The 461,373-nt window shown below is 37.6% G+C and carries 378 protein-coding genes, 3 tRNA genes, 2 pseudogenes and 1 riboswitch (2 of these 384 running past the window's edge); of the genes and pseudogenes, 134 read left to right on the top strand and 249 right to left on the bottom strand.

Features of this window, described 5'->3' with window-relative positions; translation table 11 throughout:
* On the top strand, positions 1-2,443 hold the 3' portion of the coding sequence (locus B5488_RS14545) for a zinc-dependent metalloprotease (RefSeq protein WP_079735929.1). It extends 47 nt beyond the left edge of the window; only the last 2,443 of its 2,490 coding nucleotides appear in the window; its start codon lies off the left edge, out of view; its stop codon occupies positions 2,441-2,443.
* A gap of 287 nt (positions 2,444-2,730) precedes the next feature.
* On the opposite strand, the gene B5488_RS14540 is transcribed toward B5488_RS14545, so the two are convergent.
* From B5488_RS14540 to B5488_RS14525, 4 genes are all read right to left on the bottom strand, one after another.
* On the bottom strand, positions 2,731-3,951 hold the full coding sequence (locus B5488_RS14540; protein ID WP_079735928.1) for a permease: 1,221 nt from the start codon (positions 3,949-3,951) through the stop codon (positions 2,731-2,733).
* Between the two features lie 27 nt (positions 3,952-3,978).
* Positions 3,979-6,675 (bottom strand): heavy metal translocating P-type ATPase, encoded by a 2,697-nt coding sequence (locus B5488_RS14535; protein ID WP_079735927.1) that lies wholly within the window; start codon positions 6,673-6,675, stop codon positions 3,979-3,981.
* A gap of 156 nt (positions 6,676-6,831) precedes the next feature.
* On the bottom strand, positions 6,832-7,152 hold the full coding sequence (locus B5488_RS14530) for a four-helix bundle copper-binding protein (RefSeq protein WP_079735926.1): 321 nt from the start codon (positions 7,150-7,152) through the stop codon (positions 6,832-6,834).
* A 258-nt stretch (positions 7,153-7,410) separates the two neighbouring features.
* A complete protein-coding gene (locus B5488_RS14525; RefSeq protein ID WP_079735925.1) occupies positions 7,411-7,977 on the bottom strand; it encodes a helix-turn-helix transcriptional regulator in 567 nt (188 codons plus the stop codon).
* A 478-nt stretch (positions 7,978-8,455) separates the two neighbouring features.
* Here B5488_RS14525 and B5488_RS14520 point away from each other — a divergent pair, with 478 nt between their 5' ends.
* The 4 genes from B5488_RS14520 (at position 8,456) to B5488_RS14505 (ending at position 18,038) form a co-directional block, all read left to right on the top strand.
* Positions 8,456-9,967: a vanadium-dependent haloperoxidase gene (locus B5488_RS14520; RefSeq protein WP_231919745.1), complete on the top strand. Its 1,512-nt coding sequence runs from the start codon at positions 8,456-8,458 to the stop codon at positions 9,965-9,967.
* Positions 9,968-10,039: 72 nt separating this feature from the next.
* A complete protein-coding gene (locus B5488_RS14515) occupies positions 10,040-13,375 on the top strand; it encodes an FG-GAP-like repeat-containing protein (protein ID WP_079735924.1) in 3,336 nt (1,111 codons plus the stop codon).
* 157 nt (positions 13,376-13,532) lie between these two features.
* Positions 13,533-16,553: a SusC/RagA family TonB-linked outer membrane protein gene (locus B5488_RS14510; RefSeq protein ID WP_079735923.1), complete on the top strand. Its 3,021-nt coding sequence runs from the start codon at positions 13,533-13,535 to the stop codon at positions 16,551-16,553.
* Between the two features lie 12 nt (positions 16,554-16,565).
* Positions 16,566-18,038: a RagB/SusD family nutrient uptake outer membrane protein gene (locus B5488_RS14505; RefSeq protein WP_079735922.1), complete on the top strand. Its 1,473-nt coding sequence runs from the start codon at positions 16,566-16,568 to the stop codon at positions 18,036-18,038.
* 569 nt (positions 18,039-18,607) lie between these two features.
* Here the strand turns inward: B5488_RS14505 and B5488_RS14495 are convergent.
* The 14 genes from B5488_RS14495 to xrtF all read right to left on the bottom strand — a co-directional run bounded on the left by B5488_RS14495 (position 18,608) and on the right by xrtF (position 37,729).
* Positions 18,608-21,133, bottom strand: a complete 2,526-nt coding sequence (locus B5488_RS14495; RefSeq protein ID WP_079735920.1) for a glycoside hydrolase family 9 protein — start codon at positions 21,131-21,133, stop codon at positions 18,608-18,610.
* Positions 21,134-21,528: 395 nt separating this feature from the next.
* Entirely contained in the window at positions 21,529-23,676 is a 2,148-nt protein-coding gene (locus tag B5488_RS14490; protein WP_079735919.1) for a thioredoxin domain-containing protein, read from the bottom strand.
* 132 nt (positions 23,677-23,808) lie between these two features.
* Positions 23,809-24,378 carry a DUF3347 domain-containing protein gene (locus B5488_RS14485; protein ID WP_079735918.1) on the bottom strand — a complete coding sequence of 190 codons (570 nt, stop codon included), beginning with the start codon at positions 24,376-24,378 and terminating at the stop codon, positions 23,809-23,811.
* Between the two features lie 39 nt (positions 24,379-24,417).
* Complete coding sequence (locus tag B5488_RS14480; protein WP_079736633.1) at positions 24,418-25,125, bottom strand: PepSY domain-containing protein; 708 nt, start codon at positions 25,123-25,125, stop codon at positions 24,418-24,420.
* Positions 25,126-25,196: 71 nt separating this feature from the next.
* On the bottom strand, positions 25,197-25,730 hold the full coding sequence (locus B5488_RS14475; protein WP_079735917.1) for a hypothetical protein: 534 nt from the start codon (positions 25,728-25,730) through the stop codon (positions 25,197-25,199).
* Between the two features lie 32 nt (positions 25,731-25,762).
* Positions 25,763-28,102 (bottom strand): multicopper oxidase domain-containing protein, encoded by a 2,340-nt coding sequence (locus B5488_RS14470; RefSeq protein ID WP_079735916.1) that lies wholly within the window; start codon positions 28,100-28,102, stop codon positions 25,763-25,765.
* A 75-nt stretch (positions 28,103-28,177) separates the two neighbouring features.
* Positions 28,178-28,672 (bottom strand): DUF305 domain-containing protein, encoded by a 495-nt coding sequence (locus B5488_RS14465; RefSeq protein WP_079735915.1) that lies wholly within the window; start codon positions 28,670-28,672, stop codon positions 28,178-28,180.
* 31 nt (positions 28,673-28,703) lie between these two features.
* The gene (locus B5488_RS14460; RefSeq protein WP_079735914.1) at positions 28,704-29,252 is read right to left on the bottom strand and encodes a DUF3347 domain-containing protein; all 549 of its coding nucleotides are present in this window, start codon (positions 29,250-29,252) and stop codon (positions 28,704-28,706) included.
* Between the two features lie 77 nt (positions 29,253-29,329).
* The gene (locus B5488_RS14455) at positions 29,330-31,045 is read right to left on the bottom strand and encodes an efflux RND transporter periplasmic adaptor subunit (RefSeq protein ID WP_079735913.1); all 1,716 of its coding nucleotides are present in this window, start codon (positions 31,043-31,045) and stop codon (positions 29,330-29,332) included.
* Between the two features lie 83 nt (positions 31,046-31,128).
* Positions 31,129-32,394 (bottom strand): TolC family protein, encoded by a 1,266-nt coding sequence (locus B5488_RS14450; protein WP_172840004.1) that lies wholly within the window; start codon positions 32,392-32,394, stop codon positions 31,129-31,131.
* Positions 32,395-32,405: 11 nt separating this feature from the next.
* A complete protein-coding gene (locus B5488_RS14445) occupies positions 32,406-36,179 on the bottom strand; it encodes an efflux RND transporter permease subunit (protein WP_079735912.1) in 3,774 nt (1,257 codons plus the stop codon).
* Positions 36,180-36,284: 105 nt separating this feature from the next.
* On the bottom strand, positions 36,285-36,677 hold the full coding sequence (locus tag B5488_RS14440; RefSeq protein WP_079735911.1) for an HYC_CC_PP family protein: 393 nt from the start codon (positions 36,675-36,677) through the stop codon (positions 36,285-36,287).
* Positions 36,678-36,743: 66 nt separating this feature from the next.
* On the bottom strand, positions 36,744-37,187 hold the full coding sequence (locus tag B5488_RS14435; RefSeq protein ID WP_079735910.1) for an exosortase F system-associated membrane protein: 444 nt from the start codon (positions 37,185-37,187) through the stop codon (positions 36,744-36,746).
* Positions 37,184-37,729: an exosortase family protein XrtF gene (gene xrtF, locus B5488_RS14430; protein ID WP_079735909.1), complete on the bottom strand. Its 546-nt coding sequence runs from the start codon at positions 37,727-37,729 to the stop codon at positions 37,184-37,186. Before xrtF ends, B5488_RS14435 begins: the two co-directional genes overlap by 4 nt.
* Before the next feature lie 87 nt (positions 37,730-37,816).
* Between xrtF and B5488_RS14425 the strand changes: the two genes are divergently transcribed.
* Positions 37,817-38,275, top strand: a complete 459-nt coding sequence (locus B5488_RS14425) for a GAF domain-containing protein (protein WP_079735908.1) — start codon at positions 37,817-37,819, stop codon at positions 38,273-38,275.
* Between the two features lie 64 nt (positions 38,276-38,339).
* Here the strand turns inward: B5488_RS14425 and B5488_RS14420 are convergent, their stop codons facing one another.
* Entirely contained in the window at positions 38,340-39,593 is a 1,254-nt protein-coding gene (locus tag B5488_RS14420; RefSeq protein ID WP_079735907.1) for an ABC transporter permease, read from the bottom strand.
* A 236-nt stretch (positions 39,594-39,829) separates the two neighbouring features.
* Here B5488_RS14420 and purH point away from each other — a divergent pair, with 236 nt between their 5' ends.
* The 5 genes from purH to rodA all read left to right on the top strand — a co-directional run bounded on the left by purH (position 39,830) and on the right by rodA (position 46,879).
* On the top strand, positions 39,830-41,362 hold the full coding sequence (gene purH / locus B5488_RS14415) for a bifunctional phosphoribosylaminoimidazolecarboxamide formyltransferase/IMP cyclohydrolase (protein ID WP_079735906.1): 1,533 nt from the start codon (positions 39,830-39,832) through the stop codon (positions 41,360-41,362).
* Between the two features lie 38 nt (positions 41,363-41,400).
* The gene (locus B5488_RS14410; protein ID WP_057482684.1) at positions 41,401-42,429 is read left to right on the top strand and encodes a rod shape-determining protein; all 1,029 of its coding nucleotides are present in this window, start codon (positions 41,401-41,403) and stop codon (positions 42,427-42,429) included.
* Between the two features lie 13 nt (positions 42,430-42,442).
* A complete protein-coding gene (gene mreC, locus B5488_RS14405) occupies positions 42,443-43,267 on the top strand; it encodes a rod shape-determining protein MreC (RefSeq protein ID WP_079735905.1) in 825 nt (274 codons plus the stop codon).
* A 492-nt stretch (positions 43,268-43,759) separates the two neighbouring features.
* Positions 43,760-45,628, top strand: coding sequence for a penicillin-binding protein 2 (gene mrdA, locus B5488_RS14395; protein WP_079735903.1), 1,869 nt, complete (start codon positions 43,760-43,762; stop codon positions 45,626-45,628).
* The gene (gene rodA / locus B5488_RS14390) at positions 45,629-46,879 is read left to right on the top strand and encodes a rod shape-determining protein RodA (protein ID WP_079735902.1); all 1,251 of its coding nucleotides are present in this window, start codon (positions 45,629-45,631) and stop codon (positions 46,877-46,879) included.
* A gap of 325 nt (positions 46,880-47,204) precedes the next feature.
* On the opposite strand, the gene B5488_RS14385 is transcribed toward rodA, so the two are convergent.
* Positions 47,205-49,340: a carboxy terminal-processing peptidase gene (locus B5488_RS14385; RefSeq protein WP_079735901.1), complete on the bottom strand. Its 2,136-nt coding sequence runs from the start codon at positions 49,338-49,340 to the stop codon at positions 47,205-47,207.
* 146 nt (positions 49,341-49,486) lie between these two features.
* On the opposite strand from B5488_RS14385, the gene surE reads away from it, so the two are divergent.
* From surE to B5488_RS14360, 5 genes are all read left to right on the top strand, one after another.
* A complete protein-coding gene (gene surE / locus B5488_RS14380; protein WP_079735900.1) occupies positions 49,487-50,269 on the top strand; it encodes a 5'/3'-nucleotidase SurE in 783 nt (260 codons plus the stop codon).
* Positions 50,262-50,543 (top strand): hypothetical protein, encoded by a 282-nt coding sequence (locus tag B5488_RS14375; protein WP_079735899.1) that lies wholly within the window; start codon positions 50,262-50,264, stop codon positions 50,541-50,543. Before surE ends, B5488_RS14375 begins: the two co-directional genes overlap by 8 nt.
* A gap of 98 nt (positions 50,544-50,641) precedes the next feature.
* The gene (gene lpxB, locus B5488_RS14370; protein ID WP_079735898.1) at positions 50,642-51,757 is read left to right on the top strand and encodes a lipid-A-disaccharide synthase; all 1,116 of its coding nucleotides are present in this window, start codon (positions 50,642-50,644) and stop codon (positions 51,755-51,757) included.
* 3 nt (positions 51,758-51,760) lie between these two features.
* A complete protein-coding gene (locus tag B5488_RS14365) occupies positions 51,761-52,300 on the top strand; it encodes a C40 family peptidase (RefSeq protein ID WP_079735897.1) in 540 nt (179 codons plus the stop codon).
* 52 nt (positions 52,301-52,352) lie between these two features.
* The gene (locus B5488_RS14360) at positions 52,353-54,398 is read left to right on the top strand and encodes a ComEC/Rec2 family competence protein (protein ID WP_079735896.1); all 2,046 of its coding nucleotides are present in this window, start codon (positions 52,353-52,355) and stop codon (positions 54,396-54,398) included.
* 82 nt (positions 54,399-54,480) lie between these two features.
* On the opposite strand, the gene B5488_RS14355 is transcribed toward B5488_RS14360, so the two are convergent.
* The 3 genes from B5488_RS14355 to B5488_RS14345 form a co-directional block, all read right to left on the bottom strand.
* On the bottom strand, positions 54,481-55,017 hold the full coding sequence (locus B5488_RS14355) for a thioredoxin family protein (protein WP_079735895.1): 537 nt from the start codon (positions 55,015-55,017) through the stop codon (positions 54,481-54,483).
* Positions 55,018-55,089: 72 nt separating this feature from the next.
* A complete protein-coding gene (locus tag B5488_RS14350) occupies positions 55,090-57,006 on the bottom strand; it encodes a peptide MFS transporter (protein ID WP_079735894.1) in 1,917 nt (638 codons plus the stop codon).
* A 5-nt stretch (positions 57,007-57,011) separates the two neighbouring features.
* Positions 57,012-59,183 carry a S9 family peptidase gene (locus B5488_RS14345; protein ID WP_079736631.1) on the bottom strand — a complete coding sequence of 724 codons (2,172 nt, stop codon included), beginning with the start codon at positions 59,181-59,183 and terminating at the stop codon, positions 57,012-57,014.
* Positions 59,184-59,364: 181 nt separating this feature from the next.
* Here B5488_RS14345 and B5488_RS14340 point away from each other — a divergent pair, with 181 nt between their 5' ends.
* Together B5488_RS14340 and B5488_RS14335 are read left to right on the top strand one after the other, a co-directional pair.
* The gene (locus B5488_RS14340) at positions 59,365-60,684 is read left to right on the top strand and encodes a hydroxymethylglutaryl-CoA reductase, degradative (RefSeq protein WP_079735893.1); all 1,320 of its coding nucleotides are present in this window, start codon (positions 59,365-59,367) and stop codon (positions 60,682-60,684) included.
* Entirely contained in the window at positions 60,681-61,598 is a 918-nt protein-coding gene (locus B5488_RS14335; protein WP_079735892.1) for a GYDIA family GHMP kinase, read from the top strand. The genes B5488_RS14340 and B5488_RS14335 overlap by 4 nt, the downstream gene beginning before the upstream one ends.
* A gap of 347 nt (positions 61,599-61,945) precedes the next feature.
* On the opposite strand, the gene B5488_RS14330 is transcribed toward B5488_RS14335, so the two are convergent.
* The 7 genes from B5488_RS14330 to B5488_RS14300 all read right to left on the bottom strand — a co-directional run bounded on the left by B5488_RS14330 (position 61,946) and on the right by B5488_RS14300 (position 69,592).
* Positions 61,946-64,066 (bottom strand): peptidylprolyl isomerase, encoded by a 2,121-nt coding sequence (locus tag B5488_RS14330; protein WP_079735891.1) that lies wholly within the window; start codon positions 64,064-64,066, stop codon positions 61,946-61,948.
* Positions 64,067-64,162: 96 nt separating this feature from the next.
* Positions 64,163-65,452, bottom strand: coding sequence for a hemolysin family protein (locus B5488_RS14325; RefSeq protein WP_079735890.1), 1,290 nt, complete (start codon positions 65,450-65,452; stop codon positions 64,163-64,165).
* Entirely contained in the window at positions 65,452-65,649 is a 198-nt protein-coding gene (locus tag B5488_RS14320) for a hypothetical protein (RefSeq protein ID WP_075325840.1), read from the bottom strand. The genes B5488_RS14325 and B5488_RS14320 overlap by 1 nt, the downstream gene beginning before the upstream one ends.
* Positions 65,642-66,214, bottom strand: a complete 573-nt coding sequence (gene lptC / locus B5488_RS14315; protein ID WP_079735889.1) for an LPS export ABC transporter periplasmic protein LptC — start codon at positions 66,212-66,214, stop codon at positions 65,642-65,644. The genes B5488_RS14320 and lptC overlap by 8 nt, the downstream gene beginning before the upstream one ends.
* 1 nt (position 66,215) lies before the next feature.
* Positions 66,216-67,589: a tetratricopeptide repeat protein gene (locus B5488_RS14310; protein ID WP_079735888.1), complete on the bottom strand. Its 1,374-nt coding sequence runs from the start codon at positions 67,587-67,589 to the stop codon at positions 66,216-66,218.
* Positions 67,590-67,610: 21 nt separating this feature from the next.
* Entirely contained in the window at positions 67,611-68,864 is a 1,254-nt protein-coding gene (locus B5488_RS14305) for a hypothetical protein (protein ID WP_079735887.1), read from the bottom strand.
* Entirely contained in the window at positions 68,861-69,592 is a 732-nt protein-coding gene (locus tag B5488_RS14300; RefSeq protein ID WP_079735886.1) for a type III pantothenate kinase, read from the bottom strand. Before B5488_RS14300 ends, B5488_RS14305 begins: the two co-directional genes overlap by 4 nt.
* Before the next feature lie 107 nt (positions 69,593-69,699).
* On the opposite strand from B5488_RS14300, the gene B5488_RS14295 reads away from it, so the two are divergent.
* From B5488_RS14295 to B5488_RS14280, 4 genes are all read left to right on the top strand, one after another.
* A tRNA-Phe gene (locus B5488_RS14295) sits at positions 69,700-69,772 on the top strand.
* A gap of 632 nt (positions 69,773-70,404) precedes the next feature.
* Positions 70,405-71,001, top strand: a complete 597-nt coding sequence (locus B5488_RS14290) for a hypothetical protein (RefSeq protein WP_079735885.1) — start codon at positions 70,405-70,407, stop codon at positions 70,999-71,001.
* Between the two features lie 76 nt (positions 71,002-71,077).
* A complete protein-coding gene (locus tag B5488_RS14285) occupies positions 71,078-71,743 on the top strand; it encodes a response regulator (protein WP_079735884.1) in 666 nt (221 codons plus the stop codon).
* Positions 71,744-72,041: 298 nt separating this feature from the next.
* Complete coding sequence (locus tag B5488_RS14280; RefSeq protein WP_079735883.1) at positions 72,042-72,260, top strand: hypothetical protein; 219 nt, start codon at positions 72,042-72,044, stop codon at positions 72,258-72,260.
* Between the two features lie 141 nt (positions 72,261-72,401).
* On the opposite strand, the gene B5488_RS14275 is transcribed toward B5488_RS14280, so the two are convergent.
* Complete coding sequence (locus tag B5488_RS14275) at positions 72,402-73,385, bottom strand: IS5 family transposase (protein ID WP_079733655.1); 984 nt, start codon at positions 73,383-73,385, stop codon at positions 72,402-72,404.
* 81 nt (positions 73,386-73,466) lie between these two features.
* On the opposite strand from B5488_RS14275, the gene B5488_RS14270 reads away from it, so the two are divergent.
* A complete protein-coding gene (locus B5488_RS14270) occupies positions 73,467-74,384 on the top strand; it encodes a glycoside hydrolase family 43 protein (protein WP_079735882.1) in 918 nt (305 codons plus the stop codon).
* Positions 74,385-74,546: 162 nt separating this feature from the next.
* On the opposite strand, the gene B5488_RS14265 is transcribed toward B5488_RS14270, so the two are convergent.
* Complete coding sequence (locus B5488_RS14265; protein ID WP_079735881.1) at positions 74,547-76,202, bottom strand: glycoside hydrolase family 43 protein; 1,656 nt, start codon at positions 76,200-76,202, stop codon at positions 74,547-74,549.
* Between the two features lie 120 nt (positions 76,203-76,322).
* Between B5488_RS14265 and B5488_RS14260 the strand changes: the two genes are divergently transcribed.
* Positions 76,323-77,396 carry a LacI family DNA-binding transcriptional regulator gene (locus B5488_RS14260; protein WP_231919744.1) on the top strand — a complete coding sequence of 358 codons (1,074 nt, stop codon included), beginning with the start codon at positions 76,323-76,325 and terminating at the stop codon, positions 77,394-77,396.
* An 11-nt stretch (positions 77,397-77,407) separates the two neighbouring features.
* Here B5488_RS14260 and B5488_RS14255 read toward each other — a convergent pair whose 3' ends face one another.
* The 7 genes from B5488_RS14255 to B5488_RS14225 all read right to left on the bottom strand — a co-directional run bounded on the left by B5488_RS14255 (position 77,408) and on the right by B5488_RS14225 (position 85,592).
* Positions 77,408-78,694 carry a TRAP transporter large permease gene (locus B5488_RS14255; RefSeq protein WP_079735880.1) on the bottom strand — a complete coding sequence of 429 codons (1,287 nt, stop codon included), beginning with the start codon at positions 78,692-78,694 and terminating at the stop codon, positions 77,408-77,410.
* Complete coding sequence (locus tag B5488_RS14250; protein ID WP_079735879.1) at positions 78,695-79,171, bottom strand: TRAP transporter small permease; 477 nt, start codon at positions 79,169-79,171, stop codon at positions 78,695-78,697.
* Positions 79,164-80,144, bottom strand: coding sequence for a TRAP transporter substrate-binding protein (locus B5488_RS14245; protein WP_079735878.1), 981 nt, complete (start codon positions 80,142-80,144; stop codon positions 79,164-79,166). The genes B5488_RS14250 and B5488_RS14245 overlap by 8 nt, the downstream gene beginning before the upstream one ends.
* Complete coding sequence (locus B5488_RS14240) at positions 80,141-80,812, bottom strand: bifunctional 4-hydroxy-2-oxoglutarate aldolase/2-dehydro-3-deoxy-phosphogluconate aldolase (RefSeq protein WP_079735877.1); 672 nt, start codon at positions 80,810-80,812, stop codon at positions 80,141-80,143. Before B5488_RS14240 ends, B5488_RS14245 begins: the two co-directional genes overlap by 4 nt.
* A gap of 137 nt (positions 80,813-80,949) precedes the next feature.
* Positions 80,950-81,948: a sugar kinase gene (locus tag B5488_RS14235; protein WP_079735876.1), complete on the bottom strand. Its 999-nt coding sequence runs from the start codon at positions 81,946-81,948 to the stop codon at positions 80,950-80,952.
* 3 nt (positions 81,949-81,951) lie between these two features.
* The gene (uxaC, locus tag B5488_RS14230; RefSeq protein WP_079735875.1) at positions 81,952-83,367 is read right to left on the bottom strand and encodes a glucuronate isomerase; all 1,416 of its coding nucleotides are present in this window, start codon (positions 83,365-83,367) and stop codon (positions 81,952-81,954) included.
* A gap of 23 nt (positions 83,368-83,390) precedes the next feature.
* A complete protein-coding gene (locus B5488_RS14225; protein ID WP_079735874.1) occupies positions 83,391-85,592 on the bottom strand; it encodes a glycoside hydrolase family 3 C-terminal domain-containing protein in 2,202 nt (733 codons plus the stop codon).
* A 169-nt stretch (positions 85,593-85,761) separates the two neighbouring features.
* On the opposite strand from B5488_RS14225, the gene B5488_RS14220 reads away from it, so the two are divergent.
* The 6 genes from B5488_RS14220 (at position 85,762) to B5488_RS14195 (ending at position 95,435) form a co-directional block, all read left to right on the top strand.
* Positions 85,762-87,906: an alpha-glucuronidase family glycosyl hydrolase gene (locus tag B5488_RS14220; RefSeq protein WP_079735873.1), complete on the top strand. Its 2,145-nt coding sequence runs from the start codon at positions 85,762-85,764 to the stop codon at positions 87,904-87,906.
* A gap of 17 nt (positions 87,907-87,923) precedes the next feature.
* On the top strand, positions 87,924-88,667 hold the full coding sequence (locus B5488_RS14215) for an SDR family NAD(P)-dependent oxidoreductase (RefSeq protein WP_079735872.1): 744 nt from the start codon (positions 87,924-87,926) through the stop codon (positions 88,665-88,667).
* 10 nt (positions 88,668-88,677) lie between these two features.
* Positions 88,678-89,838, top strand: a complete 1,161-nt coding sequence (gene uxuA / locus B5488_RS14210) for a mannonate dehydratase (RefSeq protein ID WP_172840003.1) — start codon at positions 88,678-88,680, stop codon at positions 89,836-89,838.
* A 158-nt stretch (positions 89,839-89,996) separates the two neighbouring features.
* The gene (locus B5488_RS14205; RefSeq protein ID WP_079735870.1) at positions 89,997-91,151 is read left to right on the top strand and encodes an endo-1,4-beta-xylanase; all 1,155 of its coding nucleotides are present in this window, start codon (positions 89,997-89,999) and stop codon (positions 91,149-91,151) included.
* Between the two features lie 2 nt (positions 91,152-91,153).
* Entirely contained in the window at positions 91,154-94,006 is a 2,853-nt protein-coding gene (locus tag B5488_RS14200; protein ID WP_079735869.1) for a glycosyl hydrolase 115 family protein, read from the top strand.
* A gap of 94 nt (positions 94,007-94,100) precedes the next feature.
* Positions 94,101-95,435, top strand: a complete 1,335-nt coding sequence (locus B5488_RS14195; protein ID WP_079735868.1) for a Gfo/Idh/MocA family protein — start codon at positions 94,101-94,103, stop codon at positions 95,433-95,435.
* 268 nt (positions 95,436-95,703) lie between these two features.
* Here B5488_RS14195 and B5488_RS14190 read toward each other — a convergent pair whose 3' ends face one another.
* The 17 genes from B5488_RS14190 to B5488_RS14110 form a co-directional block, all read right to left on the bottom strand.
* On the bottom strand, positions 95,704-96,594 hold the full coding sequence (locus B5488_RS14190; protein WP_079736629.1) for an SMP-30/gluconolactonase/LRE family protein: 891 nt from the start codon (positions 96,592-96,594) through the stop codon (positions 95,704-95,706).
* 256 nt (positions 96,595-96,850) lie between these two features.
* A complete protein-coding gene (locus B5488_RS14185; protein WP_079735867.1) occupies positions 96,851-97,837 on the bottom strand; it encodes an aldo/keto reductase in 987 nt (328 codons plus the stop codon).
* A 36-nt stretch (positions 97,838-97,873) separates the two neighbouring features.
* Positions 97,874-99,451 (bottom strand): NADP-dependent glyceraldehyde-3-phosphate dehydrogenase, encoded by a 1,578-nt coding sequence (locus B5488_RS14180; protein WP_079735866.1) that lies wholly within the window; start codon positions 99,449-99,451, stop codon positions 97,874-97,876.
* 195 nt (positions 99,452-99,646) lie between these two features.
* Positions 99,647-100,594 carry an alpha/beta hydrolase gene (locus B5488_RS14175; protein WP_079735865.1) on the bottom strand — a complete coding sequence of 316 codons (948 nt, stop codon included), beginning with the start codon at positions 100,592-100,594 and terminating at the stop codon, positions 99,647-99,649.
* A 182-nt stretch (positions 100,595-100,776) separates the two neighbouring features.
* On the bottom strand, positions 100,777-102,396 hold the full coding sequence (locus B5488_RS14170) for a sodium:solute symporter (RefSeq protein ID WP_079735864.1): 1,620 nt from the start codon (positions 102,394-102,396) through the stop codon (positions 100,777-100,779).
* Between the two features lie 4 nt (positions 102,397-102,400).
* Positions 102,401-103,585, bottom strand: a complete 1,185-nt coding sequence (locus B5488_RS14165) for an aldose epimerase family protein (RefSeq protein ID WP_079735863.1) — start codon at positions 103,583-103,585, stop codon at positions 102,401-102,403.
* 23 nt (positions 103,586-103,608) lie between these two features.
* Entirely contained in the window at positions 103,609-105,117 is a 1,509-nt protein-coding gene (araA, locus tag B5488_RS14160; RefSeq protein WP_079735862.1) for an L-arabinose isomerase, read from the bottom strand.
* Positions 105,118-105,194: 77 nt separating this feature from the next.
* Positions 105,195-105,899, bottom strand: coding sequence for an L-ribulose-5-phosphate 4-epimerase (locus B5488_RS14155; RefSeq protein ID WP_079735861.1), 705 nt, complete (start codon positions 105,897-105,899; stop codon positions 105,195-105,197).
* Positions 105,889-107,580 carry a ribulokinase gene (locus B5488_RS14150; protein ID WP_079735860.1) on the bottom strand — a complete coding sequence of 564 codons (1,692 nt, stop codon included), beginning with the start codon at positions 107,578-107,580 and terminating at the stop codon, positions 105,889-105,891. The genes B5488_RS14155 and B5488_RS14150 overlap by 11 nt, the downstream gene beginning before the upstream one ends.
* Before the next feature lie 278 nt (positions 107,581-107,858).
* Positions 107,859-108,965: a family 43 glycosylhydrolase gene (locus B5488_RS14145; RefSeq protein ID WP_231919743.1), complete on the bottom strand. Its 1,107-nt coding sequence runs from the start codon at positions 108,963-108,965 to the stop codon at positions 107,859-107,861.
* 21 nt (positions 108,966-108,986) lie between these two features.
* The gene (locus B5488_RS14140) at positions 108,987-109,961 is read right to left on the bottom strand and encodes an arabinan endo-1,5-alpha-L-arabinosidase (protein WP_079735859.1); all 975 of its coding nucleotides are present in this window, start codon (positions 109,959-109,961) and stop codon (positions 108,987-108,989) included.
* A 7-nt stretch (positions 109,962-109,968) separates the two neighbouring features.
* The gene (locus tag B5488_RS14135) at positions 109,969-110,940 is read right to left on the bottom strand and encodes a glycoside hydrolase family 43 protein (protein WP_079735858.1); all 972 of its coding nucleotides are present in this window, start codon (positions 110,938-110,940) and stop codon (positions 109,969-109,971) included.
* Between the two features lie 2 nt (positions 110,941-110,942).
* Positions 110,943-113,330, bottom strand: coding sequence for a glycoside hydrolase family 127 protein (locus B5488_RS14130; RefSeq protein ID WP_079735857.1), 2,388 nt, complete (start codon positions 113,328-113,330; stop codon positions 110,943-110,945).
* Between the two features lie 11 nt (positions 113,331-113,341).
* Positions 113,342-114,922, bottom strand: a complete 1,581-nt coding sequence (locus B5488_RS14125) for an arabinan endo-1,5-alpha-L-arabinosidase (protein ID WP_231919742.1) — start codon at positions 114,920-114,922, stop codon at positions 113,342-113,344.
* A gap of 113 nt (positions 114,923-115,035) precedes the next feature.
* Complete coding sequence (locus B5488_RS14120) at positions 115,036-116,580, bottom strand: alpha-N-arabinofuranosidase (RefSeq protein ID WP_079735855.1); 1,545 nt, start codon at positions 116,578-116,580, stop codon at positions 115,036-115,038.
* A gap of 60 nt (positions 116,581-116,640) precedes the next feature.
* Positions 116,641-118,209: a RagB/SusD family nutrient uptake outer membrane protein gene (locus B5488_RS14115; RefSeq protein ID WP_079735854.1), complete on the bottom strand. Its 1,569-nt coding sequence runs from the start codon at positions 118,207-118,209 to the stop codon at positions 116,641-116,643.
* 11 nt (positions 118,210-118,220) lie between these two features.
* Positions 118,221-121,301 (bottom strand): SusC/RagA family TonB-linked outer membrane protein, encoded by a 3,081-nt coding sequence (locus B5488_RS14110; RefSeq protein ID WP_231919741.1) that lies wholly within the window; start codon positions 121,299-121,301, stop codon positions 118,221-118,223.
* A gap of 233 nt (positions 121,302-121,534) precedes the next feature.
* Here B5488_RS14110 and B5488_RS14105 point away from each other — a divergent pair, with 233 nt between their 5' ends.
* Both B5488_RS14105 and B5488_RS14100 read left to right on the top strand, forming a co-directional pair.
* Positions 121,535-122,224, top strand: a complete 690-nt coding sequence (locus tag B5488_RS14105; protein ID WP_079735853.1) for an NUDIX hydrolase — start codon at positions 121,535-121,537, stop codon at positions 122,222-122,224.
* Positions 122,225-122,539: 315 nt separating this feature from the next.
* Complete coding sequence (locus B5488_RS14100; protein WP_079735852.1) at positions 122,540-126,601, top strand: hybrid sensor histidine kinase/response regulator transcription factor; 4,062 nt, start codon at positions 122,540-122,542, stop codon at positions 126,599-126,601.
* A 159-nt stretch (positions 126,602-126,760) separates the two neighbouring features.
* On the opposite strand, the gene B5488_RS14095 is transcribed toward B5488_RS14100, so the two are convergent.
* The 23 genes from B5488_RS14095 to B5488_RS13985 form a co-directional block, all read right to left on the bottom strand.
* Positions 126,761-127,876, bottom strand: a complete 1,116-nt coding sequence (locus B5488_RS14095) for an alpha/beta hydrolase-fold protein (RefSeq protein WP_079735851.1) — start codon at positions 127,874-127,876, stop codon at positions 126,761-126,763.
* A 55-nt stretch (positions 127,877-127,931) separates the two neighbouring features.
* Positions 127,932-129,848, bottom strand: coding sequence for an alpha/beta hydrolase-fold protein (locus tag B5488_RS14090; protein ID WP_079735850.1), 1,917 nt, complete (start codon positions 129,846-129,848; stop codon positions 127,932-127,934).
* 27 nt (positions 129,849-129,875) lie between these two features.
* Positions 129,876-130,697 carry a sialate O-acetylesterase gene (locus B5488_RS14085; protein ID WP_079735849.1) on the bottom strand — a complete coding sequence of 274 codons (822 nt, stop codon included), beginning with the start codon at positions 130,695-130,697 and terminating at the stop codon, positions 129,876-129,878.
* A gap of 19 nt (positions 130,698-130,716) precedes the next feature.
* Positions 130,717-132,024, bottom strand: coding sequence for a glycosyl hydrolase family 8 (locus B5488_RS14080; protein ID WP_079735848.1), 1,308 nt, complete (start codon positions 132,022-132,024; stop codon positions 130,717-130,719).
* Between the two features lie 41 nt (positions 132,025-132,065).
* On the bottom strand, positions 132,066-133,772 hold the full coding sequence (locus B5488_RS14075) for a glycoside hydrolase family 43 protein (RefSeq protein ID WP_079735847.1): 1,707 nt from the start codon (positions 133,770-133,772) through the stop codon (positions 132,066-132,068).
* A gap of 173 nt (positions 133,773-133,945) precedes the next feature.
* The gene (locus tag B5488_RS14070) at positions 133,946-134,914 is read right to left on the bottom strand and encodes a glycoside hydrolase family 43 protein (RefSeq protein WP_079735846.1); all 969 of its coding nucleotides are present in this window, start codon (positions 134,912-134,914) and stop codon (positions 133,946-133,948) included.
* A 24-nt stretch (positions 134,915-134,938) separates the two neighbouring features.
* Positions 134,939-137,437, bottom strand: a complete 2,499-nt coding sequence (locus tag B5488_RS14065) for a glycoside hydrolase family 95 protein (RefSeq protein ID WP_079735845.1) — start codon at positions 137,435-137,437, stop codon at positions 134,939-134,941.
* A 5-nt stretch (positions 137,438-137,442) separates the two neighbouring features.
* Positions 137,443-138,813, bottom strand: a complete 1,371-nt coding sequence (locus B5488_RS14060; RefSeq protein WP_197686263.1) for a family 43 glycosylhydrolase — start codon at positions 138,811-138,813, stop codon at positions 137,443-137,445.
* A 1-nt stretch (position 138,814) separates the two neighbouring features.
* On the bottom strand, positions 138,815-140,374 hold the full coding sequence (locus B5488_RS14055; protein ID WP_079735844.1) for a glycoside hydrolase family 43 protein: 1,560 nt from the start codon (positions 140,372-140,374) through the stop codon (positions 138,815-138,817).
* Between the two features lie 5 nt (positions 140,375-140,379).
* On the bottom strand, positions 140,380-141,705 hold the full coding sequence (locus B5488_RS14050; protein WP_079735843.1) for a glucuronyl esterase domain-containing protein: 1,326 nt from the start codon (positions 141,703-141,705) through the stop codon (positions 140,380-140,382).
* Between the two features lie 31 nt (positions 141,706-141,736).
* On the bottom strand, positions 141,737-143,671 hold the full coding sequence (locus B5488_RS14045) for a glycoside hydrolase family 97 protein (RefSeq protein ID WP_079735842.1): 1,935 nt from the start codon (positions 143,669-143,671) through the stop codon (positions 141,737-141,739).
* Positions 143,672-143,694: 23 nt separating this feature from the next.
* Positions 143,695-144,849, bottom strand: a complete 1,155-nt coding sequence (locus tag B5488_RS14040; RefSeq protein ID WP_079735841.1) for an endo-1,4-beta-xylanase — start codon at positions 144,847-144,849, stop codon at positions 143,695-143,697.
* 236 nt (positions 144,850-145,085) lie between these two features.
* The gene (locus B5488_RS14035; RefSeq protein ID WP_079735840.1) at positions 145,086-147,224 is read right to left on the bottom strand and encodes an endo-1,4-beta-xylanase; all 2,139 of its coding nucleotides are present in this window, start codon (positions 147,222-147,224) and stop codon (positions 145,086-145,088) included.
* Positions 147,225-147,244: 20 nt separating this feature from the next.
* Positions 147,245-148,276 (bottom strand): DUF5627 domain-containing protein, encoded by a 1,032-nt coding sequence (locus B5488_RS14030; protein ID WP_079735839.1) that lies wholly within the window; start codon positions 148,274-148,276, stop codon positions 147,245-147,247.
* Between the two features lie 25 nt (positions 148,277-148,301).
* A complete protein-coding gene (locus B5488_RS14025) occupies positions 148,302-150,035 on the bottom strand; it encodes a RagB/SusD family nutrient uptake outer membrane protein (protein WP_079735838.1) in 1,734 nt (577 codons plus the stop codon).
* Between the two features lie 20 nt (positions 150,036-150,055).
* On the bottom strand, positions 150,056-153,070 hold the full coding sequence (locus tag B5488_RS14020) for a SusC/RagA family TonB-linked outer membrane protein (RefSeq protein ID WP_079735837.1): 3,015 nt from the start codon (positions 153,068-153,070) through the stop codon (positions 150,056-150,058).
* Positions 153,071-153,101: 31 nt separating this feature from the next.
* Positions 153,102-155,000: a RagB/SusD family nutrient uptake outer membrane protein gene (locus B5488_RS14015; protein WP_079735836.1), complete on the bottom strand. Its 1,899-nt coding sequence runs from the start codon at positions 154,998-155,000 to the stop codon at positions 153,102-153,104.
* Between the two features lie 11 nt (positions 155,001-155,011).
* On the bottom strand, positions 155,012-158,179 hold the full coding sequence (locus B5488_RS14010; RefSeq protein ID WP_079735835.1) for a SusC/RagA family TonB-linked outer membrane protein: 3,168 nt from the start codon (positions 158,177-158,179) through the stop codon (positions 155,012-155,014).
* 1,319 nt (positions 158,180-159,498) lie between these two features.
* Positions 159,499-160,452: a transketolase family protein gene (locus tag B5488_RS14005; RefSeq protein ID WP_079735834.1), complete on the bottom strand. Its 954-nt coding sequence runs from the start codon at positions 160,450-160,452 to the stop codon at positions 159,499-159,501.
* Positions 160,453-160,516: 64 nt separating this feature from the next.
* Positions 160,517-161,362 carry a transketolase gene (locus B5488_RS14000; RefSeq protein WP_407690207.1) on the bottom strand — a complete coding sequence of 282 codons (846 nt, stop codon included), beginning with the start codon at positions 161,360-161,362 and terminating at the stop codon, positions 160,517-160,519.
* Between the two features lie 3 nt (positions 161,363-161,365).
* Entirely contained in the window at positions 161,366-162,022 is a 657-nt protein-coding gene (gene fsa / locus B5488_RS13995; protein WP_079735832.1) for a fructose-6-phosphate aldolase, read from the bottom strand.
* A 17-nt stretch (positions 162,023-162,039) separates the two neighbouring features.
* Positions 162,040-163,986: a sialate O-acetylesterase gene (locus B5488_RS13990; protein ID WP_079735831.1), complete on the bottom strand. Its 1,947-nt coding sequence runs from the start codon at positions 163,984-163,986 to the stop codon at positions 162,040-162,042.
* 33 nt (positions 163,987-164,019) lie between these two features.
* Positions 164,020-164,739, bottom strand: coding sequence for an NUDIX hydrolase (locus B5488_RS13985; RefSeq protein ID WP_079735830.1), 720 nt, complete (start codon positions 164,737-164,739; stop codon positions 164,020-164,022).
* A gap of 146 nt (positions 164,740-164,885) precedes the next feature.
* On the opposite strand from B5488_RS13985, the gene B5488_RS13980 reads away from it, so the two are divergent.
* The 3 genes from B5488_RS13980 to xylA are packed head-to-tail and all read left to right on the top strand — an operon-like array spanning position 164,886 to position 169,320.
* A complete protein-coding gene (locus B5488_RS13980; protein WP_079735829.1) occupies positions 164,886-166,484 on the top strand; it encodes a sugar porter family MFS transporter in 1,599 nt (532 codons plus the stop codon).
* 20 nt (positions 166,485-166,504) lie between these two features.
* On the top strand, positions 166,505-167,998 hold the full coding sequence (locus tag B5488_RS13975) for a xylulokinase (RefSeq protein WP_079735828.1): 1,494 nt from the start codon (positions 166,505-166,507) through the stop codon (positions 167,996-167,998).
* A gap of 5 nt (positions 167,999-168,003) precedes the next feature.
* A complete protein-coding gene (gene xylA / locus B5488_RS13970; RefSeq protein WP_079735827.1) occupies positions 168,004-169,320 on the top strand; it encodes a xylose isomerase in 1,317 nt (438 codons plus the stop codon).
* Between the two features lie 161 nt (positions 169,321-169,481).
* On the opposite strand, the gene B5488_RS13965 is transcribed toward xylA, so the two are convergent.
* Positions 169,482-169,658 (bottom strand): histone H1, encoded by a 177-nt coding sequence (locus B5488_RS13965; RefSeq protein ID WP_075325781.1) that lies wholly within the window; start codon positions 169,656-169,658, stop codon positions 169,482-169,484.
* 312 nt (positions 169,659-169,970) lie between these two features.
* Between B5488_RS13965 and B5488_RS13960 the strand changes: the two genes are divergently transcribed.
* Together B5488_RS13960 and B5488_RS13955 are read left to right on the top strand one after the other, a co-directional pair.
* On the top strand, positions 169,971-170,348 hold the full coding sequence (locus B5488_RS13960; protein WP_079735826.1) for a DUF3703 domain-containing protein: 378 nt from the start codon (positions 169,971-169,973) through the stop codon (positions 170,346-170,348).
* Positions 170,349-170,605: 257 nt separating this feature from the next.
* Positions 170,606-172,069, top strand: coding sequence for a glycoside hydrolase family 130 protein (locus tag B5488_RS13955; RefSeq protein ID WP_079735825.1), 1,464 nt, complete (start codon positions 170,606-170,608; stop codon positions 172,067-172,069).
* Positions 172,070-172,075: 6 nt separating this feature from the next.
* Here B5488_RS13955 and B5488_RS13950 read toward each other — a convergent pair whose 3' ends face one another.
* Both B5488_RS13950 and B5488_RS13945 read right to left on the bottom strand, forming a co-directional pair.
* Positions 172,076-173,098 (bottom strand): glycosyltransferase family 4 protein, encoded by a 1,023-nt coding sequence (locus B5488_RS13950; RefSeq protein ID WP_079735824.1) that lies wholly within the window; start codon positions 173,096-173,098, stop codon positions 172,076-172,078.
* Positions 173,098-175,377 (bottom strand): glycosyltransferase family 4 protein, encoded by a 2,280-nt coding sequence (locus B5488_RS13945; protein WP_079735823.1) that lies wholly within the window; start codon positions 175,375-175,377, stop codon positions 173,098-173,100. The genes B5488_RS13950 and B5488_RS13945 overlap by 1 nt, the downstream gene beginning before the upstream one ends.
* A gap of 768 nt (positions 175,378-176,145) precedes the next feature.
* Here B5488_RS13945 and B5488_RS13940 point away from each other — a divergent pair.
* Complete coding sequence (locus B5488_RS13940; protein ID WP_079733433.1) at positions 176,146-177,384, top strand: IS256 family transposase; 1,239 nt, start codon at positions 176,146-176,148, stop codon at positions 177,382-177,384.
* A gap of 125 nt (positions 177,385-177,509) precedes the next feature.
* A complete protein-coding gene (locus tag B5488_RS13935) occupies positions 177,510-178,163 on the top strand; it encodes an NIPSNAP family protein (protein ID WP_079735822.1) in 654 nt (217 codons plus the stop codon).
* A gap of 422 nt (positions 178,164-178,585) precedes the next feature.
* On the opposite strand, the gene B5488_RS13930 is transcribed toward B5488_RS13935, so the two are convergent.
* Positions 178,586-179,824: an IS256 family transposase gene (locus B5488_RS13930; protein ID WP_079733433.1), complete on the bottom strand. Its 1,239-nt coding sequence runs from the start codon at positions 179,822-179,824 to the stop codon at positions 178,586-178,588.
* A gap of 960 nt (positions 179,825-180,784) precedes the next feature.
* Here B5488_RS13930 and B5488_RS13925 point away from each other — a divergent pair.
* Together B5488_RS13925 and B5488_RS13920 are read left to right on the top strand one after the other, a co-directional pair.
* Positions 180,785-183,826, top strand: a complete 3,042-nt coding sequence (locus B5488_RS13925) for a histidine kinase dimerization/phosphoacceptor domain -containing protein (protein WP_079735821.1) — start codon at positions 180,785-180,787, stop codon at positions 183,824-183,826.
* Entirely contained in the window at positions 183,819-184,487 is a 669-nt protein-coding gene (locus B5488_RS13920) for a LytR/AlgR family response regulator transcription factor (protein WP_079735820.1), read from the top strand. Before B5488_RS13925 ends, B5488_RS13920 begins: the two co-directional genes overlap by 8 nt.
* 320 nt (positions 184,488-184,807) lie before the next feature.
* On the opposite strand, the gene B5488_RS13915 is transcribed toward B5488_RS13920, so the two are convergent.
* The 11 genes from B5488_RS13915 to B5488_RS13865 all read right to left on the bottom strand — a co-directional run bounded on the left by B5488_RS13915 (position 184,808) and on the right by B5488_RS13865 (position 196,245).
* Positions 184,808-185,440 (bottom strand): SDR family oxidoreductase, encoded by a 633-nt coding sequence (locus B5488_RS13915; RefSeq protein WP_079736625.1) that lies wholly within the window; start codon positions 185,438-185,440, stop codon positions 184,808-184,810.
* A 56-nt stretch (positions 185,441-185,496) separates the two neighbouring features.
* Positions 185,497-186,480 (bottom strand): NADP-dependent oxidoreductase, encoded by a 984-nt coding sequence (locus tag B5488_RS13910; RefSeq protein WP_079735819.1) that lies wholly within the window; start codon positions 186,478-186,480, stop codon positions 185,497-185,499.
* A gap of 143 nt (positions 186,481-186,623) precedes the next feature.
* Entirely contained in the window at positions 186,624-187,082 is a 459-nt protein-coding gene (locus B5488_RS13905) for a MarR family winged helix-turn-helix transcriptional regulator (RefSeq protein ID WP_079735818.1), read from the bottom strand.
* A gap of 5 nt (positions 187,083-187,087) precedes the next feature.
* Positions 187,088-187,513, bottom strand: coding sequence for a DoxX family protein (locus B5488_RS13900; RefSeq protein WP_079735817.1), 426 nt, complete (start codon positions 187,511-187,513; stop codon positions 187,088-187,090).
* 343 nt (positions 187,514-187,856) lie between these two features.
* Positions 187,857-187,929, bottom strand: a tRNA-Met gene (locus B5488_RS13895).
* 53 nt (positions 187,930-187,982) lie between these two features.
* Positions 187,983-188,336, bottom strand: coding sequence for a SpoIIAA family protein (locus B5488_RS13890; protein WP_079735816.1), 354 nt, complete (start codon positions 188,334-188,336; stop codon positions 187,983-187,985).
* A 79-nt stretch (positions 188,337-188,415) separates the two neighbouring features.
* Positions 188,416-188,598, bottom strand: a complete 183-nt coding sequence (locus B5488_RS13885; RefSeq protein ID WP_079735815.1) for a CPXCG motif-containing cysteine-rich protein — start codon at positions 188,596-188,598, stop codon at positions 188,416-188,418.
* 3 nt (positions 188,599-188,601) lie between these two features.
* A complete protein-coding gene (locus tag B5488_RS13880) occupies positions 188,602-189,936 on the bottom strand; it encodes a TolC family protein (protein ID WP_079735814.1) in 1,335 nt (444 codons plus the stop codon).
* A complete protein-coding gene (locus tag B5488_RS13875; protein ID WP_079735813.1) occupies positions 189,920-193,126 on the bottom strand; it encodes an efflux RND transporter permease subunit in 3,207 nt (1,068 codons plus the stop codon). Before B5488_RS13875 ends, B5488_RS13880 begins: the two co-directional genes overlap by 17 nt.
* Entirely contained in the window at positions 193,123-194,265 is a 1,143-nt protein-coding gene (locus B5488_RS13870; RefSeq protein WP_079735812.1) for an efflux RND transporter periplasmic adaptor subunit, read from the bottom strand. The genes B5488_RS13875 and B5488_RS13870 overlap by 4 nt, the downstream gene beginning before the upstream one ends.
* A gap of 60 nt (positions 194,266-194,325) precedes the next feature.
* On the bottom strand, positions 194,326-196,245 hold the full coding sequence (locus B5488_RS13865) for an ABC-F family ATP-binding cassette domain-containing protein (RefSeq protein ID WP_079735811.1): 1,920 nt from the start codon (positions 196,243-196,245) through the stop codon (positions 194,326-194,328).
* A 110-nt stretch (positions 196,246-196,355) separates the two neighbouring features.
* Between B5488_RS13865 and B5488_RS13860 the strand changes: the two genes are divergently transcribed.
* Entirely contained in the window at positions 196,356-196,739 is a 384-nt protein-coding gene (locus B5488_RS13860) for a DUF983 domain-containing protein (protein ID WP_407690220.1), read from the top strand.
* On the opposite strand, the gene B5488_RS13855 is transcribed toward B5488_RS13860, so the two are convergent.
* From B5488_RS13855 to B5488_RS13820, 8 genes are all read right to left on the bottom strand, one after another.
* The gene (locus B5488_RS13855; protein ID WP_079735809.1) at positions 196,736-197,791 is read right to left on the bottom strand and encodes an NAD(P)/FAD-dependent oxidoreductase; all 1,056 of its coding nucleotides are present in this window, start codon (positions 197,789-197,791) and stop codon (positions 196,736-196,738) included. The two genes, B5488_RS13860 and B5488_RS13855, sit on opposite strands and share 4 nt — an antisense overlap.
* A gap of 97 nt (positions 197,792-197,888) precedes the next feature.
* Positions 197,889-198,782 carry a type IX secretion system ring subunit PorN/GldN gene (gene porN / locus B5488_RS13850; protein ID WP_079735808.1) on the bottom strand — a complete coding sequence of 298 codons (894 nt, stop codon included), beginning with the start codon at positions 198,780-198,782 and terminating at the stop codon, positions 197,889-197,891.
* A gap of 13 nt (positions 198,783-198,795) precedes the next feature.
* Entirely contained in the window at positions 198,796-200,340 is a 1,545-nt protein-coding gene (gene porM, locus B5488_RS13845) for a type IX secretion system motor protein PorM/GldM (protein ID WP_079735807.1), read from the bottom strand.
* A 54-nt stretch (positions 200,341-200,394) separates the two neighbouring features.
* Positions 200,395-201,057, bottom strand: a complete 663-nt coding sequence (gene porL / locus B5488_RS13840; protein ID WP_079735806.1) for a type IX secretion system motor protein PorL/GldL — start codon at positions 201,055-201,057, stop codon at positions 200,395-200,397.
* A gap of 47 nt (positions 201,058-201,104) precedes the next feature.
* A complete protein-coding gene (gene porK, locus B5488_RS13835; protein WP_079735805.1) occupies positions 201,105-202,469 on the bottom strand; it encodes a T9SS ring complex lipoprotein PorK/GldK in 1,365 nt (454 codons plus the stop codon).
* A gap of 115 nt (positions 202,470-202,584) precedes the next feature.
* Positions 202,585-203,745, bottom strand: a complete 1,161-nt coding sequence (locus B5488_RS13830) for a formimidoylglutamase (protein WP_079735804.1) — start codon at positions 203,743-203,745, stop codon at positions 202,585-202,587.
* A gap of 3 nt (positions 203,746-203,748) precedes the next feature.
* Positions 203,749-206,298, bottom strand: a complete 2,550-nt coding sequence (topA, locus tag B5488_RS13825; protein ID WP_079735803.1) for a type I DNA topoisomerase — start codon at positions 206,296-206,298, stop codon at positions 203,749-203,751.
* 193 nt (positions 206,299-206,491) lie between these two features.
* Positions 206,492-207,745 (bottom strand): LVIVD repeat-containing protein, encoded by a 1,254-nt coding sequence (locus B5488_RS13820; RefSeq protein WP_079735802.1) that lies wholly within the window; start codon positions 207,743-207,745, stop codon positions 206,492-206,494.
* A 142-nt stretch (positions 207,746-207,887) separates the two neighbouring features.
* Between B5488_RS13820 and miaB the strand changes: the two genes are divergently transcribed.
* From miaB to groL, 7 genes are all read left to right on the top strand, one after another.
* On the top strand, positions 207,888-209,330 hold the full coding sequence (gene miaB, locus B5488_RS13815; RefSeq protein WP_079735801.1) for a tRNA (N6-isopentenyl adenosine(37)-C2)-methylthiotransferase MiaB: 1,443 nt from the start codon (positions 207,888-207,890) through the stop codon (positions 209,328-209,330).
* 85 nt (positions 209,331-209,415) lie between these two features.
* Positions 209,416-210,693, top strand: coding sequence for a sigma-54 interaction domain-containing protein (locus B5488_RS13810; RefSeq protein ID WP_079735800.1), 1,278 nt, complete (start codon positions 209,416-209,418; stop codon positions 210,691-210,693).
* Between the two features lie 18 nt (positions 210,694-210,711).
* Positions 210,712-211,215 (top strand): LptE family protein, encoded by a 504-nt coding sequence (locus B5488_RS13805; RefSeq protein WP_079735799.1) that lies wholly within the window; start codon positions 210,712-210,714, stop codon positions 211,213-211,215.
* Positions 211,216-211,217: 2 nt separating this feature from the next.
* Positions 211,218-212,084, top strand: coding sequence for a hypothetical protein (locus B5488_RS13800; RefSeq protein WP_079735798.1), 867 nt, complete (start codon positions 211,218-211,220; stop codon positions 212,082-212,084).
* A gap of 2 nt (positions 212,085-212,086) precedes the next feature.
* Positions 212,087-212,431: a preprotein translocase subunit SecG gene (secG, locus tag B5488_RS13795; protein WP_079735797.1), complete on the top strand. Its 345-nt coding sequence runs from the start codon at positions 212,087-212,089 to the stop codon at positions 212,429-212,431.
* A gap of 154 nt (positions 212,432-212,585) precedes the next feature.
* Entirely contained in the window at positions 212,586-212,861 is a 276-nt protein-coding gene (locus B5488_RS13790; protein ID WP_057482963.1) for a co-chaperone GroES, read from the top strand.
* A 92-nt stretch (positions 212,862-212,953) separates the two neighbouring features.
* Positions 212,954-214,591 carry a chaperonin GroEL gene (gene groL / locus B5488_RS13785; RefSeq protein WP_079735796.1) on the top strand — a complete coding sequence of 546 codons (1,638 nt, stop codon included), beginning with the start codon at positions 212,954-212,956 and terminating at the stop codon, positions 214,589-214,591.
* A 195-nt stretch (positions 214,592-214,786) separates the two neighbouring features.
* Here groL and B5488_RS13780 read toward each other — a convergent pair whose 3' ends face one another.
* Positions 214,787-215,239, bottom strand: coding sequence for an SRPBCC domain-containing protein (locus tag B5488_RS13780; RefSeq protein ID WP_079735795.1), 453 nt, complete (start codon positions 215,237-215,239; stop codon positions 214,787-214,789).
* Between the two features lie 119 nt (positions 215,240-215,358).
* Between B5488_RS13780 and B5488_RS13775 the strand changes: the two genes are divergently transcribed.
* A complete protein-coding gene (locus tag B5488_RS13775; RefSeq protein ID WP_079735794.1) occupies positions 215,359-216,828 on the top strand; it encodes an SLC13 family permease in 1,470 nt (489 codons plus the stop codon).
* A 53-nt stretch (positions 216,829-216,881) separates the two neighbouring features.
* Here B5488_RS13775 and B5488_RS13770 read toward each other — a convergent pair whose 3' ends face one another.
* The 3 genes from B5488_RS13770 to B5488_RS13760 form a co-directional block, all read right to left on the bottom strand.
* Positions 216,882-218,582: a SusD/RagB family nutrient-binding outer membrane lipoprotein gene (locus tag B5488_RS13770; protein ID WP_079735793.1), complete on the bottom strand. Its 1,701-nt coding sequence runs from the start codon at positions 218,580-218,582 to the stop codon at positions 216,882-216,884.
* Between the two features lie 12 nt (positions 218,583-218,594).
* Positions 218,595-221,684 (bottom strand): SusC/RagA family TonB-linked outer membrane protein, encoded by a 3,090-nt coding sequence (locus B5488_RS13765; protein WP_079735792.1) that lies wholly within the window; start codon positions 221,682-221,684, stop codon positions 218,595-218,597.
* Positions 221,685-222,423: 739 nt separating this feature from the next.
* A complete protein-coding gene (locus B5488_RS13760; RefSeq protein ID WP_079735791.1) occupies positions 222,424-223,446 on the bottom strand; it encodes a helix-turn-helix domain-containing protein in 1,023 nt (340 codons plus the stop codon).
* Between the two features lie 592 nt (positions 223,447-224,038).
* On the opposite strand from B5488_RS13760, the gene B5488_RS13755 reads away from it, so the two are divergent.
* The 9 genes from B5488_RS13755 (at position 224,039) to B5488_RS13715 (ending at position 233,751) form a co-directional block, all read left to right on the top strand.
* On the top strand, positions 224,039-224,374 hold the full coding sequence (locus B5488_RS13755) for an arsenosugar biosynthesis-associated peroxidase-like protein (protein ID WP_075325720.1): 336 nt from the start codon (positions 224,039-224,041) through the stop codon (positions 224,372-224,374).
* A gap of 68 nt (positions 224,375-224,442) precedes the next feature.
* Complete coding sequence (arsS, locus tag B5488_RS13750; RefSeq protein ID WP_079735790.1) at positions 224,443-225,501, top strand: arsenosugar biosynthesis radical SAM (seleno)protein ArsS; 1,059 nt, start codon at positions 224,443-224,445, stop codon at positions 225,499-225,501.
* 24 nt (positions 225,502-225,525) lie between these two features.
* Complete coding sequence (locus B5488_RS13745) at positions 225,526-226,149, top strand: TIGR04282 family arsenosugar biosynthesis glycosyltransferase (protein WP_079735789.1); 624 nt, start codon at positions 225,526-225,528, stop codon at positions 226,147-226,149.
* A complete protein-coding gene (locus B5488_RS13740) occupies positions 226,146-226,958 on the top strand; it encodes a purine-nucleoside phosphorylase (RefSeq protein WP_079735788.1) in 813 nt (270 codons plus the stop codon). The genes B5488_RS13745 and B5488_RS13740 overlap by 4 nt, the downstream gene beginning before the upstream one ends.
* Before the next feature lie 93 nt (positions 226,959-227,051).
* Positions 227,052-228,338 carry an NAD(P)/FAD-dependent oxidoreductase gene (locus B5488_RS13735; protein WP_079735787.1) on the top strand — a complete coding sequence of 429 codons (1,287 nt, stop codon included), beginning with the start codon at positions 227,052-227,054 and terminating at the stop codon, positions 228,336-228,338.
* Positions 228,335-229,918, top strand: a complete 1,584-nt coding sequence (locus B5488_RS13730) for a 4Fe-4S binding protein (protein ID WP_079735786.1) — start codon at positions 228,335-228,337, stop codon at positions 229,916-229,918. The genes B5488_RS13735 and B5488_RS13730 overlap by 4 nt, the downstream gene beginning before the upstream one ends.
* Positions 229,919-230,719 (top strand): glycosyltransferase family 2 protein, encoded by an 801-nt coding sequence (locus tag B5488_RS13725; protein ID WP_079735785.1) that lies wholly within the window; start codon positions 229,919-229,921, stop codon positions 230,717-230,719.
* Positions 230,719-232,185 carry a cellulose synthase family protein gene (locus B5488_RS13720; protein WP_079735784.1) on the top strand — a complete coding sequence of 489 codons (1,467 nt, stop codon included), beginning with the start codon at positions 230,719-230,721 and terminating at the stop codon, positions 232,183-232,185. Before B5488_RS13725 ends, B5488_RS13720 begins: the two co-directional genes overlap by 1 nt.
* Before the next feature lie 156 nt (positions 232,186-232,341).
* Positions 232,342-233,751 carry a glycosyltransferase 87 family protein gene (locus B5488_RS13715; RefSeq protein ID WP_079735783.1) on the top strand — a complete coding sequence of 470 codons (1,410 nt, stop codon included), beginning with the start codon at positions 232,342-232,344 and terminating at the stop codon, positions 233,749-233,751.
* Here the strand turns inward: B5488_RS13715 and B5488_RS13710 are convergent.
* The 11 genes from B5488_RS13710 to B5488_RS13660 form a co-directional block, all read right to left on the bottom strand.
* The gene (locus B5488_RS13710) at positions 233,722-234,348 is read right to left on the bottom strand and encodes a lipid-A-disaccharide synthase N-terminal domain-containing protein (protein WP_079735782.1); all 627 of its coding nucleotides are present in this window, start codon (positions 234,346-234,348) and stop codon (positions 233,722-233,724) included. The two genes, B5488_RS13715 and B5488_RS13710, sit on opposite strands and share 30 nt — an antisense overlap.
* A 97-nt stretch (positions 234,349-234,445) precedes the next feature.
* Positions 234,446-235,417: a deoxyhypusine synthase family protein gene (locus B5488_RS13705; protein WP_079735781.1), complete on the bottom strand. Its 972-nt coding sequence runs from the start codon at positions 235,415-235,417 to the stop codon at positions 234,446-234,448.
* A complete protein-coding gene (gene speB / locus B5488_RS13700; RefSeq protein WP_079735780.1) occupies positions 235,410-236,285 on the bottom strand; it encodes an agmatinase in 876 nt (291 codons plus the stop codon). The genes B5488_RS13705 and speB overlap by 8 nt, the downstream gene beginning before the upstream one ends.
* A 46-nt stretch (positions 236,286-236,331) precedes the next feature.
* Complete coding sequence (locus B5488_RS13695; protein WP_079735779.1) at positions 236,332-237,735, bottom strand: arginine decarboxylase; 1,404 nt, start codon at positions 237,733-237,735, stop codon at positions 236,332-236,334.
* A gap of 284 nt (positions 237,736-238,019) precedes the next feature.
* Positions 238,020-238,862 carry a pseudouridine synthase gene (locus tag B5488_RS13690; RefSeq protein WP_079735778.1) on the bottom strand — a complete coding sequence of 281 codons (843 nt, stop codon included), beginning with the start codon at positions 238,860-238,862 and terminating at the stop codon, positions 238,020-238,022.
* Between the two features lie 95 nt (positions 238,863-238,957).
* Positions 238,958-239,434 (bottom strand): nucleoside deaminase, encoded by a 477-nt coding sequence (locus B5488_RS13685; RefSeq protein ID WP_079735777.1) that lies wholly within the window; start codon positions 239,432-239,434, stop codon positions 238,958-238,960.
* 21 nt (positions 239,435-239,455) lie between these two features.
* Positions 239,456-240,361, bottom strand: coding sequence for a geranylgeranylglycerol-phosphate geranylgeranyltransferase (locus tag B5488_RS13680; RefSeq protein WP_079735776.1), 906 nt, complete (start codon positions 240,359-240,361; stop codon positions 239,456-239,458).
* 15 nt (positions 240,362-240,376) lie between these two features.
* Positions 240,377-241,315 carry a mevalonate kinase family protein gene (locus B5488_RS13675; RefSeq protein WP_079735775.1) on the bottom strand — a complete coding sequence of 313 codons (939 nt, stop codon included), beginning with the start codon at positions 241,313-241,315 and terminating at the stop codon, positions 240,377-240,379.
* Between the two features lie 34 nt (positions 241,316-241,349).
* Positions 241,350-241,676, bottom strand: a complete 327-nt coding sequence (locus tag B5488_RS13670) for a hypothetical protein (protein WP_079735774.1) — start codon at positions 241,674-241,676, stop codon at positions 241,350-241,352.
* Complete coding sequence (locus tag B5488_RS13665) at positions 241,664-241,864, bottom strand: hypothetical protein (RefSeq protein ID WP_079735773.1); 201 nt, start codon at positions 241,862-241,864, stop codon at positions 241,664-241,666. The genes B5488_RS13670 and B5488_RS13665 overlap by 13 nt, the downstream gene beginning before the upstream one ends.
* A 53-nt stretch (positions 241,865-241,917) precedes the next feature.
* Entirely contained in the window at positions 241,918-243,018 is a 1,101-nt protein-coding gene (locus B5488_RS13660; protein WP_079735772.1) for a diphosphomevalonate/mevalonate 3,5-bisphosphate decarboxylase family protein, read from the bottom strand.
* A 235-nt stretch (positions 243,019-243,253) separates the two neighbouring features.
* On the opposite strand from B5488_RS13660, the gene B5488_RS13655 reads away from it, so the two are divergent.
* A complete protein-coding gene (locus B5488_RS13655; RefSeq protein ID WP_079735771.1) occupies positions 243,254-243,730 on the top strand; it encodes a TspO/MBR family protein in 477 nt (158 codons plus the stop codon).
* Here B5488_RS13655 and B5488_RS13650 read toward each other — a convergent pair.
* Positions 243,727-244,947 (bottom strand): BaiN/RdsA family NAD(P)/FAD-dependent oxidoreductase, encoded by a 1,221-nt coding sequence (locus B5488_RS13650; RefSeq protein WP_079735770.1) that lies wholly within the window; start codon positions 244,945-244,947, stop codon positions 243,727-243,729. The two genes, B5488_RS13655 and B5488_RS13650, sit on opposite strands and share 4 nt — an antisense overlap.
* Before the next feature lie 92 nt (positions 244,948-245,039).
* Positions 245,040-245,726, bottom strand: a complete 687-nt coding sequence (locus B5488_RS13645) for a glycerophosphodiester phosphodiesterase (RefSeq protein WP_079735769.1) — start codon at positions 245,724-245,726, stop codon at positions 245,040-245,042.
* A 205-nt stretch (positions 245,727-245,931) separates the two neighbouring features.
* Between B5488_RS13645 and B5488_RS13640 the strand changes: the two genes are divergently transcribed.
* The 6 genes from B5488_RS13640 (at position 245,932) to B5488_RS13615 (ending at position 249,605) form a co-directional block, all read left to right on the top strand.
* Positions 245,932-246,780: an SDR family oxidoreductase gene (locus B5488_RS13640; protein ID WP_079735768.1), complete on the top strand. Its 849-nt coding sequence runs from the start codon at positions 245,932-245,934 to the stop codon at positions 246,778-246,780.
* Between the two features lie 33 nt (positions 246,781-246,813).
* Positions 246,814-247,338 carry a DUF421 domain-containing protein gene (locus B5488_RS13635; protein WP_079735767.1) on the top strand — a complete coding sequence of 175 codons (525 nt, stop codon included), beginning with the start codon at positions 246,814-246,816 and terminating at the stop codon, positions 247,336-247,338.
* A gap of 3 nt (positions 247,339-247,341) precedes the next feature.
* Positions 247,342-247,611, top strand: coding sequence for a SemiSWEET family sugar transporter (locus B5488_RS13630; protein WP_079735766.1), 270 nt, complete (start codon positions 247,342-247,344; stop codon positions 247,609-247,611).
* Positions 247,612-247,717: 106 nt separating this feature from the next.
* Complete coding sequence (gene gntA, locus B5488_RS13625; RefSeq protein ID WP_079735765.1) at positions 247,718-248,416, top strand: guanitoxin biosynthesis heme-dependent pre-guanitoxin N-hydroxylase GntA; 699 nt, start codon at positions 247,718-247,720, stop codon at positions 248,414-248,416.
* A gap of 2 nt (positions 248,417-248,418) precedes the next feature.
* On the top strand, positions 248,419-249,036 hold the full coding sequence (locus B5488_RS13620) for an FMN-binding negative transcriptional regulator (RefSeq protein WP_079736624.1): 618 nt from the start codon (positions 248,419-248,421) through the stop codon (positions 249,034-249,036).
* Positions 249,027-249,605 carry a DUF1989 domain-containing protein gene (locus tag B5488_RS13615; protein ID WP_079735764.1) on the top strand — a complete coding sequence of 193 codons (579 nt, stop codon included), beginning with the start codon at positions 249,027-249,029 and terminating at the stop codon, positions 249,603-249,605. The genes B5488_RS13620 and B5488_RS13615 overlap by 10 nt, the downstream gene beginning before the upstream one ends.
* 96 nt (positions 249,606-249,701) lie before the next feature.
* Here the strand turns inward: B5488_RS13615 and clpX are convergent, their stop codons facing one another.
* The 8 genes from clpX to B5488_RS13575 form a co-directional block, all read right to left on the bottom strand.
* Entirely contained in the window at positions 249,702-250,934 is a 1,233-nt protein-coding gene (gene clpX, locus B5488_RS13610) for an ATP-dependent Clp protease ATP-binding subunit ClpX (protein WP_079735763.1), read from the bottom strand.
* A gap of 52 nt (positions 250,935-250,986) precedes the next feature.
* Positions 250,987-251,664, bottom strand: a complete 678-nt coding sequence (gene clpP / locus B5488_RS13605; RefSeq protein WP_079735762.1) for an ATP-dependent Clp endopeptidase proteolytic subunit ClpP — start codon at positions 251,662-251,664, stop codon at positions 250,987-250,989.
* A gap of 107 nt (positions 251,665-251,771) precedes the next feature.
* Entirely contained in the window at positions 251,772-253,094 is a 1,323-nt protein-coding gene (tig, locus tag B5488_RS13600) for a trigger factor (protein WP_079735761.1), read from the bottom strand.
* 89 nt (positions 253,095-253,183) lie between these two features.
* The gene (locus B5488_RS13595; RefSeq protein WP_079735760.1) at positions 253,184-253,525 is read right to left on the bottom strand and encodes a phage holin family protein; all 342 of its coding nucleotides are present in this window, start codon (positions 253,523-253,525) and stop codon (positions 253,184-253,186) included.
* Between the two features lie 89 nt (positions 253,526-253,614).
* Positions 253,615-255,150 (bottom strand): SGNH/GDSL hydrolase family protein, encoded by a 1,536-nt coding sequence (locus B5488_RS13590; RefSeq protein ID WP_079735759.1) that lies wholly within the window; start codon positions 255,148-255,150, stop codon positions 253,615-253,617.
* A 10-nt stretch (positions 255,151-255,160) separates the two neighbouring features.
* A complete protein-coding gene (locus B5488_RS13585; RefSeq protein ID WP_079735758.1) occupies positions 255,161-256,408 on the bottom strand; it encodes an OmpP1/FadL family transporter in 1,248 nt (415 codons plus the stop codon).
* 119 nt (positions 256,409-256,527) lie between these two features.
* Complete coding sequence (locus B5488_RS13580) at positions 256,528-257,292, bottom strand: alpha/beta fold hydrolase (RefSeq protein WP_079735757.1); 765 nt, start codon at positions 257,290-257,292, stop codon at positions 256,528-256,530.
* Positions 257,293-257,317: 25 nt separating this feature from the next.
* Complete coding sequence (locus B5488_RS13575) at positions 257,318-258,031, bottom strand: pyridoxine 5'-phosphate synthase (protein ID WP_079735756.1); 714 nt, start codon at positions 258,029-258,031, stop codon at positions 257,318-257,320.
* 90 nt (positions 258,032-258,121) lie between these two features.
* On the opposite strand from B5488_RS13575, the gene B5488_RS13570 reads away from it, so the two are divergent.
* The 8 genes from B5488_RS13570 (at position 258,122) to murI (ending at position 266,090) form a co-directional block, all read left to right on the top strand.
* Entirely contained in the window at positions 258,122-258,778 is a 657-nt protein-coding gene (locus tag B5488_RS13570; RefSeq protein WP_079735755.1) for a CBS domain-containing protein, read from the top strand.
* Complete coding sequence (locus B5488_RS13565; RefSeq protein WP_079735754.1) at positions 258,775-259,659, top strand: NAD kinase; 885 nt, start codon at positions 258,775-258,777, stop codon at positions 259,657-259,659. Before B5488_RS13570 ends, B5488_RS13565 begins: the two co-directional genes overlap by 4 nt.
* A 100-nt stretch (positions 259,660-259,759) precedes the next feature.
* Positions 259,760-260,464, top strand: coding sequence for a type IX secretion system protein PorG (porG, locus tag B5488_RS13560; protein ID WP_079735753.1), 705 nt, complete (start codon positions 259,760-259,762; stop codon positions 260,462-260,464).
* A gap of 1 nt (position 260,465) precedes the next feature.
* On the top strand, positions 260,466-261,206 hold the full coding sequence (locus B5488_RS13555) for an isoprenyl transferase (protein ID WP_079735752.1): 741 nt from the start codon (positions 260,466-260,468) through the stop codon (positions 261,204-261,206).
* Positions 261,207-261,213: 7 nt separating this feature from the next.
* Positions 261,214-263,832 carry an outer membrane protein assembly factor BamA gene (gene bamA, locus B5488_RS13550; protein ID WP_172840002.1) on the top strand — a complete coding sequence of 873 codons (2,619 nt, stop codon included), beginning with the start codon at positions 261,214-261,216 and terminating at the stop codon, positions 263,830-263,832.
* A 33-nt stretch (positions 263,833-263,865) separates the two neighbouring features.
* Positions 263,866-264,669, top strand: a complete 804-nt coding sequence (locus tag B5488_RS13545; protein ID WP_079735751.1) for an OmpH family outer membrane protein — start codon at positions 263,866-263,868, stop codon at positions 264,667-264,669.
* A gap of 43 nt (positions 264,670-264,712) precedes the next feature.
* Positions 264,713-265,222 carry an OmpH family outer membrane protein gene (locus tag B5488_RS13540; RefSeq protein WP_075325679.1) on the top strand — a complete coding sequence of 170 codons (510 nt, stop codon included), beginning with the start codon at positions 264,713-264,715 and terminating at the stop codon, positions 265,220-265,222.
* A gap of 70 nt (positions 265,223-265,292) precedes the next feature.
* Entirely contained in the window at positions 265,293-266,090 is a 798-nt protein-coding gene (gene murI, locus B5488_RS13535) for a glutamate racemase (protein WP_079735750.1), read from the top strand.
* Here the strand turns inward: murI and B5488_RS13530 are convergent.
* Positions 266,087-267,133, bottom strand: a complete 1,047-nt coding sequence (locus tag B5488_RS13530; RefSeq protein WP_079735749.1) for a PorP/SprF family type IX secretion system membrane protein — start codon at positions 267,131-267,133, stop codon at positions 266,087-266,089. The two genes, murI and B5488_RS13530, sit on opposite strands and share 4 nt — an antisense overlap.
* A 60-nt stretch (positions 267,134-267,193) precedes the next feature.
* Here B5488_RS13530 and B5488_RS13525 point away from each other — a divergent pair, with 60 nt between their 5' ends.
* On the top strand, positions 267,194-268,117 hold the full coding sequence (locus tag B5488_RS13525; protein WP_079735748.1) for a NifU family protein: 924 nt from the start codon (positions 267,194-267,196) through the stop codon (positions 268,115-268,117).
* A gap of 12 nt (positions 268,118-268,129) precedes the next feature.
* On the opposite strand, the gene B5488_RS13520 is transcribed toward B5488_RS13525, so the two are convergent.
* Complete coding sequence (locus B5488_RS13520) at positions 268,130-270,382, bottom strand: inorganic phosphate transporter (protein ID WP_079736622.1); 2,253 nt, start codon at positions 270,380-270,382, stop codon at positions 268,130-268,132.
* Positions 270,383-270,683: 301 nt separating this feature from the next.
* Between B5488_RS13520 and B5488_RS13515 the strand changes: the two genes are divergently transcribed.
* The 3 genes from B5488_RS13515 to B5488_RS13505 all read left to right on the top strand — a co-directional run bounded on the left by B5488_RS13515 (position 270,684) and on the right by B5488_RS13505 (position 274,019).
* Positions 270,684-270,884, top strand: a complete 201-nt coding sequence (locus B5488_RS13515) for a dodecin family protein (RefSeq protein ID WP_079735747.1) — start codon at positions 270,684-270,686, stop codon at positions 270,882-270,884.
* Between the two features lie 131 nt (positions 270,885-271,015).
* Entirely contained in the window at positions 271,016-273,058 is a 2,043-nt protein-coding gene (locus tag B5488_RS13510; protein WP_079735746.1) for a thioredoxin domain-containing protein, read from the top strand.
* A 73-nt stretch (positions 273,059-273,131) separates the two neighbouring features.
* Positions 273,132-274,019, top strand: a complete 888-nt coding sequence (locus B5488_RS13505; protein ID WP_079735745.1) for a mechanosensitive ion channel family protein — start codon at positions 273,132-273,134, stop codon at positions 274,017-274,019.
* On the opposite strand, the gene tsaB is transcribed toward B5488_RS13505, so the two are convergent.
* From tsaB to B5488_RS13335, 34 genes are all read right to left on the bottom strand, one after another.
* Positions 274,016-274,675 (bottom strand): tRNA (adenosine(37)-N6)-threonylcarbamoyltransferase complex dimerization subunit type 1 TsaB, encoded by a 660-nt coding sequence (gene tsaB / locus B5488_RS13500; protein WP_079735744.1) that lies wholly within the window; start codon positions 274,673-274,675, stop codon positions 274,016-274,018. The two genes, B5488_RS13505 and tsaB, sit on opposite strands and share 4 nt — an antisense overlap.
* A 15-nt stretch (positions 274,676-274,690) precedes the next feature.
* Entirely contained in the window at positions 274,691-275,923 is a 1,233-nt protein-coding gene (locus B5488_RS13495; protein WP_079735743.1) for an efflux RND transporter periplasmic adaptor subunit, read from the bottom strand.
* 3 nt (positions 275,924-275,926) lie between these two features.
* The gene (locus B5488_RS13490; RefSeq protein ID WP_079735742.1) at positions 275,927-277,366 is read right to left on the bottom strand and encodes a TolC family protein; all 1,440 of its coding nucleotides are present in this window, start codon (positions 277,364-277,366) and stop codon (positions 275,927-275,929) included.
* 62 nt (positions 277,367-277,428) lie between these two features.
* Complete coding sequence (locus B5488_RS13485; RefSeq protein ID WP_079735741.1) at positions 277,429-278,547, bottom strand: efflux RND transporter periplasmic adaptor subunit; 1,119 nt, start codon at positions 278,545-278,547, stop codon at positions 277,429-277,431.
* A 36-nt stretch (positions 278,548-278,583) separates the two neighbouring features.
* A complete protein-coding gene (locus tag B5488_RS13480) occupies positions 278,584-279,849 on the bottom strand; it encodes an ABC transporter permease (RefSeq protein WP_079735740.1) in 1,266 nt (421 codons plus the stop codon).
* Between the two features lies 1 nt (position 279,850).
* On the bottom strand, positions 279,851-281,098 hold the full coding sequence (locus B5488_RS13475) for an ABC transporter permease (RefSeq protein WP_079735739.1): 1,248 nt from the start codon (positions 281,096-281,098) through the stop codon (positions 279,851-279,853).
* Positions 281,091-281,792: an ABC transporter ATP-binding protein gene (locus B5488_RS13470; RefSeq protein ID WP_079735738.1), complete on the bottom strand. Its 702-nt coding sequence runs from the start codon at positions 281,790-281,792 to the stop codon at positions 281,091-281,093. The genes B5488_RS13475 and B5488_RS13470 overlap by 8 nt, the downstream gene beginning before the upstream one ends.
* Before the next feature lie 104 nt (positions 281,793-281,896).
* The gene (locus B5488_RS13465) at positions 281,897-282,130 is read right to left on the bottom strand and encodes an LPXTG cell wall anchor domain-containing protein (RefSeq protein WP_079735737.1); all 234 of its coding nucleotides are present in this window, start codon (positions 282,128-282,130) and stop codon (positions 281,897-281,899) included.
* A gap of 92 nt (positions 282,131-282,222) precedes the next feature.
* Entirely contained in the window at positions 282,223-282,762 is a 540-nt protein-coding gene (locus tag B5488_RS13460; RefSeq protein WP_079735736.1) for a DUF420 domain-containing protein, read from the bottom strand.
* Positions 282,759-283,496, bottom strand: coding sequence for an SCO family protein (locus B5488_RS13455; protein WP_079735735.1), 738 nt, complete (start codon positions 283,494-283,496; stop codon positions 282,759-282,761). Before B5488_RS13455 ends, B5488_RS13460 begins: the two co-directional genes overlap by 4 nt.
* Position 283,497: 1 nt before the next feature.
* The gene (locus B5488_RS13450) at positions 283,498-284,142 is read right to left on the bottom strand and encodes a hypothetical protein (RefSeq protein ID WP_079735734.1); all 645 of its coding nucleotides are present in this window, start codon (positions 284,140-284,142) and stop codon (positions 283,498-283,500) included.
* 85 nt (positions 284,143-284,227) lie between these two features.
* Positions 284,228-284,590: a cytochrome C oxidase subunit IV family protein gene (locus B5488_RS13445; protein ID WP_079735733.1), complete on the bottom strand. Its 363-nt coding sequence runs from the start codon at positions 284,588-284,590 to the stop codon at positions 284,228-284,230.
* Between the two features lie 18 nt (positions 284,591-284,608).
* Positions 284,609-285,589 carry a cytochrome c oxidase subunit 3 gene (locus B5488_RS13440; protein WP_079735732.1) on the bottom strand — a complete coding sequence of 327 codons (981 nt, stop codon included), beginning with the start codon at positions 285,587-285,589 and terminating at the stop codon, positions 284,609-284,611.
* A 47-nt stretch (positions 285,590-285,636) separates the two neighbouring features.
* Positions 285,637-286,218: a cytochrome c oxidase subunit 3 gene (locus B5488_RS13435; protein ID WP_079735731.1), complete on the bottom strand. Its 582-nt coding sequence runs from the start codon at positions 286,216-286,218 to the stop codon at positions 285,637-285,639.
* Complete coding sequence (gene cyoE, locus B5488_RS13430; protein ID WP_079735730.1) at positions 286,209-287,111, bottom strand: heme o synthase; 903 nt, start codon at positions 287,109-287,111, stop codon at positions 286,209-286,211. The genes B5488_RS13435 and cyoE overlap by 10 nt, the downstream gene beginning before the upstream one ends.
* A 142-nt stretch (positions 287,112-287,253) precedes the next feature.
* Entirely contained in the window at positions 287,254-289,371 is a 2,118-nt protein-coding gene (locus B5488_RS13425) for a gliding motility protein RemB (RefSeq protein WP_079735729.1), read from the bottom strand.
* A gap of 123 nt (positions 289,372-289,494) precedes the next feature.
* A complete protein-coding gene (locus B5488_RS13420) occupies positions 289,495-290,208 on the bottom strand; it encodes an energy transducer TonB (protein WP_079735728.1) in 714 nt (237 codons plus the stop codon).
* Between the two features lie 44 nt (positions 290,209-290,252).
* Positions 290,253-290,636 carry a VanZ family protein gene (locus B5488_RS13415; RefSeq protein ID WP_231919739.1) on the bottom strand — a complete coding sequence of 128 codons (384 nt, stop codon included), beginning with the start codon at positions 290,634-290,636 and terminating at the stop codon, positions 290,253-290,255.
* 10 nt (positions 290,637-290,646) lie between these two features.
* Positions 290,647-291,027, bottom strand: coding sequence for a glycine cleavage system protein GcvH (gene gcvH, locus B5488_RS13410; protein ID WP_079735726.1), 381 nt, complete (start codon positions 291,025-291,027; stop codon positions 290,647-290,649).
* A 62-nt stretch (positions 291,028-291,089) separates the two neighbouring features.
* Positions 291,090-298,244 (bottom strand): T9SS outer membrane translocon Sov/SprA, encoded by a 7,155-nt coding sequence (gene sov / locus B5488_RS13405; protein ID WP_456114826.1) that lies wholly within the window; start codon positions 298,242-298,244, stop codon positions 291,090-291,092.
* 25 nt (positions 298,245-298,269) lie between these two features.
* Positions 298,270-298,851: a Holliday junction branch migration protein RuvA gene (gene ruvA / locus B5488_RS13400; protein WP_079712098.1), complete on the bottom strand. Its 582-nt coding sequence runs from the start codon at positions 298,849-298,851 to the stop codon at positions 298,270-298,272.
* Between the two features lie 182 nt (positions 298,852-299,033).
* Positions 299,034-301,319, bottom strand: coding sequence for an NADP-dependent malic enzyme (locus B5488_RS13395; protein WP_079735724.1), 2,286 nt, complete (start codon positions 301,317-301,319; stop codon positions 299,034-299,036).
* A gap of 211 nt (positions 301,320-301,530) precedes the next feature.
* The gene (gene queG / locus B5488_RS13390; RefSeq protein WP_079735723.1) at positions 301,531-302,460 is read right to left on the bottom strand and encodes a tRNA epoxyqueuosine(34) reductase QueG; all 930 of its coding nucleotides are present in this window, start codon (positions 302,458-302,460) and stop codon (positions 301,531-301,533) included.
* 65 nt (positions 302,461-302,525) lie between these two features.
* The gene (locus B5488_RS13385) at positions 302,526-303,008 is read right to left on the bottom strand and encodes a nuclear transport factor 2 family protein (protein ID WP_079735722.1); all 483 of its coding nucleotides are present in this window, start codon (positions 303,006-303,008) and stop codon (positions 302,526-302,528) included.
* Between the two features lie 252 nt (positions 303,009-303,260).
* Positions 303,261-304,589, bottom strand: a complete 1,329-nt coding sequence (locus B5488_RS13380; RefSeq protein WP_079736621.1) for a cytochrome P450 — start codon at positions 304,587-304,589, stop codon at positions 303,261-303,263.
* 36 nt (positions 304,590-304,625) lie between these two features.
* A complete protein-coding gene (gene ruvB, locus B5488_RS13375) occupies positions 304,626-305,648 on the bottom strand; it encodes a Holliday junction branch migration DNA helicase RuvB (RefSeq protein ID WP_079735721.1) in 1,023 nt (340 codons plus the stop codon).
* A 169-nt stretch (positions 305,649-305,817) separates the two neighbouring features.
* Positions 305,818-307,644 carry a cytochrome c oxidase subunit I gene (locus B5488_RS13370; RefSeq protein WP_079735720.1) on the bottom strand — a complete coding sequence of 609 codons (1,827 nt, stop codon included), beginning with the start codon at positions 307,642-307,644 and terminating at the stop codon, positions 305,818-305,820.
* Positions 307,645-307,671: 27 nt separating this feature from the next.
* Positions 307,672-308,739, bottom strand: a complete 1,068-nt coding sequence (locus B5488_RS13365) for a cytochrome c oxidase subunit II (RefSeq protein WP_079735719.1) — start codon at positions 308,737-308,739, stop codon at positions 307,672-307,674.
* Positions 308,740-308,774: 35 nt separating this feature from the next.
* Positions 308,775-310,148, bottom strand: a complete 1,374-nt coding sequence (locus B5488_RS13360) for a quinol:cytochrome C oxidoreductase (RefSeq protein WP_079735718.1) — start codon at positions 310,146-310,148, stop codon at positions 308,775-308,777.
* 25 nt (positions 310,149-310,173) lie between these two features.
* Positions 310,174-310,875 carry a c-type cytochrome gene (locus B5488_RS13355; RefSeq protein WP_079735717.1) on the bottom strand — a complete coding sequence of 234 codons (702 nt, stop codon included), beginning with the start codon at positions 310,873-310,875 and terminating at the stop codon, positions 310,174-310,176.
* A gap of 5 nt (positions 310,876-310,880) precedes the next feature.
* The gene (locus B5488_RS13350) at positions 310,881-311,408 is read right to left on the bottom strand and encodes a DUF3341 domain-containing protein (RefSeq protein WP_079735716.1); all 528 of its coding nucleotides are present in this window, start codon (positions 311,406-311,408) and stop codon (positions 310,881-310,883) included.
* A gap of 5 nt (positions 311,409-311,413) precedes the next feature.
* Positions 311,414-313,222, bottom strand: coding sequence for an NrfD/PsrC family molybdoenzyme membrane anchor subunit (gene nrfD / locus B5488_RS13345; protein WP_079735715.1), 1,809 nt, complete (start codon positions 313,220-313,222; stop codon positions 311,414-311,416).
* 33 nt (positions 313,223-313,255) lie between these two features.
* A complete protein-coding gene (locus B5488_RS13340) occupies positions 313,256-316,324 on the bottom strand; it encodes a TAT-variant-translocated molybdopterin oxidoreductase (protein ID WP_079735714.1) in 3,069 nt (1,022 codons plus the stop codon).
* A 53-nt stretch (positions 316,325-316,377) separates the two neighbouring features.
* Positions 316,378-317,748, bottom strand: coding sequence for a cytochrome c3 family protein (locus tag B5488_RS13335; RefSeq protein WP_079735713.1), 1,371 nt, complete (start codon positions 317,746-317,748; stop codon positions 316,378-316,380).
* A gap of 222 nt (positions 317,749-317,970) precedes the next feature.
* Between B5488_RS13335 and B5488_RS13330 the strand changes: the two genes are divergently transcribed.
* Positions 317,971-318,360 carry an SPOR domain-containing protein gene (locus B5488_RS13330; RefSeq protein WP_079735712.1) on the top strand — a complete coding sequence of 130 codons (390 nt, stop codon included), beginning with the start codon at positions 317,971-317,973 and terminating at the stop codon, positions 318,358-318,360.
* Positions 318,361-318,457: 97 nt separating this feature from the next.
* On the opposite strand, the gene infB is transcribed toward B5488_RS13330, so the two are convergent.
* Genes infB through rimP form a run of 3 tightly spaced genes read right to left on the bottom strand, consistent with a single transcriptional unit; the run spans position 318,458 to position 322,982 of the window.
* Entirely contained in the window at positions 318,458-321,220 is a 2,763-nt protein-coding gene (infB, locus tag B5488_RS13325; protein ID WP_079735711.1) for a translation initiation factor IF-2, read from the bottom strand.
* Positions 321,221-321,275: 55 nt separating this feature from the next.
* A complete protein-coding gene (gene nusA, locus B5488_RS13320) occupies positions 321,276-322,508 on the bottom strand; it encodes a transcription termination factor NusA (protein ID WP_079735710.1) in 1,233 nt (410 codons plus the stop codon).
* A 12-nt stretch (positions 322,509-322,520) separates the two neighbouring features.
* On the bottom strand, positions 322,521-322,982 hold the full coding sequence (gene rimP, locus B5488_RS13315; protein WP_079735709.1) for a ribosome assembly cofactor RimP: 462 nt from the start codon (positions 322,980-322,982) through the stop codon (positions 322,521-322,523).
* 159 nt (positions 322,983-323,141) lie between these two features.
* Here rimP and B5488_RS13310 point away from each other — a divergent pair, with 159 nt between their 5' ends.
* Positions 323,142-323,972: a universal stress protein gene (locus B5488_RS13310; RefSeq protein WP_079735708.1), complete on the top strand. Its 831-nt coding sequence runs from the start codon at positions 323,142-323,144 to the stop codon at positions 323,970-323,972.
* Here B5488_RS13310 and B5488_RS13305 read toward each other — a convergent pair.
* Positions 323,969-325,486 carry an AsmA family protein gene (locus B5488_RS13305; RefSeq protein ID WP_079735707.1) on the bottom strand — a complete coding sequence of 506 codons (1,518 nt, stop codon included), beginning with the start codon at positions 325,484-325,486 and terminating at the stop codon, positions 323,969-323,971. The genes B5488_RS13310 and B5488_RS13305 overlap by 4 nt on opposite strands.
* 181 nt (positions 325,487-325,667) lie before the next feature.
* Between B5488_RS13305 and B5488_RS13300 the strand changes: the two genes are divergently transcribed.
* From B5488_RS13300 to B5488_RS13265, 8 genes are all read left to right on the top strand, one after another.
* Entirely contained in the window at positions 325,668-325,883 is a 216-nt protein-coding gene (locus B5488_RS13300; protein ID WP_079735706.1) for a hypothetical protein, read from the top strand.
* 73 nt (positions 325,884-325,956) lie between these two features.
* The gene (locus B5488_RS13295; protein ID WP_079735705.1) at positions 325,957-326,586 is read left to right on the top strand and encodes a metallophosphatase domain-containing protein; all 630 of its coding nucleotides are present in this window, start codon (positions 325,957-325,959) and stop codon (positions 326,584-326,586) included.
* A gap of 218 nt (positions 326,587-326,804) precedes the next feature.
* Entirely contained in the window at positions 326,805-327,140 is a 336-nt protein-coding gene (locus B5488_RS13290; protein WP_079735704.1) for a hypothetical protein, read from the top strand.
* Between the two features lie 162 nt (positions 327,141-327,302).
* Positions 327,303-327,554: a DUF3098 domain-containing protein gene (locus tag B5488_RS13285; protein WP_079735703.1), complete on the top strand. Its 252-nt coding sequence runs from the start codon at positions 327,303-327,305 to the stop codon at positions 327,552-327,554.
* A gap of 6 nt (positions 327,555-327,560) precedes the next feature.
* Positions 327,561-328,355, top strand: a complete 795-nt coding sequence (locus B5488_RS13280) for an undecaprenyl-diphosphate phosphatase (RefSeq protein ID WP_079735702.1) — start codon at positions 327,561-327,563, stop codon at positions 328,353-328,355.
* A 52-nt stretch (positions 328,356-328,407) separates the two neighbouring features.
* Complete coding sequence (truB, locus tag B5488_RS13275) at positions 328,408-329,121, top strand: tRNA pseudouridine(55) synthase TruB (protein ID WP_079735701.1); 714 nt, start codon at positions 328,408-328,410, stop codon at positions 329,119-329,121.
* Between the two features lie 30 nt (positions 329,122-329,151).
* Positions 329,152-329,865: an energy transducer TonB gene (locus B5488_RS13270; protein WP_079735700.1), complete on the top strand. Its 714-nt coding sequence runs from the start codon at positions 329,152-329,154 to the stop codon at positions 329,863-329,865.
* Positions 329,866-329,870: 5 nt separating this feature from the next.
* Complete coding sequence (locus B5488_RS13265; protein ID WP_079735699.1) at positions 329,871-330,452, top strand: DNA-3-methyladenine glycosylase I; 582 nt, start codon at positions 329,871-329,873, stop codon at positions 330,450-330,452.
* A gap of 84 nt (positions 330,453-330,536) precedes the next feature.
* Here B5488_RS13265 and aat read toward each other — a convergent pair whose 3' ends face one another.
* The 3 genes from aat to B5488_RS13250 form a co-directional block, all read right to left on the bottom strand.
* Positions 330,537-331,184 carry a leucyl/phenylalanyl-tRNA--protein transferase gene (gene aat / locus B5488_RS13260; protein ID WP_231919737.1) on the bottom strand — a complete coding sequence of 216 codons (648 nt, stop codon included), beginning with the start codon at positions 331,182-331,184 and terminating at the stop codon, positions 330,537-330,539.
* Positions 331,185-331,303: 119 nt separating this feature from the next.
* Positions 331,304-331,678 carry a DUF3127 domain-containing protein gene (locus B5488_RS13255; RefSeq protein ID WP_079735697.1) on the bottom strand — a complete coding sequence of 125 codons (375 nt, stop codon included), beginning with the start codon at positions 331,676-331,678 and terminating at the stop codon, positions 331,304-331,306.
* 1 nt (position 331,679) lies between these two features.
* Positions 331,680-332,558, bottom strand: a complete 879-nt coding sequence (locus tag B5488_RS13250; protein ID WP_079735696.1) for a flavin reductase family protein — start codon at positions 332,556-332,558, stop codon at positions 331,680-331,682.
* 112 nt (positions 332,559-332,670) lie between these two features.
* Here B5488_RS13250 and B5488_RS13245 point away from each other — a divergent pair, with 112 nt between their 5' ends.
* Positions 332,671-333,825 (top strand): sensor histidine kinase, encoded by a 1,155-nt coding sequence (locus B5488_RS13245; protein WP_079735695.1) that lies wholly within the window; start codon positions 332,671-332,673, stop codon positions 333,823-333,825.
* Here B5488_RS13245 and B5488_RS13240 read toward each other — a convergent pair.
* From B5488_RS13240 to greA, 3 genes are all read right to left on the bottom strand, one after another.
* A complete protein-coding gene (locus B5488_RS13240) occupies positions 333,822-334,232 on the bottom strand; it encodes an acyl-CoA thioesterase (RefSeq protein WP_079735694.1) in 411 nt (136 codons plus the stop codon). The genes B5488_RS13245 and B5488_RS13240 overlap by 4 nt on opposite strands.
* Entirely contained in the window at positions 334,232-334,621 is a 390-nt protein-coding gene (locus B5488_RS13235; protein ID WP_079735693.1) for an HIT family protein, read from the bottom strand. Before B5488_RS13235 ends, B5488_RS13240 begins: the two co-directional genes overlap by 1 nt.
* A 100-nt stretch (positions 334,622-334,721) precedes the next feature.
* Positions 334,722-335,198 (bottom strand): transcription elongation factor GreA, encoded by a 477-nt coding sequence (gene greA, locus B5488_RS13230; protein ID WP_079735692.1) that lies wholly within the window; start codon positions 335,196-335,198, stop codon positions 334,722-334,724.
* Between the two features lie 119 nt (positions 335,199-335,317).
* Between greA and B5488_RS13225 the strand changes: the two genes are divergently transcribed.
* The 3 genes from B5488_RS13225 to B5488_RS13215 are packed head-to-tail and all read left to right on the top strand — an operon-like array spanning position 335,318 to position 336,336.
* A complete protein-coding gene (locus B5488_RS13225; RefSeq protein WP_079736620.1) occupies positions 335,318-335,749 on the top strand; it encodes a Rieske (2Fe-2S) protein in 432 nt (143 codons plus the stop codon).
* 60 nt (positions 335,750-335,809) lie between these two features.
* A complete protein-coding gene (locus B5488_RS13220; RefSeq protein ID WP_079735691.1) occupies positions 335,810-336,076 on the top strand; it encodes a hypothetical protein in 267 nt (88 codons plus the stop codon).
* Positions 336,049-336,336: a type II toxin-antitoxin system RelE/ParE family toxin gene (locus B5488_RS13215; protein ID WP_079735690.1), complete on the top strand. Its 288-nt coding sequence runs from the start codon at positions 336,049-336,051 to the stop codon at positions 336,334-336,336. Before B5488_RS13220 ends, B5488_RS13215 begins: the two co-directional genes overlap by 28 nt.
* Positions 336,337-336,383: 47 nt before the next feature.
* On the opposite strand, the gene B5488_RS13210 is transcribed toward B5488_RS13215, so the two are convergent.
* Positions 336,384-338,765, bottom strand: a complete 2,382-nt coding sequence (locus B5488_RS13210; protein WP_079735689.1) for a TonB-dependent receptor — start codon at positions 338,763-338,765, stop codon at positions 336,384-336,386.
* Positions 338,766-339,154: 389 nt separating this feature from the next.
* Between B5488_RS13210 and B5488_RS13205 the strand changes: the two genes are divergently transcribed.
* Positions 339,155-341,569 carry a hybrid sensor histidine kinase/response regulator gene (locus B5488_RS13205; protein ID WP_079735688.1) on the top strand — a complete coding sequence of 805 codons (2,415 nt, stop codon included), beginning with the start codon at positions 339,155-339,157 and terminating at the stop codon, positions 341,567-341,569.
* On the opposite strand, the gene B5488_RS13200 is transcribed toward B5488_RS13205, so the two are convergent.
* From B5488_RS13200 to B5488_RS13160, 9 genes are all read right to left on the bottom strand, one after another.
* Positions 341,559-342,911: a sigma-54-dependent transcriptional regulator gene (locus B5488_RS13200; protein ID WP_079735687.1), complete on the bottom strand. Its 1,353-nt coding sequence runs from the start codon at positions 342,909-342,911 to the stop codon at positions 341,559-341,561. The genes B5488_RS13205 and B5488_RS13200 overlap by 11 nt on opposite strands.
* Before the next feature lie 418 nt (positions 342,912-343,329).
* Positions 343,330-343,671, bottom strand: coding sequence for a hypothetical protein (locus tag B5488_RS13195; protein ID WP_079735686.1), 342 nt, complete (start codon positions 343,669-343,671; stop codon positions 343,330-343,332).
* A 441-nt stretch (positions 343,672-344,112) separates the two neighbouring features.
* Positions 344,113-344,514, bottom strand: coding sequence for an alternative ribosome rescue aminoacyl-tRNA hydrolase ArfB (arfB, locus tag B5488_RS13190; RefSeq protein WP_079735685.1), 402 nt, complete (start codon positions 344,512-344,514; stop codon positions 344,113-344,115).
* Between the two features lie 6 nt (positions 344,515-344,520).
* Entirely contained in the window at positions 344,521-346,074 is a 1,554-nt protein-coding gene (locus B5488_RS13185) for a DUF4301 family protein (protein WP_079735684.1), read from the bottom strand.
* Between the two features lie 2 nt (positions 346,075-346,076).
* Positions 346,077-346,643, bottom strand: a complete 567-nt coding sequence (locus B5488_RS13180; RefSeq protein ID WP_079735683.1) for an AAA family ATPase — start codon at positions 346,641-346,643, stop codon at positions 346,077-346,079.
* Positions 346,604-347,236 carry a nicotinamide riboside transporter PnuC gene (gene pnuC, locus B5488_RS13175; RefSeq protein ID WP_079735682.1) on the bottom strand — a complete coding sequence of 211 codons (633 nt, stop codon included), beginning with the start codon at positions 347,234-347,236 and terminating at the stop codon, positions 346,604-346,606. The genes B5488_RS13180 and pnuC overlap by 40 nt, the downstream gene beginning before the upstream one ends.
* Entirely contained in the window at positions 347,220-347,480 is a 261-nt protein-coding gene (locus tag B5488_RS13170; RefSeq protein ID WP_079735681.1) for a YkoF family thiamine/hydroxymethylpyrimidine-binding protein, read from the bottom strand. Before B5488_RS13170 ends, pnuC begins: the two co-directional genes overlap by 17 nt.
* Before the next feature lie 168 nt (positions 347,481-347,648).
* A complete protein-coding gene (locus B5488_RS13165; RefSeq protein WP_079735680.1) occupies positions 347,649-348,341 on the bottom strand; it encodes a phosphoglycerol geranylgeranyltransferase in 693 nt (230 codons plus the stop codon).
* The gene (locus B5488_RS13160) at positions 348,341-348,988 is read right to left on the bottom strand and encodes a 4'-phosphopantetheinyl transferase family protein (protein WP_079735679.1); all 648 of its coding nucleotides are present in this window, start codon (positions 348,986-348,988) and stop codon (positions 348,341-348,343) included. Before B5488_RS13160 ends, B5488_RS13165 begins: the two co-directional genes overlap by 1 nt.
* 65 nt (positions 348,989-349,053) lie before the next feature.
* Between B5488_RS13160 and ahcY the strand changes: the two genes are divergently transcribed.
* The gene (gene ahcY, locus B5488_RS13155) at positions 349,054-350,370 is read left to right on the top strand and encodes an adenosylhomocysteinase (RefSeq protein ID WP_079735678.1); all 1,317 of its coding nucleotides are present in this window, start codon (positions 349,054-349,056) and stop codon (positions 350,368-350,370) included.
* Between the two features lie 196 nt (positions 350,371-350,566).
* Here the strand turns inward: ahcY and B5488_RS13150 are convergent, their stop codons facing one another.
* The 4 genes from B5488_RS13150 to B5488_RS13135 all read right to left on the bottom strand — a co-directional run bounded on the left by B5488_RS13150 (position 350,567) and on the right by B5488_RS13135 (position 352,376).
* Complete coding sequence (locus tag B5488_RS13150; RefSeq protein ID WP_079735677.1) at positions 350,567-350,911, bottom strand: putative signal transducing protein; 345 nt, start codon at positions 350,909-350,911, stop codon at positions 350,567-350,569.
* Positions 350,912-351,025: 114 nt separating this feature from the next.
* Complete coding sequence (gene rpmA, locus B5488_RS13145; RefSeq protein WP_079735676.1) at positions 351,026-351,286, bottom strand: 50S ribosomal protein L27; 261 nt, start codon at positions 351,284-351,286, stop codon at positions 351,026-351,028.
* A 28-nt stretch (positions 351,287-351,314) separates the two neighbouring features.
* Entirely contained in the window at positions 351,315-351,809 is a 495-nt protein-coding gene (rplU, locus tag B5488_RS13140) for a 50S ribosomal protein L21 (RefSeq protein WP_079711211.1), read from the bottom strand.
* A gap of 102 nt (positions 351,810-351,911) precedes the next feature.
* Entirely contained in the window at positions 351,912-352,376 is a 465-nt protein-coding gene (locus B5488_RS13135; RefSeq protein WP_079735675.1) for a DUF4199 domain-containing protein, read from the bottom strand.
* A 278-nt stretch (positions 352,377-352,654) separates the two neighbouring features.
* Here B5488_RS13135 and B5488_RS13130 point away from each other — a divergent pair, with 278 nt between their 5' ends.
* Positions 352,655-353,980 carry a M16 family metallopeptidase gene (locus B5488_RS13130; protein WP_079735674.1) on the top strand — a complete coding sequence of 442 codons (1,326 nt, stop codon included), beginning with the start codon at positions 352,655-352,657 and terminating at the stop codon, positions 353,978-353,980.
* 17 nt (positions 353,981-353,997) lie between these two features.
* Entirely contained in the window at positions 353,998-356,058 is a 2,061-nt protein-coding gene (locus tag B5488_RS13125; protein ID WP_079735673.1) for a M16 family metallopeptidase, read from the top strand.
* An 89-nt stretch (positions 356,059-356,147) separates the two neighbouring features.
* Here B5488_RS13125 and B5488_RS13120 read toward each other — a convergent pair whose 3' ends face one another.
* From B5488_RS13120 to mutY, 5 genes are all read right to left on the bottom strand, one after another.
* Positions 356,148-357,053, bottom strand: coding sequence for a DMT family transporter (locus B5488_RS13120; protein WP_079735672.1), 906 nt, complete (start codon positions 357,051-357,053; stop codon positions 356,148-356,150).
* Positions 357,054-357,152: 99 nt separating this feature from the next.
* Positions 357,153-357,716 carry a gliding motility lipoprotein GldD gene (gene gldD / locus B5488_RS13115; RefSeq protein ID WP_079735671.1) on the bottom strand — a complete coding sequence of 188 codons (564 nt, stop codon included), beginning with the start codon at positions 357,714-357,716 and terminating at the stop codon, positions 357,153-357,155.
* Between the two features lie 14 nt (positions 357,717-357,730).
* Positions 357,731-359,056, bottom strand: coding sequence for a gliding motility-associated protein GldE (locus B5488_RS13110; RefSeq protein ID WP_079735670.1), 1,326 nt, complete (start codon positions 359,054-359,056; stop codon positions 357,731-357,733).
* A gap of 21 nt (positions 359,057-359,077) precedes the next feature.
* The gene (locus B5488_RS13105; protein WP_079735669.1) at positions 359,078-359,548 is read right to left on the bottom strand and encodes a single-stranded DNA-binding protein; all 471 of its coding nucleotides are present in this window, start codon (positions 359,546-359,548) and stop codon (positions 359,078-359,080) included.
* A gap of 103 nt (positions 359,549-359,651) precedes the next feature.
* Entirely contained in the window at positions 359,652-360,707 is a 1,056-nt protein-coding gene (mutY, locus tag B5488_RS13100) for an A/G-specific adenine glycosylase (protein WP_079735668.1), read from the bottom strand.
* A gap of 125 nt (positions 360,708-360,832) precedes the next feature.
* On the opposite strand from mutY, the gene B5488_RS13095 reads away from it, so the two are divergent.
* From B5488_RS13095 to B5488_RS13085, 3 genes are all read left to right on the top strand, one after another.
* Positions 360,833-361,141: an HU family DNA-binding protein gene (locus tag B5488_RS13095; protein WP_262507360.1), complete on the top strand. Its 309-nt coding sequence runs from the start codon at positions 360,833-360,835 to the stop codon at positions 361,139-361,141.
* A 301-nt stretch (positions 361,142-361,442) separates the two neighbouring features.
* Positions 361,443-362,981 carry an Rne/Rng family ribonuclease gene (locus B5488_RS13090; protein ID WP_079735666.1) on the top strand — a complete coding sequence of 513 codons (1,539 nt, stop codon included), beginning with the start codon at positions 361,443-361,445 and terminating at the stop codon, positions 362,979-362,981.
* 177 nt (positions 362,982-363,158) lie between these two features.
* A complete protein-coding gene (locus tag B5488_RS13085; RefSeq protein WP_079736619.1) occupies positions 363,159-363,584 on the top strand; it encodes a regulatory protein RecX in 426 nt (141 codons plus the stop codon).
* 50 nt (positions 363,585-363,634) lie between these two features.
* Here B5488_RS13085 and B5488_RS13080 read toward each other — a convergent pair whose 3' ends face one another.
* The 9 genes from B5488_RS13080 to B5488_RS13040 form a co-directional block, all read right to left on the bottom strand.
* Entirely contained in the window at positions 363,635-364,516 is an 882-nt protein-coding gene (locus B5488_RS13080; RefSeq protein ID WP_079735665.1) for a cupin-like domain-containing protein, read from the bottom strand.
* Entirely contained in the window at positions 364,513-365,382 is an 870-nt protein-coding gene (locus B5488_RS13075; protein WP_079735664.1) for a cupin-like domain-containing protein, read from the bottom strand. Before B5488_RS13075 ends, B5488_RS13080 begins: the two co-directional genes overlap by 4 nt.
* Before the next feature lie 12 nt (positions 365,383-365,394).
* Entirely contained in the window at positions 365,395-366,486 is a 1,092-nt protein-coding gene (gene bioB, locus B5488_RS13070) for a biotin synthase BioB (RefSeq protein WP_079735663.1), read from the bottom strand.
* Between the two features lie 86 nt (positions 366,487-366,572).
* Complete coding sequence (locus B5488_RS13065) at positions 366,573-367,730, bottom strand: beta-ketoacyl synthase N-terminal-like domain-containing protein (RefSeq protein ID WP_079735662.1); 1,158 nt, start codon at positions 367,728-367,730, stop codon at positions 366,573-366,575.
* A gap of 97 nt (positions 367,731-367,827) precedes the next feature.
* The gene (locus tag B5488_RS13060; protein ID WP_079735661.1) at positions 367,828-368,412 is read right to left on the bottom strand and encodes an SET domain-containing protein; all 585 of its coding nucleotides are present in this window, start codon (positions 368,410-368,412) and stop codon (positions 367,828-367,830) included.
* A 69-nt stretch (positions 368,413-368,481) separates the two neighbouring features.
* Positions 368,482-369,747: an adenosylmethionine--8-amino-7-oxononanoate transaminase gene (bioA, locus tag B5488_RS13055; protein ID WP_079735660.1), complete on the bottom strand. Its 1,266-nt coding sequence runs from the start codon at positions 369,745-369,747 to the stop codon at positions 368,482-368,484.
* A gap of 167 nt (positions 369,748-369,914) precedes the next feature.
* Positions 369,915-370,532, bottom strand: coding sequence for a dethiobiotin synthase (gene bioD / locus B5488_RS13050; RefSeq protein WP_079735659.1), 618 nt, complete (start codon positions 370,530-370,532; stop codon positions 369,915-369,917).
* Entirely contained in the window at positions 370,529-370,939 is a 411-nt protein-coding gene (locus B5488_RS13045) for a putative signal transducing protein (protein WP_079735658.1), read from the bottom strand. Before B5488_RS13045 ends, bioD begins: the two co-directional genes overlap by 4 nt.
* Before the next feature lie 91 nt (positions 370,940-371,030).
* Positions 371,031-372,176 carry an aminotransferase class I/II-fold pyridoxal phosphate-dependent enzyme gene (locus B5488_RS13040; protein ID WP_079735657.1) on the bottom strand — a complete coding sequence of 382 codons (1,146 nt, stop codon included), beginning with the start codon at positions 372,174-372,176 and terminating at the stop codon, positions 371,031-371,033.
* A 34-nt stretch (positions 372,177-372,210) separates the two neighbouring features.
* Here B5488_RS13040 and B5488_RS13035 point away from each other — a divergent pair, with 34 nt between their 5' ends.
* Positions 372,211-372,654, top strand: coding sequence for an MgtC/SapB family protein (locus B5488_RS13035; protein WP_079735656.1), 444 nt, complete (start codon positions 372,211-372,213; stop codon positions 372,652-372,654).
* Between the two features lie 4 nt (positions 372,655-372,658).
* On the opposite strand, the gene mnhG is transcribed toward B5488_RS13035, so the two are convergent.
* From mnhG to B5488_RS13000, 7 genes are read right to left on the bottom strand one after another with little or no spacing between them, the layout of a single operon-like run.
* Positions 372,659-373,072, bottom strand: coding sequence for a monovalent cation/H(+) antiporter subunit G (mnhG, locus tag B5488_RS13030; protein ID WP_079735655.1), 414 nt, complete (start codon positions 373,070-373,072; stop codon positions 372,659-372,661).
* The gene (locus tag B5488_RS13025) at positions 373,069-373,344 is read right to left on the bottom strand and encodes a cation:proton antiporter (protein WP_075325587.1); all 276 of its coding nucleotides are present in this window, start codon (positions 373,342-373,344) and stop codon (positions 373,069-373,071) included. Before B5488_RS13025 ends, mnhG begins: the two co-directional genes overlap by 4 nt.
* Entirely contained in the window at positions 373,341-373,817 is a 477-nt protein-coding gene (locus tag B5488_RS13020) for a Na+/H+ antiporter subunit E (RefSeq protein ID WP_079735654.1), read from the bottom strand. The genes B5488_RS13025 and B5488_RS13020 overlap by 4 nt, the downstream gene beginning before the upstream one ends.
* Positions 373,817-375,337 carry a proton-conducting transporter transmembrane domain-containing protein gene (locus tag B5488_RS13015; protein WP_079735653.1) on the bottom strand — a complete coding sequence of 507 codons (1,521 nt, stop codon included), beginning with the start codon at positions 375,335-375,337 and terminating at the stop codon, positions 373,817-373,819. Before B5488_RS13015 ends, B5488_RS13020 begins: the two co-directional genes overlap by 1 nt.
* Positions 375,334-375,687 carry a Na+/H+ antiporter subunit C gene (locus B5488_RS13010; RefSeq protein ID WP_079735652.1) on the bottom strand — a complete coding sequence of 118 codons (354 nt, stop codon included), beginning with the start codon at positions 375,685-375,687 and terminating at the stop codon, positions 375,334-375,336. Before B5488_RS13010 ends, B5488_RS13015 begins: the two co-directional genes overlap by 4 nt.
* A 3-nt stretch (positions 375,688-375,690) precedes the next feature.
* Positions 375,691-376,104: a Na+/H+ antiporter subunit B gene (locus B5488_RS13005; protein WP_075325583.1), complete on the bottom strand. Its 414-nt coding sequence runs from the start codon at positions 376,102-376,104 to the stop codon at positions 375,691-375,693.
* 50 nt (positions 376,105-376,154) lie between these two features.
* Positions 376,155-378,464: a putative monovalent cation/H+ antiporter subunit A gene (locus B5488_RS13000; protein ID WP_079735651.1), complete on the bottom strand. Its 2,310-nt coding sequence runs from the start codon at positions 378,462-378,464 to the stop codon at positions 376,155-376,157.
* A 250-nt stretch (positions 378,465-378,714) separates the two neighbouring features.
* Here B5488_RS13000 and B5488_RS12995 point away from each other — a divergent pair, with 250 nt between their 5' ends.
* The gene (locus B5488_RS12995; RefSeq protein WP_079735650.1) at positions 378,715-379,224 is read left to right on the top strand and encodes a DUF2975 domain-containing protein; all 510 of its coding nucleotides are present in this window, start codon (positions 378,715-378,717) and stop codon (positions 379,222-379,224) included.
* A gap of 2 nt (positions 379,225-379,226) precedes the next feature.
* The gene (locus B5488_RS12990) at positions 379,227-379,433 is read left to right on the top strand and encodes a helix-turn-helix domain-containing protein (RefSeq protein ID WP_079735649.1); all 207 of its coding nucleotides are present in this window, start codon (positions 379,227-379,229) and stop codon (positions 379,431-379,433) included.
* A gap of 47 nt (positions 379,434-379,480) precedes the next feature.
* Here B5488_RS12990 and B5488_RS12985 read toward each other — a convergent pair whose 3' ends face one another.
* The 5 genes from B5488_RS12985 to B5488_RS12965 all read right to left on the bottom strand — a co-directional run bounded on the left by B5488_RS12985 (position 379,481) and on the right by B5488_RS12965 (position 385,888).
* Entirely contained in the window at positions 379,481-379,774 is a 294-nt protein-coding gene (locus tag B5488_RS12985; RefSeq protein ID WP_079735648.1) for a F0F1 ATP synthase subunit epsilon, read from the bottom strand.
* Positions 379,775-379,852: 78 nt separating this feature from the next.
* Entirely contained in the window at positions 379,853-381,367 is a 1,515-nt protein-coding gene (gene atpD / locus B5488_RS12980; protein WP_079735647.1) for a F0F1 ATP synthase subunit beta, read from the bottom strand.
* Positions 381,368-381,629: 262 nt separating this feature from the next.
* Complete coding sequence (gene glmS, locus B5488_RS12975; RefSeq protein WP_079735646.1) at positions 381,630-383,477, bottom strand: glutamine--fructose-6-phosphate transaminase (isomerizing); 1,848 nt, start codon at positions 383,475-383,477, stop codon at positions 381,630-381,632.
* 16 nt (positions 383,478-383,493) lie between these two features.
* The gene (locus B5488_RS12970; RefSeq protein ID WP_079735645.1) at positions 383,494-385,062 is read right to left on the bottom strand and encodes a DUF4270 domain-containing protein; all 1,569 of its coding nucleotides are present in this window, start codon (positions 385,060-385,062) and stop codon (positions 383,494-383,496) included.
* 13 nt (positions 385,063-385,075) lie between these two features.
* Positions 385,076-385,888, bottom strand: coding sequence for a glycogen/starch synthase (locus B5488_RS12965; RefSeq protein ID WP_079735644.1), 813 nt, complete (start codon positions 385,886-385,888; stop codon positions 385,076-385,078).
* Positions 385,889-385,998: 110 nt separating this feature from the next.
* Between B5488_RS12965 and panC the strand changes: the two genes are divergently transcribed.
* From panC to B5488_RS12925, 8 genes are all read left to right on the top strand, one after another.
* Positions 385,999-386,856 (top strand): pantoate--beta-alanine ligase, encoded by an 858-nt coding sequence (gene panC / locus B5488_RS12960; RefSeq protein WP_079735643.1) that lies wholly within the window; start codon positions 385,999-386,001, stop codon positions 386,854-386,856.
* Positions 386,857-386,859: 3 nt separating this feature from the next.
* The gene (panD, locus tag B5488_RS12955) at positions 386,860-387,210 is read left to right on the top strand and encodes an aspartate 1-decarboxylase (protein WP_075325574.1); all 351 of its coding nucleotides are present in this window, start codon (positions 386,860-386,862) and stop codon (positions 387,208-387,210) included.
* 4 nt (positions 387,211-387,214) lie between these two features.
* A complete protein-coding gene (locus B5488_RS12950) occupies positions 387,215-388,180 on the top strand; it encodes a lysylphosphatidylglycerol synthase transmembrane domain-containing protein (protein WP_079735642.1) in 966 nt (321 codons plus the stop codon).
* Between the two features lie 37 nt (positions 388,181-388,217).
* On the top strand, positions 388,218-389,366 hold the full coding sequence (locus tag B5488_RS12945) for an alpha/beta hydrolase (protein WP_079735641.1): 1,149 nt from the start codon (positions 388,218-388,220) through the stop codon (positions 389,364-389,366).
* Positions 389,367-389,385: 19 nt separating this feature from the next.
* Positions 389,386-390,750: a DNA repair protein RadA gene (gene radA / locus B5488_RS12940; RefSeq protein ID WP_079735640.1), complete on the top strand. Its 1,365-nt coding sequence runs from the start codon at positions 389,386-389,388 to the stop codon at positions 390,748-390,750.
* A gap of 62 nt (positions 390,751-390,812) precedes the next feature.
* A complete protein-coding gene (locus tag B5488_RS12935; RefSeq protein WP_079735639.1) occupies positions 390,813-391,058 on the top strand; it encodes a hypothetical protein in 246 nt (81 codons plus the stop codon).
* On the top strand, positions 391,058-391,354 hold the full coding sequence (locus B5488_RS12930) for a type II toxin-antitoxin system RelE/ParE family toxin (protein ID WP_079735638.1): 297 nt from the start codon (positions 391,058-391,060) through the stop codon (positions 391,352-391,354). The genes B5488_RS12935 and B5488_RS12930 overlap by 1 nt, the downstream gene beginning before the upstream one ends.
* Before the next feature lie 59 nt (positions 391,355-391,413).
* Complete coding sequence (locus B5488_RS12925) at positions 391,414-392,547, top strand: M23 family metallopeptidase (protein WP_079735637.1); 1,134 nt, start codon at positions 391,414-391,416, stop codon at positions 392,545-392,547.
* A gap of 98 nt (positions 392,548-392,645) precedes the next feature.
* On the opposite strand, the gene B5488_RS12920 is transcribed toward B5488_RS12925, so the two are convergent.
* The 7 genes from B5488_RS12920 to B5488_RS12890 all read right to left on the bottom strand — a co-directional run bounded on the left by B5488_RS12920 (position 392,646) and on the right by B5488_RS12890 (position 401,716).
* Positions 392,646-393,683, bottom strand: coding sequence for an NADP(H)-dependent aldo-keto reductase (locus B5488_RS12920; protein WP_079735636.1), 1,038 nt, complete (start codon positions 393,681-393,683; stop codon positions 392,646-392,648).
* A 22-nt stretch (positions 393,684-393,705) separates the two neighbouring features.
* A complete protein-coding gene (locus tag B5488_RS12915) occupies positions 393,706-394,653 on the bottom strand; it encodes an OmpA family protein (protein WP_079735635.1) in 948 nt (315 codons plus the stop codon).
* Between the two features lie 106 nt (positions 394,654-394,759).
* Positions 394,760-395,530 (bottom strand): exodeoxyribonuclease III, encoded by a 771-nt coding sequence (locus tag B5488_RS12910; protein WP_079735634.1) that lies wholly within the window; start codon positions 395,528-395,530, stop codon positions 394,760-394,762.
* Positions 395,531-395,570: 40 nt separating this feature from the next.
* Complete coding sequence (locus B5488_RS12905; RefSeq protein ID WP_079735633.1) at positions 395,571-396,116, bottom strand: DinB family protein; 546 nt, start codon at positions 396,114-396,116, stop codon at positions 395,571-395,573.
* A 30-nt stretch (positions 396,117-396,146) separates the two neighbouring features.
* Positions 396,147-399,113 carry a GEVED domain-containing protein gene (locus tag B5488_RS12900; RefSeq protein ID WP_079735632.1) on the bottom strand — a complete coding sequence of 989 codons (2,967 nt, stop codon included), beginning with the start codon at positions 399,111-399,113 and terminating at the stop codon, positions 396,147-396,149.
* A gap of 116 nt (positions 399,114-399,229) precedes the next feature.
* Positions 399,230-400,768: a glycine--tRNA ligase gene (locus tag B5488_RS12895; RefSeq protein WP_079735631.1), complete on the bottom strand. Its 1,539-nt coding sequence runs from the start codon at positions 400,766-400,768 to the stop codon at positions 399,230-399,232.
* A gap of 63 nt (positions 400,769-400,831) precedes the next feature.
* A complete protein-coding gene (locus B5488_RS12890) occupies positions 400,832-401,716 on the bottom strand; it encodes a hypothetical protein (protein WP_079735630.1) in 885 nt (294 codons plus the stop codon).
* A 61-nt stretch (positions 401,717-401,777) separates the two neighbouring features.
* Between B5488_RS12890 and B5488_RS12885 the strand changes: the two genes are divergently transcribed.
* Both B5488_RS12885 and B5488_RS12880 read left to right on the top strand, forming a co-directional pair.
* Positions 401,778-402,458 (top strand): ComF family protein, encoded by a 681-nt coding sequence (locus tag B5488_RS12885; protein WP_079735629.1) that lies wholly within the window; start codon positions 401,778-401,780, stop codon positions 402,456-402,458.
* 58 nt (positions 402,459-402,516) lie between these two features.
* Positions 402,517-404,130 carry an Ig-like domain-containing protein gene (locus tag B5488_RS12880; protein ID WP_079735628.1) on the top strand — a complete coding sequence of 538 codons (1,614 nt, stop codon included), beginning with the start codon at positions 402,517-402,519 and terminating at the stop codon, positions 404,128-404,130.
* On the opposite strand, the gene B5488_RS12875 is transcribed toward B5488_RS12880, so the two are convergent.
* Complete coding sequence (locus B5488_RS12875) at positions 404,117-404,896, bottom strand: amidohydrolase (RefSeq protein WP_079735627.1); 780 nt, start codon at positions 404,894-404,896, stop codon at positions 404,117-404,119. The two genes, B5488_RS12880 and B5488_RS12875, sit on opposite strands and share 14 nt — an antisense overlap.
* 103 nt (positions 404,897-404,999) lie before the next feature.
* Here B5488_RS12875 and B5488_RS12870 point away from each other — a divergent pair, with 103 nt between their 5' ends.
* Positions 405,000-405,509, top strand: coding sequence for a DUF1440 domain-containing protein (locus B5488_RS12870; protein ID WP_079735626.1), 510 nt, complete (start codon positions 405,000-405,002; stop codon positions 405,507-405,509).
* On the opposite strand, the gene B5488_RS12865 is transcribed toward B5488_RS12870, so the two are convergent.
* From B5488_RS12865 to B5488_RS12855, 3 genes are read right to left on the bottom strand one after another with little or no spacing between them, the layout of a single operon-like run.
* Positions 405,506-407,980: a ligase-associated DNA damage response DEXH box helicase gene (locus tag B5488_RS12865; RefSeq protein WP_079735625.1), complete on the bottom strand. Its 2,475-nt coding sequence runs from the start codon at positions 407,978-407,980 to the stop codon at positions 405,506-405,508. The genes B5488_RS12870 and B5488_RS12865 overlap by 4 nt on opposite strands.
* 54 nt (positions 407,981-408,034) lie before the next feature.
* Positions 408,035-409,681 carry an ATP-dependent DNA ligase gene (locus B5488_RS12860; protein ID WP_079735624.1) on the bottom strand — a complete coding sequence of 549 codons (1,647 nt, stop codon included), beginning with the start codon at positions 409,679-409,681 and terminating at the stop codon, positions 408,035-408,037.
* Positions 409,678-410,724: a ligase-associated DNA damage response exonuclease gene (locus B5488_RS12855; protein ID WP_079735623.1), complete on the bottom strand. Its 1,047-nt coding sequence runs from the start codon at positions 410,722-410,724 to the stop codon at positions 409,678-409,680. Before B5488_RS12855 ends, B5488_RS12860 begins: the two co-directional genes overlap by 4 nt.
* Positions 410,725-410,880: 156 nt before the next feature.
* Between B5488_RS12855 and B5488_RS12850 the strand changes: the two genes are divergently transcribed.
* Positions 410,881-411,303 carry a tellurite resistance TerB family protein gene (locus B5488_RS12850; RefSeq protein ID WP_079735622.1) on the top strand — a complete coding sequence of 141 codons (423 nt, stop codon included), beginning with the start codon at positions 410,881-410,883 and terminating at the stop codon, positions 411,301-411,303.
* Between the two features lie 92 nt (positions 411,304-411,395).
* Here the strand turns inward: B5488_RS12850 and fbp are convergent, their stop codons facing one another.
* A complete protein-coding gene (gene fbp, locus B5488_RS12845) occupies positions 411,396-412,403 on the bottom strand; it encodes a class 1 fructose-bisphosphatase (RefSeq protein ID WP_079735621.1) in 1,008 nt (335 codons plus the stop codon).
* Positions 412,404-412,604: 201 nt separating this feature from the next.
* Here fbp and B5488_RS12840 point away from each other — a divergent pair, with 201 nt between their 5' ends.
* From B5488_RS12840 to B5488_RS12820, 5 genes are all read left to right on the top strand, one after another.
* The gene (locus B5488_RS12840; protein WP_079735620.1) at positions 412,605-413,087 is read left to right on the top strand and encodes a GNAT family N-acetyltransferase; all 483 of its coding nucleotides are present in this window, start codon (positions 412,605-412,607) and stop codon (positions 413,085-413,087) included.
* A 72-nt stretch (positions 413,088-413,159) separates the two neighbouring features.
* Complete coding sequence (locus tag B5488_RS12835; protein ID WP_079735619.1) at positions 413,160-413,630, top strand: GNAT family N-acetyltransferase; 471 nt, start codon at positions 413,160-413,162, stop codon at positions 413,628-413,630.
* Between the two features lie 6 nt (positions 413,631-413,636).
* A complete protein-coding gene (locus B5488_RS12830; protein ID WP_079735618.1) occupies positions 413,637-414,887 on the top strand; it encodes an aspartate kinase in 1,251 nt (416 codons plus the stop codon).
* A gap of 37 nt (positions 414,888-414,924) precedes the next feature.
* Complete coding sequence (locus B5488_RS12825) at positions 414,925-416,727, top strand: GNAT family N-acyltransferase (protein WP_079735617.1); 1,803 nt, start codon at positions 414,925-414,927, stop codon at positions 416,725-416,727.
* 88 nt (positions 416,728-416,815) lie between these two features.
* Positions 416,816-417,466, top strand: coding sequence for an SDR family oxidoreductase (locus tag B5488_RS12820; RefSeq protein ID WP_079735616.1), 651 nt, complete (start codon positions 416,816-416,818; stop codon positions 417,464-417,466).
* Between the two features lie 93 nt (positions 417,467-417,559).
* Here the strand turns inward: B5488_RS12820 and B5488_RS12815 are convergent, their stop codons facing one another.
* From B5488_RS12815 to B5488_RS12745, 15 genes and pseudogenes are all read right to left on the bottom strand, one after another.
* The gene (locus tag B5488_RS12815; protein WP_079735615.1) at positions 417,560-417,976 is read right to left on the bottom strand and encodes an arsenate reductase ArsC; all 417 of its coding nucleotides are present in this window, start codon (positions 417,974-417,976) and stop codon (positions 417,560-417,562) included.
* Positions 417,977-417,986: 10 nt separating this feature from the next.
* Positions 417,987-418,472: a DUF6428 family protein gene (locus B5488_RS12810; protein WP_079735614.1), complete on the bottom strand. Its 486-nt coding sequence runs from the start codon at positions 418,470-418,472 to the stop codon at positions 417,987-417,989.
* 297 nt (positions 418,473-418,769) lie between these two features.
* Positions 418,770-418,853, bottom strand: a pseudogene (locus tag B5488_RS18425) (VOC family protein); the annotation flags it as partial.
* A gap of 253 nt (positions 418,854-419,106) precedes the next feature.
* Positions 419,107-420,087 (bottom strand): 2-hydroxyacid dehydrogenase, encoded by a 981-nt coding sequence (locus B5488_RS12800; protein WP_079735613.1) that lies wholly within the window; start codon positions 420,085-420,087, stop codon positions 419,107-419,109.
* A gap of 389 nt (positions 420,088-420,476) precedes the next feature.
* Positions 420,477-421,826, bottom strand: coding sequence for a magnesium transporter (gene mgtE, locus B5488_RS12795; protein WP_079735612.1), 1,350 nt, complete (start codon positions 421,824-421,826; stop codon positions 420,477-420,479).
* Positions 421,807-422,637, bottom strand: a complete 831-nt coding sequence (gene rsmA / locus B5488_RS12790; RefSeq protein ID WP_079735611.1) for a 16S rRNA (adenine(1518)-N(6)/adenine(1519)-N(6))-dimethyltransferase RsmA — start codon at positions 422,635-422,637, stop codon at positions 421,807-421,809. The genes mgtE and rsmA overlap by 20 nt, the downstream gene beginning before the upstream one ends.
* Before the next feature lie 4 nt (positions 422,638-422,641).
* On the bottom strand, positions 422,642-422,950 hold the full coding sequence (locus tag B5488_RS12785) for a DUF4286 family protein (protein WP_079735610.1): 309 nt from the start codon (positions 422,948-422,950) through the stop codon (positions 422,642-422,644).
* Positions 422,951-422,959: 9 nt separating this feature from the next.
* A complete protein-coding gene (locus B5488_RS12780) occupies positions 422,960-424,750 on the bottom strand; it encodes a tetratricopeptide repeat protein (RefSeq protein ID WP_079735609.1) in 1,791 nt (596 codons plus the stop codon).
* 46 nt (positions 424,751-424,796) lie between these two features.
* Complete coding sequence (serS, locus tag B5488_RS12775) at positions 424,797-426,068, bottom strand: serine--tRNA ligase (protein ID WP_079735608.1); 1,272 nt, start codon at positions 426,066-426,068, stop codon at positions 424,797-424,799.
* A 71-nt stretch (positions 426,069-426,139) separates the two neighbouring features.
* Positions 426,140-427,363, bottom strand: a complete 1,224-nt coding sequence (locus B5488_RS12770) for an alpha/beta hydrolase (RefSeq protein WP_079735607.1) — start codon at positions 427,361-427,363, stop codon at positions 426,140-426,142.
* Between the two features lie 59 nt (positions 427,364-427,422).
* Entirely contained in the window at positions 427,423-428,742 is a 1,320-nt protein-coding gene (locus B5488_RS12765; RefSeq protein WP_079735606.1) for an HTTM domain-containing protein, read from the bottom strand.
* Entirely contained in the window at positions 428,732-429,670 is a 939-nt protein-coding gene (locus tag B5488_RS12760; protein ID WP_079736618.1) for a bifunctional riboflavin kinase/FAD synthetase, read from the bottom strand. The genes B5488_RS12765 and B5488_RS12760 overlap by 11 nt, the downstream gene beginning before the upstream one ends.
* A 7-nt stretch (positions 429,671-429,677) precedes the next feature.
* The gene (pth, locus tag B5488_RS12755; protein WP_079735605.1) at positions 429,678-430,307 is read right to left on the bottom strand and encodes an aminoacyl-tRNA hydrolase; all 630 of its coding nucleotides are present in this window, start codon (positions 430,305-430,307) and stop codon (positions 429,678-429,680) included.
* Positions 430,308-430,535: 228 nt separating this feature from the next.
* Positions 430,536-431,192 (bottom strand): 50S ribosomal protein L25/general stress protein Ctc, encoded by a 657-nt coding sequence (locus tag B5488_RS12750; protein ID WP_079735604.1) that lies wholly within the window; start codon positions 431,190-431,192, stop codon positions 430,536-430,538.
* A 143-nt stretch (positions 431,193-431,335) separates the two neighbouring features.
* On the bottom strand, positions 431,336-432,277 hold the full coding sequence (locus B5488_RS12745; protein ID WP_079735603.1) for a ribose-phosphate pyrophosphokinase: 942 nt from the start codon (positions 432,275-432,277) through the stop codon (positions 431,336-431,338).
* 149 nt (positions 432,278-432,426) lie between these two features.
* Between B5488_RS12745 and B5488_RS12740 the strand changes: the two genes are divergently transcribed.
* The 3 genes from B5488_RS12740 (at position 432,427) to B5488_RS18360 (ending at position 433,428) form a co-directional block, all read left to right on the top strand.
* A tRNA-Leu gene (locus tag B5488_RS12740) sits at positions 432,427-432,508 on the top strand.
* Positions 432,509-432,743: 235 nt separating this feature from the next.
* Positions 432,744-433,034: an Arm DNA-binding domain-containing protein gene (locus tag B5488_RS18365; RefSeq protein WP_317041948.1), complete on the top strand. Its 291-nt coding sequence runs from the start codon at positions 432,744-432,746 to the stop codon at positions 433,032-433,034.
* 67 nt (positions 433,035-433,101) lie between these two features.
* Positions 433,102-433,428 carry a site-specific integrase gene (locus tag B5488_RS18360; RefSeq protein WP_317041987.1) on the top strand — a complete coding sequence of 109 codons (327 nt, stop codon included), beginning with the start codon at positions 433,102-433,104 and terminating at the stop codon, positions 433,426-433,428.
* Between the two features lie 299 nt (positions 433,429-433,727).
* Here B5488_RS18360 and B5488_RS12730 read toward each other — a convergent pair whose 3' ends face one another.
* Together B5488_RS12730 and metE are read right to left on the bottom strand one after the other, a co-directional pair.
* Entirely contained in the window at positions 433,728-433,979 is a 252-nt protein-coding gene (locus tag B5488_RS12730; protein WP_079735602.1) for a cysteine-rich CWC family protein, read from the bottom strand.
* Positions 433,980-434,003: 24 nt separating this feature from the next.
* Positions 434,004-436,313 (bottom strand): 5-methyltetrahydropteroyltriglutamate--homocysteine S-methyltransferase, encoded by a 2,310-nt coding sequence (metE, locus tag B5488_RS12725; protein WP_079735601.1) that lies wholly within the window; start codon positions 436,311-436,313, stop codon positions 434,004-434,006.
* Between the two features lie 175 nt (positions 436,314-436,488).
* Positions 436,489-436,674: riboswitch (cobalamin riboswitch) on the bottom strand.
* 408 nt (positions 436,675-437,082) lie between these two features.
* Here metE and B5488_RS12715 point away from each other — a divergent pair.
* On the top strand, positions 437,083-439,509 hold the full coding sequence (locus B5488_RS12715) for a substrate-binding domain-containing protein (protein ID WP_079735599.1): 2,427 nt from the start codon (positions 437,083-437,085) through the stop codon (positions 439,507-439,509).
* Here the strand turns inward: B5488_RS12715 and B5488_RS12710 are convergent.
* The gene (locus B5488_RS12710) at positions 439,454-440,692 is read right to left on the bottom strand and encodes an IS256 family transposase (RefSeq protein WP_079733433.1); all 1,239 of its coding nucleotides are present in this window, start codon (positions 440,690-440,692) and stop codon (positions 439,454-439,456) included. The genes B5488_RS12715 and B5488_RS12710 overlap by 56 nt on opposite strands.
* A gap of 104 nt (positions 440,693-440,796) precedes the next feature.
* On the opposite strand from B5488_RS12710, the gene B5488_RS12705 reads away from it, so the two are divergent.
* From B5488_RS12705 to B5488_RS12660, 10 genes are all read left to right on the top strand, one after another.
* Complete coding sequence (locus B5488_RS12705; RefSeq protein ID WP_231919736.1) at positions 440,797-441,189, top strand: helix-turn-helix domain-containing protein; 393 nt, start codon at positions 440,797-440,799, stop codon at positions 441,187-441,189.
* 242 nt (positions 441,190-441,431) lie between these two features.
* Positions 441,432-442,772 carry a sugar porter family MFS transporter gene (locus B5488_RS12700; RefSeq protein ID WP_079735597.1) on the top strand — a complete coding sequence of 447 codons (1,341 nt, stop codon included), beginning with the start codon at positions 441,432-441,434 and terminating at the stop codon, positions 442,770-442,772.
* An 11-nt stretch (positions 442,773-442,783) separates the two neighbouring features.
* Entirely contained in the window at positions 442,784-444,376 is a 1,593-nt protein-coding gene (locus B5488_RS12695; protein WP_079735596.1) for a glycoside hydrolase family 32 protein, read from the top strand.
* 1 nt (position 444,377) lies between these two features.
* A complete protein-coding gene (locus tag B5488_RS12690; protein WP_079735595.1) occupies positions 444,378-447,530 on the top strand; it encodes a SusC/RagA family TonB-linked outer membrane protein in 3,153 nt (1,050 codons plus the stop codon).
* Between the two features lie 10 nt (positions 447,531-447,540).
* The gene (locus tag B5488_RS12685) at positions 447,541-449,253 is read left to right on the top strand and encodes a RagB/SusD family nutrient uptake outer membrane protein (protein ID WP_079735594.1); all 1,713 of its coding nucleotides are present in this window, start codon (positions 447,541-447,543) and stop codon (positions 449,251-449,253) included.
* 160 nt (positions 449,254-449,413) lie between these two features.
* A complete protein-coding gene (locus tag B5488_RS12680) occupies positions 449,414-450,133 on the top strand; it encodes a GH32 C-terminal domain-containing protein (protein ID WP_079735593.1) in 720 nt (239 codons plus the stop codon).
* Positions 450,134-450,292: 159 nt separating this feature from the next.
* Entirely contained in the window at positions 450,293-451,186 is an 894-nt protein-coding gene (locus B5488_RS12675) for a carbohydrate kinase family protein (protein ID WP_079735592.1), read from the top strand.
* Positions 451,187-451,728: 542 nt separating this feature from the next.
* Positions 451,729-453,282, top strand: coding sequence for an IS21 family transposase (istA, locus tag B5488_RS12670; RefSeq protein WP_079735591.1), 1,554 nt, complete (start codon positions 451,729-451,731; stop codon positions 453,280-453,282).
* Between the two features lie 23 nt (positions 453,283-453,305).
* Positions 453,306-454,043: an IS21-like element helper ATPase IstB gene (istB, locus tag B5488_RS12665; RefSeq protein ID WP_079735590.1), complete on the top strand. Its 738-nt coding sequence runs from the start codon at positions 453,306-453,308 to the stop codon at positions 454,041-454,043.
* 35 nt (positions 454,044-454,078) lie between these two features.
* On the top strand, positions 454,079-454,315 hold the full coding sequence (locus B5488_RS12660) for a hypothetical protein (RefSeq protein WP_079735589.1): 237 nt from the start codon (positions 454,079-454,081) through the stop codon (positions 454,313-454,315).
* Between the two features lie 436 nt (positions 454,316-454,751).
* Here the strand turns inward: B5488_RS12660 and B5488_RS12655 are convergent, their stop codons facing one another.
* The 3 genes from B5488_RS12655 to B5488_RS12645 all read right to left on the bottom strand — a co-directional run bounded on the left by B5488_RS12655 (position 454,752) and on the right by B5488_RS12645 (position 457,341).
* Complete coding sequence (locus B5488_RS12655; RefSeq protein WP_079735588.1) at positions 454,752-456,197, bottom strand: alpha/beta hydrolase family protein; 1,446 nt, start codon at positions 456,195-456,197, stop codon at positions 454,752-454,754.
* Positions 456,198-456,291: 94 nt separating this feature from the next.
* A complete protein-coding gene (locus B5488_RS12650; protein WP_079735587.1) occupies positions 456,292-456,831 on the bottom strand; it encodes a helix-turn-helix transcriptional regulator in 540 nt (179 codons plus the stop codon).
* Between the two features lie 312 nt (positions 456,832-457,143).
* Positions 457,144-457,341: a hypothetical protein gene (locus B5488_RS12645; RefSeq protein ID WP_079735586.1), complete on the bottom strand. Its 198-nt coding sequence runs from the start codon at positions 457,339-457,341 to the stop codon at positions 457,144-457,146.
* A 387-nt stretch (positions 457,342-457,728) separates the two neighbouring features.
* Here B5488_RS12645 and B5488_RS12640 point away from each other — a divergent pair, with 387 nt between their 5' ends.
* Positions 457,729-459,051, top strand: a complete 1,323-nt coding sequence (locus B5488_RS12640; RefSeq protein WP_079735585.1) for a hypothetical protein — start codon at positions 457,729-457,731, stop codon at positions 459,049-459,051.
* A 220-nt stretch (positions 459,052-459,271) separates the two neighbouring features.
* Here the strand turns inward: B5488_RS12640 and B5488_RS18420 are convergent.
* The 3 genes and pseudogenes from B5488_RS18420 to B5488_RS12625 all read right to left on the bottom strand — a co-directional run.
* Positions 459,272-459,781, bottom strand: a pseudogene (locus B5488_RS18420) (hypothetical protein); the annotation flags it as partial.
* Positions 459,782-459,871: 90 nt separating this feature from the next.
* Positions 459,872-460,792 (bottom strand): glycerophosphodiester phosphodiesterase family protein, encoded by a 921-nt coding sequence (locus B5488_RS12630; protein WP_079736617.1) that lies wholly within the window; start codon positions 460,790-460,792, stop codon positions 459,872-459,874.
* Positions 460,793-460,870: 78 nt separating this feature from the next.
* Positions 460,871-461,373, bottom strand: partial view of a calcineurin-like phosphoesterase C-terminal domain-containing protein gene (locus B5488_RS12625; RefSeq protein ID WP_079735584.1) — the end only. It continues 1,087 nt past the right edge of the window; 503 of the gene's 1,590 nt are visible here — the last part of the coding sequence; its start codon lies off the right edge, out of view; the stop codon is at positions 460,871-460,873.

The raw sequence follows: 461,373 nt of genomic DNA, 5'->3' as shown, positions 1-461,373 counted from the left end.
ATCGGTTTCCAGTTGTGCGGTTCTTCAGCCTAATAAATCTTCGGCTGATGCATCCAAAGAAGAAGCCTCAAAAAAGAATGGAGAGCTTGAGCCTTACGCCAAGGTAATTACTAAAGACGCGAAAAGCGACGAAGGTTTATTTACTGTACACCGCGTAGACGATAAATATTTCTACGAAATTCCAGATAGTCTTTTTAACCGTGAAATGCTTACGGTAACAAGAATCGCAAAAACCGCCACCGGAATTGGTTTTGGCGGCGGAAAACAAAACACCCAGGTACACCGCTGGCAGAAAAAAGACGGCCACGTTCTTTTAAGAGTAGTTTCTCATGAAATCTACGCAGCAGATTCACTTCCTGTACACGAAGCGGTAGTGAATTCTAATTTTGAACCGGTACTTCAGCGTTTTCCGGTAAAAACTGTAGGAAAAGATTCAGTTAATAAAACTACCGTAATTGAAGTAACCGATCTTTATACCAAAGATGTTCAGGCGCTGGGTTTAAGAGACGGTTCAAGAAAGCAATATAAAGTTTCTCGTTTAGACGATAGCCGTTCCTACATCGATACTATTCGCAGCTATCCAGAGAATATTGAGGTTAGGCACGTAAAAACCTATAATGCAGGTGAACCGCCTTCTAATGCGAGCACAGGCTCAATTTCTTTAGAATTTAGTAATTCTATGATCCTGCTTCCAAAAGAACCCATGAAACGACGTTATTTCGATCAGCGTGTAGGTTGGTTTGCCCGCGGACAAACAGATTACGGACTTGAAGCTCAAAAAAGCAAGGAAGTAAAATACCTTGACCGTTGGAGACTTGAAGTAAAAGAGGAAGACAGGGAAAAGTTTGAAAATGGTGAGCTCGTTGAGCCAAAAGAACAAATTGTTTATTATGTAGACCGGGCTACTCCAAAGCAGTGGATTCCCTACATAAAGCAAGGTATTGAAGATTGGCAGGTTGCTTTTGAGGCTGCCGGATTTAAAAATGCAATTATTGCTAAAGATCCGCCAAGCAAAGAAGAAGATCCAGATTGGAGCCCAGAAGACGCCCGTTACTCGGTAGTACGTTACCTGGCTTCTCCAATTCCTAACGCAAACGGGCCTCACGTAAGTGACCCACGTTCAGGAGAGATCTTAGAATCAGATATTAACTGGTATCATAATGTAATGACCTTACTTAGAAACTGGTTCTTTGTACAAACTGCGGCTATCAATGAAGATGCCCGTAGTGTAGAGTTTAAAGATGAAGTAATGGGTAGATTAATTCGTTTTGTTTCTTCTCACGAGGTTGGGCACACTTTAGGTCTTCCGCATAATATGGGAAGTAGTGTTGCTTACGCAGTAGAAGATCTTCGTGATCCTGAATTTACTGCTGAATATGGTACCGCACCCTCTATTATGGATTACGCACGTTTCAATTATATCGCACAGCCTGAAGATGGTGATGTGGCTTTAATGCCAGATATTGGACCTTATGATAAATACGCAATTGAGTGGGGTTACCGACCAATTTTAGATAAAACTGCTGAAGAAGAAAAGGAAATTCTTGACGAATGGATTCTTGAAAAAGCAGGCGATCCTTTATATCGCTTCGGAAGCCAGCAAAGTGGCGGAGTTATAGACCCGAGTTCTCAAACTGAAGATCTTGGTGACGATGCAATTTTGGCCAGTGAATACGGAATTAAAAACCTGAAGCGCATTATGCCGAAATTGATCGAATGGACCGCCGAAGATGGCAAAAACTACGATGATCTAGACGATATGTACGGCCAGGTTTTAAGTCAGTTTAACCGTTATATGGGACACGTAACCGCGAATATTGGCGGTGTTTACGAACACTATAAAACTTACGACCAGGAAGGAGCGGTTTATTCTCACGTTGATGCCGATCGTCAGAAAAAAGCGATGAACTTCTTGCATAACCAACTTTTTGAAACTCCGGAATGGATGATAGATCAGGAGATTTTCAACAAAATTGAATTTGACGGACAGGTGGAGCGCATTAGAAATATGCAGGAACGCAGCCTTAATAACTTATTAGATTTTGGAAGAATGGCTCGTTTAATGGAAAATGAAGAAGTAAACGGAGATGAAGCCTATGGTTTAATAGATATGATGACCGATGTTAGAACCGGCATTTGGAGCGAACTTTCTTCGGGACAAAACATAGACCGTTACCGCAGAAATCTTCAGCGCGCTTATATTGAGCGTATGGAACATTTAATGACTGAAGAGCAAAGTGAAATTCCTTCCCGATACAGAAGCTGGATTAGCCGAAGCAATATAGATGTTGCACAAAGTGATATTCGCCCTGTTGTGAGAGGAGAGCTTAAAAGGCTTCAAAATCAAATTAGGAGAGCAGCTAATCGTGGAGATCGTTTAACCAGGTACCACCTTCAGGATGCTTTAGAACGAATAGATTTAATTTTAAATCCTATAAAGTAAGCTCAACATTTTTTGGATTTATTAGTTTGAAAAGCCACCGTCCCTACGCGGTGGTTTTTTTTATACTTTAGATTAAACCTTTTATAAATTTCAAAGTCTTATTATAAAAGCCCCACATAAATTGCTATGAAAAAGATTTTTTAGATTGAAATATCAGAAAATTAAAAGGGACTTTTAGATTAGTTAGTTTAGTTTGTTTTAATTGAGAGCAGTGCCGGGAAAATCGAAAATCTAAATTTTATCTTACCCAAATAAAATTTAAATCCGTTTTCTGCTCTCTTTTTTTATTAAGGAAAAAACTTAGCAATAAGTCCACCCGCAAGCCACAGGTAACACGCAAAAGCAATATATTTTAAGCTTGTTTCCAGCAACTGACTTTTCGGCGCCATTTCCTTCATATGCATTACATCTTTCCGCTTAAAAAATCCAAGGTAAATTAATACTCCTGAAATTGCTAAAAAGAGCATATTCAGCCAAAAAGTATAATCTATTTTAAAGTGTTCGGCATCGGTAATTTTTACCGAAGAAGGATCGGGTAATAAATTAAATAGGTTAAACCCGTAATGTAATAATAAAGAAGTACCAATAAGCGCAGTAAAAAGCAGGAAAAGTATAAAAAAAGACATTTTCCAGCCATAATATTTCGCATTGATTCTTAACACTGGAAATACTACCAAATCACTAAAAATAAAAGCCATTACGCCGGCAAAACTTACTCCTTTCCCAAAGAGAAGGGCCGCTAAAGGAATGTTTCCCATAGACCCAATAAAGGTTAAAAAAGCGGCGATAGGCCCTACAATAATGTGTTCAAGAATCGTGAAGAAGCCAAAATCTGTATTCCCATCTCCGGTGTTTATAAATAAAGTTTGAAAAAATGAATCTGGAACAAAAGCAGCAACAACCCCGGCAATAGTAAAGCCCAGCGTCACATCTTTCCAAACCATTTTCCATTCCATCGCATATTGTTTGGACACTTTAGCCCAACTGGTTTCTGACTTTATTTTTTTCTTCCAGGATTTTTCTGAATCTTCTTCATCATCATCTTTTTCGTCAAGGCGTTTTCTAGCCTTTTTGATCATTTCTTTAGGATTAATAATTCTAATGAGCACCCAACTAATGAGGATAAGTAGTATTCCGCCTATATATTCACCCACAACAAATTGCCAACCCAAGAAGATGGCGATCAAAATTCCTAACTCTATAACAAGGTTAGTTGATGCAAGTAAAAAGGCAATAGATGAAGAAAAACTGGCACCTTTTTTAAACAAACTTTTAGTTGAAGCTAAAGCAGAAAAACTACACGAGCTACTGATGAATCCAAAGAAAGTTCCCAGCAAAATACTTTTAGATTCGTCTTTACCCATGGTTCTTTCCATACGTTTTTCGGTCACAAAAATCTGGATACAACTACTTATCACATAACCCAAAATAAAGGCCCATAAAGCCATCCAGAAAAACCCGGCACTGGTATAGGCCGCTTCTCCCCATTTGCTTAAAAAATCCTGCATTTCTATTAGTTTTGGTTGGTTAGTATTCTACTGCAATTTGGCGCTCTTTAATCTTAAAGCATTTGCAATTACCGAAACTGAACTAAAGCTCATCGCTAACGCGGCGATCATAGGTGATAACAAAAGCCCGAAAACCGGATATAAAACCCCGGCAGCAATTGGTACTCCAAGCGTATTATATATAAGCGCAAAGAAGAGGTTTTGCTTAATATTTCGCATTACTTTCTTACTTAGCATTTTTGCCTTTTTTACTGCTTTTAAATCTCCTTTTACCAAAGTAATTTCTGCGCTCTCTATCGCAACATCTGTTCCGGTTCCCATAGCAATTCCAATATCAGCCTGGGCCAATGCAGGCGCATCGTTAATCCCGTCACCGGCCATTGCTACTTTCTTTCCCTTTTTCTGAAGCTTTTTAACTTCATTTTGCTTGTCCTCTGGCAACATTCCAGCTTTAAATCCGCTTAATCCCAGTTCTTCTGCCACAGATTTAGCGGTTTTCTCATTATCGCCGGTAAACATATAAACCTCAACCCCATCATCCATAAGCGATTTCAAGGCTTCCCTACTGGTTTTCTTAATAGGATCGGTAATTGTGAAATAACCTACTATTTTACCATCTCGTGATATATAGGAAACTGTCTTACCTTTTTCCTGCTCTGCGGTTACTTTTTTATTTATTTCTGAAGGTATCTCTACTTTTTCAGCCTGCATTAGCTTTTCATTTCCGATAGCTATTTTTTGATCGCCTACCATACCGGTCACCCCTTTCCCGGTAACGGAATTAAAATCTGAAGTTTTTGAAAATTTAAGCTGTTGTTTCTTTGCAAAATCTACAGTTGCTTTAGCCAGAGGGTGTTCACTCTGGGAATTTACCGAAGCGATAAGTTTTATAATTTCTTCCTTATTTTCTTCAGAAATCACCTCAACTTTTTCCACTTTAGGTTTACCCTCGGTGATGGTTCCGGTTTTATCGATAATTAAAGTATCAATATCATCCATTTGCTCTAAAGCACGGGCGTTTTTAATAAGTACCCCATTTTGAGCACCTTTTCCCACTCCTACCATAACCGACATTGGTGTGGCCAGGCCAAGTGCACAGGGACAGGCAATAATTAATACCGCGATGGCATTCACTAAAGCGTAAACATATTGCGGCTCGGGCCCGTAAATGGCCCAAACTATATAGGTAATTACCGCAATAATTACCACAACCGGCACGAAATAAGCTGAAATCCTATCGGCTAATTTCTGAATGGGTGCCTGTGACCGGCTGGCATCATTTACCATTTTTATAATTTGTGAAAGCAGGGTCTCCTCTCCTACTTTTTCGGCTTTCATCGTAAAACTCCTGTTGCCATTAATAGTTCCAGAACTAACTTTATCGCCTTCAGCTTTATCTACCGGAATTGGTTCTCCGGTAATCATTGATTCATCTATACTGGAATTCCCGTTTTCGATTATTCCATCTACCGGGATTTTATCTCCAGGTTTCACCCTTAGAATATCTCCTTTTTCAATTTCATCTATAGAAACTTCTTTTTCTTCGCCATCAACTACTTTTATCGCTTTGTTGGGAGCGAGTTTCAATAATTCTTTTATTGCTGAATTTGTTTTACTATGTGCCCGGGCTTCTAAAACCTGGCCAAGCAAAACAAGGGTGAGAATTACCGTTGCCGCTTCAAAATACACGTGTACGGTGCCCATTTCAGTCTTAAATTGCGGCGGGAAGAAATCTGGAAACAATAACCCAAACACGCTAAAAAGCCAGGCCACCCCGGCACCAATTCCAATAAGCGTAAACATATTGAGGTTCCAGGTTTTTATAGATCGCCAGGCACGTTCAAAAAACATCCAGGTAGCGTAAAATACTACGGGAATTGATAATCCAAACTGTACCCAATTCCAGTATTTCATTTCTAAAACATTATACAAAGGATTGTCCGGAATCATCTCAGACATTGCGATAATGAAAATAGGCAAGGTAAACGCCACCGCAATTTTAAACTTTTTAAGCAGCTTTTTGTAAGATTTACTCTCTGAAGATTCTTCGGGTTCTTTGGGTACCAGGTCCATTCCGCATTTGGGGCAGGAACCGGGACCATCCTGCACCACTTCTGGATGCATTGGGCAGGTATATTTTGTAGCTTGTGGCTTGAGGCTGGCTTCTTCAACGAGATCCATCCCGCAAACAGGGCAATCGCCGGGTTCGTTATAAGTTTTGTCGCCTTCGCAATGCATAGGGCAATAGAAAATACCCGTACCCTCCCCTTTAGGTTTTTTCTTTTTTGGTTTTACTTCTTCTCCGGGTTCATGAATTTCATAATGCCCGCCATCTTCTTGTAAGGCCTGCTGCAATTTTTCTAAGGAAACATTTTTTTCGGTAACAATTTTTGCTTCTTCTTTGTCGAGATTTACCTCAGCACTTTTTACACCTTCAACTTTACTTAAAGTTTTTTCTACGTGGGATTTACAACCCATACAGGTCATTCCACTCACAGGATATTTCTGAACAAATTCATCTTTTGGATGAATTTGATAATTGCTATCTTCAAGTGCTTTCTGAAATTCTTCAATTTGAATATGTTTTTGCATCTCGATTTCGGCAGAAGCTTTTTCTAGATCTACACGAGCATTAGTGACCCCTTCCACATTTTTTAAAGTATTTTCAACGTGGGCCCTGCAACCCATACAGGTCATCCCGGAAATTTGATAAGTGTGTTTCATAGATTTTATTGGAGAGAAAAGGCCGTTTGAATTTCTATCTTTAGTCACGTCATGCTGAACTCGTTTCAGCATCTAAATTGAAAGAAATTAGAACTTGAAACAAGTTCAGGTTGACGTCTACCAGGAAAAATTCAAACAGCCTTTAAAATTTAAATTTTATGCCAGGTAGGCTTCACAAGCTTTTGCACATTCGCGGCAAGCTTTAGCGCAATCCTGACAGTGTTGGTGCTCATGCTGGCCGCATTCATCGGCACAGGCATTGCAAATTTCAATACAATATTTTACGAGTCCGTCTACATTTTTATAGCCGGTAACCAGCACCTGGTTAAGCGTGCTACAAACCTCTGCACAAACTTTATCAGTTCTAATGCAGTCTTTCATCATTTTCACATTGTCTTCATCAAGACAAGCGTCAGCACAATAATTACAATGGTTAATGCAATTCCCTAATGTGCTTAACAATTTTTCATTTCTCATAATATTGGTTTTTAATGGTTTAATTCAAATTTAAGTACTTTAAACCGCAATAAGTTTTAAAATTATGGTAAGAAGTTATAAGAAAATGGGAAAGATTGTAATAATAAATTATGAGCTAAACACCTAATTTACAAATTTGTAAGAAATCTTCATGAAAGAATTATTTATGCAACAGTCCATAAACCAGGCTTCCTTTAAACCTAATAGACCACACTTTCATTTCTTGAAAATATTCGTGTATTCCTGGCTAAAATCATCTTATAATTTATCCAGGGGTTTTCTTGCAGAAATTTCAAGTTTAAATCGAGAAGGGTTCATCCCTGTTTCTTTTTTAAAGAATGTAGAAAGATAAGCGGCACTCCCAAAACCCATTTTATCGGCAATTTCTGAAATATTTAATTCATCATATTCCAGTAATTCTTTAATGCGTTCTGCCTTTATTTTATTCTGAAAACTTTGAATACTTTGCCCATTTGCTTTACTGAAGATGCTTGTGAGATGGCTATAATCGTAATGCAGTTCTTCACTTAAGACTTCAGAAAGCTTTTTGTTCTCAAAATCTTTTCGTTCGTAAACCCATTCAATAATTAAAGACTTAATATCGGTTACAATCTTATCATGCCGTTCTGCCACTATTTCAAACCCGTTAGCCTTTAGCGCTTCTTCAAAACGTTGAAATTGGGATAAAGAAAGTTCGTTCTCAAACGCTATCCTGCCCAGACTTACATCAACATATTTAAGGTTCTGTTGCTGCAAAGTGTTTTCCACACTCATAAGGCAACGGTCGCAAACCATGTTCTTTATATGCAGGATGTTATTTTTCATCGTTTAATTAAAATTTATTACACATTCGTGCCACTGGAGATTAAAATCAGGCTTTGGAATCAGGTTTATAATTGCTGCAAACCTGTCACCAATAAATGGATGAGACCAATTTTCGGTTAATAAGAAAGGTGCATCAAATTGTTTCTAAAAAACCTGAATCAAAAAATTAGTAGCTCAAACTTACGAAGAATAAATCTCTCCTCTATGATTTTAAATTGCACAGCTTGGACTGAAGCTTAAACGAAATTTTCATTTTTATAGATTTCAAGAAAAAGTGATAAAATATTTTTTACAAATAATTTGAAATTATTTTAAAGGACCTTAATTTTAAGCAATCCATTGCGTAGACTGGGGTTAGCTGCACTATTCCCTTAATTTAAAACTATTTAGGCCACTCACTTTCCAAAAAAACCGCTAAATATTTTAGTAGGAACAAAAAAAAATCAGTTATTTTATATGTTAATAAAATCAAAAAATTATGTGGGGATTAATTACAGTACTTCTTTTTAACTTACAAATTGGGATGGGAGCTACCACAGCTTCTCCTTCTACTGATGATAATATTGAAGCACACACCCAAAAGGAAAACCTTGGTGAAAATAACCTGGCTTACAAATGGGGGAAATTGGCTTTAGATGCCACTGCTAATGACACTGATAGATTTAAACCAAGACCCACGGTAAGCTCTCGTTTCCTCGGACTTATTTTTACAGCAGTTTTTGATGCCTGGTCCAGGTATGATGAAAAGGCTATTCCCGTTTACATGCAAGACATAAACCGCCGGCCGCTTGATGAACAAAATTTAAACAATAAACAAATAGCCATAAGTTATGCGGCTTTTAGAGCGATGAACGAATATTATTATACCGATGAAGCTATTTTTCGGGAATTTATGGTTGAACTGGGATTAGACCCAGATGACACCTCTCTAGATCCTGCCACTCCCATAGGCATAGGAAACCTGGCAGCAAAGGCAGTTATTGAAGCCAGGCATAAAGATGGTGCAAATCAATATGGGGAAGAAGAAGGCTCTAATGGTGAAGCCTATTTTGATTATATGGGTTATAAACCTGTTAATTCGGCTGAGGAAAATATAGACCTGAACAGGTGGCAATCTAAATATTTCTCTGATGGAAATGGAGGCCAATACGTGCCAGATTGTTTAACGCCTTACTGGCACAAAGTGGAGCCGGTTGGATTACAATCGGCAGATCAATTCAGGCCGGGACCACCTCCTATGGTAGGTTCTGCTCAATTAGAGGAAGAAGTAAAAGAAGTAGTAGAATTACAAGCAAATTTAACCGATAAACAAAGGGCTCTGGTAGAATTTATGCGAGATGGTCCTCAATCTGTGCAGCAAGCCGGCCATTGGCTTAAATTTGCCCAGGAAGTCTCGATTAGGGATCAACATAACCTGGATAAAGATGTTAAAATGTATTTCTATAACCAGATTACCGCAATGGATGCATTTATTGCCTGCTGGGATAGTAAAATGTTTTATGATTATGCCAGGCCTTATGCTTTAGTTCACGAATTTTTCAAAGACAAAGAGATTAACGGCTGGGGTGGCCCTGAGAAAGGAATGATAAAAATGAAAGGACAGGACTGGAGACCATACTCTCCCTCCACTTTTTTATGCCCTCCCTTTCCCGGCTACGTATCGGGTCATAGCGCTATAAGTGGTGCCTGCGGTGAAGCATTAAAACTCTTTACCGGAAGTGACGAATTTGGATCTGAAGTTAAACTAATACCTGGGATCCTTACAGAGCCAGACCGCCTGGGTGAAGAAGTTACTATAGAATTCCCTACGTTTTCAGGAGCGGCAGAAATGGCCGGCTTATCAAGGGTTTTAGGAGGTTACCATATCCAGGCAGATAATATAGCAGGATTAGAGTTGGGAAGAAAAGTGGCCAGGGAAAACTGGATTTTCTTTAAAAAGCATATAGGAGAACCTGTAATAAACCAACACAAAAGCCTTTCAAACAATTAAATTATTCTCTGGAATTTCAACAAAGTAATACCAGATCAATTCAACAATTCTCTTCAAAATAATTATCCCAAAATGAAAATACTTTATAAGTCATTTTTCCTGATTCTTTTCTTTTTAATTATTTCCTGTAAAGATTCCAACCCACCGGAAAAGGAATTAGCGAAAAAAGAATCTACTGAAGATACTAAAATCTTCAGCCAGGTTTCTGCTGCAAAATCTGGTATAGATTTTAGTAATAATCTTACCGAAAACGATTCCTTAAATTACTTTACCTACTCTTATATTTATATGGGTGGAGGGGTATCTACCGGAGATATTAATAACGACGGCCTGCCCGATCTATATTTTACAGGAAACCAGGTTCCCAATAAGCTTTATTTGAATAAAGGAAATATGGAATTTGAAGATATTACAGAATCTGCCGGGGTTGCCGGAGATGAGAGATGGTACACAGGAGTTACCATGGCTGATGTTAATGCAGATGGTTTTCTGGATATTTATCTTTCTGTAGGAGGAAAATTTCAACCTAAAAACAACCAACTCTTTATAAATAATGGAGATGGGACTTTTACCGAAAAAGCTAAAGAATATGGGTTAGATGATGCCGGTAATAGTGTACAAGCCACTTTTTTTGATTACGATAAAGACGGAGACCTGGATGTTTATATCGCCAATTATCCTCCAACCCGTTTTGACGCGCCAAATTTTGTGTATGAATACCAAATGAAAGCTGTAACCGATCTACAAACAGATCATTTAATGCGTAATGATGGCGGAAAATTCACCGATGTCACTAACGAAGCTGGGGTGAGAAGTTTTGGGTTAACGCTCTCTGCTACTGTAGGAGATTTAAACAACGATGGCTGGCCAGACCTTTATATTTCAAATGATTTTAGCTCCCCAGATTATATGTATATAAACAACGGGGAAGGTAGTTTTAGAGAAGTTGTAAAAGATGCTACTTCCCACACTTCATTTTACGGAATGGGGGTAGATATCGCAGATTACAATAATGATGGACTTTTAGATATCTATCAGGTAGATATGTCGGCCAAGAAAAACAGGCGAAAAAAAGCCAATATGGCCAGTATGAACCCCGATTTGTTCTGGGGTACTGTAGAAGCAGGTTTTCACTATCAATACATGCAAAATGTGCTGCAAACCAATACGGGAGTTTTTAACAATAACACGCCGTTTTTTGCAGATCAATCCCGTATTGCCGGTGCCGCTTCTACAGATTGGAGTTGGGGTCCTCTTTTTGCCGATTTTGATAATGACGGCCATAAAGATCTTTTTGTGACCAACGGCACGCGAAGAGAAATTAACAATAACGATTATTTTAATGAGCTTAAAAACAAGTCGCTTACTAAAGAAGACCGCCTTGAAAAAAGTTTAAATATCCCTTCAGAAAAAATAGATAATTTTATTTTCCAAAATAACGGAGACCTCAGCTTTACTATAGCTAATGAAAAATGGGGAATTGAATATGAAGGATTTTCTAACGGGGTAGTATATGTAGACCTGGATAATGACGGTGACCTGGAAATTATTACTAACAATATAGACGATAATGCTTCTGTTTTTGAAAACCAGAGTTCTGAAAGAAATAACTATGTACAAATAAAGCTGGAAGGTCCTGAAAAAAATAAATTCGGTTTGGGCAGTAGAGCTTATATCACTGCCAATGATACCGAGCAAATGCAGGAACTAACTTTATCTCGTGGATTTCAGTCTTCTGTGGCTCCCCAACTTCATTTTGGACTTGCAAAAGCAGATCTTATTGACAAAATTAGAATTGTATGGCCAGATGGTAAGGTTGAAATAAGGGAGGATGTTGAAGCAAATCAATTTTTAAGTTTCAACTATAAAGATGCTTCAGCAATAGAAACTCCTAAAGAACTTAAGCCAGAGACTTTATTTTCAACCATTACAGATTCTACCTCGTTCCCTGCTCACAAACACATCGAAAATGAGTACGACGACTTTAAAGATGAAGTACTACTGCCCCACCGTACCTCTACTTTTGGCCCAGGTATAGCAGTCGGGGATTTAAATGGTGACGGCAAAGAAGATTTTATTGTAGGAGGAGCAGCCACCTATGAAGCAGGATTATACTATTGGACTGCATCTGGCTTCGAAAAGCAAAGTAGTGCGGCCTTTAAAAAAGATAAAGGTTTTGAAGACCTTGATGCCCTAATTTTTGATGCCAATGGAAATGGCTATAACGACATTTATGTAGTTAGCGGGGGTAATGAGTTTGATCCAGATTCTGAGATGCTTCAGGATAGGTTATACATTAATGATGGGAAAGGAAATTTCACAAGAGATTTAAATGCGTTGCCAAAAATGCACGATAGCGGCTCCAGAGTATACAAAGCCGATTTTGATAAAGATGGAAAGGAAGAATTACTGGTATTAGGAAGATTAGTTCCTGGAAATTATCCGAGCCCAGCTAACAGTTATATTTTAAAAAATAACAGCAAAAATGGTAAAGTTTCTTTTAAAGACATAACTCAATCGATTGCTCCTTTTCTTACATCTTTAGGGATGGCAACCAGTGCAGAAATTGTAGATATAGATAATGACGGGTGGAAAGATATTATTATTGTAGGAGAATGGATGCCTATTAAAATTTTCAGAAATAATAAAACAGAATTTAAGGATGTTTCTAAAAAAATGGGAATAACCGATGATACTGCTGGATGGTGGTGGAGTATTAAAAAAGGTGATTTCGATAATGATGGAGATCAGGACTTTATAGTTGGAAATCTTGGTAAAAATTATAAATACACCGCCAGTGAAGATGCAACCTTTGACATCTATTTTAAAGATTTTGATGGAAATAACAACAATGATATTGTATTGAGTTATTACAACGAAGGTGAGAAATTTCCATTGAGAGGAAGAGAATGCTCATCGCAACAAATTCCGGGAATAAAAGAGAAATTTCCAGATTACGAATCCTTTTCAACAGCAACACTTGAAGAAGTATATTCAGAAAAAGATTTAGAGAATTCCCTGCACTACCAGGTGAAATCTTTTTCCAGCATATATTTAGAAAATGCTGATGGAAAATTTAAAATTCACGAATTGCCAAATGTGGCTCAAATATCTTCAATTAATCAAATTCTTGTAAAGGATTATGATAACGATGGGCACTTAGACGCCCTAATTGCAGGAAACCTCTTTTGGTCTGAAGTAGAAACAACAAGAAACGATGCCGGCTATGGAATGTTCCTTAAAGGAGATGGAACAGGGAATTTTGAAGAAGTTGTGCCTGCACAAAGTGGCTTCTTCCTACCCGGAGATGTTAAAGATATGGAAACAATTAAGGTCGAAAACCGGGAAATTATCATCGCAGTGAAGAATAACAGTCCTGTTCAATATATTGGAATGAAGAACCAATAACGTTATTAATGTGATAATTACAATTCTTATTATTGCACAATCGATGAATTAATGAGAAAAAACTACGAAAATTAGAGATTTTTTTTAGAAAACCGATTGCGTAAAATTATTTTTTGTTACTTTTAACCCGAATTAATTAACTAACTAACAAATAATTATGAAAAACAATTACTTGAAAAGGGGGCTTTTCATTGTAACATTTTTTTGTTTTGGCTTTATTACAGCCCAACAAACCGTTACGGGAACAGTAAGTGACGAATCAGGACCTATACCTGGAGTGAATGTCATAGAGCGAGGAACCTCCAACGGTACAACTACAGATTTTGATGGAAATTATAGTATAGAGGTAAGCGATGACGCAGTTCTCGTTTTTAGCTATATAAGTTATCAAACCCAGGAAATTGCCGTTAACGATCAAAGCGTTATTGATGTAAATTTAGTAGCCGCGTCAGAATCCCTGGACGACGTTATAGTGGTAGGGTATGGTACCCAAAGCCGTGCTGAAGTTACAGGAGCTATATCTTCTATTAGTACAGAAGAGATTAATAGTTTACCGGTATCAACCGCAGAGCAAGCTTTACAGGGTAGAGCTTCTGGTGTTACCGTAATTAACTCAGGTTCTCCAGGGAACTCTCCTGCGGTTAGGATTAGAGGATTGGCCTCACCTAATAATAACGACCCTTTATATGTTATAGATGGTGTTATCGCAGGTGGATTGGGTAGTCTAAACCCAAATGATATTGAGAATATACAAGTTCTTAAAGATGCTTCTACTACAGCTGTTTACGGTTCTAGAGGTGCAAACGGTGTTGTACTTGTTACCACCAAATCTGGAACAGCTTCACAAAAAGCGCAGCTAAGTCTTGACACTTATACCGGGGTACAATTTAATAATAATCGTTACGACTTATTAAATAGAGAGCAATACATACAATATGCAAGAGAGGTAACAGATACTGATCCGGAGCGTCTTACAAATCCTGAGTATGCAGACTTTATTGACAATAATACAGACTGGCAGGATGAAATTTTTAGAACTGGAGTTATGAAAAGTATCAACCTTGGACTTTCCGGGGGTAATGAAAACAGTAATTTTAGATTTTCAGGAGGATACCTTAACCAGGAAGGTGCGGTTATAGAAACAGAATTTGAACGTTTCAATTTTAGATCTAATAGTAACTTTAATTTTGGGAAACTTAGTTTTGGTCAAACCTTAAATGTGGCTTTCACTTTACAAAATCCTGAAAGAGAAGATGGAGGTAGATCAATAATAGAACACGCTATAAAATCGGCTCCTTATTTAAGTGTTTATAACCCCGATAACAGGGGCGGCTTCCAGGGACCAAACTCGGCGCTAGACGGTCAGGATGCGGCCAACCCGGTTAGAGTGCAAACCTTAGGAAGTGCAGAGAATAAGGGACTTACTATTCTAGGTAGCCTTTTTGCTGAATATGAAATAATTGACGGACTTACTTTTAAGAGCCAGGCAGGTATTGATTATTATAAGTATAACAATAATAATTTTATTCCTTCTTATAACGATGATAGTAATGGTGGAACCCATCAATTTGGTTTTGCTCAAATCACTAAAAATAGTGGGACCAATCAATCGCTTACACTTACCAATAGCTTAAACTACAAATTTGAGGTAGCAGATTTCCACAACTTTGAAGTTTTAGTTTTAGCAGAAGATCAAACTATTGATAGTGAAAGCCTGGATGCAAGCAGCCAGAATCCTATTACTGATGATGTAGAAGAACTATCTCTGAATCAAGCAGGCTTGTCTTCAGCTTCTTCAGAATACAGAAGAGTTGGTTATTTAGGACGATTAAATTATAATTTTGATCAAAAATATCTTTTATCTGGATCTTATCGTCAAGATGCATCCAGCCGTTTTGGTGCTAACAACCGTTGGGGTACTTTCTGGTCTGTTTCTGCAGGTTGGAATGTAGCCAAGGAAAGTTTTATGGAAGATACAGACTTCAACAATTTCAAAATTAGAGGTAGTTGGGGTACAACCGGTAACGACCAGATTGGTAATTATCGTTATGCTTCTACACTTGTTACAAGCTTTATTTACCCAATTGGAGGCGCAGCTGTACAGGGTACTACTGCTGAAGGACTTCCCAATCAAAACCTTAAATGGGAGGAAGTTACTATGAAGAATATAGGATTGGATTTAGGTATGTTTAATAATGCATTAACCCTATCCCTTGAATATTATAGTAATCAAAGTGACGATCTTCTTTATGAATTGCCACTTCCACTTAGCTTAGGTTATAATGTGCCAACAATCGCTTCTAATGTTGGATCTGTAGAAACAACCGGTTTTGAGGCTGATCTTGGATATAACGATTACGAAGGTGAATTTACCTGGTCTGCCAATTTAAACCTGGGAACCAGTAAGAATGAAGTGCTTTCTATTGGTAGCCTGGACCAGGTTCAGGGAGGATTTTTTGAAAATGAATATCTTACCAGAATTGCTCCGGGAGAAACTTTATTTCACTTCTATGGTTTAAAAACTGATGGTATATACCAAAATCAAGCAGAAGTTGATGAGGTATTTACAGCTAATCCAGATCAAACAGCCGTGCAACCGGGAGATATTAGATTCCAGGATCTTAACGGAGATGGAGATATCACCGCTGCAGATAAAACAGTAATAGGGAATCCATACCCAACACTTACTATGGGACTTAATTTAAGTGCTCAGTATAAGAATTTTGATATTTCTATGTTTATTCAGGGCGCGTATGGTCACGAGATCTATAATACTAACTTATATGATCTTGAAGGAATGCCAAGACTATTTAATAGTGGTGTAGCTGTTTTGAATAGATGGACTGGAGAAGGAACTTCAAACACGATACCACGTGCTTTAGGAGCTCCACAAAACCTAAATGCTTCAGATCGTTTTGTAGAAGATGGTTCTTATACCAGGCTTAAGAATTTAAATATTGGATATACTTTTGATGAAAATATATTTGGTGAATCTCTTGCCAATCTAAGAATATACATAAGTGGACAAAACTTGATTACCTTAACCGATTATTCCGGACTTGATCCAGAAATTGGTGTTGATAACGTGTTGCAACAGGGTGCCGGGGCGATAGGTATTGATAGAGGTTTATATCCTCAGCCTACTTCATTAACATTTGGTCTACAATTAGGATTTTAAAAAAATACAATTATGAAAAAAATAAAAATAATATTAATGGTCTTTGCCACATTGTTCGTAGTAAACGGATGTGAGGAAGAAGATTTTGAACTAACAAACCCTAGTGGTCTTTCTCCTGAAACCTATTTTAGGACAGAAGCCCAGGTGCAATCGGCAGTGAATGCAGTATATGCCAATACACAAACTATAGGATTATACACCAGAACTTTATTCTTTGCGATGGATATTATGTCTCGCGAAGCTCTGGGGAATCCACAACTGGAAGCAGATAAAAGAGTTTATCAGGAATGGTCTTTTGATGCGAGCCACCCTCCAATCGCGTGGTATTGGGATGCCTGCTTTAGAGGAATCAACAAAGCAAATTTTGTGATTGATAATGCAGATAGAATTAATGAAATTCCATCTTCATTGTTAAGTGATGAGAAAAAAGCAAGATTTATTGGAGAAGCCAAGTATATGAGAGCTTTTTACTATTTCTTATTGGTAACCCGTTTTGGCGACGTGCCTTTAATTACAACAGTTCCTGAAGATGGATCAGGGTTCCCTAGAACTCCTGCAGACCAGGTTTACGACCAGATAATAGTTGATTTAAATGATGCCAGCCAGACTTTATGGAATAAAGATCGTACTGAAAATGGTAGAGCTACTCAAGGCGCAGCTTTTGCACTTTTAGGAAAAACACACCTTTATCTTGAAGAGTACGATGAGGCTTTAGCTGCTTTTGAGAATATTTACGGACAATATTCTCTGGAAGAAGATTATTTTGCAAACTTCAGAGAAGAAGAAGAATTTGGCCCAGAATCAATCTTTGAAATTCAGTATGATGATGATATGGGTAACTCTGCCGTATGGGACTCTAACGCAGCTGGTGAAGATGCAAATGAAGTTACCTTCCGTGGCCAGGAGTATGGTTTCAACGATTGGTTTAATGTATACCCTAATCCAGTTCTGGTTGATGAATACGAAGACGGTGATATTAGACGTGATGAAACTTTCTATTTCCCAGGTGATACTTTTGCAGGTGGTGTAATTGAAGAATTACCTCTGGAAAGAGATGCTGCCTGGAGAAAGTACCAGAATTATTACAAAGATGTGAATGAAGATCAGGCTTCCGGAATAAATATGAAAGTTATTCGATATGCCGATGTTCTTTTAATGATGGCTGAGGCTGAAAATGCAATGGTAAGTGGTGATAAATCACTGGCAATTGATTATATCAATGAAGTAAGAGAGCGCGCAGGATTAAGCCCTCTTTCTGACGGTCTTTCCCAGAACGAAGTGTTTGACGCCATAGTACATGAAAGAATGGTAGAATTAGCCGGTGAACAAGTACGTTTCCCAGATCTTGTAAGATGGGGACTTGCTGCCGATTACCTTTCTGAATTTGGTTTCCAGGCAGGAAAACACGAAATCTGGCCTATTCCTAATGATGAAATTTCTGCAAACGACGGTATAAGTGCGGAAGATCAGAATCCAGGATACTAATAAGTATTCAGTTAATAAATTCAAAGCCCTTTCATTAGTTTGAAAGGGCTTTTTTTATGTTCAGATTTAATCAGAATAGATAATAATGGAAAAATAGCTAAGTTGGTGGGAAGAAAATTATCGCAAGCAAATAGAATAAGTATTCAGCAATCAGCAAAGGATCATATTGAGATTAAAATACAATTTAAAAGCGTTGCCGGAACCTACAAACATCTACACCAACCTTTTTAAGAATTTTGTAAGTTTCCACTGCCACTCACCAAGCTTCCAGAAGGTTTTGAAACAAATTCAGCTTTAAATGAGGTAAATCAAAAATTAAGTAAACAGTTATGGTAGTAAACTACCTTAGGGCAAGCTCGTGAGGCATTCATAGAAAATAATAATTTTAATATCGAGGCATCCCGAGAATGTCGGGACGGAGCATTACATCTCGATTATCGAGTAATAAAAAATCTGGCCTTGATGCCAGATTTTTTATTTTTATAGTCAAAGTTTTCAAATTATTCTTACTAAAACATCAGCTATCATTTTCTTCAATCCGAGAATTATCAAGTTTTAAGATACTTAAGTTATTCATTAAGCAGATCACGAACGGCATTCACGAGATAGATATAAGATGCACCAACATTTACCACATATTCATTTTCTCCCCATAAAAAAGGCCAATCTTCTTTATTTTCAGGATAATCTGGTTTTAAAATAAGAACTCCAGGTACTACTCCTCCGGCAATAAACGAAAAATCTGCGCGGTTCATTCCATATGCTACTTTTTTAGATTTTGTTCCTACTCCAGAAACAAAAGAAATATCTGAATCGGGATGAGTTCCGTATAGATAATTAAGCCCCTTAAAGACTTCTTCTTTATCAATAAGATCAGGAAATTCCTTGTGGAGATGGTAATTATTAATTGCATTGGCCACAATTTGACCATTGCCAGCCCAACCTCTTCTACCAATTGGCACACCGTATGGATTTTCTTCACGGTGCTCTGCCATTTCATCTTTGTAGGCTTGTGCCCTGTTTCTAATTTTCTGTTTAAAATCCTCATCCATAAATGCTAAAATCTTTATTGCACGACCTGCATGAAGATTAAAGTTTTTATCTACTGTAGCCCACATCTCCTTTATACGTGTAGCATACATTTCATCTTTGGTAGAAAGTAATAATTCTACCGCTGCCTTCAATTCTTCGTCTTCTAATGAGCCTCCGGTAGTATTACCGTGATGAAAAAGATCGGGTTCTTTTGAATGCTCTTCTTTCCAAACATTTATAGCGGTGTTTATACACTCTTCTGCCAGTTTATCATTGTAACCTTTAAGAACCCGGCTAGCAGCCGCTAATGCCGCTATAGAACCATAATTTAAAGGTGTGCTTTTACTTGTAAAGGCCCATCTGTCATCAAATTTCCCACTTCTGTATCCATCAGTTTCCAGGGGATCCATTTCTTTATCATATATCAGGTTATCTGTCATGGTTAGACCGTCTCCCAAATGGGTATACTGGGAAATATCAGGCACAATAATTCCGGGAATCGCCCTCCCAAGAGCACGGTGCTGCGCTATTAAACCCAAGGTTCCGTGTTCAATTTGCTGAAGAATATCAGGCTTTCCATCAGGAGTATGTAGATCTACATATTTGGAATCGTAATCAACTAAAGTTTGATCACGCTGCAGATTAAAATCTTCATAGGCATGCGCAAGATTTGAGACCACATAATACTGGGTTTGCGTTCTTATATCATAATCGCCGGCATCATACCAGCCTCCAATATTAAGCCCAGGTATATGCTCTCCAGGTTTATAATCGGTATCTGTTGTTGCCCCCTGGGCATAGAGGTCAAAATGCTCATGATTAACGGGAGCCTGCAATGCATCATCCAGGTGAGAAGCGCCGTGCCAAACCCTATAGGCTTCGTTTACTAACATATGATCCATTTGTACTGGAAAAAAAACATCGTTTGTTGGGTGCCAGGCCTTTTCATAAACACCTTCACTAATTCGAAAAGGAGCAGTAGTTTCGTCTTTATAAGAGATAACATATAAGCCTTCTTCTTTTACTTCAGAAAAATCGAAATATAAATATTCATACCTTGTATACTGTCCCCAATTAGATAAGGCAGCTGTATGTTTTTCTACCTGCTCTCCCCTTTCATCTAACTTATAAAGCGTAGCCTGTGAAGCAGGAGAATCATTTTTATCCAGTTCAATAACTGCAACTTTTTCCTGATTGGGGTGATAACCAACCTGGGAATGACCAATAACCGGCTTACGTGTCCAATCTGGGGTAGAGTTAACGTTTAATCGCCACTCTAAAACTTTGCCTGTTTTGCCTTCAGGAAGTAAACTCCTAACCACAAACCAGCCATTTTGTGCTTTGTCCCTTCCATCATGTAGCATTAATTTGGCTTCATTTGAAACAATGGTAATTTTTCGTTCAGGATCTCCCGGAGCTACTACCAGGGTTTTTCCTTCAGCAAAAGGCTTTGGTGCGGTGTAACCAGTAGAATCTTTTTCCATGCTACTGTGAGGATATAACGGAAAATTTCCTCCTTCCCCGTCCATATAATATGTTTTTTCTGAATAGGCCGAGGGTATAAATTCCAGATTAAAGCCGGCTTTTCCATGTAATGCTTCGGGAATGGGATTTTCTAAGTGTACACTCAAAACTACTTCATCTCCATCTCTTTCAGCCCGTATCATATATTCAAAATCATAGTCGGGGTATTTTTCATAAGTATCTATGCGATTATTTTCCCTATCCACTTCCCTTTTTAAAAAAGTGGGAATCGCGTCCCATTGTTCCGGGGTGGCGTGTAACCTAACATCTCCGTTTGTCACTGTTCTCACTCCGTGGTGAATAACTTCTATACCACTTATTTTTGAATCACTAAATAGGCCGTCATACCAATTACTGAAAACCAGGATGTTCACACCTGGCTTTTCAAAATATTCTTCTTCATTAAGCGTCAATGGCGAAGTTTGAGCAAATAAATTGCCTGCCAATAAAAATATGCTTAGACAAACTCCCTTTAACAAGAGCTTCTGGAAGATTAGCGGGTTCTTTCTTAAATAAGATTCTTGTGTAATTTTCTTCATAATGCTTATTGGTTTTAAAAGCTTAAGTTTTATAGGTTAAAAATCGAGGAAAAACCTTCAGAATTACTACAGAGTCACCAGAAACAATCGATTGCGTAACGAAGGTGAGGACACCCCCAGAAAAAGTATAAATTATATTTCATCCTGAAAATTTAAGAGCAGTTTGCTATTATTCCTGATAATTTAATTCCGAAAAATCGTATTATTTCTTAAAAATATACCTTTCTATTCAGTAAAGCAAAAAATCTTAAAACTGAATCTAGATACTTCGCTTTATGGATGACAAAACTCACCTTAAAACAGACAATTTTTACCAAAATAGTCCCACAAGGATTTCGATTGCGAAAAAAAACTATTAAAATTGAAATAAAATTTCAGGATAACCCTGCTTATACTTACCAAAAACCTCCCGATTCATTTATTTGCTGCAAAGCTTCACCTGCTGTGGTCACGGGAAACTTACATACGTGATCTTTACATACATAAATTGTGGTTTGACCTTCTATGAATTTACCTTTTAATAATTCTAAATTACCTTCTTGCTTCCCACCCATTAACAGAACATTCGGAAGATAATCACGGTTTAATTCTTTTTTCACGCTATTAAAATCGTCTCCAACTATTGCTACCTCAAATGGAGGTTTTACAAGGAGAGCTTCAACTATAGCCCAGTTAGCATAGAAATCTGGATATTCTTTTAAATCTTTCTGCACATTTTGCAACATTTGTTTCGCAAGATCCTTGTTTTCACTATCGTAGAAATAATGTCCCAAAATTAAAAGGTTTTTTGCCATTTCTGAATTAGATGAAGGAATAACATTATCCAGAATTTCCTTCTGGCGGGTAATTAGACCGGAATGATCATCATGGGTGTAATAGAACATTCCGGAAGAAGGATCAAAAAAGTGTTCTTTTGTATAATTTGTAAGATCCCTGGCCTGAAATAGCCATTTTTCATCGAATGTAGCCTGATAAAGATCGATGAAGGCAGAAATCACAAAGGCATAATCATCTAAAAAACCAGGAATGCTGGTCTCCCCATTTTTATAATTCCTGGTAACGGCACCATTTTCTGCTATTACATTTTCATTTAAAAAACTGGCATTTTTAAGAGCGGCATCTAAAAATCGTTTTTCATCAAAAGCCTTATAGGCATTCAGGTAAGCTTTTATCATTAAAGCGTTCCACGAAGTAAGTACCTTATCATCAAGAGCCGGTAAAGTTCTCTTTTGCCTTTCTTTCAGTAATTTATTTTTACCATCAGAAAGTATTCCTTTTAATTCTTTACTAGATAAGGAGTGCTCTTCAATAAATGCTTTATCGGTTTTTTCCCTGTGTAAAATATTTTTTTCATCTTCCCAGTTGCCGTCCTCTTCCACATTGTAATACTCTTTAAAAATTGAAGAATCTCCATCTAAATGAGTGTCAATTTCATCGGCCGTCCAAACGTAAAACTTTCCTTCTTCCCCATCGGTATCTGCATCGAGTGACGAAAAGAATGCTCCGTTTTTAGCGGTAAGTTCCCGTTCTACAAAATCAAGACTTTCGTAAACCACCTGTTTATAAAGCGGATTCCGGGTTTTTTGCCAGGCCTGGGAATAAAGCTCTATAAGTTGTGCATTATCATAGAGCATTTTTTCGAAGTGAGGTACAAACCAATCTTCATCGGTAGAATACCTGGCAAAACCTCCGCCAAGATGATCGTAGAGACCACCAAAAGCCATATTCTCAAGGGTGACATTTACGGCTTCCAGTGCGCTGGCATCGTCAGTTAAATAATTATAGTGAAGTAAAAATTTCCATAATCCCGCCACCGGAAATTTTTGTGTTTCTACTTTACCCCCTTTTTCAAAATCTATTTTAGGTTTTAATTGAGTATAAGCAGTTTCAAGCTCATCTAAAGAAAAAGCTGTTTCTTTTTTAACAATTGGTATTTGCTCTAAAGATTGAATCCCCTCTGTTATCTTTTCGGCTTGTTCTACTATAGAGCTGGGATCGTCTTTATTTAGTTTTACAAAGTGCTTAAGGATCTTTAGCCAGTCTTCCTTTGGATAATATGTACCTGCATAAAAAGGCTTTCCATCTGGCAGGGCCAAAACATTTAAGGGCCAGCCTCCGCTCCCAGTCATGAGCTGTGCGGCATTCATATATAAATTATCTACATCTGGACGCTCTTCCCTGTCTACCTTTACCGAAATAAAATTCTTGTTCATAATTTCAGCTACTTCCGGGTCTTCAAAACTTTCCTCTTCCATCACGTGGCACCAGTGACAGGCGGCATAACCAATACTAATAACCAGTAATTTATTTTCTTCCTTAGCTTTAGATATTGTTTCTTCGCTCCAGGGGTGCCAGTTTACAGGATTATGGGCGTGCTGTAATAAATAAGGACTGGTTTCATTTACAAGCATATTTGTAAACTCGTGCTCTTCTGGTTCTTTATCTAATTGATTTTCACTCGACGAGTTATTTTTAGATTCATTTGCACAAGATAGAGAGAGAAAAATAGCCAGAAATATTCCGGCAATGGAAGACAATTTCATGTTCTTATTATTAAATCTTTGTAATATAACTTCCTAAACGAACTTTTCAAATAAATCCCGCTATTATTCGGAAAAACTTCCTGTCAAAAAAAGCCTATCAGCATTTTGCCGATAGGCTCTATTAGTTTTATCTTAATTTAGAGTAGCTTCTACCCTACCGCACTTTAACATTTTATTGCCGTAATACGGATTAAAAATATCTTTGGAGTTAGAATACCAGTAATCACCTTTTCCTTCAAAAGCCATTGGACAATATTGCTTATAAATCTCACCCGACTCTAAAGCGTCCTGTAAAACAGGTTCCATAGCCGCAGTAAGTGTAGAAAAGTTTTCCCGCTGTGTGTTTACATCATCATTTTCTGCTATTTGCATTGCAGCAGAAGCTATTTCTTTATTTTCCCCTGCCTTTTCTGCGAGTTCAGCTGCTTTATCACCTGCAGCTTCGGCATCGGTATTTACAAAAGCATCTTTAATTTCTACATATAAATTATAGATTTCAGCAGTATTTTCATCTTTAAATTCGGCCTCTAAGGTTTCGCCTTCATAAGTTTTCATTTTAGCCTGATCTTCAGATTGGTGCATTTCATTTTGCATAGGCTCTGCTGGTTCATCCTTTTTTTCTTCGGCATCGCGGCAAGAGGTCATAGATAGCGTTCCCGCTACCAGGCTAAGCATCATTAGGTTTCTTAGGTTTTTTTTCATCGTTTCTGTTTTTAATTTAATTTGTGTTTATAATTACTCTTATTTAAATCGTTTTTGAATTTTTCTTATTGAAGGTGAGGAAATATACCAGAGCACAAAACCACTTAAAACGGTTATTAGTCCCATTAAAGAAAAAATACGGAGTACAAGATTATTAAAATCATCCCTGCCTTCATAATCCATCGTGTGGGTCATCCATAGAAAGTCGAACCAGCGCCAATCTCTATGGCGAACCGATTTAAATGCAGCGTCATTTACCGAAATATAAGCTTTAAGATCGGCAGGATTTTTATATGAAATCACATACGCCGGTAAAGCCCCTCCTCGGTATTCGTGGTGATCTCCGGTTTCATCTAACAATTTAATTCCTGAAACTTCTAAATCTTCCCGCATATGCTTTTTAGCAATTTTCAGAGCTTCTTCCCGGCTAATTCCCTGCTTTTCCTCTCCCGTCTCAGGATTGACTAAAATTTCTCCGTTAACTAAATAAAAGGCTTTTCCTCCAATATCCTTAAGTTCTAATGAACTCACCGGGATGTGAGAAAACATTGTTCCCGGCCCTTCAAGATTGGAAAACGAAGGATTTTCAACTACCTCTTTTTTAAAATGATCTCCATGAATCTCATCAAGGTCTGTCCAGCTAAAATACATTCCACTAACGGTCCACATTATGAATTGAATTCCTATAAATATTCCCAGATAACGATGGGCTTTCCTAATATTTAAGGCTGTTTTCCTTTTTACGATCATGTAAAGTATTCAATAATATTTTAAATTATTCGATATCCTGTTTCTACCTCTATGATAGAATTCCTCCTTTACATTTTCTCCTGGTGAGCTTTCATTTTCGCTTTCATTTTCTCCATGAGTTCAGGATTTTCATGTAGAAACTGAATCATTTGATCCATCATTTTTTCAGCCATCTCAGGATTAGACTTCATTTTTTGATGCATTTCCTGCATCATAGCCTCTTTCATTTCAGGATCATTCATCATCTTCATTTTCATTTTTTTCTGCATCTTCTGTTGCATTTTAGGAGCTTTCTCCATTTTTTCCTGCTTCATATTCTGCATTTTCTCCTTCATTTCGGGATTATTTTTCATTATTTCCTGAATTTTTCCACTCTCCATCATTTGCATATGATCTTTTAGCAGCCACATATCTGCAGGTGGATTCGCATGTGCTACTTCCATAAACTCCATGAATTTAGACTCGTCGTTCACAATCTCCCTGTAAACGTTATTCCTAAAATCATTTTCTGCCAGCGCCTCCGCTGCAGTTTTGTTGGTTCCACAACTACTTAATAATAATCCAAAAATAGACACAAGCGTAAATCTTAATAAAGTCTTCATAATTTCTAATTTTTGATTTCTATTTTCTTTTTTTAAAATCTTAAGGACAAACCTCCTCCGGCACCAAAGCGATTGTCATAACTTCCCATCAGCGAAAAGTTTTTAGAAAGGAAATATTCCAGTCCGGCAGTCCATACCTGTTCGTCTTCAAAATCCTTTCCTGGTTCAAGATCGTTAACCCAGCCAAAATCTGCCTGAAATTCATATTCTCCAAATAATACTAGCCGAGGGAAGATCATAATTTCCCTGGCAAGGCTAATTTGAGGCCTCAACTTGTTATCTACACGAAGGTCTAACGCAAACATATATGGAGTAAAATACCTGATCCCTCCAATAGCCGTAGTACTAAGTTCATCCATGCTATTTTCCATTTCGTTCTCCACATTTACCCCTCCAAAAAGTCGAACCCAGTCATAAAGGTAATATTCATAGGTAAATTCGGCTTCAAGGTTCTGGTTCCAGCCGTATTCAGCCAAAGCAGTAAATTGATTTCTTATATTTGAACTCACTACATTAAGCTCTGTCATGTGAGATGCAGCATCTAACATTCCCCAGGTATAGAATTTATTGGTTTCCTGGACTAAATTACTTAGAGGGTAGGGCTTCATTCTATCGTCCCTTTTGGTATCATAACTTACCACTCTTGCCATACCTGAATCCAGATGATACAAAATGTGACAATGTAGGAACCAGTCTCCATACTCATTCCCGTAAAATTCGATAGTCACTTCCTGCATGGGCGGCACATTAACCGTATGTTTTAAGGGCGAATATTCCCCATTTTCGTTAATTACCCTGAAAAAGTGGCCGTGCAAGTGCATAGGGTGGTGCATCATGGTGAGATTATTAAAGGTGATACGGGTAACCTCATCTCCTTCAATTTTTATTTTATCTGATTCTGCCAAAGGCACACCATTTAAACTCCATACATAGCGGGACATGTTCCCGGTTAAATTCAGAAGAATATCTGTAACCGGAATATCTTCATCGTAATCTGTTTTTATAGGAGATTTTAAATAATCATAATTATATTCTGAAAACATACCCATACCACCAGATTCCTCCTCCTTCATATTTTTCACCCCATCCTTTTGCATATTTTCTTGAGAAGAATCAGCCATTTTCACGGCGTCCTTCTTCTTTTCCATTTTTGAATGATCCATCCCCGACATCGCTGAATCTTTCTCCATATTAGCATGGTTCATCCCATCCATTTGCATTCCCCATTTCTCCTTAAGTTCATAAGGATCTGGATTACTGGGGTTAAATTGCATTGCAGGTGCGCCCATTCTCATTTCCATCTTAGCCATTTTCTGCATCATTCCTATCTTATCTGGCCGTTCTACATCGGGTGCCGGAAGTATTCTACCGGTTCCAAGAAAAGCAGAAGCTGTACCCGAACCATCCTGTGCCATAATTTTGAATTCCATTTTACCATCATCAGGGATGGTTACAATAAAGTCATAAGTTTCAGCAACAGCGATAAATGTTTTATTCTTTTTAACCGGCACCACATTTTTTCCATCGGCAGAAACCAGCGTAGGCATATTACCCCCAAAAGTCATCCAAAAAGAGGTAGAGGCAGCACCGTCTATAATACGTAGTCTAACCTTTTCCCCAGGTTTAAATTCCGGATATTCTATTTTTTCTTCCCCATTAATGAGGAATGCAGGATAATAAATATCAGCAATGTCGGCACCTTCCATACGTTGCCTCCAAAAATTGATTTGTGCTCCTAAAGCACCCCGCTTAATTACCTGGTTTAAAGGTGTAGCAGTTCCTTTTTTAATATTGTACCATTCGGTTCCTCTTTTCAGGAATCTAAGGACATCCTTGGGTTTTTCATTAGTCCAGTCTGAAAGTACCAGTACCAGATCTTTATCATAATCCAGTTCCTTTTCTTTGGGATTTATCAATAAAGAACCATACACCCCACTTTGTTCCTGCAACATGGTATGGGAATGATACCAATAGGTACCGTGTTGTTTTATTTCAAATTCATATTTAAAGGTGGTACCGGGTTTTATTGGCGGGGTGGTTAAATAAGGCACTCCATCAAAGAAATTGGGCAAAAGCATCCCATGCCAGTGGATAGAGGTTTCCACATCCATTTTATTTTCAACGTAAATTACGGCATATTCGCCTTCGGTAAATTCCAGGGTGGGACCGGGAATATTACCATTTATGGTCATTCCCATGGTTTCTTTCCCCTCGGCCTTGGTTACTTTTTCCTGGTCTATAGTAATTTTATATTCCCTTACCGGCAAATTGTTGATATTTCCTTCAACCGAAGCCTCCAGCTCCTGTTGAGCATAGGAAAATAAGCCGAAAAGCACGAATACTAAAAACAAATAATCTTTCTTCTCTATCATAACAACGTGTATCAGATTATTTACAAAAGAATCCTCAAAGCGTTTAAAAAGCTTTGAAAATCTGGCTTATGCTATCTACTCCTCCTCATTCTCTAATCGGTAAATTATCTTTTTCATTTGAGCAATTTCCCTTTTTTGAGCTTCTATAATTTCTTCGGCCAATTTTTTGGTTTCAGGATCCTGAAGATCGGCTCTTTTACTGGTTAAAATCGCGATAGAATGGTGAGGAATCATCGCTTTCATATATAAAATATCACCAATAATTGGGCGCTGTGCTCTTACCAAACCTAATGCCGACACAAATAAGACAAGACTTCCCAAATAAATGGCAATATTCTTTTTCTTGTTTTTATACATCTTAAGCATAAGAGAAAGCATAATTACCGCCATTGCTGAAATTCCCAGGCAAGTCATGTAAAATCGCGTAAGACTAAAATATACGTGATCAAACTCATAAGTATTAAAATACATGGTAATGTACATCGCCAAAAAAGACAGTCCGAGCATTAGAAAAAATCTAACGTAATTACTGCCACTCTTTTTGTGCTGTTTTTTATCTTCTGAATTCATCTTGTTTGGTTTTTGGTTGGTTAAGGTTTTTTTACTTTTTAATCGTCTTTTTTACAGAACCACAATTGGGCATCTCATCGCCGAAATATGGATTGTTTATTTCTTCGATATCAGCATACCAGTATGCTCCTTTATTATTAAAAGCCATAGGGCAGAACTTTTTATAAATAGTCCCCCCGGAAAGTGCATCTTCAAACATAGGCCCCACTTTATCTGTAAACGCTGCGAATAATTCCCTTTGTTTATCCAGATCCTCGGTTTCAGACAATTCCTGGGCCATAGCTTTCATCTCTGCACGCTCTTCCGAGAACGAGGCAACCATACTTTGAGCCATATCCTGTACCTGGCCTGCATCGGCATTGGTCAAGGCTATTTTGATTTCCAGGTAGTTATGCCAGATTTTTCCTGTCATCCCATCTATAAAATCCTGATCGGCGATATCTGCGGTTTCTTTCTCCGCTTTTTTAACCTCTTCAGGAGTGTTTATATTAACCGATTGTTTCCCTTTGTTGTCAACACAGGAAGTTAGAGCAATCGTTATTAAGAAGATAACTCCAAAATTTAAGATTGTATTTTTCATTTTTGATTAGGTTTATAGTTAATATCTAATTTACAGGTATATAGCACAAAATCTTAATATAAAATCTAAAAGTATTCTTACAATTTCCTTTGGGTATCTCCACAATTCATCATTACCTCCCCGAAATATGGATTTCTAATTTCTTCGGAAAGGCTTAACCAATCGGCTCCCTTATTGTTATTTACCATAGGGCAATGTTGAATATAAACCGGTTTTTCAAAGGTTTCCATATTGGAGGCGAAAGCGATTATATTTTCTGAAAGCACTATAAAATGATCCCGTTGGTTCTCTATATTATCATTTACCGAAATAGCCTCGAGCATACTTCTTATCTTTTTTAAATGCTGGGTTTCCATTGTTCCAAGATTGGAGATTTTAAGAATTTCTGTCTGCTGAAGCATTTTGGAGGCAGCCGTTTTAGTCTCTTCAACATTAGTGTTTACAAAGGCATCTTTTAAATCAAGATAAGCTGATAGTACACCGGTAAAATCTTTTTGAAAGCTATCGGGTAAATTCATTTGCATTTCAGCAGAATCCTCTTTCTTCTTACCTTGATTCATCATAGACTTTTTACCCTGTAGTTGCGCCGCGGCATCTACGGTAAATGTTCCATTTGCAACAATTTCCTCGCCCCCTTCAAGACCAGATAAAACCTCGTAAGTATCAGCTAAAGTGGCGCCTAATTCTATTTCCCGCATTTCAAAAACAGGTTTATCCCGGCTGGTTTTCACATACACCAGCGAACGTTCCCCGGTCCACATAACCGCCGTTTTTGGAATGCTTAAAGTAGATTCCTGTTCCTGCCCGGCATTCCTTTCCAGTTTTGCCTTAACAAACATTCCAGGTTTTAAATTTTCATTCTCATTATCCAAAACTGCCCTCAGCCTAAGCGTTCTGCTAGCCGTATTCAAAACCGGGTCTATAAAAGAAATGATAGCTTCCAGTTCCTTATCGGGATAGGCATTAGTGGTTACAATAATCTTTTGACCTTCCTCTAAACCGGAAATTTGATTCTCATAAGCATCGAATACTGCCCAAACCGAATTTAAATTTGCCAGCTTAAACATAGGCTGCCCCTGTTCAACATAATCTCCCTCCTGTACCATTTTTTCAGTCACCGTTCCCGATACTGTTGCGAAAACCGGAAAATTCTCCTTTACCTGGCCCGCCTCTTCAATAGAATTTATTTGAGCGTCTGATAATTTCCATAATTTCAGTTTGTTTCGTACAGCATTATAAAGGGCTGGTTGACTTTCCTTCATTTTTGCCGCTGTAAGCAATTCCTGTTGTGCGGCAACAAGTTGTGGAGAATAAATAGTTGCCAAAAGCTGTCCCCTATTCACATTTTCACCTGTAAAACTAACATTGAGACGTTCTATTCTTCCCGCAAAGTAGGCTACCTGCACCGCGTTGGCTTCTTCATTTACCTGGATCTTACCTGATAGACTGAGAGTATTTTCAGCTGCTCCCGCATCACCTACAGTAATGGTTTGGATATTGGCTAGAGCCATAGCATTGTTGGTCATTTTAAATTCATCCACACTAAGGCCATCGGCATTAGCATCTGCAGGAATAAGTTCCATCCCGCAGATAGGGCAGTCACCGGGTTCAGGTTGCATAATTTGTGGGTGCATGGAACAGGTCCACATTTGAGTAGTTTCTCCTTCATGGTCATGCTCGTCTGCCACTTCAGTTTCTTCCTTTCCGTCCTTCACGTCTCCCGTTCCAAAGAAAAGATATCCCAGCACCAGACCGCTGATAAGGATTAGGATATAAATGATATATTTTTTCATTTTTTAAATATTACTTGTTCTGTTAATTCTTATATTTTCGTCTAGCTGAACCTTGTCTTGGCTTGACAAAAATTATTTCTAACCTATTTACTTAGGTAATTGATTACCGCAGCTTGCATATAATAGTTCTTTACAGCCTCGACAAGTCCCGTTTGAAATTTTAATTGTAATTCCTGTATTTCCAGCACATCGTTAAAATCGATAGTACCGGTTTCATAACTCCTTATCAGGATCTCCTCTGCATCTTTCGCCTGCTCTAAATTTTCAATAAAAGTGTTCGCAGCCACCCTTGCCGAGTTTCTAATGCTCACGGCTTTTTCTAAGCTTGTTTGTAAAAGGTTTAATCGCTGGTTTTTCTGTGCCTGCAATTCCTTTTGTCGAAGTTCATTTTGCCTTGTAACCGACTTATATTTACTGTTGAAAATGGGAATAGAAACCGAAACCATAGGCATTAGGATATCTTTCCCGTTATCGACTAAAGCCATATCGGTACGCTCTGCAACGCTTACATAATCTACTCCGAAACCCAGTTTTGGTGATGCATCTTTAAGATTTAATTTTTCAGCTTCTACTACCGATTCATAGAGTTTGTCGAATTTCAATAATTCCGGGTGTACCTCAGCTACTCTTTCCCGCTCATCAGTTTGAGACTCTGGAATAAAAAGCGAATCAACCACTTCTACCGAAAGATTTTCTTCCCGGTTGAGCAAATTGTTGAAAAGCACTTCTTCCGCATTAAATTCCTGTTCCAGGGTTTCTTTTTGCTGAGCCAGATCATTTTGGCGCATTTGAAGTCTCAACACATCTACAGCTGAAGTACTGCCCACTTCAAGCGAATTAAGCGCCAGTTCGTGAAAGGTCTCCAGTAATTCTATATTTTCCTTTAAGACTTTTTGTTTAGCCTCGTTTGCATATAATCGGTAATAAGCCTGAGCTACAGAAAGGGCCAGTTGGCGTTTGGCAACAGCTATCTCCACATATTCTGCATCTGCCATAGAACCCGCATAATTTTCCCTTGCGGTAATAGTTCCAAACCAGGGAAGCATCTGCCTTACAGAAAGTCTTAATTTTTGCGGACCGGTTCTGGTTTCTGGTTCACTCACAAAGTATCCTATTCCAAACTCGGTATCAGGGTAAGCGTTTACCTCGTTGATCTTTTCCTCTGCAATCTCATATTTCAAATTAAAAGACTGGATCTCCGGATTGTTTTCTTCAGCCACCTTGATATAAGACTCCAATTGCTGCCCACTTACAGAATAAAAAGTGAATAGCGCAAAAAGAACAAGAAGTGTGTTAAATCTTATTCTCTGTATTCCTGGGCCAATTAATTCTATTCCTAAATTTCTCATTTCAATAAATTTTAGCGTTTCGCTTCTAGCTTTTCACTATTCACTTTTAACTGACTTTCCTTCCTCCAACTAAACAGTACCGGCACCACGAACAGTGTTATCAAGGCAATGAGCATTCCTCCAAAAGCAGGAATTGCCATTGGGATCATTATATCACTACCTCTCCCGGTTGAAGTTAAAATTGGCAGTAAAGCAAGGATCGTTGTAGCGGTGGTCATTAAACAAGGTCTTATCCTCTTTTCACCTGCTTCTATTACAGATGCTCTTATCTGGTCTTTAGTTTCAGTTAGATTTTTGTCGAAAGTTTGGGTTAGGTAAGTGGCCATCACCACCCCATCATCGGTCGCAATTCCGAAAAGGGCGATAAAACCTACCCAAACAGCCACACTCAGGTTAATGGTATGCATCTGGAATAAGTCCCGAAGGTTCTCCCCAAAGAAGTTAAAATTCATAAACCAATCCTGACCATAAAACCAGATCATTAGGAAACCTCCGGCAAAGGCAACCGCAATTCCCGTAAATACCATAAGGGAAGTCGATACAGATTTAAACTGAAAATAAAGGATCAGGAAGATGATGAGCAAGGATAAAGGCACTACGACAGAAAGGGTTTTTTCTGCCCTTAGCTGATTTTCATAAGTACCTGTAAAACGGTAGTTGATACCCTGTGGAACTACCAATTCGCCCGAATCTATTTTCTCCTGAATAGTTGCCTGGGCATTTTCCACCACGTCTACTTCCGCATAACCATCTAGCTTATCGAACAACACGTATCCAATTAAAAAGGTATCTTCACTTTTAATCACTTGCGGCCCCTTTTCATACCTTATATTTACCAATTCGCTTAATGGTACGGGGCTTCCACCTTCTACAGGAACATAAATATCTTTAATGTCTTCGGGGTTAGCTCTTAATTCTCGTGGGTATCGCACACGAACTCCATATCGTTCTCGCCCCTCTACAGTCTGCGTTATTTGCATTCCGCCTACTGCAACTTCCAGAATTTCCTGAACATCTTCAATAGACACTCCGTATCTTGCCAGGCGATCCCGCTTAATATCGATCAATAAATAAGGTTTCCCCACAATCCTATCGGCAAAAACAGCTTCATCTTTTACGCCTTCAGCTTCTTTAAGGATTTCCTCCAGTTTCATACCGAAAGCTTCTATTTGTTGCAGGTTATCCCCTTTTACTTTTATTCCCATTGGCGCGCGCATCCCGGTTTGGAGCATAACCAGCCGGGTTTCTATGGGCTGAAGTTTTGGTGCCGAAGTAACTCCGGGTAACTTGGTAACCTGTACGATTTCGTTCCAGATATCATCGGGTGATTCTATTCCGGGGCGCCAGTTTCTGAAATATTCTCCATCTTCATCGGGCAGTAGTTGCTCGTGTTTCAGGCTTAAGGGATCAGCGACCAGTTTAGCTTCTTTATAATTAACATCTTCGTCAATATCAGAATTGGGATTTAGTGCCAGCTTGCCATTTTTCAATACAAATAGGCCGTCTTCATTTACCTTATATCGCTGGCGTTCTCCATCCGCATTACGCATATATTCAGATTTATACTGAATAATATTTTCGTACATAGAAAGTGGCGCAGGATCCAGTGCAGATTCTGTTCGGCCTGCCTTTCCCACCACGGTTTCAATTTCAGAAATACTGGCTACAGCCATATCCAGTTGCTGTAAGACTCTCTTATTTTCTTCCACCCCGGCATGCGGCATAGAAGTTGGCATCAATAAAAAGGAACCTTCATTTAGAGAAGGCATAAATTCTTTGCCTGTATTTTGCATTATTAAGAACCCAAAAATCACAATTACCGTGGGCACTGATAGAAAAAGGATCTTATTAGCCAGCGCCCAGGTCAAAATTCGGGTATAATTTCTTCTAAAAATCGTGAAAATGCCCAGCAAACCAAACGCGATAAGACCAACGAAAATAAGGTTCATAAAAATGCTTCGGTCAAAACCAAGCGGTCTCCAATATTCGGCCAATAAAAAGACAATGGCGAAAGTTGAAATGATGATATTGATAAGATTTGCCTTTTTTGGCGTGATCTTTTTCTGAAGTATCAAAATACCGGTTACTCCAAAAGCTACTAAAATAATCCCGGTAAAATAACCAAAGACCATCGCCGTAATTCCCGCTATGGTAAGTATTGCATTGATCACATACCCTACACTGGCTTTAGTTGTTCTTTTCTTAAAGAAAGTTGCAGCAAAAGGCGGAATTATAAATAAAGCGACGATCAGCGAAGCCACTAGCGCCATAGTTTTGGTAAATGCCAAGGGTCTGAACAATTTCCCTTCGGCTCCTATCATAGTAAAGACCGGGATAAAACTAATAATAGTGGTAAGCACTGCAGTTAAGATCGCTCCTGAGACTTCTGAAGTGGCATTATAAACAATATTGTTAATAGGCAGCTTATTTCCGTGCTCATCGGTGCTGCGGTCATCAAGATGCCGGAGAATATTTTCAGATAAAATAACCCCAACATCTACCATAGTCCCAATAGCAATAGCGATACCAGATAAAGCCACAATATTGGCTGGGACATTAAACAATTTCATCGAGATAAAAACCATTAAAACCGCGACCGGCAACAAGCCTGAAATTAGCACCGAAGCCCTTAAATTGAACACCATTACAATAATCACTAAAATCGTGATAAGGATTTCCATAGTTAACGCCTCGCTTAAGGTGTTCAGGGTTTCCTTTATTAGTTCAGTACGGTCATAAAAAGGTACAATGGTAACCTGGGAAACAGTTCCATCTTTTAGTGTTTTAGAAGGTAAACCACGACTAATCTCATCGATTTGCTCCTTGACATTATTGATCACTTCCAGCGGATTCGCTCCATAACGAGCCACCACAACTCCGCCTACAACCTCAGCACCTTCCTTATCAAGAATTCCCCTTCTTTGTGCAGGACCTAAAGAAACCTTCGCAATATCTTTAATACTTACGGAAGCAAATTCTTCAGAAGTCACCACGGCATTTTCGATATCTTCTACCGATTTCACATAACCCAAGCCGCGAACAAGATATTCGGCATTATTGATCTCCAGGGTTTGCGCACCAATATCCCGATTACTCTCCTTCACCGCCAAAACAACTTCCTTGAGCCCAATATTGTACTGGCGCATAAGCTCCGGGTTAACATCTATTTGATATTCCTGAACATAGCCACCAATAGATGCCACTTCAGAAACTCCACTTGCTCCCGAAAGAGCATATTTCACATAATAATCCTGGATACTCCTTAGCTCATGTAAGTCCCAGCCACCGGTAACATTTCCATCTTTATCACGGCCTTCCAGAGTGTACCAGAAAATCTGGCCAAGACCTGTAGCATCGGGCCCTAAGGCAGGGCTTACACCATCCGGCAATAAATTAGAGGGAAGCGAATTGAGCTTTTCCAGAATCCTGCTTCGGCTCCAGTAGAATTCAACATCTTCTTCAAAAATGATATAGATACTGGAGAAACCGAACATGGAAGAACTCCGAATGGTTTTTACCCCCGGTATTCCCAGCAGGGAAGTAGTAAGTGGATAGGTGATCTGATCCTCAATATCCTGAGGTGATCGCCCCGGCCATTTGGTGAATACAATTTGCTGGTTTTCACCAATATCGGGAATCGCATCTACCGCTACAGGGTCTGAAGGCAAAAAGCCAGTGTCCCAGTTAAATGGCGCGTTTACAACACCCCAACCCACGAAAAGGACGAGTAAAATAACCGCTACGAGTTTATTTTCTATTAAGAATTTAATGCCTTTGTTCAGCATAATATTTCAATTATCAAATTTTAGAATAAATTAAAAAGCCGGTTATAAAAACCGAGGCTATTGCCTGTTTCAAATATGAACCGGTAAGTATCTAAAATTCAATAATCAAATAAGGAAGACCTGATCTTCCAGCTGTATATCGCTGACGAGCAAGGGAGGAGAGTAATCTTTAAATGGAGTAATTTCCTTTGAATAATCTTCAAAAATGAAGATATAGGAATAAGCAAAACCGGCAAGAAAAACCTGTTGGTCCAGGTCCAGGGAATCAAATTGATGTTTTAACTCATCCTGACCTTCTATAGCTAATTTTTCATTTGTGCAGCAGGAATCTTCAGTTGAAGTTTCCATTTCCATGCCGCAGGTTTTCGCTTCAGAAAAAATGGCTTTATCTACTAAAAAGCTTCCGCAGAAATGTTTATCAACCGTAAAAGAAAAGGTTGAAAACAGCACCAAAAATGCCATTGCTACAGAAATGCTATGTTGAAAAGCTTTTTTCATCAGTTACAAAAATAGGTAAAATTTTGAAATAAAGTATTTTCAGGTTTTTTGGAAAAACTTTCAATATTATGGATTTGCTCTTTTTTTCAACCGGTAATAGTAAAAAGCAGGCAGTAAAATGAGAATAAACAGCGGATGAATTAGAAATCTTCTCACATAAAATAGGCCCATTACATTTTGTGCATTTAGATTAAAATAAAGTACACTAAACATGGCCAGGCTAATCCCAAAAAGTAAAGCAAATAATAAAGCAGCGAATTTCACGATATTCTTATCTCGAAAGGCTACAAAAAGAATAAGCAGGGAAATTATGGTGTTTAGCCAGTAACGTAAACTTATATTCAGCAATAGTTTAGGGAAGATAATTTGAGGCACATCCATCGCCAAATGGCCACCGTAGCGGTAAAAATCAATTAAAGGGTCGTAAAACAGCTGATGCTCAAAAAGCCTTACCAAAACCAGCAAGACTACTAAAATTCCAATCCCTGAAAGTCTTAATAGCTGTTTCATACGGTATGTTTACGGCTATAAATACGCACCCAAATAAGCCAAAGTATAAATACGGTGCCGTAGATAATTAATGGGAAAATAATGCTATGAAGAAAGTCGGTATACTCAGGATATTCATAAATTCCAACTGCGAGAATAGCAATTCTAATAATATTCATCGCATAAATTATTACAATTCCCGCCAATAGATAAAGTAGTGTGAGTTTCAATCTTCCGAAGAAAGAAAGTATAAAAGCAAGAAATAGAATAATGATACTAATTGCATTACACCCTTCCACGATTCTAGCCAGGTAAACTTCATTAACAATAAGTTTCATAGAAAGCTCTGACTGGTGGGGCAAAATTTGTGCATTATAACCAAAACTACTAATTAAGGCTTCACTTTGTTTGGCCACGAGATGGGTAAAATAATCGGGGTAATAAACTGGAGATCTAAAAAGTTCTAAATAGAGATTATAGATTAGCGTAAAAACCAGGTAACTCCCTAAGAACATAAAAATGAAAAGAAGTACCGATTTGTATTTAACGAATAACCTGATCAATTTTTGAGTGGGTTTTTAACAAATTTATATAAATATGTATCTGCGCTTGCTATAATTTTTAAATACTTTTGCACCAAAATATCAACTATGTCATTTCAAAAATTAAAACCGGAAATTAAAGCGATTCTTGAAAGCGAAAACCTATCGGTAGACCACAGGTTATCTCAGGTTTGCGAAGTTTTAAAAGAAAATATTCCTTATTACGATTGGGTAGGTTTTTATTTTAAAAATGGCGATAAAGATGAATTGAAATTGCGCTCTTTCGCCGGGGAACCTACAGATCATACTATTATTCCTTTTGGAAAAGGAATTTGCGGGCAGGTAGCGGTTTCTAATAAAAACTTTGTGGTTCCAGATGTAAAAGCGCAAACTAATTATATAGCCTGCAGCATTAACGTGAAAGCTGAAATTGTTGTGCCGCTTTTCTTAAACGGCGAGAATATTGGTCAGATTGATATTGATTCGCACACCCCAGATCCATTTTCTAAGGAAGATGAAAATTTTTTACAATGGGTGAATGAGCGCGTAGCGAAGGTTTTAAGTTAGAGATACGAAGTTTGAAGTACGAAGCTTGAAAAAATAATTTCGTACTTCAAACTCCGCACTTTTTTTACATTCCCGTTCTAATGGCTTCTACCGGATCTAATTTTGAAGCTGAAATTGCCGGAATTATTCCCGAAATTAACCCGATTACTGCTGAAACTGCAAAGCCTACAAACATATTCCAGGAAGAAAGCACAAACTCAAAGTCGCCGGTAAATTGTGAAGCCGCGATAGAACCCAACCAAACCAATCCCAATCCTACAAGACCGCCAATAACAGCAAGGATTACCGCTTCAAATAAAAATTGAAAGAGAATAAATTTATTTTTGGCTCCCAAAGATTTTTGAATACCAATTAAATTGGTTCGTTCTTTAACACTCACAAACATAATATTGGCGATTCCGAAACCGCCCACCAGTAATGAAAATCCGCTAATTATTAATCCTATAAAATTCAGCTGGCCGGTTATATTATCTATAAGATCAGCAAAACCCTGAAGCTGGTTTACAAAGAAATTATTGATATCCCCGGGTTTAATTCCGCGGTAATTACGCAATTGCTGCTCAAGTACAGCCATATATTCCGCATTATCAACATCATCTTCAGGCTTTAAAATCAATTGAGGAAAAACGCCTTTATTATTATCACCATAAACTCTTCTCACAATATTTGCAGGTACGAATACCTGCCCATCGCGGGAACCGCCAAACAAACTGGCACCCTGTTTTTTGAGCACACCAATAACCGTAAGTTTTCTGCCATATAAACGCACCTCTTTTCCAAGAGGATTAAGTCCGCCAAAAAGGTTATCTGCAATTTCGTGCCCTAACACAATTACAGGAGAACCACTAACCGATTCAGATTCGTTAAAAAACCGGCCTTCTTCCAGTTCCAGCGCTTCAATATCGTAATATTCGTGGGTAATCGCACCAACACCAACACCGGTACTGGTAACATCCTGGTATTTTATAGATTCATCTGGAACGCCAATGGTAAAACTTATAGATTCTGTATTGGGTAAATTTCTTTTTAAGAATTGATATTCATCGTAAGAAACATCTGGAAATTGCTGCCGCTTCCATTGTGGAATATCGGTTGGGCCAAAAGAAAAACGCATCACAATAATGGTACTGTTATCTAAAGCGCTTAAACTTCCTTTAATTTCGCGTTCTAAAGAATCTACTGCGGCAAGTACACCAATAATGGAAAAAATTCCAATAGTAACTCCAAGCAAAGAAAGAAATGTTCTTAACTTGTTGTTTTTAAGCGCGTTTATCGCAAAATTAAAACTCTCCCTAAGTACGCGTAAATATATCAGCATAATAAATAAAGCTCGGGACAGACCCACGAAGCGTTAGATTGTAAAATTAAAACATTCTGCAAGCCGGACACATTTAAATCTTATTGCACCAGTAAATAAACCAGTGATTTTTATGTGCTTAGTGGTATGACGCCCGTGTTTAAATTTCGTTACAAAATTTCTGTATAAATAAAGTAAATGCCTTTTATGTTTTTGGGTTAAATACTTACTTTTGCCACTTTAACAAACACAACACAATGAGCGACTTAAAAAAAGCAAAATCTGCTTTAATATCTGTATTCAGCAAAGACGGCCTGGAACCCATCGTAAAAAAACTGAACGACCTGGGAATCACCATTTACTCTACCGGAGGCACCGAAAAATTCATTAAAGATTTAGGCATTGAAGTAGTTCCCGTAGAAGATGTAACTTCTTATCCTTCAATTTTAGGCGGAAGGGTGAAAACGCTCCACCCAAAAGTTTTTGGCGGAATTTTGAATAGACAGGATAATGAAGGTGATGTAAAGGAACTTGCTGAATACGAAATTCCGCAGCTAGACATTGTGATTGTAGACCTTTATCCGTTTGAGAAAACCGTTGCTTCGGGAGCTTCAGAACAGGATATCATTGAAAAAATTGATATTGGCGGAATTTCACTAATTCGCGCTGCGGCAAAGAACTTTAAAGATGTACTTTGCGTTTCTTCGGTAGAAGATTATAAAGATTTTGAAAATTTACTGGAAGAAAAAAATGGTGAGACCAGCCTTGCCGACCGTAAACTTTTTGCCGGTAAAGCTTTTAATATTTCCTCACATTACGATACGGCAATTTTTAACTATTTTAATACAAATGGGGAAGTAAAAGCCTATAAAGAAAGCATCCAAACCGGGAAAGAATTGCGATATGGTGAAAACCCACATCAGCAAGGAACTTTTTACGGAGATTTTGATGCCATGTTTAAAAAACTGCACGGAAAAGAACTATCTTACAATAACTTATTGGATGTTGATGCAGCGGTAAACCTCATTAACGAGTTTAAAGGTGAAGCACCAACTTTTGCTATTTTAAAACACAATAATGCTTGTGGTTTAGCGCAACGTGATACGGTTCACCAGGCTTATGTAGATGCTTTGGCGGGAGATCCTGTTTCAGCATTTGGAGGAGTTTTAATTAGTAATGTTGAAATTGATAAAACTACTGCTGAAGAAATTCATCAATTATTCTGCGAGGTGGTAATTGCTCCTTCATATTCCAATGAAGCCGAAGAAATTCTGAAAGGAAAAAAGAATAGGATTTTATTAATTCAGAAAGAAACTAAACTTCCGCAGCAACAAGTGAGAACTTGTTTAAATGGGGTTTTGGTTCAGGACAAAGACAATAAAACTGACGCTTTAGAAGATTTAAAAGAAACCACGAACAATAAACCAACAGATGCTGAGTTATCTGACCTGTTGTTTGCTTCCAAAATTTGCAAGCATACCAAATCGAATACCATCGTTTTAGCAAAAAACAAGCAATTGTGCGCCAGCGGCACCGGGCAAACTTCTCGTGTAGATGCTTTAACACACAGCATAGAGAAAGCAAGATCTTTTAAATTCGATTTAAATGGAGCCGTTATGGCCAGCGACGCGTTTTTCCCGTTTCCTGATTGTGTAGAGATTGCTGGAAATGCAGGAATTTCGGCAGTAATCCAGCCTGGAGGATCTATAAAAGACCAGCTAAGTATAGATTATTGCAACGAAAATAATATAGCTATGGTGATGACGGGAACACGCCATTTTAAACATTAATTTTATTACATTTACCAAACCTCAATACCAAATAAACCATGGGATTTTTTGACTTTCTCATTGAAGAAATAGCGATAGATTTAGGAACTGCAAACACACTTATAATTCATAATGATAAAGTGGTGGTTGACAGCCCCTCAATTGTTGCACGAGACCGTACTACGGGAAAAATAACCGCAGTAGGGAAAGAAGCTGCGATGATGCAGGGAAAAACCCATGAAAACATTAAAACCATTCGCCCGTTAAAAGACGGAGTAATTGCCGATTTTGATGCCAGTGAGAAAATGCTCACTATGTTCATTAAAGAAATTCCGGCACTTAAGAAAAAGATGTTCACCCCGGCTCTTAGAATGGTAATTTGTATTCCATCGGGAATTACAGAGGTTGAGATGCGTGCGGTAAAAGAAAGTGCAGAGCGTGTTAATGGAAAAGAGGTTTACCTTATTCACGAGCCTATGGCTGCTGCAATTGGTATTGGCGTAGATATTATGCAGCCCAAGGGAAATATGATTGTTGATATAGGTGGTGGTACTACCGAAATCGCGGTGATTGCCCTTGGCGGAATTGTTTGTGATAAATCGGTTAAAATTGCAGGAGATGTTTTTACCAACGATATTGTGTATTATATGCGTACGCAGCATAACTTATATGTTGGAGAACGTACTGCGGAAAAAATAAAAATACAGATTGGTGCGGCGACTGAAGATTTAGAAGTTCCGCCAGAAGAAATGAGCGTGCAGGGGCGTGACCTTTTAACAGGAAAACCCAAGCAGGTAAATATTTCTTATCGTGAAATTGCCAAAGCTTTAGATAAATCTATTTTAAGGATTGAAGATGCAGTAATGGAAACCTTATCGCAAACCCCACCAGAACTTGCAGCCGATATTTATAATACCGGTATTTATCTTGCCGGTGGTGGCTCTATGCTTAGAGGTTTGGATAAAAGGTTATCTCAAAAAACAGATCTTCCGGTTTATATCGCCGAAGATCCTTTAAGAGCCGTGGTAAGAGGAACAGGAATATGCTTAAAAACCCTTAATCGTTACAAGGGAATTTTGATAAAGTAGGAGAAGTAGTTTTATGCAGCAAATTTTCAATTTTCTTATCCGGAATAAGAATAATATTCTATTCTTATTTCTGCTTGTATTAGCTGTATTTTTTACGATTCAAACCCATTCTTTTCACAAAAGCAGTTTTATAAGCTCAGCTAATGGGCTAACAGGCGGCATCTATTCCTGGGCCAACGATTTTGATAAGTATATGCATTTAGATGAGTACAACGAGCGCCTTATGGAAGAAAATAAGCAGCTTAGAAATGTACTTACGAATTTAAACGATACAATTTCCGTAGAAAATTATACCGATACTACCACTTTTGATGGCACTTATTATTTTAGAACCGCAAGGGTTATCAATAATAACTACGCCAAACCCAACAACTTTTTAACCTTAAACCAGGGAAAAGAAGCGGGAATAAAATCTGAATTTGGAGTAATTACAAGTAAGGGAGTAATTGGAATTGTAGACCGTGTGAACAGCAGGTTTTCACGGGTAATTTCCATATTAAATTCAGATTCTCAAATTAACGCCCAGTTAAATAAAACCAATCATTTTGGAAGTTTGATCTGGGATGGCAAAAACCCTAATATCGTTCAACTTATTGATGTACCCCGGCAGGCGCCCGTTAAAGAGGGCGACACCATAGTTACCGGTGGGAAATCTTTAATTTTTCCTGAAGGTATTCCTATTGGTAGTATTGAAGATTTTAAATTGGATCAAAGCGAAAGTTATTACAATATTAATGTTAGGCTTTTTAACGATATGACCAATATTGGTTATGTTTATGTAATTGAAAACCTGGAGCGGGAAGAAATACTTGAATTAGAGCAGGAAGATGAACAATAGTATTTTAAAAAATATCATCAGGTTTGTGGGATTAGTATTTATACAGGTATTAATTCTTAACAATATTAATTTTCTAGGCTACATAAACCCTTACCTGTATGTTTTATTTATTTTACTTTATCCTTTTAATGGTAATCAGAGCTTGTTTTTAATTCTGGCTTTTCTTTTGGGTTTCAGCATAGATCTTTTTGAAGATAGCGGCGGAGTTCATGCGGCGGCCTGTGTAGTTATTGCTTTTATAAGGCCAAATTTGCTGCGATTTTCTTTTGGAATAAGCTATGATCACCAAAATTTAAGGCTTTCTACAACACCTTTTGGAGCTAGATTAAGCTATATTTTTATTAGTATAATTATTCATCATTTTATCTTGTTTTTCTTGGAAATGTTCAGCTTAAGTCATATAATAATAGTCCTCAAAAAAACGTTATTTTCAGGGATCTTCAGTGTTGTTATGATTATGCTAAGCCTTATTGTTTTCAGTAAAAAATATAGATGAGAAAATTACTTCTTTACATTATTATTCTTACCACCGGCATTATTTTTCTTGCCAGGTTGTTCTATTTGCAAATAATGGACGATTCTTTTGCGGTAAGGTCTCAGGATAATGCTATAGAAGTTGTTTACGATTATCCGCAGCGCGGTTATATTTCAGACCGAAACGGGAAATTGATGGTTTCTAACCAGCCTTCTTACGATGTGATGGCTATACCGCGAAACCTAAAGCCTTTTGACACAACTGAATTCTGTGAAATTCTAAGCATAGAACCGGAAGAATTAGGTAGACGGTTAGATAAGGCCAAGATCTACTCCCCTATTCTTCCGTCGGTAATTATTCCTCAATTAACAAAATCGGAATACGCTTATTTACAGGAAAAAATGCGAAAATATGAAGGTTTTTATATCCAAAAACGTTCTTTAAGAGATTACCAGGTAGATCACAGCGCCAATGTTTTGGGTTATATTACCCAGGTAAACCAGAAAAAAGTCAACGACGATCCATATTATATTTCTGGTGACCTAATTGGAAGAAGTGGGGTGGAATCGGTTTACGAAGAATTACTGCGAGGCGAAAAAGGGGTGAAATATATTCAAAAAGATAGATTCAACAGGGACATTGGCCCATATAAAGACGGAATTTACGACACACTTCCCACCAAAGGAAAAGATATAAACATAACTTTAGATGCCGAATTACAGGCGTATGGGGAAAAACTAATGGAGAACAAACGAGGGGGAATTGTAGCTATAGAGCCTGAAAGCGGGGAAATTCTTTCCCTAGTAACCGCTCCTAATTACGACCCTGCGCTATTAGTAGGCCGAAAAAGATCACCAAACTACACCAGACTTTATTATGATTCTATCGCTAATCCTCTTTACGATCGCGGACTCTTAGCTGAATACCCTCCCGGATCTCCATTTAAAGCTTTAACCGGCTTAATTGGGCTGCAAGAAGGCGTAATAGATACAGATGATAGGTTTTCCTGCAACAATGGTTATAATTACGGAGCCAGGCGTCCTTTGGGTTGCCATGCTCATCCCAGCCCCCTGGACCTTGTGCCGGGTATCGCGAACTCCTGTAATTCATATTTTGCACAGGTTTATAGAAAAACAATAGAAAAATTTCCCACTCCTCAAGAAGGGATTGATACCTGGAATGCGCATCTAAAAAGTTTTGGCCTTGGTCAGTTTATGGGAAATGATCTTAGCACAGGAAGACCGGGTAAAATTCCTGATGCCGATTATTATAACCGAATTTATAATTACCCAACCTATAAATGGTATTCTACTGCCACCATATCTAATGCTATTGGCCAGGGTGAAGTTTTGACGACACCAATTCAATTGGCAAATATAACGGCAACTATTGCTAATCGTGGCTGGTATTATACGCCGCATATTTTAAAAGCAGTTGAAGGTGACCCTATAAAAGAGGAAAAATTTACTGTAAAAAATATAACAACCGTAGATACCAAACATTTTGACCCTGTAGTTGAAGGAATGCACCAGGTTTACAAAAATGGTACTGCGAGAAGCTTGCAAATACCCGGAATTGAAATCGCCGGGAAGACGGGAACTGCAGAAAATTTCACGAAAATTGACGGGAAACGCACCCAACTTACAGATCACTCAATCTTTGTAGCTTTTGCGCCGGTAGATAATCCAAAAATAGCCATTGCCGTATTTGTGGAAAATGGATATTGGGGAAGCCGCTATGCGGGAAGAATTGCCAGTCTAATGGTTGAAAAATATATTAAAAAGGAAATTACCAGAACAGACATGGAAGACTGGATTTTAAGTCACAGTCTTGAAGAAGAATACGCCAAACCATTAAGTGGGGAACCTTTTATAATAAATCGGTAAATGAGTAAAAGCGTAGCAGGATTCGATTGGATTACTATTTTTATTTACCTTTTATTAGTTGGCTTCGGATGGGCCAATATTTATTCAGCTTCATTGGGATCTGGCAGCCCCATTGATTTTTATAATATGGATGCTCCTTATAGCAGGCAAGCCCTGTTTATTGTTTTAAGCATCTTCCTTATAATTTTAATACTCTCTATTGAAGCAAAATTTTATCAGCGTTTTTCCAGTGTAATTTATGCAATTAGTCTTTTAAGCTTAGCAGGATTATTCGTTTTTGGAAGTACGATTGCTGGTCAAACAGCCTGGTACCAAATAGGCCCCGTTAGCATTCAACCGGCAGAGTTTGCCAAAGCAGCCACAGCATTAGCCGTTGCTAAATATCTAAGTGGCATACAAACCAATATTAAAGATTTTAAGCATCAATTAAGGGTCTTTTTAATAATTGCACTTCCAATGATTTTAGTGCTCTTACAGCCCGATGCAGGCAGTGCGATGGTGTATTTCTCATTTGCTTTTGCCTTATATAGGGAAGGGCTACATTTCGCCTATTTATTACTCGGGTTTTTCGCCGCTATTTTATTTGTGGCTACCCTGGCGTTTGGTCCATTATGGGTGATTGGCGGAGTGTTATTAATTGCAATATTGGTTTACCTTAAAAACCTGAAAAGAAGACCTAATATTCTAAAATATTTATTTTTTGCCGCAATTGCAGTAGGATTTTCACTTTCGGTAAATTATGTGTTTGAAAACGTATTTAAACAGCATCACCGGGATCGATTCAACATTGTATTAGGAAAAGAAGTAGATTCTCGCGGAATTGGCTATAATACCAACCAGAGTGAAATTGCTATAGGTAGCGGTGGAATATTCGGAAAAGGCTGGACAGAAGGGACACAAACCAAAGGTCATTTTGTACCGGAACAACACACAGATTATATTTTCAGTACTGTAGGTGAAGAATGGGGCTTTTTAGGCAGTACGTTTATTCTTGCCCTGTTTGTGCTGCTTATGCTGCGCCTGCTTTTTATGGCAGAACGGCAACGCTCAACATTCAATAGGGTTTACGGTTATGGAGTAATTGGGATAATCTTTATGCACTTCCTGGTAAACATAGGTATGGTTATAGGCATTTTTCCCACCGTTGGTATTCCGCTGCCATTTTTAAGCTACGGCGGCTCGGGGCTTTGGGCATTCACAATTCTCCTGTTTATTTTTATTAAACTGGATTCAGACAGGATGTCTTTTTAATTACAGCGCTCTGCTAATAACAAAGCAGCTGCAACAACCAAAATGACGAGCGGATAGATATATTTTCTTTTAAGCATAGCACAAAGTTAAGCTTTTCGGAATAAAATCTTCGATAATACAGGCTTACAGATTTCAGTCTCTCTTAGATTCAGTTAACTACCTCGGAGCAAACTTACAAGGCATTCATAGAAAATAATATTTTTAATTTCGAGGCATCCTGAAAATGTTGGAACGGAGCATTAAATCTCGATTATCGAGTAAATTAGTTATAGCATAAAAAAAGCGCCTCATTGCTGAAGCGCTTTTACTTTATCCTATAGAATAATTAGTCTCTTACCTTTGCTAATTTATCTTCTCTAATATTATTTTTTCGCATATCAGATAGCACGTGAATTGCTTCCTCAACGTAAACATCTCTGTTTAAATTTTTATGCCAGCGATCTCTTTTTTCCTTTAGGATAGTATCATTTTCAAACATTTTCTCTTCATAAGGTAAAGAAGTAAAAGTCAGGTTTGTTTTATAATCGTTTATGGAATCAAAGCTTTTTGCCATTTCCTTGTTTCTTTCAGCGGTTGCCGCATATTCTTCAAAATTAAGAGAATGTGCATTATTATCGCTTTGGTCTTTAATCCATTTCGCATGCTGCTCTATACGCTTTAACTGCTCATTAGAGTTCATTCGATCTTTACTGTTTGCAATAGTTTTTTCAAAATCTACATAACCATCCCAAACTTCATATTTAGCAGGATCTATCTTATCCCAGGGTAAAGGATTATCCTGGTCTTTCTCCCCTATGTCTACAAAACTATAACGATCTGGCACCACAACATCACTTTTCACCCCTTCTAACTGGGTAGAACCTCCATTTACTCTATAAAACTTTTGGGTAGTAAGCTTTAGTGCACCAACATCTCCAAATTCATTACTTCTCAACCAACGGTTAAGATCTATAACATTTTGAACGGTTCCCTTACCATAGGTTTGTTTACTTCCTATAATAATAGCTCGTTTATAATCTTGCATTGCTGCTGCCAGAATTTCTGAGGCCGAAGCTGAAAGTTCGTTTACCAGTATTACAAGAGGGCCATCCCAAAGCACAGAAGGATCTTCATCTGAAAGAACATCTTTTCTTTGTCCGTTAGATTTGACCTGAACAATTGGTCCTTCCTCAATAAAAAGTCCGGCGATATCAACAACGGTTTTTAAAGAACCTCCACCATTATTTCTAAGGTCTAGTACAAGACCGTCCATATTCTTTTCCTTTAATCGAATAATATCTTTTTTGATATCTGAAGCAGCATTTCGCTCTTCATAATCTTCCATATTAAAATAGAACTTAGGTAGGTTTATTAAACCAAAATTCTTCCCTTCCTGCTCTACCATAGCAGTTTTAGCATAGGTTTCTTCAATTTCAACAATATCACGGGTTAAAGTGATTTCTTCAATATTACCCATTAGTTTTTTACGAACGGTTAAGGTAACTTTAGAATCTTTTGGGCCTTTAATCAGGTCTACCGCATCTTCCAGGCGCATACCTACAATACTTACAGGATCTTCTTCATCTTCCTGTTGTACTTTTAAAATTTCATCTCCTTCAGAAAGTTCTTCACTTCTCCAGGCCGGACCACCAGAAATCACTTCGGTCACTGTAATATTATCGCTTTTCTTTTGAAGACGGGCTCCAATTCCTTCCAGTTTTCCAGACATTGCAATATCAAACCTGTCTTTATCCTGCGGAGCAAAATATAGCGTATGCGGATCAAAAGATTCAACAATTGCATTTAGATACACTGAAAAGTAATCTTTACGCTCCAAATCATCTGTGAAATCATAATATTCATCTAAAGAACTTAAAGTTACCTCACGGGCATCTTTTTCCAGTTCTTCTTTAGACTTCATTTCATAATCCTTATCTTCTTCTTTTTTCATTTCTTCCTCTTCCACTTTGTCGTGATAAGTGATAAGGGTAGAAAATTTAAGTTGTTTTCTCCAACGCTCCTTTAGCTCTTCTTTTGAAGATACATACTCGGCTTCAGAAAAGTCTGTATTTATATCTTCAGCTTCAGAATAATCAAAAGGCTCTTCCAGGATTTCTTTGTAGATTTTTCGAGCTTCTTCAGATCGTTTTAGAAGTCGGTTATAAGTAAGATCAAAAAAATCAATTTCTTTCTCCTTAATCTGCTCGTCTATCTTATCTCTGTATTCATTAAACTCTTCAACATCACTGGCATAAAAGAAGCGTTTAGACCCATCTAAACCTCCAAGATACTTATCGTAAACCCCTTCAGAAAATTCATCATTAATTTCCCTTGCATCATAGTGACCTTCATTTAAAACATAGGTAATAAGGTCTATAAGAAGTTTATCTTTATTAGGATCGTCGAATTGTTTAGTAGTAAAACTACAGGAAGTAGCAGCCATTAAAAGCACCACCACCAAGATTTTAAAATTCCTTTTCATAAATAGCATAAATTTCATCATTAACAGCTCTCCAAAATACATTAAAAATTGTGCCAATAAAGCTAACAGGTAATAATAATTTGTTAAACTACTAAGATAAGGTTTCTTACTGAAATTACTATTTTAGCTCTTATAAAAAATAGGCCATGACAAAGAAAAAACCATTAATACTGGTTACTAATGACGACGGTATTACCGCTCCCGGAATAAGGACTTTAATTGAGGTAATGAAAGAACTGGGCGATGTAGTGGTGGTGGCGCCAGATAGCCCGCAAAGCGGAATGGGACACGCCATAACCATTAGCGATACTTTATTTTGTGAACAGGTTACCATTAAAGAAAATTATAAACATAAAGAATACAGCTGCTCAGGTACGCCGGCAGATTGTGTGAAAATTGCCACACAGGAAATCCTGCACCGCAAACCAGATCTTTGCGTGAGTGGAATTAACCACGGTTCAAACTCTTCTATAAATGTAATTTACTCGGGAACTATGAGCGCCGCGGTAGAAGCCGGTGTAGAAGGAATCCCCGCCATTGGCTTTTCTTTATTGGATTATTCTTTAAATGCCGATTTTGAACCTGCCCGAAAATATGTAAAAGCAATTACCCGAAATGTTATAAAAAACGGCCTTCCAAAAGGAGTGGTACTAAATGTAAATATCCCTAAACTTCCTGCTTCAGAAATTAAAGGAATGAAGGTTTGCAGGCAGGCCAACGCGCAATGGGAAGAAGAATTTGATAAAAGAACCAACCCGCAGGGACGGGAATATTACTGGCTCACCGGTAAATTTGTAAATAAAGATAAAGGCGAAGACACCGACGAATGGGCACTTGGAAAAGGGTATGTTTCAGTAGTTCCCGTTCAATTTGATCTAACGGCGCACCACTTTTTAGACGATTTAAATAATTGGGAGCTTAATGATTAAGCAAAACATTTTTATAGGATTTTTAACCGGAATTTCTGCCAATATTGGCGGCATTTTCCTCTATATCCTACTTTTTTCTGAAATGGGCATAGACGAAACCTTAGACAATGCATTTGCTGAAGGATATATTGGCAAGCTCATTGCCCTGGGTGCAATTTTAAATTTTTTACCATTTTTTGTATTCCTTCGAAAAAAACAAATCTATCACGCAAGAGGTGTACTTTTGGCCAGTATTATTGCAGCAATTACCATTTTCATTTCAAAAATAGTCTAAATGAAACCAGCTGTTGCTGAACCCAAAAATTGGCACCACACAGGAATATGAGAATAAGCCTGTGTTTAATTCCAAAATTGGGATAAAAAATTATAAAAATGAAATATTACATTATTGCAGGAGAAGCCTCTGGAGACCTACACGCCTCTAACCTAATGCGGGCTTTAAAACAAGCAGATTCCGAGGCTGAATTCAGATTTTGGGGCGGCGATCTTATGCAGCAACAGGGAGGTAACCTGGTAAAACATTATCGGGAATTGGCTTTTATGGGTTTTGTGGAAGTGCTTTTTAACTTAAAAACCATTCTAAAGAATATTTCATTTTGCAAAGAAGATATTAGTGCATTTAAGCCAGATGCCATCATTTTTGTAGATTATCCCGGCTTTAATTTAAGAATTGCCAAATGGGCTAAAGAGGAAGGTTACCAAACGCATTATTATATTTCTCCTCAAATTTGGGCGTGGAAAGAAAACCGAATTCAGGCGATAAAACGGGATATCGATCATATGTACGTAATCCTGCCGTTTGAAAAAGAATTTTATGAAGAAAAACACAACTTCCCGGTCCATTTTGTAGGTCACCCGCTTATTGATGCCATTGGCCAAAAGGATCTACCCAATGTGGAGGCAGTGAAAAAGAAATACCAGTTAGATAACAGGCCAATAATTGCAGTTTTACCGGGCAGCCGTAAGCAGGAAATTTCAAAAATGCTGGAAGTAATGTTGAGTATTACGCCAGATTTCCCCGAGTATCAATTTGTAATTGCAGGCGCACCCAGCCAGGATGCAGAGTTCTACGCTCCCTTTATTAAGCAAAAGAACATCAAACTAATAATGAATAGAACTTACGATGTGCTAAGCCTTTCTCACGCAGCGATGGTAACTTCAGGAACTGCGACTTTAGAAACTGCATTATTTAAAATTCCAGAAGTTGTTTGCTACAAGGGCAGCTATATTTCTTATCAAATCGCCCGCCGAATAGTGAATCTGGACTATATTTCACTGGTAAACCTTATTATGAATCGCGAGGTAGTAAAAGAGTTAATTCAGAACGATTTTAATACGAAAATGCTCAAAAAAGAGTTTAAGAAGATATTGGATGAAGAACATCGCACCAAAATCTTTAAAGATTATTTTGAATTAGAGCAAAAATTAGGTGGGAAAGGCGCCAGCGCAAAAACCGCCCAGCTTATTGTTGAAGCGATTAAAAATTGATCTATGCAGAAAGTTTTTAAGTTCCTTTTTTTAGGCTTTTTTCTTATAAGCCTTATTTCTTGCGGAAGCTCACGCTCAAAGGTTATTACCTCTAAAAGTGAAAGCAATCGCACTAAAAGAGTTTCGCATTCGAGAAATACTGAAATTGAACCTGCCAGTAAAAAAGTTTATAACGTTATTTCAAAGGCTAAAAGTTTTGAAGGTACACGTTATAAATATGGTGGCACTACAAAGCGTGGTATGGATTGCTCCGGACTTATTTACACATCATTTTTAGAGGAAGATATTGCTATCCCAAGAACTTCTCGTGCGATGTCTTTAGAAGGTGAACGCCTTTACATCAAACAGGTAGCTCCCGGAGATTTACTTTTTTTTGAAACTAATAAAAACCGAAAAGTAATTAACCATGTAGGTTTGGTGGTAGAAAGAGAAAGCGAAAAGATTTATTTTATCCACTCCTCTACCTCGCGCGGGGTTATTATTTCTTCACTTTCTGAACCTTATTGGAATGGTACTTTTGTAATGGCACGTAGAATTTTATAATTTTTAGTATCTTCAAAAGATAATTGCCGCCCCAAAAAATTAAATAAAGGGGATGCAATTTCTGAATTTCACCATAATTAAACTCTCATTATTCCTTATTCTGGGAATAATCACCGGATTTTCGTTTGAAATTCCCGGGACTCCGCTTTTTATATTTTTAGGTGTTCTCTTTTTAATTTTTTGTTCAGCATTTTTAAGAGCGCGTAGAAAGTTATTTGACGATGTTTTCTTCGGAATCTGTACCTGGAGTTTAATTTTCACCCTGGGAGTTCCAGTAACTTATCTTCATCAGCCAAAAAACCAGGCAAATCATTATATAAATATTGAAAATCCTGACGCTGAAATAATCCAAATTCGTATTACCGAAAGTCTTAAACCGAACCTTTATTACGAAGCCTATATTGCTGAAGTAGAAAAGGTTTTTTCAGAAGAAAAAATCATACCGGCAAAGGGAAAAATCTTATTAAGTATTTCAAAAGATTCTATTGAAAGCAAGTTAGAACCGGGAATAAAGCTGCTCGTTCCAAATGAGCTTAAAAACATTGCTGAACCACTAAATCCCTATCGCTTTAATTATCGAAACTATATGCAAAAGCAAAGGGTAGAAAAGCAATTGCAATTGAATAAAGCCGAAATTCAAATTTTACCGCATACAGAAAAGAGGCTGCTAACTAATATTTCTAATTTCAGGGAGAGATTAATACAAAACCTTTTTGAAACTAAATTTAATAAAGATGAATTAGCCATAATGCAGGCCCTATTATTAGGGCAGCGGCAGGATATTTCAAAAGAGATTTACGAAGAATATGCTGCAGCGGGAGCCATTCATATTTTAGCGGTTTCAGGACTTCACGTGGGGATTATTTTACTCATTTTAAACTGGCTTTTTAAACCGCTAAATCTCTTAAGAAACGGATTAATATTAAAAACGCTGCTGCTTATTGTATTAATGTGGGGATTTGCAATTTTGGCAGGACTTTCGCCATCTGTAGTTCGGGCGGTGACTATGTTTTCCTTTATCGCTATCGGGATGCAAATGCGCCGAAAAACCAGCGTTTTAAACAGTTTGTTTATTTCGCTGTTTATTTTGTTGCTTATAAATCCTTATTTTATTTTTCAGGTGGGATTTCAGCTGAGTTATCTTGCGGTTTTTGCTATTGTGACCATTCAACCTAAATTATTTAAGCTCTGGAAACCAAGGTTTAAAATCACAAAATACTTCTGGGGATTATTGAGTGTGAGCATCGCGGCACAAATTGGAGTTTTACCTCTAAGTTTATTCTATTTTCATCAATTTCCGGGTTTATTTTTTCTTTCTAACCTGGTAGTTTTACCGGTTTTGGGAATTATATTAGGATTAGGTATTTTGGTTATTGTACTCGCTTTTCTAAATTTTCTCCCCGATTTTTTGGCGAATACCTATGGAAAGCTAATCAGTTTAATGAACCAATTTATAGGTTGGATCGCAGAAAAAGAAGAATTTGTTTTTACCGATATTCACTTTAATATCTGGCAAAATCTCAGTGCGTACTTATTGATTTTCTTTTTTATTCTTTTAATTTATCAAAAAAGCTTTAAAAACCTTGTTTTCTTTCTCTGCGGAATTCTTTTATTCCAGGGAAGTATGCTTTATAGCAAAATACAAAATTCATCTTTAGAGATTATTATTTTTCACAAACCCAGGAAAACGATGATTGGTATTCAGAAAGACGAAAAGTTAATTCTTTATCATAATTTAGAGGATGAGATTCAGGAGGAAATTCGGCTAAAAGACTACAAAACTGGAAGCAATATTCATAGTATTGAAGAAAAGATAATTCCTGATATCTTGAATACTTATAAAGCTTCAGTTTTAATTGTTGACAGTAGCGCAGTTTACAAGTTAAACAATTTTGAGCCTGATGTGGTATTACTTCGGAATTCTCCTAAAATCAACTTAGAGCGGCTAATTAGACGTTTAAATCCAAAGATAATTATTGCAGACGGAAGCAACTACCATAGTTATGTATCCCGCTGGGCAGAAACCGCCCAAAAACAAAAAGCCCGTTTTCACCATACTGGTAAAAACGGGGCTTTTCGCATCTCTACTGAACCTTAAGGTCCACTATCAACTAACACTTAAATTTTACTCGATAATCGAGACTGAAACGCGCTGCGGTTGGCCTCGAAACCGAAATGTTTTATTTAAAAGAACCTTCAAAATTCTCCTGGTATTCTGCAAAAGCTTCTTTTGAAGTCATTTTTTTATATTCATCTTTCGCAAAAAGCTTCAGATAAAGTTCCAATTGCTGTGGGGTTCTGTAGCCGGGAATTGGAGCAAGTAATTTAGCTTCCTCGTCGAAAAATACGAGGCTGGGATAACCCGTAATTTTTAAAGCCCTGGCAAGCTGGTGCGAAGAATTTCTGCCTTTCTTTTCGGGATCGTATTGCGGGTTTTTAAACACCTGTCCTTTAAAATCTATTTCCTCGGGACCTTCAGCATTAAACTTTACCGGGTAATAATTTTCGTTTACAAATTCAATTACATCATCGTTTGTAAAAGTGTTTTTATCAAGCATTTTACAAGGGCCGCACCAAACGGTGTAGGCATCCATAAAAATCTTTTTAGGTTCTTTTTCCTGTGCTTCCAGAGCCTCGTTCATACTCATCCAGTTAATTTCCTGTGCCTGGCTATTAATTCCTATAAACAGAAGAAATATGGTAATTACTCTAATCATGTATCACTTTTAGAATGATTGTAAAACAAAAAACGTTCCTAAAATTAAAGAACGTTTTTTGTTTCAACTATTTTAAGAATTTTTCCTATTCCTTTCGGTATCTGCAATTTCATATTGCTCCTGCTCCAGCATTTCCCGCTCGTTATCTTCAGCACCGTGTGTTAATCGCTTTAAAGGTTTCAACATAAAAATCACAATTAGTCCAAAAATGGTTGTGAATATAGTAATTCCAATAAAAGTTCTAAATTCTAACTGGGTTTGTACTTCTTCGATCACAAAATCACCATAATACCCTACTTTATCTTCCTCCTGCCTAAAATTAAGCATAACGTGGTAGGGATCCTGTGCGGTTACTCCTTCCTCTTTTAGATTTTCTACGATCTCTAACTTTTGGTTTTCGTTCTCAAATTCTATAAGCCCCATTACCGGTGTCTCAGATTCCATATTAGTTACCGCAAGCTCATTATTCTCCAGGTAAACAAACCCATTAAACGTAAAGTCATTTTTATTCTGAAGTATTGTATCGTTTAATTGCAATCTATTAGCTACATCACTACCCTCTGTGCTTAACTGGACAGTAGCGGGTTCTCCTTGAGAGAATTCACCAATAAGTCCTGCCATTTTGTTTCCAAGTCCTGTAGCAGCAAAATAAACACCCATCATAAGAGAGGCATATTTTACCGGCGCCAGCTTGGTAATAAAAGAAAGCGCTACAGGAGAAGAACATAATTCTCCAATGGTATGCAGTAAGTAGGCAAGTACCAACCAATACATGGCCGATTTACTTTCAAAAGCAGTATATTCTTTTGCGGCTATGGCCATAAATAGAAAGCCAAGCCCCATAATAATTACACCTGTAGACATTTTAAAGATTGAGGAAGCTTCTTTATTCTTCAACTTTCTTTTTGCCCAGAAATTTGCAATTATTACTCCAAAAATAATGATAAACATGGCATTTAAGGACTGAAACCAGGTTGCCGGTACCTCATTACCAATAAGCGGTAAACTAAAAGATAAAGTACGGTCCGTTTTATCGGCTGCATAAATATTCATTAATCCTCCGGCTTGCTCAAAAGCTCCCCAAAAAACAACTACAAGCAGGAAAGATAAGATCATTACCACATATCTGTCCTTCATAACCTGCGTAGTAAGGTCTTTATACACCATAAGCATCAAAGCAACTACAAGAGTTAAGAAGATAAACAATAAACCAAAAGGTATAGATTCTGCAATAAGCACATAGATAGAACCAATCATCAAAACTGATGTGATAACCAACTGTAAAGGAGATTTTAATAGTTCGCTAAACATGTTGCTAAGCGAAGCACCTTCACTACGTTCTACTTTAGATAGAAGGTTTCCGACATTGATTAAGTATTTTTGTCCCCACCAATAGACTATAAGACCAAGAGCCATGGCAATCCCTGCAAGACCAAAACCATAATGCCAACCTATATTTTCACCTACATAACCAACGATTAAACTGGAAAGAAAAGCACCAAGGTTAATCCCAATATAAAAAATAGTAAAACCTTTATCCCTTCTAATATCACCTTCTTTATAAAGCCCTCCAACCATGGTGGATATGTTGGGCTTAAGCATACCAACCCCCACAATAATTAGAAGCAGTCCTGTATAAAAGGCCCACATCTCTTCTACAGCAAGTATCCCATGTCCAGCGACAAGAATAATACCACCCCACAATACAGTTTTCTTTTGTCCTAAAAGTTTATCGGCTATAATCCCACCGGGAATGGACGCTACGTAAACCAGCATTGTATACCAGCCATAAAGCGCGATGGCTTCACCACCAGTCCATCCAAGACCTGCATTACCACCGGTTGTGGCGCTTACTAAATATAAAACGAGGATTGCACGCATTCCATAATAGGAAAAACGTTCCCACATTTCGGTGAAGAATAAGATGTAAAGTCCTACCGGATGCCCAAAAAGTTCTTTTTGGGGCGCTCTGTTTGTTGCTGTTGCCATTTAAATTATAATTTTTCTTTGATAAATTCGGTCATCATTGTGTATAGGTGTAATCTTGTGTTCCCGCCATAGATACCGTGGTTTCTATCCGGGTAAATAGCCCAGTCAAACTGTTTGTTAGCCTGCACTAAAGCTTCTACCATTCTCATGGTATTTTGAAGATGTACATTATCGTCTCCCCCACCGTGAATTAAAAGATAATCTCCTTTTAATTTCTCTACGTGGTTAATTGGTGAGTTTTCGTCATAGCCGGAAGGATTTTCCTGAGGTGTAGTCATATATCTTTCGGTATAGATGGTATCATAAAACCTCCAGCTAATTACCGGCGCTACAGCTATAGCCATAGAAAAAGTATCGTTTCCTTTAAGAATAGCGTTTGAAGACATAAAACCACCGTAGCTCCATCCCCAAATTCCAATTCGGTTTTCATCTATATAATCTCTTGCACCAAGTTTTTGTGCAGCCGCTATTTGATCTTCCACTTCGTATTTACCCAATTCATTTTGAGTAACCTTTTTAAAGTCCGCACCTTTAAACCCTGTGCCACGACCATCTACGGTTGCTATAATATAACCCTCGTTGGCAAGTAGCTGATACCAGTAATCGTTAGTTCCAAAATAAGAATTAGAAACCGACTGCGAGCCTGGGCCCGAATACTGAAACATTAATAATGGGTATTCTTTAGTCTCGTCAAAATCATTTGGCTTAATCATAGACATATTAAGCTCATTACCATTTATATTAATGGTGGTTAAATCTTTGGAAGCAAAATTATAAGCTGCTTCCTTTTCAAGTAAAGCCGAATTATCTTTTATCTTTCTTACCAGTTTTCCGTTTTTAGCACTGTGAAGCGTAAATTCATAAGGAGTTTCGGTACTAGTGTAAGAATTGATGAAATAAGTATAATCTGCGCTAAAATCTGCGCTATTGGTTCCTTCTTTTTCGGTTAAACGGGTTTTGTTTTTACCGTTAATTTTTATAGAATATACATCGCGGTTTACGCTTCCGTTTTCTGTACTTTGATAAAAGATCTTCTTAGAGTCTTTATCGTAACCATAATAGCTAGTCACTTCCCAATTTCCTTCGGTAACCTGGTTTTCTAGCTCACCGTCTTCATCATAAAGGTAAATATGGTTCCAACCGTCTTTTTCGCTAGTCCAGATAAAACTGTTGTTTTCAAGAAAAGTAAGGTTATTCGTGATATCTATATAAGCTTCATCGGTTTCGTTCATCACCACTTCAGCTTCATTATCTTCAGCATCAACAAAAATAAGATCTAAATCGTTTTGATGCCTGTTTAAAACCTGTACGCTTAAAATCTCAGGATCCTGTGTCCATTTAATTCTTGGGATATAAAAATCTTCATAATCTCCAAGTTCAACTTTTTCACTTTCTTCAGCAGCTAACTCATACAAGTAAAGTGAAACTTCAGAATTAATCTCTCCTGCTTTAGGATATTTAAAAACCTGCTGACTTGGGTAAAGATCCTGCCCAAACATATCCATTGAAAATTCTGGAACTTCGGTTTCATCAAATTTTAAGTAAGCCAAATGAGTTCCTGTTTTATTCCAGTCGAAAGCCCTTACAAAGGCAAATTCTTCCTCATAAACCCAATCGGTAACTCCGTTAATTATGGTATTTTTCTCACCATCTATAGTCACCTGGGTTTCTTCGCCTGTAGGGATATCGTAAGTGTAAATATTATTTTCAAAAACGTAAGCCACTTTAGAAGCATCTGGAGAGAAAGTTGGTTCCTGTACTTTATTGTCACTTAATTTGGTTAGCGTTTTATCTTCTACATCGTAGATATAATAAATTCCGCGAGAAGAGTGACGGTAAATTTGCTCCATCTCGGTAGAAAGCAAAATCTTATCCTCATTTTCACTAAGTTCAAATCCCTGGAAACCGGAAATTTCACTAAGATCTTCACTGTTTAATAGACTTCTAAGCTTTTCCCCTGTTTTATAGGAATAAACATCTATGCTAGTGGTATTGGCATCGCGATCGCGATTTAAAACCAGGTATTCTTTACCGTTGTCTAAAGATTGTAGGGATTGTAAACGCTCTTGTCTAAAGGTGCCGTCGTAGATTTCTTCGAGGCTAATTTCTTTATCCTGCGCGTAAATTGTTGAGGTTGCCGCAATTAACAACCCAACCAGTATTTTGGAGAACTTCATAAAATTTATAGAATGAATTTTGATTGCCAAGTTTACTAAATTTTCAGCAAAAAAAGTAGGATTTGAGTGTTAAATACTAAGGATTTGTTAAAGAAATATTCTCATAAACTTTCTAAAAACCAAAAACCAGCTTCCCTTAAATAACAATCGTATCTTTGCGCTCTATAAATTAGCTTAAAAAATGATAAAACCTATCAGCGGATTTTCCAAACTTACAAAGAAGGAAAAAATAGACTGGTTGGCCGAAACCTACCTGAAAGACCGCCCCGAAGACGTTGCCATTCTAAGACAATACTGGAACGAAGATTCCAGGCTACAACAACTTCACGACGAATTTACCGAAAATACACTCTCTAACTTTTACCTGCCTTTTGGCCTAGCGCCAAATTTCCTAATTAATGGAGATCTTCTTGCTATTCCTATGGCGATTGAAGAAAGTTCTGTAATTGCAGCAGCAAGTAAAGCGGCGAAATTCTGGAGAACACGTGGCGGATTTAAAGCAGAAGTGATTGATACCAAAAAAATAGGTCAGGTACATTTTAATTTCTTCGGAAATAAGCAAAAGCTGGAGCAGTTTTTCAAAACCACCAAACCTAAACTTTTGGAAGCTGTAAAACCTATTACCCGCAATATGGAAAAACGCGGCGGCGGGGTTTTAGATATAAAACTTAAAGATAAAACCGCTGAAATTGATAATTACTATCAGTTGCATTGCGAGTTCGAGACCAAAGATTCCATGGGTGCGAATTTTATAAATTCCTGCCTGGAAAAATTTGCGGAAGTTTTTGAAAATGAAGCCCAGCAGTACTCTAATTTTTCTTCGGAAGAAAAGGATATTGAAATAATTATGAGTATTCTTTCTAACTATGTACCGGAATGTTTAGTGAGAGCTGAAGTTTCCTGCCCGGTAGAAGAACTCAATGAAAATAAAGATTTAATCGGAGAAGATTTCGCGAAAAAATTTATCCAGGCGGTAAATATTGCTGAAGTAGAACCTTATCGTGCTGTGACCCACAACAAAGGAATCATGAACGGTATTGATGCCGTGGTTCTCGCTACCGGGAACGATTTCAGGGCAGTAGAAGCCGGAATTCATGCTTATGCCGCCAGAAACGGAAAATACTCCAGCTTAACCCACGCCAGCATTGAAGATGGTATTTTTAAATTCTGGATCGAAATTCCATTAGCGTTGGGAACCGTTGGCGGATTAACAAGTTTACATCCTTTAGTAAAGCTTGCTTTAGATATTTTACAGCAGCCAAGTGCTAAAGAATTGATGAAAATTGTAGCCGTTGCCGGCCTCGCACAAAACTTTGCTGCAATAAATTCATTAACCACCACTGGTATTCAGCAGGGACATATGAAAATGCATTTAATGAATATTTTAAATCAACATAAAGCCAATGCTCAGGAAAAAGAAATACTTACCAGGTATTTCACTAAACACACCGTAACCCACAGCAGCGCTGTTGAAGAATTGAAAAAATTGCGAAATTCATGAAAGAGTTTTACAGCAACGGAAAACTTTTAATAACCGGGGAATATGCTGTGTTAGACGGCGCAAAAGCCCTCGCCGTACCCACAAAATTTGGTCAGTCGCTGGAAGTTAAAAGAATTGAAGAAAATACAATTCACTGGAATAGTTTTGATGAAAACGATAAACTATGGTTTCAGGGAAAGTTTGAATTTAAAAATGGAAAAATTGAATTCATTTCAGGAGAAGAAAATACCGGTAAAAAACTTCAGCAAATAATAAATGAAGCACATCAATTAAACCCTGAAATATTTTCTGAAGAAAAAATGGGAATTGAGATTACCACCCGGCTGAATTTCAATAGAAATTGGGGTTTAGGAACCTCTTCAACTTTAATCAACAACATTGCTGACTGGTTTGAAATTGACGCCTACAAACTGCTTAAAAACACTTTTGGAGGTAGTGGTTATGATATCGCGGCATCGCAAAATACCCAACCGATTACTTACCAAATTACAGAAAATGGCGTTTCGGTTTTAAAAGCTAACTTTTATCCTGATTTTTCCGAAAATATCTTTTTTGTTTACCTAAACGAGAAAAAAAATAGTCGTGAGGCTATCGCACATTATAAAGCTTTACCAGAAGCAAATAAAACCGGACTTACAGAAAAAATATCTTCACTAACTGAGCAATTCATAAACTGTAGTAGTCTTACAGAATTTGAGCTTTTAATTAATATTCACGAGACTTTGCTTTCAAAATCATTGCAGACTCCCAGGGTAAAACAAGCCCGCTTTACAGATTTCAAGGGAGCGGTTAAAAGCCTTGGCGGCTGGGGTGGAGATTTTGTGATGGTTACGGGAGAGAAAGAAGAGGTTTTTGAGTATTTCGGTAATAAAGGTTATTTGACGATTTTCGCCTTTGAGGATATTGTTCTTTAAAAAAACGGTTCTTAAGAGCTTAGACCACCGAATAAATTTCGGAGCAGGCTCTGAAACGAGTTCAGGGTGACGAAGGTTCATAATTAGAATTCACAAGATAATCTGCAAATTACTGGCAATCGGGTTAGAGATTACTTCACTCCGTTCGTCCGTAATGGCGTTCCTTTTTTGATCTTGAAACAGCTTTAGACCCTGAAATATCCCGAGAATCATCGGGAGAGGGTAACGCTGTTTAAACGAATCCCCATCCTGTCATGCTGAACTCGTTTCAGCATCTAATTTGTTTAAAAAACATAAAAAAGCCCCGGTAAAAATTACCGAGGCTTTGTATCTAAACGCTTATTCTACTAGTAGAATCTCGCTCTATTATCTTTAATATCAGCTTTTTCACGAAGTGCTTCAAAAAGTCTTCCAGAAGCATTCTGTCTTCTTTTAGCAGTCTCCTGCTCTGCGATTGCGCGGTAAGAATTCATTTCAGGCGCTTCATTTTTACTTTCAAGCTCCACTACATAAACTCCATTCTCTCCGGCAATAGGATTACTCACACTTCCCGGTTCTAAAGCGAATACAGATCCTACAACTTCCGGCTCTCTTCCTGCACCCGGTAAAGTTGGGCTGGAAAGGTTTACTGAATTTGCAGTTTGTACCATAGTATTATTGGCAGAAGCGATTTCCTGAAGGTCTTTACCATTAATTCTTCCCTTTAAAATTTCAGCTTTCTTTTCTTTAGTAAGAATAGGAATTACTTTAGACGAAGCATTTTCAGCCGTCATAAGTCCTTCTTTGTTTTTAGCAGTTAATTGTGCTACAACATATCCTGAAGGAATATCGAAACGTCTTACGTCTCCAACGCTTGCATCATCTTCAAAAGCCCATTGTACAATTCTTCTTTGATTGCCAACCCCCGGAATATTTTCTTCCAGTGCTTTTACATTATTTACAGTTCTAACATTGTACTCTCCTTCTTTAGCAACTTCAGTAAAATCTCCTTCGCCTGCCGCGATCTCAAATTTTGTGGTTTCGTTAAAAAGGTTGTTTCTGGAACGCTCTGAAGCTTCTAATTCTCTTGCGATAGTCGCAATTTTCACCGCTTTTTCTCTTTCGGTTTGCTCTTCAATATGAATTACGTGGTAACCAAAATCGGTTTCTACAACGCCAACATCTCCTGGGTTATTTTCAAATACATAGCTATCAAATTCAGGAACCATAGTTCCAGGACCAAAATACCCAAGATCTCCACCATCCTGATTATTGGAACGGTCTGAAGAAAATTCGGCCGCCAATTCATTGAACTTTTCTTTATCTCCTCTTACAACATTCACAAGGCTATCGGCCAAAGCTTCTGCCTGCTCTTTACTTCTGGTTACGTCTGGAGCAAATTGCTGCCCCTGGTAAGCCACAAGAATATGGCTCGCTTTTGTTGAATCTGGAATTTGTTTGGTTTCAACTAACTTTGAAAGTTTGAAATATCCATTATGCTGGTAAGGACCAAAAGTTTGTCCTTCTTCCAGGTTGAAAAGATCGTCAGCAAATTCTGAAGGCAATTCATTTTTAAACACAAACCTGTCTTCGTAAGGAAGATCTGAATTTGCTTCTACAAAATCTTCATAATCATTTGTAGTATTGAAACCAGGAAGGGTATCGTTACTGCTGGTTACCGCGTTATATTCTACACGGCTGTCCTGTAAGGAAGTTAAAGCTTCTTCAGCTTCCTGCACATCTTCATCTGAAGCTTTTTCTTCAAAATAAACATATCTAAGGTTTCTTGAAGCTTCGGTTTCAAATTGAGACGGATTTTCTTTTATATAATCTCTAATTTCATCTTTACTTATCTCCACTTCATCATCTGAAACAGAAGAATAAGCCAGCTGAACAAAACGAAGGTCTACGCTGTTATTCTCAAAACGATGAGCTTGTTTGGCTTCGGTTAGGGTAGCACCAATCCCGGCGGTTACCATAGAGAAATACATATTTTGGCGGGCCATATCGCCCATATTACTTTCCATTTGCAGCCATTGCTGGTAAGCTTCAGGCTGGGTAGACCTAATGCTGGCAATATATTCACGCACACGGTTCTCGTCAAACATCCCGGCTTCGTTTCTAAAAGCAGGATTATTTCCCATTTGCACACGCATCACCTCTCTAATTTGAGCTTTACCGGCTCTTATCCCAAGCTTTTCCATTTCTTCTTTAAGAATGGTTTCGCGAAGGGTTTGTTCCCAAACCTGGTTTACTGCCTGGGCAGTGCTCGCATTGGAGCCCATGTTTCGCTGGTAAGCTTCTACCTGCCGGGCAAAATCTTCCCTACTCACCTCTTCATCATTAATAGTTGCGATGGTATTCTGGTCTTTTTGCGAAGAAAAACCGCCGTTACGAATCACATCTGCAAGCACGAAAGAAAAAAGTGCCAATGCAATGATGATGATCAAGAAAACAGAACGCTGTCTGATTTTATTTAATACTGCCATTTGTAGTTGTTATTTTATCGAAATATAGTGGGCGAAAATAATGTTTTTAACCTAATTATAAAACTTATAATTAGCAAAATACTAACTAATCGCTAATTAATCTGCAGGTTTTATTTTTAACTCCACCAATTCTATTTTGGTATTGGAAACTTCCAGGATTTTAAATAAAAAACTATCTATCTGTAATTCCTCATTTTGCTGCGGAATTTCCTCGGTATGATTTACTATATATCCTCCAAGGGTTTCATAATTTTCACCTTCGGGAATATTGAATTTATAATTTTCATTCACATAATCTACTTCTAAACGCGCTGAAAATTTATAATGATTCTCGCCTAATTCTTCTTCGGTAAGTACCACAGGATCGTGTTCGTCTTCAATTTCCCCAAAAAGCTCCTCAACAATATCCTCTACGGTAATCATCCCACTTGTCCCGCCGTATTCATCTATAACCACGGCAATACTTTTACGTTTTTTAGTGAGATTATTTAAAACATCTTTTACCCACATCGTCTCGGGCACAAAAACCACCGGCAACAATATAGATTTTATAGACTCTGGTTTTTTAAAAAGCTCGAATGAATGAACGTAGCCAATAACATCGTCTATGGTTTCATTATAAATTAGAAGCTTTGAAAGCCCGGTTTCGGTAAAAGTATTTACAAGATCCCTGGGCGCCTGGTGTTGATCTACCGCAATAATTTCGGTTCTTGGCACCATCACTTCCCTCGCTCTTATATCTGAAAACTGCAGTGCATTTTGAAAAATCTGGATTTCAGAATCTACTTCGTCATCATCTTCTACGGTTTCCATTTGTTCATTGATGAAATTTCCCAGTTCAACTTTACTAAAAGCAAGTTGTACCTCGTCTCCTTCGGTTTTAAAAAATCTTTTCAGAATAACATCAGAAATCCATATTACGAAAGAGGAAATAAAACTAAAAACCAAATAAAAAATATAGGCTGGTACCGCGAAAAACTTTAGCATGCTATTCGCGTAAATTTGGAAAAACACCTTCGGAAGAAATTCAGCGGTAAGCAAAATTACCAGCGTAGAAATTACCGTTTGGGTAAATAAATTGAGATCTACGATAAGATATTCAAAGAAAGCGTTATTTACAGGCTGAAGACCCTCAAGCCAGATCATAAGTAAATCGCCCATAAAAAAACCGTAAACCACCAGGGCAATGTTATTCCCTACCAACATGGTAGCGATAAATTTTGAAGGCTTTTTGGTTAATCTTTTAAGAATGGTAGCCAAAAAATCGTTTTGGCGCTTTTCTATTTCAATATAGATCTTGTTAGAGGAAATATAAGCGATTTCCATCCCGGAAAAGAAAGCAGATAAAATTAAGGAAAGGACAATGATAAAAATTTCAACTTCCATTATTCCTGCTTGTTACGCTCTTCTATTTTTCGCCTAAATCGTCTCTTAAAGAAGAACATAAAGATAGATATTACTACGAAAAAGATGAACAAATATGCCCTGCTACGCTCGGTATTCCAAATTCTAATACTTTCATAGAGAAAGAATACCGCTATAAATAAATAAGCGTATTCAAAATATTTAAAATATTTACTCATCTGATTTATTGTCTTTTATAATTTGAATTCCCACATTGGTTCGGGAGCGAAAATTACCGAAATTTTGATTAGCATCAAAACCTTCACCATCGTTAAGAGCTCCGTTTGGAAATTTAATGGTATTGGGTTTATCCGTAAAAACCCAGTTTATATTCTGGTCCCAAAATAGCTGCGAAGCTTCCAGGCGCAAACTATCGGCGGTGTAAATCACCACATTTCCCTGTAAATCTATAAGATTGGTACCGTCGTAAATAATCCCATAATCTGAAGTAACCGTACTTTTCTCGTTGTTTTCATCATAAATCTCCAATTCCAAACCATCGGGAAATTCACGGTAAGGGAATTCTTTATTTGTAAAATCCATCATTCGGGGGCTTTTTAAATTAGCCACCATTCTCCCGGAATCGGTATATTTTAGGTTTATTCCTTCAGCAATAGCTTGTGGAGCATCACCTTCAATTTCTAAAGCCCGAATTTCATTAAGATTACCCTGACATGAAAAAAGCATTGTCACGCCGGTGAGCGTGACAATGCCTGTTATTATTTCCTTATATGTTAATCTCATATTACATTTGTGGGATACGCACAGTTTCCCCAATCCAACATCCAACTTGAATAGCTTCACCGGTACTTCTACCTTGTTGAAACACGTCAGATTTTTGTGGTGCTCTACCTCTATAGGCTGTAGCAGTTTGATTTGCATTAGATGCAATAGAAGGATCTACCCTTGCAGCTCTCGCAGCATAATCTGCAGCTAACCAGTATACAGCTCTTTTATCAAAAGATGTCTCTCCACAATTGTTAGCACTCTGGGCAATCATATTAGAAATTTGCAAGTATGCATTACCTAAAGAAGGCTTGGCGTCTAGTGCTTTTCTATAATAATTTCTTGCCTGAGAAAAACTACCTCTTTCTTTATAGTTAGAAGCAATTCTATAATAAATTCTAGCTTGATCGTTAGGATCTTCTTCTAACTCAGCAGCTTCGTTATAGTATTCTAAAGCTTTAGCTCTATCGCCATCGGCTTCAGCTAACTGCCCTAAGGAGTAAGCAGAATTTGCAGAAGGCTCTAATTGGTGCAATGCCTCAGAAACCTGGAAGAATAATGGATCTTCGGTACAATCTTTAGCAGATAATCTTGCGTTGGCATTCTGCAACCAATTTACATCAGATTTTTTCTCTTCAAAATCTTTCTTATAAAGAGGAATTAAGTTATCACAATCTGCTCTTGCGCCTAATTTAGCATTAATACTTCCTTTTACAAGGTTGTAATTTTTCAGGTTAATTTCAGCATATTCGATTTGCTTCTGTTCTTTGGTGGTAAGATCTTCACCTTCTTCTTGTTTTTTCAAAAGAGGAGCTAATCTTTCGGCAGCATCATTTTCTTCCTCTTCAATTTTCGCCAATACTTTATCGTAACTGTCAAAAACATCCTGAAGTTCTCTATCTCCCGCATCCTGCATTTCTACCATAAGATCAAAATAAGCATACAAACCTTTTGGGCTGGTAAAGTTCTCACGATCTTCGGTATACACTTTATCAAAAGCGTTATATAATTCTTCTTTAGTTCCTAATTTGTGATCATATCTTAACTGAGCGATATCAGAATAGATTTTTCCTTTAGAAGTTTTATTTGGAAATAATTCCAAACGCTCTTCCCAAAGGCCGATAAGTTCTTTAATAAATTGTTCTTTTTCGGCACCTTCAGCGTTCTCAATTTTATAGTTAAGAGCACGTTCACCATATTGAAAAGTAGCCAAACTATATTTTGGACACTCTTCTCTAACTTTCATTAAAGGCTCATAAGCCGCATCATAATCTTTAGCTTTGGCATCGTCGTAAGCCAATGCAGCCATTGTTGCACAATCATTAGATTGTGCGCTTAAAACACTTGAACCTAAAACGGCTCCCGTAATTAATGCTATAAATCTCGCTTTCATTTTCTTGTTTTATTATTGTGGTTAATTAAATTTTCTTCTTTCAAACCATCTTCTGGCTTCGGTAAGGGAAAGCCCTACTGAAAGCCTAAAGAAATCTTCCTGAATTAAACCTGAATCGGTGGTACCGCGCTGTCCATACTCAAATCCAAGGTTTATATTAGAAAATCCCGGTCCTACAGGTAGTCCAACTCCAAAAGTGATGCCAAACTCATTAATGTCCTGATTATTGATATTTAAACCTGTCTCTTCAAACCTGAACCCTGCCCGGTAAACAATACGATTAAAATAATTTGTAATTGAATTATATTGTGGAATAAAATACCCACCAAACTTATACTGTGCAGCATTTGCAAAGTTTGCATTTGCACCTCCCGCACCGTTTACACTTAAAAATGAATTATCATCGGTACTCACATATTCACCACCAAAGAACCATTTATTAGGTCTTCCCAGCCCTAAACCAATTGTATATTTAGCCGGTAAAGTTAACTCTGAGTCCGCCACATTTATATCCCGTTCTTCTACAACTGCTTCCCCACCGTTTGGTGAAAAAGCAATAGTAGCTAGTTGCCTGGAATTTTCAGCATCTATATTTGTAGTTGGTGAATATGTCGCCGCTGCGTGTAAATTAAGTCCGTTTTTTAATCTCTGTTGAAAATCGGCACCAAAATTATAACTAAAGCCCATTAAATCTGATCTACTTACATCACGCGAACCTAATTGAACCTCGTCTCTAATAAGCGTTCGGTGATTTTGAAGGTTTCCGAAGTTATAATTAACATCAACCCCAAGGCTTAAAGAAGGAATTACCTGATAGCCTGATGAAAGAAAAACTTTATTCATCCCGCCACGACCTTCAAGCCTGCTGGCCACATCTTCCCTAATATCCAGAATTTGATATCCTACCGAGGTATATGGTAAAACTCCAAAAGCAAAACCAAGGTTTCCTCCCACCGGCACACCGATGGCTAAATAGTCTAACGAAGAAACTTTCGCTTCATCTTCTGCTGTATTAGCGTTTAAGGTTAATCTCTCGTGAGAACCTCCTAAAGCGTAAGTTGTTCTTCTTAATCTTCCATACCCGGCAGGGTTTCTAAGATTAAGGTGAATACTATCTGAAAACATACTTAAACCACCCATAGACCTGTTTTCTACAGTTCCTTTAAAAGTGTTAAGTCCAATTCCGTAATAAGAATAGGGTGAAGATACATTCTCCTGAGCTGTAGCAACAACTGTAAAAAAAACAGCTACGATTACTATAAATCGTTTAATCATTGAGTCTTGTTAAATTCTAAAATGTAGTTTAATCCCTCTAAAAGAAAATTCGGGTTGGCAAATATGCCATTTTTTACCCGCTTTGACAAAATTTGCGTATCCCCTCCTGTTAAAATAATTGTTAAATATTTATAATCAGCTTTATAGCGATCAATAATTCCATCAAGCTCGGCCGCTACCCCGTTTAATACACCCGAGAGCATTCCTTTTTGAGTAGAATCGCCAATTAAAGATATATTTTCTTCTAATTCTATTAAAGGTAGTTTCGCTGTAAAATGATGAAGCGCTTTTAATCGCATCTGCAACCCAGGGGAAATAGCGCCTCCTAAATATTCATTTTTATCATTTTTAAAATCGAAAGTAATACAGGTTCCGGCATCAATAATCAGCAAATTTGTATTACTATATTCTTTTGCTCCGGCGGCCACTAATGCTAACCGGTCTTTCCCTAAAGTTTGAGGAGAAGCATAGTTATTTTTAAACGGAAGCCTGGTGTTTTCTCCTAAAACAAAGAGTTTAGTTTCATTTCTAAGAATTTCTTCTATTTCTGAAGTATCTTTTATTACCGAAGAAAGGATAGAAAAAGCTATTTGAGGATAATCTTTTTTTATTTGCTGAAATTTTTCAAAAAATTTTTCAAAAGGAAACACGTAAGACCTCAAAATCTTAGCATTCTGAAATACAGCACTTTTTACGGCAGAATTCCCAACATCAATAATTAAATTCATAGTAAAATGATTGTCCGGCTAAATTACAAAAGCATTTTTTTAAATTTTCCTTTGTGAGATTATAAAAATGAATATATATTTGCACCCGCTTACAACAATAAGCAACTGGTGCCTTAGCTCAGTTGGTAGAGCAAAGGACTGAAAATCCTTGTGTCCCTGGTTCGATTCCTGGAGGCACCACCTTAAAAGCCCGATACACTTAGTGTTCTCGGGCTTTTTTAATTTTGCATTATGCATTACCTCTATATTCTTTATAGTAAAAAAGGGATCAAGCATGATTGTTGGGGACTAAGCAAAAATTGTAGTTAATCTGAACAGGAAGAATTCTATATTTTCGCCTATATATTAATTACAAACTTCCTAAAAACAAAAAAGCCTCTTTCCGAATACACGGAAAAAAGCTTCTCATTGGTTAGCCAAATCCACACAACATAGGATATAACTGGCTAACTACACGTCCTGAATTAACAGGACAACAACACAACTTAATTTTAATGCAAAAGTTTAATTCACAAACTTTTAGCACAAGGCTCTGAACCCCAAATTTTATTTCTAAAACCGAAGAATTAATTCGGTCACTAATAATCAATACTACCTCTAAACAACCCGAAGATCTCAAAGAGGGCTGGCAAATATACAATTTCTTCTTTCTATTAAACAAATAAAAATTTAATCGATATTCTGCGAAAATTGAAATTTTTCGATCGCTGCAGATCTAAAATTTCAGGATTTGGTATTGACTATGTATATTTTAAAAAATTAAATGCTCGAATTCAAACTTTGAGCCACCTGCTTTTTATATTTTTGAGTATATGAAGCACTTTTACTGCTTATTTTTTAGCCTGGCTTTTTTATTCCTGGCCTGTCAAAAAAAAGAGGTGAATACTCAGGAGAATAAAAACCCGGTTGATTCGGTTTCTTATTTTTATGAAAAAGCCAAAAAAACTGATTTTATTCCGCAGAAAATAAGTTTCTTCAACAAAGGGCTTGAGCAGGCTCAACAAAGCTCCGATACTTTGTTAGCACTCTTACTGGATCACAAAATCTACTATCACAACCGTTTAAAAGAATACGACAGCGCCTTGCTTTTTGCCGATAGCCTCCAACGGGTAGCAAAATTCCAAAAAGACACGGGCAGCATTGCCCTGTCGTTTTACAGAAAAGCGGTTATTAATCGGTATTTAGATAATCAGGAAGCGGTTTTTAAAAATGCTTTTGAAGCCCGGAAACGATATCTTCAATTAGGAGATAGCACAAAAGCTGCCCGCAGAACTCTCGAAATGGCTATCGCTCAAAGCCGAATGCAAGATTATACCGGCAGCCAGGAATCGGCTACCGAGGCTCTTCAATGGCAGTTATCAAAAACGGAAATGGGTTGTAAAATGTGGAAAACCGTATTTTTTCTATAAATGGAAAACTTATTTTTGAAACTGAAAAGGGAAAAGGATTAAAAATTATAATCCGTATCCCGTTATAAAAATTATCATGTTTAAAAAGGTCCTTGTTGCAGAAGATATGGACAGTATCAACCAGGCTGTTTCCATTGTTTTAAAAGATCTCCGAATTGCAGAAGTTACACATTCTCAATACTGCGATCAGGCCTGGTTAAGAACAAAGAAAGCAATAAAGGATAACCAACCTTTTGATTTACTTATTTGCGACCTCTCTTTTAAACAAGATTTTAGGAAAGAAAAAATAACTTCAGGTCAAGAACTTATTTCAATCTTAAAAAAGGAAGACCCAAACCTAAAGGTTATCGTAAATTCCATAGAAGACCATCCGCAAACCGTTCGCGATTTATGGGCGTCTGGGAATATTGATGCCTATGTTTGTAAAGACCGCAACGGTCTTAAAGACTTAAAAGAAGCGATTAAAATTGTAAGTGAAAACCAACAATACAATTCACCTTCTATTGAAAAAGCTCTAAAACAAAAAAACCTGCTTAGTCTTAACGAATTTGAAATAAATATTGTGAAATATCTCTCCAATGGTTACACTCAGGACGAAATTGAAAGAGAGTTGAAGAAGAAAAACATTAAGCCCAGCAGTAGAAGCGCTATAGAGAAGCGTTTAAAGGAATTACGCGAGGAATTTGAGGCAAACACAAACCCACACCTCATTGGGATTATGAAAGATCTAAAATTGATTTAAGAAATATTCCAATCTTTTTAAAGCTACTTTATTATAAAATTTTTTGATAGTTCTTAATATTCTCAACCTAGCTTCAGATCTAAATTTTTAAGAAATCACCATAAGAAAAAGTGTTTTTTGATGATGAATAGAGATAATGCTTTAATCTATTTACACAACCGTTTGTGTTAATTGAGGTTTTTCAATGGGTGAATATTTGTTTAAAAAACTATATTACAGGGCATATTATGCACATTTAACTTACGAATACGATTGATTTTTTTATATTTTTACCCGAAACATTAAAACCAATTTTAAAATGAAATTAAAACAAAGCCTTCCAATTTTATTACCGGCCCTTATTGCCTTTGGTTGTAAGGATAACAACAAACAGGAGGAAAAAGATGAAGTAGCTGAAGATTCTATAGCCCAACAAGACACTATTAGATATCATTCAGAACCATTAATTACCGATCATTATACGGCAGATCCTTCAGCCCACGTTTTTGAAGATAAAATATATGGAAGCTTTGAATAAGTAATGGTTTTTCTTTTATTTCTCTTTTCCGAGAATTTTTTTGGACTATTTTGCCTAAATCCTTGACTTTTGGCCAATTTTTTTCATCATTTTCGTTATTTTATTCCCTTTTTGTTCCAACACTGCGCACGTTCCCACGTTTTAGGCTTTCGAGAGCAGATAACTGGCCCGAAAAATATTGTACAGGATGCAGTTGAAGTCAAACCTTAATTCGTTCCTTGCCATTGTTTTAGCAACCGTTCTTTTGTAGTTCAACTTTTCCTTCAAATAGGCGAAAGGGTGTTCAACCTTGCATCTTATCTTTGATTTCTTCTTGTTGTTTTTCTTTTGCGTCGCGGAGAGTTTCCGCTTTCGTGTCCCTTTGTCCAGCATCCCGTAATAAACACCCTCTTTCCTGGCCTTTCGCTTGTCGGCAATAGTGCCATAGGCGCTATCGCCAAAAATCATCTGCTCATCGCCGCTAAGGAGTTCATCTTTTAGCTGGGAATCATGAGGACGTGCCGAAGTGAATGTCCTTTTCCTTATCAGCTCACTGCCCACATCGGTTCCAATATGACCTTTATAACCAAAATATTTCTTCCCCCGCTTTGCCGTGGATTGGGCATCGGTATCTATTTGCGCACTCGGGTGTTTTTCCAGTTCTTCCCGCCGCTCCTTGCTCAACGGCTTGGTGGTGGACTGAAGGATGGTGGCATCTACACTCGTTCCTTTTTTCAGCAACAAACCTTTTGATTCAAGACTGGCCAAGATCAAAGCAAACAACCCATCCATCAAGCCTTCCCGTACCAAGGCTTCTTTGAACCGCCATATGGTCGTGAAATCTGGCACCGTGGTAGTGTAGTTGATCCCTGCAAATTTTTGAAAACTCAAGCGGTCGTTGACCTGATCCTCCAGTTCCGGGTCGCTCAGGTTATACAGGTGCTGAAGAAAAAGCATTTTGACCTTAATGGAAAGATCGCGGTGCGGCGCTCCACCGATAACTTTATTGGTGTTGTCCACTGCCTGCACCAGATTGAAGACTTTGTCCCATTCCACCAAATTATTGATCTTGTTTAACTTGGAGGATACCCTGCTGGGCTTTCTACTGCGTCCCAATTCTATATCGGAAAAACTTAACTGGCTCATAGGAGATGGTTTTTGTAAAGCATGAAATTAGTGAAAACCAACCATGCACACAAATTTTTTATGCTATGTTTGTAAGGGGTTATGCAAAGGATTCTATATATTTATCCTTCGCATGATTGGGATTCAGGAGAACCTGAAATGGACGACGGAAATCATTTTAACATGAAGGATTACCATGTGTATTCTATGGAAGATCCTAACGGCGAGGTAACCGATCATGGAGAAGCTTTAAGCGTTGAAGACGTAGCCTGGGCAAAACGCCAAATGTGGGCACCTGATGCTGCCGAAAAAGATGGAAAATATTACTTATTCTTCCCTGCTAAAGATAAAGATGATATTTTTAGGATTGGAGTAGCCACATCAGACAAGCCTGAAGGTCCTTTCTCACCAGAAGAAAAAGCAATTGAAGGCAGTTATAGTATAGATCCTGCGGTTTATAAAGATACTAACGGTGAATATTATATGTATTTCGGAGGAATTTGGGGAGGCCAGTTACAACGTTGGCAAACCGGCGAATTTGTTGAAGAGGACGAATATCCGGCTGATGATAAGCCGGCACTTAGCCCAAAAATCGCTAAAATGAGCGATGATTTATTGAGTTTTGCTGAAGAACCAAAAGATGTTGAAATATTAGATGAAAACGGAGAACCTATCACAACCGGCGATAACGACCGCAGATTCTTCGAAGCAGCCTGGGTTCATCAATATAATGATAAATATTATTTCTCTTATTCTACCGGAGACACCCATAACATTGCTTATGCCATTGGCGACAGCCCATATGGTCCCTTCACTTACCAGGGAGTTATTTTAGAGCCGGTTGTAGGTTGGACAAACCACCACTCTATAGTTGAATATGAAGGAAAATGGTATTTATTCTACCACGATAGTTCACTTTCAGAAGGAAAAACATACTTAAGAAGTATGAAAATGATGGAAATTGAACATGATGAAGACGGAAAAATTAAAACAATGCAGTCTTATACTGAATTAGACTAAAGCAAGCCTACTAGTAAAGAAAAGGTGCTGGTAATTGAATTATCAGCACCTTTTTCTGTTTCAATATTTAATACCGAATATATTCTAATTGAAATATTCCAAACCAAAAAACCGATGTCTAACAACATCGGTTTTTACTATCTTCAATAAGATGAACAGCTTTTATTTCCTGTAAACCTCATCATTCCCTGAGTAACGAAACCAATTAAATATTGCTTCATTGTCACTCTCTTTTCCATTGGAAGTAGTATAAAGACCTAAATTTACTCCTACAAATCCGCCGGCTACCTGTGTGCTAAGAAATTTACCATCCTGTGTTTCTCCCAGACGTTGCCAGTTTTCCCCGGTTTTGTAGAAGAAAGTATATTCATCTTCTTCAAATTTCAATTTAAACTCAACTTCAGAAACTGAATTTTCTAAAGAAACGGTTTCAATCAATTCATCAGACTTGTAAAACTGTACTACAGGTTTTTCATTCACTTTTGAAAGTGCTGCAAAGTAATAATGAGATTCATTTTGAAAAGCGAGCAACCCGGCCTTCTCATTTTCAGCTTCGGCATCAAATTTAACCGAAATAGAAGCTTCCCCAATTATATGTTGCTGGCGATGAGCAAGAAAACTTGGATTTGCTTTACCTTCTACGGTTTCAGAACGTGTTTTAAGGCTAACACCTTCAGCGTCATCTTTTAAATCGTACCAGGAAGTTTTTGGGTTTCTAAGCATCATCCAGTTTAGTGGTAACTCATCTTTATCAAATTTCTCTTCGAAAGAAAAGTTACCATTCATCGGAAATAATTCCTTATTTATTTCAACACCATCAGGCAACGGATAGGAATATTGAATCTCTTCCCCGCCTAAATCAAAAATTGGCCAGTCATTTTCCCATTTTACCGGAGTTAAAAAAGTTTCTCTTCCCGTATTATAAAGATCGCCTTCGTAAGGCCTCACGGCAAGAAAAACCCCATACCAATCTCCATTAGGATGCTGAACAATATCAGCGTGCCCTGCCGAAGTAATAGGGTTATCACGATCGGGATCAAGATGTCGCTGGGTTAAGATTGGATTCTCTTTAAAAGGAATAAATTCATCCTCAATATTTGTGTTTCGGTAAATCATTTCAGAGTGGTTTACCGCGGTACCACCTTCCGCCGTCATTAAATAATAATAACCGTTTAATTTGTAAATCCTGGGACCTTCAGCCCAAACAGGTTTTGTGGAAATATCAACTCCACCATCTACCAAAATTCGATTATCTCCTATAGTTTTAAGGTTTTCTTTATCAAATTCAATCATTCTAATTGTTCGATGTCCTTCATATTTAGCTTCGTTATTTGGAGGTTCGCTGTTATAAACCAGGTAAGACTTTCCGTTGTCGTCAAAGAATAAGCCGGGATCAATTCCACTAACCTCAGGAAGCCAAACCGGATCGGACCACGGGCCGGCAGGATCTTTTGCAGTCATCACAAAATTTCCTTTCCCGTCAACAATAGTACAGGTTAAATAGTAAGTACCATTATCATAACTAATATCGGGTGCAAAGACTGCCCGGGAAGTCCCAAAGCCGTGTAGATCTACCTGCCCTGGTCTATGAATCGCATTTCCCACCTGTTCCCAATTAACTAAATCGGTACTATGAAAAACAGGGATACCGGGATAAAAGGCAAAGGTAGAATGTACCATATAAAAGTTTCCCTCTCCGTCATCGGTAATAGCGGGGTCTGGATACCATCCGGCTAAAATAGGATTTAAAAAATTTTCCTGTGCGGCACTGGCAAATACAATAAATAAAAACAATGAATTAAATAATAATTTTCTCATAATAAACGCAATCGGTTGTTATCTCAAATATATACTAATTTTCAGATAATGAAAGTAACTAGAAAACAAATAAATTGAAGTTCTTTCAAAAGTTAATTTTTTTTGCGCAACATTAATCAAATGTTTCGTAATATTGTTGTGCCGAAATATCTTAGCGATTATATAATGATGAAAAAAAAGGAAGTTACTATATACGATTTAGCCAAGGAGCTAAACTACTCTCCTTCCACTATTTCAAGAGCTTTAAACAACCATACAAGTATTGGAAAGAAAACCATTAAAAAGATTCAAAAAACTGCAGAAGAATTTAATTATCGCCCTAATGCCTTAGCTGCTAGTTTAAGAAATAACACTTCCAGAACCATCGGAATAACGATTCCAAAGATAAATCATCCATTTCAAGCTTCTTTGATTACTGGAATTGAAAAAACCGCCAGAAAAGCAGGCTATAATGTAATCATAACCCAATCTGATGATAAATACAAAAATGAAGTTGATAACGTAAAAGCTTTATACGACGCTAGAGTTGGAGGCTTAATTGTTTCTTTAGGAATGGAAACTAGAGACACCAGCCATTTTGATCAATATGTAAAACAAAATATACCTATAGTATTTGTAGACCGGGTGCCTGAAAATTTCAATTCTTACCGTGTTATCATCGATAATCACGCTGCTGGATACCGGGCTACGAAACATTTAATAGAACAAGGATGTAAAAGAATTGCACATTTCGCTGGAGCTCAACACGTGAATGTTTATAACTTAAGAAAGAAAGGATACGTGGATGCACTTATAGACTCTGGACTTCAAGTTGACGAAGAACTCATAATGGATATGAAAACCCTTAGTTTTGAAGAAGGAAGGAAGGCAACCGAAAAGTTATTAAAACTTGATAATCCTCCAGACGGTATTTTTTCTGCTATCGATACTGCAGCAGTAAGTGCAATTTTATATGCTAAAGAAAAAGGAGTTAAAATTCCTGAGGAACTCGCTATTATTGGATTTAACGATGATCCTATCTCAAGAATCGTAGAACCTACGCTGTCTACCGTTTCGCATCCCGCACAAAAAATGGGAGAAATATCTACAAAAAGAATTTTAGAACACTCCACGCGCAAACTGGATGCTGCTGTTTCAGAAATTACAATGTTAGATACCGAAATTATTATAAGAAATTCCAGTAAAAGAAAGTAAACCAGGTTTAATTAAAATCCGAATAATTCCGGAAGCCAAAGACTCAGAAACGGAAAAATTATTACTAAAATCAAAGAAACCAGCATTCCCACAAAAAGTGGCAACAAAGGTTTTACCACTTTTTGAATAGTAGTATTAGCAACTCCTACCCCTATAAATAAAACCGAACCTACGGGTGGTGTACAAAGCCCTATACATAAATTCAGGATCATTATTACTCCAAAATGCACAGGATCTATACCCATCGCTACTGCAACGGGAAGAAATATTGGGGTGAAAATTAATACCGCAGGAGTCATATCCATAAAAATTCCTACAAATAGTAAAATTAGATTTATTAAAATAATCACCACATAGGGATTATCACTAAAACCCAATAAAGCTGAAGTTACTTCCTGCGGAATATTCTCATAAGACATTACCCAGGACATTGCAATAGACATCGCTATAAGCAACATGACTAAAGAAATTGTTCCTACAGATTCTACCAGAACAGTTTTAAGCTTAGAGAAATTCAATTCTTTATAAAGAAAAGCCAGTATCAGGCAGTAGACAACTGCTACAGACGAAGCTTCAGTAGCAGTAAATATCCCGCCAACAATTCCTCCAATAATTATTATTAATAAAAGCAGACTTGGAAGGGCATCAAAAAAAGATTTCACAATATGTTTAAAAGAACTTCTTTTTCCTGTGGGAAAACCTTTTTTCTTAGCCCAAACTAAAGCTATAACCATTAAGATTAAACCCGTAAGGATTCCCGGAATATAGCCGGCTAAAAATAATGCCCCTATACTCACCCCACCACTTGCAAGCGAATAAATAATAAAAATATTACTAGGCGGAATTAAAAGTCCGGTAGTTGCAGAAGTAACATTTACCGCAACACCATATTCCTTGGTATAGCCTTCTTTTTCCATCCTTTCAGACATAAAACTACCAATTGCCGCTGCAGCAGCTCCTGCTGAACCCGCTATAGCGCCAAACATCATGGCAGCTACTATATTTACGTGCGCCAAACCGCCCGGTAAAGCCCCTACCAGCGATTTTGCAAATTCAATTAATCTTTTGGCAATTCCGCCTCTGTTCATTATATGGCCGGCAAGTATAAAAAAAGGAATGGCGAGTAAAGAGAAACTATCTAAACCGGTAGCTACTCTTTGAGAAATAGTAGTAAAAGCCGGAATAGTATCTACACTAAACAATAGTGTAAGCACCGAGGCTATTCCTATGCTCCAGGCAATTGGTACCCGAATAGCCACTAAAACTATAAAGCTAAAAATTAGAATAAATATTTCCATTTATCGATTTGCTTTTAAGTCCTGCAAGGTTTGTCGCATTTGTTCCCATTTAAAATAAATAATCATTAATCCCGAAATAGGCAAAACCAGATATACAAACCCCATGGGTAATCCTAATGCCGCAGAAGTTTGTTCCAGTTTGAATGAAACATACACATACCTACCTCCTCCAATTACAAAAATTGTAGCGGTAAAAAGCATAATTATTACTTGCACTAGTAGATCCAGCTTCAATTTTGTTTTTACACTAAATGATTTTGGAAGTAAATCTATCGTAATATGGGTATTTCTACCTGAAATATAAACAGCTCCAAAAAGACTTACCCAAATAAGCATAAAGCGCGCTAATTCATCTGTCCAGGAACTTTGATCTGCCAATAAATAGCGACTGCAAACACCCCACAATACGCTAAATAACATGACCGTAACCAGGCCTACTACCAACCATTCCAAAAACCAGTTAAGTTTTCTACTCATTTCCCAAATTTTTAATTTCTTGAATGGTGTTATATAATTCTGGTTCTGTTTTTTCTAAATCTTTAATTATATGACTACTTTTTTCTTTAAACAATTCTTTATCAGGGTAAGTTATCGTAACCCCTTCTTGCTTAATTGCTTCCAATGCTTCTGTTTCAGCAATTTCCCATAATTCCCTTTGTTTTACTGAAGCTTCCTGTGCAGCTTCCTGAATCCATTTTTTTTCTTCCGAAGAAAGCTTGTTATAAATCTGGGTGCTTATTACCAAAATATCGGGGATAGCCGAATGCTCATCCATTGAAAAATTTTTACAAATTTCGTAATGTCTCGAAGTGTAAAAACTGGGTAAATTATTTTCTGCTCCTTCCACAACACCTTGCTGCAAAGAAGTATAAAGTTCTCCCCAGGAAACCGGGGTAGGTGAACCTCCCAGGGTTTTTATAAGATTAATTGCCGTAGGACTTTGCATAACCCTAATTTTTAAGCCTTTTAAGTCATCCGGAGTTTCAATGGGAGTATCTTTTGTATAAAAAGAACGACTTCCAGCATCAAAGTAAGTCAAGCCTCTTAGCCAGTATTTCTCTCCGTCTGAAAGTAATTCCCTGCCTAAATCACTATCGTACAATTTATATCGATGTTCCCTGTCTCTAAAAATATATGGATATCCAAAAACGCGAAGTTTAGGAGAGAAATTTTCCATCACGGCCGAAGATACTTTGGTCATTGCCAAACCGCCCAATTGTAATAATTCTAAACTTTGTCTTTCAGAACCTAATTGCCCACCGGGATAAACCTCAATTATTAGTTCTCCCTTAGATTTTTCTTCAACACGCTGGGCAAAAAAAGCTAAAGCCTTGTGAACCGGATGGTCCAGACTTAAACCATGTGATAGTTTTAAAGACTTAGCCTCTTTTTCCTGACTACAGGAAATAAAAAGAAATAAGACAATAAAAAGTTTGAAAACGGATCTCATGCAGATCTTGTTTCAGAAATTATTTTTAGCACTTTGGCTACATTATTTTCTATAGATTTATAATCAGAATTTTCAAGCATATTTTTCGGAATAAGTGCTGAGCCCATTCCAACGCAAGTTACACCTGCATCAAACCATGCTTTTATATTTTGTTCTTCAAGTGTAACCCCGCCACTAGGCATAATTGAAGTCCAGGGTTGTGGTCCTTTTACGGCTTTCACAAAACCTGGTCCTAAAACAGCGGCAGGAAATAGTTTTACTATTTCGCAACCTAATTCTTCAGCCTGGCTTATTTCAGTTAAACTACCACAACCAGGTAGGTATAGCACTTTTCTTCGATTACAAATTCTTGCAACATCTTCCCTAATTACCGGGCTCACTACGAATTCTGCGCCTAAATTCATATAAAGACTTGCCGTACCGGCATCAACCACAGAGCCCACGCCAAGAATCATTTCTGGGCATTGTTTTCTTGAAAATTTCACCAGGCTTGTAAAAACCTCGTGAGCAAGTTCTCCACGATGGGTAAATTCAAAAAACCTTGCCCCACCTTTATAAGCTGCGAGAAGAACTTTTTCAACCAGGGCATAATCTTTATTATAAAACAAAGGCACTAAGCCCGATTCTTTCATTTTTATCGCAATTTCCGGTCTGGATAATGTTTTCATATGTTTAAAATTTATGCCCCAAAGGGTGAATTTATCACAGGTTTATAATGATTGCCCTTCCGATCCCGAAAGCTTTCGGAACGGGACAAGTTGTGTGTTGCCTTATTTCAGTCCAGCATTATGCTGGTTTTATAATTTTATCTTTTAATTCTTCCTGAACCATCACCCTCTATCAATTCAAAAACCTCTTCCTTGCTTACTCGATTAAAATCTCCAACAATAGAATGTTTTAAACAAGAAGCAGCAGTCGCAAAATCAAGGGCTTTTTGATCTTTAAAATGCTGAAGTCCGTAGATTAGCGCCCCCATAAAGCTGTCTCCCGTGCCTACACGGTCCACTATTGGGTAAATATTATATTCTGTAGATGATAATAAAGTTGATTCAGTAAAAAGATCTGCAGACCATTTATGATGAGAAGCGTTTATTTCTTCCCTATTGGTGATCGCAATTCTTTGCAAAGCCGGAAATTTTTGGATTAGCGCTTTAGAAAGTTCTGAATTATTCTGAATATTTTTTATATCGAAAAACTGGCTACAGGCATAGGATCCCGCCAACAAAACATCGGTTTTATCTACCAACTGACTCATAATTTCTTTTGGATTGGCTCCTTCATATTGCCAAAGATTTCCGCGGTAATTAAGATCGCCTGAAACTTTTATCCCTTTGCTTTTAGCGGTCTCAACCGCATGTAAACAAACTTGTGCTGCTTTTTCTGAAATCGCCGGGGTTATGCCTGACCAATGAAACCAGTTGCAATCCTTAAAAATCTCTTCCCAGTCAAACCACTCAGGGTCTATTTTTGAAAAAGCTGAATTCTGCCGGTCATAAATTATTTTCCCCGGTCGGTTAATAGCGCCGGGTTCCAAAAAATACAAACCTAAACGCTCACCCTGAAATTTTATATGGTTTAAACCAACGTTACTATTCCGCAGGTCGTTTAGCGCCGATTTCCCTAAATCGTTTTCGGGTAAAACACTTAAAAATTCAGTTTCTAAGCCAAAGTTTGCTGCGGTAATAAGCACATTTGCTTCACTCCCGCCGTAAGCCACTTTAAAATTATTTACCTGTGAAAACCTAAGCGCATCTTCACAAGACAGTCTCATTAACAATTCTCCAAGACTTACCAGCTTTTTCATAAACTACTTTTTGTTCAATTCCGGAAATTGAAAATACGATTCTGCATTGTAATAACAGATATCCTGAATTATTTTCCCAATCCATTCTATATCTTCAGGAAGCTCTTTAGCTTCTATATCTTTTCCGAATAAATTACATAAAACGCGTCTAAAATATTCGTGCCTGGGCACCGAAAGGAAACTCCTACTATCGGTTAACATACCTACAAAACAGCTTATTAAACCCATATTCGATAAAGAATTTAATTGCTTCTCCATCCCATCTTTTTGATCTAAAAACCACCAGGCAGATCCGTGTTGGATTTTTCCTTTTGGAGAATCTCCCATAAAATTTCCGGCCATAGTAGCCATTACTTCATTATCTGCCGGGTTCACATTATAAAGAATGGTTTTTGGTAACTTATCTTTTTTATTCAGCGTATCTAAAAACTTCGCTAAAGGCTTTGCCTGGTTGAGATCCCCAATACTATCCACGCCAGCATCTTTCCCAATCTGATTGAGTAATTTTGAATTAGTATCGCGCACAGGCCCCAGGTGCAATTGCATCGTCCAGTTTCTTTTTCCATAAAATTCTCCCATTTTGAGCATTAAAGCCGACTGATATTTTTCGGCTTCTTCAGTAGTAATGTTTTCTCCAGCGAGTTTCTTTTTAAGCAACGTATCTATTTCATTTTCTGAAAAATCTTCAGCACACATTCTTTCCAAACCATGATCTGAAAGCCTACACCCGTGTTCATGAAAATAATCAATTCTTCTTTCTACTGCTGTTGCAAGAGAACTAAAATCTTTAATCTTCACATTGGTTTGTTCTCCAATTTTGTGCAAATAGGCTGAAAAACCATCGCTTTCAATATTAAGCAAAGCATCTGGTCTAAAGGTGGGAAGCACTTTTACTTCAAATCCGTCTTCAGCAATTTTTTTATGATGTTTTAGATCATCGGCAGGATCATCGGTGGTACAAACCACTTTTACATTCATTTTCTTTAGTAAATTCCTGGTAGAATAGGCCTGGGTAGCCAGCAAAGAATTACACTGATTATAAATTTTTTTCGCGTTTTTTTCGTTTAATAAATCGGTTATACCAAAATAGCGTTGCAGTTCTAAATGCGTCCAGTGGTAAAGCGGATTTCTTAATGTGTAAGGAATTGTTGCCGCCCATTTTTCGAATTTTTCTTCATCGTTACTGTTGCCCGTAATGTATTTTTCCTCAATTCCCAACGCCCGCATTGCCCGCCATTTATAATGGTCTCCGGCAATCCAGATTTCGGTTAAATTTTTAAACTGCCTGTCTTCGGCTATATCCTCAACCGGCAAATGGCAGTGATAATCTATTATGGGCATATCTTTAGCGTAACGCTCGTAGAGTTCTTTTGAAAACCTATTTTCAAGAAGAAAATCTTCTTCAATAAAATTCATCATTTTTTTGTCAGTCTTTTCGGTTGTTATCTAAGTGTAAATACAGCTTCTTTAAACTGGGCTGCACCTAATTCCAGGCTTCGATTGGAAGGGCTGGAACTTCCTATATAAATTTTAAATTCTCCTTTTTCTAATACACTTTCCCCTTCGTTATTTATAAGTTCCATCATCTCTGGGGTGATTTCAAAGGTGATTTCTTCGGAACTCCCAGCTTCTAAATTCACTTTTTTAATACCATAAAGTTGATATTTAGGCGCATCTACTGAAGTTTCCAAATCTGAAACATACAATTGCACCACCTCTTCTGCTTTACGACTCCCAATATTGGAAACTTCTATACTGGCCTCCAAATTTTGCCCTTTTCGTATTCGTCCTTTTGATAATTTTACATCAGAAAATTGAAATTCTGAATAGCTTAACCCATAACCAAAGGGATACATTGGCGCTTCATCCATGTACTTATAAGTCCTGCCTTTCATCGTGTAATCTTCATAAGGAGGTAGATCGTCTAAAGACTTTGGAAACGTAATTGGCAACCTCCCCGATGGGGAAACATCGCCAAAAATAATATCTGCAACTGCGTTACCACCTTCCTGGCCGGGATACCAAACCATAAGAACAGCATCTGCAAGTTCGTGCACTTCTTTAAGGTTCATAGGGCTTCCCCCGGTTATCACGGCAATTACCGGATTATCCCCAGCGGCTTCATTCAGTTTTCTTAAATAATCCAACTGATTTTCGGGAAGATTATAATCCAATCTATCTCCAAAGGTTTCCGAAGCTATAGATTCACCTTCTTCGCCTTCTAAAACGCCAGAAATTCCAAGTACAACAATGGTTGCATCGCTATTTCCAGCATTAGGTGAAGCCCAATCCTGCGGATTGGCATTAGGGCGATCTAACAAAGTTCCCTGCCGATACTGCAACTGACTTTGAGGTTCTATAGCCCCTGCAATACCTTCAATAATAGTTACCAAATTAGGATTTACACCGTGGTAATTCCCTAATAAAATTTCGATACTCGTAGCATTAGGCCCGGTGATAAAATATTTAGCCAGGTCATTTTTTAAAGGAAGTACGTTATCATTTTTAAGCAGAACGATAGACTTCTGCGCGGTTTCCCTCGCCAGTGCTCTGTGCTCGCTGGTATTAATATTTTTTGCTGAAAGTTTTGAATAAGGATTATTTGTAGGTGAATCAAAAAGGCCAAGTTTAAACTTGGTTTTCATAAGTACGGCAAGCTGCTCATCAATTTCTTCTTCGGTAACCAAACCTTGTTCAACAGCTTTAACCAATGATGGGTAAACGCTGCCACAGTTAAGATTAACACCACTTTTTATTCCCAGTGCTGCGGCTTCTTCAGGAGTTTCTACAACACCGTGACCTCCATAAAAATCTTCCAAAGCCCAGCAATCACTAACTATATGACCTTTAAATCCCCATTTTTCCCGCAACACATCGGTGAGTAAATATTTATTGGCACAACAAGGCTCGCCATTTGTCGCGTTGTATGCGCACATAATAGTTTCCACCTCAGCATCTACAAGGGCTTCAAAAGCCGGTAAATAGGTTTCCCAGAGATCTTTTTGAGAAGCTACTGCATTAAATTCATGCCTAAGTTTTTCAGGACCGCTATGCACAGCATAATGCTTTGCCGCAGCAGCAGTTTTAAGGTATTTATCATCATCTCCCTGCAGGCCTTTTACAAAAGCCACTCCTAATAAAGCGGTAAGAAACGGGTCTTCCCCATAAGTCTCCTGCCCTCTTCCCCAACGTGGATCGCGAAAAATATTAATATTTGGCGTCCAGAATGTAAGTCCGCTATATTGTCTTCTGTACCCATTTTCAACGGCTGTATTATGATTTCCCCTGGCTTCATCAGAAATCGCTGAAGAAACTTCAAAAATTAAATCTTCATCAAAAGTAGCACCCATCCCAATGGCCTGTGGAAAAACCGTTGCTACCCCAGAGCGGCCTATTCCGTGCAAAGCCTCGTTCCACCAGTTATATTCAGGGATACTTAATCTTTCTATTGCCGGGCTATCGTGCATCATTTGCATCGCCTTTTCTTCTAAAGTCAATCGATTGATTAAATCAGTTACTCTTTCATCTATACTTAATGACTCGTCCCTAAAACCATAATTTTTCTCTTTCTCCTGGGCATTAATTGAATTCCAGTTTCCTAAACCCAAAAGCAACAAAACGATCAACAATACTTTATAATTCATAATTTTACAGGTTTAAAGTGCACAAGTCATTAATTAAGAGCCTTTTTCTTAAAAATGTCTTAACAAATTAAACATAAATTTATTATAAACACAACCGATTGCATTCAAAATTTTGCCAGCAAGCTTTTTTTGTCTAATTTTCAACTCACAATCGTTTGATAAAATTATAATGAAATTAAAGAAATTTATTTCCCTGGCACTATTAAGCCTTTTTGTTTTCAATATTCAGGCACAGGAAGGATATGAGCTCTGGTTAGATTATAAAAAAATACAGGATACTACTGTTAAAAAAAAATATGCTTCTTTTTTAAATAATATAGAATTAATTGGAAATTCTTCCACAATTCAGGCCATTAAAGACGAATTGCAACTGGCTCGAACTGGATTTGAGTTTGAAAATTCAGATCCCAGCGGTAATTCAAAATTAATTATAGGAATTCAGAGCAATTTACCATCCTCTCTTAAAAGCCAGATTGACACCGAAAACCTGGGGAATGAAGGCTATACCATTACTTCCCTTAATAATAAGGAGACAATAGTAATAAGCGGAAATTCAGATGTAGCCCTTCTCTATGGTACCTTTGGCTTGCTTCGTGAAATGCAGCAAAAAAATGATATTTCCAATTTAAATATTGAAGAAAAACCAAAAATCCAGAAACGTGTGTTAAACCATTGGGATAATTTAGACCGCACCGTAGAACGTGGTTATGCCGGTTTTTCAATTTGGGACTGGCATCTTTTACCCGAACTTATAAAACCCGAATATAAAGATTACGCCCGTGCAAATGCAGCGATAGGAATTAACGGAACGGTCCTGACCAATGTAAATTCCAACGCGCTAATACTCACGCCGCATTATATTGAAAAAGTAAAAGCCCTGGCTGAAGTTTTTCGTCCTTACGGAATTCAGGTTTACCTAACGGCGAGATTTTCAGCCCCAATTGAATTAGGCGACCTTGATACTGCCGATCCTTTAGATGAAGATGTAAAAAAATGGTGGAAAAATATAGCTGATGAAATTTATTCTGAAATTCCCGATTTTGGTGGCTTTTTAGTTAAAGCAGATTCTGAAGGCCAACCCGGGCCTTTTCAATATGATAGAACACACGTAGATGGCGCCAATATGCTGGCCGAGGCGGTTGCGCCGTACGATGGAATTATTATGTGGCGCGCATTTGTTTATTCTGAAGAAGATCCAGACGATCGCGCAAAACAGGCTTACGACCAGTTTATTCCTTATGATGGCAAATTTGCCGATAACGTATTGGTACAGGTTAAAAACGGAGCTATAGACTTTCAGCCTCGAGAGCCATTCCACCCTATGTTTGGCGCAATGCCCGATACTCCGCTAATGATGGAGTTTCAAATAACCCAGGAATATTTGGGCTTTAGTTCGCACCTTGTTTTTCTTCCTAAATTATATGAAGAAGTGTTGGATGAAGACACCTTTTCCGATGGCGAAAATTCTCCTGTCGCTAAAGTAATAGATGGAACTAATTCAAATAAAAAATTAACGGGAATTGCAGGCGTAGCCAATATTGGTACTGAAAAGAACTGGACAGGACACCCCTTTGGCCAGGCAAACTGGTATGGCTTTGGGAGATTAGCCTGGGATCCTTATATGGATTCTAAAGATATCGCGAAGGAATGGTTGAAAATAAATTTTTCTAACGAGGAAAATTTTGTAAAACCAATGACCGATTTATTAATAGAATCCCGCGAAGCTGTAGTGAATTATATGACGCCATTAGGTTTACATCATATTATGGCTACCAGCCATCATTATGGACCCGGGCCCTGGGTGGATGATCTTGGCCGCCCGGAATGGAATCCGGTTTATTACCATAAAGCCGATAAAAATGGGATAGGATTCGACAGAACTAGCTCTGGCAGTGATGCCTTGTCGCAATACGCCAAACCTATTGAAGAAAAATACAGTTCTCCTGAAACCACACCGGAGAAATACTTATTATGGTTCCATCACCTTGCCTGGGAATATGAAATGAAAAATGGCAAAACGCTATGGGATAATATAGCATTACACTACCAAACAGGCGTGGAACAGGTTGAGGAAATGCAGGCTACCTGGGAGGAAATGGAGCCATACGTAAACGAGCGGGAGTTTGAAAAAACTTCAATGTTGCTTGAAATTCAGCTGAAAGAAGCAAAGTGGTGGAGAGACGCCTGCTTAAGCTATTTCCAACAATTTTCAAACATGGAATTACCTGAAGGAGTACCAGAGCCCGAACATAATCTAGAATATTATAAATCAATAGAACGTCCATTTGCACCAGGCATAAATCCTTCCTGGTAACACAAAAACTAACAAAAATGACCAAACAACTAACAGCAATCGTAACTGGAGCAAACGCCGGACTCGGTTTTGCAACAGCCAAAAAATTCTGTGAAAAAGGAATTAAAACTTACGTAAACGGAAGAAATAAAGAAAAGACCGAAGAGGCTTGTAAAGAATTAGGCGAAAACGCCATACCCTTTATTCTGGATCTTAATGATCTAGATCAAATTCCCGCAGCGATAGAAAAGATTGGGCAGGAAGCCGAAAGCATTGACATCCTGGTAAATAATGCAGGGATTAATATGAAAAAAGAATTCCTGGAAGTAACCAATGAAGAATTTCAGAATATTTTACACACCAATGTTTTGGGACTTTTCGCTATTAGTCGGGAAGTGGCAAAAATAATGAAGAAACAAAATTCGGGCAGCATCATCAATATTAGCTCGATGGCTGCCCAATACGGTATTCCTAAAGTTATTGCTTATTCGGCCAGTAAAACTGCCGTAGATGGGATGACACGTGCCATGGCCGTAGATTTAGCCCAATTCGGAATTCGTGTAAACGCGGTGGCACCCGGTTTTATTGAAACCAATATGTCACGAAAAGCTTTGAATAACGATCCTGAACGCAAAAACAAGGTTTTATCCAGAACACCCATGGGGAAATTAGGGCAACCTTCAGATATCGCCGATGCTGTTTACTATTTTGCTACTAATGAATCATCATTTGTTACAGGAACAATTTTACCGGTAGACGGTGGAAATTCAATCGGATTTTAGGATGATTTCAATGCAACAAACAATGCGATGGTACGGCCCAAACGACGTGCTATCGCTAAAAGATTTAAAACAAGCAGGGATAACCGGAATAGTTACCGCTTTGCACGAAATTCCGGTAGGGGAAATTTGGACCGAAGAAGCCATTTTGGAACGAAAAAACCTGATTGAAAGTTTCGGGCTGAAATGGAGCGTAATTGAAAGCCTTCCCGTGCACGAAGACATCAAAAAAAGATCGGGAAACTATAAGCTATACATAGAAAATTATAAAATAAGCCTGCAAAATATTGGCAAATGCGGTATTCGCGTTGTCGCTTATAATTTTATGCCAATTCTGGATTGGGTTCGCACAGATCATTATCATGAAAATGAAGAAGGTGCTTCAGTTTTAAAATTCGATCCTTTAAAATTTGCCTATTTCGACTTGTTTCTACTGAAAAGAAAAAATGCAGAAAAAGATTATACCGAAGAGCAGATTACTGCTGCCAAAGAAGTAGGTAACAATCTTTCTTCCGAAGAAAAAGATGAACTTTTTAAAAGTATTCTTTTAGGATTACCGGGCAGTACAGAAAATTTTACCGCCGAAATTATTAAAGATCTCCTGGAGTCATATTCGCATATTAACGATAAAAAATTACGCAAAAACCTCGTTAATTTTTTATCTGAAGTTACCCCAACAGCTGAAGAAAGCAAGGTAAACCTCGCTATTCATCCAGACGATCCACCTTTTTCAGTATTAGGGCTGCCTCGTGTAGTGAGCAATCACAAAGACCTGCAATTTATCTTTGAAAGTGTAAAAAGCAAAGCCAACGGACTCTGTTATTGCACCGGGTCTTTAGGTGCCAATCCTGCGCACGATCTTCTTGAGATTTATGATGAATTTGAAGAAAGAATTCATTTTTTACACCTTAGAAATGTAAAAAAGAAAGTAACCGGTGTCTTTATGGAATCTAACCATCTGGAAGGCGATGTTCCAATGATAGAGGTTGTAAAATGCATCTCAAAAACAATGCAAAAAAGAAATCAAAGCATCCCAATGCGCCCAGACCACGGCTACCTGCATACTTTAGAAGCCAACAAAAACTATTATGCAGGCTATTCTTTTATAGGCAGATTAAAAGGTCTTGCTGAACTGCGCGGACTCGAATTAGGGTTACAGGAATCATTTAAATAATTACTATGAAGCTTCCATATTTCTACAAAAATGAATTTTCGGAGAACATATCCATCCTGAGAGGTTTTTTATACCTCGTAGGTTTTAATATGAGACATACCTGCAAGTTTTTATAAACCTTGCAGGATTTACAAAAACGTTTATACACATTAGAAACTATGAATTCACTAAAAATATTTCAAAAATCGGTTTTTATTCTTGCGTTTGCTGCAGCGTTTACCGCCTGCAAATCCAATACCGATTCTGAAGAAAAAGAAGTTAAGGCTCAAACAGAAGATTCTTCAGATATGGGACTGAAAGATTATTATGAAGATTATTTCCCAATGGGTGTGGCGGTTGCGCCAAATTCTGTCAAAGGAAAATCGGCTGAATTGATCAAAAAGGAATACAACAGTATCACGCCAGAAAATGTGATGAAAATGGGACCTATTCATCCCGAAAAAGATAAATTCTATTGGGAAGATGCCGATCTACTCGCCGAATTTGCTAAAGAAAACAATTTAAAAATGAGAGGACACGCCCTGGTTTGGCATCAACAAACCGGCGGTTGGATCTTTGAAAATGAAAGTGGCGGCAACGTAAATAAAAAAGAACTGTTAAAGCGAATGAAAAATCATATAGATTCGGTTGTGCCGCGCTATTCAGATATTATTTATGCCTGGGATGTTGTAAACGAAGCCGTGGCAGATGATTCTACGAAAGTTTACCGCGAATCGGAATGGCTTAAAATTGCCGGAAAAGATTTCCTGGTAAAAGCCTTTGAATATGCTCGTGAAGCAGATTCAAATGTAAAATTATTTTACAACGATTATAACGCAATCATTCCCGAGAAAAGAGACCGCATTATTGAATTATTAAAATATCTCCAGGAAAATAATGCCCCAATTGATGGTGTGGGAATCCAGGCTCACTGGTCTATTTACGGCCCTTCAGAAGCAGAATTAAGAGAAGCCCTGGATTTGTATTCAGAATTAGGCCTGGAAATTCAAATTACCGAACTTGATGTTTCACTTTATCCCTGGGAAAAAGAGCGCCGCGAACTTAAAGAAGGCGAATCAGATGAGTTTACTCCTGAACTGGAACAAAAACAAATTGAAGCCTACGATATGTTTTTTAGGGTTTTTAGGGATTACAAAGACGTAATTACCGGGGTGACTTTCTGGAACATTTCAGACCGATATTCCTGGCTAGACACCTACCCTGTCGCAGGAAGAAAGAATTATCCGCTTTTATTCGATGAAAATTTTGAACGTAAAAAAGCATACGAAAAAGTGGTTGAATTTGAAACTCAACCAGAAACCAAAACTCCTTAAAAATGCCAAAACCATCAATTACCAATTTCCAAAAATTTTGTTCTCTTTTTCTTTGTTTAGGTTTTTTCCAAATTGCTTTTGCACAGAAAGATTATGTAAGTTTTGAGAAGGTTGAAAATGCTTTTTCATTAAATTCTGTCACCCTATTTGTAGATTCAGAAGATCACGAAGGAGTTCATTTAGTTGCAAAAGATCTACAAAAAGATTTTAAAAAAGTTACCGGCAGTGAGCCTAAAATTTCTTCAGAAGAAATCAATGGGGAGTACCCGGTAATTATTGGAACTATTGGAAAAAGTAAATTGATTGATAAGTTGATTTCCAGCGCTAAATTGGACGTTTCAAAAATAGAAGGAAAATGGGAAAACTTCTTAATTGAAGTGGTTAAAAATCCATCGCCGGGAGTAGAAAAAGCTTTGGTAATTACAGGCAGCGATAAACGCGGAACCATTTTCGGAATGTATGATTTATCAGAAAAAATGGGTGTTTCGCCCTGGCACTGGTGGGCCGATGTCCCGGTAAAAAAATCGGAGGAGCTTTATGTAAAGCCGGGAAGTTATTCCGCAGGAACTCCGAAAGTAAAATACCGCGGAATTTTTATAAACGATGAAGAACCAGGATTAGGAAATTGGGCAAGGGAAAAATTTGGTGGCATAAACAGTAAAATGTATGAACAAGTTTTTAAACTTATACTTCGACTAAAAGGAAATTATTTGTGGCCTGCAATGTGGGGAAAAGCTTTTAATGAGGACGATCCTAAAAATCCGGTTTTGGCCGATAAATACGGTATTGTAATGGGAACTTCTCATCACGAACCTATGGTTAGGGCGCAAAAAGAATGGGGAACGCATAGGGAAGATTATGGAAATGGCGAATGGGATTACCAAACCAACGAAAAAGGTCTAAAACAGTTTTGGAAAGACGGTTTTGAAAGAAACCAGGATTATGAAAACCTGGTAACAATTGGAATGCGTGGCGATGGTGACGAACCAATGACCGAAGGTACCGCTATAGAATTGCTGGAAAATATTGTAAAAGATCAGCGGGATATTATCGCAAATGTAACCGGAAAACCGGCAGAAGAAACCCCGCAGGTTTGGGCACTTTATAAAGAAGTTCAGGATTACTACGACCAGGGAATGCGTGTTCCCGATGATGTAACTTTGCTTCTGGCCGATGACAATTGGGGAAACATCAGAAAATTACCAGACCCCGAAGACGAGCCGCGTGAAGGTGGCTACGGCATTTACTATCACTTTGATTATGTTGGCGGTCCACGAAATTACAAATGGCTAAACACCACGCAAATTGAGCGCGTTTGGGAACAAATGAACCTGGCTTACCAATACGATGCTACAGAATTATGGGTGGTAAACGTAGGCGATCTAAAACCTATGGAATTCCCAATTAGTTTCTTTTTAGATTTTGCCTGGGATCCGGAAGCTATCGATGCTAATGAACTTCAAGATTATTCGAAAGATTGGGCTAAAAAACAATTCGGAGATGAATATACTTCGGAAATCGGTGAAATCTTAGATACATACACCAAGTATAATAGTCGCAGAAAACCCGAGATGTTGAGTCCGGAGACTTATAGTTTGATCAATTATAACGAAGCGGAAAACGTAGTAAAAGACTATAACGAGTTAGTCGAAAAAGCCGAAGAAATAAACAACAGACTTCCTGCGGAATATAAAGACGCCTATTTTCAATTGGTTTTGTTTCCGGTTAAAGCATCCGCCAATTTAAACGAATTGTATGTAGCCACCGCTAAAAACCGGTTGTATGCAGAACAAGGTCGCGCCATTGCAAATTCCTATGCTGAAAAAGTTGAAGAATTATATAAAAAGGATTCAGAATTAACCGAAGCATATCACAACATCTCCGATGGGAAATGGAACCATATGATGTCGCAAAACCATATTGGCTACACCTATTGGCAACAGCCGAAAGAACAGGTAATGCCGGAAGTTAAAACGATTGAAGTTCCTGAAAAACCTGAAATGGGTGTTGCGATTGAAGGTTCAAAAGAATCCTGGCCAGCTTCGAATGAAGATGCGAGACTTCCTGAATTTACTTCGGTAACAGATCAAAAATCTTATGTTGAAATTTTCAATAAAGGGAAAAAAGAATTTGATTTTAAAATCAAAAAGAAAGATAAATGGATTAAGGTTTCAGATGAATCGGGATTAATTTCAGATCAAAAAAGGCTTTCTGTAAGTATTGACTGGAACAAAGTTCCAAAAGGAAGATCTACAGGAAATCTAAGCATTCAACAAGGGGGAAATTCCGTTAAAATTGAAGTTCCAATTAATAATATCAATACTAAAAACGTAAAAGGTTTTGTAGAAAGCGATAAGTATATCGCTATGGAAGCTGCTAATTATAGTGAAAAAGGAAACGATGAGCAAGGATGGACTTTGGTGCCGAATTTAGGAAAAACAGCTGCTACAATGACTGCTTTTGCCGAAACTCCCACCCACAAGGAATTATCTAAAGACAATCCTTACCTGGAATATGATTTTCACAATTTCAGCACCGGGGAAATGAACATAGAATTTCTGCTTTCCCCTACCCTGGATTTTCAAAATCAGGGCGGTTTGAGATTTGCTTATTCCATTGACGATGGTAAACCAAAAATCATCAATATGCATAAAGATACCGATGATGATTGGGGTACTTCGGTAGGAAATAATATTACCAGGGTGATTTCAGAATTAAATCTGGAAGAAAAAGGAAACCATACGTTGAAGATTTGGGCTATAGATTCAGGAATGGCCATTCAGAAAATTATTATTAGAAAAGGAGAAATTGGAAATTCTTATTTAGGGCCACCAGGAAGTAAAACTGTAAAATAAAGAATTGAAGAAAAGTTTCGCCTTTAAAAACCTAATTCCAGCCCACTAAAAAGTAGTATATTCAATAGTGTACAACCAATTAACTAAAAACAAGATGAGCAACCTCCCAAGACGAAAATTTCTACAACAAACGGCCTTAGCAACAGCAGGTTTAAGTTTATCAGGATCGGTTTTAGCAAATCCATTATCTATTTTTTCCGCGAATGACACCATTAATTTTGGAGTAATTGGTTGTAAAGGTATGGGATGGGCAAATATGCAGGCACATTTAAAATTACCAAATGTGAACTGTATAGCATTGGCAGATATTGACCAGCGTGTTTTAGATGAAAGAACAGCCCAGGTTAAGGAGATAAGTGGCAAGGCTCCAAAACAATATAAAGACTATCGCAAAATGTTGGAAAACAAAGATATTGATGCGGTAATTATAGGCACGCCAGACCACTGGCACTGCTTAAATATGGTAGATGCTCTGCAAGCTGATAAGCATGTTTACGTAGAAAAGCCCCTGGCCAATAGTATAGAGGAATGTAATGTGATGCTCAATGCCGGTAGAAAGTACGATAAATTAGTGCAGGTAGGCCAATGGCAACGAAGTGGAAATCATTATGATGATGCCATAAAATATGTACAATCGGGCGAACTAGGGCAAATTCGTTTAGTAAAATGTTGGGCTTACCAGGGTTGGATGAATCCGGTTCCGGTTAAACCAAACAGCACTCCTCCAGAGGGAGTAGATTACAAAATGTGGTTGGGTCCTGCGCCTGAAAGACCGTTCAATGAAAATCGATTCCATTTTAATTTTCGTTGGTTTTGGGATTATGCCGGCGGTTTAATGACAGATTGGGGCGTTCATGAAATTGACATCGCCCTCTATGCTATGGGAGCTAAATCACCGAAATCAATCTTGGCTTCAGGTGGAAAATTTGCATATCCTGATGATGCTTCTGAAACTCCTGACACCCTACAAACCGTATATGAATTTGAAGATTTCAACCTTCTATGGGAACACGCTACAGGTATAGATGGCGGAAACTACGGAAGAACCGAGGGCATCGCCTTTATTGGAAATAACGGCACTTTAGTGGTAAACAGAGGTGGCTGGGAAGTTATCCCTGAAGGAGAAAATAAAAATGATGAATGGGTAACTAAAACAGAAAAGATCGATTTGATCTCTCCGCAAGGAAATGCCCTGGAAAATCATGCGGAAAATTTTGTCTCTGCTATTCGGGCGAACGATAGTTCAAAACTTAACTGTGGTATAGAAACCGGAAGTATCGCGGCAATTACTGCGCATATGGGTAATATTGCTTATAAAACCGGGAAAAAATTATACTGGAATGCGGAAACCGGATCATTTAACGATAACGAAGCCGATGATTTACTAAAAGCCAATTATCATAATGGTTGGGAATTACCTCAAGTCTAAATTTCAATTTTATACTGTAGTTTAGAGTAGCTACTATTTTTAAAAAATCACTTGAACTCAGGTTTGGTCGTCACCCTGAACTGGCTTCAGAGCCTGCTCCGAATTTTTATCGGAGGTCTAAGTTGAGCTTAAATACTTTCATATTAGATTCCCGAAAAAAAATCGGGATAAAGTCTGAAACGAGTTCAGAATGACGTTATCCAAAACCTATTACGCATAAATTGTAATTGATAATATCATAACAAGATTAAACAACAGCCATCAATATTTACCATCGAACCCCTTTTACATTCATCTGCAAGCTATAAATTGCCTCTTGAGCAGTAATAAAAAGAGTTTGTTGTTTTTTTCCACCAAAAGTCACGTTTGCTGTCCAGTCTTTATCAATACGAATATGCTGGATTTTCTTACCAGATTTATCGAAAATCGTTACTCCGTTTCCGGTAAGGTAAACATTGCCCATATTGTCTATGGTCATCCCGTCTGAACCTAATTCGGTAAAAAGCTTTTTGTCTGTTAGCCTTCCATCAGGATTAATTTTATAGGAATAAGTTTTATTATCCCCAATATCGGCGATGTATAAGATTTCACCATTAGGAGTGCCAATAATCCCGTTAGGTTGTACCAGGTCATCAACTACAATACTTAGTTCTCCCTGTTGATTCACATAATAAACGCGTTCTTCTGCAATTTCCTTCTCAGTGCGTTCCCAGTAATCACGCTGATAATAAGGATCGGTAAAATAAATTCCACCGTTTGGCGCCACCCAAAGATCATTTGGACCGTTTAGACGTTTTCCTTCAAAATCATCAATCAAAACCTTCACATCTCTTTGATGAGTGATTTTCCATATTTCTGAATTTTCATCGGCAGCAGCTAAAAGGTCTTTTTCTACATCAAAATAAAGTCCGTTAGCACGACCGGCATCCTCCATAAAAACTGAAACAGAACCGTCTTCTACAGACCACTTATGTATTCTATTATTCGGCTGGTCAGTAAAATAAACATTGCCTTCAGTATCTGCAGCGGGGCCTTCGGTAAACTCAAATTCGTTAGAAATTAGCTGCGGCTTTTGCCCTTCTTTAATCAATTCCTTTTGAGAATTACAAGAAATAAATCCTAATACGATAATTAAAAACGATAAAAAATTTGGTTTCATATTTTGCATAAAAAAAGCCTTTCTCTAAAGATAAAGAAAGGCTTTTAAAAAATGATTTCTTTTATGTATTCTATAGAAAATATTTCTTGAAATCACCTCTTTTATGAGGTTCTTTGAGCGTCATTCTGAATTTATTTCAGAATCTAAGACCTGAACATCACCCAACATGTTAGAATCCCGAAGAAAATTCGGGATAAAGTCTGAAAACAAGTTCAGCTTGACGAGTATAGTCCCTATATCTAAATTCTAAAAAAAATTACCACCTATTATGAACTTCCTGTTTTAGATATTCATCATAGATTTTATTCATTTCTGTAATTTTTTCTTTGCTTAATTCAGGTAAATCATATACCGATAAATTAGAAAGCAACTGCTCCTCTTTTGAAGCGCCGGGAATGGTACAACTTACTTCCGGAAATTTTAAAATCCATTGCAGCGCTATTGGAGCCAGATTTTGAACTTCAGGAAACAAACTTTTAAGTTTCTTAACTGCTTCTAAACCGCGATCGAAATCTACCCCTGAAAAGGTTTCACCTTTATCAAAAGCTTCACCATTTCGGTTAAAATTTCGGTGATCTTCTTTATCAAAACTGGCATTTTTATCAAATTTTCCAGTTAGCAATCCACTGGCAAGTGGAACACGTGCAATAATCCCGATATCTTTCTTTTTAGCCTGTTCAAAGAAAAGCTCTGAAGGACGCTGCCTGAATAAATTAAATATAATTTGAACGGTTTCAACATTATCATATTCAATAGCTTTTAAAGCTTCTTCAACTTTTTCTACACTAACGCCAAAATGAAGAATTTTCCCCTGATCTTTTAATTTCTGAAAAGTTTCAAAAATCTCGGGACGATAATAAACCTCGGTTGGCGGGCAATGTAACTGGATTAGATCCAACGCTTCAAAACCTGTTCTTTTAAGACTTTCTTCTACATATTTCGTAAGCGCTTCAGGCGTGTAATTTTCTGAAGTATGCGGATTAATTTGCCTTCCACATTTTGTGGCCACATAAATACGTTCAGACCTTGAACGCACCACACGTCCTACTGCTTTTTCACTTAAACCAGCTTCATAAACATCAGCCGTATCAATAAAATTAATTCCTTTATCTATTGCAGTATTAATGGTTTCGTCGGCGGTTTTATCGCTAAAATCTGATCCCCATTTTCCACCTATTTGCCAGGTTCCGAGGGAAATTTCAGAAATTTCAAATCCTGTTTTTCCTAATTTTCTATAATTCATATCAACTTTTTTCTTTTTCAAGGTACAAAAACAACATCATAAGATATAATCTGTACTTACGAAATTGGAGGTTTTTGAGTTTAATAATTCCTGTAAGATCTCATTATTGTAATCATTATCTTTTGAAGCTACAAAGGTCCTGATTGAAAAAGAACGCAATGCATCGTGAACACTTAGGGTACTTACCGCTGAATCTTTTCTTCCTGTAAACGGGAAAACATCTGGCCCGCGCTGGCAGGAACTATTAAGATTTACTCTGCAAACCAAATTTACCAGCGTATCGATAAGTGGAGCGATTTCCTGAATATCCTTACCAAATAAACTCACCTGTTGCCCATAGCTGGACTCGGCCATTTCATCTAAAATCTCCTGAATATCTGTAAAAGGCTTAATAGGAACCACAGGGCCAAATTGTTCTTCCTGGTAAACCCGCATTTTTTTGCTTACCGGAAAGAGAACTGCGGGATAGATATAATTTTCTGAAATTTCACCTCCTTTTTCATTTAAGATCTCGGCACCTTTCTCCCTGGCATCATCAATTAGTTCTTTTATATAATCGGGCTTATCTGTTTCAGGCAACGGAGTAAGTTTCACACCATCTTCCCAGGGATTTCCGAATTTTAAAGCATCTACTTTTTTAGCAAAACGCTTATTAAATTCCTCCCTAATATCTTCGTGAACATAAATAATTTTAAGCGCTGTACAACGCTGCCCGTTAAAAGATAAAGACCCCGAAATACATTCTTCAATAGCCAAATCTAAATCGGCATCTGGTAAAATAATAGCCGGGTTTTTTGCTTCCAAACCTAAAACCAGGCGCAAACGGTTTTTATAAGGATGCTGGTCCTGTAAAGCTATTGCCGATTTACTATTTCCAATAAGCGCTAAAACATCAACTTTCCCTGAAGCCATTATAGGAGCAGCTACTTCCCTGCCGCGACCATAAATTACATTTACAACACCGGGCGGAAAACTGTTTTTGAATGCTTCAAGAAGTGGAGAAATCAATAAAACACCGTTTTTTGCCGGTTTAAAAATCACTGTATTTCCCATAATCAGGGCAGGAATCAACAACGCAAAAGTTTCATTTAAAGGATAGTTATATGGCCCTAGACATAAAACCACGCCCAGAGGCCCACGGCGAATATGCGCGTGAATACCATCGCGCTTAAAGAATTTAGCACTGTCACGGTCTAGTTGCTTATAATCTTCAACAGTATCATTGATATACTCTACCGTACGGTCAAATTCTTTTCGGGAATCGGGGAGCGATTTTCCAATTTCCCACATCAAATATTTTACAACTTCTTCCCGATTAGTTTGCATTTCGGTTACGAAATTCTGCATACAGGAAATTCGTTCTGAAACCTTCATAGTAGGCCAATCACCCTGCCCTTTTGCATAAGCTTTACAAGCTGAATCTAAAACTTCCAGCGCAGAATCTTTATCCATATGCGGGATAGTACCCAGTAAAGTTGGTTTATAATTCTCTGTGGAAGAAATAGTAGAGTAAACCTCATCTGTTTCGCCATCCCATTTAATCAATTCCCCATTGCTAAGATAATTCTCCTGATGAAGCAATTTTGTAATCTGAAATTCCTGTGGTATTTTCATAATTTAAGTTTAAAAAGCTGGTTTAATAAGAGTTAGTTTTAAAATATTTTCTGATTTTTAGAAAAACAACTGTAACCGGGATGAAAACTACAGTTTCATCCCGGTTACAGTTGCTTTTTGTTGTTTATTGTTCTTCTTCAGAATTGGTTAAAAGAACATGCCAGAGGATTTAAAATTACGCAAAAAAACATTTGATCACTCCTCAGAATTGGATATGAGAAATTTATTAACCTCTAACCAGTGAATAAAAGCATCAAACCAGCGATTACTGGTACGGTCTGGATTTCCAAGTCCGAAGCCATGGCCCCCGTTTTGGTAAAGATGAAACTCCACCGGTTTACCGGCCTTATGCCAGGCTTCGATTAAACCAAACTCCCCGAAGAAGAGAAAATCATCGGCAGCAATAACGTTGAACATAGGGGGAGCATCTTCTGGAACTTCTACTGTATTCACCCCCCCATAAATAGGTGCGATGAAAGCCAAATCCATGGTCTGAGAATTCAGCGTAGAATGCATAGTGAGCCCTGCACCTGCTGAAAAACCAATCATACCAATATTATTAGTATCAACACCCCATTCTTCAGCACGTTCTACGATCATGGCGTAAGCGGCCTCGGCATCCTCAAGTTGGTTAGACAGATTGGAGCGCGGACGTTCCGGGCGTGTTTCTGGAGCATCATCTGAAGATTCAGCTGGAGGAGTGGCAGGCCGACTCATGGAGTCCTTAAAGTCGTCTAGCGACTCTGGAGTTGGATGTAAACGATACTTTAGTACAAACGCGGTGATTCCCTGGTCTGCAAGAGCTTCTGCTACTTCCCAACCTTCGTTGCCCAAAGAAAGCCATCTAAAACCGCCCCCTGGCGCCACAATTATTGTGGTACCGTTCGCTTTGTCTGGATCTGGCAGAAATGGAGTAAGGGTGGCTTTAGATATATTTCTCGCCATAGGATCTCCCCACTGACGAAACCAGGTTTCTGAAGCGGGTTGATCTTCAACCCCACCCGTTTCTAATGGAATAGCATTAGGTTCTTGAGGAGTTTCAAGAGGGTAAATTGTCCCGTCTTGCGCCATTCCCGATGCAGCAACGAGGAATAAAATCGACCAAATGGCAGACTTCGCTAAGTTAATTGGTGTGTTAGACATAATAAATTAGTTTTAATGTTAGCAATTCAAAAGATTAATTGTTTATAGCTTTTAAAGCTTTACTTACCATTTCTATCTTATATCGGGAAACCCCAATGCTTCTGCCTGCTCTATCTGGTCGAATTTAATATTCCTCTAAAAGTTCTTTTTTAATTCAATTAAAATATTATTTACTGCAGCAATTATCTTCCGTTAAAGAAAATCATCACTCCAATTACCAATACAACTACCAGAATAGAAACCACAATATCAACCCAATTATAGCTGTTTTTGTTATTTCTTTTTTCTTCTTCAGAAATTGTCTGGAAAGTAAGATTATCGGTTTTAATTTTTGAAGGTATGCTGGTTAAGAAACTTACCACGGTAATTAGAACTACACAGAAAAGGAAGAACCATGCCGCAAAAGTCAAAAAGTTAATATCTCCTACCAGGAACAGGAATCCATCTGGATCTAAAGAATCTTTAAATAACTCCAGGACGATCCTTAATGCACCTACTATAAAACCAACCACCAAAGTGATAAAAGCACCGTGCGCATTAATTCGCTTATAGAAAATCCCTAATAAGAATACCGCAGTAATTGGAGGTGCAATGTAAGATTGAACCTTCTGCAGGTATTCATATAACACCCCTGAGATATTCGCCATAATTGGGATCCATGCAATACCAATTATCACGATAACTACAGTTGCAATTTGACCAGTTCTTACCAATTTTTTTTCCGGAGTATTTGGCCTCAATTTTTTATAAATATCTACCGTAAATAAAGTAGAACAGGAATTAAATACCGAAGCTAAGGAGCTCATTAATGCAGCCAATAAACCAGCCGCTACAAGCCCACGTAATCCTGAAGGCAATAAATTACTCATCAAAACAGGAAAAGCTTCATCTGGACTATCCCAATGCAGCTCACCACGCATCTTAAGGGTAAGCGCTATAATACCGGGTATTAAGAATAAAAATACCGGAAGTAATTTCAGCAAAGCGCCAAAAATGGTTCCGCGTCTTCCTTCTTTAATGTTTTTAGCGGTAAGTGCACGTTGCACAATATATTGATCGGTACACCAATACCAAATACCAACAATTGTACTGGTAATTAAAAGGGACGGCCAGGGGAAATCGGGATCTGATGCCGATCGCCACATATTAAGGTATTCGGGGGTCACGGTTTCTTTCATGCTAACCCAGCCTCCTACTTCATCTAAACCAATAAAAGTAAGGGCTGCTGCACCGAGAACAAGAATAATTGCCTGTAAGGTTTCAGTATAAACAACGGCGCGCATTCCACCCAAAACGGTATAAATACCGGTTAAAATTACTGTAGAAAGTGCACCGGTCCAGAAATTAATTCCCAGTAAGGCAGATACTACGATACCCCCGGCGTAAATGGTTACCGAGATTTTTGTAAGTACATAAGCTATAATAGAGAATACGGATAGTACCCATCTTGACCTGGCATCAAATCGTTTTTCAAGAAATTCTGGCATGGTAAAAACCCCGCTTCGGGCATAAAAGGGTAAAAACACCCAACCTAAAATAAGCACCACCCAGGCCTGTATTTCATAAATAAGCATGGGCAGTTTATCTCCCGCTCCCGCACCGGCCAAGCCAACTACGTGCTCTGATCCAATATTAGAGGCAAAAATGGATGCCCCAACTACAAACCAGCCAACATTTCTACCGGCCAGGAAATAATCTTCGGTATTGGATTGCTTTTTTCTAATTACCCAAACAACGATTCCGGCTAGAACCAGAAAATAAAGGCTAATCGCAATCCAGTCAAAAGTATCTAATGCTTTCATAAACTTATTTCACAGAAAATTTAAAACTTGTTTTTGAAGAATAGGTTTCTCCAGGTTTTAATACTACTGAAGGAAAACCTTCCTGGTTTGGAGAATCTGGGTAATGCTGGGTTTCAAGGCAAAATCCACTTCTATGTCCATAATTTCCCTCACCATTTGCCTGCGGAAGTGTGCCGTCAAGAAAGTTCCCGGAATAAAACTGAATTCCCGGTTCGTTTGTGTGAACCTCTAACATTCTGCCACTTTCTTCGTGATAAGCTGAAGCAGCAAAACGCATCCCACTATCCTGTTGATTTAAAACCCAACAATGATCGTAACCCTGGCCACGTTTCAGTTGCTGGTTTTTTTCTTCAATATGCTGTTCTACTGTTTTGGCTTCACGGAAATCAAAAGGAGTACCAGCTACTTCTTTTAATTCTCCAGTTGGGATCAAAGTTTCGTTTACCGGTAAAAATTCATCGGCATTTATTTCAATTTTATGATCTAAAATAGTTTCAGAAAAATTTCCTGAAAGGTTAAAATAAGCATGCTGGGTTAAATTTACCACCGTTGTTTTATCGGTAGTGGCTTTATAATCAACATCCAGCGCATTATCATCAGTTAAAGTATATACTACCGTAGTTTCCAGTTTCCCAGGATAACCTTCTTCCATATCTTCACTTATATAAGAAAGGCTAATGGAATTTGCACTGGCATCATCAACAGTCCAAACCACTTTATCGAAACCTTTTTCCCCACCGTGCAGATGGTTCTGCCCGTCATTTTGAGCCAAAGTATATTCTTCACCATCTAAAGTGAATTTTCCCTTAGCGATTCGGTTTCCAAAACGGCCAATTAAAGCTCCAAAAAACGGATTGTCTTTGGTATATTGTTCCAGGGAATTGAATCCTAAAACTACATTCTCAAATTCGTCGTTCTTATCGGGAGCTTTCAATGAAGTGATTCTACCACCGTAGGTAATAATTTTAACTTCCATACCATTATCGTTGGTGAGTGTATATTGCGCTACTTTCTCTCCGTCACCTGTGGTACCGTAGTCTTCTTTTTGCATTTCCGTTTTTTGGCTTTTTTCGGTATTCATTTCATTTTCCTTGGTTTCAGCCTCCTTGTCAGCATTTTTACATTGAATAAAAAACAAGGACAGAAAAACTATCCCAAAACCGAAAAGATTATTTTTTGAAATATTCATAATTAGATGCGTTAGATTAGAAATTACATTCCGTGTTGAAACATATGGTAATATGCCTCGTTGGCATTTATTTTATCTTTGAATTCCCTGATACTGGTCTTTTCATCTATAACCAGTAATTCAATCCCGGCGATATCGGCAAAATCTTCCAAAAACTCAGTGGTTAATGCCTGGGTATACACCGTGTGATGCGCTCCCCCGGCTAAAATCCAGGAAGTCGCTGCAACTTCCAGGTTTGGTTTTGCATCCCACAATACGCGTGCTACCGGTAAGTTTGGTAAATCGGCTTCCGGGGCAACTGCTTCTACTTCGTTTACAATTAACCTAAACCTGTTGCCCATATCTATTAACGAGGCATTTAAAGCATCACCCTTTGGAGCGTTGAAAACCAATCTCACGGGGTCTTCTTTCCCACCAATTCCAAGCGGATGAACTTCACAGGTTGGCTTAGCATCAGCAATTGAAGGACAAATTTCCAGCATATGCGAGCCTAAAACATAAGATTTTTGTGGTGTGAAATGATAGGTATAATCTTCCATAAAAGAAGTCCCTTCTTCTAATCCAACAGCCATAACTTTCAAAGCCCGTAAAAGCGCTGCGGTTTTCCAGTCGCCTTCTGCGCCAAAACCATAACCATCGGCCATTAAGCGTTGTACGGCAATGCCGGGTAATTGTTTCAGTTTACCAAGATTTTCAAAAGTATCGGTAAAAGCTTTAAAACCACCTTCGTCTAAAAATGACCTTAATCCTAATTCGATTTTAGCCGCATCAACCAAAGAAGCTCTTTGTGAACCACCTTCTTTTAGGTCTTCGCTTAAATTATAATCAGCGTCGTATTTCTTAAGTAAGTCATTTACTTTTTCTTCGGAAATTTTATCAATATGCGCTACTACTTCTGAAGAATCATAACCGTTTACGGCCATTCCAAATTTCATTTCGGCAGCAACTTTATCGCCTTCGGTAACGGCTACATTGCGCATATTATCGCCAATACGGGCTACTTTTAGATGCTGAAGCTCGTCCCATCCTAAAACCACGCGAGACCAAATTCCTAATTTTTGCTGCACGCGATCGGTCTTCCAGTGGCCAACAATTACTTTACGTTTTTTACGCATTCTACTCATCATAAAACCAAATTCCCTATCACCGTGCGCCGACTGGTGGAGGTTCATATAATCCATATCGATTTTACCCCATGGAATTTCGGCGTTAAATTGTGTATGTAAATGGCAAAGTGGCTTTTTAAGTAAAGTCAATCCTTTTATCCACATTTTGGCGGGAGAAAAAGTATGCATCCAGGCAACAATTCCAATACAGTTTTTGTTGGCGTTGGCATCCTGGCAAATATCGGTGATCTCATCGGCCGTTTTCACGGTGTCTTTCCACACTATTTTTAACGGAAGGTGTTTGGAATCGTTAAGTCCGTTTACAATTGCTTTTGAATCGGCTGCGACCTGATTTAAGGTTTCATCGCCATATAAATGCTGGCTACCGGTAACAAACCATATTTCTTTTGCTTCTATATTTATCATTTGAATTCAGAATTATTTAGTTTTTTAAAAAACCTCACAGGTTTTTGAAGCCTGTGAGGTGATTATTGAGATAGATATTAATTTTGGCCGTAATAGGCATTTTTGCCGTGTTTACGTTCGTAATGTTTTTTGATTAAGGAATCCTTCATCCTTGGTGCTTCCGGATTAATTTGTTTGGTAAGCAATGCCATCTTAGCTACTTCTTCCAAAACTTTACTATTGTAAACCGCTTTAGCGGCATCTTTTCCCCAGGTAAAGGGACCGTGATTACCTATTAACACCATAGGCACTTCCTCGTAAGAAAGGTTTTTATCTTTAAAACAATCCAAAATCTGGATACCGGTATTATGTTCGTAATTACCTTCTATTAGTTCATCACGCATTGGTGGTGCGCAGGGAATATCGGCGGTAAGATGATCGGCGTGGGTAGTTCCAAAAATAGGAATATCTAATTGCGACTGTGCCCATGCTACCGAATAAGTAGCGTGGGTATGGGCAATTCCGCCAATATTTTCCCAGTTTTTGTAAAGAAAAGCGTGGGTTTTGGTATCTGAAGATGGTCTCATTTCCCCTTCAATCACATTGTTTTCAAAATCGAGAATTACAATATCTTCAGGCTTTAAGGTCTCATAAGGCACACCGCTAGGTTTTATGGCAAACACCTTTTTTTCACGATCTACGGCACTTACATTTCCAAAAGTGTAGATCACCAGGTTTAAGGCATCAAGTTCCATATTGGCCTCGTAACATTCCTGTTTTAATGCTTTGTAACTAGAGCTCATTTACAGTAGATTTTCGGTTTATATTATTTTCAACAAAAGCGCCTAACTCTTTATATTCTTCCATTAAACTGGCATAGGTTTCCAAAGCTTCTGTTTCGGGGTGATATTCTGCTTCAAAATCGCTACCCAGTTTTTTACTGGCTTCGATCACATTTGGATAGATACCGGCAGCAACCGCGGCATAAACTGCAGCGCCAAGCGCGGGAGCTTCATCTGAGGAAGCAACTTTTATAGGCATATTAAGCACATTGGCCAGGGTTTGCATAATAAACGGAGATTTTCTGGCAACGCCTCCAATCCCAATCACACTATTAATCTTCACTCCTTCTTCTTCAAAACGATCTACAATTTGTTTTGAACCAAAGCAAATCGCATTGATAAGCGCTTTAAAAATATGTGGTGCTTTTGAACCAAGAGATAGTTTTGTTATAGCACTTTTTAATTCCTGGTTGGCATCGGGAGTTCTTCGTCCGTTAATCCAGTCTAAGGCAATTGGAATACTTTCTGAAAGCGGAATTGCTTCAGCGGCTTTAGAAAGTTTTTTGATAAAATCTTTATCAATTTCATCTTTAAGTTTTTCTTTTTGTTCTTCGGAAATAATATCTGAATTAAAAACCAGGTTTTCTAAAGGCCAGTTAAGCACATCTTTAAACCAGGCCAGCACATCACCAAAAGCCGATTGCCCGGCTTCTAAACCTATCATTTTTGGAATTACAGAACCATCTACCTGGCCGCAAATTCCCCGAACCGTTTTATCTCCCACATTTTCCTGTTCAGAAACAATAATATCGCAGGTGGAAGTTCCCATAACGCGAACTAAAGTGTGCTTATCTATCTTTGCACCTACGGCGCCCGAGTGGGCATCGAAGGTACCAACCGCGATCACACAATCGGTAGAAAGTCCTAGTTTATCAGCCCATGCTGCACTCAAATTTCCGGCAACTTCATCTGAAGTATAGGTTTCTGTATATAATCTATCTCTTAATTCACCTAAATAGGGATCCAGCTGATTCAGAAAATCTTTAGAGGGAAGTCCGCCCCAGCTTTCGTGCCACATGGCTTTGTGACCGGCAGCGCAGCGGCTACGTTTAAAGGAGGGTAAATCCTGATTTTCAATGAGCATAAACGTCATTAAATCGCAATGCTCCATCCAGGAATAGGCAGCGTCTTTAACCGCTTCATCCTCACGAATCACGTGAGCAATTTTTGCCCAAAACCATTCAGAAGAATAAATACCGCCTTCGTATTTGGTGTAATCTTCTCCACCCCAATTTCTAGCCAATTCGTTAATTTCATTGGCTTCGTGAATTGCAGTATGATCTTTCCAAAGCACCATCATCGCGTTTGGATTTTCTTTAAAACCTTCTTCAAAAGCCAGCGGTGTACCTTTTTTAGTTACCGCAATTGGTGAGGAGCCTGTGGTGTCTATACAAATTCCCTTTACGGCCGCACCATCAATTTTAGTTTTTGCTAAAACGCCTTTTATGGTTTTTTCTAAGCCTTCAATATGATCTGCCGGGTTTTGGCGAAATTGGTTAGATGCCGAATTACAATATTTCTTCTCCTGCCAGCGCGGATAATAAAATGTATCAGTAGCCAGTTCTTCTCCACTCCCGGTATCCACAAGCACTGCTCTTACCGAGTCAGTTCCATAATCCAGGCCTATAACATAGTTCTTCATTCTTTCAATTTTATTCTACAGAAACAAATATAATAATTTCCTTATATTAAGTGTGATAAAAACACTTGTGAATTTAAGATTTCTTTAATTTTAAAAATTCCAGGAATATTGCTTTAATTCAAACATTCTTCTTCTTCCACTGAAAAAATGTTTTCTGAAGCCTCAAAAGAATTTTTATTAAATAAGTTAGGATTTACTAATGTGATATTTTTGTTTTTCTTCTCATTAAAATATGACATTCTCTTCCTAATAAATTTGATTAATAGACTTGTCTTTTTTTAATAAAATTCAAAAACCGGCCTGCCGTTGTTATCAAATTTTACTTCCATCATTCTTGCATGACGATTAGGATCGTATAAAGGATCTGCTTTAATTTCTTCTAAAGGTCTTTTATCTGTCGCAGGTACCATTTTTGGATTTCCAACAGCATTTTCGTAATCTCTTGCATGATAAATCATTAATGGATCTCCATTTTCATCGACAGTAAAGGAATTATGTCCCGGACCATAAAGTCCTTTTTCTTCATTGGTTTCTAAAACCGGATATCTTGACTTTTTCCAGGAATTTCTATCCAATAAATCAGCATTTTCGTCGGCTTCCATCATTCCCATACTATAAGAAGCTCCTGTAGCACTTGCTGAAAAGGTGATGTAAATTTTGCCATTGTTTTTAATCACCGCAGCACCTTCATTCACCCAAAAATCAATACGTTCCCAGTCGTAATCTGGCGTGGTTAGCATAAACTGGACTGTTTTTAGCTTGATAGGCGATTCCATTTCAGCTAAATATAAATTAGAAGCAGCGAATTGTCCACCAGTTTTTTCTGCCCAACAGAAATATCGTTTTCCATTGTGCTCAAAGACAGTTCCGTCTAAAGAAAAATCGGTAAAGCTTTTGGGATCATCATCTGCTGCTTGCATCATTCCAAGTTCCACCCATTCATCTTTTAATGGATCCTGACCTTTCAATTCCAACACATAAGGTCTCAACTTCCATATATCGTCTTCTTCACTAGCTGCAAAATATACATACCATTTTCCATCTAAATAATGAATTTCGGGTGCCCAAATGTGACGACTCATCGGTCCACTTTCGTGCTTTTCCCAAACTTTAAAGGGCTCTGCATTTTGCAAACCCTCAATGGTTTTTGCTCGTCTTATTTCAATAGCATCGTAAGTGGGCACAGAACCTGTAAAATAATAGTAACCGTCTGTATGCTTGTAAATAAATGGATCTGCGCGTTGTAGTACAATGGGATCGTTTGACTTTGTGATATCTTTACCATCAGCCGCATGATCTTGCGCATTTAATTGCGAAGAATTAGCTACTGCCAGCAAAGAAAAAACTACAAGTACTAATTTTATTAATGATTTTGCCTTCATCATGAGTTTGTTTGTTTTTAATTATTATTTCAACGGGGCAACAGTTGGCCAGCCCTTGTCCCAGCTTAATTCTTTAATTTTAAGTTTTGGAGCACCTTCATCGTTAGCATCATAAGCGTGAAAGAACATATAGTCTTTCCCGTTAAAAGTATACGTACTATTATGACCGGCACCATACCAATTTTCATTACCCTGGATAACTAAAGTACCGCCACCTTCATTTAAAGGCTTACCTTCCTTATCTACATAAGGTCCTTTTACATCTTTGGATCTTCCTACAACTACTTTATAGGTACTTTCATCTCCACGGCAACAAAGATCCCAGGAAAGAAACTGATAATAATACCCGTGCTTTTTAAAAATAAATGGTGCTTCTAAGGCAGCATCTCCGGGATCTTCATTAGGAATTTCAAAAGAACGTTCTCTTCTGGCTATGGTATGCCATTCTTCAGGTTTAGCTATAGATTTTAGATCTTCATTCATCTTCACCAATTTTAACCCGTTCCAGAAAGATCCAAAAGACATCCAAACCGTGCCTTCTTCATCCTCGATCATATTAGGATCTATGGCATTCCACATATCGCGATTGGGAACAGATTGTACCACTATCCCGTGATCTACCCACTCAAAATCATCATCTTCGGGATTTAAAGTTTTGTTTGTTGCAACGCCAATTGCTGAAGTATTTTTTCCAAAGGAGGAAACTGAATAATATAAATAATAAGTGCCGTTTTTATGAAAAATATCTGGAGCCCAAATATGGTTTTTAAAATCTTCAACAACCTCATCTGTCCATTCCGGTTTTTCTGAAAATACCGGTTCTTCTCTTTTCCAGTTTTCCAAATCGGTAGAACTGTGCACTGAAATCCCTCTTCCGGTGTTAAACAAATAAAAGGTTCCATCCTGCTCTGCAACCACTGGATCGTGCACTCTAATTTCCTGGGCATCTACTGAAAATGCCAATAGAAATAAGAAAATAAATAAATTTGAGATTTTCATAGTTTTATTATTTAACTGGCTCCTGAATTCCTTCTGAAGTCATTTGAATTCTTTGTATAGTTCCATCTTCATTATAATAAAGTCTATCTATACAAACCGATCTTCTAAAACTACCGCCGTTTGGTTGAATACTTCCATTATGATATACAAAGTAATCTTTACCTTTAAACTCCAGAATTGCCTGATGATTGGTATTGCTATTTCCTGCAACTTCGTTTAAAAGACCTTTATATTCCCAGGGCCCGGTAACCGATTTACTCATAGCATAGGCTGTTTTTTCAGGAAAGCCATAGGCATAAGTTAAGTAATACCAATCTCCTTTTTTATGTATCCAGGGTGCTTCAACAAAATTTGGTAAATCCACAGTCTGAATTTCGCCATCCATTTCTATCATATTATCCTTTAACTTCACATAATAGCAAACGGTATTTCCCCAGTACATATAAGCCTGCCCATCGTCGTCTATAAATACGGTAGGATCAATATCGTCCCAACTAATATCTGTATATTCGGTAGTCATATCGTTAGTGATAAGTGCTTCCCCAATTGCATCTTTAAAAGGCCCCACAGGGCTATCAGAAACTGCCACTCCAATAGCTTTCCCCGGATGTGAATCATCGTGTTCCACAGTCACGAACCAATAGAATTTCCCGTCTTTTTCAATCACTTCAGCCGCCCAGGCATCTCCTTTAGCCCATTCAAAATCTGAAGGTTTTAAAGGCACAGGGTGTTCTTTCCAGTTTACCAGATCTGCAGATGAATAAACCAACCATTCATCCAACTTATAAAAGTGAAGATCTTCCGGGGCCTCGTCGTGGCCCGCATATAGATAAACCGAATCATTATGGACAATAGTTGCAGGATCTGCAGTAAATTTCTCAGTAATAATAGGATTATTGAAGTTTTGCTCTGATTGGCCGAATATTGTCGCTACACCGAAAAGCGTAAGACTGAATACTAATACTGTGTTCTTTTTCATTGCTATTTCATTAACTTAATATCGTAAACTCCCGCAGTACTAAAGCCACTTTCAGCTTCAATACGAATAGTTAAACGTTTGATGTTTTTTTCTGTGATTTTTTTTGGCAACTGGTAATCTTTAGTATAGAAATTTTCGGCTTTTTCTTCTTCAAAATGTTCCTGACCTACTTCAATTCCATTGATGAAAATCCTGAATTTTCGATTAACATCCTTTCCAAAATAAGTCAGCCTTATTTTCTGTGCCTGGTTTTTATCGTCTTTTAATTCGTAGCTAAACCACCCTGAAGCGTCTCTCCAATGTTCTCCTAAATTTACACCGGTATTGGATTCCTCACTTTTTATAAAATGATCTGACTCGGGTTGTTGCTCCCCGGGTGCGACCTGGTCTATTGTTAATTCAGCCAAATCTCTTTCTATCTTTTCACTCTTTGCTCTTTCTTTCTGAATATTCTCATAGCTTTCCGGGGTTTCTATGGGTAAATAAATGGCATAGCGGGCTTCATGAATTTCGTAGAAAGGAACAAACTCCAGATTTTTAAATTTCTGTGGAAAGATTATTTCTTCTGCTGAAAATTTTAAATTCTGATCATTAACGCGTTTTATCTTTTCTAGCCAGTTTTCATCATTTTCAGCTAAAAATACAGGCAAATCAGAAAGCGCTATTTTTTCACCTTCAGCAATATGGCCACCTCTGCTATCATCGGCAAATTGACCTTCAAGATCTTTATCGCCCAGTTTTGTAGCCAGGATAATAGGGCCATATTTTAATGCTACGAAATCTGAATCATCCGGTAGTCTTTCAAAATCCAATTTCATCGGAAATTTGACATGAATTTCGTCTCCATTTTCCCATACCCGATCAATTTCCACGTAGCTCCCTGGTTTATTATCGTGTTTGTAAAGCTTGTTATTAATAAAAATTTCTAATTCTCCTTCAATAGCCCAATCGGGATATCTCAAACGCAATTTGAAAGTCTGCGGTTCTTCTGTTTCAATAGTAAGATTTGTAGACTCAGAATTTGGAAAACCTGTATTTTGAACAAGTTTAAGATTCTTTTCCTGCCAATCGAGTTCTGAAGAAATAAATAAATTCACAAACAGCGCATCATTGGTGTGCGCATAGATAAATTGGTTGTATTTTCCATGGTTTTCCATTCCTGAACCAACACAGCACCAAAAACTGGTCTCTGGCTGAGAATAAACCCTATAATGCCCCGGTCTCATTGGGGTAAAATACACAAAACCTCCTTCTTCCGGGTGTTGTGAAGATAATATGTGGTTATATAAAGCAGTTTCGTAATAATCTATATATTTTTCATCTGGTTCAGCTAAGAATAATTTTTCGCTCAACCTCAGCATATTATAAGTATTGCAGGTTTCGGGACCCTGCACACTGGCAATCATTTCTGAAAAATCATCTGTAGGATGAAAATGTTCTCTTACACTATTTCCGCCAATGGCCACTGTTCTTTGGTTAACCACATTGTCCCAGAAAAAAGTTGACGCCTGGTGATAATCACTTTCACCATTTAGACTGGCAATAGTTTCAAAACCAATAATTTTTGGAATCTGCGTATTAGCGTGCATGCCATTTAAAACATCTTTATTCCGGGCTAATGGATCTAACAATTTTCTATGAGAAAATCGCTTAGCTAATTCTAAATATTTTGACTCACCGGTAATTTGCGCCACATCAGCAAATACTTCATTAAGTCCGCCGTGTTCTGAGATCAGGATTTCCTGCATTTGCGCATCTGAAAGTTGCGCAGTAGTATCCAGCATCCAATCGGTAAAATCGATCAACATTTCTAAGGCAAGTTCATTTCCTGCAATAAGATAAGCATCTCTTAAACCGGCGTAGGTTTTATGAATATTGTACAAAGGCACCCACCTATCGTTCAAGCTAAAGTTACCCGCGTTAATGTTTCCGTTAGCAATTTCGTTCCAAATTTCTTCACCACCTGGAACTCCACCTATGTAACCATTAGCATTAGCATCCTGAACTCTTTTTAATTCATTTATGGCATATTCCATTGCATGTCGTGCTTCTTCGCTGTTGGCAGAAGCATACATTTGGGCTAAAGCGGTTAAGTAATGACCGGCTGTATGCCCATCTAAACCCGTGTTTTCCCAATTTGTATAAGATTTTTCGCGGGGTTCTAAACCGGCTTCAGCTAAAAATGGGGCGAGCAACTTATCTGGATCTAGTTTCAAAATATAATCTAAATCTGTGTGCATAGCCTCTTTAAACATACTTTCAGAAAGTTTTACATCTTCAAGATGAAACATTCTGGTTTCTGAATTTTGAGCAAAAATACAATGACCTGAGGCCAGGCTAAGTATGACCAGAATCGCTGTACAATAATATGTTTTGAATAGTAATTTCATTTAAAACTAATTTATTTTTTACCCCAAAGGGAACGACCCGCTTCATTAAGGCCTGTAAATGTTATTGTGGTTCTTCTGGGTGAAGCTTCCCAGTCCCAGGCGTCATCTACTATCAACTCGATATCGTTAACAGTTAATATTCCTGAACTTTCATCAAAAGACCAGGAACCATTTATAGCCCCGGTAAGTGTATTATCTTCATGAAAAACCACTTCTGATGATTCCTGAATATTTCTATACTCATACTCCAGGGTAATTACTTCCCAGGTACCCTGGATATCTTCTCCAGTGATTTCTGTATCAGGTACATCAGCATAACGCTGAGGAGCGACTACAGGCCAGCCATCACTGGTCCATTCTATTTTTCTTACGTGACCCATCATAACCGCATTAGATGCATTTATACCTGGAACACCTTCAGGCAACCGCCCTTGAGAAGAATAAAACCATTGGTTAGATTCGGGATCCTGAAATACAGATGGATGGGATATACCTACCCATCCCGGGTGACCATCAAAAGCATAAGGATGCGTTATCATTGGCCAGGCTTCTGCACCTTCGGTTACATTTGCACCATCTATACCCACATACGGGCCTTCAATATTTTCTGAACGAGCAACTCGAGTATTATAAGCTACCGAAAGTTCATCATAAGCTAAAAACAAATAGTAAAATCCGGTTTCTTCATTATAAATAATCTCTGGAGCCTCGAGACCCTGCCACCTATTATTGTTTACATTTCCGCGACCGGCAATTCTAGAACCATAATCTTCAAGATCATTAAGCTCATTTGGTTTTCCTGTTTCAGCGTTTAATTGTACGGCGGCAATACCCGAATGCCAGGATCCATAAATTAGCCAATGCTCTCCATTGGGAGTTTCAATAAAACTTGGGTCTATGGCATTAAATTTAAAGTAGCCACTCCAGTCGTCTCCACCATCGCGTTCATAAGTTTCTACACCATCTGGCACCGAACTTACCACCATACCTTTATCTTCCCAGTTATTTGAGGAAAGATCTGTACTTTCAGCAAGGCCTATAAAAGCCCTTTCTGTCCAGGAGGTGTTAGGATCTGTACCTACTATTGGATTTGTAATTACCACACTATAATACAAACGATAAGTACTCCCTGTTTTTTGAATATGGGGTGCCCAAAAACCATAATTTGGATTTTCTATGGGATCCAGAGGCGGATCCATTTGTGCCCTTTTACTGTTTAAAGAATCTTTGATCCAGGCAGGTGCTTCAGAAAAAACAGCGCCCATAAATTCCCATTCAACCAAATCTTTAGATCTGCGTGCGGGGAAATGACCATTTCCTTCGTGGGCATTACCATAGGACGCATCGGTTTGGTACATATAAAAATACTCACCATCTTTCTCAACCGTAGGGTCATGTACGTTAGCCAGATTCCATTGTACCCTGTCCTGCCAGGAAGCTATCCCGGTATAATTATCGGCATAGGTTGGCCCTGGAAAATCATCTTCTGTACCGGGATCAATATCATCGTTATCTTCTTCAATAACATCATCTGTAAAATCTGTATCGTCTTCAGAACACCCAACAAGGGTAATGCCAGCAGAAAAAGTCAAAAAGAATATTAAAAATCGTAGAAACATTGTCCTTTTCATCATCCTCGGTTTTATATTAATATTTTAGACCTCATAATATCTATTTTACAAGGTATTATGAGGTCCTTTTTAAATTATTCCTGCTTCAACACAACAACTGAGAATGGAGGTAGGGTTACCTCCAGTGTTCCTCTTCTAAGTTTAAAATCTTTGAATTCCTTTACTACAATATTATCTGGATTATCAAAAGTATTGTGATCCTGCAGTTCTGCAGAACTCAATATTTCGGCTGTCATATTTTCTACATCCAAAGCGTCAACATCTATTTCCACTTTATTCTCTTTTTCTGCATCAATATTAACGAGAGAAATATTAACATTCCCTGCATCATTCCTGGAAGCAGACATTGAAATTGCCGGTAAACTTTCACCGTTATAAGTATAATTAGGAGACTCAAATTCTACGGATAATAATTTGGTGTCGTGATGTACGGTATACATTTTTAACACGTGATAAGTTGGCGTTAAAAGCATTTTTTCACCTTCAGTTAAAGCAACGGCCTGTAATACGTTTACTGTCTGCGCCAGGTTCCCCATTTTCACCCTGTCACTTTCATTATTAAAAATATTAAGGGTAACACCTGCAATCATCGCATCTCTCATTGAATTCTGTTGATAAAGGAACCCAGGATTAGTACCTTCTTCTACGTCATACCAGGCACCCCATTCATCTACAATAAGGTCAATTTCATTTTCAGGATCGTATTTATCCATAATATCGGTATGTTTATCAATAAGTTCCTGCATCCATAAAGCCGTTTTCATCGTAGAGAAATACTGCGCCTCGTTAAAATCTGTTGCAGATCCTTTATCCTGCCATTCCACAAAAGAATATGAATGTAAGGCAACTCCCTCTATAAGATGCTTGGGAATATCTCTCATAAGTACCTCGGTCCAGTGATAATCGTCCTGATTTGCTCCGGAAGCTATTCTATACAAATTATTTTCATTCTCCCAGCTGGTCATAAAAGTGGCATACTGCCGATAAAGATTGGCATAATACTCGGGAGTCATATTTCCACCACAACCCCACATTTCATTTCCAACACCCCAATATTTCACATTCCAGGGTTGTTCTCTGCCGTTTTCTTTTCTTAAATCGGCCATAGGGCTACCTTCAGCGTGATTAACATACTGAATCCAGTCGCTGAATTCTTGTACCGTACCGCTTCCTACATTAGCGGCCAGGTATGGTTCTGCACCAAGTTCTTCACAAAGATTTAAAAAATCATGTGTTCCAAAACTGTTATCTTCTGTAACTCCTCCCCACCAGGCATTTACAATGCTAGGTCTTTCTTCTTTGGGACCAATACCGTCTTTCCAGTGGTAGGTATCTGCAAAACAACCGCCTGGCCATCTAAGGTTAGGAATTTGAATATCTTTTAAAGCTTCAATAATATCGGTTCTAACACCATCCTTATTAGGGATTTCGCTGTCTTCACCAACATATATTCCGTCATATATAGAACGGCCAAGATGTTCTGCAAAATGGCCGTAAATATGTTTACTGATTATTGGGGCATCTTCAGTTTCTTCTACTGTAATACTGGTTTGTCCATAAAATAAATTTGGCAAACAGAAGATCCCGATTAATACTGTGAATAATGAATATTTTTTCATCTTATTTTGTTTTATTAAACCAGCAAACCTCCTAAGAAGAAAGTTTGCTGATATGGCTAATTAATTTGCTGAATTTGGTTCAAGATTTGGATTAACATCTAACTCACTTTGAGGAATAGGAAGATATTCTTTTCCTGGAGACCAGGTGTCGAATTCACTATCGTGAGCTCTTAATTCTGAGAGTTTTGCATCATCATACAACCATCCCCATCTAATAATATCGTGTATTCTCATTCCTTCTATTGCGAACTCCAGGGCACGCTCATGAGCTATTTGTTCTCTCATTTGCTCTTGTGTTAAACCTGGCTTAGTTTCACGAAGATCTGGTAAATTGGCTCTATCCCTAACTTCCTGAATGTATTCGTAAGCATCCTCGGTTTGTCCCATCTCATTTAAAGCTTCTGCATACATCAACAATACATCTGCATACCTCATCACCCTATAATTAATTTCAGATCTTTCTACACCACCCTGGCTTTCGGTATCAAAGCCGAAACCGTCATGGGTGTATTTTCTTGGGTAAATAGCATCTTCAGCATGAGGCCACGGCGTGCCATTATATACAGTAGTTGAATTGGCCTCCGGTTCATATGAAGCTATACTTACCAGCAAACGAGGATCTATACCACCGTCTACCGTTTCTTCAGATTTATATTTTTCATATATCCAGCGGGTTGGTAAAAAATCTGAATACCCATAGCCATCCATAGCATAGGTATGCCCTACAGATGATACCTGCATCCAGGCAGCTGAAGGTTCTCCGCCATAATTCATAACAGTTCCCCCAACCTCATCGGTTCCTGCAAATTGAACTTCAAAAAGGGATTCATCATTATTTTCATTAAAAGGACCAAAATTGTCTTTATAATTATTTACTAGTCTATAAATGTTTACTTCGGGGCCATCAATAAGCTTTTGAAACTCTGCAGCCGCCAGGCTCCATTCTTCAGAATAAAGATAAGCTTTACCTAGAAAACCTGTAGCGGCTCCTTTTGTAGCTCTACCTACCTGCCCTTGATCTGCTCCTGAAATATTAGTATAATCTACCGGTAAACGTGACTGGGCTTCCTGGAAATCGGAAATTATTTGATTCCAAATAGCTTCTTCTGAAGCGGTTGGCGGATAATATTCTTCTTCACTCTGAGCTACAGAAAGTATTAGCGGCACCCTCTCAAAATTATTTTTCAGGTTAAAATATGCTAATCCTCTTAGAAAATAGGCCTGCCCTATAACTCGCTCTTTTACAGCTTCGTCCATTTCTATTTCAGGCACTCTTTTCAAAATTTGATTTACCCTAAAAACCTGTTGGTAATAGGCAGACCACATCCATTGAATAGGTCCTGAAGTAGGTAAAATTGTAAAGTTAGAAATCTGCATTAGATCGGGCCATGGAGTGTCTCCTAGAAAATCATCTCCCCGCCCATCATTTAGCGCAGGTGTCATTCTCATATAATACCCATCAATTAGCAAACTATTATAGGCTGCATTTATTCCGGCAATAGCCTGTTCCTCATCGGCCCAATATTCAACAGCAGTCATACTATTGGGGTTGTTCAATTCTAGTTCTTCGTCACATCCCGAAATTAAGATGCCCAGAAAAAATATGATTAAAAGATTTTTTATTTTCATAATTCAGGTTTTTAAAATGATAAGTCTACGCCTAACATAAATGTTCTTGGTTTCGGGTAAGTACCGTTATCAAATCCGGGTTCAAATACTCCGGAGTTGAAATCAGGGTTAAATCCATCATAATACTGAAAAGTATATAGATTTTGAACTGTCGCATAAATTCTTGCAGAATTCAAAGCATCTTCAAAAAGACCCTGTGGCAAACTATAACCTAAGGACAAAGTATTTATTCTTAAGTAATCGCCTTTTTGTAACCAACCCGGTCTATTGGAATCTCTTGCATTATTATTGGGGTCGTTTGCTACTACTCGAGGGATATTTGTATCGGTATTTTGAGGTGTCCACCTGTCTAAAATGTCTTCGTGAGCATTTATAAATCCTGTAGATAACATTAAAGATCTGTACAACCTGCTATTTATATAATAACCCGCTGCACCTGATGCAAACATTGTTAAGTCAAAATTCTTATACTGTGCAGTAAAATTTAAGCCGTAAGTAACACTTGGTATTGCACTACCTAAAAAGGTTCTATCATTCGCATCAATTACGCCATCGTCGTTTATATCTGCAAATCTCACATCTCCTGCTGAAGTTGCTGCATTTTGAAATGCGTGTTCTTCTATTTCTTGTGCTGACTGAAAAATTCCGTCGTACACAAAACCGAAATGTTCTCCTACTTCTCCACCAACCTGAGTTCGCGATCCTACACCAGCAATTGGCTCATCACTTCCGCCTAAAGCTAAAACTTCATTTTTTATCGTACTGGCATTGGCAGAAATATCGAATGAAAAATCTTCTTCATTGTTATAATGATACGTGATCTGAGCATCAAACCCTGAGTTTTTTAAACTACCGGCATTTATTGTTGGCGCAGTGTTAATTGATCCTGTAGAGGCGGGAATTGGCACCCCAACCAATACATCGTTTGTTTCTTTATCGTAATATTCTAAAGTTAAATCAATTTTATTATTAAAAAGAGAAACATCCATACCTAAGTTTAAAGAGGTAGTGGTTTCCCATTTAATATCTTCAGCAATAATACTGGTTTGCAGACCTCCTAATACCCGGTTACCTCCAAAATTATAAGGTATATTCCTGTTTATAACTGCCTGATACAAGTAATCACCAATATTTTGATTTCCTAGTTCACCGTAACTCGCTCTAAACTTTAATTGATTTACTTCGGGAACATTAAAGAAATCTTCATTAGAAAGTCTCCATCCTAATGCTACTGATGGGAAAGTACCATACCTGTTAGCAGGAGCAAAACGAGAAGAACCGTCTCTTCTAACTGTTGCAGTTAATAGGTACCTGTCATCAAAATTATAATTTAACCTTCCAAAATAAGAAGCCAGGGAACTATAAAATTCCTGTCCTCCTACGGTTTGATTACTACCGTTTGATAATACCGGATAATACGGTTTAGGTAAACTTTCAGAATGAGCCTGTCTTTGCACTGTAGAATTCTTTTGATAAGTTTGACCTAAAAGTACGTCTACACCATGTTTGCCAAATTCCTTCTTATAATTTAATGTATTTTCAATCAAGGCTACAGTATAGATACTAGAGTTATCGTCCAGTAAAGAACGACCTGAACCAAAGAAATATCCCATTTGAAATTCTGGAGTGAAAGAGAAACTTCTTACGTGAGTTTTATCATAACTTGTATTGAGCTTATAAGTAAGCTCGTGCCCGTCCCTATCTAATAATTTAAGTTCAGGATTAACAATTGCGAAAATCCTATCTACCTCTACCGTGTTGGTAAACAAACTATTAATTCCAGGTACGTTAAGGATTATTTCCTGGTGTATTTCTGAAGAAGTTCCGGCATATCCGCCTTCGTTATTTTCATCATAAATTCCCAGGGTTGGGATAGCGTTTACCAGGTCATTAATTAATGGTGGCCTTCCACCGGTTAAAATATCACCTCTAAAAGTTAAGGAATTTTCAAAACTATGAGTATAATATAAAGATGGAGATATTTTGAAAATACCTTTTTCCATCGTAGTATTTATACGTCCAGAATATCTCTCATAATCAGGGCCATTCCCTACAAAAACCCCTTCGTTATTAAAATAATCCAGGGAAGCATTATAAGTTATATTATCACCACCTCCAGAAAAATTGAGGTTATGGTTTTGTCTACTTCCCGACTTTAATCCTACTTCCTGCCAATCTGTATCAATATTATCAACAAAAAGATCAGAACCTGGGTCGTTACCAGGAATAAGAGGTAAGCCGGCGTTAGTCCTTTTTTCATTTGAAATCATCTGGTAATCTTCCCTTCCCAAAACCGGAATATCCTGTGCTACTTCATCTATACCATAGTAACCACTATATTCTATTTGTAAAGGAGTGTTCTTTTTTCCACTTTTTGTAGTTATAATAACCACACCGTTAGCGGCCCTTGAACCATAAATAGCACCTGCAGATGCATCTTTAAGCACTTCAATAGATGCTATATCGTTAGGGTTAAAATCCCTGATTGAAGTTCCCACCGGCACTCCATCTACAATGTATAAAGGCTGATTGTCTCCAAAGGTAGCCACCCCACGTATTCTAACGTTTCCTCCAGCTCCTGGCTCGCCATTACTGGTAACGGTAACCCCGGCAGTTCTACCTTGCAGCATCCGCGAAACATCGTTGTTTGATTGTTTCTGAATTTCTTCTGCATCTATAGAAGCTACAGAACCGGTTACATCCTGTCTACGTTGAGTTCCATAACCAACAACTACCACATCGTCCAGAGAGGCATAGTCTTCAGCAAGTACAATGTCAATATTAAATTGACCATTTACCGAAACTATTTTTGACTCAAAGCCTATATAGGAAAAATTTAAAACGGCATCCTCTGGGAGCGAAATGGAATATCTACCATCCATATCTGTAACAACCCCATTAGAAGTACCTTCTTCAATAACATTCACCCCAGGCAAAGGAAGATTTTCTCCTTTTGAGGTCACGATACCAGTAACTGTAATGTTTTCCTGGGCCATCAAAGCCGATCCTGAAAACAACAGTACGAGAAAAGTTAACATAAAACGTTTTCGTAATAATGGTAACTTATCATAATAAGAATTTGCGTTATTCATAAGATAAGATTAAAAATTAATTAAGTGTGTTTTTTACATTTCCAAATGTAATTAAATTTTTAGCAAGAAACCAAATAAATTTTAGTGATATTCTCAAAATAAGCACTGAGATGTGATGTAGACTACAATTAGGAATTTTTACGGCGTTAAAATTTTAACAAGAAAGCTCGAGCTACATGATAGTCTTTTTAAATACTTTTATAATTTAGCTGAATAGCTAATCGATTAATTTTATGGGCCCTAATTATCAAACCGAAGACAAGGTTCTTCTGGCAGTAGATTGTATAATATTTGGTTTTGATGAGGAAGATTTAAAAATCTTACTGATTAAAAGAAATTTTGAACCCGAAAAAGGAAAATGGTCGTTGATGGGAGGTTTTCTTAAAAGAAAAGAAAACCTAAACGTGGCTGCGAACCGCATCCTCTACCAACTTACGGGGTTTGAACAAATTTATATGGAGCAGCTATATGCTTTTAGTGAAGTAGACCGGGATCCTGCAGAGCGAACCATATCGGTAGCCTATTTTGCCCTCATAAATATTAAAGAGCATGACAAAGCTTTAATTGATAAGCATTCGGCCCAATGGTTTAGTGTCACAGAACTTCCCGAACTTATTTTTGACCATTCTGAAATGATCTCAAAAGCAATAAGAAGATTACGCTATAAAACTTCTAAAAAGCCGATTGGTTTTGAACTTCTACCCGAAAAATTTACGATGCGCCAGCTTCAAAAACTTTACGAATCTATTCTTGGAGAAAAACTGGACAAACGCAATTTTATCAATAAAATAAATGCCCTGGATATTTTGATAAAATTGGAAGAAAAGGATATGAATTCTTCCCGGAAGGGTTCTTTTCTATACAAGTTTGATGCAGAGAAGTATCAGCAAAAAGTGGAAGAAGGCTTTTCTTTTAAATTATAATTCAGCAAGAATTACTAAATACTCTTCCTTTAAATTTCTACAATAAAAAATCCTTTTGAGAGTAGTTTTATCGAACTTAATGAATAATCAACCGTAAAATTGAAATTAAAACTTTTCTCCCAAAAGGATAGAATTAGTAGTTATTGGTACAATATTTTTATTAATCTGTAATAGATTGCTAAATTAAGAAAAAAATTATAACTTGTGGTCACAGAAACCATAAGTTTTTATTCTGCACTAGTTTTAATTATTAAAATTCTAATTTTAATAATTCTGAAAAAATCTTATACCTAAAAAAGTTACCAGGAGGTCTATATGAAAGAACCAAAATTTAAAATAGCTCTTTTAAAAAGATGCTATCTATTTTTAACGTTTATTCTATTATTCCCAATCTTTACCTCTGCCCAGGTAGGCAATTTATTTTCTACCGATGCAGAACTTTCCAGTAGTTTAATAAATCAAATCTTTCAGGATAACAAAGGATATATCTGGATGGCTACCGAAGATGGATTAGACAGGTATGATGGCGCAAAATTTTCTATATATAAACAAGACAAAGAGGATTCTACTTCGATCTTAAATAATTATGTAAAATCTATATTTCAGGATAGCCACGGGACTTTATATTTCGGTTTTTTTAATGGCCTACAATATTTTGATCACGCTACCGAGAAATTCCATGAAATTCTATTACTAACAGAAGACAACACTCATTATCCCGCCCACGTCACCTCAATGCTCGAAAGGGAAAATGGAGAAATTTTAATAGGCACATCTGGCCAGGGAATTTTAAAGTTAACGCAGGAGAATGGTAAACCCGTGGCCCGTAAATTTCCTGAAATGGTTCCCAGTTCCTTTCTGGAAAAGATTTTTGAGGATCAAAATGAAAATTTATGGGCTCTTAGCCAGGATAAAGGCCTATTTAAAATTGCCCCTTCAGGAGAAATTACAGAATATTTTAATGAAAATGACTATGAAACACAAATTTCCAGTATTGCTGAAGATCAAAAAGGTAAGCTGTATGTTGGAAGTTTAAGCAAAGGGCTGTTTAACTATAACCGGGAAAAAGATAATTTTAATTTTATAGAAGATTCTAAAAACCTACCGGTAAAAACGCTTTATGTAAACAAAGAGAATGAAGTTTTGGTGGGTACCGATGGGATGGGTTTAAAAATCTATGATCCTGTAAAAGAAAAAATGAGTGTAAACGATTTTAGCATTGCTAATTTCGATTTTGAGAAAACTAAAGTCCACTCGATAATGCGGGATAAAGCCGATAATCTTTGGCTTGGTATTTATCAAAAGGGAGTTTTATTAATACCCGATAAGGCCAATAATTTTAATTATATAGGATACCAATCTGTAAAAAACAACATAATAGGTTCTAACAGTGTAGTGTCTATATTTAAAGACAGGCAGGATATTCTATGGGTAGGCACAGATGGAGATGGGCTATATGGTATAACCGAAGAAAAGAAACAGCGTTTTCATTTGGGTAATAATGGCATACAAGGCTCGGCCAGCATTATGAGTATTTACCAGGATTCAGATAACGAATTATGGGTTGGTACTTATCTTAATGGTTTGGCAAAAGTGGACCGAAAAAGCAAGGATTTAAAATATATTGAACCCCTAAAAGACGAACAGAATAATACTGTTGAACGCATTTATAGTATTACTGAAGACAGGCAAAAAAACCTCTGGATTGGCACCCTGGGATTCGGACTTTATTCCTATAATCTTGAAACCAACGAAAGAACAAATCATAATACTATTGAGGATGGCGCCCCTTATGACCAATTGCACAATAAATGGATAAATTGTTTACTCCTATCCAATACAAACAAGCTTTATATAGGAACTTATGATGGTCTTGCCACCCTTGATTTGGAGAAAAGCAGCTATTTAAATCATAAAGGGCAAAATCACATTTTAACCAATAAAATTGTTTACAGCCTTTATGAAGATGAAGAAAACAATTTATGGATTGGCACTTCAGAAGGTTTATTTTACAAACCTAAAAATGATACAATCACCCAAATCTACGCTACAAAACAGGGCCTACCAAGTGATGTAATAAGTGCTATAGAAGCAGATAGCGACAACAATCTTTGGATAAGCACCAATAATGGTATTTCTAAATTCGAACTTGAATCTAAAGAGTTTAAAAATTATTATTTCCGCGATGGGCTTCAGGGAAATGAATTCAATAAAAATGCCTCCTATTCTGAAAATAATGGTCGTTTATACTTTGGAAGTACCAATGGAGTTACTTTTTTTGACCCTTCAGAAATAACTTCAACAGGCAGTAACGTAGACCTGAGAATTACCGGATTTTATCTTCAGGACGAACCGGTGAAAAAAGGAATGAAATCTGGTTCATATTCCATTATAGAAAAAGCGATTATTGATGCAGATACTCTTGAACTGGCACATAATGATAACGATTTCAGTATTGAATTTTCCTCATTCGCTTTCAAAAACCAGCAATGGATTACGTACTCCTATTCCCTTAATTCAGAAAGCTGGATAAAATTAAGACCCGGAATGAATACGGTGACCTTTAATAACCTTGAACCGGGAACTTATAATTTTGAAGTGAAGGCCAAAGATTATGGAGAATACTCAAACCAGCAGGAACTTACCATAATTATTCATCCGCCATGGTATTTTTCCAACTGGGCCAAATTAACCTACTTATTGCTGCTTGGTGTCATTTCTTACATTATAGTGCAGGAAGTGTTGCAACGACGCAAAACAAAAAATGAGCTGCAGGAACATTTGCGCGCAGAGCAAATTAACGAGGCTAAGCTCCAGTTTTTAACCAATATTTCCCACGATATAAAAACCCCAATATCCCTTATTATAAATCCGTTAAAAAAGCTTATAAAAACAGATCCGGAAGAAGATCGCCAGAAACTCTATAAGATTATGGAGCGAAATTCTGAACGGATTTTGCATCTTTTAAACCAATTAATTAATGCCCGAAAATTTGACCAGGGAAAAATTGAATTAAAGTTTCAAAAGACAGAAATCATAAGCTTTGTAAAGTCTATAACCTCCCTTTTTGATGATCAAATGGAAAGCAGGGGTATCAAATTCAGTATTAATCATCCAGATTCAGAAATAATAGCTTTTATAGATCCAAATCATTTTGATAAGATAATTCAGAATTTAATTTCAAACGCCATAAAATTTACTCCCCAAAATGGAACTCTTGAAGTGAATATAGACATACACGAAAAAAAGAAGGAATTCTATATCATTGTTAAAGATAATGGGGTAGGTATCAAGGAAAGTGAATTAAATAACGTTTTTAATCGTTTCTACCAGGGCCCAAATAATGAAAGTCGGCAGTTTGAAGGCACAGGTATTGGTCTGCATTTAACCAAATCTATAGCCGAATTACACCACGGCACAGTTAAAGCTGAAAACAATAAAAATCAGGAAGGTTGTAAATTTATAATTAGTGCTCCTTTAGGGAAAGTTCATCTTAAAGAAAAAGAGATTATTTCAGAAGTTCCTTTAGCTACTTACAATAACAATGGAACTCAGGCACTAAATACTATTTATAATGGGGAAGAACAGGAAAGCACTTCAGAAAAAAATAAACCTACGGTGCTAATCGTAGACGATGATAGTGAAATTAGGAATTATATTGCCATAGAATTACAAAGCCATTACAACATTATTAAAAAAGCAAACGGCAAATTAGCGCTTCCCGAAGTGATTAAAAAAGCACCCGACTTAATAATTAGCGATGTGGTAATGCCGGAAATGGACGGGATAACATTAACTCGTAAAATCAAAAAAAATATTCATACCAATCATATCCCTGTAATTCTTTTAACTGGTAAAACCGATAAAGAAACCAACCTGGAAGGGCTGGAAATAGGCGCAGATGCTTATATCAACAAACCCTTCAATATAGATATTTTAAAAAAGACCGTAAAAAACCTAATTAAAAATCGAAATGTTTTAAAGAATACTTATTCCGGAAACCAATTACACGAAGAAAAAATCAAACATATAGATCTAAAATCTGGAGATGAAACCTTAGTAGAAAAATTTATGGAGGTTGTAAATAATAATATTAGCAATCCAAACTTAAATGTAGAAATGGTTGCTTCAGAATTAGGAATAAGTCGGGTTCATCTTTATCGCAAACTAAAACAGCTCACAAACCAATCGGCGGGAGAATTAATCACCAATATTAGATTAAAAGAAGCTGCCAATTTATTAACTTCCAAAAAGATTAATATAGCTGAAGTTGCCTACGCAGTAGGTTTTTCAAGTACTTCTAAATTTTCTACCAAGTTTAAAGACTTGTATGGAATGCCTCCCACAAACTATCGCCAAAAACAAACTCAAACTTAACTGAAAAAGGCTGTCTAAAAAGGTTTTTAAATCATCTTTGAACTTGATTTAGAGTCTAGGATGTTAAAAATCAAAACATTTAGAAACTGAAATCACTTAAGCAAAAGAAATTCTTTTAGACAGCTTTTATTTGATTTAAGAAGAAAACAGAAAAATAATTTATTTCTGCGCTCGAAATAGCAACGGGGCCAGCTGGTATAAGCTGCGACGCCAGGTATGGAATTCGTGAGCTGTTTCTTCAGAAACGTATGAAACTGCATTAAAACCTTCCTTCTGCAATTCTGAAACTGCACTTTTTACCGCATCAGGTCGTTCTTTACTTCCCGTACTTATAAAAATTAATTCTGGTTTGGTTCGGTCCTGAAGTTCCTCGGGTTCATAAATTCCGCCGCTAAACAGGGCGTAGTGCGAAAATACCTCCGGCTTATTTAAAGTTACAAGTTTTGTTTCAAAAGCTCCCATAGAAAGTCCTGCCATTGCACGGTTCTCCTTATCGGCCTTTGTTCTGTAATGAGCATCTATATAAGGAATTAATTCATCTACCAAAACCGTCTGAAAAGGCTGGATATCAAAGTCTCTTAACCCTCCAAATTCTATCTCATTGGTCATACCGTAGGTCATTACAATAATAAAAGGTTTGGTTTCTCCTTCTGCAAGCAGGTTATCTATTATAAGATTGGCGCGACCCTGGTTGGGCCAGGAAGTTTCATTTTCTCCATAACCGTGTTGTAAGTATAAGACCGGATAGCGTTTTTGAGGCTCTAAATCATACTTCGGTGGCGTATAAACAAAAGCGCGCCGCGTAGTATCTGTACTTTTTGAAGAAAAAAGAATTTGTTCAACTTTTCCATGAGGAACATTCTTCAGAGCAAAGAATTCCTGATCGTGAGCCGGTACTTCAATACCGCTGCCCCAGCGATTCGCTCCGAAAAAAAATAAACTCCCCGGATCTGGCACAGAAGCACCATCTATGTTTAATTGATAATAATGAAAACCTTCATCCTGCGGCGCCGACTCACCTGTCCACACCCCTTCTTTATTTTTTGCCATATCGTATTTCACCCCACCAATATCCAGTTGAACCTTTGTGGCTTCAGGAGCAGATATTTGTGTGCGTACCTGTCCCTTTTCGTTAACCATAGGATATTCACTGCCTGGCTGATTTACCGGGGAGGGCTTAAACTCTGCTTCATTGGTCGCCTGCTGGTTTTGCCCAATACAAACCTGTGATAAAAAACCTAATGTTAGAAAGAGTAATAACTTATAGTGTTTCATAATTTATGATTTTAAGTGTTAGTAATTAGATTAGCCAATCCAGGGAAATCCCGCGTTACCTAAACAGAAGCGGTGCAAAGGAATATAGATTGTGGCGCCACACAGGCCAGGTATGCCCGCCGGGATATTCACTATAATCGTACTTTATTCCCATCTCGTCAAATTTGGACATCATCACTTTATTATTATCGTATGCTATGTCTTCCTCGCCGCCCATAGAGATCCAGAAAGACTCCAGGTTATTATTAATGGTAGCTGAATTTTCTTTCATAAAAGCATACTCCGGTTTGGTAAGCTCCGGATTGTCTGTAAACCAGCCAGAGCTAAAAACGCCTAAATGGGAAAACATATCGGTATTATGTATTCCGGCATATAAAGTCTGAAGACCACCCATGGAAAGTCCGGCCAGGGCACGATTCTCATCTCCCGATGCCACACGATAATTATTTTCTACAAACGGAATTACTGCCTGTTTCAGCTCCTGCTCAAAAGTTTGAAGTGATTGCTGAAAAGAATCACGGGAACCCAAATTTCCATCCATCATTACCACCAGCATAGGTTCAGCTTTGTTTTCGGCAATAAGGTTATCCAGAATTAGATCGGCACGTCCCTGGGTAGACCAGCCGCGTTCGTCCTCACCTCCACCGTGCAATAAATATAACACCGGGTAATCTGCATTTGAAGCGTCGTAACCCGGAGGAGCGTAAACATACATTTTTCTCCAGCTGTTGGTTACTTTTGAAAAATAGCGTCTAATTCGTACATCGCCGTGCGGCACCTCTTTCAAAGCGTAAAAATCGCCCTCCCTTGATGGGATTTCAATACCGCTTGCCATACGCCCCATCCCATAAAAGGTTTCGCTTGCAGGATCGGCTACTGCTACGTCATCAATAACCAAAGAATAATAATGAAATCCCTGACCTATAGAATCTGTAGTAACGGTCCAGGTTCCGCTGGAATCCTTTTTCATATCATATTTACGTCCAAGATCAATCTGCATTTTTTTTGCATCAGGTGCATTGATGCGGAAGCTTACACGATTGTCTGGAAGTATTTGCGGATAATCTGCGGAACGAATATTTGTTGAAGCCGGAGTTCCTAAAACAGTATATTCTGAAAAAGATGATTCATCTACCGGTTTAAATAAAAACTGGCTAAACATATAAAGTCCGTTCTTCCAGACTTTAAAATCGTGACCACCGGGTTCCAGATAGTAAATGTGTGGTACTCCCTCCTGAAAAAGATAATTATGAGTCCGCTGGCTGATATTTAGAAGATCGTCCTTATCACCACAAGAAATAAAAAGCAATTCAAGTTTTTCTTCTGCTTTCTGCGGGTTTGGTAATAGCACTTCAGGCTCTTTGGTATTGGGTGCAGCCGAAAAAGCTCCTACCCAGGCAAATTTATCGAGATTACCCAGACCAAAGTTCAGAGATTGCCCACCTCCCATTGAAAGCCCCGCAATGGCCCGACTTTTACGATCTTTCATTACCGGATAGTTCTTTTCAATAAAAGGAATTAGATCATTTAATAAATCTTGTTCAAAACGACTAAAAGCTTCAATTTTATCTGGCGCAAAGATATTGCCTTCGGCACGATCGTTTTTCATCGCCCTTCCGTTAGGCATTACCACTAGCATAGGTTCAAGCCTGTTTTCAGCATAAAGATTATCAAGAATCACCTGCGGATTAGCTCCCTTAAGCCATTCTTTTTCATCTCCGCCAATACCGTGAAGCAGGTATAAAACAGGATACTTTTTCTCTTTTGAAAAACCGGGTGGAGTATAAATTAATGCTTTTCGCGTATTTCCTACAGTTTTAGAAGTATAACTTACCGAATCAATTTTTCCCCGGCTAATGTCGGTTCGTTCCTGATCAAAACCTTTAGGTGCTTCTTTTTGAATCTCCTGAGCCGATGAGGAAAATCCTAACATCAGGAGAATAATAAATAAAAGTGAACTGAATTTTTTCATAGTACTAAAAGTTTAAATTATTATCAATTACTTTAGAAGCGGAAGCATTTTTTCGGCGTAACGTCTCCCCAATTTTCTATATCCAGCTGCTGAAAAATGTAATCCGTCCTCCACGGCTTCACATCCTTCTGAAGAAACTATGTGTGCATTTGGAATTTTCTGTGGAAGCTTTGCAAGTATTTTATTCATACTGGCACATTTACCGCCTTGTTCTTCTGAAACCATTTCTCCCGCAATAAGCGGAACTTCTTCAGCATTTAAATTTAGATCCTTTATTAAATTATCATAAACAGCTTTCACCTTTTCGGGCCACTGCTCATCTCCCGTATTTGATTCTCCCTGGTGTAAAAGGATTCCTTTTATTACTCCCTTTTCCTGGGCCTTTCTCGCCATATCTACTAAATGTCCATAAGGATTCCCGTTGTATTTATTAATTGCGGGCAGCATCCAGCCGGGAGCGTTGGCAACATATTCCTTATAATTTTCTTTATCGAATAATTCAATTTTGCATCCTCCCACGGCAACATTAATCACCCCAATCTTCACATCTTCAGGGAGATTTTGAATCATAGTTCTTCCAAAATAATCGGTTGGAGTTAACCCGGTATCGCACCTTGACAAAGGCGGAACCGCGGTATACCATTTTCCTGCTTCACGCCCAAGTTCAGGACAATCTACACTTTGTAAAACCTGGAATCTTTCATTTTTAAGGGTATCCTGAGGTTCAAATTTGGCGTGCCCTTCCATATTGGATTGACCAAAGCTTAAATAGATATGGAAATTGGAATCCTGTGCAAAACCAACAGGCCCCATTAGTAAAATTGCTATTAGAAAATATATTGTTTTCATATTAGTTTATCAGTCTCATTTAGTTTGTTTGTGGGGTAATAATCTGGTAATTACCACTTAATTGCATAAGGCTAAACAGGTAAAGCAGTCCATCAAAATACGGATCGAAATAACCATCTTCGTAGGGTTCTAATTTGGCATCCCAAATTTCATCAACAAACTTCCAGCCTTTAGGATGGGTAGCCATTAAAGAAGCTGTGCCGGCAGTAGAAATCAGGCCAAGGGAATGCCTTAACTTTTGAAAGCCTCCCGCAGGAAGTATCCAATCTGGAGTTGAGCCATCTATATTATATTGATCTACATAAGTTTCCAGTCCCTCACAGTACAGGAAATTTTGGAATCGCTGTGCATATTGTTGCTGCCATTCCCTGTCTTTAGCATACCAGCTATAATCCATAGCAATATTAAAAGGAACGCGCCAGGAATCATATCTAAACGCATCTCCCATCTTACCGCGGCTATGAGGTTCTCCGCTAAACTCGGCATAATCTGGAGTAAGGCCGGTTTCCGGATGGGTTGCACGGTGTAGAAAAACCCGGGCTGTATCAGCCGTTGCTCTGTAAAATTCCTCACGACCATCATTGGCATATTCTGCCCAAATCTCAAAGAATGCCGGCACATGATAAGAAGGGTCTGTCCAGTCATATCCGCCATCGTGCGGTACAAAGGTTATTTGTTTATGCTCTTCATTAAGTACATTCCTAACGCCATTAGTACCATCTTTGCTCCACATAGCATCCAGAATTCTCCTGGCTTCGGCGTAATAATTTATCCCGGTGTCATTTCCCCAAAGGTTGGAAGCGAAAAGTAATGCAGTTACAAAGAACAATTCCCCATCTGAAGCGGATCCTTCGGCATTCTTTTTACCCGTTTTTGGATCTACACTCCAGGCAAAATAAGCTTCACTGGGTCCTTCCTGGTGCTGCATATATTTTTCAGTCCAGCGCCATAATTTGTCAAAAACTTCTTTTTTATCAAACTGCACCGCAACCATAAGTCCGTAGGATAGACCTTCGGTACGCGCATCTTCATTTTTTAAATCAGAAACATAGGCTAGAGAATCCTCAACTTCAAAGTATACCCTGTTTGGCCCTTCAAATACATCATAATAGGCTTTTTTAAGTTTAGCATCGATTTCAGCTTGCGAATAACCAGCCTCTAAAAAGAGATTTCTATATTCCCCGGTTTCCCAGGCTCCCTTTTCCCAGGTCTGCATTTTTCCACGAGGATCTTCTACTTCTTCATCACAATTTTGTGCTTTTATAGCTCCTGATAATAAGATCAAGCCGATGAAAAATAGCCCTGATAAATAAATTCTTTGCTTCATAATCCTGTATTCTTTTAATGCATATTGCTTTTTTCTGAATGTTATTCGGGAACAGCATCGTTTGCAGATGTTGCATATAAACCTATAAGGGTGCCGGTAAAACCACCTGCAACATTGGTAGATAATATATCACCTGAGACAGTCCCTCCTAAATTCTCAAAACCCTCTCCGTTAAGGGTATAGCTAAACCTGTAATCATCTCCATCTGCTTCTACTCTAAGCTGAATACTTCCTTTAAGTTCTATTTTTTTACTGGCCAATATTTCAGAAGAACCTTTTTCTGTTCTTTCCAGCACTAAATAATGTTCTTTGTCTTTTTTAGTAATACCAAAAACATAATTGAAACCTTCATTTTGTAAAGCGGTGATTCCGGCCAAATCATTTTCAGACTTAGGTTTGTAATCTATAGTAGTTGTAAAAGAAAAATCTTTATGCTGCTGCCTGTGAAAAAGCGTAGAAGTTGGTTTTACTTCTTTTATGTTCACTTCAAAAGGATTAATTTTAAGACCTTTCTTTGTGAATTCGATAAAATCTTCACGCGGACCTCTTAAGCCAATCCAACGATAATCTAGGTTTTTGGAAGAAAAATCTTCGGTATAGGTGAAATTACCATTTGGAAAAAAGTCCCCTTCCCCTGTCTTATTTTCAACACCTTCAGGCATTTCAAGTTTCGGCTCCATTGGAACCAGCCCGTTAACAAAAACGGGGAATTCACCAGACCAATCTACAGGCAGAATAAAAGTTTCTCTACCGGTATTTACCCTGTCTTTTTCATTAGGCCGTATTCCTAAAAACACCCCGTAATATTTATCGTCTGGTCCAACAACCAAATCGGCGTGGCCCGCCCAATCTACTTTGTTTTTCCTGTCTTTTGGAAAATGACGCTGTGTTAAAATAGGATTGTTGGGTGCAGGTTCGTAAGGCCCCATAGGGTTGTCGCTTACAAAAATCACTTCACTATGCCAGCCTCCGGTACCACCTTCAGCACACATTAAGTAATAACGGCCATCTTTTTTATAAATATGCGGTGCTTCAATCCAAATTGGTTTTTTGGAAAGATCTACCCCGCCATTCACAATAATTTTATCGGTACCTTTTATTACCTGATCGTTTTCAACATCATATTCCCATATTTTAATCACACGATGCCCCTGGTACAATTCTTCTCCCTCATTTGGAGCATCATTATGAACTACATAAGCTTTACCGTCGTCATCAAAAAAGATTGCAGGATCTATTCCTGCAAAATCCAATTTAATAGGATCACTCCATCCCTCTTTAGGATCCTGGGTTTTAACTACTATATTGCCGAAACCGCCCGCAAATTGCGTGGTGATCATATAAAAAGTATCATTATGCGGATTATAGCGGATATCTGGTGCATAAATCCCCATACTAATTCCTGTATCGTGCACTTTAAGCTGAGATTTGCGATCCAGCACGTGACCAATTTGCTTCCAGTTTACCAAATCGTTAGAATGGAAAATTGGCACTCCTGGAAACATTGCGAAAGATGAAGCTACTAAATAATAATCATCACCTTTTCGGGCAATGGCCGGATCTGGATACATTCCCTGTAAAATTGGATTGTAGAACTCATTAGGATCCAAAGGATTTTCATTATAGATATCGTCATCACCTTCATATACCACGCTGGAAAATACCGGAATATTTTTTTGGGCATTACAACCGGTAAAAACAAATAAAGCCAAAAAGGCGGTGATTAAAACAACTTGATTTTTTTTCATTTCTTGATTTTCATTTAATTCTTATCGTCCTACTTTAATAAAAGCAGTAATCGCTATTTCATAATTTCAGGCTCTTGAATCTGTGTTCAGTTATTATTTTCCGGAGATCTAAAAAGTAATTTATCCAGTCAAAAAATTCCAGGGAACCTAACCCGTTAATGTGATTATAAAAACTATTCTACAGCTTCTACCCCTTCTTCGGTTTGTTCTACTTTCTGAATGGTGCCATCTTCATTGTAGTACATATAATCTACGGTAATTGAACGTCGATAACTTCCCCCGGTTGGTAATACACCATTATGGTAAAAGAAATAATCTTTTCCTTTGTACTCGATAATACCGGGATGAATGGTAAAACTATTGGGAGCGCTGTCTGCGAGTATTCCACGGTATTCCCAGGGTCCTTCCGGACTATCAGAGGTAGCGTATTCAACTCTTTCTCGTTCTTCCCCCTTGCTCGCATATACTAAATAATACAGGCCTTTTCTTTTGTAAACCCAGGGACCTTCTATAAAATTCTTTGGATTATAATATTGGATTTTCCCATCTAATTCAATCATATTATCTTTTAATTTGACCATTTTCATACTGCCATTACCCCAGTACATATAGGCCTGGCCATCATCATCCACAAAAACCGAAGGATCAATATCATCCCACCCGTGAGGATTATCGGTGGTCATTTCATTATAGATTAAAGCTTCTCCTTTTGCATCCTTAAATGGCCCTAAGGGTGAATCTGCAACCGCTACTCCTATTGCCGCACCCCCATCGCTCCTGTCATCATCTTTATGAAAGGTGGATACATAAAAATAAAATTTACCGTCTCTTTCTGCAACCTCAGCCGCATAGGCATCCCCGGTTGCCCAGGAGAAATCTTTTGGCGAGAGTTTTGGTCCGTGATTTTTCCAATTTTTCATATCAGTCGAAGAAAAAACTAGCCAATCCTTCATTTCGTAGTTGGTGGAAGATACTGAAGCCGTATCGTGGCTGGTATATAAATAAACCGTATCGTCATAAACCAGCGGTGCGGGGTCTGCCGTAAAAACATCTGTGATAATGGGGTTTTGAGCTTTTAAAAGCTGAGGCGAAAGCATTATTCCTAATCCAAATAATGCAAGCATTTTAAGTCTGAGTTTCATAATTTTATAGTTTATCAGTTATAGTCATTTATTAATTTTCAATTCATACTGCCCTCCTTCAGAAGTTTTCAAATCGTATTCATATACTTTCTGAATTTTCACTTCTTTTAACTCGGCTTCTTCTGAAACAAGCGGTTGTTTAATATCCGGAAGGCTGTAAAACTTATTTGGGTTATCACCTTTGGCTTCTTCCAAACCTTCTCCTTCCAAGGGGGTATATGACCGAATCCTAACAACACCACCTAATTCAGATTTAATAATAACATTGTCCGGCTTATTATTCTCCCATTCCAAATCTACTTCAAAACCTCCACGAGCTCTTAAACCCGTAATCTCTCCTTTTTCCCAGGCTTCAGGTAATGCAGGCAGAATATGAATGGCGCCATCGTGACTTTGTAAAAGCATTTCGGCAATGCCAGCGGTACAACCAAAATTTCCATCGATTTGGAATGGAGGGTGCGCATCAAAAAGATTGGGATAAGTCCCTCCTTTTTCACTATGCCCTTCCTGCATTGAAGGGGTTAATTGGTCTTTTATTAATTTAAGCGCGTGATCGCCATCCAGCAATCTCGCCCAAAGGTTTACTTTCCAACCCATAGACCAACCGGTAGATTCATCTCCCCGGGCCACTAAAGAAGTTTTTGCAGCTTCAAATAATTCCGGATTCCGGTATGGCGAAATTTGGTTTGACGGATAAAGTCCGTATAAATGAGAAACGTGCCTGTGATCGCTATTAGGATCATCCCAATCTTTTATCCATTCCTGCAATTGTCCCCAACTTCCAATTTGCATAGGAGGCAATTGCTGAAGTTTTTCATTTAATTCAGCTATAAACTCTTCATCATCTCCAAGTATTTCCCCTGCTTTTGCAGTTTTTGAAAACAGGTCGAAAATCAGTTGGTTATCCATCGTTGTTCCGTATGTCAAAGAAGATTCCGGATGGGCGGTTGGTGCGTGTTCAGGGGAAATTGAGGGGGATACTACCAGCCAGTTATTCTCAGGTTCCCTGATCATAAAATCCAGGTAGAATTTTGAAGCATCTTTTACGATGGGATACACAGATCTCAAAAATTCCTTATCTCCTGAAAAATCGTATTTATCAAATAAATGCTGAGATAGCCAAACCCCGCCCATTGGCCACATTCCCCAGTAGGAACCGTCTATCGCGCCCGTCATTCGCCAAATGTCCGTATTATGATGCATCACCCAGCCTTCTGCGCCGTACATATCTTTGGCAGTTTTTCTTCCGATTTCTGAAAGTTCTTTTACCATTTGGATCAATGGCTCGTGAAATTCTGTGAGATTCGTGATCTCCGCCGGCCAGTAATTCATTTCGGTATTAATATTTACCGTGTATTTACTATCCCAGGCAGGGGTTAATTGGTCGTTCCAGATTCCCTGCAGGTTGGCGGGTTGCGTTCCAGGCCTGGAAGAGGTAATTAAAAGATAGCGTCCAAACTGAAAATAAAGAGAAACAAGGGCTGGATCATTTCCGGTTTTGAAATTTATGATCCTCTCATTGGTGGGTAGCTTCGCAGCTTCCGTTTCACCTAAATCTAAAGAAACCCTGTTAAAGTAATTTTGGTAATCTTCCAGATGTTCCTTGTAGATCTCTTCTGATTTCTTTTTTTCTATTGCGGAAAGATATTCTTCTGCTTTTGCTTCTTCATCAATACTTAGATCCTTGTAATTTTTGAAATTAGAAGCGATGGAAATATACAGTGTAGCACTATTGGCATCCTGAATTTTAAGAGCCTCATTTGCTAAAATTATTTCTCCGGCTTCAGTCTGAATTTTAGTGATCGCCTGAAATTCAATCTTGCCTTCTATACCCTCAAAATCGCTGGTCTTTCCGTGTAGCTTTAATGCTCCACTTTCAGCTGAAACTTCGGCACCCCCCGGACGATCCATCGTGGCTGTGAAATTTAAAGCTCCGGGTTTATCGGCCGTGATTTGTACTACAATTACCTGATCGGGATGGGAAGCAAAGACTTTGGTTTCATAGCCAACCTTATCAACTTTATAGCGAGTTGTGGTAACCGCATTTTCCAAATTAAGTTCCCGATAATATTCGGTATAATTATCGTGATTGGGAAAAGACAATTTCAGGTTCCCGACGGTTTGATACGGCATTCCGTGGGATTTTTTACTTATAAAATGTTCATTGACCAGTTTCTGGGCTTCTCCACTCCTACCTTGAAATAAAAGTTCACGTACTTCAGATAAATATTCTTTGGCTTCAGGATTATCATTCCGGTTAGGTTGTCCTGCCCAGATCGTATTTTCATTCAGCTGAATAACCTCTTCTTGAGGATCTCCATAAACCATTGCACCCAATCGCCCGTTTCCTACGGGAAGTGCCTCTACCCATTTTTCAGCAGGCTTATCATACCAGAGTTTTAATTGGGAATCTTCCTGACTCCAGGATTGAAAAGGTGAGATCAAAAACAATATTCCCAGAATTACGGAAAACCCGAACCCGGAAAACCTATTTTTTAAAATTTTAATCTTACCAATTCTCATTCTTATTATTTTTCAAATTGAACCCAGTCTACCTCAACCCCGGCACCACTTTTCAGTTGCACTATAAGATCCTGAACATCGGTTGCTTCAGATTTTACCGGAGCGGAAAAAACATTCCAGTTTCCACCTTTTTGGATAGTAACTTCAGCAATCTCCTCATCGTTCTCACCGGCCAGTTTCAGCGCAATAGTGGCGCCCGTTAAAGATCTTGCCCTGATTTTGACATTTTTGGGTACTTCATTACCAAAATCAACCCGATTATATTTCACCCAGGCATCAGGTTTATTTAATACCACTTTCCACCCCTGGAAAGGATCAAGCCGGTCTAAAAACACCGAAGCAGCTCCATAGTTGCTTTTCGCGCTATAGCGGTCTATCTGAATTTTAGAAGTACTGGAGGTAATTCCCACTCCGCGTTTAGTTGGAATCACTTTTTTGATGTTTCCATTCTCTTCAAAGAACAAACTATCTGCGCGAATGGAACGGTTTTTATCAAAATCGGGTGAAAGGTCATTATCGTGATAAAATAAGTACCACTGATCTTTGTAATTTACGATGGAATGATGATTGGTCCAGGTACCAGAAGCCGATTCGTCCATAATAACCCCCTGGTGGGTAAAAGGCCCCATCGGATTATCGGAAGTCCCATATTCGAGTCTTTCAGTATTATTGGCCACGTGCGGATAAGTCATATAATAAGTGCCATTTCTTTCAAAAACAAAAGGCCCTTCAATATGCCCTTTTTGAGGGATCTCCTCGAAGGTCTTTATTTCTGAATCCAGCTCCAGCATATTATCCTTCAGTTTTGCACCATAAATTTTTCCACGGGACCAGTACAAATAAGCCTGCCCGTCTTTATCAATAAAAACATTGGGATCTATGCCTTCCACACCTTCAATGTGGTTTGGCTGCGGCTTATAAGGCCCTTCAGGTTTATCGGCGATCGCCACCCCGATGGAAAAACCACCTTCCCCGTCTCCGGCGCCTTTAATTCTTGTGGGAAAATAGAAGTGAAATTTGCCATTTTTGGATACCGCATCAGGCGCCCACATACTGTAAGCTTCAGGATCGGCCCAGGGCACATCTTTTTGATCCAGAATTTTTCCGTGGTCTGTCCATTCAGTAAGATTTTCCGAAGAAAAAACGTGGTAATCGGCCATATTGAACCATTCGGCACGGCCTTCACCTTCCGGCGGCACGATATCGTGGGAAGGAAATACATATAGCCTTCCGTTAAATACCCTTGCCGTAGGATCTGCAGTAAATTGATCCATAATTAACGGATTCTGTCCAAAAGCATTTATCGAAAGGAAAAGTAGAAACAGGTATTGAGAGATCAATTTCGGCATTTTTGAATAAAAAATATGATATTCCATTTTAATTAATTTGATCATAAATTTTGAAGTAATCGAAATCCACATAACCGCCAGCTTCTTCTGTTGCGTAATTGAACAGCGCAAACCTGTACCCCATGAAATGCGGAAGCGTATATGACATTTTAAGCTGGTTGCCTATTGCTTTCCAGTTTTCACCATCAAGGCTGTAGTAGAATTTGGCAGTATCCTTCCTATCTTCAAAATCCCCAACCGCTTTAAGATAAAGCTCTTCCTGATTCAAAGGGATGCTCTCAACCTCAATGGGTTCTTCTGAAACCCCATTGACCATTATAATTTGCTTCTTGTTATTTAGCATCTTAGCGCCTACAAATCCGAAATTCTTCTGAAGCAAACCAAGCCCTGCATAATCTCCATCTTTCATTCCTGAAAGATCAATTTTTGTAATCGCAGAACTCTCTGGGCCAATGGTTCTTTGAGTTAGCGTGTTTCTGGTATTTAAAAATGAAGTATCTACTCTATCTGTAGTCAATCTCAGATAGCCAGCACGATCTTTGACAGACCAAAAATCGGGCTGCGGATTGTGGTTCCACTGCCAAACCAGTGGCAAATCTCTGTCGCCCGACTTTCTACTAAAATCATCTGAAGCTACGATTCCCGGAATTAAGCTTTCATTTACCGGAAGATCCAGAGTTTCAGGCACCTTGCCATTTTCACCTAAAACAGGCCAGCCGTTTTCCCATTTTACAGGCACCAAATACGGAATACGCCCAACTGCTCCATAATCCCGAAATAAATAAGCAAACCAATTCCCTTCAGGCGTATCAATTAAACCACCCTGTGCCACGCCTTTATCCTGAAAAGCGAGTTTTCCTTCGTAAGGTCCGGTAATTTTATCGGCCCGGTGAATAATAACCGTTCTCATCCCGTCTCTTGGCCAGGCGATGTTGAACAAGTAATACTTTCCGTTAGTCTTAAATATTTGAGATCCTTCCGCAGGAAGAATAAAATTAGAACCTATAGGCTCGGTAGCATTTTCAATTAAAACGCTTTCGGTACCTTCCTTTACTCCTGAAAGATCCTCTTTAAGCTCTACTATATTCAGTTTACCTCCACCCCAAATGAGATAAGTTTTTCCATCGTCATCAAAAAATAAAGTATTGTCGTGCAGAGATGGGGTAAAAGAAATCTCTTCAAAGGAACCATTTTCAATATCTTTTGTTTTGAAAATATAAGTTTTCCCTGTGGTGCTCGAAAAAGTGGAAACGTAAAAAGTATCATTATGGTAACGAAGGCTGCTTGCCCAGGATCCTCTCCCGTAGGCATTTTCTCCATTTTCCAGATTCAGAGCATCAGTATCACCCAAAATATTGTAAGCGTAATTTACTATTTCCCAGTTCACCAAATCGGTGGATTTCATAATCGGCACTCCGGGATTCATATGCATCGTGGTGCTACTCATATAATAGGTGTCATCGACCCTAATTATGGAAGCATCGGGAAAATCGGCGTGGATGATAGGATTTTGAGCCTGCTGTTGTGCAACGACTGAATTTCCTAAAAACAGGCTTAAAATTATAATGAGGAGATTTCTCTTTTTCATATTTTTTATTTGAAATAGGGTTTGGCAAATTCTATAAAATATGGCCAGTTAGGGACTACGGTATGACCGCCTTCGTGTATTCTAAAAACGAGTTTACCTTCAGATAAAAACTCCCCAACTTGAGGAAATTTAGTTTGTGACAGTGCTTTTTCATCATAGATTTCATAAGCAGGACTCGCTTGAACTCCAGCCAAAAACATTCCCCTGGCGTCTATCCAATTTCCTTCAACTTTAGGATCTCCACTGCTGATAAAAACCGGACGTGGCGCTGCAAGCGCAATCAAATGATGTGCATCTACCGGAAGATCTTTTGTTTCTAAAGGACCTCCGTATTTTATGAAATTCGGAGCAAACCAGTGATATTGGGAAGTAGAGACCAAATTCTCTACCTGTTCTCCGAAATTTCTTCTCAATATTTTAGTACCACCTGCACCGGCAGAACCTATGAATCCCACAGCAAATCTATCATCGTAGGCCATAGTGACCATTGCAGCTTTTCCGTAGCGGGAAAGCCCTTCTATAGCCACCTTTTTCGAATCAACCTTTGAATGTTTTTCAAAATAATCAAGCGCACGGCCGGCACCCCAAGCCCAGGCTTTCAAAGCGCCCCAATCATCTAATTTTCGAAGTTTGCCTTTATTTACCAGACCAATGATCCCTTCCCGGAGTCCGGCGCCGTTGTCGGCTTGATAACTTGTCGGAATCAAACTCGCATAGCCCCAATTTTGGGCTAGTAATTGTTCCTGCCACGGATTTTCCTGGTCGGGCTCAGGGAAAAACCCCGCCGGAAAATTCCAGTTGAATTTCAAGATCACCGGCACTTTTTTATTGGTATTTTTTGGTAGAGTCAAGGTCATCTCGATTTCAACGTCAATTTCGGGATAAGCAGAGTTATCTACTACTCCTAAAAGTTCCTCAACCTGCACCGGATAATTGCCAATAACTGAATCTTTTCTGGAAATAACTTTCCAGTTTACAGCAGGAATATTTTTGGGGAATCTTCCATAGACTTCAGCATTAAAATCTTCTTTGATCTCCTGCCTGCGTTTTTCCCATTCAGAAACTGAAGTGACTGTTGATCCATCTTTAAAAACCAAAAGTTCAGGTAAGCTGTAATCTACAACTTTAGATTCATCTGAATTTGCGGCATTAGGATCGTTCGGATTTCCGGAAGGTCCGGGTCGCAAAGATTCTATACCTAATTCCTTCAGCATTAACTGATGATCCTGCGCACTTAAACGATAAATACTGTCCCGCTCCTGCTGAGAAAACTGCGCCATCGATTGATTGACGCAACTAAAAAAAACGATAATGACAAATAAATGTTTCATTTTAAGTATTTTACAGGAGGAGGAACCTGTGCTAATTTGTAATCACAAATCCGCCCTGAGATTGAATTGTAACTTCAAATCTTCCGTTTTTTCTTTTAATTTCTTTCTTTTCAGTTTTCCCCTTTTTAGAGTTATTAATAATACTGAATGTATTTCCTTTCAGTTCAGGAAGAGAAAAGCTCACCTTTTTTGCCTCCTTTGACGCATTGATCCCGGCGATATACCATTGGTCCCCGTGCCTTCTTGCTATTACGCTGTACTCTCCGGGAAATCCATCAATAAAAATTGTTTCATCCCAGGTTGTGGGTACGTTTTTCATAAAATCTATTGTAAAATCTGGGGCGTCTTCCAGGTTATTAGGTGTTAACGCAAAGAATTGTACCGGCGTCTGGAATAAAACTGCAGTTGCCAGCTGAAAGGCATCAGAGGTTCTTCTAAAGTTTCCGCCGTCATTGGTTCGGTTGTAGCGTTCGTTTAGAACAGTACCCCCAAAATCCATACTTCCCACAGTATTCCTTATAAAAGGATGAATCGCAGCACTTCTGGCTTCCTGGTCGTTTGCATACTGACTAAACATTAGATTTTCGGAAGCGAGAACCGCTTCAGTACTTATAAAATTAGGATACATTACCTCCCAACCTCTTGGAATTGTGGCCCCGTGAAAGATCATCATTAATCCGTAATCATTGGCATCGGACATTATATCCTCATAAAGCTGAATGGTCTCTTGTTTATCGCCGCCCATAAAGTCCACTTTTAAACCTTTCACTCCGCCTTCCTGCAGCCACTGCATTTCCTGTTTGCGGTTTATCGCCCTATGCATTTTATTCCGCGGAGTCATCGGGGCGTCGTTAGCAACTCCGTTGGAGTTGTACCACAAGAAAACATCAACATTCTTGCTATTGGCGTAATCAATTAGCTCTTCCATCCTGTCGTACCCGATATTCTGGTCCCAGAGCGCATCAATCAGGATGTATTCATAACCCATTTCAGCAGCGAAATCTATGTAAGTTACCTGGTCGTCATAATTCATACTTGCATCCTGCCACATAATCCAGCTCCATACACCGCGCCCGAATTTATAATCCTGAGAAGCCTCGTAAAGCGGCTCCACCACATCAAAAGGAATAGTGGTCTCTACAATAGGTTTTAAACTTTCTCCAATGGTAATTGTTCGCCAGGGCGTACTAAACGGAAGGGAGATTGCAGCACCGGAACTTCCAAAACTATTATTTTCTGTGCTGTCTGGGAAAGCGATTGCATATTCCCCCTCTTCATCGGGATCACTTAAATGAGCACCCAAGTAAGTCCCGTCAACTCCCGTTTCAGAAATCAAAACCCAATGCCCTTCAGTTTTAAATAATCCCGGAAACGTATAGCCCAAATTATTGGCGGAAGTTTTGGTAATATCCTGGTCTAAATAATAGCCCTCTTCATAACTTGGTTTGGTGCGTTGAAAGCCTACCATAGATTTAGACTGAGGTGTCAAGAAACTTTTTGCCGTATTTGGAAAATTAAAGCCTGTAAATTCTTTTGTAACTACGTGGGCTATGGTATCGCTGTACTTTTGAAGGTGGTATCTAAAAGCGATGTCATTATTACTAACCCGGAAAATTACATCCATTTTTTGCCCTTTTTGAGTGGTAAAAGTGGTGGTTAGTTCCTGCGCCTTATAATTGTTTTCTGATTTCTTAAGTTTTTTCGATTCGTAATTCTTTTCTATAGCATTAGTCTTACTTCCCTCAAAGCTTAAACCTGCTGAATAATTTGAAATATTGGTTTTTAATCCCAATCGGGATTTTTCCAGCACCACTTCATTATTATAGAACACTGAATAGGTTGGTTCTCCCGATTCGAGATATACTTCTAATTTTAGGGCATCATCGGGACTGTTTACAGTCGCTTCCTGTGCAACAGCAAAGGGAAAAATGCCCATAAGGCAAATGAGTAAAAGGAAATATTTCATTTCTAAATTTTAATTTTTCAGAGTTATTTTGCTGAAGCCAATTCAATAAGTTGCTTCACTACAGGTTTTGCATTATTATCACGATCGAATAACAGCGGATAATCTGTTCTGCCTCTAACAGGCCAATTGTTCTTCCAGGAATTCCCGTCGTTAACGCCCCAAAGAGCAACTCTTTCAATTTTATCCTGATGTTTTAGGAAAAGCTCGAAAAATTCTACATATCTTTTTGTGAATTGTTGCTCAACATCGGCTGGCAAACCATCGGGAAAAGGATTCATTTTATCTTCATATTCGTAATTATCTGAAATTTCTGCGCCGGCATCGCCCCAGGGAGATGGTAAAACACTTAAATCTAATTCAGTAATCATCACTTTTCCTAGCTTTCCGTAGGCCTCCAGGCTTTTTTCAAATTCTTGAATGTCGGGGTGATTTAAGCCAATATGTCCCTGCATTCCAATCCCGTGTACAGTAATACCATCTTTTTGAAGCTTTTCTACCATTCTAACTACACCGGCTCGCTTTCCTGGATTGGACATAGAATAATCATTATAATATAGCTCGGCTTCAGGATCTACTTCGTGAGCAAATTCAAAAGCCAGTTTTATGAAATCTTCACCTAAAATTTGATAGAACTTGCTATTTCTATAACTACCATCGTCTTCAATAGCCTCATTTACCACATCCCAGGAATGAATTCTGCCTTTATACCGGCCTACTACCTTGTGAATATGATCTTTCATTCTTTGAGTAAGTACTTCTTTGGAAACTGAATTCCCTTCTTTATCCACAAAAAACCAGTCGGGTGCCTGCGAATGCCAAATTAATGTGTGCCCGTGAATGTGCATATTGTTCTCTTCGCCAAACTTTACAAACTCATCGGCTATTGAAAAATCAAATTCTCCCTCCCTGGGCTGAATGCGGGCACTCTTCATTATATTTTCGGCAACGATAGAATTAAAGTTTTCTTTTGCAACCTTTATTTCTTCAGGCTGCCTACCCCTAATTTGCCAGGCGTTAAGCGTAGTACCTATATAGAAATTATCTTGAAATGCTTCTTTTAAGCTTGTTTTAGATACATCGCTATTTTGAACTGAACTTTTATTAGAATTACAGCTGTAAAATGTAAAAAACACACTTAAAAGTAATATAAAAATAGAGATATTTTTTCTGTTTAGCATAACAGTTAATATTAAAAACCCAGGAAAAAGGTTGATTATAATTTACAATTATTTTTATAAAAAAGTTCTCCTAACATCCAAAAAAGGCTAATTCATACCGGGTAAGCGTTGCTAATCCAACCGGTATCCAGACTTTTTGAGTTAGGAGAACTATTCAGTAAAAATCACACACAATTAAAATTTAAACGGATAGCAACGCAATCATTTACTGGTTATATTCATTTATTATAAAGGGTTTATAATGCTTCCAAAGCTTCGGCAAAACTCTTATAAGCCGGTTTTCTATTTAAATTTTCATCCCATAAGCCTTGAAATTCTCCCGGTAACCAGGTTGCATCCTCAGCACTATCAGATATTCCCCATACGGTTATACCATATCTTTGAGCCCGGGGTACATGTTCTTTGTAAGCTTCAACAACATAACTGTACATATCGGCCTGTTGCTGTAAAACTTCATCGGTAGGCTCAGAAACATTTGTTCTTACATCCAGTTCTGAAACTTTTATGAGTTTACCGGTTTCAGCAAGAAGTTGAAACATTTCAGCAATATTATTTCTATCGGAATCTATACCTATATGCATTTGAGTCCCAATACCATCTACAGAAGCACCCTGGCTTTCTATGTATTCTACATATTCAATGAGTCCCCTGGTCTTGTCTAGGTTATACTCAAGGTTATAGTCATTTATAAAGAGGAGATCTTCGGGGTCACCATACTGCCTGGCCAGTTTAAAGGCTTTAACTGCGTAATCTTTGCCCAGGTAATCCTGCCAGTAAAATTCGTCATTAGTAATATCAGCATCGTTCTCACCGCTTTTTAATTCGTATGGATTTCCATCATCCATAGGTTCGTTAACCACATCCCAGGCATCTACATAAGAAGCTGTATTTAGCATACCTGAAATCCAACGTTCTAATTCTTCTTCAATAATGGCTTGTTTTACTGCTGGTTCTCTTTCAAGAATGGTAGTAGAGCCACCGCCCCCAGAAGCACTGGAAAGATTAACATTATCTATATATACCGTGCCTGCAAATTCCCCATAACTAAATATAAGTCGGCCACGATCGTCGGCAGTAGCCGTGGTTGCAACCTCAACACGCGTCCATTCCTGGGTTACACTTACCTGCCCATAACTATCAGAACTATAATCGGGGCTCTGCAACTCTGGTCTAATAATTCCTTCGGCATTACCTTTTACCCAAAAACTAAGGGTGTACGTTTCGCCATTATCTAAAGGTTCCGGAAATTCATAAACAGTTTGAACTTCCCAGAAACCACCTGTTACAGAAGGGTTGGTTACATAAAATGCTTTGCCTTCGTTTCCAAATCCAAGTCCATCTTCGGTAACTCCTCTTTCAGAATTATTTCCCCAGCCTCCCCAGCCGGTACCACTTTCAAAATCACCATTTTCAACAAGGTTACTTACTATTGGATCCCCCTGGGTATCATACACATAAAAATTATCAATATCTATAGAATAAGTTACGCCGGGTTGGTAGCCTAAATCGAAATTTAAACTGAACGAATCTCCCGAGAAATCACTTACCCGGAATCTTACCTCTTTCCACGAAAAATCGGTTTGAAAAGTTTCTACAGAAGCACCTACCCCTGTGTAATCTATAAGCGGGGTATTTTCATTTAAACCTTCAAATGAAATACGACCTTCACCCGGTACATCTGACTTTATATAAAAAATAACTTCGTATTCGTGACCTTCTACTACCGGGATTTCCGGGGTAGAAAACTGCAGATCTCCAGGTTCGGCAGCAGTAGACGGTGCCGTTAATTTTATTGCATTGGTGCCTTCACCCATTCCTTCATTTTCAGCAATTGTTATAGCGTTTTCAGGATTTGAAGAGAACCCAGAAAAAGTACTGTCAATTAACCCTGTTTTGTCCAAATCATTAGGAAAAGAAGGAGATTCAATTACAAGTGGCTCAAGTAAGCCATTTAAGTAAGAGGCATTTTGATTAGCGTGCCAGGTGAGGGTGTGACCGTATATTGAGGTTCCTGCCTGCTCTGCCGCTGCTATAAGTTCATTTACCTGGGCAAAGTTCATAGATCCATTGTTCTGAACAATTGCTCCATGTTTCATCCCATATCCTACAGTAAGCTCATCAAAATTTTTATTAATAAGCCTATACATTACTCCCTTATTGATATAATCTGAAATAGAAACAGCTCCACCTAAAGTGAAATTTGCATTTGAAGTACTGTCTATATAACTTTTAAGAGGTGCATATGAATTAATTTCTTCCTGAGCCTCCAGGCCTTCAGGTTTTTCTACTTCAAATGCTAATGGATCTGGATCGGCACAAGAAAATACCGAAGCCAATAAGCCACTACATACAAGAAAACGATTTAAATATTTCATAATCGATTTATTTTTTAATTTTATTCTAATACAGGAGAAAATGTTTCCATACGTACCCCACGATCTCTAAGTACAAGCGTATCTGTTGTACTCACATTAATTTCATCAAGATTAACCTCATAATCCAGGTAAAGGGCATCACGATCTTTTCCTCCCCAACTGTTTTGTTCCCCATCTTTTACAAACTGCCCGCTACCGCTGGCAGTATATTCATTAGATGCAGCTCTTACTGTAAAGCTTCCCGATTCGTCAAAGCTTAAAATTAAGGTGCAGTTTACAGCATAACCTTCGCTGTTTTGAAAAACTAAATCTAACTCAACCTCATCTAAAGAGCGTGTTGTTAGTGCTACTACCTGATCGTCTACCACATACTCTTCTTCTCTTATTACAGTATCGTCAAGATTCTCGTTACCGGTAGTTCCTTCAATTTCATCTACCCCACGACGTAAATAATTACCGTGCCACGGATTTACATATTTCACTGCATAAAGAATGAAATCTTTAGGCAAAACATCCCAATCTTCTGCAACCGGTCTACGTGGATTTGTAACCTGTGGTATTCCCCTAAGAATGGAATCTGCGCTAACAACGTTGGTCATTTGAAGTGGAATCACATAGTTTCTTCCAATCGCCAGGCTATCAGCAAAAAACGCATCGCTTAATTGAAACTCAACTCCGCCGGTAAGTTCACCTTGCGGAATCATAATTTCATTAGATTCAAGCGTATAATAGTTCTCTGGCATTGCCTGCACAGGTTGACCGCTATCATCAAATACAAGCCCTTCTGTTAAAGAATTATTTACTTCAAAATCTATAAAAACGTCCTGATCGTTATCGTAGGTCCCCCCCGTAGTGGCCATTATTTTGGCTTTACCTTCATTATCCAGTGAAGTGTCAAAAATATCTTCCCCAAGTGTAATTGTCCTTACCGGGTATTGGTAAGCAAAATATACAGTTTGGTATTCATAGTCGTCAAATTCCCATTTATCATTCTCACAAGACGTCAAGCCCGAAAGAATAATTAAAGCGATTAAATATATTTTATTTTTCATTTTCTGTTCTTTATAATTAAACTAACTACCAACCCTGGTTCTGGATAATTGCATCATACTTTAAAACCTCGCTAAAAGGGATAGGGCCATATCGCATATATTCATCATACACCCTATCTTCAACAGTTATTGTTTGATGATTCCCATCAAGAATACTTACTCCTCTTGCCGGAACTGTTAAATCATCGCCCCAGCGGCGTATATCCCAAAACCTGAATCCTTCAAAACTTAGTTCCAACCTGCGTTCATTTCTTATTAATTCCCGCATTACATTTTGGTCTGAGCCAATTGACTCTAAATATGTATCGGGCTGAGTTATTCCAGCGCGTTCCCGCAATCCTGTAATAATATCATAGGCCGAAAATCCAAAAGTTCCTGTTCCTTGTGGGCCCCAGGCCTCGTTGGCAGCTTCGGCATAAATAAGGTATAATTCTGTATACCTCATCCTGGCGGTATAATGTTGTTGAGTGTTGCTGGTAACAGGATCTAAATTCACATCCTGTCTAAGTAATTTCTTTAAATAATAACCTGTTCTGGTAGAAGTTTCTACAGCATTTAAAGCATCATTTGTATTTCCATCAGCAGCGGTTACAATAGTTGAATTACCGGGTCCCGCGGTACTTTGATTTACAACAACGTAATGATCTAACCTTGGATCCCTGTTTTCATAAGGATTAGCGGGATCAAACCCACTAGCAGGATCGGAAATTGGATAACCATTGGCCATAGGAAATGAACTCACCAGGTTTTGAGTAGGATTTAGCTGCCCGTCCCCAAATAAAGTTGGTGGAAAATGTTGCTGTTCTAAATCATTGGTTTCTACCACATCGGTTCTCCATATAATTTCGGGCGGATTATTACCTCCTCCAATTCCACTTATTTGAGCATCATTTTTGTACCAGGTATGGCCATCTGCTGCAATACCACTTGCGCCACCATTTTCTGCCAGTACCTCACCGGAATAGTTGGCTACATCGGCCCAGGTAGTAGTATTTCCATCGGCATAAGCAGGACTGGCAGCAAGTAAAGCCGCTTGTGCTCTTACGGTTTTGGCAATTCTACCCGTCATTCTTTGTTTGGCGTATTCTCCAAAAACCCTGTTATAATCTCCTAAATCTGAATAACCTTCTGGTAAACTGGAAAGTGTTTCATAATCTAAAGGAAGTAATGCTTCGGCCTGTTCCACATCTGCATATAATTGTTGCATACACGCTTCGAAAGTTGCCCTGGGTTGATTAAAATCAGCCCCGGTTCCTTCAGGTTCCAGTAAGATTGGAACTCCTAAAAGTTCACCATTGGCCCATCCGGAATGTTGACGTAAGAGATAATACATATATAACGCCCTAAGACCGTAAGCTTCACCTTTGAGCCTATCGTTAAACAAGGAGCTAACTTCTTCATCTTCAGACCAGGTAACTTTATCTGCCTCGGCAAGGAATATATTGATATACTGAATAGCCGCCCTTGCATTTTGCCACTGGTCAAAAGGATTATTTTGAGCTGTCCACTGTCCGGTAGCAATTTCGCGGTATGGATTATTGTTTACGTTACTAACGGCATCATCTGTTGCAACCTCACTAAAAGAATAACCATTATTTGGTAGCCTGGTGTAAGCATTAAGCAAAATACCCTGAGCATATTCGGCCTCAGCATACATATCTTCCAGGCCTCTATTATTCTCTATGGCAGGTTCTATAAGATCGTCACAACTTGTAATTGTAAAGACCATAAATAAAAGAAGTAGTAATTTACTTTTCATTTCCTTTTATATTTAAATTTTTAAAATATTGCTTTTACGCCCAGGTTATAAAATCTGTTCTGAGGCGCGCTTCCTACACTCAACTCTAAAATATCACGTTCTGGGGAGACGGTTAATAAATTAGCCCCATTTACATATACCCCTAATTCCTGTACAAAAGATTGGGCAAATAATTCTTTAGGTAAATTATATGATATTTGAACTTTTGCCAGGTCAAAACGATCTGTACTATAAAGCCAGAAATCTGAATTTCTAAAGTTATTATTACTATTAGTGGTAGTTAACCTGGGATAAGTGGCAGTTTCACTTGTCTCTGGCGTCCAGCGATCACGAGCTACAATTGAATATTTATCTTCTCCAGCCATCCAGAAATAAGAACTATTTTTCATAGCGTGAGCTCCAAATCGTCCAATTCCCAGAGCGAAAAAGGTGAAATCTTTCCATTCAGCAGTAAAATTCACACCTAAGGTTAGTGGTGAACCAAACCAGCCACCTTTACCAAGATAGACTTCGTCCTGGTTATCTATTACCCCATCGCCATTTTGGTCTATATATTTAATATCTCCCGGGGCTACCTGCCCAAAACTTTGGGAAGGTGAATTCTCAATTTCGTTAGCACTTGTAAAAAGTCCATCGCTTTCAAGACCCCAAATAGCGTCTAAGGGATTGTCTTTCCTGTTTTGGTATTCATCTTCAAACATTTCGGCCCGCTTCGTGGCTTTGGTTTCATAATAAGTACCAACCACTCCAAGTGTAGTTTTCAGTTCTCCGAATTGCTGATTCCAATCTGCTCTAAAATCAAACCCAAGCCGTTGGTCATCATTATAATTCACATAAGGAATAAAAGAAGAGTTTGGCCATCCAGTTTCAAAATAATTAGGATATAATACAGAAGCCTGTACAATACCGCCTGTCATTCTATTAGCAAAAACAGAACCCTGAACTTGGAAAAGATTATCAAATAAAGATGCTTCTACTCCCAAATTTATTTCTTCTCTTTTGGAAAAAGTTAGATCATCGTTCTGCCCTCTTCTGGAATCTGTAGAGCGGCTTAAAGCACCATCCCTCCAGTTAAACCAGGCCCCATCGGTTTGGGTATAAATACTTTCATATAAATAGTAATCCTGTATATCAATATCGGTATGTAAAATACCTGCGGAAGCGGTAAGTTTCAACTCATCAAATACCGTTGAATTCTGAAGGAAATTTTCTTCGCTTAAGCGCCATCCTAAAGTAAAGGTTGGAGAAAAAGCCTGACGGTTCCCTTCCGGTAATTTTGCTGAATGTACCAGGGCTCCACTAAAATTCACAAAATATTTATCTAAATAATCATAACCCAGGTAAAGGCCTAAATTGGCATTACTGGTACGGTGATATTCTTCTGAAATAGATTGTTGAAATCCGTTGGCGATAAGCATCGCTGAAACATTATGATCTTCCTCTATTTTGGTCTCGTAATTAAATTGACCTGAAAACGAAATTGTTTGTCTATACCAGCTATCGGTTATATTTTGTACTCCAGACCTGGCATCCTGACCATATTGAGTTAAACCTGCAATTAAATCTCCCCCATCATAATTTGTCCAGCTTGGCTCGTATACAGCGTACTCATTATTATATGACTGGTTGTAAGAAGTGGAATAATCTACTCCAAAATTTGAATGAAAACTCAATCCCTCGACCAGATTTCCTAAATCTGCGCCAATCCCGGTATTAAATTGAAATTGTCTACTGGTAAAATTATTACTTCCCCCGGAATAAATTGCGGCAAAAGGATTGGTCTGGTCTAGCTGAGTTCCTCCTAAAAGATATTGTCCATCTATAAGATTGCTATTGTTTACAAATTGCATAGAATTCTCATCGCTTTCCTCAATCATACTTGTAGGAATTAATGGCGAAAATCGGTTTGGTCTTAAACTGGCAGCACCTCCCCAGTAATCTGTATTTACTCCCCAACCGTTGTAATATACAGCTGATGCATTTACCGTAGCATATAAGGTTTCGGTTATATCAATATCTACATTACCACGAATATTAAATCTCTGGGTTCTGTTATTTTCAGCTTCTCCAAAATTTAGTAGTGAACCTGCGGAATAAAAGCCCAGGTTGGTATAATATTGGGCGGTTTCATTACCTCCAGCAATTTGTGCGGTGGCATCATACCTGTTGTAAGTTTCCTGCAAATAATCTGAAGAATAATAGTTTACATCGGGGTACCTGTATGGGTTATCACCAACAGCATAGTTGTAAATAGTTTCATCATCATAACGCTGACTTAAACCATCGTTTGCCCTTGCTTCATTATAAAGGCTCATATATTCTGCAGAGCCAAGATATTTTGGATAACTTTTTGGAACATACATTCCTGCATTTACCCTAACATCAATTTCCTGCTTCTGTATCTTTCCTCTTTTAGTGGTAATTTGCACTACACCTTTTGCAGCTCTACTACCATAAAGAGCAACTGCCGAAACACCTTTCAAGAAACTAATTTGATCTATTTCTGTAGGCATTATGCTACTTGCATCTCGAGGAATCCCGTCTATAAGCACTAAATACTGGTCCATTCCCCAAATATTTCCGTGGAAACCATTGGCAAAACCTTCCATATTTTCCAGGGTACCTGTATTATAATTCTTCTCCATTAATTCCTCCAGATTTACCACAGAGACACCACTTATTAAATTTCTCTTTTCTACTTTACGAAATGCAACATTTACATCTTCGTAACCTTCAGCAGGATTAAGGCTTATATTATCCAAAAACGGGGTAACTACCACTGTCTTCGGTTCATACTCCCCAGCTTCTACAGCTAAACTAGAATACATGCCGGCCGAGATTGAGAAACTCCCTATGGAATCTGTAACCACAGCGTCACCGGATTCTGCCCTAACGGTAGCGCCCACTAAAGGCTTTCCTTCTTTACCTCTTACGATGGCTTCAACATCAATATCTTCAGATGTTTGTGCGATCCCTATAAAAGGTATCAAGGCAATTAGTGCACAAAAAACTACTTTAAATTTTATAATATTCATTCTCTATATGTTTAAATTGAACACAATGTGGTTACCAGCCAGGATTTTGACTAAATTCCAAATACATATTTACGTCCACATTTTTTAAGGGTAGCCAGTAATGCTTGCTACTAAAGTTTCTTTCCAGAATAATTTCTTCCCTTAAATTAAGAACCCGGTTTTGTGAAGGATCATCGGTATTAAGTTCTCCAGCACGATCAAATTCTACAGATTTCTTTAAAGTATATGGACTCTCGGTTAGTAATAACCAACGTCTTAAATCATTAAACCTGTGTCTTTCAAAAGCCAGCTCTACTGCACGCTCCCTGCGCATTTCGGTCATAAAAGCGTCTAGAGATCCTAAATATTCATCTGCAACGTGACCAACACCGGCTCTGTCTCTTACAAAATTAATAGCATCTACAGCTGTTTTACTATAGCCAGAAACCTGGCCTGTAGGCGATCCATAAGCCTGGGCAGCAGCTTCAGCATACATTAGATATACATCTGAAAGTCGCATCCAAGGTAAATGGATATTTAAGCTGTTTCCATAACCGTAACCCTCATCATATTTATTGGCAGTCATTGGGATAAACTTGTAAAGCATATATCCTGTTCTACTACCAGTTCTTATATTTCTATAACTCCCGTCGGTAAATAGATTGGCGTAACGGTTAAACTCTTCATCAGCTGGCATAGAACCCTGCACGGTACGAACCCCATCATAAACAATGTCATTATAAAATCTTGGATCACGGTCTTTCCAGGGATATTCAGGATCATAACCAGACTCCGGATCGGGTTGGGTGATATCGTCAATTGGCAATCCGTTGGCCATCCCGTAGAAATCTACATAATTAGCCGTAGGAAGGAATTTCACATCTCCATCGGTTAAAATTGGGGAAGGTTGATATTGTTTTGCAGTACCATAAGTAGACCCATGCGCTCCAAAATAAGGGCCTCTAAAAATAGCCTCGGTACTACCCGGAATCTGCCAGTTTTGGCCTGAAGTATAAAAGTTTAGATGATAATCTGAAAATGGTACTAAAGAATAATCTGCTTCGACAGATTCGGTTAGATTAAGTAATTCAGCAAAAGCCTCAGCTGATTTCTGTGCGTAAGAGGTATTATATGTTGCACTTCCGGTAGATTCTTGGTTCATTAGTGGACTTGCAGCCCAAAGATAATTCTTCCCTAAATAACCAAGCGCCATTATTTTATTGATACGCAATTGATTTTTTCCCAATGTTGCACTTCCGGCATCTGTTTCGTCCCAATCTACAGGAAGCAAATCTGCGGCAGCTCGAAAATCCTGGGCAGCAAGTTCAGCAGCCTCGTGGTAACTTAAGCGAGGTAATTGAAGTTGTTCATCACTTGGTAATACTTCATTTATATACGGCAATCCTCCAAAATATTGGATAAATTGGAAATGAAACCATCCTCGAAAGAACAATAACTGCCCTCTAATTAAGTCTTTTTCTTCCTGGGTAGCATCTGTAAGCCGGTCCATATTTGCAAGGCCTAAATTGGCTTTTCTAATTCCATACCAGCCTAATGTCCATAAATCTTTACTCATACGCTCATCATTAGGGTCATTCGTAGATGCATCGTTCCTGTTCATCCAACCCGCATCCCAACCGTCAAACTCGTGTTGCCAGCCCCAAAAGTTTCCATTTTCAATTTTATTGATAAAGTGAAAATCTCTGGCGGTAGATTCAATCTCATCATCACCCCAATTCCAGGAGTTGGTCCAGTATGCATTGGTGAAATTTGGAATACAGTGATATAATTCTTCAGTATAACCCTGAAAATTGGTGAAATTCTTAAAAGCTTCTTCTTCAGAAACTATAGATTCATCTTCCCTGTCTAAGTAATCTTCACAAGATGATATGAAAACTAAAGCAATGATTGCCAGACTAAACTTTATAATGTTTTTTATATAATTTTTCATAACAAGCTATTTTAAAAAGTAATATTTACCCCTAAGTTGTATCTACTTACGGTTGGATAAGCTCCCTGGGAAGCCCAACCCGTTCCAGCAAAATTCGATTCCCTGTCATCTGGCATATCAGACCATAAGAAGAGGTTATTTCCATTTAGGAAAACCCTTAGGTTTTTTACTCCTAACTTATCTACCAAACTAGAGCCAGCATCGAAAGTATAGGCTATTTCTGCATTTTTAAGTCTTAAGTAAGAACCATCAAACATATACCTATTGGCATCATTATATCCACTTGGCGTAGTAAGCCATCTTGGCACGGGTGAATCTGCATTAAAGTTATCTTTAGACCAGTAACTTCCTTCTTCATAAACCACGTGATTTTGACTACTTAAACTTCCTAAAACCACCTGGCGGGTTACATTATTTACACCGTAAAACTGTACGTAACTGCTAAAACCTTTCCAGTCAAATCCAAAAGTAGCGTTATAGGTATTTTGAGGATTACCGGTAAAACCAAATGGAATATTATCGTAAGCATCTATTACTCCATCTCCGTTAAAATCTGTAATATGATAGTTACCCGGTAATTTTTGGTTATCGTTAGCATTGTGAATGGTACTTGCATAAAGATCATCCCAGGTATTGTAATAACCCGGAGTAACGTGTGAATATGCCTGCCCAATTTGCAAACCTGCGTTTTGTTGATAGGCTGGTAACAATGAAGGGTCATCTGCATCTATAACTTCATTTTGAGAATGAGTCATATTGAAATTTGACCATAATCTCAAGCCATTTTCAAACCTGTAGCTTAAATCAATATCAAATTCGTAACCTTCATTTCTCACATGTCCCAGGTTTGCAACTGGTGCTTCGGTACCAAAATATGACGGTATGGCTCTATCCCCTCCATTAATTAAAATATCGGTTCTTTCATCTATAAAATAGTCGAAGCTACCTTCAATAAATCCATCAAAGAATCCAAAATCAACTCCTATATTGGTTTTCTTAACCTTCTCCCAGGAAACATCTGGGTTTCCTACAGATTCTTCTGAATACCAGGTATACGGACTTTGCTCGGCCGCTTCGCCGGTTACCCCCATCCTGGACTGGCCATTATAGCCCCACTGTGTCATGTATAGAAATCTTCCTGCTACATTATCATCTCCAATTTCACCGTAATTACCTCTAAGCTTCAGCATATCTAAGAATGAAGCAGAATCAAGGAAACTTTCCCGGGATAAAATCCAGCCTACACCTCCAGAAGAAAAGAAAGCAAATCGGTTTTCAGGACTAAATTTTTCAGAACCGTTATAGGCACCATTATATTCAAAAGTGTACTTATTATCTAAGGTATAAGTAGTTCTAAAAACCCAATCTTCCCTATATCGTGGTATCTGACTTCCGGTTGCATTTTCATTTCTATTCATAAGTCCCATTACAGAAACATCGTGACGGCCGTCAAAATTCTTGGCATAGCGAAGTTGTAACTGGTAGAATAATTTTCTATGTGAAGACCAATCCTGTACAGCACCGGGACTTGTAGACCATTTTACACCTTCCTGAAAATCAAAACGGCTATTGGGATCATACGCCTGCTGGTATAGAACAGTACCTGTCTCTGGGTCTATCCATTTTTCCTGTGTATCATTATACAAATCATTAATTCCACGATCTGCTTCAACAAAAGTATTGTCTAATGCAATGGTACCGTTAAAATTAAGCCCATCTAAAATCATATCAAGATCCTGGTCTAAAGTGAAATTTGTAGTTAAACGGGTAGTAGTCATATACTGAATTCCGCTTATTCCCAAAACTCTCACCGAGTTGGTAGCCGCACCTTCATTTGGCGCATAATAGCCCCAGGCTCCATCTGAATATCTTGGAAGAAAAACATCTGGCGCAGTACTATAAGCTGCCACCCACATGCTGTACTCATCTCCGGTAGCTCCCCACGGACTTTTCTTCACACCGTGCGAACCGGCTAGGTTTACCTGGAATAAGGTTGAAGGAGTAATTTGAAAATCTAGATTACCTCTTACATTTAACCTATTAAATCCATACCCCGGCTCATAGCCTCTGTTATTATCGTACTGCTTCATTAAATCCCCTTCTCTAAGGAAATCTGCAGTGGTGAAATACTTTACAAAATCGGTTCCTCCACTTACATTTACGTTTGCGTTATAAGACATTGTGTAATCACGAAAAAGCGTATTTGCCCAGTCTACATTTGGATATCGCTCCCTTTCTGCCAGGTCTGCCGGATTTCTGTATTTATCAATGATATCTAATGGCATATAATCGTTCCAGGCACTTGGGTTTAAACCCAGTTCATTCTCAATTGCCTCGTTCCGAACCCTTAAAGCATCATACTTACCCGGTAATTTAGATGGCCTTTTCATGGTAGTATTTACTCTTGCTCTTATTATTGCTTCACCTTTTTCACCTCTTTTTGTAGTCACAAGAATAACCCCGTTAGCCCCTCTAACTCCATAAACAGCTGTTGCAGAAGCATCTTTTAAGACTGAAATTGATTCTACCGAGCTTATTGCCACACTAGACATAGGCCTCTCTACTCCGTCTACCAGAATAAGTGGAGAAGAATCGTTCCATGTACTCTGCCCACGAATTAAAATTCTGGGATCCTCTTCACCAGGCATGCCTGTACTGGCACTGGTAATAACCCCGGGTACATTTCCTGTTAAGGCTGCACCAATATTTGTTACCCCACCTGCTCTTTCTAATACCTCACCACTAACTTCGGCGATAGAAGCAACAACAGTCTCTCTTTTTTGTTCTCCATAACCAACAATTACAACTTCATCTAATGCATCCTGATCTGGATCCATGATCACATCAATTTCCGATTGATCATTAACTTTTCTTTCAATGGTTTTATAGCCTATAAAGCTGAAAACCAAAGTAGCATCAGCCGGGGCCTCAATGGTATAATTTCCTTCCATATCGGTAACAGCACCACGATTAGGAATTTCCTTTACAAGAATATTCACCCCAGGTATTCCAAGATTATCTTCTGATGAAGTAACCGTTCCCCTAATAGTTTGTTGCTCACTCCCACTTTTTGGCTTATTATCATTAGCATAAACCGAAGAAGAAAACAGAAGTTGAATCAATAGCCCAAAAACCATTGCTCTAGTTAGGTAAGGAAGATTTAGTAAATTTATTTTCATATTAAAAATGTTTTAAACTCTATTAAAATGACTCGAAATCATTTCAATTGGCTTGCTATTCATATTCGATAACGTTTTAGTATTTAGGAATAAAAAAAGTGACACTTCCGGGATCTTTCCTGGAGCATAAAACCTCCGTTTGAAAATGGTTACTTTGAAGCATCGTTTCCGCTAGATAATAATTTGTCATATTCTTGTTTAAAGGGTTATTAAATAGTTTGTAAATGAACAGATATACACCTTTTTAATGTTTAATATAGTTTTAAGAAGTATTATCGCATTTTGTTAACGTAGAATTAAAAATCAGCCTATTTTAAGGTTTTGATAATTTCAGATAGACTTAATTGTGAATTATTCCTTAAAAATCTGAATCAAATATATCTGTTAATTCAGCTTATCAATAATTGTGGTGTTACAAATACTTTACGGTATGTTACATGCGGATAAAAAAATGGTAAAATCAATGTAAATACGGTTAAAATAGGACATATTTCAGGACACCTTAATGGTCTTAAACCCTATAAAACCTACAAATCCAAGCAATTTAGAAGTCACTTATTAGGCTCTGCTTTGTGAAATGTTAATTTTACATTTAAATAGCGATTTAAGGCATAAATATGTGTTCAGCCGGTAATAATTAGTTTAAAAATCCCCGTTTTTCAAATAATTTTGAGACAAAAAACCGGTCATTCTCAACTTGAGCTATCATTATTTATTTTTCTGAGAAAATCAAGGTGAATTATACTAAATGAATCAATAAATTTTAGAAGATTCCAAAAGGCAAACTACCCGGGAAAGCTTTAAGAAGCAGAAGTATTATTGAGAAATATATTTTGATTTTGGAAGCAAGCCTCGGAACATTTACCTCTCGATATCGAGTGAAATTAGATTCACCAGGTTTTTATTTGAAAATCGTTATAGGTTAGTGAAAACCACGATTTCAATTACCTAGCTTAAATTATAATAAGAGAAGGAACTATGCATAAAGTCTTGTCATAAGAATAGCCCTAAAGAATGTTCGGGTCTAAAGTAAAAATGAAGAATTGAAGTATTTATTCCTTTTGAAAAATACCTTGTAAATAATTTGATCTTAATTAATGAAAAGATAAACTTTCAAAAAGAACTCGAGATTGAGCTTTTAGTGCAGAAGAATAAAACCTTAGATTTCTCAGGAAATAAATAGTTCAGCCCAATTAGTTCCGGTTCAAATTTAAAAATAAGAAAGGCTATCTGAAAAATTTTTAATCCGTTATTCTGAAACAGGTTCAGCTTTACGAAATTAGATTTTCCAGATAGCCTTTTTTAATTCGTGGCCTTAATTATTTCCTTTTAATTACTTTTTCAGCAGCTTTTAAAATAGACTCAGAATTTAAACCGTATTTTTCAAAGAGCTGTTCTGGTGTACCGCTTTCTCCAAAAGTATCTTGGGTAGCCACAAATTCTTGTGGTGCAGGATTGTTTTCAGCTAAAGTACGGGCTACACTTTCTCCAAGTCCGCCAAGAAAGTTGTGTTCTTCTGCAGTAACCACACACCCAGTTTTCTTAACCGATTTGATTATGGCTTCTGCATCTAAAGGTTTTATGGTGTGGATATTAATCACATCGGCGCTAATCCCTTTTTCTGAAAGTTTTTGTGCCGCCTGTATCGCTTCCCAAACCAAATGTCCTGTAGCGATTATGGTTACATCTTCCCCTTCATAAAGTTGAACGGCTTTCCCAATCTCAAAATTCTGATCTTCTGGGGTGAAATTGGCCACTTTTGGCCTTCCAAATCGAAGGTAAACCGGGCCGTCGTATTCGGCGATCGCTAAAGTAGCAGCTTTGGTCTGGTTAAAATCGCAGGTATTAATTACCGTCATTCCCGGTAACATTTTCATAAGACCTATATCTTCCAGGATCTGGTGGGTTGCTCCGTCTTCTCCCAAAGTCACTCCAGAGTGCGAAGCACAAATCTTAACGTTTTTTCCTGAATAGGCGATAGACTGACGAATCTGGTCGTAAACCCTTCCGGTTGCAAAATTGGCAAAAGTCCCGGCAAATGGTATTTTTCCGCCAATGGTAAGACCGGCGGACATTCCCATCATATTGGCTTCAGCAATTCCCACCTGGAAGAAACGCTCTGGATTTTCATCTATAAAATCCTGCATTTTAAGCGATCCCACTAGGTCGGCACAAAGTGCTACTACATTAGGATTAGTTCGGCCAAGTTCGGTCAGTCCCGCTCCAAATCCCGAGCGGGTATCTTTTTTTCCTGTATCTGTATATGTTTTCATTCTAATTTTCTTTGTCATTTCCGTCCCGAAAAAAGCGGGATAAACTGCGGCGGAAATTTATTTTTTAATAATCTCCTAAAGTTTCCGGGTTTTGAGAAAGTGCGTTTTCCAACTGTTCGTCGTTAGGCGCTTTACCATGCCAGGCGTGGGTATGCATCATAAAATCTACACCGTTCCCCATCATGGTAGTCATTAGTACACAAACCGGTTTTCCTTTTCCGGTTCGGGTTTTAGCTTCATTTAAACCATCAATGACTTGTTGCATATTATTTCCATCTTCAATCTCCATAACATCCCAGCCAAAAGCTTCAAATTTGGCTTTTAGATTACCCATTGGCAAAACGTTTTCTGTACTTCCGTCTATCTGCTGGCCGTTTACGTCTACCGTTGAAATAATATTATCAACTTTATTTCCGGCAGCATACATAATGGCTTCCCAGTTTTGACCTTCCTGTAATTCTCCATCTCCGTGAAGTGAAAATACCAGGTGATTATCTTTATTTAACTTTTTTGCTTGTGCGGCACCAAGAGCGACCGACATTCCCTGTCCCAGTGAACCTGAAGCGACACGAATTCCCGGCAGGCCTTCGTGCGTTGTTGGGTGCCCCTGTAACCTGGAATCTATAAGGCGAAAAGTATTTAATTCATCTACAGGAAAATAACCGCTACGGGCTAAAACACTGTAAAAAACCGGTGAAATATGACCGTTAGAAAGGAAGAAAAGGTCTTCTTCTTTTCCGTCCATATTAAACTCGGGTTTATGTTCCATAATTCCGCCCTGGTACAAAGCGGTAAAAAACTCTGTACAGCCCAGTGAACCTCCGGGGTGACCCGAATTCACTTTATGAACCTGCCTTAAAATATCCCGGCGAACCTGGGTAGCAAAATCTTCTAATTTTTTAATATCCATAATTTATACATTAAATGATTTAGCATCTTCTAAAAATTTCGCAAGTCCACTATCTGTAAGCGGGTGTTTCAACAATCCATCTATAGAAGATAGTGGGCCTGTCATTACATCGGCACCAATTTTCGCGCAATTAATCACATGCATAGAATGGCGAATAGACGCTGCAAGAATTTCAGTTTCAAAACCGTAGTTATCATAGATAAGTCGGATGTCTGCTATAAGATTTAATCCATCGGTAGAAATATCATCCAGTCTACCCAGGAATGGTGAAACATATGTTGCACCCGCCTTAGCCGCAAGCAAGGCCTGCCCGGCTGAAAATACCAATGTACAATTGGTTTTTATTCCCTTGTCTGAAAAGTATTTTATGGCTTTTACGCCTTCCTTAATCATAGGAACTTTTACAATAATTTGCTTGTGTAATTTGGCAAGTTCTTCCCCTTCACTTACAATTCCATCAAAATCTGTGGCTACAACTTCTGCAGAAACATCTCCATCTACTATTTCACAAATATCCAGGTAATGCTGAAGAATATTATCTTTTCCGGTAATACCTTCTTTTGCCATTAAAGATGGATTGGTTGTTACTCCATCTAAAACGCCCAGATCCTGTGCTTCTTTAATCTGATCTAAATTTGCTGTATCAATAAAAAATTTCATCTCAAGTTTAGTTTTAGTTATTTTTCTTTAGTTAATTCTATTTCAAATGGGACTGCCGGTAAATCTTTCTGGTTATAAAGATTGGCATTCCCGGGATTATTAGCCCAGGCGTATCTTACCACACCCGGATTTTTAATTTTGTTATTATAAATCTTCAAAGTTTTATCGTCCAGTATTTCAGCTTTCGCTTTATAGAAAGTTTTGCCATCTTCTGAAATGGTAAAACCGGTAGGTTTCTTTCCGTTTTTAAATTTCCAGCCAGATTTCAGGTTATCAAAATTGATCAAAACAGCTCCATCTTTGATTTTCCAATCTAAAGGAGCAGGACCAGAACTAACAATATCTTCTTTATAAATTAGCTTCCTGGCTTCCAGCGCTAATCTATTCCCCACGTCTCTTTTATTTAACGGGTGAATATCGTTCCATTCCCCAAGGTCTATAGTTACGGCCATCCCGGTATGAGGAACATTAAGGTTCGTATTTCGTTGTACCTCTCTCATTTTAGCCCAGCTACTTTCTTGGGGCTCTGTGGTTTCTTCCATAAAATTTGGTAGCTGCACAAAAAGAAATGGTAAGTCGGGATCATTAAAATGCTCACGCCAGCTTTTTATCATCTTCGGAAATGTTTCCGCATAAAGATCTGGATCATCGGTATCAGATTCCCCCTGATACCATAACACACCTTTCAGTTCAAAATTAGTAATAGGAGCAATCATTGCGTTATAAAGTCCGCCCGATTTCCACCTGATAAAAGTTTGACCCGGCGTATTTGGCATTGTTGCTGCCTGCTTAAATTGCCAGGTTCCGGAAATATTAAGTGTATCTTTATCTACAATTAAATGATAAGGTTTATCTTTTATAAAACCCGTAGGCCCGCCATTGTTTACCAGGCGAACTACAATTTCATTCTCCTCTTTCTTTAATAGCTTTGCATCGAACTTATATTTTCTAGGCGGATATTGATAACCAGTATGTCCAACCTGTTTTCCGTTTACATAGGCATAATCCATATCTACCAATCTTCCTAAATGTAATTTCACCGTATCAGATTCCGGTAAATGAGAAATATTTACCGTTTTTGAAAACCAGGCCACTCCCGCGCTATTATTTCTATCTTCTGCTGAAATACATCCCGGAATTTCAACTTCTTTCCACGAAGTTTTATCAACATCAGGCTTAAACCATTCTTCTTGTAAACCAGTATCTTTTTTATCTAAATCTCCATACCAATTATTAATTGCTTTTTGTTCAGAATTGACTACTGAATCTAAAAAAGTTTGATTTCCCCATTGCAAATGCTCTTCGTAAAATTGCGGAAATTCCTTTAAGGATTCCTTATCCATCCAGGCCGAAACAGGAGAACCTCCCAGGGCAGAATTAATAAGTCCAATAGGTACTGCTTCTTTTTCAAAGATCGCTTTTGCAAAAAAATAAGCTACTCCAGAAAATTCCAGAATATTTGTCCCGTTAACCTCTTTCCAGGAACCGGAAGAAAAATCATCTCTTTCACCGGTAAATTCGTATTCATCGGGCACTTCAAATTGCCTGATTTTAGAATTATTGGCATTTTTTATTTCCTCGCTATAGGTATCAGATAAACGACTCATTGGCAACTCCATATTAGACTGTCCTGAACATAAATACACATCGCCAAACAAAATATTTTTAACCTCAACTTTATTCGAGGCATTAAATGTCATAGTATATGGGCCTCCTGCTTTTTGCGCGGGAAGTTTAATTTCCCATTTGCCATCGCCGTTTGCCTTTGCTGTGAAATTTTTTCCCTGAAATTGAAGCGTCACCACCTCTCCATTAGAGACCCAACCCCATAGTTTAAGTTCTGTATCTCTTTGAAGGATAACATTATCACTTATTAATTGGGGTAGCTTAATTTGTGCAAATGTGAATCCTACACTTATAAAGAATAAAACTACAAATAATTTCTTTTTTAAATCCAGGCTCATATTAATTTTTTAGATTATAGCGATAATAATTAGTTAGAATTCAAAATTAAATCCTTTGCGGGTTAGGTTTTGGTAAATTTCCTCATCAAACCTATACAGCTTGGCTGCTCTATGAGAAACCCCGGTTTGCTTACCTCCAGCTTCTTGCAAAAGTTTCATTTTTAAAAATTTTCTTCTGAAATTACTTTTGTCCATTTCAACATCCAAAATTTCAGTATATAACTGCATCAGCTGGAGCAGGGTAAATTTTTCAGGAAGCAGGTTAAAGCCTATGGGCGCACGTTTTACTTTTCCGCGCAAACGGTTTAAACTTGACTGCAAAATTTCATTATGATCGTAAATAAGCTCAGGAATATCTTTTATCCTGTACCATTTTGCTTCTGAAGCGGTAAAACCGGCTTTTACATTAAAATCTTCCCTGTTAATTAAAGCGTAATATCCAATCGTAATTACCCTACCAAGAGGAAATCGTTCTGGCTTTCCAAAGGTTCTAACCTGCTCCAGGTAAATATCTTTTACTCCTGTTAATTCCGAAAGTAATCTATCGGCTGCCACATCTATATCCTCTTCTTTTTTAATCCAGCCCCCTGGAAGTCCCCATTTACCTTTACTAATACCTTCGCCGTGTTGAACCAGTAAAACTTCCAGATATCCCTTTTCAAAACTAAATACACAACAGTCAATAGTTATAGAACTCATAACTTCTGCTGCAGAAAGATCATTTGTGGGTAGAAATGGCAACGGGTTTTTCATAAGTATATATAATGTGTAACTTTATAGAGATATAGACAAATTTATGCCTTGTTTCTTAGTATCCTACTTTAATTAAGGCTTGTAAATTGCTAATATAAAAAAAAATAACTATACTTGTAGTCAAATAAACCATAAGATATCTATAAATGGCAAAATTAAATAAGAATGGTATTGTTTTAATAACCATCGTAGCAAGTCTTGGAGGCTTATTGTTTGGGTATGATACTGCAGTAATTTCGGGAGCCGTGGGTGCTCTTGAAAACTATTTTATTGGAGCATTAGAAACCGATAAAGACCTGGCAGTAGCTGCTATTTTTCAGTTTAAAGTAATTATTAGTATTTGCGTGCTGGCGCTAGTAATTTTATTCAGCTCATTTCTTCTCAAATTTTTCAGTAAATCAAAAGCCTATCTAATAATTGGGCTTTTTGTACTTATAGGCGGTGCTGTATATTACTTTCAGTTTTTAAGCCTACCTGGCGTTTTAACTGAAAATTTAAAGAATTCTATCCTCGGTTTTATGGTTAGTAGTGCACTTGTAGGGTGTATTATTGGAGCTTCCCTGGGAGACAATGTAGCCAATTCAATTGGTAGGCGAAATGGCTTATTAGTAGCAGCCTCCCTATTTCTACTTTCAGCGATAGGCTCAGCTTATCCTGATTCTATGAATATCTTCTTTGGAGATTCACTTTCAGCATTTATTGTGTATAGAATCATTGGAGGAATGGGAGTTGGGTTGGCGAGCATGCTTGCTCCTTTATATATAGCTGAAATGGCACCTCCAAAGATACGGGGGAAATTGGTTAGTTTTTACCAGCTGGCCATTGTAAGTGGGATGATGGTGGTTTATTTTGTGAATTATTTTATCGTTCAGGGTCAGGCAGAAATGTGGATCAACACCACAGGATGGAGATATATGTTCCTATCTGAAGGAATCCCCGCTACTATTTTCTTTCTTGCTTTACTGTTAGTACCTAAAACCCCAAGGTTCCAGGTGATGAAAGGCAATGAAAAAGATGCACTTAAAGTACTTACCAATTTAAATGGCCCCGAAAGAGCCCCGGGTGTGTTAGCAGAAATAAAAAAGTCTTTTGGCAAGAAAAAGGCCCACTGGCTTTATTTTGGAGGAACCGTGGTTATAATAGGTTTACTCCTATCTATCTTTCAACAGTTTGTGGGTATAAACGTAGTACTTTATTACGCCCCCGAAATCTTTAGAGGAATGGGTATGGAAACCGATGCTTCTATGCTACAAACCATTATAGTAGGTGCCATTAATATGATTTTTACCGTAGTAGCAATTTCTACCGTAGACAAATTTGGCCGTAAAAAATTAATGATGATTGGGAGTGCTGTTATGGCGCTAAGTATGATTGGCCTTGGTTTCGCACTTTACCTGGAAACAACAGGAGTCACTGCTTTAATGTTTATGCTTTTCTACATCGCTGCCTTCGCTATGTCCTGGGGCCCTGTAGTTTGGGTATTATTATCTGAAATTTTCCCAAATTCTATAAAAGGGGTTATGGCTGTAGCTGTAGCCATACAATGGCTTGCAAACCTATTGGTATCGTGGACCTTCCCAATGATGAATAATAATTCTGATTTGATAGCCATGTTTAACAATGGTTTTCCATACTGGATCTACGGAATAATGGCGATCCTTTCCGGCTTATTTATTTGGAAATTTGTACCCGAAACCAAAGAGAAAACGCTCGAGGAAATGGAAAATATTTGGATTTCAAAATAAAATAAATCAAGAATTAACGTATGTATTTTTTAGGAATAGATTTAGGAAGTTCTTCCATCAAATTATCGGTACTGGATGCCGAAAAAGGAACGACTATAGCTTCAGCTAAAGTTCCCGAATTTGAAATGGAGATCGCCGCCCCACAATTTGGCTGGGCCGAACAAAATCCAGAAGATTGGTGGGAAAATGTAAAGAAAGGATTTAGCATTCTTAGAGATAAAAAAGGCGTAGACCTTAAAAAAATTAAAGGAATTGGTATTGCATACCAAATGCACGGACTTGTTCTAACCGACGACAAGCTAAACCCGGTAAGGCCTTCTATTATTTGGTGTGACAGCCGCGCTGTAGAAATAGGACACGAAGCCTATAAAGCAATTGGTGAAGAAATTAGCAAGAATCAGATTCTGGGTAGCCCGGGAAATTTCACCGCTTCTAAGTTAAAGTGGGTTAAAGAAAACGAACCCGAAAACTTCAAAAAGGCTTCTATTATGATGTTGCCGGGAGATTATATCGCGGCGAAACTTTCAGAAACTCCTCAAATAAGTACTTCAGGTTTATCTGAAGCCGCCTTATGGGATTTTTCTAAAGGAAAATTAGCAACCGAAGTTTTAGACAAAATGGGACTTTCCGAAGATTTTATCCCGGAAATCGTTCCGAGTTTTGGAGACCAGGCTACAGTAAGCGCTGCAATAGCCTCTGAATTAGGACTTGACCCTGGAACTAAAATAAACTACAGGGCCGGAGATCAACCTAACAATGCATTTTCGCTTAATGCGTTAAAACCGGGAGACATCGCAACCACTGCGGGAACCTCAGCGGTAATGTATGCAGTGAGTGCAGAAAATACATTTGACCCTGAAAGCAGGGTGAATACGTTTCTTCACGTGAATAATACCGAAAAGGCTAAACACAACGGAGTTCTTTTATGCATCAACGGTTCAGGGATTCTTTACCAATGGTTACGGAAAATAATTTCGGTAGGCAGGGAAGAACTTATTCCGTATGAAAAGTTAAATGAAGAAGCTGCTAAAGTCGAGCCGGGAAGTAAAGGCCTTCGCTTTTATCCTTTTGGAAATGGTGTAGAGCGTATTTTCAGTAATAAAGAAGTGAATTCAGGCATAGAAAACCTTAACTACAACATTCACCAGCCAGCGCATCTTATAAGATCTGCCTGCGAAGGGATTGTTTTTGCCATGAATTATGGTTTTGAGGTAATGCAATCTATTGGTGTGGAAGGAAAAGTGGTAAGAGCGGGAAAAGACAATTTATTCTTAAGTCCGGTTTTTCGGGAAATTTTCGTAAACACTACCCAAACCACTTTAGAACTTTACAACACATCTGGCGCAGAAGGTGCTGCCCGTGGTGCGGCTGTAGGCTATGGCTTTTATAAGGAATTTGATGAAGCTTTTACCAGCTTAAAGTGCCTGGAAAGAATGGAGCCTGATGCTAAATTAAGTAAGCAGTACCAGGAGATTTACCAGGAATGGAAACAGAATATTAAAATTAAAGAATAATAATTATGAGTAACAACACATTTTTTAAAGGAATAGATAAAATTAAATTTGAAGGCAGGGAAAGTTCAAACCCTTTAGCCTACAAATGGTACGATGAAAATAAAATGGTAGCCGGTAAAACGCTTAAAGAGCATTTAAGATTTGCGGTAGCTTACTGGCATACATTTAATAACAAAGGTGGCGATCCTTTTGGTGCCGAGACAGAAACTTTTGAATGGGACAAAAAGGAAAATGTAATAGATCGCGCCAAAGATAAAATGGATGCTGCATTTGAATTTATTGAAAAACTTGGAATTCCTTACTACTGTTTCCACGATATAGATGTTGTAGATGACTGTTCTTCGCTTTCTGAATTTGAAAAGCGTATGGAAACTATGGTTGACTATGCTAAACAAAAACAACAAGAAACCGGGATTAAATTATTGTGGGGAACTTCCAACCTATTTAGCGATCCCCGTTATATGAACGGAGCTTCTACTAACCCCGATTTTAATGTTGTTGCACGTGCCAGTGCACAGGCAAAAATCGCTATAGATGCGACCATTGCTTTAAATGGTGAGAATTATGTATTCTGGGGAGGCCGGGAAGGTTATATGAGCCTTTTAAATACCGATATGAAGCGTGAGCAGGATCACTTGGCACAATTCCTTACTACCTGTCGTGATTACGCCAGAAAACAAGGTTTTAAAGGAAATTTCCTTATTGAACCAAAACCTATGGAGCCTACAAAACACCAGTACGATTATGATACTGCTACTTCCATAGGATTCTTAAAGAATTACGGATTGGAAAAAGATTTTAAAATCAATATTGAAGTGAACCATGCTACATTGGCAGGGCATACTTTTCAGCACGAATTACAAACCGCTGTAGATGCAAATATGCTTGGTAGTATTGATGCTAACCGTGGTGATTATCAAAATGGATGGGATACCGATCAATTTCCAATAGATGTTTATGAAATAACCGAAGCTATGTTAGTAATCCTTGAAGGAGGAGGAATTCAGGGTGGAGGAATCAATTTTGATGCTAAAGTTCGAAGAAATTCTACTGATCTTGAAGATAAATTTATAGCTCATATTGCCGGTATGGATGCTTTTGCACGCGGACTTATTGCTGCAGACAACGTACTGCAAAACACCAACTATAAGAAGCTTAGAAAAGATCGTTACGCTTCTTTTGATAGTGGTAACGGGAGCAAATTTGAAAATGGAGATCTTTCTCTGGAAGAAATTAGCAAAATAGCCAAAGAGTTCGGAGAACCAAAACAACTAAGCGGTAAACAAGAATTATATGAGCAAATTATTGCAAATGCTTTTTAAAAATTAGCCCAAACTAACTTTCTTTATTTTTATTAATTCCTCTGAAACTGGTTTTCAGGGGAATTTTTGGTTTTAATAAGAAGGGCCGTCAAAAATGTAGAATAGCAAAACCTCATACAAAACATAAAAAAAACCTCCTTTTCAGGAGGTTTTTGTAAACTTTACTTTTTTGATTCGGCTACTGAAACTTTACGAAACTCTTTTAGGAGTTTTTCCAGTTCCAAAGAAGATTTTCTAGCTCTTGTACCGGCACTTTTATTGCCAGATTCCAGCTGCGCATTAGCTTCTGTTTGGAAATTTTCAAAAGTAGATTGAATGTTTTCAACAAGTTCTTTCATGATAGTTGTTTTAAAGTTTAAAACGCTAAAATAGCAGAATATTCCCCGGAGAACTCAATTTTCAGATATTTTTACTGAATAATTTCAAAGAAAATCAAGGACAATTCGGGAGCACCTTCTACCAAACGAGTAATTTTTATCACCCATTCTTTTATAAAAAATCAGGTCTTATAAAATATCTGAGTAGAATTATTAGAATTTTTCTTTTAATACTAAATGAATTAATTTAGAACACTATTAACGCAACAACAAATCTATAATTCAGGATCTAAATTATTATCTTGTAGTAAGATGAATCTAAAAATCACTTTCATGAAATTTTATACTTCGCTTCCTGAAACATTGAAACCATATTACAATATTGAGCTTGCAAATTATAGCTTTGAATACTCAAATGGAAATTTAAAAAGTGCCTGGAGTCATTTGGAACGAGCTCACATAATTGGGCAAAAATATCCTTATGCCCATACCTATGTACACTGGAAAATGCTTCAATTTGGATTTCGAATTAAGAATGGAAAAGAGATTTTAGGACAAATTCCACGTTTAATATTTGGGGGAGTAAAATCTTTTGTGGGAAAAATCCCTGTAGGAAATCCAGGCGGAGCAAATGTTCCTCCTTTAAAACCATTTCCCATAGAAAAAGAACTGCAAGAGATATTTTTTAAAGCAGGTGTAAATTATCGTTAAAATGGGAATAATAATTTTCCCAGTTCAAAAAAAAATCGTTTGACAATAGCTCTACTAAATTAAAGCTCGACCTCTAATCAGTTTCTCTTATATAAATACTTCGTAAAAAACTGTAACTCATTTTGAACAAAACGCGCCCTCTTAATTTTCTAAAAAGAAACGAATGGAAATGGCCTGCCTAAAAATTAGGATTTAAACTGGCATTCGTATTCAATTAACCAATATCTTTAAAAGGTCTTCCGCTAAAAAGTTCAATTATGAGAGTTTCTGTAGAACGTAAAGGTATCAAGTTCATGCCCGATTCCAGTCGGGTTGTGGTTAGGTTTTTTATGAATGGGGATCAAAGAACTCAAAACCTGGTTACAAGGATTTTGGCGATGAGCGATTTTCAGGTTACTCAAACTTTAGAACAAACCCTAAGGGAGTTTTCCAGACGGCACCGCAATATTTCGAAAATATTTATAAAACATTGTTCTAATATTCGGCATATTATTGAAGCAATGCAGGTTAACTACGCTGAACTTTCTGAAGAAAGAAAATTGCTAATAGGTTCTTATTGCACGATGGAATTTGCCCTGGAATCAGCTGCATTTTTCAATCCTTCTATGATTGAAGATTTTGACCAAACTTATTTAGAAGAGGGCGAAAAAAGAGTGATTATCTCCTTTAGAGTAACTGGAGAAGGCCATATTTCATCATTGGTATTTAGAAGGGGTATTCTTGACAAGAACAATGATTTACATTTAATGAAAATCGGGAATCATATTGATAAAGCAGAGATTTCGCATAAAAAACTATATGATAAAAAACGCTTTATAGAAAGGCTTGGGGAGATGGATATTCCCAAGAAATTTTCAAAAGCTATTATGAATAGATTACCCGATAGGTTTGAGTATTATGCCTTAAAACAGGAAGTAAGCAAAATTTTAGAAGACACTAATATGATTGCTGAAAGAAGAAGGGCCCTGAAAGAAATAACCTGGCTTGTAGATTCTTTTTACGATATTGAATTTAAACACGATGCCGATCTTTCGGCGCGCGTAATTTTTCCAATTTCAGAATCGGAAAGCAGTGGTATTGAAGACGCACGTTTTGTAAGATTTATTGATGACGACGGGCAAATAAAAGTATATGCAACGTATACCGCGTATAATGGCCATACCATTTTGCCAAAGCTTCTCTCTACCGATGATTTTTATACCTTTAGGATTATGCCTTTACATGGCGACGGGGCTCAAAATAAAAATTTAGCCCTTTTTCCTACCAAAATAAAAGGTAAATATGCGATGCTGGCAAGAATTGACGGAGTAAACAATTATATTATGTTTTCTGAAAGGAGCACTTTATGGAAAAATCCTATTCTTCTTCAGAAACCAAAATATCCCTGGGAATTTACTCAAATTGGCAATTGTGGTTCGCCATTGTATACCACCGAAGGCTGGTTAATTATCACCCACGGCGTAGGCCCTATGCGCCGCTATTGTATTGGAGCTTCACTTTTTGATCTTGACGATCCTACCAAAGAAATAGGCCGCCTGGAAGAACCTTTGGTTACGCCTCTGGAAAATGAAAGAGAAGGTTACGTTCCCAATGTTGTTTACTCCTGCGGGGCGCTAATTCACAACCAAAGCCTTATTCTGCCGTATGCGGTTTCAGATTATTCTTCTACATACGCGGTGGTGAAATTGGCCGACTTATTTAGTGCTTTAAAACGCAGATAAATCTCTTCATCTAACCAATTTATTTTTGATCACAGTTGTGTAAGCTTCAATATAAGCATTGACCATAGTTTCAAGACTAAATTTTTTCAGCGCATAATTCCTGCAGGTTTCAGGTTTTATTTTATTTAATGCTTTGATCGCCAACACCGCTTCTGAAATATCTTTTGGCAAAAATCCGGTTTCTCCTTCTACAATAAGTTCTGGCATACTTCCTCGATTAAAGGCGATTACCGGCGTGCCACACATCATAGCTTCCAGAACACTTAATCCAAAAGGTTCTTCAAAAAATATGGGATGAAGCAATGCTTTTGCGCTTCCAAGTAGTTTATCCCGTGCTTCAGGGCCAACATTTCCCAGGTAATAAACATTTTCATTATCTATGTAAGGTTTTATTTCTGAATTAAAATATGACTCATTCTGAATAAGTCCGGCAATTTTTAGCGGAAAGCCTGCCTTGCGGGCAATTTCAATAGCGGCGTGAGCACCTTTATCGGGGTGAATTCTTCCGAAGTAAAGCAGGTAATTTTCTTTATTTTTTCTGAAGGTGAATTTTTTAGGATCCAGGCCATGATAAATAGTAGCGAGATAATCCAGCTCCTTGTTTCGATTGGAATTAGAAATGGAAACATATGAAGTTGAAGCATTATATTTTTTATAAACCGGAAGAATTTTTGAAGAAGAAAACCCGTGAATTGTAGTTAACATAGGAGTTTTAATCAGGCGCGAATAACTTAGAGGAAGAAAATCGAAATGGTTATGAATAATATCAAATTGGTGCGCTTGTTCCATTAAATGACTAATGTGCAAGCACTCCACTACTTTTGGATCGTTTTCTTTATCTACTTCGTAAGGTAATTTACAAATCCATTCCAGTTTTGCTTTAGTAATAGAATCACCAGATGCAAAAAGCGTAACATCATAACCTTTTGCTACCAAACCTTCAGTAATATTTGAAGCCACCTGTTCCCAGGGGCCGTATTTTTCAGGTGGCGTGCGCCAGGCTATTGGTGACAAAACTGCAATTTTCATCAGTTATTAACCATTTCTTTTGAAAGGTTGGCAGATCTAAAGTCTGTGGTTTGGTAAAGTTCTTCGTAAGCCTGCAGCACCGTAAGGTGAGAGATTAAATAAGCGAGCGAACTCTCTGCCCCCTGATTCCTGTTTACTCCGTATTTTTCAATTCCGTCGCAGCAGCCTTTGGTATCGAAATCATACAGACTCATTCGCAAATCGTTTTCACCTAAAAACCACATAAACGACAGAAATAATTTATTTAAAAATTCTTTATCCTTGGTTAACAGAAACGCCTGATTGTACATAAGAACCATAGCCAAAGCATCAACGGGTTGCTGCGCAAACATTGATCTTTCTTCACCTTTTACATACCAATTATTATTTCCTATTATTGAAAGGTATCCGTTTTTTAAAGTATTCTCAGTAAGGAAATCCATAGATTCCAGGGCTATAGATTTTATCTTTTCATCATTTAAAATTTGAGTTGCATGAAGCAGTGATAATGGTAAAATACCATTATCATACGCCAGTAAATTTTCAAACCAATGCCAGTCTTTAGATCTATTGTTTTCATACTGATTTACTAACTTTGAGCTTAGGTTTTTTAGGTGCGTAATCATTTCTTCATCTCCGGGATTAGCTTGCAGGTAGTAACAAATCCCGATGATCGTATTGGCTATACTTCTAATTGAGTTTAATCTTTCAAAGATTGGAACCGCATTAAAGAACACCAATTTTCCATTTTGATAATAAGCATCGTTGGGAGCATTTCCCATTAAATACCCAAGCGCCCAAATGGTTCTTCCAAAGGAATCTTCGGAACCTTTAATGTCTAAAAAATTTCTATTAAAGCTTAGAAAGTTCCTGAAGGTGCCATCTTCATTCTGCATATAATGAATATAGCTTAGGTAAATGGGCATTAACTCCAGGGCTAAAGGATTTTTTTTCTGGTTATAAGCCATTAAAGACATTAATAAAGCCCGGGCATTATCGTCAAGACAATAGCCTTCTTTAAGATTGGGAATTCCAAATTTCGCATGTTGAATTATTCCGGTATCATCAGTTAATCTTTTGATATGAGCCAATGAAAATGGCGGAAGAAGTAAAGGATCTATGATTGTTATTTCTTCTTTTATACTTTCTTTTTTGGGAGTTTTTAGAATACTTTTGGCGAGTTCTAAATATTTTTCCCCAATCCTGGGCCACTTTATCTCTTTGCCATATTTGTAGGCTTTTCTTTGAATAGCTTTAAGTGTAGCAGGATTATCTAATAAGGTATTTAGCGTAACGGCCAGATCATTTGAATCGTTAAAATTAAAAAGTCTGCCTTTACCATCTTGCAGTAACTCTGCGGCGTGCCAATAAGGAGTGGAAACCACAGCACAACCAGAACCCATAGCATAGGTGAGCGTACCACTGGTGATTTGAGCTTCATGGAGATAAGGTGTTATATAAATATCACACGCAGATAAATATCTAAATAACTCCGTTTCATCAATAAACTCGTTCAATAATAAAACGTGATTCTGAAGCTTCAGATTTTTTATGAGCAATTGCAGATAATTGCGGTATTCTTCACCTGCACTACGCAAAACATTGGGATGCGTTTTCCCTAAAACCATATAAAGAATCTCCGGGTGATTTTTAATGATTTGTGGTAAAGCTTTAATAACGGTTTCAATTCCTTTGTTTCTACCAATAAAACCAAAGGTCATGAGAACTTTCTTCTTTTTCAGTTTGAATTCAGACTTAGACTGTTTTCTGTCAAATTCAATATCGGGAACGCCGTGTTCTATAAATGCAATTTTTTTATCAGGAACATCATAAACAGAGGTTAGAAATGAAATTGCCATTTGGCTCATCACCACCACCTTATCTGCCATTTTACATATTTCCTTTAAAATAGCTTTTTCTGTATAAGAAGGATTTTCTAAGATCGTATGTAAAGTAACTATAATTGGGATTTTTACGTGATGTAATAAGGGCAAAACGTAAACCCCACCATTTCCTCCAAAAATTCCAAATTCGTGTTCAAGTATACAAATATCTGCACCATTCGAGTTTATAAAATTTGCAGCTTTCAGGTAGTCAGTTTGTTGTTCCTGGCGAATAGTAAGTTTTACTTCGGGCGGATAGACGTAGGTTTCATCAAAATCGTTCATAGCAATGATTAGGCGTTTATGTATTTTTTCGCCTTGCTGATTTTTTGCCGTCATTGCACAGGCAAGGTTTTGGGTAAAAGTCCCAATTCCACATTCCCTGGGCGGATATGTACCTATATAAGCGATCTTCATTTTAAGCTATTTATGTTGCTTTAAGCCTGGCAACATACTATGCCAGGGTAAAATCCACCTAGCGCAATATATAAGTCTGCCAGGTCTCTTAATAAATATTTTGGGGCACCTTTATAAGGGCTTTTCAAGTTGGGGAAGAATCTTAAAGATAAGCTTATTTAGCCTAAAACTTTTATAATCTATATGTTAACTTTTACTAAATATGGAGATGTTTTGGTTTCTTAGGAAGAAACTGAGAGGCACTCTAAAAATTAGATATAAAAATCAGAATGTAAAACAAAACACCACTCCAATTAGGTGGTTTTTATCTTAGTAGCGAAAATTAGACTTTCTGTATAATACCCTAATTTTGCAGTCAATTAATAATCATTTTAATACATTTTATAAAAATGAGTCTCCTATGTGCCGGGGCATCTCTCATTCTGTGATCACAAAGGGCTGTTGCAAACTGGCAGATGGAGAAAATTTTAGTTTCGACTTAAGCCAGGAAGAGATCGAAGAGGCCACAAGATCCCGAGAACCAGAGCTTCCAAAACTGCCTTAGGTTTTTTATAGTTCAATGTTGTTTAATAAATGTGGCTTTATAGATTATTAAACCACTCATTTCCTATAACCACTAAAAGGTAAAACAGGATTTATATAGTATCTTTAAGCTTTTAATTAAATAAATTATGACCTTACGACTTCTACTTATTGCAAGCTTTTTGAGGGTGTAATCTCAAGTCTGTCTAGACTTTGAAAATTAAATTAAAATTTTTAGACTAGATTATGACACAAGAAGAGATTAAGGAATTAAAGGAAAAAGCATTAAAACAATTTTTATCAGGAGAATCCCTAACCGGCAAAAACGGCGCTTTTGCTCCAATGCTTAGGGAGTTTATGGAAGAGGCCCTGGAAGCAGAAATGTCTTCGCACCTTTCCGATGAAGAAAAAGGCTCAAAAGCAGGTAATAAGCGTAATGGCAAAGGCAAAAAGACCCTAAAGAGCAGCCAAGGGGACGTCACCATTAACACGCCCCAGGATCGTAACAGTACCTTTGAGCCGGAGATCGTAGCGAAACGCCAGCGTATCCTGGCCGATAATTTAGAAAAGCAGATTATAGGCATGTACGGGATGGGCAATAGCCTGCGGGATATCTCAGCTCATATAGAGGAAATGTATGATTCCAAGATATCCACACACGTTCTAAGTGATATTACGGACCGGGTGATTCCCAAGGTTAAGGAATGGCAGGATCGCCCCTTGGAGCCGGTATATTGCATCCTATGGCTCGACGCGATGCACTTCAAGGTACGCGAAGAAGGCAAAGTAAAGCACAAGGCCTTGTATAATATTTTAGGAATAAATAAAGCTGGAAGAAAGGAAGTGCTGGGTATGTATATCTCGGAAAGTGAAGGGGCCAATTTTTGGCTTCAGGTGCTGACCCAATTAAACAACCGTGGCTTAAAAGATATTCTGATTGCCTGTACGGATAATCTTACGGGCTTTAGTGAAGCCATTCATTCTGTTTATCCCAAGACTGATATTCAGCTATGTATTGTCCACCAGATCCGCAATAGTATGAAGTATGTGGCCAGTAAGGATCAAAAAGATTTTATGAAAGACCTTAAACTGGTGTACAAGGCTGACACCAAAGACCAGGCTGAATCGGCTTTACTGGATCTGGAAGAAAAATGGGGCAAAAGATATCCCATAGTGATCCGTTCCTGGAATGATAACTGGGACCGATTGAGTGCTTATTTTGAATATACCGCACCCATTAGAAAACTCATATACACCACAAATGCCGTAGAGGCTTTTCACCGGCAGGTAAGAAAAGTAACCAAGACCAAAGGCGCTTTTACCAATGATATGGCACTATTGAAGCTGGTTTACCTAGCTACCAGAAGAATTGAAAAGAAATGGAACGCCCCACTGCAGAACTGGGGTTTGGTAGTTCAACAATTAGCTATTAAATTTGAAGGTCGGCTAGAGTTGGACTTAGCCACCAATGAAACGAAAAACTAAAATTTTCTTCTCCCGGGGGTACCCCCGGGAGAAGAAGCAGACAGAGTTGAGCTAACACTCCCAGCTTTTTCTTTTTTACTTCCTCGTATTCCCAGTCCGAAATTTATGAATTAAGGGTTTATAATATGCAATTCGGGCAATCAGAAGACATTCTTCACGATTATTTTAAAGATGCACTTATCCCGGCATTAAACCGCCAGGGTATAGAAAATGTGGGAGCCTTTGAAGAAACTGGGGAAACCTTACCTAAAAAGATTTATCTATTAATTCCTTATAAAAACATGCAGGAATATCAGGACGTAACAGATGACCTTGAAGACGACACTCAGTTTCAATCAGGCTCGGAAACTTACCAAAACACTCCACCCGATAAAATTCCATTTGAGCGATATGAAAGTCGGTTTATAAGATCTTCCTGGGGTTTTGCAAATCTCGTAAAACCGGGTGACGATTTGGATCAGTTTGAATTGAGGATTTATGAAAGTTATAATGAAGATGCATTGCGCCGAAAAATAAAAATGTTTAATGAAGATGAATTTGAAATTTTTGACAATGTAGGGCTGGAAATGGTTTTCTTCGGAAAAAATATCTCTGGAGGCCAGATGCCTTCCTTAACCTATATGCTGGCTTTTGAGGATAAAGAAAAACATCAGGAGGCCTGGTCAAAGTTCGGGAATAACCCCGACTGGCAGCGCATTTCTATCCTCAAAGAATATGAAAACACAGTATCAGACATCACCAGGGTATTTTTAAAATCCCTCTCCTATTCTCAAATATAGAGTGACGTCAAACGCTTATAAAACCTAAATTTTACACTTAGCTGAAGCTCTATTAAGATTAAACGATAATTGGGATGAAAGAAAATCGTGCTTATTTCCTTTAAAGTGAAACAACACAATTCTTTTTTACTAAAAAAGGAATGGAGTTCAGAAGATAGAAGGCTTAAAACTTTCCTTTGGAAAATAGGATCAGGTTGAGAAGTTGATCAAAATCGCGAAGTTCAAAACAATTGTGTTTTGATCCATAATCTGCTTATGAAATTAAATTTACGGAGCATATAAAAAATAAAAACCTTTCAGCGAACTGAAAGGTTTTAAAATTAATCCGATAATATTTTTCTGGATAAGACCTAAGTATTTGGGAGTGTTAGCTCAACTCTGTCTGCTTCTTCTCCCGGGGGTACCCCCGGGAGAAGAAAATTTTAGTTTTTCGTTTCATTGGTGGCTAAGTCCAACTCTAGCCGACCTTCAAATTTAATAGCTAATTGTTGAACTACCAAACCCCAGTTCTGCAGTGGGGCGTTCCATTTCTTTTCAATTCTTCTGGTAGCTAGGTAAACCAGCTTCAATAGTGCCATATCATTGGTAAAAGCGCCTTTGGTCTTGGTTACTTTTCTTACCTGCCGGTGAAAAGCCTCTACGGCATTTGTGGTGTATATGAGTTTTCTAATGGGTGCGGTATATTCAAAATAAGCACTCAATCGGTCCCAGTTATCATTCCAGGAACGGATCACTATGGGATATCTTTTGCCCCATTTTTCTTCCAGATCCAGTAAAGCCGATTCAGCCTGGTCTTTGGTGTCAGCCTTGTACACCAGTTTAAGGTCTTTCATAAAATCTTTTTGATCCTTACTGGCCACATACTTCATACTATTGCGGATCTGGTGGACAATACATAGCTGAATATCAGTCTTGGGATAAACAGAATGAATGGCTTCACTAAAGCCCGTAAGATTATCCGTACAGGCAATCAGAATATCTTTTAAGCCACGGTTGTTTAATTGGGTCAGCACCTGAAGCCAAAAATTGGCCCCTTCACTTTCCGAGATATACATACCCAGCACTTCCTTTCTTCCAGCTTTATTTATTCCTAAAATATTATACAAGGCCTTGTGCTTTACTTTGCCTTCTTCGCGTACCTTGAAGTGCATCGCGTCGAGCCATAGGATGCAATATACCGGCTCCAAGGGGCGATCCTGCCATTCCTTAACCTTGGGAATCACCCGGTCCGTAATATCACTTAGAACGTGTGTGGATATCTTGGAATCATACATTTCCTCTATATGAGCTGAGATATCCCGCAGGCTATTGCCCATCCCGTACATGCCTATAATCTGCTTTTCTAAATTATCGGCCAGGATACGCTGGCGTTTCGCTACGATCTCCGGCTCAAAGGTACTGTTACGATCCTGGGGCGTGTTAATGGTGACGTCCCCTTGGCTGCTCTTTAGGGTCTTTTTGCCTTTGCCATTACGCTTATTACCTGCTTTTGAGCCTTTTTCTTCATCGGAAAGGTGCGAAGACATTTCTGCTTCCAGGGCCTCTTCCATAAACTCCCTAAGCATTGGAGCAAAAGCGCCGTTTTTGCCGGTTAGGGATTCTCCTGATAAAAATTGTTTTAATGCTTTTTCCTTTAATTCCTTAATCTCTTCTTGTGTCATAATCTAGTCTAAAAATTTTAATTTAATTTTCAAAGTCTAGACAGACTTGAGATTACACCCTCAAGTATTTCTATCCCCAAATAAAAATAAATTAATCATTATCCATTATCGAATTAATCCCCAAACTATTTCTTCAAGAAGGCTCTACCTCTCTTTTATTAACTCTACTACTAACTCAGTTTTTAGCGATTTTTCGTGGTTATTGTAATTAATTAAATTTACTTGCTCCTCTAAAAGAGCCCTCTCCCTCCATGAGAGAGAATTTGGTAGTTGGTTAATTTGATTCATTCTATCAATATTCGTTCTTAGTCTGTCAATATCTTCTCTACACATTCATCAGATGTACAGTCCTATTCCCAACATCTAACTGTTGTATAGTTTAATCGACTATACTCTATTTTAATTTTTTATGCCTGCTCCTCGTAGAGTTGTTTCTTTTACATCTACGCTTTGTCTTACTCTTATACTTTAGCTTTTTAAATTTAATTTTTAGCGTGATACTTCTCTTATCAATTCGTATTTACCGTTAAAAATAGCAAAGAAGAAGGTGGGTTAAAAGAAAATGTCGTGAACTGCCGCTTTTTTGTCGTGAACGGATATTTTTAATGAAAAAGAAGGGGTTTCTTACCTTTTTTAGACATAAAACATGCAAGAAACTAATTTCAACAGAATTAATAACCAGGTGTTCTATCCTATTAAATCCCTGGGTATTTTCGATTAGAATAAGAAGAATTATGTCCAGTATTTTATAGGTGCAACTATGTATTTTTTAATTAGGGATCTCCCCATATAATAAAACATTATTCAGTTTAAGTGAACGGGCACTACTTATTATAAATGCTTTGAAAAAAGACGGCTTTTTAAATTGACTTATATATATTTTTAAATAATTATTTATTTTACGTGAAAAACTATACTGCTTTTTTACATTTGATCATCTAATATGTTCTAAACCAAAATTTGAAAAAATTAGTTTTTTTATTCTTTTTACTTTTTTCAGGTGCACTTTGGTGTCAGGAAGAAAGTTCTCTATTAATTAGTAAAAATACCTTTTCATTTAGAGATGGTTATTTGATCTCCAGTCCTTACCATTCCATGTACGATAGAAACGGCTGGTTGTGGATTTTGGGTGAGAACAAACTTTCAAACGAATATATTTTAGGAGAGCAGGAAATTATTATCCAACGTTTTGATGGGGCTAATTTCTTTACCCTAAAATTACCGAACACCTATGATAAAAAAATAAAAGGAGGCCATTTCTTTAAACATAAGCCCCACGGCCTGTACCTGAAATTATATTACCAGGCCGCACGGGAAGAACTATTTTATATCAACACAGAAACCCTGGAAATTAGTGCTGTCGAAGATTATAATAACTTAAACGAAAACTATTTAATTTCTAAAGCATACCCAGCCGGGGATTTTAACCGTATCGTTCTTACGTCTAACGATAAATTTTATAGTGCTACACTTGATAAATTAAGTTTAAGATTTATTGATTCTATACCCTTTGACAAACCAGTTGCTCAACCGATTCTGGCTGATCCAATCACAACAGATAACTATACCCTGATAAAGTTACTATTTCAAAACGAGGGGTATTTTTTGAATAAAGAAGGAAAATTCATAAAAAAAATAGTCGAAACTGATTTTGAAGCTATTGATGGAACTCATTTCTTTCCTAAGACTATCCATACCTCATTTAAAGTCAATAATGCTTTTTATGCCTATCTGGATAACTATGAGAATGTCTTTAAATTCAATAAAACACTTAAAAAATTCATAGAAATACCCAATAGCAGTAACCTCCTTAGCAAAAATAAAGCACTGGAGTTTACACCAGATTTCAAACATGCTTTTTCAACTGAGATTTTTAGTGATTATACGGCAATTGAGTTGTATCGGTTTAAAGATTTTCAAAAGGAGTTACTCACTAAAATTGAAATAAAGAGTTTTTCAGAAACCGCTTACAGGGAATTTGGAAAAGACCTGGTCGTTCTTAACGGAAATACCTTAGAACCCTATTCTTTCATTGAAAGTAAAATTAAAACTTTTTTAAAAGGTAAAAGCATACGAACGATTAAAAAGCTGAAGGAAAACAAGTATATCGTAGCAACGGATGCTGAGGGGTTTTACAAGATCGACGTAAAAGAAAATACAGAAGAACGAATTAAAATTCTAGCACATACTGCCGAGTTGGCAATTAATTACTCCCGGGATATTTTTATTAAAAAAGACAACACTTTTATAATTGGTGATTCTGAAAATTTATACACCCTGGATTCAAATTATGAGGTAATTCAGGATGAAACGGTAAAAATACGTGGTGAGGAAATCATTAAAATAAATGACACACTTTTCACTGCAAATCCACGAGGTGGCATTTCCAAATACAGCATAAACGAAAAGAGATATACGAAAATTGCAAATACAAATGCTATACAGGTAAAGGAATTTACTACAGATGGCACACGACTCTATGGAACCTCCTCTAAGGGAATTTTTGAATATGAGAATGGCACTTTTAATACCTACGAATTTGAAAATGTAGAAACAGATAATTTACTGTCTATAAACCACCTGGAAGATTATGGAATCCTGGTTTCTACAAAATTTGGCAAAATTTATACGTTTGATACAAGGACTAAAAAATTAAAGCTTTTTTACGAAGATGAGTTAAATGCTTCAATAGTAGGTATGGTTGCAGACGGGACCGGGACTTTGTGGTTAAATACCTATGCGGGAATTGTTTCTTTAGAACTATCTTCAAAACAAATAATTAGATATACTAAAAAAGACGGTGTTTACGAGCTTAAAGGCAATATGTTCAGCACCTATAAAGATGAGCAGGATGGCAGTATCTTTATGGGAAGCTATAAAGGTCTTCGCTATTTTAAGCCTGATGAATTGGTTGAAAATAATATAGATGTTCAACCTCAATTTACTTCAATCTCATTTTTTAATTCAGAAAACGATCGTTGGGAAATTAATACTTCGCCTAGCTTTTTAAACAACACCAGCGAAATTGTATTGCCTTCAGAATACAGAAGGTTTTCTGCAACACTATCTGTATTTGGACAAATGAACACTCAGGATATTAAATACCGGTATCGTTTATTAAATAGCGATAATAACGCTGACTGGTTTACGACCTATTCTGGTAAAGAAATTTTATTTGCAAATCTGGCAGCAGGAACTTATACCTTGCAGGTTGAAACGTACAGCGCCTCCAGACAAAAAATAGGAGAAACAATTGCTCTCAAAATAATTTCTAAAGAAGTCTTTTATAAAACCTGGTGGTTTATTTTACTACTTCTGCTTTTTGTTTCCATTTCTGTTCTATATCTGTTTTATCAGTACAAAGTAAAACAGAACTTATTTGCAAAAAATGAAATTGCTTTAAATGAAGCTAAGATTAAAAATACTATGATGTTGGAAATTCATCATAGGATTAAAAATAATCTTCAAATTGTTTCCGGGTTATTAGGCTTGCAAATGGCAAAAAGCTCTAACGCGGAATTAAAAGTAAAATTACAGGATAGCCAAAGCAGGATAGAGTCTATCGCAGGTATTCACAACCTGCTGTATAATTCAAATAATCAGGATTTTATTTCTGTGAAAGAAAATATAGAAAATTGTGTAACCTATTACAAAAAGCTTTTTCCCATAAATGCAACGTATCATTTAGACATAGACACGTCCATTTTAAGCATCAATCAAGCTACCCCCTTTTCACTTTTACTAAATGAATTAATAAATAATTCAAACAAACACGCTTTCGCGGAAACCGAGAAGCCAGCAATTTATATACATTTTGAAAAGCGGGATAAAAAGTATGTATTTGAATATTTTGACAATGGTAATTTTAAAAACCAGGAGAGCCAAAAACAAGCTATGGGTATGAAAATTATAGAAATGATGAACAAGCAATTAAAAGGCGATTTAAGGATTGAAAACACTACGAATTTTAAATTAACTTTACTTTTTTCAACAAATGAATAGCATAAAAATCTACATTTTAGAAGACGAAATAATCACCCAGGAGCTTCTAAAACAAACGTTGGAGGATTTGGATTTTACAATTTGCGGGATGGCAACAAATGCAGAAACCGCGCTCGCTGAAATCGCCTTATTAAAACCAGATATTGCCATTCTAGACATTAGAGTAGAAGGCTCAAAAACAGGGGTTTGGTTAGGGAATCAATTAGACATCCCGCTCATCTATTTGACTGCTTTTAATGATGAAGAAACTATTAAAAAAGCAATTGCTACAAAACCAACCAGCTATTTAGTAAAACCATTTAATAATAAGGATCTATATATTGCTGTAGAATTAGCAGTAAGTAAAATAAAAAAGAAGGCGCAAATCATTGTTAAGGATAAAGACAAAAAAATTATCCTTCTTGAAGAGCAGATTTTATTTGCAAAAAAAGAAGATCAATATCTAATACTTTATTTGAAAGATTCTGAAAAATTAATTCGTTCCAGTATTAAAGAGTTTTTAGAGCAGATGAATTCTTCTTCATTTTTACAAGTGCACCGTTCTTATGTAATCAATAAAAATTGTGTTACCGCCTTTAATTCCAAAGAAATTACCATTAATAACAGCAGCATTCCAATCTCAAAAACCTTTGCTAAAGAAATTTTAGAGGAGATTTCTTAAGCTTTTTTCGTCTTATATGAATTGAACATCAAAAGGATCCCTTCCCCAGAATTTGGGGCAGGATTTTGCTTTCTTTCTGCAAACCTATTATACCTTATCTAAAATCAGTTAGTAAACTACCTCGGGCAAGCCCACGAGGCATAAATAGGAAACAATATTTTAATTTCGAAGCAAGCCTTGGAGTATTTAAATCTCGATTATCGAGTAAATAAAAAAATACCGATTAAAATTTTTAGAAATTAATCGGTATTTATACTGAAATAATAGATTAAGTATTAGGAGATATTTTTTCACAAACTTCCCATTAGTATTTGTTCTTTCTATGAACGCACAGCTTTTTCAATTGGAGTCTCACCATCAAGAATTTCAAAAACCTGATTTTGCTTTATATCATCGTCAAGAACCTCAATAAGCGTGTGAGCCACATTTGCTCTCGAAATACTTTCTTGTTTTTCTAACTTTTCCTTTAGTTGTATTTTACCCGAACCTTCTTCATCTGTAAGGGCTCCAGGTCTAACAATCGTATAAGCTAAACCGCTATTTTTCAGGTAATCATCAGCATTCCCTTTTGCTTTAAGATAATCTTCAAGCTCTCCACCAATACTGGGATTGTCTACGCCCATAGAGCTAAGCATAACAAATTTCTTAACCGCTGCATTCTTCGCAGCGTCGGTGAATTTTTTTGCTCCTTCCTGATCAACTCCTTCAACATTTTTTCCACCAGAACCTGCAGCAAAAATCACTTTATCCACATTTTTAAAAGCATTGCTCAAATCTTCTTCCAAATCGGCCAGCACAGCAGTTACATTCTCTTTTTCAAAATGCTCTTTTTGCTCCTGTTTTCTAACCATGGCAATAGGCTGATATTTATCAGATTTTTTTAATAAATCAATAATGATTCTTCCAGTAGTGCCGTTCGCGCCGGCAACTAATACATTTTTCTCTTTACTCATAATCATTTTTTTTATTTAGTTATAAAATATAATCTCCTGACCAATTCTTAGAAGGTTTAGGATAAGCTAATAATTACTTTCCCCTCTGCTCTTCCGGTCGCCAGGTATTCATAGGCATCGATTCCATCTTCGAAATCATAAATAAGATCTACTATTGGCTTTATATCGCCATCTTCAACCATCGTTTTGATCTCATTCAACTGCGCTGCGTTAGGCTGCATCCAAGTATGTTTATAAACTGCCGATTTCTCTTTAATCAGTTTTGATAATTGTTCGGGCAATTTATAATCTTTGATCCCCATTATTTTGGCCGAATCTTCATCTGGCGGACCTACGATTGAAGTTACAACTCCGCCTTCTTTAATAATTTCAAAAGCATCAAACGTATAATCATCTCCTAAAGTGTCAAAAACAATGTCGAGGTTATTCGCAACTTCTTTGTAATCTTCATCTTTATAATCGATTACGCGGTCAGCTCCCAGGGCTTTTACCCAATCTACATTTTTGCCACTGGTGGTTGTATAAACGATAGCCCCTTTTGCTTTGGCATACTGAATGGCAAAACTACCTACACCACCGGAGCCCGCGTGAATAAGAATTCTGTCGTCTTCTTTTATCCCAGCTTTTTCTAAAGCCTGGATCGCGGTGAGTCCTGTTAATGGTAATCCTGAAGCTTCTTCAAAAGATATATTTTCCGGCTTTTTAGCAACTTTATCTGCATTAATCGTTACAAATTCTGCTACGGTACCCATTTGTTCCTGTGGTACCCTGGAATAGATTTCGTCACCAATTTCAAAATTACTAACATCAGCGCCTTTTTCTACAACCACACCGCTCACATCAAATCCTATGGTGCTCGGTAGCTTTAAAGCCAGCATTTCTTTTAAATGACCTTGTGCCATTTTATAATCAATAGGGTTTAAGGAAGCCGCCTTAACTTCAACTAAAATATCATTTGGCTTTACCGAAGGTTTTTCGGTCTCATTGATAGATAAACTATCCTTAATTTCACCGTATTTTACTATTTGTAGTGCTTTCATATCAATTGTGTTTTTACTCGATAATCGAGATTTACATGCCTGGAGTTTTGCTTCGATTGAAAAAATTAGATTTTCGAAACAAACTTCGTGTGCTTATCCCGAAGTTCTTGATTTTAAAAATTTATTTATCAGTAAGTTAATACTTATTCTCTGTCGTTTTGCTTGTCTGAAAGAATATCAGTCCATTTATTCAGCGTATCTTTTAGAAGCATTACTTCTGTTAGGGTTACATCTTCCGTTAGCAAAGTATTGAGCAGCTTTTCCGGAATTGGGATCGCAGTATTTTTTAGCTCTTTTCCTTTATCCGTAAGCTGAATAAATACACTTCTTTCATCTTTTTCAGACCGGGAACGAAGCAGCAAACCCATTTTCTCCATTCGTTTAATAAGCGGAGATAGGGTATTGGTGTTTAGTAATAATTTTTCACCAATTTTATTGATCGATAATTTGTCATTTTCCCAAAGTACCAATAAAACCAGGTACTGAGGATAAGTTAAACCCATTTCTTCAAGGAATGGTTTATAGGCTTTCGTTATTAATCTTGAAACCGAATAAATGGGAAAGCAGATCTGGTTATTTAATTTGAGTTGCTGATCGTCCATAATATTTATTTTTTGGAATTTCTCCAGGCTTTCCACGCGCCAGAGGACCAAAGTGCCCAGGCTATAAGAACTGGCTGAAAGAAAAGCCGTATCAATCTTGCGCTATCTGAATCTAAAGCTCCGAAGGCATCTTTTCCGTCTAAATACTGGGCGACATTACCGGGAAAAATCAGTATAAAGAAAATTGCTAATGCCCAATCAATTATAGCACGTTGCTTTTTCCAGAATAGTAAAGCCAGACCTAGTGCCATTTCAACTATCCCAGATAAGATAACTACTAGATCTTTGCTTAACGGAACCCAATCTGGTACCTGAGCCTGGAATTCTACCCTATTAAAAGTTAAGTGGCTAAAGCCTGCATAAATCATAAACACTGCGAGTAAGATCCTAAAGATGTTTTGCGCCAGTGTTGTTTCAACTTCTCTTTTCATTACTTTTATTTATATCGCACAAAATTAAATCGTGCACGACGCAAATATAAATAATTTTAAAATTGAAATTCATTAATTAGGATAGTAATTGTTTATTGCTAATAGAGATAACTAACTTCAAAGATTGCTTCACGAGAATACAGGAAGGAAATTTGAAACGTCTTAATTCTCCACAGCATCACCTTAGAAGACTATTCAGGAATTAAGAAAAGAAGCAGAATTTTAGCAGTTTCAGTCTCGAAATCACAGAATTTATAAAAACTGCATATTAAAAATTCGAGCAATATTGTACCTAGTCCTAAAAAAAAGGCTCCACATTTCTGTGAAGCCTTGTCTTTGCTAGTAGCGGGAACTGGACTCGAACCAGTGACCTTCGGGTTATGAGCCCGACGAGCTACCTACTGCTCTATCCCGCGATATCGACTGCAAATATACAGTCATTTTTTATTTCTCCAAAGCTTTTTTTAAATTAAATCATCACCCAATTCATAGCTTTCATCCGTTCCTTCTTTTCAAACGATTTCACATCTGCCGGAACAATAAAATCTTTTACGTCCATGGATTTCTTAAATAGCTTATCGTCAGTCACAATAGCCATTTTATAAAGATCTTCGGAATGTGAAAAATGAAATTTTACTGCCTTTAAAAACCCGCCCAGCGAGATTCCTTCATCTGATTCATCCTCGATATAAAGGCAAATTGGGCTTACATTTTCTAAACGATCTTTTATTTCTGAAAGGATTTCTTCAATTTTCTTCTGATCAATTTCCTCGTTAATCAGGAACCCGACAACGTTCTCCGCAAATTCAAAAGTTTTTTCCATTGAGCTACAACTAGGTTAGTCTTCCCTAAGTTAAAAAAAAGAAAATGAATTGAGGCGGTAATAAAAGTAATTAGGAACTTTATTGTTCAATATTTATCGCTTCATAAGAAGTCAATTCTCCATGCTCAAAAGAAACGCGTATTTCTATAGGATTGCAACAATTCTCACAGTCTTCAATATAGGTTTGACTGCTAATAGAGGGATCTAAGAGAACCGATATCTCTTCCCAGCAATAAGGACATTGAAAAAAGTGCTCGTGCATAAACTACAATTCAACATTCAACAATTGGCCGGTGAGTTGTAGCAACTCCAATTCAGCAATCTTTGCATCATATTTTGCGAGATTAAGACTCGTTCTCGCATCCAGTAAATTCACCTGGGCCTGTCTAAATTCAATAGAAGTAATTCTTCCAAGGTTAAATTGCTCCTGGGAACGCTCAAAATTATCCTGATTGGTAGCTACGTTTTCTTCCTGGACTCTTAAAATATATAACCGGTTTTCATAATTCCCCAGAGCATTGGCAATATCCCTTCTAATTCCCAGGGCTACCTGTTTCTTTTGCAATTCCTGATTCTCGTGGGTTATTTTAGCATTCTGAATCTGTACCGAAGTGGTTCCGCCATCAAAAAGATCCCAGGTTAAACTTACACCTCCCGAAATACCATCAGTAGTTTGCCTACTTCCTGGAAAGAAAGCTGTGGCAGCGCTTCTATTAAAATTCCACCCATAAGACCCGTTAAGATCTATAGTTGGTAAATAACCAGATTTACTGATTTTAATGTCATAATCTGTAATAGCCAAATTTTTATCAAGCTGAAGCAAGGATACATTATTAGCTTCTGCTTCATCTATATAGGCTTCCAATTGTAACTTCGGAATAAAACTAACCGTAGTATCTACTTCAAAATCCTTATTGGTTATTTGTCTATCCACCAATACATTTAGATCTCTTTTGGTATTATCTAGTTGTTGTCGAGTTTGGAGCAGGTTAACACTATCGTTATTCACATCTACCCTGGCATTGAGAACAGCCAGGTTATTGCTTTGTCCATAGTCAAATTGATATTGCGCCCTGGTCACCCGATCTTTTGAGGTTCCTAAAACATCTTTCAACACTTCAACATTTTCGGTTAGGCGTGCTATTTCGTAATAGACCGTTAATAATTGCAGCATGGTATTTTCTATGGTTTCCCGTGCCTGCAATTTTGAAAGGTCGTATTGTTCTTTTAAACTCTTATAATTATAGAACCTCCCTAAACCATCAAATAACGTGTAATCTATATTTATAGAAGCGTTATAAGAATTGCTTTCTATGCCTTCCTGCTCTAAAGGTTCACCTTCTTCGGGCTCTGTAAGCCTATCATTAAGATCATAACCGGCACCGGCACGACCCGTTAACGATGGCAAATAACCAGAATTGAGAATTCCCTGGTTATTTTCAGCAATTTCCACATCGTTGTTAGCCATTTCAATACCGTAGTTTCGCTCCAGGGCGAGCGCTATAGCCTCTTCTTTGGTTAAAACCTCTTCTTCCTGAGCACCCATGCTACCCATACAAAAAATAGCGACCACAAGTATTAAATTAACCGATCTCCCCATGTGCTTTTTCTTCTTTTTGTTCTTTAATAGCTCTTTCCACTTCTTCGTGAGTCACTCTGTTTCCGCTGGCGAGCCATTTTGTGCCCACTTTAATATTATTACTTATAGATAGTAGTAATGGCAAAAGCAGTAAGGTTAACACCGTAGCGATAGCGATTCCGTACGAAATAGAAATTGCCATTGGTTTTAAGAATTGCGCCTGTCTGCTTTTTTCAAGGAGTAAAGGGGCCATCCCAGCAATAGTTGTAAGCGAGGTTAGGAAAATAGCCCGGAATCTCGCACGGCCCGCTTCGTAAAGCGCATCGTCAAACTTCATCCCGTCACGTAGGTTTCCGTTGAATTTACTAATGAGCACCAGCCCATCGTTTACCATAATTCCCACCAGGGCAATAATTCCCAGTGCTGAAAGTACATTTACCGGGAAATCGTGAATCCAGTGACCCCAGGCAACGCCAATAATACTAAAAGGAATCATTATCATGAGTAATAAAGGCTGACTATAACTTCTGAAAGTGAAAGCGATTACTGCGTAAATAAGGAATAAAATCACCGGTAGAACTCCTTTGGCAGAATCGGTTAACTTGTTAGCTTCCCTATTTTGCCCTTCATAAGAAACCGACAAACTTGGATATTTTGTAAGTAAATCGGGCATTACGTTACTTCTAATGTCTGCGAGAATTTCAGTAGAACTCCCGTTGGGATCTTCCATATCTGCACTTACCCTAATTTCCCGAAGTCCGTCTAAATGACTTATAGATTCGGTACCTCGCACAATTTCATAATTAGCGATTTCATTAAACGGCACCCGGTCCCCATCTGGCGTGGTTAGACGCATATCGTCTAAATCGTTTATAGAAGAACGATTTGCAAGATCGTAACGCACCCAAACCCTAATTTCATCCTGGCCCCGCTGAAAACGCTGTACCGGGGTTCCAAAAAACCCATTTCTCACCTGGCGCATCACTTCGCTAAGATCAAGACCAAGAGCATAAGCGCTCTCCTTTAGTTTAATATTAATTTCTTTTATTCCCTGCGGATCGTTATCCTTAACATCCTTTAAAAGAGGATTATTTTCAAAATTATCCTTTAATTCTTCTTTTGCAGCTTCAAGTTCCTGAAGGTTATTCCCCAGCAATGAAACAGAAACCGGGTCTCCTCCAAAATTACCTCCCGATCCAAACGTGAGGTTCTCTACACCAAAAACAGGTCCTACTTCATCCCTAATGGCATTAGTTATTTCAGGGGAACCAATATCCCTTTCTTCCCCGGGCAGTAAATTTACCTGTAGGGAAGCTTTATTATTTCCGGGGCCAACCCGTTTAATAGTATTTTCTACAACTTGCTTATTACCACTCTGGCGGCTGCTAAAATCTTCATTTACCCGCCAGGCTGCAGCTTCAACCATCGAGATAATAGAATCTGTTTTTTCAGGATTTACACCTTCAGCCATTAAGAGATCTATACTCACACGGTCACTGGCGATACTTGGGAATAAGGTTATCCTAATCCAGTTGCCACCAATAGCTCCAATAGTTAGAATTAAAACCGCCACCAAAATACCTAAAGCAAGCATTTGTTGTTTAAGTACAAATTTTAGTACCGGGCTATAAGATTTATCCCTTAGGTAACTCATAACTCGATCTCCAGTGCGGTTTACTATCCGCATCTTAACAAAGAGCTTTGCCAGACCTTTTTTCTTTTTATCTTCTTCAGCATTCCTGGCTTGCAAGGCTTTTGAATGGGCAATGTGGGCCGGTAAAATAATAAGGGCTTCTACCAAAGAAACCACCAAGGTGAGAATGACTACTGTTGAAACTTCGCCAAAGAATTCACCAATTCTACTGTCTAAAAATAAGAATGTTGAAAATGCTAAAACCGTAGTTAGAATAGCAGAAATAATTGGAGGGATTACTTCCATTGTTCCATCTAAAGCTGCCTGAACGGGAGTTTTCCCCATTTCGTAATGCTGATAGATATTTTCGCCAATTACAATCCCATCATCTACCAGGATTCCAATTACGATAATCATCCCGAATAAAGAGAGCACGTTTATTGTTACACCAAACTGACCAGCGAACATAAACATCCCCAAGAACGCAATTGGAAGACCAAATGCTACCCAAAATGCCAGTCTTGTATTTAAAAATATTGAAAGAAACAACAACACCAGAAAAATTCCCATCGCACCGTTTTCCAGGAGTAGCCGGGTTCTCTGGCCTAATGTAATTGAAGAATCTGAAACAACGTCTAAGCGAATATTACTGCTTTTTGCGTTGTAATCTTTCACATATTCTTTAACCTTTTTTGCAGCCGATAAAAGGTCTTCGTTATTTGTATTGCTTATCGCAACATTTACAGCAATATTTCCATTGAAATATGAAGAGTTAGAAGTCTCACCAAATTGATCCCGAACTTCTGCAACATCGCTTAGGCGAGTGGTTTGTCCAGTTGCTGTAGATCTTATCACCAGGTCATTTAAAGCATCGGCGTAATAACTTCTACTGTTTGCTCTAATTAAATAATCTTCGGCTTCGGTTTTTATGGTTCCACCGGTACTTAAAATATTTGCTGCGCCAACCGTTCTGGCAACTTCTTCAAAAGTTAGATTATACGCCAAAAGATCGTCCTGGCTAACCGCGATTTCAATTTCTTCTTCAGGAAATCCGGAAATCTCTATTTGCGAAATCCCATCAAGTTGTCTTAGATCGTTTTCAATTTGCTCGCTAATACGTTTCAGTGTTACCAGCGGCACATCGTCGCCACTAATGGCAAAACTAATAGAAGGCCTAACTCTTTCTTCTTTAGAAACCACTAAAGGCTCCATTCCGCCTGGAAAAGTAGGAACACGATCTACCGCGTTTTTCACTTCGGTAAGCATGACATCTATATCTTCGTCCTGCTCTATTTCTACGGTAATTGAACCACCACTCTCACGTGCTGTAGAGGTAACCCTTTCTATACCTACTAAACCTTTAAGGTTATCTTCAATTTTTAGAATAATTCCCTCTTCAATCTCCTCTGGAGCTGAACCCGGATAATTTACATTGATATTGATGATGCGTGATTCTTCTAAAGGAAAAAAGGAAGAATTTAAGCTGAATACGCCTACCAGGCCAAAAATTACAAAAGCGAGGATCACCACATTTACGGCTACCTCATATTTTATAAAATAACTGATTAATTTTCTCAAAATTCCTCGGCTTTAGCAGTGTCTTCCTGTTCCTGTATTTGCACTTTCATTCCTGGGTGTGCACCGGGAACAGGAGCTGAAACCAGTTTATCGCCATCTTCAAGGCCCTTTATCACCACTTTATTGCTGGAAAAATAAACAGGATTAATGTCTTCTAAAACCATCACGCTATCTTTTACCACGTAAACTTTAGAACGATCTACCAATAACTCTCTTGCAATTTCTATCGCATTTTCCTCATCACGGGCATCTAATTTTGCCTCCAGGTACATTCCCTCCCGAATATCAGGAGCTTCAATTCTTATAAAAACCTGGATGGTTTGCGAGGCGCGGTCTACCCTGGCATTTATTCTGCTTACGGTACCGGTATAGGTTTGATTACCATCTAGATCCTGAAGCGCCACATCTTCGCCAATTTTCAATAAATCTGAAAACTTTTTTCCAACGGCTACTTCCAGTTCGTAAACCGAAGGATCTATAAATTCACCAAGTTTCTGGCCGGGTCTTACCAAAGTTCCGGGATTAACGGCTGCTTCAGTTAAAACTCCATCAAATGGGGCCACTATATTAAACTTTCGAAGGCGCTCTTCAAGATTTTTTATTTCGTAATAAGCCGATTGTATTCCGCGACCGGTAATAAAATATTTTTCTTTATCTGAATCTGGCTCAGGCAGGGGTTTGGTGGTACTGTTTACATCAAAATTATCCAGGTAATTTTGCCATTTCTGAAAGGAATCTGGATAATCCATTCTAAGATCGGGCATAATGGATGTGATATTATTGAATAATTCACTTTTAGCCGAGCGCACACTTGCAGCATATTCTTCAGAATTAATACTTAAAAGCACCTGACCTCTATTATATCGTTGCCCGGGCCTAAAATTTTTACTGCTATACTGGAAAATCCCTTCTACTTCAGAGAAAAGTTCCATTTTTTTAAGGGCGGTAACATTCCCATTAGCGGGAACTATTATAGGAACCTTTCGGTTTTGAACAGTTTCTACAAATACATTTTTTACTACTTTGGTAGTCTCAGGTACTTCTTTTACATTACTATCAATAATTGCTTTTGCGCCAAAAACGGCTAAAACAATAAGTAATACTCCCAGTATAGAAAGTATGATTTTGCGTTTATCCATGTGTGTAAGACCCCTATTTGCCCAATTGGTTTAATTTAAACTTGAAATTATAAGAATTGTTTATGCTAAACTATCCAAACTTTCCTGAATTTCTTCCCATTCTTTCATCAGGGAATTTAGCTCTTTCTTCTTTGTTTTATACTTATCTAAATATCCCGGTTTGGCTACAACTTCATCATAATTTGTAGCTAATTCCATATCACGTGCTTCAAGATCTTTTTCCAGTTTCGTAATCTTAGATTCGGTATTACTAAGTCTATTCTTTAAAGATTTTACCTTCTTTTGGTCTTTGTAGGCTTTTTTGTTGTTAGAACCGGCAGAATCTTTTTGCACTTTCGCTGCCTTGTCCTTTTTCTCAACACTACGCATATTTTCCAGCTTACGCTGATCTAAAAAGTAATTTATATCGCCTAGATATTCCTTGATTTTCGTATCCTTAAACTCATAAACTTTATTGGAAAGGCCCTGTAGAAAATCCCTGTCGTGAGAAACAATTATTAAAGTTCCTTCAAACCTGTTTAATGCTTCTTTTAGCACGTTCTTAGATTTAATATCAAGGTGGTTGGTAGGCTCATCCATTATAAGCACGTTAAAAGGCTGTAGCATGAGCTTACACAACGCCAAACGGTTTCTTTCCCCTCCTGAAAGCACTTTCACTTTCTTAGATACTTCATCTCCTCTAAAGAGAAATGAACCCAACATATCACGAACCTTACTTCTATTCTTTTCATTGGCAGAATCAATCATAATATCCAATACGGTTTTTTCACCATCCAGGTAATCGGCTTGATTTTGCGCAAAATATCCTAACTGAACATTGTGCCCCAGTTTTAAATGCCCTTCATAAGAAATTTCATCAATTATAATTTTTGCGAGCGTGGTTTTACCCTGGCCGTTTTGACCCACAAAGGCAATTTTGCTTCCGCGTTCAATTAAAAGATCAATATTCTTTAAAACCTGATTATTGCCATAAGCCTTACCAATTGCTTCGGCTTCTATAACCACTTTCCCAGGTTGAATAGAAATGGGAAAACTCACATTCATCACCGCATTATCATCTTCATCTACCTCAATTCGGTCTATTTTATCAAGTTTCTTGATAAGCGATTGTGCCATAGAAGCTTTTGAAGCTTTTGCCCGAAATTTATCGATGAGTTTTTCGGTTTGTTCAATTTCCTTTTGCTGATTTTTTTGTGCGGCCAGTTGTTGTTCTCTTAACTCTTCCCTAAGTACAAGGTATTTAGAATACGGCTTACTGAAATCGTAAATTTGACCCAGCGAAATTTCTATAGTTCTGTTGGTAACATTATCCAGGAACATTTTATCGTGAGAAACAATAATTACACAACCTGAATAATTATTAAGGAAATTCTCCAACCAGATAATACTTTCAATATCCAGGTGGTTAGTAGGCTCATCCAGTAACAGAATATCATTATTTTGAAGCAAAAGTTTCGCAAGTTCTATTCGCATTCTCCAACCTCCTGAAAAAGTTTCGGTGAGTTTATCGAATTGTTCCCGCTGAAAACCAAGCCCAAATAACACCTTTTCGGTATCCCCTTCATAATTATAACCGCCAATTATTTCGTAGGTATGTGTTATCTCACTTAAATCCTGAATAAGTTGGGTGTAAGATTCACTTTCGTAATCGGTGCGGGTGGCTAATTGATGGTTAATTTCATCAATTTGCTTTTCGAGTTTCTTTATTTCAACAAAAGCCTGTTGCGCTTCTTCCAAAACACTACGACCCTGTTCAAAATCTATATCCTGTTTTAAAAAACCAATATTCAGTTCTTTATCACGTGCAATCTGCCCGCCGTCATATTCCTGCTCACCGGATAGAATTTTAAGCATTGTAGATTTTCCGGCCCCATTCTTTCCAATTAGTCCCACGCGATCTCCAGCGCCAAGTCTAAAGGTTATTTCTTCAAAAAGATATTCTCCGCCAAAAGAAACAGAGAGATTATGAATATTAAGCATTTGTTGATTTTATTTTTGCAAATATGCCTAAATTTACAACGTGAAAAAAATATGTTTTCTCCCAATCTAAACCCTCGACTAAACTTATAACTCCCTGAAAACCAATTATGATTTTTTTAAAAGGAAGTAAACTTTACAGTATCCTTACAGGAACCTGCCCAGTGTGCCACGAAGAAAGCATGTATAAGGAAAGTAATCCCTATAAATTAAACCGCGTTTTTGATATGCATGAGCGCTGTTCTCACTGCGGCACTAAATATAAAATAGAACCTTCGTTCTTTTTTGGAGCTATGTATGTGAGTTATGGCGTTGGAATTGCTTTTGCCGTTGCTGCCTTCGTAATCGCCTATTTTTTTCTTGGCGGTGGCTTAATGACCTCTTTTTGGGTTATTATAGGCACGCTGGTGGTATTTATGCCGCTAATTATAAGATTATCGCGCAATATTTGGATTAATCTCTTTCTACACTACAAACCAGGTGCAGGTAAGAATTAGTCAGTATAATGTTTTTTGCTGAATCTTTGTAAATCTATCTCTGGCGGAAGCTGAACTTCGTTTTCAATAAATTCAATTAATTGTTTTGAAACCATTGGGGAAATAAGCACTCCTCTACTTCCAAAACCATTACAGCAATAGAGGTTTTTGTACTTTGGATGCCTTCCCAACATTGGCTTTCTATCTTTACTGGCAGGCCTAATTCCCGCCGACTGGTCTACCACTTCAAACTTACAGGTAATAAGCTGTGTAATTTTCTTTACTAACTCTTGTCGCGCCGCCTCACCGGGTTGTGGATCTTTGTCCTGGTTATTATAAGTGGCGCCAACCTTATATAAATCATTTCCCAATGGAATAATAAAAACTGAAGATTTTACCGCTTCTTTAAGTTGAAGCGCTTCAGCGTAAATGGTAATATATTCTCCTTTATTCCCGCGTAGCGGAAGATAATTAAAGAAAGGGTTATGTTGCATTCCAAAACCTTCGCAAAAAATAATTTGCTTCGCTGAAATTCCATTATAACTTACTGAATCTTCATTAATCTGAAGAGCGGCATAATCAAATCTTTCAAATTGAATTTTGTCTTCATTTTTTAAATAATTTCGGTATTCTTTTATGAGAATATCGGTATCAATCACCCCGGTTTGCCGAACCCTGCCAAATGAAAATTCTGAAGGAATATTGGGATTAATATCTTTAACCAGGTTTGTATCTAAATATTCTGAAAGTAAAGGCTTATCGGCTGCTTCAAACCAATTGTTCTGCTCTTCGGCTGAGAAGAATTTTCTATAAATCTCTATGGGATAAACAATCTTAGCTTGTAATTGTGTTTCCATTTCTTTATAAAACGGAATAGCAATTTTCATTTGTTCATTTGCATTCCAGACAAGTGTAAATCGTTTAAGAATTACCGGATTAAATAATCCGCCGGCCACCAGGGAAGATTTTTGGGAATTATCTTCAAAAACTATGAAATTCTTATTTCTTTCTTCCAGTCTGCGGCTAATTGCAATTCCGCTTAAACCTAATCCAACTACTATATAATCTAACATAGTTTAAAAATAAAAATTTATAGTTTAACCTGCCCTTTAAAAATGAAAAAGCGTTCCATAGGGAACGCTTTCAAATTAATTTCAAAACTTTGGAGGATTAGTAATTCCACATATCCAGCTCAAAGTTTCTTATTTGTTCTTTTATACGTTGAGCTTCTAAAAGCTCCATAAATGCATTATCAACAATATACTCATCTACTTCACGATCTCCGTACACATTATCTTCCTTGTAGATCATGGCATCAAATCTTCTTGAATTCAGCAAATGATCAAAGGTGACGGTTTGCGCCGAGCTAGTGCCTGTAAAAGCTTTATTTTCGTGTAATACTTCCCTGGCGTCTGGAAACCAAACCCAGAATAATTCAACAAGATCGGTTTGGCCAGAATCAATAAAGTTTACATCGGGAGCTACGGGAGCTATTCCGAGTAATCTATATTTTAATTCAGCCTGGCGTTTGTCAAAATACCACATTCCACGAATATGATATTCGGCTATATCAGCGGCACTAAGATCCCTTCTATCAATAAATTGTTCTTCAACCTCTTCACCAGCATTATACTGCTCAATACCAAGATCTGTAGTATCTACTTTAGATAAGGTTGCTTCAATATCTTTAAGCGTTCTCTTTTCATTAAAATAAGAATCGGCATAAATGTTTTCAATTTTACCGTTTTTAATAGCGGTAACCAAAACATCGTATAAGGCCCTACGGTTATTCCCAATATTATTAGTATCTATTGGGTAATACAGTGGAAAATTAACCCTTTCATCAAGATCTATTTTTTCCCATATGTTTTTAGACCATAATACATCACGATCTTCAATGTATCCATATTCAAGTGGCTTATCATTAATGTCACTTTGAATCTGGGCTTCGGTTTTCTTACCAATATCCTCTGGGTCTTTAGCATTTAAAATATTTGCCTGCCCAAAAGATGCTATTGTGAAAGACAATACCAAAGCATTCAATAAAAATCCTCTCCAATTCATCTTCTAAATTTTATTAATTTGTCAACTCTATAACAACTGGAGAAACTTTCTTCAGTTTATATCCAGAGTTACCAGAGATACCCGCCTGAATATCAAAAATTTGAACAGATTCTCCTCGTCCTGCTCTTCTTAGAGCTGCTTTTGCTCTATCATCTAATCTACTACCGTTAACCTGAATAGTTGGTTGTCCCGGTACTTTAAAACTAAATCCTGTTACGTTAAGATCAAGATTAAAATCAAAGTCTGGAAGTGTAGCTCCAATAGTAGAAACTTCTAAACTATTACGTTGCATTTGCACAGATCCATCTTCACCTCTAACCGTTCCGGCCGGTCTTGGAATATCTTTAATTCTAAACGTTTTACTGTCTGAAACGGTTTCTCCACCAGGAAGCTTACCACTCACATTAATAGCTACTTCTCTTGCTTGTAAGCTAGTAACATTCATCACGTACTGTCCGGCGCCACCAGCAGATGAAAGTCCGGGTGCCTGAGCGCTAATACTACCAACACCAGGAATGGAAATCGTCATTGGGTTTTGAACCCCACGATAAAGTACATTCATTTTATCAGCTGAAATTACCGCTGAATTAGGTTTTGGAATAACCGCGTAAGAACTATTAATAGGAATTCTTACAATAGAGTCTCCTTCCTTAAACTGAAGCTCGCCGTTAATTTCTTTCTCTCCTACATTTCCCGCAGGGAAATCTAACATAACCTGTCCTGCCTGGGTGCTTTCTACTTTATTTCCGTTTATAGTAACATTTTCAAACTTTAAAGTAGGATCTACACGCCCCAGCACAACTTTACCTTTAAAGTTTTCGCCACTAAAAAAGGCAGTTTTATCTGGCACTACTATCGCTTGATAATTGGTTAAAGAAACATCACTTTGCAACTGCCCTTCAAGCATTGATGATAAAATATCATTTTCGGTATTTCTAACATCAGTTTGTATTTGAGTAAGCTTTGTAAGAGATGCTATTAAAGGAAATCCCTGATAATTATAGGTTAACCAGGGTTTGGTTACGTTTTCATTATTAGTTACTTCTTCAGTAGAAAAATCTTTAGCTACTTCCCTTCTAATCTGTGGAAAACCATCTCCCAGAATACTAAGTACTTCATTTCTATAATTGTCTATAGCTGCAACAAATTCTTCTCCTCTTGGAGTTACTCTTCCACTCGCAAAAAATAAGTTATCTAACTTATCTGCACGGTCCATAGCTTCATAATTGCTTCTATCTTCAGCATCAAAATCGGCCAATAATTCTTCTTTAAGATTACCAACGGTAGCATAAAGATTATCAGAAAGTGTACTTATTTGTTCAGCTTTAGCTTTTAATTCTTCATATTTTGCAGGTTGTTCTTCGGCTTTGGCGGCTAAACCGGCCATTGCCATATCATTACGTTGCGATGTAGTAGCATTAGATTCCTCCAGGTCTTCATTCATTTGACCGAAGGCTGTTAATACTTCCTTAGACATATTTAGTGCCATCATCGCGATGAAAACCAGATACATCAGGTTAATCATCTTCTGTCTTGGGGTTTGTTTTCCAGACGCCATGTGCTAATTAGTTTTGTTCTTTAATAATTTAGGTTTTCAGGGGCAATAATTTCACTAATTAGTCGGCACACCGTTGCGGGTACCATTCATAGCAGTAAGCATACCACCATAAACTCCGTTTAAAGAAGAAAGGTTAGCTGCAAGAGATCCCATTTCCTGATTTAATTTACCGGCATTCTCTGCAACCTCCTGGTTGATTTCTGCCTGACGTGAGGCTGATTCTACCTGAGCCTTATAAATATTGTTTAATGTTTCCATTTGCGTAGCAGCTGTAGTAAGCTCTTCGCTGTATTTCTTTTGAGACGCCATTGAATCTACGGTTGGAGCGATCCCTTTTGCAGCTCCTTCAAAATTACGAATGCTTTCTCCAAGGCTGCTCATTAAACTCGCATCTATCTTAGCTTCCTTAAGCATTTCATCTAATTTCTTAGAAAGTTGGCCCTGAGTTTCTTTGTCTTCCTCAATTACCGTAGCGCTACGGCCACTTCCCTGTCCACCGGCTAATTCAGGATAAACTAAAGACCAGTCAAGGTCATCATCTGTAGGTTCAAATGCAGAATATGCAAATACAAAAGCCTCTACTACAAGACCTGCAATAAGCATTGGGTTTGCAAATGGCCAGTGCATAATTTTAAAAAGCGCACCTAATATTACAACTGATGCACCTAAACCGTACACCATGTTTGTTATTCTCTTTGTTGAATTCGATTTTGCCATAATAATAAAATAGATTTAGATTTTCTAATGGTTAAATAGGTTGTTAATTATCTGTTAGGTTGATTTAGGGTAACATCTGTTCCGAGGTAATCCTGAACTGTTCTAAAGCCAATATAGCTTCTCGCAGAATCTGCATATTCATAATCTCTTGAACTTACCTGAAGGAAATAAGCTACATCTTTCCAGGAACCTCCCCGAACTACTTTTCGCATATCGTCGGGATTATTTACTGTAGGGTTCATTGAAGACATATATTCATAAGAAGCGGGATCGTAAGAAGAATCTACCCACTCTGCCACGTTTCCGGCCATATTATACAAACCGTAATCATTAGGGTCGTAAGATTGAGCTTCTACAGTATAAAGTGCCTGATCTGCCGCGTAATCTCCTCTTAATGGTTTAAAGTTAGCCATAAAACATCCGCGATCGTTTTTGGCGTAAGGACCTCCCCAAGGATAAGTAGCTCCTTCTAAACCACCACGCGCAGCGTATTCCCATTCACCCTCGGTTGGTAAACGATAAGAAGGTACGTTATGCTCATCTTTTTCTCTCCGGTAATAATTATGATATAAAGTTCTCCATTGTGTAAAGGCTCTTGCCTGTTTCCAGGTAACTCCTACCACAGGGTAATCGTCAAAAGCACTATGCCAGAAGTAATCATTATGCATAGGCTCGTTATAGGAATAATTGAAATCTCTTATCCAAACTGTAGTATCAGGATAAATCTGAATTTCTTCTCTTTTTATATATTCACTTCTATTTCCCTGCTTCTTAGCAGCACCCTGCACATCCATCCAGGTATAAGTGAACTTTAATTTTTCTACATCTATGGTGCGCTGGCCGTTATACACCTCTTCCATCGGGATATACATCATATCCATAACTTCAGCATAATAAACATCAGGATAATCTTCGGTGTCCCAAATTATGTCTATATCTTTATTTAAACGACGGTTCTCATAGGTATCAGATGGACCACCCTGGCCGTAGGTATTCAGCATATATTCTTCATAAGGCGTCATATCACCTTCATCGGCATCCATAAAAGCATAATCTCCAATCCCGCCAGAACCTTCAGCTTCGCCCATATTCTCAGCCATGATTGCTAATTCGGTTCTAACAATAGAATCTTTAACATCATTAACAAATTGGCGGTATTCGGCATTAGTAATTTCGGTTTCATCCATATAGAAAGAACGCACTGTCACCGTTTTAGGTGGTGCATTACGTTGGCCTGCGATATCATCATCAGACTTTCCCATTATAAATGAACCTCCAGGAATTAATGTCATCCCAAGTGGTTTCTCCGGATTCCACTTCTCCCCTTTCGCACCAACCAGCTGTCCACGATCTCCACGCCCACAGCTTGAAAGCAAGGCCAGAACAGCTATTAGCGAAATAAATTTCTTCATAGTTTCTCTTAGGTTAAGACATCTCAATTTACGGCAGTAAACCTATCTAATTATTTTTTAAAAAACAATATTTTAGGTAAAAATACAGTAAATACCAAGAATGCCTGAAAATTATTTAAACTTCGTTTTTTCTTTTTGCTTTATACCATCTTTCAGGAATTACCTGATTACAAGCCTCCAGGTAATCGTCCTCACTGCAAGGTAATAACGTACTCCTTTTTAGTTTAGTATCTACATGTTCAAGAAACGGAATTTCTATCCACCACCTCCCGCTTACAGGACTTTTATAGAACACTAAAACCTCATCGTCTATGGGAACCTGATACTTTATAAACTCTTTTTTTGCCGAAATAGTATTTTCATTAGTACGGTAATTTACGCCTTCTGCAAAATACCACAACATTTGAGCCATTAACATGGCTCCCAAATTTCCGAATTTTAAATTATCATATTCATAAATTCCGAAGGAGCTTACTTTGTCACTAATCCCCGCATATCGCGAAAGCGCACATATTTCTTTCCCATCAAACCCGTTAGGAGAAGCTATATCTCGTGAACCAGATGAAGGCGCACTAACCGCCGCCAAATCTATAGCCACCATATTTGCATCCCGCATTACCGGCTCAACTAATTTAAAATTATTACTAATCTCGCCTAAACGATAAGCATCAAAGAACAAGCGCTCCATCAATTCTATTTCATCTTGCGAATTAAAATAGGTTTGATACCCAATATTGGAATAATTGAATAAATTATAAGGCTGATTTACCACTATTTTACCAACATAAGACCTGTTACTTATCGGGTTTTCGGCATCTCCAAGATCAAAACGACTATCTATATTTACAAGATTCACCATTTGATCTAAGGTATCGTAAGCCCGGTATTGTGCGTAAACCAAATCCTGGCTACCGCCTAATAACACCGGAATCACGTCTTTTTTTACCAGTTTTGCCACCAAGGTTTGTACCGCAAAATAAGTATCTTCTACCGTCTCCCCTTTTTCTATATCGCCAAGATCGGCAATATTAATATGCCAGTTTCCGGGAAACAGACTATAAAAAGCCTTTCTTACATCTTCAAAATCAAGAAAATCTATCTCGTCTCCAAGGCGGTTTTCTTTAATCCCAACCACTGCCATTTGCACACCATCTAAATCTGGCAAGCCTTGAGCGACAGTATGCTTTTTAACCGAATTTCCCAGGGAATGCTCACCAAAACCGGTGATCTCCTTAAGCAATTCTTCAGAAAGGGGACTCAGAAAATCTAAATCCATATATTATTTCTTCTTTTTTGTAGCTGTTTTCTTTTTCGCAGTGCTTTTCTTAGCAGTTGCTTTTTTTGCCGGAGCTTTCTTTTTGGTAGTTTTTTTCTTCTTTGTAGATTTCTCTTCGAGAATTTCTTTTACTTCCTCCAAACTTAAATTTTCGGCATCTGTGGTTTTTGGCAGTTCAATTTTAGTCTTGCCTTTTATAATATTAAACCTTCCCCAACGTGCTTTCTCAACTCTAATTCCTTCTTCTTCCCAGTTGTGGATTAACTTCTCACGCTCTTTCCGTTTTTTATCCTCAATCAAAGTTTCAATATCTTCAATAGAAAGATTATCAAAATCGTATTTTTTATTCACGTTAATGAAAATACCATTCCACTTTAAGAAAGGACCAAAACGCCCTACTCCTTTTTGAACCGGCATATCTTCGTAATGGTGAATTGGCGCATCTGCCTTTTCCTTTTCCTTGATCAACTCCATTGCGCGATCAAAATCTACGTTTAATGGGTCTTCCCCTTTTTCAAGGGAAACATATTTCTTACCGAATCTTACATAAGGACCAAAACGGCCATTATTCACCTCAACTTTTTCATCTTTATATTCTCCTAATTCCTTCGGAAGCTGGAAAAGATCCATCGCTTCTTCATAAGTAACCGAATCTAAAGTTTGGTCTGGACCAAGGCTGGCAAATTTTGGTTTTTCATCATCTTCTACTGAACCAATTTGAACCATAGGCCCAAATTTTCCCAATCGAACACTTACCGGTTTCCCGGTTTCAGGATCTTCACCTAAAATTCTCTCTCCAACTTCCCTATCGGCATTCTTAGCAACATCTACAACCTGCGGATGAAAGTCTTCATAGAATTCTTTCATCATATGCGTCCACTCTTCATTTCCTTCCGCGATATCATCAAAACTTTGTTCTACTCTCGCGGTAAAATTATAATCAAGAATGTTTGAAAAATGATTTACAAGAAAGTCGTTCACCACCATACCTACGGCAGTTGGCACTAATTTTCCTTTATCACTTCCAACGTTTTCTGTTAATTTATTTTCTTTAATGTTCTCTCCTTTAAGCACAAATTGCAAATACTCGCGTTCTGTACCATCTACCGAACCTTTTTCAATATAATTCCTATTCTGAATTGTAGAAATTGTAGGCGCATAAGTAGAAGGACGCCCAATTCCCAGCTCTTCCAGTTTCTTCACCAAAGAAGCTTCAGTATATCTATATGCCGGTCTTGTAAATCTTTCGGTTGCGGTTATATATTTATTATTTAACGGCTGATTTTCCTTTAAAGCGGGTAGCATTCCGTTTTGCTCTTCTGCATCCTCGTCATCATCGGTGCTTTCCAGGTAAACTTTAAGAAAACCATCAAACTTAAGCACTTCTCCATTTGCAGTAAACTGCTTATCGTGTTTAGAAGCTTCAATTTTCACATTGGTACGTTCTAATTGTGCTTCGCTCATTTGTGAGGCGATAGCTCGCTTCCAAATTAACTCGTATAAACGCTGTTCGTCACGATCTGCTCTTACCGAATGGCTAGCAAAATTTGTTGGCCTAATCGCTTCGTGAGCTTCCTGAGCGCCTTTGGTTTTTCCTTTAAATTGCCTTGATTTTGCGTATTTATCTCCGTAAGCCTTTAAAATTTCTTTGTTGGCACCCTTTCTTGCATCTTCTGATAGGTTTACCGAATCTGTTCTCATATAAGTAATATGACCGGCTTCGTATAAACGTTGCGCCATAGTCATGGTTTTACTTACTGAAAAATATAATTTCCTCGCTGCTTCCTGTTGCAAAGTTGAAGTTGTAAATGGTGGAGCAGGAGATTTTTTTGCGGGCTTGGTAGTAAGTTCTGCAACTTTAAAATCTGAGCCCAGGTTTTGCTGAAGAAATGCTTCAGCTTCCTTACGGGTACCAAAATTCTTAGGAATCTTGGCTTTAAAAGATTTCCCGTCTTCCGTAGTAAATTCGGCATCTATTCTAAAAGAAGCTTCCGCAGTAAAATTTTGGATTTCGCGCTCTCTTTCTACAATAAGCCTAACCGCCACCGATTGTACTCTACCTGCCGATAGGCCTCCTTTAACTTTTCGCCATAAAACCGGGGAAAGTTCATAACCTACCAACCTATCCAGAACCCGTCGGGCTTGTTGAGCATTTACAAGATTATAATTAATATCCCTGGGATTCTCTATCGCTTTAAGAATAGCCGTTTTAGTGATTTCATGAAAAACAATTCTTTTTGTTTTATCACTTTTAAGATTAAGCTCCTCGGCAAGGTGCCACGCAATAGCTTCTCCCTCCCGGTCTTCATCACTTGCCAGCCAAACCATTTCGGCATTTTTCGCAAAACCTTTTAGTTTTCTAACTACATCTTTTTTGTCTTTAGAAACTATATATTTTGGTTTAAAATTACCTTCGGTATCTACACCTAATTCTTTTGTAGGCAGGTCGGCGATATGCCCAAAACTGGAGGCTACCTTATAATCTTTACCTAAAAATTTTTCGATGGTTTTTGCCTTGGCAGGGGACTCTACAATCACTAAATTCTTTGCCATAACTCTCTTTTTTCTAGCTGCAAAAGTATATCAATTTTTTTTTAACAACCTACAAGATTTCACAAAACCACAAGAAATAGCTTGTAAAACAGCCACATTCAAGACTTCCCGCGTTAAAAATTCTTTTTATCCTAAGCCATAAAAAAGCCCCGCAGTCTAGCGGGGCATCCTTAAAAAACCAAACAAAATAAAATCAATTAAGGCTGAAAGTGCTTAGTAAATTGATCTCATTACCTTTATAAGTATATTGGAATAATGTATTGTCCCCAACCATTAAAAGCACATCTTCTAGAGGGATGACGTCATAGGTGTTAATTTCCTGAAAATGGTCAATTAGTTCCAGGTTGGGGGTATTTTTTGTATCATATATTTTTAAACCGGCCGTACCATCACAAACAAACAGCCAATCGTCTTTTACGCCAAGTCCGTAAGGATTTTCCATATCATAAGATTGTAGCAACTGCGGATTGGATTTATCGGCCACATCTATCACATCCAGCTGGCTCCAATCCTGTCCGCAAGCATTTCCACCACGAATGGTCACATAGGCAATATCACCTTGCACTACAACTGGATCGCAACCTAAAATATGGCTAAACATAGATTTAAACTGAGGCGCAGCAGGATCTTCTACGCTATAGATATACATTCCTGTAGAACTTCCCAGGTACAGGTGATTCTCCTTGTGAAAGATGGTTTCTATATCTCTTCCCACCCATTCGGTTTTTATTAATTCAGGATTTCTTAAACCCGCGATATTGAAAACAGATAGTTGATTTTGATCTACCACATATAAAAAGTCCTGGTGAATATTGAAACGCGCTAAAGATCCACCGGTACCGGAACCGCCTGATGAATTCCCTGATTCAGAAAAAGAAGCTCCGTCATTAGTTAGCCACTGTGTATCATTTGCCATTTCAATCTTTCGGGTTTCCATCACATAACCTATCACCACTTCGGTTTCAGCATTAAAATTATCGCTATCTACAAAAGAAGCATTGGCTGGAATACGACTATTGTGATTGGGAAAAACATTTTTCATTCTTTCACCCTCCTTAATATTATTCATATTACTTATATCAAATACCACAAGATCCATTGCCGAATTTGCAAACAACATATCATCTTTTACGGCGATATCGGTATTCTGCGGAATTTCAAGAAATTTAATTTTTACAGGATTTCGGTGATCGCTGTTATCTATAATATGTATTCCTTTATTATCATCATTTATAAAAACATAATCCCCATAAGAATAAATCTTACCTGCTTCAGAGATCGCTCTTGGTTCAGAAATCTTTACCATAGCTCTAAATTCTTCAATAGGCTTCACAACGGGAACCGCTACATTATAAAATTCTTCTTCGGTAGCGTCTTTCTCACAAGAGGTGAATAAAGCCATTAGTAGCAGAAGTAGCAACGTAATTAAACTGTAGAAAAATCTCATAATTATCAGGTTGGTTTCTATATAGATGCATTAAATTCAAAAAGGTTGCGTGAGAAAATTAAAAAAATTGCTGTCACTTTGTCAGAAGTTCGTTTTACCCTTATCTTTGCATTTCTTAATCCTGAAAAGGAAGATTTGAATTATGGAGAAGACAATAGACGAAAAACAACAGGGAAATACGCTCGTAATGGAGCCTAAGCAAGAAAATAGCCGCAAGCTTTTTATTGAAAGTTACGGCTGTGCGATGAATTTTAGCGACAGTGAAATTGTTGCTTCTATTCTTGCAAAAGAAGGTTTTAATACTACGCAAAATCTTGAAGAAGCCGATCTTGTTTTGGTAAACACCTGTTCTATAAGAGAAAAAGCCGAACAAACCGTTCGCAAAAGACTTGAAAAATACAATGCAGTAAAAAAAATAAACCCGGGAATGAAGGTTGGCGTTTTAGGCTGTATGGCCGAGCGTTTAAAAGAGAAATTCCTGGAAGAAGAAAAAATTGTAGACCTTGTGGTTGGGCCAGATGCCTATAAAGATCTCCCAAACCTTATAAACGAAGTTGAAGCAGGTCGCGATGCTATAAATGTGCTTCTTTCTAAAGAAGAGACTTACGGTGATATTTCTCCCGTGCGCTTGCAAACTAATGGCGTTTCAGCTTTTGTTTCTATAACCCGGGGTTGCGATAATATGTGCACTTTTTGCGTGGTACCTTTTACCCGCGGAAGAGAACGCAGCCGCGACCCACAAAGTATCGTAGAGGAAGTAAACGATCTTTGGGACAAAGGATTTAAAGAAATCACACTTTTGGGTCAAAACGTAGATAGTTATTTATGGTATGGCGGCGGACTCAAAAAAGATTTTAAAAATGCTTCTAAAATGCAAAAGGCTACGGCTACTAATTTCTCACAGCTTTTGAAACTCGTTGCTGAAGCACAACCAAAAATGAGGATTAGGTTCTCAACTTCAAATCCGCAGGATATGACCTTTGAGGTTATTGAAGTTGTGGCCGCTTATCCAAATATCTGTAAGCATATTCATTTACCGGTTCAAAGCGGAAGCGACAGGATTTTAAAAGAAATGAACAGGCTGCACACCAGGGAAGAATATTTTAAACTTATAGACTATATAAGAGAATTAATGCCAGAATGTTCCATTTCCCAGGATCTTATAGTTGGTTTCCCAACTGAAACGGAAGAAGATCACAAGGATACTTTATCATTGATGGAATATGTGAAGTATGACTTTGGATATATGTATGCTTATTCTGAAAGACCGGGCACTATGGCTGCACGCAAATTGGAAGACGATGTTCCTGCCGAAGTAAAACAACGAAGATTGGCTGAAATAGTGAAGCTTCAACGGGAACATAACCACTTTAGAACGCAACGATTTCTTGGAGACACCGTAGAGGTTTTAATTGAAAGAGAATCCAAAAAATCCAGCGAGCACTGGAGCGGTCGTACCACACAAAATACGGTAGCTGTTTTCCCTAAGGAAAACTATAAAGTTGGAGATTTTGTAAACGTAAAAATAAACGATTGCACCAGCGCCACTTTAATAGGTGAAGCGGTTGGGCACAGTGAAAAATAACTAAAAATAGCAGTTACTTCCTTTTGCATAAAAATCATTCTTAAGAACTTGATTTTTATCTTTTTGGAACAGCAGGACCTTATTTATGGAATCAATTCAGGCAGTAAAACAGCGGTTTGGAATAATTGGCGACGATCAGCGCCTTAACCGCGCTATAGAAAAAGCAATCCAGGTTGCGCCTACAGATATTTCGGTATTAGTAACCGGTGAAAGTGGGGTTGGTAAAGAAAGTATTCCAAAAATAATCCATTCGCTTTCTCATAGAAAACACGGGAAATACATTGCGGTAAACTGTGGTGCAATTCCCGAAGGAACTATAGATTCTGAACTTTTTGGTCACGAAAAAGGCGCTTTTACCGGCGCTACCCAAACCCGAAGTGGTTATTTTGAAGTGGCCGATGGCGGTACTATTTTTTTAGATGAAGTTGGAGAATTACCGCTTCCCACCCAGGTTAGGCTACTTCGTGTTCTGGAAAATGGAGAATTTATAAAAGTAGGCTCCTCTAAAGTGCAAAAATCTGATATTCGCATTATTGCGGCTACAAATATCAATATGCAGGAATCGATCAAAAAAGAGCGTTTCCGCGAAGATCTTTATTATAGATTGAGTACTGTGGAAATTAATCTTCCACCTCTGCGAGACCGTAAAGATGATATTCATTTATTATTCAGAAAATTCGCTTCAGATTTTGCCTTAAAATATAAAATGCCCACCATTAAACTTCAGGATGATGCGGTAAATCTATTGCAAAAATACCGTTGGGGCGGGAATATTAGACAATTAAGAAATATCGCTGAACAAATTTCGGTTTTAGAACAGGAACGCATTATTGGTCCAGAACGTTTAAAAGAATATCTACCAAATATCGGTAGTAATTTGCCCGCAGTGATCGCCGATAAGAAAAAGGAAAGCGATTTTAGCAACGAGCGTGAAATTCTTTACAAAGTGCTTTTTGATATGAAAAGCGACCTTACCGACCTCAAGAAACTCACCTTAAAACTTATGGAAAGTGGAAACTCCAAAAAGGTTCAGGATGAGAATGAAAGTCTTATTCAAAAACTTTATGGAGATGATGACGGGGAAGATGTTGATGCTGAAGAATTGGAAGCTTTAAATGATGAAAGATTGGAAGTGCTTCAAATTCCGCAAAACAGTCCGAAATCTGAAATTAACAGGGAAAAAGATAAATATTATTTTGCTGAAGAAATCCAGGAAGAAGAAACCCTTTCTTTACAGGATAAAGAATTAGAGCTTATAAAAAAATCTTTAGAAAGGCATAGCGGGAAACGCAAAGCTGCTGCCGAGGAATTAGGTATAAGCGAACGCACACTGTATAGAAAAATAAAACAATACGATCTGTAATTTTATTCCCCCGATTTTATGAAAAAATCTGCTTTTTTTTTATGTTTCGTGCTTTTGCTCTGCACACAATCCTGCGGAATTTATTCCTTTACAGGTGCCGATACCGGTGATGCTGATTCATTTCAGGTAAATTTCTTTCAAAACCAGGCCGATTTAGTAGAGCCGGGAATAGATAGGACCTTCACCTTACAATTACAGGACCTTATTCAAAATCAAACCAGCTTAAGCCTGGCAAATAACAATGCCGATCTTATTTTTGAAGGAGAAATCATCGATTTTTATGTAGCTCCAATAACTGCTACGTCAGAGAATACCGCTGCACAAAACAGGCTTACCATCGCTGTTAACGTTCGTTATTATAACACCCTGGAACCCGAAAAAGATTTTGACAGGCGTTTTTCGTTTTATTACGATTATCCCGCCAATGCACAGCTGGTTGGTGATGTTCTGGCAACTGCTTTAGATGAAATTTACAACCGGCTAACCCAGGATATTTTTAATGCCGCTTTAACCGATTGGTAATTATGGAAGCTACCGAATTCATACAACTACTGCAACAACCGGCTGAAATAACCGCCGGGCAAACTACCGCCTTAGAAAAGCTAATTCAAAAAGCACCGTATTTTCAGGCGGCCCGGGCAGTAAGGCTCAAAGGTTTAAAAGAACACCAGGAATTCAGTTACAACAGCGCACTTAAAAAAACCGCTGCCTACACCACTAATCGAAGCGTGCTGTTCGATTTTATTACTTCCAAAGAGTTTAATCAGAACAAAATTGCAAGGCAAATTCAGGATCAGGAAGAGCAATTGCGAAATATTACGGTTTTTGAACCCGAAGAAGTTTTTGCGAAACGAAGTATGGCTATAGATGAAGCCATTAAAATGCGTCAATCGGAATCTGAGCAGGTAATGGATCCCGAGTTATTTTCTAAAAAAAGCCCTGAAGCCTGGGAGCAAACAGAAAAAGATTCATCTGAAGATAATTTGAAACTGGGGGAACCTTTGGAGTTCGATGCATCAGAATCACATTCCTTTTCAGAATGGTTACGACTTACTTCAGCCCAACCTATAAAAAGGGAAGAAGATGAAGCCGAATATCAAAAAGATGATGTTCAGCACAAAAAGTTTGAACTTATTGACAGGTTTATTTCCCAAAGTCCGAAGATAAAACCCGGCAAACCTACCAATAAATCTAACCTTGCCGAAGTGAGCACAACTCCCGCTGAATCTTTAATGACAGAGACTTTAGCACGGGTTTATTTGGAACAAAAAAACTATAAAAAGGCAATCCAGGCTTATAAAATATTAATTTTGAAAAATCCCGAAAAAAGTGGTTTCTTTGCTGACCAAATTCGGGCAACCGAAAAATTACAAGAAAATAATTCAAAATAAGAATGAGCACCTTTACAATTTTTTTAGCATTAATAGTTATTGTAGCCTTTTTACTGGTAGTGGTAATTATGGTACAAAATCCTAAAGGCGGTGGTTTATCTTCCTCTTTTGGTGGCAGTGGGCAACAAGTAGGTGGTGTTAAGAAGACCGGTGACTTTTTAGATAAAAGTACCTGGACCTTAGCAACCCTTTTATTAGTCCTTATTTTACTTTCTAACGTAACTATTATGGACGATGCCGGTTACGGCGAATCAAGGGTTTTTGATGAAGACGCAATGCCTGAGAATACTACTACTCCCCCAGCACAAATGCCAGGTCAACAACCTCAATCTGACAACGACCAATAAAAGGTTTAGTTCTTTATAAAATTCAAAAATGCCAGCTTATGACAAGCTGGCATTTTTTATTGGTAATTGGCAGAGAAAGCGGGGTGGCATAATTTTAGAAATAGGCTTAGTCGCTTATTTAAAGATTAATTAACCTTAATAAATTTATAAAAAAATGGGACTAAACATTAAACCGCTCTCAGACAGAGTTCTTATTGAACCTGAAGCAGCCGAAACCAAAACGGCATCTGGAATTTACATTCCCGAAACAGCTAAAGAAAAACCACAACGTGGAAAAGTTGTAGCTGTAGGTAAGGGAAATAAAGACCACGATATGACTGTGAAAGTTGGTGATACTGTACTTTACGGAAAGTATTCTGGTACAGAATTAAAACTTGAAGGCACAGATTATCTAATGATGAGAGAAGACGATATTCTTGCAATAGTTTAAAAACTTCTTTTCCCCACTCCCGGGGAAATTTTCAAAATAAAATATTATTAATTCAATTTCCGCTACCGCGGAAATCACAAAATTAACCAACAATGGCAAAAAATATAAAGTTTGACATTCAGGCCCGCGACGGAATAAAACGCGGTGTAGATGCATTGGCCAATGCCGTAAAAGTAACTTTAGGTCCTAAAGGACGTAACGTAGTAATAAGCAAATCTTTTGGTGCGCCAACCGTAACTAAAGACGGTGTAACTGTAGCAAAAGAAATTGAGCTTGAAGATCCTTTAGAGAATATGGGAGCTCAAATGGTGAAAGAAGTTGCTTCTAAAACCAATGATCTTGCTGGTGACGGTACTACTACCGCTACTGTACTTGCCCAGGCAATCGTAAAAGAAGGCCTTAAGAACGTTGCAGCAGGCGCAAGCCCAATGGACCTTAAAAGAGGTATAGACAAGGCTGTATTGGCAATCACTAAAGATTTGGAGAAACAAACCAAAGAAGTTGGTGATTCTTCAGAAAAAATAAAACAAGTAGCTTCTATTTCAGCAAATAACGACGAGCATATTGGTGATCTTATTGCCAAGGCTTTTGGTAAAGTTGGAAAAGAAGGTGTAATTACCGTTGAAGAAGCCAAAGGTACTGAAACTCACGTAGAAGTAGTTGAAGGTATGCAGTTTGACCGTGGTTATCTTTCTCCGTATTTCGTGACGAATTCAGAGAAAATGACTGCAGATCTTGAAGATCCGTACATTTTATTGTTCGACAAAAAGATCTCTTCAATGAAAGATTTGCTTCCAATTCTTGAGCCGGTAGCACAATCTGGAAAACCACTTTTAATTATTTCTGAAGACGTAGATGGCGAAGCTCTTGCTACTTTGGTAGTAAACAAACTTCGTGGTTCTCTTAAAATTGCTGCTGTTAAAGCACCAGGATTTGGAGACCGTAGAAAAGCAATGTTAGAAGATATCGCTATCCTAACCGGTGGTACTGTTATTTCTGAAGAAAGAGGATTCTCTTTAGAAAATGCTACCATAGATATGTTAGGTACTGCTGAAAAAGTAGCTATCGATAAAGATAACACTACTATTGTAAACGGTGCTGGAGACAACAAGCAAATTGAAGAACGTGTAAACCAGATCAAAGCTCAGATCGAAACCACAACTTCAGATTATGATAAAGAAAAACTTCAGGAGCGTTTGGCTAAACTAGCCGGCGGTGTTGCCGTACTTTATGTAGGTGCAGCTTCAGAAGTTGAAATGAAGGAGAAAAAAGACCGTGTAGACGATGCACTTCACGCAACCCGTGCGGCTGTAGAAGAAGGTATAGTTGCCGGTGGTGGTGTTGCTTTTGTAAGAGCACAAGCCGTTCTTTCAAAAGTGAAAACTGAAAATGACGATGAAGCAACCGGAGTTCAAATTGTATTTAGAGCAATTGAAGCCCCGCTTAGAACTATCGTAGAAAATGCAGGAAGTGAAGCTTCTGTAGTGATAAATAGAATCCTGGAAGGTAAGAAAGATTTTGGCTATGATGCCAAGACCGGTACTTACGTAGATATGATGAAAGCTGGAATTATAGATCCTAAGAAAGTAACGAGAGTTGCACTTGAAAATGCTGCTTCTGTTGCCGGAATGATCTTAACTACCGAATGTGCCCTTGTGGATATCCCAGAAGACGACAAAGGTGGCGGTATGCCAGGTGGAATGGGCGGCGGAATGCCCGGAATGATGTAATGGCCCGGCCATAGCAGATACTTAAAAACCCGTTTCTTAATCGAAACGGGTTTTTCTTTTTTATAATTTATTCAAATTAAATTCGTCAAGCTGAATTTATTTCAGCTTCTAATATGATTTCAAATCGCATCATGTTAGATCTCCGAATAAATTTCGGAGCAGGCTCTGAAACGAGTTCAGGATAACGTATTGGTTCTATGCCTTCATAAAATCAAAGCCACCTTTTCTAAGGTTGATATCAAATTCAAGGTAATCTTTTAAGCAAGCCAGGAAATTAGCCCAACCTTCGGTATTTCCTCCAAACCACTGGATTCCCTTCTCGTTAGCTTCCATTTTTCCTTCGGTTATTTTTACCAGCGTACTGGTTTTAGAAACTTCTTTAAGGCTAATTTCAACCAACAGGTTTTTATCTTTTGCACCTTCCCATTCAAAAGAAATCAATTCATCGGGAACTAATTTGAGCACATTCACCGGTACATATTCTTCGAATTCCGGAAATTTCCAGCTAATAGACTTCCCCTCCTCCATCATTCCGGAGCTTTCAGCAATAAAATAGTGCTTCATCTTTTCGGGATCTATAATCGCCTCAAAAATTTCAGCTCTTGGTTTTGCGATTTGTAAAGCGGTTTTGATTTCTAACATTTTCATAAGAAATAAATTTAATTTAAGATAGAATTTTTATAAATACCAAAGCTTAGGTAATATTCAAAGAATTACCTCGCTTTATTAAATTTAATATCTTGGTAGTTCCTTGATAACATTATCCAATGAATAAATTTATAAGAGCTCTAATTTTAATAGCGGGGCCTTTATTATTTTTTATACTTCAAATACTGGGCGCTCCACAGTCCATGCCCCCGGCTGCTTTTGATATACTTTGCATAACGATTTGGATGGCGCTCTGGTGGGTTACCGAAGTGATCCCAATTTCGGTCACGGCTTTATTACCGATTGTAATGTTTCCCTTAACCGGCGCTTTGGATATTGAAACTACTACTGCAGCTTTTGGTCATAAATACGTGTTTTTATACCTAGGCGGATTTGTTCTCGCGGTAGCTATAGAAAAATGGGATTTACACCGAAGAATCGCGCTGAACATCATAAACCTCATTGGAAGCAAAATAAAATTTATAATTCTCGGTTTTATGATAGCCACAGCATTTCTTTCTATGTGGATATCCAATACTGCTACATCGGTAATGATGCTACCTATTGGTACCGCGATAATAAGTCAGTTAAAAAACAATCCTTTTAGCGATGAAAATGAACAAGCGGTACTTGGTAAAGCTCTAATGCTAGCTATTGCCTACAGCGCTTCTATTGGCGGAATTGGAACGCTAATAGGAACACCGCCAAACCTTGTATTTGCAGGAATTGTATCTGAACTCTACGGAATAGAAATTAGTTTTATGAAATGGGCGCTTTTGGGGGTGCCAATATCCATTTTCCTACTTTTTATTTGCTGGAAATATCTCACCAGTTTTGCCTTCAATTTTGATAAAGCAGAATTTCCCGGCGGTAAGGCTGAAATTACTACTCTACTAAAATCTTTAGGAAAAATAAGCAAACAAGAAAAAAGGGTACTCGTTATTTTCTGTTGTACCGCATTTTTTTGGATCACAAGATCTTTTTTAATCCAGCCTTTTCTTCCCTTTATAGATGACACCATAATAGCCATTATAGCGGCAATTGCACTTTTTATTGTCCCGTCAGGGAAAGAAACAAAACCTTTATTAAATTGGGAAGAAGCGGTAAGAATTCCGTGGGGAATTATTTTACTTTTTGGCGGCGGAATGGCACTGGCAAAAGGTTTTAGCGAAACAGGCTTAGCCGTTTGGATAGGCGAACAACTCACTTATTTACAAAACCTACCTTTATTTCTATTAATTCTAATTCTAGTAGCCGCGGTTAATTTTCTAACTGAAGTAACCTCTAACCTCGCCACTACGGCAATGCTACTTCCAATTTTAGCTCCTATGGCCTTAGCAATGGGACTTCACCCTTATTTATTGTTAATAAGCGCAACGCTGGCCGCATCTTGCGCCTTTATGTTGCCGGTAGCAACTCCACCAAACGCCGTGGTTTTTGGTTCCGGTTATCTTAATATTCCAGATATGATAAAAACCGGACTATGGATGAACCTGTTTTCTATCCTTTTAATAACTATCCTGGTGTATTTCTTTCTACCCAGCATCTGGGGTTTTAAAGTGAACGAAATTCCGGAAATTTTTGGATAAAAAAAGAGGGGAAAATAATTCCCCCTCTTTCTTCATTTAATCAAATATTCAGGCTAATTCTGTGCCCACCATAGTTCAGTTCCCTGTTCATCTGGGCCCTGTTCCTGGATGGCTGCTTCAACATTTGCTCCGTTAGTATTGTACTCCTGGTTTCCATATCTCATTCTTTGAGGATATTTCCCGTTAAGGGTTCCAGCCGCATAGATATCAAAATCAGACACTCCACTAGCTAATTCAGATGGATAACCTGTATCTCTTACAACTGCCCAGGCTTCAAACCCATCGGTATAAGAAACTATCCATCTTTGGATAGCGATTTTTTCTAAGTTTTCTTCATCGGTTCCATTTAATTGAGCCATTTCTTCATTTGCAATAAATGTCTCAATCTCACTTTCTTCTACTCTCCAAATTTTCATTGCCTGTCTAAGTCCTTCCTGATATAATTCCTGCGCATCACCAGAACCAAGACCTTTTAGAATTGCTTCAGCCTGAAGAAAGTTTCCTTCGGCTGCAGTAAACACCACTTCTGGAAATATTTCAAGACCCTGGTTTTTTGGATTAATAATCCAATCTGCAGGTTCAGAAAACAGATCGTTCTTTACGTGGGGATAAATTTCAGGATTCAATCTTGAAGGTTGCCCTATATAATAATCCTGATCTTGAGAAACAGAAATTGTAAATTCATCTCCAGAACCGCTTCTTGTATATGGCACCCCAGCATTATCTAGTTCAGCCAAAACAAATTCTACGTGTTTATCAAAAAGAGAGGCCCCTGCACCCTCAGCTGGTCTCGTGAAGGTGAAATCTCCTCCAATAATAGGTTCAGCATAACGTGATAATCTTGGATCGTTATTATCCCTAAGATAATCAATAAGGGTTTTTCCAACATTCCAGTGAGATCCTATCCCTCCGAAATTATGCCATACATCTCCGTAAGCAGCATTTCCAAACTGATCAATCTCAGTATCTTTCTCCATAAGCGCATTATCCATTTCACTGCTTAACAAAGGTGCCTGCAGTGCTTCAGAAATAGCTGTTTCGGCAAAATCTGCACCGGGTGCACCCTGTGCTCTTAGCGCCATCCTTAGTTTCAAAGTATTTGCTAACTTTTTCCACTGTTGAAGATCTCCGTTAAAAAACAAATCATTTTCTGCTAGAAGTTCAATGCCCTCTCCAGTTACTGTTTGATCTCCAATAATAGACATCGCCTCATCTAACTCAGCTATTACCCCACGATAAATTTCAGATTGACTATCTAATTTAGGTGTAATAATATCTGGATCTAAAGCTTCTGAATAAGGGACCATTCCAAAAGTATCGGTATACATTTGATAATAAAGACCTTTCATTACAAGACCAAGAGCGTAAAAATTCTGATTTTCCAAGTCTCCGCCTTCACCCACAAAATTTTGATAAACACTTAGGTTACTAACATAACCTGCTATCCAGTCATAAGTAGCATCGGTATACGCTGAACTGTAATCATAACCAAGCGCACCGGTCCACCAGGCTCCATTAAACCCAAATGTAAATTGGCCGGCATATCTATCAGCGTGTATTAATTGTGCCCTCCAGTATGGAAAACGGTTGGGAGCATAAAGTTCTATCTGAATTCCAGTAAGAAAGTATTTAGCACTTACTTCATCAGATCCAAACGCATCAGGTCTTGTATTGATCTCCTCAAAATCGGAACATCCTGCAAGTAAAAAGACCAACAACAAGGTTGCGCTAATTGTCCTTAAAATTCCTTTCATAATTATATTTTATTAAAATTTAATATTAATATTTAAACCAAGACTACGTATAGTTGGTGCATTGTTAAGGGAAATACCCTGTCCAGAAAGTCCTGTCCCAATTGAAGCATCGGGATCAATATCATCAGCTGCTTTGTAGATAAAGAATAAATTTCTACCAATTAAACCAACTGATGCTGAAGTTAAGCCTATATTCTCTATAGATGCTCCTGGCAAACTATAAGTTAAGGCAAATTCCCTTAATCTCACATTGGTTTGATCGTAAACATAGTTTGATGTTATATCCGAATAATTGCTCCAGTACTGCTGCCCAGTGATTTGAATATCGTTTTGCCCCCCTGTTCCTTCATTAATGGCGTCTAAGGTTATGCCAGCATCTCTAAATTCTAAACTTCTTTCAGAAACACCTGCTGCATCAAGATATGAGGATGTAGCAGAATAAATTTCGCCTCCAAATCTACCGTCTACGAGAAATCTCAAATTCCAGTTTTTATAAGTAAAGTTATTGGTTAAACCTCCAATAAAATCTGGCTGGGCATTCCCCAGTTTTTCTCTTTCATTAGACGCTATGGGAAAACCTTCAGCATTTACTAACCTTTCACCGTTTTCGTCAGTTTTCCAGGTGGTTCCATAAATATCACCAATTCCGCCACCAACTTCTGCCCTAATAGACAAGTCGCCTAAGGAATTTAGCACGGTATAATCTAAACCATCAATTAGCTCTACCAATTCATTTTTATTTCTTGACATATTTGCTGAAATGTCCCATCTAAAGTTTTCATTTCGAATAGGCACTCCTCCCAGCATAATTTCAAATCCGTTGTTTTTTACTTCTCCAACATTTTCCTTAAAGAAACTAAAACCTGTCGCAAAAGGCACGGGAACATTAAAAATCATATCGTTAGTTATAATCTCATAAATTGAGAAATCTCCATAGAAACGATTTTTAAACATATTAAATTCCACACCAAATTCAGTAGATTTTACACTCTCTGGTCTTAGATCAGGATTTAGTTTCACACTTGGTCCTTCTAAAACCGTTCTACCTAAATAACCTTGTTGAGGCACACTAAATGTTTGGTATAGTTGATACACATCTGTATCATTACCCACTTCTGCCCAACTGGCTCTTAATTTAAGCATATCCAGAAAATTTTTATCCGGATCTATAAAACGGTTCACCAACAGTGAATAACTTACCGAAGGGTAAAAGAAAGAACGGTTATCTTCACTAAGAGTAGATGACCAGTCGTTTCTGGCTGTCAAGTCTAAATACATAAAATCATCATAAGAGAAACTAAAAGACCCATATAATGAATTTATTTTCTTAACCCCCAATGGAGTATGTGTACTGGTTTGTACGTTGGTATTATTTAAAAATGCACGCGAAGGCAATCTAAATTGGTTACCACTAACACTCATTCCCTCGAAAGTACGTTTAGATAAACTACCACCAACGTTGGCAACTAGATTTAATGTTTCAGTAAGGTCTTTATTTGCCGTTATTAAGAAGTCACTATTAATTTCCACATTCTTACGGTTAGAAAAATTTAAACGTCCATCATAGAAGAAGTGGTGTCCATAATCCTGAATATATTCCGACCTTACATTGGTAACATCTCCACCAATTCTAATAAATGCTGAAAGCCAATCATTAAACTCATAATTTAGCTTAGAGAAACCTAGAAAACGATCCCTGCGCTCATCGTTAGTATCCTGATTTAACATCCAGTATGGGTTACCAATACTTTTGTTTTGCCCAGCATAACTTATTGCCCCATATTCGTCTGAAAACATATCAGGATTACTCCATAAAGAAGGCTTGTACCTTTTCAAGTCATCTATAGCCACATTTCTTGGCATACTATATACATAGGCTAAGACACCTTCGGTACCCACATTCACCCTGTTTTCAAGTTCTTGAGTGAAATAAGTAGCTTTACTGTCTAAGGTTAGTTTATCAGAAAGATCAATTACCCCCCTTAAGTTCAGGTTATGACTATGAAGTTCAGAATTTGGAATAACCGAAGTTGTCTGGTTATTGGTATATGAAAATCTTACACTATGGTTTTCACCACCCTGGTCCATTGCAATAGTATTAATGCTCTTAATTCCATTTTCAAAGAAATTCTCAACGTTATCAGGCTGTGCATTATAAGCTCGTTCTTCGCCCGTGTAGTATAATTGTTGAGAACCATCTAATCGAGGGCCCCATGAATTAGATCCGAAATTATCTAAATCTGAATAAACAGCCCCATTGGTACCCTGTCCATATTCATTCTGAAAATCTGGAAGGAACATAGTTTCTTCTACTGAAATATTCGAATTCAGGGAAATACCTAAACCGGAACCTCTTGTTCCTTTTTTGGTAGTAATTAAGACCACACCACTCGCTGCTCTCGAGCCGTAAAGCGCCGCAGCGTTAGGACCTTTTAGCACCGAAATAGATTCAATATCTGAAGGATTAATATCGGTAATTCCTCCACCTGTCACGGTACTATTATAAATACTTCCCCCAGATTCATTTCCTGAAGCGTCAATAGGAATCCCATCTACTACTACCAGTGCCTGGTTATTCCCAGTTAACGTATTATTACCCCTTATGGTAATACGTGATCCAGAACCTACTCCGCTGGCCTGGTTAACCACTAAACCTGCAACCTTTCCTACAAGTGAACTGGCAACATTGTAATCTTTTACGGTATTCACCTCTTCAGAGTCTAACTCGGTTACAGAGTAACCTAAAGATTTTTTCTCCCTGGTTAGTCCAAGAGAAGTCACCACAACTTCATCTAATGCCTCGGTATCAGGAGACAATTCTAAGTTAATTAAATTTTGTCCGTCTACCGGAAGCTCCTGTGTCATAAAACCTACCATAGAAAAAACTAAAGTAGCATCCCCTGGTACATCCAATGAATAATTTCCGTCAAAATCTGTAGAGGTTCCATTCCTGGTTCCTTTCTCTAGTACAGTAACTCCCGGTAAAGGTATTCCATTTTCAGAATCTGTTACTGTTCCAGTTACTGTTTGTTCCTGCGCAATTAAGTTTTGATTAAATGAAAAAAACATTAATCCAAGCAGGAATAATAATTTTTTACCCATGTGTAATTAGTTTTAGTTAGCATTTCACGCTCTAATAGCGCATTTAAATTATAAAAATTAGTTAAATGAATAGACACCTCAACTATTTATTTTAAAATGTTTCGAGAAAAACACCCCATATAGTTAAAATGACTATCATAATCCTAATCGTTTAAGCTAAAATAATAAGAAGTAATTTAACTTAAGTAATTTTTTTAATTAATTATTAACAGTAACTCCAATTTATTATTTTTGATTTAAGAGAGTGTTATGAAATGAAAAGAAATCTTACTTCTATAAGTATTGGGAACTAAGCGTTTTTAAAGGCTTCGGGGAGTACTCAGGATATGTTATAAGCCTCTCATTCTGTAGTTAATTGTGAAAAGAATACTATTTAATTAGAAGTAAAATAATATTTTTAAGAGAAAGGATTAATTAAATTTAAGCTATTTAATCGCGACAGAATAGACACCAAACTTAAACATGAAAGGTTTAGGGACTGATTTTCGTATTACTTTTATAAGTTCAATAACTTTTTGTAATTTTTATTTTAGGTGTAATAACCAGAATGTTTATTACCCATAAAGCATATCTTCCGCTAAAATCTATTTCTCGACTAAACTCGTTTAAATCGCGCCCCCTGATAAAGAAATTTCCGAAATTTGAAGCGAACTTATTTTTAGGAAGAGATATGTATTAGTTTGAAGGTATATGGAAAGCAGGCCTTATACACTTTTTAAAGAAAAATTATTTCTGAAGTTTAATCAACCTCTTTCTTCCTTGTCTTCAAAAAGTATTTAGGATTTACTCCATACTTTTCTTTAAAAATCTTCGAAAAATAACTTCTATTATTGAGACCAATGGCTGTAACAATTTCAGAAATATTCTTTTCTGAAGTCATTAGCATATCTTTGGCAGCTTCCAGCTTTTTATGTTGCATATATTTATTCACCGTAAGCTCGTAAACATATTTAAAGCCTTCTTGCAGTTTATTCACATTAGTTCCGGCCTCTTTGGCAAGAGCCTCTACCGTTAGATTACTTCCTAAATCTCCCTGAATGCGTTTTACCACGTAATCTACTTTCTCAATATCAGATTGCCTTAGTATTTGCGGAAGTTTATCACCATCCTCATCATCTTCATATTGGGCGATTTGAATAACAAGCATTTGAAAAGTTTTAGCTTCCAGATAGAGAGAACGCAAGAAACCACTAAATTCCTTGGTATTAATCTCGTTCATAATATCGGCAGCTTTTATACTATAATTTCCCTGGTAGAAAAACTGTCTCTCTGCCACCGCATCCTGAAATAACTCCTTCAATGTTGGTTCAAGATCTTGAAAATCGTAATTACGTCTATGAGCAAAAACCGATCTAATAATTTCCAGGCTGGAAACATGGGTAGCTTGGTTAGCTTTAAAATAAAGTACGTGCCCGTTGTATCCGCTACTGGATACAATGATATTTTGATACGCTTTTATTTCATTTACTTTTTCAGTATCCTGGAAAGAATGTCCTGTAGATCCGGCTGAACAAAATATGAATTTTAAAGGATGTACTGTATTGAGGGCAAAATGAATTTCTACATCTTCATAAAACTTACAGTTGTAGCTTATAAATCCCATTCCAGAATCAAAACTGATTCCCCTAATAAAGCCTTCCCCAATATCTTTTGGCAGTTCTATGGTATATTCTCCACTTCCATTTTGAATTGGCGCATTAAGGCTTTCAGAAATATCCTGAATAATTTCATCTACTGGTAAGGTTTTTACATTTATCCTCATAAACTAAAACGTGGGGAAGCCCCTTTAATTCAAATTTTAAAACTTAATATTAGTTTTATTTTAAACACTAACGAATTGATTTAACATTCGTTGAATTTTTGTAAAGTTAGAGTTTCCATCGCAAACACCATTCAAAGCCGGTAACAAATCTGTTTCAAACTAATATAAATAGGTATTGCGTTAAACACTCTTCTTAAATAGGGGCTCAAAATACATAAATGTTCATGATTTAACCTCATAAACCGTAACTTTTATCGCAAAAGCGGCAAGCAAAACAAATTAACAATCAGATATTTACATAATTATTAATCGCGCCCTCTCCTACCCTGGTTAGGTACACAAATATATCAAATACTATGGATATTATTTTTCTGCTACTGGGCCTTGAAGCTTTGGCAATAATTATTGTTTCAACATTTTTTGTAAAAAAAATAATTAAAACACTAGGGAAGAAGTAGCTAACCACTGCATCTTTAATTCTCTTTACATTTTAAGCCTTTAAAAACTCCCTTATTAAACCAAACATTCATTGGGTAAGTAAGTTTTAATAGATATTTTAGACAAAAATTGTATAAATTAAATTGTTACAAAAATGTCTAAGACTTACTATAACCCAGATGACTTGAGAAAATTCGGTGAAATAACTGAATGGAGTGAAGAATTAGGAAATAAATTTTTTGATTACTACGGAAAAGTTTTTGAAGAAGGTGCGCTTTCTGCCCGCGAAAAATCGCTTATAGCCCTTGCCGTTTCCCACGTTGTAAAATGTCCATATTGTATAGACGCTTATACCAAAGACGGCCTACAAAGAGGAATTACCAAAGAAGAAATGATGGAAGCCGTACATGCCGGCGCAGCTATAGAAAGTGGAGCCACCCTGGTTCACGGCGTACAAATGATGAATAAATATGATAAATTAAGTATGTAATATTTTTGCTGATGCTTATCTTCTAAAAATCATTTTTATTCTGTAACAGCACCAAAAGTAATTTTTGCATGGCTTTATTAAAATCTTTATCGGCTAGAAAAAACGATCTTTCAAAACCCGAAAACCAACTTGCATTTTTAAGTAATGGCATTTTTCGAGAGGGAAAACTGCCGCTTTTTAAAGATAAAATTGCCGAAACCGGTAACTTTCCTTTAAAACCTAAAAAACTGGAGATCCTTCAGCTTAATTTAGGATATATGTGCAACCAGGTTTGCTCTCACTGCCATGTAGATGCCGGGCCAGATCGAAAAGAGATTATGACTAAAGAGACCATGCAACAATGCCTGGAGGTAATAAAAATTACGAAAGCTCATACTTTAGACCTCACCGGGGGCGCACCAGAGATGAACCCTAATTTTCGCTGGTTTGTAGAGGAAGCTTCAAAAGCAGGAATCAAGGATTTTATTGTTCGCTCCAATCTCACCATAATTCTGGCGAATAAAAAATACCACGACTTACCAGAATTCTTTAAAAAATATAATGTACACGTGGCTTCTTCGCTTCCTTTTTATAAAAGGGAGAAAACGGATAAGCAGCGCGGCAGCGGCGTTTTTGATAAATCTATTAAAGTTTTACAAATGCTCAACGAAGTAGGTTATGCGCAAGAGGGCAGCGGACTTAAATTAGACCTGGTTTATAACCCTGCCGGGGCATTTTTACCTACAAACCAGCAAGCCCTGGAGAAAGATTTTAAAAAAGCGCTTAAAGAAGATTTCAATATAGATTTTGACAATCTTTTTGCCATTACTAACCTACCTATAAGCAGGTTTCTAGAATTTTTAATCGCTTCAGAGAATTATGAAGATTATATGTATGCACTTGTAGAGGCTTACAATCCCACCGCGGTAGAGAGCGTGATGTGTACAAACACCATTTCAGTAAGTTGGGATGGCTGGTTATACGACTGCGATTTTAATCAAATGTTAGAATTAAAAGTAAACAGTAAAGTGCAGCATATTAGCGATTACAACGAAGATTTGCTCAATAACCGGGAAATACGAATTTCACAACATTGTTACGGCTGTACTGCAGGCGCAGGAAGTAGTTGCCAGGGAACAGTCGCATAATTTTCACTTCTTAAATTTTAAATTTTGAGCCTAAAAGCTGCTGATAGTTTATTAATTATCTTTACCAGGAATCCAGAACTGGGAAAAGTAAAAACCCGACTTGCCAAAGATGTTGGGGATATAACTGCTTTTAAAATTTATAATTTTTTGCTTGAACACACTGTTTCGGTTACTAGAAATCTTGCCGTTAGCAAAGAAGTATATTATTCTGAAATAATTGCTCAAAACGATATTTGGAAACCTGAGATTTATTCTAAAAATCTTCAGCAGGGAAAAGGTTTAGGAGAACGAATGAAGAATGCGTTTGAAAAAGGTTTTAAAAATGGCTATAAAAACATTATTATAATTGGCAGCGATCTTTACGATTTAAAACAAGAAGATCTTGAAAAAGCTTTTCAATTACTTCAGGAAAAGGATGCGGTAATTGGACCGGCTACAGATGGCGGCTATTACTTATTGGGAATGAATCAATTATTCCCTGAAGTTTTTCAGAATAAAGATTGGGGAACCTCATCGGTTTTAGAGGATACTTTAAAAGATTTAAAAGAAAAAAATATCGGTTTGCTTGAAGCACGGAACGATGTAGATTATTATTCAGATATAAAAGATCACGAAGATTTTCAGCAATTTTTCAATAAAAAAATATGATTAAAGATATACAGGAAACCACCAAATACCTGAAAGAAAAAGGATTTGAAAATCCTGAAATAGGGATTATCCTCGGTACGGGATTGGGTCAGCTTTTAGACGAAATAAAGATAGAAATCGAGGTTAGCTACAATCATATTCCCCATTTCCCAACCGCAACGGTAGAATTTCACAAAGGAAAATTAATTTTTGGGGAATTAGCTGGAAAAAAAGTAATGGTAATGCAGGGGCGTTTCCATATGTACGAAGGCTATACTATGCAAGATGTAACTTTTCCTGTGCGTATTATGCATCAACTTGGCATTAAAAAACTACTTGTTTCCAATGCTTCCGGTTCGGTTAATTTAAAGTTCAAAAAAGGTGAACTTATGCTAATTGACGATCATATTAATTTGCTGGGAGATTCGCCTTTAGCTTTTAAAGGAGTTTCACAAATGGGCGAACGTTTTGTAGATATGAGCGCACCTTACGATGCTGAAATGAATAGTTTATTCGAAAAAACCGCTAAAAAACAAAACATTAAACTTCATAAAGGAGTCTACGCGGCACTTTTAGGCCCGCAATTAGAAACCCGTGCTGAATATAGAATGTTGCAGGTTTTGGGAGCAGATGCTGTAGGAATGAGTACAGTTCCTGAAATAATAGTTGCCAATCACTTGAAATTACCGGTTTCGGCTATTTCTGTAATCACCGATGAAGGCGATCCCGACAACCTGAAACCGGTAAATATTGACGAAATTATCGCGATGGCCGAAAAAGCAGAACCAAATATGATTACACTTTTTAAAGAAGTTATAAAAACTGTTTAAGTAAATTACTTCGGAAAAAGCTTAAAAATCATTATTAGAATTATTTTAGTTTCAAGATAAGTCTCACTTTTAAATCTCGATTATCGAGTAAATATGGAACACATCGTCATTATAGGAAATGGGATTTCAGGAATTACCTGCGCACGGCACATTAGGAAGAATTCTGATGCGAAAATTACCGTGATTTCTGCGGAAAGCGATTATTTCTTTTCCCGTACCGCCCTAATGTATGTGTATATGGGCCATATGAAATGGAATCACCTTAAACCTTATGAAGACTGGTTTTGGGAGAAAAACCGTATTGAACTAAAGAAAGCCTGGGTTGATAAAATAGATTTTGAAAGAAAAACCTTGCATTTTTCTTCGGAAGAAACAATGAATTACGATAAACTGGTTTTGGCAACGGGTTCGGTTTATAATAAATTCAATTGGGAAGGTCAGGATTTAAAGGGCGTACAGGGATTGGTTTCTAAACAGGATTTGGAACTCCTGGAAGAAAACACTCAAAACTGTAAAAAAGCCGTAATTATTGGCGGCGGATTGATTGGGGTGGAACTCGCCGAAATGCTCAAAACGCGAAATATTGATGTCACTTTTCTGATTCGGGAAGAAGCTTTTTGGCACAATATGTTGCCCCTGCAGGACGCAAAACTAATTTCGGAACACATCAAATCTCACGGCGTAGACCTTCGGCACCAAACCGAACTCGATAAAATTATTGACGATGAGAACGGAAGAGTTAAATCTATAATCACAAATTCCGGAGAAGAAATTGAATGCCAGGTGGTGGGCCTTTGCACCGGAGTTAGACCAAATATAGATTTTCTTAAAGATTCTGAATTAGAAACCGATAAAGGAATTTTGATTGATGAATATTTACAAACCAACATTAAAGATATTTACGCGATTGGGGACTGTGCACAATTAAAGCAGCCCCAATCCCATCGCAAACCTATTGAAGCTGTTTGGTATGCAGGCCGAATGATGGGCGAAACACTCGCACAAACCTTAACCGGCAATGCGATGAAATACAAACCCGGAAACTGGTTTAATTCGGCTAAATTCTTTGATATTGAATACCAAACTTATGGGAATGTTTCAACAAAACCGGGCGATAATGAAAAGCACTTTCATTGGCAGCATAAAGATAATACCAAAGCTATTACTATCGCTTTTGATGCGAATTCAAATAAATTCCTGGGAATAAATACCTTCGGAATTAGAATGCGCCACCCTGTTTTTGATCAATGGCTAACCGAAAACCGAAAAATAGATCACGTATTGGCCAACCTAAAACAAGCCAATTTTGATCCCGAATTTTATACTCGTTACGAGAAAGATATTTTTAAAAGATTTAAAGAGAATTTACAGAAAGCATGAGCAAAATAGAACATAATATGTCTCTTACTGCAGAGGCACCGTCAAAACTTTCTACAACACAAAGAATGGCTAGCGGTATTGGTTTGGTTGGGTTATTTATTTTAGTACTCGCCGTGGCCAATGTAAATTTTCCGAATAAAGTATTATTCTTAAGTCTGTCTTTGGGCCTTATCGCTGTGGGAACGGTGATTTTCGCGAACGACCTGTATTTAGGTAAACACGAAGGAATAAAAAATGATGGCGTTTGGTTTAAATCACTAACCGGCCGCGGATTTTGGGCCTGGATTCTGGGAATTAGCCTTACGCTTTTCTACGTGGTTTTGTACTGGTTTCCACAATACTTAGGATTGAATTCCGATGGCGCCAATACGGGAATTATTGCTTTGTTTGATCCTTTAAGTAGACTTATTAGCGGGAATCCCGCCAGCCAGTGGTTTGTTTACGGTACGCTTTACACGCTTGCCATTCTTATCTTCGGCTATAAATTTATTCTGAAATATCGCAATAATCGCTACGAGGTAATTCGCACCTTTTCGGTGATGTTTTTTCAATTGGGATTTGCGTTTTTACTTCCTGAAATTCTAATTCGGTTGAATCAGCCTTATTATAATCCGGCGAATATCTGGCCACTTAACTACGATTTGTTTACCGATTATAAGATCAACGAATTCCTTTCTGCAGGAAATATTGGTGTAATTATGCTGGCTTTTGGTTTAATTTCCATTTTTGTAATTACCCCAATTTTAACTTATAAATATGGTAAACGCTGGTATTGCAGCTGGGTTTGCGGCTGCGGCGGACTCGCGGAAACCGCCGGCGATCCTTACCGCCATCTTTCTAACAAATCGCAGTATGCCTGGAAGATTGAGCGTTGGGTAATTCATAGCGTTCTGGTTTTTGTTACGGTAATGACCATCGCGGTTTTATATTCATTTTTAGCCGAAAATCCAGAAGAATTCTGGCTTAGCAGAGATATGTTCCTGTGGGGTTCCGCCGGTTTCCTCACCCTGCTTTTTGCGATAATTATAATTTTTAAGCGAAAAGAATTGGCAAAAGATGCTAAATATGGTGCTATTGGATACCTCGTTATTATTTTGGCTATTATCGGTATTAATTATATTAGCGGTAACGGGAATATTTTCTTCTTTGCCGGCTATCAACTTCGCGAATGGTATGGTTTCTTGATTGGAGCTGTATTTTCCGGAGTAATCGGGGTCGGTTTTTATCCTATTTTTGGTAGTAGGGTTTGGTGTCGCTATGGTTGCCCAATGGCCGCGATTTTAGGAATGCAGCAACGCCTTTTTTCAAGGTTTAGAATTACTACAAACGGTGGCCAATGTATTTCCTGCGGAAATTGCTCTACCTATTGCGAAATGGGAATCGATGTTCGCGCGTATGCTCAAAAGGGAGAAAATATAGTGCGTTCCAGTTGTGTTGGCTGCGGAATTTGCTCGGCAGTTTGCCCAAGAGGCGTTTTAAAACTTGAAAATGACGATTTAGAGGGAAGAATAAATTCTGAAGAAGTTTTACTGGGAAATGATGTAGATCTAATGAATTTGGTAAACCAGAAATCGAAGTAAATGCCGCAAAAAAAACAAGACCCTCAAGGCAAGCAAACGAAGTATGAGTCAGAAAATAATTCTATTAATGAAGCAAAGTCGCAAGAAATAAAGCCATCTGGAGGGATTAAAGTAATTATTCCGGCTTATAACGAAGAAGAATCTATTGCTAAAGTCATTGCTGAAATTCCTGAAATTGTTCAGGAAATAATTGTTGTAAGCAACAATTCTACCGATGCCACTGAAGAAAATGCCGAAAATGCCGGTGCCACAGTACTTCAGGAACATCGAAAAGGTTATGGTTACGCCTGTTTAAAGGGGATGGATTATATTTCAAAACAGACCTTCGACCAGCTCAGGACTAAACCCAACATTATTGTTTTCCTGGACGGCGATTACAGCGATTTTCCTGCTGAATTAACTAAAATTATCGCACCAATTATCGAAAAAGATAAAGATTTGGTGATTGGATCACGAGTGAAAAAATGGCGGGAAAAGGGATCGATGACTTTTCCGCAGATATTTGGAAACTGGCTGGCAACCTCACTGATGAAGTTATTTTTTAACGCCCGGTATACAGATCTTGGTCCGTTTAGAGCGATTAAATATCATAAATTACTGGAACTGGAAATGCAGGACAAAACCTACGGCTGGACGGTAGAAATGCAACTAAAAGCCCTGAAAAAAGGATTTTCCTATACCGAAGTTCCCGTACATTACAAAAACAGGATTGGTACTTCAAAAGTTTCGGGCACGGTGAAAGGTGCTATCTTTGCAGGAATCAAAATTCTGGGATGGATTTTTAAATATAGTTTTAAATAATGGACCTTGCCATTATCATCATATACACACTTGCCCTGCTACTTATTTTTTTCTATAGTATTTCGCAGCTTCAACTGTTAGTGAATTACCTGAAAGCTAAAAAAGAGGTAGAAACTTCGGAGAAATTTGATCTGGAAAATCCTGCTGAAATTCCCTTTGTGACCATTCAACTTCCACTTTATAATGAACTTTACGTGGTGGAGCGTTTACTGAAAAATATTGCAAAAATGGATTACCCCAGGGAAAAGCTGGAGATCCAGGTTTTGGATGATTCTACCGATGAATCTATTACAAAGATTGAAACCATAGTAGCAGAGCTTCAAAAAAACGGGCTCGATATTAAACATATTACCAGGAAAGATCGCAGTGGTTTTAAAGCCGGCGCTTTAAAAGAAGGATTAAAAATTGCCAAAGGTGAGTTTATAGCGATTTTCGATTCTGATTTTCTACCTAAAAAAGATTGGTTATTACAAACCGTACCCTACTTTAAAAATCCTGAAATAGGTGTAGTCCAAACACGCTGGGGGCATATAAACCGCGATTATTCCCTGCTTACAAAAATCCAGGCGTTTGCTTTGGACTTTCATTTTATACTGGAACAGACCGGCCGTAATTTTGGAAGACATTTTATCAACTTTAACGGTACCGCCGGAATATGGAGAAAGGAATGCATTTTAGATGCAGGAAACTGGAGCGGAGATACCTTAACCGAAGACCTGGACCTAAGTTACCGGGCACAACTCCAAAAATGGAAATTTAAATACCTTGAAGATGTGGAAACCCCTGCAGAATTACCGGTTGCGATAAGCGCGGCGCGCTCCCAACAATTTCGATGGAATAAAGGTGCAGCCGAAAATTTTAAAAAGAATTTCAACAAACTCGTTAAAGATAAATCGGTTCCTTTCAGCACTAAATTTCATGCTTTTTTTCACTTATTAAACTCCAGTATGTTTCTGGTGATTCTGGTTCTGGCGGTGTTGAGCATTCCTGTGTTGTTTATTAAAAATAACAATCCGCAGTTTAGCTGGTATTTTAATTTGGTGGCTTTCTTTTTAGTAAGTACGGTGATTTTTTTTCTATGTTATTATGCTGCCTATTCGAGAATTCACGGAAAAAGTTTTAAAAATTTCCTGAGTTTTATCGGTATGTTTTTTACTTTTTTTTCAGTAGCGATGGGATTTTCGGTTCATAATTCTTTAGCTGTTCTGGAAGGGCATTTTGGAAAGAAATCAGCTTTTATAAGAACGCCTAAGTTCAATGTAAATTCATTAAAAGATTCCTGGAAAAACAATATTTATATTCAGCAGAAATTCTCTTTGAGCATCGCCGTAGAATTCGCCTTATGGTTATATTTTGGCTTCGGACTCTATAGCGCTTTTTTACTGAACGATTTTAGCCTTGCTTTTTTTCATCTGATGCTGTTTATTGGATTTGGATTTGTGGTTTTTAAATCGGTGAGGATTTAAATTCAGGCTTGTTACCGTCGTCACCCTGAATTTATTTCAGGGTCTAAGAAGTGGATCAGTTCATGTTAGATCCTGAAACGAGTTCAGGATGACGAAATATATGAATACAAATAGACCTCACAGGTTTTAAAACCTGTAAGGTCTCAACAAAAAATTGTGTCAGATTTCCTTAAAAATCACAAATTCTCCATCCTCCTGCTTTTAGCGGGAATTGCTTTCTATTGGTCTTTTGCTTACGATTTGGACCGAAGTGATTTTATAAAATTAATAAGCCTTTATACCGGCTTGTTTTTTATCAGTTTTAAAATTATTCAATTAGAGAAAACTAACTTCTGGTTTTTGGCTGGAATCGCGATTTTATTTCGCCTGATATTTATCATAGCTACTCCAAACCTTTCCCAGGATTTTTACCGCTTTATCTGGGATGGCACATTAATTTTAGAAGGATTAAACCCATATTTATCGGTTCCTAAAGAGCTCCCCACTTCGCTCCAACCGATATCCCAAGAGTTAATACAGGGAATGGGAAGTTTAAGCGCCGGAAATTATACCAGTTATCCGCCGGTTAATCAATTGCTGTTTGCCATTTCTGCGCTCTTAGGCGGAAAAAGTATTTTGGGTTCTCTCGTAGTCATGCGACTTTTAATCATTTTAGCCGATTTAGGAATTCTATATTTTGGCCGAAAATTATTACTAAAATTAGACCTACCTGTGCACCAGATCTTCTGGTTTATCCTGAATCCTTTTATTATAATAGAACTTACCGGGAACCTGCATTTTGAAGGCGTTATGCTATTTTTTTTAGTTTGGTCGGTTTATTTATTACATCAAAAAAAGTGGATTAGGAGCGCGGTGCTACTGGGGATTTCAGTTTCAGTAAAATTATTGCCACTTTTGTTCTTACCGCTTTTATGGAAGTATTTTTTAAAGAAAAGAAGCTTCAAAAACCTGCCTGATAATGCATTAATCAAAAATAAAATCAAGCAGGTTCAGGAATTGAATTTTCAGCAATTATTTACCTATTATTTAATTGCTGGATTTACAATTTTAATTAGTTTTCTTCCTTTTATCTCTTCAGAATTTATTACAAATTTTTCAGCAAGCATCGTGCTTTGGTTTCAGAAATTCGAGTTTAATGCGAGTATTTATTATGTAATTAGATGGATTGGATTTCAGCTGAAAGGCTACAACATTATTGAAACTGCAGGGAAGATCTTACCACTTATCGTGATGATAATTCTTGCCGCACTCGCTTTTTTCAGAAAAAATAATACTACCGAAAGACTGCTCTCTACGATGCTTTTGGGAGTTTCAGCTTACTTTTTACTTGCCACTACGGTGCATCCCTGGTATGTTGCCACCCCACTTTTGCTTTCGGTCTTCACTAATTTCAGGTTTGCACTTATTTGGTCGTTTTTAGTGATTTTAAGCTATTCAGCATATTCTAATGCTGAATTTAAAGAAAATTTCTGGCTCATTGCTATTGAATATATTCTTGTAATCGGAATCTTCCTTTTAGAGATTTTTAGACCAAGGCTACTCAGCCGATTTCCTTATTATAAATAAATTCCTGATATAAACGATGCCCCCAAAGAAGTGGGCCGCGATTAAAACCGGGTCGTCCCTGAATATACCATAAGTAAAAATAAGAATTGATCCCACGAGACTAATAATCCAGAATTTAAGAGGTAAATCTGACTCGTTATTTCTTTCGGCGTGAATCCATTGATAGATAAAACGGGTGGTGTAAATAAGTTGACCAACAATTCCCAGAATTATAAGCCAGGTAGAAATATTATCACCCTTAATGAGGTCTTCCCAATTTAACTGCCCAAGAAAGATGATATATAATGCGATTAGAATTGGTAATCCAATTACATAAATCTTAAACATGATCCCAGATTTTCCCCACTCTCCCTGTAACTGGAGGTTTCTAAAATAACCGCCATACACCAGGAATTGACCGAGCATAATGGCCATATCGTCCCGTAGATATCCATAAATAAAAAGTAATACGGCGCCTTGCAGACTAAGCTTCCAGAATAGCGTTGGAATTTGAATTTTTTTAGTTTCTTCTGACTTTATCCACTGCATTATTAATCTTGCAGAAAATAAAAGCTGGGCCAAAAAACCAATGGCATACACAATCCAACTACCACTCATATTTCATCTTAACTTAAAAAATTGCACAAAAAAAGCTGTTCAATAATACAGTAATTGTAGTAGTGAACAGCTTTAATCTCTAATAATTATTTGTTAATTACATATCCAGCAAGTAAGCAAAAATCAATGGTGCCACAATGGTTGCGTCGCTTTCTATAATATGTTTTGGAGTGTTTATATCAAGTTTTCCCCAGGTAATTTTCTCGTTAGGAACAGCTCCAGAATAAGACCCGTAACTGGTGGTAGAATCTGAAATCTGGCAGAAATAGCTCCAAAAAGGTGTATCGGTTCTTTCCATATCCTGGTACAGCATTGGCACAACACATATTGGGAAATCTCCGGCAATACCGCCACCAATTTGAAAGAACCCAATGCCTTCTTTAGAATTGTTTGTGTACCAATCGGCTAGAAAGGTCATATATTCAATTCCAGATTTCATGGTGCTTGCTTTGAGTTCGCCTTTAAGCACATAGCTGGCAAAAATATTCCCAAGCGTACTATCTTCCCAACCGGGAACAACCATTGGTAAATTCTTTTCAGCTGCGGCATACATCCAGGAATCTTTTAGATCAATTTCATAATGCTCTTCCAAAACCCCGGAAAGTAATAATTTATAAAGAAATTCGTGCGGAAAATACCTTTCGCCGTTGGCTTCAGCATCTTTCCATATTTTTACAATATGTTCCTGAATTCTTCTAAAAGCTTCTTCCTCTGGAATACAGGTATCAGTTACCCGGTTTAAACCCTTTTCTAAAAGATCCCATTCATCCTGAGGGGTTAGATCACGATAGTTTGGAACTCTTTTATAATGCGAATGCGCAACCAGGTTCATTACATCCTCCTCCAGGTTAGCCCCGGTACAGGAAATAATATGCAATTTGTCATTGCGAATCATTTCGGCAAAGATCTTACCTATCTCTGCCGTACTCATTGCACCGGCAAGTGAAACCAGCATTTTTGAACCGCCTTCCAGCTGTTTTTCGTAATCTTTTGCAGCATCTACAAGCGCTGCGGAATTAAAATGTAAATAATATTTTTCTATAAATTGGGAAATCGCTCCTTTACTCATCTTCGTCTTCTTCGTTATAATTTTGGTATTTGAATTTGTAGCTCAACATTTTATAATAAAGCTTGGCCGCGAGAAAATCTGATGATTTCTCGTTTTCATTTGGGCAAAGCTCTACAATGTCAAAACCTACAACATTTTTCTTTTTAAACATCATTTTAAGGAATTCCAGGGTCTCGTACCAGAAAAGTCCTCCAGGCTCTGGAGTTCCTGTAGATGGCATTATGGAAGGATCAAAAGCGTCTAAATCTATAGTAATAAAAACATTTGGCGTCATTTGGCCAATGGCATCATCCTGCCAGTCTTCATAAAGATTATGCGCAAAATACACCTGATTTTCATCCATATGATCTACCTCAGAAACATCCATAGAACGAATACCTACCTGTACCAAGTTGCTATTCTTACTAGCCTCATGTAATGCGCAGGCGTGATTGCAAGCAGAACCTTCATACTCTGGTCTAAGATCGGCATGGGCATCAATTTGCACTACGGTAAGATCTTCAAAACTTTCATTAAATGCGCGAATAGTCCCGATGGAAACTGAATGTTCTCCCCCAAAAATGGTTACAAACTTCTCTTGTTTGATATAATTCTTTACGGTTTTATAAACGGTATCTACCATTTTTTCCGGCGAAGAATCTTCTGTAACCGCCGGTGCAAGATAAATTCCTTTTCTATAGACTTCAGATTTTGTCTCAATATCATAAAGTTCCATATTCTCTGAAGCTTCCAGAAAAGCTTCAGGACCTTTATCTGCCCCTTTTTGCCAGCTACTTGTTCCATCGTAAGGAACCGGGATCAATACCACTTTCGCGTCATCTATACGCGAGTATTTGTCGGGTATTCCGGCGTAATTCTTTTTGCTCATTGTAATGCTAAATTGGTTGTTGTTGGTTATATAAATTTATAAAAAATTAATTGCTTCCATTATAACCCAGGATTTTAAGCATATCCTCGGCATTTTGCTCCGGGCTAAATAAACTGGTTTTAATATTCCCATCTTCATCCTTATCGATAAGCAGATGTTTTGGCTGCGGAATTAAACAGTGGTGCAAGCCCCCGTGACCTCCAATAGTTTCCTGGTAAGCCCCGGTATTAAAAAAGCCGATATAAAGCGGTTTATCCTTTTTATACTTCGGAAGATAGATTGCGTTTACATTCTGCTCTGAGTTATAATAATCGTCACTATCGCAAGTTAATCCCCCTAGCAGAACACGTTCATATTCATCGTTCCAACGGTTCACCGGCAACATCACAAATTTCTTACTTATGGCCCAGGTATCTGGCAAAGTGGTTATAAATGAAGAATTAATCATATTCCACTTTTCGCGATCATTTTGTTGCTTTTGATATAAAATCTCATAGATGGCACCGCCACTTTCTCCAACGGTAAAACTTCCAAATTCGGTGAAAATGTTAGGAACATCAACTTCAGCTTCCTCGCAATATAATTTGATCTGATTAATGATCTCGTCTACCATATAGGCGTAATCATACTCAAAATGCAGGGAATTTTTAACCGGAAAACCTCCCCCAATATTCAAACTATCCAAATCTGGGCAAACCTTTTTTAGGTTTACATAAACCCGTAAACATTTCTGCAATTCATTCCAATAATAGGCTGTATCTCGAATACCAGTATTAATAAAGAAATGGAGCATTTTTAGAGAAACCTGGTCGTTTTCCTTTATCTGTTTATTATAAAAAGGCACAATATTCTTGTAACCTATTCCCAACCTTGAAGTATAGAATTCAAATTTTGGTTCTTCTTCTGAAGCAATCCTGATTCCGATAGGAAATTTACCATCAATCTTTTCAGATAGAAGGTCTATTTCTTCATAATTATCAATAATCGGGATACAATTTCTGTGTCCGCTATTTAACAAACGTGAAATATTTTCTATGTATTGATCACGTTTAAAACCGTTACATAACACGTAAGTATCGTTGGTAATTTTCCCAGATTTCTTAAGTTGCTCCACAATATTAATATCGAAAGCCGAAGAGGTTTCAATATGGATATCGTTTTTTAAAGCTTCGTTTAAGACGTGCTGAAAATGCGAACTCTTAGTACAATAGCAGTAATTATAACTCCCTTTATAATCGTGTTTCGCCATAGCATCTGCAAACCACTTTTTCGCGCGGCCAATATTTTCTGATATTTTAGGCAGATAGGTGAATTTTAACGGAGCTCCATATTGTTTCACAAGCTCCATGAGATCAATATCATGAAATTTTAATTCGGTGCCTTCAAGAGTAAACTCTTCCTGAGGAAAATAATAGGTTTGGTCTATTAAATCGCTGTATTTAGTATTCAATTTTTTGGTTTATTTATTAAAGGTAAAAATTTAGGCATTAATTTTTCGCACCAAAAGAAATGACTGGTAAATTAATGTTAAGAATAATTTTAAAAGGTTTGAATTCAAACTCTGTAAAGGCTCAAAGCAAAGAATTTGCGTCAACGGGTGTCGCCCCAATGCGTATTGATTGTAAGTTCCTGTCAATTAATTATATGCATTAAATATTCAAAAATTAAAAACCGGAAAGAGAGATCTCAATCCGGTTCAAAAATATTAAAAAACTTAATACGGAATCACTTTTTTTAAAGCATTCCTAAATTAATAACTTCCTGATCTGTAAGCCTTCTAAAACGGCCACGCGGAAGGTCTTTTTTCGTTAGTCCGCCAAAAACTACACGATCCAGTTTTTCAACTTCATATCCCTGACTTTTAAAAAGTCTTTGTATAATATGATTTTTTGTGCTGTTGGTTTCTATCCCAACTTCGTTCTTAGGCCTCTCGGCAATGTAACTAATATCCTGAATGTTCACTTTCCCGTCTTCCAGGATCACACCGTTTCTAATTTTCTCTAAATGTTCTACAGAAAGTGGTTTGGTAAGGTTTACCTGGTAAATTTGCCTAATTCCGTTTCTTGGTTTACCCAGCCTTTTAGCCAAAGTACCATCATTGGTAAAAACTAGAAGCCCCATTGCCTGGGTATCTAATTTTCCCACGGGATCAAGTTTCGCCTTTGTGGCTTTAGCCATAATATCCATTACGGTTTTACCTCCTTTTTCTATACTCCCGGTTACATAAATACCTTTTGGTTTATTCAAGACAAAATATTCTGGCTTATCGGGGTTTACTCTTCTTCCGTCAAATTTAACCTCATCGGTTGGGGCTACTTTATAACCCATTTCGGTAACCACATTTCCATTCACGGTTACGTTTCCGGCAGAAATAAAAATATCGGCATCACGACGAGAACAAATTCCGGCGTTGGCAATATATTTATTTAAACGAATTCCATCGGTTTTGGAAGGAGTTTTAGGAGCCGACTGCTGCTGTTTTATAGGCGCATTGCCGCGGGCTGAAGACTTTTTGGTGTTTCCACCACCCTGTCTTCCGCTAACTTTTCCACCTTTAGATTTATCGTTTCTACTCATATCGCTAATTTTTTGCAAAGGTACTCTATTGATTTATAGTGGCATTCTATTTCGCCCAAAGATTTCACCACCAATTTCTATTAAAAACCAGTAGATTAGTAATCTACGCGATCTCCCTTAGCTTCCCATTTTTGAAAAACCGGAAGTCCCTCTTCCCGCATTAAATTTTCAAAAGGGATCTTACGATTGTCCATTTTCAAGGCAATTTCATCATAAATAAACTGGTCGTCAAAACCTATTTTGGCAGCGTCTTCCCGGTTAAGCGCATAAAACACCTTCTCGGGACGCGCCCAATAAATTGCCCCCAAACACATTGGGCAAGGCTCACAGGAGGTATATAAAATACAATTTTCCAGTTGAAAATCCTGTAATTTCTCACAAGCCTTTCTAATGGCCACAACCTCGGCGTGCGCTGTTGGGTCGTTACTGGCCGTTACTTTATTATTCGCTTCAGCTATAATTTCGCCATCCTTTACAATTACTGCCCCAAACGGGCCGCCATTACCTTTATCCATACCTTCTTCGGCCAATTGAATGGCTCTTTTCAGAAAATAGCTATGATCTTTTTTCATATAAATTTTTTAAATAAATGATTAGAATACTCTGTTGAGCACTTCTTGAATATCTATAAGTAGAATGCTGAAAACACCTACTACAATTATTAGTTTAAGAATATTGTGAAGTAATAAATATTGCCATTTTGCCTTACTGAAATAGAGATACAACAAGAAGAATACAAGTAGCAGCAGGGACACATAGAAATAGTAATCCATATAACCCGTGTTATATCGAGTGATTAAAAGCAAAATAGGAATAATAGCCAAAATACTTAAGACTGAAAGAAAAACCTTACTAAGTCGCTCACCATAAACAATTGGAATCGTTTGATAGTTTTGCAGCAAATCACCCTGCATATTTTCCAGGTCTTTTACCAGTTCCCGCATTACAATCATTAGATACAGGAAAGTAGCGTGGATAAAGATTACCGTTTCAAAATTCTTATAGTACACAAAAACTACGAAAAACGGCGTAATTGTTAAGATGGAAGCCACGAGATTTCCCAGGAATAGAATGCGCTTTAAACGATGGGAATACAACCAGATGGCAAATATATAGATCGAAAAGAAAACTACTGCTCTAAACGATACATAGCTCGCAAAGAAAATAGCGAGTAAATTAAGAATGAAATAGACTGAAAGTTTGGTACGCTGACTTACAAACCTATCTAACATTGTTTTCTTGGGCCTGTTAATCAGATCTTTTTCACTGTCGTAGAAATTATTAATAATATATCCCGAAGCGATTACCGTGGCAGAAGACAGAATGAGAAAAAACAAATTATCGTCAAAAATAATTTCACGTAATGGTAGCTCTGGCGCCAAAATAAATGCCGAAGTAAGGTATTGTGCTACAATAAGCACAAGAATATTATAACCACGAACCACCGAAAACAAACTAAGCATTTTCAGCAATAAGCGCTTGTTAGAAGTGGACGCCATGTAGGGTGGGTGAATTTAGAAGTTGTAAACCACTTCTAATTTGTAATCTTTAAGAGATTTTCTAGCTTTTTCGATATCTTCAGTAAAACCTAAAATATAGCCACCGCCACCCGAACCACAAAGTTTCAGGTAATAATCGTTGGTGTCTATCCCGTGTTTCCAAAGTTTATGAAATTGGGCAGGAATCATTGGTTTAAAATTATCAAGCACCACGTGCGACAGCCTTTTTACGTTGGTGAATAAAGATTTTACGTCACCTTTAAGAAAATCGTCTACGCAGGCATCTGTATGTTTTACAAACTGCTCTTTAAGCATTTGACGGAAACCTTCCTGTTTCATATTTTCCATAAAAATCCCAACCATCGGGCCGGTTTCCCCAGTGCTTCCGCTATCTAATAAAAACACAGCACCCTGGCCGTTTTCTGTCTGCGACGGAATGCCAGCAGGTTCAATATTATCTTTAGAATTTATAAGAATAGGAATACTTAAATAGCTGTTAAGCGGATCTAAACCTGACGATTTTCCGTGGAAAAAAGATTCCATTTCCCCGAAGATCTTTTTCAGTTTTAATAATTTATCGCGGGTAAGATTTTCTAATACGGTGATTTTTCCGGTTGCATATTTATCATAAATTGCCGCAACCAAAGCACCGCTGCTACCTACTCCATATCCCTGCGGAATGGTTGAATCGAAATACATGCCTTTTTCTATATCTGCATTTAATGCGGCTATATCAAATTGAACCAATTCCGGATTATTTTGCTCAAGCTCGCTCAGGTATGCTACAAATCGGCGTAAACTTTTGTTAGAGGCAATAGCAGCTTCAGAAGGATCTTCATCTACTTTTAAAGCTCCATTATAAAAATTATAAGGAATGGATAAACCTTTGGAATCTTTAATGATCCCATACTCTCCAAAGAGTAAGATTTTTGAATAAAATAAAGGTCCTTTCATATTCTAATGTTTTAATTCAATGGAAGCTTTGATTTTAGCCTTCACTTAAACTTGCAATTTCTTTACAATAATTATTCATTATTGTGGTAACCAGATAGTGTTGCTGCTTTTTTTCAAAAAACACATACCAGGTTGTACGCTTATTAGGTTTGTAAAAAATATAATAAGTGCCTAAGAAACGTAAGTTCTCCGGAGTGATTTTATGCGGAAAACTGTCTATTTTCGTTGTAACAAAATCAACAATTTTATCAACGTAATTTTGTGCATTTTCTTTAAAAGAAAAATAGTCTTGCCTAAAAAGAGTATGCACCAAATTATCAAAATACTCTAAGGTGGATCTGGTAAAAATTACTTTTTCCACGGATATTTATTAATCCTTTTACGCATTTCTGCTTTAAATTCTTCGCCAGTTAAACCATTTTCCCATTCCTTATCGAAATCGAATTCCTCATTCCTGTCCTTAATAGCCTTAATCTCATTAAGAACATTTTCATCTTCCAGGTCTTTCAACCAATCCAGCAGTTCGAATTTTTTAAAATCTACTTGCATAGCGAATGCTTTTAGCTAAAAATACGAATAATTATTAAACCCTGTTTTTCAGCTTATTGTATAGGACCAACTTTTTCTGCTCCCTCACCAACTTCGTCGCAAATATACTGCCCTTTTTCACAATAGGCAACTAGCTCATTCTTAATGAATTCTAAAACTTTTGCTTTATTTGCCTCGGGGTAAAGCACGTGCACGTTAGCACCGGCATCCAGGGTAAAGCAAACCGGGGTTTTAGTGTTTTCCCTAAACTCCCATATTTTATTGATAATTTCTAGGGTATTAGGCTTCATTAGAATGAAATAAGGGTTGCTGCTCATCATCATCGCGTGCAACGTGAGCGCTTCGCTTTCTACAATTGCTATAAATTCATCTAAATTGCCCGAAGCAAAAACCTTCTTCAATTTATCTAAATTTGAATGTGCCTGGGCAAAACGGTTTTCAGCAAAAGGGTGGCCGTGCATTAAATTATGACCTACGCTGCTGCTTACCTGCTTTTGGCCTTTATCAACCAATAAAATTGTGTCCTGGAAAGTTTTAAAAATCTCATCGATCTCGAAAGGATATTTAATCCCGAAAAGATCACTGCTTCCTGGAATATTCTTGTGTTCGCCCCATTCAATTAATTCGCCTTCTAAACTGCGGCAGGCACTTCCTGAACCCAATCGGGCTAAAAATGAAGCTTTTTTATAGAAATATTCTTCATTTTTTGTTGGAGCGGAATCCAATTCCTTTTCCAAACTCATTACGCAAAGTGCCAGGGCGCTCATTCCGCTTGCAGAAGACGCGATACCGCTGCTGTGAGGAAATGAATTTTTAGTAAAAATATTAAATTTATATTCTTTTAGAAATGGACAATAGATTTCAATTCGTTCAAAAAACTGCTGAATTTTGGGTTTAAAATCTTCCTTCTTTTTTCCTTCGAAATAAAGTTCAAAATCAAAGATTCCAGCTTTTTCTGTTTTCTTCTCAAATTCCAGTTTGGTCGTGGTTTTGCAATTATTCAATGTAAAACTCACCGAAGGATTCGCCGGAACTTGATTCTCTTTTTTTCCCCAATACTTTACCAAAGCGATATTACTGGGAGACTGCCAGCTTACCTCGCCTTTTTCTATCCTGTTTGAAGATTGCTTTGGAATAAAATCCTGTTCACGCATAGCAAAAATTTAAAGACTATAAGTATTTTAAAATATGCTTAATAATATTTTAAAACCTAATTTGCACGCAAAGATATGTTTTATGTTTTGGGAATTTTCTTTCCCGGTTCAAATAAATTTATATTTTAGTAGTTGAAAACTCAGGCTTAAAGTCTGAATTAGTGATTATTATACACTAATATTTTAAAGACTGCAGTCGAATATTTTTTAATTTTAATTAGAAAATCAACCAAAAATGACCAAAAAACTCTTTTTACGAAGTTCGGTGGCCATTGGCATTTGTTTGCTTTTCGGGTTTATGGGTGTTATTGCTAGCCAAACCGGATATGAAGGTTGGTATCCAGAATTAAACAAGCCCTGGTTTAATCCGCCAGACGCTATGTTTGGACCCATTTTATTTTTAATGTATGTATTAATGGGTGTAGCCGCGGGAATAGTATGGAGCAAAGGTTTTTATCACAAATGGGTAAAAACTGCTTTATACCATTTTGGGTTTCAATTATTGTTAACCGGTTCCTGGTCGCTACTTTTCTTCGGACTCCAGAAACCACTTTTAGCGCTTTTAAATATTATCGCTTTGTTTATTCTAATTCTTTTCACCATAAAATGGTTTAAAGTGGTCAACAATATCGCTGCTTATTTTCTTATTCCTTATGCAATTTGGGTGCTTTTTGCCATAGCACTTAATTTTGAAATTTGGCGACTCAACTAATATTCACTCATTGCTTTTGCGGCAAGAAAGCCCCCTGTCCAGGCGTTCTGAAAATTAAATCCGCCGGTTATAGCGTCAATATTTAAAATTTCCCCGGCAAGAAATAGGTTTTTGTGAAGTTTACTCTCAAAAGTTTTAAAATTCACTTCTTTAAGATCTACCCCACCGGCCGTAACAAATTCCTCTTTAAATGTGCTTTTTCCATTTACTTTGAAAACGGCCTCGGTAAGTTGTGCGCTTAAATTTTGCAGCTGATTTTTATTTAAATCGGCCCAGGGTGTACCATCTGTAATTCCTGCGGCTACTATGAGATTTCTCCACAAGCGTTTAGGCAAATCGAATTGTGCATTTTTTAAAACCTGCTGTTTCGCTAGTTTAGTTTTTAAATCTTTTAATCGAATTAAAATTTCTTCTGAAGTATTCCCGGGTAACCAGTTTACCTTAATTTCAAACTGATAATTCAGTTTTTCTAAATCCCTTGCTCCCCAGGCCGAAAGTTTTAAAATCCCCGGGCCACTCATCCCCCAATGGGTAATCAACAAAGGCCCTTTACTTTCTAAACTAACTTTTTTTGAATTTATCTTTACTTCGGCTTCAGTAGCGACTCCTGGCAGGTCCTTAATTTTCTCGTCCTTAATATTAAACGTAAAAAGGGAAGGTACCGGTTCAATAATTTTATGCCCAAGATTCTTAAGCATATTCCAAATTTTGGGATTACTCCCCGTTGCAAGCATCATTTTTTCTGCTGAAAAATCTCCTTTACTGGTCTTTATCTCCCAAAAATCTTTTTCTTTCTGAAATGCCTGAACTGCGTGACTTTTTAAAACCTGAATATTGAGTCTTTGAGTTTCCTGCAAAAAGCAATCAATAACACTTTGGGAATCATCTGAAACAGGAAAAATTCTTCCATCATCTTCTATCTTTAATTGAATCCCCCGATTTTCAAACCATTCCATCGTATCACCGGTCATAAAACTGTGAAACGGGCCCAACAATTCTTTTTCACCACGAGGATAATTGGTGCTAAGTTCCTTCGGAAGAAATTCAGCGTGGGTAACATTGCACCTTCCCCCGCCCGAGACTTTAACTTTGGTAAGTACTTCTTTGCCTCGCTCAAAAATGGCAATTTTCAAGTTTGGGTTTATTTCAGCTGCATTTATCGCGGTAAAAAATCCCGCCGCACCGCCGCCAATAATAATAATATCGAAATTTTGCATCAATTTCTTCTAATTATAAAATTTGTGCCGCTCCTCTGGAGCTCAACAATATTCAACTTTATCAAGTTTTCTATAAACATGTCGCTTCTACGCTATAAAAGCCTATCGGGAAAATCTGATATAATTCCATCTACCCCAAATTCACGCATTCGCTCAATATCCTGAGGTTCATTTACGGTCCATACGTTTACTTTAAATCCGGCCTCGTGAGAGGCCTTCACATTATCTCGCGTAATAATTCCCAGGGATGGGTGAATTGCCGATGCTTTTAATAATTTTCCCAACTCTATAGCTTCAGTAACACTGGCTTTACTCAATATCCCCAACGGAACATTTTCGTCCAATTTGCGCATTTGAAACAGCTCGTTTTTCTGAAAACTGGAAACAATAAAATCTTCATATTTCCAGTTTCTTTCAGCAATATAATTTGTAATAATTTCTGAAGTAGCGGTTGCGGTATTTAAACCTTTCAACTCAATATTTATCGTGCATTTTCTTTCAATAAGATCTAAAACTTGGGTAAGTAAAGGAATTTCAAATTGATCTTCAACCTTAAGATTTTTTAATTCGGCTAAAGACTTTTTCGCAATTTCACCGCTCCCATTGGTGGTTCGATCTAGCGTAAAATCGTGAATTACCACTAACTCGCCGGTTTTACATCTATGCACATCTATTTCTATTGCATCAACGCCAAAATTGAGGGCTTTTTGAATACTCTCCAGTGTATTTTCGGCTAAATGGCCCTTGGCGCCACGATGGCCAATCTTTAATAAATTCATTTGGCAAAGGTATTCAATTAACACAAATGAATATTTTTTTAACCGGATTAGGTTTTTAAAGGCTTCTTTAGAAAGACTTATAAATCCTTAACATTTTATTGTAAGCAAAGCTTATTAATTTTATACTTCTGGCTATTCCTAATTTCAGTAAACTATTAATTATGAAACATTTATAGCTAAAAATACCAACCAAAAATTAACCAATATGAATAAACCAGAAAAATTTCCGAACCAGCAACAGGAGCAACCCGGAAAAGAATATAAAATGAATCCGGAGCCGGAAATCATTAGAAAAAACTACAAGGGTTCTGGTAAATTAGAAGGCAAAAATGCTTTAATAACCGGCGGCGACAGTGGCATTGGAAGAAGTATTGCTGTGCATTTTGCAAGGGAAGGAGCAAATATTGCAATTATCTATTTAGAGGAAAATGAAGACGCACTGGAGACCAAAAAGTTAGTAGAAAAGGAAGGAAAACAATGTCTTATTATTGAAGGGGATTTAAAAAAGGAGGACTTCTGTAAAGAGGCTCTGGAAGAAACATCTAAGAAATTAGGAAAACTAAATATCCTTGTGAATAATGCCGCAATACAATTTCCTAAAGAAAATATAGATGAGATAAGTACAGCGCAAATTCACAAAACTTTTGAAACCAATATCTATCCTTATTTTTATATTGTGAAAGAGGCATTACAACAGCTTCAGGAAGGCGATGTTATAATTAACACCACTTCTGTCACAGCCTATCGCGGTAGTGAACATTTACTGGATTATAGCAGTACTAAAGGCGCGATTGTAAGTTTTACCCGGTCTTTATCAAAAATGCTGGCCGATAAAAAAATAAGGGTGAATGGTGTTGCGCCCGGACCCATCTGGACACCGCTAATTCCCGCGACTTTTGATGATGTGAGCGAGTTTGGCCAGGATACCCCAATGGGAAGAGCAGGACAACCTTCTGAAGTGGCTCCGGCTTACGTTTTTCTTGCAAGTGAAGATAGCAGCTATATTACTGGCCAAATTATTCACGTAAATGGCGGTGAAATTATTGGGGGATAAGCCTAAAATCAATTAAATTACTAAAAACTTATTATGGAAAAATGGTTTGAAGCTTCCTGGACATCTATTCTGGCAATTTTCCTAACCGCCGGGGGAATTTACATGGCAATTATAATTTTTACGAGAATTGCCGGAAAACGCAGTTTTTCAAAAATGTCCAGTTTTGATTTCGCAATGACGGTTGCTGTAGGTTCTATTTTAGCAACTACAATTCTATCGGCCTCGGTAAGCTTAATACACGGTATTGTGGGGCTGGCCGCTGTATATATTTTGCAAATTTCGGCGGCAATTTTAAGACGTTTTTCCTGGTTTCAGGAAGCAATTGACAACTCCCCACTACTTCTTATGGACGGTAAAAAGATACTTCATGAAAATTTAAAGAAAGCCCGGGTTACCGAAGGTGATCTTAGGTCAAAACTAAGAGAAGCCAATGTTTTAGATCTTTCGCAGGTGCGGGCTGTAGTTTTTGAAACTACCGGTGATATTTCGGTCTTACATACTTCAAATAAAGACCAGGAATTAGAAGCGTGGCTTACAAAAGATGTTATAAATAAGTAAAGGATGATTTTAGAGTGGACCGATATTTTAGGGCTTGCGGCAGGAATTTGTACAACTGTAGCAGTTATTCCGCAGATTAAAAAAGCCTGGAAAACCAAGAAAGTAGAAGATGTTTCGCCGGGAATGTTTAGTATTCTTATACTGGGCGTTTTTCTATGGGTTATCTACGGAATTACCCAAAATGATCTTCCTATAATTGCCACTAATGGAGTTTCCCTGGGTCTAAATGGACTCATGTTGTATTTAATGATTCGATACCGCAAGAAAAAATGAAGGATTGCCTGTTAATCTTTTAAAATTTTGAACTAATTTATTCTTAAACCCCATAGAACGTTGAAGAAAACCTGATAGTTTTACAAAAATAACCATTCAATATATTATGATTTCTACCCGAGAAAAATCAAAAGTAAAGCAGTTAAAAGCTTCTACAGATAAAGCTATAGAACTTGCCTTTAAAGACTTTGTGCTAACGCAAGACCATCCTTGTATAATGGCCCAAACAGTATTTGGCCAGGACCATATAGACCTCCACACCTACGATGAATTCCCCAGCCGGAAAACAGCAAAACTCATATACAAAGATTTAGAAAAGTACATTGAAAACTACGATTTTGAATCGAATGAGTTTCATACATTCATGGCCGTTTTTAAAGACCAGGAATCTTTTTCTGAAAGCCAGTTTGAAACCGCACTTTGGAAACAATTAGAATTTCTGCATAATATAGATAACAAAGCCTGGGATCCTACGGTGAGCAGCAATCCGGAAGACAATAACTTTAGCTTTAGCATTGGTGGTAAAGCTTTTTATATGGTTGGGCTACACCCAAACAGCAGCCGAAAAGCGAGACAAAGCCCTTACCCGGCTTTAGCATTTAACCTGCACTGGCAGTTTGAAAAATTACGGGAAATGGGAGCCTATTATACTGTTAGAGATAAAATTAGGGACCGTGACACCGAATTACAGGGAAATATAAACCCAATGTTAGAAGATTTTGGCGATAAAAGTGAAGCTCGTCAATATAGTGGCCGTAAAGTTGGAGAGGAATGGAAATGTCCTTTTCATCAAGAAAAAAAATAACAATGTATCAGCCTAAAAAATATAAAAAGGATGACCCTGAATTTATTTTAAACTTTATACAGCATCATCCTTTTGCAACTTTTATAATTAACGGTGACCAATTATTAGCCACACATATCCCGGTTCTCACTCACGGCACAGCGAAAGACTTTATTTTATTTTCGCATATAGCAAACCACAATGAGCAGTTTAAATATCTAAAAGATGGTAAGGAAGCTCTTTTGATATTTCAGGGCGCCCATGGCTATGTTTCTTCTTCCTGGTACAAGAAAAAAGATATTAGCACCTGGGATTATTCGGCGGTTCACGTAAATGTTAAGCTGAAAATCCAATCGCGAGAAGAGCTTGAAGAATCGCTAAAAGAGCTTGTTGCTACTTTTGAAAAACCCCAGGAAAATCCGTTGTATTATAAAGATATTCCTGAAAAAATGCGGGAAGACCATCTTCCCCATATCACAGGATTTTGGTGTGAAGTAGAGAAAATTCAGGGCATTGCTAAACTACACCAGGGATTTGAAAAAGATGATATAGAATCGGTTACTTCACATTTGGAAAAGCGACCAAATAATTTATCTTCCGCGTTAAGCGAAAACATTAAAAAAGAGCATAAATGCAAGTGATAAAAAAACAATCTGGAGCGGCCTTTAAATTGAAAAAAGGACAGCGACTAAAGGTGATAGATCCCGAAGGCGAACAGGTTAGCGATATGGTTTTATTTAATGCAAAAGACAGAAGGGAAAAATTATCATCGGGTAAGACGCTGGATTTTGAAGAATCTATTTTAATAAGTTCAGGCAACTTTCTATGGAGCAACCGCAGCCAAAAGATGATGGAAATCCTGGAAGACACTAATGGCAGAAATGATTTTTTATTAGCACCCTGTAGCCCTGAAACTTTTGAAGTGATGTATGATTATAAAGGTTATCATCCCAGCTGTTTTGAAAATCTATATACCAGCCTGGAAAAATTTAAAATTGAGCCAGACGATATTCCAACTGCATTCAACATTTTTATGAACGTTCAATTTGATGAAAAAGGAAAAATAAGTGTAGATCCGCCATTAAGCAAAGCAGGAGATTACGTATTATTTGAAGCAAAAATGGACCTAATTGTGGCCTTAACCGCTTGTTCTGCCGAAGACAGTAACAACGGTAGCTTTAAGCCTATTCATTATAAAATCCTGGATTAAACTCCTATTCCAGGATTCTAAACTATTCAAAAAATAAAAAAGCTGCCGGAAAACTTTAATTTCCCGGCAGCTTTTAACTTGGTCTAAAGTGGTTTTTTAAGAAACCGCCTTAAGTTTACTTATCGTTGATTTATTTAATTTATCCTCGGCATATTCCCTGGTAACTTTAAGTTTGCTATGGCCACTTTCGGGCATGTCAAACATAGCATCGGTAAGGATTGCTTCGCATAAAGATCTTAAACCTCTTGCACCTAATTTATATTCTACAGCTTTTTCAACTATATAATCCAGGGCATCATCGCTCATTTCGAATTCGATATCGTCCATTTCAAACAATTTTTGATATTGTTTTACGATGGCATTTTTGGGCTCGGTTAAGATAGAACGCAATGTGCTTTCATCCAGCGGATTCATATAAGTAAGTGCCGGCAATCTTCCTATTATTTCAGGAATAAGTCCGAAATCTTTCAAATCCTTCGGAATAATATATTTCAGAAGATTGGTTCTCTCAATGGTATCATCACTTTTTGAAGCGCTAAAACCAACAGCCTGCATATTTAAACGCTTGCTAATGTTACGCTCAATACCATCAAAGGCTCCTCCTGCTATGAAAAGGATGTTTTCGGTATCAACCTCAACAAATTTCTGATCGGGGTGTTTACGGCCTCCTTTTGGTGGTACGTTAACGGTAGTTCCTTCCAGTAATTTCAATAAAGCCTGCTGAACGCCTTCCCCAGAAACATCACGGGTAATTGAAGGGTTATCGCTTTTTCGGGCAATTTTATCTATTTCATCAATAAATACAATTCCGCGTTGCGCTTTTTCAACATTATAATCGGCTGCCTGAAGCAATCTCGTTAAGATACCTTCTACATCTTCCCCTACGTAACCTGCTTCGGTAAGTACCGTAGCATCTACAATAGCCAAAGGTACATTAAGCATTTTTGCGATGGTTTTGGCGATAAGAGTTTTACCCGTACCGGTTTCCCCAACCATAATGATGTTAGATTTTTGAATTTCTACATCATCGTCGCTTGCCGGCTGCAACAACCTTTTATAGTGGTTATAAACAGCTACAGACATCACTTTCTTGGTCGCTTCCTGGCCAATTACGTATTGGTCTAAAAACTCTTTGATTACTTTTGGTTTGCTCAGCATAAGGTCTGAAGACAATTCTTTGGCTTCTCCCTGCTTAAGCTCTTCCATTACAATGCCGTGCGCCTGCTCTATACATTTATCACATATATGCGCGTCTAAGCCTGCTATAAGTAAGTTAGTTTCGGGTTTCTTTCTACCGCAAAACGAACATTCTAATTCTTCTTTCGCCATTTCGTCATTTTTCAACTTTCAGTTTATAAAATAATAAACTAAAAATTAATTCTTATCCTTCTCGTGTTAAAATCTCATCGATCATCCCGTATTCTCTGGCTTTATCGGCCTTCATCCAGTAATCACGATCACTATCCTCTTCAATTTTCTCGTAAGATTGGCCTGAATGTTTTGCGATAATATCGTAAAGTTCTTTTTTAAGGGTTAAGATCTCTCTAGCTGTAATTTCTATATCGCTAGCCTGACCCTGAGCACCTCCTAATGGCTGATGAATCATAACTCTGGAATGCGGCAAACCGCTTCTTTTTCCTTTTTCACCTGCACAAAGTAATACAGCTCCCATTGAGGCCGCCATTCCTGTACAAATTGTAGCCACATCTGGTTTTATAAACTGCATCGTATCATAAATTCCCAAACCTGCATAAACGCTTCCTCCTGGAGAGTTTATATAGATTTGAATATCTTTTGAGGCATCTGTACTTTCCAAAAACAACATTTGCGCCTGGATAATATTTGCAACCTGATCGTTAATTGCAGTCCCCATAAAGATAATTCTATCCATCATCAATCTGGAAAAAACATCCATAGCAACGGCATTCATTTGTCGTTCTTCAATAATATTTGGCGTCATTCCCGTAGGAGTCACGCTGCTCACTATCTTTTGGTAATAATTACTATTTATACCGTGATGTTTAGTGGCGTATTTTTCAAACTCTTTTCCGTAATCCATCAATTTTTCTGTTTTTAAGCTTTTTCTCTTAGCTGCCTTTTAAGTGAAAAGGCGTTAATCCAAATGGTTTAACGCCTTAAATATAAGTATAAATTTATAGAAAAAGCTTACTCGTATATCTCTTTCACAAATTCATCGTAAGTCACTTCCTTTTCTTCAAAAGACATTTTTTCTTTATAGAAATCAAGCAATTTCTCGTTCATTAATTGCTCTGACATTCTTTTAACCTCATCCTGGTTAGAAAGAATTCTTGCCGCGATATCGTCAAGTTCTTTATCTCCAGGATTCATTTGGCCAAACTGAGCCATTTGTTCTTTGATCTTTTCTTTCGCAAAAGCTTTAAGATCTTCAAACTCTACTGTAAGATTATTTTCGTTTACTATTTTACCTTCAATTAACTGGTAACGCAAACCTTCTTCGCTCTTTTCATATTCTTCTTTGGCTTCATCTTCGGTCATTGGCTTTTCACCTACCGTTTGAATCCACTTTTGAAGAAATTCCTTTGGAAGTTCAAATTTAGTTTGCTCAATAAGCTGCTTGGTCACATCGTTCATTAACTGCTGATCGCTCTGCTGCTTAAATTGCTTTGCTGCATCTTCCTTTATCTTTTCTTTAAGCTCGTCTTCACTGGTAACTTTACCTTCCCCAAAAAGCTTATCGAATAACTCCTGGTTAAGCTCAGCAAGTTCTCTATGACTTATTTCATTTACCGTAAACTCAACTTCAATATCAAGATCGTGGGCTTTATCGTGCTCTACATCTAAATGCTGAACAAGATCATGATCATCTTCAAAAAGACTTTTGGTCTTTAAAGTGATTACATCTCCAACTTTAGCTCCAACAAATTTATTTAGATTGCGTTTTCCCTTAATCTTTTCTAATTCAACTGAAGTGCTCTTCTCGATTCCTTCTTCTTCATTTTTGAAAGTTCCGGCAACGATATCTCCTTCTTCAGCTTCATCTTTAGAAGTTATTTTCCCATATTGTTTACGCATAGATTCAATCTGGCTATTCACCATTTTCTCGTCTGCAACAATATTATAATGAGTAACCGGCTTATCAAGATCAAGGTTTACCTCAAAATCTGGAGCCAAACCAAGTTCGAACTCAAAGCTATATTCTTCTTTATTCCAATCGAAGTTTTCCTGCTCCTTTGGAATAGGATTTCCAAGAACATCAAGTTTTTCTTCGGTAAGATATTTATTTAGGGAATCCTGTAAAAGTTTGTTTACTTCATCTACCAAAACAGCCTGCCCGTATTGTTTTTTTACCATCCCCATAGGCACGTGCCCTTTTCTAAAGCCGGGAATATTGGCGTTTTTACGGTAATCCTTTAAAATTTTATCAACTTTACCGGCATAGTCTTCTTTGGCGATATCTACTTTTACCACCGCATTCAATTCATCAATATTCTCTCTGGTAATATTCATCTTGACTTGTTATAAAAATTGGTGTGCAAAATTACACTTTTTTCCCAAGCTCGCAAAGTTTCAAATTATTGAATTTCAGCAATATTATGCTAATCTTTTCCCAACAAAGAAAACAGGAGTGATTGAAAGAGGGATAAAAGCAAACTAAAAAGCAGAGCGATAAAAAAGCCGCTAACTCCAAATCCTGAAACAAAAGCATCTGCCAGTAAGATAATTATTGCATTTATTACCAATAAAAATAAGCCCAGGGTTAGAATAGTAACCGGAAGGGTGAAAATTACTAAAATAGGTTTTACCAGTAAGTTTAAGATAGCCAGAACAATTGCCACAATTATTGCAGTTAAATAGCCTTCTACCTCAACACCCGGCAAAAATTTGGCAAGAACAACTACAGCTAATGCGGTAAGTAATATTCTTAGAATGAAATTCATAATATTTAGATTAGTTAGTTTCTGAAAAATACAAAAAACGCCGGGAAATCCCCCGGCGTTTTTATATTTGCAACAAAAAGTATGTGTTCTTATTGAACTTCGTTGTTATATGTCACTGTACCGTAGGATCCAACGTTAACTTCAGGCACATCTGCATTATACGTATTATTGATGGCTTCAATTATTCGGTTTGAAACTATTGCATTTCCTCGAGGTGTAAGGTGAATTCCATCTAGCGAAAAAGCTCCTCCAGTTACAAAATCTGAAGTTACAAATCCTCCATCAAAAGCGATTCCTTCTGTGGCTAGAGTATTTAGCATTGCATTGGCATCTACAAATGCAAGATCATTAGCCTGTGCCAACCCGGAAATAACCTGATTGTATCTATCAGTAGCATCTTTAATCAATTCCTGTTCTGCATTAGTCAAGACATGCTCATCTCCCAGAGGAACAGAAACACCGTTAATCATACTAGGATTATCTCCCACGGGAGTTCCAAGAATTCCTGAACTGGTTAAAGGAATAAGATCTGTTGGGGTAGCTTGTCTTAACTGACTTAATAAACCGGCTGTTTGCGGATCCAGGTTAAAAGGTGGACCCTGAATAGCCTGACCAATATTAGTAAGCGATTCATCTTGCAGCGTTACATAGTTTTGACCTTCAGCAAAATTAATTTGTCTTGCCTGAGCTTCTTCTGCAGTAATAAATCCAGCTTGAACCAGGCCTGGAAGAACCTGAGTATTATAGGCTGAAAACTGCTGATTAAGAGCGCCTGCAGTTGCCGCATCTAAAGGTATAGCATTAGCCGGAACTCTTGTAAAAAAAGGAACCGAAGCTACATCAGGAATATTGATAAGAACCCCACCACTTGCATTTGCAACTAAAGCCTGTACCATTTGACTATATATACTACCAAAAACATTCGGATCTGTAATATCATTCTCCCCATAAGTAGAAGGTTCCAAATTGTTTAATTGATATTCTCCAGTTCCACCAGATCTTGCATAACCAAGCACATCGTTGTTTCCTATCCATAAAGAAAAGAATGTTGGGGCTTGTGCAAGCGCATCTTCCATTACTGAAGCGTTTGGCGCAGATGCGAAACGAGCGAAATAAGGATTTGCAGTTCCTACAGCTACTCCCTGAATATTACCGTATCCGGCGGCACCTAAATGATAAGATTTAGCTCCCGGAACTCCCATATTACTAAACGGCCCCTGTTGTACATTTCCTACTTCAGTAGTTGGTTGCATTCCGGTATATACTCGTGGCAGTGTATCACCATCTACCACAGATAAAACCAATCTATTATTTGTAATTTGGGTACCTCCAGCTAAAAGTCCACCCGCATTATCGTTCATAAAAGGAATTCTAAACTCTTCAATATCCTGAGTCTTTTCAAATTGTTGTGAAAGAATGTTCGGATAAGAGTTTTCCTGCCCGGTAATATAAAGGGCATTATCTGCATAACCTGCGGTAAGGGAATTACCAAGCGCTACGTAGCGAGAAAAATCGGCTTCCCCGTTACTGTAAGCACCGGCTTCGTCTACCGGATTATCAAATTCTGGCTCGCAGGAAACAATTCCCAGCGCTAATATTGCTATATATTTAAAATACTGTTTCATCTTCTAAATTTTATAATTTGTAGGTTACACCAAGTCCCGGAATAAAGGCTGAAGTTTTATAAGTTCCCTCAAAAGGAACAGACTCTCCATTCTCGGTATAATAATCGTAAGATTCGTTTATCTCCTCATACCTATTGTACAGGAAGGCCGCATCTATAGAGAATTTATCATTTACGTGTAAAGAAAGTCCGCCGGTAAAACCGTGGGCGTCGTTTCTTGGAGTTTCAGGAGCAAAATAGCCTGATTGTACCGGAGATTCATCAAAATAATACCCAACTCTCAAGGTAACGGTTTCGTTTGCAAGATACTGCAATCCAAACCTGTAAGTAGAGGAATTTTTATAGTTTCTTGGATTATTAGAATCTGGGGTTGCATTTGCGAAATCTATATCCAGAGATTCGTACACATCCCAATATGTCATATTATAATCGAATGCAAAAAGCCATTTATCCAGAAGTTCATAAGAAAGACCTACCGAAAGTTCAGCAGGCATAGGCAATGCAGCATCAAATTGTGTATCCTGAAAAGAAGTTAAAGGAGAATTTGGGATATTTTGAAAATCGGCATCACCACCTTCAGCTTCAACCATAATTTCACTTCGGTAATTTATACCAAAACGTAAATCTTCCGTTGCGTTATACATTGCACTGGCAGACCACCCAAAGGCGCTTACACCGCTGGCATCTACCGTTACATTGGCACGGTTTCCGTCAATATCGGTTAAAGTACGGTTTAGGTTACGATTAAAGTTCACCGATCCATTTACATAGATAGGACCACCACCCACACTTAATTTATCTGAAATTTTTACTGCAGCTAAAGCCTGGATATAAATAGCCTGTAGATCTATAGTGTTTACCAAATGAGACCCGGCCCAATCGGCTGGCCATTCTACGCTACTACCATAAGGAGTATACGCAGCCAAACCTAATGTTAACCAGTCGTTTACACGGTAAGAACCGTAGGCATAAAAAGGAGTACCTACAGGACTATCGGTTTCAGAGTTAATTCCGAATTCTGAATTTTGGTATTTTACATTGGAAAAAACAGCACTGGCACCTGCTGCTAAATTTATCTTGTCTTCAAGATACACAAGCCCTGCGGGGTTAAAAAAAGCAAGTTCAGCATTGTTAACTACCGCAACACCGGTGTGGCCCATAGCTAGTGATCTTTGCCCCTGGAGACTCACCCTATACCCACCTGCATAAGTTACCGCAGCCATTAGACCAAAAAGGCCCAGGAAAAGTAATTTTCTCATAATTGATTTGGATTTTATTCTATACTAATAATTTATTATTCTCAAATTTAGCATAAATTACATATTACTCAACAAAAATGAACAATTTATTATGCACACATAATAAATTTAGAAGGATTTTAAAGAAAATCAACTATAGATTCATAGAATTCGGTCATTTTCTCAGCGTGAACCCAATGGCCGGCATTTGCAATTTCTTCAAATTTAACTTCAGGAAATTGTTTTTTAATTTCCTGTTTGTCTTTTTCTTTAATATAATTTGAATTTCCACCTTTTATAAAAAGCGTAGGACCGTTAAAGGTTTTATCCTGCGGAAGTGATTTGCCAACCTCTTCAATATTATTTTTTAAAGTTTCCAGGTTTACTTTTAGGCAGTAGGTACCTTCAGATTTACGATTTAGATTTTTCAGAAGAAAAAGTCGCACCGGTTTTTCTGAAATAAATTCTGAAAGTAATTTATCGGCTTCCTGTCTTGATTCCAAATTAGCCTCTTCTAAAGCAGTTAAACCATCTAATATTTGCTGATGGTGCGGTTCGTAATATTTAGGAGCAATATCTACCACAATAAGTTTTTCTACCAAATCGGGATATTCAGCCGCAGTAAGCATCGCCGTTTTTCCTCCCATAGAATGCCCCATTAAAATAATATTTGACAAAGAATTTTGCTCGCAATACTCTTTAATATCTTCAGCCATTAACGCATAGCTATGCTCCTTTGTATGCGGACTTTTCCCGTGATTACGTTGATCTATTAGGTGAACCTGAAAATTCTTTTCTTCAGCAAGTTTATTACCAATAGTTTTCCAGTTATCGCTCATTCCTAAAAAACCGTGAAGAATTAAAAGCGGTGTACCCTCTCCTATAATTATAGAATTTAATTTCATTGTTGTTTTTATTTCGAAAAATGAATTATTTCAATAGTTCAAGATATTTTTCAATAGTATTTTCCAGCCCCATATATAAAGCTTCGGCAATTAGCGCGTGGCCAATAGAAACTTCATCTAAATAAGGCACATTGTCTTTAAAATATTTAATATTATCTAAAGAAAGATCGTGCCCGGCATTAATTCCTAAACCTAATTGATGCGCTAAAGTTGCACATCTTTTATAGGGTTCTACACCGGTTTTATCACCTTCGGCATACTTTACCGCAAAAGCTTCGGTATATAATTCTATGCGATCTGTTCCTGTTCCTGCAGCTCCTTCAATCATTTTTTCATCGGGATCAACAAAAATAGAAGTGCGAATGCCATTATTCTTAAATTCCTGGATTATTTCCTGAAGAAATTCTTTGTTTTTAATAGTGTCCCACCCTACATTAGAAGTAATGGCATCTTCGGCATCTGGCACCAAAGTAACCTGTGCTGGTTGAGCTTCCAGCACCAAATTAATAAATTTCGCTACCGGATTTCCTTCAATATTAAATTCGGTTTTCACGATTGGTGAAAGGTCCCGCACATCCTGGTAAGTAATATGGCGCTCGTCTGGTCTTGGGTGCACGGTAATACCCTGCCCACCAAAAGATTCTATATTTTTAGCGGTTGCTACCACGTTGGGAATATTGCCGCCACGGGCATTTCTTAAAGTCGCAATTTTATTGATATTTACACTTAATTTCGTCATTTTATAAGCTTTTGTTTAACAAAAATACAAACTTGTAAATGCCCTAATGAATTTTATTTTAATTAATTTGCATAAAAAGGAAGCGACATCATGAACATGGAAGATTTTATAATTAACGATGTCTCAATAAGGCATTTTTCTGATAAAATTGGGGAAGTCCAGGACTTGTTCAATCAATTAACCTATTCGCATTTACCGGTAGAAAATAACGGTATTTATATGGGTTGTATTTCAGAAAACGATATTCGTTGCTTTGAAGCCGATAAAAGCCTGGAAGATTATCAATACGCTCTGGAAGGTTTCTTTGTAAGAAACACAGATTTTTGGTTAGATATTTTAGAACGTTTTGCTCAAAACAACACCAATATTCTTCCTGTTTTAGATGAAGAAAATATCTATTTGGGTTATGTAGAACTCAACGAAATTATTGCTTTATTTAACGAAACGCCTTTTTTAAGTGAAGCGGGAAATATTATTGTAATTCAAAAATCAATTAAAGATTATTCCTTTAGCGAAATCACCCAAATAACCGAATCTAATAACGCCAATATTCTTGGTATCTTTATTTCAAAAATTGAAAATGATGTTGCCCAGATTACCGTTAAATTAAGCCCTTCGGGGATAAATGAGATTATTCAATCTTTCCGCCGCTATGGGTACAAGATTATTTCAGAACACCGGGAAGACAATTTCAATAAAAATCTTAGAGACCGTTCTAAGTATTTAGATAAATATATGAATATATGAAAGTAGGCATCTACGGTCAGTTTTACCATACCAATGCCGGGATCTATATAGGGCAGCTTCTGGAATTACTGAAGCGCGAAAATATTAAAGTAGTAATTGAAGAAAATTTCCTGGAGCTAATTCATCTCAATAAAACTATAGATGAAAATTATTCCCACTTCACCACTTTTGAAGAATTAGATAACAGTTTTGACTTGTTTTTTTGCATTGGGGGAGATGGCACTATTTTAAAATCTATAAATTATATTAGGAATTTAGATATTCCAATTGTTGGCATTAATACTGGCCGATTAGGCTTTTTAGCTACAATCCAAAAAGAGGAAATTAAAGAATGCCTACAAAGTATTCTAGAGAAGAAATTCAGCATTTCCCGGCGCACTGTCTTAAATATTAGTACCAATCCACCTACCCACGACCCAATTTTTAGAAATATTGCTCTTAACGAAGTCGCCGTAAGTCGAAAGAACACTACCTCTATGATTACTGTAGACACCTGGCTAAACGATCAATATCTAAATTCGTACTGGGCAGATGGGCTAATTGTATCTACACCCACAGGCTCTACAGGTTATTCCCTTAGCTGTGGCGGTCCTGTTATTACGCCAGATGCCGGCTCTCTTATAATTACTCCCATCGCACCGCACAATTTAAATGCGCGGCCCTTAGTAATTAAAGACGATACTAAAATAACACTTCGGGTTTCGGGGCGGGAAGAATCACATTTAGTTTCTATGGATTCCCGAATTGCAACCCTGGAAAATGATACCGAAATCATTATAGAAAAAGCACCCTACGCAATAAATCTTGTTGAACTTAAAGGCGATAGTTTCCTTCACACCCTTAGAAAAAAGTTAATGTGGGGTGAGGATAAGCGCAACTAAGCAATAAATGATTTTAAAAACTGTTTAAGAATATGTACAAACTTGCTCAAATTATTGTGGAGCAAACATAATTGTTATATTTGCAAACTTTTGAAAGCCTATGAGGTACCTATTAGTTTTTGTATTCATGCTTGTTTTTGCTCCAAAAACAAATTCCCAAACATTTGAAGTAGGACCATATATTGGTGGCGCTAATTATATAGGAGATGTAGGGAGAACCAATTTTGTACTACCCAGCGGGTTGGTTGGTGGCGCACTGCTTAAATGGAATCGCAGCCCACGGCATGCCTTTAGATTTTCCCTTTTATATGCTGAAATAAGCGCCGATGATGCAAATTCTAATGACCCCCGAAGATTAAATAGAGGCTACTCATTTAACAATACTATTGCAGAAGCTTCTTTAGGGATAGAGTATAATTTTTGGAGTTTTGATCTTCACGAAGGTCATCCCCAAAGTACACCATATCTATATACAGGTATAACTTACTTTAGGGCAGATCATTTAGTTTTAGATGCTCCTTTCCCTAATGGCCAACTGGAAAACCAGGGCGCAAACTGGGATTTTGCAATTCCGGTGGTCTTTGGTTACAAAGAAAGCATTACCACGCATATTGTAGGTGCTTTAGAATTAGGAGTACGGTATACATTTACCGATAATTTAGACGGAAGCTGGCCCGAAGAAGTTTTTGGGGATAGAATGCCTAATAAAGAATTTGGGAACCGAAACACCAACGACTGGTATGTTTTTACAGCGGTGAATTTTACCTTTTCCTGGGGTAGAGAACCTTGCTACAGTAGATTTTAATATGGATTATAAAGAAAACATAGATCTTAAGAAACTACCCAAACACATTGCCATAATTATGGATGGTAATGGGCGTTGGGCCAGGCAAAAAGGCTTTCTTAGAGCCGCAGGGCACGAAGAAGGTACCGCAGCGGTAAGAGATGTTGTAGAAGCTTCAGCCGAAATTGGTATAGAATACCTCACCCTCTATGCTTTTTCTACAGAAAACTGGAAGCGTCCAAAATTAGAAGTAGATACTTTAATGCGTTTATTGGTTTCCTCGTTAAAAAAGGAAATTAAAACACTGCAGGATAATAATATTAGATTAAACGCTATAGGAAATCTAAATACACTTCCAAAAAAAGTTTTTAGAGAACTTCACGAAGTTATAGAGAAAACTAAAACCAACGACCGTATGGTGCTTAACCTTGCACTAAGTTACGGATCGCGGGAAGAGTTAAGCTCTGCAATACGCGAAATTAGCCTGAAAGTTAAAAATAATGAAATAAGCGCCGATGCTATTGATGAATCGGTTATAAATCAGCATCTTTACACCCGAAATTTTCCGGAGGTGGATTTACTAATCAGAACCAGCGGAGAACAACGTATAAGCAACTTCCTATTATGGCAAATTGCTTATGCAGAATTATATTTTACAAAAATCTTATGGCCAGATTTTAGAAAAGAAAATCTTTTTGAAGCCATTTACAATTATCAAAATAGAGAACGACGATTTGGAAAAACCAGTGAGCAACTCAGTTAGCGCATTCATGACGAAGAAAGTATTTACCCTTCTGGCAGTAGCATGCAGTTTAATTTTTAGCATTTCTTCACAAGCTCAGGGCTTACCATTAGCAGATGGCAAAAAATATATAATTGGAGATATAAAAGTTACAGGGACCGTTAGTTTTAACGAGCAAACCGTAATTGCTTATACCGGCCTCAAAAAAGGGGAAGAAATCTATATTCCCGGAGATAAAATTAGCAGTGTGATCAATAAACTATGGGATATTGATCAATTTAGCGATATTAATTTTTATATAACCCAGGTAAGAGATGGTAATATAGCCGATCTTGAAATTGAGATCCAGGAAGTTCCAAAACTTAATAAAGTTCAGGTTACCGGACTTAAAAAACGGGAAAAGGAAGAAATAATTAAGGAAAACAAACTTAGGACAGGCGCTAAAGTCTCCGAAAACCTTATCACAACTACCAGAAATTACATTGAAAATAAATATCGAAAAGAAGGATATTTTAATGCCAGCGCGAAAATAAGTACCAGCGAAGTTACCGATACTACGGCAAATACTAACCTGGTAAATATGCTTGTTGATATAGACCAGGGTGATCGTGTAAAAATTGCTGATATAAACTTTTCTGGCAACGAAAAATTTTCAAACTGGAAGCTTAAAAGGGCAATGAAAAACACCAAACAAAAGAATTTTTTCCGCTTTTGGAAAAGATCAAAATTTGTTAGGGCAGATTACCAGGAAGACAAAGAAAACCTTATAGATAAATATAAGGAAAGCGGTTATAGAGATGCCAGGATTGTCACAGATTCTCTTGTTGAAGTTGATGACAAAACCATAGCCTTAAACCTTAAAGTGGAAGAAGGAGATCAATATTATATAGGAAACATAGATTATCTTGGAAATTCGGTTTATACCGATGCCCAATTACAACGTGCTTTAGGAATAAACAAAGGCGATGTGTATAACGGGGTACTCTTAGATGAGCGAATTGCCGATGAAACCAAACCAGACGGGGAAGATCTTTCTAATTTATATAAAAACAACGGTTACTTATTTTCTACCATTAACCTTGTAGAAACTAACGTTTATAATGACACGATAGATTTTGAAATACGAATTGTAGAAGGAAAAGAAGCTTATTTCAATAATATTAGTGTAACCGGAAATGACAAAACAAAAGATCACGTTATTTATCGTGAATTAAGAACAAAACCGGGGCAAAAATATAGCCAGGAAGATGTTGTAAATACTGTAAGAGAACTTGGGCAACTTGGTTTCTTTGATGCAGAGCAGCTTGAACCAAAATTTGTAGATCCAGATCCACAAGCAGGTACTTTAGATCTCGAATATTCTGTAGTAGAAGCAGGTGCCAGCCAAATAGAACTACAAGGTGGTTACGGTGGCGGTGGCTTTATTGGTACTTTAGGACTTTCTTTTAACAACTTCTCTTTATCGGGAATTTTTGATAAAGAAGCCTATAAGCCAGTACCAATGGGAGACGGTCAAACCCTTTCTCTAAGAGCACAAGCAAGTACCTTTTATCAAACTTATAGCCTGTCTTTTCAAGAACCATGGTTAGGAGGTAAAAAACCGGTAAGTTTACAAACCTCTTTCTCTTACACAAGGCAGTTTTTATTCGATTATATAAACAGGCAGGCTGATAGAAGTAGAAGTTTTGATATCCTTGGAATAAACGTAGGTTTAGCAAAACGTTTAACGGTACCAGATCCTTATATGACGGTATCTCATTCTGTAGGTTTTCAACGTTATAACCTAAATAATTACAACACCGGCCTATTTACTTTTGGTGATGGTCACTCCAATAACTTCACCTATACTTTTGGTCTTACAAGAGATAACACTTATGTAAACCCAATTTTCCCAATGGGAGGTTCTAAATTTAAACTTACTGCAAAGTTCACCCCTCCTTATTCTTTATGGAATGGTGTAGATTATGCTAACCTAGCTGAACAAAGAGAATACCAACTGGAAGATGACAACGGGAATCTTATAGACCAGCAAGGCAACAGAGTAACTCCTGAAAATGCAGTTGGTGACCAGCGTCTAATAGATCAGAAGAAATTTAACTGGTTAGAATTCTATAAAGTTAAGTTTAGTGGAGAATGGTTTACTCAAATTTACGATAAACTTGTATTAAGAACCAATGCAGAATATGGGTTCCTTGGAGCCTATAACAGCGATCGTGGCGTTCCTCCTTTTGAAAGATTCTTTCTTGGCGGTGATGGCCTTGGAGCATTTAGTTTAGATGGCAGGGAGACCGTACAGTTAAGAGGTTATCCAAACCAATCTGTAGTTCCACTAGACCGTCCTGCAGGAGTTAATGACGATGGTGCTACCATTTATAACAAATACTCTTTAGAACTTAGATATCCTATTACCTTAAAACCTTCAGCATCTATTTATGCCCTTACCTTCTTAGAAGCAGGTGCATCCTACGATAATTTTAGAGATTTTAATCCTTTCCAAGTTAATAGATCGGCCGGTGCAGGTTTAAGAATCTTTATGCCAGCCTTTGGTTTACTTGGTATTGACTTTGGTTATGGGTTTGATCCAATTGGTGGACAACCTGGGGCCAACGGTTGGGAAACGCATTTCATTATCGGACAGCAATTTTAATTTGGCACGATATTTTCTATATTCGATTTAAGTATGCTTAAAAAAACATTTTTATTCACACTTTTTATTTTTATTGGATTCGGGGCAAGCGCTCAAAAGCCAATAAACATAGGCTTTGTGGATATGGAATATATCCTTGAAAATGTGCCCGAATATCAGCAAGCTTCAACTCAATTAGACCAGAGAGTTAAAGAATGGCAAAATGAAATTGAGCAAAAGCGCAAAGAAATTAGTGAAATGAAAACCAGCCTGCAAAATGAACGCGCACTACTTACTCCTGAACTTATTGAAGAACGGGAAGAAGAGATCGCTTATCAACAAGAACAGGCTACAAATTACGAACAGAAACGTTTTGGCCCGAAAGGTGATTATATGATTCAGAAGAGGCAATTAATAAAGCCAATCCAGGATCAGGTTTTTAACGCCTTGCAGGAAATAGGTGAAACAAGGGATTTCGATTTTATATTTGATAGGAATGCTGAATCGGGTATGTTATTTGCAAAAAAACGTTTTGACCTAAGTGACCAGGTTCTAAGAAGTATTAACAGAGCTTCTAACCGGAAACAAATTGAAACAAAACAGGAAGAAAGAGAACTTGAAATGGCAGAAGCCCGCACGGCTGAAGAAGATGAAGAATTAAGCCAGCGAGAACAAGCCGTCCAGGATCGTAAAAGCGAACGAGAAGCCTTAATAGAAGAAAGAAAAAGAAAACAGGACTCTATTAAAGATGCAAGACAAAAAGCTTTTGAAGAACGCCGGGAAAGAATTTTAAAGGAAAGACAACAAAAAAGAGATTCTATAGAAGCAGCCCGCGCAAGAAAAGACACCATAAACTAAATAATTTTAAACCTTAATACTTAAACAATTAATATCAATTAAAATGAAACAATTCAGAACACTTTTTATAGCCCTTGCATTAACCATAGGAGCTACTGCATTTACAAACGCACAAAGCAAAGTTGCACACATTGCAACCCAGGAGCTGGTAGAAACTATGCCTGCTTATAAAGATGCGATGTCTCAACTTGAAAAGTTAGAGAAAACTTATGATGCCGAGATTAAAGACATGCTTACTGAAGCTCAAAACACTATGCAACGTTACCAATCTGAAGCTGAAACAGTAACAGAAGAAGAAAATGCAAAAAGAGCAAGTGAACTTCAGGCAACTGAAAGAAGAATCCAGGAGCACAGCCAGAGAGCTCGTCAGGAACTTCAAAAGAAAGAAAACGATCTAATTAGACCGGTAATTGAGAAAGCTCGTGAAGCTATCCAAAAAGTAGCCAGAGAACAAGGATTTGATTATGTACTTGACTCTACTACAGGAACAGGAGTAATTCTTGCCGATGGCAAAGATCTTATGACTGATGTAAAAGCTGAATTGGGAATGTAATATTCACCCAATACATAAATAAAGATTAAAAACTGCGCCCTTTCCAGGCGCAGTTTTTATTTTTGTATCAATGAGTAATTTGCAACCCATAGGTATTTTTGATTCTGGTGTAGGTGGAACTTCTATTTGGAGAGAAATTCACGAGCTCCTTCCAAACGAAAAAACAATCTATCTCGCCGATAGTAAAAATGCTCCCTACGGTGAAAAACCTGTTGAAGAAATTAAAAATTTAAGTCGAAAAAACACGGAAAAGTTACTGGATATGGGCGCCAAAATTATTGTGGTTGCCTGTAATACTGCTACCACAAATGCAATTAAAGATCTACGTAACGAGTATGCCATCCCTTTTATTGGGATTGAACCCGCAATTAAACCGGCTGCTTTAAATTCTAAATCAAAAACCATAGGAATACTTGCCACACGAGGAACTTTAACCAGCACGCTTTTTTCCCAAACTTCAGATTTTTATGCAAGAAACATCAATGTAGTTGAAGTTGAAGGTAGGGGCCTGGTAGAACTTATTGAAGCAGGAGAATTAGATTCCCCGCAAATGAGAAGCCACTTACTTAAACTCCTGGAACCGTTTTTAGTAAATAAAATAGATTACCTCGTGCTGGGCTGCAGCCACTATCCATACCTTATTCCTATTTTGAAAGAATTATTACCAAAAGAAGTGGTGATTATAGATTCTGGGGAAGCGGTGGCCAGGCAAACCAAATCTATTCTAAATGAGAATAATTTATTGCTGAAGGAAGCACCACTACAAACGCCTATCCCCGAGTTTTTTAGCAATACAAATCCAAAAGTTCTGGAGAATTTAACCGAAGCTGTTCAAAATGCTTATCAAGTTTCTTACCTGGATTTCTAATTAATGGCCGGGCATTTACAATCCCAACGCCCTCTGCTCTTTCCAAAATCGTATCCAATAGTGATTTGATGAAAACCGTTATTACTCAAAACCACAGAGTTAAACTGGTAACTAAAAGTATAACCAAACATAAAATTCTTGTAGTCTAAACCAACAAAAGGAGTAATATAGCGCAGCTGCTGACTTTCAACTTCGTTGCCTTCAGTAGTATATTCGGTACCTTCAAAACTGTTCCGATAAGAAAGTCCGCCCCATACCTGACCAAAATCTACATTTCGATAAACCTTCATATTTAAATCAATATTCATCTCGTTGGTTGCTTCCCTAAGTTGATATAAAATAGAGGGCTCATAACTCCATTCGTTGTTATTATCAAAAACATAACCTGTAGAGAATAAATATTTTCGTTGATTGCTGGGCACAGCATCAGAATAGAATAGCTCCCGTTTTATCGAGATAATGTTTTTTGCCGCCAAATGGGCATAAAAATCCAGGTAGTAATAAGACATCCCAATATCCATATTTCCAAAAAAGTCTGATTCATTACTTGCGTTTACATTAGGATCAAATTCTGTAAAACCACTTTGATCTAACCTGTGTTGAACAATCCCCGCACTTATTCCAAAAGAAAGTTGATTCAGGTCTAATTCACTTCTGGAAAAAAGTAAATGATAAGCAACTGTCCCATAGGTACCAATCTTAGAAAAATTCCCGTTTTTGTCGTTAAAAACAATACCTCCAACACCAAGTTTGTCGCCTAGCCTACCATTTACTGCCAGTGTTTGTAAGCTGGGTGCATTATCTACGTCAAACCATTGCTGCCTGGCGGTAAGTCTTATTTGGTTCCTGTTCGCCGCACCGGCCATTGAGGGATGAATAAGAAAAAGGTTATCGGTTAGGTAATCTGAATAAATAGGGATTACTTCCTGAGCTTTTGCTGAAGCTCCCGATAAGAAACCAAAAAATATTATAAAAATACATTTTACAGCCTGCGAAATTTGCCTAGCTTTAAAACACTTGATAAATAAAATTCTAATCCCCATAAGAAAAGTAAAGATATAGATTAACTAAGTTTTCTTTAGTACTTTTGCAAAAAAATTGATATGAGCAATTTCACCATAAATATACAAGCCACAAATAAACCGGGAATCATAAAATTTGAAACCAACAAATTTCTTACCCGGCACGAAAATTACGAATTTAATAATATAGATGAAGCGGCTAAATCTCCGTTGGCCCAGCAGTTATTTTATTTGCCCTTTGTAAAAACGATTTATATCGCCCAAAATTTCATCGCGATAGAAAAATATGATATCGTGGAGTGGGATGAGGTGCAGGAAGAAGTTGCCGCTCAAATAGAGGAGTTTTTGAACAAAGACGGCATAGTAATTAAGGAAGACGCCGATATACCAAAAAATGTTCCGGTTACGGTTTATGCTGAAAGCACTCCAAACCCGGGAGTAATGAAGTTTGTCGCCAATAAAAAGCTGGTTTTAAAAACTGCCGAATTTAAAAATATAGATGAAGCTAAAGATGCGCCGCTCGCGCAACAGCTCTTTCATTTCCCTTTTGTAAAAGCCGTTTTTATAGATTCAAATTATGTTTCTATTCACAAGTATGATGTGGCCCAATGGGAAGAAATTACCATAGAACTAAGGGAATTTATTACCAATTACCTGCAAGACGGGAAGGAGGTTCTAAAAGCAGAAGCTTCGGTACCCCAACAAACTGAATCAGCGAACCACCCTGCTAATCCCGAGGTAAGTCAGGAAATTAAAGACCTGGACGACACTTCAAAACAGGTAATCGCCATTCTGGATGAATACATTAAACCCGCTGTTGCCAGCGACGGGGGAAATATTGTTTTTGATTCCTATAATTCTGAAAACAAAACCGTAAAAGTGATCCTCCAGGGAGCTTGCAGCGGTTGCCCTTCTTCTACAATGACGCTTAAAAGCGGAATTGAAACGATGTTAAGGGATATGCTTCGGGGAAAAGTAGACTACGTTGAAGCAGTAAACGGATAAATCTTAAAACTGCTAAAGCGTGGTTTTAGCTTCCACATAAAATTCACGGAATAACTGAATTAGATTAAGCGTAGAGGAAATAAGGTCTTTAGATTCCAGTAGAAGCCCAAAGTAAAGTTTGGTGTTTTTAGGACTGCTTTCTGAAGTCCTTATGCGTTTAATTTGTTTCTCTATCATTTCTGAAACCATATCAAGCAATTGCTGCTTTTCAGCAAGAATATCGTCTAGACGCTCAAAGTCGTGCTCATCAAAAGTGTATTTTATCTCTTCAAATAATTCCTGCAGTTTCTTATCAATCTTTTTCAGATCCCTAATTTGATTAAATTTCAGATTCTTATGATTGTTATTAACGTGCTCAAAAGAGTTCCTGGTGATGTATCGGGTAGAATTTACCATTTCCTGCAAATAATCCAGCAAATGAATATAAAAACGACTCGCTGCTACTGAATCTTCATCTAGCGACTTTATAAAGTAATAGATATTTCCTTTTAGGTCGTCTATTTCTTTCTCAAGCTCACCCACCTTTTTATTGTTCTTTTTTAGTTTCCCAAGATCGTGGTAACCCAGGTTATCTACGGTTTTGGTATAACGCTTTCTAATCCCCGAAATCACCTGCGAGATATTTACCGAACTCTCGACAGTAATTTCATTTATGGTGATAATATCGGTGCGTTTGTATCTTTTCTGGCGCTTACCGGCCTTAGCTTTTTTAGCGTGTGAAAGCGTGTTTCTAACAATAAAAAAGGCAGTAATACAAACGAGGATAGCGATAGCGATTAGCCCTCCAAAATAGATTATCGCTGCAAAAACTGCCGCGCCTAAAAAAGCTACGAAAGCGGTAACGAACCAGCCGCCAATAACATTAAGAACACCGGCCACCCTGTAAACAGCGCTTTCCTGGTTCCAGGCCCTATCGGCCAAAGACGTACCCATAGCCACCATAAATGTCACGTAGGTAGTAGAAAGAGGCAATTGTAAATTAGTTCCCATGGAAATTAAAATACTGGCCACTACCAAATTCACAGAAGCCCTCACCAAATCGAATGCCGGTGGTGCAATTTCCCTTCCCGAAGTTTTTGTATTAGGAGTTTCAAATTGGCTATTTATTTTTTTTCTAAAGTTTTTAGGAATAACATCTGAAACCGCCGCACCAAAAATAATTGAATATCTAACTATGGTTCGGGATAAATAGGTAGCTCCAAAACGTTCTGAACCTTCATTTTGCCTGGATAATTTTACGCCGGTATCAACAACAGCCTGAGCTTTTCCTGAAAACCAAATGGTAAGCACCATAACACCTCCAGCAAAAATCAATATAATTTCGGGTGTGGGAACACTTCCGGCGAGATCGCTCATTAATAATTCAGAAGCCGCCACTCCAGAAGCACTCCAAATCTCGTAAGATTGCCAGGCGGCAATAGGCACCCCAATAAAGTTCACCAAATCGTTTCCTGCAAAGGCGAGAGCCAGCGCAAACGTACCTACAATAACAATAATTTTAAGAATATTAACCTTAAAAAAACTTATTAAAACCTTAGAGAGAATGGTAAAACCAAGGAGGCTAAAAATAATGATTTGTATGCGGTTATCATTTACATTTTCTACAAAATGATTAGATACAAAAGCCATACTTTTCAGGCCGTTAATAAGTATAAAATAGAAGATTGCGGCAAGGGAAACCCCGCCAAAAATAGCTCCGGTATACTTCAGCCTTTTTTCATACTTAAAAGAAAGCACCAGGCGCGAAAAATACTGGACCACCGCGCCCGCTATAAAAGCAATGCCAATGGCCAGCAAGATGCCAAAAATAACTTCAGAAGCCTTCTCAACATTTATAAAATTGGCCAGATGCGAAATATCATTCGTAGTATTAAAAATCTTGATTAGGGAAATACTTACCGCTGCGCCCAGTAATTCAAACATAATAGACACAGTAGTAGAAGTAGGCAACCCCATGGAATTAAAGAAATCCAGCAACAAAACATCAGTTAGCATTACCGCCAGGAATATAATCATGATCTCTTCGAAGTAAAATTCCTGCGGAAGAAAAATTCCTTTTCGGGCTACTTCCATCAATCCGCTGGAAAATATGGCGCCTACCGCAACTCCAAGGCTCGCAATAATTAAGATAGAACGCAGAGAAACTGCTTTGGAACCAACAGCAGAATTCAGGAAATTAATGGCATCGTTACTCACCCCAACCACCAAATCTGTAATGGCCAGAATAAATAAGAGTACCAGAATAATTAGGTAAACATCCTGCATATAAAAATAGAAACCTTTAACCGGCAAAATTCAGAGAATTTTTCCTAATAAAGCCTTTTTAAAGGTTATTAAAACTTTAATTAAATCGCAGCTATCTAGTGCATAAATTTCCTGTTCTATCGCTTATTGAATTTAAAAAAATCAAATCAATTAAGCCGACTTGTCTCGACTGAATAATTGACGAAACTCCCAGATTGTTAACTAGTGAAATCCCCTACTTTTAAATCACAGCCTATTTCCGAAGGGATTTTTGGTATTTTTAGACTTAATTTAATTGTAACACAATAAAAACCAATCTATTATGTCTATTGTAAAAGTAATTGAGATTTTGGCGAATTCTACCGAAAGCTGGGAAGATGCTACAAAAAAAGCAGTGAAACACGCCGCGAAAACTGTAAAAAATATAAAATCAGTTTATGTTAAAGAACAAAGCGCACTTGTGAATGGAGAAAACATTACCGAATTTAGGGTTAATGTAAAAATCTCTTTTGAAATTAGTTAGCATTTAATGCTAATAATTTACAAGAGGTTGTTTGAAAAGTATAGTTTCATCAAGCTGTCCCGAAGCGTCGGGACAGGAGGACGATCTTAAGAACTTTTCATACAATCTCTTTTTAGTTTAAAAACACCAAGATGTCAGCAGCAAAATTTACCAATAGCCTTATTAATGAGACTAGCCCTTACCTTTTACAACACGCACATAATCCCGTAAACTGGAAGGCCTGGAATTCCCAAACTTTAAAAAAAGCTCGCGAAGAAGATAAACTTCTACTTATTAGCGTTGGCTATTCTGCCTGCCACTGGTGCCACGTGATGGAGCACGAAAGTTTTGAAGATGAAAACGTAGCCGAAATTATGAACGAGCACTTTATAAATATTAAGGTAGATAGGGAAGAACGTCCAGATATAGACCAGGTTTATATGAACGCGGTGCAGGTAATGACCGGCGCCGGCGGTTGGCCTATGAATATTGTTGCCCTACCCGATGGCCGGCCGGTTTGGGGAGGCACCTATTTTAGAAAAGAACAATGGAAGGACGCTTTAAAAAAACTTTCGGGGCTTTATCAAACCAAGCCAGGCGATATGAAAGAATACGCCTCAAGGCTTGAAGAAGGACTTCAGCAATTGCAGCTCATTGACACTCCTGAAGACGAAACTCCCTTCACCACTGATTTTTTACATGAAATCCTTGAAAAATGGAAAAAAGGATTAGACAGGAAAAACGGGGGTTCGCAGGGTGCGCCTAAATTTATGCTTCCGGTGAACCAGGGATTTTTATTAAGGTATGCCGTTCAAAAAAGAGATAAGGAACTGCTAGAGCATTCCCTGCGCAGTCTTAATAAAATCTCCTACGGCGGCGTTTTTGATCATATAGGCGGCGGATTTTCCCGTTATTCGGTAGATGAACGTTGGCACGTGCCTCACTTTGAAAAAATGCTTTATGACAATGCCCAACTGGTAAGTCTTTACAGCAAAGCCTTTGCATTCACAAAAGACAGCTGGTACAAAGAAGTGGTTTTTAAAACCCTTGATTTTGTAAATGAAGAACTCAGCGATGCTTCGGGTGCGTTTTACTCGGCTTTGGATGCCGATAGTGAAGATGAAACTGGAAATAAAACCGAAGGCGCGTATTATGTTTGGAAAAAAGACAATTTACAAGATTTATTACATGAAGATTTTTCAATTTTTGAAGCATATTACAACATCAATTCCTTCGGAAAATGGGAGGAGAATAATTATGTGCTTATTCGGTCTAAAAGTGATGACACGATTGCAGAGGAATTTAATCTTAGCCTTTCAGATTTACAATCAAAGAAAAAGCATTGGATAAAAAAATTAAAAAATGAGCGTGAAAACAGGACAAAACCGGGGCTGGATGATAAAAGTTTAACCTCCTGGAATGCACTAATGCTAAATGGCTATGTAGATGCTTATAAAGCTTTTGGTGCGCCAGAATTCTTAGAAAAGGCTTTTAAAAATGCAGCATTTCTTCAAAAACATCAATTCAAGAAAGATTTTCGGCTTTGGCACAATTATAAAAACGGAAAAAGCTCCATAAATGCCTACCTGGAAGATTATGTATTTTGCACCGAAGCTTTTATGAATTTATACGAAGCTACTTTTGAAGAAAAATGGCTGGAAATTGCAGAGAAATTAATTTTGGTTTGCCTTGAAGATTTTCAGGATAAAAAAACCGGATTATTTTATTTCACTTCCTCAAAAGATAAAGCGCTAATCACCAGAAATTATGAACTAAACGACAATGTGATGCCGGCTTCAAACTCGGTAATGGCTAAAAATCTATTTAAGATTTCCAAAATAACCGGTAACCAAAAATATTACGATCTAGCAGCCAAAATGCTAAAAACGCTTACGCCACAAATAAAGACCTATCCGCAGTCTTACGCCAACTGGCTTGATTTGATGCTCAATTATACTGAAACCTTTTATGAAGTTGCCATTACCGGAAAAAAAATTATTTCGATAAGGAAAGAACTACAACAGCAATTCTTTCCACACACTGTTTTTGCTGGTAGTACCAATGTTTCAGAAATTTCACTCTTAAAGAATAGGTTTAAAGAAGGTAAGGATTTAATTTATATCTGCAGTGACGGAAAATGTGATCTACCCCTAAATTCTGTAGAAGATTCTGTTGAAAAAATAAAACAGTTTTAAAAAAAATTAACAGGAAACTTTCCGATAAATTAAAAAAAAATAGTCAATTTGTTTTCTAAAAATAATTGATACTATGGATAAATTAAACGATTGGGGCGCCATCGCAAGAGAATATGGAGAAAAACTCATTGATTATTTACCTACTTTATTGGGAGCACTTGCGCTTCTTTTTATTGGGCTTTGGGTAATTGGTTTAATTGTTAAGTATGTAAATAAATTATTCAAAAAGAAAGATTACGATAAAACATTAGAAATTTTCACCTTAAATGCGATTAGATGGGGACTTCGCATCATACTTTTTGTGCTTGTTATTACACAGCTTGGGGTACAAAGTGCTACTTTGGTAGCCGCAATTGGTGCTGCCGGTTTAGCGATTGGTCTTGCCATGCAGGGATCACTTTCCAACCTGGCAGGTGGCGTGTTGCTAATTATTCTTAAACCCTTTAAAGTTGGCGACTGGATAGAAGTCCAGGGGATTTCTGGTTCTGTGGTAGAAATCAACTTGTTTTATACTAAAATAGACACTTTTGGGAATCAACGAGCGATAATACCTAACGGTGATTTGAGTAACGATAATATTATAAATTATAGTTACAATGGTACAAGAAGGGAAACTTTAAGCTTTGGGATTTCTTATGATGATGATTTAAAAAAGGCAAAGCAAGTACTTAGGGATCTTGTGGAAGAGCAGGAAGATGTTCTTAAAGACCCTGCGCCACAAATAATTGTCGCTGAGCTTGGGGCCGATTCTGTAAATTTTTCAGTTAGATACTTTGCTGAAAACAGTAAATTCTGGGATTTACACTGGTTTATGATCGAAGAGGGAAAAATACGACTGGAAGAAGCAGGAATGACTATTCCTTATCCTCAGCGTGATGTTTATCTTTATGATCAAACCAAGATGAATGGTACGATAGAAAAAAGATCGAAAAATAAAAACAATGCGAACACCGCCGATTAACCGGCAATAAAATCTTTTAAGTAATAAGGTTCAAAATAAGCGACATCTTCGGTGTCGCTTATTTTGTATTTAGCCTCTACCAAACTGCACATTTCTCTGGCTGATGGCAATTTACCTGTAATAAATTTAGCGTTGGAATGCGTACAAATAGCTTTAAACTTCTCTACGCCATTGCCTATAAATGCTGTTTTATTCTTTTCAAGATAATCAACGAAAGAATTTTCATCTAAAACCTCAGCTTTAGTTTCCCTTATTTCATGCAATTCTTTATCAAAAACAGCCGAATAAACTTCCATTCTACGCGCATCTAACATAGGGATCACAAAGCCCTTTTCCATCTCCACCTGCGCCGCTAAAGAAGCTAATGTAGCGATAGAAATTAGCGGAATATCCAGCGAAAAACACAATCCTTTGGCAGTAGAAACCCCAATTCTTAACCCGGTGTAAGACCCCGGACCTTTGCTTACCGCAATAGCATCAAGATCTGCTACACTTAAGTTATTTTCTTTTAGAATTTCATCTATAAAAACGTGTAACTTCTCGGCGTGCGAATAATTATTGTTGTTATCCTCCTTAAGCGCCAACAAAATACCATCTTCTGAAAGTGCAACAGAGCAATTTGTGGTAGCGGTTTCTAAGCAAAGTATTAATGCCAAATTCTGTGATTTTTCTTATTTATTAATTACCTCAACATCATCGCCTTCTTTCAGGCTTTTTGTTACGGTATTATAAGGTCCTGTGATCACGGTTTCCCCTTCGGCTAAACCTTCAGTAATTTCAATATTGCTGTCGTCCTGGATGCCAGTAGAAACTTTTCTAAGTTCTGCTTTCTCTCCTTCTTTTAGAAATACAGCTTCATATTTTTGATCAGCACTTTTCTCTGCAGTGGTATCATTTTTAATCACAATCGCACTTATAGGAATTCCTATTATATTGTCTTTTCTATTAGTAATTATATCTACTGTAGCGGTCATTCCTGGTCTAAAGGGAGAATAATTATCTGCTTTTCCTTCTAAAAGATCTTTGTAAGATTTTTCTAAAATACGAACTTTCACCTTAAAGTTGGTCACCTGATCTGTAGTAAGGGTAGCATCGGCCGAGTTTGATATTTCCGTAACGATTCCATTAAATTCTTTCCCTAAATAGGCATCGACCTCCACGGTGGTAGAATCTCCAACCTGCACCTTTACGATATCATTCTCATTCACATCTACTTCTACTTCCATATTGGTAAGATTGGCAACCCTAAGAATTTCGGTACCGGCCATTTGCTGGGTTCCTACTACCCTTTCTCCAAGTTCGGCATCCAGTTTTGAAATTGTGCCGCTCATAGGTGCATAAATATTAGTACGCCCCAGGTTGTCTTTAGCTTCTTTTACCGTAGCCGAAGTGCTTTGCATATTGTAATAAGCCGATTCTTTATTAGCCTGTGCTACTTCATATTCTGAAACAATCCTGTCCCATTCTGCTTTAGAAATCACTCCTTTTTCAAAAAGACTTTTGTTTCGGTTATAATTAGCTTCTGCTTGTTTTAAACTTGCCTGGGCCTGTGCATAATTCGCTCTTGAAGTTTCTAATCCGGCCTGAGCTCTATTTACGCTAGATTGATAAATATCAGGATTAACCCTAACCAATAAATCTCCTTTTTCTACAGCTTGACCTTCAACAATGGGAAGTTCAATTATTTCCCCGGAAACTTCTGAAGATAATTTTACTTCAATTTCCGGCTGGATTTTTCCGGTTGCCGAAACAGTTTCTATAATATCTATAGGTTCAATTTTGGTTATTTCTACTTCCTTAAAATTACCAGATTTACCAAACCAGCCGGCTTTTTTACCTACTATAAGCAAGACAATAAGCGCGAGAGCAATTCCTATAATTATAAATAGCGTCTTTTTCTTCATAGTTTAAAATTTAAGATCTGTCACTGGTACTCCAAAATATAATTCAAGTACTTTTAATTTAAAAATGTAATCGTATTTGGTTCTTAGCACTTCACTTTGTGCGTTTTCATATCTTAGTTTCGCCTGGCTAAAATCAAAAGCATTAGAAATTCCCACATCAAAACGCTGTGTAGAATAATCAAAAGCCTGTTCCTGTGCATTTGCGGCAACAAGGGCCGCCTCGTAAGCTTCAAAAGCTCCTTCGGCATCTACATAAGCCTGATAAACATTTGCCTCAAGATCCAGCTCTGCCTGTTCTAATTCGTACTCGGCACGTTTGGCGTTCACCTGGCTTCTTCTTACCTGGATTCTGGTTGCCAATCCATTAAAAATTGGTACACTAACCTGTAAACCATAAGTAATACCATCGTTGCGTTGTAACTGTTCAAAAAATGGTAGTGGGCTGCCAATGGTAGTAAGTACATTAGGAGCAACCACAATATCACCAGTTTGTTCTACCACACCAATTTCGCGGGTAGGATCATTTGGGTCTATCTCTGCACCAACTATTCTTCCCTGGCCCGATTCCCTGGTATTGTAGTTAAAAAATGCTCCTACGCTTGGGTAATAAGCTCCTTTGGCAATTTCAACATCTTTTTGCGCTAATTCCCTGTTCGCTTCAGCGATTCTAATTTCAGAGCGTTCTTCTCTAGCCTGCGCTACAATATCTTCTACCGGATTATCTAGAATTTCAGTCCCAAAAATATCATAGTTTCTCTCTACGATATCAAAATTCTCGTAATCTTTTATAAGTAAGGTTTGCGCTAAACTAATAAGGGAGATTCTAATATTGTTTTGAGCAACGATTATTCGCTGTTTTTCATCGGCATTCGTAGCCTGTATTTCCAGAAGATCACCTTGCGGCAAAGAACCGGCCTCCACTAGCTCCCTGGTTCTTTCCAATTGTTCCTGGGTAACTTCATTTTGCATTTTAAGAATTTCAAGGTTTTGCTTATTAAAAAGCACCTGCAAGTAAGAATCTGCAACAAAAAGCGTTATATCGTCTTTCATCTTATCTAGCGCATACTGGGTGGCAAGTTGTGATATTTTAGCGCGTTGCAATTGCTTAAAATTCCTAAGGCCGTCAAAAAGGTTGAGACTTGCGGTAACCCCTGCGGAAAAGTTTCTTGTAGTTTGCGTTTGTAAAATACCGGTAGTTATATTTTGGGTAAGACCGGTATTCCATGCGTTAGTTGCGGAAGCGTTTACATTTGGAAGAAAATTACCAATCGCATCCCTTCTTCCCAATTCTGCCAACTCTACATCGAGCTCGCTTTGTTTTACTGAAATATTATTCTCCAGGGCATAATTAATACATTCCTGAAGTGTCCATTTGTTGTTTTCCTGGGCTTTTGCAAATAAAACAGAAAATAAAAATATGGTTAGTAAGCTGTATTTTTTCATAATCGGAATTGTAGTTGATGAGTCTTTGAAATTCTAAACTTGTTACATTTTGAAGCAAAAATCTAACTTCCGGCAAATTCCGGACTTGGTTTTACTTTGTTCCAAACCTTAATTTTATCGTCTTTAGAAATACCATTTTTCACTTCTACCTGAATACCATCACTAATTCCTAATTCCAGATCCCTTCTTTCAAATTGTTGATCTCCGATTTCTACTTCCACAAAGGGCTCCTGACTTTTTGGATCAAATTGTACCAGCGCTTCCTTAATTGCTAAAACCTCATCGGCCCTATCTAGAATAATAGACGCATTTGCACTTAACCCGGCACGAATAAAGGTAGTATCGGCCTTATCTAATGTACCTTTTATCTCAAACTGAATCGCTCCATTTTCATCTATTCCTTTAGGCGCGATGTAATCTAAAACCGCGTTAAAGGTTTTATTCTCTATTGCACCAACAGTTATTTCCAGGGGCAAATCTTCTTTTATTTTCCCAACTTCACTTTCGTCAACTTTTCCTTCAAAAATCATTTCGTTAACATCGGCAAGTGTGGCCAAAGTTGTACCGTCATTAAAATTGTTGCTTTCTATTACCTGATTTCCTACCCGCACCGGTACGTCTAAAACCATCCCATCTACTGTAGATCTAATAAGCGTGTTAGCTGCACTTCCAATTCCGCTGGTGGTTCCTGTTTGAACAATTTCAAAGTTTTGTTTTGCAGAACGGTAATTCTGTTGCATTCTTTTATAGTTAGCATCTGCGTTATCAAAATCGTTTTGAGAGATCACTCCTTTTTCAAATAAAGCTTTTTGTCTTTCAAAAGTTTTTTCTTCATTTTCTAAATTTATCTTCGCGGTAGCCACGCCATCTTTGGCGCTTTGTAATGAATTAACATTTGGGATTACGCGTATTTTGGCAATAAGATCTCCAGCCTTAACTTTTTCGCCGGCTTCGATATATATTTCATCTATAATTCCTGAAATATTCGGTTTTATAAGCACTTCTTCCTTTGGGACAATGTTTCCCGTCGCCACCGTTTTCTTAACGATGGTTTCTATTGAAGCCTGCTCGGTTTCATAAACCGTAGGATCCTCCTGATTTTTTTGAAACAAATAGTATAACGCGCCTACAAAAACAACGGCGATCAATACTAAAATTGAGATGGTAACTGTTTTTTTCATTTTTTGATTGTATTAGTCTTCTTTACTTTTTTCTTGTTATTCGGTTCTTAGAGCATCTACAGGTTTTATTTTAATCGCATTCTGCGCCGGTATAAGCCCGGCCAACAAACCTGAACATATTAATATTGCCAGGGCGGTAAGTACCACGCCTAAATCTACACTGGGGTTGGCAAACATCATTTCTGAAGTATCCATTCCGCTCAAAGCATAATTTATTCCCGCAATTATTCCTGTGGCGAAAATAATCCCGGTCATTCCTGAAATAATGGTAAGGAAGATAGATTCCATTAAAATTTGCCCCCTAATAGACCAGGGCGTAGCACCAAGGGCGCGCCTTACGCCAATTTCGTTGGTTCTTTCTTTTACCACAATTAGCATAATATTACTAATGCCAATTATACCTGATAGCAATACCAAAATCCCCACAAAGTAGGCGACCGCTTTTAGAGCTACGAACAAACCATTTATCTTGTTGAATTCTTCATATAGATCAAAATTACCAACAGCCCTGTCATCTTCTGGATGAATTGAATGCCTGCTTTTTATAAGATCTAAAATGCTTGATTTTAAACTGGTGATAGAATTTTCATCCTGGGCAGTAATCGCCATCCAACCTACCGTATCCCCCATATTAAAAGCCTGGGAAAACGCGGTAAATGGTACATAGATTTCTTTTTGGGCTTCTTCAGCATTTCCGCCGCCGCCACCTTTTTTCTTATAAGTGCCAATTACCATAAAATTGACACCGTTTATTTTGAGATAAGTTCCCAAAACCTCCTCATCCTTTTCATAAAGTTCACGCCTCACCCCTTCACCAATAATGGCAACTTTTCGCTTATTTTGAATATCGAGATAGTTAATAAACCTTCCGGAAGTAACATCCATAGGTTCTTGCTGAATGATCTCGGGATAATCACCATATACATTAAAGGCTCCTGTTTGTAGCCCGCGAACCACGTTATTGTTCCCGCCGAAACCACCTAATTGATTTCTAGGGGAAATAAATCGAAGTCCGGGTACATTTTCCCGAAGGGCTTCTACATCGGCTGTTTTAAAATTATAGCGTCGGCCTTTAGGCAGGCCTTTATAAGGTTTAGATGGGGTTTGCGTCCACATAAACATCGTGTTTGTAGCAATGCCACCAAAACCCTGTTTTACGCCATTTTCGAGTCCTTTACCGGCAGCCAGTAAGATAACCAGGATGAAAATACCCCACATTACCCCAAAAGCGGTAAGTATGGTTCTAAACCAGTTCGCACTTAATGCTTCAATTATTTCGCTCCATTTATCCCTGCTAAACATACTATTCGTCTCTTAATGCAACAATGGGTTTAATTCTCGCAGCTCTCCAGGCGGGGAAAAATCCGGCAATAGCGCCAGCAAGCACTAAAATAAAAACAGTGGTAAGCGCCACGTTAAAGTTAACCGCAGGATTGGAGATATATTGGGTTTCTATAAGCGGCCCCACAAATTCCAATAGCAATAAACTTGCAATAAGGCCTATAAACCCGGCAATTGCAGTTACAAAAATAGACTCGTGCAACACCATTCCTACTATAGAAAGTGGTTCTGCCCCAAGAGCCTTTCGTATTCCTATTTCCCTGGTTCGTTCTTTTACAATAATGAGCATAATATTGCTCACTCCCACTACTCCGGCAATAATGGTACAAATACCTACACCCCAAAAGAAGAATTTTATCATATCCATAAGATCGTAAAACCGCTTCGCATTTTCCAGTGAGTTGTTGATGGTCACCGCGCGCTCATCATCGGGAGCTATGGTATGTGATTCTTTAAGTTGGTTTTTAACGTCGGCTGAAAAGCGATTAGAAGCGGCAAGCGCAGCTTCAAAATTATCTTCGGGCTCTAAAGTAAAAGCCATATTGGCAATATTGTTAGCCCCACCAAAAACGCGTTGTGCCGTAGAAAGTGGCATAAAAACCCTACTTTCTTCCCTTTCCCCGCCGGGATCGGTAAAAACGCCAATAACTTTAAAATTTATTCCCGAGATCTGAATATACTCGCCCAGCGGATCTTTACTATCTTTAAAAAGGTCGTTTCTAACCTTATTCCCTACAACCACAACTTTCTCAAAATTATCGTGATCTTTGTAATTTACAAAGCGCCCCTCTATCATACCACTGTTTTCAAGAAACTGATAATCTGGATAAACACCTTCTACGCGATAGGAACCTGATTCTTTCCCGTAGTTAACTATGCCGTTCCAAATTCGGTAGATGGAAGATTTGTATTCTAAATCATCCTGGTACTTTAAGGCTGTGTAATTAAAGTCTTCATTTTTCATCTGAATTCTTCTACCTGGATTTAAGCCTTTATATTCTTTAGAAGTAACGCCGGTATACACGTACATAATATTAGCAGCATCACTTTTAAATTCCTCTGAAATACCATTACGCATTCCTTCACCAATTCCCAAAAGAATCACTAAAATAAAAATCCCCGAAGCTACAGAAAGCCCGGTTAGGAACGTTCGTAATTTGTTTTTACGAATCGTATCAAAGATCTCTTCCCAACGTTCTAAATCAAACATTTTGCTGCGCTCTTACCTGGTTGACTTTGGTATCCTGAATTATTCTACCATCTTTTAGATTCACGATTCTCTTCGTCATTGCAGCAATATCGGCTTCGTGTGTTACTACAAGTATAGTACGGCCTTCATCGTTAATCTCCTGTATTAAGTTCATAACATCATAAGACGTTTTAGAATCTAAAGCCCCCGTAGGTTCATCGGCTAAAAGCACTTTAGGATCGCTGGCAAGTGCCCTTGCAATGGCAACCCTTTGTTTTTGCCCTCCAGAAAGTTCATTTGGCAAATGTCCCGCCCAATCGGCCAGGCCAACTTTTTCCAGATAAGACATCGCTTTATCTATACGCTCCCCGCGTTTAATTCCCTGGTAATAAAGCGGAAGGGCTACATTATCCAAAGCATTTTTATAAGAAATAAGATTAAAAGATTGAAAGATAAAACCCAGGAATTTATTACGATAGCGGGCGGCTATTTTTTCGTTAAGATTTTTTATAGCAACGCCATCAAGAGTATAAGAGCCTTCATCGGCTTCGTCGAGCATTCCGAGAATATTTAACAGGGTAGATTTTCCCGAACCTGAAGACCCCATGATAGAAACGAGTTCTCCTTCGGCTACGCTAAAATTAACTCCTTTTAAAACGTGCAGTGAATTACTGCCCATTTTATAGGATTTATGAAGATCTTTAATTTCTATCATCGCAGTAAACTTACAGGTTGTTAACTTTTTATTGAAAAGCGTCACCCATAAGACTCTGCTAAAGAGAAAAAGTTACATTTTTTAAGGAAATATTTTGAAGTTGTTTAAGCTTCCTCAGATTTTTTGGCTTTTTTACGGGAACGGTATATAAAATAGCCTAAACCGCCAATTAGGAGATAAGGAAAAGCCATGAGGTAAAGGATTCCGTTATTTATACCTTTTGCAGCGCTTTGATCGGTATCGCTTTCTAATACCGCACGGCACATAGAACATTGTGCTTCGGCTAATTCGGGTAGCAAAAGCAAAAGAAGGAAAAGAAATAAAACCCTGATTTTCATAACTGTAATTTCTAAACGCAAAATTAAGAAATTTTATTATTAAGCTTCAGTTAAAGCTGTTAAGACTTAAATTTCTTCCGAAGTATTTCTGCCTAATAATAAGGCCACATAAATATATAAACCAACACGCCGGTAACTGCAACGTATAACCAAATTGGAAACGTCCAGCGGGCAACTCTAGCATGTTTTTCATATTCCCCGGTTAAACCACGATACATTGTAAAAAGCACTAAAGGAACAATAATTGCCGAAAGCACGATGTGTGTAATAAGAATAAAGAAATACACAGGTCGCAAAAAGCCTTCACCGCCATAAGGTACGGGATCGTTACTTATTTTTGAGATCACGTAGCTTACTAGAAATATAGCCGAAAGTACAAATGCGGCAATCATTACGTTTCGGTGCAGTTTATATTCCTTAATGCTCATAAAGAAATAGCCAAGCATTAACAAAAGAGCCGTAGCGCCGTTTAAAACCGCGTGAAAGAATGGAAAAATTCCTGTTTGAGTACCAAAGATATTATAGCGTTCTGGCAGGTACATTAAAATAAGTACAATGATTGGCACCAGGATAGATAAGGCAATTATAACCGGTACCGCAATCCTATCGGTTTTTGTTAGCGTTCTTTTCACAGTAATTTTTTAATATCTTCAATTAAAATATCAATTTGCGGCTCTTCATCACCTTCTGCAACCGATTTATTTCTTTCTACCGAACCACGATAGTAAATTATTGGGTTTCCATATTTATCCTGGCGGGATCTAATATAACCCTCTTTATCTACCAGAGCGAACAAGCCCTGATGAGCAAAACCACCGGCAACCTCACTATTTTCTCCGGCATAGATATTAAAACCACCATTGGCAAGCCCATAAATTGAATCTTTTTCACCGGTTAATAAATTCCAGTTCGGGTGATCTATTCCGTAGTTTTCGGCATAAGATTTTAAAACCTCGGGGGTATCGTGCTTTGGATCTATAGAAAAAGAAGCTATTCCGAAATTTTCTTTATTCTGAAATTCCTTCTGAACTTCTACCAGGTTTTGATTCATTATTGGGCAGATCGTGGGACAGGTAGTAAAAAAGAATTCGGCTACATATACTTTTCCCAGGTAATCTCCATTAGTGATGGTATCGCCATCCTGATTTACAAGTTGAAACTCAGGCGCCTTTTTCTTTCTTCCGTTGATCTCGATATAGGAAAGCGCTTTATTAGCATTATTATCCTTCTCAGCTCCCTTAATATTTAGCCTATCTGCTTTCACTACTTCATCACTTCCTATTGTTTTCACAATTTTGGGAATAAAAATAATCCCAAACACCAGAATGACGAGTGAAAGACCTATGTAAGAATATTTTCTTTTCATTTTAATTATTTTTTCTTTCGGCGTTATTCTTTTTTAGAGCCAACCTATATTCAGCAAGAATCACTTTTACATCGTCATTCATTTTATTACTTAATTCAGCTACTGAGCGGGAATCATAACCGTAAACTTTCCCACTGTCTTCATCATCATCGCGACCTCTTAAGCTAAGATCTTTATCTACAATAAAAACGTAAGGCGTGTAAGTGTCTTCCAACTGGTGTGGTGTATTGAAGCTTTTAAAAACTTCTTCTACCTCTGTTGAGGCTCCAAAAATAAATTTCCATTTTTCAGTTTCAGAAATACCGCTAAATTCTTTTTTGAATTTTTCAGCCTCTTCCCGTGCTTCTTCAGGTAAAACCACTATAAACTGAAAATCGTTGAATTCGTAATATTTTTCAAGTATTTTTTGATCAAGGTTGAAGGTATTCCCTTTTAGGTTATCCAAATCTTTTCCAAAAAAAGCCACTATGCTTATTTTATCTTCTAAACTAACCAATTTCCCATCAAGGCTTTTAAAGCCTGAAACATCCTTAACGTCTTTGGTTAAAACAGGTAGCTTGGCAAAATTATTTTGTCCTGAAGCAAAAAACATATAAGCGATAATAGGCAATGCGAAAAGCACTAAAAGCACTAAAAACTTTTTCATAGTCCTGTTTATAGAAGTGGGTGCAAAAATAAAAAGACGGTTTTACAAAACCGCCTTTCTATACATTTTTAACTTTTGAGTATTTTTAAAAATCCCAGGCTATGTGGTCATTCTTATATACCTCGTATATATAACCACCTTCTGTTAAAAGAATAAATATAAGGTAACTAACAAGAAAAATTGCCGTCCACACTATTGCGCGGCGCAAACCTTTAGTTTCCCCTTCCAGGTGCATAAAGGCCCAGGCAATATAGTAAGCTTTATATATTGTTAGTAGGATGAAGATCCAGTTAAGGAGCGACATACTTAAGAAAGAGGTTCCAGTTAGGAATTCGGGTTTTAAAATCCCAAAAACAACTTCCACAAGGGTAACGATAGATAGGATTACAAATACCGTCCAGATCTTCTTTGTATTAGATTCGTGATGATGTGCTGTATCGTGTGCCATTTTTAATATTTTCTGAAATTATACAAGGTAAAAGAATGTAAATACAAATACCCAAACTAAATCTACAAAGTGCCAGTAAAGACCAACCTTTTCTACCATTTCATAATTCTTCCTGCGCTCGTAGGTACCAAGGATTACGTTAAAGAAAATAATGATATTGATAAGCACTCCTGAAAAAACGTGAAAACCGTGAAAACCGGTAATAAAGAAAAAGAAGTCACCAAATAATGGCGGCCCATATTCATTACGTGTAAGGTTAGCTCCTTCTACCACGCCAGCGGCTTCACTATCTAATTTAGCGAGCGATTCTTCGCGGGAAAGGATGATTTTTTCACCTTCCTCTGTCATTATTTGTGTTCTTATTAAAAGATCTGGATTTGCGGCAAATCCAGCTTTTACTTCTTCTATAGAATAAGAAGGTAGAGATCTTTCGTTTTCAAACCAAATTCCATTTCTCTCTTCGTGTTCTACTCTAACTGAAGCTTCAGAAACAGCGATATCTGCAAGCGCTACCCGGTGACCATCGCCATCGATAAATTGAAGTACATTTCCTCCGTTAGTATAAACGGCGCCATATGTTCCATTTATAAAATTCTTCCATTCCCAGGCTTGAGAACCAAGAAAAACAACCCCACCAATAATGGTAAGAAACATATAAAAAGTAACTTTCGCTTTATTTAATTGATGACCAGCATCTACTGCCAAAACCATTGTTACCGAAGAAAAAATAAGGATAAAAGTCATCAAAGCCACATAATACATTGGCGCATCTACACCGTGTAAGAATGGAAAGTGATTAAAAACTTCGTCGGCAATTGGCCACGAATCCATAAATTTAAAACGGGAAAAACCATAAGCTGCAAGAAAACCAGAGAAGGTAAGTGCATCGGAAGTGATAAAAAACCACATCATCAATTTGCCGTAACTGGCTTTTAAAGGTTCATTTCCTCCACCCCAGGTTTTACCTTCGGTGCCTGTTCTAACAACAGTAGCTTCCATAGAAGAATATTTAAATTTTAAGTATTGCGCAAAAATACGCAATTTTATTATCTAAAGAAATATAAAAAGACAAACAGGTAAATCCACATAAGATCAACAAAATGCCAAAAAGTCGCACCTAGCTCAATCCCAAGCATTTGACCTTTTTTATAACGTTGTTTAAAATGGTTATAAATTACTACTAAAAGCGTGATAATGCCCGCCAACAGGTGCGCCATGTGCACCAAAACCAATACATAAATGAATGAAGTTGTAATACTGCTTTCGCTACCTGTAAAGTAATATCCATTAGCTATTATTTCAGAAAAACCTTGAAATTGAAGCGCAACAAATAGTACTGCAAGTATCAGTGTACCAATCAGTAAAGCTGAAGCGTTTCTTCGGTTTTCCGCTAAAATGCTTTGTTTAGCCATTATAAATGTGAGACTACTTAAAACTATAACAATAGTACTCCATAAGAAAGCGTTTGGGAGATCGAACTCTGTTAACCAATCTGGTCTTGTTTTACTTACTACATAAGCACTGGTTAGCCCACCAAAGGTCATGATCATACTAATTATCCCAAACCAGAGCATCATCTTCTTTGCCCTATCATATTTGTGCTTTTCGGCACCTTGAGTTAAATCCATTCTCTTATAAATTTATCGAAAACATATACTATTTGTAGCAGCGTAATATAAGATACGCTTGCAAACATTAATTTTTTAGCGGCCTGCGCCGTCTTTTCTTTATACAATTTTAAAGCATAATATAGCATTCCCAATCCTAGTAAAAGAATAAGAGCTCCCGCAACCGGCGACAGAAAAAGTTTTCCTGTAACTCCAAAAACAGGAATTAACGAAACTAAAATGGTCCAGATAGTATAAAGAATTATTTGTATTGCGGTGCCTTTATCCCGTTTTCCGGTGGGCAGCATAAAAAATCCGCCTTTTTTATAATCGTCATATAACCACCAGCCAATAGCCCAAAAATGCGGAAACTGCCAGAAGAACTGTATCATAAATAAAGTTCCCGGTTCTATACTGAAATCTCCTGTTGCCGCTACCCAGCCTAACATAAAAGGAATAGCTCCCGGTATTGCACCTACAAAAACAGACAACGGAGTTTTAGTCTTAAGAGGTGTATATAAACTTACATACAAAAAGATACTAATCGCCCCAAACATTGCAGTTTTAGGATTGATAATGTATAAAACTATAAGTCCTGCAATAGTAAAAACACTGGCAATTAAAAAAGCCGTACTTACCGACATTCTTCCATCGGGAATAGGTCGGTTTTTAGTGCGATCCATAAGCGCATCAAGATCACGCTCTATAATTTGATTATAAGCATTTGAAGCGCCCACCATAAAGTAACCGCCAATAGCAAGTAAAAAAACAGTAACAAAGTCTATGCTGTCGGCCCCGAGGAAATAACCAGCAACCGAAGAAAAAACCACGCTTACAGCAAGCCGTACCTTGGTAATTTCTTTAAAGTCTGTTAGGATAGAAGCCGAGGAAGTATGTACACCGGTGCTGCTCAAAAATAGGTTTTTTCAATTGGCGCAAAGATACTCCTTAATTGGGTTTTGGCAAGGGTGCAAAAATGTTAATTTTCAGCACTTAACAAATTAAAAGAATATTGAGAAAAACTTCTAAAAATACTCTCCTTATCTACCAATTTTCCTAATAATCGTAATACCAGTTAAAAATATCGGTGCGTAAGCCAAAATTTATCCAGGAAGTTGTATTATCAAAAGTTTGAGAAGTCTTTACATTTGGGTTAAAAGAGCGGTAAATAAAACTTCCGTAGAGTTTTAAATTTGTCGCAGGATTAACTATATAACCGGCCTCAATACTTGCAAAAAAGGAAGTGGTAGTATTTCCCTGGCCAATTTTCACACCGGTTTCAAAAGGACGTTGGCGTTCACTAGTATAAATATCTCCACCATAAGCACTTTGATTAAATGCATTGTCAAAATCGAAACCTCTTTTACCATAAATCACTTTAGCATTCCCATACCATCTATCATTTTTATAGCGGGCAATAGCTAAAATCTCCCTGAAATTAGAACCCCACAAATGAGCCATAGACTGGTTATTATGCCCATAATTCAAAACCCCTGTGTTATGCGAATAAGTGTAAGGCCGTACCTGGTTATATTCTGCCTGTAGAAATAGCCCGGGAATTTTGAAAGCATCAAAATATTTCACTCCTAATTGATACCCAAGTTTGTTTTTCCAACTTTGTTTCCCCCCAAAAACATCAGAGGTAGAGAATTCATCTATAATCATTTGACCATAGATATTAATTTCATCTGAAAACTTATATTTTGAAGTAAGGCCAATAATTGCATTACCGCCACGTGCCCCGGTAGAAAATTCTATAGCCCGATAAAAAATTACCGGGTTCAAATAATTTAAATCGAAGCCCCGGTTATTATCATTTTCCCAAACCACAGATTCAAATAAACCAATATTAAGCCTTTTGGTAACATTATAACTCAAGTAATGGTTAGCCATATATTTTGTTCTAAAGGAACCATTTTCTGTAACTGCCGGTCTCACATCGCGCAAAGACATCCAGGTATTGGTATATTTTAACTTCCAAAACGTGGTGTTGAGTTTAAAATAAGGATATGGCGAAGCATTATCACTCATTAAAAGGGAACGATAACCGTCTCCAATAAAGTTTTTGCCGTGGCCAAATTGAAGATTAAAAAACTTATTTGGCGTATAAGACAAATAACCTTCCGCTACAGGATAATCATAACCTTCGTCCATAAAAGGTTTTGCAATTCCCCTGCCGGGTATTATAGCAGGATCGCCGCCATCTGGCCTAATAGATTCGGCAAACCTATTGTAATAATCGGCAAACCTGCCCTGATTTTCGTAAGCTACCGTATAAAAATTAAAGTTTTTTCCTAAACCACCCTGAAAAATAAGAGCGCGGGTGTTATTATACGTAAAATCGAAATCTGTTTGCTGAAAATCTTTTCCTAACTGAAGATCCAAAGCAAAATCTAGAGTAAACCAATAATCTTTGGTTTGATATTGCACCAAATGCTCATTCCATAACTTTTTGCCAAACCAGGATTCTGCATCCCGCAGCATTTTATCTTCTTCAGCTTTAAAATTATAATATTTAGAAACTTCAGAAAAAAGCAAAGGCTTTGAAGCCGAGTGAGTATTCACTCCTATTTTGTTGTATTCAGCATCAAAACGGCTATAGTATTCATGCGATAAAGGAATATTTATCTGACTTTCATAACGAGGGCGCGTAAATTCTTCCGATTGAATTTGATCATATTCATTAGTCAGATCATCTTCTTGAGGTTGCTGAAAATTGATTTCTGAAATATCGGGTTTAACCTGGGAGGTAGTAGAAAAATCTTCAGTATTCAATTCCAACGGAATTTTTACAGGCATTTTAAATTGGACAAAAATTGGCCTGGAATTATAAGTGGCCGGCTTAATTTGTGGCAACAAATTAAAAACACGCTGTATTTCCTCCTTTAATTCTACATAAACGGCATCAGTATAAATAATTTTAAAACTTCCTGTTTTATCAACTTCAAAAATTACGGTTATCTCTCCCCTATAATTCTCCCTGGCAACCTCTAACGGGACTTCATAATTATTCAAAACTAATTTGGTAAGGGTGTTTTTAAAGCAGGTTTCTTTATTAGTAAAATCTACTACGGCACATTGAGGAAATTCAGGAAAACGTTGGCTATTATCTTGAGCCTCAGATTTTAAACTAATCGCACTTAGCAAGACAAGAAGAAACAGGTAGTTCTTCATATTGAAAGTAGGGAAAGATTGGTTACACCCTCGAAATATACATTTTTTTAGATAGAGTAAACCAGCTTAAAATAAAAAATCCCGGGACGAGCCCGGGATTTAAATTTATACTAAATAATTGTTTTAGTCTTGAATTTGGAATACAATTGGTAAAGAGTACATAACCCCTACTGCCTTACCACGTTGTTTACCTGGCTGCATACTTGGCAATTTATTAATTACCCTTGCTGCTTCACGCTCTAACCTTGGGTGTGGCGCTCTAGACTGTACATTGGTAATATTTCCTTTTTCATCAATTTTAAACTGAACAATCACCCTGTTCACTCCAGAAAGACCAAGCTCTGCACCAAGATCTGTATCAAAGTTACGGTTTACAAACTGACTGATCTTTTGGCTCATACATTGCTTACGCTCTTCGTTGTTATTTAGGTTTTCACAACCCGGGAAGATTGGCACATCTTCAATTACAGCGAAAGGTACATCTTCTACTTCTTCTTCAGTAGGAGCTTCAACAACCTCTTCTACCTCAACAATCTCATCCATATTGGTTTCAGTAGACTCAATTTCGTCTTCTTCTACCTCTTCTTCATCCTCTACAACTTCAATAATCTCTGGTGCCGGTGGTGGCGGTGGTGGCGTATTCTGCATCTCTGTAATTGGGATTTCTTCATCATCTAAATCGTCCATATTTAACTGGCCGGTATCGATGTCGTCCCTGTCGTAAGTCTTCCACTCAATTGCCCTCCAGGTAATTAACAGGACAAGAATAAGCCCCAATTGCAGAAAGAATACACTTCTTCTGGTTAAATCGGCTTTTGGATTTTTCTTTGGTTCCATAATAGGTTATTGATTAATAAGGATTGCTAAATTAAATATTTTTTCTAAAAAATTAAATTAATCTTACTATTTAACCTTTTTAGACTCTTTTCAAAGAAAAGAAAGATAATAACAGCAAGCAAAATTCCAGCAGTATTTGCCATAATATCATACCAATCTGGCTCTCTATAACTGGTAAGTACACCCTGTAAAACCTCAATTAACATACCAAACAGTACTGCGAGGCCGGCTATTTTGAAAAGGTTTTTTTTATAAGTAGTTTGAGGTTTATCTTTTTGCATAAAATATACCTTCCAAAATACTACAAGTCCAAAATAAGCTCCAAGATGTAAAAGTTTATCTGTAGGATTAAAACTCCCCACACTAATTTTACCAAGTTTAACTAAAGAAGAAACCGTTAATAATATAGTATAAAGGCTTGCTACCAATAAGGTACTTCTAACTACCAAGAACTTCTTTATACGCATCTGCACTTAAAAGATCTTCCAGCTGAGATTTATCAGAAAATTTTATTTTGATCATCCAACCTTCTCCATAAGGATCTGAATTTACTTTTTCCGGCTCATCTTCCAGGTTCTCGTTAAATTCAATTATTTCGCCAGATAAAGGCAAATAAAGGTCTGAAACTGTTTTTACAGCTTCAACCGTTCCAAAAACCTCTTCTCTATCAAGGGTTTCGTCTACGGTTTCTACTTCTACATAAACAATATCACCCAATTCGCCCTGTGCAAAATCTGTAATACCAATTGTAGCCGTATCACCTTCTACCTTAATCCATTCGTGGTCTTTGGTGTACTTTAAATCTTGTGGAATGTTCATTAGTTCTATTTTATATTAGAGCAAAGTTAATTTTTTAAAGCAATACTTCAAACAAGCCTCAATTAATTTCCAAAATTATATCTAAGTGTTATCCCAGACCTTATGGTTGTTTGCGGAAATGCCGTAGATACCGCATATTCAGAAAAATTATGTTCGTAATAAAATATTGCGGTAAGATTGCTGGAAATCGCATAATCTGTGGTGAAATTAATACGCCATATATCCTGGCCGGCAATTACCTGGCTGGTTTCTAAATCTAAATATCTAATAATACTTTTATTTCTTCTGAAAGAAACATCGGCTTTAAAATTAAGATCGCTGCTTAGAATGCGGTTGGTTCCCCCAAGGCCGGTGGCAATCCTTAAATCGCTAATTCTATAACCCGCTCCTAAGATATATTCGTTTCCGGTTGTTTCTGTTAGTAAATTATTATCGAAACTCAGGGAAAGCATTCGGTCTTTTCTTATTTCTGCCAATAACTGGATAGCATTCTTAGTCTCCAGATCTAAGCGAAATAAAGGAGTAAATAATTCAGTTAAAACTATATTAGAATACAACATAGGGTTTTTGAAATCTCCTGCCTGGTTAGTTTCAAATTCATTCTCAGGATCGTAATCCAGGTTAGTTTGAAATTGATTAATGGTATAGTTAGATTGGTACCCGTGATTTATTGAAATTCGTCTAAATTTATCTTTAAACCAACCAATTCGCATTAAACCGGTATATTTCATATTCCAGTTTGGTAAAGGCATATCCCTAAAAGCTCCCAGCTTTATATCTTCAGGATCTTTCCCCGCGTAAGCCGAAACAAAAGCAGGTAATAAAACTGCCTGGTTTGTTTTCCCAATTCCTACTGGATAGCCGTCTTCGTCTACATTATCGGGATCCAAACCTCGCTCCCTGGCAAGGCGACGGGCTATATTAAGACGACTTTCCCTAAAACTTTCAAAAGTTTCAGAAGACTGTTCGTCTGACTGATTAAAAGCGGTTTTTATAAGAATAGTAGAAATATTAAAATTCCCGTAATTATAAGGCGTCAAAGAAATATATTCCATAGTAGAAGGATTTACCCTATAATTCTCTGAAAAGTTTTCTGAATAATTCCTGTTTGCGCTAATATCTACCGTAAGATCAGGGATAATATCCAGGGAAGCCTGTACATCTAATTGTTCGTTTTTTAAAGTAGAATACTGCTGATTAAAATTTTGAAACAAAGTTAACCAACCTCTTCTGGCCGCAGTATATCTAACCTCATCCTGCCAACCAAAAGTGAAGGCTGTACTGGGCTGCAAAGTTCCCATAAAACCTACACTTGGAGTATAACCGGGAAGAAAAGTCCCTTCATTTTGGCGATAGTTAACCTGTAACCTGCTTAAAATAGTTACAAAATCTACAAACGTATTAAAGCTTTTGCTGGTTTTCTCAACTACCTCGGCATTTTGAGTGCGCTCTGCATCTTGCGGGCTGCCATCTAAAGTAGGCACCCCGGCGCTTCGTTGTTTTATTGTTTGCCCACCGCGACTTTCTTTCTTTTCCAGCCCTAAGTAAGAATATAAACTCTCCATATCCAGGCTGGCATTTATTTGGTGAGAACTTGAGTTCTGCACACTGTTTCCTATATCGGGAATACCTTCAAGATTCTCGTAAATCCTGGAACCGCGCTGCCATTGGAAATCTCCGGTATAAGAATAAGTAGCATTTATAAATTCGAGTACAGGAATTTTATCAAAAGGGATATCATAATTTACCTGCAGGTTTTGATAATGCAAATCTGGCGTACCAATGCTGAAGAAATTATCCCAAACCCCAATATTATTATTGGCAAAACCATCTTCATCTATATAATTTCTAACTATACGATTATTGGAAGCGTTAAAGCTGAAATTTAAAGAATTGGTAAGATTATAATTTATGCCATATTCCCAGTTAAACATATAGTTTCGCTGGTATAAAGTTGGAATTCCTAAATCATCACCTGAAAGTTCCAGCGACCTGAATTTTTGCTCGTTATACTGTCTTAAAATCGTTGAACTCGCATTTATATTAGATGGCAGTAAATTCACATTAAAATCTCTCACCAGCGAATAATAATCGCTGCTATCTAAAGCCGAAATATTTTTGAAAGGCTCTACTTGTTTTGGCTCAAAATTAAACTCGTAGGTTGCCCCTGCCCTCACATTTTGATTCAAAGATTCTTCAATTTCAAAATCACGATGATCTACCTGATTATAAGATGTTGTAAAAGCGAAATTCTCAATATCATAAGGCATTGGTTTCGCCTCACCGGTACGTTCTTTACGCAAGCCTATAACATTTACACTTTGTCGTTTTGTATAAGACTGCGATTGTTTTTTTACCCGATCTCTTTCAACAGGATCTACAATATCCGCCAGGCGAGTTTCCAGTTCTAAATCAAGAAATTCCTGGTCGTATTTTGGCGTAATTAATTCCTCGCCCCTGCTATAATTAAACGGAATTTTCACACCCCATTTTTCCGGAAGTAATTGCCCGGCATTTATATTGGTAACAACATCATATTGTTCTGAGTTTTCCCTGCTTCGCTGGTTAGGGCCCTGTTCTATGGTTCCAAAGCCCACGGTGCTTTTTCTCCCGGTAGCGGCTACCGTGGCAAAATCGGCTAAATTGGTATCCATATTAACTATAGTCGCCCAACCACCTTCATTATTAAGGTCTGAAAGTCTTAATTCGTTAAACCAAACCTCACCACACAAATCCTGGACACCATTTGTAGGTGTGCCGTTCTTTAATCCTAACATCAACACCCGTACATTTCCAAAACTGGGATTTCCTTTTATTCCCAGGCGTAATTGATCCATTTCATAGGAGTCTTCTTCGTCAATTAATTCTAGGTTTTCGGTAAAGAAATTTAATTCTCCAGAATTTAAAGAAGGATCTCCTAAAACACCTGTTTTTACGCGTTGAAGAAGTTCCAACGGAAGATTCATTCGGTTAACTTGCGGCCAGATATCTTCAGCATTCATCGCACCAAAAGCCGTTGGACTTAAAGGAATTTCAATTTGATAATAATTATCGGTAAAATCGGTTCCCATTCTTACAAAAGCTACCAACTGCCCCTCTTTTAAAGGAGTTTGATTGGGTAGCGATTCGGCGTGTAAAAACATTTCCAGGTTTTTATATTGCCGCATATCTATCTGGAAATTCTTGTAAACCGCCCTTGCATCCTGAGGTTCCAAATCACACACCCTAAGCGAAAGTGATTGCTCATTTTGCCTGATATTTGTATTATTTTCAAAAAGCTCTTCTCTAATTACGCCGGGTGGCAATACATAAGGCACTGGTTGGCGATTTTCATTTTCCTCAATATTTACTGCGGAAACTTCAAAAAGGGTGTTTTGATTTTCCGGAAGAATATTTCTATCTCTCAACCCGCGATTGTACCGCCTATAATCGCCTCTCACCAACTCCATAGTCCCAAATCGCAGCAAGGTTTCTTCCTCGAACCCACTAAGAAACATTCTCATAAAACGTATAGATCTGTAATCGGCTATACCTCCTTTAGAATCGGTTGGCTCGTAAATTGGAATTTTAAACTGAAGCCAGCGCACGGGAAGTTCATTTCCATTTCTAAGTGTGGTGGTAAGTTCTTTCTCGTCTGTGATGTATTGACTATTTTCAACGCCCATCCCCGGGAAGAAAGGTATTTCATATTCAAAATAACTATCAATTGTGTTCATCGTATTATCCCGATTCACGTCTTCGGTAGTAGGCAAAGTGGTATTTCCTCTATTGGTATCGCCAACTTCTGGTGGGGAATTCCCATCGGGACCATTATATCTTTTGTAACGGCTTACAATGTCTCCTGTGGTATTTAGAAAATACTCATAATTATCTGCTGCAGGATCAGGCAAATTACTGAATTCAGGAAATTTAACAGCTTCCTGCGCGTCTGAAAGTCCGTCGTATCCCACATCCTGATTTCTACGCTCGTCACCTTCAGAATCAAAAGCATAAATTAAAGATTGATCTGCTGGAACCTTCGCTACCTGGGTCTCTATGGTATTTTGAGTCCCACCACTCGCCGGCAACCCATTTTCATATTGTTTACGCCCATCTTTCAGCACATCTTCAGAAATATTCCCAAGGTTAAAATTGATAGTTCCTGCTGAATTTCCCATATTTTCAGAATAAATATAGGGGTCCATAACCCAAAATTCTATAAACTCAACATTGCTTTGTTCAAAATTGGTAGTATTTATTCCACGCATTATTCCTCCAAAACTTTGTGAAGGATTCGGCAAGGTGCCATTTGTTGCTGTAGGATTAAAGTTATAAGGACCACGTTCTTTGGGGAAATAACTTACATCCATTGTATACACCACCTGCGGTTGCCCCTGCACTACATCGGTATTCGGGAAAATCTCGCTTAAGGCTACCCTTCTGGTAGCATAGGTAGAAATATCGTTATCTGTAATTCCGTCGGGACGGTTGCTGCTATAAAAAATAGGATCTATAGTATACCAGGATAATTTTGCCCGTTTATCTCCAACTTTTATATCGCCATTGGCCAGTTCGCCGCCATAACCAAGCGGGACGCTGCTTAATTCCCAGCTTAATGGGGCACTAATATCTATTGTAGTTTGGGCTGCTTCAAAATCGTCTATATAGGTGGTTGCTTCTCCCTGGAAATCGTTAATTGCAGGAGCTCCCGGTTGCAAATAAGCGAACTCCCCGGTAACAGAGAAATTAGAAGGCACATCGGTATCTATGTTGGGCAATTTATTTACCAGCCTGGTAAATAAGGGAACCTCGGTAGAATAGTTTACATTAAAGCCGAAAATTGAATTATTTATTGGCTCGTAACTATAATTCGCTTTTTGTGTTAGCGGGCGTTCCTTCAGGTTTATAAAAGTGGCTCCAACTAAAAAATTTTCGTTAAACTGATGTTCTACATTTAAACCGGTAAAACGTTTGGTTTGCTGACCGAATAAGGCATTATTCTCGGTATTTACCTGAATTGGAATATCTGAAGCAAGCAAAGCTTCATCCAGAATTTGTACTCTTCCCAATTCATAATTTACCACATAATCTACACCTTCCTGCAACACCCTTCCGCCGGCTGTTACAGTTACCGATCCTGGTGGAAGGTTAAAACCAATTGGAATCCCTTCAACTTCCCCCGATTTATATCTCCCTTTTAACTGAAATTTATTTTTATCGGCATCTTCCTGTTCGGCCTGGGTTTTCGTGGTTCGATACAAAGAACGGAAAACATATTTTTGCTGATTGGCATTCCAGGTTTCGGGGTTATTATAATCTTCGGCGCCGGTATTTGGCGAATTATCCAGTTCTTCAAATAAATAGCTTCCAAATGGTTCTACTGAAGTAAAAATGATATTTCCGTTTTGAGGATCTATGGTTAACCCCGGCACATAATCAAAAAATCCATCGCCGCCATTTATAGGATCGTTATTATTATTTAATTTATCGAGATTAAAGACCCTAAGTAAAGGTGTTTCCCTAATAGCTTCAGGCAATGATACCGAACCATCCCCGGCGGGTTTTATATAATTTAGAGGTTGTGGATCTGTATACAGAATATTCATTCTAAAATCTTCCCGCTCTAATTGATAAGCGCCAAGACTATAAATATTCTTCATCATTAAATCCCAAACAGGCTCGTCTACATTGGTAATCGTGCTTTTAAGCATTTTAACCACCAGGTTTTGGTTTATTCGCTGGTTTGTTACGGGTGCATCAGGATCTTGTGTTGGATTTTGAGCAGGATTATTATCGCCCGTGGCATTCACCCCATCGTTAGCAAATTCTCCAACTTGGTAAACCTCGCCGTTTACGGTGTACTGAAAAGCTATGGCAAGAATTTCATCATTGCTTAATCGCTGGTTTAAGGATATATAACCAAGTTGGGTGTTCAAACTATACTCGTTGGGCTGCAATTGTCTTGCATTCTCCAACTTCACATAATCCAGTCCTTCTGAAACCTGAACTCCGCTAAAACCATTATCTACCGTCGCCACATCTCTAATTGCGGGTGTAAGAACAGATTCGGCTGATCCATTTATCCCAAAGGGATTAAAATCGTTATTCTCGTTATCGGGAAAACTTCCTCCTGGCTGATTAAAAAACCCTGCTGGAATATTATCTAAACCTATATTCCCCGGTAAATTAGTTTCTCCCAAATCCTGAATAGCGACAATATTCCTGGTATCGGTTAAGTTTTGCACATTATTGGTTCTATTAGTGACCCAAACCTGAACCCTTTTAATTTGAATGTTGGAATTTATAAAAGGATAATCTTTTAGCGCCTCATTATAATTGTCCCTGAAATAATGCGAAAGAAAAAAGTGCCTGTCCTGATCATAATCCAGGGCAAATTTTTCAAATTTTTCTACGGTAGAACCACCTTCAACATTTACTGTTCTCCGTTCCGATTTTTGTTCAGAAAAAACACCGGTAATTCGGGTTTTCCCAAATTGTAATTCGGTTTTAAATCCAAATAAACTTTGCGCGCCTTGCATCAGCGCATTATTAAGCGGCATATTCACATTCCCGACTTCAATTTTCCTAACAATATCATCTTCGGTAGGTGTATATTCAAGTTTTAATTGGTTCTGAAAATCGAATGTAGATTCGGTATCGTAATTGGCGGTAATTTGCAAACGTTCTCCAATTTGCCCAAGCAGGCTTAAACTAATTCGCTGATCGAAATCGAAAGTGAGATTTTGCCTGTTCCTGGGAGAAAAAGCCGGATTATCCTGCTTGGTGTAAAGCAAACCCAGGTCCATTTCTACAGTTCCCTGCGGAACGATATTTATTTCTGAACCTCCAAAAATGCTTTCAAAGAAATTATTATTTACATAAAAATCTGGTAATAAATCCCGCTGAATTTCCTCACTTCCTTCTTTTCGGCCGGCCTGCGCATCAACTTTCTGCTTAAAATAATTGCGCATTTCTTCATCTAAAACTAGATTTTCGTATTCTTCAGGGGTTAAAATTAAAGGGATAGAAAGGTCTAAATCTCCTAACTGTTCGCGATAAATATACCGGTCTAAAATAGCATCGTATTCGTAGAAAGAAGAGATTAATTCAGAATCAGGCAGCGCTATTTCACCCAAAGCATACCCGGTTTCTGTGGTATCCTGAGGGGTTTCTTGTGCAGTGGAACTCAATGAAATTATCAATGACAACAACAAGCTGAGCTTAACCGAAGTTGACAATTTCCAGTAATTGTGCCTCAATTCTTTACAAATTTTTAAGAGCCATTTTTATTATAGATTCTACGGTAGGGCTTGCAGAATCTTTCATTATCTTATCTACTACCCTTGTAGCCTGCTTTCTTGCGAAGCCGAGAGTCTCTAATGCAGATAACGCTTCTTCCTTTATTGTATTGTCCTGAGGAACAAAAACTTCGTCTTCACCATAGACTTTTAATATTTTATCTTTTAAGTCTAAAATTACCCGCTGTGCCGTTTTGGCTCCAATTCCTTTCACGCTTTGTATGGTGGGTACATCGCCATTGGCAATGGCATCTTTAACCTGGTTGGGTTCTAAAGAAGATAACATTGTTCTTGCCGTACTGGTTCCCACCCCGGAAACCGAAATTAGTAACCTGAAAATATCCCGCTCAGACTTTTGATAAAAGCCATAAAGCGTATGGGAATCTTCCTTAACGTGTAAATGGGTGTAAACACTTATATTTTCTGAATCTGGTATGAGAGAAAAAGTATGGAGAGAAATATTAACCATATACCCTACGCCGTTGCAAGCGATTACTAAGTAAGTAGGATTCTTCTCTATTAATTGCCCCTTAAGATGATGAATCATAAAATTTAAACTTAACGAGCCAAATGTAGTAAATAAAAGTTAAGCCCGAAATCTTTGTCCCGGGCTTAACTACTGTATATGCAACTTATTTTACTCGATAAGCAAGTTTAAAATCCTTCAGACATATCTCAAAATTGAAATAATACTTTTTATATATGGATTTGTAAGCTTACCAAAGAGGTTTACTTCTTTTGCTTTTTTACTTTTTCCTGTGCATCTACCACAGTTACCGCCGTCATATTCACAATTTCTTCTACACTTGCTCCAAGCTGAAGAATATGAACAGGCCTGCGCATTCCCATCATAATTGGGCCAATAGAATCTACCTTATTAAGCTCTTTAATTAGCTTATAAGTACTGTTGGCTGAATCAAGGTTGGGATAAATTAAAGTATTTACTTTTTTTCCCGCTAATTTTGAAAAAGGAAACTTATTCTGAAGCATTTCGCGGTTAAGGGCAAAATCGGCCTGTAACTCACCATCTACATTTAATTCGGGATGATTACGGTGTAGATAAGAAACTGCTTCTTTCACCTTAGTAGCCCGCGGATCTTTAGACGAACCAAAGTTGGCATAAGACATCATGGCTATTACCGGTTCTAATCCAAATAACTGCACTGTTCTAGCCGTCATTTGCGCAATTTTAGCAAGATCTTTTGCCGGCGGATCTATATTAATAGAAGTATCACTTATAAAAAGAGGACCTCTGGAAGTATTCATAATATTAGTGGCAGCTACACGCGTTACTCCGGGTGCCATACCAATAAGTTCCAGCATTGGTTTTACTACCGCAGGATAGGCCCTGGAATAACCCGAAAGCAAACCATCGGCATCACCTTCATTAACCATCATAGCGGCAAAATAATTGCGTTCCCGCATTAGTTTTTCGGCATCATAAAGCGTCACGCCGCTACGGTTTCTTGTTTTCCAATATACCTGGGCATAAGCTTTTCTATGTTCCTCCTCCTCATCAGATTTTGGATCTATAATCGCTACTTCTTCATGAAAGTCTATTTCTGCCATTAATTCCTCAATAACTTTGCGGCGACCTAGTAAAATTGGAATAGCGATTCCTTCATCGTGAACAATTTGCGCTGCTTTAAGCACATCAAGATGATCGGCTTCAGCAAAAACAATTCGCTTAGGATTCATCTTTGCACGGTTAAGCAACAACCTGGTAATTTTGTTATCGCTGCCCATTCTTTCAAGGAGTTCTTCTTCATATTTCTCCCAATCCTGAATAGGCTGTCTTGCCACCCCACTTTCCATCGCAGCCCTGGCTACAGCCGGAGGTACTTTGGCTATTAAGCGAGGATCAAAAGGTTTAGGAATAATATAATCTGACCCAAAGTTAAGCCTGGTTTCTCCATAAGCGATGTTCACCTGTTCGGGCACAGGTTCTTTCGCCATTTCGGCTAAGGCTTTTACCGCGGCCATTTTCATTTCCTCATTTATTTTCGTTGCCCTAACATCTAAAGCGCCCCTGAAAATAAACGGAAATCCAAGTACATTGTTCACCTGGTTAGGATGGTCACTTCTACCCGTGGCCATAATAATATCTTTACGGGTATCCATTGCCAGTTGATAATCGATTTCTGGATCAGGATTCGCCATGGCAAAAACGATAGGGCGTTTCGCCATACTTTTTAGCATTTCAGGAGAAACTATATCAGCAATAGAAAGACCTACGAAAACATCGGCATCTTTCATAGCTTCCTCCAGGGTGTCTATTTTCCTGGAAGTAGCAAATTCTATCTTCTCTTGAGAAAGGTTTGGACGATCTTTTCTAATTACGCCCTTACTATCCGTCATTACAATATTTTCGGCTTTTGCTCCAAATGCCTTATAAAGTTTAGTACATGAAACCGCTGCCGCACCTGCACCACTAATCACGATCTTTACTTTTTCCATCTTTTTCTTAGCAAGTTCCAGCGCATTTAATAATGCCGCTGCCGAGATGATGGCTGTCCCGTGTTGGTCGTCATGCATCACCGGAATATCCAGCTCTGCCTTCAACCTTCTTTCGATTTCAAAAGCTTCGGGAGCTTTGATATCTTCCAGGTTAATTCCGCCGAAGGTGGGTGCTATATTTTTTACCGTTTCAATAAATTTATCTACATCTTTGGTATCTACTTCAATATCAAAAACATCAATATCTGCAAAAATTTTGAAAAGTAATCCCTTGCCTTCCATCACCGGTTTGGAAGCTTCAGGACCAATATCTCCAAGCCCTAAAACTGCGGTTCCGTTAGAAATAACGGCTACGAGATTTCCTTTAGTAGTATATTTATAAGCATTCTCTTTATCTTTTTCTATCTCCAGGCAAGGTTCTGCCACCCCTGGGGAATATGCGAGGGAAAGATCCCGTTGTGTTGCATATTTTTTGGTAGGTACTACCTCTATTTTTCCAGGCTTGGGTTTGGCGTGATAAACCAGTGCTTCTCTTCTTTTTCTAGGATTATTGCTCATAACTTAATTTTTCTACTTACTACAAAGGTAGCAAGCTTGGTGGCATTATTGAATTACTTTAGGTAAAAGAAAACTTAAATTTCAGAAAATTAGAAAAAAAGTTTTCCACGGAAATTTTCATGAAAAATCAACAATAGAAACCTGATTTATTCGCGATTATATGCAAAAAACAGAAATCTTCAAACACCAATCTGAAGCCTGAAACCAGTAATTAGTCTTTTAAAAATTCAATATTCCTCTTTAAACCTTCAAATTTGGTTCTCTTAACAGCCGATTTTCTAAAGATCTCATTAAAAGTTTCTTTGGTAAGTTCTTCCCAGCCTTTTTTATCTTTTTCAAGCAATTCAGGATGGGGATTAAATAAAGGCTCGTTATGAGGTTTTGAAAACCTATTCCAGGGACAAACATCCTGGCAAATATCGCAACCAAACATCCAATCTTCAAACTCGTTTTTATAAGAATTGGGCAATTCGTCTTTAAGCTCTATCGTAAAATATGAAATGCATTTGCTGCCATCTACCTTATAAGGATCTATAATTGCATCAGTTGGGCAAGCGTCTATGCAGGCGGTGCAGCTTCCGCAGTGATCTGTAACCGGCGTATCATATTCTAACTCGAGATCTACAATTAATTCAGCGATAAAATAGAAAGAACCGGTTTGTTTAGAGAGTAAATTGGAGTGTTTTCCAATCCAGCCTAGTCCGCTTTTTGCAGCCCAAACTTTATCCATTACCGGCGCCGAATCTACAAAAGCACGACCGCTAATTTCTCCAATTTCATCTTGCATAAACTGCAATAATTGTTTCAGCTTGTCTTTTATCACAAAATGATAATCCCTGCCGTAAGCGTATTTGCTAATTTTATATGAATCTTCCCTTTGAGTTTCTCCGGGATAATAATTCAGTAATAAAGAAATAACACTTTTAGAACCTTCTACCAGTTTTGTAGGGTCCAGGCGCTTATCAAAGTTATTCTCCATCCAGCGCATTTCACCTTGATGGTTTTTCTTGAGAAATTCTTCTAAACGCGGTGCTTCTTCTTCAAGGAATTCTGCTTTGGAGATGCCACAAGATAAAAATCCGAGGCGTTCGGCTTCGGATTTTATCAAATTTGTGTAAGCTTCCTTCAGAGTATCCTTCATAGTTTTACAAAGATGCGATTTTTAAAACATTTGAAGGATTTAAAAACCAAGAGCTCTGAAAATGCCTATGGTGTGTTTTCTGCTAGTGGAGCCATATGTTCATGAGTGATTTTCCAGCCATCGCTGGTTTTAATGAAAAGTAAAGCTCCCTGCATCTTAAAATCATAAGTTTCTTCACCCCTTACAAACTTGAAATTAGTATGAAAAGTAGCATTAGCCACGTCTCCACCGTAGACATGGATTTCTAAATCTTCCCAATCCCACTTTTCAACTTCAGTAATGGTACCAAGAAAATTTCGTTCGAATTCTTCATTTTCTTCCGAACCTTGTCTTTTTCCTCCATCCTGAAACTCTGTAAACTTTGGCCCGTATGCATGCATCGAGATTAACTTATCTGTTTCATTATTTTTTATGCTTTCCTCAATCTCCTTAAGAGCCTCCTTCACCTCCTTCTTTTCTTGCGGATATTCCTTACTCAGATCAATTTGGCAGTAAGCAGCGCTGAAACCAAAAAGTAAAACAATTGCAATAAAAATTTTAGTTTTCATAATTCTTAGTTTTATGGTTACTTTTTTCAAAAATATGAACAAATAATTTACAACTAATTGATTTACAAAATAATAAGGGGTTTCAGGGGTTTTTAAAATGCATTATGAATGATTTTTCAGAAGGAAATTTTTCAAAAAACTTAAGTACGGTCAGTAACTATGAAAAAAGGGAACAATTACTATTTATTAATCTAAAGCCAGATCAAAATTTTTGGTCCTTATTAATAAAACAGATTTGAGTGGAATATAAAATTAGGATCTCGTTTGAAATTTTAGAATAGCATTCTTTGGTTTGAGGGTAATTAAAGGTTTTATTTCAATTTCAGAAGTTTTAGGCTCAATTTTATAGCGAGAGATCACTTCTGCAATCGCCATAATCATCTCGAACATCGCAAAATTATTACCAATGCATTTTCTTGGTCCCGCCCCAAAAGGAAAATAATAAGAAGAATGGTTTTTTGCATTCAAAAACCTTTCCGGATTAAAAGTTTCTGGCTCTTCCCAATGATTTCTATGCCGGTGTATCTCAAAACAGGAAAACAGAATACTGGAATTTTTTGGCAGATTATATCCGTCAAAATTATCTTCTTCAATATTTACACGATCTATAAAATAGGCCGGCGGGTAAAGACGCATAGATTCTTCTATTACCTGTTGGGTATAGCTGCAGGATCTTACAAACTCCATAAGATCTTGTGATTCCTTTTTAGCAGTTTTTACCTCACGTATTATTTTCTCCTGTGCATCCGGATTTCTGGCTAAAAGTTCGCAGGTAAAAGTTAATGCATTGGAGGTAGTTTCGTGCCCGGCAGTGAATAAAATTAAAATTTCATCTATTAATTGTTCCTTTTCCATGGGATGGCCGTCATCGTAGCGTGCATCTAGCAACATATCCAGTAGATCGTCATATCGTTTTTTAGATTTCTTGCGTTCTTCAACAATATCTTCTAAAATTTGGCGTGCCTCCTGGGTAAGTTTAATGTGTTTCTTTATTTCCCCACTCAAACGAAACCACCAAAGTTTAAAAGGTTGGCGAAGTTCTCTTACCAACATTTTTTGTGCGGCTTCGGTGATATATTGTAAACGGTTTATTTGCTCCTGATTGGCCGCACTGCTGAATAATGATTTTACCACCGTTTGAAAAGCCAAATCATTGAAAACAGGAAAAATATCTAGCGTTTTATTTGGCTCAATTCTATCAATTTCGGTTTCAATAGCCTCCTGAACAGATTGAAGCAAACCGGAAAGATGTGATTTATGAAAAGCAGGTTGAATAAGCTTGCGTTGTTTTGCCCAATGCTGGCCTTCAGCTGTTAAAAGTCCTTTCCCAACGTATTTAGCCAGGTCTTTGGTTTGAATAGTAGACTTTTGATAATTCTTTTGATTTTTCTGAAGTACATATTCAGCAAAAGCGGCATCCCTGGAAAAAATTATCTTTTGCCCAAATCCAATATGAATTTGGAACACATCACCGTACTTTTCAAAATTCTCTTTATGAAATGGCAACGGATTTTTAAGAATCCTTCCGGCGTTTTTCACAAACCGAAACATGGAAACCGTAGGAATATTTTTTTCTGCCATAATCATTAAAATTAAAAGAGTGTTTTACCTCTAACTTTAAAAGAGTCCGCCCTGGGTATTTCCTTTTACTCTGCCAAGATGTTTATAAGCGGCTTCGGTTACTTCCCGACCACGCGGAGTTCGGTAAATAAAACCTTGCTGAATTAAAAAAGGCTCGTAAACTTCTTCTATGGTTTCAGCACTTTCACTTACGGCCGTAGCAAGGGTAGTTAAGCCAACCGGGCCACCTTTAAATTTATCAATAATGGTTTCCAGGATCTTATTATCCATTTCATCTAAACCGTGAGCATCTACATTTAAAGCTTTGAGCCCGTATTTAGCAATCTCCATATCTATTTTACCATTCCCCTTAATTTGGGCAAAATCCCTAACACGGCGCAATAAAGCATTGGCAATTCTTGGAGTTCCGCGGCTTCTACCGGCAATTTCTATTGCAGCATCCAGGCTAATGGGAACACGAAGTATCTCAGAACTACGCTGCACAATATCTGAAAGCAATTCAGTTGAATAATATTGTAAGCGACTGGAAATACCAAAACGTGCACGCATAGGCGCCGTAAGCAATCCTGAGCGCGTTGTAGCTCCAATAAGTGTAAACGGATTTAAATTGATTTGAACCGTCCTCGCATTCGGCCCAGATTCAATCATAATATCTATACGATAATCTTCCATTGCGGAATACAGGTATTCTTCAACCACCGGACTTAACCTATGAATTTCGTCTATAAACAAGATATCACGTTCTTCGAGATTGGTAAGTAAACCGGCAAGATCCCCAGGTTTATCTAAAACGGGACCTGAAGTTACTTTTATTCCTACCTCCAATTCATTAGCGAGAATATGTGCCAGGGTAGTTTTCCCCAAACCTGGAGGGCCGTGAAAGAGTGTATGATCTAAAGCCTCTCCACGTTGATTGGCGGCTTCAACAAACACTTTAAGATTGTCTAAAACCTGATCCTGCCCGGCAAAATCATCAAAACTTAAGGGACGCAATGCCCTTTCGATATCAAATTCTTCAGGAGAAAAATTTTCTCCGCTGGGATCTAGGTTTTCATTCATAAATCAACAAAATTAAAGAGATACTTCTGTAGCAAAGATAAGTAAAATAGCGTGGGCCAAATTTAAAAGAACTTAAGTTATAAATTCAATTAGGAAGCATTTCAAAATATAGGAAAAGAAAAAACCTCTCCGTTTCCGAAGAGGTTCTTGTAAAATATTTTATTCAATTCTAATGATTCAATTCTTCTTCGTGATCCTGGAGCGGTACGTTCTGCGGAACAAAATCCTGACCAGGAATTACGTAATCTGTTCCTTCAAGATTCATCTTACTGTAATCGTAAGACCAACGGTAAACTGAAGGAATAGCACCAGGCCAGTTTCCGTGAATGTGTTCTACCGGAGTAGTCCATTCTAAAGTAGTTGAATTCCATGGGTTCTGTGTAGCTTTTTGTCCGAAGAAAATAGAGCTAAAGAAGTTATATAGAAAAACTACCTGTACACCCGCCGTAATAAGGGCAAAAATGGTGATAATCACGTTAACATCGGCAAGGTCATCAAAGTACGGGAATGCTGTATTTGTATAATAACGCCTTGGTAAACCTGCCAAACCTATAAAGTGCATTGGGAAAAACACCCCATAAGCACCAACTGCTGTTATCCAGAAGTGAACATAACCAAGGTTCTTATTCATCATTCTACCAAACATTTTCGGGAACCAGTGGTAAACCCCAGCTAAAAGCCCATATATCGCAGAGATACCCATTACCAGGTGGAAGTGAGCAATTACGAAATAAGTATCGTGTACGTTAATATCTAATGTTGAATCCCCAAGAATAATTCCTGTTAAACCACCGGTAATAAAGGTGGAAACAAAACCTATGGAGAAGAGCATTGCGGGATTCATTTGCAGGTTACCTTTCCAGAGTGTTGTGATCCAGTTAAAGGCTTTTACTGCAGAAGGAATTGCAATTAATAATGTTGTAAATGTAAATACAGAACCTAAGAATGGATTCATCCCTGAAACAAACATATGGTGACCCCATACGATCGTAGAAAGGAATGCAATTGCAAGAATTGAAGCAACCATTGCACGGTAACCAAAGATTGGTTTACGTGAATTCGTAGCTAAAACTTCTGAAACAATACCCATTGCAGGTAGAATTACAATATAAACTTCCGGGTGACCAAGGAACCAGAATAAGTGTTCAAATAAAACCGGGGAACCTCCCTGGTGACTTAATACTTCTCCCTGAATATAGATATCACTAAGGAAGAAAGAAGTTCCAAAACTTCTATCCATTATTAGTAAAAGCGCTGCAGATAATAGAACCGGGAAAGAAACCACACCAATAACGGCCGTAATAAAAAATGCCCAAATGGTAAGCGGAAGTCTCATCATAGACATCCCCTTGGTTCTAAGGTTAAGTACGGTAACAATATAGTTAAGCGATCCTAAAAGTGACGAAGCGATAAAGATGGCCATGGAAATTAACCAAAGCGTCATCCCCATTCCAGAACCTCCAATAGCCTGTGGTAATGCACTAAGCGGCGGATAGATTGTCCAACCCGCAGAAGCAGGACCAGACTCAATAAACAGCGAACTAAGCATAATTGTACAGGAAATAAAGAACAACCAGTAAGAAAGCATGTTCATAAACCCAGATGCCATATCCCGTGCTCCAATTTGAAGCGGAATTAGTAAGTTACTAAACGTACCACTTAAACCAGCAGTTAGTACAAAGAATACCATTATGGTACCGTGTATGGTAACCAAAGCAAGGTAAATTGACGGCGTCATAACTCCATCTGGAGCCCATTTATCTCCTAAAAGCCATTCAAAAATCATAAAGGATTCTTCTGGCCAGGCTAATTGTAAACGGAAAAGCACGGACATCATAATCCCTACAATTCCCATTAAAATACCTGTAATAAGATATTGCTTGGCAATCATCTTATGGTCTGTACTAAATATATATTTAGTAATAAAAGTTTGTTTATGATGATGTCCGTGATCGTCGTGGTGATCGTGAGCCGGTGCTGTTGCTATTGCTGACATATCTAAATTATATTCTTTTTAGTTCGGTTATTCTTGTGATTCCAAAGTTGAAGCAAACGTATCCTGCTCGCTCAACCATTCGTTATAATCTTCCTCGCTTTCAACAATAATCTTCATCTGCATATTGTAGTGCGCGTCACCACAAATCTTGTTACAAAGCAGGAAGTAATCAAATTCGTAGGAATCTAATGGCGCTTCTCCTTCAGCCATTAAAGTCTCGCTGTTATCTTTTCTTATTTCGTTAATGGTTTTTACTTTATCTACCATATACTCTGAATTTCTCATTTCTTCAGTAGTAATATCTGGAGTAAAAGCAAATTGGGTAACCATACCAGGAACTACGTTCATTTGTGCTCTAAAGTGAGGGAAATAAGCCGAGTGTAATACATCTTGAGATCTAAATTTAAACAAAACTTCTTTTCCTACTGGAAGGTGAAGCTCTGTTGTAATCTTATCATCTTCTGCATAAGGATCATTTTCATTAAGTCCAACTGTGTTTATTCCTTCTATAAACCGAACGTTGGCTTCACCCAGGGTATTATCTTCACCTGCATATCTCGCCTGCCAGCTAAACTGTTTGGCATAGATTTCAACCACAATAGGATCGTTATCTTCACTAATATTCATAATATCACTCCAGGTAAATAATCCATAAATAATTAAACCTGCGAGGGTAATTACCGGAATAATAGTCCAGATAAATTCTAATTTATCGTTATCGGCAAAGAAGAGGGCTCTTTTTCCTTTTTTACCCTGATATTTATAAGCAAACCAGTGTAGCAATGCCTGTGTAATAACCTGCACTACCATAATAAGTCCGATAGAAATAAACATTAAAGTATCTACCTGGTTTCCATGTTCTGAAGCAGCTTCTGGAAGGTATAATTTACTCCAATGCCAAAAGCTATAGGCCATCCCTACATAGATAAAGATCATAAACCAAAGCATTAGTTTGGCTTGCTGTCTATTATCATTGTCGTTAGCTATTTCAGAACTTTCGGCACCCGGGCCTCTAGACAACTGAAAAATCTTAGACATTTGCCAACCGGTAACGGCCAAAAGGGCTAATACTATTATTACTAAAAATACGGTCATTTTATAAGTTCTTCTTTAAACAATCAAATCTTTTATTAATAGTGGAAATGTTCACTTTCCTTTATAAATGGGTTGCGTTTAGCAAGTAACGGGGCTTTAGTTAGTGCGCTAAAGACCACAAAAGTAAACAATCCTCCAAAGAAAAGTACTGCGCTTATCTCTGGAATTCCAATAAACCATGATTCTCCTACTGTTGCCGGCATCACCATATTAAACACATCCAGATAATGACCTATAAGTATTACAATGCCCGTCATTACCACAAACCAATTTACTCGTTTGTAATCGCTATTCATTAATACAAGTAATGGGAATAAAAAGTTTAATACTACCATCCCAAAGAATGGCAAACCATAATTCTCAATTCTACTAATAAAGTAAACTACTTCTTCTGGAATATTTGAATACCAAATAAGCATAAATTGTGAGAACCAAAGGTAAGTCCAGAAAATACTTATACCGAACATATATTTGGCCAAATCGTGTATATGACTATTATTAACAAAAGGTAAATAACCCCTTGATTTTAAATAAATACTCACCAAAGCAATTACAGTAATTCCTGAAACGAACATACTTGAGAATAAATACCATCCAAATAAAGTACTAAACCAGTGCGGATCTAAACTCATAATCCAATCCCAGCTCATTATAGATTCTGAAATAAGGAAGAATACTAAAAATCCTGCTGCAAGTTTAAAGTTCTTTTTAAAGTAATAGTTATCTGTTGCTTCGTCAAGTCTTCTTGAATTTCTTACCAGGAAGTGTCTAAACAAGAACCAACCCGCTAAAAATATAGCCGCTCTTATTAAGAAGAAAGGCACATTTAAATAAGCTGTTTTATTCTGAATAATCTCATCTTGAGCTACCACTTCAGGATCCATCCACACAAATAGGTGATTCATATGAAAACTTGAAAGCGCTAAAAGCACAAACATAATGATACCACCGGGAACAATGTAGGCTGAAATGGCTTCCATTACCCTAAATAAAACCGGAGACCAACCTGCTTGTGAAGCGTATTGTAACGCATAAAAGGCTAAAACCCCCAAAGAGATCATAAAGAAAAAGAATGCTGCCACATAAATTGCTGCCCATGGCTTATTTTGTAATTGATGTAGTTTATGTTCAAGATGCTCGGTATCATGCGCTCCAGCTTCAGCAGTGTGCTCTCCCTCCGCATTTCTACCAGGTTCATCATCTAACAACATCCCGTGTTCTGCCTGGGCGAAATTAGCTTCACTTTCATCTGCATGAGATGATTCACCGTGATGCTCTTCTGCAGCCATCATTTCCCTAACATCATCCAAATTTGATGGCGCCTGTATAAACCCAATCACGAGCCCAATGGCACCAACAATCATAAAAATAATTGCTGTTAATTTTAATTTACTGGATAGCGTGTACATATTTATAGATCTAAATGCTTTATTCTTAATTATTGTTTTGCTCTTCCTCACCGGTAACAGCACCTTCTCCCTGCACCTCTTCTGCATTTTCCTGAGCTCTTTCTACTTCTACAGGGTTAGCTTCGACAATAGAGGCCTCTTTTTCTTCTTCAAAAGGAACTTCTTCACCACCTTCTAACTCATTCTTAAGGTTCATTACATAATGGGTAATCTTCCAACGCTCTTCTTCACTGGTTTGCGCAGCATAAGAACCCATTGTATTTAAACCGTAATAAATTACGTGATATACACTTCCTTCGGTAATAGCACGCCCGGCATCATCATAAGAAGGTACACCTAGAATTTTTTCTCTTTCGGCAAGAATTCCCTGGCCATCCCCATTGTCTCCGTGACAAACAGCACAGTAAATGGTATACAATTGTTTTCCTTCATTCAGGTTATCTTCGGTATAAGGCAACGGGTTATTAAGATTGGCTTTGGCATTTGCCATTCCATCTGGTGTGTTTTCGTAGTCGTAAGGCATCCATCCTCTAGGGATAGAACCTTCTACAGGAAGTTTAGCCTCCTGCCCGTTTTGAAAAATTTCATATTCACCATAAGCTTCATAACCTATTGGCTCATACATATCTGGCATAAATTGGTAATTTGGCTTATCGTTATCTGCACAAGACATTACAAAGCCCCCAACCAGGAACAATATTATCGCTTTATAGAACAAATTTCTCATTCTGGTTATTTATTATCTATTAATTTAATTTCAGATGCACCGGTATCGTAAAGGAATTTGGTTAATTCGTCTACGTTATGATTTGCAGCATCAATTTCCATAAGGAACATATCATCGGTTGTTCTAACGTCAGGATTTTCGGCTTGTTTGAACGGCCATAGTTTACTTCTCATATAAAAAGTTATTACCATAAGGTGAGCTGCAAAAAATACGGTAAGCTCAAACATAATAGGTACAAAGGCCGGCATATTTTCAATGAAACTAAAGCTAGGTTTACCACCTATATCCTGGGGCCAGTCTTCAATCATAATAAAATTCATCATTGCCACAGATACTGCAAATCCCACCACTCCATAAAGAAAAGAGGTTATTGCCAATCGTGTTGGAGCCAATCCCATAGCTTTATCCAGACCATGAACAGGCATTGGGGTATAAATTTCACCAATATGATAACGGGCCTCTCTTACCTGCTTTACGGCTTGTAAAAGCAGATCGTCATCATTGTAAATAGCGTGTATAAATTTTGATGCCATCTTAATTACTTATTTTTTAGTTCATTTGCCTGTGCCACCCAATCTTCACGTTGTGCAGCATTAGGGAAGTTCTCTATTACTTCATCAAGCAATTCAAAATCATCCTGGGTAAGTTTACTTACCTGAACATAGGTATAAAGACCTACCTGGTGTAAACGCTGTGCAAGGAAAGGACCAACTGCCTTAAGTTTTTGTAGTTCATCTGCCGTTTGATTCTCTGGATTAAACGAACCGGTTCTTTCTAACATTTCGTCTATTCTATCCTTTTGAACTTCAGAAAGCGTTAATGCATCTGCATTTACAGTTTCATTATGCCCATCTCTATCACCTTCTCTATAAGCATCTTCGTCATCCATTTTCTTATCTACCTTGTTAGCGATATTCTGTTTAGGCTCACCTATGTGTACAGGAGTGTAATGTTTAACATCATCTCCATGCTCGGCTCTAAGTTTTTTGTACTTCGCTCCAGAAGATTTAAGTATTGTTTTTACTTCGGCCTGTGCAATTACAGGGAACGATCTCGCATATAAAAGAAACAGCACAAAGAAGAACCCAATTGTTCCAATAAAAATACCAATATCTACAAAGGTTGGTGAAAACATTGTCCACGAAGAAGGAAGGTAATCACGGTGAAGTGATGTAACAATAATCACAAAACGTTCAAACCACATCCCGATGTTTACCACAATAGATATAAAGAACGAAAACATAATACTGGTACGTAATTTCTTAAACCACATAAACTGAGGTGAGAAAACGTTACAGGTCATCATTGCCCAATAAGCCCAGGCATAAGGTCCTGTGGCCCTGTTAAGGAATGCATATTGTTCGTATTCTACTCCAGAATACCAGGCAATAACAAGCTCTGTAATATATGCAACACCAACAATAGATCCGGTGATCATAATTACAATATTCATCAATTCTATATGCTGTATGGTAATATAATCTTCAAGATTAGATACCTTTCTCATAATAATAAGAAGGGTATTTACCATTGCGAAACCAGAAAATACCGCTCCCGCAACAAAGTAGGGAGGAAAAATTGTGGTGTGCCAACCCGGAATCACCGATGTAGCAAAGTCAAAAGATACAATAGTGTGTACAGAAAGTACCAGCGGTGTTGCCAACCCGGCAAGTACCAAAGAAACTTCCTCAAAACGTTGCCAATCTTTTGCACGCCCACTCCATCCAAAACTCAGTATACCGTATATTTTTTTGTTGAAAGGAGTAATCGCCCTATCACGAATCATCGCAAAATCGGGAAGTAAACCTGTCCACCAAAAAACAAGTGAAACAGAAAGATACGTCGAAATTGCAAATACATCCCAAAGAAGCGGTGAGTTAAAGTTAACCCATAACGAACCAAACTGGTTTGGAATAGGAAGTACCCAATAAGCTAACCACGGGCGGCCCATATGAATTAAAGGGAACAAACCTGCCTGCATTACAGAGAAGATAGTCATCGCCTCTGCAGAACGGTTAATAGCCATTCTCCATTTTTGCCTAAACAATAAAAGTACAGCAGAAATTAGCGTCCCTGCGTGCCCAATACCTACCCACCAAACAAAGTTGGTAATATCCCAGGCCCAGCCTACAGTTTTATTAAGTCCCCAGGTACCTATACCTGTGGAAATAGTGTAAATTATACAACCTACACCCCAAAGAAAGGCAACAAGGGCAATTGAAAAGACAATCCACCAGGATTTATTAGCCCTTCCCTCTACCGGCGCAGCCACATCCACGGTAACATCGTGGTAGCTTTTATCCCCGGTAACTAAAGGCTTTCGTATAGGTGCTTCGTAATGAGACATATCCTTTTTTAATTGATTTCTTTATTAATTTTATTAAGCTTCTGTTGTATTCCTAACCTTTGTTTGGTACATCACATTAGGTTTAGTACCCACGTATTCCAATAAGTGGTACATTCTATCATCTTCTTTTCTATCTCGAATTACCGCACCTTCTATGTTAATATCACCAAAGGTCATCGCTCCCTTATCACAAGCAGCAGAACAAGCAGTATGGAATTCACCATCTTCAATTTCTCTTCCTTCCCGCTTGGCATCAAGAATTGTCTTTTGTGTTTTTTGCATACACATAGAACATTTCTCCATAACCCCTCTTGAACGTACTGTTACATCAGGATTAATAACCATTCTTCCAAGATCGTTATTCATATGGTAATCAAACTCTTCATTTTGAGTATAGTTGAACCAGTTGAAACGACGTACTTTATAAGGACAGTTGTTAGCACAATATCTTGTACCCACACAACGGTTATAAATCATTTGGTTTTGCCCCTGTCTTCCGTGAGAAGTCGCAGCAACAGGACACACAGTCTCACAAGGAGCGTGATTACAGTGCTGACACATTACAGGCTGAAATACTACCTGAGGATTATCTGCAGGCTCTTCTAATTCTCCAAATTCAGAAAGCGAACTTCCTAAACCTGATATATTTTCCTTTTTATCAAGATCGTTTATAAAAGTATCTTCAGAAGAATAATACCTATCTATACGCAACCAGTGCATATCTCTTGATCGTCTAACCTCGCTCTTTCCAACTACCGGAACATTATTCTCGGCGTGACAGGCAATAACACAGGCACCACAACCGGTACATGCATTAAGATCTATTGAAAGATTAAAATGATGACCAATACTACGGTCAAAACCATCCCACATATCAACTTCAGGAGAAGTTACCGGTTTTTCAACGTGATCTAGAGAAACATTCGGAACAGAATTCCATTCACTGGCATTTCTTGTATTGAAAATTTCTAAGGTTGTTTCTTTTATAATATCTCCACGCCCCATTAAGGTATTATGAAGCTGAACACAAGCAAATTCGTGCATTCCGGAAACTTTTTCAATAGCGACCGACTGCACAGTATTTAAATTTTTATACAAAGGATAAGCATTTACACCTACCTGCATTTCTTTTTGTAAACCTTCTTTTTTTCCATAACCCAACGCAAGCCCTACAGATCCTTTAGCCTGACCCGGCTGAATAATTACAGGGACATTCTCTACTGTAGTACCATCTACGGTTATGTGAACATAACTTCCGTTTAAACCTCCATTAGAATCATTGTCATTTTCCAGACCTAAAGATTCTGCATCGGCTTTGGAAACAGTTAGATAGTTATCCCAGGACGCCCTGGTTAGCGGATCTGGCATTTCCTGCAACCATGGGTTGTTGGCCTGTTGCCCATCACCCATAGAAGGCTTGGTATAAAGTGTTAACTCCATCCCTTCTCCTTCTGCAGGACGTGCCAATTCACTGGCAGCGGTCGCAACATTTATTAATCCGGAACCTTCTGCAGTTTCTACATTTACAGGAGAAGTAGCTTCAAAAATACCGTCGTGAAGCGCAGTATTCCATGAAGAAATACTACCACTCCAGGTTTCTTTTATATAATCGTGGTAAGATTGATCGTTATTTGTCCATTTTAATAAGCAATCCTGAAACTGCCTGGTATCAAACAATGGTCTAATTGCAGGCTGCATTAAACTAAAGTTTGAAGTAGTATATTGTATATCACCCCAACTCTCTAAGTAATGAGGTGTTGCTGCAACATATTTACAAAGTTTAGCAGTTTCATCTGGGCTCATACTAAAAGCAAGTGAAACCTCTACATTTTCTATAGCTTCAGCGAACTCTGCTCCATTAGGCAATGAATAAGCAGGATTCACACCGGCCATTAACACTGCTCCCACAGATCCAGATTTCATATCTTCTACCGCTTGCATTACCGCCTGGGTATTCCCCTGGCGAATCATTCTTGGATTATTGGTATCCATAACACCACTTCCAAGAGCTTCATTAATTGCAAGCACTATAGCCTGTGCATTATCATCAGGAATTCCAGAAACCACTACAGCTCCACTACCGGCCTTTCTTAACTGGCGAGCTGCTTTTACAACAGCATCATCAATTTTAGCAGGTAAATCACTAGTAGAAGAACCTCCGGCAACATAACCATATAAAGCAGACAACACAGCTTTTTGCTGAGATGGAGTTACAGGAAAACGCTTATCGGCGTTAGCACCCGTTAAACTCATATTAGATTCAAACTGAATATGACGGGACATTTTGCCATTTTGAGGCACACGGCCTTTAGCATAACCCGCATCGTAACCGCCACCCTGCCAGTCACCAAGAAAATCGGCTCCAACAGAAACTATAGTTTCAGCTTTAGAAAAATCGTAATTCGGAAGCGCACGCTTCCCAAATTTAGACTGGAATGCATTTAAAGCAGCATCTTCAGAAACCGTATCGTAAACTACGTGACGTACATTAGGATACTTTTCTGAAAATTCATTAATCAATTTTGTAGTTGAAGGGCTGGCAAAAGTTTGCGTCATTAAAACAATATCGCCAGAAACATTATTAAGGGCACTTCCAACCTCACGGTCAAATTCTTCCCAGGAAACATTTCTTCCTTCAATCATTGGGCGTTTTACCCTATTAGCGTCATACATTGACAATACCGAAGCGTGTACCCGGGAATTAACCCCGCTTTTAGACTTCGATAATTCATTATTTTCAATTTTAATAGGTCTTCCCTCCCTGGTTTTCACCAGTACACTGGCAAAATCAAAACCGTCGGCAATTGTAGAGGCATAGTAGTTAGCTACCCCAGGAACAATACGCTCAGGTTGCACTACGTAAGGAATAGATTTAATTACAGGACCTTCACAGGCAGCCAATGAGGCGGCAGCTGTACTAAACCCAACATATTTCAAGAAATCCCTTCTTGAAGTTTTTGAACTCTCAAGGGATTCTTTATCCCCAAGAAATTCATTAACCGGAATTTCTTCAGCAAATTCTTTTTGTTGGAGCGTCTCAACAACAGAGCTGTTTTCATTTAGCTCTTCAACACTTTTCCAGTATTTTTTGTTTGATGACATATATATCTAGATATTAACTTCTTTATTAACCCCGAACACCCGGGAAAAAATTTTTAGTAATGGCATTTGGCACATTCAAGGCCACCCATTTGAGCTACTGTAAGCTCTTCTACACCATACTTTTTAGACAATTCTTCGTGAATTTTCTCATAATACTCATTTCCTTCCATCCTAACTTTAGTCTCACGGTGACAATTAATACACCATCCCATAGTTAAAGGAGCGTCTTGATACACCACTTCCATCTCTTCGATTGGACCGTGACATTTTTGACATTGAACCCCGGCAACCGATACGTGTTGAGAGTGATTAAAGTAAGCGAAATCTGGAAGATTATGAATACGAACCCATTTTACCGGCTTCTCTTCACCAGTATAATCCTGTTCAGCAGGACTCCAGCCTACAGCATCATACAATTTTGCAATTTCACCGTCATAAAATTCTTTTGAATACTCATCGGTAGCAGTTTCAGGAGCTACTTCAGAAATTGATTTATGACAATTCATACAAACATTAAGCGAAGGGATTCCCGCTTGTTTAGATGTTCTGGCTGAAGAGTGACAATATTTACAATCTATTTGGTTATCTCCTGCGTGAATTTTATGCGAATAGTGAATTGGCTGAATTGGTTGGTAACCCTGATCCACGCCAACCTGCATAAAGAAACCGTAACCAAACCAACCAATTACCAGTAAGCCAAAAACAGCGCTTACTAATACAAGGAATTGATTTTCAACGAAAGATTTCCAAATTGGTTTTCTTTTTGGTTTTTCAGGAATCACAACACCACTTGCCTGAGCAAAATTTCTAAGTGTTTTGTTTACGAGGAATAATACTGCAAGCAGCATGACCAACACAAATAGCAGAATAGCTAAAATAACATTTACAGAAACTCCTCCACCTGAAGAATCTCCACCAGCCGATTCCCCTCCGGATTGCGCCGTTTGAGGTTCTGGTTTCGGTTGTTCTACATAAGCAAGAATATCATCAATATCAGCATCTGATAATTGAGGAAAAGCCGGCATTGCTGTTTGGTTATACTCTTCGTATATCGCCACAGCCTGGTCGTCTCCCGAAGAAATTAAGTCCTGACTATTCTTAATCCATCGGTACAACCAATCCATCTCTCTTTTCTCGGTAACGCCATGAAGGGCAGGACCAATACTAGCAGAATACGGTTTGTGACAGGCAGCACAAAGTGAATTAAACAGGGATTTTCCATTCGCAGGATCGCCGAGATCTGACGCAGCTGCATCAGCTTCTGAAGATTCTCTCGATGATTCATCGGTTTGCTCCTGACCTTCCTCTGTGGCATCCTGTGAGGCCTCCTCCTGTGCAATTCCCAAAACGCTAAATGAGATAAAAAATGCTACACTTAATAGCAATAGTCGCGAAGTTGAGTGGCGGTATTTCACCTTTTTCATATTATAAGTTGAATTAACGTCTTAACTTTGGTACGGTTTTTACAGCTTGAAGCCTTAGTAATATTAACACTTTGTACCCTTAAATTCGGCAACAAAAGTAATACTTATAGTCGATTTTAGGAATGTTAGATAAGTGTTAATCGGTAATTTATATCAGTTCTAAATAATAAATTCAGGCTTGTTTAAGTTATTAAATTATACTTTTGCCTTAAATAAATAACTATGAGAAAATTAAGCATAAACAAAATACTCTTAAGTTGTTTTCTTTCAGGATTTTCTTTCCTGAATTTAACAGCTCAGGAAGGCCAGATAAATATAAGCGAAGACGATAAACTCTCTAAACTTTTGGAGTTAAAATCTGAAATGAGTCAGGATAACGAAATTGGAGACCGGTATAAAATTCAGCTTTTTTACGGCAATAATGGAGAAGCAAATGATGTAATAAAGGATTACCGCAACAAATTTGAATATTCTTCACTAATCGCCTACGAAGCCCCTAATTATAAAGTGTGGGTGGGTAATTTCAGAAATCGCCTGGAAGCCGACAGAGCGCTTTTAAAAATAAAGGAAAGCTTTCCTTCAGCGTTTATCCCTAAACCCAGACGTAAATAATTTTTCAGCAGAAATATTTAAAGCTATTTCAGTAAAATTTGAACATAAAAAAAGCGGCCCTAAAGCCGCTTTTTTCTATTCAATATAAAACTTAATATTACTTAAGTTTCTTTTTCACTTCTACTTCACGGAATGATTCTATAACATCCCCTTCTTTAATGTCGTTGTAATTCTTAACCTGGATACCACAATCGTAACCTTTAGCAACTTCTTTCACATCGTCTTTAAAACGTTTCAGTGAAGCAAGTTCTCCAGTATAAACCACAACTCCGTCGCGAATTAAACGAATTCCAGCACTTCTGTAAATCTTACCAGAAGTCACCATACAACCGGCGATAGTTCCTACTTTAGAAATCTTAAAGGTTTCTCTTATCTCTGCATTACCTGTGATCTCTTCTTTAAGTTCTGGTGAAAGCATTCCTTCCATCGCATCTTTAAGATCGTTGATCGCATCGTAAATAATAGAATAAGTTCTGATATCAATTTCTTCCTTATCGGCTACCTGTCTTGCATTTCCTGCAGGACGCACGTTAAATCCAATAATTACTGCATCTGACGCCGAAGCTAGCAACACATCACTTTCTGTAATGGCTCCTACTCCTTTGTGAATTATATTCACCTGAATTTCTTCAGTAGACAATTTAAGGAAACTATCAGTTAATGCTTCTACAGATCCATCAACATCACCTTTAAGGATAATATTAAGTTCTTTAAAGTCACCTAAAGCAATTCTACGTCCAATTTCATCAAGGGTAATATGACGCTGAGTTCTAACACTCTGCTCACGTTGTAACTGAGTTCGTTTGGCCGCAATATCTTTAGCTTCACGCTCATCTGCCATCACCTTAAATTTATCACCGGCCTGCGGCGCACCATCAAGACCAAGAATAGAAACCGGTGTAGATGGGCCTGCTTCTTTAACTTCATGACCTCGCTCATCGTGCATTGCTTTTACCTTACCACTATGGCGACCCGCTAAAACGTAATCCCCAATATTTAAGGTTCCAGATTGCACTAAAATAGTTGCTACATAACCTCTACCTTTATCAAGAAAGGCTTCTACAACTGTTCCTGTTGCAATTTTAGACGGATTAGCTTTTAATTCCAGAATTTCAGATTCCAGTAAAACTTTCTCCAGAAGTTCTTCAACTCCCAGGCCTGTTTTAGCCGAAATATCGTGAGACTGAACTTTACCACCCCAGTCTTCAACAAGCAGATTCATACCTGCAAGTTTTTCTTTAATTTTCTCAGGATTTGCGGTAGGCAAATCAGATTTGTTGATTGCAAATACAATTGGTACACCGGCTGCCTGGGCGTGAGAAATAGCCTCCTTGGTTTGCGGCATCACATCATCGTCTGCAGCGATTACAATAATCGCAATATCTGTTACCTGAGCTCCACGAGCACGCATGGCCGTAAAGGCTTCGTGACCAGGAGTATCCAGGAAGGCCATTTTTTGACCATTCTTAAGTTCTACACTATAAGCCCCAATATGCTGTGTAATACCACCACTTTCCCCGGCAATCACATTTTCTTTACGAATATAATCCAGTAAAGATGTTTTACCGTGGTCTACGTGACCCATTACCGTTACAATTGGCGCTCTGTCTTTAAGATCTTCAGGATTTTCAGGAACTTCCTCTACTGTTTCTTCAATATCAGCAGTTACAAAATCTACTTCATAACCAAATTCATCTGCAACAATAGAAAGAGTCTCAGCATCTAAACGCTGGTTCATAGTTACCATCATTCCAAGAGACATACAAGCCGAAATCACTTTCGTTACTGGCACATCCATCATAGTAGCAACTTCACTTACCGTTACAAATTCTGTAACCTTAAGCACTTTACTATCAGTTTCCTGCTGAGCAAGATCGTCTTCAGATCGTTGACGGTGTTGATCTCTTTTATCTCTTCTATATTTAGCTCCTTTACCTTTACCAGATTTACCCTGAAGTTTTTCAAGGGTCTCTCTAACCTGCTTTTGAACTTCTTCTTCGCTAGGCTCTTCTTTAGTAATAGGTTTAGCTCTTTTTCTAGGGGCTCCTTTTTTACCACCACCTGTATTTGAAGCTCCAGGCTTCACATCCTTACTAATTCTACGACGACGTTTCTTACGTTTTTCTTTCTCCTTCTTCTCGTCGGCAGCTTTTTTCTCGTCCTTCTTCTTTTCCGGTTTTTTAAACTGAGAAAGGTCAATTTTCTTTCCGGTAAAGTTAGGCCCGTTAAGCTTGGTATAATTAGTTTTATGAGTCATTGACTCAGGATCTTTAGGCTCTTCTTCTTTTTCTGAAGGAGTTTCCTCTTTTTGAGTAACTTCTTCTGGCTTTTTCTCATCTTTAGAAGGTGCTTCTTCTGCAGGTTTTTGAGTTTCAGGCTTTTCTTTTTTGGCTTCCGGCTTTTTAGCTTCCTCTGGCTGCTTAGATTCGGCTGGCGCTGGTTTCTCCTCTTCTTTTTCCTCTTTTTCGGCTTTTTTCTCTGGTTTTTTATCCAGATCTATTTTACCTACTTTTTTAGGACCGGCTAATTTGGCCCTGGAAGAAATTTCTTCTTCTTTACGACGATCATCCTCTTTCTTCTCCTCGACTTTGCGCTTTTCTTCAAGTTCTCTTTCCCTTGCTAAACGCAATTCTTCCTTCTCCTTTCTCTTTTCCTCACCAACTTCTTTAGACTCGACTTTTTTAGACTTGTCGGTCTCAAATTCATCAGAAAGCACCTGATAAACTTCGGATGAGATTTTGGTAGTAGGACGCGCCTCAATATCGTGACCCTTAGAATTTAAAAATTCTACAGCCCGGTCTAACGAAATATTGAATTCACGTAATACTTTGTTTAGTCGCATTGTTTTTGCTTCAGCCATAAATTGCCCTCTAAATTAACCTCTTTAATTATTATATATTCTAATGAGTGTTTTACTACTCTTCAAATTCTTCTCTTAAAACTTTAACCACTTCGCGAATGGTTTCTTCTTCTAAATCGGTAAGCCTAACAAGGTCTTCCAATTCCTGTTCCAAAACACTTTTTGCAGTGTCCAGCCCAACTCTTGAAAATTCTTTAATTACCCAATCTTCAATTTCATCAGAGAATTCTTTTAATTCTACATCTTCTTCAACTCCTTCTCTGAAAACATCTATTTCATAACCCGTTAACTGCCCGGCAAGCCTAATGTTGTGACCTCCACGGCCAATGGCTTTAGAAACTTCTTCTGGCTTAAGCATTACCTCAGCCGTTTTATTTTCTTCATCTAATTTAATAGATGTAATTTTTGCAGGACTCAATGCCCTTGTAATGAATAGCTGATCGTTAGTGGTGAAATTGATCACATCTATATTTTCATTTCCCAATTCACGCACAATACTATGAATTCTGGAACCTTTCATACCTACACAAGCTCCAACGGGATCAATTCTATCATCATAAGTATCTACCGCTACTTTTGCTTTTTCACCGGGAACACGAACCACCTTTTGAATAGTAATTAAACCATCAAAAACTTCAGGAATCTCCTGTTCAAACAGTTTTTCAAGAAAAACCGGAGCGGTACGTGAAAGAATAATGGTAGGCTTATTTCCTTTAAGCTCCACACTTTCTATTATTCCTTTTACATTATCTCCTTTTCTGAAAAAATCTGAAGGAATTTGGCGATCTTTTGGCAAAACGATCTCGTTACCTTCGTCGTCCAACAAAATAATTGCCCTGTGCCTAATATGATGAACTTCTGCGGTATAAATTTCGCCTTCAAGCTCTTTAAAGTGCTTGAAAATGTTAGTATTATCGTGTTCGTGAATTTTTGAAATAAGGTTTTGCCTTAAAGCTAAAATCGCCCGACGTCCTAAATCTACAAGTTTCACTTCCTCTGATACATCTTCACCAACTTCAAAATCGGGTTCAATTTTTCTAGCTTCAGCAAGGGAAATTTCCTGGTTAGGATCTTCTACCTCACCATCGGCAACCACGACCCTGTTTCTCCAAATTTCGAGATCTCCTTTATCTGGGTTTACAATAATATCAAAATTATCGTCTTCACCATATTTCTTCTTTAACGCACTTCTAAACACATCTTCAAGGATGGCCATAAGCGTTACACGATCTATCAATTTGTCATCTTTAAACTCTGAAAATGACTCAATCAAGGCGATATTTTCCATATCAATTTGAGGTTAAAATGTTATCATAACTTTAGCGTCTGTAATCTCAGAATACGGCAGTACCGTTTCTTTTTCTACGGTATGCTTTCCTTTTCCTACCGGTTTTGGCTCTCTGGCTTTCCAGTTTAGCTTAATCCCGTCCTGATCTACATCGGTTAAAGTTGCTTCAATTTTTTCGTTATTGGTAGTCACCTGTAGCTTTCTACCCAGGTTTTTCCTGTATTGCCGTTCCAGGCGTAAAGGCTCAGAAACTCCTGCCGAGCTAACTTCCAAAGAAAAATCTTCTTCTTCCCTATCTAGATTGTGTTCAATTTTACGGCTTACCGCAATACAATCGTTAACAGAAACCCCGCTATCACCATCTATAACAACAGAAATCTTGTTATCATTAGTGATATTTAGGTCTATTAAAAATAGTGAATTATTTTCCTGGAAAGCTTCCTTCAACAAATTTTCTACTTTATCCTGCAACATAGCTTATAAAAAGAGGGGACTTTATGTCCCCTCGCTGTACTTTTTTAGTTTCAACGCTGCAAATATAATAATAATTTCAGAGAAAGAAAACCAGACTTTAAATGAAATTTTATTCTTAACTTTAATAAAGCAATCATTTTTAATCTTTTAGAGGAATTAATGAAAAAAATACTCGTTCCAACCGACTTTTCTGATACCGCTGAACACGCACTCAAAATTGCTGCGCAATTGGCGAGAAAACATAATAGTGAAATCTACCTTTTACATATGCTGGAACTGCCTATGCAGCTTATAGATCCTGTAGGGGGTGGCAATAGCCAAAATTTACCAGAATCTATTTTCTTTATGAAACTGGCGCACCAGCGGTTTGCCAAACTTATGGAAAGACCTTTTTTAAAAGATATTAAGGTTCATGAAACCGTAATGTTTCACCAGGCATTTGACGGAATTATGGAAGTGAGCGACGACTGCAATTGCGATATAATTATTATGGGTTCCCACGGGGCGAGCGGTTTCAAAGAAATGTTTATTGGAAGTAATACCGAAAAAGTGGTGCGTTCTTCCCAGATTCCTGTTCTTGTAATTAAAAATGAACACGAAAATTTTGACATTGATAACTTTATTTTTGCTACAGATGCCGATGCCAGTAACAAACACACCCTGGAGAAAGCTTATGATTTCGCACAATTAATAGAAGCTAAATTTCATTTGCTTTTTATAAACACTCCTAATAATTTTATTACCAGCACCGAAGTTAGAGAGCGTATAGAGAATTTTGTTTCAGGTTTTAACATAACCGACTACAAAATGCATATTTATAATGATGTGAGTGTAGAAAAGGGAATTTTAAATTTCGCCTTGAAACAGAAAAAAGCTTTAATTGGTATTAGCACCCATGGCCGCAAAGGTTTAGCGCATTTTTTTAATGGAAGCATTAGTGAAGATTTGGTAAACCACGCCAATATGCCGGTGGTTACTTTTAAAATTTAAAGAAAGGACTTTAATGCGCCGTTTCTAACATTTTTCCATAAGTAATTCCAGAACGATTTGTTTTGTGTTCGTTTCGTTTTAATATTTTTCTGCTCTTTTTCTGCAGAAGTAGCATCGTTGTTTACTATTAAGTTTGCGATGGCAGAAAGGAATTTATTTTCTTCTTCCCCATCTTTTTGAAGCACCTCTACTTTAAAATCTTTATACACAAGTTTCATATCTCCGGTAGAATTCTGGTTGTTCCCCGTGAAATTAAACCGCATATCTCTAATTCCACCTTCAGCTTTTACGTTTAATGCCGGTTTCATAAACTGGTTAATCCCTTCACTGGAAATCCTGTCCATTTGTCCCGAAATTGAAAATACGTCAGCTTTATTTGAAATATCAAAATTCCAGTTCACATTAAGATTCGCCTCTCCCATAAACTGAGTTTGTACATCAATATCTGTTCTGGGGAAATCTTCAGCATTCATATTTACATTACTAATATTGTAAATACTGGCATTAAGATTTTTAAAAGTCACTTTCCCGGGTCCTCTTTTTGGCTTAACAAGTTCTTCATATTGTATAGCTAGATTTTCAACTTTAAGGGTATCTAACTTCAATTTAAACGGCAATTCCCTAATCATTTTACTGTACATTGGTTTCTGGCGGGGATCGTCTTTCACTTGTTTATCGCGATATATTTTAATATCGCCGTTTGTTATTCTTGTATTCTCACTCTCCAGGCTAAGCGAATCGTTCTTAAAACTCCATTTAAAAGATTTAAAAGCCAATTCTCCCAGGCTTAAATCAAACCTGTCTTTTTCATAAGGAATATGATTTTGAAATTCCTGTTTATCATATAGAGGTTTCATCTTAATCTTGCTGAATGTAAGAGAGTTCTCCTTCATCTCCATCTTTTCAACATACATATCGTGTAAATCGTTGAGATTAAAAAACAAACTATCTGATGCCATCTGAAATCCCTCATAATTAAATGGAAGTCCGTTTTTTAAGGATTTTTGATCTACACTTACGTTCTTTAAGTTTAGGGATGGGATATTTGCAAAAAGCTGCTCTTTAACCGAATCGTTTTTAGCCATTCTAAAATTCCCATCAACCACCTCAACCAATTTAATCAAGAGGTTTATTTTTGCAGAATTTCCCCCTTTTGAACTATCCTTTTCTTTCTCGGTTTCGGTATAAATTGTCACTTCAGGTTTTGTGAATTTTAAGGTATTTATTTCAATATTTTTATTGCTTATATATTCAAAAATATCAATTCCGTCAAGCTTTATTTCTTCAGCAGTAATTTGCATTCCGTTCTTTTTATATACCGGATTGCTTATAGATGCGCTTCTCCCCAAAAGGCTCGCATTTAGTCTTTCATATTTAAATTCAGCTTTTTGGAGATTTTTGTTAAGAGCCGTTTCCATTTTACTTTCAATAAACATATTGCCCCCAATTACGCCCAGGACCAGCACAATAAGAATAACAATAAAACTCAGAAATAATTTATATTTTTTCTTCAAAATAGCATTTTTTGTGACGGAAATTTACAATTTCAAAACACTTAAGCTTATTGTTTAAGAATTTTTAACTTAAAAAATTAACCCCAAAGTTTTCTTTGCGTTAAATTTTAGCAAAAGCCTATAAGTATCAAATTTTCAATGGTTTTTGATTGTATATTTGCCCCATAACCTAATAGAAATTATGATTTTTAAGCTTAGTATAAAAATAGTATTTATTGCCGTTGAAATTTTTTTAGCGGTGTATAGTTTTGTGCTAAGCGACAGTCTTCTTATTAAATTTCTATTTTTTGCAGTTACCGCAGTAATAATTGCATTTTCTGTAACTAAAATAACCAATAAGTTACTACCAATAGATAAAGATTATATTTCTTCGGAAGAAGAATCGGAAGAAAATTAAAAGTTCAGGTTTTAAAAGATTAAAAATCCGGAGAATTTTTTCTTCCGGATTTTTTTATATTTTGCCATTATTTATGAAGCTAATTTGCATTTCAGACACTCATAACAAACACGCACAAATTCCAATTCCCCCGGGAGACGTTTTAATTCACGCAGGAGATATTACCGAGGGTGGAACTAAAAGGGAAGTAGTAGATTTTCTAAAATGGTTTTCTTCACAGCCCCACGAACATAAAATTTTTATAGCCGGAAATCACGATTTCTATTTTGAAAAATTTAATGAGGAAGAAATTCAGGAGATAATCCCTGAAAACGTTCATTATTTAAAGGAAAGCGGCATTATAATTAATGGAATTAAATTTTGGGGTTCGCCTGTAACACCCGGTGACGGCACCTGGGCTTTTAACCAGAAACAAACCCAGGAAACTGATGCGCACTGGGAACAAATCCCAAAAGACACCAAAGTGCTTATTTCGCACACACCTCCTTACAAGATTAAAGACGTTTTGAATAATGGCAGGCATATTGGCTGCGCTTCACTTTTTAAAACCATAGAAAAACGTAAGATTAAATTTCACATTTTTGGTCACGTTCACGATTCTTATGGAATTACTAAGGTAGGGGGAACAAAATTTATAAACGCTTCCTGTTTGGATAATAAATATCGATATCTTCACCCGCCCCTCGAATTTGATATCAATTAGATACAAAAAACTTCCTTTCATCGGTATAAGGGAATACCCTAAAAACTGATGTAGTACTTTTCTTTCCCCCAATACACTCCGAAGTTTAAAAAAAGACTAAAAAGATTATTTAGTCGTTAAATATTTGCTAATCATAGGATTATTAGAACTTTTTTAACAGAGAAAAGGAAATCAAAGTGTAATTTAGCAAGCGCTAACACCTATAAATACCAACACCTATGAATAATAATACTAACCAAAACGCTACACTAAATGAGGTAAAGAGCCTGATTTCTTATAGTATTTATAATTTTGATTCTGAAGAGAATTCAAATTATAATCTTATGCATCGCGCTATTATCAAAAAATATTTTGATGCAAAAAATGTGAAAATTAATTACAAAGAACAAACGGTAGATTTAAAAATACCGGTTGGAAAACGTAAATACACAGGAATTACCTTTGAATGCCAGGACTTAGAAAGGTTTCTAAAATCCTGTCTAAAAAAAGACGAAAAAAGCATGGATTTCTACCACGAAATCCTGAATCACTACAACATTTATCACGCTGCTTAAAATTTTAAGCTGTTAAAGATTAAAGCCATACGCCCAATCGTATGGCTTTTTTATTATTTTATATTTAGTTATTCTCCATACTACTGTTTTAACTTAAAATGGTTAATTTTGGCTCTTTAACCTTAAAATTTTTTTTAAACGGTTTATACCTTATCGCTTTCTATGAATAAAAAACAGCAACCTACAGATCATAAAAAATACTTCATTTTTGAGAAGAAGAATTACCAGTTTATGTTTATTGGGCTGGCGGTAATTACTTTAGGTTTTATTCTTATGGCTGGTGGCGGCAGTGACGACCCCAACACTTTTAATCCCGATATTTATAGTTTTCAGCGTATTCGCCTAGCTCCAACTTTAGTACTGCTTGGTTTTGCAATAGAAGTTTATGCTATTTTATTAAATCCCAAAAAGTAACCTACATTGAACGAATTAGATGCTGCCATTCTGGGAATAATCCAGGGGCTAACCGAATTTTTGCCTGTTTCTTCCAGTGGCCACCTGGAACTTGGTAAGGCACTGCTGGGCGATAATAGCATTCCCAGTGAATCTCTACTTTTTACAGTTATTCTTCACGCTGCAACGGCATTGAGTACCATTGTGGTTTTTAGAAAAGATGTAGCAGAAATTTTTAGAGGCCTGTTTCAGTTTAAATGGAACGACGAGTTTAAATTTTCATTAAAAATTATTCTCTCAATGATTCCGGCTGCTATTATTGGAGTTTTCTTTGAAGAACAATTAGAAGTCCTCTTTGGCGGAAATATTATTTTTGTAGGATTTATGCTTATCGTTACGGCGCTTTTATTATGGCTGGCAGATAAAGCCAAAAATACCGATAAACCTGTAAGTTACAGTAATGCATTTGTAATTGGGGTTTCGCAAGCTATCGCAATTTTACCGGGGATTTCCCGAAGTGGCGCTACAATTTCTACTTCAGTATTATTAGGAAACGATAAAACTAAAGCTGCAAGATTTTCATTTTTAATGGTTGTTCCTTTAATTTTAGGAAAAATAGCCAAAGATCTTTTAGATGGTAATTTAATGGAAAGCACTACATCTTTCTCTGTTCTGGCTATTGGTTTTATCGCCTCTTTTCTTGCAGGGCTTGCAGCCTGTACCTGGATGATAAGTATTGTAAAGAAAAGTAAGCTCTCTTATTTTGCTATTTATTGCTTTATTGCAGGAATAGTTTCTATTGGGGTTGCGTACTATAATTAAAAATAAATTTCCCTAAAGATTATAATTCTTAGGTGAAATCAAACAGACTTTTATGACCACAGAAATTAAAAAATTCACTCCTGAAGATTTTCAAACCGGCCAGATCCTGGTTTTTGACAAGCCATTGGAGTGGACTTCTTTTCAGTTGGTTAACAAGGTGCGTTGGTTAATTAGAAAAAGCTGCGGAATAAAAAAGATAAAAGTAGGCCATGCAGGCACTTTAGATCCTTTGGCTACTGGGGTTTTAGTAATATGTACAGGGAAATTCACCAAAAGAATACCGGAGCTACAAGGAACCGAAAAAGAATATACAGGGACTTTCACCCTGGGCGCCACTACCCCTTCTTACGACATGGAAACTGAAGTAGACAAAACCTTCGAAACAGCGCATATTGCAGAAGAAGATTTAGATGGAGCTGCACTTCAGCTTACGGGAGAAATTCAGCAAACACCACCGGTCTTTTCAGCTTTAAAAAAAGATGGGAAACGCCTTTATGAATACGCCAGAAAAGGAGAAGACGTAAAATTAGAAAGTAGACCGGTTACCATACACAAATTTGAAGTTGATGCTCCCAGGTTTCCCATAGTAGATTTTAAAATAATTTGCAGTAAAGGCACTTATATTAGAAGTATGGCCAACGATTTTGGAATCGCACTTGGCTCTGGCGCCTACCTCTCTTCTCTTAAACGCACCCGTGTAGGCGAATTCACTATAGAAAACTCTTTAGACCTCCAGTCTTTTGAAAAATTGCTACCTTCAGCATAAAATAGAACATTTCACGTTTTATTTTATAGTATGGATTTTTTCGATAAACATAAAGCCCTCATAATTACCGTACTTTTTTGTTCGGTTTTAATTCTTGGTTTGTATAACTTCAACCTGTCCCAAAAACAAAAATACCAACAGGAAATGTTAGTAGATTTAGAGGAATATACACCAACCCAGGAAGATGAAGAAGAAATTCCAGAAGAGGAACCTGAACCGGAAACCCCTAATAATTCACCAGAAACTCACAGGGCATTTAATGAAAACCAGGAAGCCCGGCAAGAGAATTTTAATAGGGAATTAGATGAAATCTTAGAACAGAACAGTGCGCAACAGGAAGAAAGTTCAGATAGCAAAACAGAAACTTCTACAAAGGGCACTTTCACTACCGGAAGTAAATCAGAAACAAAAAAACAATCTGATGGAGATAATTCTTCCAAAGATATTTCTACTCAATCAGGAAGTTTAAGAAACAGTTCTATCTCATTTTCGCTACGCGGAAGAAATGCCGTTTCCATTCCAAATCCTATTTATACCTGCGATCTACCCGGAAAAATTGTGGTAAACATTACAGTAAATGCTGAAGGACGGGTTGTTAATACTGGTATTAACAAAGCAAGTTCAAATTCAGATAACGAATGCCTAACAGAAAAAGCATTAGACTATGCTGCAAATGCGGTATTTTCAAGGCTGTCGGGCAGAAATGAGCAACTTGGCACAATTACTTATAATTTTAAACCTTAATTAAAATGGCAAAATTACAACGCTGTGGCTGGTGTGAAGGCGATGCACTCTACGAGGCTTATCACGATAATGAATGGGGCGTTCCTGTTTATAACGATGAAACTATTTTTGAATTTCTTATCCTCGAAACCTTTCAGGCAGGATTAAGTTGGATTACCGTACTGCGAAAACGAGAAAACTTCCGGGAAGCTTTTGATGATTTTGACTATAAAAAAATCGCGAATTATTCCGAAGACAAAATTCAGGAGTTACTGCAAAACCCAGGAATTATTCGGAATAAATTAAAAGTGAGAGCTACAGTCACCAACGCTCAAAATTTCATAAAAATTCAGGAAGAATTCGGGAGTTTCAGCAAATATATTTGGAGTTTTGTAGGCGGCGAACCAATACAAAACGAAATAGAAGATTACAAAAAAGCCCCTGCAACTACCGCCATTAGCGATAAATTAAGTAAAGATTTAAAGAAAAAGGGGTTTAAGTTTGTAGGCTCTACCGTAATGTACGCACATATGCAGGCCACGGGAATGGTAAATGATCACGAAGTATCTTGCTTTAGAAATTCAGAAGTAAAAGAGCTTGATAAATAAAGTGGTTATCTTATATTTCTACAACATCGAATTATCTAAAACCAGATAAGAAGACTAGTTTATCCAAAGACGTTCAGGCTAAATCTATGCAGAAACATCTAAATAGCTAAGAAATTCGTTTCTCGAAATTTCCTCTGCACCCAGGCTTTCCAAATGCTGGGTATAAACCTGGCAATCTATGAGTTTTACACCGTCTTCTTTTAATTTTCTAACCAGGGAGATAAATCCATACTTAGAAGCGTTACTTGCTCTCGTAAACATACTCTCGCCACAGAAGATCTTTTTATCTTCCAGGTAAATCCCATATAGGCCACCAACTAAATTATCATCCTGCCAAACTTCTACAGAGTGCGCTATATTAAGTTCATGCAAATCACCAAAGCAATCTATTATTTCCTGGGTTATCCAGGTGCCGTGCTGGCCATCACGTCTTATTTCGGCACAGGATTCTATTACCGCTCTAAAATCTTTATTAAAAGTCACTGTAAAGGTTTCCTTCCTAAATAATTGCTTCATACTTTTTGAAACTTTTAATTTATCAGGAAAAAGTACCATCCTGGGATCTGGACTCCACCAAAGTAAAGGCTGGGAAGCATCATACCAGGGGAAAATTCCGTGGTTATAAGCATAAATTAAACGCGGAATGCTCATATCGCCCCCAATAGCCAACAACCCCTGTTCATCAGCTTCAGAAATGGGCGGGAATTTTTCGTTATGTTGTAAATAATGCAATTTGCAGGGATTTTGGATGAATAAGAAAAGTACAAAAAGAAAAAGCTTAGCCATCTTAATAGGATGCTAAGCTTTTTATAATTTGAAACGAAATTATTTCTAAATCCGGTAAGGATTTCCTAGAATGGAAGATCGTCGTAATCTTCTTCGTTTAAGTTGTTTGCAGGCTCAAAATTATCTGGTGGTGGCACATTTTGTCCTCCTGCCGATTGGTCTGCCTGTAAATTTTCTATTCTCCACCCCTGGATAGAGTTAAAATATTTGGTTTCGCCTTGCGGGCTTACCCATTCTCTACCTCTAAGGTTAATTCCAATTTTTACCGGTTGTCCTACCTGAAAGCTGTTAAGCAAATCTGTTTTATCCTGAACAAATTCTATCATTATATGTTGCGGATATTGCTCCTCTGTAGTTACCACTACTTCTCTCTTTCTAAAACCATTATTTCCAAAGGTCTTGGTTTCTCCTATTAACTTAATCTTGCCTTGTACTTCCATCTTAATCTGTTTTTGCTAATAATAATTTCCAGGCAGCATCGGTATTGTTTTTCTCTAAAAACAATTGTGCCCGGGTATGAATATCTGTTTTGTTATTTGTTTTTACTAATTCGGCTAAATCTTTATTTTCAGCTATAAAACTTGCAATTTCTTCATCTTTTGGTAGCGCTTCAACATTCCCCAACTTACCAAGATCATTGCCGGTTAAGGTTTTACTTTCCCTAATTCCTGCAGGAATAGCATCTATTCCAATTCCTAAACTAGAAAGAGGTTTTGGCACCTCGAACATTCCCATATTCGCGCGGGTATACCAATTACCGCCCATCCTTGCCACCTGGTCTATTTTATGTTGATCTATAAATCCGTCTTCGTCTAAAATGCTTTCATTAATATGCATTTTAAGAACTTCACAAATCACAAGATTACCTGCGCCACCTTCCTGGCCGGTTTCTACAACCTGTTTCACTTTACATTCAAACTGTACCGGAGATTCAGCCACACGAAATGGTTTCACAAGTTCTGATTTCAGCATTGAAAAACCTGCTTTTTCGAACTCATTTACACCCTCGGCATATTCGGTACTGGAAAGTGACATTTGCTGAACAATATCGTAATTTACAATATTGATTACCACCTCATCAATATTTTTAACATTAGTGTACGTATGCTTTACCGTATTATCCCTACCTCTCCTTGCCGGTGAAAAAATTAATGTAGGCGGATTAGATCCAAAAACATTAAAAAAGCTGAAAGGTGATAAATTTGGCCGGCCTTCAGTATCTATTGTACTGGCAAAAGCGATAGGCCTGGGGCCAATGGCTCCAAGCAAATAACGATGAAGCTTGCCAGTGCTCACCTCTTTAGGATCTATTGTAAGCATACTTATTTTTTGGCAAAGGTAACGAAACCAATAGGGAATGAAAAGCCGGGGCACGCAATAAAATTCGTTTAAAAACGCTTATCTTTAAATCCTTTAAAGCTCAAAGGCCTGTATGAACTTCACAGACGAACGCACTTTTAATCGCTGGTTTATTATTATTTCGTGTTTGATAGTAGTAGGCCTGGTTTTATGGAATACCAGTATCTTTTTTCAGCGCTTAAAACAAGATGAACGGGCTAAAATGAATATTTGGGCCAAAGCGCAGGAAGCTTTAGACCGCGACCCACCACCTGCAGATGCCGACCTTGACCTTATTCTTGAAATTTTAAATAATAACACTACTATTCCCATAATTCACACCGATACCGATGGGGATATTGCTTATACCACTAATATTGATCCCGATAAATTAGAAAATGAGAAGCAGGCTGAACAACTTCTTGAAAGTTTAAAGGAAGAAAATGCTCCCATAATTATAAATCTTGGAAATGGAGAGCAACAGTATATTTATTACGGTAATTCCCCAGTTTTAAACAGTCTTAAATACTATCCCGTTGGGTTGGTGCTTATAGGTTTCCTATTTATTGGAGTGGTCTATTTTTTCTATACCACTACGAAGAACAGCGAACAAAATAAGCTATGGGCGGGTATGGCGAAAGAAACTGCACATCAAATTGGCACACCCCTGTCTTCGCTTATTGGCTGGACCGAGATCCTGAAACAGGAAAATGTAAACGAGTCTTATATCGTTGAAATGGAAAAAGATATTAGCCGCCTGGAAACTATTACCGAACGTTTTTCTAAAATAGGTTCGTCTCCTATTCTTGAAAGAACAAATATTATTGAAGCAACTCAAAATAGTTTCGATTATTTAAAAACCAGAAGCTCACGGCTTATTGAATTCTCTATTAATGTTCCTAAAGGTGATATTCCAGTTATGTTAAATAAGCAACTTTACAGCTGGACAATAGAAAACCTGGTAAAGAATGCCATAGACGCCATGCGTGGAAAAGGAAAGCTGCACATTACAATTAAAGAGGAACAAAAATGGGCGCATATCTTTATAAAAGACACGGGGAAAGGCCTGGATAAAAGCAAATTTAAACTTATTTTTGAACCCGGACATACCACCAAAAAACGAGGTTGGGGCCTTGGATTATCTTTAGCAAAACGTATTATTGAGGGTTATCACCACGGAAGAATAAAAGTAGCCGAAAGCGAATTAAACAAAGGCACTACTTTTAAAATTTCACTTAGAAAAGTTTAGAATCTGGAAAGCTGATCTCTTAAATCTTCGGGTATTCTAAACGTTTTATCTCTTTCAAAATCATAACAAACCACCACATCTTTACCTTCAGCGCAAACCTCATCGGCTTCATTTAAAATAAGGTGTTTTAAACCGAAACTGGAATTTTTAATAAAATCTATTCTGGTCTTTACTATGGCTTTCCCAGGATAGTACAGCGACTTCTTGAAATCACAATGAGTAGAAACCAACATTGTTCCCATATTGCTGTTTTCATACATCTTGTAAATCCCTGAAGCTTCCCAGAAATTAACCCGGCCAGACTGCATATAGCGCATAAATGAGATATTATTTACGTGCTTATACATATCTAAATCACTCCAGTCTATCCTAAGCTCCAGCTTTAACTTGTAACTTTCGGTTTCCATTAAAGATTAACGTGAATAGATTCTGCCAGTTTCTTGAATTCTTCTTCTTCCATTTTTTCGCTTTTTGAAAAATCCATATCACTCATAGAATTAAGCGGAATAAGATGTACATGAACGTGCGGAACCTCGAGACCTACCACGGCCATTCCTACCCGCTTGCAATCAACGGTTTTTTCTAAAGCGATTGCCACTTTTCGGGAAAAACGCATTAATTCCTGGTACATTTCTTCTTCTAAATCGAAGATTTTATTCACTTCTTTTTTTGGAATACATAAGGTATGTCCTTTAGCATTTGGGTTAACATCTAAAAAAGCCAAAAACTGACTATCTTCTGCAATTTTGTAAGCAGGCACTTCTCCCCTTACTATTTTAGTGAATAAACTGGCCATAATATTTTGAATTGGTTAGTATATAAATATAAAATCCTTTTCACAGAACCTTAGTTAAAGGTATTGGAAAAGGATTTTGCAAACTGTTAAAAACCGGAAACTATTCTCTCCAGATCTCTAAAATTTCAAATTTCATTTTACCGCTAGGCACATCTATTTCTGCTGTATCTCCAACTTTTTTCCCCAATAAGCCCTTGCCTATAGGAGAATCTACCGATATTTTACCAGATTTTAGATCGGCTTCACTTTGGGCTACCAATTTATATTTTACTTCGGCACCACTTGTTTGGTTCTTTATTCTCACGTGGGAATGTACCAGCACTTTAGAGGTATCTAATTGAGATTCGTCTATTACCCTGGCATTCGCAACCACTTCTTCCAATTTTGAGATCTTCATTTCTAAGAGACCCTGTGCTTCTTTTGCAGCATCATATTCTGCATTCTCACTTAAATCTCCTTTATCACGGGCTTCGCCAATAGCTTCAGAAGCCTTTGGCCGCTCTACATCACGTAGCTGATTAAGTTCATCCCTCAACTTTTTTAATCCCTCTTCAGTATAATAAGATACTTTGCTCATAACTTCATCGTTTATATAAATAGAAAAAATCCCATAGCACGACGGGATTTGTTTAACAAATATAATAAATTTACGCCTTGAAAACAATAATAATATTTAGCGAAAATATTGCCGATATCATGAAAAAAACTCTTTTTTTGCTTCTATTTTCAGTAATTTTTAGCGCTTGCTCCACCAATGATGACAATGACCTTAATAACCCAAACCTAATAGATTTGAATTTCAGGCTTCAACTAAACCTGGATTTTCCAGAATATAATGATCTTCAATTTCCAGGAAATAGCTTTGTTACTTATAACGAAGGCATAAGGGGAGTTGTTGTATATAACATTAATAACTCGCAGTACACTGCTTTTGAACTTAGTGATCCTAACCACCCGCCGAGTAATTGCTCGGTAATGACGGTAGAAGGTATTGTCGCTACCTGTAATTGCGAAGACGGCAATTCTTATAATATCATTACAGGTGAATTATTGGAAGGTGATGGCGAATACGCAATGAAACCTTACCGCATTGAACGCCGCGGGAATACGATAGAAGTTTATAATTAAAATATTTCTTTAATCCTTTATCTAAATTTTAATTATATTTATTAAATAATTAGACTAATTATGAGCACTTTAGAACTCAAAGATCAGGTGATAAATAAGCTGAAAAATGCAGATGAAGCCTTATTAAAGAAAGTGCAGGCTATTATTGATAATTATGAAGTAGACAAAATTGTAGCTTATACCGTTTCAGGCAAACCGCTTACTGTAAAAGAATATAAAGAAGAAGTAGAAAAAGCCGTAAATGAAGCTAAAGAAGGCAAATATTTTACAACTGAGCAATTAAAAAGAGAAATTGAAAGTTGGAAGAAGTCATCTGGACAGAAATAGCCGTAAATGATATCAAGATAATATGGCAATTTTATGCTGAAAAAGATCTCGTTGTCGCAAATAAAATTGTCGATAAAATCTATTTAACAGGTAAAAATATTAAGTACCCGCAGCAATATCAAATAGATGAAACTTTAGGTCTTCCATTTCGAAGAATGATTGTAATGCACTTCAAATTAATATACATAGAATTCGAAAATAAAATATTGATTACCAATGTTTTTGATACCCGTCAGGACCCTTCAAAATTAAAACTTTAAAAACCTCTCCCCTCCCATAAAAAAGGAGGAGAGAGGCGACAAACAAATTAAAACTTCAAAGTAATTCCGGCTAAAAAGTTGGTGGTGGCTTGCGGATAATAACCGGCGCCATCTAAGGTTTGTAAACCTGTAGCAGTATCTGGGTTTTCTACATTAAAAGTGTAGTAATAACCGTTGGAAACATATTCTTCTCCTAAAATATTATTTACCAAACCTGTGAAAACAACTTCTTTAAATAAAGGTGCATTTCGCCAGGTATATTGAATATTAAAATCGTTCACAAAATAAGCGTCCAGTTTAGAATTTTCAGCTTCAATATTACTCATAAACTGTTCTCCCACATATTTTGACAACAGACTTAATTCTAATCCTTCTACAGGGAGATAAGTAATTCGGTTTCCTCCTACTATAGATGGTGAAAATGAAATATCAGTCTCTCCAAAATCAACCAATTGCCCATCCCAGGTAGAAACAAAATCTACATTTTTATTTCGGCTCAAAGCCAGGTTTGGTCTCACAAAAAGTTTTTCTGAAAGTCTAATTACCGCATCTATTTCCAAACCTAAACGATAACTATTTCCGCTGTTTTCACGAATAAACGCACCTACATCATCGATCCCACCGGTTAACACCAACTGGTTTTCATAAGCCATATAATAAAGGTTGGTGTTTAATTGAACAGCCGGTGTATTATGTCTCCATCCCAACTCAAAATCGTTCAACTCTTCGTGCTCTGGCTCCCCGTTTTCGTAATCGCTACGTCGTGGCTCCCTATTGGCACGGGCGTAAGAAAAATAGAATTGATTTTCATTATTTAGTGCGTAAGTTAATCCGGCTTTGGGATTAAAAAAAGTAAAAGAATCGTCTACCAGGAATTCATTTCCTTCAGAGAGCATTCCTTCGGTTTCATAATCTATGGTTCTTACCTGCAGGTCTAAATAAGCGGCCAGTTTTTCTGAAACTGCATAAGTTGCTTTTCCGTAGAGATTAAAATCGGTTTTTGTTCCTGTATTTTCATAATAAGGTTCGTAAGGATCGTTATTCCTGGCAAAGCGCGTGTAAATCACCTCGCCAAAATGATCCCCGATATACCGGTTCCAGCCTCCACCAAAAATCACATCCCAGTTTTGATCCTGGTAATTCAGGCTAAAAACACTTCCGAAGAAGTGGTTATCCAGCCATTTGGTTCCAACCAGGTCTGAGGTGGTTACTTCTTCATTTTCTGCCTGAAAATTTTCCAACCCAAATTCATTTAAAGTCGCGTCTTCTTCGTATTCCTCATAATAACCACGCCCGTAAGTATAATGAAAAGCAAGGTTAGACGACCAGTTTTTGTTATACTCTTGATTCCACAATAATTGATAATGGTCCTGCTTGTAATTATCGGTTTGATTGTCGTAGAATTTAGTATTCCCTTCTTCATCGGTATAAACCCCGGCAGGATTATAAGTCCTGTCATTAGCCAAAGTTGTGGAATCTATGCCATACCAGGCCTGGTAAGTTTTTTCACTTCCGCCAAAAGTAATGGCTTTAACCAGGGTATTTTCGTCTACAAAAGTTCCCTGGAGAAAATAAGATTTTAAATCACTATTTGCACGATCTATATATCCGTCACTTTTTATTTGCGAAGCACGACCGGCAAATTCCCAATGATCGTCTATAAGACCTGTGCTGAATTTAACCGTATGCTTATGAGTATTAAAAGAACCATAACTGTTGGCTACTTCGGCATTGGCTTCTTCACTATAACCATCGGTTAAAATGTTAAGGCTGGCACCAAAAGCTCCGGCACCATTTGTAGAAGTTCCCACACCACGTTGCAATTGCAGGTTTTCTACTGATGACGCAAAATCTCCAAGATTTACCCAAAAAGTCCCGAGGCTTTCGGCATCGTTATAAGGAATCCCGTTTATAGTAACATTCGTACTGGTGGGGCCGCTACCTCTAACCCTAATCCCGGTATAACCAACACCTGCTCCAGCATCACTGGTCGTGACAACGTTTGGCATATAATTCATTAACACCGGAATATCCTGGCCCAGGTTGCGGTCTTCAATTTCTTCGTTGGTAAGATTACTGTACGTAATTGGCGAATTTGCACTTACCCTTACAGAAGAAAGAAAAACCTCATCAAGAACCTCCTGTACATCACTAAGATCTACATTAAGGGTTTTATCCCTATCAAGACTTACTTTTAAAGTTTTTTGATTTCCGTAGGAAAATACCAGGTTGTACTCACCTTCTTCAAGCTCAAGGCTGTACCTTCCATTTTCATCGGTAGTAGTACCATCGGCTGGTTCTACGGCATAAACTGCCACTCCTTCAACCGGAGTTTCGCCACGGGTGACTGTTCCCTGTAAAGTGTGGGTTTGAGCAACGGCTTGCAATGAAATTAAGCAGAGGCCGGTAAAAAATAATAAAGATTTCATTCGTAATTAATTATTTACGAATAAAAGGGGCTATTATTCTTTGGTTAAAAATTAGATAAAAAAAATCCTGAAATTGCCCACCGGTGTTTTTGGCATTTTCAGGAGTAACATACGTTTGCGCTATTTGCGCGTGTCCCTTGGCAGCATTACCTGCCCAGGTTCTTTGGGTATGATCTCAGCCACATTTAAGTGGCACCCCTTTGAGATTGGCGCAAATGTATAAAGCTTTTATGGAATTCCCATAGTTTTTCCGCCTATAAATTTAACCCCAAACAATTATTAGTTTATCACAGGCTGGCATTGATAACCTAAACATTAAAAATTATAAGATCCAGCATTATGCTATTTTCATTTCGTTTAAATGGTGTAATTTTGGTAGTAGTAATTTTATGCGAAACACAAAGCGGTCAATAACTTATAAAGTGATTGGCGGATATCTTCTGATAGCCGCTCTGGCTGCTATTGCCGTATGGTTTGTGTGGAAACAGGTGGTTGCTTTTAGTGAAGTTTCAGAAAATAACAGCAATAATAACGAGCAGCTTTTTATGCTGAGTGATATTACCACCAGCCTTTATGAAACCGAAAATTTAAGCAGGCAGCTTATTCAAACCGGAAATGAAGCCGATTTGGATAAATATCAAATTCAAATAGATAGCATTCAACTTGATATACAAAGTTTAAAAAGCAGTTATGCTGATAATTCTATGAAAAATGAATTGGATAGTATTGCTGAATTACTCTCTGATAAAACCACCAACCTACAGGAACTTTACGAGTTAAGGGACCAACAGCGAAACCAAAATTATTATTCGCAGGTTTTAAATGAACTGAGAAAAGTAGATCCTTCTTTTAACGATTATAATTACAGGCAACGTTTCTCCAATCTGGAACCACACCAACGCAGTTTATTGATTAGGTGGCTGGAATATTCCCGGGAAGATAATGCCGAAAAACTCACTAACCGCACCGCCGATTCTATAATTGGTTCGGTTAGAAATGTGTTAAGTCAGTTGGAGGTTGCTAATAGAAGATTTCAAAATACCGTAGACGAGAAGGAACAGGAATTCCTGGAAAACGATATGATTATTAACCAGCAATTAAGGCGTTTACTGGGAAAAATTGAGCAGGAAGAACGGGAAGCATCTATACAGCGCGCCAAAGTCTCTCAAAATATGATAGAAGAGAGTTCGCAAATCTTCCTTATAGCGGGAGTTGTGAGTTTCTTAATTATTTTATTATCGCTTATTTTTATAATTCAGGATATTACCAAAAGTCAGCAATACCGAAGAGAATTAGAAGAAGCCAAAGATTTTGCCGAAAGTTTGCTAAAGAAACGAGAGCAATTTATGGCGGCGATTACACACGATTTGCGATCTCCTCTTAACACGCTTATTGGTTATACAGATCTTATTGAAAAATCTTCGCTAAATACCAAGCAATCCCATTATATGGACCAGGTTAAAAAATCGTCTAATTTTATTCTTCATTTAGTGAACGATTTACTGGACCTGTCTAAACTGGAAGCGGGAAAAATGACTATTGAAAAACTACCATTTAACCCCGCAAAACTTATAAAAGACACTGTTTATAATTCTTTACCTGCCACCAGGAATGAAAATGTTGAGGTGATTTTTGAAGCTTCAGAAGAAACCGATACCCAGGTACTTAGTGATCCCTTCAGGATAAAACAAATTATAGCCAACCTTATCACCAATGCCTGTAAATTCACCCACAAAGGGGAAATAAGAGTGGGTATTCATCTTAAAAAGGAAATTGAAGATAGTTACTGCCTAATTATTTCGGTTAAAGATACCGGGATTGGAATTTCAAAAGAAAAGCAGGAAGAGATTTTTGAAGAATTTTCACAGGAAAATACGAAAATTGAAAAAGCTTATGGCGGCACCGGATTGGGACTTACCATTACAAAAAGCCTTACCGAATTGCTAAAAGGTGATTTAAAACTGGAAAGCAAACAGGGAGAAGGCAGCGAGTTCACGGTTTTTCTGCCGGTTAGAAAACTTACCGAAGCAACAAAAATCCCAGAAGTATCAGCAATTCCAGAATTACCAGATCTAACCGGAAAAACAGCACTTATTGTAGACGATGAACCCTCGCAGCTTTCTTTAACCCGGGAATTACTTAAATCTATGGGAATGAAATGTAAGACTGCATTAAATGGAAACGATGCGCTTAAAAAGCTGGAAAGCAATAACTATTCCCTGGTCTTAACCGATATTCAAATGCCAGAAATGGATGGTTTTGATCTTATAAAAAATATCAGGAAAAAGTATAAAACAAGCGAATTACCGGTTATTGCCTTATCGGGCAGAACAGATATTGATGCCGAAACCTATAAACTCGCCGGGTTTAATAAAAGTCTTTTAAAACCTTATAAACCCGGGAAATTGCAGCAAAGTATTGCTGAAATATTTAAACTTGACTTAAAGCAAAAAGTAAATAACAATCTTCAGCATTCTACAAACAACACTTATGATCTTCAGGATATTTATGATTTTTCGGCAGGAGATCCAACAGCGGTACAAACCATTTTAGAGGCTTTTATAGAAAGTTCCAGATCACAAATTGAGCTTATAAGCATTGCCAGGAAAAATAATGATGCGAAAGAAGTAGCACGCCTGGCCCATAAAATGGTGCCTATGTTGAAGCAAATAAATGCAATGCACCAGGCAAAACAATTTGAAAGACTGGAACAACACGAAGTTTTTTCTGAAGAAGAATTTCAGCAACTTAAAGCTGATATTTTAGATTTAATGAAAGAATTAGAGCAGGAAATTAAAGTTTAATATCGTATTGTTTTAATTTATTATAAAGCGTTTTACGGTCTATAGAAAGCAACCTCGCTGCTTTACTTTTATTTCCACCGGCTTTCTCCAGGGCATCTAAAATAAGTTGTTCTTCATTCTTATTTTTAAACAATCCGTATTCGGTTTCAGCATTAGATTGTGTAGCAGTTGCTATTTCGTGGGGAAGTACTTTTAACGGGATCATATCTTCTTGCGTGAGAAGTACAGCACGTTTAACCATATTCTTCAACTCCCGCAGGTTGCCCGGCCAATTGTAATTTTTAAAAGCTTCAATAGCACTTTCAGTAAAACCAATTACATTTTTTTCCAGTTCTGCATTGGCCTCTTCAAGAAAATATTCTGCAAAAAGCATTAAATCTTCCTTACGCTCTTTTAAAGCAGGAACTTTAATAGAAAATTCATTAAGACGGTGGTAAAGATCTTCCCTGAATTCTCCATCTTTTACCGCTTGTGCAAGATCTTCGTTAGTAGCGGTAATTACACGAATATCTACGTGAATTTCATTATTACTTCCTACCGGTTTTATTTTTCTTTCCTGAAGCGCTCGCAATAACTGCACCTGGAGCTCATAGCTCAAATTTCCTATTTCATCAAGAAAAAGAGTGCCGCCGTTTGCTGCTTCAAAATGCCCGGTTTTATCGTTTATAGCGCCGGTAAAAGACCCTTTTAAATGACCAAAGAATTCACTGGACGCCAACTCCCTGGGAATAGCACCACAATCTACAGCGATAAAAGGAGCACCAACACGCTTACTTTGTTTATGGATACTCTTCGCCACCTGTTCTTTTCCGGTTCCACTTTCGCCCATAATTAAAACCGACATATTGGTAGGCGCTACCAGTTCTATATAATCACTTAGTTTTAGGGCAGCTTCACTAACTCCTTTTACAAAACCAGCTCCCTGTAAAGAAGCAGATTTTTGTGCTTTTTCGGTTTTTTGTTCAACAATGGGCTGTACCTCGGTATGGGTTAAGGCATTTTTTATTGTTTGTAAAATAGATTCTGGTCTAAAAGGCTTGGAAACATAATCGAAAGCGCCATTCTTCATAGCCTCTACTGCCATACTAATTTCAGCATAACTGGTCATAATAATAACCTGGGTGCCGGCATTTTCTAACTTTACTTGTTTTAAGATATCAAGACCACTGGTATCTGGTAATCGTACATCAGAAAGAATAAGATTAAAGAAATTACCTTTAAGTTTCTTAAAAGCTTCTAAGCCTGAAAAAACCAATTCAACCTCATAGTCGCGCTTTATTAAAAATGTTTTTAACATAGTCCCAAACGGAACATCATCTTCAACTATAAGAATTTTTGTCATTGATTTTAATTTAAATCGTCTTGCAAATTTAACAATCTTAAACTCATTGGGTTTAAAATAAGCATAAAAAAAGAGACCTCGTTAAAGGTCTCTATCAATGACAATCTAAATTTTCATTAAAAAATGTCATTGGGTGGTATCCATTTTCCAGATTGCATATAGCCAAATCATTATAATCTCTCAATTTACTTAAGCGGCTAAAAGTGTTAGTTAATAGACCCCTGGGTCCTTAAACCGTTTAAGTTTTTCATTCTACCCTAAATATACAGAATTTTCTGGTGACTTTATGCTATTTTTCTGGTGCCGAAGGAGTCGGTTTCTCTTAAATTCCGGCTTAAATTTGTAAAAAAATTTCCGTTGGAAGTTTGTAGGATACTATATCCAACGGAAATTTAAGGTTAGTTAGCAATAATTAAAGTTATTTGTCTTCTTTCTCGATCCAGTTTCCTTCACTATCGATGTAAGCCTTTTTCTTTTCACCATCTACATTAAGCGATAGTTTATATACTTTCTTACCGTCTTTTTCTTTTACCCAGGCTTCTTCAGCAACGGCTCCATTCATATCGGTCATTACAGCATCTTTAATTGCCTGTGGAAGGGCCAGGACATCTACTTCTTTATAATCATCTTTAGTTTCCTGAACTTCTTCTACACCTTCAATTTGTTCCATTTCTTCCGGGTCTTCTACCTGAGCTTGTGCATTTTGAGTGAATAAAAACATTCCGGCTGCAGCCATTAAGGTTAATCCTAGCTTTTTCATAATAATAAGGTTTTAAGTTTGTGGTTTAAATATGATAGGTATAAAGGAAGAATTATACCAAAGTCTCATAATATTAACTAACTATCTAACAATAAGCTTTTTATGAAATACGCAATAAATTAATTGGGAATTTGTTATGTAGAAAAATGAGATTTTTAAGAAAATATTATGTAGAAATGTAGAATTCCCAGTTCCCTAAAACAAAAAAAGAGACCCTAAGGCCTCTTTTTCTCCGAAAATCTAAATTATACAACAGTATCTTAAGCTGCTATATTTAATATTAATTTAGCAATAGGAGTATATAAAAAATTATACCAGTAAAACGCCATGTTTTTAATCTATTGGTTATAAACATTTTAAAAACTTAGCTTTTTATATTTTCTCGCAAATCAGGAGAATTATTGTAGAATTTTTCTACACATATGTAGAAAATCATCTCGCTTATTTTAACGGATCGTTTCTACGGGCTTTCTTTTCTGCATTGATTTTTTTCGCTTTTAGGCGTTTCAATTTTGCAGCTTTGCTGGGTTTTGTTTTCTTCCTTGGTTTTGGTTTTTTGATATTTTCGCGAAGCAACTCAAAGAATTTAGCAATAACCAGCTCTTTATTCTTATGCTGACTTCTACTTACTTCACTATGCAGAATTAATTGTTTCTCTTTAGTTAGGCGGGAATCCAGCTTTTTAATTAAACGCTGTTTTTCTTCTTCTAAAAGTCCTTCTGAAGCTTCTAAATCAAAATAAAGTTCAACTTTAGAGGAGGTTTTATTAACATGCTGCCCGCCAGCACCAGAACTACGCACGGCTTTAAAATTAAGTTCCCGTGTTATTTGCTGCTCGTCCAAAATTAATTATTTGGTCTGGTGAGAAGGTTTTAGAAGATCTGCAACGGTTTTTACAGGATTAAATGTTTCTACCGGAACTTCAACAAAAACAGTATTCCAGTAAGCCATCCCACCATTCCATAAGCCGGGACGTTCCAGAGCTTTTAAAGGCTTTCCGTCTTTGGTTTTATCTGCAATAAAACTCATATTTTCATCTACGTATTGATGAAGGTCAAAACTTTCTCCCTTATGATTTTTAAGACTGCACACAATATCTACCGGATTAAAATGCGTAGAATTATTTAAGATCTCTAATTGCTCTGAATTATTTTTATCTATTTGAGCTCCCTCAATAATTTGAAGCGAGATCTCGCCATCTTCATTTTTAACAAGGAACGGTCCGCCACCGGGCTCACCTTCGTTTTTCACCATTCCGCAAACTCTTAAAGGGCGATCTAATTTTTTACATAAATATTGTGTTTTTTCCTCCCCGGTAAATTTGTTGAATGTAGAAGTTACTTTTACATAAAGTTCCTTTTCCAAAAATTTGGCAATCTCGTCTAATTTTGCTTCGGAATTATTCCCGCCATCCAGATTTTGCATATAGTCAAACACCTGATTTTGCAGCGCCAATAATTTACCTCCCAGCATTTTTTTCATCTCTACCACTTTTGGCAAATTTGTATTAACCACCACATTATCTATATTTTTAACAAAAATAAGATCGGCTTCCTGCTGATTTAGGTTTTCTATTAGTGCACCATGACCGCCGGGTCTAAAGAAAATCCTATTATCGTCATCTCTAAAAGGTTTATTTTCTTTATCCACCGCAATCGTATCGGTTTTTGGATCCTGGTAAGAATAGGAAATTTCGAATCTAGTGTGATTAGCCTCTTCTACTCTTTTTTTAATGTTTTCAAATTCCTGTTCAAATTTCTCTTTATCACCCTCCGCAACGGTAAAATGTAATTTTGTAACATCATTTACTGAAAGATACTTTGCTGCACTATGCAAATGCTCTTCAAATGCCGTGGCTGTATAATCTTTATACTGGTGAAAAGGAACCAAACCTTTAGGTAAATCACTTAAGCCAAGTCCGTTTTCATATAACATGGTTTTTACCAAAATCAGATGCCTTTCGTCATTAGATTTTTCTGAAAAATCCGGATGGTTTTCTTTGGCTTTTTTGGAGGCTGCCTCGTAGAATGGGAGTTTATCTATTTTTTCAAAAAATAACTGAAGGCTTTCATCTTCCTTTTTATCTAAATATTCACGTAAGCTTTCCTTTTCAGGATCAAATTTATTAGCAAAGTTGTGAAATGCCTTAAACATTCGGGTAGCCGCGCCAGAAGCAGGTACAAATTTTAAAAGATCTAAATGCTCTTTTTTATCTTCAAATGTTTGAATATATTTTTTCTGATCTTCTACTGAATAGGCAAAAATCCCATTGCCCAGGGTTGCAGCCTGTTGAATATCTACTTTTATATTTCCTCTTTCAAATATCTGGATTTGTCTTTCAACTTCCTGGGTTGATAATCCTTTTTCCTCAATTTGCAAAATGTCTATTTCGCTAAACTCCACGTCTATTTATTTTTTAAAAGTTCGTCTATTTTATTTACCGCGGTTTTAAAACGCTCCTCTAAATCTCCTTTTAGAATCACGTAAGGTTTGTTACTGTTTTTAAGTGCAGCTTCAAACCTTTTAAACATCCCAATACGGTCTTCGGGTTTATCCCGAAGGTCATCGGGCGTCCACGGTACGTCAATATACGTTAAAAAGTACAAATCGTAAAGGTTGTTTAACGCATGTTTAAGAAGTTGAGGCTCGCAAAAACCGCTGTAATAAGCTTCAGAATATACCTTTAGCTCTAAAAGGTCGGTATCACTAATTAGTAGTTTATTAGCTTTTTTGGTAAGTTCATTTTCACGTTTCATTTGGCCTTCAGCAATGGGAATCATATCTTTTGGCTCACAAACTCTTTGTTCATTATCCCATTTTTCCTGAAGATAATCCCGCATAAATTCTTCTACCCAAAGCGTATTATAATGCTTACCTAGCATTTCTGCCAGGCTTGTTTTTCCGGTAGATTCAGGTCCAAAAAGAACCACTTTTATGACGGACGAAGGTCGTTGCGCAAGTTTTTCTGCCATGCTTTATAGCCGTATATAGCGATTATAGTAAAAACAAAATATTGAAGTGCCGTTAAAGTAAAACCCTTATAAAAATAGAGCGGTACCGAAATAACATCGCCAATAATCCAGAAAATCCAGTTTTCAATCTTTTTATTGGCCATTTGCCACATTCCCACGAAAAAAATTGCGGTTGTAAAGGTGTCTACATAGGCGGTCCAGTTATTCCATTTATCAAAATACTCATACACAGCGAACACAAAAAGAAGGGTCGCAATAAAAATAAACAGACTTTGCCAATTCTCTTTTCTGGTAGTATTGGTTATGGGTGTATAATGTTCTTTATCTACTTTTCTCGTCCAGATGTACCAGCCGTAAATACTCATGGAAAAATAATAAGCGTTAATCATCATATCTCCCAGCAATTCCCATTGCCAGAGCAAATAAACAAAGATCATAGTACTTATAATCCCGGTGGGATAAACCAGAATATTATTTTGCTTGGAATAAATGACCGAAAGAAAGCCGAAAATCACCGCAATTACTTCCAGTATTATAAATAAAGTAGAATACCCGTAATATTGATCGAATAAAAAATCAAAAATCGGCTGCATAGTCGCTAAGATCAGATTTTACAATTTTTATATAGATAAGGCCACGGTCTATAGCTTCAAAAACCTCTTTTATTTCTGAATGCAATAAATTCATCACCTCATCATAATCTCCATAAACCTGGGTACTTAGCGGATTTTCTTTTACCGTTAATCCTGAAGCTCGCAATTTTTTGATGAAATTGATGATCTTTGGTTCAAAATCGTCCTGCAACGGACTTAATGTTAATTCTACTGAAATTTTCATGATTGGAATTTTAGCCACGAATACACGAATATTCACCCGGCTTTATATGGAAGCCAAATTTAAAGATTTGAAATTAGTATTATTGTAAGTTAAACTAACAATTTGTGAAGCTTTATTTTTTTGGACTACCACAAATTAGATTCTGAAATAAATTCAGAATGACGTTTACTAATTTTCAAATTGTGTCCCCATCACGATCATATCGGCACCTGCTTTATAGGCCTTTTCTTGTTGTTCAAAACTTCGAATTCCGCCACCTACAACCAAAGGAATAGAAATTGCTTTTTTAACTTCAGCAATAATTTCTTCGGAAACCGGAAAAATAGCCCCGCTTCCCGCTTCCAGGTAAATTAGTTTTTTTCCCGAAAATTCCCCGGCTAAAGCAGTATTTACGATCGTTTCAACCTGGGATTGCGGAATTGGCTTTGTGCCACTTACCCGCTGAACCGCACATTCTTTCCCGCCGTCTATTAGAATATAAGCCGTGGGAATAATTTCCAGTTTACTATGCTTTAATTTTTCTACAGATTTTACTTGCTGCTCGATTAAATATTCGGGATTTCTCCCGGAAAGCAGACTTAAAAAAAGTAAAGCATCTGCAGTTTCGGTGATTTGAGAATAATCACCCGGGAATAAGATCACAGGTAAATTGGTCTCCGTTTTTATCGCTTTTACCGTTTTTTCGGTTTTAAATTTTTCAACGGTACTGCCGCCTACAAAAATATGAGTTGTTTCTTTGGGAATCTTTTTTAGGTAAGCTGCTGCTTCAACTTCAATAAATTTATCGGGATCTATCAAAATGGCGAGCAGCTTTTTCCCATTAGTTAAAGCCTGGGAAATTTCAGCATAATAATTCCGCATTAATCTTTGGCTTTTTTAGGATCTCCCCAGCCATAGACGCAGGTAAAACCTTCAAATTCCAGGAACTTCATTTCATAAAAAGACTCCCTACCTTTAAAATTTACTTTAGCTGTGGTTTCATCATCGTCAAAATCAAAATCGGTTACATTAATATGCTGTAAAAATCCAAGTCCGGGTTCGGCATACATTTTATAAATAGATTCTTTAGCACCCCAAACAATGGTGAGTTTTCTTATTAAAGCTTCTTCATTTGCAACGGTGTGATACTCGCTAAGCGGCGTAAATTTATTAGCGATCTTTAGAATTTTATCGCGGCGTTTTTCAATATCTATCCCCACTTTTTCATCGCTTAAAATTATCGCAGTAAAATTAAAAGAATGGGTAATAGAGATATTTTTTCCATTTTTTAAATGCGGTTTTCCTAATTCGTCGTAAAACAAATCGTGGTCTACATAGCCCGCTTCGGCCATTAAATGCCGAATACTCATAAAACCACGGCGGTGAATTTCAGATTTCATTCCGTTTACGCGATTTTGGCAATGCGTGGTTAATTCTATTCCTTCGCTTAAATCTTCAAAAGGCTCTTCTACCTTCCAAATGAAGACTTTAGTATGCGGGTTTACTGTTATTGTTTTGTAAAGTGGCATGTAGGTTTGTTATAGATTCCTTATTTTTGCGAGACAAAAAATTGCTAATATTCAAATATAATAATATGTCGACTAAAACAGTGCCGCATACGGCTTATAAAGTTAAGGATATTTCCCTTGCCGATTGGGGAAGAAAAGAGATAGAACTCGCCGAAGCTGAAATGCCGGGATTAATGTCCCTGCGTGAAGAATATAAAAATGAACAACCTTTAAAAGGAGCCAGAATTGCCGGTTGCCTTCACATGACCGTGCAAACTGCAGTACTTATTGAAACTCTTATTTCTTTGGGTGCCGACGTAACCTGGAGCTCTTGTAATATTTTCTCTACCCAAGATCACGCTGCAGCTGCAATTGCCGCTGCGGGAATCCCAGTTTATGCCTGGAAAGGAATGACCGAGGAAGAATTTAACTGGTGTATAGAACAAACCCTGTTTTTTGGGGAAGAACGTGAGCCTTTGAATATGATTCTTGATGATGGTGGGGATCTTACCAATATGGTTTTTGATAAATACCCGGAACTTGCTAAAGGTATCCGCGGACTTTCAGAAGAAACCACTACGGGAGTTCACCGTCTTTACGAAAGAATGAAGAACGGAACTTTGGTAATGCCGGCCATTAACGTAAACGATTCGGTGACTAAGTCTAAGTTTGACAATAAATATGGGTGCCGTGAAAGTGCAGTTGATGCAATTCGTCGCGCTACCGATGTTATGCTTGCCGGAAAACGCGTTGTAGTTTGTGGCTATGGAGATGTCGGTAAAGGTACCGCGGCTTCATTTAAAGGTGCCGGATCTATTGTAACCGTTACTGAAATTGATCCTATTTGTGCTTTACAAGCTGCAATGGACGGTTTTGAAGTAAAAAAATTGGAAACTGTTTTACCAAAGGCTGATATTGTAATTACCACTACCGGTAATAAAGATATTGTTCGTGGAGAGCATTTTGAAGCGATGAAAGACAAAACCATTGTTTGTAATATTGGGCATTTTGATAACGAAATTGATGTTGCCTGGCTGAATAACAATCACGGTGATTCTAAAGATGAAATCAAGCCACAGGTTGATAAATATACCATAGACGGAAAAGATATTATTCTTTTAGCGGAAGGGCGATTGGTAAATCTTGGTTGCGCTACTGGCCACCCTAGTTTTGTAATGAGTAACTCGTTTACCAACCAGACTTTAGCGCAAATTGAACTTTGGAAAAATTCTGATAAATACGAAAATGAAGTTTATATGCTTCCGAAGCATTTAGACGAAAAGGTTGCTAAACTTCACCTTGAAAAAATTGGAGTAGAATTAACCGAACTTAAAGATTACCAGGCTAAATATATTGGCGTGGAAGTAAAAGGTCCATACAAGCCGGAGTATTACAGATATTAATATTGTCATTTCCGCCGCCACTTTTGAATTGATTCAGAAAAGGCGGAAATAATTTTAATAAACTAGCAGACCTCACAGGTTTTCAAAACTTGTGAGGTCTTTTTATTTTGAAAATTTTACGTCAAGCTGAACTGGTTTCAGTTTCTAACATATTGGATTCTGAAAGCCTTTCAAGATAATGTTTAAGCAATATTTTCTAAGCATTCATAAACCAAACAAACAGGATAATAGCAACGAGTACAACCAGCATAGCAAGAACAATAATTACCCATTTCCCTATTTGAGGTTTTCTTCTTTTGGGTTGCGCTATATTATGACTTTGGCCAAGAAAACCGCTTCTTTTAATAATTTCAGTTGCCTTATCCCTATCGCTTTCCGCTACTTCAATTCTAAGTCCGTCATTACCTAATGCACCAATATTAGTAGCGTTATCTGTAACCTCCCCGTGAGATCTATAATCTAATCTTTCATCATCAAAAAGATTTTTAATGATAGAATGTTCATGTCGGTCTGAGGTGCGAAAAACGTCTATATACTTCATAACATATAACTTAAAGTCTACATTAAAGATACAAAAAAACCCCTTCCGAATTTCGGAAGGGGTTTAGTATAATTCTAAGAATAAAATTCTTTATCTCATTTAAGAGTTTAAGACTTATGCTTCAAACGGTTCAATAGAAACGTAAGATTTGTTGTTTGTAGTCTTAGAAAATTTCACAAGACCATCAACTTTAGCGTGTAAAGTATGATCTTTTCCTGCATACACATTATCACCTGGATTGTGTGCAGTACCTCTTTGTCTAACGATAATGTTTCCGGCTACGGCTGCTTGTCCGCCAAAAATTTTCACGCCTAAACGTTTCGATTCTGACTCTCTACCGTTCTTGGAACTACCGACTCCTTTTTTGTGTGCCATTTTACTTTAGTTTTAAGTAGATTAATATTTAACTTAAAGCTTCAATTAATTCAGCTTTCTTCATAGAAGAGTAGCCTTCAAGACCTTTCTCCTTAGCCATCTCTTTTAATTCAGCTACGGTGTATTGATTTAAATCTTCCGATTTACTATCAGTTTTGGCTTCTTTCTTAGGTGCTTCTTCTTTTTTAGTTGAAGCAGCTTTTTTTCCACCTTTTACATCGATGCTTTCAATTACGATTTCGGTTAAAGATTGACGGTGACCGTTTTTCTTTTTGTAACCTTTACGTCTTTTCTTTTTGAAAACAATTACTTTGTCTCCTTTAAGGTGACGGGTGATTTTTGCTCCTACAAGAGCACCATCTATAGCCGGGGCGCCAAGGTTTATGCTGTCACCATCTCCGGTAAGAAGAACTTTGTCAAAAGAAACGCTGTCTCCTTCTTCTCCGCTTAGACGGTTAACAAACACCTTTTGGTCTTTTGCAACTTTAAATTGCTGCCCTGCTATCTCTACAATTGCATACATAGTGTTGTGATTAATTAATTTATGCTAAAAATTTCACTTACTTTTTTCGCAAGCGGTTGCAAATATACTTCTAATTAATTAATTCACAAAGCCTAAAAAACTTTAATAGGTATGTTCCTGCCCTTCTTTAGTATTCCAGGAGTCTTTAAATAACTGCATATAGGCTAAAGTAAGCACCAGGCTTGTTGCAAACCCCATAACAGCCACTACAAAAAGTACAATACCAATATTGGTTCCGTAATCTGTACGCCACATATTAATAAGGTTACTTAAAAAATCGGGATTTAGTTCTGTGGCATATAAGGCAAAAAAGATGGTGAATAAAATAGTGGCATTAAACCCGGTAAGCAAGCTCGCCATAAAGCCTTTTTGATACTTAAACTTTGCACCTTTAGAGCTTCGGTATGCTTTTAGAGCCAACCACATTCCTGCAGCCATAATCACTCCGTTAAACAAACTAAACAACGGATAAATATGCAAATTAAAGAGTGATAGAATTAAAAAATACACAATAAGTCCTACTGCGATTATGAGACTGTATTTAATTGGAACACTAAAATTCTTCATAGCTTTTGGTTGGTTTATTTTATTTAAACGAATGTAAGGCAGGGAACTATTATCTCATTTTCTAATTAAAAAATCACAAATGCCTGTTCCGGCCCCGCAAATCGTCTTGTTTCAAAAGTAAATTTCTAAAAAAAGCGTCGGTTTTTAGCTTAATAGCTTGTTAATTTTGACACTATTCGCACAAATACACTAATTTCTTCATTATTCTAAAATTATGCTGTAACAAATTACGATATTCAAATACTAATACAAGGCATTAATGAAAAATCTATTAAAAAATGATTAAAAACTTAAAAATGGTTGCTTTTGCATTAGTTTGCAGCGCAGCAGGAATTGCCCAGGAGGTAGAATTTACCGAATACAACCTGGACAACGGATTACACGTTATTTTACACCAGGACAACACAGCCCCAGTAGCTACTGTTGGAGTAATGTACCACGTAGGTGCTAAAGATGAAGAAACAGGCCGCTCTGGCTTTGCCCACTTCTTTGAACACCTTTTATTTGAAGGGACAGAGAACATTGAGCGCGGAAAATGGTTTGATATTGTAGCCGCTAATGGTGGTAGCAACAATGCCAGCACCACTCAAGATCGTACTTATTATTACGAAACTTTCCCCTCTAACAACCTTGAATTAGGTTTATGGATGGAATCTGAAAGAATGCTTCACCCGGTTATTAATGAGGTAGGCGTAGAAACTCAAAACGAAGTTGTAAAAGAAGAAAAGCGCTCTCGTATTGATAATGCTCCTTACGGAAAGATTATTTATTCTACCGGAATCAATAAATACGTTTTTGATAAGCATCCTTACAAAAACTCAGTTATTGGTACAATGGAAGATCTTGACGCAGCCGAGCTAGACGAATTTAAAGCTTTCTTCGATAAATATTACGGCCCAAACAACGCTACTTTAGTAGTTGCCGGTGATATTGAAATTGATGAAACTAAAAAGATGATTGAAAAGTATTTTTCGGAAATTCCTGAAGGAAACGAAGTAGAAAGAGTTTCAGTTAAAGAAGAACCAATTACTGAAACTATTACAGCTACAGAATACGACAGTAATATTCAAATTCCGGCAAAGTTATTTGTTTACCGCACGCCTTCCATGAAAGAGAAAGATGCTTATATCCTTGATATGATCTCTTCTATTCTTACTGACGGGAGAAGTTCCAGAATGTACAAGAAAATGGTAGACGAAGAAAAAACTGCACTACAGGTATTGGCTTTTCCAAGATCTCAGGAAGATTATGGAACCTATGTAATGGGTGCCCTTGCATTAGGCGAAACTCCTTTAGACACCCTTGCAGTTTCAATGGATGAAGAGATTGACAAACTTCAAAACGAACTGATTTCGGAAAAAGAATATCAAAAACTTCAGAATAAATTTGAGAATCGTTTTGTAAATTCCAATAGTAGCATTCAGGGAATCGCTTCTTCACTGGCAACTTACAATGTTCTTTATGGAGATACCGATCTTATTAACGAAGAGATTGAAATCTACAGAGACATAACAAGAGAAGATATCCAAAGGGTAGCCAATGAATATCTTAACGAGAACCAACGTTTAGAGTTAGATTATCTTCCAGAAAACGAAAAGGAATAACATAAAAAACATAAAGAATGAAATTTAATATACTCACATTATTTATAGCCTGCTTTTTGACCACCGCAGCAATTGCGCAGGTAGACCGTTCTAAACAACCGGAACCGGGACCGGCGCCAAAAATTAATCTTGGTCAGCCAGATGAATTCACCTTAAATAACGGCTTAAAAGTTTTAGTGGTAGAGAACCATAAATTACCAAGAGTTTCTGCTTCTTTAATTATAGACAATAAACCTCACGCCGAAGAAAAACCAGCTACTGCTGCTTTGGTATCTTCTTTACTAGGCACAGGAACCGAGAATATGTCTAAGGACGATTTTAACGAAGAAATAGACTTTTTAGGAGCCAATGTTAATTTTGGATCAGAAAGCGTATATGCTAGCTCGCTTTCTAAGTTTTTCCCTAGAGTTATGGAACTTATGGCTGAAGGGGCTTTAAAACCAAAATTCACCCAGGAAGAATTTGACGCTGAAAAAAACAAACAAATTGAAAGTTTAAAATCTATCAATAAAGACGTAGGTTCTATCGCCAGCCGTGTAAGCGCTGCTTTAGCCTATGGAGCTAATCACCCTTATGGAGAATTTGCTACGGTAGAAAATACTGAAAAAGTTTCTTTAGAAGACGTAGAAAGTTTTTACAAGAATTATTTCAAACCTGCTAATGCTTACCTGGTTATAGTGGGGGATGTAAAGACTTCTGAAGTAAAAAAACTTGCTAAGAAAAATTTTGGAAACTGGGAAGCTGGTGCTCCAACAGAGCAAGAATTACCTCAAGTAGCAAACGCTAATGAAACACAAATCAACTTAGTTGATATGCCAAACGCGGTTCAGAGTGAGTTAAGACTTCAAAATACCATAGATTTAAAAATGGCAGATGAAGATTACTTCCCAGTATTGGTAGCAAACCAAATTCTTGGTGGTAGTTTTGGAAGCTATCTAAATATGAACCTTCGTGAAGACAAAGGTTATACTTATGGAGCCAGAACAAGTACTGGAGCAGACAAGTATGCTTCAAGATTTGTTGCACAGGCAAGTGTTAGAAATGCGGTAACCGATAGCGCTATTGTAGAATCTTTAAAAGAGATTAAAAGAATTAAAACCGAGCCTGTAGATGCTGAAATGTTGGAAAATGCTAAAAGTAAATTTGCCGGTGATTTCGTATTAAGGCTAGAACAACCTTCTACCATCGCTAATTACGCGCTTAACATCAAAACCAATGATCTTTCGGAAGATTTCTATGAAACTTTTCTTCAAAAAATAAATGCAGTTACTGCTGAAGATATTCAACGTGTAGCTAACAAATATTATCAAACCGATAATATGAGAATTATAGTTGCAGGTAAAGCTTCAGAAATTGCTGAAAACCTTGAAAAGGTTGAATTTAACGGTAAAACACTTCCGGTGAAATATTACAGCAAACTTGGTGAGGAAGTTGAAAAACCACAAGCTAAAGAAGTTGACGCTTCAGTAACCGTAGAAAAAGTTTACGCAGATTATATTGAAGCTGTTGGTGGCCGTGATGCTTTAGAAGAAGTAGAAAGCGTAGTGATGAAAGCTGAAGCTAGCGTACAGGGAATGGCTCTAAACCTTACCATGAAAAGAACTATGGAAGGTAAGCTAAACCAGGAAGTTTCTGTTGGCGGTAACGTAATGAGTAAGCAGGTTTTTGATGGCGAAACAGGATTTGTAATGGCCCAGGGCCAAAAAATTCCTTATACCGAAGAGCAGATCAAAACCGCTAGAATAGATTCCAATCCATTCCCGGAACTTAATATTGGCGACGCTACCTTAGAAGGAATTGAAACTGTTGAAGGTACTGATGCTTATGTTGTTGCTTTAAACGAAAATTACAAAGCATACTACAATGTAGACAGCGGTTTGAAAATGCAAACTGTTCAAACTATATCACAGGCGGGACAAACAATGTCTATTCCTACAGGATACAGCGATTACCAGGAAGTAGAAGGAGTTAAATTTCCTTTTAAAATGACCCAGGCTGCAGGCCCACAAACATTTGAATTTGATGTTACTGAAATCCTTGTTAACGAAGGTATTTCAGTTGAAGATTTTCAAGAATAGTGATTTTTTATTAATGTTAGAAAGAACCGGCCAGCAATGGTCGGTTCTTTTATTTTAAGAAAATTGAGATTGATTGAATTCAAATAAAATTAAGTAGCCTGTTTTCTAAACTTAGAAAACACTTTTTTAGATCGGTTTACTATAAATACACCTATTAAAATTACAAAGGCTGAGAGTAACTGCCAGGCACTAAAAACCTCACCATCTAAAATTCCCCAACCTAAAGCAACCACGGGAATGGTATAAGTTACCGAAGTAGTAAAAACCGGGTCTGAAATCTGCACCAGTTTATTAAAAATTATCATCGCTACTCCTGTTCCAATCACACCCAAAATTGCAACATAGCCAATAGAATGCTGAAGTACAATATTTGAAAGATTCTTTTCGAAAAATCCTGAAAAATATAAGATCACTAAAGTCGGCAATAGTAAAACGGTGAAACTTCCGGCGGCAATTCCCAACGGACTTATACTACTCATGTGGGTTTTAAGGATATTCACATTCATCGCATAACAAGACGCCGCAATAATAACCAAAAGTGAATAAAGGTAGTTCTGGTCGGGGTTTATACTGGCTCCACTTAAGATTAAACCTGCGGTTCCCAATAAACCAATTACCACTCCTAATATTTTATTCTGATTAAAAGCTGCTTTAAAAAACATCGCTCCAAAAATAAGCGTCATTAGAGGAGTAGCCGCATTTAAAATGGAAGCTACAGCACTATCTATTTCGGTTTCAGCAAAAGAAAAGAGATAGACAGGAAAGAAATTACCCAAAAAGCCTATTAGCAGCATCCATTTCCACTGGCTTTTCTTAATCTTCATGATAGATCTAAAGCCGATAAGAATAAGAAAAACAGCAGCAAAAATTATTCGGAAAGAACCGACCTCAATGGCCGATAAGCCTACTAACCCCTTCTTTATAAGAATAAATGAACTACCCCAAACAATGGAAAGAACAACCAGGTAAACCCACTTTAATTTTTCTAAAGGCATATTTTTCGATTTTTAAAATGCAAAAATCGGTATTCCTTTAGAGTTGAAAAGAAAAGAAGGAATTAATTTTAAATGATTTTTTAACCAGTTTCGTATTGTTTAATCTTCCCAGCGAAAAGTTTCAATCATATGCTTCATATCTTTTTTAAGATAATCGGCAGCGGGAATAATAGAATCGTAATTTGGTTTTGTCCTGAAGTAAGCTGAAGCCGTCACAAAGTGGTTCACGCTATCGGTAAGGTAAAATTGCGCCTGGGAAGCTGCATCGCCCGAAACTTCATAAAACATCCCGTAGACGTCCTGAATTTTATTGGTGTAAACATCACCTTCAATAGCATCAGCTTTTATAGTATGTTGTAATGGCAGTTTTTGAGCATCAGAAAGTAAAGAGTCCAGGTTATTATTAATTTGCTGATAAGTGATAAAAATGGTTCCGTTTAGAGCTTTATATTCTAAATCTATCCAACAGGGAATATTATTTCGCGAAGCTTTAACCTCGGCGAGTGCATTTATTTCAAAATTATAAGGGCAGTTAAAATTTGTAGCCTCATAAGTAGCTTCAGGATAATTAAGCGAAAGAAATGCACGGGGTTTGGGAGTTGTGTCCTTTTCTCCGCAGCTTATAAGCATTAAAACCAATATAATTACCAGAGATTTTTTCATACTACACTTTATCTTCAACTCACCGGTGAAATTTTCACTTTAATTTGTTTAAGACGTTTATTGTCTAAAACTTCTACTGTAAAGCTATAATTCAAAAAATAGATCACATCGTTTTTCTTCGGAAAACCTCCAGAAATTTCTAATAAGAATCCTGCCAGGGTATCGGCCTCTCCTTTTCGCTCCTCAAAAGCAACCGGATCTTCAATTCTCACTATTCTATAAAAATCTTTTAGCGGAGTTTTTCCTTCAAAAACATATGTATTTTCATCCAGTTTGGAATACACTAAGTCTTCATCATCAAATTCATCACTAATATCACCAACAATTTCTTCAATAATATCTTCCAGAGATATAAGTCCACTAGTGCCACCATATTCGTCTACCACAATCGCCAAATGATTCTTTTTGGTTTTAAAATCATTCAGCAAATCGTCTAGTTTTTTATTCTCAGGCACAAAATAAGGCTCTCGCAACAGGCTGGTCCATTCAAAAGAATTTTTATCTATATATGGCAACAAATCTTTTACGTATAAAATTCCAATTACATTATCAATATTCTCCCGATAAACCGGAATCCTGGAGTATCCCCGATCTATAATTTCGGGAATAATTTCTTTATAAGTTTGGCTTTCATTTAAAGCAAAAATATCCATTCTTGGGCGCATTACCTGTTTGGTATCGGTATTACCAAAAGACACGATTCCCTGTAGGATTTTTTGTTCTTCCTGCGTGGTATCTTCTTCGCTGGTTAGTTCTAAAGCCTGGGATAATTGATCTATACTTATAAAAGATCGCTGTTTCCCAAGACGGCTATGCATAAAAATGGTCACCGCACGCATAGGTCCGCTTAAAGGTGTGAAAATAGTATCAAGAAAATTTAAGGGCCGTGCCATAAAATTGGAAAAAAGCACGTTATTCCTGCTGGCATACACTTTAGGTAGAATTTCACCAAATAGCAGAATAATAAAAGTTATCACCCCAACCTCGATTAGAAATTTGAAGTTAACACCATAAAGTACCGTATTCATCTCGCCAAAAAGCCTGTCGGTAAGACTGTCAAACAACAATACAATTGCTATGTTTATAAAATTATTGGCAACCAGGATAGTAGCCAGCAACTTTTTAGGTTTATCTAATAGATTAACCACAATTTGCTGCGCTTTGCCACGCTTCCCGTCTTCAGTAATTACATCGGCGGGAGTTAATGAAAAAAAAGCAACTTCGGCACCTGAAATTAAGGCGGAGCAAAGTAAAAGCAGTAATAAAACTAAATAGCTAATTAGCTGCGTAAAATCAAAAGCGGCCCAAAACAAAAGTAAACTGGGAGGTTCTGAATCCAAATGACAGGGTTTTAATTAAACTTAAAAAGGCAAATCGTCTTCCTCTTCTTCTTTTGCAATAGATTGATTGGCGAAATTATCATTTTTAGGCGTGTTTTGTTGATTTTGAGCCGGTGAATTTTGCTGTTGTGTATTTCCGCCACCTTCGCTCTCTCCTTTTGGAGTTAAAAAGGTAAACTCTGTACACTGGATTTCGGTGGTGTAACGGTCATTTCCCTGGTCGTCCTGCCATTTTCTGGTTTTAATTCTACCTTCAATAAAAACTTTATCGCCTTTTTTTAGGTATTTTTCGCAAATCTCAGCAGCTTTATTACGCACCACAATGTTGTGCCATTCGGTATTGGTAACGCGCTCGTTGGTAGTGCGGTTTGTATAAGTCTCGTTGGTAGCCAAGGGGAATCGCCCAATAGCGCCACCGCCTTCAAAATAATGCATTTTCACGTCGTCTCCCGTATGCCCAATAAGCATTACTTTGTTTAATGTACCTGTCATCTCAATTAATTATTTTTGGCCAAAAAAGGCAATTTATTTACACCCTAAAATACTGAAAAATTTATTGCTAATTAAAGCTAATCTGAATAAAACTTTAAACAATTTATAAGGAATAGGTTTCCAGGGCGGTTTCTTCAAGGAAATTAGCAATTAAAACCGGCACGGGATAATCTTTTACATTTTTTACAGGAATACCCTCTTCCCCAATACTTTCTGCTTTTACCCACCAAAAATGCGTGTAAATATGCTGGTGCGAAAGTTTATGTATAACGGGTTTTATATTATGAAGTTGCAGCGATAGTTCCTGAACGCCAAGAATTTCGTTTATTTTTTCTTCGGAAGGAAAAACGCCTTCGCTTAACGGTTTTTCGGTTTCAATTAATGGAAATTCATATAAACCATTCCAAATTCCCTTGCCAGTTCTTTGCCGAAGTAGTGTTTTATTTTCTTCAGAATAAACTACTAAATAATTAAAGTAGCGTTTCTTCACTTTCGCTTTTTTCAGCTTAACCGGTAATTCCTGAATTTTATTTTTCTGCAAAGCCAAACAAGCTGAACTTAAGGGACAACTTTCACAAAGGGGATTGCGAGGTTTGCACTGAAGCGCTCCAAATTCCATTAAAGCCTGGTTAAAGCTGGAAGGATCTTTTTCATCTAACAATTCAGAAGCCAGAACTTTGAATTCTTTAATTCCGGCAGTGGAATTTATTGGCGTTTCTATGTCAAAAAATCGAGCTAAAACCCTGTAAACATTACCATCTACTACCGCAACCGGTTCATTATAACAAATGGAAGCAATGGCTGCAGCGGTATAATCGCCGATGCCTTTTAGTTTTTTAAGTTCTTTATAAGAATCTGGAAAAACTCCGTTTAGCTCTTCAGCAACATATTTAGCCGTTTCGTGAAGGTTGCGGGCACGGGAATAATACCCCAAACCCTGCCATAGTTTTAATACTTTTTCCTGCGGCGCTTCAGCTAAATTAAAAACACTGGGAAAAACAGTAATAAAACGCTCATAATAGGGTAATCCTTGCTCTATTCTGGTTTGCTGTAACATAATTTCACTCAACCAAATATGATAAGGATCACTGGTTTTGCGCCAGGGCAATTCCCGCTTATTTTTTAAATACCAATCAATCAATACTTTAGAAAACACCATAAACAAAATAGACTTGGTGCAATATTAAAAGTTTATTCCGTTATTATTTAATGAATTAGGCTTGAAATATTGTAGATTTAATTCTTATATTTGCGCCCTTGAAAAAACAGAAATCCCAATTTATAATATTAAATAGCACGAAAATGACGAAAGCAGATATTGTAGCGAACATCTCAGAAAAATTAGGAATGGAAAAAGGTGATGTTCAAGCTACTATTGAAACCTTCATGGATGAGGTTAAAACTTCATTAGAAAGTGGAGACAACGTATATTTAAGAGGCTTTGGAAGCTTTGTTGTAAAAACAAGAGCAGAAAAAACTGGAAGAAATATCTCTAAAAACACTACAATTAAAATTCCCGCACACAACATCCCGGCCTTTAAACCTGCTAAGATTTTTGTTGAAGGAGTAAAGACTAACGTTGGAGTTAAGTAATTTGAAACTGCACAACAGTTTCATTAGAAAATAATTTATTAATTAAAAAGTAACACTATGCCAAGTGGTAAAAAAAGAAAAAGACATAAGGTAGCTACGCACAAGCGTAAAAAAAGAAACAGAGCTAACCGCCACAAGAAAAAGTAGTTTTCAACTACTTTTTTTATTTAAATCGTTCATTGAAATTGAAACCCTGCTTATTTATTACCTAACAAGTTTTAGGGTTTCTTCAGGATTAAAAAACCTGTGATAAAATAATGTTTAATCCATCCCGACTTATTCGGGACAAAAATCTAATAGAGTGGACAAAGAATTAATTATTAGGTCCGGAACCTCTGCTGTAGATTTTGCCTTACAAAAAGATGGAAAACTTATTGAACTCAACAAGGAAGAAGACAGCAACAAATTTAATGTTGGTGATATTTTTATCGCTAAAATTAGAAAAGCTGTACCCGGGTTAAATGCCGCATTTGTAAATGTTGGCTACGAGAAAGATGGTTTTTTACACTATCACGATCTCGGCCCCCAGGTTGCTTCTATGCTTAAGTTCATAAAACGTGTAAGCACAGGTAAATTAAAAGATTATTCCTTAAAGAATTTTACATTCGAAAAGGATATTGACAAAGACGGGGTAATTACCGATGTCTTAAAGTCAAATCAGTCGCTATTGGTTCAGGTTGTAAAAGAACCTATTTCTACCAAAGGCCCCAGGATAAGCTCAGAGCTTTCTATTGCGGGTCGTTATATTGTACTGGTTCCTTTTTCTAATCGTATTTCAGTTTCACAAAAAATTGAAAGTAAAGAAGAAAAAGACCGGTTAAAAAGATTGGTGAAAAGCATTAAACCCAAAGGTTTTGGGATTATTGTAAGAACCGTAGCCGAAGGCAAAAAAGTAGCAGAACTGGATAGAGATCTTCAAAATTTGATGGATCGCTGGACAGGAATGTGCAAAAAGATGTATAAACCACATCATCCCTCTAAAGTACTGGGAGAATTAAACAGGGCATCTTCCCTGTTAAGAGACATTTTTAATGACTCTTTTACTTCTATTACTGTAGACGATGAAACGCTTTATACACAAATTAAAGACTATGTGGGCGAGATCGCCCCGAGTAAAGAATCGATTGTTAAGTTATATCAATCAAATGTTCCAATTTTTGAAAAATACGGTATCGAAAGACAAATAAAAACTTCATTTGGGCGCACCGTCTCTATGAGCAAAGGCGCCTACCTGGTAATAGAACACACAGAGGCTATGCACGTTATAGACGTGAATAGTGGTAACCGTTCTAACAAATCCAGAAACCAGGAAGATACTGCATTAGAGGTGAATATGATTAGCGCCACAGAAATAGCCCGGCAATTAAGATTGCGTGATATGGGCGGCATAATCGTGGTAGACTTCATAGACATGGGAAAAGCCGAAAACCGCAAAACCCTGTTTGATCACCTTAGAAACGAAATGAGTGACGACCGTGCAAAACATAAGATTTTGCCACCGAGTAAATTCGGGTTGATACAAATTACAAGACAACGCGTAAGGCCGGAAATGAATATTAAAACCCGTGAGGACAATCCAAACGGAACTGGTGAAATTGAAGCACCAATACTTTTAATAAACAAAATGAAAACCGACCTGGAAAAACTCATTAAGAAAGATCACAAAAAGATCACTTTGAGTGCGCACCCATTTATTGCAGCCTTTTTAACAAAAGGCTTTCCATCTCCCCGCTCGCAATGGTTTTTAGACCATAAGCGATGGGTGAAAATTTTACCAAGAGACGCTTACACGTACATGGAATATCATTTTCACGATAAAGAAGGAAATGAAATCCTTTAAAATAAACGCCTTTCGTTAATTCGGAAGGCGTTTTTTTATGCGCTATTCTGAAATTTACATTTTGATATTTCCTACCTGAAAAAGTTTTAATTTTGAATCTTAATCCTGAATTTTCACTCTTAAGCATTGAAAGAACCCCAGAAATCTTATACCGTTAAGGAAGCGACCATCAAACTGATGCAGTTTTGCGCTTACCGCGACCGTTGCCATAAAGAAGTTGAAGAAAAACTTCGCGAAATGAATATGATCACGGCCGCACAGGAGCAAATTATTATGGAATTAATGCAGGAAGATTTTTTAAATGAAGAACGCTTCGCCAGAAGTTTTGTTCGAGGAAAATTCAGAATAAAAAAATGGGGAAAAATAAAGATCAAGCATGAATTGAAATTCAGGGAAATTTCCACTCCTATAATTAAACTCGCTCTAACCGAAATAGATCAGCAAAAATATATCACCACACTTTACGAAGTAGCCGAGAAGAAACTGAAGCTCTTGAAAGAACCCGATAAATTCAAAAAGAAAAAGAAATTAGCCGATTTCCTGCTTCGGAAGGGTTACGAAAGTGCATTGGTGTACGAAACAGCAAATGAGCTCTTAGAATAGTTCTTATAGACCTCACAGATTTTGAAAACCTGTGAGGTCTGGAGGTATTATTAAACCTTATTCTTCTTATGAGTTCGCCTAATAGCTTCTTCATTTTTATAATCTATCCATCTCTGACCCTTTAGTTTCCGCATATAATTATCAAAATTACGCATCACCACCAGGTTATAAACAGCTTTAGAAAAATTGGTAAGTGTTCTTGAAGTTGCCCGCAAGCTCATAGAAAAACCAGGAGTTAAATAAGTCATTTGGTGCCAATAGCCTTCGGGCATATAGAGCGCTTCGCCGTGGTTTAATTCAGTCACATAACCTTTTGCCTTTTTAAGCACCGGAAATTTTTCAAAATCGGGATTATTGAAATCTATATCTTCACGGGAAATCAGCGCATGTGGTACTTTATATAGATATTTAGTCTGCGAAGGGGGATAAATGATACAGCGTTTTTTACCGTGGAAATGAAAATGAAGGATATTGGCAAAATCAATATCGTAATGCATGAAGACTTTGGAATTCTCCCCACCAAAAAATAAAGTTGGCAATTGCTTAAGAAATCGAATTCCAAGGTCAGGAAACCTAAAATCCTTTTGTAGAACGGGAACTTCCTTTAATAAATGATAAAGAAAAATTCGGTAATTGGTAGGTTTTGATTTTAGCAGATCTATATAATCTGCCATCTTCATTTCGGTATGTGGCTCGTTGAATTTCTGCTTAGAATTAATAGGCCTATCATCATAAAGCGGAACCACTTTTTCCCCTGCAACTTTTTTAATATAATCTAAATCCCACTTCTGGGTAGCAGGCCAATCATCCACCAAATGCTCAATAACCACGGGTTTTTGCGGCCGAACATACTGCTCCAAAAAATCTTTTTTAGAAATATTCCTAAGCCTTGGTATAGGCTCTAAATGTAAGCTTTCTTCGTTCTCCATCATTCAATTCCAGCACTTTTGTGCGTATTTTCAATCGCTTTTCTATTCTTATAATCTATCCAATCCTGACCCTTGATCTTACGCATTAAATTATCGTAATTCCGAGTAAAAATCAAACTTTTGAGCACCTCAGCAATGCGCCCAGGTTTTTGAGGTAATGAACGCAAAGTCATTGATAAGCTCGCAGTCTCATACTTTATAAAATGCCACCATTTACTGGGAATATATATTGCCTCCCCGTGTTTCAACCTTGTTTCAAAGCCTTTTGCTTTAGCCAGTGCAGGATATTTCTCAAAATCTGGGGCATCCATATTTATAATCTCCATACTTACTATGGAATGCGGCACATGATACAAAAATTTAGTTTCAGAAGGAGGGTAAAGAATCACCCTTTTTTCACCAACAAAATTAAAATGAAAGTTATTGGCTAGATCCATATCATAATGCATCACCACGCTACTTCCCTCGCCACCAACAAATAAAACAGGTAACTTTTTAAAAAATTTTACGCCAAGATCGGGGTATTTAAAATCATCTATTAATTCAGGGCAATTTTGCAATAGGTTAAAGAAAAACATCCTAAGATCTGTAGGTCCTTTTTCAAGAATATCTATGTATTCCCGCATAGGAATTTTTTTTGCGGGTCCGTGAGAACTTTGCCTGCCTTTTGCCGGTTTCCCGTCATAAAGCGGTACTACAACATCTCCAGCTTTTTTCCTGAAATAATCAAAATCCCATTTTTTATTCGCCGGCCAATCGGCTGAAAGCTCTTCAAAAACAACCGGTTTTTCGGGTATAAAATAGTCCTTCAAAAATTCTTCTTTTGAAAGCTTTTTAACCCGCGGTATGTCTTGCAGATCCAATTTCAATATTATGAAGTTTTACGCCTTAGCTTTAGATTTTTGTTGCGCTTCTAAATTACGCTCAATCTTATGCCCGGGTCTTGACCATTTTGGTTTTTCGCCTAAATTCTGATATTTCGATTCTTCTGCGGAAACACTTGCTGGTTGTTCCTTTTTCTCAAATGCTTTTTGCGGATTCAAACCTAAAGATTTAAACAATTCCATATCCTCACTTACATCAGGATTTGGAGTGGTAAGCAATTTATCCCCGGCAAAAATTGAATTTGCTCCCGCAAAGAAACACATCGCCTGGCCTTCCCTGCTCATTTGCGTTCTTCCGGCAGAAAGTCTTACCTGGGTTTCAGGCATAACAATTCTGGCAGTAGCAACCATTCTTACCATTTCCCAAATAGAAACAGGCTCCTGCTCTTCCATAGGAGTTCCTTCAACAGGTACCAGAGCATTAATCGGCACAGATTCCGGCTGCGGACTTAAGGTTGAAAGCGCTACAAGCATTCCTGCTCTGTCATCTGCACTTTCTCCCATTCCAATAATTCCACCGCTACAAACTGTAACATTGGTTTTTCTAACATTTCCGATAGTATCTAATCTATCCTGGTAACCACGGGTAGAAATCACTTCTTTATAATATTCTTCTGATGAATCTAAATTATGGTTGTAGGCATACAAACCGGCTTCAGCAAGTCGCTGCGCCTGGTTTTCAGTAATCATTCCCAGCGTACAGCAAACTTCCATATCCAGTTTATTAATGGTTCTCACCATTTCCAAAACCGAATCAAATTCCTGCCCGTCTTTTACATTTCTCCAGGCCGCGCCCATACAAACACGCGAACTTCCCGATGCTTTAGCTCGTAAAGCCTGGGCTTTCACCTGGTTTACGCTCATAAGGTCGTTGCCTTCAACATTAGTATGATAACGCGCTGCCTGTGGGCAATAGCCACAATCTTCAGGACAACCGCCGGTTTTAATAGAAAGTAAAGTGGAAACCTGTACCGTATTTGGGTCGTGATGTTCCCTGTGCACGGTGGCCGCTTCGTAAAGCAGCTCCATTAAAGGTTTATTATATATTTCGAGGATTTCTTCTTTGGTCCAGTTATGTCTTGTAGCCATAAAAATAGATTTGAATTCAAAAATAAATAAAACTGCGCTTTAATAGGCCTTCAGCGAAGAAAGTTTTCAAAGCTTTCTTAAAAGAATCATTTTCGGGTTACCAATATCGAAACCGCATTCCCACCAAATCCGACAGCGTTTACCAGTATATTTTCCAATTTCAAAGGCGATTTACTGATTTCTAAAAAAGGGACTTCAATAAATTCCTGGTGCTGAAGCATTAAAACCGCCAGTTCTAAATTTAGAATTCCTGAAGCGGCAAAAGTGTGTCCCAGTTTCCATTTATTGCTGGTCATTGCGGGTGTATTTTTACCAAACACTGTTTTTATAGCGTTTACTTCAGAAAGGTCTCCTTTTAAGGTTCCGGGCGCGTGCATCACCACCGCGTCAATTTCAGAAAGTTCTTTCTTCCCAATTGCCATTTTCATGGCCTTTTGCAAAGACTCTCCGTTTTCTGAAATAGACACGCTATGTTTTAAAGTTTCAGTCGCATAACCGATTCCCGAAATTTTAGCAATTGCCCTTTCTGAATTTTCATGCTGAAGCGCCAATATCCCCGAAGCCTCACCTAAAATCATTGAATTTCTCTTTTTTTCCATATCCAACGCACGACACGGAAAATCAAGATCTTCTGAAGCATAAATTTTCATCGCTTTCATCTGGGCAATTGTAAAAGGCGTTAATGCAGCTTCACTCCCACCGGCAAGGAATTTATCTGCAAATCCTGCCTGCATCCAGGCAATCGCGTTTATCACAGAATGTAAACCGGTAGAACAGGTTACGCTGTGGGAAAATTCAGGGCCTTCGGTTTGAAGATCTTGTGAAACCCACGAAGAAATATTCCCTAAAGTGGTGGAAGGGGAAGCCTGCGTGGCAGCTTTCCCGGTTTCAACAAATTCCTTATGATACTTTTCAAACAATCCCGTGGCGCCTCTGGAACTTCCAATATTGATTCCTACATTTCTTTTGTTTTCCCAACCCGCCTCTTTGATGGATTTTCTTGCCGAGAAAATGGCAAATAAAACAGAATCGTCCAATTTTCTATAATTGGTATTTTCATTCTTAAGTGCTTCGATCGCATTTCGCACTTCTTTTGGTAAAAAAGCTGCAAAAGCTTCGGTTTCATCAAACTGATGTTTGGTAATAAAATGTTTCGGATTCTTATAATTGTTCCATATTTCTGCCGGAGATTGACCAAGTGCAGAAATAGAACTAAGTGAAGAAATAAATACCGGTGATTTCAAAAGCGATTAATTTTTCCGTAAAAATACAGCCTGTTGCGCCAACGGCTAAATATTAGGGCTAAAAATATTAATTGAAGCTGAATAAAATTTCAGAAGCTTAACGCTGATAATAAAGATTAAGGATAGAATCCATTTCTTTTTCACCTAAAAGGATCTTTTGCAATTCTAATTGAATTCCTTCAGAAACAAGATCTATAAGTGGCTGATAGACTTTCTCAAATTTCCGAATAGATTTCTGTAAAATTCCATCCCATTCCTGGTGATAATTCATCAAATCATCTGGATAAACCTTGGTTCTGGATGCGTTTTCCTGAAAAGGTTCGAAAGTCTCATCGAGATTCAAATAGCCATAATCATCGGTTAGTTCTTCGCCAGACTTAATGTCCCGAACTGCGATTTCAAAACCATAAGCCGTAGAAAAACAGTTTGAATTAAAACTATGGTTTACATATTTCGCCAAATCCCAACAAAGCACCAAATCGCCAAACCTATTACGAAAAGCATATTTTTCAAGCATTTGTGCACTTTTAGGATGCAATTTTTCTACCTGGGAGGAATAAAAAACATGATCTAAATCATCCTGAACCCAGGTAATTGTGCCTTCGGGAATATTTTTGGTCGCAACTACGCCATATCCCACCTGCTCATTTATAAAACGCAATTCAGTATCCGGATGCATCATAATCGCAAAATTTTAATTCTAATGTAAACAATTAAAGCTTTGCTTTTAAGGCACTTAAAAATTTTATTTCTAAAATTTCTCTAACATATCTTCGATGACGGAATAGATTTTATCCAATTCAGATTGGGAAATGGTGAAAGGCGCTAAAATATAAATGGTGTTTCCAAGCGGTCTAAGAAACACGCCGTTGTCCATAAAATGTTTAAAAAGTTGATTTCTAAGATTGCCGTAGCGCTCCATTTTTACGTTTAAGTCAAAAGCATAGATTACCCCTAATTGTCTACGATTGGTGACTTTTGGATGATTCTTTATTTTCTCGTCAAATGCCTGGTGAGATTTTATTACCGTTTTTATTTTTTGCTGAATTTCTTCGGAAATCAACAATTCTATTCCAGCAATCGCCGCAGTACAGGCCGGTGGATTTGCCGAATATGTATGACCGTGGAATAATCCTTTTGAAATATCATCGGCATAAAAAGCATCATAAATTTTTTGCGAGCAGGTAGTTAAGCCCATAGGTAACAATCCCGCGGTTAGCGCTTTAGAAAGACACATCACATCGGGTTTGGTTTCCATATAATCTGAAGCGAAATATTTTCCGGTTTTGCCAAAGCCGGTCATTACTTCATCGGCAACACAAATAACATCGTTTTCTTTGCAGATTTTCAGAATTTCATTCAATCCTTCTGAATTATGCATTTTCATCGCGGCAGCACCCTGCACTAAGGGCTCGTAAATAAATCCCGCGATATTATTTTCTGAAATCTGCTTTTTTAGCTGTGAAATTACTTCTGAATTATTCTCGCCAAGTGGCACCGGAATTCGTAAAACTTCAATAAAATGCTCTTCAAAAGCTCCATTATAAACCGAAAGCCCCGAAACCGACATCGCACCAAAAGTATCGCCGTGAAAACCTTCTTCAAAAGCCAACATTATATTTCGATTATTGCCCTGGTTGTGATGATACTGCAAAGCCATCTTTATTCCAATCTCGGTGGCCGTAGAACCATTATCATTAAAGAATAATTTCTGCTGATTTTTCGGTAAAATCTTTATAAGTTCTTCAGAAAGTTTTACCGCGGGCTCGTGGGTAAATCCGCTAAAAACCAACTGATCCAGGTTTTGCATCTGGGCTGCTACCTTTCCAGTAATATATTCATTGCAATGCCCGTACATTGCCGTGTACCAGGAAGCAATTCCGTCTATATATTCGCTGCCATCTTCGGCGTAAAGAATGCTGCCTTTTGCTTTTACAATTGGTAAAGCTTCAGGGGAAATTTTATGTTGGGTTAAGGGGTGCCAAAGGTGTTTTTGGTCTCGGGAAACTAGGTTCATAATTTATATACTCAGGAGGTTGTCTGGAAAGTTTTTTAATTCGTCATTCTGTCCCGAAGCTTCGGGATCATTTCAGAATCTAAGATGTAGTTAATCAAAACATGTTAGAAGCTGAAACAAGTTCAGCTTGACGAAATTAGACTTTTTAAACAGCCTCGACATTTAATTTATTTCAGTTTTTCTATAAAACTTTCAGCGTATTCTTTGATCACATTTTGGTCAAAATAAGGTTCCTGTTCTATTCTTCCGAGAATGGGGACATCGCTCATTTTTTTAATAATCGATTCCGTAGATTTATTTTCCTCCCCGGAAAAAATTATTCCGAAGCAATTCAAGCCTCGGGATTTTAAAGCTTCAATGCTTAGCAAAGTATGATTGATGCTCCCGAGATAATGCCGGGAAACCAAAATAATTCGATCTTCTGGCTGCATTAAATCGGCTATGGTTTCCTTATCGCTAATAGGAACTAATAATCCACCGGCGCCTTCTACTACAAGGTTATTTTTAGTTTTGGGACGTTTAATTTTCTTTGAAGTGATCTTAATACCATCAATTTCAGCCGCTGCGTGCGGACTCATTGGTGTTTTTAACGCAAAGCTATTTTTATGAAAAACAGTTTTATCGTTAGAAATTAATCTTTCAACTTTATGGCTATCGGAATTATCAAGATCGCCGGCCTGTATGGGCTTCCAGTAATCCGCTTCGAGGGCTTCGGTTATTATTGCAGAAATAATTGTTTTCCCAACTTCAGTTCCAATTCCGGTAACAAAATAGGTATGCATCATTTTAAAATAAATTTTTCTTCACAGTTTTCACAATGATAATCGTACTTGTAGTGAATTGGCAGGGCGAAGGTGAGAAATGAAAATAGAAAAGCAAAGAAAGAACGGACATCTTTAATATGAGTATAAACTTTTACGCGGCTACTATCGCAATTAGGACAAATCAGTCTTTCACCTTCGTCATCGAGGGAATAATCATGAATTTCACTTAAAATTGCCCGGGCCCGTCCCTCATCGTCAGCATATACGTTTAGTTTAATGCCTCCAATTGCCTGGCTAACCAAAGGATCGGTATCAATAAGTACCTGATCTGCCAGAAATACCTCGATGCCTTCAGATTGTAATTTCCCTTTTACAATTTGCGCTTCAGAAGAATATTGAAATCTGGCAATATTTACAAAAGTATTCATGTGCTTATATTTTTATTCCATACCTGGAATTAATCACTGTCTTATACCTAATCCTTTACAGCCAATTTTTAGGTCCAGCATCACGCCGGTTTTATGCCAGTAATTTAGCGAGTATTTTTAACACCCTATTTATTTCTTCTTCAGAATTAAAGGAATGCAGGCAAAACCTTAATCGTTCACTACCTTTTGGCACTGTAGGTGAAAGAATTGGTTTTATTTCAAAACCTTCTTGTTTCAAAATTTCTGCTATGTTTTTCACTTTTTCATTCCCCGGAATTATACAACTTTGAATTGCTGAATTACTCGGAATAAAATGTTCTTTAACCTCTAATTCCTCAATTTTATTCCTGAAAAAATGAATATTATTTTTTAGTTGCTGAATTTCAGAAATTCCCTTTTCAAAATTCTGGTAAACTGCTAAAATAGTAGCTACGGAATGTGGTGGTAGCGCAGTTGTATAAATAAAACTTCGGGAAAAATTTACCAGGTAATCTTTTAAACTTTTACTTCCTAAAATAACCGCGCCGTGGCACCCGGGCGCCTTTCCGAAGGTATTTAAACAAGCGAAAATTTTATCTTGAATTCCGAACTCCTGAATTAAACCTTTTCCTTTTTCGCCAAAAATTCCTGTAGCGTGAGCTTCATCTATAATTAAAAAAGCTCCAAATTCTTCTGAAAGTTCTGCTAATGCTTTAAGCGGAGCCATATCGCCATCCATAGAAAAGACAGATTCGGTTACGATATAAATTTCGGAATCTACAGGTTGTGAAAGTTTATTCAGTCTAGTTTTGAGATTTTCTATACTATTATGCCTGAATTTATAAACTTTAGCGTGACTCATTGCAATGCCATCTCTTATAGAAGCGTGGGCAAGTTCATCATAAAATATAACATCCCCACGTTTAGGGACTGAACTGAAAAAGCCAATATTAGCATCGTACCCAGAATTGTAAATAAGCGCGGCTTCAGTTTGATGAAATTTGGCCAGGAAATTTTCGGTTAAATCATAAATTTTATGGTTTCCTGAAAGCAACCTGGAACCGGTGGCGCCATTGTGTAATAAGTCATTTTCCTTTAATATTAGATGGGCTTTTTTATAAATTTCTAAAGAAGAAGCAAATCCTAAATAATCGTTTGACGAAAAATCTATTAATTGAGAAGTTTGCTTCAAACTACGTAAGGAATTTTCTTCTTTTCTCTTCTCTAAACTTTTCGCTAATTTTAAAGGTAATTGCATAGCTCAAAATTACAACTTTAACCAGGCAAAATATATGGAACTTGCAGAATTTAGTCTTAGTATTGGTTTAGCCGCCGTTGCCGGACTTTTTATAGGTATAGAAAGGGAATTTACAGGGAAAAGTGCGGGTTTAAAAACTAACGCACTTGTGGCGTTAGGAGCCTGTGTATTTATTTTACTTTCGCTGCAATTTCAGGGAGAAGATTTTGTAGATATTACCAGGGTTATTGGCCAGGTGGTCACCGGAATTGGTTTTATTGGTGCGGGAACCATTCTTCAACACGGGAAAAATGTAAAAGGTTTAACCACTGCTGCAACCATTTGGTGCAGTGCCGCGGCGGGCGGTCTCGCTGCTTTGCAAATGTATGCCGAGCTACTTATAATTTGTATAATAATTGTTGTTATAAATCTCCTTTTTGGGTTTCTGGAAAAAAAGCTGATAAGAGGAAAAAGAAAACAAGAAGATAATAAAGACTGAAAAATTACTTTACAATATCATCATCGCTTCTGGAATGATCTACATTATCCCCGGGAGTATCGTCTATTTCACTTTTTAACACGTGGGAATTTTTCTGGTATTTCCCTCTAAGATCATCTACAACAGAACCCTTCCAGAGTTTTACACCCATAAAATATGAAGCTCTCCCAATTAAATGTGCACTTACGGGAGCGGTTAGAAAAACAAAAAGAATAATTACGAGCGCGCGTGAGGTTGTAGAAAGATCGTTAAAGAAAACGGCTGTTCCCACTAAAATTAAGCCCACCCCAAGCGTTGCCGCTTTGGTGTTTACCGAAATCCTCATATAAGTATCGGGCATTCTTACAAGTCCGATTGCCGACAGCAACACGAACAAAGTTCCTAAAGTGACTAATATTACTATAATTATTGAACTCATTTCTTTCTATTTCTTTTTTCAAGGTAATATGAGAAAGCTACGGTACTTAAAAAGGCAATTAAGGCCAGAATCATTGCAGTATCTAAAAATGTAGATCTTCCGTGTATAATACTGTAGACTCCAATAATACCAATACCGGTAGTTATAAGTACATCTAGCGCAATAATTTTATCGGCAATACTGGGTCCCTTTATAAAGCGGTACACGATAAGAAGTACCGAAAAGGCCAGAATTGGTAGAATAATATAATATAAATAATCTGTTAGCGTCATCTCAATATTTCCAAAATACGTTTTTCAAATCCGTTTTTAATACTATTGATAAATTCTTCTTTATCGGTTACATACATCGCATGAACATACAGTACTTTTTTGTCGTTAGAGACATCCAGGCTAAGGGTTCCCGGTGTAAGCGAAATCATATTTGCCAAAAATGTAATTCCAATGTTGCTTTGTATGGTAAGCGGTACTTTTACAATTCCTGGTTTCATTCCAAATTTTGGGGTCACAACTTCATAAGCAACCTGTAGGTTTGCTTTAAATAATTCCCAAAGAAAAAAGAAAAAGAAGGCTATCAATTTAGGAATAATAGTAAAATAGCGGGCATCACTATTACCCCTGGTAATTACCCATAGAATAAAGAAATTAAGGACGAATCCAAATAGATAATTTTGGAAACTAAAATCTCCGGTAAGGGCTACCCATACAAAGGTGAGTAATAAATTAGATACAAACCTGCTCTTCATTATTCGGGTGTTTGTGTATTAAGTACTGCGTCAATATACTGCTGGTTATCCATTAATTCTGATGCAATTCTAGCAGAAAGCGTTTGAATATGCTCTGCTCCAAAACCTATATATAAGGATACCAGACTTAAAAAAACTATAGGTACCAGTATCTGAACTCTCTTTATATTTTTAATTGCATGAAAATACCTAAATTTTGGTCTAACAGGGATTTCCTGTGCATCTTTCCAGAAAACTTCAGCCCAAAGCTTTGCGATTACTACCAAGGTAATAAAACTTGCAAAAATAATTGCGGCCAGGCTCCAATAACTTCCAGAATCAAAACTGGCGGTAATTAAAGATATTTTAGGCCAAAATCCTGATAAAGGCGGTATGCCAACTAAAGAAAACAACGGTATGAACATCAATAAACTTAACTTGGGATAATTAGCATAAAAACCACCCAAAGCCCGCATACTGTTAGAACCTTTTATTCTGTAAATAAGTCCGCTAATCATAAATAAATTGGTCTTCACCACAATATCGTGTACCAGGTAGAAAATTGTACCTGCAATAGCTACTTCGGTAAACATTCCCAAGCCAATAATCATATAACCAATATGGCAAATGATTAAATAAGAAAATACTTTCCTAATATTATTTTGAACCAACGCACCCAATGCACCGCTAAACAGGGTGAAAATGGCCAGTACCAATAGAATTTGATCCAGGAAAACATCATCTACAAAAATTAAAGTAAAGACCCTAATTAAGGCATATACCCCAACTTTAGTTAGTAAACCTCCAAAAATAGCTGAGACAGCTGAAGGCGGGGTATGATATGAAGCCGGCAACCAAAAATATAAAGGAAAAATAGCCGATTTAATTCCAAAGCCAATTAGAAATAAAATAGCGGTAATCTCTACAAGAGCCCGGTTTTCTACAGCGGCTACTTTATTGGCAAGATCGGCCATATTAAGGCTTCCGGTTAAACCGTAAAGCACAGCAATTGCCGTTAAAAAGATCATTGACGCGAGGAAATTGAGCGTAAAATATTTTACAGCACCTTCTAACTGCGCCTTCTCCCCACCAATTGTAATGAGTACAAACGAACTAATAATAATAATTTCAAACCAAACATAAAGGTTAAAGATATCTCCCGTTAAAAATGCTCCCGTAAGCCCTAAAAGTAAGAAATGGAAAATAGGAAAATACCCAAATCTCAACCTATCCCCAATCACTGAACCCGATGAAAATATAGAAACAGCCAAACCGGCAATAGAGGTTAGTAGAACCATAGTTGCAGAAAAAGTATCAGCAATAAAAGTAATTCCAAAAGGAGCTTCCCAATTCCCGGCCTGCACCGTTTGGGTACCGTTATTCCAGATAAATGCAAAAACGCCAATACTTACGGCAAGGTGCACAAGGCTTCCTACCATACTAATTATTCGCTGTGCATTGATTTTCCTCCAAAAAAACATAAGCAGGATCGCCAATAGCATTTGCAGCAGTAAAGGATATAATATTAATTGTGGTGTCATGAATCTTCGTCTGTTGCGTTCATTTCGTCCAAATCATCGGTTTTCACTACTTTGTGTGCTCTTTTTACAAGAATAATTGCAAAAGATTGTAAACCGAAACTAATTACGATAGCGGTTAATATTAATGCCTGCGGAACAGGATCTGCATAAGCTTCCAAAAAAATCTTGGAATCTTCGGGAATAATTGGCGGTGCACCTTCTGTAATTCTACCAAGGAGAAAAATAAGAAGGTTGGCCCCATTCCCTAAAAGAATAATTCCTATAATGAGTTTTACCAAACTCCTACGCAGAATCATATAAATACCTGCGGCATACAGAACCCCTATAATTATCGCTAAAAGAATTTCCATAAATTAAGCTGATTCTGAAATTGTAAATATTATTGTCAGGGTGACCCCAATTACCACCAGGTAGACCCCAATATCAAAAAATAAAGCTGAGCCTACATTCCCAATAACCGGGAAGGGTTCTGGAAACCAAAGACCCGTCATAAAAGGATCGTCTAAACCAATTACCGGTGCCAAACCGCTTAAAAAAGCAAGCCCTAAACCAACAGGCATTAAAAACCCGGGATGAAATCTTAAAAGTCCTTTTGTATTATCCAGCCCGTTAGCAAAAGCGTGCAAAACAAAAGCAATTGCAGCTATAAGTCCGCCAACAAAACCACCGCCGGGCAAATAATGCCCACGCAATAAGATAAAAACAGAAAACACCAGTAATAGTGGCAAAAGATAATCGGAAGCTGTTCTTAATATTAAGGTTTTCATTTATATTAATTTTTTAAAAGCCGGATTTTTACCCCGACTCTAATGTTTTTTTATTGCGACCTGTCTGTGCTTTTTAATCTCAATTTTAGTAATCCAAAAACTCCAATGGCTGAGATAGATAATACCGCAATCTCCATTAACGTATCAGTTCCTCTAAAATCTACCAGGATAACATTTACAACATTTTTCCCCTTAGCTAATATATAGGCGTTTTTCGCATAAAAATCACCAATTTCACTATTGGTAGGTTCAGCAAGTACTTGCAAAGCAAGTAAACATATTACCGTTCCTAAGGCCAGGGAAAGGATCCCGTCCCTAATCCGCATTTTATAATCTGAAAGTGTAAGATATTTTGGCAATCTGTAAAGTACCAATACAAACAGTATAACTGTTAAGGTATCAATAGAGAATTGCGTCATCGCCAAATCTGGTGCACTGTAGAAAACAAAAATCAAACAAATAGCCAAACCTACAACTCCCATTGCGGCAACTGCAGCAAGTCTGGATTTTGTAAAAACGGTATAGAAAACCCCGGCAATTAGTATAATCACCACCGCTAACTCGTAAGCGGTAACTTTAGAAAGTTGAGTATGATCTATCATTACCCTTGGATTTCCAAACATAACGTAGCCTACTAAAACTACAAGGAACAACACAATGGTCGTTACATAATTTCTTAAATATCCATTTTGAAAAACATTGGTCCAGAATGCTGAAAATACGCTGAAATAATGTGTGCCCTTTTCCAGGATGCTTTTTGGGGAAATAAATTCCAGTTTTCCAATCCTGGTTTCCAGTTTTGCTGAAGGTTTCAAAAAGAAATACAACAAAATTCCTACTGCAATAGTAATTGCACTCAAAAGCAAAACAGTATTGAAACCGTGCCATAATGCAAGGTGATATTCTGAAGCATCAGCACCTAATGCTGAAACAACAGGTTTCACCAGGGCCGATTCAATAAGCATAGGGAAAATTCCGAAAACAATTCCTAACACAGCCAGGATAATTGCGGGCGCCCACATTAAAAAATCGGGGGCTTTTACATCTTTATGAGCTTCAGGAAGTTTCCCTACAAAAGGTTTAATTCCTGCTACAAAACCGGCCCAAAGCAATAATATTTTGGTCAATACAATTGCAATTACGATAATTATCGTAAAGGTTTCAGCGTGTGTACTGGCTTCGTAAGTGAGCTCTTTTCCTAGAAAACCTACCGATGGTGGAATTCCCGCACTGGAAATCGCCGCTAAAATACCGGCTATCGCTACCGGCATCATAATTTTTCGTAATCCGCTTAATTTAGTAACATCCCGTGTACCGACCTGGTGATCTATAATTCCTGTTACCAGGAATAAAGTAGCTTTATAAAGCGCGTGAACTATTATAAATACCGCTGCAGCGAGAAAAGCAGCCTTAGTTCCCAACCCGATTAAGAATACCAAAATTCCCAGGGCTGAAATAGTAGAATAAGCCAAAACACCTTTAAGATCGGTTCTAAAGAGAGCGTGAATTGCAGAGTAAACCATCGTGATTCCCCCCACAATTATTAATGTTGTATTCCAGAATTCGTGGTCACCCAACACAGGCGTAAAACGCATAAGCAGGTAGATTCCTGCTTTCACCATTGTAGCCGAGTGCAAATACGTTGAAACCGGAGTTGGTGCTTTCATCGCCCCTGGCAACCAGAAATGAAATGGAAATTGAGCCGACTTGGTAAATGCAGCCACAAAAATAAAGATCACCGCCAGGATGTAATATTCACTGCCAGCAATAGCTTCTTTCATACTTAGCATTTCAGAAATGCTGTAAGTGCCGGTAATACTACCCAGCAACAAAGCTCCAGCTAATAAGAAAAACCCACCAAACCCGGTAATTCCTAAAGCGGTTAAAGCTGATTTTCTTGAAGCAGGATTAGTATTATTAAACCCGATTAAGAAGAATGAACTTATACTGGTTAATTCCCAAAAAACAAAAAGCGAGATAAGATTGTCTGAAAGCACCAAACCAAGCATGGCTGCCATAAACAGGCTTAGATATCCGTAAAATCGATCAAGATATTTATGTCCTCTAAGGTAGGATGCGGTATATGCGAATACCAGGAAACCAATCCCGGTGATCATCAATGAAAAAAGAAGGGAAAGCCCATCGAGCTTAAAACTAAGGTCTACCCCAAAAGCAGGAACCCATTGGTAGGTTTTGCTTATTATTTCCCCGGAACTTATCTGCGGAATAAAACTTGCAAAATATGCAAAAAGCCCTGCCGGAATAAGTGCGGAAAGAACGGCTAATTTCCCCCTGAAGAACTTTCCTGCGAAAACCAGGAATATTGCGAATAAAAAACCTAAAAGTATTGCTGTTAGCATATATTTCCTCTCAAAAAGTCCGTTCCCCGCAAATATAAGAGTTATTATTTAAGTTTTACAGCCAAAGTAAGGTTTAACCCCCAACGGTAATCGGATTTAATAGCTTCTTATTTTAAATCATTATAAAAACCCTGTTTCTTAGCAAATTTCTTAAAATGCTGAAATTAATTTATCTTTTTTAATTTATCAAATTATTGTTTTTCGATAATTTAATGTAGTTTTGTTATTGTTAAACGATAATTGTAGAGGAATGAAATCTTCAGAATGGCTTAAAAACATTTTCAGTGTTGCTTATTATTTAATGATTATAGGTTGGATACTTTTACTTGGCTTTTTACTTTATGCAATCTTTATTAGCCCAGGCGATATCCTGGAAATATTTAGAGATGCTGAAGAATTTGAAATCAAATCTAAAAATGCGCTTTATACCTCTTTAGCGTATGAATTATTATCAAGTGGAGTTTGGATCTTTATCCTGTACTTATTTAAAAAATTAATGCAGGACTTAATGGCCGGTCCTTTATTTACAAAGCTCCAAATTGCAAGCTTTAAATTAATTGGCCAATTAATTATATTTATAACCATTGTAGATGCTCTCTCCATCTTTGTTTTCAAAGCTATATTTGCTGGGCGTATGGAAATAAATTTTGATCTTTTTGATTTTTGGTTTGTAATAGGCATAGGCTTATTTCTAATATTTCTATCCAAAATCTTTAATCAGGCTAGAATTATGAAAGAGGAAAACGAATTAACCGTTTAGTTATGTCAATCAATATAAACCTGGATAAAATTCTGGAAGAACGTGGGATGAAAAGCAATGAACTGGCTGAAAAAATTGGGATTACCACAGCGAATCTTTCCATATTAAAAACAGGCAAGGCAAAAGCAGTCAGGTTTTCTACTTTAGAAGCTATTTGCGAGGCTTTAGATTGCCAGCCGGGAGATATTCTGGGATACACCAAAAACTAAAAAAGCCGGGCAATTGCCCGGCTTTTTATATATTTAATTTGCTAAGATTAATCAGCTAAAATAATAGCTTTATTATCTTTCATTTCCAAAACTCCGCCTTTTATAGTGTAATAAAGAATATTACTATTTGAAGAGTCTTTTCTAAAATCTTCAGAAAGCTCATCGTCTAATTCCTTATTAGAGGCGGCAAGTTGAATTTTAACTTCACCTTCAACCAATGTAGAAACTATAGGCGCGTGATTGTTCAGCATTTGAAATTCCCCATCGTGACCGGGAACTTTTACCGCATCAACATCAGCTTTAAAAACTACAGCTTCAGGAGTTACTATTTCTAAGTACATATTTTTTAGTTTGTGTTTACAGTTTTCAGCAAAAAATACTTACTGAATACTGCTCACTGACCACTGTTTACTTTTTAATTAGTCTTCTTCAGCCAACATTTTCTCACCGGCCTCGATCGCTTCTTCAATGGTTCCTTTAAGGTTAAAAGCAGATTCTGGAAGGTGGTCTAATTCACCATCCATAATCATATTAAATCCTTTAATGGTTTCTTTAATATCAACCAAAACTCCTTTTAAACCGGTAAACTGCTCGGCTACGTGGAAGGGTTGAGAAAGGAAACGCTGTACACGTCTTGCACGAGATACCGCAAGCTTATCTTCTTCAGAAAGCTCTTCCATACCAAGAATAGCAATAATATCCTGCAATTCTTTATAACGCTGTAAAAGCTCTTTTACACGCTGTGCACATTTATAATGATCGGCACCTAAAATATCGGCAGTAAGAATTCTTGATGTAGATTCCAAAGGATCTACCGCAGGATAAATACCAAGCTCGGCAATTTTACGTGAAAGTACTGTTGTTGCATCCAGGTGGGCAAATGTTGTTGCCGGCGCCGGGTCAGTAAGGTCATCTGCAGGTACGTAAACCGCCTGTACAGATGTAATAGATCCGTTTTTAGTTGAAGTAATACGCTCCTGCATCGCACCCATCTCTGTTGCCAAAGTTGGTTGGTAACCTACCGCTGAAGGCATACGCCCAAGAAGTGCAGACACCTCTGAACCTGCCTGTGTAAAACGGAAAATGTTATCTACGAAGAAAAGAACGTCTTTCCCCTGGCCTTCTCCGGCTCCATCACGGAAATATTCCGCAATAGTAAGACCCGAAAGCGCTACACGAGCACGTGCTCCAGGTGGCTCGTTCATTTGTCCAAAAACGAAAGTTGCTTTAGACTCTAGCATTGCAGTTTTATCAACCTTTTTCAGGTCCCAACCGCCTTCTTCCATAGATTTAGAAAAAGCCTCACCGTATTGAATAATACCAGACTCCAACATTTCCCTTAGCAGGTCGTTCCCTTCACGGGTACGTTCTCCAACTCCAGCAAATACTGAAAGACCACCGTGGCCTTTAGCAATATTGTTAATTAATTCTTGAATAAGTACGGTTTTACCAACCCCGGCACCACCAAAAAGACCAATTTTACCACCTTTAGAGTATGGTTCTATAAGGTCAATTACTTTAATCCCGGTAAATAAAACTTCTGTAGAAACAGATAAATCTTCAAATTTTGGCGCTTCCCTGTGAATGGACATACCGGCTTTTCCGGCTTTAGGCAAATTCCCAAGTCCGTCAATAGCATCACCTACCACATTAAACAAACGGCCATAAACTTCTTTACCAACCGGCATTTGAATAGGCGCTCCTGTTGCTACTACTTCAACCCCGCGGCTTAAACCATCGGTAGAATCCATAGACACTGTTCTTACGGTTTCTTCACCAATATGAGATTGCACCTCTAAAATTAGAAGGGAACCATCTTTTCTGGTGATTTCCAAAGAATCGTAGATTTTTGGCAATTCAGCATTCTCTGAGTCGAACACAACATCAACTACAGGGCCAATAATTTGGGCAACTTTACCTGTTACTTTAGACATTATTTAATTCTTTAATGTTTTCGTATTTAAAATATCTGAATACTCAATGTAATAATTCACAATGTGTTAAAATAGCACAAGGGTATTTTCAGGCTGCAAAGATAGTTTTTTCTAAATAAAATCATACCTCTCTTAAAATAACTTTTTTGAAGCTTATTAAAGTCGGCAAAAATTCATCTAAAAGTATTAATCCGAATAGAAAATCCCTTCTAAAAATGTCTTCAGAAGGGATCTTTATACTCTTATAATTTATTCTGAAAGTTTATTCAACAGTAACAGATTTGGCCAAATTTCTAGGCTGATCTACATTTTTCCCTAGCAATACCGCGATGTGGTATGATAATAACTGAAGCGGGATAGTTGTAAGAAGTGGTGTTAGCGGTTCCAAAGTTTCAGGCACTTCAATCACGTGATCGGCAAGATCTCTCACCTCCTCGTCACCTTCAGTGACAATAGCGATAATTTTTCCGCTTCTGGATTTAATTTCCTGGATATTGCTTACTACTTTTTCGTAATGTCCTTTTTTGGTTGCAATAACCACTACCGGCATTTCTTCATCGATAAGTGCAATTGGGCCGTGTTTCATCTCGGCAGCAGGATAACCTTCAGCGTGGATATAGGAGATCTCTTTTAACTTAAGCGCTCCTTCTAACGCCACCGGGAAGTTAAATCCCCTACCTAAATACAGGCAGTTTCTGGCGTCTTTATAAATATCGGCGATCATTTTAATATGTTCATCACCTTGTAATGCTTTTTCTATTTTAGCAGGAATACGTTCCATTTCCTGCAAATAGGTCCTGAAATCTGTATTAGAAATCGTACCGTTATGTTTTGCAAGTTTTAGCGCCATTAAAGTAAGCACCGTAATTTGCGTAGTAAAGGCTTTTGTTGAAGCTACCCCAATCTCAGGACCAGCGTGAGTGTAAGCCCCCGCGTGGGTTTCCCTGGAAATAGAAGAACCAACTACATTACAAACGCCAAAAGCGAAAGCGCCTTTTTCTTTGGCAAGTTTTATAGCCGCCATAGTATCGGCAGTTTCCCCACTTTGGGAAATAGCTATAATCACATCTTTTTCTGAAATAATTGGATTACGGTACCTGAATTCTGAAGCATACTCTACTTCTACAGGAATTCTCGCAAGCTCCTCAAAAATATATTCAGCTACCAAGCCAGCGTGCCAGCTAGTACCGCAGGCAACGATAAGAATTCGTTTTGCATTCGCAATACGCTCCAGGTTATCATCTACCCCGGCCATTCTTATTAAACCTTCATCGGGCAACATTCTACCACGATAGGTATCTTTAATAGCAGTTGGTTGTTCGTGAATTTCTTTAAGCATAAAGTGCTCGTAACCACCTTTTTCAATTTGCTCAAGATTAAGTTGAAGTTCCTGAATATAAGGATCTACCAATGTATCATCTTTAATCTTTCTAACCTTAACCTCTTTACCCCTTCTTACCACAGCCATTTCCCCATCTTCCAGGTAAATTGCATTATTGGTATACTCAATAAATGGAGAGGCATCTGAAGCTATAAAAAATTCATCTTCCCCAACGCCAATTGCTAGTGGGCTACCTAAACGAGCTACTACGATCTCATCTGGCTTGGTTTTGTTATAAACCGCAATTGCATACGCCCCAATAGTTTGGTTTAGTGCAATTTGAACTGCTTTACCAAGCTTAACGCCTTCATTAATAATTACATCTTCTATAAGATTAACCAAAACCTCGGTATCGGTGTCACTTTTAAAAGTGTAACCACGAGTTTTTAGTTCCTTTTTAAGGGCATCGTAATTTTCTATAATTCCGTTGTGGATAATTACTATATCCCCAGAATTTGAGTAATGTGGGTGACTATTTACATCGTTAGGAACCCCGTGGGTTGCCCAACGTGTATGGCCAATCGCAACATTCCCGTTGGTGGTAATAGTATTTTCAAGTTTTTCTTTTAGATCGGCAACCTTACCCTGTGTTTTACACATTTTAAGTTCTTTACCGTCATAAAGGGCAATCCCTGCACTATCGTAACCACGATATTCCAGTCTCTGGAGTCCTTTTAAGACAACGGGATATGCATCCCTATGCCCAATATATCCTACAATTCCGCACATAGTATATTGGTATTATTTAATTATTAATTTCAGTATAATAAATTCTAAGTTTCAGTCTTTTTTCTTCGTTATTAGAAAGATTACCGTGCAACACAGTGCCCTTAGGACTAACAATACCCATCACAGGATAAAATTTTACATTTTCAGTATTTCTAACCGCTGAGTTACTGGTGATATTTATATTTTGAGTAATAGCAAGACCTAATCTTACATTATCTGCTTCGTCTTCAATAATATTAGTTACGTGTTGAGTAACATTAAGTTTATAACGCACTCCGTTTTCATCTTCATCAATTTCCAAAGGAGTTGAAAATGAGGAAAGCGAGGTAGCTGGATTATTCTCATTACCGTCTTGCACAAAATTAGTAGCAAAACTATAATCGGCTATAATTCTATTATCATCTAAATTATATAGATATAAACGAGTTGGCTCATCAATCCCGGCAACAAAATCCTGATCTACATAAAACGTAAGATTTGCTTCGTTAATTAACCATTCGTTTTCTCTAAATGCCGCTATTTGCTCTTCATTTTCAAAAAGCTCTATCACCGCCATAGTTCCTTCTCCTCCATTAAGGAAAAGCTTTTCGGCACCAGAATCTTCATTGCTTTCTTCTATAGCCTGCAATACATCTCCAGGATATTCGCCTAAAAATGTGTTTACAATAGTACTTCCAAAATTCAAATCGTAACTCCTGGCATCTCTTACTGTTTCAGTATCACCATCATCGTTTGTAGTTTCAACTTCAGTAGTATAAAAAAGCTCGATCCCGGCGTCACCAGCCTGAAGATTAAATAACATCATTGTGCCATCTTCAGCAGTTGCTTCGGCCTTAATAAACATTCCCCGTAAATAATTTTTAAAATTGTTATTATTGCTAAGAACACTGGAGCCTTCCTTATCTATAATTTTTTCCTTAAAATACTCTACCGGTAGTTTTATTCTTAAAGCGGGACCTGAAGTTATGGTATCCTGCTCTCCTTCGGCATTTTCTTCATAAGAGACGATAGCTTGCGCAGAGGGTCTAAAATTTTCATTTTCATAGATAACATTTCCAATAAGGTTTTGCTCAAATAAGTCCTGTTGATCTGAAAAATACTTTTGACGATCCTGGAAATCGGCTTCAGGATCTAACTCATTTAGGAAATAATTAGATTCTTGAAGTGAAATTTTTATTGGTGTATTTCCGTAAACGGAATCTAAAGCGTATTCAACATTCCCTTCTTCGTCTAAATCTCCTTCGGTGCTAAAATAAGGAATGGTTAAAACCACACTATCAAGTTCTGGTTCAACTCCAAAAGTTGGATTATTGGTTGGTAATGAAATCTGGCTAAGGATACTGGCCGTAGTTTGCCCATAAATTGGGTGATTATAAACGCCAAGTAAGTGATTTCCCAGGTTATTGGTTTGTACTGAATTTAGTTTTTTGCTATAAGCGGTTACTTCAACTTCTTCCAGCTCCAGGTTACTCGGGTTTTCTATAATTTCACCGCCAACGGTGCTATATTCATCATCACAGGCCACAAAAACAAAAACAACAACAAATATAGTTGCTGCTTTGTACATCATTCTCATTAAATTCATTCGATAAAAATTTCTATTCAGATAAAACTTCGTTAGTGTAAAAATCCTGATAAGCCTGGCTAAACTCTTCCCTGTTTTTATATGGAAGTATAGGCTTATTAAGCTTGCCAATGTATTTTGAAAGATCTTCAGGGATGCTTTCTCCTGCAGTAATTATAGCATCTGAATGATCTGCCGCAAGCTTCATTAAATTAACATAGTTTGGGGTTTTTAAATGTTTTATATCTTCTTTCTCCATCCCGTCATACAAAACTTTCTCCTGCATATCTTCATCTAACGTTCCTTCGAAGTCTTGATTGTATATAGAGGTAACTATTTTTGCCCCACTAAATAGAGGCTCATTACCGTAATAACGTCTAAGGTATAGCGGAAGTAAGGATGCCAGCCAGCCGTGAACGTGAATAATATCGGGAGACCAGTTTAATTTCTTAACGGTTTCTATTACTCCTTTAGCGAAAAAGATGGCTCGCTCGTCGTTATCGTCAAACATATTGCCTTCTTCATCGGTAAGTGTAGCTTTTCTTTTAAAATAATCTTCGTTATCTATAAAGTAAACCTGCATTCTCTCCTTTGGGATTGAAGCCACTTTAATAATCAACGGCATATCCAGGTCATTAATCACCAAATTCATCCCCGACAGTCTTATCACTTCGTGTAACTGGTGGCGACGTTCGTTGATGTTACCAAACCGGGGCATAAAAATTCTAATTTGCCCTCCAATATTATTTACCATTTTTGCGGCTTCAAAAGACGTGGATGATATTTCGGTTTCAGGCAGGTAAGGAATAACTTCAGATGATACGTACAATATCCTCTTATCTTTCATAAATAGATTGCTTTAATTGCGATTGCGAACAAAAAACACGCAAAATTACAAAAATTTATGCAGATTGCTGGTAATATATTAAGTTTGCACGCTGTTAATTTTATAATAAAATGCAGGTTTTCAAAGAAAAAACCCCTTTAAAAGCGGCTATTAAAGCCGAAAAATCTAAAGCCAAAACCATTGGCTTAGTGCCTACAATGGGTGCTTTACACCACGGTCATTTATCTTTGGTAAAACAGGCTTTACAAGCTTGTGACCGGGTGATTATCAGCATCTTTGTAAACCCAACCCAATTTGACAATCCTGCAGATCTTGAGAAATATCCACGCACTTTAGACCAGGACATTAAGCTCCTGGAAGAGGCCAGTGACAACCTCTGGATTTTCGCCCCTACTGCTAAAGAATTATACGGTGAAAATATAAGTTCTGAGCAGTTTAATTTTGACGGTTTGGAGCAGGTAATGGAAGGAAAATACCGAAACGGACATTTTGACGGTGTGGGAACTATTGTAAAAAGACTGTTTACCGTCGTAGAACCACACAAAGCTTTTTTTGGCGAAAAAGACTTTCAGCAACTGCAAATTGTAAGAAAATTAACCGAAAAAGCGGGGCTTCCGGTAGAAATAGTAGGCTGTCCCATTTTACGGGAAGACAACGGTTTAGCAAGGAGTTCAAGAAACGAAAGATTGAATATAGATCAACGTGAAAAAGCTTCGTTTATTTACAAGACCCTCCTTAAAACCCAGGAACTATTTGGCACAAAAAGTGCAGATTATATACACGATTGGGTAAAAGAACAATTTAAAAATCATCCCGTTCTAGAATTGGAATATTTTGAAATTGCAAATACCCAGACTTTAAAAAAAATTAACCGAAAAAGAAAAGGCAATAATTACCGCGCTTTTATAGCGGCTTATGCTGGCGATATTAGGCTTATAGACAATATTGCTTTAAACAACGAAGAATAATCTATGCAAGTTCACGTAGTAAAATCTAAAATACACAGGGTAAAAGTTACAGGTGCCGATTTAAATTATATTGGAAGCATCACCATAGATGAGGATCTAATGGAGGCCGCTAATATTATTGAAGGTGAAAAAGTTCAAATTGTAAATAATAACAATGGTGAGCGTTTAGAAACTTACGTAATCCCCGGACCAAGAAATTCTGGAGAGATTACTTTAAACGGTGCCGCAGCAAGAAAAGTTGCTAAAGGTGATATTTTAATCCTTATCGCGTATGCAATTATGGATTTTGAAGAAGCGAAAGCTTTTAAACCCTCCCTCGTTTTTCCGAATGAAGAAACCAATCTTTTGAGTTAATCAATTGAAGAAGAAGATATTTAAAATACTTAAAATCGTACTCCCATTATTATTGGGAGTTTTTTTAATCTGGTATTCTCTTAAAAGCGCCACACCGCAGGAACGGCAAGAATTATGGCAAAATATTTTAACTGCCAACCCGTGGTTTTTATTGCTTTCTATGCTTTTTGGAGGTCTTTCACACCTTTCCCGCGCTTATAGATGGAAATTTATGCTAGAGCCACTGGGCTACAAACCCAAATTAGCCAACAGTTTTATGGCAGTAATGGCAGGTTATCTTGCTAATTTTGGAATTCCAAGATCTGGTGAGGTGTTACGAGCTGCCAGCCTTTCTACTTATGAGAAAATCCCTTTTGAAAAAGCTTTCGGAACTATTATTTCTGAAAGAATAGCCGATGTTATTGTTATGCTTAGTATAACAGCCATCACATTATTTCTTCAAACCGAACACCTACTTGCCTATTTTAAAGCCAACGAAATTAATCCGTTAATTAGCGTTGGAATTCTTTTAGGCCTGGTATTTATTGGTGTTTTAGGCCTGCAAATTATTAAAAGATCTCAACTTTCTTTCCTGGTACGTATTAGAAAAATGGCTCAAGGTCTTTTAGAGGGAATGCGCAGTATTTTAAAAATGAAACAAAAATGGGCGTTTATATTTCATACCCTTTTCATTTGGTTGATGTACATTCTTATGTTTTACGTTGTTGTATTTTCAATACCCGGACTGGAAAATACTCCATTTTCAATAATTATGGCTGCTTTTGTCGTAGGTTCTTTTGCCATTTCTGCAACAAATGGCGGAATTGGCGTTTATCCTGTAGCAATTGGTGCAATTTTGATGCTTTTTAACATTTCTAAACAAAATGGTGAAGCATTTGGCTGGCTCACCTGGGGCACACAAACCGTAATGGTCCTCATTTTAGGCGGATTATCCTTTATTTTACTACCTATTTTCAACCGTCAAAAATAATATATATCTTGTGTAGGTTAAACAAAACCTAACACCTATGGTAAAAAAATTACTAATTTTTGTGCTGCTAGTGGCGCCGCTACTAAGTCCAGCACAAACTCTTTACGAAACGATTTCTTCCGAAAAACTCGGTGAGACAAGGGAAATCAAAATTCAACTCCCACGAAATTACGAGGAAAATACCGAAAAAACCTATCCGGTGATTCTTGTATTAGATGGTGACTACCTGTTTGAACCTATGGCAGGTAACGTAGATTATTCTTCCTATTGGGAAGATGCGCCCGAAATGATTGTAGTAGGCATCAACCAAAGTAAAACCCGTATGGACGATGCTTATTATGATGAGCAAAATTTTCTTCCGGCAGATAAAGGCGCGGCCTTTTTTGAATTCCTGGGAATGGAACTTATGCAGCATCTAGATAATAAATATCGAACTGCAGATTTCAGGGTAATTGCCGGCCACGATTATACCGCAAATTTTATCAATTATTATTTGCTAAAACCCGATCCTATTTTTGATGGTTACATTAACCTAAGTCCAGATTTAGCACCTCCAATGGCCGATAGAATTAGTAGTAATCTTGCGAAATCTCAAACTAAAAAGTGGATCTACCTGGCTACGGGAACTTCTGATATTCCTCAGTTAAAAAAGGGAATTGAAGATCTAAACTCCCAGCTTGCCGCAATAGAAAACGACTTGGTAACTTATAAGTTCGATAATTTTGAAAACGCTACACATTATTCCCTGGTAGGAAAAGCAATACCTTCTGCCTTAGAAAGTCTGTTTAACGTTTACCGGCCTATTAGTCAAAAAGATTACAACGAACTTTTACTGCAAACTTCGGTATCTTCAGTTGAATTTTTACGAGATAAATATGAGAGCATTAATGAGCTTTTCAATATTCAGAAAAAAATAAGATTAGAAGATTTTATGGCCGTTCATAATGCGATTGAAAAAACACGACGTTGGGACGATTATAAGGATTTAAGCAAATTGGCTTACGATAATTATCCAGGTACTATGCTGGGAACTTTTTTTGAAGCTCGTTATGAGGAAGAAACTGGAAACCCCAAGAAAGCGATGCGTACCTATCAAAATGCCTACGGGCAGGAAAAAATCGCATTTTTAGATACCGATTTTATGCTTGCAAAAGCTGATGCAATTAAAAAAGATTTCGGTTATTAGCGGGAAAAATCAAAGCTAAATGGCCAAAGTTAAATCAACGTTTTACTGCCAGAACTGTGGTAGCCAATATGCAAAATGGCAGGGCAAATGCAGCGCTTGTGGCGAATGGAATACCATTGCTGAAGAAATTGTAGAAAAGCCCGATGCAAAAGACTGGAAATCGCCAAGTGAGCGAGAAGCAAAACGTACTGCCAAACCTCTAAAAATAGCTGAAATTGAAAATAGCCCTCAAAACCGATGGCATACCGGCAATAATGAGCTGGATCGTGTTTTAGGCGGCGGACTTGTTCCGGGATCGCTCACCCTACTGGGCGGTGAACCGGGCATAGGAAAAAGTACGCTTTTACTTCAAATTTCGCTTCAGTTAAACTACAAAGTTTTATATGTTTCCGGGGAAGAAAGTCAGCAGCAAATAAAAATGCGGGCTGAGCGTATAAACCCAGTTGCGGCCAACTGCTATATTCTTACCGAAACCAAAACCCAAAATATCTTTAGGCAAATTGAAGCTATAGAGCCCGAAGTGATTATTATAGATTCAATCCAAACCCTACACAGCGATTATATTGAAAGTGCGCCGGGCAGTATTTCTCAAATTAGAGAATGCACCGCAGAACTTATAAAATTCGCAAAAGAAACGAATACACCAGTTATCTTAATTGGCCATATTACTAAAGAAGGAAGCATTGCCGGCCCAAAAGTGCTAGAGCATATGGTAGACACCGTTTTACAGTTTGAAGGCGACAGGAACCACGTATATAGAATACTAAGAGCTCACAAAAACCGCTTTGGCTCCACCCACGAACTTGGCATCTACGAAATGCAGGGCAGCGGACTTCGAGAAGTAAGCAATCCTTCTGAAATTTTAATTTCCAAGAATGATGAAGATCTTAGCGGAACAGCAATTTCAGCCACCCTGGAAGGAATGCGCCCACTTATGATAGAAATCCAGGCACTGGTAAGCACAGCGGTTTATGGCACTCCGCAACGTTCGGCTACCGGTTATAATGTAAAAAGACTGAACATGTTGCTGGCGGTCTTAGAAAAACGTGCCGGCTTTAGACTTGGTGCTAAAGATGTTTTTCTAAATATTACCGGTGGAATCACCGTAGATGATCCTGCAATAGACCTAGCTGTAATTGCCGCGATTTTATCTTCAAATGAAGATGTTTCCATTCCAAAAGATATATGTTTTGCTGCTGAAGTTGGTCTTGCCGGAGAAATTAGACCCGTGACCCGCGTAGAACAACGCATTATGGAAGCTGAAAAACTAGGCTTTGCCGGAATTATGGTTTCCAAACAAAGTAAGATTCCAAAAAATAACTTCACAATAAATATCATTAAAGTTGCTAAAATTGAAGATGTGGTAAGCCATTTGTTTGGGTAAACTCTCTTCTCTTTCGTAATTCAAGAAAATATCGTAATTTAATTTGACTTAAAATTTTCGTTATGAAAGATGATAAATTGAAGGAAAAGATTCTAGCCTATATCGACAATGCCGATACAGAACTATTAAATAGGCTTAGTGATGTAATTGAAAATTACAAGGAAAAAGAGACTGTTGCCTATACCCTGGATGGTCAGCCTTTATCAAGAGCAGAATATTTAGATCAATTAAAGGCTGCTGAAACCGAAATTACAGAAGGTGATTTTATAAGTCAAAAAGACTTAGAGAAAGAAGCCAAAACCTGGTAATGGCTAAGTTTCGGATAATTTGGTCTTCAACTGCAAAATTAGAACTTCAAAAAATACACGATTATTTTAAGTTCGAGAAAAAAACCCCTCAAGGAGCAAAATCAATAATTCAGGACATTCTTAAGGCAACTAAAGAGATTACTTTTCCCGCACAATATCAAATTGAAGAAACCAATCCGAAATACCGTAGGATTGTAATTCGCCATTATAAAATAATTTACAAAGAAGAGAATAACAATATTTTAATCTTAAGAATTTTTGATAGCCGGCAAAGTCCTGAAAAGCTACATGATTAAGAAACATCCATCTTAATCTGGCACAATTACTGCTTTAAATTGCCCGTAAACGCAAGATTATGAAGCAGATAAAAATTTTAAGCCTATTCTTAATTTTAATTATTGCAGGGTGTTCGCATGTAAATAAAGCATCCGATTTTATCACAAATCCAACCGCAAAAGAACAATACAAACGCGATTTTAATGTTTCAGATGAATTGTTCCGTATTTGGGAAAGTTCTTCTGAAACCGCATTCCAGGATAGTGTTGAAATCAGCCTTCCCTATGCTGAAAACGGAAAATTCTTTCCCAAAAGTTTTTCAGTCTATTCTTATGAAATTGAGCTTCAACCCGGTGAAGTTCTTAATTTAGAAGTGCAAACCGATTCTACAAAACAATTGGTGTTTATTGAGCTTTTTGAAAAAACCGGTGATACGGTTAAAAAATTTGAGAAAGTAAAATCAAATGATTTTCAGAAGAAAAACTTAAATTTTGAAGCTGAAAAAACCGCGACTTACAAAGTAGTAATCCAGCCGGAAATTGAAGCACATACCCCGTTTACATTTAAAATGGAGAAAAATCCAGCATATCTTTTTCCGGTGAGTGCCGGCCTTAATACTAATGTACAGAGTTATTGGGGAGATAATCGCGATGGCGGATCCAGGAGCCACGAAGGCATTGATATTTTCGCAAAAAGAGGTACTCCCGTGGTCGCTGTAACTAACGGAAGCATTGGTTATACCGGTGAAAAGGGTTTGGGTGGTAAGCAGGTTTGGTTACAAGACCGTAAACGCGGTCAGTCGCTTTATTATGCCCATTTAGATAGTATTGCCAATGTTTCAGGAAATGTAAAGAGAGGCGACACTTTAGGCTTTGTTGGCAATACCGGAAATGCCAAAACCACGCCGCCCCACCTCCATTTTGGAATTTATAAAAGTTACCGTGGTGCGATAAATCCGTTGCATTTTGTATATCAAATTAATCCCCTAGAAGCCGATCCTGATATGCCGGAGAGTATTCCGCAAAAATTAATTGTAAAAAGTAGTATTGCTAACCTTAGAAATAAACCCACAACTTCAAATTCCAGGATTTTAAGTACTTCAAAAGCCCAGGATACGCTTCAATTTTTAGGAAAAACCAACGAGTGGTTTCACGTAAGAACCACAGCGAATAAAGCATCTTTTGTTCACGAAAGTTTGGTGAAATCAATTTAACAACTCACGTCAAGCTGAACTTGTTTCAGCTTCTAATATGTTTTAGTTTTCAATAACTTAGTTCCTGAAACAAGTTCAGGATGACGTTTTTAATAAATCTAAGGCGCAGGATTGGGATAAGTTTCGTGTACTTTATTGATCTCTTCTATAACTTCTTTAGAAAGTTCTAAATCTATACTTCCTATATTTTCTTCTAATTGTTTAATAGAAGTTGCTCCAATAATATTACTGGTTACAAATGGACGGGTGTTTACAAAAGCCAGTGACATTTGTGCGAAATTCAAATTATGTTTTTTAGCAATTTCGCTATAAGCCCTGGTAGCCTTTATCGCCTTCTCGCCAGAGTATCTTTTATACTGCGGAAACAATCCTAATCTTGAGTTCGGCTCAATTCCGTCTAAATGTTTACCGCTTAAAGTTCCCATTCCTAAAGGCGAATAAGGAAATAAGCCCACATTCTCACGATGAAGAATTTCGGTAAGCCCGATTTCGTCTTTTCTGTTAAGTAAATTATACGGGTTTTGTACCGTGATCATTTTTGGCAAATTATGCTTTCTGCTTTCTTCCAAAAAGCGCATTGCTCCATAAGGAGTTTCATTAGACAAACCAACCTGCCTGATCTTTCCTTCTTTTACAAATCCATCCAAAGTTTCCAGAACTTCTTTAAAATTATCCTCCCATTTTTCCTCTTTATCGTGCTCATAACCTAATTTCCCAAAGAAATTGGTATTTCTCTCCGGCCAGTGAAGTTGGTAAAGATCTATATAATCGGTTTGTAATCTCTTCAGGCTTTTATGTAAAGCATCGGTTATAGCTCCCTTAGAAAAACCAAGATTATCCCGCACATGTTCCATTGAATTTCCGGGGCCAACAACTTTTGAGGTTAACACCACATCTTCCCTTTTTCCCGATTTTTTAAACCAGGAACCAATAATTTTTTCGGTGCTGCCCTGAGTTTCGGGTTTTCCAGGTATAGAATACATTTCAGCTGTATCCATAAAATTTATGCCTTTATCAAGCGCTAATTCTATTTGTTCGTGGCCTTCGGCTTCGGTATTTTGTTCGCCCCAGGTCATGGTGCCCAGGCAAATTTTACTAACTTTTATATCGGTATTGGGGAGCTTGGTATATTTCATTTATTGTATTTCTGAATCGTTGTTATTCTTCGTTCAGCAATTTAGTAACCTCATCTAATTTTGGTGTTAAAATCACCTCAATTCTTCGATTTTTTGCTTTGCCTTCGGCAGTTTCGTTAGTTGCGATGGGCGCGTACTCCCCACGACCGGCAGCGGTTAAATTCTGCGGATCTATATTATTGTTTTCTTTTAAAATTTGAACAATAGAAGTCGCCCTTTTGGTAGAAAGATCCCAGTTATCGTTTAATGGCCCGCTTCCGCCGTAAGGCACATTATCGGTGTGGCCTTCAATTAAAACCGCGATATCGGGGTTCTCTGCCAGTACCTGGCCTAATTGCTGTACAGCCTGTCTACCTTCGTTATTAACCGCCCAGCTTCCAGAGCTAAACAACAATTTATTTTCCATAGAAACATACACTTTCCCATCACGTTGCTCTACGGTTAAACCTTTACCTTCAAAATTGGTTAAGGCTTTTGAAATCGCATCTTTTAAAGCATTCATTTTGGCATCTTTGGCCGCGATTAATTCTTCTAACTCGTTTACCCTTCTGGAACGCGCATCAAGATCTCTTTGTAGCTTACTTAATCTTGCCTGCTCTTCTACCAGCGCCTGTTCTTTCTCCTCCAGTTCAGCCAGAAGCTGACGGTTTTGCCGGGAATTTTCTGAAATTGCTGCAGAACTGTTTTCCTCTAAAGCATCGTAAGAATTTTTAAGGGTTGCATAGTTTTTTCTTGAGCTTTCAAGCTCATCTCTTAAGCGATCCCTTTCAGCGGTAGCTTCAGCATAATCTTTTTTTAATGCTGAATATTCTTCATCTAAATTTTGATATTTTTCGAGTTCAGATTGTGTATTTCGGTTCTCCCGTTTTAAATCGGCGTGCCTGCCTTCAAGTTCCTGGTATTTTTTTGAAGAAACACAAGAGGTAAACATAAACACCCCTAAAATGGCTGATACAAGTATTTTTTTCATGATTTTAATTTTCTAAAATGATTTTTTCTGTTTTTCTTCGAGTTTTTATTCCCGTATATCTACACCTACGAGGTTTCGACAACCTTGCAGGTGTCTTCATAATTTATTAGAAATCTGATTCTAATTCTACCAAAACAGGACAATGATCGCTGTGTTTGGCTTCGGGTAATATAACGGCTCTTTTGAGTTTTTCTTGTAATGGCTGGGCCACCAAATTATAATCTATACGCCAGCCTTTGTTGTTGGCCCGGGCATTGGCGCGGTAACTCCACCACGAATAATTGTCCCCTTCCTCATTAAAATGCCTGAAAGAATCTATAAAGCCACTTTTCATAAAATTATCTATCCAATTTCGCTCTTCCGGCAGGAATCCTGAGACATTTTTAAGCCGAACAGGATCGTGAATATCTATAGCTTCGTGGCAAATATTATAATCGCCGCAAATAACTAAATTTGGGGAATCTTGCTTTATTTCGTCTATATACTGCTGAAAATCGTCCATAAACTTGAATTTATGTTCCAAACGGGCAATATTTGTCCCCGATGGTAAATACAAACTTATAATCGAAAAATCTTCAAAATCGGCACGAATTGTTCTTCCTTCATGGTCCATATAGTCTATGCCGGTACCGTACTCTATATGCAAAGGTTTGTGCTTACTTAAAATTGCCACACCGCTGTAGCCTTTCTTTTGCGCAGGATACCAATAATGATAAGGATAACCCGCCTCTTTAAATTCATCGAGATTTAATTGTTCGGGATTTGCTTTTATCTCCTGAAGACAAACCACATCTGGATTTGCCTGTTGTACCCATTCTAAAAAGCCTTTTCTAACGGCAGCTCTAATTCCGTTTACGTTATAGGAAATAATCTTCATTTAAGTCAATTTTTCTCAAAAATAAGGCTAAATCGAAGATTTACAAGTTGGAATTCTGAATTTCCAGCAGCTTTTTAGCTTGTTGAAAATGTCGCTCTTCGTGAGCGAGAATAATCTTAAAGGCAGCATCAAGTTTATATACGATTTTAGGATTTGCAGGTGAAGAAATTACTACGTTTTGCTTCAGTAGGTCTTCAGCACCTAAAATTTTCTGTTTTAATTTCTCCTGATGTTCAATAAATCTGGCCAAAATATCTTTTGAAGTATTATCTTCAGAAGGTTTCCAGATTGAAAAGGTTTTGGTTTTTTTAGTGGTCTCAGGCTGAACCGATTTTAAGATTACTTTTCCGAAGAAATTAACTAAAAAACCGAACCTGGCTATGAATGGTTTTTTGTGATTTTTAGTTCTCACCCGATCTATCAACGGAAAATACGACTCATTAATTAAAATAAGATGCTCTAAATTTTGGGCAATACTCCAGGAATCGGCATCTGGTTTCCAGTGAATCTCACGTTCACTAAGTTGGCCAAATGTCTTTTTGAACTTTAGCGTAAGCTCATCAAGTCTGTGCGTGAATTCTTGCATATAAACCTGAAAAAATTAAGTTAAGAAAGTCTATTTAACAATAAAGCGTTTTACTTTTCCTACATCCCGGGTTCCCATTCTCACTAAATAAACACCTCGTGCAGCGTAAGACATATCCAGTTCATAAACATACCCGGTGCCATTATTTTCCACCTGGTTTTCTAACATTTTTTGCCCTAAAACATTATGAATGGTAATTCTCAAAGTCTCCTCATAATCGGTTTCCATAATAACCCTAAACTGTTTATCCTCTTCGGAAACCACTACCAATTCGGCTTCATTAAGAATAAAATCTTCAATATTTAAAGTAGAATCGGTAATATTTACTGAATAATCATGAGTAGTCCCATAATCCATCACTTCACAAGGATTATTGAGATCGCCATCAAAACTGGTATCTCCGGCTCTTATTCGCATAAGATGCTGGCCCAAAGATGCATCTGTAGGAATACTAAAATTATAGGAGTACCAGGTATTAGCAGTAGGAATAACTTCAGCAGAAATTACCCGTTCATCATCCTCAAAAACGGCATCGTCATTAAAATCTATCCACATTGAGAATTGTTCGTTTTCCTCTTCAGCAAAATGAGATTGTACCGAAACGGTAAATTCACTCTGGGAACGGTCTAAAGTAGCAGAAAGCCCAATAAAATCGGCATAACCATTTCCGCAGGGAATACGTTCATTAAGAACATCTTCTAATTCAAAAAATGAAATTCCGTCGCCAAAACTACAATCAGATCCTTCGGGAATACAATCTAAATTAGCTACCGATCTTACGCTTGTGTCGTTACTGCGGTCAAAATCATTCTCCAGCCTTGTGCCGGCAGTAATTCTATAACTCCCGGAAGGTGAAATATCTGCGGTTTGATTAAAAGAATAAACTTCAAGACCTCCAACTTCCAGCGTGCCGTTAAAAACTTCTCTTACTGGTGTATTGTTTCCTACCTGGTAAAAAACCGGAATATCCTGTTGTGGTTCGCCTCCAAAGTTTTCTATGCTTACGGTTACCTCTTCTGAATTCCCTAAACTTTCACCAGTTTGCGGCGCATCAATTGAAGTTACCCCAACATCGTTTGGCGGTAAATTTCGCACTGAAGCGGCTAATGTATCATTTTCAATATTTTCATCTCCTTCTAAATTGGTACCAAAAAGGAATTCGTAGGTTTCTCCAACTTCAGAGAGATCGGCGGTTTCAGAAAAAATAAATTCAGCAGAACTTGTTGCTGAAAGGGTTTCTTCAAAAGTTTCAGTTACTTCGGTGCCGCCATTTATGCTGTAACTAACTTCAAAATTAGATTGAGCATTCCGGCCATAATTTCTAATTTTTACGCTTATTTCTTCATTTGAACCCAAACTCGCATCCTGTGGGCCAACCAAAGAAACTACACCGAGATCATTATTAAAATCTGGAGCGATTTTAAAAACACCCACGTGATTTTTTCTTTCCTGGCCAACAAAATATTCGCCATTATGCCAAAAAGTAAGTCCGTCTGCAGCATCTACACTCAAATGCGCATAATCTCCATATCGCGAATTGGGATTTGGACTTTCTCCTTCAATAATATCTTGCTCTTCAATAGTCATAATCCCGGGTTCATCATTAAGGTATCTCCCGGTATACCGTAGGGATGGAAAAACGGGATTTTGCGGATTATCATTTAAAACTGTGTAACCAAGAGCAATATTTCCTTCGGCGTCCAGGCCAATACTTCCACTAAATCGGTCGCTATTATCCGGGGCATAAGTTCCTTCCTGGTAAACACTCCAGGGACCACCGTCATTTTGCTGCCGCAATTCATACCAACGAATTCCTGCATGTTCTGCCGCGCTGGGATCTACATCTACCACAAAATTCATCACCACAGCATTATAATTTGGAAATCTTCTGTAAGTGGTCATGTACATCATTGTGGCCTGTAATACATCAACTTCGGGAGTGTCGTCTCCGGGTTGTGAAAGATTTGAAAACGAGCCACCATCAAATGTGGCTATAAACGGGGAAACACCTTCACCCGCTCCTAATTCCTGGGATTCTGAAATTGTTGATGCCGAAGGATTACTCCAGTCTACATTAATAAGCCAGAGCTTTAAATGATCTTCGTTTACTCCCGCCCAAGAATCGTCCTGCAGAAAAATTATTGGCGAATTTCCTCGCGGAGGTAATTCTTCTCCAATCCCCGAAAAACCAGCCGGACTGTAAAAACCGTTAGTTCTTATACCGGGCAATGGGAATGACATAATTTGAGCAGTTTCCCCATTAAGCATTTTGTCTCTTTCTAAAGCATACACCACCTGACTGGTAGCGGCGGTCCTGGTATTTTTATTGGTCGTTATATAATAACCATCTCCCCAAACTGAAATCTTTGGATAATCGGGCAAGACCTCGTTTGTGGTAAAGCGATAAGTGTACCAACCGTCATTTATAGGGTCTGGCCCCTGTGATACTGCTATCAAAAAACTTTCTGGGGTATCGCTAAATTGTGAAATTATAAACCTATCGGCAAAATCATCGTATAAAATAATTGGGTCTCCAAGCGTCTCATTGGTAAATTCTCCCCCAATACTGGCAAGAGAAGCAGGCTCCATAATTCGGTTTCCCGATTTATCAAAAATTGAAAAAGCCGAATTCCAGCCGTTAACATAATGGTTTGGGCCTGCAGCTCCCGTAGGATCTGTAGGGGTAGCTTGTGTAGAAGCAGCTTCAAAAGTGAAGTAAGGTGCCTTTACAGGGATTTCACCCATTTTTTGCTGAAGTGCTTCATCCCTGGTTTTTGGCAAACCTTTTCCCGGAACAATTTTGTTAATTCCACGATTTCTCGGATTGTAAATCTTAAATTCCCTGGCCGGGGGAATTAGTTTTCTTTTAGACATTGCGGAAGAAGACACCGCCCTGGCAGAATCTATATAAACAGGGCCTGCAGTTTCTCTGTCCTGGCCCAGGAATATAGAATGAAAACCAAAAATTAAAACTAAAAGGAATAAAATTTTCTTCATTTTGACTAGACTTCTTCTTTTACTTTCTAAAAATAATGATTCTATGCTTATCTAAAACAAAAGGAGCGATTAAGTTAATTAATCGCTCCTTTTGTAATCTAAAAAATATTTTATATTTATTTATTCATCCAGGTTTTGAAATCTATTTCCTCTTGAATAAGTGTTTTAAGTTCTGTAATATCTACTCGTTTTTGCTGCATAGTATCACGATAACGCACAGTAACTTTCTTGTCTTCAAGAGAATCATGATCTACTGTAATACAAAGCGGAGTTCCCGCTGCATCCTGCCTGCGGTACCTGCGCCCAATTGCATCTTTTTCGTCATACTGAACTCTAAAATCCCATTTTAATTCTTCTATAATTTCGTGAGCAAGCTCGGGTAAACCATCTTTTTTAACTAACGGAAGAACCGCAGCTTTAGTTGGTGCCAGTACTGCGGGTAATTTTAAAACTGTTCTGCTGGTGCCGCCTTCCAATTCTTCTTCTTTTAATGAAGCTGAAAAAACCGCTAAAAACATTCTGTCTAAACCAATAGAAGTTTCAATTACATAAGGCACGTAATTTTCTTTCATTTCGGGATCGTAGAAACGTAATTTCTTTCCTGAATGTTCTTCGTGTGCTTTAAGGTCAAAATCGGTTCTGGAATGAATTCCTTCCAATTCTTTAAATCCAAATGGGAAATTAAATTCTATATCGGTAGCGGCATTAGCATAATGCGCCATTTTTTCGTGATCGTGAAAACGATAATTTTCTTCGCCCAAACCTAAAGAAGCATGCCACTTCTGGCGGGTTTCTTTCCAGTGTTCAAACCATTTTAGTTCTTCACCAGGACGCACAAAAAATTGCATCTCCATTTGTTCGAATTCCCGCTGGCGGAAGATAAACTGTCTCGCAACAATTTCATTTCTAAAAGCTTTTCCTATTTGAGCTATTCCAAAAGGAATTTTCATCCTCCCGGTTTTTTGCACGTTAGAAAAGTTTACAAAAATTCCCTGAGCGGTTTCAGGACGCAAATATAAATCTGTTGCAGAATCGGCTGAAGCTCCCAGTTTAGTTCCAAACATTAGGTTGAACTGTTTTACATCAGTCCAGTTTCTGGATCCTGTTTCAGGGCAGGCAATTTCCAACTCTTCAATTAGCGCTTTTACGTCAGCTAAGTTTTCATCGGTAAGTGATTTTGCAAGGCGTTCCAAAATCTCTTTTTCTTCCTTTTTATAACGAATTACCCGCGGATTAGTGCTTATAAATTCTTCTTCATCAAACTTATCGCCAAAACGTTTTCTTGCTTTTGCAATTTCCTTCTGCGCTTTTTGATTGATTTTTTCGGCATAATCTTCCACCAAAACATCGGCCCGATAGCGCTTTTTAGAATCTTTATTATCAATTAAAGGGTCGTTGAATGCATCTACGTGGCCCGAAGCTTTCCAGGTGGTTGGGTGCATTAAAATAGCCGCATCCAAACCTACGATGTTCTGGTGCAGCTGCACCATACTTTTCCACCAGTATTCTTTGATGTTTTTCTTTAATTCTGCTCCATTTTGTCCGTAATCGTAAACCGCACTAAGTCCGTCGTATATTTCACTCGACGCAAAAATATACCCATACTCTTTAGCATGGGATATTACATTTTTAAAAAAGTCTTCTTGTTTTGCCATAGGACAAAAATAAAAAAACCGCCCTGATAAACAGCAGGGCGGCCTTTGAATTTTAGGTTTTAATTATCTTAGGTTAAAAGAGGCTGTTCCCAGTAAAGTTGCATCTGCATAAATGTAAACTTTATAGGTACCTTCCAGCAATCTATCTTCGTTAGTGTTCGCTAACAAACACACATCTAACTCGTTGTTTTCGTAATAAACTTTTGAAGCTGCACTATAAACCATAGGCCCGCCCTCGTGTTCTACCACAATTTCATCACCTACCAATTCATTTTCTGGATTATAAACCTGCACATACATATCTCTTTCTCCGGGACCGGCAAGATCGTTAGCAGTTATGGTAAAACATGTTCTAACCTGGTCTATTCTTCGAGTGCGATCGTTTTCTACCAGTTTCCCACTATTTCTTACAATAACACCTTCGCCACGTAGATTTGTGATTTTGAGCTGTGCTGCACGATCTACTTTATTAGAAAGATCCTGGTTGGTAGTTTGCAAAGAATCAGAAACTCTTGTTCTTTCCTGTAGAATTACGTTAGTACTGTCTAAAGTTTGAGACATCATTTGGTTTTGGCGGTTTAAACTATCTACCACTCTAAATAACCGATCTTTTTCAGATTTTAGATTACTAATTTCCCTGCGATAGCGAGAAATTAAAACCAGGTTGGCCTCATTATCTTCTACTGAATCCAGCAAACGCTCAATTCTATTTCGGGCATCTACCAGGTTTTGATCCATCACCTGATTTTCATCTATGGCTTCATCATATTTTATAATTAAATCGTTAAGCTCATCTTCTATTACCTCTTTCTCTTTGGTAAGAATGGCTTTATTTTCCTTCTCTTCGTTGTAGAATTTAATTGTATAGATACCTAAGGCCAGCAAGGCCACTGCTAACACTCCGGTTAAAATTTTAAGCGCGGTGTTGTTTTTCTTTTCGGTCATCATATTAATAAATTTTGTTTGTAAATTTAGGAGTTTAATAAGGTAAACCGCAAGGACTTAACAAATGTTTCACGATTTAACAAACCTGTTCTACCCAACTATTTGTAATTGCTGTGATAGCCCATTATTAAAGGCAGAAGAAGTAATTTGCACTTCCTGTTTACATAAACTCCCCATTACTAATTACCATCTTGATAACGAAAATGCCACTAAAAAAGTATTTGACGCCCGCTTAAGCATTGAAAACGCCACTTCTTTACTTTATTTTAAAAAGAAAGGAATGGTGCAAAATCTTATTCATAATCTTAAATATAAAAAAAAGGAAGAAGTTGGTAGTTTTTTGGGAAATTGGCTTGGCGAAGAACTGAAATTGCATCCCGGATTCAAAGAGATTAATTGTGTAATCCCGGTTCCCCTTCATCGTAAAAAATTAAAGAAAAGAGGCTTTAACCAGGTTACCGGATTTGGAAAAGAGCTCGCCAATAAATTAGATGCCGAATTTATTGAAAACGTCCTGGTAAAAAAAACGAGTTCGCGCACCCAAACTTTTAAAAAACGTCTTGGCCGGTGGGGAGCTATAGATGCTACTTTTATGATAGAAAATCACGAAAAACTGGAGAATCGGCATATTTTACTGGTTGACGACCTGGTAACCACCGGTGCTACCCTGGAAGCCTGTGGAAATAAATTGCTCAAAATTAAAAATACCAAATTAAGTATTGCCACTATGGCAATTACAGATTGATACCCGCGTTAAAACCTAAAATAATTGTTTCTTTGCTTTTAGATTTCATTTTTAAATTATGCTGAAAAAAATTCCCGGAATTTTACTTGTTGCCGCTCTCCTTTTGCTTTGTGTACAATGTGCAAAAAAAGGAATGCCTGAAGGGGGCCCAAAAGATGAAGAACCACCAAAATTTATAAGGGCAAACCCTGAAAATTACAACACAAATTTCTCTGCTGATGAAATTAGAATTTTCTTCAACGAATACGTGAAATTGGAAGATGCACGCCAGCAAATAGTAATATCACCACCAATAGAACCACGCCCAACAATTATACCTATGGGGACGGCGCGCAAAGATGTTCGCATACAAAACCTGGATTCCCTTCAGGAAAACACAACCTATACCGTAAATTTTGGAAAAAGTATTGTAGATAATAACGAGGGCAACCCCTTACCGTATTTTAAATATGTTTTTTCTACCGGCGATTACCTGGATTCTTTAAAAATTTCAGGAACTATAAAAGACGCTTATCTAAAAGCGCCAAACGAATTTATTTCTATTTTTTTATACGAAGTAGATTCAACTTTTTCGGATTCATTAGTTTACAAGCAAACCCCAAGATATATCACCTATACTTTAGACAGTAGCGTAAATTTTGAACTCGAAAACCTTAAGGAAGGTACTTATCAAATATTGGCTGTAGAAGACAATAACGATAATTATAATTTTAATCCTAAATCTGAAAAAATAGGTTTTATTGAAGATTACATCACGTTGCCTACAGATTCTACTTTCAATATCACCATTTTTAAAGAAGAACTGGAATTTGAAGCCAAAAGACCTAAACTACTAAAAGGAAATCAAATCTTATTTGGTTATGAAGGTAAAAAAGGAGTAGATAGTGTAGAAATAAATTTATTAACCCCAGAACCTGAAGGTTTTCAATCTAGAATTGTAAAAGATCGAAAAACCGATACACTCTATTATTGGTATAATATCCGACCTGAATATGACAGCCTTTCGTTTGAAGTAGTGAGCCCTACCCGGCGAGATACTTTATTTACAAAAATAGCCGAAGCCGACCGTGATTCGCTAAATATTACAACCGAACCTTCTGGCGGGATTGAGTTTGAACAGGATTTTAAACTGAAAGCGAATACTCCAATCACAGATTTTAATCAGGATCTAATTAGTATTCGGGATGGAGATTCTGTTATAATTCCTTTTAATACTGAAATGCGTCGCCTGGAAAATGAAATTATAATTTCTTTTGAAAAAGAAGAAAGCACCGATTATCGACTCACGGCTTTACCGGGAGCAATTACCGATCTATTTGAAAAAACCAACGATACTATTCAGCAGAGTTTAAACACAAAATCTTATGCCGATTATGGTAGCATTATTTTAACGCTTCAAAATATTAATCGTTTTCCGCTGCTAGTGCAACTCACCAATGAAAAAGGAGAAGTACAGGCCGAAAAATATTCTAATGGCAATACTAACTTACATTTCCGGTTTTTAAAGCCCGGAAAATACCTTATTCGGGTAATTTTTGACGATAATGAAAACCAAAAATGGGACACCGGGAATTACCTAAAAAGAATTCAGCCAGAGGAAATTCAGTATTATCGAGATACCATAGATGTTCGAGCTAACTGGGATATGCCAGAAACTTTTACTTTAGAGTAAATTCATCCCTATCTTGAAGAAATTTTAATTGACCTCGGGTTTCCTCAAGATGCTTTTTTTCCAGCGAAATTTCCTTTATAAAAGGTTTTTCGAGATCCAATTCGGTAAGATTTTTTCCCAAACAATCGTAAGCTGCTGTGTGGCCGTTATACTTGTAACCATCGCCATCATTTCCGGTTCGGTTTACGCCAATGCAATAACTCATATTTTCTATAGCGCGGGCTTTTAAAAGTGTATCCCAGGCAAAAACTCGCTTGCTTGGCCAGTTTGCTACATAAAGCAACAGGTCATAATCTTCGGTATTTCTTGCAAAAACAGGAAATCGAAGATCATAACAAACCAGCGGGCAAATTTTCCAACCTCGATAATCAACAATTAATCGATCTTTTCCAGCGGTATAGGTTTCATCTTCCCTGGCCAGGGTGAACGTATGCCGCTTATCGTAAATTTTATAACTTCCGTCTGGAAAAACGAAGAAAAGCCGATTATAAAAATTATCATTTTCCGTTATAATAACGCTTCCGGTTACCGCTGCGTCTTTCAATTTAGTCATTTCGCGCATCCAATTTAGCGTTAACCCATCGGTTTTTTCAGCTAATTTACTTGCATTCATACTAAATCCGGTAGTAAACATTTCCGGAAGAATAATAAGGTCTATATCCTCCGAAAGGGCTTTAATTTCTTTTGAAAAAAAACCACGGTTTGCCTGTGGGTCTTCCCATTTTAAATTTGCCTGAATTAAGGCGGTGTTTAATTTCTGTGCCATATTCAAAATTACCAAAATTTAAATATCTGCTGCTAAATCCTTGTTAAACAATTGTAGATAAATCTTATAATGGATAGTTTTATTTAGTAAAAATCGTAAAACTATGAAAGTACAAGCCTTGTTGAAAAAAGATTCTTATTCCAAAGCCACCGGTCGTGGATTACTCGCTGGTGTTATTGGTGGATTAGCCGGCACAGCGGTAAAGAGCCTGGTAGAGCATTTTTTAACTGTACGGGAAGTTGAGCAACGTTCAGCCCAAATTAAAATAGTTGACGATCTTGCTACTAAAATCACCGGTTCTCCGATAAGTGTTGATAATGAAGAGTTAGCCGAACAATTAGTGAATTTCCCAATTGGCGCCAGTGTTGGTGCAGCTTATGGTTTTGGAAAGAAAGACAATGATGAATTAAATATTAAAGACGGAATTATTCTTGGAAGTTCTACCTGGATCACTACGCACGAAACCTCGCTTCCATTGATGGGTCTTGAACCAAAACCCACCGATGTGCCAATAAGAATGCAAATGAACGAGCTTTTTGCACACGTACTTTTTGGAATTACTACTGAAATAGTAAGAAGCACCGTTCTTAAAAAATTAAACGAAAGAAATTAATTTTCCAGGCTTTTTAGCATCTTCCTAATCCTGTCTTCCAGTTTTTCTGAAGACAATTTTTCCCGTAACCTGTCGGTAATAATGGGGAAGGAAAACGGGGTTGGTTTTTCGCAATTTTTCCATATGATATTTTGATGCTGAATTCGTTCTAAAGCCATTCTCAAACGGCCTTCTTCCAACTGATGCTCAAAAGTTTCTCTAAAGGATTGCAAATACAATAAATTATCATCTTCATAATCTTTAAAGACGCTGAATAGTAGTTGCGAACTACTTTGCAAATGCTTGCTTTTAATCAGTTTATTAGGGTAACCGGTAAAAACCATCCCGGCAATTACTGCAATATCCCTGAATTTTCGCCTGGCCATTTCTGTAGCGTTCAAACTCTTATAAAGATCATCCATTAAATATTCCGCGGAAAATAAGTCGTTATCCAGGACTTGTTGCATATCAATTTCCTGGTCTGAAAGTAATTCAAATCCATAATCGTTAAAAGCTATACTGAAAGAAATTGGTGAAAGCAAACTGATACGATACGCCAGTAAACTTCCCAAAGCTTCGTGTACAAATCTTCCTTCAAACGGATAAAAGATCGCGTGATAACCTTCACGGGTTTTAAAAGTTTCAATTAAAAACTCATCCTGCTTCGGAATAATCGATTCTTTCTGCTGCCTTTCCAGTATAGGCCGTAAAGCTTTCAATTCTAATGATTTTTCGGCAGATCCGGGAGATGTAGAAGCTGAAGCCGCATACATTTCTTCCCTTAAAAGTTCACTCATTTGCGCTGAAAATGCCATTCTACCGCCCATCCAACTGGGCACTTTTGATGTTTTTTTCTTCGATTTTCTTACTAAAACCTGCATACTTTTAATTCGCACTAATTCCAGGTTTCTTCCGGCAAATGTAAAGACATCTCCGGGCGTGAGCTTAGAAATAAACCATTCTTCAATAGTTCCAATATATCCGCCTTTTATATATTTTACGCTTAGAACCGCATCACTCACAATGGTTCCAATTTGCAAGCGGTGCCGCAGTGCAATTCCCCGATCATTCACTTTAAAGCGGCCGTCTTCTTCTATTTCAATTTTTTTATATTCATCATAAGCCTGCAAACTCTGACTGCCTTTGGTAACGAAATTCAGTAGCCAAAGCCATTCATCTTCAGTAATGCCCTGGAAACAAAACGTAGATTTAATTTCAGGCCAGATTTCCTTCGGAAAAAATCCATCGGAAACCGCCAAAGTGGTTAGGTATTGCACCAAAACATCAAAACTCAACAAATACGGAATTCGATCTTCAACAGCAGTTTTTTGCACTGCTTTTTGTAACGCTGAAGCTTCGATAAGTTCTATAGCGTGTGTGGGTAAAAAATGAATTACACTCTCTTTTCCCGGTTGGTGGCCGCTTCTTCCCGCACGTTGTAAAAACCGGGCAACGCCTTTTGGCCCACCAATTTGAATAATGGTTTCCACCGGGGCAAAATCCACTCCTAAATCAAGGCTCGACGTACAAACCACGGCTTTTAAAGTTTCATTTCTAATAGCCTGTTCCACCCAAAGCCGGGTTTCCTTGTTAATGCTGCCGTGGTGCATCGCAACTTCCCCGGCAAACTCAGGATATTTGTGCATTAATTTCTGAAACCACAATTCGCACTGCGAGCGGGTATTGGTAAAAAGCAGCGTGGTTCTGGAATTTTTAATTATCGGCACTACCTCATCAATCAAGTGTAAACCCAAATGCCCCCGCCAGGGAAACTTTTCCATTTTCTTCGGAATAATAGATTTTACGCTGATCTTCTTCTTCAAGTTCGCTCTTATCAATACCGAATTTTGAAAGGCTTCGGAATTTGGACCGAGCAAAACTTCCCGCGCTTGTTCTAAATTCCCAATCGTGGCCGAGATTCCCCAAATTCGTAAATCTTCTGAAACCGTTTTTAAACGGGACAAAGCGAGTTCCATTTGCACCCCGCGTTTAGTGCCCAACAATTCGTGCCATTCATCAACCACCACGGCACTTAAGTTTTTAAATGTTTTATCGTAGTTTTTTGATGACAGCAGCAATTGAAGGCTTTCGGGTGTGGTTATCAGCAAATCGGGCATCGACTTTTTCTGCGCAGCCCGCACTTTTTGCGGCGTATCCCCAGTGCGAATTCCTACCGTTAATCCGCTATCAATCTCATCAGCAAATCGTTGCGCCGACTGTTGAATTTCTACCGAAAGCGCACGCAGTGGTGTGATCCAAATTGCTTTTAAACCTTTTTGATGTTTCGTTTTATAATCAGGGTTTTTCTTTAAATAGTTCAAAACAATTGGCACCCACAAAGCATAGGTTTTTCCGCTTCCCGTTGGCGCGTTTAGGAGTCCGTTTTTTCCTTGCAAAAAAGCAATCCAGGTTTGTTTTTGAAAAGCAAAAGGCTTCCACCCCTGATTAGAAAACCAGGTTTCGGCGATTTGAGTGAGTTGGTTTTTGTTCATGTTCTAAGAGACCTCACAGGTTTTGAAAACCTGTGAGGTCTTGTATTTTTTTAATTAATCGGGAATTAAATCCCGCAATTCACCCAGCGTATTTGCTTCGTGGATATTTTTATCGGTTCGCCAGCGAACCATTCTCGGAAAACGGGTTGCTACACCACTTTTATGGCGTTTTGATTCTGCTATTCCTTCAAAAGCGATTTCAAACACGTGGTATGGAGTTACACTTCTAACGGGGCCAAAACGTTCCAGAGTGTTTTTCTTAATCCACGCATCGAGTTTTCTAAATTCGGCATCAGTTAAACCGGAATAGGCTTTGGCAAATGTCACCAGTTCCTTTTTCTCGTCGTCCCATAATCCAAAAGTATAATCGGTGAATAAATTGCTTCGTCTTCCGTGACCTCTCATCGCATAAGTTAGCACCGCATCTACCGTAAGCGGATCTACTTTCCATTTCCACCAGTCGCCTTTTTTTCTTCCTACTAAATATGGTGAATCCAGTCTTTTTAGCATCAAGCCTTCCGATTTTTCTTCTCTTGCACGTTCCCGTTCTTCGGCAACTTCACTCCAGTTTTTAAAGGAAATCCGCTCCGATAAATGCAACGGAATTTCCTCCGCAGCAACTTCGGAAAAAAGCTTTTCCAAAATTTTTCGCCGTTCAGCAAAAGCTTTGGTTCTAATATCTTCTCCTTTCCATTCCAAAACATCGTAAGCCTTTAAAATTACCGGGGTTTTTTCCAGCAATTTTTTACTGATATTTTTCCTTCCTATTCGGGTCTGCAAATCCTTAAAAGTTCCGATTTTCCCTTTTGGAAATGGTAAAATCTCACCATCTAATACAGTTCCGTTAGGTATTTCACCTACAAAGGCTTCAAATTCTGGATATTTATCGGTGACGAGTTCTTCGCCTCGACTCCAAACAAAAAGCTCATTATTTCTCACAATTACCTGTGAGCGAATGCCATCCCATTTATGCTCGGCGCTCCATTCTTCTACATCGCCTAATTCTTCTACTTCGCCATCTATCGCGTAGGCCAGATAAAACGGATAAGGTTTTGATAAATAATCTTCTTCGTTCTCTTCTAAAATCAGTTTTTTGAAGGTTGTTTTTTCAGGTTTCCAATTTCCCATCATTTTATAGGCAAGAATATCTTCGTCTATATCGGTTGCTTTTGAAAGCGCACGCGTCATTAATTTCTGACTAACGCCAATGCGAAAACTTCCGGTGATGAGTTTGGTGAAAACAAAGCGTTCGTAATAATTAAGTGCAAGCCAGTTTTTATGTAAATAGTCCTTTTTTTCTGTTTCGGTTTTAGGTTTTAATTCCAGTATTTCTTGCAGAAATTGATTCAGGCTTTTTTCTGAAGATTCTTCTGCCGGCGGGATCACCAAAGCAATGGTTTCGGCTAAATCGCCTACAATATGATAGGATTCTTCGAATAGCCACAACGGGATATTCGCCAATTCTGAAGCCCAGGCACGCATTAATGTAGTATTCACCGGCCTTGGCGGGCGGCGATGCGATAAAATAGCGATGGTCCACACCTTGTCTTCATTTTCGATATTTTTAAAATAATGCGTTAAGGCCTCAACTTTTAATGTAGTTTTATTGGTGCTGTCTAAAGTTTTTATGAGTTCAGCAAAAACCCCTAAGCCCCCCAGCCCCCGAAGGGGGAGTTTCTTATCCTGAGTTTCTTCTTTCATAATTTCTCATCTTGAAGATTATTGTTCCCTTCCTCCCTGGGCTTCTCTTCATCTTCTCCCAATTCACCTTCATACTGCGTTTCTTCGGTCCTGGCATCGTATCCTAATTCCCTTAAATAGCGTGAAAAAATATCGGTATAACCGTGAGTGCAGATTACTTTTTGTGCACCGGTAGCTTTTATAGATTTTAAAAGCCCCTGCCAGTCGCAATGATCAGAAAGGACAAAACCGCGGTCTATGGCACGTCTTCTACGAGCACCCCGAAAGGTCATCCAGCCACTGGCAGAAGCCGTGACATAAGGCACCATTTTTTTTATCCAGGGGCTTCCATGGGCGCTGGGTGGTGCCACCACAATATTTCCTTTGATTTCATCTTTTTTAGTATCCTTGGTAATTCTGGTGGTTTCGGGCATTTCAGATAAAGGTCGAATCACTTCAGTCATATTCTCAATGGCACCGTGGGTGTAAATTTTACCGATGGAATTATCTAAATGTTTCAGCAAACGTTGGGCTTTTCCGAGGGAATAACCAAAAATCACAGAAGTCTGGCCATTTTCTTTATTCTGTTGCCACCAGTTATTAATTTCGGTAAAAACTTCCGTTTGCGGTTGCCATTTAAAAGCAGGCAAACCAAAAGTACATTCGGTGATAAATGTGTGGCACTTTACTGGTTCATAAGGCACAGCTACACCATCGTCTTCATCTTTATAATCGCCGGTAAAAACCCAAACTTCGCCTTTATGCTCTACCCGAATTTGAGATGAGCCAATAATATGCCCGGCGGGATGCAGGGAAAATTTTACGCCATTAATGCTAAAAGTTTCATTCCATTCTTTCCCGGAAACTTCAATATCACCCAAACGGTGTTTTATAATCGGGACATTGCTGTGATGGGTAATATATTTTTTATGTCCCCAACGGGAATGATCTGCATGGCCGTGGGAAATAATGGCTTTATCTACCGGTTTCCAGGGATCCAGGTAAACATCTGCCGCTTCGCAGTAAATTCCTTTTTTATTAAAAGCGAGTAAAGGTGGTTTCATTTTTCTTAGGTACTTGAATTGAAATTACCCAAAATGCCACGCTTAAAAAAAGGATTAAGAAAAGATTAGCGATTGATTAAAAGCTAATATTTTAGAGATTTTTTGATAAATTATACTTTAAGCTTTAGGTATATTTGTAGTATAAAATTTATTAAAATGTCATTTTCAGATTTATTTGATTCGGGAGAGCATCTTCGTAATATTAACCACTTCGCTTCTATTGTAAACCTTGCGAGTGTGGATGGCGAGATTAACGAAAAAGAACGTGTTCTTTTAGAACGTTTTGCGCGCAAACTTGATATTAGCCAACAGGAATATAAAATGGTTATTAAAAACCCGCAGGAATTCCCTATTAACGCCTATAATAGTGTGGAAAAACGTTTAGAGCGTTTGCACGATCTTTTTAAGATTATTTTTGCCGATAGCGAAATAGATAATGAAGAAGAAACCCTTATTAAACGTTATGCTATAGGCCTTGGTTTTTCAAATGACAATGCCGAAAAAATAATTAAAAGGTCTATACAGATCTTTAGCGGACAATTGAATTTTGAAGATTACCAATATTTATTGGATAAATAGGATTTATAAATTTAGTTGTCTGAAAGTTATAATGTTAATCAACATATTGTATCCTGATACAAGTTCAGGATGACCAATTTTAAACCTTCTTTTCAACTATATTTCTGCATAAATTCTTCAGCTTTAACTACCATATTTTTACTTCCGCAGAAAAAAGGCGCACGTTCGTGCAATTCTTTAGGTTGAATATCCATAATTCGAGTAAATCCGTCGCTTGCTTTTCCTCCTGCCTGCTCCACGATAAACGCCATAGGATTACATTCGTACAGCAACCTTAGTTTTCCATTATTTGCTTTAGAACTTTTTGGATAAATAAAAATTCCGCCTTTAATCATATTCCTGTGAATATCTGAAACCATAGAACCAATATACCTGGACGTGTAAGGCCTGTCCCCTTCTTCTTCCTGGCAATATTTGATGTACTTCTTCACGCCCTCGGGAAAATGCACGTAGTTACCTTCATTCATAGAATAAATATTTCCGTCTTCGGGAAATTTCATATCGGGATGAGACAAATACCAGGAACCTAGCGCCGGATTTAAAGTAAATCCATTCACTCCGCAGCCTGTTGTATAAACCAGCATTGTTGAAGTCCCGTAAATAATATAGCCAGCAGCCACTTGTTTATTGCCGGGTTGTAAAAAATCTTCGTTCGTAACAGGCGTACCAATTGGTGTTACCCTACGATAAATAGAAAAGATAGTTCCAACAGATACGTTTACATCAATATTGGAGCTTCCGTCAAGCGGATCCATAAGCACCACGTATTTATTCTGATTATCATTATTTTTTCCTGAAATAGTTATAAAATCGTCGTTTTCTTCTGAAGCGATACCGCATACGATTTCACGATTAATCAGGGTCTGAATAAAAGTTTCGTTAGCGTAAACATCCAGTTTTTGCTGATCTTCCCCCTGGATATTAGTTTCACCGTGTAATCCCAGAATATCTACTAAACCTGCTTTATTCACTTCGTGATTTACCACTTTAGCCGCCAGGCGCAAAGACCTGATTAAGCGCGAAAGCTCCCCTGATGAATAAGGAAACGCCTCCTGATTTTCTATAATAAATTCGCCTAAAGTTTGATTTTTCTTAACCATTTTGAACCAATATCGTTATTTGCTTCAAAATTATTCATTTTTTTCAGTTACTAAAACGTTTTCGCTATAATATATCGAAATTTCACAAAAATATAAGTCAGTCGAAATTCAAGGCACTTATTTCTACTTTTCTAAGTAAATATTTTAGAATTATCTGTTTTGGAATTTCATTCTTTACTTTTGTAGATAAAGCAATTTGAAATGGAATTTAAAATCAGGAAAGCAAAGCCGGAAGATATGCCGGCAGTTTTAGAACTTATTCAGGAACTGGCTGAATTTGAAAAGGAACCCGACGCGGTAATAATCTCTGCGGAAGATCTTAAAAAAGATGGTTTTGGCCCCAACCCAGCCTTCACCTGTTTTGTGGCTGAAACTGCAGAAAAGATTGAAGGAATGGCCTTATGCTATTTTAGATATTCTACCTGGAAAGGAAAAACTATACATCTCGAAGATCTTGTAGTTCGCGAGAAAATGCGGGGAAAAGGTTTGGGAAATGCACTTTACAAACGGGTAATTGAATTTGCTAAAGAACAAGGTGTAAAACGTACCGAATGGGTAGTTTTAGACTGGAACACCCACGCACGTGATTTCTACAGCCGCAGTGGCGCCACCGTTTTCACCGATTGGTGTACCGTGCAAATGGAAGAGGAAGCAATGGATAGATTTCTTGAGAAATCACGTTAATAATACGCTAAGCCGCTTTAATTAGCCCGTTTTATTAAAATCTATTCCTACTTTTGTAGAAACACCAAACTTATGGAATACGTTATACGCGAAGCTAAGCGGGAAGATATGCCCGCAGTTTTGGAACTTATAAAAGAGCTTGCCAGTTACGAAGGAGCAGCAGATCAGGTTGAGATTCACGTTAGTGATCTTGAGCACGAAGGTTTTGATGAGGGCAATTTTAAATGTTTTGTTGCCGAAGTAGATGAGAAAATTGAAGGATTGGCGCTGGTTTATTTTAGGTTTTCTACCTGGAAAGGCCGTACCGTGCACCTGGAAGATCTTATAGTTAGGGAGAGTATGCGAGGCACCGGACTTGGTGGTGCACTCTACAAAAGAGTGGTGAAATATGGCCACGAAAATAGCGTTAGAAGAGTAGAATGGGTAGTTTCTGAAGGCAATAAGAATGCCCAGGAATTCTATGAAAATACCGGTGCAGATATCAAGAAAAACTGGTACACCGTACACATGGATGAAACCGGAATTCAGAAAAATATCGATTAAAATTTTATGAAGGTTTTTAAGTTTGGAGGAGCATCGGTAAAAGATGCTGCAGGAGTAAGGAATGTTCAGAATGTATTGGAGAAAACGGGAAACGGTCCTAAAGTAATCGTGATCTCGGCAATGGGTAAAACAACCAACGCCCTGGAAATTGTGATTAAAGATTATCTTTTTGAAAAAAAAGTTCCGAAAAGTCTCGAAGCTGTTGAAGAAACTCATTTTCAAATAATCAACGAGCTTTTTTTAGATACCCGCGCCCCGATTTTCAATAAAATAAAAAACCTGTTTACTGAACTTAGAAATTTTCTTCAGCATAATAAATCTGAACAATACGATTTTGTTTACGATCAGGTGATTTGTTACGGGGAACTGGTTTCTACCACGATTGTGAGTGAATATCTCAATTCTCAAAACATACAAACCAACTGGTTGGACGCCCGGAATTTTATAAAGACCGATAGCGTTTATCGTGATGCGGGAGTAAACTGGGAAGAAACCCAGGAAGCTATCCAGCAGAACTTAAACGTAAACCAGGTAAATATCACCCAGGGTTTTATTGGGTCAGATCCCAATAACTTCACCACTACGCTGGGTCGGGAAGGAAGTGATTACTCCGCTGCGATTTTTGCTTATTGTTTAAATGCTGAAAATGTCACCATCTGGAAAGATGTCCCCGGAGTTTTAAATGCCGATCCCCGGGTCTTCAAAGATCCCCAACTTTTACAACATATTTCATACGAAGAAGCCATAGAACTTGCTTTTTATGGGGCTTCGGTAATTCATCCTAAAACTTTACAGCCGCTTCAACAGAAAGAGATTCCGCTATTTGTAAAACCCTTTTTAAAACCGGAAAGTGAAGGTACTAAAGTGGGAAAAGGTGAACTTATTTTTCCTGAAATCCCGTGTTTTATTGTAAAAAACGACCTGGTTCTAATTTCGTTATCTACACTTGATTTTTCATTTATGGTAGAGGAAAATATCAGCGAGGTTTTTAGGCTTTTTCATCAATATCAGATGAAAGTCGATTTAATTCAGAATTCAGCCATTAGTTTTTCGGTTTGTGTAGATAATAAATTCAACCAATTAGAAAAATTACTTCAGCATTTAAAAGCCAGGTTTAAAGTAAGTTTTGTGCCGGGAGTTTCTTTATATACCATAAGACACTTTAACGAGGAAGCGAAAAAAAGCCTGGAAAAAGACAAAGAAATTTTACTGAAACAGCTTACCCATAACACCCTTCAAATTGTAACCCGCAATTAAAAACCTAAATTTACCTACACTAACCAAATAATTTAAAATGGGAATTGTAAGCGCCAGAGAGGTTGCCAAAGTAATGAACCTGGAAAAACTTGGGCCTTTAGGAACTTCTATAGGCTGGCTTGTTTTACGAACAACCAAACTCTCCCGGCTTAACAAAGAATACCAAAAACGTAAAAGTCTTAACGGAATTGACTTTATAGATTCGATTTTAGAAGGCTTTGAGATCGATTTCGAAATCCCTGAAAAAGACCTGAAGCGCATACCTAAAACCGGTCCATTTATCACTATTTCCAATCATCCCCTTGGTGGAATTGACGGAATGATCCTGATGAAATTACTACTTCAGCAACGTTCAGATTATAAGGTAATCGCGAATTTTTTGCTTCATCGTTTAGATCCTTTGAAGCCTTATATCATGCCGGTAAATCCATTTGAGGATCATAAAGACGCGAAATCGAGTTTAGGCGGAATTAAAGAAGCAATTTCTCATTTAAAAGATGGGCACGCATTGGGAATGTTCCCGGCGGGAGAGGTTTCTACCCATAAAGATGAAAGAGTAATTGTAGACAAGCCCTGGGAACCGGCAGCGATGAAACTTATTCAAAAAGCAAAAGTGCCCGTAGTACCAATTTATTTTCACGCAAAAAATTCTACTTTCTTCTATCGCCTGGCTTCAATGAACGATATTTTTCGCACGGCGAAACTGCCGGGCGAAATGCTCACCCAAAAGAAACGGAAAATAAAAGTGCGCATTGGGAACCCCATTTCGGTAGAAGATCAATTGGAACATACCAATTTGGAAGCTTTTACGGCATTTCTACGCCGAAAAACTTATATGCTGGCTAATGTTTTTGAAAAGAAAAAGCTTTTTGAAAAAATCCCCAGGAACCTAAAACTCCCCAAAACCCCGAAAAAGATCGGGATGGAAACAGCAGAAATTTTAATGGAAACTGAAGTCGAAAATTGCCGAAAAATGGACAAACGACTTCTATCCAGTAAGAATTATGAAGTTTTTTTGGCTAAAAAAGAGGTAATTCCCCATATCGTGGCAGAACTTGGTAGACTTCGTGAAATCACCTTTAGAGCAATTGGCGAAGGCACCAACAATGCCACCGATCTCGATAAATTTGACGATTATTATTACCACTTATTTTTATGGGATAATGCTGCTAAAAAGGTTGCCGGGGCTTACCGGATGGGCATGGGAAATGAAATATATGCCTGCCACGGTATTGATGGCTTTTACCTTCAGGAGTTATTTAGATTTGAACCCGAATTGCATAAAATGATGAGCCAGTCTATAGAAATGGGGCGTGCCTTCATCATTAAAGAATATCAACAAAAACCAATGCCACTGTTTTTACTTTGGAAAGGAATTGTGCATTGTACGCTGCGTTTTCCGGAGCATAAATATCTTATTGGCGGCGTGAGTATCAGCAATAAATTCTCGAATTTCTCAAAATCGTTAATGATAGAGTTTATGAAGTCTCATTATTACGACCCTTATGTCGCGCAATACATAAAACCGAAAAAAGAGTTTAAGGTAAGACTGAAAGACGCCGATAAAGATTTTGTTTTTGACGCCAGCAAAGCCGATCTCAATAAATTTGATAAAATTATAGATGAAATTGAACCAGAAAATATGCGTCTTCCGGTTTTGATCAAAAAGTACATCAAGCAAAATGCTAAGGTGGTCGCTTTTAATGTAGATCCGCTATTCAATAATGCGGTAGACGGTTTAATGTATATTAGAATTGCAGATCTACCCGAAAGCACTGTAAAACCCGTAATGGAAGAATTTCAGAAAGAATTGGAAGCAAAGTTTAATTTAGAGCATTAGGCTGTTAATTTCATGTTATTCTGAAGTATTCATTATGAAGGTTTTTAATTCATCCTTATCTTCAAACTGATTAAAATTATAAGAAAAAATGGAAAAGATATTAATAGCCGGTTCTACCGGACAAACAGGAAAAAGGGTTATTGAAATTTTAAATAATACCGAACATTTTAAACCCGTGGCGATGATTCGTAAAGAGGAGCAAAAGCAAATCTTTGACGATATGGATGTAGAAAGCATTATGGCCGATCTTGAAGGAGATATTGATCACGCTTTTAAAGGAATTGACCGTGTTATTTTTGCTGCAGGTTCTGGCGGAAGTACCGGCCCCGATAAAACCACAGCGGTAGACCAGGAAGGTGCTAAAAAAATGGTTGATGCAGCTAAAAAGCATAACGTAAAGAAATTTATTATGCTTAGCGCAATGGGAACCGATAAACCTGAAGAAGGCGGTGAACTGGAACATTACCTAAGAGCCAAGAAAGAAGCCGATGATTATTTAGTAGACAGCGGGATTGTGTACACAATAGTACAACCGGGCCGACTTACAGACGATATGGGACTTGCTAAAGTGAAATTAGCCCTTAAACTAAAAGAACGAGGAGAAATTTCTCGTGATGATGTAGCTTTCTTACTGGTAATGTGCCTTGCAGATCCATTAGGAAAAAATATGGCATTCCAGGCGCTGGAAGGTCAGGAATCTATTAAATCTGCGCTTATTGAATTAAGCCAGAATAATTAATAAGATTCTTAGATTAAAATGCTGTTTGGTAGTTCCAAATGTTAGATCCTGAAACAAGTTCAGGATGACGTGGGAATTATTAAACAGCATTTTTTATAGATTATCATTTACAAACTTTTCACACCAGGTTTTAATTTCATTCCTGGTAGTTTTAAAAGCTTCCTGAATTTCTTTTTCTGAACCTTCTACTTTTGAAGGGTCTTTAAAATTTTGATGCAACCTTACCGCATTTTTCGACGGAATAAACGGGCAGTTTTCATTGGCGTGATCGCAAACCGTAATTATAAAATCAAAGTCCACTTCTTTATATTCGTCTACATGATTACTGGTGTGATGAGAAATATCTATCCCATCTTCTATCATAATCGCCACCGCTTTTTTGTTTAGACCGTGAGTTTCAATTCCCGCGCTATAAATTTCGGCTTTTTCTTTGGCAAAATGTTCTAAATATCCCTGTGCCATCTGGCTTCTGCAAGAATTTCCGGTACAAAGTACAAGTACGTTTTTCATATAAGGTTTTTTAGCAGCAACCGCCACCGGGTGCGCATTCGTTAGCACTTTCCATCGCCGGTGCTGCAACTCCGCAAGTTTCCTTCGCTTTACAGTCGGTTGGGTTTATGTCTAATTTTATTAGTAAACTTCCATTTTTAATGGCAAAACCGGTTACGAACAATTGAGCGGTATGAAAATTAGCATTGCTATACTCAAACTTTACCTCAGCATCCAGATCGTAAGATTTCATTTGCCCTACTTTATCCAAAATACCCAAAGCTTTAGAAGTTTTCATAAAATCAGTTTTTCCAATTTCCTCCGGACTTTCCCAAAGCTGAATAATAGTTTCGTTCCAGGCATCGGTTCCCGCTCCGCAGTCTACCGAATCTATTTTTAGGTGTTTTACTTCGGTTATATGATAATTTGCACCAACCAGCAGATTAGGTGCGTATTCAAACAACAAGGGTTTTTGCTCGTGTTGTTTCAGCAAATCGAATAATTCTGATGTTTTCATATCTCCATATATTTATATATCGCAATATTACGATTAATATGGATTATAAACAAAATATTGCGAGTTTTTATTCCTGAAAATCAGTGTAGTTTAAAGTAACCCCTTTGCCTATCGGCACATCGCCTTGGAAAAATGAGAAAGTACCCGTTTCAAACCCTAACCTGAATTTTTTTCAGGAATCTAACATGAAAATTATTCAGGTTCAACTTAGACCCTGAAACCAGTTCAGGGTGACGATTCAACATCAGTTAAGAAAAATTGTAGAGGATATTAGTCGATCTAAACTACAGCCTATTATTATAAAAAAGCCTTGTCGTTAGGTTCCCAGAGTTCTATTTTATTTCCTTCCAAATCCATAATCCAACCGAATTTCCCTTCCTCCGCCTTGGATCTTTGGTTTTAAAGAAAACCCCACCGATTCCCGTGACTCTTTTTTCCATATTCCTGAAGTTATTTTTATGAAAACGATAATTGAATTGAAGATTGAAATCATCACAATGACAATAAACTTGCTGTTTTAAGGAATAAAACTTTAAGGTATTAAATTCTGAAATAAATTCAGAATGACGTTATATCATAAAAAACCTCACAGGTTTTGGAAACCTGTGAGGTTAAACTATTTTTTAAGAAGAAATTACTTCCCCTCTCCTTTTCCGAATTTATCAATAATTTTTCCGGCAATTACGCTTGCCAGTCTCTCGTGAGATTCTTTAGTCCATCCGGCAACGTGCGGACTTAAAATTACATTATTCAAAAACATAAGTTCACGCATAGCATCTGGAATTTGATTTTCTATACTTAGTGAAACGTTCTTTTTGTTGGAAAAAAGACTTTCAAAAGAAGATTTTTCGTATTCAAGAACATCAAGCCCCGCGCCAAGAACGCGACCGTCTTTTAATGCGTCTACAAGATCTGCGGTAACTACATTTTTTCCGCGAGCGGTATTAATAAACCAAAATGGCTTTTTATAAGCATCAATAAATTGTTTATTGATCATTTGGTCGGTTTCAGGCGTCCAGGGTGTGTGCAAGCTCACTACGTCACATTTCTCCCGAAATTCTTCTAAGGATACCTGGCGAACGTATTCATCGCCTACAACTTCCTTAATATCATAGCAAATTACCTCAACTTCAAAACCGCGTAATTTTTTAGCGAAGGCTTTTCCCATATTTCCGTAGCCAATGATGCCAACAGTTTTCCCGTCCAATTCCAGGCCTCGGTTTTCTTCACGGTGCCAAAGGCCATCCCGAACTTCCCTATCGGCTTTGTTCAACCTATTAAACAGCGAAAGAAGCATTGCCAGGGAATGTTCTCCAACGGCATTTCGATTCCCTTCTGGTGCAGAAAATAAAGTGATTCCGTGGGCTTCGGCATATTCCACATCTATGTTTTCCAGGCCGGCTCCTACCCTTGCAATAAATTTTAAATTAGGTGCAGCATCAATAAACTCACGATCTATAGTGTAGCGGCTTCTAATCACGATGCCATCGTACAAATGCTGATTTTCCAGCGTTTCTTCACGAGACTGGCTGAAACCCTCTATATTTTGATGCCCGGCATCTTGTAATTGTTTAATTAAAGTTGGATGATTGGTATCTGAATGTAAAATAATCATTGCTCTAAATTGAGTTTTTAATTTTTATATATAACGACCGCCGGGAATAAGCTCAAAAACTGGCTTTTCCGCATTACAATAAAAATAAGTTCGAAAATTGAATGTTGAAATGAAGGCGGTTTCATCTTTTGTTTACTCACTAAGTGAGGTTTTATAAGGCTGTTTGAAAAGCTTATTGAATCGTCATCCTGAACTCGTTTCAGGATCTAATTTTATAATAATTCGAACATGTTAGAAGCTGAAACAAGTTCAGCTTGACGCAATAGACCCAATTGAACAACCTAATTTAGTTTTCCTATTATTTCCCCGGTTTTTATTCTGGAGAACTTTAATTACGAAAACCAAAGTTAAAGAATGATTTTTAAAACATAAAGCCTGTAGCCTTTTAGTTAAAAACCAAGCACTAATTTAGAAATATAAAAAAAGAGGAAAATTCCGAAGATATCATTACTCGTGGTAATAAAAGGCCCTGTAGCAATCGCAGGGTCAATGCCCTGTTTGTTTAATATAATTGGCACAAAAGTTCCCACCAAAGCGGCTACAATTATTACTGAAAGTAAAGATGCTGCGATGGTAATACTCACCAATTGATCCTGCCCTACAATAAGCCCAAATAAAATAACCAGAATTCCTAACGCAACTCCATTAATTAAACTAAGACTCACTTCTTTTATTAAACGTTGTAATAGACTACCACGAAGATTATCGTTTGCAAGTCCCTGTACAATAATCGCGCTAGACTGTACCCCAACGTTTCCTGCCATCGCCGCGATTAAAGGCGTAAAAAAGAATAAAATTGGAAATTGTTCTAAAGCTTCTTCAAAACCTTTCATAATATAAACACTTCCCAACCCACCAAAAAGGCCAAGTACCAACCAGGGCAAACGTGCCCGGGTTAATCTTAAAAGGCTATCATCTGCCTCTACATTTTCAGAAATACCGGAAGCCATCTGGTAATCTTTTTCGGCTTCTTCTTTTATAAAATCTACAATATCATCAATGGTAATCCTTCCCACCAAACGGCCCATTTCATCTACCACAGGAATCGCTTCCAAATCATATTTTTGCATTACCCGGGCAACTTCTTCGCCTTCGGTATGTACATTTACATAATCTACCTGCGGAATATAAACATCCTGAATATTGGCGTGGCTGGGCGCAGTAAGTAAATCTTTTAGTGAAAGTCTACCTTTTAATTTGTTCTTATCGTCAACGACATAAATGGAATGTACACGGGTTACATTTTCGGCTTGTTCGCGCATTTCGGTCATACAACCGGTCACACTCCAGTTCTCGTTAACTTTTACAAGTTCTTTAGCCATAAGTCCGCCGGCAGAATCTTCATCGTAACGCAGCAATTCCACAATATTATCGGCATGCTCCTCGTCTACGAGTTCAGCGATAACATTTTGCTGGCGTTCGGGAGAAAGTTCAGAAATGATATCGGCGGCATCATCGGTATCCATTTCTTCTAACTCTTCAGCGATCTCTTTGGCCGAAAGGGTATCTAAAATACGTTCCCGAACTCCTTCTTCCAGCTCCATTAAGGCTTCAGAAGTTTTTTGGCTATCCAGCAGTTTAACCAGATAAGTGGCTTCTTCTAAAGAAAGTTCGGTTAAAATTTCAGCAATATCAGCGTGGTGCACATCTTCAAGGTGCAATAGCAATTCCTCATTATTTTCCTGCTCTATGAGAAATTGTAATTTTTCTATTAATTCACTACTGATTTGAAATTGCATACGGCTGAATTTTAAGGGTCAAATCTATAAATTCCTGAAAACCGAGTTGCTCAGGACGTTTGTCAAATATAGGATCTTCCCTTAAATTATCGGGTAAATCGAAACTTTTTAAACTGTTGCGCATAGTCTTTCTACGCTGCTGAAATGCTGTTTTCACTACCCTAAAAAAGAGTTTTTCGTCACAAGGCAGGCTAAAATCTTCCTTTCGGGTTAACCGCAATACACCGCTATCTACTTTTGGCGGCGGATTGAATACTGAAGGCGGAACGGTAAATAAATATTCAGCTTCATAGAAAGCCTGAACCAATACAGAAAGAATTCCGTAGGTTTTATTGCCTTCTTTTTCACAAATTCGCTTTGCGACTTCCATTTGAAACATTCCTGAAAACTCAGGAATCTGGTGTTTTAATTCCAAAACTTTAAAAACGATTTGTGTTGAAATATTGTAGGGAAAATTACCAATAATCGCAAAAGCTTCATCCCGAAAAACAGTTCCCACATCATATTTCAGAAAATCGAATTGATGAATTCTATTTTCCAGTTGCGGATAATGTTCCTGCAGATAAGCAACACTTTCAGTATCAATTTCTATAACGTGAACCTCTGCATCCTGCTTTAGTAAATACTTGGTTAAAACGCCCATTCCCGGGCCAATTTCCAAAACTTTATTATAGCCTTTGTAGCTAAGGGTTTCAGCTATTTGTTCGGCAACACTTTCATCGGTTAAAAAATGCTGTCCGAGATGTTTTTTTGCTCTTACCTCACCATCTTGTGATTGGGGAGTTTTGCCCCTTTTTTTATATTTACCCATAGATCTACTGCTCGCTAATTACCTGCATTTCGGTTCTAAAAGCCACGAATTTTCCTTCAAAAGCTTTACTTTTTCCTCTCAATCTTTCAGCATCTTCTTCGTAATACCTTTCTAAAGTAGCTTTATTTTCGGTAGTATATTGAACAGAGTAAGTAATACCGCCCATAGCTTCAGTTACCATTACACGGGTCATTAAAGCTTTTCTGAATTTTCCAGTGTCCAACATTTCGGGTATATGTTTTTCCCTCATCCATTTTACCCACTCATCGTGAATTGCTTCTTCTACATTTATAGTAACGTTATATATATACATGTTGATTTTTTAAGGCGTTTCTTCGTAATCTCCTCTTAGTTCGCGGTATTTTTTGCGGGAATCCACAAAGTAAATACTGTCGGCAAAGTTAAAGATTATTTGTTCGTAATATTCTTTGGCTTTTTCTATGTTTTCAAGCTCGCTTGCATATAATTCGGCTAAATAATAATGGGCATTATCAGCGAGAATATCTGTATTAAAATTTTCTATAATCGCAAGATAATTATTTTCGGCAGCTGTAAATTGTTCTGTTTCTTCAAAAAGTCGGGCTTGTTTTAGCAAAGCTTCATCTTCTATTTTCTCCCCTTTATGAAGGTTTAATATTTCTCCCAAAAGTTCTATAGCTTGAGCATTCTTCTCCTGAAAAGCCAGCAAATCTGCCCTTGCATATTTTTTTAGTGCGGTTTGGGTAGAATCTTCAATAGAGTTGTCTTCAATAAGCAAACTAAGTTCCATCGCATCATTGGCGATAAGCTGGGAAGTAGAAGATTTCAACACATTTAATTGTTGCTTTGCCCATTTAAAATCTCCTTTAAAATAACTGGTTTTAGCAACTTTAAATCTAGCGTTTTGCGAAATCTGATCGTTTTTTACCAGGTTTTGAACCTGGGAATAATAAATAAGCGCTTCGTTAAATTTCTCCTGAAGCACCAAAATATCGGCCAGCGCAAGTTTTATAATCGCTATGTCAAAATCCCGATTAGCCTGTCCTGAAAGATTTTTTAATAAGGCAATGGCTTCTTCTTGCTTACCCTGTTTAAAAGCCAGGAAATTGGCAAAATCAATTTGTAAATTTAGCGTGCTAAGTCCGGTTCCAAATTGCTCTAGTAATTCAGAATATCTTTTTTCTACTTCGGAATATTTTTTTTCATCGTCATTTTCCAGACGCATTTTTAATAAGAACTGATTTCCCTGCAGCACTATATTTTCTGAAGGTGCTTCTTCTATCACATAATTTACAATTTCAATTGCTGCCTCAAAATCTTCAGCCTCTCGGGCCATTACCGCCAGATTTAAAATGTTTTGCAAACTTTTGTCGCTTCTTCTATAAATAGCTTTTTCCTGGGCAAATGCCCTTAAAAATTCCTGTTCCTGGATAAAAAGCCAGCTTAGCATTTCATTATAAAGTAAACTGGGATTTTGCTGAAGTTTCGTAAGTAATAATCTTCTAAAAACCGTATTGGCTTCAGTAGAAGAATCTGAAGAAATATATTTACCAAATTCACGGTTGGCAATAGAGAAGAAATCTGGATTCGCTTCAATCAATTCCAGGTAATTTTTAAACATTTCTTCGGTTTTACCCTGTTCCCCGTAAATTCTAGCGAGTTGTAAATTATAGTTAAGCTCGTTATTCAGCTCCATCGCCTTTTCGTAGGTTTCTGCAGCGTTTTTTAAAAGGCTATATTTTTGGAAAGTCCTTGCTATGGAGTAGGCATAATTTGGGCGTGAGTCTACAGCACTAAGCGCTTCGGCATAGAATTTCTGAGCTCTTTCATCATTTCCCTGAAGTTCATAATTATGACCAAGTTCAATTAAAAGGGTAGGATTGTTGGCCGAATTATTCAATTTCTGTCGAAGCAATTCTTCAGATTTTTCAAAGTTTTCAAGTTGCTGATAACTTTGTACCAGGCCGAAAAAATAGGAAGTATTCTGCGGATTTTCCGCTACTAGCTTTTCGTAGGTTTTAAGCGCTTTTTCAAATTCCCCCTGATCAAAAAAATTACGTGCCAACACTTCAGATTGCGCCAGTGCACCCGAAATGGAGCAAATAAAAACCAGAAAAAATAAGGCCATGCGCATCCTGTAAAGATAAGGATTTGCCCTGTGAATCAATATTTTTCGCTAATTAATCTATTAGACTAAAACCGGTATAAGGCACCAAAACCTCGGGAACTTTAATTCCTTCTTCGGTTTGATAGTTCTCCAGGATTCCTGCAAGTACACGAGGTAAGGCCAAAGCACTTCCGTTAAGTGTGTGCACTAATTCCTTTTTTCCTTCTTTATTCTTATGGCGTAATTTGAGCCTGTTTGCCTGGAAAGTCTCAAAGTTTGAAACCGAGCTAATCTCCAACCAACGATCTTGCGCGGTAGAAAACACCTCGAAATCGTAGGTAAGCGCTGCTGTAAACCCAAGATCACCGCCGCAAAGTCTTAGAATTCTATAAGGCAATTTAAGGTCTACTAAAATATCTTTTATATGGGCTACCATTTTATCTAAAGCCGCGTAAGAATCTTCAGGCTTTTCTATTCTTACCAATTCTACTTTGTCGAATTGGTGTAATCGGTTAAGTCCGCGCACGTGGGCACCATAAGAACCAGCTTCCCTTCTAAAACAAGGGGTATAACCTGTACAGGCAATTGGGAAATCTTTATCGATAAGCAACCGATCCCGATACATATTTGTCATTGGTACCTCAGCGGTTGGGATCATATAAAGATCATCGGCTGTGATATGGTACATTTGCCCTTCTTTATCGGGTAATTGTCCTGTTCCCAACCCGGAAGCTTCGTTGATCATTAGGGGTAATTGATATTCGGTATAACCGGCATCAATAGCTTTATCTAAAAAGTAAGTAATTAAAGCACGTTGCAACCTGGCTCCTTTTCCTTTATAAACCGGAAATCCAGCGCCGGTGACTTTATTTCCTAACTCAAAGTCTATAATATCATATTTTTTGGCAAGTTCCCAGTGAGGTAGTGATCCATCTGCAAGTACCGGCACATCGCCCTCTTTAAAGATCTCCTCGTTATCTTCTTCTGAAGTTCCCGCAGGCACAGATTCGTGCGGAACATTAGGAATAGTATAAAGCAAGGTTTCCAGTTTCCCAACAGTTTCAGCAAGTTCTTCTGAAAGGGCTTTAGAATCTTCTTTTAAATTCCCTGTTTTTTCTTTAATAAGGTTGGCTTTTTGATGCTCCCCATTTTTGAACATCATCCCAATCTGTTTAGAGAGCCTGTTAGATTCGGCTAAAATATCATCGAGTTTCACCTGGGTTGCCCGACGTTTTTCGTCTAACTGCAGTACCTCCTCAAGAATACTTTCGGCCTCAAAATTTCTTTTTTTGAGTGCATCAATGAATTCCTGTTTATTTTCCCTGATATGGTTAACCTGTAACATAGCTTTCTATTTCCTAATTTGAAGCTGCAAATGTAAGAAAACTAGAAAAGAAATTCACTTAAGGCTTAAAGCTAATCTGTATTTAAACTTTCCTCTTTTTCTTGTGCATTTAGATCATCAAGATCGTTTTGGTAAAATTCCCATTCGGGATCACCGGTGGCTTTTACCATTTTTAATGCTTTCTCATAATATTTTCTAGCTTCCTCAATGTTCCCAGCTTTCTCGTAAGCCATTCCCAAATTTGAATAGGCATTAAATGAATCGGGGTGATTTTCAGCATTTAAGTTGAAGACCTTCACAGCCACATCCTCAAAACCTTCTTTATTAATGAAAGCGTATCCCAAATTGTTCATTGCCCCCTCGTCACTAATTCTGAAACCGTATTCCCTGGAAAGTTTAGCATAATGATCCTCGATTTCTTCAATCATTTTTTGCGAACCATTTTCTGCAAAAATCGCTTCTTTATTCTCTGGCAATTCAAATTTTAAATCTTCAAATATAAATTGAAGCCCATTAAAAATTGACGGCAATCCAAGACTGCCGTGAGTTTGCTCAAACATAGGCTCAAATTTAAACTTTAGATCAAGTTCTTTATTTTCTGAAATATAAGATTCAAGTTTTCCAGCAAGTCTATAATTATTTCCGAGCATTATTCCTCCCTCATTGGCTATAGTCATATAAAATTTAGAATCTATATCCTGATGGTCTTTGAGCACCTCATCTAATTCTTTATCTAATAAGTTATTGGTATACCATAAACTCGGACTAATAGTTAGGTAGGCATTAAAAAGATTGGGTTTTTTGAAGAAACAATAAGTATTAAGAAGTCCGCCTAAGGAATGCCCAACTAAAATATTATAGGGCGCCGCACGATAGTTTTCCTCAACAAAAGGTTTTAATTCTTCCTCCATGAAATTGAGATAATTATCGGCTCCTCCCCTATTAGGCAATCTATTTATGTGATATTCACTTAAACCGTGAGATACAGGAGTAAGATCCCGAATTCGCCGGGTGTTTAAGATTCCAACTATGATCATTTCGGGAATTAGTTGATTGAGAACAAGATATTCTACCGTTCCAACAGCGTGCGTAAAATTGTAATAGCTATCCTGGAGATATAACACCGGATAGGTCTTTTCTCCTTTTTTATAACTTTCAGGCAAATAAATTTCCAGCTTTCTGTTTTCATCTAATATTTCTGAATGAAAACTTCGAGTTTCTCCTATTTGAATTTTCTGCTGAGCGTAACCTGAAAAATTAAATAAAATTAAGACAAGTAATAATTTAAATTTCATCGTTTGATTTTTAAACTCATCTAAGTTATTAATTCAAATGAGAAAAATCTTACAAATCCTCAATCTAATTTTGAAGGTAAAATCCAGTCGTGATGTTTAAAATGCTGCCATTTTTCTGAAGCGAGATCAACTTTTGGATCTATAAACTTTTCGTAAGGTCGGCCGTTGATGCTTATATCTGATTTTACAAAGACCTGTATATCCTTGCCTTTTTCGGCATAATTTTCTTTAAGTCGCTGTGCAAACTGCCACATCATATCTGGTTTCGAACTTACCGAGCGCATTTGTTTCGGACTTAAATACCGGGCTTTATTTACATAAATAGTATCCTTTTTTCCTTTTTCAACTACTTTAAAAGTAGTTTTTCCTGAACGAGAACGCAGCATCATTCGCCAACTAAGACGATGCGCTTCTTCTGTCCACAAAACATTATCCTGAAAAAACCAGTGCCTAAGCGGTAGAGCGATTTGAATCACAAACCAGATAGATAATACTGTGATCAATGGTTTTTTATAGGAAGGGATTATTAGTTCACCTTTATCATAGTAAGGTTTTTTATTCCGAAGTATATATTTATTGATCTTTTCTGAAGGAAAAAAGAACAGACAAAAAGCCAGTGATAAATAAGGAAAAATACCGATATGAAAAATAAAACTATTAAACAGGTGAAAGAAAATAGCGAGGATAAAAGCTGGTAATCTCGTTCTTTTCCATAAAAGCGCGGGAATTATTAATAAATCAAATAGTAATCCGAAATAAGTAATTGCATAACGAACAAAATCCTGTTGAAGAAACTCACCTACCAGCCAGTAATCGGCTTTTCCTCGCATAAGAAGCGCCGGTAATGTTCCATCTAGCCAATCTGGATATAATTTGGCGACTGCAGCGTAGGTATAAACGATCCATAATTGCAGCACAATTACTACCCAAACCCATTGCGGCATGGCTATTTTCCTAAAATCTGGTTTTTTCCAGGCGTCTATAGAAAAATAGCGGTGTGCGGGAAGGAAAAACATTATTCCGCATAGCAACATCAGCAAATAATAATGATTGTTATAGGAAGATTTTTGCATCAGGTAAACCCCGGCCCATATTATGGTATAACAAAAAATGCTGAAACGGTACTTGAAGCCAAGCATTACAAAAATGCCAAAGAGCCCCAGTATTCCGTAGTAATACAACATTCCGTTTCCAGGCAGCGGTTGCAGGAATTCAAAACCAATAAAATTAAAAGTAAAGTCGGGCTCAATGAGAGTTCTACGAATCCAACCAGTAAAAATAGCACCAACAGCTTCAATAGTAATAAGCAAGCCAAAAATAATTCGGAAAGCAATTAGCGCCGAATTATCTACCTGCTTAAAAAGCCATTTATTGAGCATAATTGTCTTTAATATATTGCCTTGAGAAAGCTTCGTCTTGCTTCATTGCAATTTTTAAAGCATTTACAGAATCGAATTTTTTCTCATCCCGAATCCTTACCAGCATTTCAATTTTTAGTTCGGCATCGTAAAGATCCTGGTCCAGGTTAAAGAAATATGTTTCTATGGTTTGGTCTTTTCCTCCAACCGTGGGATTAGTACCAATATTCATCATCCCGAAGTAGCGCTTTCCGTCAATTTTAGAGCAAACTACATAAACCCCGTTTCTAGGGATTAATTTATAGTCTTCTTCAATATTTAAATTGGCGGTGGGGTAATTGAATTCCTTTCCCAATCCGCGGCCTTTTACCACTTTCCCGGTTAAACTAAAAGGAGATTGCATGTAGCTATTGGCCTTTTCTACGCGACCCTCTAAAAGCGCATTTCTTATTTTTGTAGAACTTACCGCAACCTGGTCTACTTCCTGTTTGGTGATTTCTTCTACATCAAAACCATATTCCTCACCAAACTGTTTTAGCGTATTGATATCTGCCGTACGATTTCTTCCAAAACGATGATCGTAACCAATAATTACTTTTTTCGCTTTTAAGCGATTTACCAGGATATCACGAACAAATTCTTGCGCAGTAAGTCTGGAAAATTGTTGCGTAAATGGGTGAACCACCAAATGATCTATCCCAGTTTTTTCAAGAATTTCGGTGCGTTCTTCTATAGTATTTATAAGTTTTAACCCGCTTTCTTTTTGCAGAACCATTCTTGGATGCGGAAAAAAAGTAAAAATAACCGATTCAAGATTTTCAATCTTAGCGGCACCTACAAGGCGTTTTATAATTTTTTGGTGACCGGCGTGAACTCCATCAAAAGTACCGATGGTGACTACGGTTTGTTTTTCACCTTTAAAAGCATTTGCTCCTTTATGTATCTTCAAGGCCAACTTATTTTCCGTTAAATGAATTCATAGTGTTTGAAACGCCTGCCGTTCCAAAAGATTTTACCAACTCGGCCGATTTTTGAAAGCGTTCTGGCAATTCTTTTCTCTCTTCTTCTCCCCATTCTCCAAGCACATAATCTATTTGTTGGCCTTTGGAAAACTCATCACTAATGCCAAATCTAAATCTATTATATTTCGTGGTGTTTAGGGTATTCTGAATATCTTTTAAGCCATTATGCCCACCGTCACTGCCTTTGGTTTTTAAACGAATAGTTCCAAAAGCTAAATTAAGATCGTCTGTAATTACCAAAAGGTTTTCTAAGGAAATTTTTTCTTTTTGAAGCCAATAATTAATTGCTTTTCCACTTAAGTTCATATAGGTTGAAGGCTTCAGCAGCACAAAGGTTCTACCTTTGAACTTAAACTGGGCTATATCACCTAATTTTTCTGTTGAAAAACTTACTTCTTCTTTTTCGGCTATATAATCAAGAATTTTAAAACCAACATTATGGCGGGTATTTTCGTACTTGGGACCGGGATTTCCCAACCCGGCGATCAAAAATTTCTTCATGGGATCTTGTTCTTCTTCCTGGGGCTTTTTGTTACTGAGTATTTTTCCGAAGAAAGACAGCATAGCTTTTGTTTTGGTAAAGATAAAATTATTAGATTATCTAACTAAAAGATTTTACTCGATAATCTAGATCTAAATTCTCCAGCGCTTATCCCGAAAATAAAATATTATTTTCTATAAAAACTCTTGAGCTTGTTCTTAGGTAGTTTTCTAGAGATTAATTTAGAAGTTCCGGAAAACAAAAAAAGCACCCCGTTTGGGATGCTTTTAGATTTTTGCTGAAAGAATAGATTAATTATCTTCTCCTTCTTTAACTGCAGCTTCATCACTTGTTTCAGTAGATGGCACTTCGTCTGCTGGCACTTCATCTTCATCTTCGTCGTCCTCAAGGGCAACAATATTACGTGAAGTTCTAACCTGGCAAATTACTGTGTTATCTGGATGCTGAATCTCGTAAGACTCATCTGCAACAGCAGTAACGTAAAGTTTTTGACCAATTTTAAGTTTAGCTACATCTGCAGTAATATAATCTGGCAATTCATTAGCCAAACCTCTTACTTTTAGACGACGCAAGTTGTAACGTAGCACACCACCATTTTTAACACCTCTCGCAATACCTTCGGTATGGATAGGAATTTCCATAGTGATTGGTTTATCATCACTAATCTGGTAGAAATCTACGTGCAAAATAGCATCGGTAACCGGGTGGAATTGGATGTCTTGAAGAATAGCGTCAAATTTCTCGCCATCTCCAAACTTAATTTCCACTGTATGCACATCTGGGGTGTACACAAGGTCGTTAAACGATATTTCTTCTGTTGCAAAGTGCAACGGCTTGGCATCTCCCCCGTATAATACGCAAGGAACCTGTCCAGCATTACGTAGGGCCTTCGTGGCTTTCTTTCCTACGCTTTCTCTTTTAGATCCGTTGATCGTAATTGATTTCATTGTTGAAAAATTTTAGGCTGCAAAAGTAGCGCTTTTTTCCTTTCTATAAAACCCTGACTTAAAATTCTTTAAAAAGAAGATTCTTATTGAAAATTCCAACTAAGAAATAGAAAGTAAATTAATTATAGTCAGACAGTCTTCGTTTACATAACGAATTTAGAACTGATGGATTTATTGTTGTGCACCCTATTCATAACATCAGCAAAAAGATTGGCACAACTTACTACTTTAATTTTCCTGCTTTCCTGCCTTAACGGAATAGAATCGGTAACAATTAGCTCCTGAAGTTTTGAATTTTCAATTCGCTCGTAAGCTTCTCCAGAAAGAACCGGGTGGGTACAAATAGCACGAACACTTTTTGCACCGCGCTCCATCATTAAATCGGCTGCTTTGGTTAATGTCCCGGCAGTATCTACCATATCGTCTACCAAAACCACATTTTTACCTTCTACATTACCAATAAGCTCCATATGCGAGATCACATTGGCTTTTGCCCTTTGTTTATAACAAATTACCACATCGCTTTCTAATGCTTTAGAGTATGCATAAGCCCGTTTTGAACCTCCCATATCGGGCGAAGCAACTGTTAAATTATCTAATCCCAATTCTTTTAAATGCGGAAGAAAAACCGTGGAAGCGTAAAGATGATCTACGGGTTTTTCGAAGAATCCCTGAATTTGGTCGGCGTGCAAATCCATAGTAATAATCCTGGTTGCTCCTGCGGTTTCCAGGATACTGGCTATCATTTTAGCAGCAATTGGAACCCTGGGCTTATCCTTTCTATCCTGACGTGCCCAGCCGAAATATGGAAGTACGGCCGTAATATGTCTTGCCGAAGCTCTCTTGGCAGCATCAAGCATTAATAGCATTTCCATTAAATGATCTGATCCTGGGTGGGTAGAACCAATAATAAAAACTCGTGAACCGCGAACCGATTCTTCAAAAGAAGGCTGAAATTCACCATCACTGTAAGTTGAAGTAATTACATTTCCTAATTTGGTGCCATAAGCGGCCGCTATTTTTTCAGCTAAAGCTTTGCTCTGCGTACAGGAAAAAATCTTGGCCTCGGGAATTACGTTGGGCATGTTGTGTTGTTTTTGTGAATGTTGTTTGTTGTGTTGCAAATTTAGAAATTAATTCTATTCACGCCTCACGAATATGTTTAGAGTGAAACTTTAAAATTGGAAAAAAACATTTGGAGATGGGAAAAATTTTTTACTTTTGCCGTCCACTTGCTCGAGTGGCGGAACTGGTAGACGCGCTGGATTCAAAATCCAGTTTCTTCGGAAGTATGGGTTCGATTCCCATCTCGAGTACTTTTTAAACATCAAATAACACTAAAACCCCGTAAACTTCACTGTTTACGGGGTTTTTTATTTTTTATAATATCAAAGAATATCATTTAAACAGGTATTAAAAGTGTCCCATTCGGTGACCTTTTTGAAATTCAAAAATAGGTCACCGAATTAACCTTAACATATTGATATAAGGGTTTTTACAGATATATTTTTGGTTTTTTTCCTTAGATTTATCATTCAAAAATATATCATTATGCAGAACTTATTATCAATTCTCTTCTATATCAAGAGAAGTAAAACTGACAAACAAGGAAAAGTGCCTATCTACATGAGAATCACTTATGATGGGAAAAGAGCTGAAGTTAGCACCATGAGAAAAGTGGAACTAAACAAATGGAATTCGAAAGCCAATTGTTTTAAAGGTCAATCGAGTGAAGCTAAATCAATAAACAGGCATCTGGATATTATGAAAAACCGTCTATACAGTATATTTCAAAAACTTCAGGATTCAGACGAAAATATTACAGCAACTATATTGAATTGATGGCAGCCAATGGTTAAAGTTTAAAAGAACAAAAACCAAATCCCTTAGCAGTGTTCCTCTTTTGACAGTGCCAGAAGAGCTTATTAAAAAATATAAAGACTACGAAAATTCTAAAGGCACCTTAATACCGGTGCTATCAAACCAAAAAACCAATAGTTATTTAAAAGAAATTGCTGATGTATGTGAAATTCAAAAGAATCTAACATTCCACATTGCCAGACATACTTTCGCCACCACAGTCACCCTTTCAAATGGTGTCCCAATTGAAAGTGTAAGTAAAATGCTTGGGCACAAATCAATAAAAATTACCCAACATTACGCGAAAGTAATAGACCAAAAATTAAGCGAGGATATGAATAATTTAAAGAGCCGGATGGCTGATGGTGACAAATAAAAAACTAATATTTTATTTTTATTACTTAAAATAGATAGAACTCGTAGTTGAAAAATCTATAGCCTTAACCAGTTCGTTTGAAAAATTGAATTTTCTTATTCAATTTTTCAAGTGGTAAATCCTAATTTCTCCCAATTTTGCTAAGAGCCAATTATAGACAGTATGACGAGATCAGGCCAAATACTTTTTTTGTTAACGGTAAGATAGTTGTCCCTTTGAAGTATCTATTAGTATTAAAGCAAACGGCTTCAAAAACCAGAAACGCGAATTTTAAAAGCCGTTTTCTTTGGCTATTCTTGTTACTTTTTTGGTGATCTATAAAATACACCCAAGATATCTTTCAGTTTATTTTGGAAATTTTGATTGTGGAACTCTGTCTTCAGTTCTTTCATACATTTTGCGCAGAGGCAGTTTTCATATAAACCTCTTATGTACTCAAGCTCCTTATTTTCTAACTTTATATCAGAGCATTGACAAAGCTGTATGGATCCAACTTTACATTCAAATTCTGTTTTACATCTTGGGCAGTATTTCTCTTCGTGCTTAATCACTATTTATCAAGAATGAAGTTTCTTTTATTTAATTTCCCCTACAGAAGTTCTTGCCATTTTTGCGGCTTCAACCATCGCCTTCAGGGCCTCTTCAGTTTCTTCCCACTTCCTGGTTTTTAAGCCGCAATCTGGATTCACCCAAAGCTGGTCGGCAGGAATTACTTTCTGAGCTTTTTCAAGTAATATAAGCATTTCTTCCGTTGAAGGAACTCTGGGAGAGTGTATATCATAAACACCCGGACCAATTTCATTGGGGTAGTTAAAATTAGAGAAAGCTTCTAGCAATTCCATTTGTGAACGGGAGCATTCAATCGTAATCACATCTGCATCCATAAAAGCTATGCTTTCCATGATATCATTAAATTCCGAATAACACATATGGGTATGTATTTGAGTGGAATCTTTTACCCCGCTAGATGCTATTTTAAAACAATCTATAGCCCAATTTAAATAATTCTTCCAGTCTGATTTACGTAAGGGAAGCCCTTCTCTAATTGCCGGTTCATCTATTTGAATTATTTGTATCCCGGCTTGTTCCAAATCCAGTACTTCCTTTCGAATTGCTAAAGCTATTTGTCTGCAGGTTATGGATCGCGGCTGGTCGTCTCTTACAAAGGACCATTGTAGAATAGTTACAGGCCCTGTTAGCATTCCTTTTACCCATTTACTGGTTAGCGATTGCGCATATTTAGACCAATAAACTGTCATTGCTTTTGGCCTGGAAACATCACCATATACTATAGGAGGTTTAACACATCGGCTACCATAACTTTGCACCCACGCCCTTTTTGTAAACAGAAAACCATCTAACTGCTCTCCAAAATACTCTACCATATCGTTTCGTTCATATTCCCCGTGAACAAGAACGTCCAAACCTATTTTTTCCTGCCACTCAATGGCCTTTTCGGTTTCTTTCTTTAATAAACCATCATATTGTTCTGGTGATAATTTTCCCTTTTTAAATTGCGCCCTCCAACTTCTCACCTCTTTAGTTTGCGGGAATGAACCAATGGTAGTGGTAGAAAACCGAGGTAGACCCAGTACTTTTTGCTGCTGAATTTTTCTTGAACTAAAAGGATTATCCCGCTGGGTATCTTTTATTGAAATCTGATCAACACCGTCTTTAACATTTTTGTTATGAATTAGACTAGAAGTTTTCCTACTCTTAACAGCTTCCAGGTTCTCTTTAAATTCATTTAGGAGATGTTCTTCAGTTCTTCCCGTTGCTAAGGCTTGCAGTGTTTTTAATTCTTTCACTTTTTGCCTGGCAAACGCCATCCAGTTTTTAATTTCTGGATTTATTTCCGTCTCCACCTCAAGATCGTATGGGACATGCAATAATGAGCAGGAAGGGGCAATAAGCAATCTATCCGAACCTAATTTATCCTGTGCTTTTTGAATAAGCCTTAGTGAATTTTCAAAATCATTTTTCCAAATATTTCGGCCATCTAATATTCCAAGAGATAAATTTAGGCCGTTGGGGATATCATCAAGAACCTGGTCTAATTGTGATGGGCATCGCACCAAATCAATATGTAATACATCTACCGGAAGCTTAAGACTCAAGCCAAGATTGTCCTTAAGACCTTCAAAATACGTCGCAATTATAAACTTAAGATCAGGGAATTTTTTTCTAATCTCACCATATACAAAAGTGAAAGCTTCCCTGGTTTTCTCATTTAAATCTAAAGCTAAAAAAGGCTCATCAAATTGAATCCATTCTGCTCCTTCCTTCTGTAGATGGGATAAAAGATCCAGGTAAACGGGTAATAGTTTATCTACCAGGTCTATTTTATCGAACCCCTCCTCTTTCTCTTTTCCTAATAAAAGATAAGTAACCAATCCAATAACCACCGGTTTAGGATTAACCCCAGCACCTTTTGCTTCCACAAATTCACCAAGAATTTTATTGGAGTTAAGCTTGAAATTTTGGTTTTTGGAAAATTCAGGAACTATATAGTGATAATTCGTATCAAACCACTTGGTCATTTCCATAGCAGTAATATCTAAACCCTCTTTTTGATAGCCTCTCGCCATCGCAAAGTATAAATCCAGATTGGTTAAACCACTTTTACCTTCAATTTCCCTATAGCGTTCAGGAATGGCTCCTACGCTAAGGGTCATATCCAGTACCTGATCATAATAAGAAAAATCATTGCAGGGAACCAGGTCAATTCCTTCCTCTTTTTGAAGGTTCCAGTTTTCCCAGCGGCTTTTCTTTCCAGCTTGAAGGAGATCTTGAAGTTCGTTTTTGCCCGACCAATATTGCTCGCAGGCTTTTTTGAGTTCTCTGTTGCTACCAATTCGCGGATAGCCAAGAATGTGCGTTTGCATTTCTAACTTTTAATAATTAAACAATTAGTTTTAAAAGTCTTTAAAAATGCTTCGTAATGCCGAGCGATAAGAAAAAAGGAATAGAAAGACATACCGAAAAGGATATAACTGTCATGTAAAATGAAAATTATTCTTATGGTACATCTCTAAGACCTAAGCTTCAGACCGCGAAAGCATTGTCCAATCAGAATAGGCAGGTCTCCTGACTTGTAACAGCTGCTGTCATCCTTCCCGCATTATGCAGTGGATATTGTTAGGACAGCACCTTTAAATTGTTACTTACAGTTGCGCGACAGTTCGTGATTTTCACACGATTCCCTATTAATCTACCTTAAGTAAAACCTTTTCTGTTTGATGAAGTATGTAAAGAACTTATGAAGGATAAACTTATGGATTATTTATTTAATTTCTAAGTATTCATTAAGCTTATATGCTATTGCCATAGTTCTAGCTTTGGAATAAATTGATTATGAGCATTGAACCTATGAATAATAAGAAAAATATTATTCTATTTTAGGCTGAAGTCTGCCCTAGTAACTTTGAAAAAACCTTTCCTCCCGGATCTCCTACTTACCGAAAAGATAAGCCTCAATGGCTCCTTAAAAGCATTAAACTCCTGCCCAGGAGTATTAACCTCATAGAGTTTTTCCATTCTATTTCTCTGGTTAAACTCAATTGACTCGTAAAACATATTTAAAAATAAACAATTATATTCAACATTAAAATCAATACCTTTCACTTATATTTTGAACAGAGTATTTTTTATTATATGCTTGATTTAAACCAGTTAAGGAAAATTTTTATTGCTGTATTGCTAATTCTTTCTTCTTGTGATACTTCAGAAAAACAGGAACAAACTTATAAAATTGGTTTTGCGCAGGCAATGACTACTGATAATTGGCGGGAAGAAATGAACAGAGCCATGAAGGTAGAGGCTTCAATGCATCCAGATTTCAACCTTCAAATTAAAGATGCCCAAAATGATGTTGCTAAACAGATTAAACAAATAGAAGATTTTATTTCTAAAGAAGTAGATGTTCTAATTGTTTCCCCCATTCAATCAGTTCCTATTACCCCGGTTATAGAAAAAGCAATGAAAGCTGGAATTCCTACCATAGTAATAGATCGTAAAATTGAAGGAAGTAATTATACCGCTTATGTTGGGGCAAATAATATTGAAATTGGTAAAAATGCCGCAAATTATATCGTTTCCAATTCAAAACCAAACCAAGAGGTGGAGCTGATAGAGATCACTGGCTTACAAACTTCTTCCCCAGCATTTGAACGAAGCCAGGGTTTTCATGAAGTATTGGCTTATCATGAAAATACAAAAATTGTAGCTACAATTGCCGGAGATTGGGAAAAAACTTCCGTAGGAGATAATTTAAAATCTATTTTGGATTCGGTGGGCAGTACAGATTATATTTTTGCTCATAACGATCGCATGGCAATGGGAGCCTGGGAAATAGCCCGAAGTAAAAACCTAGAAGATAGTATCCAAATTATTGGAGTAGACGGGCTTTTTGGTCCCAATGGTGGTATTCAACTTGTAAAGGAAGATATTCTCACAGCCACTGTGCTTTACCCTACTGGTGGTGCTGAGGCCATTAAGCTAGCAGTTCAATTATTGGAAGGGGACCAAATTGATAAAAACAACATCCTGAATACGGTAGTTATCGATGAGATGAATGTAGATATCATGCAAAACCAGTTCAATAAAATGAACCAGCAGCAAAATGATATTGAGCAACAACAATCGGTAATTAGGGAACAGATAACCACTTATAACTCCCAAACTAACCTTTTGAAAATAATGGTTGGTTTAATTCTTTTACTCTTGTTGCTTGGTTTTTGGGCAGTTTATCTGGTATTTAAATTAAAGAAACGAAAACGTATATTAGAGCTTAATAATGAGAAAATAATTACGCAACGTAATCAAATAGAAAAATTTGCAGAGCAACTAAAAATTTCCAATGAGGTGAAGATTAATTTCTTTACCGCTCTTTCACATGAATTTAAGACTCCACTAACCCTAATTACCAGTGCTATAGAAAGCATAGCGCAAAACCATCATAAACAACTTAAGGATTTTTCCTATGAAACTAACCTCATCAGCAAAAATTCAGGTCGATTATTGCGGCTTATTAATGAGCTTTTAGATTTTAGAAAACTCGAAAGCGGCAGCTTTAGGCTAAAGCCTTTAAAAACCAATCTATATGAATTTATAAAAAATATTTACCAAGATTTTGAAACCGAAGCGATAAGAAAATCTATTGATCTTGATCTGGCGGCCAATAATAAAGAGATCATAGTTTATATTGACAGGGATATGATGGACAAGGTGTTTTTTAATATGCTTTCCAATGCTTTTAAATTCACCCCAAAAAATGGACAGATTAGTATTAAGATCGAAAAGACAGGCAATAACAAAGTTGAGGTGCGCTTTAAAGATTCTGGAATAGGAATTCCAAAAGAAGATTTTCAAAAAATATTTGATCCTTTTAGACAGGCCGGTAATAATACCAAACCCAGCTCCGGACTCGGACTTTATATTACCCGACAGTTTATAGAATTACATAAAGGCAGTATTTCAGTTTCATCGCATCAAGGAGCGGAATTCAGAATTGAATTGCTGCAGGGTAAAAATCATCTTTCAGAATATTTATTTTCAGAAGATACTTCAGAAATTGAGAACGAAAAATCAGAAATGGCTTTACAGCCTAAATTTATTCCTGAAGAGCTTCCTCAGTCTTTAATTGAAAATGCTGAAACTATTTTGATTATTGAGGATAATGAAGATCTATCTTATCTTTTGAAGAAAAGATTGCTGGGAGATTACCAGGTAAAACTTTCAGATGGAACGGATGCTATTTCAAAAGCATTAGAAATAATTCCGGATATAATAATTTGTGATATTAACCTCCCTGAGAAAAGTGGTTTTGAGATTTGTAAAGAACTTAAAAGTGATCTACGTACTTCTCACATTCCAACATTAATCCTCACTGCATTAAGCGATGAGGAATCTCGTATAAAAGCTTTAAAAGCTGGAGCTGACTCTTACATATCTAAACCTTTTAGGGGAGTGTTAGCTCAACTCTGTCTGCTTCTTCTCCCGGGGGTACCCCCGGGAGAAGAAAATTTTAGTTTTTCGTTTCATTGGTGGCTAAGTCCAACTCTAGCCGACCTTCAAATTTAATAGCTAATTGTTGAACTACCAAACCCCAGTTCTGCAGTGGGGCGTTCCATTTCTTTTCAATTCTTCTGGTAGCTAGGTAAACCAGCTTCAATAGTGCCATATCATTGGTAAAAGCGCCTTTGGTCTTGGTTACTTTTCTTACCTGCCGGTGAAAAGCCTCTACGGCATTTGTGGTGTATATGAGTTTTCTAATGGGTGCGGTATATTCAAAATAAGCACTCAATCGGTCCCAGTTATCATTCCAGGAACGGATCACTATGGGATATCTTTTGCCCCATTTTTCTTCCAGATCCAGTAAAGCCGATTCAGCCTGGTCTTTGGTGTCAGCCTTGTACACCAGTTTAAGGTCTTTCATAAAATCTTTTTGATCCTTACTGGCCACATACTTCATACTATTGCGGATCTGGTGGACAATACATAGCTGAATATCAGTCTTGGGATAAACAGAATGAATGGCTTCACTAAAGCCCGTAAGATTATCCGTACAGGCAATCAGAATATCTTTTAAGCCACGGTTGTTTAATTGGGTCAGCACCTGAAGCCAAAAATTGGCCCCTTCACTTTCCGAGATATACATACCCAGCACTTCCTTTCTTCCAGCTTTATTTATTCCTAAAATATTATACAAGGCCTTGTGCTTTACTTTGCCTTCTTCGCGTACCTTGAAGTGCATCGCGTCGAGCCATAGGATGCAATATACCGGCTCCAAGGGGCGATCCTGCCATTCCTTAACCTTGGGAATCACCCGGTCCGTAATATCACTTAGAACGTGTGTGGATATCTTGGAATCATACATTTCCTCTATATGAGCTGAGATATCCCGCAGGCTATTGCCCATCCCGTACATGCCTATAATCTGCTTTTCTAAATTATCGGCCAGGATACGCTGGCGTTTCGCTACGATCTCCGGCTCAAAGGTACTGTTACGATCCTGGGGCGTGTTAATGGTGACGTCCCCTTGGCTGCTCTTTAGGGTCTTTTTGCCTTTGCCATTACGCTTATTACCTGCTTTTGAGCCTTTTTCTTCATCGGAAAGGTGCGAAGACATTTCTGCTTCCAGGGCCTCTTCCATAAACTCCCTAAGCATTGGAGCAAAAGCGCCGTTTTTGCCGGTTAGGGATTCTCCTGATAAAAATTGTTTTAATGCTTTTTCCTTTAATTCCTTAATCTCTTCTTGTGTCATAATCTAGTCTAAAAATTTTAATTTAATTTTCAAAGTCTAGACAGACTTGAGATTACACCCTCCCTTTTAGCTTCGATATCTTAAAGGAATCTTTACGTACTGCATTGTTTAACAGAGAGAAACTCCGCTATTATTATACTAATAAAATAGATCAGGTAAAAGACAATAACTTTGAAGATTCAGAACAAACATTTCTAAAAAATCTTAATCAGATAATTGAAAAGAATTTAAAGCATACCAGTTTTAACGTAGAAGACCTTGCACAACAAATGGGGATTTCCCGGGTGCAGCTTTATCGAAAAGTAAAAGCTATTATAGGAATTAGCATTAGTGATTATATAAATGCACAGAGATTAAGTAAAGCTAAAAACCTTCTTCAGGAAACGAATTTAAACATCTCCGAGATTGCCTATGAAGTTGGTTACGCTTCTCCCGGCTATTTTTCCACCTCTTTCAAGAACAAGTTTGGTACTACTCCAAAACAGTTCCGAAGCTAACCAAAATAACCTACATCGATTTCGAGTGTGGTTCATGTTTAGGTATCAAAATTAAACTTCCTGTATCAAATTTTGAACTATAACGGTTTCGTTGTTTTTCGATTATCTCTTTAAAACCCTGTATTCTAAGTACTTTACAATATATTTCATTTTAATTAACAATTTTATAATCATTTTAAGGATTCCTAAAATACCGACAGCAATTTTAAACATAGTTTAGTTTCACACTTAGAAATTATGATATGAGTAAAATTTTTGCCTGGTCAATTTGTGCTGCCTTAGCAGGTTTTCTTTTCGGATTTGACACCGTGGTTATTTCTGGAGCTGACAAACAGCTACAGGAATTATGGGGAACATCTGATGCTTTTCACGGATCTATTGTGATGGCAATGGCTTTATGGGGAACTGTAGTAGGTGCTATTTTTGGAGGAATTCCCACCAATAAATTTGGTAGAAAAAATACACTATTAATAATAGGCGTACTCTATCTTCTTTCGGCTCTCGGTTCAGCCTTCGCTAATGATCCCATTACATTTGCAATTTTCCGATTCCTGGGTGGATTAGGGGTGGGTGCTTCTACAATTGCTGCTCCTACTTATGTTTCAGAAATTGCTCCACCTAAAGATAGAGGTAGATTGGTTTCGCTCTATCAATTTAATATTGTACTGGGAATTTTAATTGCTTACCTATCTAATTATTTGCTTCGGGATACCGGCGCACAACCTTGGCGTTGGATGGTTGGAGTTGAAGCTATTCCGGCATTCATTTACATACTATTTGTAATATTTATTCCAAGAAGTCCACGTTGGCTTATTTCTAAATCCAGGAACGAAGAAGCGGCGAAAATACTCCAGGATATTAATCCCGCAGCCGATCTGGAAAAACGAATGACTGAAATTAAAAAACAGTCTGAAAACCAAATTACCGGCGAGAATATCTTTATGAAAAAATATCGATTTCCATTAATTCTGGCATTTTTAGTAGCATTTTTTAACCAGCTTTCTGGTATTAATGCCTTTCTCTATTACGCGCCGAGAATCTTTGAATCGGCAGGCTTAGAGGCTAATACAGCCTTATTAAGTAGTATTGGAATAGGCGTGGTAAATTTACTTTTCACCCTTCTTGGTGTTTTTCTAATAGATAAGGTAGGAAGAAAAAAACTAATGTTTGTTGGTTCCATAGGTTATATAATCTCCTTATCCCTAGTAGCTGCTGCATTTTTCCTTAATTGGGGTGGACTTTGGGTTCCAATTTTCCTATTCCTGTTTATTGCAGCGCACGCCATAGGACAAGGTGCAGTAATATGGGTTTTTATTTCTGAAATATTCCCGAACCACTTAAGAGCGTCTGGGCAGGCATTTGGATCCTCTACGCACTGGGTACTGGCAGCAATAGTTCCTTCTTTAGTACCGGTACTTTTTACCACAATTGGTCCCGGTTATGTATTTGCCTTTTTTGCCTTTATGATGGTCCTACAACTATTCTTCGTGATTTTTATGATGCCCGAAACTAAAGGTAAAACCCTCGAAGAACTGGGCGAAGAATTGTCACCGAGTAATAACAAACAAGCTTTTCAACAATAAAATAATCTATTATGAAAAATAAATTTATATTTCTTTCTTCATGTCTTCTTAGCACAATGCTGCTATTTTCCTGTAAGGATAACAATAAAGAGGCTTCAGAGAAAACAGCTGATATTGCAGTTCAGAGCGATACCGATTTTAGGCCCGCTTTTCATTTTACACCAAATGAAAACTGGATGAACGACCCGAATGGGATGTTTTATCACAATGGGACTTACCATTTATTCTTTCAGTATTATCCCGAAGGAAATACCTGGGGACCTATGCATTGGGGACACGCAATCAGTACAGATATGATTGATTGGGAAGAGCAGCCAATAGCTCTGGAACCTGATGAGCAAGGTTATATTTTCTCTGGAAGCGCTGTAGTAGATATTGAAAATACTTCGGGTTTTGGAGATGGAGAAACCGCGCCAGTAATTGCGATGTTTACCTATCACGATCCCAAAGGTGAAGAAGATGGCCGTGAAGATTACCAAACCCAGGCCATTGCATATAGTCTGGATGAAGGAAAGACTTTTACTAAATATGAAGGGAATCCTGTAATTCAAAACCCTGGAATTCGTGATTTTCGTGATCCAAAAATAACCCGTGATGAAGTACATGATCAATGGGTTATGGTACTGTCTGCCGATGATCAAACTATGTTTTATATTTCTCAAAATCTAAAAGATTGGAACTTAGCCTCTGAATTTGGTCGTGGGATAGGAGCCCACGGCGGAGTTTGGGAATGTCCCGACTTTATACAAATGAAGGTGCAAGGATCTGACGAGAAAAAATGGGTGTTGATACAAAGCTTAAACCCGGGAGGTTATAATGGTGGTTCCGGGACTCAATATTTTGTAGGTGATTTTGATGGTAAGACATTCACTTTAGACGAATCTATGCAGGATTTAGGTGAAGATCACCATTACTGGTTGGATTTCGGAAAAGATAATTATGCCGGGGTTACCTGGGCTAATATTCCTGAGGAAGATGGGCGACATTTATTTATGGGCTGGATGTCTAACTGGCAATATGCCAATGAAGTTCCCACAGAAACCTGGCGAAGTGCAATGACAATAGCCCGGGAATTAAAGTTAACTAAATCAGGAGAGACTTATCGAATGATTTCCACCCCTGTGGCTGAACTACAAAAATATACAGGAAAAGAGTTTACTAAAAATACGACTAACATTAATGGAGAAACTCGAATTGCAAACTCAGAAGACATAGATATTTCCCAAGCTGTTATTTCATTTGAAATAGAAAATTTAAAAGAGCAGGAATATCATTTCAGCCTTTCTAGCGAGGGAGATGACGTTTTAAAATTTGGTTACGATCATAATTCAGAAGAATTCTATATAGATCGCAGCCAAGCTGGACTTACAGGTTTCAATGAGAATTTTGGTGATAAAATTTCAAAAGCACCCCGGCTTTCAAAAGCTTCAAATCTAAAAGTAAAGGCTGTGGTAGATAATATGTCTATAGAGCTATTCTTTGATAACGGGAAAACGGTAATGACTGAAATTTTCTTTCCAAAACAGTCTATTGAAAGGTTTAGTGCCGAAGGCAATGATTTCAATTTAAAGAATCTAAATATTAAACAAGTAAAACTCAATTAATATGAAATTTAAACTATTATTTTATTTTCTATTCTGTTTTCCTTTGATTTCCTGGACTCAGGAAATAGAAGTATCTGGCACGGTCACAGATGGCAACATGCCTTTACCAGGAGTTAATATTATTGTTAAAGGTACATCCAATGGAACAGTTACTGATTTCGATGGGAATTACATTCTTTCCAATGTCCCCACAGATGCAGTATTAACTTTTAGTTTTCTTGGTTTTACTCAACAGGAATTAAATGTTGATGGACAATCAGAAATCAATGTAATATTAGAAGAGGATGCTGCAGCTCTAAGTGAAGTTGTGGTAACAGGCTATTCTAGTCAAAGAGCTGTAGATCTAACTGGAGCAGTGAGTGTAATAGAAATGGAACCAATCAGAGAAGCAAGTATGAGTTCTGGTAGTCCAATTCAGGCAATGCAGGGAAGAGTACCAGGTCTTTTTGTCGAAAAATCAGGTAACCCTACGGGCTCAAGCAACAGGATATTAATAAGAGGAGTTAATACTCTGGGGAATAATGAGCCACTTTACGTTATAGATGGAGTACCAACAGTGAGACAGGAAGTATTTTCAAGTATAAACCCTAGTACGATTAGATCGGTTCAAGTTTTAAAAGATGCCTCTGCTTCCTCTATTTATGGTTCAAGGGCTTCAAACGGAGTAATTATAGTTACCACCACCGATTCAATGCGTGGAGAAGAGCTTAGTATTTCTTTAAATAGTAATTTTTCAGTCCTTTCAGAAAAGCAACAAAGATATGATATGCTTAGTTCTCAAGAAAGAGGGCGCGTCTTATGGGAAGCTTCCGTTAACGATGGTTCAGATCCTAATGCTGGCTATGGTGAAATTTATGATTTCGACTGGAATGAAAATTTTAATAATCCGGAATTAAATAATATTACGATACAACCTTTTGTAGGTGGAAATACCGATGTACCCGCAGGCAATACTGACTGGCAGGATAATCTTTATGAAACAGGTTATGTGGTGAATAATGATCTGACTGTCTCGGGAGGTTCTGATAAAGCTTTTGCACTTATCAATCTTGGATATTTAGAAAACTCAGGAATTTTAAAATATACTGGATACGAAAGGTATTCTGCAAAACTAAATTCCAACGTGAAATTATTTAATGATAAAGTGAAATTAGGAGTAAATTCTCAATTCTATACTTCAAAAGAAACATTAGCCTCTACAGATTTAGGGGGAGGACCAACACCAAGTTTAGGTGTTAATTTAGCGCCAACTATTCCTGTTTTCACAGCTTCGGGAGATTATGCCGGGCCACTGGGTTCTGGATATTCTGACAGAAATAATCCTTTATATATGCAATATATAAATAGATGGGATAATACTGATAGAACTACAATTTTTGGAAATGTCTATGCAGAAATTGATCTTCTTGAGAATTTGACTTTTAGAACTAGTCTAGGAATAGACCATTCTCAAACAGGGATTAGAGATGTAGAGCCACGGGTTTCCAATGGATTTATAACGAGGAATATTAATAGGTTAACTGAAGTGAACGAAAGCTTCACCAGTTTAATTTTTTCTAACACCCTGAATTATCAACTTGATCTTGATAAACATAAATTTGAATTTCTATTGGGGACTGAAAGTATCGATAATAATTTAGAAACAGTTTCTGCTTCAGCACAAGATTTCGCAGTTGAAACCGATTCATATTTTGTTCTCTCCTCAGCAACAGGTCAAAGAAGGAGTTCAGGTACAGTTTCTGGCGATGCCCTATTTTCTCAATTTGGAAAAATTAACTATGGTTTTTCTGACAAGTATCTTGCATCTTTTACTTTAAGAAGAGATGGTTCCTCAAAATTCGGAGCTAACAATAGATATGCTTTATTTCCTGCATTTACATTAGGATGGAGAATAAATAATGAAGCATTTTTAAGAGAAAATGAAAAGATTTCCAATTTAAAGCTGAGAGCTGGATATGGTGTTGTGGGGAATCAATTTATTGGTGATTTCGCCCGTTTTGGTCTTTATGAGGCTCGATATGGCCCTAACCAACATAGATATGCTCCTGCGTTATTTAGTGAATGGCATAATATAGGTACTGCTTATGACCTGGAAGGCAACAGTAGCGGGAATTTACCAGCTGGTTTTGTTTCTGTTCAAGCAGGCAACCCCGATTTAAAATGGGAAGAAACAAAAGAAATAAACGTAGGACTTGATTTTGGCTTCTTTAATAACAAGTTAGCCGGAACATTTGATTTTTTTAGCAGAGAAACTGAAGGAATATTAATTCAGCCCCCAATTGCATCTGCTGTGGGAGAGGGACGCTTAAAGTGGATTAATGGAGCAACTACAAGAACCAATGGATGGGAATTGTCTTTGGCATATTCAAATAGTTCAGAAAATGATTTTACATACTCAGTATCTACCAACTTTGGAGCTTTTAAAGATGAAATTACTAGTCTTCCAGAAGAAGCCCGGACTTCTTATCCTGGTACGGCTCAGAACTCAATAATTGGTCAGTCTCAATTTTCAATTTTTGGTTATCGTACAGACGGTCTATTCCAAAGTCAGGAAGAAGCTGATGCCCATCCAACTGGTGGGGCCCAAATTGGGAATTCAAGACCAGGAGGAATTAAAATAGTGGATATAAATGGAGACGGTGTAATAAATTCTGATGATAGAGACTGGTTGGGAACAACTCTCCCTAGTTTAGAATATGGGGTGAGAATTGATTTAGGATATAAAAATTTCGATTTCTCCGTATTTGGATCGGGAGTAGCTGGAAGAATAGGAGTAGATCCTTATATTTTCTACAATAATTTCGTTCCTGGTCGTGAAAATGCTGGACCTGGTACATTAAATGCCTGGACACCGACTAATACTAATACCGAAATACCTTCTTTAAGTTTAGTAAATAATTTCACAGAAACCTCTGATTATATCTTTAGAGACAATTCATATTTCAAGATTAGAAATCTCCAATTAGGTTATTCACTACCTAGTGAATTGATTGAAAATTGGGCGGGGATGTCCAATTTAAGGGTTTATGCTCAAGGTGAAAACCTATTGTGGTTTACTCCTTCTGGTTATATAGGCTCTGATCCTGAACGTACTAATATTGATTTGATTCCTAACCCAACCGTTTATTCAATAGGTTTAAATCTAAATTTTTAAAATATAAATTATGAAACTATATAAAATCACATTCTCAATTTTTTTAATTTTCGCAATAAGTTCGTGTAGCGAGGATTTTCTGGAAGTTGAACCAACTGGAGTTGTATCTTCAGAAAATGTTACTACTGCCGAAAATGCAGAAGGACTTGTAGTCGCGGCCTATGCTGCTATAGGTAATGATAATATTGCTGGTCCAATAACTAATATGTGGGTATATGGAAGTGTTAGGTCTGACGATGCTTATAAAGGAGGCGGAGGTCGTGGAGACGTTGGAGCTTTTGATAGATACGAAAATTACACATTAACCATTCCGGATGCGGGAGAAGAGGGTACGCCTACGACTTGGAGTCTTTACTATAAAGCTATTTCAAGAGCAAATGTAGCTCTAAGAACAATAAATGAAATCCCAGAGGAAGAATATTCTGAAAAGCAACAAAGAATAGCTGAACTTAGATTTCTTAGAGGGCATTCACATTTTATGCTAAAATTATTGTTTAAAAATATACCCTTTATATCTGAAGATTTGAGCGATGAGGAGATTTTGGAAACTCCTAATACCATTCCTAATAATGAATTGTGGGATATTATAGCTGATGACTTTCTTTTTGCTTTTAATAATTTACCGCAAACACCAGATCAAGCCGGGCGGGCAAATAGAAATGCAGCTGCAGCTTATTTGGCTAAATTAAGATTATACCAGGCTTATGAGCAAGATGATCAGCATCAGGTTATAAATATAAACGAGGAGAAACTTCAGGAAGTAATAAATTATGCTAATGAAGTAACCGGTAGTTTGGAACCCGATTTTGCTAATAATTTTTTACCAGGTTATGAAAATGGTTCGGAGTCTATTTGGGCAGTTCAGTTTTCACTTGACGATGGAACTGATATTGGAAGAGGAAGTTACGCTACAGGTTTAAATTCTCCAACGGGGAATGCTCTGTATGGATGTTGTGGGTTTCATCAAGCTAGTCAAAATATGGTAAATGCTTTTAAAACCGATAATAGTGGTTTACCATTATTCGATACGTTTAATGATTCTGATATGACAAGTGTGGAAAACTATGGAAGTATAGATCCTAGGTTTGATCACACAGTAGGGTTTCCCGGAAGACCATTTAAGTATAGAAATACTGTAGATGAAAGCGGTGATATGATATATCAAACAAGTTGGGCAAGAGATCCAGGTGTATATGGAGTATATAGTAATATGAAAGAACAGCAAGCTCCAGATTGTTCTTGTTGGAAAAAAGAAGGACCGTTTATTGCAACTTCGGTAAACTACAGATTTATAAGGTATGCAGATGTACTATTATTTAAGGCAGAGGCTCTTATCCAATTAGATAGGTTAGACGAAGCATTACCTTTAATTAACGAAGTTAGAGAAAGAGCGGCAGCTAGTACAACCCGACCTTTACAGGCAGGAGCGCTTAACATCTACAATATCGATACCTACGAATCCTTCCCATCCAAGGAGATAGCTTTAAAAGCATTGAAATTTGAAAGAAGAGTTGAATTCGGAATGGAAGGATGGCGTTTCTTCGATCTAGTGAGATGGGGAGAAGCTGAAGAAGTTCTTAATGCATATTTGGAAGAGGAAAAAGATGAACGAGATTACCTTTCAACAGCTCATTTTACTGCAGGAAGAGATGAATATTTTCCAATTCCGCAACGTGAAATAGATTTTACTGGAGGACTTTATGAACAAAATCCAGGTTATTAGTATTAGATAAAGGAAGAATTTACATAGAGTTAGCTTAATTCTTGAGAGATATTAGGCTCAAGAACGAAAAAGGCAGGTTAATTTTTCGGGCTTTATAAACACACTATCCGTGGCGATAAAAAAGCCCGTTAAATTAATAGAATTATAAAATTTATACCAGATGAAAAATTATAATATACTTTATAAACTGCTATTCTTTATCTCCATTTTATGCCTCACTTTTAATAGCGGTGAGGCTCAAACTGGCCAGGAGCCTGCAGGAGACTTATCCTCTCTGCATTATGATGGACAACATATAGGAAGAACTACAATTCCTGCAAATGAAGAGCTGGTTTTGGAAAATATTCAGGGGAATGCTATGGAAATTTCTGCAGAAATTGATCCAAAGGACTCCAATTTAATTGAACTTGATGTGCTTAGGTCTCCAAACAGGGAGGAATATACCCGAATAATTATCTATAAAGAGAAAGGGTTTTCAGACGGCTTGAACTATGCATCCAAACCTGGAACTGCCAGAATGCCTGAAGATTTACTCCCGTTGGTTACAGGAGAGGAGAATGAAGGAAAAGGCCGTGGCACCAGGGAAAGTTTAATCTCTATCGAATCCTCCTATTCTTCTATTCTGCCCGATGTAAAAGTACGTGCTCCCGAAACCGCACCATTTCTCCTAGAACCCGGAGAGAATGTGAAGTTAAGAGTTTTTATCGATAAAAGTGTAGTTGAAGTTTTTGTGAATGGAAAACAGGTAGTGGCTATGCGGGTGTATCCTGGTAGAGATGATAGTTTAGGAGTTTCTCTCAGCTCTAGAGGGAAAGAGGCAGAATTGATTTCCTTAGATGCATGGCAGATGAAGAACATATATAATACAAATGAGGAGTAAATAATTATTGCTAATAGAAGTTAATGTAAGTATTTCTCTACCCTTGTTTTAAAGAGTAAAAAATGACTTACAGCCTAGAAGATAGGAATATTCATAATTCTATATCTGTTTGGGAATATTTAGCGAATAAAATTTTAGAACAATAATAAATAGTTTTGTATGTCTAAAAGTTTAAAAGCAGTATGCTATGGAGAAGTTCTATGGGATATCTTTCCTGATGAGAAAAAAATTGGCGGTGCTCCGTTGAATGTTGCTTCCCGGCTTTCCAGCCTAGGAATTTCCACCGGAATGATTAGCAGTATTGGGAATGACCAAAAAGGAAAAAAAATTAAAACCTACCTTCAGAAAAGGAGTATTTCAACAGAAAACATTACTGTACAAAATGAATATCCCACTGGTGTAGTAAATGTAAGCCTCTCTGTCGGTGGTTCGGCTACTTACGAAATTGCTCATCCAGCAGCCTGGGATAAAATTGAAATCGCCGGCACCATGGGATCCGTCGTTTTAGAAAGCGATGCTTTCATTTTTGGCAGCCTGGTTTGCCGTGATAATATATCTCGAAACAGTCTCTTTAAGTTACTGGAAATTGCCCCGTATAAGGTTTTCGACATCAATTTACGATCACCACATTATGAAAAAGACTTACTAATAAAACTCATGCAAAAGGCAGATTTCATCAAATTTAATGATGACGAACTTTTTGAAATTGCTGAAATGATGGGGTCTAAACACAATTCGCTGGAGCAAAACCTGCATTTTGTATCTGAACAAACCAATACCAGAACTATTTGTGTAACCAAAGGTCGACATGGTGCTGTTTTACTAAAAGACGAAAAACGCTATTATAACAGCGGATTTAAAACTAAAGTAAAAGATACAGTAGGTGCAGGTGATTCTTTCCTGGCTAGTTTAATTGCTGGGTTACTTAAAAATGAAGACCCCCAGAGCAGTCTTGATTTTGCCTGTGCAGTAGGAGCTCTTGTAGCTGGTGAAGATGGTGCTAATCCTATAATTAAAAAATCTTATATCCAGGAATTTATGTTTCCTGGATAAAAGAAAATTTTTACAACATGTCTTGTTTATATTGTTCTACTGCACTTGGCACTTATTACTTTTGTACAAATTGTAACCAAAGTTTATAATTTCAAAAAGTTTTACCAAAAGGTGTGGGATGGATGAAACTAACCTCTCCTATTTCAAAAGTCATTACTTTCTAATATTTCATGTTCATCAACAAGACTTGATTAATTTTAAGCAGGATTTTCTAAAATCTGCCGTAATTCTCCAAATTCACATGAGTTTCAGTGAATTTCCCTATTTCAGGATTTAGTACTCGAAATGTTATTTGCTATCAAATGATAGCTCTTACTGTAATTGGTACAACACAATAAGAACCGGATCGAAAAATGGATATCTCGGATCGATTTGTGCCAGTGATTTCGGTCGGTTAGTGCCAGGCATTTCGGTTCAAATTGTGCCACTTTTGGTTTTAAGTTAAGCCTATATCGGTTCGTTTTGTGCCAGTTGTTTCGGTTCGTTTTGTGCCACTTTGAAAGATCAAGTAAATAATACCTTGTCGCTTAAAAACAAGCGATATGGCCAATACACTTGATCCAATGGACTTAAAACAAATTATTTCCTTACATCTCGATGGATTTAGCAACCGTAAAATAGGTGCCACCCTTGGGATCTCCCGCAATACGGTAAATACCTATATGCGGCTGTTCAAGGCCAGCGGCTCTTCCCTTAAAGAATTATTGGCCCTTGATAATGCTGGCTTAGAAAAGCTTTTTCCTTCACACACTACTATTGACAACCCTCGCTATGAGGAACTAATGTTATATTTTGAGGGGGTCAACAAGGCCCGGAATCATCCAGGATTTACTTTTTTATACCATTATCAGGAATATGTAGCGCAGGCTAAAGATCCTTATGGTTATACCCAGTTTATGGAACACTACCGGCGCAAATATGCCAAGGTTAAAGGTTCGATGAAACTTGAACACGATCCTGGGAATGAAGTCTTTATTGATTATGCCGGCAAAAAGCTCCAAATTATTGATAAGGAAACCGGGGAACTGGTCCCGGTAGAAGTATTTGTAGCCATCCTTCCCAACAGCCAGTACACTTACGTGGAAGCCTGTAGGAGCCAGAAACGTGAGGACCTGATTACCTGTTGCTGTAATGCCCTGCACTTTTATGGAGGCGTTCCTAAAGCCATTGTCTCAGACAACCTAAAATCAGCGGTTACCCGGGCCAGCAGGTATGAGGCTGACATCAACAGGAGTTTTAAAGACTTCGCACGGCATTACGACTGTGTGATCAATCCTGCCCGGGGCTATGCCCCACAGGATAAAGCTTTGGTGGAGAATGCCGTAAACCTTGCCTACCAGAGGATCTATTATCCCCTTCGGGAGATGAGCTTCTTCTCTTTGGAAGATCTGAACCGGGAGATAAAACGCTTGCTGGAGCGGTACAACAATCTTTTGTTCTCCCGCAAGGAAGCCAGTCGCAGGGAACTCTTCCAATCTGTGGAGCGGGAATACCTAAAGCCACTGCCAGAGACAGTCTATGAACTGAAAGGGTACCGAAGGGCAAAGGTTCAGAAAATAGGCTATGTATACTTCTCCCCAGATAAAAGCTATTATAGCGCCCCCTATCGTTACATAGGAAAAGAAACTACCATCCATTATACCAGTTCCGTGGTTGAAGTATATTATTATCATCAGCGGATCGCCCTGCACCAGCGCAACCCATCAAAAGGCAGTTATAATACCAACAAAGATCATTTAAGCAGTACACATAAATACTATAGCGATTGGAGCCCTGAATTTTTTAAAAAGAAAGCGGCCATACATGGCAAGCACGTGCTGGGCTGTATCGAGCAAATAATCACCGCAGTGGACTATCCGGAAATAGGGTACAAACGGGCTATGGGGGTCATCCAGCTTCATAAATCCTATGGCTCCCAGCGATTGGATGATGCCTGTAAAAGAGCTTTGCAAGCAGACGCAGTTACTTACCTGCGCATTAAAAATATCCTAAAAAACAACCTGGACAAAAGCTCCCTGTTTTACCAGGACCTCGAAGAAGATAAACCACACATCCCGGAACACGATAACTTGCGGGGTGCCTCTGCATATCAATAATAAACCATTTAAATCCAATGAATATGAACAACAATCAGACTATTGAAAAGCTAAAACAAATGCGCTTGGGGGCTATGGCCCAGTTGCACCTGCAGCACATAAAGGACAACCGCATAGAGAATATCACTGCCGATGAATACCTGGCACTGCTGATCGATCACCAATGGGAAGACCGGCAGAACCGGAAGATAGAGCGGCTCTTAAAACAGGCAGGCTTTAAACAACAGGCCAACCTGGCCGATGTGAATTACACCCAGCAACGCAACCTGGACAAGAACATGTTTACCCGTCTGGGGACACTGGATTTTATCACCAGAAAGGAAAATATTATCCTTACAGGGGCGTCCGGGGTTGGAAAAAGTTACTTGGCCCAGGCTTTAGGACATCAGGGTTGTATGATGGAATACAAAACCATTTACACCAATACTGCCCGCCTTTTTAAGAAATTAAAACTAAGTAAAGTGGATGGCACTTATCTTAAGGAACTTGGGAAACTCATCAAAGCAGATGTACTGATCCTGGATGACTTTGGCCTGCAGAGTTTTGATAACCACGCCAGGGAAACCCTGATGGATATTATCGATGACCGGTACAACAAAGCTTCCACAATTATATCTTCACAAATACCTGTATCAGCCTGGTATGATATTATTGGGGAAGGAACTATTGCAGACGCTATCCTGGATAGAATTGTAAACTCCTCACATCGGATCGACCTCAAAGGAGAATCATTAAGAAAAGGAGCTTTAAAGAACGAGTAACATTATTTTTTTATATAATTGCAGTATCTTTCAAAGTGGCACTGTTTGACCGAAACAGGTGGCACCATCACTCCGAAATAGCCAAAAAAGAACTGGCCAATATTCTACTTATGGTCATGGAAGATAACGATATGGAAGAAATAAATTTTTGCCCGATAGATGATTTAAATGCTATCGGTAAAACCAGGCTTCGCACTGCTCTCACCCAAATTCGCAAAATCCTGAAAAAGGACTGGAAAGTGGCTTCTTACTTTAAAGTTTTGAAATTATAGAGGAGTTATAAATAGCAAAGCGGTTTATGCACTCCGGTTAATTTTGAAGCTTGTTTCTTTAGCAGCAAAAGGGAAGGTGAAATAAGAAGGTGTTAAAAGGAAGCTTTGAAATCCTGATCGGTCAATTTAAGTTAGCCGCAGCGGACTTGAGTTAAAAAGCTTCAAGTCATCATCTTATTTATCAATTCTCTTTAGAGCTTTTCGACTTGTGTCCAAGATCACTTGTAATTAACCTCTTTTTCTGAAATGAAGCTTTTGCGAAGTGGAAGGAAATGGGGTGAGTGACTTAATTATCTAAATTACGAAAAAGTTAGGTATACCATTAAATCAGCAAATTTGAATGTTTCAAATTATATAATAGAAATCAGGAATTAGAAAAACCGCCGCCGAACACCGCTCAACATACCTCATCTTATGTTCTTCATTTCGATTCAAATTAAAAACCCGAGTCTATAGAAATTATTCCTTGAAATTCTTTTTCTAGCTTAGAGATATCTTTCGATTGATCCATAAGGTATTTATCAAAGAACTCGATTACCAGTGAGTTGGTAGCCTTGTAAGCCTTGAAAGGATCAATATTTCCGGCCTCATTTACTGCAGAAATATTAACCATTAGTGGGATGTCCATAAAATTTGAATGACCTGTATTTTTAATTTTAATATTATAAAAATCAGCGGTACCTTGATTTCTAAACGCATGCTTATTGAAATTTGGTTGATCTGGCGGCCACTCAGAAGAAATATATGCAAAGGATTTATCTAAAGTGCTTTCTACCATAGAACCCCACTGTGTACCGTCAATATTAATTGCCGCTTTAACCCGGTCATCTTCAATTAAAACCTGTCCTGCTGCGGCTCCTCCATGGGAATGGCCAAAAACGCCAATATTTGAATTTAGAATATGATTATCTAGGAACGAAAATTCATCTTTACTTTCTAAATGATCTATCACCGAAGAAATATCCTTACTCCATCTTTTAATGCTTTCCGCTGCGATATAATCCTGCAATAAATTTTCTATTGCTTTAAATTCATCTTCAGCATTTTCTGCCTGATTAAATTTCTGGGTGGCATTCCAGGCCATTTCAGCCATTTGCTGATCATTGTTTAAACTATCATAGGTTGTATTATATAGCTGTATTTCTCCATTTGGAAATAGCGAACCTGTACTTTCATATGTATGATTGATATTTAAAACAATGTAACCGTGGCTCACAATTTCCTCGATAAGTGCATAGTAACCAAAAGCCTTAGAATAATGGCCGTGTGAAAAAATTAACACAGGGAATTTTCCTTTGGTAACCTCTGGATTTTTATAGGTGTTGGTTTTAATAAGGTCTAAATAATCCATAGTCCAGCCTGGGAGGCCATATTTAGCCGCAAAGCCGAGCCTGTTTCCTTTATCCAGGTATTTTTCTATATCTTCATTTTCAATCTGGGCCGGGTACCAAACTTTAACCATTAATTCCCGTTGGTCCCCTTCCTTTAGAGTTATAGTTTCTGGACGATCAGTTTGAATGTAGATATCTTTTGAGCCGATGCTTAGGTCTCCAGTTGGGGTAGGTAAGTTAAAAACAGGTAATACAATAGGTAAAAACCAGCCTAGCGCTAAAATAATTCCGAAACTGATTATACTAAAAGTTTTTTTTAGTAAACTCCATTTTCCCCACTCCGGTTGTTTTAGAAGAAGAAAGATTAAACTCAAGGCTATTAGGTATCCCGGTGTCATTTGCCACCTGGCTCCCTCCAAAAAGAAGTGCAAAAGAAGAATAACACCTAAGAAAAATGCAAAAGTTTTCTTTTTTGGAATCTTTAGCTTTAGTAAAACTAAAATGGGGTAAGCACTAACAATTAAAAGTAAAAAAAATTCAAAAAGTCTCATCGTGTATGTTTTGAACAAACATACTAGGGAGTTCTTCTAATTTCATATAAATGATAGTGGACAAATAATGGACAGTATTTCAACTATCTAAATATTAAACGTTTAAAATAAAAAGACCTAAATCATCTTTAGCCTCTAAACCTATCTTTTTCCTTAATCTATAACGTGCCTTATTCACACTTTCAGGGGTGATGTTTAAGACAATACTAACCTCCTTTGCACTCAAATTCATTCTCAAAAGTGCGCAAAGCTTTATTTCATTAGCTGTAATATTTGGAATTTTTTCCTGAATTGAGCTTGTGAAATTGGGATATATTTTTTCAAAATCAGAAAAAAAAGTAAGCGTTTCCAGCTCTTGTCGGTTTCTTTTCAATATTTCTCTTAGTGAAACCTTTAAATCTGATTTTAATCTCTGGTTATTTTTTTCCAACTGAGATTTCCCACGACTGGAAATTTTCATCTCTAATTGATCATAGCGAATACTCTTTCTATCAAATTTAAATTGAAGACGCTCAATTTGTTTTTTTCTCAGGATATAGGGGATGGTTATAAAACCTACTATGAACAAACCCAATCCACTAACAAACAAAATGCTAAAAACAAACCAGGTATCGGGATCAACTCTAAATTCCATTAAAAATTATAAGTGTAGATTTTTGCCATCGAAATACTTACTAACGCTTAGTAAATGAAACAAATTCAATTTAAATATATAGAAATTAAAATAATTGTCTCTTTCATTTTTAAAAAAGAGAAAGATCAACTATGTATGTTTATATTTTAAGCATCTCTTTTGCCAACCAAGAAAAACAATTGTAGATGAAGATGCATACAATATTGAAAAAACCTTTTGCTAAGTAAAAGTGGTGAATGGGTTAGGAAAATTATTTTTTAATAACAAATTTATCATCCGCTAGCAGCTTTCTCTCTTTTATAAAAATTTCTGTCAAATGCGAGATCCATCAATTACTAAAGGGGAATCGTCTGCTGCCATTTTATACTTTTCCATGCAGGAATCCAGCAGATTATCCTGAATGAAAATGCAATTACAAAAATCTACTCCAGCTTTGGTTCTGTTGGTGTCTTCAAATTGTTTATTACAAAATGAATTTGTTAAAGGTGGCGAGTCTGTCTTCGATTTCATTTATATTAATTTGGCGCAAATTCGAGCCTGTTTATGAGGCCTCCCCGGGCATTTGTCGCAAATTCGGCAAAAAATAAAAACATACAAAATATTAAACACCTGATTAACAGTCTTTTAAAAATGTGTAACATCGCTCTGCGTGTTATCCTCTTGCTACTCATTTTTCTTCGCTTTGCTTTTCAAAATGGCAGCTTTAAGAAACGATAAATTTACAATTTCTATGACCTAATATTCTTGATTAGGCTCACTCTTCAGAAAATCTAAAAGCAGTAAAAAAAATAGTTTTGTAACAAAACATAAGAATTTTCTACCAACAAGATTAAGTACTATTTCGAACAATTACTACATAGTTCCACACGTGAGCCATTTTTCAAACTCAATACTTATATGAACAAAAAGTTTTCCCTGTCGCTACTTCTTGTAGCTACAGTTTTATTGTCTTCTTGTCAGAAAGATAATAATGTTCCGCAATCAGATTATTCTATTGAATCTGATTCATCTTTCGAGCTTATTAGCCAACATCCCAATGGCTGGATCAAAGAAGGCCGATTTCATAACTATCACTTAGGGGAAGATGTTCCCCGCAATGAATTTGAATATTATGAAAACGGTTATATAAAGTCGGCTAAGGTATATTCCAGCTATCCGCAACAACATTTGTATATGGAAGTAAGCCGCAGTGAAGACAATAAACCGCTGTGGTCTAAATATTATACTGCCGAGGGGGACTTATGGTTCGAAACAGAGTATCAAAACGGCCTTCCTTCGGTAAAGAAAGTTTATAACGAAAAAGGCACGGCTGTACATTCGTATACCAGTGGGGAATTAACCTCTGTTGCATTTACTACTACCGATAATAGCGGAATCAGCACCACTTTGTACGATAGGACTTCAGGAACCAAAAAAATAACTATTGTTCAGAATGGCAAAACTGTGCTGGAGGCGGAATACGATGACCATGAAAATTTTGGTGATGGAATGTTGACGAGTAATCGGGTTCCCCTGGCCAATCCATTTGCCGAAACTGAAGGATTTTTCCTCGAAACACGTTCATCCTTTTTCACCAACCCTATTTGGGAAAACAATGCAGATCCTATTCAGTTTATGCCTCCTTACCGTAATTATTACGAGTTCCCCATACCTGCCGGTGCGGAATTCGTGGTGAAATTTGCAACGGAATTTGCTGTGACTTCGGAAGTATACCAGTCAATTATAGAGCAATACCCCGTAACCGAAGATGAAGTTTTAGTATTAAGCTACCAGTATACAGAAGGTCGTGGCAGGTATTTACCTCCTTTTGAAGAAAGACGAGCACTCGATAAGGCTATGGAAGAAAATCCTTCCCTTTTTGAGTTGAAATATGGAAATGAATACATCGAAAAAATACATTACGGAAAAAACATTTTTCTAATCGGTGCCTTACGTAATATGCCTACTGACGAAAACGCTGCTAAGGAAATAAAAGTAATAGCACAAAAGCGTATGAACGGCTTAATAAACGGTGAGGATCGAGTAAGCACAGAAGAATTTGAAATATTAGATAAAGTATGGTTTGAAGTTAAGTTTTTCTCTACGCTTAAAATGCACCGTAATGGAATGGTTCTTACTTCCTCTCAGGATTACGATGCGGCTGTAGAAGAAGTTATGGATGCAGAATCATCAGTAATTCAATTAGAATACACCCCCTTTGATCATATGATTACCGATTAATTTTAATTTGATTCGTTAAGGTTAAAGTCACCCTCTAAAGGGTGGCTTTTTTATTAGACTTCAAGACTTTAGTTGTACTGTGATTTTAAAGCTCTGAAGTTGGAAATCTCGATTATGGAGTAAAATAAATAGCCCACGCCGTTGCATATGCTAATCGCATTTAGTGAGTGTGATTTTCCACCTCACCGTATGGGTCTACAAGCACCCCCGAAATTAAATTTCAATCTGTTATCAATTCAATGTCGGCTTTTTCAGCCTTGTATTTTTATTTTGGTCATCAGTTCATAATAGCCCCAGTTTCTAAGTACAAATTCCTCCTCTTTAGCAATCCCGATCTTATCTTCCTGATTTAATAAAATTAGCGTCCCGGCCTGGTGTTTAATGCAAAAGTCAATTAATTTCCGACTGTACAGGTGCAGCCGATTACTCATATAATTTTTTTTCCAACTCGTGGAACCTTTTCACTGCTTTTGTTTTTCTTTTGTGCCCTTTTTCGGGCAGCTTGTATAGCGAGCTTACGATATAGGAACTCTTCCCGGGTGCCGATAGTGAATTTGGCTTTTCCGTCTTTACTATATAGGGTGTTCCAGCGATAATGATGCCCTCCCGATCACTTCTGGTTTTAGCGTTGCTTTTCTTTTTCAATTTCGAATACGGCTAATAAAAAAGTTTTGCGATTTTTCAATTGAATGAGGGAAGTACAAAGCTTGGTCTCTCCTGTTATTACCCGCTCCGGGTCTGTAAATTAAACTAGGTCTGATCTTTCAAGATCTTAGCAAAATTCACTAAGAATAATGCTATCATTAACTCAATGAGTGCTTTATCTCGATAAGACCCGCTCTGGATAATCGGTAATAATTCCATCTACATTTAATTCAATCATTTTCTCAATAGCTTCAGCCTCATTAACCGTCCAGGGGATTAACTTCATTTCCATATTTTTAATTGAATCTACAAATGCAGTGTCTTTTACCAATTCATAATGTGGGCTATAGATTTTAGGTCGTAAATCGAGTAAATCGAGATTCTTTTGTATACCCTCAGTATAAACCAAATAGGCAGTTTCCACTCCTGGATAACTTTTATGAACTTCATTTAAAATGTTTACATCAAAAGATTGTAAATTCATTTTCTGCTCAATATTCTTATTTTTGATTACCTCCATTACAAGATTCACGAATTCTTCAGGATCTGGCTGATAAATCCCATATTTATCTTCTGAACTTTTTAATTCAATATTATAGCTCACAGCTTCCAAATTATTATTCGATATATAATTCTCTACGGAATCTATAGCTTCAGTCAATAAAGGCTTATGGGTTTTTTGTTTCTGCTGGTTTGGAAATAATCGATTTCCCTTAGACCCGGAATCAAACTTTTTAATGCTATCGTAAGACATCTTGTAAAGGTTAAATTTTTCCTGATTTTCTTCAGAAATTGTATCCCCGGAAGGCATTAAAACATACAGCGAATGCATAAATGGCTCGTGGGAAACCACTACTTTTTTATCTTTGGAAATTACCACGTCAAGCTCAATCACATCGGCCCCTTTTTTTACTGCACTAATAAAGGCAGGAATACTATTTTCCGGAAAATTCCCTCTATCTCCCCGATGTCCCTGCACCTGAATCGTGACATTTTCTGATTGGGTTTCCTGAAGCTCTTTGTCTTGCTCCTTATTGTTCTTACAACCAATAGCAACAACTAGAAAATATAGCAATACGGTTTTTATAAATTTCATTTTCTTAAATTTTAAAATAAAGGCCTGCCCGTAAAAATAGAGAACTGTGGGCAGGCCTTGCAAACTAAACACAAAAACTTAATTAATCACCTCTTCAAGGGGTTCAGCTAATCGATAACTACTTCTGGTAGTATGGGTTTTCCCAAACATATCGGTAGCTTTTATTTCAATATCATGCTCTCCAGTTTCCAGCTTTGTGGGAATACTTCCACGCCACAAATGCTCACTTCTTATAGGATTTGAAGACCTTCGCCCAGGCATTAATTCTTCGGCTAAATCCCATTCATAAACCATTTCAACATATGATGGATCATAGTCTTCTATGTACTGCATTTCTTTCCATTCCCATTCGTCTATGCGGTATAATACCTCATCGTCTTCGGTGCCCATAAAGAAATTCACATAAATCCCCGCCTTGGTCCTTCTGCCTTTAGCAACGACTTTAGGTGCGAAAACTTCCATTTGATAATCTGCCGGTTTGCCGGCAACTTTATAATCTATATTGTAATCATTTCCGTTAAAATTAATGAAAGCATAGCCTTTTGGGGTACCGTCTCGCATTGTGGAGATTGGAACATTGT

It is taken from the genome of Salegentibacter salegens, assembly GCF_900142975.1.
Taxonomy (GTDB): Bacteria; Bacteroidota; Bacteroidia; order Flavobacteriales; family Flavobacteriaceae; genus Salegentibacter; species Salegentibacter salegens.
The sequence above is the reverse complement of the archived record's forward strand: the minus strand, read 5'-3'. Positions and strand labels throughout refer to the sequence as shown.

Bases quoted from the DNA above. Each gene is read 5' to 3' on its own strand.
- B5488_RS14540 (WP_079735928.1), bottom strand. From the start codon at position 3,951: ATGCAGGATTTTTTAAGCAAATGGGGAGAAGCGGCCTATACCAGTGCC.
- B5488_RS14535 (WP_079735927.1), bottom strand. From the start codon at position 6,675: ATGAAACACACTTATCAAATTTCCGGGATGACCTGTATGGGTTGCAGG.
- B5488_RS14530 (WP_079735926.1), bottom strand. From the start codon at position 7,152: ATGAGAAATGAAAAATTGTTAAGCACATTAGGGAATTGCATTAACCAT.
- B5488_RS14525 (WP_079735925.1), bottom strand. From the start codon at position 7,977: ATGAAAAATAACATCCTGCATATAAAGAACATGGTTTGCGACCGTTGC.
- B5488_RS14520 (WP_231919745.1), top strand. From the start codon at position 8,456: ATGTGGGGATTAATTACAGTACTTCTTTTTAACTTACAAATTGGGATG.
- B5488_RS14515 (WP_079735924.1), top strand. From the start codon at position 10,040: ATGAAAATACTTTATAAGTCATTTTTCCTGATTCTTTTCTTTTTAATT.
- B5488_RS14510 (WP_079735923.1), top strand. From the start codon at position 13,533: ATGAAAAACAATTACTTGAAAAGGGGGCTTTTCATTGTAACATTTTTT.
- B5488_RS14505 (WP_079735922.1), top strand. From the start codon at position 16,566: ATGAAAAAAATAAAAATAATATTAATGGTCTTTGCCACATTGTTCGTA.
- B5488_RS14495 (WP_079735920.1), bottom strand. From the start codon at position 21,133: ATGAAGAAAATTACACAAGAATCTTATTTAAGAAAGAACCCGCTAATC.
- B5488_RS14490 (WP_079735919.1), bottom strand. From the start codon at position 23,676: ATGAAATTGTCTTCCATTGCCGGAATATTTCTGGCTATTTTTCTCTCT.
- B5488_RS14485 (WP_079735918.1), bottom strand. From the start codon at position 24,378: ATGAAAAAAAACCTAAGAAACCTAATGATGCTTAGCCTGGTAGCGGGA.
- B5488_RS14475 (WP_079735917.1), bottom strand. From the start codon at position 25,730: ATGAAGACTTTATTAAGATTTACGCTTGTGTCTATTTTTGGATTATTA.
- B5488_RS14470 (WP_079735916.1), bottom strand. From the start codon at position 28,102: ATGATAGAGAAGAAAGATTATTTGTTTTTAGTATTCGTGCTTTTCGGC.
- B5488_RS14465 (WP_079735915.1), bottom strand. From the start codon at position 28,672: ATGAATTCAGAAGATAAAAAACAGCACAAAAAGAGTGGCAGTAATTAC.
- B5488_RS14460 (WP_079735914.1), bottom strand. From the start codon at position 29,252: ATGAAAAATACAATCTTAAATTTTGGAGTTATCTTCTTAATAACGATT.
- B5488_RS14455 (WP_079735913.1), bottom strand. From the start codon at position 31,045: ATGAAAAAATATATCATTTATATCCTAATCCTTATCAGCGGTCTGGTG.
- B5488_RS14450 (WP_172840004.1), bottom strand. From the start codon at position 32,394: ATGAGAAATTTAGGAATAGAATTAATTGGCCCAGGAATACAGAGAATA.
- B5488_RS14445 (WP_079735912.1), bottom strand. From the start codon at position 36,179: ATGCTGAACAAAGGCATTAAATTCTTAATAGAAAATAAACTCGTAGCG.
- B5488_RS14440 (WP_079735911.1), bottom strand. From the start codon at position 36,677: ATGAAAAAAGCTTTTCAACATAGCATTTCTGTAGCAATGGCATTTTTG.
- B5488_RS14435 (WP_079735910.1), bottom strand. From the start codon at position 37,187: ATGAAACAGCTATTAAGACTTTCAGGGATTGGAATTTTAGTAGTCTTG.
- B5488_RS14425 (WP_079735908.1), top strand. From the start codon at position 37,817: ATGTCATTTCAAAAATTAAAACCGGAAATTAAAGCGATTCTTGAAAGC.
- B5488_RS14420 (WP_079735907.1), bottom strand. From the start codon at position 39,593: ATGCTGATATATTTACGCGTACTTAGGGAGAGTTTTAATTTTGCGATA.
- purH (WP_079735906.1), top strand. From the start codon at position 39,830: ATGAGCGACTTAAAAAAAGCAAAATCTGCTTTAATATCTGTATTCAGC.
- B5488_RS14410 (WP_057482684.1), top strand. From the start codon at position 41,401: ATGGGATTTTTTGACTTTCTCATTGAAGAAATAGCGATAGATTTAGGA.
- mreC (WP_079735905.1), top strand. From the start codon at position 42,443: ATGCAGCAAATTTTCAATTTTCTTATCCGGAATAAGAATAATATTCTA.
- mrdA (WP_079735903.1), top strand. From the start codon at position 43,760: ATGAGAAAATTACTTCTTTACATTATTATTCTTACCACCGGCATTATT.
- rodA (WP_079735902.1), top strand. From the start codon at position 45,629: ATGAGTAAAAGCGTAGCAGGATTCGATTGGATTACTATTTTTATTTAC.
- B5488_RS14385 (WP_079735901.1), bottom strand. From the start codon at position 49,340: ATGAAAAGGAATTTTAAAATCTTGGTGGTGGTGCTTTTAATGGCTGCT.
- surE (WP_079735900.1), top strand. From the start codon at position 49,487: ATGACAAAGAAAAAACCATTAATACTGGTTACTAATGACGACGGTATT.
- B5488_RS14375 (WP_079735899.1), top strand. From the start codon at position 50,262: ATGATTAAGCAAAACATTTTTATAGGATTTTTAACCGGAATTTCTGCC.
- lpxB (WP_079735898.1), top strand. From the start codon at position 50,642: ATGAAATATTACATTATTGCAGGAGAAGCCTCTGGAGACCTACACGCC.
- B5488_RS14365 (WP_079735897.1), top strand. From the start codon at position 51,761: ATGCAGAAAGTTTTTAAGTTCCTTTTTTTAGGCTTTTTTCTTATAAGC.
- B5488_RS14360 (WP_079735896.1), top strand. From the start codon at position 52,353: ATGCAATTTCTGAATTTCACCATAATTAAACTCTCATTATTCCTTATT.
- B5488_RS14355 (WP_079735895.1), bottom strand. From the start codon at position 55,017: ATGATTAGAGTAATTACCATATTTCTTCTGTTTATAGGAATTAATAGC.
- B5488_RS14350 (WP_079735894.1), bottom strand. From the start codon at position 57,006: ATGGCAACAGCAACAAACAGAGCGCCCCAAAAAGAACTTTTTGGGCAT.
- B5488_RS14345 (WP_079736631.1), bottom strand. From the start codon at position 59,183: ATGAAGTTCTCCAAAATACTGGTTGGGTTGTTAATTGCGGCAACCTCA.
- B5488_RS14340 (WP_079735893.1), top strand. From the start codon at position 59,365: ATGATAAAACCTATCAGCGGATTTTCCAAACTTACAAAGAAGGAAAAA.
- B5488_RS14335 (WP_079735892.1), top strand. From the start codon at position 60,681: ATGAAAGAGTTTTACAGCAACGGAAAACTTTTAATAACCGGGGAATAT.
- B5488_RS14330 (WP_079735891.1), bottom strand. From the start codon at position 64,066: ATGGCAGTATTAAATAAAATCAGACAGCGTTCTGTTTTCTTGATCATC.
- B5488_RS14325 (WP_079735890.1), bottom strand. From the start codon at position 65,452: ATGGAAGTTGAAATTTTTATCATTGTCCTTTCCTTAATTTTATCTGCT.
- B5488_RS14320 (WP_075325840.1), bottom strand. From the start codon at position 65,649: ATGAGTAAATATTTTAAATATTTTGAATACGCTTATTTATTTATAGCG.
- lptC (WP_079735889.1), bottom strand. From the start codon at position 66,214: ATGAGATTAACATATAAGGAAATAATAACAGGCATTGTCACGCTCACC.
- B5488_RS14310 (WP_079735888.1), bottom strand. From the start codon at position 67,589: ATGAAAGCGAGATTTATAGCATTAATTACGGGAGCCGTTTTAGGTTCA.
- B5488_RS14305 (WP_079735887.1), bottom strand. From the start codon at position 68,864: ATGATTAAACGATTTATAGTAATCGTAGCTGTTTTTTTTACAGTTGTT.
- B5488_RS14300 (WP_079735886.1), bottom strand. From the start codon at position 69,592: ATGAATTTAATTATTGATGTTGGGAATTCTGCCGTAAAAAGTGCTGTA.
- B5488_RS14290 (WP_079735885.1), top strand. From the start codon at position 70,405: ATGAAGCACTTTTACTGCTTATTTTTTAGCCTGGCTTTTTTATTCCTG.
- B5488_RS14285 (WP_079735884.1), top strand. From the start codon at position 71,078: ATGTTTAAAAAGGTCCTTGTTGCAGAAGATATGGACAGTATCAACCAG.
- B5488_RS14280 (WP_079735883.1), top strand. From the start codon at position 72,042: ATGAAATTAAAACAAAGCCTTCCAATTTTATTACCGGCCCTTATTGCC.
- B5488_RS14275 (WP_079733655.1), bottom strand. From the start codon at position 73,385: ATGAGCCAGTTAAGTTTTTCCGATATAGAATTGGGACGCAGTAGAAAG.
- B5488_RS14270 (WP_079735882.1), top strand. From the start codon at position 73,467: ATGCAAAGGATTCTATATATTTATCCTTCGCATGATTGGGATTCAGGA.
- B5488_RS14265 (WP_079735881.1), bottom strand. From the start codon at position 76,202: ATGAGAAAATTATTATTTAATTCATTGTTTTTATTTATTGTATTTGCC.
- B5488_RS14260 (WP_231919744.1), top strand. From the start codon at position 76,323: ATGTTTCGTAATATTGTTGTGCCGAAATATCTTAGCGATTATATAATG.
- B5488_RS14255 (WP_079735880.1), bottom strand. From the start codon at position 78,694: ATGGAAATATTTATTCTAATTTTTAGCTTTATAGTTTTAGTGGCTATT.
- B5488_RS14250 (WP_079735879.1), bottom strand. From the start codon at position 79,171: ATGAGTAGAAAACTTAACTGGTTTTTGGAATGGTTGGTAGTAGGCCTG.
- B5488_RS14245 (WP_079735878.1), bottom strand. From the start codon at position 80,144: ATGAGATCCGTTTTCAAACTTTTTATTGTCTTATTTCTTTTTATTTCC.
- B5488_RS14240 (WP_079735877.1), bottom strand. From the start codon at position 80,812: ATGAAAACATTATCCAGACCGGAAATTGCGATAAAAATGAAAGAATCG.
- B5488_RS14235 (WP_079735876.1), bottom strand. From the start codon at position 81,948: ATGAAAAAGCTGGTAAGTCTTGGAGAATTGTTAATGAGACTGTCTTGT.
- uxaC (WP_079735875.1), bottom strand. From the start codon at position 83,367: ATGATGAATTTTATTGAAGAAGATTTTCTTCTTGAAAATAGGTTTTCA.
- B5488_RS14225 (WP_079735874.1), bottom strand. From the start codon at position 85,592: ATGAATTATAAAGTATTGTTGATCGTTTTGTTGCTTTTGGGTTTAGGA.
- B5488_RS14220 (WP_079735873.1), top strand. From the start codon at position 85,762: ATGAAATTAAAGAAATTTATTTCCCTGGCACTATTAAGCCTTTTTGTT.
- B5488_RS14215 (WP_079735872.1), top strand. From the start codon at position 87,924: ATGACCAAACAACTAACAGCAATCGTAACTGGAGCAAACGCCGGACTC.
- uxuA (WP_172840003.1), top strand. From the start codon at position 88,678: ATGCAACAAACAATGCGATGGTACGGCCCAAACGACGTGCTATCGCTA.
- B5488_RS14205 (WP_079735870.1), top strand. From the start codon at position 89,997: ATGAATTCACTAAAAATATTTCAAAAATCGGTTTTTATTCTTGCGTTT.
- B5488_RS14200 (WP_079735869.1), top strand. From the start codon at position 91,154: ATGCCAAAACCATCAATTACCAATTTCCAAAAATTTTGTTCTCTTTTT.
- B5488_RS14195 (WP_079735868.1), top strand. From the start codon at position 94,101: ATGAGCAACCTCCCAAGACGAAAATTTCTACAACAAACGGCCTTAGCA.
- B5488_RS14190 (WP_079736629.1), bottom strand. From the start codon at position 96,594: ATGAAACCAAATTTTTTATCGTTTTTAATTATCGTATTAGGATTTATT.
- B5488_RS14185 (WP_079735867.1), bottom strand. From the start codon at position 97,837: ATGAATTATAGAAAATTAGGAAAAACAGGATTTGAAATTTCTGAAATT.
- B5488_RS14180 (WP_079735866.1), bottom strand. From the start codon at position 99,451: ATGAAAATACCACAGGAATTTCAGATTACAAAATTGCTTCATCAGGAG.
- B5488_RS14175 (WP_079735865.1), bottom strand. From the start codon at position 100,594: ATGTCTAACACACCAATTAACTTAGCGAAGTCTGCCATTTGGTCGATT.
- B5488_RS14170 (WP_079735864.1), bottom strand. From the start codon at position 102,396: ATGAAAGCATTAGATACTTTTGACTGGATTGCGATTAGCCTTTATTTT.
- B5488_RS14165 (WP_079735863.1), bottom strand. From the start codon at position 103,585: ATGAATATTTCAAAAAATAATCTTTTCGGTTTTGGGATAGTTTTTCTG.
- araA (WP_079735862.1), bottom strand. From the start codon at position 105,117: ATGATAAATATAGAAGCAAAAGAAATATGGTTTGTTACCGGTAGCCAG.
- B5488_RS14155 (WP_079735861.1), bottom strand. From the start codon at position 105,899: ATGAGCTCTAGTTACAAAGCATTAAAACAGGAATGTTACGAGGCCAAT.
- B5488_RS14150 (WP_079735860.1), bottom strand. From the start codon at position 107,580: ATGAAGAACTATGTTATAGGCCTGGATTATGGAACTGACTCGGTAAGA.
- B5488_RS14145 (WP_231919743.1), bottom strand. From the start codon at position 108,965: ATGATGAAGGCAAAATCATTAATAAAATTAGTACTTGTAGTTTTTTCT.
- B5488_RS14140 (WP_079735859.1), bottom strand. From the start codon at position 109,961: ATGAAAATCTCAAATTTATTTATTTTCTTATTTCTATTGGCATTTTCA.
- B5488_RS14135 (WP_079735858.1), bottom strand. From the start codon at position 110,940: ATGAAAAAGAACACAGTATTAGTATTCAGTCTTACGCTTTTCGGTGTA.
- B5488_RS14130 (WP_079735857.1), bottom strand. From the start codon at position 113,330: ATGAAATTACTATTCAAAACATATTATTGTACAGCGATTCTGGTCATA.
- B5488_RS14120 (WP_079735855.1), bottom strand. From the start codon at position 116,580: ATGAAAAAATATTCATTATTCACAGTATTAATCGGGATCTTCTGTTTG.
- B5488_RS14115 (WP_079735854.1), bottom strand. From the start codon at position 118,209: ATGAAAATAAAAAATCTTTTAATCATATTTTTTCTGGGCATCTTAATT.
- B5488_RS14110 (WP_231919741.1), bottom strand. From the start codon at position 121,301: ATGAATAACGCAAATTCTTATTATGATAAGTTACCATTATTACGAAAA.
- B5488_RS14105 (WP_079735853.1), top strand. From the start codon at position 121,535: ATGGGCCCTAATTATCAAACCGAAGACAAGGTTCTTCTGGCAGTAGAT.
- B5488_RS14100 (WP_079735852.1), top strand. From the start codon at position 122,540: ATGAAAGAACCAAAATTTAAAATAGCTCTTTTAAAAAGATGCTATCTA.
- B5488_RS14095 (WP_079735851.1), bottom strand. From the start codon at position 127,876: ATGAAACACTATAAGTTATTACTCTTTCTAACATTAGGTTTTTTATCA.
- B5488_RS14090 (WP_079735850.1), bottom strand. From the start codon at position 129,848: ATGAAAAAATTCAGTTCACTTTTATTTATTATTCTCCTGATGTTAGGA.
- B5488_RS14085 (WP_079735849.1), bottom strand. From the start codon at position 130,697: ATGAAAACAATATATTTTCTAATAGCAATTTTACTAATGGGGCCTGTT.
- B5488_RS14080 (WP_079735848.1), bottom strand. From the start codon at position 132,024: ATGAAGCAAAGAATTTATTTATCAGGGCTATTTTTCATCGGCTTGATC.
- B5488_RS14075 (WP_079735847.1), bottom strand. From the start codon at position 133,772: ATGAAAAAAAATCAAGTTGTTTTAATCACCGCCTTTTTGGCTTTATTT.
- B5488_RS14070 (WP_079735846.1), bottom strand. From the start codon at position 134,914: ATGAAACTCAGACTTAAAATGCTTGCATTATTTGGATTAGGAATAATG.
- B5488_RS14065 (WP_079735845.1), bottom strand. From the start codon at position 137,437: ATGAGAATTGGTAAGATTAAAATTTTAAAAAATAGGTTTTCCGGGTTC.
- B5488_RS14060 (WP_197686263.1), bottom strand. From the start codon at position 138,813: ATGGAATATCATATTTTTTATTCAAAAATGCCGAAATTGATCTCTCAA.
- B5488_RS14055 (WP_079735844.1), bottom strand. From the start codon at position 140,374: ATGAAAAAGAGAAATCTCCTCATTATAATTTTAAGCCTGTTTTTAGGA.
- B5488_RS14050 (WP_079735843.1), bottom strand. From the start codon at position 141,705: ATGAAACATTTATTTGTCATTATCGTTTTTTTTAGTTGCGTCAATCAA.
- B5488_RS14045 (WP_079735842.1), bottom strand. From the start codon at position 143,671: ATGAAATATTTCCTTTTACTCATTTGCCTTATGGGCATTTTTCCCTTT.
- B5488_RS14040 (WP_079735841.1), bottom strand. From the start codon at position 144,849: ATGCTAAACAGAAAAAATATCTCTATTTTTATATTACTTTTAAGTGTG.
- B5488_RS14035 (WP_079735840.1), bottom strand. From the start codon at position 147,224: ATGAAATATTTAAATCGTTTTCTTGTATGTAGTGGCTTATTGGCTTCG.
- B5488_RS14030 (WP_079735839.1), bottom strand. From the start codon at position 148,276: ATGAAAAATAAAATATATTTAATCGCTTTAATTATTCTTTCGGGCTTG.
- B5488_RS14025 (WP_079735838.1), bottom strand. From the start codon at position 150,035: ATGAAAAGTAAATTACTACTTCTTTTATTTATGGTCTTTACAATTACA.
- B5488_RS14020 (WP_079735837.1), bottom strand. From the start codon at position 153,070: ATGAATATTATAAAATTTAAAGTAGTTTTTTGTGCACTAATTGCCTTG.
- B5488_RS14015 (WP_079735836.1), bottom strand. From the start codon at position 155,000: ATGAAAAATTATATAAAAAACATTATAAAGTTTAGTCTGGCAATCATT.
- B5488_RS14010 (WP_079735835.1), bottom strand. From the start codon at position 158,179: ATGAAAATAAATTTACTAAATCTTCCTTACCTAACTAGAGCAATGGTT.
- B5488_RS14005 (WP_079735834.1), bottom strand. From the start codon at position 160,452: ATGAAAACATATACAGATACAGGAAAAAAAGATACCCGCTCGGGATTT.
- B5488_RS14000 (WP_407690207.1), bottom strand. From the start codon at position 161,362: ATGGATATTAAAAAATTAGAAGATTTTGCTACCCAGGTTCGCCGGGAT.
- fsa (WP_079735832.1), bottom strand. From the start codon at position 162,022: ATGAAATTTTTTATTGATACAGCAAATTTAGATCAGATTAAAGAAGCA.
- B5488_RS13990 (WP_079735831.1), bottom strand. From the start codon at position 163,986: ATGAGCCTGGATTTAAAAAAGAAATTATTTGTAGTTTTATTCTTTATA.
- B5488_RS13985 (WP_079735830.1), bottom strand. From the start codon at position 164,739: ATGAAAAACCCGTTGCCATTTCTACCCACAAATGATCTTTCTGCAGCA.
- B5488_RS13980 (WP_079735829.1), top strand. From the start codon at position 164,886: ATGGCAAAATTAAATAAGAATGGTATTGTTTTAATAACCATCGTAGCA.
- B5488_RS13975 (WP_079735828.1), top strand. From the start codon at position 166,505: ATGTATTTTTTAGGAATAGATTTAGGAAGTTCTTCCATCAAATTATCG.
- xylA (WP_079735827.1), top strand. From the start codon at position 168,004: ATGAGTAACAACACATTTTTTAAAGGAATAGATAAAATTAAATTTGAA.
- B5488_RS13965 (WP_075325781.1), bottom strand. From the start codon at position 169,658: ATGAAAGAACTTGTTGAAAACATTCAATCTACTTTTGAAAATTTCCAA.
- B5488_RS13960 (WP_079735826.1), top strand. From the start codon at position 169,971: ATGAAATTTTATACTTCGCTTCCTGAAACATTGAAACCATATTACAAT.
- B5488_RS13955 (WP_079735825.1), top strand. From the start codon at position 170,606: ATGAGAGTTTCTGTAGAACGTAAAGGTATCAAGTTCATGCCCGATTCC.
- B5488_RS13950 (WP_079735824.1), bottom strand. From the start codon at position 173,098: ATGAAAATTGCAGTTTTGTCACCAATAGCCTGGCGCACGCCACCTGAA.
- B5488_RS13945 (WP_079735823.1), bottom strand. From the start codon at position 175,377: ATGAAGATCGCTTATATAGGTACATATCCGCCCAGGGAATGTGGAATT.
- B5488_RS13940 (WP_079733433.1), top strand. From the start codon at position 176,146: ATGACACAAGAAGAGATTAAGGAATTAAAGGAAAAAGCATTAAAACAA.
- B5488_RS13935 (WP_079735822.1), top strand. From the start codon at position 177,510: ATGCAATTCGGGCAATCAGAAGACATTCTTCACGATTATTTTAAAGAT.
- B5488_RS13930 (WP_079733433.1), bottom strand. From the start codon at position 179,824: ATGACACAAGAAGAGATTAAGGAATTAAAGGAAAAAGCATTAAAACAA.
- B5488_RS13920 (WP_079735820.1), top strand. From the start codon at position 183,819: ATGAATAGCATAAAAATCTACATTTTAGAAGACGAAATAATCACCCAG.
- B5488_RS13915 (WP_079736625.1), bottom strand. From the start codon at position 185,440: ATGAGTAAAGAGAAAAATGTATTAGTTGCCGGCGCGAACGGCACTACT.
- B5488_RS13910 (WP_079735819.1), bottom strand. From the start codon at position 186,480: ATGAAAGCACTACAAATAGTAAAATACGGTGAAATTAAGGATAGTTTA.
- B5488_RS13905 (WP_079735818.1), bottom strand. From the start codon at position 187,082: ATGGACGATCAGCAACTCAAATTAAATAACCAGATCTGCTTTCCCATT.
- B5488_RS13900 (WP_079735817.1), bottom strand. From the start codon at position 187,513: ATGAAAAGAGAAGTTGAAACAACACTGGCGCAAAACATCTTTAGGATC.
- B5488_RS13890 (WP_079735816.1), bottom strand. From the start codon at position 188,336: ATGGAAAAAACTTTTGAATTTGCGGAGAACGTTGTCGGGTTCCTGATT.
- B5488_RS13885 (WP_079735815.1), bottom strand. From the start codon at position 188,598: ATGCACGAGCACTTTTTTCAATGTCCTTATTGCTGGGAAGAGATATCG.
- B5488_RS13880 (WP_079735814.1), bottom strand. From the start codon at position 189,936: ATGGGGAGATCGGTTAATTTAATACTTGTGGTCGCTATTTTTTGTATG.
- B5488_RS13870 (WP_079735812.1), bottom strand. From the start codon at position 194,265: ATGGATAAACGCAAAATCATACTTTCTATACTGGGAGTATTACTTATT.
- B5488_RS13865 (WP_079735811.1), bottom strand. From the start codon at position 196,245: ATGCTTAATATTCATAATCTCTCTGTTTCTTTTGGCGGAGAATATCTT.
- B5488_RS13855 (WP_079735809.1), bottom strand. From the start codon at position 197,791: ATGTTAGATTATATAGTAGTTGGATTAGGTTTAAGCGGAATTGCAATT.
- porN (WP_079735808.1), bottom strand. From the start codon at position 198,782: ATGAATTGGAGAGGATTTTTATTGAATGCTTTGGTATTGTCTTTCACA.
- porM (WP_079735807.1), bottom strand. From the start codon at position 200,340: ATGGCGTCTGGAAAACAAACCCCAAGACAGAAGATGATTAACCTGATG.
- porL (WP_079735806.1), bottom strand. From the start codon at position 201,057: ATGGCAAAATCGAATTCAACAAAGAGAATAACAAACATGGTGTACGGT.
- porK (WP_079735805.1), bottom strand. From the start codon at position 202,469: ATGAAGAAATTTATTTCGCTAATAGCTGTTCTGGCCTTGCTTTCAAGC.
- B5488_RS13830 (WP_079735804.1), bottom strand. From the start codon at position 203,745: ATGGATTTAGATTTTCTGAGTCCCCTTTCTGAAGAATTGCTTAAGGAG.
- topA (WP_079735803.1), bottom strand. From the start codon at position 206,298: ATGGCAAAGAATTTAGTGATTGTAGAGTCCCCTGCCAAGGCAAAAACC.
- B5488_RS13820 (WP_079735802.1), bottom strand. From the start codon at position 207,745: ATGAGATTTTTCTACAGTTTAATTACGTTGCTACTTCTGCTACTAATG.
- miaB (WP_079735801.1), top strand. From the start codon at position 207,888: ATGGAGAAGACAATAGACGAAAAACAACAGGGAAATACGCTCGTAATG.
- B5488_RS13810 (WP_079735800.1), top strand. From the start codon at position 209,416: ATGGAATCAATTCAGGCAGTAAAACAGCGGTTTGGAATAATTGGCGAC.
- B5488_RS13805 (WP_079735799.1), top strand. From the start codon at position 210,712: ATGAAAAAATCTGCTTTTTTTTTATGTTTCGTGCTTTTGCTCTGCACA.
- B5488_RS13800 (WP_079735798.1), top strand. From the start codon at position 211,218: ATGGAAGCTACCGAATTCATACAACTACTGCAACAACCGGCTGAAATA.
- secG (WP_079735797.1), top strand. From the start codon at position 212,087: ATGAGCACCTTTACAATTTTTTTAGCATTAATAGTTATTGTAGCCTTT.
- B5488_RS13790 (WP_057482963.1), top strand. From the start codon at position 212,586: ATGGGACTAAACATTAAACCGCTCTCAGACAGAGTTCTTATTGAACCT.
- groL (WP_079735796.1), top strand. From the start codon at position 212,954: ATGGCAAAAAATATAAAGTTTGACATTCAGGCCCGCGACGGAATAAAA.
- B5488_RS13780 (WP_079735795.1), bottom strand. From the start codon at position 215,239: ATGAAAATGTTAGAAATCAAAACCGCTTTACAAATCGCAAAACCAAGA.
- B5488_RS13775 (WP_079735794.1), top strand. From the start codon at position 215,359: ATGAATAAATTTATAAGAGCTCTAATTTTAATAGCGGGGCCTTTATTA.
- B5488_RS13770 (WP_079735793.1), bottom strand. From the start codon at position 218,582: ATGAAAGGAATTTTAAGGACAATTAGCGCAACCTTGTTGTTGGTCTTT.
- B5488_RS13765 (WP_079735792.1), bottom strand. From the start codon at position 221,684: ATGGGTAAAAAATTATTATTCCTGCTTGGATTAATGTTTTTTTCATTT.
- B5488_RS13760 (WP_079735791.1), bottom strand. From the start codon at position 223,446: ATGAGGATAAATGTAAAAACCTTACCAGTAGATGAAATTATTCAGGAT.
- B5488_RS13755 (WP_075325720.1), top strand. From the start codon at position 224,039: ATGTCTAAGACTTACTATAACCCAGATGACTTGAGAAAATTCGGTGAA.
- arsS (WP_079735790.1), top strand. From the start codon at position 224,443: ATGGCTTTATTAAAATCTTTATCGGCTAGAAAAAACGATCTTTCAAAA.
- B5488_RS13740 (WP_079735788.1), top strand. From the start codon at position 226,146: ATGATTAAAGATATACAGGAAACCACCAAATACCTGAAAGAAAAAGGA.
- B5488_RS13735 (WP_079735787.1), top strand. From the start codon at position 227,052: ATGGAACACATCGTCATTATAGGAAATGGGATTTCAGGAATTACCTGC.
- B5488_RS13730 (WP_079735786.1), top strand. From the start codon at position 228,335: ATGAGCAAAATAGAACATAATATGTCTCTTACTGCAGAGGCACCGTCA.
- B5488_RS13725 (WP_079735785.1), top strand. From the start codon at position 229,919: ATGCCGCAAAAAAAACAAGACCCTCAAGGCAAGCAAACGAAGTATGAG.
- B5488_RS13720 (WP_079735784.1), top strand. From the start codon at position 230,719: ATGGACCTTGCCATTATCATCATATACACACTTGCCCTGCTACTTATT.
- B5488_RS13710 (WP_079735782.1), bottom strand. From the start codon at position 234,348: ATGAGTGGTAGTTGGATTGTGTATGCCATTGGTTTTTTGGCCCAGCTT.
- B5488_RS13705 (WP_079735781.1), bottom strand. From the start codon at position 235,417: ATGAGTAAAGGAGCGATTTCCCAATTTATAGAAAAATATTATTTACAT.
- speB (WP_079735780.1), bottom strand. From the start codon at position 236,285: ATGAGCAAAAAGAATTACGCCGGAATACCCGACAAATACTCGCGTATA.
- B5488_RS13690 (WP_079735778.1), bottom strand. From the start codon at position 238,862: ATGAGTAGAAACGATAAATCTAAAGGTGGAAAAGTTAGCGGAAGACAG.
- B5488_RS13685 (WP_079735777.1), bottom strand. From the start codon at position 239,434: ATGAAAAAAGATCATAGCTATTTTCTGAAAAGAGCCATTCAATTGGCC.
- B5488_RS13680 (WP_079735776.1), bottom strand. From the start codon at position 240,361: ATGGCGTCCACTTCTAACAAGCGCTTATTGCTGAAAATGCTTAGTTTG.
- B5488_RS13675 (WP_079735775.1), bottom strand. From the start codon at position 241,315: ATGAAAGGACCTTTATTTTATTCAAAAATCTTACTCTTTGGAGAGTAT.
- B5488_RS13665 (WP_079735773.1), bottom strand. From the start codon at position 241,864: ATGCAAGTAGATTTTAAAAAATTCGAACTGCTGGATTGGTTGAAAGAC.
- B5488_RS13660 (WP_079735772.1), bottom strand. From the start codon at position 243,018: ATGCGTGAACAGGATTTTATTCCAAAGCAATCTTCAAACAGGATAGAA.
- B5488_RS13655 (WP_079735771.1), top strand. From the start codon at position 243,254: ATGACCAAAAAACTCTTTTTACGAAGTTCGGTGGCCATTGGCATTTGT.
- B5488_RS13650 (WP_079735770.1), bottom strand. From the start codon at position 244,947: ATGCAAAATTTCGATATTATTATTATTGGCGGCGGTGCGGCGGGATTT.
- B5488_RS13645 (WP_079735769.1), bottom strand. From the start codon at position 245,726: ATGAATTTATTAAAGATTGGCCATCGTGGCGCCAAGGGCCATTTAGCC.
- B5488_RS13640 (WP_079735768.1), top strand. From the start codon at position 245,932: ATGAATAAACCAGAAAAATTTCCGAACCAGCAACAGGAGCAACCCGGA.
- B5488_RS13635 (WP_079735767.1), top strand. From the start codon at position 246,814: ATGGAAAAATGGTTTGAAGCTTCCTGGACATCTATTCTGGCAATTTTC.
- B5488_RS13630 (WP_079735766.1), top strand. From the start codon at position 247,342: ATGATTTTAGAGTGGACCGATATTTTAGGGCTTGCGGCAGGAATTTGT.
- gntA (WP_079735765.1), top strand. From the start codon at position 247,718: ATGATTTCTACCCGAGAAAAATCAAAAGTAAAGCAGTTAAAAGCTTCT.
- B5488_RS13620 (WP_079736624.1), top strand. From the start codon at position 248,419: ATGTATCAGCCTAAAAAATATAAAAAGGATGACCCTGAATTTATTTTA.
- B5488_RS13615 (WP_079735764.1), top strand. From the start codon at position 249,027: ATGCAAGTGATAAAAAAACAATCTGGAGCGGCCTTTAAATTGAAAAAA.
- clpX (WP_079735763.1), bottom strand. From the start codon at position 250,934: ATGGCGAAAGAAGAATTAGAATGTTCGTTTTGCGGTAGAAAGAAACCC.
- clpP (WP_079735762.1), bottom strand. From the start codon at position 251,664: ATGGATTACGGAAAAGAGTTTGAAAAATACGCCACTAAACATCACGGT.
- tig (WP_079735761.1), bottom strand. From the start codon at position 253,094: ATGAATATTACCAGAGAGAATATTGATGAATTGAATGCGGTGGTAAAA.
- B5488_RS13595 (WP_079735760.1), bottom strand. From the start codon at position 253,525: ATGAATTTCATTCTAAGAATATTACTTACCGCATTAGCTGTAGTTGTT.
- B5488_RS13590 (WP_079735759.1), bottom strand. From the start codon at position 255,150: ATGAAACAGTATTTTAAATATATAGCAATATTAGCGCTGGGAATTGTT.
- B5488_RS13585 (WP_079735758.1), bottom strand. From the start codon at position 256,408: ATGAGAAAATTACTTTTCCTGGGCCTTTTTGGTCTAATGGCTGCGGTA.
- B5488_RS13580 (WP_079735757.1), bottom strand. From the start codon at position 257,292: ATGAAATTAAATTCTATAATTATAGGAGAGGGTACACCGCTTTTAATT.
- B5488_RS13575 (WP_079735756.1), bottom strand. From the start codon at position 258,031: ATGACGAAATTAAGTGTAAATATCAATAAAATTGCGACTTTAAGAAAT.
- B5488_RS13570 (WP_079735755.1), top strand. From the start codon at position 258,122: ATGAACATGGAAGATTTTATAATTAACGATGTCTCAATAAGGCATTTT.
- B5488_RS13565 (WP_079735754.1), top strand. From the start codon at position 258,775: ATGAAAGTAGGCATCTACGGTCAGTTTTACCATACCAATGCCGGGATC.
- porG (WP_079735753.1), top strand. From the start codon at position 259,760: ATGAGGTACCTATTAGTTTTTGTATTCATGCTTGTTTTTGCTCCAAAA.
- B5488_RS13555 (WP_079735752.1), top strand. From the start codon at position 260,466: ATGGATTATAAAGAAAACATAGATCTTAAGAAACTACCCAAACACATT.
- bamA (WP_172840002.1), top strand. From the start codon at position 261,214: ATGACGAAGAAAGTATTTACCCTTCTGGCAGTAGCATGCAGTTTAATT.
- B5488_RS13545 (WP_079735751.1), top strand. From the start codon at position 263,866: ATGCTTAAAAAAACATTTTTATTCACACTTTTTATTTTTATTGGATTC.
- B5488_RS13540 (WP_075325679.1), top strand. From the start codon at position 264,713: ATGAAACAATTCAGAACACTTTTTATAGCCCTTGCATTAACCATAGGA.
- murI (WP_079735750.1), top strand. From the start codon at position 265,293: ATGAGTAATTTGCAACCCATAGGTATTTTTGATTCTGGTGTAGGTGGA.
- B5488_RS13530 (WP_079735749.1), bottom strand. From the start codon at position 267,133: ATGGGGATTAGAATTTTATTTATCAAGTGTTTTAAAGCTAGGCAAATT.
- B5488_RS13525 (WP_079735748.1), top strand. From the start codon at position 267,194: ATGAGCAATTTCACCATAAATATACAAGCCACAAATAAACCGGGAATC.
- B5488_RS13520 (WP_079736622.1), bottom strand. From the start codon at position 270,382: ATGCAGGATGTTTACCTAATTATTCTGGTACTCTTATTTATTCTGGCC.
- B5488_RS13515 (WP_079735747.1), top strand. From the start codon at position 270,684: ATGTCTATTGTAAAAGTAATTGAGATTTTGGCGAATTCTACCGAAAGC.
- B5488_RS13510 (WP_079735746.1), top strand. From the start codon at position 271,016: ATGTCAGCAGCAAAATTTACCAATAGCCTTATTAATGAGACTAGCCCT.
- B5488_RS13505 (WP_079735745.1), top strand. From the start codon at position 273,132: ATGGATAAATTAAACGATTGGGGCGCCATCGCAAGAGAATATGGAGAA.
- B5488_RS13495 (WP_079735743.1), bottom strand. From the start codon at position 275,923: ATGAAGAAAAAGACGCTATTTATAATTATAGGAATTGCTCTCGCGCTT.
- B5488_RS13490 (WP_079735742.1), bottom strand. From the start codon at position 277,366: ATGAAAAAATACAGCTTACTAACCATATTTTTATTTTCTGTTTTATTT.
- B5488_RS13485 (WP_079735741.1), bottom strand. From the start codon at position 278,547: ATGAAAAAAACAGTTACCATCTCAATTTTAGTATTGATCGCCGTTGTT.
- B5488_RS13480 (WP_079735740.1), bottom strand. From the start codon at position 279,849: ATGTTTAGCAGGGATAAATGGAGCGAAATAATTGAAGCATTAAGTGCG.
- B5488_RS13475 (WP_079735739.1), bottom strand. From the start codon at position 281,098: ATGTTTGATTTAGAACGTTGGGAAGAGATCTTTGATACGATTCGTAAA.
- B5488_RS13470 (WP_079735738.1), bottom strand. From the start codon at position 281,792: ATGATAGAAATTAAAGATCTTCATAAATCCTATAAAATGGGCAGTAAT.
- B5488_RS13465 (WP_079735737.1), bottom strand. From the start codon at position 282,130: ATGAAAATCAGGGTTTTATTTCTTTTCCTTCTTTTGCTTTTGCTACCC.
- B5488_RS13455 (WP_079735735.1), bottom strand. From the start codon at position 283,496: ATGAAAAGAAAATATTCTTACATAGGTCTTTCACTCGTCATTCTGGTG.
- B5488_RS13450 (WP_079735734.1), bottom strand. From the start codon at position 284,142: ATGAAAAAGTTTTTAGTGCTTTTAGTGCTTTTCGCATTGCCTATTATC.
- B5488_RS13445 (WP_079735733.1), bottom strand. From the start codon at position 284,590: ATGGCACACGATACAGCACATCATCACGAATCTAATACAAAGAAGATC.
- B5488_RS13440 (WP_079735732.1), bottom strand. From the start codon at position 285,589: ATGGAAGCTACTGTTGTTAGAACAGGCACCGAAGGTAAAACCTGGGGT.
- B5488_RS13435 (WP_079735731.1), bottom strand. From the start codon at position 286,218: ATGGATTTAACTCAAGGTGCCGAAAAGCACAAATATGATAGGGCAAAG.
- B5488_RS13425 (WP_079735729.1), bottom strand. From the start codon at position 289,371: ATGAAGAACTACCTGTTTCTTCTTGTCTTGCTAAGTGCGATTAGTTTA.
- B5488_RS13420 (WP_079735728.1), bottom strand. From the start codon at position 290,208: ATGGAACCAAAGAAAAATCCAAAAGCCGATTTAACCAGAAGAAGTGTA.
- gcvH (WP_079735726.1), bottom strand. From the start codon at position 291,027: ATGAACATTCCACAAGATTTAAAGTACACCAAAGACCACGAATGGATT.
- ruvA (WP_079712098.1), bottom strand. From the start codon at position 298,851: ATGATTCATCATCTTAAGGGGCAATTAATAGAGAAGAATCCTACTTAC.
- B5488_RS13395 (WP_079735724.1), bottom strand. From the start codon at position 301,319: ATGAGCAATAATCCTAGAAAAAGAAGAGAAGCACTGGTTTATCACGCC.
- queG (WP_079735723.1), bottom strand. From the start codon at position 302,460: ATGAAGGATACTCTGAAGGAAGCTTACACAAATTTGATAAAATCCGAA.
- B5488_RS13385 (WP_079735722.1), bottom strand. From the start codon at position 303,008: ATGAAAACTAAAATTTTTATTGCAATTGTTTTACTTTTTGGTTTCAGC.
- B5488_RS13380 (WP_079736621.1), bottom strand. From the start codon at position 304,589: ATGGCAGAAAAAAATATTCCTACGGTTTCCATGTTTCGGTTTGTGAAA.
- ruvB (WP_079735721.1), bottom strand. From the start codon at position 305,648: ATGAATGAAAACCTAGATCCCAGCGGAGAAAATTTTTCTCCTGAAGAA.
- B5488_RS13370 (WP_079735720.1), bottom strand. From the start codon at position 307,644: ATGTCAGCAATAGCAACAGCACCGGCTCACGATCACCACGACGATCAC.
- B5488_RS13365 (WP_079735719.1), bottom strand. From the start codon at position 308,739: ATGACCGTATTTTTAGTAATAATAGTATTAGCCCTTTTGGCCGTTACC.
- B5488_RS13360 (WP_079735718.1), bottom strand. From the start codon at position 310,148: ATGTACACGCTATCCAGTAAATTAAAATTAACAGCAATTATTTTTATG.
- B5488_RS13355 (WP_079735717.1), bottom strand. From the start codon at position 310,875: ATGAGAAATTTGTTCTATAAAGCGATAATATTGTTCCTGGTTGGGGGC.
- B5488_RS13350 (WP_079735716.1), bottom strand. From the start codon at position 311,408: ATGGCATCAAAATTTATACACGCTATTTACAATGATGACGATCTGCTT.
- nrfD (WP_079735715.1), bottom strand. From the start codon at position 313,222: ATGTCTCATTACGAAGCACCTATACGAAAGCCTTTAGTTACCGGGGAT.
- B5488_RS13340 (WP_079735714.1), bottom strand. From the start codon at position 316,324: ATGTCATCAAACAAAAAATACTGGAAAAGTGTTGAAGAGCTAAATGAA.
- B5488_RS13335 (WP_079735713.1), bottom strand. From the start codon at position 317,748: ATGAAAAAGGTGAAATACCGCCACTCAACTTCGCGACTATTGCTATTA.
- B5488_RS13330 (WP_079735712.1), top strand. From the start codon at position 317,971: ATGAGAAAATTAAGCATAAACAAAATACTCTTAAGTTGTTTTCTTTCA.
- infB (WP_079735711.1), bottom strand. From the start codon at position 321,220: ATGGCTGAAGCAAAAACAATGCGACTAAACAAAGTATTACGTGAATTC.
- nusA (WP_079735710.1), bottom strand. From the start codon at position 322,508: ATGGAAAATATCGCCTTGATTGAGTCATTTTCAGAGTTTAAAGATGAC.
- rimP (WP_079735709.1), bottom strand. From the start codon at position 322,982: ATGTTGCAGGATAAAGTAGAAAATTTGTTGAAGGAAGCTTTCCAGGAA.
- B5488_RS13310 (WP_079735708.1), top strand. From the start codon at position 323,142: ATGAAAAAAATACTCGTTCCAACCGACTTTTCTGATACCGCTGAACAC.
- B5488_RS13300 (WP_079735706.1), top strand. From the start codon at position 325,668: ATGATTTTTAAGCTTAGTATAAAAATAGTATTTATTGCCGTTGAAATT.
- B5488_RS13295 (WP_079735705.1), top strand. From the start codon at position 325,957: ATGAAGCTAATTTGCATTTCAGACACTCATAACAAACACGCACAAATT.
- B5488_RS13290 (WP_079735704.1), top strand. From the start codon at position 326,805: ATGAATAATAATACTAACCAAAACGCTACACTAAATGAGGTAAAGAGC.
- B5488_RS13285 (WP_079735703.1), top strand. From the start codon at position 327,303: ATGAATAAAAAACAGCAACCTACAGATCATAAAAAATACTTCATTTTT.
- truB (WP_079735701.1), top strand. From the start codon at position 328,408: ATGACCACAGAAATTAAAAAATTCACTCCTGAAGATTTTCAAACCGGC.
- B5488_RS13270 (WP_079735700.1), top strand. From the start codon at position 329,152: ATGGATTTTTTCGATAAACATAAAGCCCTCATAATTACCGTACTTTTT.
- B5488_RS13265 (WP_079735699.1), top strand. From the start codon at position 329,871: ATGGCAAAATTACAACGCTGTGGCTGGTGTGAAGGCGATGCACTCTAC.
- B5488_RS13255 (WP_079735697.1), bottom strand. From the start codon at position 331,678: ATGGAAGTACAAGGCAAGATTAAGTTAATAGGAGAAACCAAGACCTTT.
- B5488_RS13250 (WP_079735696.1), bottom strand. From the start codon at position 332,558: ATGCTTACAATAGATCCTAAAGAGGTGAGCACTGGCAAGCTTCATCGT.
- B5488_RS13245 (WP_079735695.1), top strand. From the start codon at position 332,671: ATGAACTTCACAGACGAACGCACTTTTAATCGCTGGTTTATTATTATT.
- B5488_RS13240 (WP_079735694.1), bottom strand. From the start codon at position 334,232: ATGGAAACCGAAAGTTACAAGTTAAAGCTGGAGCTTAGGATAGACTGG.
- B5488_RS13235 (WP_079735693.1), bottom strand. From the start codon at position 334,621: ATGGCCAGTTTATTCACTAAAATAGTAAGGGGAGAAGTGCCTGCTTAC.
- greA (WP_079735692.1), bottom strand. From the start codon at position 335,198: ATGAGCAAAGTATCTTATTATACTGAAGAGGGATTAAAAAAGTTGAGG.
- B5488_RS13225 (WP_079736620.1), top strand. From the start codon at position 335,318: ATGAAAAAAACTCTTTTTTTGCTTCTATTTTCAGTAATTTTTAGCGCT.
- B5488_RS13220 (WP_079735691.1), top strand. From the start codon at position 335,810: ATGAGCACTTTAGAACTCAAAGATCAGGTGATAAATAAGCTGAAAAAT.
- B5488_RS13210 (WP_079735689.1), bottom strand. From the start codon at position 338,765: ATGAAATCTTTATTATTTTTTACCGGCCTCTGCTTAATTTCATTGCAA.
- B5488_RS13205 (WP_079735688.1), top strand. From the start codon at position 339,155: ATGCGAAACACAAAGCGGTCAATAACTTATAAAGTGATTGGCGGATAT.
- B5488_RS13200 (WP_079735687.1), bottom strand. From the start codon at position 342,911: ATGACAAAAATTCTTATAGTTGAAGATGATGTTCCGTTTGGGACTATG.
- B5488_RS13195 (WP_079735686.1), bottom strand. From the start codon at position 343,671: ATGAAAAAGCTAGGATTAACCTTAATGGCTGCAGCCGGAATGTTTTTA.
- B5488_RS13180 (WP_079735683.1), bottom strand. From the start codon at position 346,643: ATGGCAGAAAAACTTGCGCAACGACCTTCGTCCGTCATAAAAGTGGTT.
- pnuC (WP_079735682.1), bottom strand. From the start codon at position 347,236: ATGCAGCCGATTTTTGATTTTTTATTCGATCAATATTACGGGTATTCT.
- B5488_RS13170 (WP_079735681.1), bottom strand. From the start codon at position 347,480: ATGAAAATTTCAGTAGAATTAACATTAAGTCCGTTGCAGGACGATTTT.
- B5488_RS13165 (WP_079735680.1), bottom strand. From the start codon at position 348,341: ATGCGGAATTATTATGCTGAAATTTCCCAGGCTTTAACTAATGGGAAA.
- B5488_RS13160 (WP_079735679.1), bottom strand. From the start codon at position 348,988: ATGCCACTTTACAAAACAATAACAGTAAACCCGCATACTAAAGTCTTC.
- ahcY (WP_079735678.1), top strand. From the start codon at position 349,054: ATGTCGACTAAAACAGTGCCGCATACGGCTTATAAAGTTAAGGATATT.
- B5488_RS13150 (WP_079735677.1), bottom strand. From the start codon at position 350,911: ATGAAGTATATAGACGTTTTTCGCACCTCAGACCGACATGAACATTCT.
- rpmA (WP_079735676.1), bottom strand. From the start codon at position 351,286: ATGGCACACAAAAAAGGAGTCGGTAGTTCCAAGAACGGTAGAGAGTCA.
- rplU (WP_079711211.1), bottom strand. From the start codon at position 351,809: ATGTATGCAATTGTAGAGATAGCAGGGCAGCAATTTAAAGTTGCAAAA.
- B5488_RS13135 (WP_079735675.1), bottom strand. From the start codon at position 352,376: ATGAAGAATTTTAGTGTTCCAATTAAATACAGTCTCATAATCGCAGTA.
- B5488_RS13130 (WP_079735674.1), top strand. From the start codon at position 352,655: ATGATTAAAAACTTAAAAATGGTTGCTTTTGCATTAGTTTGCAGCGCA.
- B5488_RS13125 (WP_079735673.1), top strand. From the start codon at position 353,998: ATGAAATTTAATATACTCACATTATTTATAGCCTGCTTTTTGACCACC.
- B5488_RS13120 (WP_079735672.1), bottom strand. From the start codon at position 357,053: ATGCCTTTAGAAAAATTAAAGTGGGTTTACCTGGTTGTTCTTTCCATT.
- gldD (WP_079735671.1), bottom strand. From the start codon at position 357,716: ATGAAAAAATCTCTGGTAATTATATTGGTTTTAATGCTTATAAGCTGC.
- B5488_RS13105 (WP_079735669.1), bottom strand. From the start codon at position 359,548: ATGACAGGTACATTAAACAAAGTAATGCTTATTGGGCATACGGGAGAC.
- mutY (WP_079735668.1), bottom strand. From the start codon at position 360,707: ATGGTGTTTTCTAAAGTATTGATTGATTGGTATTTAAAAAATAAGCGG.
- B5488_RS13085 (WP_079736619.1), top strand. From the start codon at position 363,159: ATGCAGTTTTGCGCTTACCGCGACCGTTGCCATAAAGAAGTTGAAGAA.
- B5488_RS13080 (WP_079735665.1), bottom strand. From the start codon at position 364,516: ATGATGGAGAACGAAGAAAGCTTACATTTAGAGCCTATACCAAGGCTT.
- bioB (WP_079735663.1), bottom strand. From the start codon at position 366,486: ATGGCTACAAGACATAACTGGACCAAAGAAGAAATCCTCGAAATATAT.
- B5488_RS13060 (WP_079735661.1), bottom strand. From the start codon at position 368,412: ATGATGCATCCGGATACTGAATTGCGTTTTATAAATGAGCAGGTGGGA.
- bioA (WP_079735660.1), bottom strand. From the start codon at position 369,747: ATGAACCTAGTTTCCCGAGACCAAAAACACCTTTGGCACCCCTTAACC.
- bioD (WP_079735659.1), bottom strand. From the start codon at position 370,532: ATGATGCATACCTATTTTGTTACCGGAATTGGAACTGAAGTTGGGAAA.
- B5488_RS13045 (WP_079735658.1), bottom strand. From the start codon at position 370,939: ATGAATACTTTTGTAAATATTGCCAGATTTCAATATTCTTCTGAAGCG.
- B5488_RS13040 (WP_079735657.1), bottom strand. From the start codon at position 372,176: ATGCAATTACCTTTAAAATTAGCGAAAAGTTTAGAGAAGAGAAAAGAA.
- B5488_RS13035 (WP_079735656.1), top strand. From the start codon at position 372,211: ATGGAACTTGCAGAATTTAGTCTTAGTATTGGTTTAGCCGCCGTTGCC.
- mnhG (WP_079735655.1), bottom strand. From the start codon at position 373,072: ATGAGTTCAATAATTATAGTAATATTAGTCACTTTAGGAACTTTGTTC.
- B5488_RS13025 (WP_075325587.1), bottom strand. From the start codon at position 373,344: ATGACGCTAACAGATTATTTATATTATATTATTCTACCAATTCTGGCC.
- B5488_RS13020 (WP_079735654.1), bottom strand. From the start codon at position 373,817: ATGAAGAGCAGGTTTGTATCTAATTTATTACTCACCTTTGTATGGGTA.
- B5488_RS13015 (WP_079735653.1), bottom strand. From the start codon at position 375,337: ATGACACCACAATTAATATTATATCCTTTACTGCTGCAAATGCTATTG.
- B5488_RS13010 (WP_079735652.1), bottom strand. From the start codon at position 375,687: ATGGAAATTCTTTTAGCGATAATTATAGGGGTTCTGTATGCCGCAGGT.
- B5488_RS13005 (WP_075325583.1), bottom strand. From the start codon at position 376,104: ATGAAAACCTTAATATTAAGAACAGCTTCCGATTATCTTTTGCCACTA.
- B5488_RS13000 (WP_079735651.1), bottom strand. From the start codon at position 378,464: ATGCTAACAGCAATACTTTTAGGTTTTTTATTCGCAATATTCCTGGTT.
- B5488_RS12995 (WP_079735650.1), top strand. From the start codon at position 378,715: ATGAAATCTTCAGAATGGCTTAAAAACATTTTCAGTGTTGCTTATTAT.
- B5488_RS12990 (WP_079735649.1), top strand. From the start codon at position 379,227: ATGTCAATCAATATAAACCTGGATAAAATTCTGGAAGAACGTGGGATG.
- B5488_RS12985 (WP_079735648.1), bottom strand. From the start codon at position 379,774: ATGTACTTAGAAATAGTAACTCCTGAAGCTGTAGTTTTTAAAGCTGAT.
- atpD (WP_079735647.1), bottom strand. From the start codon at position 381,367: ATGTCTAAAGTAACAGGTAAAGTTGCCCAAATTATTGGCCCTGTAGTT.
- glmS (WP_079735646.1), bottom strand. From the start codon at position 383,477: ATGTGCGGAATTGTAGGATATATTGGGCATAGGGATGCATATCCCGTT.
- B5488_RS12970 (WP_079735645.1), bottom strand. From the start codon at position 385,062: ATGAATTTAATGAGAATGATGTACAAAGCAGCAACTATATTTGTTGTT.
- B5488_RS12965 (WP_079735644.1), bottom strand. From the start codon at position 385,888: ATGAAAGATAAGAGGATATTGTACGTATCATCTGAAGTTATTCCTTAC.
- panC (WP_079735643.1), top strand. From the start codon at position 385,999: ATGCAGGTTTTCAAAGAAAAAACCCCTTTAAAAGCGGCTATTAAAGCC.
- panD (WP_075325574.1), top strand. From the start codon at position 386,860: ATGCAAGTTCACGTAGTAAAATCTAAAATACACAGGGTAAAAGTTACA.
- B5488_RS12945 (WP_079735641.1), top strand. From the start codon at position 388,218: ATGGTAAAAAAATTACTAATTTTTGTGCTGCTAGTGGCGCCGCTACTA.
- radA (WP_079735640.1), top strand. From the start codon at position 389,386: ATGGCCAAAGTTAAATCAACGTTTTACTGCCAGAACTGTGGTAGCCAA.
- B5488_RS12935 (WP_079735639.1), top strand. From the start codon at position 390,813: ATGAAAGATGATAAATTGAAGGAAAAGATTCTAGCCTATATCGACAAT.
- B5488_RS12930 (WP_079735638.1), top strand. From the start codon at position 391,058: ATGGCTAAGTTTCGGATAATTTGGTCTTCAACTGCAAAATTAGAACTT.
- B5488_RS12925 (WP_079735637.1), top strand. From the start codon at position 391,414: ATGAAGCAGATAAAAATTTTAAGCCTATTCTTAATTTTAATTATTGCA.
- B5488_RS12920 (WP_079735636.1), bottom strand. From the start codon at position 393,683: ATGAAATATACCAAGCTCCCCAATACCGATATAAAAGTTAGTAAAATT.
- B5488_RS12915 (WP_079735635.1), bottom strand. From the start codon at position 394,653: ATGAAAAAAATACTTGTATCAGCCATTTTAGGGGTGTTTATGTTTACC.
- B5488_RS12910 (WP_079735634.1), bottom strand. From the start codon at position 395,530: ATGAAGATTATTTCCTATAACGTAAACGGAATTAGAGCTGCCGTTAGA.
- B5488_RS12905 (WP_079735633.1), bottom strand. From the start codon at position 396,116: ATGCAAGAATTCACGCACAGACTTGATGAGCTTACGCTAAAGTTCAAA.
- B5488_RS12900 (WP_079735632.1), bottom strand. From the start codon at position 399,113: ATGAAGAAAATTTTATTCCTTTTAGTTTTAATTTTTGGTTTTCATTCT.
- B5488_RS12895 (WP_079735631.1), bottom strand. From the start codon at position 400,768: ATGGCAAAACAAGAAGACTTTTTTAAAAATGTAATATCCCATGCTAAA.
- B5488_RS12890 (WP_079735630.1), bottom strand. From the start codon at position 401,716: ATGATGACCGAAAAGAAAAACAACACCGCGCTTAAAATTTTAACCGGA.
- B5488_RS12885 (WP_079735629.1), top strand. From the start codon at position 401,778: ATGTTTCACGATTTAACAAACCTGTTCTACCCAACTATTTGTAATTGC.
- B5488_RS12880 (WP_079735628.1), top strand. From the start codon at position 402,517: ATGCTGAAAAAAATTCCCGGAATTTTACTTGTTGCCGCTCTCCTTTTG.
- B5488_RS12875 (WP_079735627.1), bottom strand. From the start codon at position 404,896: ATGGCACAGAAATTAAACACCGCCTTAATTCAGGCAAATTTAAAATGG.
- B5488_RS12870 (WP_079735626.1), top strand. From the start codon at position 405,000: ATGAAAGTACAAGCCTTGTTGAAAAAAGATTCTTATTCCAAAGCCACC.
- B5488_RS12865 (WP_079735625.1), bottom strand. From the start codon at position 407,980: ATGAACAAAAACCAACTCACTCAAATCGCCGAAACCTGGTTTTCTAAT.
- B5488_RS12860 (WP_079735624.1), bottom strand. From the start codon at position 409,681: ATGAAAGAAGAAACTCAGGATAAGAAACTCCCCCTTCGGGGGCTGGGG.
- B5488_RS12855 (WP_079735623.1), bottom strand. From the start codon at position 410,724: ATGAAACCACCTTTACTCGCTTTTAATAAAAAAGGAATTTACTGCGAA.
- B5488_RS12850 (WP_079735622.1), top strand. From the start codon at position 410,881: ATGTCATTTTCAGATTTATTTGATTCGGGAGAGCATCTTCGTAATATT.
- fbp (WP_079735621.1), bottom strand. From the start codon at position 412,403: ATGGTTAAGAAAAATCAAACTTTAGGCGAATTTATTATAGAAAATCAG.
- B5488_RS12840 (WP_079735620.1), top strand. From the start codon at position 412,605: ATGGAATTTAAAATCAGGAAAGCAAAGCCGGAAGATATGCCGGCAGTT.
- B5488_RS12835 (WP_079735619.1), top strand. From the start codon at position 413,160: ATGGAATACGTTATACGCGAAGCTAAGCGGGAAGATATGCCCGCAGTT.
- B5488_RS12830 (WP_079735618.1), top strand. From the start codon at position 413,637: ATGAAGGTTTTTAAGTTTGGAGGAGCATCGGTAAAAGATGCTGCAGGA.
- B5488_RS12825 (WP_079735617.1), top strand. From the start codon at position 414,925: ATGGGAATTGTAAGCGCCAGAGAGGTTGCCAAAGTAATGAACCTGGAA.
- B5488_RS12820 (WP_079735616.1), top strand. From the start codon at position 416,816: ATGGAAAAGATATTAATAGCCGGTTCTACCGGACAAACAGGAAAAAGG.
- B5488_RS12815 (WP_079735615.1), bottom strand. From the start codon at position 417,976: ATGAAAAACGTACTTGTACTTTGTACCGGAAATTCTTGCAGAAGCCAG.
- B5488_RS12810 (WP_079735614.1), bottom strand. From the start codon at position 418,472: ATGAAAACATCAGAATTATTCGATTTGCTGAAACAACACGAGCAAAAA.
- B5488_RS12800 (WP_079735613.1), bottom strand. From the start codon at position 420,087: ATGATTATTTTACATTCAGATACCAATCATCCAACTTTAATTAAACAA.
- mgtE (WP_079735612.1), bottom strand. From the start codon at position 421,826: ATGCAATTTCAAATCAGTAGTGAATTAATAGAAAAATTACAATTTCTC.
- rsmA (WP_079735611.1), bottom strand. From the start codon at position 422,637: ATGGGTAAATATAAAAAAAGGGGCAAAACTCCCCAATCACAAGATGGT.
- B5488_RS12785 (WP_079735610.1), bottom strand. From the start codon at position 422,950: ATGTATATATATAACGTTACTATAAATGTAGAAGAAGCAATTCACGAT.
- B5488_RS12780 (WP_079735609.1), bottom strand. From the start codon at position 424,750: ATGCGCATGGCCTTATTTTTTCTGGTTTTTATTTGCTCCATTTCGGGT.
- serS (WP_079735608.1), bottom strand. From the start codon at position 426,068: ATGTTACAGGTTAACCATATCAGGGAAAATAAACAGGAATTCATTGAT.
- B5488_RS12770 (WP_079735607.1), bottom strand. From the start codon at position 427,363: ATGAAATTTAAATTATTACTTGTCTTAATTTTATTTAATTTTTCAGGT.
- B5488_RS12765 (WP_079735606.1), bottom strand. From the start codon at position 428,742: ATGCTCAATAAATGGCTTTTTAAGCAGGTAGATAATTCGGCGCTAATT.
- pth (WP_079735605.1), bottom strand. From the start codon at position 430,307: ATGCTGTCTTTCTTCGGAAAAATACTCAGTAACAAAAAGCCCCAGGAA.
- B5488_RS12750 (WP_079735604.1), bottom strand. From the start codon at position 431,192: ATGAAATCAATTACGATCAACGGATCTAAAAGAGAAAGCGTAGGAAAG.
- B5488_RS12745 (WP_079735603.1), bottom strand. From the start codon at position 432,277: ATGCCCAACGTAATTCCCGAGGCCAAGATTTTTTCCTGTACGCAGAGC.
- B5488_RS18365 (WP_317041948.1), top strand. From the start codon at position 432,744: ATGCAGAACTTATTATCAATTCTCTTCTATATCAAGAGAAGTAAAACT.
- metE (WP_079735601.1), bottom strand. From the start codon at position 436,313: ATGCAAACGCACATTCTTGGCTATCCGCGAATTGGTAGCAACAGAGAA.
- B5488_RS12715 (WP_079735599.1), top strand. From the start codon at position 437,083: ATGCTTGATTTAAACCAGTTAAGGAAAATTTTTATTGCTGTATTGCTA.
- B5488_RS12710 (WP_079733433.1), bottom strand. From the start codon at position 440,692: ATGACACAAGAAGAGATTAAGGAATTAAAGGAAAAAGCATTAAAACAA.
- B5488_RS12700 (WP_079735597.1), top strand. From the start codon at position 441,432: ATGAGTAAAATTTTTGCCTGGTCAATTTGTGCTGCCTTAGCAGGTTTT.
- B5488_RS12695 (WP_079735596.1), top strand. From the start codon at position 442,784: ATGAAAAATAAATTTATATTTCTTTCTTCATGTCTTCTTAGCACAATG.
- B5488_RS12690 (WP_079735595.1), top strand. From the start codon at position 444,378: ATGAAATTTAAACTATTATTTTATTTTCTATTCTGTTTTCCTTTGATT.
- B5488_RS12685 (WP_079735594.1), top strand. From the start codon at position 447,541: ATGAAACTATATAAAATCACATTCTCAATTTTTTTAATTTTCGCAATA.
- B5488_RS12680 (WP_079735593.1), top strand. From the start codon at position 449,414: ATGAAAAATTATAATATACTTTATAAACTGCTATTCTTTATCTCCATT.
- B5488_RS12675 (WP_079735592.1), top strand. From the start codon at position 450,293: ATGTCTAAAAGTTTAAAAGCAGTATGCTATGGAGAAGTTCTATGGGAT.
- istA (WP_079735591.1), top strand. From the start codon at position 451,729: ATGGCCAATACACTTGATCCAATGGACTTAAAACAAATTATTTCCTTA.
- istB (WP_079735590.1), top strand. From the start codon at position 453,306: ATGAACAACAATCAGACTATTGAAAAGCTAAAACAAATGCGCTTGGGG.
- B5488_RS12655 (WP_079735588.1), bottom strand. From the start codon at position 456,197: ATGAGACTTTTTGAATTTTTTTTACTTTTAATTGTTAGTGCTTACCCC.
- B5488_RS12650 (WP_079735587.1), bottom strand. From the start codon at position 456,831: ATGGAATTTAGAGTTGATCCCGATACCTGGTTTGTTTTTAGCATTTTG.
- B5488_RS12645 (WP_079735586.1), bottom strand. From the start codon at position 457,341: ATGAAATCGAAGACAGACTCGCCACCTTTAACAAATTCATTTTGTAAT.
- B5488_RS12640 (WP_079735585.1), top strand. From the start codon at position 457,729: ATGAACAAAAAGTTTTCCCTGTCGCTACTTCTTGTAGCTACAGTTTTA.
- B5488_RS12630 (WP_079736617.1), bottom strand. From the start codon at position 460,792: ATGAAATTTATAAAAACCGTATTGCTATATTTTCTAGTTGTTGCTATT.